Here is a 461,373-nt window from a genome sequence, read left to right as displayed (position 1 = left end):
ATCCTGAAATACACCTCCAACCCCCATAAAAAGATGGATACAATGGTCCTTTTTTAGTGTTTCGATGACCTCTAATAAACATGCTTTGCCCTCTGGCCAATGTTTGAATGAGTTATAGTCATTAGGAATTCGCAAAAGAAGAAGCAAATAGCGTTCAAAATGTAAAAAGGACAACGGCGCTTTATCTGCAAATTTCTGTTGAATAACAGTTGTAATGAGGCTACTTGCATCTTGTGGATGAGCTTTTTTTTCATTGACATCGATATAGCCCTGTATTAAGAACACCATATTAGGGATACAGTTAGGCGATAAAAAGGATGCAGATTGAATGATTTCCTGTTCATTATCAATCTCACCGCGTATAAGACGTTTTAAAAATGCTTCTCGAAATGGAGAAGTTTGGTTATGGGATATTTGTTGTGTCAGTTCAAGCATGGTAAGTGTACTAGCCTTTTCTTCCAGATAGGCAGTGTGTAACTTTTTTACAATACGTAAAAATTTTGATTTTTGTAATGGTTTAATGAGAAGTGCAGGTAAAACTAATTCAATTGCTATACCAGTCGAGTAGGTGAGGTGTTCTGTAACAATTGGGACAATTATACTATTAGGATAATTTCTTTTTAGTCGCTTAATCTTAACCCAATCAAATAACCGATTGACTTCATAGACAATAATAGTGTCATCTTCTGGTTTAGGCTCTTTACACTCCATTAAAGCGTTTGGTAAAACTTCTTCTAACCAATCTCTCATTTGTTGCTTATCCAATGAGCTTTCCATAAACCATACCACCTTTAAAATGCTACCAGCCTCCTAAGAATAAAATTGATAGAAATATTTTAACTTAAAATAGCATTTTTTTGTACTAATACAGCAATATTTTATATCTATATTGAAGTTGAAATAGAATAGAATAATTGTAGTGAATAATAATTTGAAATTTCAGATAATTATTTGCTGAAATAAAAAGGGGGAGTTGGCTATGGCAGAAGTCGGGAGTCATGATTACGAATATGTGGAGGCAGGCACCATTGATGTAAAGGATCTTCCACCTCTAGATGCGGCGACAAATAAAATTATGAAAGATGAATTTACAACAGGTTTAGGCTTATCGGTATTTTATTTTATATTGATTTTTAGTATCCCAGTTATGAATTGGTTTGCACCGGAATTTGCCTTTAAGAAAATGTGGGGTGGAATGACGGTAACCTGGTTTGTGACAACAGTTGTGATGATGGCAATGGCATTTATTATCGCTTATGTGCATACTTCCATGTACGAAAAGCGCCTAAAAAAATATGATCTAGCCAATAAGTAGTTGAAATAAGGGGGATAAGTGAATGATAGAAGCTCTTTTAGAACCAAAGATGTTAATGACCATTGCATTAATGGGAACGATTGTATACATTACGTATTTAACAAAAAGAAATGCAACAGCATCGGATTTCTTTGTAGGAGGAAGAAGCTTTGGGTGGTTTACAAATGGTTCTGCAATTGGCGGGGATTATTTAAGTGCAGCCACATTCCTTGGGATTGCAGGCTTAACATTTCAACTAGGATATGATGGGGCTTATTACGCTTTTTGTTTCTCCATTGGTTTAACCTTATTAGCTATTTTCGTAGCGGGTCCTTTGAGACGATTTGGTGCATTTACGGTAGCAGATTTTTTGGGGTATCGTTTTCATAGTAAACGTGCACGACTAGTAGCAGTCGCGGTAGTATTAGCCATTTCAGGCTTTTATGCGGCTCCACAACTATTAGGTGCTGCTCAAATTTTAAGTATGTTTTTTGGCACTTCCTATGAATTTGGCATTATCTTTACATGTGTAGTCATGATTTTTTATGTAGGTATTGGTGGAATGAAAGGAACAACCATTAACCAAGCCTTGGAGCTATGGATTCGTCTTGGTGCATTTATTGTCATGTTAGTAGCAGCGGTATATAGTGGTTTGCATTACGATAAAATTCTTGCAGCTATTAATTCCTTTAGCGGTCCTATTTCAGGCACATCCCCATATGCTTTAGATGGGAATGAAGTTAATTTTGATGGTGCTGCTTGGACAGGGACAGGCTTTTATTTCCCAACATTTTGGCAAACGATTAGCATGACGATTGGTTTAGCTTTAGGAACCATTGGACTCCCTCATATTTTATTGCGCTTTTATACGAATCCAAGTGCAAAAGCAGCACGAAAATCTGCCCTGATGGCTATAGGAATTGCTAGTACATTCTTTTTTTTAGCCGTTTATTTAGGAGTTGTTGGTCGTTCCATTTTCATTTCGGGAACAGCTAGTGAAGAGGTTATGCGTGATCTTGTACTTGGCGGAAACAATATGGTGATACCAACTACAGCGTTAGCTCTAGGTGGTAAATGGTTGCTGGGCTTAGTTATTGCGGGGGCATTTGCAGCTATTTTCTCTAATCTTTCAGGTCTTTTTATTACAAGCTCTGGGGCACTCGCTCATGATTTATATGCGAACATTATGAAAAAAGACATTACGCAAAAACAGCGTGTCATTGCTGGAAAAGTAGCTATCGTACTATTAGGTATTTTATATGGGGCACTTGGGCTCCTTGTTAAGGATGCATCTATCGGTCATTTAGTGGCGCTCGCCTTTACAGTAGCAGCAAGTACATTTACGCCAATATTTATTTTAGGGATTTGGTGGAGAGGCATGACAGAGAAAGGAGCCATTGCAGGATTACTTATTGGACTTGGCGTATCTATGTGGATGATTTTTTTACCAGGAACTTTACCGAGTTTCTTACAGTTTAAAATTCCAGGAATTGTAACGGTTCCTGTAGGCTTCTTATCCGTTATTATTGTGTCACTATTAGATCGAAAGGTACCTGCTGATGTCAATGAATTTATGAAGCGAGTCCATTCAAAAGAATCTGAAACAGTATAAGACAATAAATTTGGCTATTTCTATTGCTCGAAAAGTGATAGAGATAGCTTTTTTGTATTTTCAATACATTTGGAATCGCCATATTTTTGATGTGATATTAGTTATTGTGAATGGTGCTGATATGGTAGAATAGGTTAGATGTTGAGCGAACGGAGGAATGTTTGTGTATAAATATTATGGATTGGCTGCCTTTGTCGTATTATTGGATCAATGGACAAAGTGGTTGATTGTGAAAAATATGGAGTATGGTGAACGTATTGCTGTAGTAGATCCATGGTTTGGCATTTTATCACATCGTAATAGAGGTGCAGCATGGGGGATGCTAGAAGGGCAAATGTGGCTGTTTAGCATCGTGACAATTGCCGTTATCTGTGCCATTGTCTATTTTTATCATAAAGAAGCGAAAGGGAAGCCAATTTTTCAAGTGGGCTTAATGCTATTACTTGGTGGAGCAATAGGGAACTTTATCGATCGTTTATTTAGAGGAGAAGTGGTTGATTTTGTAGATGTTTTAATTCCGATTATTCAGTATGATTTCCCAATTTTTAATGTGGCAGATGCTGCGTTGACCATTGCTGTTGTTATACTAATGATTGGCTTGATTAGGGAAGATAAAAAAGAGAAGAAACAGGTGAAACAATGACGGAAGTAACATATACAATCGAAGAACAACAGCAAGGAGAGCGCATTGATAAAGCACTTTCAAGCTTACAATCTGAATGGTCGCGCACACAGATTGGGAACTGGATTAGTGACGGAAATATCAAGGTAAATGGCGATGCTGTGAAAGCAAAATATAAGGTAAAAGCGGGGGACGTTATTGCTATTGATGTACCAGAAGCTGAACCACTTGATGTAATCGCAGAAAACCTAGCACTTGATATTGTTTATGAGGATGCTGATGTTCTTGTTGTGAATAAACCAAAGGGTATGGTCGTTCATCCAGCACCAGGGCATATGACAGGCACGCTAGTAAATGGGTTGATGTATCAATGTAAAGATTTATCGGGTATCAACGGGATTATGCGTCCAGGTATAGTCCATCGTATCGATAAAGATACATCAGGCTTATTAATGGTTGCCAAAAACGATGTAGCCCATGAATCGTTAGTGGATCAGTTAGTCAATAAAACTGTTACTCGTAAATATATTGCTCTTGTACATGGGCATATTGCACATGATAAAGGGACTATTGATGCGCCAATCGGTCGTGATCAGAAAGACCGTCAGAAGCAGGCTATTGTCGATAATGGTAAACATGCTGTTACGCATTTTCATGTGGTAGAGCGCTTTGGTGATTATACGCTTGTAGAATGTCGTCTAGAAACAGGACGAACACATCAAATTCGTGTGCATATGAATTATATCGGTTTCCCGCTTGTTGGGGATCCAAAGTATGGACCGAAAAAGACAATTGATTTTGGTGGACAAGTTCTTCATGCAGCAACGCTAGGCTTCAATCATCCTTCTTCAGGTGAATACTTAGAGTTTGAAACGCCACTTCCTGCTGATTATGAGCAATTATTAAATGAATTACGAAATAGGCATTGACGTATACGCAAAGAAAGTCTATACTAACGACAGTGAATGAACAAACTAATTAAATATTCACCTTTAATAGCAGTCCAGAGAGGCTGAGAAGGGACATGTGATAGTGTTGCAAAAAATTTGTGCTGCAAATTTTTTTCGACATGCTTTTTAAACACGTATACAACCCTCTCAGGCTATTCGCCTCGAGAGGTTTTTTTATGGACACATGCTCACAATAGATTGTAGAGAGGGGGAAACGAATTTGGCTCAAAATGAATTGTTAGATGGCCCATCAATGGCACGAGCATTAACACGTATTGCTCATGAAATTATTGAACGCAACAAAGGAATCGATGAATGTATTTTAGTTGGCATTAAAACACGAGGTGCTTTTCTAGCCAAACGCTTAGCACAACGAATTGAAAAAATCGAAGGTAAACCAATTCGTACTGGGGAGCTTGATATTACACTTTACCGGGATGATTTAACAACGAAACATGAAAATGAACAAGCACATGTTGAGCAAGTTGACATTGAGCATGAAGTGAAAAATCAAAAGATTATTTTAGTCGATGATGTTCTTTATACAGGACGAACAGTTCGTGCAGCACTAGACGCTATCATGGATTTAGGAAGACCTGCTCAAATTCAATTAGCTGTTCTAGTTGATAGAGGACATCGAGAGTTACCAATCAGAGCAGACTACGTGGGGAAAAATGTTCCGACTTCTGGCTCTGAGCGCATCATTGTCAATTTACAAGATGTAGATGGAGAAGATGGCGTTATTATTTATAAAGAAGACGAACAATAAAGTGAGGAAATAAAATGTCAAATGCAGTATTAGATATTAAGGATAAGCCAACCCCACTTCAGCTAGTGACATTAAGCTTCCAGCATATGTTTGCCATGTTTGGGTCAACAATCTTAGTGCCACAGTTAGTAGGTCTTAGCCCTGCAATTGCCCTTTTAACAAGTGGGATTGCAACAATATTCTTCCTATTAATTACAAAATTTCAGGTACCCGCTTACTTAGGCTCCTCCTTTGCCTTTATTGCTCCAATATTACTGGCGGCAGGTGGTTTGAATGAGGATGGCTCCAGTGTAAACCCTGGAAATGCCATGATTGGCGCAATGGCTGTCGGAATCACGTACGGAATCGTATCTTTAATCATTTGGAAAAGTGGTTATAAGTGGATAATGAAAATTTTGCCACCGATTGTAGTAGGACCAGTAATTATGGTTATTGGACTTGGACTATCGGGTACGGCCGTGAATATGGCGATGAATGTTAACGGGGAATATAGCTTTTTACATTTCTCTGCCGCTTTAGTCACAGTCTTTACAGCAATTATCTTCACGATTTTCTTTAAAGGAATTTTAAGTACAATGCCAATTTTGATGGGCTTAATCGTAGGTTATATTTACTCCATGATTGTCGACATTGTAGATTATACACCGATTGCCAACGCAAAATTCTTTGCTATGCCGGACTTCTTGCTACCAGGTGTACATTATGAATTTGAAATCACAACAAAAATTCTACTTGTCATGGTACCAATCGTGATTGTAACGATTTCTGAACATATTGGTCATCAGCTTGTATTAGGGAAAGTAGTTAACCGTGATTACATTAAAGAACCTGGTTTACACCGTTCCCTACTAGGTGATGGACTTGGCACATTCGTAAGTGCATTAATCGGTGGTCCACCTAAAACAACTTACGGTGAGAATATTGGTGTTCTAGCAATTACTCGTGTTTATAGTGTGTACGTTATAGCAGGTGCTGCAATAGTAGCCATATTACTATCATTCTTCGGGAAAGCAATGGCAGTGATTGCAACTATTCCAACCGCAGTATTAGGTGGAGTGTCCATCTTGCTCTTCGGTATTATCGCAGCTAGTGGTTTACGTATGCTTGTAGATAATCATATTGATTTTGGAAATAGTCGTAATCTAGTGATTGCCTCAGTGATTTTAGTCATCGGGATTGGCGGTGCAAAGTTCGTCATTTCAGAATCATTGAGTATTGAAGGAATGGCACTAGCTGCCATCATCGGTGTCCTATTGAATGCCATATTACCAGGTAAGAAGGAAGCCGAAAAACCCGTACCATACAATCAAAATAAAAATTCATAGTAGTACCTTTTAATGAATTGTCCAGAGAGGCAAAAAAAGGGAAGTTGTGGATAGGCTAAAGTAAGGATGATTCCCTGCTGTAGTTTGTCACGCCTCCTTATGCCTCGTTGATGACATCAACGGGGCTTTTACTTTATGAAAAGAACGTCATACATAGACGTTCATGACACACAACCTTATGGGGGTCACATGATGAAGAACTTATTATCGATGGAACATTTAACAACAGAAGAGATTCACCACATCCTAGATCTTGCGCAAGCTTTTGAAAATGGTGAAACATCATCGTTATCTCGGACATACAACGTTGCCAACTTATTTTTTGAACCAAGTACACGGACAAAATCAAGCTTCGAAATGGCTGAGCATAAAATTGGCTGTCATATCATTCCTTTCGATGCGGGATTTTCGAGTGTTACTAAAGGGGAGACCATGTACGATACGGTCAAAACTTTAGAAATGATAGGTTTAGATGCAGTCATTATTCGAGCATCAGAGGATGAATATTATAATGAGCTACTAAATGGTATTAATGTAGCAATCATCAATGCAGGGGACGGTGCAGGACAGCATCCATCCCAATCATTATTGGATCTATATACAATAAAAAAAGAGTTTGGGTATTTTGAAGGGCTCAATATTACGATAGTTGGAGATATCTCACATAGTCGAGTAGCAAAATCAAACGCCCATGCATTGCAACGTTTAGGGGCAAAAGTGCACTTCCTTTGTCCAGAAGAATGGGCAGGAGGATTTGAAGCGCATCATTCTTGGGATGATCTAATCGAAATTAGCGATGTCATTATGCTATTACGTGTGCAACATGAACGTCATAAAGTAAATAAAAGCTTTTCGAAAGAAGGCTACCATCAAGAATACGGCTTAACAATAGAACGAGAAAAGCTAATGAAAGAATCAGCTATTATTATGCATCCAGCACCAGTGAATCGTGATGTAGAAATTGCTTCTGAGCTTGTAGAGTGTGGACGCTCTCGAATTTTCGAGCAGGTGCGAAATGGAGTCTATACACGGATGGCAATTGTGGAAACAATTTTAAAGGGGAGAGAATAACATGAAAAAAGTACTTCGAAATGTACAAATGTTAAATGAACAAGGTGAGCTGCAAACAGTCAATATCGCCATGGCAGATGGAAAAATTACAGCAATTGGCCAAGAGGTAACGGTAGTAAATGCAGAGGTCATTGAAGGAAATGGCTTGATTGTAGCACCAGGGTTTGTCGATGTGCATACACATTTACGAGAGCCAGGCTTTGAACATAAAGAAACAATAGCGACAGGGTCTGCCTCTGCAGCAAAGGGTGGCTTTACGACAATTTGTGCCATGCCAAATACGAAGCCGGTACCAGATTCAGTGGAAAACATGCAGCTTATTAATGGGCTGATTAAAGAAAGTGCTGTGATTCGAGTACTTCCATACGGTTCACTAACAAAGGATATTTCTGGGGAAGTTCGAACAAATGTGGAGGAGTTAAAAGCATATGGAGCTGTAGCGTTCTCAGATGATGGTGTAGGAATTCAGCTTGCTTCAACCATGTACGAGCAAATGAAGGATGCTGCCAAGCACGACATGGTAGTTGTGGCCCATTGCGAGGATAATTCATTAATTTATGATGGGGTTATGCATGAAGGAAAGCGTAATAAGGAGCTTGATCTTCCGGGGATTCCATCCATTTGCGAATCCGTTCAAATTGCACGAGATGTACTGCTTGCTGAGGCTGCAGGTGCACGCTACCATGTTTGTCACGTATCAACAAAAGAATCTGTTCGTGCGGTAAGAGATGCAAAGGCAGCCGGAATTCGTGTAACAGCAGAGGTTTGTCCGCATCATTTATTACTCGAAGAAATGGATATTCCATCCGATGATGCAAACTGGAAAATGAATCCACCATTGCGTGGGGCTGATGACAAAGATTCACTGCATGCAGCACTACTAGATGGAACTATCGATTGTATTGCAACAGACCATGCACCACATACAGTGGAAGAAAAATGCTGTGGTATGGTGGGGGCACCGTTTGGTATTGTAGGTTTCGAAACAGCCTTCCCACTACTATATACACAATTTGTTGAAACAGGGAAATGGACTTTAAAACAATTAATAGACTGGATGTCAGTGAAGGCAGCTGAAATTTTTGATCTACCCTATGGCACATTAGCAGTGGGTGCTTCAGCGGATATGATTTTAATAGATATTCAAAAAGAACAAACAATTGATGCAGAAGGCTTTGTATCAAAAGGACGTAATACACCATTTAACGGTTGGGTTGCAAAAGGTTGGCCGGTCCTAACAATTTTTGAAGGAAATATCGTATATCAGGAGGCAGAGTAATGAAAAAACGTTTACTAGTTTTAGAGGATGGCACAGTATTTACAGGTACAGCATTTGGGAGTGATCGCGCTTCACAAGGTGAGGTTGTATTTACGACAGGTATGACGGGATATCAAGAAACTATTTCAGACCCTTCGTTCTATGGTCAAATTGTTACATTGACGTATCCAATGGTAGGAAACTACGGCATTAACCGAGATGATTTTGAATCCATTACGCCAGCTATACGTGGATTTGTTGTACGCGAACTTGCTAAAACGCCTTCTAACTTCCGTTGCGATTTAACGTTAGATGAGTATTTAACATCAAAAGATATCCCGGGTATAGAGGGGATTGATACGCGTAAATTAACACGTATTATTCGTAGTAAAGGATCAGTAAAGGCGATTTTAACAGCGGCCAATGAAGAGGTAAATGTGAGTGAAGTTGTGACGCAACTGCAAGCGACACCAGCTATAACACACCATGTACGTGAAGTATCGCCAAAAGCAGCCTATCCATCACCTGGTCGAGGTAAACGAGTGGTCTTAATTGACTACGGTATGAAACATGGCATCCTTCGAGAATTAAATAAACGTGATTGTGATGTACTAGTAGTTCCTTACAATACATCAGCTGAACAAATTTTAGCTTGGCATCCAGATGGCATTATGCTCTCAAACGGACCAGGGAATCCAGAAGATGTCCAAGAGGGAATAGAAACAGTACGTAACTTAATTGGAAAAGTGCCAATGTTCGGGATTTGCTTAGGTCATCAAATCTTTTCCTTAGCAAGTGGAGCGAAAGCCTTTAAACTACCGTTTGGACACCGTGGTGGCAATCATCCAGTAAAAGATTTACGCACAGGTCGTACAGATTTAACATCTCAAAATCACGGCTACGCTATTGATATCGAATCATTACAAGATACTGATCTAGAATTAACACATATCGCCTTAAATGATGGTACGTGTGAAGGGGTACGTCATAAAAAATATCCAATTTTTACAGTACAATACCATCCAGAAGCATCACCAGGACCAGAAGATTCAAACCACTTATTTGATGAATTTATTGAAATGATGGAAGAAGAAGCAGGGAAGGGGAAACAACATGCCTAAACGTACAGATATTGAAACAATTTTAGTAATCGGCTCAGGCCCAATCGTCATCGGGCAAGCAGCAGAATTTGACTACGCAGGAACACAAGCTTGTTTGTCATTAAAAGAAGAGGGCTACCGTGTTATCTTAATTAACTCAAACCCTGCCACAATTATGACAGATACAGAAATTGCGGACAAAGTTTATATCGAACCGATTTCTCTTGATTTTGTATCTCGTATTTTACGTAAAGAACGCCCAGATGCTATTTTGCCAACACTTGGTGGTCAAACTGGTCTTAACATGGCGATTGAATTAGATAAATCAGGCATTCTAGATGAGCTGGGTATAGAAATCCTTGGTACAAAACTAGATGCTATTCATAAAGCAGAGGACCGAGATTTATTCCGTAACTTAATGTACGAATTAGGTGCTCCAGTACCTGAGTCTGATATTATTCATTCCTTAGACGAAGCGAAAAGATTTGTAGTCAAAATTGGTTACCCTGTTATTGTTCGTCCAGCCTTTACGCTTGGTGGTACAGGAGGCGGCATTTGCTACAATGATCAGGATTTAGAGGAAATCGTAACATCCGGTCTTAAATATTCACCAGTAACACAATGTTTACTAGAAAAATCTATTGCAGGCTATAAAGAGATAGAATATGAAGTAATGCGCGATGCAGTGGACAATGCCATTGTAGTATGTAACATGGAAAATGTTGACCCAGTAGGAATTCACACGGGGGATTCGATTGTAGTAGCACCGACTCAAACTCTCTCGGATCGTGAAAATCAAATGCTACGTAATATTTCATTAGATATTATTCGTGCGTTAAAAATTGAAGGTGGCTGTAACGTCCAACTAGCGCTTGATCCATATAGCTTCAACTACTATGTAATTGAAGTAAATCCGCGTGTATCACGTTCTTCTGCGCTAGCTTCTAAAGCAACAGGCTATCCAATTGCTAAGCTAGCAGCAAAAATTGCAGTTGGTTTAACATTAGATGAAATTAAAAACCCTGTAACAGGATCAACCTATGCTTGCTTTGAGCCAGCTCTTGACTATATTGTCGCTAAAATCCCACGCTGGCCATTCGACAAATTCGAATCAGCAAAGCGTAATCTTGGCACGCAAATGAAAGCTACTGGTGAAGTGATGGCACTAGGCCGTACATTCGAGGAAGCCATGTTAAAGGCGGTTCGTTCACTTGAAACAGGTCAAGTACACTTAGAGCTAAAGCACGCTGAAGACAACTCGGATTCTTGGATTGAAAAACGTATCCGCAAGGCTGGGGATGAGCGTTTATTCTTCATCGGTGAAGCATTACGCCGTGGTGTGACAATTGAACAAATCCATGAATGGTCAGCTATTGACTTATTCTTCTTAAACAAATTTAAAAACATTGTAGATATGGAACAAACGCTAGCTGACCATAAAAATGATAAAGAAGTGCTTCGTACAGCAAAACGTTTAGGCTTTGCAGATAAGAAAATTGCTGAGCTTTGGGACACGACTGAAGCAGCCATCTACGCATATCGTAAAGAGCAAGGTATTATTCCTGTCTATAAAATGGTTGATACATGTGCAGCAGAGTTTGAATCTGAAACACCTTACTTCTACGGCACATATGAGGAAGAAAACGAATCCATTAAGTCAGAAAAACCTTCTGTAGTAGTACTAGGTTCAGGACCTATCCGCATTGGACAGGGGGTAGAATTCGACTATGCTACCGTCCATTCAGTATGGGCCATTCAAGAGGCAGGCTATGAAGCTATCATTATCAACTCAAATCCAGAAACAGTGTCTACGGACTTCTCAATTTCCGATAAATTATACTTCGAGCCATTAACAATCGAGGATGTTATGCATATTATCGACTTAGAACAGCCAATTGGAGTTGTTGTTCAATTCGGTGGTCAAACTGCGATTAACCTTGCCGATAAGTTAGCTGCAAATGGTGTGAAAATCCTAGGAACTTCTCTAGAGGATATCGACCGTGCAGAAAACCGCGATAAATTCGAACAGGCTTTACGTGACTTAAACATTCCACAGCCACAGGGTGAAACAGCGGTTTCTACAGTTGAAGCACTTGCCATTGGTGAGCGTCTGGGCTTCCCGGTACTTGTCCGTCCTTCCTATGTTCTAGGTGGACGTGCAATGGAAATTGTTTACAACCAAGAAGAATTACAGCACTATATGGAGAACGCAGTGGAAGCATCTCCAGATCATCCGGTATTAGTGGACCGTTATCTAACAGGGCAGGAAATTGAAGTAGATGCTATCTGTGATGGAGAACATGTATTAATCCCAGGTATTATGGAGCATATTGAGCGCGCAGGGGTTCACTCTGGTGACTCTATATCAGTTTACCCACCACAGAAATTAACACAGTATCAAAAAGATACATTAGTAGATTATACAACACGTCTTGCAAAAGGTCTTGGAATCGTAGGCTTAATGAACATTCAATATGTAATTTCCCAAGGTGAGGTATATGTCATTGAGGTGAACCCACGTTCATCACGTACAGTACCATTCTTAAGTAAAATTACAAATATCCCTATGGCTAATATTGCAACGAAAGCAATTCTAGGGAAATCGATTGTCGAGCAGGGCTATCCAACAGGATTAGCCCCTGAGCAAAAAGGTGTATTTGTGAAAGTACCAGTGTTCTCATTTGCCAAACTACGCCGTGTAGATATAACATTAGGCCCTGAAATGAAATCTACTGGGGAAGTAATGGGCAAAGATGCAACATTAGAAAAAGCACTTTACAAAGGCTTAGTTGCAGCAGGAATGGAAATTCGCACAGAAGGAACAGTATTGTTTACGGTATCTGATAAGGATAAAGAAGAAGCAATCGCATTAGCAAAACGTTTCTCAACAGTAGGCTATCGCATTGTAGCTACTGAGGGAACAGCAAAAGCATTTGAAGCTGCTGGAGTGCGCACGGATGTTGTTGGCAAGATTGGTGCGAAGGGACAAACACTGATTGATTTAATCCAAAATGGCGAAGCTCAGCTTGTCGTTAATACATTAACAAAAGGTAAGCAACCAGCTCGAGATGGTTTCCGAATTCGTCGTGAGTCTGTAGAAAATGGCGTACCTTGTCTCACATCTTTAGATACGGCAGAAGCAATGGTACGTGTCATTGAATCTATGACATTTACAGCAGAAGAAATGCCAAAAGCGGAGGTAGTACACTAATATGATACGTCAAGAGAAAATGAGGGTCGTCTCCCAAAAGCAAATTGCGACAAACATTTTCGAACTGACACTTCATGGTGAACTGGTTCAGGATATGACTCCTGGCCAGTTTGTCCATGTAAAGGTGTCGGATTCGTTGGAGCCGCTTTTACGTCGACCAATTAGTATTGCAAATATAGATAAAGATAACAATGAATTTACAATGATTTATCGTGCTGAGGGTCGTGGTACCAAAGTATTAGCAACAAATCGTGAAGGTCAACAGGTCAATGTCCTCGGACCAATTGGAAATGGTTTCCCAGTAGATGCAGTAAAAGAGGGAGGAACAGCTCTACTAGTCGGAGGGGGAATCGGAGTGCCTCCACTACATGAGCTTTCCAAGCAATTAAACGCACGTGGTGTTAAAACAATACATGTGCTTGGCTTTCAAACGGAAGATGTATGCTTCTATGAAGAGGAATTCAGCGCCCTTGGGGAAACGCATTATGTAACGGTTGACGGCTCTAAAGGGACAAAAGGCTTTGTGACAAATGTGTTAGAGTCTCGAGCACCTGAATTTGATGTCTTTTATTCTTGCGGTCCTCTCCCAATGTTAAAAGCACTTGAAGGCTTCTATCCAGAAAAAGAAGGTTATTTATCATTTGAAGAGCGTATGGGCTGTGGTATTGGTGCTTGTTTTGCATGTGTCTGCAAAACAACCGATCAAATAGCAAAAGACTATGTCAAAGTATGCTCTGATGGTCCAGTTTTCCCGAAAGGTACGGTGGCATTATGAGTCGTTTAAACATTCAATTACCAGGTTTAGATTTAAAAAACCCTATTATGCCTGCTTCCGGTTGCTTTGGTTTTGGACGTGAATATGCACAGCTTTACGATCTATCCAAGTTAGGGGCAATAATGATTAAAGCAACAACAGTTGAAACTCGTGCAGGTAATCCAACGCCGCGTGTGGCTGAAACAGCAGCAGGGATGTTAAATGCAATTGGGCTACAAAATCCTGGCATTGAAAAAGTGATGAATGAGGAATTGAAATTTTTAGAGGGCTATGATGTACCAATTATCGCCAATGTGGCTGGAACAGAGACTGCAGATTATGTAGAAGTAGCGAGACGTATTTCAGCAGCACCTAATGTCCAAGCTTTGGAGCTGAATATTTCATGTCCAAATGTTAAATGTGGTGGCATTCAATTTGGGACAGATCCAGACACAGCACGTGAGCTTGTCAAGGCGGTTAAAGCTGTATCCACTGTTCCTGTTTATGTGAAGTTATCACCGAATGTAACAAATATCGTAGACATTGCTTTAGCTGTCGAAGCGGGTGGCGCGGATGGCATAACAATGATTAACACTTTAGTAGGTATGCGTTTAGATGAGCGGACAGGGAAACCAGTCATCGCAAATGGCACAGGTGGTTTATCGGGTCCTGCTGTAAAGCCCATTGCCATCCGAATGGTTTATGAGGTGTACAAGGCTGTTAATATTCCGATAATTGGCATGGGTGGTGTGACAGAAGCACAGGATGTCATTGATTTTATGTCGGCAGGTGCTTCAGCTGTGGCAATAGGAACTGCAAATTTTGTGGACCACTTCGTTTGCCCAAATATTATTGATGATTTACCAGCAAAACTTGACGCACTTGAGGTAGAACATATAACAGATATTATTGGAAGGAGCCATCGTTGATGAATACTAAGCCTATACTAGCATTAGATTTTCCAGGAGAAAAAGAAGTATTCGATTTCTTAAAGCACTTCCATGAGCCTCTTTTCGTGAAAATTGGAATGGAATTATATATGCAAGAAGGGCCTGATATTGTACGCAAAGTAAAAGAGTTAGGTCATGATGTTTTCCTTGATTTAAAACTACATGATATCCCGAATACAGTAGGCTCTGCTATGAAGGGCTTAGCCAAACTAGGAGTGAATTTAGTAAATGTCCATGCGGCAGGTGGACGTCCAATGATGGAGGCTGCCCTAGAGGGTCTAGAAGCAGGAACACCTGTAGGCAAAGAACGTCCAGCATTAATTGCTGTAACACAATTAACATCCACAACAGAGGAGCAAATGCAGACGGAGCAAAGAATTGCTTTATCCTTACAGGAGTCTGTTCTACATTATGCACGTCTAACAAAACAAGCTGCCTTACAGGGTGTCGTTTGTTCGGTACATGAGGCTAAGGCAATAGCTGAAGTGTGTGGAGAGGATTTTCTTCGGGTAACACCAGGAATTCGTCTAGCCGGTGGCGCTGCACACGATCAAAAACGTATTGCCACACCGGATGGAGCAAAACGTGAAGGTTCGTCACTCATCGTTGTTGGACGTGCTGTAACAGGTGCACAAGATCCAGTAGCGGCATATAAAATCGTAAGTGAATTATGGGAGGCATAAATGATGACATTACAGAATGAAATTGCACACGCTATGCTAAAGGTGGGTGCTGTAGAATTAAATCCAACAGAATTATTTACATGGGCATCTGGTATAAAATCACCTATTTACTGTGATACACGTTTAACAATCTCTGACCCTGTTATTCGTAAACAACTTGCGACTGGCTTAGCAGCTGTAATTAAAGAGCATTTTGGAGCGACTGAAATAGTAGCTGGTACAGCAACAGCAGGTATCCCACATGCAGCATGGGTAAGTGATATTTTAGAATTACCAATGGTCTATGTACGCTCTAAAGCGAAAGAACATGGCCGTGGCAATCAAATTGAAGGAAAATACGCAGCGGGCCAAAAAGTAGTTGTGGTGGAGGATATCGTTTCTACTGGTGGTTCTTCCATTACAGCAGTTGAAGCATTGCGTGCAGCAGGCTGTGAAGTACTAGGAGTTGTTTGTGTCTACACATATAATCTTCCACGAGCTGAACAAGCATTTGATGAAGCTGGCATCCAATATGTCTCCTTAACTAATTTCGATTATCTGATTGAGGCAGCAAATGAATCAGGTGCTATTAGAGAAGAAGATATTCCATTCTTAAAAGAGTGGCATGCGAAATTAAAGGCAGGAGAGCTATAATAAAAAGCTGTTCTACTGGTTTTTTGACCTGTAGAACAGCTTTTTTCTTCCTATTTAAATAGGGAGAGGGTATTTAAAATTGAATACTAAAGCCATTAAAACGATGTATACCTGTCCCAAAATGTACTAGATTGTTTTTTCGAAGTGTAATAACTGCCTTTTTTACCTCTAATAAGATAGAAGGGTCAAGACCTAATGTGTGATGAGAACCAAAAATTTTCGTAAGCGAAGATAAGTTAGCTATTTTTTCTAAAGATTGGACTAAATCCTCGGGGCTAGTAGTTGGAAAAAATGCATAAATAGGTGCTTGATCATATAGTAAGTCCCCAGTAAACAAATAGCCATATTTATGATCCAAAAGAGCAATATGGCCAGGAGAATGCCCTGGTGTGTGGAGTATAGATAATTTTCGGTTCCCTATATCTATAATATCACCATCTTCTAAAACACCAGAAGGCTGTCCCTGAAAAGGCTTGTAGTCCGAAGGATTAAACGTTTTAGGTGTAGGTATCGTAATATTACGGCCAACATCCGTTCTAATCTGTTCGATAGATAATTTAGGGATACCATGGATTAGCCAATCAACCTCATCTTTATGAACATAAATATCATCAAACGCTCCGTGACTGCCAATATGATCCCAATGAACATGTGTTGTAATCACAGAAATGGGCAAAGAGGTTAATTGTTTACTAATCCTTTGAATATTATCAATCCCAAGACCTGTATCAATAAGAACAGCTTGTTTCTCCCCAAGCAATAAAAAGGAATGCACCTTTTCCCAATGACCATATTCACTTATAGCATACGTTTCATTATTGATTTCCTCTACAGTAAACCATGCATCATTAATTTTTGCCATGACAGCCAACCTTTCCTTATGTTGAAATGAAAAATAATATAATAAAACTTTGTCATTGGAAATTTTAACATAAAATCATGTAATTTCCTTTTAAAATATTCTAAATAGTATTTCTATATTGAATATTAAAGAAAAATTAGGCAATTAGGAATAATTAAGAAGTATGGTAGATAGCTATAAACTAAAAGCTTTAAATTGTTTTCTTAAAGTAATTTGAAATATTAGCACTTCAACGTCCAAAATTATTCATTGAAAATAAAAATGTGTGAAATATAATTTTTAAATAAAAGTTAATTTGTTATTTTTTGCTATAAAACACTCATTTATTTGAGTTTAACTGTGTTTTATTTATAAAAGTAAATTTGTGGTGTGATTTTTTTTGTTATATTTGAATAATTTATTTTTGTATAAATTATAACTTTGTAAAGATAAAGTAAAATATTTCTTAAAACGAAAATATAAAACGAGCATTTTTTAGAGGGAGATGTCTGGTGGAAATTTATAAGCTGGATTGAAATAATTTGAAAAAGGGACTTGCGTTTATACATGTTTTCTAGCTAAAATAATAGCACAGTTTAATTTTCAGATAATTCTATCAGCAGCTGACGAGTTGAAGGCGAAAAAATTATTAAAATCATACTTGCCAATATAAAAATGAGGGGAGAAGAGAGAAAAACTAAATATGATTCTGATATAAAGTATCGTTTGTATTTTCAGAATATTGAATTATAGAGGAGAGATTGTTTGAATACAGCAAAAGACTTACTAACAATAACAAATTTGACTACAAGTTTTCGCATAAAAGATACATACCACGCTGCTGTAGATGATGTCTCACTTTCGCTTCAAAAAAATGAGGTATTAGCAATAGTTGGAGAATCAGGTTGTGGTAAAAGTACGTTAGCGACTACTATTGTAGGTTTGCACAATGAGGTTAATACAAAGGTTACTGGTGATATCTTTTATAATAATCAAAATTTAGCAAAATTGAATGACCACCAATTTAATAACTTACGTGGTAATGACATTGGGTTTATTTTTCAGGACCCACTATCAGCACTTAACCCTTTAATGAGAATAAGCGAACAAATTGAAGAAGGGTTAATCTATCATACAAAGCTTTCAAAACAACAGCGAAGTGAAAGAGTATTAGAACTACTCAATCAAGTTGGAATTGCAAATCCAGAACGCGTAGCTAGACAATTTCCTCATCAGCTATCGGGGGGGATGCGTCAGCGTGTCATGATTGCGATTGCCCTATCATGTAAGCCAGCTATATTAATTGCTGATGAACCAACAACAGCATTAGATGTTACCATTCAGGCCCAAATTTTGGACCTGTTAAAAGCATTACAGACTGAGACAGAGACAGGCATTATTCTCATTACGCATGATTTAGGCGTTGTAGCAGAGATGGCTGATCGTGTTGTAGTTATGTATGCAGGTGAAGTAGTGGAGGAGGCACCGGTTCAGGAATTATTCAATAATCCAAGGCACCCTTACACGCGTTCACTATTAAATTCAATTCCACAAACACATAGCGAAAATGAAAGACTCGAGGTTATTCAAGGGATGGTACCATCTTTAATCAATTTACCTCGAGAAGGTTGTCGTTTTTCAGGACGTATTCCGTGGATTGATGCATCTTCACACGAAGCAAAACCACAATTACATGAAATTGCACCAGGACATTTTGTGAGATGTACCTGCTGGAAACACTTTCATTTCGAAGGTGAAGAAGGGGGCGGGACTGTATGAGCTTTATGCAAATAAAAGATTTAAGTGTTCATTACCCAATACGTGGAGGATTTTTTAATACCGTTGTTGATCGCGTATATGCAGTGGACGGTGTAACAATGGAGTTCGAAAAGGGCAAAACGTATGGGCTAGTAGGAGAATCAGGATCAGGTAAATCAACAACAGGAAAAGCAATTATAGGTCTAGAAAAGATTACCTCTGGTCAAATTTTTTATGAGGGTGAAAATGTGACAAACCAACAGAGAAAACGTGATTCTGCCTATAACAGAGACATACAAATGATTTTCCAAGACTCTCATTCTAGTATGAATCCTAGAAAACGTGTTCTCGATATTCTAGCAGAGCCTATTCGGAATTTTATGAAGCTCAGTGATCAAGAGGAACGCAAACGTATTAAAGAGCTACTTGCTATTGTCGGGATGTCGGAAGATGTTTTACTAAAATATCCCCATGAATTTTCGGGTGGCCAAAAGCAACGTTTGGGCATTGCGCGAGCGGTTGCTTGTAACCCTAAAATGATTATTGCAGACGAACCTGTTTCAGCGCTAGATCTATCAGTACAGGCACAAGTATTGAATTTCATGAAAGATATTCAAAATGAGTATGGACTTACATACTTATTCATTTCCCATGATTTAGGCGTTGTTAAACATATGTGTGATCATATTTCGATTATGTACAAAGGACGCTTTGTGGAAACTGGTACAAGACATGATATTTATAAGAATCCGCAGCATATATACACGAACCGCCTTTTATCAGCCATTCCAAATATCGAACCAGAGACTAGGAATGAGCGTAAATTAATTCGACAACAGGTAGAAGGAAATTATCAACAAGAGCAACATAAATACTATGATGAGCATGGAAAAGTCTATCCACTGAAATCCATTTCAGACACACATATGGTTGCAATGTCAGGAGGAATGTGAAATGTGGAAAACAATTGCTAGAAGAGTAGTTTTAATGATTCCTCAAATGTTTGTGCTAAGCTTAATTATTTTTATCTTAGCGAAACAAATGCCAGGTGATCCTTTTACAGGGTTAATTACACCAGAAACAGACCCTGCACGTATCGAAGAACTTAGAATTCAAGCGGGTTATTATGATCCATGGTATGTACAATATTACCATTGGGTGATCAATGCCTTTCAGGGAGATTTTGGACAAAGCTATACATATAAACTTGCAGTGTCCTCATTGATTGGCGAGCGTGCATTAAACACTTTTTGGCTTGCCCTACTTAGCACCATTCTTGTTTATTTAATTGCTATTCCATTAGGAATGATAGCTGGACGTAAGCAGGATACATTGTATGATAAGTCGATTACCCTGTATAGCTTTATAAGCTATGCAATACCAACTTTTGTATTGGGCTTAATTTTCTTATATATCTTTGGATATCGTTTAATGTGGTTTCCGACGAGTGGAACAGTCGATGTAGGGGTGGAACCCGGAACGCTCGAGTATTATTGGAATCGTTTGTATCATTTAATATTACCTGCAATGACGTATGCCATTTTAGCGACAACGACGATTATTCAATACTTACGTTCAGAAATTATTGATGCCAAGACACAGGATTATGTTAAGACAGCACGTAGTAAAGGTGTACCAATGAAAATCATCTACAGAAGACATATTTTCCGTAACTCTTTATTACCTATTGCGGCCTTCCTTGGCTTTACAATTACAGGCTTATTAGGCGGCTCGATTTTCATAGAGACAATTTTTGGCTTCCCAGGCATGGGGCAATTATTCATCCATTCCGTAACAAGTCGTGATTATAGTGTTATTACAGCTCTTGTTATGCTTTATGGCTTCTTAGCGTTATTAGGTAGTCTATTGTCAGATATAATTATGAGCATTGTTGATCCACGTATCCGCATAGACTAACAGTTACATTGAACGCATAAGGAGAGGTGAAATAAAATGGAGCAAAAAAATGATGTAGTAAAAGTAGAAAATATGCCACCAACAGGGATTCAAGTCGTTATTCGTGAATTCAGAAAAGATAAATTAGCGTTATTGTCATTTATTGGAATTACTTTGCTTATAATTGTAATATTAATTATGTCCGTATTTATGAATCAGGATGAAATATTACGAATAAAATTATTAGAGCGTTTTACAGAGCCTGGTGTTAATGGATATATTCTTGGGGCTGATGAAGCGGGTCGTGATATGTATGGACAGCTTATTATCGGCGCGAAAAATTCTATTTTAATTGCAGTTGCTATTACCCTTATTGCGAATGTCTTAGGGATTGCCCTCGGCATTATAATGGGCTATTACGGCGGCTTTATCGATAATTTATTTATGCGTATCATTGATTTCCTTATGACATTACCGACATTAATGATCATCATTGTATTAGTTACAATTATTCCGAAATATGGTGTTTTTGAGTTGATTTTGATTTTAAGTGCCTTTCAATGGATAAGCACTGCACGCCTCGTTCGAAGTAAAGCTTTATCCGAAGGGCGTAGAGATTATGTGAGTGCCTCGAAAACAATGGGGACTAGTGATTTTGCCATTATGTTTAAAGGGATACTACCAAATTTAAGCTCGTTGCTAATAGTAGAATTAACGTTAAACTTTGCAGGGAATGTTGGTATTGAAACGGGTCTATCGTTCTTAGGCTTTGGTTTACCGCCGTCCACACCTAGCTTAGGGACATTAGTAAGCTATGCAACAAATCCGGTAGTATTATCTTCAAAATGGTGGATTTGGTTGCCCGCATCATTATTAATTTTAGTTTTGATGCTTGGTATAAATTATGTCGGTCAAGCGTTAAGACGTGCAGCTGACGCAAAACAACGATTAGGATAAAGGGGAGGATTTACACATGAAGAAAAATTGGTTATTCTTGTCCATTTTATTTGCATTCATGCTAGTTTTAGCAGCCTGCAGTGGTGGAGGCAATGGGTCTGAAAAAGGCGCAGAAACTGATAACAAAGAAAAGTCGGGTGAAACAGAAAAATCCGGCGAGGCTGAAGGTACTAGTGATTCATTATTACCAATGGAAGTAACAAATGAAGGAGACGCAATCCAAGGTGGTACATTACGCGTAGGACTTGTAACAAGCTCTCCGTTCCAAGGTATTTTCAACTGGGAACTATACGAAGATGCTTATGATTCAGAAATTTTAGCCTTTGCGTCTAATGTGCTTTTTGAACAAGATGGAAACTTCCTTGTTACAGACAAAGGTATTGCAAAGTTAGACGTTGATGTAGAAGCAAAAACAGCAACTGTCACAATTCAAGGTGATTATAAATGGTCAGATGGTACACCTTTAACAGCTGATGATTTAATTTTCCCATATGAGCTAATTGGTCACCCAGATTATACAGGTGTTCGTTATGATGATGATTTTAAAAACATTGTAGGTGCAGAAGAATACCATAATGGTAAAGCAGATACAATTTCTGGTATTACAAAAGTCGATGATAAGAGTATTAAAATCCAACTTAAAAAAGTATCACCAGCTATTTACTCCATTGGTGATGGCTTATGGGCATATGCAGAGCCTAAACATCAATTAGAATCTATTCCAGTGAAAGACTTACTTGCTTCAGATGCAGTACGTAAAAATCCAGTAACACTTGGTGCATTTAAAATTGATAAAGTCGTAAATGGTGAGTCTGTACAATTTGTAGCAAACGAACATTATTTTAAAGGCAAGCCAAAAGTGGATAAAGTTGTACTTGAGGTTGTTCCACCAACTTCAATTGGGGAAGCACTAAGAACAGGGAAATATGATCTGGCTACATCATACCCGACTAATCAGTACGATAGTATTAAGGATTTACAAAACTTAGCATTATTAGGTCGACCAGAATTATCATATTCTTATATCGGCTTTAAATTAGGAAAATACGATACAACAAATAAAGTAAACGTATTTGATGAAAAGTCAAAAATGAATAGTATTGAATTACGTCAGGCTGTTGCCTATGCAATGGATGTTGAAGGTGTTGCAGAAAAATTCTATCAAGGATTACGTGAGCGCGGAAATTCTTTAATTCCACCAGTATTTGCATCCTATTATGATGCAACATTAGAAGGCTATAATTATGACCCTGAAAAAGCAAAAGAATTATTAGATAAAGCGGGCTTTAAAGATGTTGATGGTGACGGTATTCGTGAAGATAAAGATGGTAAAAAATTCTCTATTCGCTTAGCTTCAATGGCTGGTTCAGAAACAGATGAAGCAATTGTTGAATACTTCCGTCAAAACTGGAAAGAAGTGGGGTTAGACGTACAATTGACAACAGGTCGTCTTATTGAATTCAATGCTTTCTACGATAAAGTTCAAGCAGATGATCCAGAAATCGATATGTATCAAGCAGCATGGGGAACTGGAACAAACCCGTCTCCTAAAGGTTTATATGGTGAAGGTGCTGAATTTAACTTTAGCCGCTATGTATCTCCTGAATTAACAAAATTATTAGATGCTATTGACTCAGAAGAGGCTATGGATCAAGATACACGTACAAAGGCTTTCCGATCATGGCAAGAATATATGAGTGAAAAAGCAATGGTAGTGCCGACTTTCTTCAGAACAGAAGTTATTCCTGTTAATAAGCGCGTGAAAAATTACAATGTGGAATATGGAAATACTACAGAACTTCAAGATATTGAATTAACAGCAGATGCTCCAATAAAATAATTGGTATCGGAGAAGCAGTCTTTCTTGATAGAAGAAAGGCTGCTTTTTTCCAAAAATAGAAGCATTACATTGCATAAAATAAAGTAAAAGGGGTAAAGACATTTACCTCCTAATAAAATTCATTATAAAAAACCATCCATTGGAAAGCTCCAATGGATGGATATATAGTGAGTCTTATCGATTATTAACCCAAGTTTTAACTAAATCAGCAGTTCCATATACATAGTGTTGGTCGCCTATTTCATGATACGATGCACTTTCGTCAACCTCCGTATGCTTGTACGGAATACGTTGACGACGTTTCTCAGACATTGGATCAGGAAGTGGGATTGCTGATAATAAAGATTTTGTATACGGGTGAACAGGATGATTGTAAATGTCATCTGCTTTACCGATTTCCATGATTTTACCGCGGTACATTACAGCAATACGATCACTGATGTATTTTACCATCGAAAGGTCATGGGCAATGAACAGATATGTTAAGCCACGTTCTTTTTGAAGTTGTTTTAGTAAGTTAACAACCTGAGCTTGGATCGATACGTCAAGCGCAGAGATTGGCTCATCGGCAATGATAAACTTAGGATCTAAGCTTAGTGCACGGGCAATCCCAATACGTTGACGTTGACCGCCAGAGAATTCATGTGCGTATCGATTCGCGTGCTCTTTGTTTAAACCTACAGCTTCAAGTAACTCTTGAATTTTCCCACGACGTACATTTTTATCCTTGTAAAGGCCATGGATATCAAAGGCTTCACCAATGATTTCACCAGCTGTCATACGAGGATTTAAAGAAGCGTAAGGATCTTGGAAGATCATTTGCATTTGGCGGTTAAAATTCTTTAACTCATTTTTAGATTTTTTTCCATGAACATTTTCCCCATCGAAAACAATCTCGCCACCTGTAATATCATATAATCGAATGATTGAACGACCAGTTGTTGACTTTCCACAACCTGATTCACCTACAAGACCAAGTGTTTCACCTTCATAAACATCGAAGCTAATACCATCTACGGCTTTGATTGGATTACTTGGTGAACCAAAATGCTGCTTTAGGTTTTTAATTTCAAGAATTTTTTTAGCACCAGTTTTAGTCATTTTCTTGTGCCTCCTTTGCTAAATACCCTTCTATACGTTTAGCAACCGCTTCAGGAAGAGGAATCTTTGGTGCATCAGGATGCAATAACCAAGTTTTTGCAAAATGTGTTTCACTTACTTGGAACATTGGTGGTTCTTGTTCATAATCAATGGCCATTGCGAACTCGTTACGTGCTGCAAATGCATCCCCTTTAGGTGGGTTCGTAAGATCTGGTGGTGATCCAGGAATCGTGCGTAATAACTCATCTGTATCATTATCCAAATCAGGCATGGAACCTAGTAGACCCCATGTGTATGGGTGCTTTGGATTATAGAAAATATCATTAACAGTACCATATTCTACAATTTGTCCAGCGTACATTACGGCTACACGATCTGCGATGTTCGCTACAACACCTAAATCGTGTGTAATGAAAATGATAGATGTTTTCGAGTTCTTTTGGATTTCCTTCATTAGCTCTAAAATCTGTGCTTGAATAGTTACGTCTAGGGCTGTTGTTGGCTCATCGGCAATCAGTAGCTTAGGATCAGCTGCAAGGGCGATCGCAATAACAACACGTTGACGCATACCACCTGAAAATTCATGTGGGTATTGATTATAACGTTTCTCAGGGAAGGGGATACCTACCTGTGTTAAAAGCTCAATGGCACGTTTTTTTGCATCTACTTTAGAAACTTTTCTATGTTGCAAAATTACTTCAGTTATTTGACGTCCGACCTTCATAGTTGGATTCAAACTTGTCATTGGATCTTGGAAAATCATTGCAATTTCATTTCCGCGTACTTTAGACATTTCTTTATCAGTTAACGGAACTAAATCACGACCATTAAATAAAATTTGCCCTGACTCATAAATACCAGGTGGCTGTGGAATTAGTTTCATTAACGCATTACTCGTAACACTTTTTCCAGAACCTGATTCACCAACTATAGCTAGTGTTTCACCTTCCTTTAAATCAAAGTTAACACCACGTACAGCATGAACAAGCCCTGCATAAGTTTTAAAGTTAATTTTTAAATCTTTTACTTCTAGAATTGTTTTACTCATTTCGGCCACCTCCTTATTTACGTAGTTTTGGATCTAGAGCATCACGTAAGCCGTCACCAACAGCGTTAAACGCAAAGATTGTTAGTGAGATAAATACTGCTGGGAAAATCAAGCGCCATGGTGCATTTGCTATAGCTTTATTACCGTCGGAAGCCATTGTACCCCATGAAGCAGTTGGAGCAGGAACCCCAAGACCAAGGTAACTTAGGAATGACTCAGTGAAGATAGCAGATGGAATTGTTAAAGTCATCGTTACTAAAATGGCACCAAGAGCATTCGGCACTAAGTGTTTAATAATTAAATGTCCTGTACTTGCACCTAATGTGCGAGCAGCAAGAACGTATTCTTGATTTTTAATAGATAATACTTCACCACGAACGATACGTGCCATGTTAATCCATCCAGTGATAGACAAGGCAATAATCATAGGGAATAAACCTGGTTGCATAACAACTAAAAGTACGATTACTACTAAAAGGTAAGGGACAGCTGTTAAAACGTCAGCAATACGCATCATAATATTATCAACGCGACCGCCTGATAAACCTGAAATACTTCCCCAAATAACACCGATAATTAAGTCAATAACCGCCGCAGCAATTCCGATAAATAGGGAGATACGAGCTCCTTCCCAAATACGAACGAAAATATCACGACCAAGGTCATCCGTTCCAAACCAAAATTGTGCAGATGGTGGTGCATTGTAAACACCTAGCTGATCACTTGCTTTATATTGAGATAGCATTGGTGCGAATATAGCCATTAAAATAACAATAATTAAAATAATGATCCCAACAATGGCCATTTTATTATGAGAGAAACGGAGAAATACTTCTTTCCAAAAGGAGACTGATTTGTCAGCTAATTTTTCCGTTGCTTCATGATTACCACCAACAATTTTAAACTTATCTTTTTCAATTTGTTGCTGTGTCATTATTTTTTCGCTCCTTTCAGTTTAATACGCGGATCAATCACACTATATAGAATATCAACGATTAATACCGCAAATAAAAGGATGATGGAATAGAACACTGTCGTACCCATAATGACCGTATAGTCACGGTTTGTAATACTTTGAACGAAGTGTTTACCAAGTCCAGGAATAGCGAAAATTTGCTCTACAATGAAACTACCTGTAACAACCCCAGCTGTTAAGGGACCAATATACGTTACGACTGGTAGTAGGGCATTTCGTAATGTATGGCGGAAAACGATTGTCCATTTACCAATACCTTTCGCACGAGCCATTTTTACATATTCACTATTGTTTTGTTCAAGCATACTTGAACGAGTTAACTTTGCAATAAAGCCCATGTGAGAGAGCGCAATTGCAAAGGCTGGTAATATACTATAAACAAAGCCTTTCCATCCACTGATAGGGAACCAACCAAGCTTAAAGGCTAAGAAATACTGCATTAAACCTGCTAAGATAAATGAAGGTACTGATATACCGAGCACCGCAAAGGACGTTGCCAAATAATCCGGGAACTTATTATGATATAGCGCGGAAACTACGCCAATTAAAACACCGAATCCAATTGCTAATAGCATAGCCTCAATTCCCAATGTTAAAGAAACAGGGAAACTTTCAGAAATCATATCATTTGTAGAACGCGCTTTATATTTCATTGACTCACCGAAATTGAAAGTGGCCGTATCGATTAAATAATCTTTATATTGTATATACCAAGGGTTATTTAATCCATACGTTTCGTTTAACTTCTCCTCGATTTGAGGGGGGAAATTACGTTCACTCGCAAAAGGACTACCAGGAGCGAGACGCATTAAGAAAAACGTAACAGTTACGATGACGAAAAGCGCGAGAAGTATATACATCAGCCTTTTCAAAATATATTTAATCACATAAAACTCCTCCTTCTATTTGTCAATTGTCTGACAAATATATGCCTTCGTATTTTAAAAAGAGCTGACTCGCGCCGTAGGGGCTACGAGGCAGCTCTTCGCTGTAGAGCTAAATAAGCGAAATGTTGTTGATTATTTCTCTACTTTAACCTCTTTAAGAGAGATGTTACCAAGGATGTCTGCCTTCATGTCTTTCACATAATCTTGTACTACAGATAGGTTCGTGTAGTAGTAAATTGGAACAACTGGGAACTCAGAAACAGCAATTGCTTCAGCTTGTTTTAAAAGCTCAAGACGTTTCGCTGGATCTGCTTCTGTATTAGATTGATCTAATAATTTTTTGTATTCTGCATTTTCCCAACCTGTATCATTGTTACCGTTTGCAGCAGTGTCATACATTTCTAAGAATGTATAAGCATCGTTGTAGTCACCAACCCAGCCCATACGGCCAACTTGGTAGTCTAATTGGTTAAGTTTTTCTAGGTAAACTTGCCATTCAGAGTTATCTAGACCTACAGTGATTCCTAGGTTTTTAGTCCAGTTTTCTTGTACGAATTGAGCGATAGCAGCGTGTGCTTCACTAGTGTTGTAAGAAAGATTAATTTTTACATCTGCTGGGTTTGTAATACCAAGTTCTTTCATACCAGCTTCAAGTGCTGCTTTAGCACCTTCGATATCGTTATCTTTGTAGTAACCACGGTCTTCTTCAAAACCATGAACTGCGGTAGGAACCATACCTAATGCAGGTTTTTGCTCACCTTTAGTAACATTATCAATTAAACCTTGTCGATCAACTGCTAATGCTAATGCTTTACGAATGTTAGCGTTTCCAGTGATTTTATCTTTTGTATTTAGCTTGTACCAATATACAGAAGCTTGGTCATTAATATTTAAAGATTTATCAGCTTTAAATCCATCGATAGCATCAAGTGCTACAGATTGGAATGGTGCTCCAAGATAGTCAATTTCTCCACCTTTGAACATTGTTACTGCTGTTGCTTCAGATTCAACCATACCGATATTAACAGTGTCTAAAGCCACTTTATCAGCATCCCAGTACTCTGGGTTTTTCTTTAATACGATTGTATCGTTGTGTCTCCACTCACCTAATGTGAATGGTCCGTTTGTTACAAAGTTTTCACCAGCATCTGTATACCACTCATCATTACCTTCAACTACTTTTTGGTTTAATGGTGCGTATGTTTTGAATGCTGTTAATTCTAAAAAGTAAGGTGTTGGGTTTTCTAAAGTTACTACTAATGTTTTTTCATCTTCAGCTTTAACGCCTACGTCATCAGCAGAACCTTCACCATTATTGTATGCTGTAGCACCTTTAATTGGGTAAAGGATTGAAGCATATTCAGAAAGATTGTCTGGGTTTAATGCCCATTTCCAAGCATATTCGAAGTCACCAGCAACTACTGGATCTCCGTTTGACCATTTAGCATCACGTAATTTAAACGTGTATGTTTTTAAGTCTTCGCTAACTTCCCAGCTTTCAGCTGCAGCTGCAACGGGACGAGCGTCTGCATCAAGCGTTGTTAATCCTTCAAAAGTATTTGTAAGAATAACTCCAGAAGTTGTATCTGTTGCTAATGCAGGATGAAGTGATGGTGGTTCAGAAGCTACCACTACATTTAATTCGCCACCTGAAGCTGTTTCAGATGAACCAGAATCTTTTCCATCGTCTTTTGATTTTTCAGACGAATCTCCACCGAAGCCACATGCAGCAAGTACTAAAGAAAATACTGCAAGAACTGTTAGTAATAAAAACTTTTTGTTTTTATTCATGTGAATCCCCCTTATACAATTTTTAAGCCTTTTGTGAAGCTCCTATTTAATATACCAAAAAAATCATTGTGCACAAAATAAAAAAGATTCAAATTTATATAGTATTATCTGACAAGTAAGAGAATAATAAATTTTTCCGATTTAACATGCTAATGAAATAGAGTGTATGTATAATAAAAATTTGATATTTATCTATTCTGAATATCAAAAATAGAGTAAAAACAAAAAAATGATTTACTATATAGAAAATTCCTATTTTTTCGATAATAATATTAAATTTTGAAAAATGATACAAAAGTCATAGATGTAATACTTTGAGGGAATTGAATAGATTTGTAGAAAATCTAAGCAAAACTAAGTGAATTAGTTTCGTTTGCAGGTAATTTCTTGTAATTTGTGATCTCGAAATATGAATATTTCTATCTATTAATGATATATAAGAAACTTATTTTGTAATTTTCTAGGATTATCCATCTATTAAGCTGAAAAAGAAAGAATAGAGCTAATCTATGAAAAAATGTACCCATACTAAGAAAAAAATGGATTAAATGATAAATCAGTTATACCAAATATATTCTATTGAAATAATTTCCTTGGAGAGAAGTTAGATATTATATATGCACTCAGATTAAGTTTTATTCATGCAAGATAAAGTCTATATAAACCTTGATTACTGTACACTCTTTGCTAATTTAATCCATTTTATTTGTACTGTTTTTTTGAGGATGTCATTTGTCTTACTGGCGAGGATTGATTATGCAAATAATTACTAAAAATCTGATTTTTCAATGTTTAAGTTCTTTATAAATTTCCTGATTGAGGCAGTGTGCTTTGTTGTTCTGAAGGTTTATATAACATAATAAATAAAAAATAGTGCATTCCAGTATAAAGAATGCACCATTTGCTTCATTAAAGTTTAAACTGATTAATTTGTTGCTGTAAATCTAAGGACTTTTCGCTTAGATGCGAGGCAACCTGATTGATTTGTTGCATAGTGATGGTCTGTTCTTTGCTAGCAGCGGCTACTATTTGAGTACTATCTGAGCTAGTCGAAGCGCCGTGAGCAATTTCTGCGACAGAGGCCGCTACTTGTTCTGCGCTAGCTGAAATTTCTTCAGAAGTTGCTGATATATCTTCTATTTGGTCTGTCATTGCATTGATGGCTTTTACGATTGCCTCAAATGCTTGTCCTGCATGTCCAATGATTTTGACACCATCTGCAACTGAATGGAGGCCATCTAAAACAGCTTTTTCTACATTTTGTGTATCCTCTTGAATCTCCTGCGTTAAGACAACGATTTGATTAGCCGATTGTTTGGATTCTTCAGCTAACTTACGGACCTCATCTGCGACAACAGCAAATCCTTTTCCATGCTCACCCGCACGTGCTGCTTCAATGGCAGCGTTGAGTGCCAATAAATTAGTTTGATCAGTAATGGCTGTAATGACAGTTGTAATCTGGCTAATCTCTTCGGATTGTTTACTTAATTTTTGTACAAGGTTGTTGATTATTTGCGTTGAATCATGGATCACATTCATTTGTAGTTGAGCATTCTCTACGGTGCTGTTGCCGTTTGTAGCTAATTCATTTGTTGTTACAGCACTGTGATGAAGTTGTTGTGTAGCTTCTGCTATACGTTGAACACCTACAGCTGTTTCATCCATAGCATGGGCACTTTCATTGGCAGCGACGGTAGCTGCTTTAGCAACATTGGCAGTTTCATTAATACGCACCGTTATTTCATCAGCTGAGGAAGTAATTTCTTCGGTAGAAGCCGAAAGTTCTTCTACTGATGCTGTTAGATGCTCAGCATTGTCTTGAATATGGGTTAATAAATTTTTCAGGTTGCCTTTCATTGAATTAAAGGCTGTTGAAAGTTGACCAATTTCATCTTTAGTGTGGTGAGTCACATCTTGATGGTGTAATTCTCCGATAGCTATTTGGTTTGCCGCATGGACTACCGATTTTAAAGGGCGAGAAATAGTTCGCTGTATATAAACCATCAGGATAATACCAAGGGCAACACCAATAATGATAGCAATAATTGAAATGATTTGAGAGTTGAAAACAGCTTGTTTAGATTCTAGTGTAACCTTTTCAAGTTGTCCCTTTTGATAGTTCGCAATTTTATTGGATATATCCTGAATGCCTTTATTAGCCTGCTGGACTTCACCATTAACCTTTAGCAAAGCTCCTTCTAGGTCACCAGCTTCAAAAAGTGTGAGTGCGTCAGTAGCTGATTTATTAAAAGCATCATTAAAAGTATTTAATTCTTTTGCATATGTATCCATTTCAGAGGAATTTGATTTTTCTTTGATTTCAGCTACATGCTTATCGAGTAAATTTGCATGTTCTGTGAAATTTTTTTTATTTACAGGGTTGTCTTCGATAATAATGGCGCGAATAAAAAGACCTTGCATGGCCATTTCAAATTGAATATCATCTGCTAATTCCACAAGGGCTACGTGAACTTCCAATGCATTCTCAATCTTTTTTTCAATGTTTGAAAATAGTATGAACATAATCATTAACGAAATAATTAACGTGAGAATAATGGTAAAGAAACCGAAACTTAATTTTTTGCCTACAGACATATTGATACGCCCTTTCCAAAATGCTAGTCAATCTTTTATATTTTGATTTTGCTTTGCTAAAAGGTAGAAGTCAATAACTGTAGTAAGAAACAGTTCAGATGATTCATATGTTTTTTTATTGTTAATATAATAAGGAAGATTGTCTGTAAGAAACAATCAAGATGTGGCTGTTTTCATTGTTTTGTAGGACGGATTACGTGTACATAACTTTAAAAAAGAAAAAACCGAGAAAATTTATCTCGGTCTCTATCTTTACGACTGCTTTTTTAATTGTAAAATGAGTGCTTCATCGGGATCGATATACAAAGTTTTTTGTTCGAAGTAAATTACAAAACCGGGTTTTGCCCCATTGGGTTTCTTAACCTGACGAATGTCTGTATAATCCACTGGAACAGAAGAAGATTCTCTTGCCTTCGAAAAATAAGCAGCTAATGTGGCAGCTTCACGTAAAGTTGTTTCATCGGGCTCGCTAGAGTGGATGACAACATGAGAACCTGGAATATCCTTCGTGTGTAACCAGATATCTGTGCGTTTTGCAATTTTAAAAGTCAACATATCATTTTGCTTGTTGTTCTTGCCAACTGAAATGGCTGTACCTGTGGAAGAAATATAGCGTTCGGGTTCAGGTTTCACAGGTTTTTTCTTTTTCTTAGAATGGCGTAGCTTTAAATAGCCCTGTTCGGCAAGTTCTTCACGAATTTCTTCAATATCGCCAGGTGATGCTTGCTGAACTTGTTGTGCTAGCATTTCAAAGTAAGTAATTTCTTCTTGTGTTTTTTCAAGCTGTTGTTGCACCATGATTAATGCATTTTTGGCTTTGGTGTATTTCGTATAATAGCTTTGAGCGTTTTCTATAGGTGTTTTACGTTCACTGACTGGTATCGTAATCTCTTCACTATTTTCGCTGTAGTAATTTATGACTGTAACTTCCTTGACACCCTTTTCAAAAGCATAAATATTAGCCATTAACAGCTCACCATATAACTGAAATTGATCGAGCTTTGAGGCGCGTTCAAAGTCCTTCGTTAGCTTTTTCGTTTTTAAAGACAGTTTATCAATTTCATTTTGTAGCCATCTTTCTAAATCACCTGCTTGCTGCTTAACACGGTCCCGTTCCGCACGTGCAAAGAATACACGATCAAGAAGCTCATGAACATTCGGATAAACTGTAATATCCCCATGTAAGTGGGTTAGTTCAATTGGTGAGAAGTAAGTTTTGTGATTAGCCAATACATACATAGGGCTCGTTCCACCATTAGAAAAACCTGCTATAAATTCTTTGAAACATTGTACTCGATTTAATGATGATGTCATGCGGTACAATAATTCTTCAGCATGAAGAGGTGAAAACCCAGCAAATTGTGTCACGACGTCTTTGGCATTTTTTGTTTCCGCAAAAAATATTGCTAGCTCTTCTTCTGTTACTAGTATGGGATTCCATTTATTTTGCGTTGGTGGAGCTAAGTAAGGCTGGCCTGGTAAAACGGTACGAAAACTATTTACAGATGGAGGCAAGTGCTTTAAACTATCAACAATTTTACCTTGCTCTTTATCAATTAAAAGTAGATTACTATGTCTACCCATAATTTCAGCATGTAGTTGTCTAACTATAGGGTCACCAATTTCATTTTTACTTTCGATTTCTACTATTATAATACGGTCAAACCCAAGCTGTTTAACGGAGGAAATAAATCCACCCTCTAAATGCTTGCGCAGCAGCATACAAAACATAGGGGGTTCTGCTGGATTTTCAATCGTTTGTTCCGTAAGATGCACTCGTGCATAAGAAGAATGAATAGAAAAAAGCAATTTATGATTTTTCCCGTTTGCACGAACATGTAAAACAACCTCTTGAGCGTTAGGTTGGTGTATTTTAGTAATTCGACCTGTGACAAGTTGTTGTAGGTCGGCTGTTATTGAATAGGTAAATAAACCGTCAAATGCCATATGAATTCCTCTTTCCAATGATAACAAGCATCTTGGTACTTTCGTATTTTTTTCTTGTTGCATCTGCATTCGCTTTTTAAGCCTCCGCAAAGCACTAATTGTATGTTTATCATAGCATTTTTTAGGCGAATATTAAAATATAGCTTCAATTGTGGTAGAATTAGCTCTTATTCGATCCAATTTTTTTTGGAGATTCGTCATATTCGATAAAGCTTATGTTATAATATTCCCAGTATGCAAAGAAAGGTGTGACGAACCTTGGTGCGTAGTATGACTGGTTTTGGCAGAGGTGTCACAACAACTAGAGACTTTCAATTAACCGTAGAAATGCGCTCGGTCAACCATCGCTTTTTAGAAATCAATGCTAAATTTCCGAAAGAATGGCTTGAAGCTGAAATTTTTGCAAAGAAATTTATTTCTCAAGCTTTGTCACGCGGAAAAATTGATGTGATGGTATATGTGAAGGACTTAGAAAATGTAGAGCAATCTATTGAGATTAATTGGTCATTAATTGAAGCGTATCGTAAGGCAAAAGAGCAATTAGCAAGTAAAGTACCACTAGAAGAAAAATGGACGATGCAGGAGCTTTTATCGTTAGAGCAAGCACTCGTACAGCAAAAACCACAACTAACACCTGAGGATTTACTTAGTGCTGTTGAACAAGCGATTTCACAGGCGATAGAACAGCTTGTACTTATGCGTGAGCGTGAGGGGCAAGAATTGCAGGAAGTTGTTGTACAATATAAGCAACAGTTAAAAGAACAAGTGAATCAAATACGTTCCTGTTCATCTCTTGCTGTTGAAAAATATCGTACACGATTAGTAGAACGGATTGCAGAAGTTGCAGATGGAACTTTATTAGATGACCGTTTATTAGCAGAAGTAGCGATTTTTGCAGAACGCGTTGACATTTCCGAGGAATTAGACAGATTGGATAGTCATTTTAATCAACTGGAAGAAACGTTACATGAAACGATTTCAGTCGGAAGGAAATTAGACTTTTTAATGCAGGAGATTCATCGTGAAATCAATACGATTGGTTCAAAAAATCAATCTACAGAAGCAGCGGTTGCTGTTGTTCAGGCGAAAACAATTTTAGAAAAGATGCGTGAGCAAGTTCAAAATATCGAATAACTTGCACGTGTCTGTTATAAATTAAGGGAGATATAGAGAATAAATGATAAAAGAACGTGGATTATTAATTGTTCTGTCTGGCCCATCTGGTGTAGGTAAAGGGACAGTGCGAAAAGAATTATTTTCTCAGCCGAATACGAATTATGAGTATTCCATCTCGATGACGACACGAAATCCTCGCGAAGGAGAAATCGATGGTGTAGACTATTTTTTCAAGAAACGAGAAGACTTTGAAACGTTAATTGAACAGGGTGGCTTATTAGAGCATGCTGAATTTGTAGGAAACTACTATGGTACACCATTAGCCTACGTGAATGAAACACTGGATGCAGGTCGCGATGTGTTTTTAGAAATCGAAGTGCAGGGTGCAGCGCAGATTCGTAAAAAAGCACCAGATGCCTTATTTATTTTCTTAGCCCCTCCAAGTTTAACTGAATTAAAAGATCGTTTAGTTGGACGTGGGACGGAAACAGAGGATATCATAGCAAAACGCATTGCTACAGCAAGTGAAGAGCTTGAAATGATGAGCTTATATGATTATGTTGTAGAGAATGATGAAGTGACAAATGCCTGTGATCGTATTAATGCGATTATTAAAGCAGAGCATTGCCGTAGAGAACGTGTTGAAAAAAGATATTTGTCAATGTTGAGAGGAGAATAAACAATGTTATACCCATCAGTAGATGCTTTAAAAAAAGAAATCGATTCAAAATATTCACTAGTGAGCCTTGCTTCAAAACGTGCTCGTCAAATGCAGGAAGAGCAAAATACAGAACGTTTACACAAGTACGTATCTCATAAATACGTAGGAAAAGCACTTGAAGAAGTAGCGGCAGGTGTTCTTACGAAAGTATCACAGGATGAGTCAACTGTGTACGAAGACGAAATCTAACCTCTATGTTAGTCAGCAGTTGATTTGATTATACAGAATGCCGAGAGCTCCCAGGGAATCCTCCTTTGGGAGCTTATCATTTGAAGGGATGACACCTAGCATGAATAAAAATATTTTACTATGTGTTTCAGGCGGGATTGCCGTATATAAAGCTGTTGCTCTTGTTAGCAAGCTATCACAAGCAGGGGCGAACGTAAAAGTGATGATGACAGCCTCTGCCAGACAGTTTGTGAATCCATTAAGCTTTCAAGTGATGTCCAAAAATGATGTTTACTTTGACACGTTTGATGAAAAAGATTCTAGTGTGATTGCCCATATTGATTTAGCGGATTGGGCTGATTTGATTTTAGTTGCACCTGCAACTGCTAATATGATTGGGAAAATGGCCAATGGAATTGCGGATGATATGGTATCAACCACCTTACTAGCTACTACTGCGCCAGTGTGGATAGCACCAGCGATGAATGTACATATGTATGACCATCCAGCAGTAAAGCGTAATCTAGAAAGATTAGCAGCAGATGGCTACCAATTTATTGAGCCTTCGGAAGGATTTTTAGCATGTGGCTATGTTGGAAAGGGGCGCTTAGAGGAGCCTGAAAAAATAACAGCTATTGTACTGGATTTTTTTGCAGCGCCAGCGACAATAAAGCCACTTACAAATAAAACAGTTTTAGTGACAGTTGGTGCCTTGCATGTACCGTTAGATGAGAAGCATGTGATTAGCCCACAAGCCAATGGTCTTATTGGACAGGCTTTGGCTAATGAGGCGAGGGAATTAGGCGCGCACGTTATTCAAATAGAAAATGGTAGTTTGAATGATGTGATGCAACAGCTTGAAGCCTCTAAAAATCAGAACCCAGAAATTATCTTGATACATGCAGCTAATGTACCGACAATGGAGAAAACGCCGCTTATTTCAGTAGAGGGTATCAAGGCTGTCACGTTTGGACAAGAAGTGCTTGGTGAACCCATGCTCAAGATTCGATCGGATCGTTGGATAGAATTTAGTGAGGAAGCTCAGTTAAATGGGCGCATAATAGCTACGACTAATCCACAGCAATTTGCCCGCACATTATGGACCCATATTTTAAAGGGTGAGGAGCAATGAGTTTATTGATAGCGGAAGTCATTGTTGACGTCTCAACCTACCATGTCGATCGTCCTTTCGATTATCAAGTACCGCCAGAATGGGAAAATGTAATAGAAATGGGCTGTCGTGTGAAAGTGCCATTTGGTCCTAGAAATGTTTTAGGCTTTGTAGTGGGAATAAAAACTGAAACAGATGTGCCCCTCAATAAATTAAAATCAATCGCTCAAATTTTAGATATGGAACCAGTATTAACAGCGGAAATGCTTCAAATGGCAAAGTGGTTGAAGAATCAAACGATTTGCTATGAAATAGATGCTTTACAAGTAATGTTACCTTCAGCATTACGTGCGAAATATGAAAAAATTGTAAAGCTACATGAAGATCAATCTATACCCAATGAAGTACAGGCGATTTTTGGTAAGCGACAAAAAGCTAATTTTAAAGAGTTTGAACGTGCAGGTTTACTTCCTTTATTAAAGCCATTAGTTGCACAAAATAAGGTGACTATTGATAATGTTGTGAAACAACAGGGTCATGTGAAAGAAATACGGATGGTGAAAATTACTGAAGAGCCTAACGTTATTGATAAAGCGTTAAAGCAATCAACTAGAGCTGTGAAACAACGTCTATTACTAGAATGGATGGAGCGCCATTTAGGGGAGGTTTTGTCACCACAGCAAATTTGTGAGGAGGCAAGAGTCTCTTCTTCAGTTTTAGAGAGCGTTATTGATAAGGGTGCTGCGCAATTTACTCAAGAAGAAGTGTATCGTGACCCGTTTACGAAAGAGGTTTCACGTACGCAAGCCTTACAATTAACAAATGAGCAGGAAATTGCTTTACAAGCCATTAATGGAGCTTTGGAGCAGCAACAAGCGCAAACGTTTTTATTGCATGGCGTAACAGGGAGTGGCAAGACAGAGGTATATTTGCAGGCGATACAAAAAGTGTTGAACGAAGGCAAAGAAGCCATTATGCTCGTACCTGAAATCTCTTTAACGCCTCAAATGACAGAGCGATTCCGTAGTCGTTTTGGAGAAATGGTTGCGGTGATGCATAGTGGATTATCTGTGGGCGAGAAGTATGATGAATGGCGCAAAGTTCAACAAGGGAAGGTGAGAGTCGTCGTTGGGGCTCGTTCAGCAATATTTGCTCCCTTTACGAATATTGGTCTTATTATTTTGGATGAAGAGCATGAGTCAACGTATAAGCAAGAAGACTCACCACGTTATCATGCAAGAGATGTAGCTATTTGGCGTAGTGAATATTATAATTGCCCTGTTATTTTAGGTAGTGCTACACCAGGATTAGAATCTTTTGCAAGAGCTAAAAAGGGTGTTTATACCTTACTTTCATTAAAATTAAGAGCCTTGCATCAGTCCTTACCAACCGTTTTTATTTCAGATATGCGTGAGGAGCTTCGACAAGGAAATCGATCCATGTTTTCGCAATCACTTATAGAAGCAATTCGTATAAGATTAGAGAAAAAAGAGCAAATGGTGTTGTTTTTAAATCGACGAGGTTACTCATCTTTTGTGCTATGTCGGGATTGCGGGACAGTTGTCCAATGTCCCAACTGTGATATTTCTTTAACCTATCATCGTACAACCGAAAAATTGAAATGCCATTACTGCGGCTATGAAGAACATGTGCCTCAAATTTGTCCACAATGTCAAAGTGATCATATACGTTATTTTGGTACTGGCACACAAAAGGTAGAGGAAGAAATATATAAGCTGTTCCCAGAAGCAAGAGTATTGCGTATGGATGTAGATACGACAAAGCATAAAGGTGCACATGAAGAAATATTAGCTGCATTTGGAGAGGGACAAGCTGATATTTTACTTGGCACACAGATGATTGCAAAAGGGCTTGATTTTCCAAATATTACGCTGGTAGGCGTACTTAGCGCTGACACCTCCCTACATTTACCAGATTATCGAGCAGCAGAACGTACATTTCAACTATTAACACAGGTAAGTGGGAGGGCAGGAAGACATGATAAACCCGGAGAGGTAATTATTCAGACCTATACACCAGAGCATTATGCTATCGAGTTAGCTAAAACGCAGGATTATGAGCCATTTTATGAGCGTGAGATGTTTTTACGACGTCGTTCCAGTTACCCACCATATTATTACGTGGCGCTTGTGCAGATTTCTCATGAGGATGTTATGGTGGCTGCTGAATATGCTGGACGAATGGCTGATTGGCTCCGTGGAAATTTATCGAATCAAGTGGCTATTATTGGCCCAACCACGGCAAGTATTGCTCGACTCCAAAATAGATATCGTTATCAATGTTTGATAAAATATAAAATTGAACCAAATCTTATTCCGGTATTACAGCGTCTACTTGCTATGTATCGAGCAGAGTGGATCAAACAAGGAATATTAATGACGGTAGATTTAGATCCGTCTACTATATAAGAGAGTTTAAACACAGTTTTACGAGCATATGTCTAACAAATAAATAAAATGGTATGGCTCTAGCTAAAAGCAGAAATGAGGATATAATAATGGCAATAAAAAAAGTAATCGAACACCCAGCACAAGTACTTTCAACACCATGTGCAGAAGTAACCGAAATAAATGATGAACTCATTACATTACTGGATGATTTATATGACACTATGGTTGAATATGATGGTGTTGGCATTGCTGCACCGCAAATTGATATAGGGTTACGAGTAGCGATTGTAGAATTAGGTGAGGAACGCGATATTTTAGAAATGATTAATCCAACTGTTATTGAAACGGATGGAGCGGAAATAGATATTGAAGGTTGCTTGAGTTTCCCAGGATTATATGGTGAGGTTGAACGCCCAAGCTATGTAAAAATTGAAGCTTGTGACCGTGAAGGACGTGTCTATGAATTAGAAGCAGGGGGCTTTGATGCTAGAGCAATTTTACATGAAATTGATCATTTAGATGGCGTGCTATTTGATTCAAAAATCCAACGCGTTCTAACAGCAGAAGAGCTTGAAGAAATGTATGCAGAAGAGGAGGAATAAAATGACTTCGATTATTTTTATGGGGACACCTGACTTCTCCGCACCCATTTTGCGTATGCTACATGAAGAGGGGTACGATATTAAAGCAGTGGTGACACAACCTGATCGACCTGTAGGACGTAAACGTATATTGACACCACCACCTGTTAAGGCCGCAGCATTAGAGCTAGGATTACCTATTATACAACCAGAAAAACTACGTGGATCTGAGGAACTACAACAAATTCTTTCGTTACAGCCAGATATAGTCATTACCGCTGCATTTGGACAAATATTACCGAAAGAACTTTTGGATGCTCCTTCACTTGGCTGTATTAATGTCCATGCTTCATTATTACCAAAATATCGTGGAGGCGCTCCTATACACCAAGCTATTATAGATGGTGAAAAAGAAACTGGCGTAACAATCATGTATATGGCAGAAAAGCTTGATGCCGGTGATATTATTTCACAAAGAGCTATCCCTATTGAACTAGATGATCATACGGGTAGAGTTTTTGATAAGCTAAGTATGGTTGGTCGAGATTTATTAAAGGACACACTTCCATCTATTATTAATAGAACAAATAACCGCACTGTACAAGATGAAACGCAAGTTACCTTTGCGAGCAATATTTCGAGAGAACAGGAACGTATTGATTGGACAAATGACGCCACAACTCTTTACAATCAAGTACGCGGGCTTCATCCATGGCCTGTAGCTTATACCACTTTTGAAGATGGTAATTTTAAAGTATGGTGGGCGACTATAGGCAAAAGCAAGCATGATACTATTCCTGGTACTGTTGTTGCAATTGCGAAAGACCATTTTGAAGTGGCGGCAGGCAATGGGACAACATTGGCATTATATGATGTACAACCTGCAGGTAAAAAGCGCATGACAGCTGAGGAATATTTACGTGGTACAGGTTCTAAATTACAGATTGGGGACCAATTTAAATGAGTAAAAAACGTGTAGTTATTTGGGATGGAAATGTGCGAGACGCCGCACTATCTATTCTGTTAGCCGTTGATAAAAATCAAGCCTATAGCAATTTACTTCTCAATGAAACCATTAAACGACATAAGATAGAGGCGAAGGATCGCGCTTTATTAACAGAATTAACATATGGTACATTGCAACATAAAATGACACTTGATTATTACTTAGAGCCTTTTATCCGTGGCTCTATAGATCATTGGGTTCGTTGGTTATTACGAATATCTTTATATCAAATGCAATATTTAACGCGTATCCCAGCGCATGCTGCTGTTAATGAGGCAGTAGAAATTGCGAAGCGCCGAGGGCATCGCGGTATTGCATCGACAGTCAATGGTATTTTAAGATCTGTCTTGCGTCAAGGTGTCCCTTCTATAAATGATATAGAAAATCCTATTGAGCGTCTGGCTATTGAAACAAGTCATCCTATTTGGCTAGTACAACGTTTTGTTAATAACTATGGTTTAGAAGTAGCTACAGGTATGTTACATGAAAATAATGTACCACCTATACAAACTGTTCGTGTCAATACAACGAAGGTAACTGTTGAGCAAGCTGTGGCGGAACTCGAAGAAGAAGGTTTAACAGCGAAACAAAGCGACGTTATCCCAGAATGTCTACACGTAACAAATGGTCAACCTGCCCGTACCAATGCATTTAAAGAGGGGCATATTACTATTCAAGATGAGAGTTCAATGATACCAGCCAATGTTCTAAAACCTTCCCCTGGTATGCGTGTTTTGGATATGTGTGCGGCACCAGGCGGTAAAACAACACATCTAGCTGAAATCATGAAAAATGAAGGCTCTATTTTAGCAACAGACCTTCATCCACATAAATTAGATTTAATCGACCATAATACAGAACGTCTAGGGCTAGATATTATTGAAACAGCTCCAATTGATGGACGCAAAGCTCCTGAATTTTTACAAGCTGAGTCGTATGACGCCATTTTAGTGGATGCACCATGTAGTGGACTAGGGGTTATGCGACGTAAACCTGATATTAAATATACGAAGCGAGAAGAAGATTTAGAAAATCTTCAAACAATCCAACTAGCATTATTGGATGCAGCGACAAAAGTATTGAAGATAAAGGGTAAGCTTGTGTACAGTACATGTACAGTCGATAAGCAAGAAAATGAGGGCACAGTAAATGCCTTTTTAGCAGCGCATCCAGAAATGGAAGCGATACAACTAGAATCTTTACCAACAAAATTAGCGGAAAAGCAAGCTAATGGCATGCTTCAAGTCTTTCCACAAGACTTTGGCAGTGACGGTTTCTTCGTTGCCGCCTTTCGTAAAAAAGGAGAATCCAACTAATGGTGGATCAAAAGAAATTTAATGAACGTATCAACGATTTAGTTGAAGAAGCAGAAGAAAAGCCCGTTCGACGTGCGAAAAAGGAAAAACCAAATTTAAAAGAATCCATTTATTCTTTCCAACCACATCAATTAGAGGATTGGTTAAAGGAAAATGGAGAAAAACCTTTCCGTGCGGCACAGATTTTTGATTGGTTATATAATAAACGTGTTAAGACATTTGAAGAAATGTCAAACCTTTCGAAGGGATTAAGGGACAAGCTAGCTGCAAATTTTGCATTATCTACCTTGTCAACAATTATTAAGCAAGAGTCTAAAGATGGTACCATTAAGTTTTTATTTCAATTACAGGATGGTTACTCTATAGAAACGGTATTAATGCGTCATGAATACGGAAACTCTGTTTGTGTGACAACACAGGTAGGATGCCGTATTGGCTGTACATTTTGCGCCTCAACCTTAGGTGGTTTGAAGCGACATTTATTGGCTGGGGAAATTGTAGAGCAAGTTGTAAAAGTGCAGCAAACTTTAGATGAGGTAAATGAGCGAGTATCACATATTGTTATTATGGGGATTGGTGAACCTTTCGATAACTATGATGCTATGATGAACTTCTTAAAAGTGATCAATCATGAAAAAGGGTTAAATATTGGTGCACGTCACATTACGGTATCCACATCAGGAATCGTTCCAAAAATTTATCAGTTTGCTGATGAACAATTACAAATTAACTTTGCGGTTTCTTTACATGCACCAAATCAAGAGGCTCGTCAAAAGCTTATGCCAATTGCGCGTGCCTATAAATTAGATGAGTTAATGGAAGCTGTTCGATACTATACTAAAAAAACTGGTAGACGTGTGAGTTTTGAATATGGATTAATGTCTGGTGAAAATGATTCAGTAGAAATTGCAGAGGAGCTATCTGCTTTAATTAAAGGAATTAAATGCCATGTTAACTTAATTCCTGTTAACTATGTACCAGAACGTGATTATGTTCGTACGTCTCGTAGCCAAATTTTTGCGTTTGAAAAAACCTTAAAGAAAAATGGGATAAACGTAACGATCCGCCGAGAGCAAGGTTCTGATATTGCAGCAGCGTGTGGTCAATTACGTGCGCAAGAGAGATCTGAAGAAACGAGGTGACCGGTGTTGGAATACACAGTCGAAAGTGATATTGGTTTAAAACGATCCATTAATGAAGACCGTGCTGCATTATTTAAACGTCCTGACGGGCTTGCACTAGCACTTGTGGCGGACGGCATGGGTGGTCATAATGCTGGAGATGTAGCAAGTGATATGGCAATAAAACAGATGGAGACCTTTTTTTTACAGGCAGACGCACATCATTTTGAATCAACAACATCAAAGAAAGAATGGTTATTACAAACAGTAAAGCAATTGAATAAAAATATTTATGACTATTCTTTATCACACGAAGACTGTAAAGGAATGGGCACGACGTTTATTGCAGTGTTAATAGAAGAACATCATTGTTTCATTGCACATGTTGGTGATAGTCGTGTGTATTATTTCTTTGAAGATGGTGCACAACAAATAACAAGGGATCATTCTTATGTTAATGTACTGGTTGAAAATGGAGAAATTAGTGAAGAGGAAGCTTTGACGCATCCAAAGAAAAATTTTATCTTAAAAGCTGTTGGTACAGAGGAAGCAATTGAACCAGATTTTTATGAAGTAGAGTTGGCATCAAATTCGTATTTACTCATTTGTTCAGATGGATTAAGTAATAAACTAACTGTCTATGAAATGGCTTCAATCATTACGTATCCCGAACCTATAATGGAAAAAGGACGTAAACTTGTAGAATTAGCAAATGCTAGCGGGGGAGAAGATAATATCTCCCTCGTGCTGCTAACTAAAAAGGATGAGGAGGTGTAAGAATGCTTGTAGGTAAAAGAATTAGTGACCGTTATAAGATTTTAGAACTCATTGGTGGCGGGGGTATGTCCAATGTCTATTTAGCTCATGATATGATATTAAATCGGGATGTGGCCATAAAAATATTACGCTATGATTTTTCCAATGAGGATGAATTACATCGACGTTTTCAACGTGAGGCACTGTCTGCTACAAGTCTTACACATCCTAATATTGTTAGTGTTTATGATGTAGGTGACGATGGTGATCTACACTATATTGTGATGGAATATGTTCAAGGAAAAACTTTAAAGCAGTACATACAAGAATTTGCACCAATTTCACCAGCTAGAAGTGTGCATATTATGAAGCAATTAACGTCTGCTATTGCTAATGCCCATGAAAATCATATTATTCATCGTGATATTAAACCACAAAATATTTTGATGGATGCAGAGGGTAATGTAAAAATAACTGATTTTGGAATTGCCATGACGTTAAGTGCTACATCCTTTACACAAACGAATTCTGTATTAGGGACAGTGCATTACTTATCACCAGAGCAAGCTAGGGGCGGTACAGCTACAAATCAATCTGACATATATGCACTGGGTATAGTATTGTATGAATTATTAACAGGTGAATTACCTTTTTCTGGGGAGTCAGCTGTTTCTATTGCACTTAAGCATTTACAAGCAGAAACACCTTCTGTTCGTGCTTTTGATGGAACCATTCCACAAAGCTTAGAAAATGTAGTACTTAAGGCAACAGCCAAAGCAGCTTCCCATCGCTATAATACAGTGGAAGAAATGTATGAAGATTTGGAAACCGTATTATCATCTTCCCGAATAAATGAACCAAAGTTTGTCATACCAGTGGATAATGATGCGACAAAAGCTATTCCAATTATTAAAGAGGAAGTTTTAAAGAAAGATGAAGATTTAACTAAAACAAGGGTCATTGAACCTATTGTGGACTATACATCTCCAGCTCAGGCGCAACCTAAAAAACCTGTAGAAAAACCTATTCCTGCTAAAGCAAAGAAGAAAAAGTGGCCTAAGTTTGTGGCAGGATTATTGATAGCAGTAATTATCATCTTCTTATTCTTCATATTCGCAGCAGATTTATTTAGCCCGAAAAAAATAGCTGTCCCGGATGTGACAAATTTGACTGTAGAGGATGCTACAAAAAAATTAGTGGCAGAGGGATTTGTGGTTGCTGAGGAGCACCAGGAGCGAAATCATGAAGACATTGAAAAGGGTCATGTCATTGAAACAGACCCAGAAAAAAATTCGATGCGAGCAAAAGGCTCAGAGATCGACCTAATTGTTAGTCTAGGCGTGGAGACAACGACCGTTGATAATTATGTGGGACAAAATTATAGTCAAGTAGAGGCTTTAATAAAAGGAAAGTATAAAGAAGTTAGAAAAGAGGAAGTTCCTTCTCGTGAACCTGAAGGTAGAATTATCGAGCAAAGTATTCCAGCTGATACAGAAGTGATAGCGAAAGAGGAAACAATGACCTTTAAAGTAAGTCAAGGAGTTCGAATGGTAAGGGTGGAAAGTGTTGTGAATTATACGAAAGCGGATATGGATAACTATGTCAATAGAGTGGGCCTCAATTGGCGTGTATCTCGTGAAGATTATCATGAGACGATTCCTGCTGGCAGTGTAATTTCACAATTGACAAAAGCTGGTACTATGGTGGAGGAAGGCTCTGTTATATCGGTTGTTATCAGTAAAGGACCAGCTAAAAAGCCTGAAAAACTTTTGCTTAAGCCCGTAGTCATTGAGTATAAACCTAAAGAAGAGGGTGTACCTCAAAAAGTTCGCATTGAAATTCAAGATAAAAATCATACATTTTCTGAACCAGTTACAGAGTTGGAAATTTTAAATGATACGCCTTACAATATACAGCTTGTTATTGAAGAAGGCAAAGATGCGAGTTATAGAATTATCCGTGACTCAGAAATCATCTTAGAAGAAAAAGTTAACTATAATGATGTCAATTAAGGAGGAATTGGATGGCTCAAGGCCAAATAAGAAAAGCATTAAGTGGTTATTATTATGTTTATGACGGTCATCAGCTTATTCAATGTCGAGGACGTGGGGTCTTTCGCAATCGCGGAGAATCCCCGCTTGTCGGTGATATTGTAGAATATTCTTTGGAAACAGAAGGATCGGATGGGACCATTCAAAAGATTTTAGAACGTCAAAATGAATTGGTTCGGCCACCAATTGCCAATATTGATCAAGGTATTTTAGTGTTTTCTGTAAAAGAGCCTAATTTCAATACCATATTACTCGATCGCTTTTTAGTTGTTTTAGAATCGTTCCATGTGCACCCTATTATTTGTCTAACAAAAATGGATTTGCTAGAAAATGACGAACGTACGGAATTACAGAGTTATATAACTGATTATGAAAATATGGGCTATACAGTTCTTCAAACTTACAAAGATGAAGAAGAATTGGTGGAAAGATTGCAGCCTATTTTAAAGGGAAAAACAACTGTCCTAGCAGGCCAATCTGGTGTTGGAAAATCAACATTGCTGAATACATTAATCCCCGAATTAAATTTAAAAACAGGTATTATCTCACAGAGCCTAGGGCGAGGAAAACATACAACACGTCACGTCGAATTGATTGAGGTCTGTGATGGTTTATTGGCCGATACTCCTGGATTCAGTTCGTTTGATTTTGATGAAATTGAGAAAGAAGAATTAGGCGCATGTTTTCCTGAAATAGCTAGAATGGCGGATCATTGTAAATTCAGAGGCTGTTTACACATGAAAGAGCCTAAATGTGCAGTTAAAGCGTCAGTAGAAGCAGGAGAAATTCGTGACTACCGCTATAAACATTACGAACAATTTATGCAAGAAATTATGGATCGAAAGCCGAGGTATTAAGGATGATACAAATAGCACCATCAATTTTAGCAGCTAATTTTGCGAAATTAGGAGAAGAAGTAAAGGAAGTAGAGCAAGCGGGTGCAAAGCTAATTCATATAGATGTGATGGATGGCCATTTTGTGCCGAATATTTCATTTGGCTCAATCGTATTAGATGCTATCCGTCCATTAACAGATTTACCATTAGATGTACATTTAATGATTGAAAACCCAGATCAGTATATTGAACAGTTTGCTCAAGCTGGAGCAGACTATATTACGGTGCATGCTGAAGCATGTCGTCATTTACATCGAACAATCCAATTAATCCGTTCGTATGGTATAAAGGCGGGGGTTGTATTAAATCCACATACACCAATCGAATCTATTCAGCATGTCCTAGAAGATATCGATATGGTATTATTAATGACTGTCAATCCAGGGTTTGGCGGACAAAAATTCATTCATTCGGTTGTGCCTAAAATTGAGGCTTTATCAACACTGATTAAAGAGCGTGGGTTGGACATCGCTATTGAAATTGACGGTGGAATTACAGCAGAAACGATTGTTCCATGTGCACAGGCAGGGGCGACGATTTTTGTGGCAGGGTCAGCCATCTATAGTAAAGAGGATCGAACAGCTGCACTTCAGGAAATTTTAGCGGCTGGTGAGGCAGCGATTAAAGGATGACGACAGTCGTTGTTTGTGCAGGTGGTCCAAAACAAGAACTATGCTCGCTCACATCGCTTCAATCACAACGGGATGTAGTGTTTATTGGTGCAGATCGAGGGGCTTTGTATTTAATAGAGCAGGGTATTACGCCACATGCAATTGTTGGTGATTTTGATTCATTATCAGATGAAGAATATCAGTTGGTGTTGGCACAGACAAATGATCAGCAACGTTTTAAGGAAGAGAAAAATGAAACAGATACAGATTTAGCCTTGCTTAAAGCATTTACGTTTGCACCTCAAGAAATTATTTTGACAGGTGTTACTGGAGGGCGTTTAGATCATTACGAGGCAGCTGTTCGCTCTATTTATCGTTTACAAAAAGAGCATCCACACATTGTATTCAAGATTATTAATCATACAAATATGTTGCAATTTTTATTGCCGGGTACACATGCTATTTATGCAGATAGCCGATACCGTTACTTATCCTTCTTTGCACATGAAGAGCCTATTAAAGATGTGACATTAAGGCAAGTAAAATATGAAACAACGAAAGAAGAAATCACTTTAGGTACATCGCGATTTACAAGTAATGAAATAATAGGAACTTCAGGGTCTATATCTTTCTCAAGAGGCATATGTTTAATGATAAGAAGCATAGATTAGCGTAAGGGGGAGAGAGTCCTGAAAGTATATACGTTCCAATTGCCGAAATTTGTTAGTAGTATCACGCGCACATGTATTAACCTATTTAAAAAAGATAAGAAAGTAAAAAAATCCGACTAAAAGTAGTCGGATTTTTTCATTCTTTGCTATATGTAGATTTTTATGCAGTTAATCATTCTATAACAAAAGAAAAAAATCGATTTACGCTCAAAGCGAAATCGATTTTTTAGAAGCGTCGATTAAACGCGCTCGATTTTACCTGATTTTAATGCACGAGCAGAAACCCATACACGTTTTGGTTTACCGTCAACTAAGATACGAACTTTTTGAAGGTTAGCACCCCAAGTACGTTTGTTAGCGTTCATAGCGTGGGAACGGTTGTTACCAGTACGAGCTTTACGTCCTGTGATTACACATTGTTTTGGCATGTTGTATTCCCTCCTTACTGTTGATGCTGAAAGATTATTATATTTCAGTTCGGTATTTCACATACCATAATAATTTAACATACGATGGCGCTCAGTGCAACAGTTTTCACATAACCTTTCAAGAAAAAAACCTTTACAGGCAAAATTGGTGAACAAAAATAGATTTTCTTTGAAAGAATCAGTTCTTCTAATCTTTTCCTCGATAACCAAGTTTCAGTGAGACGCGTTTTCCAGTATTAACTAAACGTTCAATGAGTGTTTGAACGTGCTCTTGCGAAACATTGAAGCTAACGAAACCGATGCTAACTGCTCCTACGACTTCACCAAAACCATCTAAAACGGAAACGGCAATGGAAGAAGTACCAGCTGTTCGTTCTCCGTGACTAATCGCATAACCTTGTTGTCGAATTTGACGAAGCTGTTCCTCCAACTCAGGTATTTCATCTTGTGTTACTAGCTGATCTAATATTTCTTTCGAGTGTGAGGGAGACATAGAGGCAAGAATAGCTTTATTAGCTGCTCCGATATGTAGTGGTATACGAATACCCAATTGGTCATAAATACGAATCGGATTAGCAGCACTATCTATTCTTTCAATAATAATCGTATCTAAACCTGCTGGCTTACTTAAATATACACTTTCCTCAACATCTCTTGCTAATCGCTCTAACTCTGGTCGGATTTTGCTAATATAATCCATCGTATCGTAGACTTGCAAACCGAGTTCCATCCAAATGGTACCGAGTCGATAATGTTTGGTTTGTTCATCTTGCTCAATCATTCCTTGGTTAATCATCGCTTTTAAAATTCTATGTAAAGTACTTAGAGGTAAATCACATTTTGTTGAAAGCTCTGAAATGGACAAGCTACTGTCATTTGCTTCAGAAGCTAAAACCTTCGCAATAGTCATAGCTCGCTCTAATAATTGCATTTGTCCTACCTCCTTTTCTCCTATTTTATTTTTATTCTCCATCTACGTCTAGTTCCAATCTTACTGGGCCCCTGAGGTACTATGAAAAGTCAAACTTCATTCAATAAATAATTTTAAGACAAAAAGAATGGGAATTGAAAATTCCGACCAAATACAGCAGAGCCTTCTTAGTAGTTTGAGAAGAAAGTGAAAAATAAAAAGTTTTCTAAATATATTGACAGTATAACATAAAACGCATATATTTTTCATATAAACTTTCCTCTTAACGGAAACGTTTTCCACTACACGGAAAAGGAGTGAAGGGAATGCATTATTGCTCATCAATGTATACACCTTTAAAACACGTCATAGTAAAACATCCAAAAGATGCTTTCCGAAGCCAGAAACATCTTAGTGATGAATGGAAAACTTTTAACTACTTATCTGAGCCCAACTTTGAAGAAGCATTAAAGGAATATGCAGAGTTTGTTGAGATTCTTAAAAAGTATGTTGACACAATTGATTATCTACCATTGTCAGACGAGGTGGGGCTAGATTCGCTTTATGCCCATGATCCAGTAAAATTCACGCCAAAGGGTGCCATTTTATTAAAGTCTGGAAAAAAATTAAGACAGCCAGAGGCTTCCATCTACAAAGCATTTTTACAGGACAAGGGTATTTCAATAATTGGAGAACTCACTGGCGATGCAGTAGCAGATGGTGGAGACATTGTTTGGTTAGATGATCGAACACTTGCTGTCGGTAGGGGATATCGAACAAATGATGAAGCCATTCGTCAGCTAAAAGAAATGACAGCTGAAATGGTAGATGAATTTATTGTTGTCCAGCTACCACATGATTTAGGTGAAGCTGAATGCTTACATCTAATGTCTTTCATTAGTATGGTTGATAAAGATTTAGCTGTTGTACATTCCCGTTTAATGCCTGTATTTTTCCGCCAATTGCTAGTGGAAAGAGGTATTCAGTTAGTGGAAGTTCCAAAGGATGAATACGATACACTTGGCTGTAATGTGTTAGCGCTTGCACCACGAGTTTGTGTTATTCCTGAAGGAAACACGGTCACAAAACAGCAACTGATTCAAGCTGGTGCAACAGTTTTTGAATATAAAGGTCATCAAATTTCTGTGTTAGGAACAGGCGGCCCTACATGTCTGACTTGTCCAGTAATAAGAGCATAAAAGGAGAGAAAAGAATATGTTTAAAAATGTTATTGTTAAAAATCCAGGAAATAGTTTTGTAAACGGTTTAACAACTAGTGATTTAGGAAAACCAATTTTAGAAAAATTATATGAACAGCATGAAAAGTATGTAGAGGCTTTAAAAAAATGTGGGGTAGAGGTAACACAATTACCAGTAAATGAGGCATTTCCTGACTCAACATTTGTAGAGGATACGGCTGTTTTAACACCAGAATTTGCTATCATTTCAAATCCAGGGGCTGCTGCTCGTAACCGTGAAATTGAAGATATCGAACCTGCTGTAAAGCAATTCTACGATAAAATTTATTATATAAAAGGATCTGGAACGCTTGATGGAGGAGATGTATTACAGGCTGAAAAGAAATTTTATGTAGGAATTTCAGATCGTACAAATGAAGAAGGGGCTCAACAATTTAAGGAAATCGTTGAACAAGAGGGCTATGAGGCGACGATTATCCCATTAAAAGAATTCTTCCATTTAAAAACTGGTATTGCTTATGTAGGAGACAATCGTATGGTGCTAGCTGGTGAGTTCGTGGATCATCCGGCATTTGAATCCTATGAAAAAATTATCATTCCAAAGGAAGATGAATACTCTGCTAACTGTATCCAAGTCAATGATTATATTATTATTCCAGCTGGATACCCAGAAACAAATCGCAAATTACTTGACCTAGGTTATCAAACGATTGAACTAGAGATGTCCGAATTTAGAAAACATGATGGTGGCTTAAGCTGCCTATCATTACGTTTTTAAGTAGGACTGCTTAACCCAATCAATTTAAAAGAGATAAATTGATTGGGTACTTTGGTTGTTTATATATCAGAATATTCTATAAATTCACAATATATGGGAGGGTTAAATGGATGTTGGATAATGGGGATCAATTTCACAATCAACAACTAAACCGTTCGATGAAAAGTCGTCACTTATTAATGCTTTCTCTAGGGGGAGTTATCGGAACAGGGTTATTTTTAAATGTTGGCTATACCATTAATCAAGCGGGCCCAGGTGGAGCACTAATTGGCTATTTATTCGGTGGGTTAATTTTATTTATGGTCATGAATTGTCTAGGGGAATTAGCTGTTTACATGCCTGTTACCGGTTCCTTTCAAACATATGCTACACGTTTTATTAGCCCCTCAGCTGGATTTTCATTGGGCTGGATGTACTTTGTCGGGTCAGCGGCGACAGCGGGTGTTGAGTTTACAGCTGCTGGAATTTTAATGCAGCATTGGTTTCCAGATATACCTATTTGGATATGGTGTGCTGTATTTATGGTTCTTTTATTTGTCTTAAATGCTTTAACTACAAAGGGATTTGCTGAAGCAGAATTTTGGTTTGCGAGTATTAAAGTAATCGCAGTTATTGCCTTTATCATCATAGGTGGGGCTGCTATTTTTGGCTTGATACCTTTAGCAGATCGTCCAACACCTCATTTGACAAATTTAGCACCGTCTGGCTTATTCCCAGCGGGTATTTCCATTATTTTTGTCACGATGATGAATGTTATTTTTTCTTATCAAGGGTCAGAGCTTGTGGGAATTGCAGCTGGTGAAACCGAAAATCCTGAAAAAAATATACCAAGAGCTATTCGGACAATTCTTTTTAGAATTATAGTTTTTTATATTGCTTCTATTATCGTATTATCAGCCATCTTCCCATCCTCAGAGCTTGGTCTAATGGAGAGTCCATTTGTGACGTTGATGCATATAGCTGGTGTTCCCTATGCAGCAGGTATTATGAATTTTGTTATTTTAACCGCAATCCTATCTGTCGGTAATTCATGTTTGTATGCGTCAACTCGTTTACTGTTCTCTATGTCACATGAGGGAATGGCACCAAAATTATTTGGGCGTCTTACTAAAAATAAAGTACCTCTAAATGCACTAATCTTTACGATGGCTTTCTCACTATTATCATTATTAACAAGTGTGATGGAAGCAGATGCGGTATTTGTTTTATTAATGTCGGTTGCAGGAATATCTGTCACGATTTCATGGATGGGCATTTGTGCTTCTCAATTAATGTTCCGCTATCGTTATATAAAGTCTGGTGGAAATTTGGCAGATTTAAAATTTAAAACACCATTATTTCCGTTAATACCTATATTTTGTATTTTCTTTTGCTTAGTAATTCTGATTTTTTTAGCATTTGATCCAACCCAAAGAATTGGCCTATTGTATGGCATTGGCTTTTTTATTGCCTGTATGATTTTTTATCGATTGAAATTAAAAAAAGCATCTAATGCTACTACAGACACCAAAAATGAAGAGTCATCAGATATTCGTTAAAAACCCTCTAACGAGTTCGATTTAAAGGAGAATTTTTATGGAAAATTACATGTGGAATACCCCAGAAAAACTGCGAGCACTACTATGTGAAATTGTTAGCTGGGATAGTAGAACATTGACTGAGGGGGAAAATGAATTTGCCTATAAATTGAAAAATAAACTGTTAGCGCTTCCATATTTTACTCAGCACCCTGAGTTTATCGAATTGCATGAGGCAGGTCTTGGAAGAAACGCTGTAACTGCTTTATATAAACATCCTACAGCAATCGATACAGTAGTGCTAATAAGTCATTTCGATACAGTGCATACTGAGGAATATGGTGAGTTAGAGCCTCTAGCTTTTTTCCCTGAGGAATTGACTAAAAAGCTAATGGAGCATAAATACAAAAAGGATTTACCAGAAGCCGCTAAAATTGATTTGGAATCAGGTAATTATTTGTTTGGTCGTGGCACAATGGATATGAAAATGGGACTGGCATTACACATGCAGCTAATTGAAAAGGCAAGCTTCGAGCAATGGCCCATTAATTTAATTTTAACTGCGGTCCCAGATGAAGAAGTGAATTCAGCGGGAATGAGAGCCGCGGTTGTAGAGCTTGTAAGAATACGTGAACAGTATGATTTAACGTACCAATTATTTTTAAATAGTGAACCGTCCTTTTCACAAGGACCCGCTGATACAAATGAATATATTTATTCAGGCACTATTGGTAAGATTATGCCTGCTGCTCTATTTTATGGCAAAGAAACACATGTCGGTGAGCCTTTAAAGGGAATGACAGCTAATTTTATTGCTTCTTATATGACACAGCATATGGAGTGGAATCCTCTTTTCCGCGAAACAGATTTAGGAGAGAGCACACCACTTCCGGTATCTTTACAGCTAAAAGACTTGAAAATGGAATACTCTACACAAACACCATATCGTGCTGCTGCTCTTTATAATGTATTTTTATTAAAACGTACAGCAGCAGAAGTAATGGATATATTTGAAAAGGTCGCATTCCAAGCAATGTCGGCTTGTAACGAACAGTATTTGCAAATCTGTAAACGAGAAAAAGTACAAGGTGTGGGGACAGTCAACGTATTACGATATGAAGCTCTCTTAGAACATGCCGTCCGGAAACTGGGGGCTGAAGAAGTCGATTCTATCAAATCTCAAGTTCTTAAGCAAAGTACATGGGATGACCGTGAAAAGTCAATTCGTATCGTTGATCAGCTCATGATACGTTGTCAGGAATTAGCACCAGCCACTGTTCTGTTATATGCACCACCTTATTACCCGGCTATTAATTCATCCAATCATCCACTTGTTGTAAAATCGATTGAATTAATGAAGAAAACAGCGCAAACATTCGACATTGAAGTGCAGCAAATACATTATTTTAACGGGATTTGTGATTTAAGCTATGTGAACTATACAGATGAATCAGATGAATGGTTAGCCTTCGAGCGTAATACACCTGTATGGGGGAATACGTATAATATTCCATTTAAAGAAATGACCGCATTACAAGGACCGGTTTTAAATGTAGGACCATTTGGAAAGGATGCACACCAAAAAACAGAAAGATTACATGTAGATAGTGCCTTTAAAGAAATGCCTATTATGATAGATACTCTTATAAAAAGCTTATTTTAATTAAATACAATAAAAAGTTGATGCTTTTATAGTATCAGCTTTTTTTATTTCTAGTATTGACTTGTCATGTTCATGCTGAAAAAAATCTATATTGGAAGTAAATATAAGGAGATGCTCACATAGGCATGTGTCATGGTAAGATTTTGAGATATGAGGGTAAATAAATAGGCTGTGAACTTGCTGATCGAGCGTTATATTTCATAAAACAAATTGGTGAAAATAAATTTAATTGGAAGAAGACCATTTTCGATGAATCCACAAATACGTCGATTTAAAGTCACAAAACGTTGCTACATAGCCTTTCTTTACCCCCTTAGGTTGCTTAAATTACAACGAAAGTGTTACAATATACTTTAGTCAAAAAGAGCCAAGGGGGCATTTCTATGTCAATTGAGTTAAACAATGAATTCGGCCAAATTGATATTTCAACAGATGTACTTGCACAAATTGCTGGTGGTGCTGCTGTAGAATGCTACGGGATTGTTGGCATGGCATCTAAACATCAAATTCGTGATGGTCTAACTGATATTTTACGTAAAGAAAACTTCACAAAAGGTGTTGTGATTCGACAACAAGACGACGATTTACATATTGATATGTACATTATTGTTAGTTACGGGACAAAAATTTCGGAAGTTGCTTACCAAGTACAGTCGAAAGTGAAATATACAGTAGATAAAACATTGGGTATGAGCGTAAAATCTGTCAATATCTTTGTACAGGGCGTTCGTGTAGCGAATTAAGAGGAGGAACTAAATCGAATGCAGTCTTTAGACGGTATAAAGTTTGCAGAAATGGTACAAATGGGTGCGCATCACCTATACCAAAATGCAAATTATGTAGATTCATTAAATGTTTTCCCAGTACCAGATGGTGACACAGGGACAAATATGAACTTATCGATGACATCTGGAGCAAAGGAAACGGAGCTTTCTGCTTCAGAGCATATCGGTAAAACGGCACAGGCCTTATCAAAAGGTTTATTAATGGGAGCCCGTGGAAATTCTGGTGTAATCCTATCACAATTATTCCGTGGATTTGGAAAATTCATTGAAAAAGAAGCGACAATTGATGCGAAAGGTTTTGCTAGTGCCTTTCAAGCTGGTGTAGATACAGCATATAAAGCCGTTATGAAACCTGTCGAAGGAACAATACTGACAGTTGCTCGAGAAGCGGCAAAAAAAGGTGTGGAAGTGGCAGAAACTGAAACCGATATCATTGCAGTTATGGAAGCTTTTACTGCAGAGGCAAAGGCATCATTAGATCGTACACCTGATTTATTACCTGTTTTAAAAGAGGTAGGGGTTGTCGATAGTGGTGGCCAAGGCTTATTGTTTGTCTATGAAGGATTTTTAGCTTCTTTAAAAGGCGAGCCTCTCCCAGAGAAAAATAATGCGACATTAGATGACCTAATCAATGCCGAGCATCATAGAGCTCAAGACTTTATGAACACTGAAGATATTGAATTTGGCTATTGTACAGAAATAATGGTGCGCTTAGAAGATGGGAAAGAGCCATTTAATGAGGAGCAATTCCGTCAAGAATTAAGTCCTTTAGGAGATTCGTTACTTGTTATTTCTGATGAAGAAATTGCCAAGGTTCATATCCATTCTGAGCAGCCAGGTTCTGTTTTATCAATTGGACAAAAATATGGTAGTCTGATGAAAATAAAAGTCGATAATATGCGTGAGCAACACTCAGCTATCGTTGGTGAAGAGCATAAGGCACCTATGACAACGAAAAAAATAGAGAAACATCCATATGCTATTGTAACAATTGCGATGGGCGAGGGTGTTGCAGGATTATTGCGTTCTATTGGTGCGTCTTATGTCATTGAAGGCGGGCAAACGATGAACCCCTCAACAGAAGATATCGTGAAAGCGGTACAAGAAATTGGTGCAGAAAAAGTTTTAATCCTCCCAAATAATAAAAATATTGTGATGGCTGCAGAGCAAGCTGTAGAGCTGTTAGAAATTGAAGCAGCAGTTGTCCCAACGAAGACAATTCCTCAAGGTATGGCTGCGATTTTAGCATTTAATCCAGAAGCAGCCGTTGACCTAAACAAGAAGTCGATGACTGAAGCATTTGCAAATGTAAAGACTGGTCAAGTAACTTATGCTGTGCGTGATACATCTATTGATGGTGTTGAAATCCATAAAGATGATTTTATGGCGTTAGCAGAAGGGAAAATTGTCCTTTCTACACCAGCTTTAAAAGATGCAGCTGAAAAAGTAATCATCGATTTAGTTGATGAGGATGCAGAAATTGTCACAGTTATTTATGGAGAGGATACAACTGAACAAGATGCTACAGAGCTAGTAGCATTCATTGAGAAGAACTATCCAGACGTAGAAGTTGAATTATTTGATGGAAAACAAGGGTTATATCCATATATTATTTCAGTAGAATAATTACATGCTACTTTGCTATCCCGTAAAGAAAGCAGTGCACAAAATGTGTACTGCTTTTGTTTATGCTACAAAGAAAGTGATGTCTCTGTTTAGTCGGAAACATACGTACTATTCATAGTTGAATGTACGTATCTAGAAGATATAAAAATTGGAAATATTGGAATATCAACGGTTTTTGTTGTATGTGCACAGGGTATGGACAATGTATAACATATCTAGTTTGGCCACAAATTATAGTAGTGGTAATTTTCTGAAAGCTGACAAATTAAATACTTTACTTTTGTAGTAACTATCAAGCATGATATAAGTAAATATAAATATTATTATAGGAATAGAATAGAGGGGTGTTTGTATGAAATTTACTTCGGTTTTTGATATTATTGGACCAGTGATGATTGGGCCTTCCTCCTCTCATACGGCAGGTGCGGCTCGTATCGGACGAGTTGCAAGGGATTTATTTGGTAGACAACCTAAATGGGCGAAAATTCATTTATATGGTTCGTTCGCAGAAACGTATAGAGGGCATGGGACAGATGTTGCCATCGTTGGGGGCTTATTGAACTACGACACATTTGATGATCGTATTAAAACGGCATTTGAAGATGCAGAAAAAGCAGGATTGGAATATGAATTTATTCCAGAAACAGCTAATACTGAGCATCCAAATACGGCACGTCTAGTTATTGGAGACGATGAAGGTGAAATGTCTGTTGTCGGGATTTCTATTGGCGGCGGTAAAATAGAAGTAAGTGAAGTAAATGGCTTTAAATTACGTTTAACAGGTGGCATGCCGGCGATTCTTGTTGTACATGACGATCGTGCTGGCTGCATAGCAAACGTAGCCAATTGCTTAGCGATGCACGAGGTTAATATTGGACATATGGAAGTATCACGTATAGAACGTGGTTTAACAGCTTTAATGGTTATTGAAGTCGATCAAAATATTGAGGAAAAAGTGCTACAGCAGATTTCGTTAATTCCATATATTACAAAAGTATCTAAAATTAATAATTAAGGGGGTGTCCCAGAATGGACGTTTTATTTCATAATGTTCGGGAGCTTGTGGAACGAGCAGAACAGGAAGATAAATTAATATCAGAAATTATGATTGAGCAGGAAATATTGATAACTGGCAGAACAAGAGAAGAAATTATTCAACAAATGGATCGAAACCTAACCGTGATGGAAGAAGCGGTTGAACGTGGATTAAAGGGTGTACAATCCGTTACAGGTTTAACTGGTGGGGACGCCGTGTTACTTCAAAATTACATTGCACAAGGAAAATCACTTTCGGGGGATTTATTATTAGATGCAGTAAGTAAAGCAGTTGCAACCAATGAAGTCAATGCAGCAATGGGAACAATTTGTGCAACGCCGACAGCAGGTTCCGCAGGGGTTGTACCAGGTACTCTTTTTGCGGTGAAAAATAAACTGAATCCAACTCGTGAGCAAATGATTCGTTATTTATTTACATCTGGTGCATTTGGCTTTGTTGTGGCTAATAATGCTTCCATCTCAGGTGCTGAAGGTGGCTGCCAGGCAGAGGTTGGTTCAGCGGCAGGTATGGCAGCGGCAGCTATTGTTGAGATGGCTGGAGGAACACCACAACAATGTTCAGAAGCATTTGCGATTACGTTAAAAAATATGCTGGGCCTTGTTTGTGATCCTGTAGCAGGTTTAGTGGAAGTACCTTGTGTTAAACGTAATGCAATGGGCGCTGCCAATTCTCTTGTAGCCGCAGATATGGCGCTAGCAGGTGTCACAAGCCGAATTCCATGTGATGAAGTAATTGGAGCGATGTATCGCATTGGACAATCTATGAGTCCAAACCTGAAAGAGACAGCACGCGGTGGTTTAGCGGCAACTCCAACAGGTAAGGCTATTAGTAAAGCCATTCTCGAAAATGGTGGATTACAAAGTATTAAAGCTATCCAATAAAAACATGAAAAACATGCTATCCCAACAGGTAGCATGTTTTTATGTTGGTTGATAACGTAATGGAAAGAAAAACCCTCTTACGTACATAGTCGATTTAAGTATAATTAAATTTTAATAAGGGAAATGTATGTATCTTAATTTATAGCAGGGACGTGAATAGAGATGGATTTACGTAATTTGAAAACGTTTCATGTTGTTTCAACTTACCTCAACTTTACAAAAGCGGCTCAAATTTTAAATTATAGCCAGCCTACAATTAGCCAACAAATTAAAGCGTTAGAGGAAGAATTAGGACATATCTTAATTAATCGAATAGGCAAGAAAATGTTTCTTTCTCAAGTAGGAAAAATAGTAAAGGAACATACAAATCAATTATTTGGGATTATAGAGGAAATGGAACAGGATTTAAAGAATTTCGAAAAGCCATTTGGCCATTTGACAATTGCTGCGCCAGAATTTTATTGTGGCTATTATTTATCCCATATTATCGGCTCGTATTTAAAACAATATCCCCAGGTAAACCTAAAACTTCTTTGTGCCAATAGTAAAGAAACTGCGAAACTTGTGAGTTCAAATCAAGCAGATATAGGTTTTGTAGCTGGATACCCGAGTTACGCTGGCGTAGAGGGGATTTTATTGGAGGAAGAGGATTTGGTATTAGTTGGAAATCCTTTTATTATAAAGGATCATACTGTTCAGGAAATATTCGATGATTATCCCTTTATAACCTATGGTATGGATGACTGTATTGTCAGTTGCCTTCAAGAAATTCAGTGTAAGCCCCAAACGATAGTGGAATTTGGAAGCGAGGAAGCGATAAAGAGAGCAGTAATGGAACAAGTGGGTCTAGCCTTGCTGAGTGATCTCATTATACAAAAAGAGGTAAGTAAAGGGAGTCTTCAAGTTCTTTACCGATTCCCTAAAAAGTTACCTACTTATTTAATCTATCCTCAAAATGCTAAAACATTTAGTAATGTAAGTACTTTTATTGATTTAGTTAAAGATACATGGAAAACAATTTAAATGATTTGTATATGAAAAGAATGTTGCAACCTGGTGAAATCGCAGGAATGTAACATTTTTTTATTTGTAATTTTTTTGATGTATCCCGATGAATTTATATGTAAATTTATCAATAGTAACTATTCGAAATAGTAATTTTTTATTTATTTTTTTATCTATTACAATGAATAAGACGGAAATTTCAAAAAAAGGGGATGGCTTTTTATGTTGGAGAGATACGATATGCATTGATAGTGGTAATAAAAATTTGTTTTTAATCAATGATTCAACGAAGGAGGATGGTGGATGAGTAAATTTATAGCTAATAAAGAAATTGAGCAACAAAAAGGAATTAATGTTTATGTGTTAATCTTTTGCCTTATTGTTGTAGCATCTATTTTAACGTATTTTATCCCAGCTGGTTCATTTCAACGGGAAGAAGTTAATGGACGTCAAGTGATTCAACCGGGAACATTTAGTTTTACAGAGATGAACCCCATTGGATTTTTAGATATTTTTAGTAGCGTACATTCTGGCATGATGCAAGGAGCAAGTATTATTTTCTTCGTATTGATTGTAGGAGGTACCTTTGGAATACTTTCAGCCACAGGCGCATTGGAATCCTTTATCGCCATGCTATCTGTAAAAATGGCTAAACGTGAAATGTTAATAATACCAGTATTGATGTTGTTTTTCGCCTGTGCTGGGTCATTAATGGGGATGTCTGATGAAACGATTGTGTACGTAGGAATTCTTGCACCGCTGGCTGTTGCCTTAGGTTTTGATGCAATTACGGGTTTTGCTATTGTTATTTTAGGTGCATCTGTCGGATTTTCGGCAGCTGTTATGAATCCGTTTACAGTAGGAATAGCACAAGAAATTGCGGGCTTGCCTTTATTTTCAGGGATTGCTTTTCGAATTGTCATATTTATTGTCTTATATACAGTAGCAACAATATATGTTTATCGATATGCAAAGAAAGTGAAAAATAATCCTGAAATTGGATTTTATGGAAATTTCAGAAATGATGAGAGTGGTTTTGTACAGGGGAATTCAAAAATGGAAATAAGACATAAGCTTGTTATGGCTACATTTCTTTTGAATTTTATCGTATTGATGTATGGGGTTGTAAAACTAGGGTGGTACATTACTGAAATAGCCGGTTTATTTTTATTGTTTGGTATTTTAATGGGGCTTATTGGCAAACTATCACCTTCACATATTGCTAATTCATTTATGAAGGGTGCAGGAGACTTAGTGGGTGGCGCTCTTATCATTGGGTTAGCTCAGTCTATTTTAGTGATTTTCAATAACTCAGGGTTAATTGATACAATCCTATTTTACACGTCTGCATTGCTTGATTCAGTTCCACCTGCACTAAATGCAGTAGGGATGTTTATCTTCCAGTTACTTTTAAATTTTTTAGTACCATCCGGTAGTGGACAGGCTGCCTTAACAATGCCGATTATGGCGCCTTTATCAGATATGATTGGCGTTACAAGACAAACAGCAGTACTTGCCTATCAATTTGGAGATGGTATGTCGAATATTATATTCCCAACTGTAGGTTTTTTAATGGCGGGATTATCAATAGCGGGTATTCCTTGGGGGAAATGGATAAAATGGATTTTTCCGTTTATGCTTATTCAAATAACAGTAGCTGTTATATCGCTTATTATAGCACAAGTCATACAATACGGACCTTTCTAAAGGAGTTTAACAATGGAAATAATGAATATAAAAAAATTAGCAGAAAAAGCAATAGAGGATCGCCGTCATCTGCACCAATACCCAGAGCTTTCGGGTCAGGAATACGAAACAAGTGAGTTTATTCGCCAAAGACTAGAGGAATTAGATATAGAAATTCTAGATTACGAACCTCCAGGTGTAGTGGCATTTATAAAAGGGACAAATGGATCAAAAACTATTGCATTACGTGCTGATATAGATGCATTACCTATAGTAGAAGAGGGGGATAAACCATATATCTCCAACAAGCAGGGTGTTGCTCATATGTGTGGCCATGACGGTCATACTGCAATTTTATTAGCAGTTGCTGCATGGATAAGCTTGAATAGAGAAAAAATCGAGCCGAATATTAAGCTTATATTTCAATCAGCAGAGGAAATCACCCCAAGTGGTGCTGATTTATTAATTCAAAAAGGTGTGTTGGAAGATGTAGAGGCTATTTTTGGCATTCACTTATGGCAAGGTTTAGAGAAAGGGAAGATGGGACTAACACATGGACCAATGATGGCTTCTATTGATGATTTTGAAATTATAATTCAAGGATATGGTGGTCATGGATCAATGCCACATGAAACAATTGATCCTATTTATATAGCGAGCCATTTAATGCAGGCTTTTCAAAGTATCATAAGTAGAAATGTTAATCCTATTGATGCGGGTGTCATTACAGTAGGTAATATTCAAGCTGGAACCACTTATAATATTATTCCTGATACGGCAAAATTAACCGGAACAATCAGAGCTTTGACACCGAACACTGTAAAAATTATAAAAACGAAAATGGTAAGTTTAACAGAAGGAATTTGTCGAGCATTTGGAGCAGAGGGCAAAATCGATTTTATTTTAGGAACACCTCCGCTCGTCAATGATTCGACACAATCGCGATTTATTGAATCGATTGTACGTGAACAATTTGGAGATACCGCATTTAAGGTAGTCGAACCAGTCATGGGTGGAGAAGACTTTTCTTATTATTTACAACATAAGCCTGGAGCATTTGTTTTTGTAGGTATGGGGGGGGAAAAAAGCCAATATCCACATCATCATCCACGATTTGATTTAGATGAAGATGTTTTTCCTAATGCGATTCAATTATTTATAAATATTATCTTGCAACATAAATAATCAAACTATTTATACGAAAAGGAGTTTTACATCGTGATAAAAAAGGTTGAAGTGTTTGCAGCACGTTTACAATTAAAGGAACCATTCGTTATTTCGTATGTTCATTTAGATGATATGCCTACTATTCTTACCAGAATCGAGACGGATAAGGGGGTAGTTGGCTGGGGCGAAGCTGTGCCTGATCAAAATGTGACTGGTGAAACTTGGGAGAGTACGTATCACGTTATTAAACATGAATTAGCACCACTATTGATTAATGAAGACCCATTTGCAGTAGAGCGTATTCATAAAAAGTTTAATGAAAAAATCGATGGAGTTCCTTCAGCAAAAGCAGCATTGGACATTGCGCTCTATGATTTGATGGGGAAAATAACTGGACAACCAGTTTATCAATTAATTGGTGGAAAAGCACATAAGGAATTACAGGTGCCAAGAGTGATTAGTATTAAGAGTCCTGAGGAAATGGCTAAAGATGCAAGTGAATTTGTAGCATCGGGTTTCCGTAATATTAAAATTAAGGTTGGTACAAATGCTGAATTAGATATTGCTCGTATTCGTGCGGTAAGAGAAGCAATAGGTGATGAGGTGCAACTCCGGGTAGATGCCAATCAAGGTTGGAATAGGATGGAGACACTAAAAGTAATAAGGGAAACAACAGCTTGTCATGTAGACTGGTACGAGCAACCTGTAAAAGCACATGATTTAAGAGCATTAAAAGAAATTAGAGCCCTTTCACCTTGTAGTATTATGGTGGATGAAGGTGTTCATAATATTTATGATTTAGTCGATGTCATAGAAATGCGCGCTGCGGATATGCTAAATATAAAATTGATGAAATCAGGTGGAATCTATCCAGCTCTAGCTCTTGCAAGTCTGGCAGAGGCTGCAGAGATGCCTTGTCAAGTAGGCTCTATGGTAGAATCAGCAATCGCAACAATGGCTGGGGCACACCTAGCGATCAGTAAGTCGATTATCCATACCAACGAGATGGTTGGGCCTTTAATGTTTGTAAAAGACGTGGCAAATGTTACATACGATAAAGACATCCTGCAGTTAAGCCATAAAGCTGGATTGGGAATAGAAGTTGATGAGCAATATGTGAAAGAAATTACATGTTTCTCCTGTGAAATTAAATAATCAAAATCTAACCCTATCAATCAATGGTAGGGTTTTTGCTTATATGTAGGGTTAGGGAAATAATTTATGGTACATTAAGATAGAGAGGCTATAACACTACATAAACAAGCAATGAAGGGAGTGTGGGATAAGATGACTGAATTATATGGACCCGTCAATGAATTAAAAGGCGTCGGGAAAGAAACAGCAGCACATCTTGAATCACTAGGAATCAATACAATAGCTGATTTATTATGGACGTTCCCACATCGACATGAAGATTTTCGTTTAAAGGATTTAGCGCAAACACCACATAACGAACGGGTTACAGTTGAGTGTAAGGTGGAGCGGGAACCTACCATTTTATTTTTAGGCCGCAATAAATCAAGACTCCAAGTAACCGTTTTAGCTGGAAGACATTTAGTGAAAGTCGTATTTTTCAATCAGGGCTATTTAAAGCAAAAGCTTGTACCTGGTTCCATTATTACAGTGACTGGGAAATGGGATCGTGGTAGACAGGTCATCAATGGCACATCGGTCTCATTTGGACCTAAAACGGATCAAGTAGACTTTGAACCTGTATACAGTCTGAAAGGATTAATTCAACAAAAAAGATTTCGAAAATATATGCGACAAGTATTGGACGAATATGGCGCTAATTTGCCTGATGCTATTCCACAACATTTTCAGGATTCCTATAAGCTTTTGCCTATACAAGAAGGCTTGGAGGGGATTCATTTTCCGCAAGATGCGCAACATGCCAAACAAGCAAGAAGACGTTTTGCCTATGAAGAGCTATTAAATTTCCAGCTACGTATGCAAGCATTACGTAAGGTACGTAAGGAAAATGAACAAGGAACTGTGATTCAATATAATGTGCATTTGCTCCGTGAATTTATCGCTGCGTTACCGTATGAATTGACCAATGCTCAAAAACGCGTTGTCAATGAAATTTGTAAAGATTTGAAGGAACCACATCGAATGAATCGTTTATTACAAGGTGATGTAGGTTCAGGGAAAACGGTGGTAGCAGCTATCGGTCTATATGCTGCAGTATCAGCGGGTTATCAAGGGGCATTAATGGCACCAACGGAAATTTTAGCAGAGCAACACTTGGAGAACTTGCAAGAATGGTTCCAACCATTTGGCGTACGTGTAGCTTTGTTATCTGGGTCAACCAAAATGAAGGAGCGACGTGTAATACTAGCAGATTTGGCGAATGGAGAGCTTGATATTGTGATTGGTACACATGCCTTAATCCAGCCAGATGTTATTTTTAAAAAGCTTGGTTTTGTTATTACCGATGAACAACATCGCTTTGGTGTTGAACAACGACGTATACTGAGAGATAAAGGGGAAAACCCAGATGTGCTCTTTATGACAGCGACTCCTATTCCAAGAACACTTGCCATTACAGCATTTGGAGAAATGGATGTGTCGATGATTGATGAAATGCCGGCAGGGCGTAAACAAATTGAAACACATTGGATGAAAAAAGAGCAATTCGGATCGGTCATGTCAAAACTAGAAGGAGAGCTAGCCGCTGGAAGACAGGCCTATGCCATTTGTCCTCTCATTGAGGAATCCGATAAGCTTGATGTTCAAAATGCAGTTGAAATTTATGAACAGCTAGCGACTTATTTTAATGGCCGCTATCAAGTGGGATTAATGCATGGACGTTTATCAGCAGATGAAAAGGATGCTGTCATGCGTGCTTTTAGTGATGGTTCCATACAGGTTTTAGTTTCAACGACAGTCGTTGAGGTAGGGGTGAATGTACCGAATGCGACATTTATGATTGTCTATGACGCTGAACGATTTGGTTTAGCGCAATTGCATCAGTTACGTGGACGTGTTGGACGAGGTGAGCATCAATCCTATTGTATTTTACTTGCTGATCCTAAATCTGACGAAGGAAAAGAGCGAATGCAGTCTATGACAGAAACAAATGATGGTTTCCGCTTAGCTGAAAAAGATTTAGAGTTGCGAGGGCCAGGGGATTTTTTTGGACGCAAGCAAAGTGGTTTACCAGATTTCAAAGTAGCTGATTTAGTCCATGATTATCGGATTCTTGAAACCGCTCGCAAAGATGCAACTATGATGCTGGAAACCGATGCCTTTTGGCATGATGACGACTATCAGTACTTACGCAAAATGTTAGAAGATTCTGGCGTTATGCAAGGGGAGCGCTTCGATTAATATAGTAATATGATTCACGCTAGAATGCAGGCACTTGATTTTAAAACAAGTCTTGCATTCTTTTTTTAACCTCTATATACTGATATTAGTACCAAGTGCTAATAACAACTCAAAAGGTGGCGAATGATGTTGAGACGAACAAAAAAAGAACGACAGCGACTACTAACTGAAACGATAGCTGAAAATCCATTCGTCACAGATGAACAGCTAGCAACACAGTTTCAGGTAAGTGTTCAAACAATTCGCTTAGACCGTATGGAATTATCCATACCAGAATTACGAGAGCGTATTAAAGATGTCGCTTCAAAAAACTATGAAAATGAAGTGAAATCTCTACCGATTGATGAGGTCATCGGAGAAATTGTTGATATTGAATTAGATAATCGAGCACTTTCGATTTTTGATGTGAAAGAAGAGCATGTTTTCCAGCGCAACGGCATCGCACGTGGACATCATTTGTTCGCACAAGCAAACTCTTTAGCGGTTGCCGTTATTAACGATGAACTAGCATTGACAGTACATTCTACTATTACGTTTGTGAAACCTGTTCGTGCTGGAAATCGTGTTATTACAAAAGCGATTGTTATCGGACGAGATGATAAAAATCATCGGACAAAAGTTGAGGTAACATCTACTGTTAATGGCGAAACCGTTTTTGTTGGTGAATTTGATATGTACCGTACGAAAGGTAAAGGTGAGTAATAATGAAATTAGCGCTAGATGGAATGGGTGGAGACAATGCACCAAAATCAGTAATTGAAGGTGCACTCTTGGCATTAGAGCAAATTCCAAATTTAGAAATTCAATTATATGGACAGCAAGAGAAGCTTGAGCCATTTTTAAAGCAGCATGATCGATTAACGATCGTACATTGTGAGGAAGTAGTTGAAGGAACCGACGATCCAGCACGTGCTGTTCGTAGAAAAAAAGATTCTTCCATGGCGCGCATGATGGATGCAGTGGATGAGGGTAGAGCAGATGCTTGTCTCTCAGCAGGAAATACAGGTGCTTTAATGGCAGGTGGTTTATTTAAAGTAGGTCGTATTGAAGGAATTGCCCGACCAGCTTTAGCGACGACATTACCAACACTTGATGGTAAGGGCTTTTTAATGCTTGATTTAGGTGCTAACGCAGATGCCCGTCCAGAACATCTAGTACAATATGCGATTATGGGCGATATTTATGCGAAGAAAGTTGGCGGGTTACAAAAACCTCGAATCGGCTTATTAAATATCGGTACTGAAGATAAAAAAGGAAATGAATTAACGAAAGCAACCTTTGATTTATTAAAAGAAGCGAATTTGAATTTTATTGGTAATGTAGAGGCACGTGATTTACTTGAAGGAGTAGCTGATGTTGTTGTTACGGATGGCTTTACGGGGAATATGGTGTTGAAGTCAATTGAAGGTACGGCGGGCGCTTTATTTTCAATGTTAAAAGAGGCGTTTATGTCCTCAACAAAAACGAAGATTTCGGCGGTCCTTATGAAAAATAATTTACGTGACTTAAAACATAAAATGGACTATACAGAATACGGTGGTGCTGGATTGTTTGGCTTACAGGCACCTGTAATAAAGGCTCATGGATCATCTAATGCGAAAGCGATCTTTAGTGCTATCCGCCAAGCAAACACAATGGTTGAACATACTGTTATTTCGACAATTACAGAAACAGTACGCCACATAGAAATTGATTAACAAAGGGGATTTTTCAAATGACGAAAATAGCATTTATTTTTCCGGGACAAGGTTCGCAAGTAGTGGGAATGGGGCAAGAGTTTGTTGAAAATGCAGCGGAAAGTAAAGCCTTCTATGATCGTGCAGACCAAGCTCTCGATTTGGAGCTATCTAAGCTAATGTTAGAAGGTCCAGCGGAGGAATTAACTTTAACATATCATGCTCAGCCAGCGCTATTAACTACAGGTGTAATGGTAGCAGAGAAGCTACGTGCAGCCGGAATTCACCCTCATTATGCAGCAGGTCACTCCCTTGGAGAATATGGTGCATTGGTTATTGCGGGCGTCATGTCCTTTGAAGATGCCGTGAAGATTGTGCATAAACGTGGTCTCTATATGAACGAAGCTGTACCTGCTGGACAAGGTGCTATGGCAGCGATTTTAGGCATGGAATTAGAAGCATTAAATGAAGTAACTGAGCAAGTGTCTGCAACAGGTCATCCTGTGCAGGTCGCCAATGTTAATTGCCCGGGGCAAATTGTTATTTCAGGAACAAAAGAGGGTGTTGAGAAGGCATCAAGCGCTGCAAAAGATGCAGGGGCTAAGCGTGCAATACCATTAGTTGTAAGTGGTCCATTCCATTCTGAACTGATGCGACCATCGTCAGAGATGCTGAAAGCTGCGTTGGTTGATGTTACTTTAGCGGCTCCGCAAATTCCTGTTGTAGGGAACGTGATGGCTAAGGAGTTAACGGATGTTCCGGCTATTCAACAAGAGCTTGTTGAACAGGTTTATAGTGCTGTTCAATGGGAGGCATCTATGCGCGAAATGATTGCACAAGGTGTGGATGTCTTTATTGAATGTGGCCCGGGTAAAGTATTAAGTGGTCTATTGAAAAAAATCGATCGCTCTGTTGCTGCCTATTGTGTCTATGATGAGGCATCATTAGAAGCGGTTCTAGAAGCGTCAAAGGAGTGGTCAATCAATGCGTAAACTTGAGGGAAAAGTAGTTGTTGTAACAGGAGCTTCACGAGGAATAGGTCGTGCTATTGCATTAAAGCTTGCTGACGAAGGTGCGAAAGTTGTCGTGAATTATAGTGGCTCGCAAGCAAAAGCTGAAGAAGTGGTTGCTATAATTCAAGAAGGTGGTGGTGAGGCAATTGCTGTACAAGCTAGCGTCTCTCAAACAGAAGAAGTGACAGCATTAATGGATACAGCTGTGAAAACATTTGGCTCCCTTGATATTTTAGTGAATAATGCTGGTATTACAAGAGATAATTTACTTATGCGCATGAAGGAAAATGAATGGGATGATGTCTTAGATACGAATCTTAAGGGTGTTTTCCTATGTACCAAAGCGGTAACACGTCAAATGATGAAGCAACGTGCTGGTCGAATTATTAATATTTCATCGATTGTTGGCGTAGCTGGAAATGCGGGCCAAGCAAACTATGTAGCTGCTAAAGCGGGTGTTATTGGGTTAACAAAAACAACTGCGAAGGAATTAGCGTCTCGCAATATTTTAGTTAATGCTATTGCACCTGGTTTTATCGAAACTGAAATGACAGATCAGTTACCAGAAGATATTAAACAAGGGATGCTAACTCAAATTCCGCTTGCAAAACTAGGGCAACCAGAGGATATTGCAAAGGCAGTTGTTTTCCTTGCATCCGATGACGCAAACTATATGACTGGACAAACGCTTCATATAGACGGTGGTATGGTCATGTAATTTCAATTAGGCATGAGCGCTAATTTTTTGTATAATCATTTGAGGGGAGGTGAATCATTTGTCTACAGTATTAGAACGCGTAACAAAAGTAATCGTGGACCGTTTAGGTGTTGAAGAAAGCGAAGTAACACTTGAAGCTTCTTTCCGTGATGATTTAGGTGCTGACTCATTAGACGTAGTTGAGCTTGTAATGGAGCTTGAAGACGAATTCGATATGGAAATTTCTGATGAAGATGCTGAAAAAATCTCAACAGTAGGTTCTGCAATTTCATACATCGAAAGTAAAATAAACTAATTTCGTTTGTACTTTATTTAGCAGAAATTTATCACCCTTATTGGTGTAATGGTTATCGTAATTATACAAATGGTATTTATGATTGGTTGAATAAAGGAGAAATAGTTTCCTGCTTTTCTTTACAGGGAAGCAGATCTAATAGACAAGATGTATTCAAAGGGGACGAAATAGATCGGTTTTCGATCTATAGACGTCCTCTTTTTGTTTCAATTATATAGTGGATTTACATCCCGAAGATCGATTGGGACACAAATGTGCCAAGGCTTAATTGATTTTGGAAATAAATTTGCTAAAAATTTTCCAAAATATTGTGTTTATGCCGAAATACTTTTGCATAAACGCTTTGAAAAAGGTACACTAAAACGGTAGAAACTATTAGGAAGGCAGATTTGTTCAATGGCTATGAAAAGAAAAGGAACTATGCAGAAATCTGGCGTACTTCCTGAAAAAGTACGCAATCAATTCGAGCTGCTACAGCATGAATTAAATATCACATTTATTAATAAAAATTTATTGTATCAAGCATTCACGCATTCATCTTATGTGAATGAGCATCGCCGTAAGCTATTTACGGATAATGAGCGTCTTGAATTTTTAGGGGACGCAGTACTTGAACTGTCTGTTTCTAAATATCTTTTTGAGAAATACCCCAATATGAGCGAGGGTGAGTTAACAAAGTTACGAGCATCCATTGTTTGTGAACCATCTCTAGTTATTTTTGCAAATGAACTAGGCTTTGGTCGCTTTGTTTTACTTGGAAAAGGTGAAGAATTAACAGGTGGACGGGAACGCCCAGCACTACTTGCAGATGTGTTTGAGTCATTTGTAGGTGCCTTATATTTAGATCAAGATTTACAAACGGTCGTGTCATTTTTAGAACGTATCGTGTTCCCAAAAGTAGAAGTCGGTGCTTTTTCGCATGTGATGGATTTTAAAAGCCAATTGCAAGAAATGGTACAGCAAACAAATAATGGACTTCTTCATTATGAAATCATTGATGAAAAAGGTCCTGCACATAATCGTACCTTTGTATCAAGCGTCTTACTGAACGGACAAGAGCTTGGTATTGGTCGAGGAAAATCGAAAAAAGAAGCCGAGCAGCAAGCTGCACAATGTGCTATGCGTATGATGCGAGAAGAAGCTGCAAAAGAGGAGGCTTAAAAGATGTTCCTAAAACGACTAGAAGTGATTGGCTTTAAATCATTTGCGGAGCGCATTGGTATTGACTTTGTACCCGGTGTTACAGCGGTTGTCGGACCAAATGGCAGTGGAAAAAGTAATGTCACAGATGCAATACGTTGGGTACTTGGAGAGCAATCGGCAAAGTCGTTACGTGGATCAAAGATGGAAGATGTAATTTTTGCAGGGAGTGACTCTCGGAAGCCGCTCAACTTTGCAGAGGTAACACTAATATTAGATAATACCGACGAGCAACTTGCTTTTTCCTATACAGAAGTCAGCGTAACAAGACGCGTATACCGTTCAGGTGATAGTGAATATTTATTAAATAACCAGCAGTGTCGCCTGAAGGATATTACGGACTTGTTTATGGATTCAGGCCTTGGAAAAGAGGCTTTTTCTATAATTTCACAGGGGCGTGTCGATGAAATTTTAAATAGCCGACCTGATGACCGTCGTTCGATTTTTGAAGAGGCAGCTGGCGTACTAAAGTATAAAATAAGAAAGAAAAAAGCAGAGCATAAACTTGTTGAGACAGATGAAAATTTGTATCGTGTATTAGATATTCTTCATGAATTAGACAGTCGTCTAGGACCTCTCGAAATGCAAGCATCTAGTGCAAGAGACTATGTACAAATGTCTACTGAGCTAAAAGATTTTGATATTGCCATTCTTGTGCATGATTTTAAAAATTGTGCACAGTCTTTGCGTGCGCTAAAAGAAGAATACACAAACCTATCTGAGATAGAGCAAAAGCAAGCTCAAGATATTGCAGCTTTCGATAAACAGACAATTCATATTCGTAAGCTATTAAAAGAACTTGATGAATATTTGGATGTTTCACAAGCTGACCTAGTTAATGCCACAATGGAGGTAGAACGATGGGATGGACGAAAGGCGCTAATGGCTGAAAAGCGTCAAAATGCGTCCAATCAATTACAGCAACTGAATACGTCATTACAAGAAGCAAAAGCAGAAGTAGAGGCATTGCTTATTCAGGAGCAAGAGAAAAAAGCTGTATTCTCAGAAAAACAACAAGCCGTGTCGGTGCTAAAACAGAGCATTAAACAGTTAGAGCAATCATTAAATCGCTCGGTAACAGAAATTGAACAAGAAATTGAGGAGCAAAAAAATCGATATATCGATTCGTTGAATGAAGAAGCGACCATCAAAAATGAGTTAAAAAATATCGATCAGCAGTTGGCTCAACAAAAAGCTATGGCAACACGAATGTCCGACCAAACTGATGAAATTGGGCAAGAGCTTATGCAAATTATTGCTGAAAAAGAACAGCTAGTAGCAGTACATACTACAACAACAAATGATTTGCAAGAAAAGCTAGACCAATATGATGCTTTGCAAATACAGTTGAAAAATGTTAATTCAACCTTTACTGAGAAGCAAGATATGCTGTATAAAGCTTATCAGCATCAGCAGCAACTTAAAGCTAGAAAAGACACGTTAGCGGAGCTTGAAGCTGACTTTTCAGGGTTTTTCCAAGGTGTTAAAGAAGTACTACTGGCACGAGATAAAGGGGAATTACAAGGTATTGAGGGTGCCGTAGCTGAGTTAATTCAAGTTGAGGGGAAATATTCACAAGCAATAGAAACCGCTTTAGGAGCTGCCTCTCAGCACATTGTCACAACTAATGAACGCCATGCCCAACAGGCTATTCATTGGCTAAAACAAAAGCGAGCTGGACGTGCGACCTTCTTACCGAAAACATTAATGAAATCACGCAAAATTAATCTAGCGACTATCCAATTGGCCACTGAGCACCCAGCATTTGTTCGAATGGCGGATGCGTTAGTGACTTTCAATGAAGATAATCGAACAATTGTTGAAAACCTTCTAGGGAATGTCATCGTTGCAGCAAATCTTGAAGGGGCAAGTCAAATTGCTAGATTATGTGGGTTCCGTTATCGAGTTGTTACGCTTGATGGAGATATTGTTAATGCAGGGGGCTCGTTAACGGGTGGTGCTTTGAAACAGCAATCTTCACTCTTTACAAGAAAAGCGGAATTAGATGGTTTAGTTCTAAAGCTAGAGTCTCTACAAGCTTCCATTTATGGTGCCGAACAGGCTGTTGCAGCGGAAAAGGAAAAGCTAGCAACAATTCGTGATCAAGTAGAGCTGCTGAAGCTTGAAGGGGAGCAATTACGAAAAGATGAGATGCAGCAGGCGGGTCGTTTACGTGAGTTAGAAGCTGTGGAGAAAAGCTTGTCGGCTAGAGTAACTTTTGCCTCGACTGAAACACAAGATGTAAAAACACGAGAAGAGGCATTATTGGCTCAAAAGCAAGAAGCAGAGGAACGTTTAAGCGCGCTTGCAGTAGAATTAATCGAAATCAACGAAACGGTTGAGCAATTAAGTAAGGTTAAACTACAAAGTGAGACAGAAAAAGATGTATTACGAGAGCAATTGGCAGAAAAACGCTCACAATTAGCTGTAATACAGGAACAAATGTCACAAGTTCAAATAGCTACAGCTGATTTAGCCCTACAATTAAACAAAGCTCAACAAAAAGTTGAAAATATTTCTCAGGAAATATTATGGCTTCAATCTGATGAATCGACAAATTATTTAAGTGATGAAGAGGTCGATGAACAGGTGATGACTTGGAAGGCTAGAAGAGATGAGCTACAACAGGCAATTTCTCAGAAAAAAGAAGAAAAAGTAGGGCAACAGAATGAACTTTCAACGCTAGAGGCGCAGCTGAAGGAATTACAACGAATCCATAAAGGATATCTTGAAGCGATACGTGGAAATGAGTTGAAACGAAACCGTGTTGAATTTGAGATGGACAATTTCACAGAACAGCTTGAGGAAAACTATCAGCTAACCTTCGAAGAAGCACAAGAAGAAGCACGGGCTATAGAAGATGAGGAATTTATACGCCGACGTGTTAAATTGCTTAAAAAATCAATTGAAGAGCTTGGACCTGTTAATTTAGGTGCGATTGAAGAATATGAAAGAGTACTCGAACGACATACGTTTTTAACTGAACAGCGAGAGGATTTGCTTGCGGCGCAAGAAACATTGCATGAAGCCATTAAAGAAATGGATGAAGAAATGACAATGCGCTTTAGCGAAACGTTCTTTGCAATTCGAGAACAATTTAGACTTGTGTTCCGTGAATTGTTTGGTGGGGGGCAAGCCGATTTAGTGCTTATTGACCCGCAAAATTTACTAGAAACAGGCATTGAAATCGTTGCTCAACCTCCAGGGAAAAAATTACAAAATTTAAGTTTACTTTCTGGTGGTGAACGTGCGCTAACGGCGATCGCTTTATTATTCTCCATCTTAAACATAAGACCAGTCCCATTTTGTATTCTCGATGAAGTCGAGGCTGCTTTAGATGAAGCAAATGTTGTGAGATACAGCCAATATTTGAAAAAGTTTAGTGGTGAAACACAATTCATTGTCATTACCCATCGTAAAGGAACGATGGAGGGAGCGGATGTCCTGTATGGTATAACTATGCAGGAGTCAGGTGTATCGAAACTCGTATCAGTAAAATTAGAAGACGAACCCGTACTTGCGGAGCAAAGGAGCAAATAAGGATGAGCTTTTTTAAGCGTTTAAAAGATAAATTGATGGGGAATCCAGCGGAGGAAGAAAAACTAGAGGCTCTTGAACATGATGTGGATTCTCATCAACAGGAATCAGAAGGAGACAGTGAGTCACCAATGACTGTGATTGAAGAACCTTCTGAGCAATTCGAGCAACCCTCACAAATTGAAGAGACAAAAGAATCCGAGCAACCCTCACAAATTGAAGAGACAAAAGAAACCGAACAATCTTCAGACATCGAAGGTACAAAAGATTTAGAGCCTTCTCCAAGCGAGGAAGAAGAGCAGCTAGAACTACAAGTTATTGAGGAACAACCAGCTGAGGAGAAAAAACCTTCTGCTTGGTCTATTACGCAAAAATTTAAAGCCGGCCTTGAAAAAACACGTAATTCCTTTACATCGAAAGTCAACGACCTTGTTGCGCGTTATCGTAAAGTAGATGAGGATTTCTTTGAGGAATTAGAAGACCTTTTACTACAGGCCGATGTTGGTTTTGAAACGGTCATGGAACTTATGGATAAATTACGTTTCGAAGTGCAACGTAAAAATATAAAAGATACAAATGGTATACAAACTTTAATTTCTGAAAAGCTTGTAGAAATATATGAGCAAGGTGAAGAAGATTTAATTGAATTAAATATGCAGCCTGATGGTGAACTGACAGTCATTCTATTTGTTGGGGTGAATGGTGTAGGGAAAACAACGACAATTGGTAAACTTGCTCATCGTCTAAAGTCCCAAGGCAAAACAGTCGTTTTAGCTGCAGGTGATACATTCCGTGCAGGTGCTATTGATCAATTACAAGTGTGGGGAGATCGTGTAGGCTGTGAGGTGATTAAACAATCTGAGGGCTCTGATCCAGCAGCAGTTATGTATGATGCAATTCATGCTGCTAAAAACAGAAAAGCAGATGTGTTAATTTGTGATACTGCTGGACGCTTACAAAACAAAGTGAATTTAATGAACGAGCTTGAAAAAGTACATCGTGTCATTTCCCGTGAAATCCCAAGTGCTCCGCATGAAGTATTATTAGCGTTAGATGCAACAACTGGTCAAAATGCCCTTGTTCAAGCACAAACATTTAAAGAAGCAACGAATGTGACAGGTATCGTTTTAACAAAGCTGGACGGTACAGCTAAGGGTGGTATTGTGCTTGCAATCCGTAATAAATTACACATTCCTGTGAAATTTGTAGGTCTTGGAGAGAAAATGGACGATTTACAGCCATTTGATGCAGAACGATATGTCTATGGGTTATTTGCTGATGGTTTAGATAAAGAATTACAAAACAATGAAGAATAACAGATAAATTGGCTTTGCCATTTTATCTTGATTTAGCATTCATCTCCTTCATGTATCGGAGGGGATGAATGTTTGTTTTTTTATAGGTCATTAATGTTAGTTTAACCTCTCCATAAGAAATGTGACATTCATTCACTGGGGTGTAATCGTGTAGAAACGCTCGCCTATGAAAAATTGAATTGACATGTTGGAAAGTAATACTAGCTCAAGGCAAGAAATGCCCAAAAGTAAGTAAATGAGGCTTTTAGACAAGGAGATTACCTTGACACAGACGGGCGCTTTTCGATATGATACAAATGACTAAATAGCAGGAGGAGAAATATTCGATGCTACTTGAAAAAACAACACGCATGAACTTTCTCTTCGACTTTTATCAAGCATTATTAACAGATAAGCAAAGAAGTTATATGGAACTATACTATTTGGATGATCACTCACTAGGTGAAATCGCTGAATCGTATGGGGTTTCACGCCAAGCTGTCTACGATAATATTCGTCGAACAGAAGCAATGCTTGAGGAATATGAAGAAAAATTATGTTTACTTGAAAAATTTCAACAACGTACCCAAATGCTTTCACAGCTAACAATGGGGATAACAGAACAAAGTATGACAGCTGAAGAGCAGTTAGCGCTTATTGAACAGCTGAAAGAATGGGATTAGGAGGCGAAAGCGATGGCTTTTGAAGGATTAGCGGAACGACTCCAAGGAACGATCCAAAAAATTAAGGGCAAAGGGAAAGTATCAGAGCAAGACGTCAAAGAAATGATGCGTGAAGTCCGATTTGCTTTAATTGAGGCGGATGTTAACTTAAAAGTAGTCAAGGAATTTGTAAAAAAGGTTAGTGAACGTGCTGTTGGTGTAGATGTTATGCAAAGCTTAACACCAGGTCAACAAGTCATTAAAATTGTACAAGATGAATTAACCGAATTAATGGGTGGCGAGCAAAGCCCAATTAAATTTAATACGAAGCCTCCAACTGTTATTATGATGGTCGGTCTCCAAGGAGCAGGGAAAACGACAACTACAGGTAAATTGGCTAATGTTCTACGAAAAAAATATAATCGTAAACCATTGTTAGTAGCAGCCGACGTTTATCGTCCAGCAGCTGTTCAACAATTAGAAACATTAGGTAAACAGCTTTCATTACCAGTTTTTTCGTTAGGCACTGATATTTCTCCTGTAGAGATTGCGCGTCAGGCAATTGAAAAGGCGAAAGAAGATCATCACGATGTCGTAATTATCGATACGGCCGGCCGTTTGCACATCGATGAGGATTTGATGCAAGAATTAAAAGATATACGCGCATTAAAAGAGCCAGATGAGGTCTTTCTTGTTGTTGATGCAATGACAGGTCAAGATGCCGTGAACGTAGCAGAAAGCTTTAACGAGGCTATTGGTATTACAGGAGTTGTGTTAACGAAACTTGATGGTGATACTCGTGGTGGTGCGGCATTATCTATACGTTCTGTAACGCAGAAACCGATTAAGTTTGTCGGTATGGGCGAAAAAATGGATGCGCTAGAACCTTTCCATCCTGAACGTATGGCGTCTCGTATTTTAGGTATGGGAGATGTTCTATCGCTGATCGAAAAGGCCCAAGCAAATGTAGATGAGGCAAAAGCCAAAGAGTTAGAAGAAAAATTCAAGACTCAATCCTTTACATTTGATGATTTCGTGGAGCAACTACAGCAAGTTAAAAAAATGGGACCTCTAGATGAAATTTTAAAGATGCTCCCTGGTGCAAACAAAATCAAAGGCTTAGATAATGTCAAAGTTGATGATAAGCAAATGGGGCGTGTAGAGGCGATTATTTACTCCATGACGCCTGCTGAAAAGACGAATCCTGAATTGATTAATGGCAGCCGTAAAAAGCGCATTGCTAAAGGTTCAGGGACTTCTATTCAAGAGGTGAATCGTCTGATTAAGCAATTTGATGAAATGAAAAAAATGATGAAGCAAATGACTGGAATGGCAAGTGGTAAGGGCAAGAAAAAAATGAAATTACCAGGCTTTGATTCATTGTTTAAATAATAATTTTTAGGTGTTAAGAAAAAACACTTTACAAACAACCTAAACATTGATAATATACTATCTTGTGTGAAACTTATTCGGAGGTGCTATTAAAATGGCAGTTAAAATTCGCTTAAAACGTATGGGAGCTAAAAAATCTCCTTTCTATCGTATCGTAGTTGCAGACGCTCGTTCACCACGTGACGGCCGTCAAATCGAAACAGTTGGTACTTACAACCCACTAACTCAACCAGCTACTGTAAACATTGATGAAGAGAAAGCTCTTAAATGGTTAGCTGACGGTGCAAAACCATCAGATACAGTACGTAACCTGTTCTCAGAACAAGGTATCATGGAGAAATTCCATAACCAAAAATTCAGTAAATAATCGGGGGCGACGTCTTTGAAGCAGCTGATTGAAGCAATCGTTTTACCGTTAGTCGATTATCCAGAAGAAGTTCGTATTGAGACGGATGAAAATGCAAATCGAATTGTTTATAAACTTTTTGTTCATCCAGAGGATCGAGGGAAAGTCATAGGCAAGCAAGGGCGAGTAGCGAAAGCAATTCGTACAATTGTTTATTCAGCGGCAGGTAGTCACCATCAAAAGAAGACCTACGTCGATATATTGGATTAATAGAAAAGATTTTCGCGCTCTTGCAACGAGTACAATTGAGTCCTGATAGGTGTGTTTACATGTCGCTTAGGAGTTCGAAGTGGCCTTTAGCATGAAGCGTAATATCTGGACTAAGAAGGAGGGAGCTTGTAGGTTCCTTCCTTTTTTCTTTATTTCGCCTAGAATTGTTCTTTTTATTTAGGAAAAACAGGGCATAAAGTTTTAACTAAGATTACAGCTAGAGGCAATTGATTATATTAATATGGACGAGACAATTGATTGTCTTAGCTGAACCTACATTTTTCCGAAGTAAATTTGCTAACTACGGGAAAAGGTAGAAAGCGAATGCAATTGGAGAGAGTAGTACGTTTTAATGAGGTGATAGTTGAATGGAATGGTTTAATGTAGGTCGAATTGTCAATACACACGGTATTCGAGGAGAGGTGCGTATATTATCGACAACAGACTTTGAAAAAGAGCGTTTTGCGGTAGGGAATAAGCTTGCTGCCTTTAAAAAGGACGATAAAAAGCCAACTTGGGTAACGATTCAATCTGTGCGTCGTCATAAAAACTTTATTTTATTAACATTCGAAGGCATGAATAACATCAATTTGGTCGAGCCGTTTAAAGAAGGTTTGTTAAAAGTGACAAAAGATCAAATGACTGATGATCTCCTGGAAGAAAATGAATTCTTTTTCCATGAGATTATAGGTTGTACAGTTGTTTCTGAAGAAGGCGAAACAATTGGTGTTGTGAACGATATTCTACAAACAGGTGCTAATGATGTATGGGTGGTTAAAGGCTCAAAGAAGGAGCATTATATCCCTTATATAGAAGATATCGTGAAAGATATTGATGTGGATGAGAAGAAAATTGTCATTCACGTAATGGAAGGTTTATTATGATGAATATTCATGTGCTGAGCCTTTTTCCCGATATGTTCTCAGGTGTTTTCGGGGCTTCTATTTTAAAGAAAGCTCAAGAAAAAAATGCGGTCAAGCTAGAGGTAACCGACATCCGTACATTTTCGGGGAATAAGCACAATCAAGTTGACGACTATCCATATGGTGGCGGAGCAGGCATGGTTTTAAAGCCTGAGCCGATGTTTAGCGCTGTAGAAGCAATTTGTGCAGGAAAACAACCACGCATCATTTTAATGTGCCCTCAGGGAGAACGATTCACCCAAAAAAAAGCAGAAGAATTGTCACAAGAGAAGGAATTAGTCTTTTTATGTGGTCACTATGAAGGCTATGATGAACGTATACGCCAGCACCTTGTAACAGATGAAATTTCTATTGGGGATTTCGTTTTAACAGGTGGAGAACTAGGAGCCATGACGGTTATCGATAGTGTTGTACGCCTATTACCAGGTGTATTAGGCCAAGAAGATTCACATATACAAGATTCCTTTTCAACTGGTCTCTTAGAGCATCCTCATTATACTCGACCAGCAGAATTTCGAGGAATGAAGGTGCCAGATGTTTTATTATCGGGCAATCACGCAAAAATTGAGCAATGGCGTGAGGAGCAATCGTTGAAAAGAACCTTTGAACGTCGTCCTGATTTACTTGATCTATATCCTTTAACTGACAAGCAAAAATTGTATTTAGAAAAACTTAAAAACAATCAACAAGATGCTTGATTGCCTAGTATATTTATGATAACATTTAATCTGTACTTCTATGTGAAGTACTGAATTACGGTGTTCCGCTGTGGCATAGATTGCGTGCAAGAGCATCTGTCTAAGGAGAGAAAACAATGTCAAACATTATTACAGAAATTACAAAATCTCAACTTCGCACGGATCTACCTGCTTTCCGTCCTGGTGATACTGTTAAGGTACACGTGAAAGTAGTAGAGGGTACTCGTGAACGTATCCAGCTTTTCGAAGGTGTAGTAATTAAACGTCGTGGTGGCGGTATTAGCGAAACTTTCACAGTTCGTAAAATTTCTTACGGTGTAGGTGTTGAGCGTACATTCCCTGTACACACACCAAAAATCGCTAACTTAGAAGTTGTACGTCGTGGTAAAGTACGTCGTGCTAAACTTTACTACCTACGTAACCTACGTGGTAAAGCTGCTCGTATTAAAGAAATTCGATAATTATGACTTAAAAGTGAGGGGCTTGTACGCAAGCTCCTTTTCTTTTTGCTTGTCATCTTAATTCCCTATCAACTAAAATAGTGTTAGACAAGGGGGCATTTCTCAATGGAAAAACAGGTGAAAGAAAAGAATGAATTATGGGAATGGACAAAAGCGCTATTAATTGCATTTGCGATTGCTGCAATTATACGATATTTTTTATTTACACCAATTGCAGTTGATGGTGAGTCCATGATGCCAACCCTTGAAGATGGCGACCGCATGATTGTGAATAAAATTGGTTATAAAATTGGTGAACCGAAACGCTTTGATATTGTTGTGTTTCATGCACCTGAACAAAAAAATTACATTAAACGTGTAATTGGATTGCCAGGAGATTCACTGGAATATAAAGATGATCAATTATATATCAACGGTGAGCCAATTGATGAGCCCTATTTAGATGCTTATAAAGCTCAAATTACAGGGGGAACATTAACAGAAGACTTTACCTTAAAAGACATCGATGTTTCATTAGATGAGATTCCAAAAGGGTATGTTTTTGTCATGGGGGATAATCGTCGAAATAGTAAAGACAGTCGACATATTGGTCTAGTAGATCAAAAGGAAATCATCGGCAACACAAGTTTGATTTTCTGGCCGTTTAATGACATAAAAATTGTAAAGTAATGCAAGAAAGGGAGCGTTTAGGAACTCCCTTTTTCTTTTAGTTTAGGAGGCACAGCAGTGACAATTCAATGGTTTCCAGGGCATATGGCAAAGGCCCGACGTGAAGTAACGGAAAAATTAAAGCTTGTTGATATTATATTTGAGTTAATAGACGCACGTTTACCTTTATCGTCTCGTAATCCAATGATTGACGAAGTCATCAATCAAAAACCTCGTTTATTAGTTTTGAATAAGGCAGATATGGCAGACGAGCAAGAAACACGTAAATGGGTAGAATATTTTGCACAGCGTGGTCATAAAGCAGTCGCTATTAACTCGCTTGAGGGTAAAGGCTTACAACAAGTAACGAAAGCAGCACAGGAAATATTAAAAGAAAAGTTTGATCGCATGAAAGCAAAAGGGATGAAGCCTAGAGCTATTCGTGCAATGATTGTTGGAATACCGAATGTTGGGAAGTCCACATTGATTAATCGCTTGGCGAAAAAAAATATTGCTAAAACGGGGAATACCCCAGGTGTAACAAAGGCGCAGCAATGGATTAAGGTTGGGAAAGAACTTGAGCTATTAGATACGCCAGGGATTTTATGGCCAAAATTCGAAGATCAAGAAGTAGGCTTTAAATTAGCTTTAACGGGTGCTATTAAAGACACCATAACAAACATGGAAGACTTAGCAGTATATGGCTTACGCTTCTTATCCGTTCATTATCCAAAGCGTATGGAGGAGCGTTACGGCTTTGGGTTCATCCATGAAGACTTGGTTGAAACTTTTGACCATATTGGGAAACTTCGACGTGTGTTTGGTGCAGGTGGAGAAATTGATTATGATCAAGTAGCTCAACTAATCGTGCGAGATATTCGTGGCTTGCAATTAGGCAAATTAACATTTGATTTTGTTAATGAACAACTAGAAAAAGAATCGGAACAATAAAAAGTTTTGGAAACTGTCACACCCTCTTTGTGGCAGTTTTTCTTTTAGGAATGAATTTTTCTACCGATAATAATTATATAGAGGAAAAATCTGAGCTACATAATGACTGAAATGGATTTAGGTTTAATGCGTAGAGGCAAGAAGGAGTAAGAAAGTGAAAAGTATTAAAGAAATTACAGTTGCACTAAAAGATGCGGAAGAATGGCAAGAGTGGATGTCGGGTATTGCGGAAGATGAACGAGTAGGTGTCCAAAAGGCTTGGCTTACTTGGCAGAAGAAGCAAGACAAAAAGCGGCAATTGATTCAGGAACATCAAGAAAAAGTGGCATTCGATTTAAGCTATGGGGGAATAGATGCATTAATTGCAGGTGTAGATGAGGCGGGGCGTGGTCCTCTAGCGGGGCCCGTCGTTACAGCAGCTGTAATTTTGCCAACAAATAGTGAGGCTCTAGTTGGTTTGAATGATTCTAAGCAATTATCGAAGGATAAACGAAATGCCTTTGCCGCTTTAATTAAAAAACATGCTATTAGTTATTTTATTCACTTCCAATCGGCTCAACAAATAGACGAGCTTAATATTTATGAGGCGACCAAACAATCTATGAAGGCAAGTGTGGAATCGTTATCGAGAAAACCTGATTACGTTTTAGTAGATGCCATGACATTACCTATGGCTATCCCTCAGGATTCCATCATTAAAGGAGATGCCAAAAGCTTAGCAATAGCAGCAGCCTCCATTCTAGCTAAAACAGCCCGAGATGATTACATGGAACAATTAGATAAAGATTTTCCTATGTATGGTTTTGCACAACATGCAGGCTATGGTACAAAGCAGCATTTAAAGGCACTAGAAGAATACGGACCAACGATACACCATCGTAAATCGTTCGAGCCGATCAAATCCATGTTTGAATAATACGTTAGTACCAATTACCGAAGGAGTAATTGATGAAAGGAGTATCTTATATGACAGCCACATCATTTAATCCAATCCAGATGCAACAAAATCAAATAACTGCAAGTAATCAACCACTTGCCTTAAAACAAGGGCAAGTATTTCATGGAACGATTAAGAAATTATACCCTGATCAAATGGCAGAGATACAAGTAGGAAATCAAAAATTTATAGCTAAACTTGAAGTTCCATTAAAAGCTGGAGATGCCCATTTTTTCCAGGTAACAGGAACAGACCCACAAGCAGAATTAAAAGTGGTGTCAGGACCGATGACGCCCACCACTTCACCAAGCCAGCAAATTAATCAGCTATTAGAATCCATGAATTTACCTAAGACAGCAGAGATGCAGCAATTATTAGGACATTTTATGAAGGCGGAGCTACCTATTTCAAAAGATCAGCTATTACAAGCTGAAATGTGGTTAAAGGCATTACCAGAAGGTATATCTAAAATGGATGCTTTGCAAACGATTCAAAAAATGATAGAGCTTAAAATGCCCATGACTAATGAGGTCTTTCAAGCGCTAATTAGTGGACAGAAGACTTCTGGCATGGCGGCTATTATGGAAAACTTTGCACAGCTTCTAGCAAGAGATACAGCCTTACCTGAACAGCTTAAGCAAAATTTAATGCAACAAGTACAAGCTATTGCAAAGCCATTTGAAGTAGAAACGGGTAGCGTGGTTCTTGCGAAAGTTCTCGAAAATTTAACAAATAATACCGCTACAACCAGTGAAAAAATGCAAGCTCTGTCGATCTTAAAGGAGTCTGGGATAATACCGAATCAGGCTACATTGCAAAATTGGTCAAGTATGAATGATGCAAAAGCTTCTCAGCAAATGCAGCAAGCGGGTCAAGTCGTTCAAGCTATCCTAACAACGAAGCCTGAAAATGCTGCTCAGCTGATTGAACAGCTTAAATCATGGACAACCAATCAGCACTTTTTAACAAATGATCAAAAGCAACAGATTAATCAACTAATTGATCGTTTTAATCAATTGCCTGTTACCAAGCAAACATTAGATATTTTTGCTAAGCAAATGCAAGATCAATTATTAAAAGCCTTTTCGCAAAATATGTCTAATCATTTATTTACACAGGACATAAAAGGACTGTCAGTAAAAGATCATCTACTGTCTTTAGTAAAGCAAGAGGTAGCTTCTCCATTACAAAATGAAGCCCTGATGCGTAATCTCGTAAAAAATAGCATCGCTTCTTCACAGCCCTTTGTTCAACAAATAGTGACACAAGCAGACGCTCTTGTTCAAAATTCGATGGATAGTAAGGCAATGGAGCATGCTATGAAAACGGTATTGAAAAATTTAGGGGTAAGCTATGAGGCGACACTCGGAAATAAATCAGCGGATTTACAAATGATTGCACATCAATTAAAACCACAGCTTCATACATTATTGCAGGAAACTAATATGACACCGCAATTGAAGGAAGCGGCAGAAATGCTAATGACACGAATGAATGGGATGCAACTATCTTCAGGAGAAAATGGACACCAACATCAATTAATTATGCAAGTACCGCTTGAGTTTTTCGGTAAGAGAATGGATGCAACATTGCAATGGAATGGTCGCATGAAGGATGATGGTAAGATTGATGCCAACTATGCAAGGGTATTATTTTATTTACAAATGGCCTCCATGCAAGAAACGGTCATTGATATGCAGGTTCAAAATCGAGTGGTTACAGTAACGGTCTTTAATGAATATTTGGAGATTCAATCTCTTGCAGAACCACTAAAGGCAGCATTAAAAAATGGGCTGGCAGAGAAAAATTATCAATTATCAGGCGTTTTTATGAAGCAATTTGACAAGGGGCAAGTGGTCAAAAGTAGTCCTGTAATAGAACAGCAAGAGGAACAGAGTGGGGTGGATATCCGCGTATGAGCGAAGAAAAATTCACCCGTAAAGAGGCAATTGCGTTAACGTATAAACTTGGTCAATTCGATAGTCCAACTGTTGTAGCAAAGGGAAAAGGGAAAATTGCCGAGAACATTTTGGCAAGGGCTAATGAGCATAATGTGCCGATTTATGAGGATCCTAACCTAGTTCAACTGCTTGGTCAATTAGATTTAAACGAGTCCATTCCTGAGGAATTATATCAGGCTGTGGCAGAGGTTTTTGCTTTTATTTATCGTTTGGATCAAGAACATGCGCGAAAATATAGAAAAAATGAAGTATTCTGATTATTTTTGCAAGCTGTTTTAGTACACAAAATAGAAGAATGCGTCATAATAATAGAGAAAATTCGAACAAAAGACAAAGTGTAGACTTTATCAGAATGTTTCGTTAGAATAGACTATGTTAGTAAAACAATTCTATGCAAATGTTTGATGGGAGGATGTATTATGAATATCCATGAATATCAAGGGAAAGAGATTCTGAGAAAATATGGTGTAGCTGTACCAAACGGAAAAGTTGCTTTTTCCCCTGATGAAGCAGTGAAAGTAGCGAAGGAACTTGGCTCTAATGTAACTGTAGTCAAGGCGCAAATTCATGCAGGTGGACGCGGTAAAGCAGGTGGTGTAAAAATCGCTAAAAACCTTGATGAGGTACGTACGTACGCAAAAGAATTATTAGGGAAAATTTTAGTGACTCATCAAACAGGTCCTGAGGGAAAAGAAGTAAAACGCTTATATATTGAAGAAGGTTCTGATATCCAAAAAGAATACTATTTAAGTTTAGTTTTAGACCGTGCAACTTCCCGCGTTACAATGATGGGATCCGAAGAAGGCGGTATGGATATTGAAGAAGTAGCGGAAACAAATCCGGAAAAAATCTTCAAAGAAGTAGTTGATCCAGTGGTTGGATTAACAAGTTTCCAAGCACGTCGTATGGCGTTTAATATGAATATTCCAGCAAACCTTGTAGGGAAAGCTGTTAAATTAATGTTAGGTTTATATCAAGCATTTATCGACAAAGATGCATCAATTGTTGAAATTAATCCACTTGTTGTAACTGGACAAGGCGAGGTAGTAGCACTAGATGCTAAGTTCAATTTTGATGCCAATGCATTATACCGACATAAAGATATTGTCGAATTACGCGATTTCGATGAAGAAGATCCAAAAGAAATCGAAGCATCAAAATATGATTTAAGCTATATTTCATTAGATGGTAACATTGGCTGTATGGTTAATGGTGCTGGTCTTGCTATGGCGACTATGGACACAATTAGCTACTACGGCGGTAGCCCGGCCAACTTCCTTGATGTAGGGGGCGGTGCAACAGCTGAAAAAGTAACTGAAGCTTTCAAAATTATCCTTTCTGATCCACACGTAAAAGGCATTTTTGTAAACATTTTTGGCGGAATTATGAAATGTAACATTATCGCTGAGGGTGTTGTGACAGCTGCTAAAGAAATCGGTTTAGCTGTGCCACTAGTTGTACGTTTAGAAGGTACGAATGTAGAACTTGGAAAAGAAATTTTAAATGCATCTGGTTTAAACATCGTTGCAGCGGATTCAATGGCTGACGGTGCACAAAAAATTGTGGGACTAGTAGGCTAAGGAAGGCAGGGAGAACAATGGCTGTATTTATTAACAAAGATACGAAGGTAATTGTACAAGGGATTACGGGCGAAACAGCTCTTTTCCATACGAAGCAAATGCTTGAGTATGGTACTAAGATCGTAGCAGGTGTAACACCAGGTAAAGGTGGACTTGAAATCGAAGGAGTTCCTGTTTTCAATACAGTGGCAGAAGCTGTAGCTGCAACAGGCGCGACAACTTCAGTTATCTACGTTCCTGCTCCGTTTGCAGCAGATGCAATCTTAGAAGCTGTTGATGCTGAATTAGAATTAACAATCTGTATTACAGAACATATTCCGGTTCTTGATATGGTGAAAGTTAAACGTTACATGGAAGGTAAAAAGACTCGCCTAGTAGGTCCGAACTGTCCGGGTGTTATTACAGCTGATGAATGTAAAATCGGTATCATGCCTGGCTATATCCATACAAAAGGTCATGTAGGAGTTGTATCTCGTTCTGGTACATTAACGTATGAAGCAGTACATCAATTAACACAAGCTGGTATTGGTCAAACAACAGCTGTTGGGATTGGTGGAGACCCTGTAAATGGTACAAACTTCATCGATGTACTTGATGCGTTTAATAATGACCCAGAAACATATGCAGTAGTTATGATTGGTGAAATCGGTGGTACAGCTGAGGAAGAAGCGGCTGCATGGATTCAAGCCAATATGACGAAACCTGTCGTTGGCTTTATTGGTGGACAAACTGCACCTCCAGGTAAACGTATGGGGCACGCAGGTGCTATCATTTCTGGCGGTAAAGGAACAGCTGCAGAGAAAATTAAAGCTATGAATGCGGCAGGCATTGAGGTAGCAGAAACACCATCTGTTATTGGTGAAACACTTATTAAAGTAATTAAAGAAAAAGGGCTATACGAAAAGTGTAAAACCCATTAAAATGGAAGATGTAGCACATAGTGGCTACATCTTTTTCCTTATTTATACACTGTTTATCTTCCTTCATTATCAATTTCCTATTTCCTGTATTGAAAATTACACACAAAGTTGTGTTCAAAACACCATGCGGTCATTTACTTTCTTCTATTATAAAGGAGGTTTGTAAAATGATTCTTGCAGTAGATACACAGAGATTACTAGCTTTGCATTATGTATATCCTTTACCTCTTCAAAAACTTCAACGATTATTGTCCCCAGTGAACGTTTTAAACACTTTTGAAGAAGCTCATTATGGTGAAATCGCGAATATTTTACAAATATCGGCACATAAAGCATTACAAATTTCCCGAAGCTTTCGACAAATTATGACAATCCCATTTGAAGAGGCCTATACACGGGCCAATATTTTCCCCATACCTTTTTATCATCCTTATTTCCCGGCGCAATTATTTGAAATATCCAGTCCTCCTACTGTATTGTATGTGAAAGGTCGATATTCCCTGTTAACAAACAAGAAACAGATAGCAATTATAGGCTCTAGGAAGGCTACAGCGTATTCGAAAAGAGCGTTAGACCTAATTGTCCCACCTCTTGTTCAATGTGGGTATACGGTCGTAAGTGGGCTTGCTAGAGGCGCTGATACAATGGCACATAGGGCAACAATCGATATGGGAGGGCACACAATGGCTGTGCTTGGACATGGTTTTAATTATCTCTATCCGAGAGAAAATCAAGTACTTGCGATGGATATGGCCGATCAACAGTTATTAATAACTGAGTATCCTCCATATATGAAGCCCGAGAAATGGCATTTCCCGATGCGTAATCGAATCATTAGTGGTTTAGCTCAAGCGTTAGTTGTGACAGAGGCAGCGATAAAAAGCGGTACGCTTATTACAGCAGAGCTTGCATTAGAGCAGGGGAAGGATATATTTGTGGTACCGGGACCTATTGATGCAGCACAGTCCAAAGGGACCAATCAATTACTTGTAGAAGGAGCAATTCCAGTAATGAATGGTCATCAAATCGTTGAAACACTAGACCTGTTTTCTAACAAAAATTGAAAAAAAGTTGCATTATCTTAAAATCTGTTATACATTTTGCAACAGGTAACTTAAAAATTTAGTAAAAGACCTCGCTAAGGGGGAGACATAGATGGCGGATTATTTAGTGATTGTAGAATCACCAGCAAAAGCAAAAACAATTGAACGTTATTTAGGCAAAAAATATAAGGTGAAAGCATCTGTTGGACATGTAAGGGATCTTCCACGTAGCCAAATGGGTGTGAGTGCAGAAAATAACTTTGAACCTAAATATATTACGATTCGTGGTAAAGGACCTGTTTTACAGGAATTAAAATCTGCGGCTAAAAAAGTAAAGAAAGTCTATCTAGCGGCCGATCCAGACCGCGAGGGAGAAGCAATTGCTTGGCACCTTGCGACTGCATTAAATATCGATATTAACTCGGATTGTCGAGTTGTATTTAACGAAATTACGAAAGATGCGATTCTTGAATCATTTAAGAATCCGCGTCCTATTAACATGGATTTAGTAGATGCACAGCAAACAAGACGAATATTAGATAGACTTGTTGGCTATAATATCAGCCCAATTCTTTGGAAAAAGGTGAAAAAGGGTTTATCAGCGGGTCGTGTACAATCTGTAGCGCTGCGTATGATTATTGATCGCGAAAATGAAATTAAAAACTTCCAACCAGAAGAGTATTGGACAATTGAGGGTACTTTTGAAAAAGGTAAAAAATCATTTGATGCACTTTACTATGGAAATGGCAAAGACAAAATTAAGCTAACGAATGAGGAACAAGTAAAGACAGTTTTAAAGGGTGTCAAAGGGACAGACTTTCATGTTGTGAATGTTTCTAAAAAAGAGCGTAAACGAAATGCTGCACCAGCCTTTACAACCTCTTCGTTACAACAAGAAGCAGCGCGAAAATTAAATTTCCGAGCAAAGAAAACGATGATGCTTGCACAGCAATTATATGAAGGTATTGATATTGGTAAAAAAGAGGGTACAGTCGGGTTAATCACTTATATGCGTACCGATTCCACACGTATTTCTGAAACGGCAAAAACGGAAGCGATTGCTTTCATCGAATCAAAGTATGGAAAAGAATATATTGCAACAGAAATAAAGCAGACGAAGAAAGCTTCAAATGCGCAGGACGCCCATGAGGCAATACGTCCAACAAGTACGATGAGAACACCAGAGGAATTAAAGGCAGTTCTTAGTCGTGACCAGTTGCGTTTATATCGCTTGATTTGGGAGCGCTTTATTGCAAGCCAAATGGCTCCGGCTATACTTGATACTGTGGCGGTAGATCTTCAAAATGGTGATGTTTTATTCCGTGCGAACGGCTCACAAGTTAAATTTGCAGGTTTTATGAAGCTATACATCGAAGGTACAGACGATCAAACGGAGGAAACGACAAAGCTTTTACCTGAGATGGAAATTGGTGATCAAGTAAAATCGCTTGAAATTGAACCTAAGCAGCATTTTACACAGCCACCACCACGCTATTCAGAGGCGCGACTTGTTAAAACGATGGAAGAATTAGGTATAGGTCGCCCGTCCACATATGCACCGACCCTCGATACAATTCAGCGCCGTGGCTATGTTGTGTTAGATGCAAAACGCTTTATGCCAACAGAGCTAGGTGAAATCGTACACCAACTCGTACTAGAATTTTTCCCTGATATCATAAATATCGAATTCACTGCACAAATGGAACAAGATTTAGATGATATTGAAGAAGGTAGTCGTCAATGGAAGAATATTGTGGAAGAGTTTTATAAAGACTTTGAAGTCCATGTTAAACATGCAGATGAAGCTATGGAAAAAGTAGTAATAAAAGATGAGCCAGCTGGAGAAGATTGTGAGCTTTGCGGATCACCAATGGTCTATAAGCTGGGTAGATATGGTAAGTTTATGGCTTGCTCGAATTTCCCAGACTGCAGAAATACAAAAGCTATTATGAAACCTATTGGTGTAAAATGTCCGTCATGTGAAACGGGCGAAATTGTAGAGCGTAAAAGTAAAACGAAGCGTTTATTCTACGGCTGTAATCAATATCCGGAGTGTGAATTTGTATCTTGGGACAAACCAATTAGTAGACCATGCCCGAAATGTAGTGCATTATTAGTAGAGAAAAAGATTAAAAAAGGTGTCCAAATTCAATGTACAAAATGTGACTATGAAGAAGCACCAACACAATGATAGGAAGATGGTAAAATCATGACTGAACAAGTAGTAAATGTAATAGGAGCGGGGCTAGCAGGTAGTGAAGCAGCTTGGCAAATAGCAAAACGAGGTGTGAAAGTAAGACTCTATGAAATGCGTCCAGTAAAGCAAACGCCTGCACACCATACAGATAAATTTGCAGAGCTTGTTTGTTCTAACTCACTACGCGCAAATGGATTAACAAATGCTGTAGGTGTTATTAAGGAAGAAATGCGTATTTTAGATTCTGTCATTTTAAAAGCAGCAGACCAATGTTCTGTGCCTGCTGGAGGAGCATTAGCCGTAGACCGTCATGAGTTTGCAGGTTATGTGACAGAGGCAGTGAAAAATCATCCACTTGTGGAAGTTATTCATGAAGAAGTGACAGAAATTCCTGAAGGTATAACAGTTATTGCTACAGGTCCTTTAACTTCGAAAGCTTTGGCTGAAAAAATTCAAGGTTTAACGGGTCTAGATTATTTATACTTTTATGATGCAGCTGCACCAATTATTGAAAAAGATAGTATAGATATGGATAAGGTTTATTTAAAATCTCGTTATGATAAGGGTGAAGCAGCATATTTAAACTGCCCGATGACGAAGGAAGAATTTGATCGTTTCCGTCAAGCATTAATTGAAGCAGAAGTAGTCCCATTAAAAGAATTTGAGAAAGAGATTTACTTTGAGGGCTGTATGCCAATCGAAGTTATGGCGTCTCGTGGAGAGAAAACCATGTTATTTGGACCAATGAAGCCAGTCGGTCTTGAAGATCCGAAAACAGGGAAACGTCCTTATGCCGTAGTACAACTACGCCAAGATGATGCTGCTGGTACTCTTTATAACATTGTTGGTTTCCAAACACATCTTAAATGGGGCCCTCAAAAAGAAGTATTACAATTAATCCCAGGATTAGAAAACGTGGAAATTGTACGTTACGGTGTTATGCACCGAAATACTTTTATTAATTCACCAAAAGTGTTAGAGAAAACATACCAACTTCGTGAACAAAAGAATATTTTCTTTGCAGGTCAAATGACGGGTGTCGAAGGATATGTGGAATCAGCTGGAAGTGGATTAATAGCTGGTATAAATGCAGCTCGTTTAGCATTGGGACAAGAACCGATTATTTTCCCATTCGAAACGGCGTTAGGAAGCATGGCGCGTTATATAACAGAAGCGCAATCGAAAAACTTCCAACCAATGAACGTTAACTTTGGAATTTTCCCTGAGTTACCACCAGGTAGACGTTCAAAGCCGGAGCGTGCAGAAATGCATGCAACACGCGCAATAAGCACAATTCATAATTTTGTGAATTCACAAACAATTTAATTGCCAAAAGCCTCTAAAAGTTGTTATACTCTTAGAGGCTTTTTCTTTTTGTAGACAAAATGCTTGCTTAGACATGTTTTATTATTTTGTATGGAGATTTTCTCAAAATATAACTAATTACACTTGCTATCTTACAAAGATAGGTATAGTGTCAATATGTATGTTTATTAATGATGGAATACGATACAAACTTGTAAGAGATGACAAAGAATTATTTATCCGTTATATTACAAGTGTCAGTCATTTGAGAAAATTATTAATAAATTATTGGTGGTGAATCTTTCTATGTTAGTTTCGTCCCAAGATGCACTCGAACAGTTCATGCTTTACATCCAAGTTGAAAAGAACTTCTCTGTTCATACAGTGCGAGAATATGAATCAGACCTGCTGGATTTTTTGGCCTTCTTACAAAGGGAAGGAATTAATGATTTAGCGAGTGTTGAATATATACATGCACGTCTTTATGTAACAAAGTTGTACGACGAAAAAAGAGCAAGGGCTTCTATTTCTAGAAAAATATCCTCAATACGCTCCTTCTTCCGCTTTCTAAATAGACAGTATGGATTTGATGATGGGGCATTTCGTTCTCTTTATCATCCTAAAAAAGAATCTCGTTTACCAAATTTCTTCTATGAAGAAGAATTGATGCAGTTATTTGATGCGAATACCGGGGATGATTTGAAATCGTTGAGAAATATGGCTATATTAGAGCTGTTATATGCGACAGGTATTCGTGTAAGTGAGCTGACTTCCATTCAAGTTAAGGATGTAGATTTTCATTATTCCATCATACGAGTTATGGGAAAAGGTCGAAAAGAACGAATTATCCCATTTGGTCAATTTGCAAGTTTAGCAATGCTGGACTACATAGAGCAGGCTCGTCCTAGATTGATGAAAAAGACTAATCATCAGCAATTGTTTGTCAATATGCGAGGTGGGGAACTTACTCCTCGAGGGGTACGTCATGTTTTAAACGAAATGATTGACAAGGCCTCGCTCCATACGAAAATTTACCCACACATGCTTCGCCATACTTTTGCCACACATTTATTAAACAATGGCGCGGATTTGCGAACGGTGCAGGAGTTATTGGGCCACTCGCATTTATCTTCTACACAAGTTTACACACATGTAACAAAAGAGCACCTACGTCAAACATATATGAATGCTCATCCAAGGGCATAATAGAGTTAAGGAGGAAAGCAGATGGGACAAATTCATGCGACTACGATATTTGCAGTTCATCATAACGGAGGCTGTGCCATGGCTGGTGATGGTCAAGTTACATTAGGAAATGCAGTTGTGATGAAAGGTACAGCGAAGAAGGTCAGACGTCTGTTTAATGGGCAGGTTCTGGCAGGATTTGCGGGCTCTGTTGCAGATGCATTTACACTATTTGAGATGTTCGAAGGCAAATTGAATGAATATAACGGTAATTTACAACGTGCTGCAGTAGAGGTTGCCAAACAATGGCGCGGAGATAAAATGCTACGTCAACTAGAAGCAATGCTATTGGTCATGGATAAAACAACACTACTACTTGTTTCTGGTACTGGTGAGGTCATTGAACCCGATGATGGAATTTTGGCCATTGGTTCAGGTGGAAATTATGCTTTATCAGCGGGTAGAGCATTGAAAAAATATGCAGGTGAAACGATGACTGCTCGTGAAATTGCTGAAGCAGCATTAGAAACTGCTGCTGAGATCTGTGTATTTACGAATCATAATATTATCGTGGAGGCGCTGAGCTAATGACGCAAAAAAATTTAACGCCAAGACAAATTACTGAGCATTTAGATCGTTATATTGTTGGACAAAATGAAGCTAAGCGAGCTGTAGCTATTGCGTTGCGCAACCGTTATCGTCGTTCGCTGTTAAATGAGGATATGAAGGCAGAGGTTATTCCAAAAAATATTTTGATGATTGGGCCAACTGGTGTCGGAAAAACGGAAATTGCCAGAAGAATTGCGAAGCTTACAAATGCTCCTTTTGTAAAAGTGGAAGCGACAAAATTTACTGAAGTAGGTTATGTAGGTCGCGATGTTGAATCAATGGTACGTGACTTAGTAGAAGCTTCTCACCGTCTTGTAAAAGAAGAAATGATGGAATCAGTTAAGGAACAAGCCGAGCAATTAGCAAATGAAGCTATTGTGAAACTTTTAGTCCCATCATTGCGAAAGAAACAGAGCATGCAAAATCCATTCGAAATGTTATTTGGAGGGAAAGAACAAACTTCTACGGACGATACGTCGTCTGATGAGACGGAAGTACGCTCTAAACGTGCACAAATTGCTATTGATTTACGAAATGGCAAATTGGAAAATGAATGGGTTACGGTAGAGGTAACAGAACAAACTCCATCCATTTTTGATGCATTACAAGGCACGGGAATGGATATGTCTGCTAACAATGGAATGCAAGATATGCTATCTAGCTTAATGCCTAAAAAACAGAAAAAACGCCGTGTGCAGGTAAAGGATGCGCGTCGTATTTTAACAATAGAAGAAGCAAATAAGTTGATAGACGCAGATGAAGTGGCACAGGAGTCAATTGTTAGAGCGGAGCAAACTGGTATTATTTTTATTGATGAAATCGATAAAATAGCTAGTAAAGAAGGGAATTCTTCTGCAAATGTATCTCGTGAGGGTGTACAACGAGATATTTTACCAATAGTAGAAGGTTCAACTGTAACAACGAAGTACGGGGCTGTGAAAACTGATTACATGCTATTTATAGCTGCTGGTGCGTTCCATATGTCGAAGCCTTCAGATTTGATTCCGGAATTGCAAGGACGTTTCCCAATTCGTGTAGAGCTTGAAAAATTAACAAAACAAGATTTTGTCCGTATTTTACAAGAGCCTGACCAATCGCTCATTCTGCAGTATAAGGCATTGCTAGAAACAGAAGGTGTGGAAATCAATTTCACATCTGATGCCATTGAACGTATTGCGGAAATAGCAACAGAGGTTAATCAGGAAACAGATAATATCGGAGCCCGTCGTTTGCACACGATTTTAGAACGATTACTAGAAGAGCTGTCGTTTGAAGCAGCTGAAATTGCACCAGCGAGTATACCGATCAATGCAGCCTATGTAGATCAAAAACTCGCAGGTATCGTAAAAAACAAAGATTTGTCACAGTTTATATTGTAAGATAAAGCTGTTCAGTATCATTCAGTAGTAAAAACCTTTAGAATATTAAGTGAATACTCTTCGGATTATTTATAGGAGGAACATATAATGAATTTATTAGAAAAAACACGTAAAATTAACTCGATGCTTCAAGCTTCTGCTGGTAAGCCTGTAAACTTTAAAGAAATGGCTGACACACTAGGAGATATTATTGATAGTAATGTCTATATTTTAAGTCGTAAAGGTAAATTATTAGGGATTTCAATTCACCAACAAATTGAAAATGAGCGTATGAAAAAAATGTTCGAAGAGAGACAATTCCCAGAAGAATACACACATAGCTTGTTTACAATTTCAGAAACATCCTCTAATTTAGATATCCATAACGAACATACTGCTTTCCCTGTGGAAAACAAAGATCTTTTCCAAAACGCATTAACAACAATTGTACCAATTGTTGGTGGTGGGGAACGTTTAGGAACATTAATCCTTGCTCGTTTATCTTCTCAATTTGAAGATGATGATTTAATCCTAGCAGAATATGGTGCAACAGTAGTTGGTATGGAGATTTTACGTGAAAAATCTGAAGAAATTGAAGAGGAAGCTCGTAGCAAAGCGGTCGTACAAATGGCCATTAATTCACTTTCGTACAGTGAATTAGAAGCTATTGAGCATATTTTTGAAGAGCTTGATGGTAACGAAGGTTTACTTGTAGCTTCTAAAATTGCAGACCGAGTTGGCATTACACGCTCAGTGATCGTCAATGCATTACGTAAACTTGAATCAGCAGGTGTTATTGAGTCTCGCTCTCTAGGTATGAAAGGAACTTATATTAAAGTGTTAAATGACAAGTTCTTAAATGCATTAGCTGAAATTAAAATGAAATAATACTTCTTGAAGAAGATAATGAAGGCGTCTAGGTAAAACTAGGCGCCTTTTCTTGTGCACTACACTGAAAATTTATCCGTACATTAGCTTGTTATTTTTTGTATAAATACAAGTTTGGAGAATATTGATATTTTTTGTTTCTTTTATCCTAAAGTCGTTCATAAAATTGTCACTACAATTAGCATACAAAAATGAAATATGTGATACTTTAGAGTAATGGTAAATAAACTGTTGGTTATTTATATTAGAATATTCAGGTATTTGTCGAACTAGTAAAATGGGACCTTAAATTAATTTCATTTTAAAAGGCGATAAAGCTCATAAAAAGGCAAATTTAATACTAAAATCGTAAACACTGTCGAAATAGTGTAAAATAACTAGATGTTAACCAACCTTTTGTAAAGCCTACAGCTACAAGGGATGCGGAAGTATTGTCCCGGTTGTGGCGATAAAAAAATAGGGCGTATATACTATTAAAAAGTGACAAAAGACAATAGACACTAGGTAGCATCTTAATTACAATTGTATTATTGAATATATTAACAAGTACATAGAATTTAATAAAATGAGGTGAACAGTTTTGAATTTATTTGGAGGAACTATTAGTAGCTTGGAAAATGGACTTTCCTATGCAACTTTGAATCATAAAACAATCGCAAACAATATTGCGAATGTCGATACACCTAATTATAAGGCGAAAAATGTTAGTTTTAAGGAAATGTTGGCGGAACAAAAGGGTATCGCTATTTCTGCCTATCGAACTGACAATAGACATTATGATTTCACAATTCGACAATCTACACCTGGTGTCAATAATATAGAAAACCTACGATACCGAAATAATGGCAACGCAGTAGATATGGATGCTGAACAAGCGAAATTAGCAGAGAATCAAATTTACTACAATGCTTTAATTGATCGTGTAAACGGGAAATTAAACACATTAAACACAGTTATTAAAGGAGGTAAGTAATAGATGTCTATTTTCCATGGGATGAATACCACTGCCTCAGCTTTAACTGCCCAACGATTACGTATGGATGTTATCTCTTCTAATATGGCTAACATGGATACAACTCGAGCTCGTCAAGTTAATGGAGAGTGGGAGCCATATCGACGAAAGTCAGTAACGTTTACAGCACAAGAAGGACAATTTTCAAAGTTTATGAATGTGGCACTTGGGAAAGACGCCAAAAGCGGTGTTGGTAATGGTGTGAAAGTAACTCGTATTTCAGAAGACCGAGAAACACCTTTCAAACTTGTTTATGATCCAACTCATCCAGATGCAAATGCAGATGGTTATGTCAATTTGCCGAATGTCGACCCATTAAAAGAAATGGTAGATTTAATGTCAGCTACTCGTTCCTACGAGGCAAACGTAACAGTATTTAACGCAAATAAATCTATGCTTACAAAGGCATTAGAGATTGGTAAATAAATAAGAAGAAAGGAAGATACATAATGACTATTTCGTCCGTTTCGCTAATGACACCTACTCAGGTTGTAAATGAAACAAATAAACTTAATACGACACCTTATGAAGCTCAACAAAGCTTCGCGAACTCGTTAAAAGAGGCAATAGCCAAAGTTAATGACCAGCAAATCACATCCGATAATTTTACTCAAAAGCTAATTAAAGGTGAAAATGTGGAATTGCATGAGGTAATGATTGCTTCACAAAAGGCGAGCATTACATTAAACGCAACAATTGAAGTTCGCAATAAGGTGATTGAAGCTTACCAAGAAATAATGCGAATGAGCGTTTAATCTGTTATTGAGGGGGAGACCCCTCTCAATATAGATTAATGACTACCTAAATGGTGGGCTCATAAATTTCGCAATTTATTGATGGCTAGGTTATTCACTATAACCGGAGGATTCATAATGAATGAACGATTGACGAAAATAAAAAACGACACCAGTCAATTTTGGAAAAGTCGAAGTAAAAAGCAAAAAATGGTTATGATTGGCTCCTTGGTAGGCGTCATTGCCCTTGCGGCAATTGTAACGTTTTTCGCTTCAAAAACTACATATGTTCCACTTTACAAAGATTTATCAACAAGAGAAATTGGACAAGTAAAAGAAGCACTGGATTCACAAGGTGTAACATATCAAATTGCGCCAGGCGGAACATCTATTTTAGTGCCTGAGGAGCAAGTTGACTCTTTATTAGTGCAATTAGCATCAGAAGGATATCCACAAACGGGTACGATTGATTACTCATTTGCAAACAGTTCAGGGTTTGGTATGACAGATAATGAATTTAATCTATTAAAAAAAGCTGCTACTGAAACTGAAATCGCTAAACTTTTTAGAAACCTTGAAGGTGTTAAAGATGCAAAGGTTATGATTACTGTTCCTGAAGAAGGAGTCTTCGTAACAGATGTGAAAGAGGATGCAACTGCATCTATCGTATTAAATACAGATCCAGGATATAAATTTACAGAGCAGCAAATTACAACTATGTATAATTTGGTGTCAAAAAGTATTCCCAATTTAAAAACTGAAAACATCGTAATCTCAAACCAATTCTCTGAGTACTTTGACTTAAATGCAGCCACAACAGATGGAGCATCAACAACAACTGCTGAAGGTCAATTGCAAATGAAAAAGTTGGTTGAACGTGATTTACAACGTCAAGTACAAAATATGCTTGGTACGTTGATGGGACAAGATAAAGTAATGGTTTCTGTCACTACGGATATTGACTTCAAGAAAGAAAATCGTGAAGAAAATCTTGTGACACCTGTTGATGAAGAAAACATGGAAGGTATCGCCATTAGTGCTCAAAGAATTACTGAGCAATATTCTGGAACAGGGGCGGGAGCAGCTACTGGAACACCTGAAGCTGAAACAACTACTGATAACTTTACTACTTATAATGAAGGTACATCGGGTAACGGTGATTATGAACGTACAGAAGAGACGATTAATAATGATGTGAACCGTATACGTAAAGATATCCAAGAAGCTCCTTATAAGGTGCAAGATATTGGGATTCAAGTAATTGTTGAACCACCAACAGCAACAGATGCAGCGTCATTACCAGATGGCGTCCGTGAAGATATTGAGAAAATTTTAAGTACGATTGTACGTACAACCATTTCAAAAGACGTGGCAGCTGAGCTTACTCAAGAGCAAATTAATGAGAAAGTAGCGGTATCTGTTCAGCCTCTATATGGTAAGGCCACACAAGTTGCTGATGAGAAACCAATAATTCCTTGGTGGGTTTGGGTTATTGGCGGTATCCTGTTAGCTGTTATTTTATTGTTAGCATTCTTCATTATCCGCTCTCGTAAACGTGCGCAGGAAGAAGAAGAGCTAAGTATCCTAGAAGAACAAGAAGATTTAATGATTGACGATATTAATGAAGAAATTGAAACGGAAGCTACAATGCGTCGTAAGCAGCTAGAAAAAATGGCAAAAGATAAGCCAGACGATTTTGCGAAGTTACTGCGTAGTTGGATTGCTGAAGACTAACTAGGAGGTTCGGCTGTGTCCAAGAAAGATAAGGAATTAACAGGAAAACAAAAGGCCGCTCTCTTGTTAATTTCATTAGGGCCTGAAGTTTCAGCTTCAGTCTATAAACATTTAACAGAGGAAGAAATTGAACGTTTAACATTAGAAATTTCAAGTGTTAAAAAAGTAGAATCAAACGTTAAGGAAGAGATTATAGAAGAATTCCACAATATTGCCCTAGCTCAAGACTATATCACGCAAGGTGGTATTGGTTATGCGAAAACAGTATTAGAAAAAGCACTTGGTGTTGAACAAGCTCAGACCATTATTAATCGTCTGACATCATCATTACAAGTGAGACCGTTTGATTTTGCACGGAGAGCTGATCCAGCACAAATATTTAACTTTATTCAAAATGAACATCCACAAACGATTGCCCTGATTCTTTCATATTTAGAAGCGGGGCAAGCGGGAGTGATTTTATCTTCGTTACCACAGGAAGTACAGGCTGACATTGCAAAACGTATCGCTGTTATGGAATCGACTTCACCAGAGGTCATTAGTGAAATAGAATCGGTGTTAGAGCGTAAATTATCATCTACAGTTACTCAGGACTACACTGAAACCGGTGGTATTGATGCAGTTGTTGAAGTTCTTAATGGTGTTGATAGACAAACTGAGAAAACAATCCTTGATGCGCTTGAAATCCAAGATCCAGAGCTTGCAGAAGAAATCAAAAAACGCATGTTTGTATTCGAAGATATCGTTACGCTCGACAATCGTTCCATTCAACGTGTTATTCGTGATTGTGAAAACGAAGACTTACTCCTTTCAATGAAAGTATCAAGCGAAGAGGTAAAAGATATTATTTTCCGCAATATGTCTCAACGTATGGCTGAAACATTTAAAGAAGAAATGGAAATTATGGGACCTGTACGTTTACGTGACGTAGAGGAGGCACAATCTCGAATTGTTGCTGTTATTCGTCGCCTAGAAGATGCTGGTGAGATTATTATTGCACGTGGTGGAGGAGATGACGTCATTGTCTAGAATCATCCGTTCAATTTACACTCAATCCGATAGCGATAATGTAAAAGAGATACAAATCCGGGATATGTTTGAAGTGCTTGATTTAGAAGACGGTGAAGATGGTTCATCCCAACATCAATTATCAATAGAAGAAATAATGGCTGAGCGAGATCGTTTACTTGCAGAAGCAAGAGCTTCCTTACAAGTCGAACGTGAAGCGTTTGAGCAAGAAAAGCAAATGCATTTTCAAGAGATTGAGCATTTGAAGCTAAGTTGGGAAGAAGAAAGACCGAATCGAGTTCAAGAAGCCTATGACGAAGGATTTGGCCAAGGCTATGAAGACGGTGTGAACAAATCTACTGAAGCAATGGCCGAGTCCCTTCAAACTGCGAATGAAGTGATTAATCAGGCAAAAGAAAATGCTAGAAAATATATTGATGATCAAGAAGCAGTGATTTTAGAGCTTGGCTTAACGACAGCTGAACGAATAATTGGCGCGTCATTAGAACGTGATCCAGATCTGTTTGTGTCAATTGTCCGTAGAGGGCTAAAAGAAGCAAGAGAAATGAAAGAAATTAAAATTTATGTGTCACCAGCCTATCACGCTTTAATTACTGCTAATCGCGATGAATTAGCTGAAATGTTCCCGGTTGATGTACCATTTATGATTTTTGTTAATGAAGATTTGAACAATGAAACGGATTGCTATATCGAAACAAATCATGGTCGTATAGTAGTGAGCGTCGATGAGCAATTGAACGAACTAAGATTAAAGCTTCATGAAATATTAGAAAGTAAGGAATGATCTAGATGAAGACGGCTCAATTAATCGAACATATTCCTCATATGCCAACATTTAAAAAATTTGGTAGAGTCACTAGAGTTGTCGGCTTGATGATTGAGTCGCAAGGTCCAGATAGTTCCATAGGTGATGTTTGTAAAATTCATGTGGAAACTGTAAACAATGGTCACCAAATCATTTTAGCTGAAGTTGTGGGCTTTAAAGATGAAATTGTTGTTTTAATGCCTTTCACTTCTTTAAGAGAAATATCTATTGGTTGTCTTGTTGAAGGGACGGGGGCTCCACTAGAAGTAAAAGTGGGCCCAGAGCTAATAGGGAAAGTGTTAGATTCTATGGGTAATCCTATTGATGGCACCTTGCTACCAAAAGGGCTAATGACGGTTCCGACAGAGCAAGATCCACCAAATCCACTGACACGTCCACCTATTAACGAAAGACTTGAAGTGGGCGTAAAGGCTATTGATGGTATGCTGACAGTTGGTAATGGGCAACGTGTCGGGATTTTCGCTGGTTCAGGGGTCGGAAAAAGTACACTTCTTGGAATGATTGCGAGGAATACACAAGCAGATTTGAATGTAATTGCTCTGATCGGAGAACGTGGACGTGAGGTCCGTGAATTTATTGAACGTGATTTAGGCCCCGAAGGTCTAAGTCGGTCCATAGTTGTGGCTGCTACTTCTGACCAACCGGCATTGATGAGGATAAAAGGGGCGTTTACTGCAACAGCAATCGCCGAGTATTTTAGAAATCGTGGTTTAAATGTCATGTTGATGATGGACTCTGTAACACGTGTTGCCATGGCTCAGCGTGAAATTGGCCTTGCCACAGGAGAGCCGCCGGCACAGAAGGGATATACCCCATCTGTATTTGCGATATTACCTAAATTACTAGAACGTACAGGTACTAATGAAAAGGGTTCTATCACTGCATTTTATACGGTCTTAGTAGATGGTGATGATATGAATGAACCAATCGCTGATACGGTGCGAGGGATATTAGATGGTCATATTGTGCTTGATCGAAATCTAGCAAATAAAGGGCAATACCCTGCTATAAACGTCTTAAAAAGTGTTAGTCGTTTGATGAATCATGTGGCAGCGCCAGAGCATAAAAAAGCTGCTGAACGATTAAGAGAACTCTATTATACATACGACAAATCTGAGGATTTGATCAATATTGGCGCTTATAAACGTGGGACGTCTAGAGAAATTGATGAAGCTATTCATTATGAACCGCTTATAACTACTTATCTCAAACAGGGTTATTTGGACAAAGTGACTTTGGAAGAAAGTGTGAATGAGCTACTATCCTTATCGAACGGTGGTGTAAACTAGATGGTCAGTTATGTATATCGTTTTGAAAAAGTACTAACAATTCGTGAGCAAGAAAAAAACGAAACTGAAATGGCCTATAAAGAATCTGTCCGTTCTTTTGAGGAAGTAGCTACTAAGTTATATGACTTGCTTAAAAAGAAGGAAGATTTAATTGCCTTCCAGCAGGATCGCTTAACTGTTGGTTCATCTATTGATGAAATTCATCACTATGCACGTTTTATTGATAGTCTTGAAAAGACAATTGCAGATGTACAGCAGAAAGTGATACAAGCTCGTGCAAAGATGAATTGGCACGAAGATAAATTATTAGAAAAAAACTTGGAAGTACGTAAATTTGAAAAAATGAAAGAAAAGGATTTTAAGCTTTTCCAACAAGAGCAGGATCGTATAGAAAGCCTTTTTTTAGATGAAATTTCATTGCTAACGTATAACAAGAGAGAAATCAGGTGATTTCATGGTGAAAAAAGACAATCGATTGACAGCAGAATTAGTAGAACAGCCACCTAAGAAAAAAGCTGGAGGCTTTCTAAAGTTTTTTACTTGGATCGTACTGCCACTTATGTTTGTAGTAGCTGTTTTACTTGTTGTGGCTACGTTAATGAATACAAATGTTTTTGACTTAGGAAAAAAGGCAATTGGCAATTTACCTTTTGTTCCTTCAGAAGAACAGCAAGCAAAAGATGCTGTCGTAAACAATGATTCGAAAATAGTTAATTTACAGGCAGAGATTCAAGAAAAAGAAGCAGAAATTACACAACTACAAAAAAAGTTGGATACAACAACATCTGAAAAAGAGAAGCTTACGATTGAAAAAGAGCAACTTCAATTTGAAATTGAAAAATTAAATCGACAACAAGATGATGTGAAGCGGGATTTCAATGATATATTATCGACGTTCGATAAAATGTCTCCTAAATCTGCAGCACCGGTATTAATTAATATGAGCGATGCAGAAGCACTGCGCATTTTAACCAATTTAAAACCTGATAAACTAGCAGCAATTTTAGAGAAAATGGACGCTAAGGATGCAGCGAAATATACGGAGCTCATGGCTAAACAGTAGAAATCACGAAAGGAGGTGAAAAGAGTGGATATAGCAATGATGAAAATGATAACACAATCAGCCCCTACTAAAAATGCGGCAACAAAACCGTCAACAGTTAGTAGCTCTGATGGAAAGATTAATGGAACATCGAAACAGGATAATTTATCAAAATTCGGCTCTGTTTTTGGACAAGTCCTATCTTCCTCAACCCAACCAAATCAATCTTCACAAGCTACTTCAAACAATGAACTGGCTGATTTACAGCAGGTTTTAAACGCTGATTCATTGGAAGAGGTACTAGATTTATTAGGAGTCTCACACGATGATGGATTATTAATACTTCAGCTTGGAGAAGAAGGTAAAGCAGTGTCTATGGACGAAATGCTTGAATTAAACAATATACTAAACGCATTAGGTATTGATGATGAGCAGCTCCAAAAAATAGTTCAGCAGCTATTAGGAGAAGAAAAAGAAGCTAGTGACGTTTGGGAGCTATTATCATTAGTAGATGCTCAGGCGCCAATTCTACAATCGCTGATAGGTACTGCACTACAAGGAGAAGGTCAAGTAACACCAAAAGAGGCAACGCAAATTCTTCAAGTGTTAAAGCTAGTACAATTAGTAGGACAAAAGTCGGACTTAACAGCTCCGCAAGAAAATTTGTTAACAACCGTTAAAAGTCTTTTAACGACGTTACAAACGCAAGTCGAAACGATACAAGTAACAACAACAACCAAATCAACAGGCACATTTTCATTACAAGGCTTCCAGCAAGTCCAAATGACCAAGCAAAGTGAGACAAATTCTCATGAAATGGTGACACCGCAAACGGTACAAACCAAACCAGATACGTTCCAGGTAACTTTACCTACTGCTAAGCCTGCACAGTCAGAGGCTTTATTAAAAGAAATGCAAGCCATTATCAATAGAGCCCAAATTTCCAATGCACAAGGGATCACACGATTAACAATCAAATTGTATCCAGAAAATTTAGGTACAATTCGTATAGAGCTTGTGCAAAATGATGGTGTATTGACAGCTCGTCTACTAGCTTCTACAGCCCATGGACGTGAAATGCTTGATAGTCAAGCACATCAGCTAAAACAGGCATTTGTTCAGCAGAACATTCAAGTGGATCGTCTGGATATTGCACAATCATTACAGGATGCAGATCGCCAGCAACGTGATCAAAACTTCTTTAATAATTTCTTTAGACAACAACAGGACGAAGAACAGCAGCAAAAAACTGAGGATGATGAAGAAGAGAAATCCTTTAGTGACTATTTATTAAACGAGGAGGTGTAATGGATGGCGGATTCAACGTCTAAAGTAAAGAATGCATCCATAACGGACGATCTTTACTATTCGAATTATAAAAAACCAACCAAACAAACAGGGAATAGTGAACTTGGCAAAGATGCCTTTCTTCAACTGTTAATTACCCAATTACAGCATCAGGATCCAACAAATCCAATGAATGACCGAGAATTCATTTCACAAATGGCGCAGTTTTCTTCTTTAGAACAAATGCAGAACATGACAAAGGCAGTAGAATCTTTATTAGCATCACAGCAACAAACACAAATGATGAATTATGCTACCTTTGTTGGTAAAGAAGTCAAATGGCATGAGATTTCAGATAAAACAGATGAAAAAGGAGAGCCAATCGTAAATGAAGGCTCAGGTGTAATTGAATCCTTGAAATTTGTAGATGGCAGTGTTGTCTTCAAATTAGCAGATGGGAAAGAAATAACGCCTGGTAATATTTCTGGAATCCTTGGCTCTGGAACAAGTCCAGATGGGAATAATCCTGTGCCAGAATCTCCACTTGTTCAGGCTAGTAAATTGATAGGTAAAAAAGTGACATATCAAGATGGTGAGCAGGAATTACAAGGGAGAATCGTTTCTGTTTCCAATAAAGATGGCGTCATTTACTACCTATTAGATAATGATAAAAAACTAACTGATAAAGATTTTACAGTTATAAGCGAATAAAGGTGGGGAAAAGTGATGGATAAATTTTCAATTCATCGTGTACCCTTGCATCCATCTGTTCGTGCAAATCAACCTACACCCATTCATTCACAGCAATCCTTTAAAGCCCATTTACAGGAAGCTTCAAAGCAAGAGCTGAAGGTGAGCAAACATGCGCATGAACGTATCACGGAGCGTAAAATTGACATCTCTGAACAAGAATGGCAGGTTGTCTCGGATAAGGTATTTGAAGCTCACTCAAAAGGTGTTAAACAGCCATTAGTCTTGATGGATCAAGCAGCTTTAATTGTCAGTGCTAAAAACGCTACTGTCATTACAGCAATGGATCGCACGGAAGCAAAGCAACAGTTATTTACAAATATTGATGGCACGATCGTGCTTTAAAGGCTGGACCTTCTTATGAAAGGAAGCCTTCGTGATGCTGATTGATAGAAGCACACAAATAAAAATTGAAGGGAGAACGAAAACTTATGTTACGTTCTATGTATTCAGGTATTTCAGGTCTTAAAAACTTCCAAACAAAGCTGGATGTTATTGGTAATAACATTGCGAATGTTAATACTGTTGGCTTTAAAAAAGGGCGTGTACTTTTTAAAGATTTAATGTCTCAAACACAAGCCGGTGCATCTGCCGCAACAGCAACACGAGGTGGTGTGAACCCACAACAAGTTGGTTTAGGTTCACAATTAGCAGCTATTGACACAATACATGGTGGCGGCTCTTTACAAGGTACTGGGCGTGGGCTGGACTTAGGGATTGAAGGAGATGGCTTCTTCATGGTTGCTGATGCAAATGGAGCTCCAGACCCAGATAGTGGATTCATCGGTGAAGAAGGATTCAACAATACCCTATTTACTCGTAATGGTGTTTTCTATATGGATAGCAATGGCTATTTAGTTAATGCTGACGGTAAATATTTAGTAGGTGTTTCTGCTGGGGAAGACATTGTTATGGAAGCTGATGACGATGGTATTAATCCAGATGATGCACCAATTGCTTCAGGAGATGAAGGTGCCAACTTATTTGATGATGATGGTGTCCTAGACCCTGAAGATGGAGAGGTAGGACCAATCCGTATTCCAACGACTGCTAAAGAGATTAGCATCGGAGCTAATGGTACGATCGAATATGTGGATCTAAATGGTAATCGCAAATGGGCTGGGCAGCTGATTATGGCTAAATTCCCTAACGCTGGTGGTCTTGCTAAGGTTGGTGGAAACTATTATCAACAAACGGCAAACTCTGGTGCTGCATATGCACAAGTAGCCACTGTTGCAGGGATGGGTAAAGTAGTACCTGGAACAGTTGAGATGTCCAATGTAGACTTATCGGAAGAATTTACAGAGATGATTGTAGCTCAACGTGGTTTCCAAGCGAATACTCGTATTATTACAACATCAGATGAAGTGTTACAAGAGCTTGTAAACTTAAAACGTTAATGATTGATTAGAAGTCCTTTAATTCATAATGGACGTTTTAATAAACATATTTTCATATGAGGGAGGGTCGGGCCGGCTCTCATGCTAGACCCGGCCCTAATTCAATGATTGAACTAACACGTCTTAATGGCAAAGCATTTACATTAAATGCTTTATACATAGAAACAGTCGAATCATTTCCAGATACGACCATTACTTTAACAACTGGAACAAAATTTATTGTTTTAGAGAGTGAAGATGAGGTGCGACAAAAGGTAACTGCCTTTTATAACAATATACAAATACTATCCAACCCGCATCTACGAGGTGAAAAAGATGAAGAATAATAAAATGTTAACAATGATTATTATTTTGCTAGTAGCAGTCATACTGATCGGGGTTATCTTGTTTGTATTGCTTACACAATTTAATAAACCGACAGGAGCTATTGAACCAACCATTGATGAAATTGTTGAGGCAACCGTGGAGATTCCAGAAATCACGACGAATCTTGCAGATAAAAGAGTAGTGCGCTTGTCATTAAAAGTTCAAACGACAAGCAAAGATGCTGCTGCAGAATTAACAAAGCGTGTTTTCCAAGTGCAAAACATTGCCATTCAAGAGCTTTCTGAAATGGAGCAAAAAGATTTAGAAGGTAAGCAAGGAAAGCAAATTTTCCAAAAATCATTAAAAACTAGAGTAAATGAATTGATGCAAGAGGGAGAAGTCCAGGAAGTATATTTTACCTCCTTCATCACTCAATAAAACAGAAACTGCTTGAAATGGAGGTGGGCAAATGGCAGGAGATGTGTTATCTCAATCCGAGATAGATGCGCTGCTTTCCGCTATATCAACTGGGGAAATGTCAGCAGATGACATAAAAAAGGAGGATGAGGGACGTAAGGTTAAAGTTTATGACTTTAAACGTGCGCTCCGCTTCTCAAAAGATCAAATCCGAAGTTTGACCCGAATACACGAAAATTTTGCACGACTATTGACAACCTTCTTCTCTGCACAGCTTAGAAGCTATGTGCAAATTACGGTTGCTTCAGTAGACCAAATACCATTTGAAGAGTTCGTCCGTTCGATTCCGAATATGACACTCATAAATGTATTTGAAGTGCCACCATTAGATGGTAATATATTGATGGAAATAAATCCGAACATTGCCTATTCCATGCTTGATCGTATAATGGGCGGTAGTGGGGCGAGTCATAGTAATGTGGATAATCTAACTGAAATTGAAACAAAAATTATGACAAACCTTTTTGAACGCTCATTCGACAATTTACGCGAGGCTTGGGAAAATGTTGCGGAAATAGATCCGATTTTAGTGGAACTTGAAGTGAATCCACAATTTTTACAAATGATCTCACCAAATGAAACAGTAGTTGTCATTTCGTTAAATACGATTATTGGTGAAACAAGCGGTATGATAAATATTTGTATTCCGCATGTTGTATTGGAGCCGATTGTTCCAAATCTTTCTGTTCGCTATTGGATGCAAACAAATACGAAAGAAATGTCTCCAGAGCAAACAAAAATGCTTGAAACACGCGTAAAACAAGCAAAATTACCTCTTTCAGTTGAATTAGGGCTAACGGATATCACGATAGAGGATTTCCTTACAATGCAAATTGGTGATGTTATACAGTTAGAGCAAAAAATTAATGACCCACTTCTATTGAAGGTAGGGACATTACCAAAATTCACTGTTCAACCAGGTAAGCAAGGCAAAAAATTAGCAATCCAGATTATCGACCCTTTGAAAGGAGGAGACGAAGATGAGTGATGAAATGCTCTCCCAAGAAGAAATTGAAGCGTTATTAAGGGGCGAGACGTTGGAAGATAAAAACAGCGGCACTGAAGCTTCTTCAATTGATGAAACAAATGATTTACGAGTAGAGGATTACCTTGATTCGTTTGCACAAGATGCATTAGGTGAGGTAGGCAATATTTCTTTCGGTAGTTCTGCCACAGCACTATCGGCGTTATTAGGACAAAAAGTAGATATTACTACCCCAAGTATATCAATGATTAATCGAAATAAATTAGAAGAGGAGTTTCCACATCCTTATGTAGCTGTACAAGTGGAATATACGATTGGCTTAACAGGTATGAATTTACTTGTTATTAAACAATCTGATGCAGCTATTATTGCAGACCTAATGTTAGGTGGCGATGGATTAAATCCGAAACCTGACTTAGGAGAAATTCAGTTAAGTGCTGTTCAAGAGGCAATGAATCAAATGATGGGCTCTGCGGCTACATCTATGTCAACAGTATTCAACAAAAAAGTAGATATTTCGCCACCAACAATTGACTTAATGAATATTTCTCAAAATGAAGGTCGAGAAAATATCCCTGAAGATGATTTGCTAGTTAAAGTATCCTTTAGATTAAAAATTGGTAATTTAATTGATTCGAATTTAATGCAATTATTACCGCTAAAATTTAGTCAAAACATCGTAAAATCTCTATTAGGAGAAACTGAGTCTATTGAAGAACCTGTGGCTGCAACGATAGCACCTGAGGCACCGCCAATTACAGCACCACCTGTTCAAACACAAGCGCCTGTTATGCCACCGCCTGCACAGCCTGTTTATCAGCAGCCGGAAGCAACTATGCAACAACCTGTTTATCAGGAGCCACAGCAGTTTGCTCAACCAGCGAGAGCTGCACAGCCAGTGAATGTTCAACAAGCACAATTTGCTAGCTTCGATTCAAATGTAATCTCTCAATCTGAAGCTAGAAATTTAAATATGCTACTTGATATTCCATTGCAAGTTACTGTAGAGTTAGGACGTACGAAACGTTCTGTTAAAGAGATTTTAGAACTATCCAGTGGTTCGATTATTGAGTTAGATAAATTAGCAGGGGAGCCTGTTGATATTTTAGTGAATAGTCGTTTAATCGCTAAAGGTGAAGTCGTTGTTATTGATGAAAACTTTGGTGTACGTATTACAGATGTTTTAAGTCAAGCAGAGCGTTTAAATAATTTAAGATAGTTTCAATTGGAGGAGTTAACCATGTCTAAAAGAATTTTGATTGTAGACGACGCTGCATTTATGCGTATGATGATCAAGGATATTTTGTCGAAAAATGGATTTGAGGTTGTTGGAGAGGCGGCAGATGGATTACAAGCTGTTGAAAAGTACAACGAATTGAAGCCAGATTTAGTAACAATGGATATCACAATGCCAGAAATGGATGGTATTGCGGCTCTTAAAGCAATTAAGGGATCAGATCCAAGTGCAACTGTAATCATGTGTTCTGCAATGGGACAACAAGCAATGGTAATCGATGCAATTCAAGCTGGTGCGAAAGACTTTATTGTTAAGCCTTTCCAAGCAGACCGAGTAATTGAAGCGATCCAAAAAGCGCTAGGATGATTGCATGAAAATGTTAAAATCATTTCGTTTAACGATGATTTTTGCATTTCTTGTATCCTTCCTGTTTTTGTACCCGACACCAACTTCTGTTTATGCAGACTCTGATACGAATAGTGTGACAGATTGCATTAAAGACCCAGAAGCTTGTTATGGAGATACGACTGATCCAGCTGCTAAACAAGAACCAAGTGTATCAGCAGCTGGAGATATATCTGCATGGGAATACATAAAAATGGTTTTAGCGCTTATTTTTGTTGTAGCTTTGTTTTATGGTTTAATGAAGTTTTTAAATAAACGTAATTTAAACTTTCAACGTAATCAAATGATACAAAATTTAGGCGGTTTATCGTTAGGTGCGCAAAAATCAGTACAGCTTTTACAAGTAGGTAAAACCATGTATTTAGTGGGGGTCGGTGAAGACGTTCAGCTATTACGTGAAATTACTGATCCTGAAGAAATAGAAGCACTGTTAGCACTATATAACGAAAGGCAAGAACTTGCAGCAACATCACCTTATATTGCAGAAGTATTTTCTAAGTTTAAGAAAAAAGATAGAGAGAATTTGCAAAATGAACAAAAGCAAGAGACATTTGGCAAGCTCTTTGAAAAAAAGATATCCGAAATTAAACAGGAGCGCAGTGAAGAGATTGAGAGATGGAAGCAAAAGGAGAAGGATGATAAATGAATGATTTAATCAATATTTTTTCCAATAGCGATCCAACCAACGTCTCAACATCTGTTAAGCTCTTACTACTACTAACTGTTTTATCACTGGCACCAAGTATTTTAATTTTAATGACATCCTTTGCTCGTATTGTCATCGTTTTATCCTTTGTGCGTACGGCACTGGCTACACAACAAATGCCACCTAATCAGGTGATTGTTGGTTTAGCCTTATTTTTAACGTTCTTCATTATGGCGCCAACCTTTCAAGAGGTCAATAAAGAGGCTTTGCAACCACTATTTTCTGAAGAAATTGGTTTAGAGGAAGCTTATGATCGGGCAAGCTTGCCATTTAAAGAATTTATGAGTAAGCATACTAGACAAAAGGATCTAGACTTGTTTTTATCGTACAATCAAGCAGAAAAACCAGCATCAGTGGAAGAAATCCCACTGACAATGCTTGTGCCAGCATTTGCTTTAAGTGAAATTAAAACAGCATTTCAAATAGGTTTTATGATTTTTATTCCATTCCTAGTGATCGATATGATTGTTGCGAGTACATTAATGTCGATGGGGATGATGATGTTACCGCCAGTAATGATTTCATTGCCGTTCAAAATCTTATTGTTTGTTCTGGTCGATGGCTGGTATCTCGTCATGAAATCGCTACTACAAAGTTTTTAGGGGATGATACAGTATGACAGGTGAATTGGTTATTTCCGTTGCAGAACGTGCCATTATGATTATCCTTCTAACAAGCGGTCCATTACTATTAGTAGCTTTAATCACTGGTTTGGCTGTAAGTATTTTTCAAGCTACGACTTCGATTCAAGAGCAAACATTAGCTTTTGTACCGAAAATTGTCGCCGTCTTAGTGGCCATCGTGTTCTTTGGCCCATGGATGCTATCTCAAGTTACTAGCTATGCGAGAGACATTTTTGAGAATTTAACACGTTATATAGGGTGAGTCCATGAATGAATTAATTCCGCATTTAACGGTTTTCTTATTGGTGCTTGTGCGTGTTTCAGCATTTTTTGTTACGGTTCCTTTTTTTTCCTATAGAACCATACCACCACAAGTCAAAATTACTCTCGCATTGGTTTTAGCTTGGATGATGTATTACACAATTGATGTTGAGCCATTTGCATTCAATGATGATTACATATTATTAGTGATGAAAGAAGCACTTGTTGGCCTGTTACTCGGTCTAGTAGGTTATATTATTATGTCTGCCATTCAAATTGCAGGGAGCTTTATTGATTTTCAAATGGGTTTTGCCATTGCCAATATTATTGATCCGCAAACAGGTGCTCAAAGTCCATTAATAGGACAGTTCTTTAATATGCTAGCATTCCTTTTATTATTAGCCATTAATGGCCATCATATGATTCTTGATGGAATTTACTATAGTTATCAATTTTTACCTATGGATCAATTCCCTAGTTTTACAAATGATAGCTTTCCGCAATTTATCATCACAACATTTACAGCCGTTTTTGCCATTGCATTTCAGATGGCTGCACCTGTTGTGGCTACCCTATTTTTAGTCGATTTAGCTTTAGGAATAACTGCGAAAACAGTACCACAATTAAATATATTTGTTGTTGGTTTTCCTATTAAAATAGGAGTTAGTTTTTTAGTGTTATTTACAATGATGGCTGTAATGATTCAAGTTATTCAAAAGTTAATCACTATTATGATTTACGGCATGCGTGATTTAATGGCCATTTTAGGTGGTGGATAACATGAAACTACTACTCAATTTAGATATCCAGTTTTTTTCAGGAGAAAAAACTGAAAAGGCGACGCCAAAGAAACGCCAAGATGCTCGAAAAAAGGGACAAGTTGTTAAGAGTCAAGATGTAACAAGTGCCATCGTCATGCTGATGGTCTTTATCTTCTTATTTTTCTTTGCAGGTTCTTTACGGGATGAGCTATTAGCGTTTTTTAGACAAACCTTTATCCATAACATACGCATCGAAACACTGACTATTGACAGTGTGATGCACTTATTTATAGACACATTAATTCAAATGGCTTTCATTATTGTACCGATTATGGCAATAGCTGTTGTTGGAGCACTTGCAGGTAACTTTTTGCAATTTGGCTTTTTATTTACTTTGGAGCCAATGAAATTTGATCTGAAAAAGATGGACCCTATAAAAGGGTTGAAAAGAATATTTTCGGTAAAGGCAATCGTAGAGTTGCTGAAATCTGTATTAAAGATTGGCTTTATCGGTAGTGTAACGACAATTATTATCTGGACAAACCTGCCAGAGGTTTTAGCTTTATCCTTTAAAAGTCCATGGATAACGCTCATTACAGTCGGAAAACTTGTCGGCATTATGGGCATAGCGGCATCATTAGTTTTACTTTGTGTATCCATTTTGGATTGGCTGTATCAAAAATTTGATTATGAAAAAAATCTTAAAATGTCTAAGCAAGATATTAAAGATGAATATAAAAATAGTGAGGGTGACCCGCTGATTAAATCGAAAATCAAACAACGTCAGCGCGAAATGGCGATGCGTCGGATGATGTCAGAGATTCCAAGTGCAGATGTGGTTATTACTAACCCTACTCACTATGCGATTGCCCTCAAATATGACGAGGAAAGCATGGATGCACCTCGGGTAATTGCAAAGGGTACAGACTTTATCGCTCAAAAAATAAAGCTGATTGCCAAAGAGCATGACGTCATTATGGTGGAAAATCGGCCTTTAGCTCGCGCCATGTATGATCAAGTTGAAATTGGTGATCCCGTACCAGAAGAATTTTTCAAGGCAGTAGCAGAAATACTCGCTTATGTTTACCGTATTAAACGTAAAATTTAAAGCTTTTTAGTAGGAGGGACACAAATGAAAGTTCGCGATATTGGGGTTTTAGGTGCGGTTATTTTAATCGTTGCGATGCTCATCATCCCTCTTCCTCCGTGGATGTTAAGTTTCTTAATTGTCATTAATATTACATTAGGATTAATTGTACTGCTAACAGCAATGAGTATGAAGGAAGCATTAGACTTCTCTATTTTTCCTTCGGTTATTTTACTTTTAACCTTATTCCGATTAGGACTGAGTGTTTCCACAACCCGTGCGATCTTAGCAAATGGGGACGCGGGATCTGTCGTAGAAACATTTGGTGATTTCGTAGTCGGGGGAAATATTCTCGTAGGTTTAGTTGTCTTTTTAATTCTAGTATTAATTCAGTTTATTGTGATTACAAAGGGTGCAGAGCGGGTAGCTGAAGTAGCAGCTCGTTTCACACTCGATGCAATGCCAGGTAAACAAATGAGTATTGATGCTGACTTAAATGCAGGAATAATTTCCGAAAAGGAAGCACGCGAACGACGTGAAAAAGTAGCGGGCGAAGCGGACTTCTACGGAGCGATGGATGGTGCCACAAAATTCGTAAAAGGGGATGCCATTGCCTCGATGGTCATGGTTATTATCAACTTATTATTCGGAATCATCATCGGAGTTGTCCAAATGGGACTCCCATTTGCAGAAGCTGCAACTCATTTTTCTAAGCTAACCGTTGGGGACGGTATTGTTTCCCAAATTCCTGCCTTGCTTATTTCAACAGCAACAGGGATTGTGGTAACTCGCGCCTCTTCTAAAGGAAGTCTTGGTCAGGATATAACAGGACAATTATTTGCTCAAGCAAAGTTACTCTATGTAGCTGGAGGTACCATAGTATTACTAGGATTATTTACACCAATTCCTAACTGGGTAACACTCCCAATAGGTCTATCCCTCATTGCTGGAGCTTATATGATGGAACGTAAGAAACCAGAGGATGAAGAGGAATTACTTGAAATTGAAGAAGAAGTGGCAACAGACGGCATGAAGAGCCCTGAAAATGTTGTGAATTTATTAAATGTGGACCCAATCGAATTTGAATTTGGTTATGGATTAATTCCATTAGTAGATGCTGCTCAAGGCGGGGATTTATTAGATCGTGTCATTATGATCCGTCGTCAGTTAGCACTAGAATTAGGGATTGTCATCCCGGTTGTTCGTATTCGAGATAATATTCAGCTTCAACCAAATGAATATCGAATAAAAATTAAAGGAAACGAAATGGCACGAGGTGAGCTTTTACTGGATCATTATTTAGCTATGAGCCCAGGTGATGATGATTCTATTGAAGGTATTGATACAGTAGAGCCATCATTTGGATTGCCAGCTAAGTGGATTACAGAGCAAGTGAAGGAAGATGCTGAAATTTATGGCTACACGGTTGTAGACCCACCAAGTGTGGTATCCACGCATTTAACCGAAATAATTCGTGCGAATGCTCACGAATTATTAGGTCGTCAAGAGACGAAGCAGTTAATAGATCACTTACGAGAAACTCATCCTATTTTAGTAGAAGAGCTAACACCGACACCTTTATCGACTGGAGAAATCCAAAAAGTACTTGGTAAACTACTGCGAGAAAATGTTTCTGTTCGGAACTTACCAATTATTTTTGAAACTCTAGCAGACTATGCAAAGGTAACTAGTGATACAGATATCTTAACCGAGTATGTTCGTCAATCATTGGCCCGTCAAATTACATCTCAGTATGTGGGAGATAGTTCAGCATTAAAAGTTATTACAGTTTCAGGTAAAGTAGAAAAAATGATTGCTGATAGTATTCAGCAAACAGATCACGGAAATTATTTAGCAATGGATCCTCAAGATTCCCAAACGGTCCTAGAGACAATTGCAGCAGAAATAGAGCGTGTGTCCTTTATGGAACAATCGGCTATTATTTTATGTTCTCCCGCAGTGCGTATGTATTTACGACAGCTAACGGAGCGTTATTTCCCGCAAATTCCAGTTCTTTCTTATAATGAGTTGGATGCTTCTATTGAAATTCAAAGTGTTGGGGTGGTGAATGTTTAATGAAAATGAAAAAATATTATGCATCTTCCATACCAGAGGCTATGAAGCAAGTACGTGCAGAACTTGGTGAGGACGCTGTCATTTTGAATTCTAAAGTTGTCATCACGAAGAAATTTTTCGGTATGATTAAACAAAAAAGTTTCGAAGTAGTTGCAGGAGTGGATGGGATGGAGCCAAGTCAAGTGGCTCCAGCACCAACGCCTGTAGCACTACCTATCGCAACTAAGGAAAATGTGAGACTACAAGATATTACAAATGCGATTCAAGCAAAAATTCATCAAGATCAACCATCGCCAAATGTAGTTAAAAACGAGGACACTGGCATTTCAGAAGAATTGAGGAAGGAAATTGCAGATTTAAAATCTTTAATGCAATCGATGCATAAAAAGACTACCCAAGCTCAATATCCCGATGAACTCTTACCCTTCATTGAATACTTAAGACAGCAAGAGCTAAATGAAGAGCTCATCACAACGATAGGTGATGAGCTTTTTATGCATTTCAAAGAAGCGTCAGAAATAAATTTCTCACAATGTAAAATGGTAACGAAAAATCTACTACGTAAGAGATTAGAAGATCTGCCTATTGGAGGATTGTCCTATGAAAGAAAATATATCAACGTATTAGGTCCTACAGGAGTGGGTAAAACAACGACAATCGCCAAAATGGCAGCTAGAGCAGTTTTAGAAAAGAAGAAGAAAATTGGATTTATTACGACAGATACGTATCGAATCGCAGCAATAGAACAGCTAAAAACCTATGCTGGCCTTTTACAGGCACCCGTTGAAATTGCTTACAATGCAACAGATTTCGAACAAGCTATTCAAAGGTTATCACATTTAGACTTAGTGTTTATTGATACAGCTGGTCGAAATTATAAAGAGATCAAGTATGTGGATGATCTTCAACGTCTTATAAAATTTGATGATCAAGCAGAATCCTTTTTAGTACTGGCGATGACCACGAAAGAAAAGGATATGGCGAACATTATCGACCAATTTAATCAGCTGCCAATTGAAAAATTTATATTCACAAAAATTGATGAAACAAATTCTATTGGCACAATGCTCAATTTAATGATTAAATATAATAAAGGACTTGCTTACTATACGAATGGTCAAGAAGTACCAGAAGATATTGAAGAAGCTGATTTAGAAGCAGTACTTAATTTGTTTTTTCAAGGTGAAGAGAAATGAGAGACCAAGCTGAAACATTACGCTTGAAAATGATGAAGCAGCAAGGCGATTTAGGTCGAGCAATTGCAGTTGTCAGTGGCAAAGGTGGGGTTGGTAAAAGTAACTTCACGATGAATTTTGCCTTGTCTTTGGCCCAAAAGGGGAAAAAAGTTGTCATTGTAGATATGGATATTGGGATGGGAAATATCAATATTTTAATTGGGAAAAGTGCTTCCAATAGTTTGAAAGATTTCTTAGAAGGAAATAAGCTACTAGAAGAGGTAATATTTGAAGGACCCCATGGTTTAAGATATATATCAGGTGGGTCGGGCATGACAAATATTTTTAATTGGTCCGAAATGATGTTTGAGCAGCTTATTCAAGCATTTGAACAACTTCAGAAAAACTATGATTATATTTTATTTGATATGGGGGCAGGTGCCACAAATTGGTCGCTAGATTTACTCACATCAATAGACGAAATTATTGTAATTTCAACGGCAGAGCCGACCGCAATTACGGACGCTTATTCTATGATGAAATATATTCATATGCGAGATGCTGATAAGCAGTTTTTTGTCCTCTGTAACCGTGCATTTAGTAAAGAAGAAGGCATCGAAACAAACGAACGTTTAAAATTAGCCATGAAACGTTTTTTAGACAAAGAAGTCACGATTCTCGGTTCATTACCCGAAGATTCGATTGTGCGGAAGGCTGTGCGTGAGCAAGTCCCATTTTCACTTGCTTATCCAGACGCACTGATTTCTAAGACATTACAACTCATAGTGATTCGTTTTATGGAGCACCGTGTGGAGGAAATACATGCACATGATCAGACAGCGAAGAAATTTTTAACGAAACTAAGAAGTATTTTTTCGAAAGGGCGTGATTAATTGGACTTTTTACATAAAAGCAAGCTATTAGTTGTGGATGATTCTGCTTTTATGAGAAAGCTAATTAGTGACTTTTTTGTTGGCAACTCGAAGGTGGAAGTAGTTGGAACTGCACGAAATGGAAAAGATGCAATCAAAAAGATACAATCATTGAAGCCATCAGTTGTGACAATGGATATTGAGATGCCTGAAATGAATGGGCTAGATGCATTAAAAGAAATAATGATACAATGTCCAGTTCCTGTAATCATGCTCTCTAGCACCACTCAGCGTGGAACAGAAAATGCTATAGCAGCTATTGAAAGTGGTGCTGTAGATTTTGTCGCAAAGCCAAGCGGAACAATATCTCTTGATTTACATAAAATCCAAAGTGAGCTTGTTCACAAAGTAGAACAAGCAGCAATGGTGCCAATTTCCAAATTGAAAAAACCTTCTGGTAGTAAACGACAACAAGATTCAGTAACAAAAGTGAGTACCGTAAACAAAGATTTACAACAACATCAAATACCTATTCCTGTGAATGCTACTGCTTCTAAAGTAGCTATAACTAAGTCGCATACTGAATGGAATAAAGCGGGGAAAAAGATTGTGCTAATCGGTACATCTACAGGAGGACCTCGTGCGCTACAGGAGGTCATTACAAAAATTCCTAAGTCTATTCAAGCTCCTATCCTCATCGTCCAGCATATGCCTGCTGGATTTACAAAATCTCTCGCTACGCGTCTAAATCAGCTAAGTGAAGTAGTTGTTAAGGAGGCGGAGCAAGGAGATATTTTACAAAATGGAGTGGCTTATATTGCCCCAGGTGGCTATCACCTAAAGCTTAGGAAAGTAGGGACAACCTTTGGTATTGTTCTTGATAATCAAGAAGCGCCAAGATCAGGTCATAGACCATCAGTAGATGTGATGTTTGAAGATGTTAGTCAATATAAGGATTTTGATAAAGTAGCAGTGATTATGACCGGTATGGGGCATGATGGTTCGAATGGACTGAAAGCATTAAAAAAAACCGGTAATGTTATTGCCATTGCTGAGTCAGCAGAAACTTGCATTGTATATGGTATGCCAAAAGCAGCGGTAGAAACGCAACTAGTTGATGAAGTAGCCGATGTAGATGATATAGCACTAACAATAATGAAATATTTGCCTTAAAAGGGGTGTCCTCTTATGGAAGTCAATCAATATTTAGAGATGTTTATCGAAGAAAGTAAAGAGCATTTACAAGCATGTAGTGAACATTTATTAGCATTAGAAAAAAATCCAGATGATTTGGCAATTGTTGGGGAAATATTCCGATCTGCCCATACTTTAAAAGGTATGTCTGCCACAATGGGTTTTGAAGATTTAGCCGATTTAACACATAAAATGGAAAATGTATTAGATGCAATTCGTAATGAAAAAATCCATGTAACACCTGAAATTTTGGATGTGGTCTTTGAATCTGTTGACCATCTAGAAGAAATGGTTATGGATATTGCGAACGGCGGTGATGGTAAACGTGATGTGTCAGCAACTGTCGCTCAACTTAAGCGAATAGAGTTAGGTGAGGAAGCAGTACCAGAGGTGGTTGCAACCGTTGCAGAACCAGCATCTGTGGAATGTGTTTTAGAATATGATAGTTTTGAACAAACAGTTATCACACAATCGGCTGAACAAGGTTTCCATGCCTATGAAATTTCAGTAAAATTACGAGAAGATTGTCTATTAAAGGCTGCACGTGTATTTATGGTCTTTGAGATTTTAGAAAAAGATGGAGAGGTTATTAAATCGAGTCCATCTGTTGAAAAGCTAGAAGATGAACAATTTGATCAACAGTTTTATGTAGCCTTTGTGACAAAAGAATCAGCAGAAGATATGCAGAAAAAGATCATGAAAGTTTCAGAGGTTGAAGAAGTTATTGTTACAGCAATTGACCAAAAGAAATTTAGTGAAAGAGAATATGAATCACAGCAAGAAGTGGCTGCAACTGCATTGGCTGTAGCGGAAGTAGAATCTACATCTACTCCTGACCCTTCTAAACCTGAACCAGTCGCGCAGTCTGTAAAAACAGCAGCACCAGCAAAGGTTGAAAAAAATCATGCACCTGTTGGGAATAAAACGATTCGTGTAAATATTGAACGTCTTGATATTTTAATGAATTTGTTTGAAGAACTTGTCATTGACCGTGGTCGATTACAATCTATTGCCACAGAGGTAAACCATGGTGAACTAAACGAAACTGTGGAGCGAATGAGCCGTGTTATGGGTGATTTGCAAACAATCATTTTAACAATGCGTATGGTGCCAGTTGAAACAGTGTTCAACCGTTTCCCAAAAATGATTCGTCAGCTATCACGAGATTTAAATAAGAAAATTAATCTTGAAATTATTGGTGCTGAAACAGAGCTAGATCGTACAGTTATCGATGAAATTGGTGACCCGCTTGTTCACTTAATCCGAAATTCTGTAGACCATGGCATTGAGAACCCAACATCGCGCCGTGCAAAAGGTAAGCCAGAAGAAGGTACGGTTGTCCTACGAGCTTACCATAGTGGGAACTATGTCTTTATTGAAATTGAAGATGATGGTGCAGGAATTAATCGTGATAAAGTACTAGCGAAAGCTATTTCAAAAGGTATTGTGACGCAAGAACAATCTTACTCAATGTCTGATAATCAAATCAATGAGCTTATTTTAGCTTCAGGCTTCTCGACTGCTGATGTCATTTCTGATGTATCTGGTCGTGGAGTAGGGTTAGATGTTGTTAAAACGACGATTGAATCACTTGGCGGTAATATTTCAATTGAATCGACACAAGATGTTGGTTCCATCTTTTCTATCCAATTACCACTAACATTATCGATTATTTCTGTCATGCTTGTGGAAATTGAAAAAGAAATTTATGCAATTCCATTATCATCTATAATTGAAACATCTATTATCCGTTCATCGGAGATTATGAATGCGCATAATCAAAAAGTAATCGACTTCCGTGGCAAGGTTGTACCGTTGGTATTCTTAGAGGAAATCTTTGAAGTACCTCGTACAGAGCCGCAAGATGAAGAATTCCATTCAGTAGTGATTGTTCGCAAAGGTGAAAAACTTGCTGGTTTAGTGGTGGATTCCTTCATTGGACAACAAGAAATTGTCTTGAAGTCTTTAGGAAATTACTTAACAAATATTTTTGCTATTTCAGGTGCGACTATTTTAGGAAATGGTAAAGTAGCCTTAATTGTGGATTGTAACGCATTAATAAAATAAGGTGAATGAATAAGAGAGGTGTAAAAGATGACAAACGCAGTGGAACAAGAAAGTATTAAAGTAATTGTATTTCAACTAGCCAATAAAGAATATGCAATTCCAGTGTCCCATGTTCAGGGTATAGAAAAGTTAATGCATATTACGCGTGTACCGAAAACGGCGAAATATGTAAAAGGTGTTATCAATCTTCGCGGAGTCGTAACACCAATAGTGGATTTACGTGAACGCTTTGAATTACCTATTTCAGAACATGAGGAAACAACTCGTATTATCATTATCTCACTAGAAGATATGGAAGTAGGCTTTGTTGTAGATTCAGCAAACGATGTAATTGATATTCCTGCAAGTGCGATTGAACCACAACCAGAAGTTGTTGGCTCACTTGAGGAAGAATTTATTTCAGGTGTTGCTAAAGTAGAAAAACGATTATTAATCTTATTACATTTAGAAAAAGTATTAAATCCACTAAAGTAGGGATCGATCATGACATTTAATCAAAAGATTACCTCGCTACATTTAGATGTATTAAAGGAAATTGGCAATATTGGTGCTGCGCATGCCGCGACAGCACTTTCCAATTTACTTGGGAAAAAAATTGATATGCGTGTGCCAAAGGTAGAAATGGTGTCCTTTAACGATATGATGGAATTGGCTGGCGGATCAGAAAATGTCGTTGTTGGTATTTACCTTCGCATTGAAGGTGATGCTGAAGGAAGTATGTTCTTTATACTCCCTATTGAACAGGCAAACCGTTTTATTCGTCGACTCATTCATGATGAGACATTTGATTTTAAAAAACGACCTGTTTCTGAACTAGGGTTATCAGCTATGCAAGAAATGGGAAATATTTTATCAGGTTCCTATTTATCTGCCTTATCGGACTTCACTAATTTGAAAATTTATCCAACTGTGCCAGGCCTAAGCGTTGATATGTTTGGTGCAATTATAAGTATTGGTTTAATAGAATTATCACATGTAAGTGATAATGTCATTGTTATAAATACATCCATTTTTGAAGAAGGTGTAGAAGACCATGAAACTGTGAGAGGTCATTTCTTCCTATTACCAGATCCCGACTCATTTGATGCTATTTTTAAAGCATTAGGGGTTTCCTGATGATGCTAAGCAGTAATAGTGGGCAAGTGGTTAAAGTAGGAATTGCACAAATGGATGTAGTAAAGCTACCTAACACGATTCGAACTTCTGGTCTGGGTTCTTGTGTTGGCGTTATTTTATATGATGAGTCAAAAAAAATTGCTGGTTTAATCCATGTGATGTTACCAGATTCAAGCTTGGGAAGATCTGAGTCAATCAATGTAGCAAAATTTGCAGATTCGGGAATAGCAGCAATGATTGATCTATTAAAATTAGAGGGCGTTCAAAAATTTAAACTAAAGGCAAAAATTGCTGGGGGCGCACAGATGTTTCAATTTACTTCGGACAAAGATTCAATGCGCATCGGTCCTCGTAATGTAGAAGCTGTTAAAAATGAATTGAAAAGACATGGAATTCCTTTAGTGGCCGAGGATACTGGTGGAAACAGTGGTAGAACGATTGAATTTAATCCTGCCACATCGTCATTACATATTCGAACAGTTAACCAAGGAGTGAGCGAAATCTAATGTTTGGTTCCATATTTTATAACCTATGGGGAGCATTAATAGCTTTTACTATATATTTTTTTAGTACATTTCAAAAGCCTTACACTCCCCTTCGAGTCATTATCGGATCTTTTATCACAGCAATCATTGTATTCCTTGTGATGTATATCGTACGTACTTTAATAGCATACATATTGTATACGCCAGAGGTAAATGAGGAAGCAGTGGAAGGTGAACTAGGAGACAATGAACAAACGACTACTGAAGGCACAAATCAAGAAGTTGCTTCGGCTAATTCAACCGTTGAATTTCAAGATGAGAACTCAGAGGAGATTGCACAAGTGGTTCGAACGATGATGAATCGAGAAGAAGAACAACAAGTGAATGCTTAAAACAGAGAGTCGCCATGAGCGGCTCTTTTTTATTTGATCGCTCAGGAAAAACTGTATGGTAGGGGGAAACTTTTGTGAAATTTACTAGTGCAAACATAGTCTTAGTGGATGCTTCTTGCTGCTGAAGCAATCGCCCGCAACTCTCAACGTAAGATAATTATCTTTAATGGTCATATCGTATCTAATTTTATGGAAAGCAATAATGTCAAAAGTGGTACTATTACGCTTCGGTCAACTAGCCATCCTTTTTTTGGCTGTTATAGACAAATGGTGAGTATATTGCAATTTTAAAGGTATTTATACCTGAAAAAATCAATAGATAAAGAGTCAAAATACTTCTTATAAGAATTAGTATATATGTAAAAAGAACTAACAAAATTAAAAAGTAAAAGCTTAATAATTTAGACATATTTTCAAACTGTATACTAGGTTAATGTATAACAGGGGGACAATTATAATTTGTTTGTATAAAACGAAGAGAGACTAAGAGAAACAAATGAAATTATAGTCGATTTTTGTTATAATAGTAGGAAAGATGGCAATAGCTTATCCATTTTTTTACTCTGTTGCGTGATGCTAAGAGTAGAACGGTTATGGATTTTATAAAAAATAATGGAGAAATCCTTATGAAAGAAAAGTTTTATGAGCGCAAGTAGTCAGTGGCAAACGGGCGCGTAAAGGCGTTTTTTAGAGAGGTGGATTTCATGACACAACCAATTCTGAACGATGAGCAAAAACTGTGGAATCGCTGGATACATGAGCGTGATCCAGATGCTGGTGATTTACTCATAAAAAAATATATTTCTTTAGTATCTTATCATGTTCAACGTATTAGTGCGGGTTTACCAAAGAGTGTATCTCGAGATGATTTAACGAGCTTAGGAATGATAGGATTATTTGATGCATTAAATAAATTTGATATTAATAGAGATTTGAAATTTGATACATATGCTTCATTTAGAGTAAGGGGAGCCATTATAGACGGGCTTCGTAAGGAAGATTGGCTACCACGCTCAGCGCGAGAAAAAGCCAAAAAATTAGATGCTCAGATTGAGCAATTAGAGCAAAAATATATGCGTCATGTTACACCTGAGGAACTTGCGAAGCATATGGAAGTACCTGTGGAAGATGTTTATCAGACAGTACAAGAGCATTTTTTTTCTAATGTTCTTTCCATTAATGAACAACAAGACCAAGAAGAGGTAGATGGAAAGTCGTTTGTCATACGAGACGATACGACAAAAACACCTGAACAATCGGTGGTTAAATCAGAGTTATTAGATGATTTAGCAGAAAATATTCAGAAGCTTAATGAAAAAGAACAATTGGTTCTAAGTTTATTTTATACGGAGGAACTAACTTTGACTGAAATTGGTGAAATGCTTGAATTATCAACATCACGTATTTCCCAAATCCATTCCAAAGCGCTTTTAAAGTTACGTAAATTATTATCTAGCGAAATGATGAATGCGTAAATATCCTTGAGGGAGAGATTCCGATGAGTTTAAAAGGGGTTGAATTGCAAATTGCGATTCCTAAAACATTTGAAGCTGGGAAAATGGCTGATCAAGTACAACAACAAGCTTTAGCTCAACAAGCACATGCCAATGAAGCGTTAAAAAAGGAAATAGAACGCAAGCAAAAAATTGTCAATACATCAGAAGGTATGGATGAAATAAATGAGGATGAAGATGCAGGTGGCGAATACTTAACGGATATTTACAAAAAGAAGAAAAAGCAACAGGATCAACAAGAAAAACAGGCACAACATCCGTTTAAAGGTAATTTCGTGGATTTTAGTGGATAGGAGTTTACAATGACAACCATACTAATAGCGGTACTATTCTTTTTACAGCTACTTACATTTTACTTCCTTATTATTTTAAATACTAAGCTAGCAAAATTTAAGGATTTAGAAAAGAAGCAAGAACGCTTAATGAGTGAAATGGACGATACCATTAGTGTCTATTTAACAGAAATGAAAGATGAAAACGACCGTCTTATTAAAGAACTACAAAATGTCTCACCTTCAGAGTTAGCAGCAACTAGCGTTCAGCAAACGGTAAGCTATGAACCTCAGCAGGAGCAGGCTTATTCGGCAGCAGAGCAAGAGCTGAAAAAGGACCGTCCATTAAGCTTAGATAAAGATGCTAGGCTCTATGTTCCTAAAAATATTGTAGCCAATGCTTATTCCCGTCAGAGACAGACAACTGAAACAATAGCTTCCTCACCGATGCCTTTAAAAGTAGAGCAAAAGGAAGAAGTTAAAGAGCTAACAATGGAGCAACAGGCATTAAATTTAGCTAAGCAGGGTAAATCAACAGAAGAAATAGCGAAACAACTGCAAAAGGGAAAAACAGAAATCGAGCTTTTACTGAAATTTCATCACTAAATTGTTGCTAACTGGGAAAAGCTATGATATAGTTGCAAATGGTGTTATTACTACACACGCATTTTGATGTAGTAAGTGGTGCTCTAAGATTAGGGTAGCTTGTTGCAGAAGATAAATGCGGAGGATAAAAACCAAACATACTAGGAGGAAATTCACATGTCAGTAATTTCTATGAAACAATTACTTGAAGCTGGTGTACATTTCGGTCACCAAACTCGTCGTTGGAACCCAAAAATGAAGAAATATATCTTCGTAGAACGTAACGGGATTTACATCATCGACTTACAAAAAACTGTTAAAAAATTAGAGGAAGCTTATGACTTCATGCGTCAAGTTGGTCAAGACGGTGGTAAAGTTCTTTTCGTTGGTACGAAAAAACAAGCACAAGAAGCGATCAAAGATGAAGCTGAACGTTCAGGCAACTACTACATCAACCAACGTTGGTTAGGTGGTACTCTTACTAACTTCGGTACAATTCAAAAACGTGTTGCACGTATGAAACAAATCGAAAAAATGGAAGAAGAAGGTACTTTCGAAGTTCTTCCTAAAAAAGAAGTAATCCAACTTAAAAAAGAACACGAGCGTCTAATCAAATTCTTAGGCGGTATCCGTGATATGCACGATCTTCCAGACGTAATGTTCGTGGTTGACCCACGTAAAGAACGTATTGCGGTTGCTGAAGCTCGTAAATTAAACATCCCTCTAGTAGGTATTGTTGATACAAACTGTGATCCAGATGAAATCGACTACGTAATCCCTGCTAACGATGATGCTATTCGCGCTGTTAAACTTTTAACTGCTAAAATGGCTGACGCTTTAATCGAGTCAAAACAAGGTGAAGAAGAAGCTCCAGCTGTAGAAGCTGCTGCTGAGTAATTCACGTTTACAAAAAGGTGATAAGTGGCTCAAAACCCTTATCACCTTTTTTAGAACCTATCATTAAAACTTTGTTCAACCAATTTGAGGAGGAAACACTAAATGGCAAACATTACTGCACAATTAGTAAAAGAATTACGCGAAAAAACTGGCGCTGGTATGATGGATTGTAAAAAAGCGCTAGTACAAACTGATGGCGATCTAGAAGCTGCAATCGATTTCCTACGTGAAAAAGGTCTTTCTTCAGCTGCTAAAAAAGCTGACCGTATCGCTGCGGAAGGTACTACTTACATTTTAGAACAAGGTAACGAAGCAATCATCCTTGAAGTTAACGCTGAAACTGACTTCGTTGCAAAAAACGACAAATTCCAAGTATTGGTTTCATCTTTAGCGGAGCAATTACTTACTGCGAAACCAGCATCAGTTGAAGCTGCTCTAGAGCTTACAAATGCTGAAGGTGTAAAAATTGAAGATCAAATTTCTACAGCTGTTGCAACAATTGGAGAAAAAATCACACTTCGTCGTTTTGAAATCAAAACAAAAACGGATGCAGATTCATTCGGTGCTTACTTACACATGGGAGGCCGTATTGGCGTATTAGTAACTTTAGAAGGTTCTACTGATGCATCAGCAGCGAAAGATGTTGCAATGCACATCGCTGCAATCAACCCAACTTATGTTTCTCGCGATGAAGTTTCTGCTGAAGAAGTTGAACGTGAGCGTAAAGTATTAACTGAGCAAGCTCTTAACGAAGGTAAACCAGAAAACATCGTTGCTAAAATGGTTGAAGGTCGTCTTGGTAAATATTTCGAAGACGTGTGCCTACTTGATCAATCATTCGTTAAAAACTCTGACCAAAAAGTACGTGATTTCGTAGCTTCTACTGGTGGTTCAGTAAACGGCTTTGTACGTTATGCTGTAGGTGAAGGTATCGAAAAGCGTGAAGATAACTTTGCAGAAGAAGTAATGAGCCAAGTTAAAGGTAACTAATTTAGCGGGCATTTGATCCTAATCAAATAATATCTAGATTTTCTAGAAAAAAAATGGGGAACACAACATAGCGTGTTCCCTATTTTTCCGAAATGAACGAAAATAGTAATAGAATTTTCTATTCTGCCTTATTCTCAACTAGCAATTATTGTTAGATATACTATAATGGAAAAGGGAATAGAGATTTTTTAAATAAAGTCTTACGGAGGTTTACAATGAGTGTACCGCAATATAAACGAGTAGTTATTAAACTAAGTGGTGAAGCGTTAGCTGGAGAAGCGGGCTTCGGTTTATCACCAAAAATAATCAAGTCTGTTGCAGAAGAAGTAAAAGAAGTAGTGGATCTTGATGTAGAAGTTGCTGTTGTTGTAGGTGGCGGTAATATATGGCGTGGAAAAATAGGTAGTGAAATGGGGATGGATCGTGCAGCAGCTGACTATATGGGCATGCTTGCAACTGTAATGAACTCCCTAGCTTTACAAGATGCTCTTGAAAAATTAGGCATTGAAACACGTGTTCAATCTTCTATCGTGATGACTCAAGTAGCGGAGCCATACATTCGTCGTAAAGCAGTTAGACATCTTGAGAAAAAGCGTGTCGTTATCTTTGCAGCAGGGACAGGTAATCCGTTCTTCTCAACCGATACGACGGCAGCATTACGTGCAGCAGAAATTGATGCAGATGCGATTTTAATGGCTAAAAACAATGTTGACGGCGTTTATTCAGCAGATCCAAAAGTGGATACAACAGCCATTAAATATGATACACTCACATACTTAGACGTTATCCAACAAGGCTTACAAGTAATGGATTCAACAGCTTCTACCCTATGTATGGATAATGATATTCCACTAATTGTTTTCTCAATTACGGAACCAGGCAACATTAAACGTGCTGTACTAGGCGAAAAAATCGGAACAGTTGTTAGGAGGAATGCATAATGGCAAAACAAGTATTAGAACAAGCAAAAGAAAAAATGAACAAAACAATTGCAGCTTTCACACGTGAACTATCTTCAATTCGTGCAGGGCGTGCTAACGCATCGTTATTAGATCGTATTATGGTTGATTATTATGGCGCCCCGACACCAATTAATCAGCTTGCGGGTGTTTCTGTACCAGAAGCTCGCTTATTAGTGATTACACCTTATGATAAAACAATTTTAGGTGAAATTGAAAAAGCAATTATGAAATCAGATATCGGTATCACACCAACAAATGATGGCTCTATCATTCGCTTAATGATTCCTGCTCTTACTGAAGAGCGTCGTAAAGATTTAGTGAAGCAAGTGAAAAAAGAAGCAGAAGACGCAAAAATTGCTGTACGTAATGTACGTCGTGATGCGAATGATGATTTGAAAAAACTTGAAAAAGCTGGCGAAATCACAGAAGACGATCTACGTGGCTATGGTGATGATATTCAAAAATTAACAGATGAATTCATTGTCAAAGTGGATCAAGTAACGAAAGATAAAGAAAAAGAAATTTTAGAAGTGTAAAACAAACGTTTTACATGTCTATGATGGAACTTTTTGATGAGATGAAGGCGTCCTATACATAACAGGACGTCTTTTCTCTTTACCATTCGAATATGAGCTGAATCATAGAGAAAAGCATAGATGAAATATACAAAGCTGTGCATCACATAAATATTGATTAATTTTTTAACAAACTTATTCTTTAAAAATGTGTATAGTTCTAAAATACGCTAGTACATACATAGTCAATTTAGAGGGGAAAAAAAAGACAAAAAGCGCTTTTGTTTGTTATGATAGGTTAGTATACGTCCGATTAGTTGTAGTGGGGGAGTTAGCATGTTTAAAAAGCTATTAGGTAAACAAATAAATATGGATACACTATCATTGGAGGAGCGTGTGGCCCTAACTAAAAGCGAGCCGATTCCTGCCCATGTAGCGATTATTATGGACGGAAATGGACGTTGGGCAAAAAAACGAGCTATGCCCCGTGTTGCTGGTCATCATGAGGGAATGAAGACCGTACGTAAGGTCACGAGATTTGCGTCAGATTTAGGCATTAAGGTATTAACTGTATATGCGTTTTCCACTGAAAACTGGAAACGGCCAAAACCTGAAGTAGATTTTTTGATGCGGCTACCAGTCGAGTTTTTAGGTTCCTTTTTACCCGAGATGATGGAACGCAATGTACGTGTCGAAATGATTGGAGATCCATCTTTATTACCTGCCCATACACAAAAAGCGTTGTATGAGGCAATGGAAGAAACGAAGCATAATACAGGTCTTATTTTAAATTTCGCCCTGAATTATGGAAGTCGTTCTGAGATGGTTAATGCCATGAAAATGATGCTTCAAAAAGTACAGGACGGTCAATTAACAATGCAAGACCTAACAGAAGAATGCTTAACATCTCATTTAATGACGGCCCATTTGCCTGAACCGGATTTATTAATTCGTACAAGTGGTGAAGTGCGCTTAAGTAACTTTATGCTTTGGCAGCTTGCCTATACAGAATTTTGGTTTACAGATACATTGTGGCCAGATTTTAGTGAGGAAACCTTACTGGAAGCGGTGGAAAACTATCAAAAACGTAATCGCCGTTATGGTGGGTTGAAGGGAGAAGAAACAACTTGAAACAACGAATTATTACCGCAATAATTGCAGCAGCATTTTTCATACCATTCGTTATTTATGGAAAAGTACCATTTGCCATACTTGTGCTAGCAATGGCTATTGTCGGTTTTTATGAAATACTTAAAATGAAAGGTATTTCCATTTTTTCTGTGCCTGGCTTTTTAGGGCTGGTCACTTTAATTTTGCTTGTTATCCCGAAGGACTGGAGTGAAAAGGTTGTAGACTTAATAGGCTATTCGTCTACTCTAATGGTAGTCTATGGTCTAATGATGCTACTCCTTATTTATGTAGTCTTGGTAAAAAATAAAATAACTTTTGATGAAGTTGGTTTTATTTTATTAGGCGCATTTTATGTGGGTTTAGGGTTCCATTACTTAATTGAAACAAGAAATGTAGGTTTAGAGTACGTTGTCTATTGTTTATTGGTCGTTTGGACAACGGATTCAGGTGCCTATTTTGTCGGAAGAAAATTTGGTAAGAACAAGTTATGGCCTGAAATCTCACCAAAGAAAACGATTGAAGGCTTCATCGGTGGAATTGTCATTGCTGTCATTTTCGCTGTCGGTATGCAACTTATTTACCCATTTGCAAATGGTTATATAACACTTGTATTCGTAACAATTTTCGCCTCCATTATTGGTCAGATGGGCGATTTGGTGGAATCTGCTATTAAGCGTCATTTTGATGTAAAGGATTCAGGTAATATTTTACCGGGGCATGGCGGGATATTAGATCGCTTCGATAGTCTATTGTTCGTTGTGCCTTTACTTCATTTTTTACATTTGTTTGGTAATTAATCCGAACTATAAAGGACTTCTATTCATACATTTGCTTAGATAGAAAAAGGGGACAATGTGTTGTGAAAAAAATTAGTTTATTAGGTGCAACTGGTTCAATCGGTTGGCAAACCTACGATATTTTAAAAGAACAACGTGAAGCTTTTCAATTAGTTGCTTTCTCTTCAGGGAAAAATATGGAGAAAACACGAGAAATGATTGATAACTTAAAGCCCGAATTAGTTTCTGTGCAGCTAGAAGAAGATGCGCTACTGCTTGCTAAGGAGTATCCGACTATTCACTTCACATTTGGCGCACAAGGCTTAGTGGAGGTTGCTACACATCCGGCTTCGAAAGTTCTTGTTAATGCTGTACTTGGAAGTGTTGGGCTGGAATCCACTTTAGCAGCCATTCGAATGGGAAAAACAATTGCGATTGCAAATAAAGAAACACTTGTGACAGCTGGACATTTAGTAATGGCTGAAGCGAAAAAATACAACGCAACTATTTTGCCAGTTGATAGTGAGCATTCTGCTATCTTCCAATCGATGAATGGTGAAAACCCCAAAGATATTGAACGTTTAATTATTACTGCTTCAGGTGGTAGCTTCCGCGATAAAACACGGGACCAATTAAAACATGTGACTGTGGCTGACGCACTGAATCACCCGAATTGGTCTATGGGCGCAAAGATTACGATAGATTCTGCAACAATGATGAATAAAGGTTTAGAAGTAATTGAGGCGCATGTTTTATTCGATATGCCATATGAAAAAATAGATGTACTTTTGCATAGAGAAAGTATTATTCACTCTCTAGTTGAGTATCATGATACTAGTGTGATTGCACAATTAGGCACACCAGATATGCGCGTTCCTATCCAATATGCTTTAAGTTACCCTGATCGTATCCCGTTACATAATGGTCAGAGACTAAATTTAGCGCAAATTGGTCAATTGCATTTTCAAGAAATGGACTTTGAACGTTACCCAGCATTGCGCTTAGCATACGAGGCTGGCCGTACTGGTGGAACCATCCTAACAGCAATGAATGCAGCAAATGAAGCAGCAGTTGCAGCTTTTTTACAAGGGAAAATAACATTCCTTCAAATCGATGAGACGATTGAACGTGTGATGCAAGCACACCAAAACATTGCAATACCAGATTTACAAACGATTTTACAGGTGGACAGTGAAACAAGAAAAATAGTGTTAGACATGGTAAAATAACGAGAGCAATGTATCGTTAACTAATCGCTTTTAAAGGTGGGGTATTATGCAAACAGCCATTGCATTTATTTTAATATTTGGTTTACTCGTCTTCTTCCATGAACTTGGACACTTCTTATTCGCCAAACGAGCAGGTATTCTAGTACGTGAATTTGCCATCGGTATGGGACCCAAGATTTATGGTAGAACACATGGAGAAACAATGTATACTATTCGTTTATTGCCTATCGGTGGATATGTACGAATGGCTGGCGAAGATATGGATGGCACTGAATTACAGCCAGGATATCGAATAGGGCTTGTTGTCAATGAAGATAATGTTGTTAAAAAAATTATTTTCAATCAAAATAATAAGCAATTACCAGATTTGTTATTTTTAGAAGTTGAGCGTGCTGATTTAGAAAAAGATTTGTTTGTAGAGGGCTATGATGAAGAAGAAAGATTAGTTCGTTATCAAGTAGCGAGAGATTGTATTCTTGTGGAAAATGGACGAGAGCTGGTCATTGCACCTCATGATCGTCAATTTAATGCAAAAACGGTTGGCCAACGAGCGATGACTATTTTCGCAGGTCCATTTTTTAACTTTATTCTAGCTTTTGTAATTTATTTAGTTATTGGATTAATTCACGGAGTTCCAACATATGAGCCAGTTATCTCTGAAGTTGTAGAAAATAATCCAGCTGCGGAGGCTGGGATGCTTGCAGGTGATAGAGTGACAGCCATTGATGGACAGGCTGTTGAAAAGTGGCAGGATTTAGCTGCAATTATTCAGGATCATCCAAACGAAGAGATTATGGTGACCGTAGATCGAGATGGACAATCTGTCAACTTAAACATGACTGTGAAGGAAGTCCAACAGGATGGAGAAAAGTATGGTCAAATTGGAGTGCTTTACGATAGCCCGAGAGAATTTAATCCTCTAAAGGCTGTTGTCTATGGGGCACAAGAAACCTATAATATGACTGTCAAAATATTTGAGCTTCTAGGTATGCTGATTACTGGTAAGTTTACAATAGACGCTTTATCCGGTCCTGTAGGTATTTATAAAGCAACCGAGCAAGTTGCTCAGTATGGAATTATGAACTTAATGAATTGGGCTGCAATGTTAAGTATAAATCTAGGAATTATGAACTTACTTCCATTACCTGCTTTAGACGGTGGTCGCTTATTATTCTTTGGTTTTGAAGCTTTACGTGGGAAACCAATTGACCGTCAAAAAGAAGGAATTGTCCATTTTGTAGGAATTGTTCTACTAATGATTTTAATGGTAGTTGTCACATGGAATGATATACAGAGATTTTTCTTTTAATCAATGACTAGTAAATTCTAACTTTACAATTAAAAGGAATTTTATTTATAGCTTTGGGCGCATTTTCTACGAAACATTGCGCTCAAAGCTAAATTTGTTTATGCTATTGAGAGTATAAACTTATCTATTAAAAAAGGTGGAACACTGAATGAAGCAAAGTAAAACATTTATCCCAACGTTACGTGAAGTACCTGCTGATGCTGAGGTAAAGTCACATAAGCATTTACTACGTGCAGGGTTTATTCGTCAAAATACAAGTGGGGTATACTCGTATTTACCGCTTGCAAAACGTGTGTTATCAAAAATTGAAACAATTATTCGAGAAGAGATGGAGGCCATCAATTCGATTGAGCTATTAATGCCATCTCTACAATCTGCTGAGCTTTGGCAAGAGTCAGGTCGCTGGGAAAAATACGGTCCAGAATTAATGCGCTTGAAAGACCGTCATGACCGTGATTTTGCATTAGGGCCAACACATGAAGAAGTAATTACAACGTTAGTACGTGATGAAATTAAATCTTATAAAAAATTACCGTTAACACTTTATCAAATTCAAACGAAGTTCCGTGATGAAAAACGTCCTCGCTTTGGTTTACTACGAGGAAGAGAATTTATTATGAAAGATGCGTATTCTTTCCATGCGTCTCGTGAAAGCTTAGATGAAACATATGATGATATGTATCGTGCTTATTCTAATATTTTCTCACGTCTTGGCTTAAACTATCGTGCTGTTATCGCAGATGCAGGGTCTATCGGCGGAAAAGGTACACATGAGTTCATGGTCCTTTCAGAAATTGGAGAAGATACAATTGCCTATTCAGATACATCTGACTATGCAGCAAATATTGAAATGGCTGAAGTTATTGCAGATTACCAGACATCTGATGAAGCATTAAAAGAAGTTGAAAAATTAGCGACACCAGATCAAAAAACAATAGAGGAAGTTTCAGCATTCCTACAAGTAAAACCTGCCCATGTTATAAAATCTCTTGTTTTTGATGTAGATGGAGAGCTTGTAGTTGTTCTTGCGCGTGGAGATCATGAAATCAATGATATTAAATTGAAAAATGCGCTTGAAGCGGGTTCTGTAGAGCTTGCAAGTGAAGCAGCGATTCGTGAGCTATTAGGTTGTGGTGTTGGCTCCATTGGGCCAGTGAAGTTACCTGTAGACGTAAAAGTAGTAGCTGATCATGCGATTAAATCTATTCGTAATGGTATTGCAGGTGCGAATGAAGATGGATTCCATTTAGTAAATGTTAATCCTGAGCGTGATTTTGCTGTGAATGACTACTTAGATATTCGTTTTATTCAAGAGGGTGATCCTTCTCCAGATGGACAAGGTACGATTAAATTTGCGGAAGGCATTGAGGTTGGTCATATTTTTAAACTAGGTACTACATATTCTGCTAAAATGAATGGTACTTTCTTAGACGAGCAAGGGAAATCTCAACCATTTATTATGGGTTGCTATGGTATTGGTGTTTCTCGTATTCTAGCTGCGGTAGCTGAGCATTTCCAAGATGAAAATGGCTTCACTTGGCCAACACAATTAGCTCCATACGATATCCATGTTGTACCTGTAAATACTAAAGATGAAGTGCAAGTAGCTTTAGCAGATGAGCTTTACGGCTTACTAAAATCATATCGCTATGATGTACTACTAGATGACCGTGCTGAGCGTGCTGGCGTTAAATTTGCGGATGCTGATTTAATTGGTTTACCTGTTCGCGTAACAGTTGGTAAAAAAGCAACAGAAGGTATTGTGGAAGTGAAGTTCAGACAAACTGGAGAAACATTTGAATGGAAAAAGGAAGAAGTGATTGACCGCTTAAATGAATTTTTCCGTAAAAATTAATAACCTGTCATGATTGGTTTTAAATGGAAGTGAATGCTTCTAATAGAGGCTTTCATGTAATTTTGATAAAATAGGGATAAATAAATTCGCGACAATTCTGCGGGACAGTGAGCCAAGCAAACAAAACAGATAGTTTAGACTCTCTGTTAAGCTTGAAGAGCGCCCGCAGTTAGGGAGCGAATTTTTTTCTGGCATTCTTGTCCTATGTTGAAGATAAATTAGAATATGAGGCTTATATGGACTGCCTCCTCCTGAAAGTAGGTGTCGATAAATTGGAACAGCAACAAGAGGCAAGAACGAGATTTCGAATGCTTTTGCAGCAACTAGAGTTAACAGATGATGTGTACATGTCATTTTTCGAGGAAGGTGAGTTATCACGGCTAACAGTCCATAAAAAGGATAGACTATGGCATTTTACTATTCAATTGCGTGATATACTGCCATTTCCGCTTTACCAGCTTTTCCGTACCCATTTAACAGATAAATTTTCAGCAATCGCACAAGTTTATACAACCATTGAGACACAAGAGAAAAGTGTAACGGAGGAACTTGTTCAAGCTTATTGGCTAAATGTTGTCGAGCAAATTGATGAGATGGCACCAACTTTGAAAAATTGCCTCATCTCTCAAGTGCCGATGTGGAATGGTCAGAAAATTACATTGGCCTGTATGCAGGAAATGGAATTTATGATGTTAAAAACGAAGTATGCCGACAAGCTAGCAGATAGCTATTGTCAATTCGGTTTTCCAAAAATGGTGATAGACTTTGTACTTCAAGAACAAACTGAAGAAATGATTGCTGCTCAGGAAGCGTTTATGGAACAAAAACGTATGGAAGAAGCGGCTTTATCTCAACAAGCGATGCAGGACTTCCAAAAACGAGAGCAGGAGAAGAAGGACAATCCAGCTATTGCGAACCTTGGTGATCGTCCATTCCAGCTTGGTATGCATATTAAAGATGATGAAATTATGGAAATTAAACGCATTGTTGAAGAAGAACGCCGTGTTATTGTGGAAGGCTTTGTCTTTGATACGGAAATTAAAGTACTGAAAAGTGGCCGTTCTTTATTACAAATTAAAATTACTGACTATACGGACTCTATTATCGTCAAAATGTTCTCACGTGATAATGACGATGCCGAATTGATGCAGCACCTAAAAAAGGGAATGTGGGTTAAAGTTCGAGGCTCCGTCCAAACAGACACATTTATTCGTGATTTAATCGTCATGGCGAATGATATTAATGAAATAAAAAAAGAAACACGTCAGGATCTGGCACCAGAGGGTGAAAAGCGAGTAGAGCTACATTTGCATACACCGATGAGTCAAATGGACGCTGTGACGCCCGTTGATCGTCTTGTTGCACAGGCAGCAAAATGGGGTCATCCAGCAGTAGCTATTACAGATCATGCTGTTGTACAATCCTTCCCAGAAGCCTATGCAGCAGGGAAAAAACATAGCATTAAAGTAATTTATGGCTTGGAGGCTAATTTAGTCGATGATGGTGTACCTATTGCATATGCCCCAGAGCATCGCTTATTAGCAGATGCCACTTATGTTGTCTTTGACGTGGAAACAACCGGATTATCCACTGCTTACGATACAATCATTGAGCTGGCGGCAGTAAAGATTAAAGATGGCCATGTCATCGATAAATATGAAAGCTTTGCAAACCCGCATCATCCGCTTTCAGCAACGACCATTGAATTAACAGGTATAACCGATGATATGGTTCGTCATGCCCCAGAAGTAGAGCAAGTCATTAAAGAGTTTCATGCATTTATTGGGGATGGGATTGTTGTTGCTCATAATGCGTCATTTGATATTGGTTTCTTATATACAGGCTATAAAAAATTTGGTCTTGAAGGAACAACACATCCAGTCATTGATACATTAGAATTAGCTAGATTACTTTACCCTACAATGAAAAATCACCGTTTAAATACACTTTGTAAAAAATTCAATATTGAATTAACACAACATCACCGAGCGATATACGATACAGAGGCGACAGGCTATTTACTTTTACAATTATTAAAAGATGCCGATGAATTAGTCATTAAATACCATGATGATTTTAATAAACATATCGGTGGTGGGGATGCCTATAAAAAAGGTCGACCGATGCATTGTACTATTTTAGCTGTTGATAATGCGGGCTTAAAGAATTTATTTAAAATTGTTTCACACTCCCATACAAAGACATTCTATCGAGTTCCTCGTGTGACACGAGCTGTTCTAGAGCAATATCGAGAAGGTTTATTAGTCGGTTCTGGTTGTAGTAATGGTGAATTATTTGAAACGATGATGAATAAATCACCGGAAGAAGCCGAACAGGTGGCAAAATTCTATGATTATATTGAGGTACAACCGAAGGCGGTATATGCACCATTAATTGAACGGAATGTCGTCCGTGATGAATGGACATTAGAGGATATCATTCGAAAGCTTGTTAAGTTAGGGAAGAAGCTCGATAAACCAGTTGTCGCAACGGGAAATGTTCATTATTTAGACCCAACTGATGCTATGTTTAGACAAATACTTGTTGGCTCTCAAGGTGGTGCAAACATCTTAAATCGATCCAAACTACCTGAGGTGCATTTTAGAACAACGGATGAAATGCTAAAAGAATTTGATTTCTTAGGACCAGATCTAGCTAAAGAAGTTGTTGTGACGAATGCACAAAAAGTAGCTGATAGCATTGGAGATGTTAAGCCGATTAAGGATGATTTATATACACCAAAAATTGAAGGCTCTGATGATGAAGTAACCAATTTAACGTATGAAATGGCTCATCATATTTACGGTGAGGAGCTACCCGAAATTGTAAAAGCTCGAATTGAAAAAGAACTAAAATCTATATTAGGACATGGTTTTGGTGTAATTTATTTAATTTCTGCGAAGCTGGTTAAGAAATCTTTAGCTGACGGTTATTTAGTAGGTTCTCGTGGTTCCGTAGGCTCTTCATTAGTGGCAACCTTTATGGAAATTACGGAGGTTAACCCATTGCCTCCGCATTATGTTTGTCCAAATTGTAAGCATTCCGAGTTTTTTGATGATGGTTCGGTTAGCTCAGGCTTTGATTTACCGAATAAAGACTGCTCAGAATGCGGAACACCTTATAAAAAAGATGGACAAGATATCCCATTCGAAACCTTCCTTGGCTTTAAAGGGGATAAGGTACCCGATATCGATTTAAACTTTTCTGGTGAATACCAGCCGAAGGCCCATAATTATACCAAGGTATTATTTGGTGAGGATTATGTGTACCGTGCAGGAACAATCGGTACGGTGGCGGAGAAAACAGCATATGGTTATGTCAAAGGCTATGCGAATGATCACAACTTACATTTCCGCGGAGCTGAGGTGGATCGTTTAGTGCAAGGATGTACAGGGGTTAAGCGAACTAGTGGGCAACACCCAGGGGGAATTATCGTAGTACCTGATTATATGGATATTTTTGATTTCACTCCAGTACAGTTCCCAGCAGATGCTCAGGATGCAGAATGGCGCACAACCCATTTCGACTTCCACTCGATTCATGATAATATTTTAAAACTAGATATACTTGGACACGATGATCCGACAGTTATTAGAATGCTACAGGATTTATCAGGAATAGATCCGAAAACGATTCCTACTGATGATCCTGTCGTTATGCAAATTTTTAGTTCACCTGAATCGTTAGGTGTAACTGAAAAACAAATTGGCTGTAAGACGGGAACATTAGGTATTCCTGAATTCGGTACTCGCTTCGTACGGCAAATGTTAGAGGATACAAAGCCTTCTACATTCTCAGAGCTTGTGCAAATTTCCGGATTATCTCATGGAACAGACGTATGGCTAGGTAACGCACAAGAATTAATTCATAACGGGACATGTGTCTTGAAAGAAGTAATTGGTTGTCGTGACGATATTATGGTGTATTTAATTTACCAAGGTCTAGAGCCATCGTTAGCATTTAAAATCATGGAGTCTGTACGTAAAGGGAAAGGCTTATCAGAGGAATTTGAAGCAGAGATGCTCGCCAATAAAGTACCAGGATGGTATATCGAGTCATGTAAAAAGATAAAATATATGTTCCCGAAAGCCCATGCTGCCGCATACGTATTAATGGCGGTTCGTATTGCTTGGTTTAAGGTCCATTTTCCAATCCTGTACTATGCAGCATATTTCACGGTACGTGCAGATGACTTTGATTTAATTGCTATGGTTCAAGGTTCACAAATGATTCGGGCCCGTATTGACGAAATCAATTTAAAAGGTCTAGATGCCTCTACAAAAGAAAAGAACTTATTAACAGTGATGGAGCTAGCACTGGAAATGTGTGAGCGAGGCATGAGCTTCCAAAAAGTTGACTTGTACCGCTCACAGGCAAGTGAATTTGTCATTGAAGGCAATACATTAATTCCACCTTTTGATGCAATCCCAGGACTTGGTACGAACGTAGCCAAAACGATAGTGGCTGCTCGAGAAGATGGAGAGTTTTTATCGAAGGAAGATTTACAGCAACGCGGTCGTGTTTCGAAAACACTAATCGAATACATGGATCAGTTGGGCTGTTTGGAAGGAATGCCGGATGCTAATCAGCTATCACTCTTTTAAGGATCAATGAGCTGCTAATCATTCAAAGTTTGATCTGTAAAATCTAGTCATTTCAAAATCCTGTCACAATATGGTTATCTTTCATGAAGGAAATTTGCATTATACCAAGAACTATGCTATTCTAATGGTAATAATTTGTTGATATTTTTCCAGCAAAAGAGTGGGGCTTACCCGCTCTTTTCTGTTGTTATACCGTAGCAAAACAAATTTTGACTAACAGCAGGTAAGACCGTAAAATTTCACCAAAGCAACTGGTGGAATTTCTGTTTTATTATGGTTCATTACACCACCAATACTGTAATGAATGATTGACACGCTAGAATAGATACAGGAGGAAATAATGAGCAAAGTACCATCTTTAATTGAAGAGCTCGCTAAACCAATAGTAGATGAGTTAAATCTGGAGTTAGTGGATATTGAGTTCGTAAAAGAAGGACGTAACTGGTTTTTACGCGTCTATGTTGATACACCAGAAGGTGGCATCGACATTGACCAATGTGCTCAAGTAAGCGAACGACTAAGTTTGTTATTGGATGAAAAAGACCCAATTACACAAAACTATTATTTAGAAGTTTCATCACCTGGAGCGGAGCGTCCATTAAAAAAGGATGCTGATTTTGAAAAAGCAATTGGTAAGTTTATTTATGTAAAAACCTATAAGCCCATTAAGGACATGAAGGAATTCCAAGGCTACTTAACATCCTACGAGGAACATACATTAGTGATGGAAGTACGCATTAAAACGCGTAAAATTACAGTAACAATAGAACAAGAAAAAATCGCATTGGCACGACTAGCCATCGATTTTTAAGCATAATGCATATTTAGGAGTGAAAACAAAATGAGTAGTGATTTGTTAGATGCGCTGAATGCGCTAGAAGAACAAAAAGGAATTTCAAGAGATGTGTTGATTGAAGCAATTGAAGCGGCATTAGTTACAGCTTACAAACGCAACTTTAACCAAGCACAAAATGTTCGTGTGGACTTAAATTTAGATAAGGGCTCTATTCGTGTGTTTTCACGTAAAGATGTTGTGGAAGAAGTAGAGGACGATCGTCTACAAATTTCTTTAGAAGACGCAAAGGTTATTAACCCTGCTTATCAATTAGAAGATATCGTGGAACAAGAAGTAACGCCACGTAACTTCGGTCGTATTGCTGCACAAACAGCCAAACAGGTAGTAACACAACGTGTACGTGAAGCGGAACGTGGTTTAATCTACGAGCAATATGTCGATCGTGAAGATGATATCGTAACTGGTGTTGTGGAACGTTTAGATGCGCGAAATATTTATGTAGGTTTAGGAAAAGTTGAGGCTGCATTGCCAGTCAATGAACAAATCCAAGGCGAAACTTACCATCCACATGATCGCATTAAAGTGTATATTACAAAGGTTGAACGTACAACACGCGGTCCGCAAGTGATTGTATCTCGAACACATCCTGGCTTATTACGCCGATTATTTGAGATGGAAGTACCAGAAATTTATGAAGGAATTGTAGAGATTAAATCGATTGCTCGTGAAGCAGGAGATCGCTCAAAAATTTCTGTCTATGCACACAATGAAGAAGTAGATCCAGTAGGCTCTTGTGTGGGAGCTAAAGGTGCTCGTGTACAAACGATTGTTAACGAACTAAACGGTGAAAAAATCGATATCGTAGAATGGTCGGAAGATCCTGTTGTATTCGTTGCCAATGCGCTTAGTCCATCAAAAGTTTTAGATGTACAAGTAAACGAAGAAGAAAAATCTACAACGGTTGTTGTACCAGATTATCAATTATCACTAGCTATTGGTAAACGTGGACAAAATGCACGATTAGCTGCAAAGCTTACTGGCTGGAAAATTGATATTAAGAGTGAGACAGATGCACGTGAATTAGGTATCTATCCGTCTGCTACAAGCACTTTCGTACCTGCTGTGGATGAAGAAAGTGATTTTGAAGAAGTGGCAGTAGACTTATATCAGGACGACGAAGAATAAGTAAGAAAGCCCGTGTGACGAGTTAACTGACAGTATTCAGTGGGCCCCCTACGCCGACTGAATACTGTCAGAGCGTCAAGTAGAGCATGACTTGTCCACCTCTTACGACAAGCTTCAGAGAGGAATGGTGATTCTTATGGCTGTTAACAAAAAAGTACCTCTTCGTAAATGTGTAGCAACTGGAGAAATGCTACCTAAGAAAGAAATGATACGTGTTGTTCGTTCGAAAGAGGGCGAAGTAAGTGTAGATGTCTCCGGGAAAAAACCTGGGCGTGGTGCCTATGTCTCTAAATCAGAGAAGGCAATCGATATCGCTCGTAAGAAAAATGTATTGGGGCACCAACTTGATGTGAAAATACCTGAAGAAATTTACGAGGAGCTTATTTTGCTAATTCGTAGGGAGTCAATTTTATGATCAATCAAGCAATATTTAATTTGCTTGGAATTGCGGCAAGAGCCCGTAAAGTGATTTCAGGAGAAGAGTTAGTAGTAAAGGAAGTCCGCAATGGCAATGCTAAGTTAGTACTGCTTGCAAACGATGCTTCTAAAAACTCAAGTAAGAAAATTCAAGATAAGTGCACGTACTACAACGTTGAGTATCATGTAATTGGAGATCGTTATGATCTAGGACATGCTACAGGTAAGGAGGCCCGAGTGGCTTTAGCGATTACCGATAAAGGTTTTGCAAGTAAATTGTCTAGTCTACTCAACGAAAAATAATCGGGGGTGAGCAGATGACCAAAATCAGAGTTCATGAATATGCGAAACAAGTGAATAAAACGAGTAAAGAGGTTATTGAAGCACTTAGTAAATTAAATGTGAGTGTAACTAATCATATGTCTATGTTAGAGAAAGACATCGTGTCAAAGTTAAACCAAACATTTAAAGCAACACCTGAGAAAAATGTAGGAAAACAAGCAACTCAAAACATTTCACAAAAATCTCAATCGAATGGCCAACAAAACCATTCGGTGAAAAAGCAAGAAGGTCAAAGGCAGCAATCTGCTACTTCTAAGCCTAAAGTAAATAATCAGCAACACTCAAATTCGTCTAACGAAAAATCTAAGAATACAAAAGGTAATCAAAATAGAAATATGACACAAAATAATAATAATAACAATAATAATAATCGTAGAGGTGGCGGTGGTTACAACCAACGTCCAAAACCAGGGATTCATGGAGGCAAACGTCGCCATCCAAAAACGCATCAACCATCAATACCAGTTAAACAAAAGGAACTTCCAGAAAAAATTACTTTTGTTGAATCATTATCAGTGGCAGAATTAGCAAAAAAATTACACCGTGAGCCATCAGAAATTATTAAAAAATTATTTATGCTTGGGGTAATGGCAACAATTAACCAAGAATTAGATAAGGATGCAATTGAATTAATTTGCGCAGACTATGGTGTAGAAGTGGAAGAGGAGATTCGTGTAGATATCACGGACTTAGAGACACACTTCGAGCAAACAGAAGAAGTAAATGAAGCTGAATTATCAGAACGTCCGCCAGTTGTAACAATCATGGGTCACGTTGACCACGGTAAAACAACATTATTAGATTCAATTCGTAATACTAAAGTAACTGCAGGTGAAGCTGGGGGCATTACGCAGCATATTGGTGCCTACCAAGTAACAGAAGGTGACAAGAAAATTACCTTCCTTGATACACCTGGACACGCTGCTTTCACAACAATGCGTGCACGTGGTGCAAAAGTAACAGATTTAACCATTTTAGTAGTAGCTGCTGATGATGGTGTAATGCCACAAACAGTAGAAGCAATCAATCACGCAAAAGCAGCGGAAGTACCAATCATTGTAGCTGTGAATAAAATGGATAAACCATCAGCCAATCCAGATCGTGTAATGCAAGAATTAACTGAACATGGCTTAGTTCCTGAAGCATGGGGCGGAGAAACAATTTTCGTACCAATTTCTGCATTAAAAGGTGAAGGCATTGACACATTACTAGAAATGATTTTACTTGTTGCCGAAGTAGGAGAATTGAAAGCAAACCCTGACCGTTTAGCACTTGGAACAGTCATTGAAGCTCAGCTAGACAAAGGACGCGGTTCAGTTGCTACGCTGTTAGTGCAAGATGGTACATTAAAAGTGGGTGACCCAATCGTTGTTGGTCATACATTTGGTCGAGTTCGTGCAATGGTGAACGACAAAGGCCGTCGTGTGAAAGAAGCTGGACCATCAACACCAGTAGAAATTACTGGTTTAAATGATGTACCTCAAGCAGGAGACCGTTTTGTTGTCTTTGAAGACGAAAAAACAGCTCGTCAAGTTGGGGAAACTCGTGCGATGTCAGCTATCCAAGCACAACGTTCTGAAAAACAACGTGTAACGCTTGATAACTTATTTGAGCAAATGAGCCAAGGCGAAATGAAAGAGCTGAACTTAATCGTTAAGGCAGACGTACAAGGTACTGTAGAAGCAATGGCTGCTTCATTAATGAAAATTGATGTAGAAGGCGTAAATGTGAAAATTATTCACACTGGTGCAGGTGCCATTACGGAATCTGATATTTCTCTAGCTGCTGCTTCCAATGCTATTGTTATTGGTTTCAATGTACGTCCAGATGTCAATGCAAAACGTGCTGCAGAAGAAGAAGGCGTAGATATTCGTTTACACCGTATCATTTACAAAGTAATTGAAGAAATTGAGCAAGCGATGAAAGGTATGCTTGATCCTGAATTTGAAGAAAAAATTATTGGGCAAGCAGAAGTTCGCCAAACAATTAAAGTATCAAAAGTTGGTACAATTGCTGGTTCGTATGTAACTGAAGGAAAAGTAACGCGTGATTCAGGCGTACGTGTAATCCGTGATAACGTAGTTATTTTTGAAGGTGAATTAGATACGCTTAAGCGCTTCAAAGACGAAGTAAAAGAAGTAGCAAGAGGATACGAATGTGGTATTACTATTACAAACTTCAACGATATTAAAGAAGGCGACATTATTGAAGCCTACATTATGGAAGAAGTTAAACGAGTATAATGATTGTATACGCAGAGGTTGAATTTATCATTCAAACTGCCCATTCGTTAAAAGAGAAACGTGCTGTCTTACAGCGTATGATTACCCGCACAAAGCAGAAATTTAATGTTTCTATTGCGGAAATTGACCATCAAAATGTATGGCAGCGCACAAAATTAGCACTTGTAGCTGTTTCATCATCGAAAGAAGCAGCTGAACGGGAAATTAATCACGCGCTCCATTATTTAGAGTCAAATCCATCATGGGAACAGCTTAATGTGTGGCGAGACTATTTATAAGGAATAGTAGGTAGTTGGGATACTATAGCATAAAAAGACCAACTATCTGTACTGAAATAGAGGTGACAAATTATGTCTCTACGTTCAAACCGTGTTGCTGAGCAAATGAAAAAAGAGCTTGGTGATATTCTTGGCCGTAAAATTAAAGATCCGCGTGTTGGTTTTGTTACTGTTACAGGTGTTGAGGTAACTGGTGATTTACAGCAAGCGACTATTTATATCACATCTTTAGGCAATGAACGTGAACGCGAGGAAACGCTTAAAGCTTTAGTAAAGGCTTCTGGTTTTATTCGATCAGAAATTGGTTCACGTATCCGTTTACGACGTACACCAGAGTTAATCTTTGAATTCGATTCATCGATTGAGTACGGAAATCGTATTGATACTTTGCTAAGAGATTTACACAAAGAATAAGCTAATAAAAGTCTGCCATTTGCATGTTCATGCAGGCAGGCTTTTTATCTTCATGAAGAAGTTTTTTGTCCTGGCAAATATGCTAGGTGCAATATTTATTTTAAAGGCAATTTGGGAGGATTTATATGAACGGTATTTTACCGCTTTGGAAAGAAAGAGGCATGACAAGCCACGATTGTGTCTTTAAACTACGCAAAATTTTACGTACAAAAAAGGTTGGACATACAGGGACATTGGATCCAGGCGTGGAGGGTGTACTACCAATTTGTATTGGCCAAGCCACTCGAATTGCAGAATATTTAACAGATGCAGGTAAAACCTATGAAGCTATTATATCCATTGGTCGTACAACGACAACGGAGGATGCAGAGGGCGAAACGGTTGCACAGGATCAGACTATTAAAAAGTTTTCTCGTGAGCAATTACAAGAGGTTTTAGCTTCATTAACAGGAATTATTGAACAAACTCCACCCATGTTTTCTGCTGTTAAGGTAAATGGTAAACGCCTCTATGAATATGCTCGAAAAGGTGAGACAGTTGAAAGACCGACTCGCCAAGTTACCATTTATGCTCTAGAACTTCTCGATGACAATGAATCCTACGAGGGACAGGAGATTACATTCCCTGTTCGTATCGCTTGTAGTAAAGGAACTTATATCCGTACATTAGCTGTCCAAATTGGGGAGGAACTTGGTTATCCAGCCCATATGAAAGAGCTCGTACGTACTGCTTCAGGTACCTTTACGCGCGATAACTGTTTTACGCTGGCACAGGTGGCTGAGCTCATGGATGAAGAGCAGGTGGCTACTTGTATTTTACCTGTCGAGTATGCATTAACAGACTATCCATATATTGAGATTACTTCTGCCAATGAAAAAGAAATTTTTAATGGACAAGTGCTTCCAGCAGATACATTGTTAAAGATACATGATAAAATTGTCTTTGGAATCAATGGAAAGGCAGTTGCGGTTTATCAAGCTCACCCTTCAAAGGCAGGCTTGATGAAACCACACAAGATGTTTCCGACGATAGAGTAGGAGGATTTTTCAATGGAGGTCATTCATTTAAAATACCCACATCAATTACAGCAAAGAGAGAGCATGCAGCCCTATTCATTAGCGCTTGGCTTTTTCGATGGTGTACATAGAGGGCATCAGGCAGTTATCAAGGCAGCAAAGGAAGAGGGAGAGAAGCGGCAAATTCCAAGCGCAGTAATGACATTTGACCCGCACCCATCATTAGTCCTTGGAGGGCGTAACGAAAAGGTTTTCTATATTACACTCTTACAGCAGAAATTGCAGCTTTTTGAGGAACAAGGCGTGGATACAGTGTTTGTTGTCCATTTCACATCTGATTTTGCTAAACTATCTCCAGCCGCATTTATTGATACATTTATTCGTGGATTAAATATACAACATGTGACAGCTGGCTTCGATTATTCATTTGGGGCATTTGGTAAAGGTACAATGGACGATATGCGTGCATTAAGCAATGGGGATTATGGTGTGACAATCGTTGAGAAGAAGACGGATGATGTGGAGAAAATCAGCTCAACCCGTATTCGTCAACTTTTACAAGAGGGTGATATGGAAGCAGCGAGAACATTATTAGGGCGTCCATTTGAAATAAACGGAATGGTTGTACATGGAGATAAACGTGGTCGAACAATTGGCTTCCCAACAGCAAATGTCCAAGCTTTAGAAGGAACTTTTATTCCTGCAAGTGGGGTCTATGCTGTCCGTCTGCTAGTCCAAAATGCTTGGTATGATGGTGTCTGTAATGTAGGCTACAAACCAACGTTTAAAGATCCGAACGATAAGCAATTGTCCATTGAGGTTCATATTTTAAATTTTGATAAGAATATTTATGGCGAAGAAGTACATGTAGCTTGGTATAAACGTATACGAAGCGAAAGAAAATTTGACGGTATTGATGCTTTAAAAACGCAAATTGAAAAAGATAAACAAGAAGCTATACAATATTTTAACGATTTACAATAGAGTCAACTGAGCTACGGTTTTTACTTGCTTGACTCAATCATTTATGGTAACATTCATAAGTGCATAATGCTCAACCTTAGCTCGGTATATCGAAGACTCCAACGTTTACTGTGCTAATGGGGATAAATAATTTTTCTTAGGAGGTCCATACAAATGGCTATTACAAAAGAACGTAAAAACGAAATTATCGCTGAGTACCGTACTCACGAAAGTGACACTGGTTCACCAGAAGTACAAGTTGCAGTATTAACAGCAGAAATCAATGCTCTAAATACTCACTTACGTACACACAAAAAAGATTTCCACTCTGAGCGTGGTCTTCTTAAAATGGTAGGTCGTCGTCGTCACTTATTAAAATATCTTCGTGAAACTGACGTACAACGTTACCGTGAACTAATCAACCGTTTAGGCTTACGTCGCTAATTACAGCGGACTGTAGACAAACTTTTGTCTACAGTCTTTTTTTTTTTGAATAAAAGGATGGTTTATTTCTCGTCTCTATTTATATTTTGTTCGATAATCAGCCATAACTTTTTTACGCTCCGGTGAACGAGCTAGAAAAAACATGTTCTAGTCAATAAAAGGATGATATATTCTAATCACATTTCGCAACCAAATTCAACTAGTTATATGGTAATCTACCTTTGTTGTCCATGCGACAAAAGAAATAGAGTTGAATCAATGAACTAATCAATAGTGGTTGTTTTTTTTATAGCAATGAATGGCCATTCATAACAGTCCACCATCTATAACAGCTTACTTCAGCTTGTGAAATGTAAAAACAAAATTTATGGTGAGAAGGTGCAGTTGAATGTTTAACAAAATATTAAGAGAGAATAATATTGTTGCAGGAATCTTGACCATTATTCGCATATATCTAGGTTGGCATTGGCTAACAGCCGGTTGGGGAAAATTGATGAATGGATTTGATGCATCCGGTTTTTTAGCAAATGCTATAGCAAATCCAGTAACGAGCGGTGAGGATTTAGCATATCCACTATACGTAAAGTTTATTGAATCATTTGCTTTACCCAATGCTGAAATTATTAATTTCCTTATTCCATGGGGAGAATTTTTAGTCGGCCTGGGATTAATACTAGGATGTTTAACAACATATGCTGCATTTTTTGGGATGGTTATGAACTTCGCATTTTTAATGGCAGGTACTATATCAAGTAACCCTTGGGATATTTTACTTGCTATCTTTATAGCAGCAGCAGGCTTCAATGCCGGTAAGTTTGGATTGGATCGTTTCGTCCTACCAGCTTTCAGCAATATGATCCAAAAAGTAAAAAACAAAGATAAAATAGGTCGACCGGTGTCTAAAACGACATAATTTACATAAAGAAGACGCGAAATGCCCCGTGAATGCTATTTTGACGGGGCATTTATTTTAAATTTCTTCTCTTGACACACTTAAACTTTACTACATACTTAACTTTCTTTATACTAGTAGGATGTATGACAAGTACCGTGTTATAATAAATCTATTGTGTATAGCCTGCACTTGAAATAATAATGTGAAGAAGCATTTATATCTATTTACATACATTACTTTTCGTCAGGAAGGAATCAATTTAAATTAATTCCATATAACAAAAGTATAAAAATGTTTTTTCAATAAAATATAGAAATAAATCTTAAATAAATTGGCAATAACTGAATTTAAATGTATGATTATTTCATGAAATATTTTTTAGCATAGAACAAGCATTTTTGGTACACTTACAATTAGTACATACAGACGAAGTAAGTGTTTTTATAATAGAGAGGGGTTCATTGAATGAACGAAAAGAAAGTCTATTCCTATGAATGGGCTGGCCGTCCACTTGTAATTGAAGTAGGACAGTTAGCAAAACAAGCAAACGGTGCTGTATTAGTACGCTATGGCGATACGTCAGTATTATCTACAGCCACAATGTCAAAATCACCTAAACCACTTGATTTCTTCCCATTAACAGTAAACTATGAAGAGCGTCTATATGCTGCAGGTAAAATTCCTGGCGGCTTTATTAAGCGTGAAGGGCGTCCATCTGAAAAAGCTATATTGGCGAGCCGTTTAATCGACCGTCCAATTCGTCCGATGTTCCCAGATGGTTTCCGTAACGAAGTTCAAGTAATCTCTATGGTTATGTCAAATGATTCTGACTGTACGTCTGAAATGGCAGCAATGGTTGGTTCTTCATTAGCATTAGCTATATCTGATATTCCTTTTGATGGACCAATCGCAGGTGTACAAGTTGGTTATATTGACGGGGAATTCATTGTCAATCCAACAGTGGAACAATCGAACCAATCGACAATTCATTTATCTGTAGCAGGGAACAAAGACGCTATCAACATGGTTGAAGCAGGCGCACTTGAAGTTCCTGAAGAGGTAATGTTAGAAGCGATTATGTTTGGGCATGAAGAAATTAAAAAAATCATCGCATTCCAAGAGCAAATTGTAGCTGAGGTAGGAAAAGAAAAGAAACCAGTTACATTATTTGAAATTGATGAAGCAATTCAAGCGGATATAAAAGCTGCTTGTGAGACTGATATGCATGATGCTATTCAAACGGCTGAGAAACATGCTCGTGATGAGGCAATTCAAGCTGTAAAAGATCGTATTATTGCTTCCTATGAAGAGCAAGAAGCCGATGATGACACGATGAAGCAGGTTTATACAATTCTTGATAAGATGGTAAAAGATGAAGTACGTCGTCAAATTACTGAAGATAAAATTCGTCCAGATGGTCGTAAGCTAGACGAGATTCGACCACTTTCTTCTGAAACAGGCTTATTACAGCGTACACACGGTTCAGGTCTATTTACACGTGGACAAACTCAAGCACTTTCTATCTGTACATTAGGTGCGCTTGGTGATGTGCAAATTATTGACGGTTTAGGTGTCGAAGAATCAAAACGCTTTATGCACCATTATAACTTCCCTCAATTCTCGGTTGGTGAAACAGGACCAATTCGTGGACCAGGTCGTCGTGAAATTGGTCATGGAGCTTTAGGGGAGCGTGCACTGGAAGCAGTCATTCCTGATGAATCAGTTTTCCCATATACAATTCGTTGTGTATCAGAAGTACTTGAATCAAATGGTTCAACCTCTCAGGCTTCTATTTGTGCATCCACGTTAGCTATGATGGATGCTGGTGTTCCATTAAAAGCACCAGTTGCAGGTATTGCAATGGGCCTTATTAAAAAAGGTGAACATTATTCTATTTTAACGGATATTCAAGGAATGGAAGATCATCTAGGTGATATGGACTTTAAAGTGGCTGGTACAGCTAAAGGTGTAACAGCTCTACAAATGGATATTAAAATCGATGGGTTATCTCGCAATATTTTAGAAGAAGCATTGACACAGGCTAAAGTAGGCCGTATGCATATTTTAGAATCAATGCTTGCAACACTTGCAGAGCCACGTAAACAATTATCTGAATTTGCACCTAAAATCGTAATTGTTAAAATCAATCCAGATAAAATTCGTGATGTTATTGGACCTGGCGGAAAACAAATTAATAAAATCATTGAAGAAACGGGCGTTAAGATTGATACAGAACAAGATGGTACAATCTATATTTCTTCAGCTAATGAAGAAATGAATGCACGTGCAAAACAAATTATTGAGGATATCGTACGAGAAGCTAAAGTAGGTGAATACTACTTATCGACAGTGAAGCGTATTGAAAAATTCGGCGCGTTTTGTGAAATTTTCCCAGGTAAAGATGGCTTGCTTCACATTTCTGAAATTCAAGAGGAACGCACTAAGCAAGTGGAAGACGTCTTAAAACTAGGCGATCAATTACTAGTAAAGGTAATTGAAATTGACAAACAAGGTCGTGTGAATTTATCTCGTAAAGTAGTACTACAAGAGGAAAAAGAACGCGCTGAACAACAAAAATAATAAAGATAAAAGGCTGCGTCTAATGCGCAGCCTTTTTAAATAGTTTATTCATAATAAAGAAATATACAGTTGGGGGAGATTTTTTGGTTCAAGTACATACATGTCAGAACGGTGTTCGTATTGTGTCAGAGCAAATTAACCATGTAAGATCAGTCGCTTTGGGTATTTTTGTTAATGCGGGTTCACGCTATGAGCTACCTGAAGAGAACGGTATTACACATTTTATAGAGCATATGTTGTTTAAAGGAACAGCAACTCGTTCGGCTCGTCAAATTGCGGAAGAATTTGATCGGATAGGAGGAGAATTAAATGCCTTTACATCTAAAGAAAATACATGTTATTATGCAAAAGTTTTAGATCATCATGCAGAGCTAGCAGTCTCCATTTTGGCTGATATGTTTTTTAATTCTACATTTGCAGAAGAAGAATTAGAAAAAGAACGGCAAGTGGTATTAGAGGAAATTTTAATGAGTGAAGATGCTCCAGACGATGATGTACATGAAAAGCTATGGAGTGTCATGTATCCAAATGATGCACTGGGCCGTCCGATATTGGGCAGTGCAGCTACTTTAAAGACATTTACTGCAGAGGCGATTCGACATTACATGGCTAAGCATTATGGTCCTGAGTCTGTAGTTATTTCCATTGCGGGCAATATTTCACCACAACTAATGGCAACGATTGAACGATTATTTGGACAATATCAGCCTTCTTCTGTTGCGATTGCACCTGTGCTGACAAATCCCTCATTTCATCCTGGAGAAATCTCAAAAATTCGAGATACTGAGCAAGCACATCTAGCTATTTCCTACCCAGCTATTGGTGTAAAGGACCCTGATATGTATAGCTTTATTGCGTTAAATAATATTATTGGTGGCAATATGAGCTCACGATTGTTTCAAGAAGTACGGGAGGAAAGAGGACTAGCATATTCCATTTTCTCATACCAGTCCTGTTATGCAGATGTTGGGGCGTTCACCATATACGGCAGTACTAGCCGTCAACAATTAGCGCAGCTACAACATACTATTGATGCTACTTTACTCGATATTGTTGCGGGTGGCGTCACAGAAGAAGAGCTTGATAATGCAAAAGAGCAGCTGAAGGGTAGCTTTGTTCTTGGATTAGAGGGAACTGGCGCACGTATGAATCGTAATGGTACAAGTGAGCTCGTTCATCGTAAACATCGTACAGTAGACGAGGTATTAGCTTCTATAGATGCTGTATCTATGGCCTCAGTGGATCGATTGATTGCTAAAATTTTGAAGGCAGAGCCAGCTATTTCAATTATTGGACCAAGTGAATAAAATTACCTCATCGTAAAGCCTTAAGAGAGGTGTCTCAAATGATTATGGAGACACCTCTTTTTTTATAGTATCAATTAGGCATGTAATCAATATTGTAAATCATTACCATTCACGAGGAAATATAAAATGTGGAAAATTAGCTATATGTTGGAGCACCTGCATTATCACCTGCACGGGTAGGATATGCTGAACAAGAAGAGAAAGGTACAGACCAAGAAATTAAAAAAGATGTAACAAAACATCAAGAAACTACATATGCTTCGACTGTCAAGACAGTATCCGAGCGCAAATGGGGACACCGGATAAAGGTCATGACTGAACAGCAAATCGTTCAAAGTAATAATCTGTATTCCATGATTTAATCCCTTTTTCATTGTCGAGCCGAGTCGCAATAAGCGTTTCAGGGCATGTAATTCGTCCAAAACCACGCCAATGTCTTTTTTTATCGATTGTTCATGCTCGACAAGATTTTTGTTAAAAATTAATAAATCGCCATATTCCTTTTTTAACAACGAAGCACATTACCGTTCCTGGAGGTACTGAAAACTTACACCTTTTAGTGAAAATCCTTCAAATCCTTTTGTAACTCATGGATTGCTAGGGCATACATTCTTACTGATCCCCCTCTAACATGAAAGTGAATAAATTTTGTAATTCTTCATTTGATAAATCAACTGTTTTCGCTAATCTTACGGCCTTCTGTACATGTTCCTCTACCTGTCTCAAAAGCTCCTCACGTAGGAAATCCTGGTTACGTTCTGTAACAAGCTACCTTTCCCAGCGACTGTTTCAGTAAAGCCGCCGTCCTGTTCTAGATCGGCATAGCCATGTTTGTAGTCATTACACATATTTTTAAATCCTTAGCTAAAGCGCGAATGGATGGTAGGGAATCACCTGCTTAGAATTTATTGGCTAGAATGGCTTCTTTGAGCTGGATAGTGATTTGCTCATAAATGGGCTTATCACTGGCATTGCTTAACTGGATATGCAAACTCCTCACCTCACATATCTGTGTATATACACTACATACAGAAGGGAGTGTGAATGCAATATATTCCTACTTTTGGTAGGGGGCACGATTTACAAAAACTCGGCATATATTGAGGTAACGGCTCAAGGAGGGAGATGAGGAATGCTACTATCTGAGATGGTGGATAAAGAGTTAATTCAAATTGAGGGCGGTGTACATTTTGGCATCCTGGCTCATACAGAATGCCTATTAGATGTGCAAACAGGAAAAATACATGGTTTTGAAATTGTCAAAGATAAATTACCTTTCCAAAAAAAGAAAATGAAAGTTAGTGAAATGATCCCTTGGAACGAAATTATATTAATTGGTGAAGATCGAATTTTATTTAACAAGACATCTACAGTACAGTCAGAATATTTACAGTGAGGTGAGCTTTTGGAAAACGAAAAATGGCTCGTTATCGGTGAGGACTCCAGATTAAAGGAACTAGCAACAATGTTAAGAAGTCCATCGAGAACAGTGTTTTATAAAAGAACGACAGTTTGGAACGAGGAGTTAAATAAGCTTGTTTTAGAATTTCAACCAAATAAAATTATTCTACCTATCCTTCCTTTAAAAATAGAAGTGGAACAGCTATATGGTATATCACAGGTTAAATTCTATACAGGTCGTTTAACTATGCATTGGAAGCATCTGCTAGAAAAAAATGAATCCCTTTGCTACTTGCAACAAGAATCGTTTATTTGGCAAAATGCTAGATTAACAGCAGAGGGGTTTATCGCCACGTTTTACGGACTCGAGCAAAAATGTATTTACGGACAAAACTTTACAATCGCAGGTTTCGGACGTATCGCCAAAATGCTCGCTTCTTTACTTGTTAAGATGGGAGCTAATGTTCATATTGTTGCACGTTCGGTTGTACAAGTGAGTGAAGCTAAAGCATATGGCTATAAAGCTACGGACTTAGATGATCGTTTATGGTCAATTAATGAAGGTACATTTATTAATACCATTCCAGCTAAATGGATTACAGAATCGTTTAAAGATCATGTTCCAGCAGTTTTATATGATTTAGCCTCAGAGCCAGGCTGCTTAGATATAGATGCTGAGCAACTTCAAACATATGTGCTGTTGCCATCATTGCCTGGGAAATACTTTGCACATAATGCTGCTGAAATTCTGTGCAAGGCCATAGAGGAGGAAGAAAATTGTTAACGGGGAAACGAATTGGCCTAGGTATTACAGCTTCCCATTGTACGTATGAAGATGTCATACCTAAAATTCAAAATTTTATGGATGTAGGTGCTACAGTTATACCAATCATTACCCATTCCGTTTTACATGCAGCAACTCGCTTTGGTACAGGGGAGGAATGGATTGCAAAAATAGAAGCTTTAACTGGAGAAAAAGTTATTTCTTCAATAAAAGAAGCAGAGCCATTTGGCCCATCCAATCCACTGGATGCTATGGTGATTGCTCCAATGACAGGTAATAGTATTAGTAAGTTTGCAAATGCGGCAACAGATAGCCCTGTACTTATGGCAGCAAAGGCAACTTTACGTAATGGATCACCTGTAGTTTTAGGAATTTCAACGAATGATGCACTCGGCTTAAATGGTATCAATATAATGAAGTTGTTAAATGCCAAAAATATTTATTTTATCCCATTTGGTCAGGACTCTCCTCATTCCAAACCCAATTCCCTTATTGCTGATTTTGACCGAATGGTAGATACTGTTCATGCAGCAATTACTCAGAAAAAGCAATTACAACCGCTGTTGATACAATATTTCAAATAAATCATAGATTACACACAATTTTCAGTATTTTTGTGATACAATAGCACACATTATGGAACATGTATTCAAGGAGAGATGACAGATGACAAAGCAGTTAACAGTTGCGGTTGTTGGAGCAACAGGAGCAGTAGGTTCAAAAATGATGGAGCAATTAATCAAACGTAAATTTCCAATAGGGAACATTAAATTTCTAGCTTCTGCACGTTCAGCAGGGAAATCAATCGAGTTTAATGGTCAAACATATACAATTGAAGAAGCGACACCTGAAGCTTTTGAAGGCGTCAATGTCGCTTTATTCTCAGCTGGTGGTTCTGTATCAGCTGTGCTTGCACCCGAAGCAGCAAAGCGAGGTGCAGTAGTTATTGATAATACGAGCCATTTCCGAATGGATCCAGAGGTACCACTTGTTGTACCTGAAGTGAATCGAGGCGACCTGGCGAAGCATAAAGGGATTATTGCAAACCCAAACTGCTCGACAATTCAAATGGTAGCTGCGCTTGAGCCAATTCGTAAAGCATTTGGATTAACAAAAGTGCTGGTTTCAACGTATCAGGCGGTTTCAGGTGCAGGTATTTCTGCTATTCAAGAGTTAAAAACACAAAGCGCAAACTGGGAAGCAGGTAGGGATGTAGAAGCAAATATTTTACCATCTGGTAGTGATAAGCGCCATTACCCAATCGCTCGTAATGTCATTCCACAAATTGATAAATTCACAGATAATGGATTTACATACGAAGAAATGAAAATGATTAATGAGACGAAAAAAATTATGCATGCACCAGAGCTAAAAGTTGCTGCTACTTGCGTTCGTGTGCCGGTCGTTTCAGGTCACTCAGAGTCTGTTTATATTGAGGTAGAGAAAGAAACATCAATCCAAGAGATTTTTGACGTATTACGCAATGCACCAGGTGTAGTATTACAAGATGATATTGCAACACAAACTTACCCAATGCCTATTTATGCAGAAGGGGAGGACGCTACTTTTGTAGGACGTATCCGTCAAGATTTAGACAACAAAAAAGGATTCCATCTATGGATCGTTTCTGACAATCTATTAAAAGGCGCTGCATTAAACTCTATCCAAATTGCAGAAGCAATGCTTGAGGATAACTTACTATAAGAGGGGTGTAAGGATGAATTTAGGTCGAATTGGAACGGCTATGATTACGCCGTTCAAAGATGATGGCACGATAAATTATCCAGAATTAGAACGTATTATTAATCATTTGATTGACAATGGTACAGATTGTATAGTTGCTTGTGGTACGACTTCTGAAAATCCAACTATGTCCACCGAAGAAAAAATAGAGGTTGTTCGTTTTACCGTAGAAAAGGTAGCTGGTCGCGTGCCAGTTATTGCAGGTACAGGGGACAATGAAACAGCATACTCTATAGCAATGACTCATAAAGCAGAAGAAAATGGAGCAGACGGCATAATGCTTGTAGCTCCTTACTACAATAAGCCAAATCAACGTGGAATCTTTGCTCACTTTGAAACGATTGCTAAACAAACGAGTCTACCAGTCATGCTCTATAATGTCCCTGGGCGTACTGGTGTGAATGTGGCCTATGAAACTTCTGTTGCACTAAGTAAGATTCCTAACATCGCTTGGATTAAAGAAGCAAGCGGCAATTTAGATCAGATGGGCGATGTTATCGAAAATGTTGATCCAGATGATGATTTCTTAGTATACAGTGGAGATGATGGCCTAACATTGCCACTAATGGCGATAGGTGGGGCAGGCGTTATTTCCGTTGCTGCTCATGTAGTAGGCAATGACATGCAATTAATGATTAAAGCGTTTGAAGAAGGAAATCATAAGCTAGCAGCCAAAATTCACCGAGCATTATTACCTCTTGTACGTGCGCTGTTCGCTCAACCAAACCCTTCACCTATTAAATATGCGATGACAAAACTAGGCTTTGATACACTCAATGTTCGTTTGCCAATGATGGAAATGACAGATGAAGAGAAGGAAAATTTTGATAAAATTTGGGATACGTATCAAGAAAAAGCGAGAAGTTTTAGATAAATATAGACGAGGCTGATTATTCAAATCAGCCTCGTTTTTTAGTTGAGAAATTCATAACATTGCATCCTCAAAAATACTTTAATAACTCTATTTCTATAGAAATCCAATATCTGTATTTCCATCTACTAGTAATAAGAAAAAGATAAGAAAATATATTTCTGATGTGAAACATGTATTTTTAATTTGTGCAAAAGCTTAGCAAACCGTATAATAAATGTTAAGTGGTTGCTGTTCGGGATATTTTTTAGGAGGAAATAAATTGACAAAAAAGAAAAATGAATTGATTCGAATCATCCCTCTTGGGGGTGTGGGCGAAATTGGAAAAGCAATGTACGTAGTAGAAATTGATGAAGAGCTATTTGTAGTAGATAGCGGCTTAATGTTCCCAGAGGACGAGATGCTAGGCATAGATATCGTAATCCCTGATATTACGTACTTAGAAGAAAACAAAGAGCGTGTGAAAGGTATATTCTTAACACACGGTCATGAAGATGCAATTGGCTCTATTGCCTATGTATTGCAAAAAATAAAAGCACCAGTGTACGGTTCAAAATTAACAATTGCTCTAGCAAAGGAACATTTGAAAGAATTACCTGCACCACATCAGGTAAAGTTTTTTGAAGTAACAAATCGTAGTCGTATGAATTTTAACTCAACGTATGTAACATTCTTCCACACAACACATAGTATTCCCGATTCGTTAGGGGTGGTGTTCCATACATCTGAAGGCGCGATTGTTCATACAGGAGAGTTCAAATTCGATCAATCGGCGACAGGTAAATTTAAACCTGATTTAGCGAAAATGGCCCAGTTAGGGGAAGACGGCGTCTTTATTCTATTATCTGAGTCTTGTGAAGCTGAACGACCAGGTTATACGACATCGGAAATTGTCATTGAAGAACAATTATCAAAAACATTCCACTCAGCACCGGGACGTATTTTAGTAGCTGTTTATGCATCGAATTTTATTAGAATTCAACAAGTATTTGCCCAAGCTCAAAAATCATTCCGTAAAGTAGTGATTGTCGGGAAACCATTAGAAAAGGCTGTAGATTTAGGTGTACAGCTTGGCTATTTAACAGTAGAAGAAGATACGATTATTCCAATTTCAGAAATGCAAAAATATCAAGACGATGAAATTATCATTATTACAACAGGTAATAAAGGGGAGCCTTTAGACGCTCTAGAAAAAATCGTACGTAAGCATCATCGTGATATTAAAATTAAGCAAGGTGATACAGTTTTAATTACATTTACACCTTCACCAGGTATGGAAGTGCAAATGGCTAATACGATGAACTCCATTTCTAAAGCTGGTGCTGAAATTCTAACTTCTAGCAAAAATGTGCACGTATCAGGTCATGGTAGTCAAGAAGATTTAAAGCTTATGTTAAATTTAATGCAGCCAAAATATTTTATTCCTGTTCAAGGGGAATACCGTATGCTGATTGCTCACTCTAAATTAGCTCAACAGCTAGGCATGCAAAAATCACAAATCTTTATCGCTGATAAAGGGGATATTGTCGAATATAAAAATAATAAAATGCGCATGAGTGGACGTGTACAAGCTGGTAATGTCTTAATCGATGGGATCGGTGTTGGCGATGTGGGGAATATTGTTCTTCGTGATCGTAAATTATTATCACAGGATGGTATTTTCATTGTGGTCGTTACATTAAATCGTGCCCAAAAGAAAATTGCATCTGGTCCCGAAATTTTATCACGCGGCTTTGTATATGTTCGTGAATCAGAAGAGTTAATGGTCGAGGCATCGGACATCGCAAGGACTGTCATTGAAAAATATGTCGGGAAAGATACATTTGAATGGACGAATATTAAGCAAGAAATTCGTGATACTTTAAATACGTACCTATTCCAGAAAACAAAGCGTCGTCCAATGATTATCCCAATCATTATGGAATATTAATACAAATGACTCATCGTCAAGGCTTTGAGGAAAAGTAAATGGAAAAGGATTTTCTCCCAATTGCGGTGGAAAATCCTTTTTTTGGAATGTTAGAGTTCTACATGGTATGATTCGCTACATATATAAAATGGATTGCAGAAGAAGGTGATAGAAATGGCAGTTAGTAAAAGAAAAAAGGTTACTAAAAGCAAAGCAACAACAGAAAAAAAAGAAATGTCTCCCCTTATGTATGAAATTCTAGGACTGCTCTTAATTGCGCTGGCAGTCATCATGATTTTTGAATACGGTATGATAGGACGTACGCTACAAACATTCGCAATGTTTCTTTTAGGTAATTTACATTTTGCGGTTCCATTTATGCTAATATTCGTGGCGTTATTAATGATGATTGGTCGTAAAAAGGTCGGTATGAAAGACCGCTTAATTTTGGGTATGCTCCTTATTATTATGAGCTTAACCATTTTTAGTCATGGCATTTTATTTGAGCAATTATCAAAATCAGGTGGCTTATTATCAGATTCGGTTCTACGTGAATCATGGCGAATTTTAATCAATACCGAGGGAATTATTCATCGCAGTAATGCACTTGGTGGTGGAATGATTGGTGCCCTATTATTTAGTGGTCTTCATGTACTGTTTGAAGCATCAGGGGCGAGGGTTGTTGCTTGGGTTATTTTCTTTATCGGATTGATTTTGGTGACTGGGAAAGCATTGGTGCCATATTTGGCAGAGAAAATGCCAGATTTATTTGGTAAATGGAAAAAGAAACATCGAGATAAGAAAAAAAATGCACCTAAAAAGCCAAGCAATCGTCGTTCTAGAGCTGAAAGTGTGGACGAGGTTGCAGCGGTCAATCAAACTACTGATATGCCTGAGCAAGAAGAAGAAATACATCATGAGCCAATTATCTCTGCATTTACACAAAATGTGTCTCAGGAAAGAGCCATATTTGATCAGGCAGATTTAGTGGAACATGAACAGGATGAAGCAATAGATGAGGTCCATATGCAAGGGACAGATACTGTAGAAAATGCAGACTACCAGCTTCCATCTTATAATCTATTACAATTACCACCCCAACATGACCAAAGTGGAGAATATTCCGTTATCCAGGCGAATGCCAAAAAGCTCGAACAAACATTGCAAAGCTTTGGCGTAAAGGCAAAGGTGACACAAGTTCATTTGGGGCCGGCTGTTACAAAATATGAAATTTTGCCTGATATTGGTGTCAAGGTAAGTAAAATTGTTAATTTGCAAGATGATCTAGCTTTAGCACTGGCTGCTAAGGATATCCGTATGGAGGCACCAATCCCTGGAAAATCGGCGATTGGTATTGAAGTGCCAAATAGTGAGGTTGCCATTGTCACTTTACGAGAAGTATTAGAATCGAAGGATGGCGCTAAGCCGGAAGCATTGTTGCAAGTAGCGTTTGGACGAGATATTACGGGACAAGCTGTTCTTGCAGAGCTCAATAAAATGCCGCATTTACTGGTAGCGGGTTCAACAGGTAGTGGGAAAAGTGTCTGTATAAATGGCATCGTAGTGTCCATACTAATGCGTACAAAACCTCATGAGGTAAAGCTGATGATGATTGACCCGAAAATGGTGGAATTAAACGTTTATAATGGTATTCCCCATTTATTGGCGCCTGTTGTGACAGATGCACGAAAAGCTTCTCAAGCCTTGAAAAAAGTGGTTTCTGAAATGGAACGTCGATATGACCTGTTTTCACATACAGGAACACGAAATATTGAGGGCTATAATAATCATGTTCAAAAGGTCAATGAACAAACAGATGAAAAGCATCCAAAGCTACCTTACATTGTAGTCATTGTAGATGAGTTAGCAGATTTAATGATGGTCGCATCTAGTGATGTGGAGGATTCAATTACCCGTTTAGCCCAAATGGCACGTGCAGCTGGAATCCATTTGATTATTGCAACGCAAAGACCTAGTGTAGATGTTCTAACAGGTGTCATTAAAGCTAATATTCCATCCAGAATTGCATTTGCGGTTTCTTCAGCCATTGATTCGAGAACGATTTTAGATATGGGCGGAGCAGAACGATTACTTGGTCGCGGAGATATGTTATTTTTACCAGCCGGTGCATCGAAACCAAAAAGGGTACAGGGGGCCTTTTTATCGGATCAAGAGGTGGAGGGTGTTGTGAATTTTGTTATAGAACAGCAAAAGGCGCAGTATCAAGAGGAGATGATTCCTACTGAAGAAGAAACAATTTTAGAGGAAACCGATGAATTATATGACGAAGCAGTGCAATTAGTTGTCAGTATGCAAACAGCATCTGTGTCAATGCTTCAGCGTCGCTTTCGTATAGGTTATTCAAGGGCTGCACGTATTGTTGATCAGATGGAACAACGCGGTATTGTAGGGCCTCCTGAGGGCAGTAAACCTCGTCAAGTACTTATTCATCAATACGACAATTAAACAGTAAATGGATGGTCCTTCCTGTATTTTTGTCCATTATTTGCAACGATTTTGAAGAAAGAATGAATTCTATAACAGATTTTATTTAAAACTGTTTATTTCATTCTGCAAAAATGTTATATTTATGAACGATTAGTAGGAATGTTGTACATCAGATGTCTGATCTCTGATTTGGTGGTGATATATGTGACTATTAAAGCAGATCATCGTCATCTCTATCTTCAAGTTATCGATCGTTTAAAATCTGACATTGAGGCTGGCATTTTTAAAGAAAATGAAAAGCTGCCTTCAGAATTTGAATTATCGAAATCACTCGGAGTCAGTCGAGCAACACTTAGAGAAGCACTTCGACTGTTGGAAGAGGAAAATGTGATTGTGCGCCGACATGGGGTTGGGACTTTTGTTAACCCTAAGCCGTTGTTTACATCAGGCATCGAGCATTTATCGAGCATTTCTTCTATGATCGAGGCAGCGGGTATGGAGCCTGGTTCGCGTTTTTTAAAAGCGGCTGAGCACATTCCTTCTGAGGAAGATTTAAAACGCTTCCAATGTGATGGCGACGATAAAATACTCACAATTGAACGTGTCAGAACAGCGGATGGTGAGCCAGTAGTTTACTGTATAGACAAGCTACCCGCAAGCTTCCTGCCTACTGACTTTGTCGAAAAAAAAGAAGTTTCACTGTTCTCTGCTCTTGAGCAATCTGGAAAAATTCATGTTGCCTATGCGGTTACGTATATTGATCCAGTTGGGTATCATGAACAAGCTTCACCGATTTTGAATTGTGGACGTGAAACAGCTCTTTTAGTGTTAAAGCAGTTGCATTACGATGACCATGATCAAGTAGTGCTCTATTCAAAAAATTATTTCCGAGCTGATAAATTCAGCTTCCATGTAGTTCGTAAACGGGTGTAGAACATTTCTAAATTTTTTTCCTGCTAATTACAATACCTTTGGGGGGTTAATTAAATGAAAAAACGTAAATTTGGTTTAGTATTAACATCAGTATTAGCGGCAAGCGCAATTTTAGGTGCTTGTGGTACAAAAGACGAAAAACCTGCAAAAGAAAATGATAATGCTTCAGGTGGAGAAACATCAGAAGAATCATTTTCAGTAGCAATGGTTACTGACGTAGGTGGCGTTGATGACAAATCATTCAACCAATCTGCATGGGAAGGTGTTCAAGCTTACGGAAAAGAACACGGTCTTAAAAAAGGTGATGGTGGCTTTGACTACCTACAATCAGCTTCAGATGCTGACTATGAAACAAACTTAAACAACTTAGTACGTCGTGACTTTAACTTAGTTTATGGTATCGGTTTCATGATGGCTGATGCAATCGATGCAGTAGCAGCTGAAAATCCAGACAATCACTTTGCATTGATTGATGCTGAAGTTAAAGCAGACAACGTAGTAAACGTACTGTTCAAAGAGCAAGAAGGTGCATTCTTAGCTGGTGTTGCTGCAGCAAAAATGTCTAAATCAGGTAAAATCGGCTTCGTAGGTGGCGTAGATATTCCAGTTATTAACCGCTTCCACGCTGGTTTTGTTGAAGGCGCTAAAGCAGTAAATCCAGATATCGATATCCAAGTAAAATATACGGGTGCATTTGATAAAGCAGATCTAGGAAAAATCACTGCTAACAGCATGTACTCTTCAGGTGTAGATGTAATCTTCCACGCTGCTGGGGCAACTGGTAATGGTGTATTCTCAGAAGCAAAAGAACGTAAAGCAAAAGATCCAAATGCGGATGTATGGGTAATCGGTGTAGATGCTGACCAATACGAAGAAGGTAAAGTAGACGATAAAACAAATGTAACTTTAACTTCAATGTTAAAAGGCGTTAACACAGCAGTAGTAGATATTTCAAACAGAGCGAAAAACGGTGACTTCCCTGGTGGAGAAACACTTGTTTATGGTTTAGCTGAAGATGGGGTTAAACTTGCAGATTCTCGCGGTGCAATTCCAGAAGATGTACAAAAAGTAATCGATGAATATAAAGAAAAAATTGCTAAGGGTGAAATCAAAGTTCCAGAGAAAGTGGAAAAATAATTCATCTTTTGATCATCATAAGGGACTTTTAAGAAGGACCTTATGATGATTTTTCAATCTATCGTTATATTTAGATTATTCGCAATTCTCTATTTAACTAGATTTATATGAACCTTTTAGAGGTAGTATTAATGATTTTCATAATGATGGTAACAAGTTAATAGAAGAAAGGTTTCTAACGATGACCTTTCCTGTATTAATTTAGCAAAACACCTACCTCTATAGGTGGGATTAATCAGTAAATAAAAGATAGCCTTTGGTAACGAAAGCGGTCTAAAGAATTAGTGAACTGTAGCAAAAAAAAGCTCTAACGGTCATCTAGTTTATATACATTTCGAATACTGGATGTATTGCTAATCTGTGCCATCAGTCATAGTAGAGGCAGATACTAAACGCTAAGGCGGAATTACTTTATAAAAGTGCCTATTAAGGGAGTGACAATATTGGAACATGTGATTGAAATGCTAGGAATCCGGAAAGAATTCGGTAATTTCGTGGCGAATAATAATATCACCCTCCAACTGAAACAAGGCGAAATCCATGCATTGCTTGGAGAGAATGGTGCAGGTAAATCGACTTTGATGAACGTCCTTTTTGGTTTGTATCAACCAGAGGGTGGCGAAATTCGCGTTCGTGGGAAAGCTGTGAAAATTACAAACCCAAATGTTGCCAATGATTTAGGGATTGGTATGGTGCATCAGCACTTTATGTTGGTAGAGAATTTTACAGTAACAGAAAATATTATTTTAGGCTCCGAGCCAACTAAAATGGGTATTGTCAATATAAAAGATGCAGCAAAAAAAGTACAAGCCCTTTCTGAGAAGTATGGCTTGGATGTTGATCCTAATGCTAAAATTGAAGACATCACTGTTGGTATGCAACAACGTGTTGAAATATTAAAAACATTATATCGTGGTGCTGAAATTTTAATCTTTGATGAACCAACAGCCTCTTTAACACCACAAGAGATTATGGAATTAATTCAAATTATGCGTCGTCTTATTGCGGAGGGAAAATCTATTATTTTGATTACCCACAAGCTAAAAGAAATTATGGAAGTGTCCGATCGTGTAACGATTATCCGTAAAGGTGAAGGAATTGGCACTGTTGTAACCGCTGACACAAATCCTGATCAGCTAGCTGAAATGATGGTTGGCCGACAAGTTGAATTTAAAACAGAAAAAACGGATGCGAATCCAACTGATGAAGTACTTGCGATCCATGACTTAGTTGTAACGGATTACCGTGATATTGATAAGGTAAAAGGTCTGAACTTAAAGGTTCGTAAAGGTGAAATTGTCGGTATAGCAGGTATTGATGGAAATGGTCAATCAGAATTAATCGAGGCGATTACAGGTCTTCGTAAAATTAAAAGTGGTACTGTCGAACTAAACGGTAAAAATATTACAAATTTGAAGCCGCGTAGCATTACAGAAGAAGGCGTTGGACATATTCCGCAAGACCGTCATAAGCATGGTCTAGTGTTAGATTTCCCAATTGGTCATAATATTGCGCTACAAACGTATTACCAATCTCCTATAGCAAAAGGCTTTGTCATGGACTATAAAAAAGTGTCAGAGAAAGCTAATCAAATTATTAAAGAATACGACGTGCGTACAGGGAATGGCGAAATGACACCTGCCCGTGCATTATCTGGTGGTAACCAACAAAAGGCTATTATTGGTCGTGAAATTGACCGTAATCCTGATTTATTAATTGCCGCTCTACCAACACGAGGTCTGGACGTAGGGGCAATTGAATTTATTCACTCGCGTCTAATTGAGCAACGCGATAAAGGAAAAGCCGTTCTGTTAATTTCCTTTGAATTAGATGAGGTTATGAATGTATCGGATCGCATTGCCGTTATTTATGATGGTCAAATTGTGGATGAATTAAATCCTAAAGAAACAACAGAACAAGAGCTTGGCTTATTAATGGCCGGCCAAAGTAAAAAAAATAATAAGCATGATGCGAAGGAGGGGAACGACTAATGTCAAATCGTGTCATTAATATACTCGTTCCTATCATCTCTATCATTATCGGTTTAATTGTAGGGGCTATCGTCATGGTAGTCAGTGGCTATGACCCAGTACAAGGTTATATCGCTCTTTGGACAGGTATATTTGGAGATTCATACTCAATAGGGAACACAATTCGTCAAATTACACCATATATATTGGCAGGTCTTGCAGTAGCGTTTGCCTTCCGTACAGGGCTGTTTAATATTGGTGTTGAAGGTCAGCTTATTTTAGGTTGGCTAGCTGCAGCTTGGGTTGGTTATGCATTTGAGCTACCTAAAGTCATTCATTTACCATTGGCATTACTTGCAGCAGCAGCAGCAGGTGCATTTTGGGCCTTTATTGCAGGTTTCTTAAAAGCGAAATTTAAAGTGCATGAAGTAATTGCGACAATTATGCTTAACTATACTGCGTTATATATTGCCAACGCGGTCATTAAAAAATTGTCAGATGGTAGCTTTAAAACAGAACGTATTCATGAATCAGCTTCATTACGTTCTCCGTTTTTAAGAGAGCTTACAGACAACTCAAGTCTTCACTATGGGATCATTGTTGCACTATTAATGGTTGTAGTTATGTGGTTCATTTTAGAAAAAACAACTCGTGGATATGAGCTGAAAGCTGTAGGGTTCAACAAAAACGCTGCAGATTATGCGGGTATGAGCGTTAACAAAAACATTATTTTAGCGATGACTATTTCAGGTATGTTTGCGGGTCTTGGGGGAGCGATGGAAGCTCTAGGTACGTTCCAAAACGCATCCATTAAACCTGGCTTCACAGGAATTGGGTTCGATGGTATCGCCGTAGCCTTACTTGGTGCAAATACACCACTTGGCGTAGTATTCGGGGCATCACTTTTTGGTTCATTAAAATATGGTGCATTAAATATGCCAAATGCTGCCGGTATTCCAGAAGAAATTGTATCGATTATCATCGCGTTAATTATCTTCTTCGTAGCATCAGGCTATATTATTCGAGTAGGCTTACAGAAGCTGAGCAAGAAAAAGGAGGGACAATAACATGAGCTTTTTAGAAATGTTATATTTCATCATCCCTTCAGCGATTCTTTATGCAACACCTTTGATTTTTACAGCCATCGGTGGGGTATTCTCTGAACGCTCTGGTGTTGTCAACATCGGGCTAGAGGGCTTAATGATTGTTGGTGCTTTTGTTGGTATATTTATCAATTTAGAATTTGCTTCATCATTAGGTGCGGCAACTGTTTGGGTAGCAATGCTAGCGGCTATTGTAATTGGTGCGATTTTCTCACTTTTCCATGCCGTTGCTTCTATTTCCTTCCGAGCTGATCAAACGGTATCAGGGGTAGCTATTAACTTACTAGGTTTAGCTGCTACTGTATTCTTAGTAAAAATGATTTATGATAAAGGTCAAACAGATATGATTGACCAACCGATTCGCCGTTTTGGAATTCCTTATTTAGAGGACATCCCATTCTTTGGTCGTTTATTGTTCCATGATGTTTACAGTACGTCTATTCTGGCGTTTGTGGTAGCATTTGGTGCTTGGTTTATTATTTATAAAACTCCATTTGGCTTACGCCTTCGCGCTGTAGGTGAGCACCCAATGGCAGCAGATACAATGGGGATTAACGTCAATAAAATGCGTTATATTGCTGTTATGATTTCTGGGGCTCTAGGTGGACTTGGTGGTGCTGTCTATGCACAAACAATTACACATGACTTCTCACATGCAACAATTGCTGGTCAAGGCTTCATGGCGATCGCTGCCATGATTTTCGGGAAATGGCATCCAATTGGTGCGCTAGGTGCAGCCCTATTCTTCGGTTTGGCACAAACATTAAGTATTGCGGGGAACCAAATTCCTTTCATCGAAAATGTTCCAGCCGTTTATTTACAAATCTTACCGTATGTGCTAACAATCCTTGCTTTAGCAGGCTTTATCGGTAAAGCGAATGCTCCTAAGGCAAGTGGACAACCATATATTAAAGGTAAGCGTTAAAATAAGTCATGATCAAAGACTGAGTGAAATATGCTCAGTCTTTTTTTCCATGTTGAATGATATAATTTATAATTTTTCCCATACATACTTTGGATTCTTTTTGCAATTATAGACAGTAGACATGTATAGTATGTGTAGTACATCGTTATATTAAGAAGGATAGGAGGGTTTCATATGTTTAAAACTATACCTTTTGCCAAAGGTGTCAATTTGCATATCCGACAAACGACCCAATTTAAAACCGTAAATTTTTCAATTAAATGGAGAAGAGCATTAACGGCTAAAAGTGCATCGGAACGTACTGTATTAACCAATGTCCTGCAGCATAGTAATGCTAAATATAAAACAACCGCTGCTTTTCGAAGCTTTTTAGACGATCTATATGGCACTGTTTTATATTTTGATACGTCTAAAAGAGGGAATGAGCATACAGTCCTCATGAATGTGGAGACTGTAAATGATCACTATTTAGCAAATACAAGTGTGTTAAATGACGTACTTGGTTTACTGCATACGGCTATTTTTGAGCCTAATTTAGAAAATGGAGTCTTTAAGGAATCCATTGTGGAACGAGAAAAGAAGACAGTTATACAACGTATTGAATCTATTTTCGATGATAAATCTCGCTTTGCTCAATTCCGCTTACAGCAAATCCTAAGACCAAATGAACCAGCATCTATTTCGGCAAATGGTAGTGTCGAGGAAATTCAAAAAATTACACCTTCCTCCTTATTTGAGGCTTATCAATCCATGCTAGCTAACGATAAAATAGATATTTATGTTGCTGGGGATATTAATGAAGAGGAAATTGTAGCGAAATTAAAAAAAGCGCTACCATTTAATGATCGTACGCCTGAAGAAGTGCCAGCCGTTCTTCCGCAACAGCACCCTCAAAACGATTATGTTCGAGAACAGCATGAGATGAAGCAAGGGAAGCTTCACATTGGCTTTAGTACGCCTGTAAGATTTGGTAATCCAGACTTTGCTAAAATGCAGATTTTTAATGGTATTTTCGGTGGTTATCCACATGCAAAATTATTTATGAATGTTCGTGAAAAAGAGAGTCTGGCTTATTATGCTTCTAGCTCCTATGCTTCACATTATGGTCTTGTATTTGTAGTTTCTGGGATTGAGGCTAAAAATGAGGAAAAGGCGTTATCTTTAATTAAAGAACAGCTTATGACAATGCAGTCTGGTAACATAACAGATTTAGAACTAGAACAAACAAAAGCTATGCTCACGAATCAATTAAAAGAGTCCTTGGATTCTGCCCGTGGACAAATCGAAATTTTTGATCAGTATAAAGATTTACCGGAGGAGTTCTCTGTAGAATCTTGGGCAAATAAGTGGAAAGCTGTGACGAAGGAAGATGTTGTGGACATGGCGAAGCAAGTGCAGCTTGAAGCGGTCTATTTCTTAAGTGGAAAGGAGCAAGCCGCACAATGAAAACAATTGAATTTAAGCAACTAGATGAAACCCTTTATTATGAAAAGCTTGAAAATGGTTTAGATGTATATATATTGCCGAAAAAAGGTTTTTCTAAAACATTTGTAACTTTTACAACGAAGTATGGTTCTATTGATCGCACGTTTATACCGATTGGTCAAACAGAAAGCATTACTGTGCCAGATGGAATCGCTCACTTCTTAGAGCATAAGATGTTTGAAAAAGAAGATGGAGATGTCTTCCAAAAGTTCAGTGAATATGGTGCTTCTGCTAACGCCTTTACATCGTTTACGCGTACGGCATACTTATTCTCTTCAACTGATAACATTTACAAAAGTACTGAAACGTTATTGAATTTTGTACAGGAGCCATACTTTACAGAAGCGACTGTCAACAAAGAAAAAGGAATTATTGGGCAAGAAATTACTATGTATGATGATCAACCAGATTGGCGTTTATATTTTGGTACGATTGAAAATATGTATCATCATCACCCCGTAAAAATTGATATTGCTGGGACAATTGAATCGATTGATGGCATTACGGCGGATCATTTATATACGTGCTACAATACGTTTTATCACCCATCTAATATGCTATTATTTGTGATTGGTGCGGTTGACCCAGAGGAAATGATGACTTTTATCCGTGAAAATCAGGGTAAAAAAGAGTTTTCTGAGCCTGCATCCATTGAACGTTTCTTTGAGGAAGAACCAACTGAGGTAGCGATTAGCGAACGAACATTAAACATGGATGTACAAAAGCCTAAGGTTTATGTTGGATTGAAGGCAAAAGAAACCAATTTGTCAGGTCGAGAAATGTTAAAGCATGAGCTATCTGTTCAAATTGCGCTGGAACTTATTTTTGGACGTACATCTAATTTTTATGAACGTGTTTACGAAGAAGGTTTAATTGATGAAACATATGCGTTTGATTTTACATTAGAAAATGGTTTTGGATTTGCAATGATTGGTTCTGATTCTTCAGAGCCTGATAAATTAACATCGGCAATTAAAGAAGAATTGGCCAAATTTGAAGGGAATTCACAATTTGAAAGTGCTGATCTTGAACGTATTAAACGCAAAAAAATTGGTTTCTTCTTACGTGCTTTGAATTCTATAGAATTTATCGCTAACCAATTTACTCGTTATTCCTTTAATGACATGAATTTATTTGATGTTGTACCAGTTCTTGAGGAATTAACAATTGATGATTTGTACAAAGCGTTTGTCTCAGTTCAGGGTGAATCTCAACAAACCGTGTTTAAAATTTTACCAAGTAAGCAGGATGCCTAGTGAAAAAGTTTGCTCTTGTACTAGGTGCTTCAGGTGAAATTGGTCACGCTATTTGTCATAGCTTGGCTGAAGAAGGCTGGTCTATCTATTTACACTATTCAACTAATAAAAATGCTGCAGAAACTTTATGCGATACACTTACTAAAACTTTCCCTGCACAAGAATTTATGCTTGTACAGGGGGATTTTTCAATTGTAACAGGAGCAGAAATGGTAGCCGCACAGATTTTTAATGTGCAGGCTATTATTTTCGCAAATGGACAAGCGCATTATTCGCTGCTAGAGGATACAACAGTGGAAGATATGGACGCATTATGGAGAGTCCATGTTCAAAATCCGATGAGGCTGACAGCTTTACTATCTGAAAAGCTTCGTCAGCATGATGTCAGCTATGTATTATTTATCGGCTCTATATGGGGAGAAGCTGGATCTGCTGGGGAGGCGCTGTACGCAACTGTAAAAGGAGCACAACATGCATTTGTTAAATCCTACGCAAAGGAAGCAGCATTATCTCGTATTCGAGTAAATGCCATTGCTCCGGGCTTCATTAATACATCGATGAACAGTCATTTAAGCAAAGAGGAGCTTAATTATATTTTGGAGGATATTCCTCTAGGCTCAATTGGACAAACAATAGACGTGGCTGAGATGGTTCGTTTTTATTTGTCTGGGAAAGCCGATTACGTGACAGGACAAATCATTCGATTAAATGGTGGTTGGTACATATAATCTTCTTTTTTACACATACTACATGTGTAAAGGAGGAGAAACATATGACCATTTTAGAAAACTGGCAAAAATGGACATCGTTTTTAGGACAAAACGTTATGCAAGCTGAATCAAGTGGCATGCCTAAGAAAATGATTCAAGCAGCTGCTGTCCAAATTGGTGAATATTTAGCTTCAAATGTAGATCCTAAAAACGAGCAAGAGCGAGTGCTGTCGGATTTATGGGGCGTTGCCTCTGAAGATGAAAAGCATGCATTGGCGAATTGTGTCGTTAAGCTTGTCCAAAATAAGCATGTGCAATAAAAAAAGAGGAGAGCTTATCTCCTCTTTTTTCTATATAAAAAATTTATTTTTTGTGAAAACGGGAACGTATGTAAGCCTTATTTCTATGCATTCAAAAAAAATAGTAAGTTTTTAAAAATAACGCCGCAATTCCATGTATTCTAACTTTCCATTACATAAAAAATCAGCTATGATGGAACTTATAAAGGATTTTTTACGTTAACTAATAGGAAGGGAACGAGTGTGTTGAGCGATTGGTACTTTGAATATGAGATTCAGGTGAATCGCCCTGGATTATTAGGAGATATTGCTTCACTTTTAGGGATGCTTCGTGTCAATATTATTTCAATCAATGGTGTCGATGAGGATCGGCGTGGTATGTTAGTGCATACAGACAACGATGAGGCAATTGAACGTTTTCGTACAATTGTTTCGACAATGGAACATATTAACGTAACCAAATTTCGACAACCAAAACTTCGAGACCGCTTAGCTATTAGACACGGTCGTTATATTCCAAGAGATGCAGACGAAAAAAACACTTTCCACTTCGTAAGAGATGAACTTGGTATTTTAGTCGATTTTATGGCCGAACTCTTTAAAAAAGAGGGACATAAGCTGATTGGTATCCGTGGCATGCCACGTGTTGGTAAAACGGAGTCTATAGTAGCAGCAAGTGTTTGTGCCAATAAAAAGTGGATTTTTCTATCATCCACGATGATAAAACAAACGGTTCGTAATAAATTAGTGGGGGATGAATTTAGTCGTAATAATATCTTTATTTTAGATGGTATTGTGACTCGTCGTTCATCTGATGAGCGACATCTACAATTAGTGCGTGAAATGATGAATATGCCATGCATCAAGGTTGTAGAGCATCCAGATATGTTTGTTCAGCATTCCGAATATAAAATAGAGGATTTTGATTATATTATTGAATTACGTCATCACACAGATGAAGAAATTACTTATGAAATAATGGAAAAAAATCATATGTCCGAATCCGATTCATTTGGTGGATTTAATTTTTAATTTGATGTTAAAGTAGGTGTTATTAGTGGCAGAATTAGGGACTCGACTGAAAGAGGCGAGACTGTCTAAAGGCTACAGCTTAGACGATTTACAAGAAATAACGAAAATTCAAAAGCGTTATTTAGTAGGAATTGAAGAGGGCAATTATTCCATTATGCCTGGCTCGTTTTATGTACGAGCTTTTATTAAACAATATGCAGATGCGGTTGGTTTAAATGCAGAAGAAATATTAGAGACTTATAAAAATGAACTGCCAAGTACTCCAAATGATCAAGTTAGTCAATCTATCACGAATAGTCCAAGCAGAAGAAAGGTCACGAAAGGCCCTTCCAATAAAATGATGGAGGCAATGCCGAAAATCATTGTTGCGTTATTTATTGTCGTAATCATTGTAGCAATATGGGTGCTATGGCAATCTAAAAACAGTCCAGGGACAAGCGAAGGCAACACAACGTCTCCTGAAATTGAATACGATACGAATGTTAAGCCTATTGATAGTGCGAAAGATAAGAAAGAAAAAGAAGAAAAAGATGCTCTGAAAAATGACCAAAAAGATACAGATTCTAAAGAAGAAACACCAACTGATGAAGATCAAACTGATCAAACTGAAGAGATCAAGCAAACCATTTCCGCGGGTACTGTTGAAGCAGATGGAGAAACAACTTCATACACGTTAACAGGTACAGATACACTGAAACTGAAAATTGAGGTTTCAGGTCCTACATTTGTTGGTATTCGTAATCAACAGCAACAAGAATTATTAACGGATACTCGTGTTTATAATGCTGGTGAAGTGGTAGAATTTGACGCGACGACTCAAAATTATGTTCGTATCCGTCTTGGTAATTCTACGCAAGCTAAAATCTATATTAATGACGAGCTTCTCACATATGCACAGCAAGTTGTAACTCAAAATATCGTCATCAATTTCAATAAAGAACAGTAGTCATCATGTGATGGCTACTTTCTTTCATCATGAAAGGTGTTAGAAAAATGAACATACCAAATAAAATTACCATCTCACGAATCTTGCTTATTCCATTTTTTGTCATTGTTATGATGTTTGATTTTGGCTGGGGAACATTGACTCTATTTGGGGCAGAGATGCCAATCCATCATTTTATAGGTGCACTTATTTTTATTTTAGCTTCGACAACTGATTGGGTAGATGGTTATTATGCACGTAAGTATAATCTTGTGACTACATTTGGGAAATTTTTAGATCCCTTAGCTGATAAATTACTTGTATCAGCAGCGTTTATTTTAATGGTAGAGCTTGATATGGCACCAGCCTGGGTGATTATTATTATTATTAGCCGTGAATTCGCTGTTACGGGTTTACGCCTTATTTTGGCAGGTGGAGGAGAGGTCGTAGCGGCCAATCAGCTTGGCAAAATCAAGACTTGGGCACAAATAGTAGCAATCGCTGCTGCGCTTTTACACAACACAATTTTCGAACTCATTGGTATTCCTTTTGATATGATAATGCTATATGTAGCATTGTTCTTTACGCTATGGTCTGGGTGGGACTACTTCTACCTTAATCGACGTGTTTTACTTGAGTCTAAATAAGAAAGGTCTTGTGAATCATGAATGCTGAAATTCTAGCGGTGGGCTCAGAGCTATTATTAGGTCAAATTACGAATACAAATGCGAGATTTATCTCGAACCAGTTATCCGAGCTAGGCATTAATGTTTTTTACCATACAGTAGTTGGTGATAATGCAAAACGTTTAGAACAAGCTATTGAAGTGGCAGAATCTCGTGCAGATTTAATTATATTTTCGGGAGGACTAGGACCTACGAAAGATGATTTAACAAAAGAAACGATTGCTCGCCATCTCGGTGTTTCTCTTGAGTTTGATGAGGTAGCATTAACTTATATTGAGCAGTTTTTTGCCAAGCGAGGACGTCCTATGACGGAGAATAACCGGAAACAGGCTTTAATTCTAGCTGGAAGCGAAATACTAGCCAATCACCATGGAATGGCGCCTGGTATGATTTTCAACAATAATAATCATACGTATATCTTACTTCCAGGGCCACCAAAAGAGCTTGAGCCTATGTTTCAATTTGAGGCGAAGCCTAAACTTGCCGCGATGCTTAATGATGGAGGGATTATTGCCTCACATGTGATGCGTTTTTATGGCATTGGTGAAGCCGAACTTGAAGTTCAGGTACAGGATATTTTAGATGCTCAAACAAATCCAACCGTCGCTCCACTTGCGTCGGATGGTGAGGTAACATTGCGCGTAACAGCAAAGGCAGAAACAGAACAGCAAGCCCAGCAACTTATTGCAGCCAAAGTGGCTGAGATACAAGCCCTTGTTGGTGACTATCAGTATGGTATGGATGATGATTCACTTGCTTCAAAGACAGTTGAAATGCTCTTAGATAATCATCTTACTATTTCTGCTGCGGAAAGTTTAACAGCAGGATTGTTTCAATCGGAGCTTGCAGAAATTCCAGGGGTAGGGGACGCACTCATTGGAGGTGTTGTGACCTATGCGGCAGAAGCAAAAGTAAAGCATCTTGGTATTTCACAAGAATTAATAGATACGCACGGCGTTGTTAGTGGTGAATGTGCTGCTGCAATGGCAAGTGCAGTTCGGAAACAATTTGGTACAAACATTGGAATTGGGCTAACAGGGGAAGCAGGGCCTACAGCACATGACCATCAGCCAGTAGGAACGGTTTGGATTGGTATTGCCATCAATGATGAGGAGCCACTTACATACTTACTTCATTTATCTGGTATGCGAAATACAAATCGACTTCGTGCAGTGAAATTTACATGCCATTATTTAATGCAGCTTTTAGAAGAACGCGGTTATACAAAACGATATTAACATAGAGTGAAAATAGGAATTTGGGTAGAGAAAAACTATCCAAATTTTTATTTTGTATAAAAATCGAATAAATGTTCGCTTTTTTCTTGCGTGTTTTCTCAAAAACAAGTATAGTAGAGATAGACAAACACAGTGAACAGTTTTCGAAGGAGGAAAATGAATGAGTGATCGTAAAGCAGCCTTAGAACAGGCTTTAAAACAAATTGAAAAGAATTTTGGTAAAGGTTCAATTATGAAACTCGGTGAAAAAACCGATTTAGAAATTGCCACATCGTCAAGTGGATCACTAGCACTTGACGCTGCATTAGGCGTAGGTGGTTATCCACGTGGACGTATTATTGAAGTGTATGGTCCTGAATCGTCAGGTAAAACAACAGTTGCTTTACATGCTATTGCTGAAGTACAAGCAAAAGGTGGACAAGCAGCATTTATTGATGCAGAACATGCATTAGACCCTATCTATGCTCAAAAATTAGGTGTCAATATTGATGAGCTATTATTATCACAACCAGATACAGGGGAGCAAGCACTTGAAATTGCAGAAGCACTAGTTCGTAGTGGTGCAATTGATATTATTGTTATTGACTCCGTTGCTGCTCTAGTGCCAAAAGCTGAAATTGAAGGAGATATGGGGGATTCTCATGTCGGCTTACAAGCCCGCTTAATGTCACAGGCATTACGTAAACTTTCAGGTTCTATTAACAAATCAAAAACGATTGCTATTTTCATTAACCAAATTCGCGAAAAGATTGGGGTAATGTTCGGAAACCCTGAAACAACACCAGGTGGACGTGCCCTTAAATTCTACAGCTCTGTACGTTTAGAAGTTCGCCGTGCAGAAGCTATTAAGCAAGGTAATGATATTGTTGGTAACCGTACGAAAATTAAAATTGTCAAAAATAAAGTAGCGCCGCCATTCCGTACAGCTGAAGTTGATATTATGTATGGAGAAGGTATTTCTAAAGAAGGCGAAACAGTTGATTTAGGTGTAGAATTAGACATCGTGCAAAAAAGTGGTTCTTGGTATGCCTACGGTGATGAGCGTCTAGGTCAAGGGCGAGAAAATGCAAAACAGTATTTAAAAGAAAACCCTGCTGTTTTGGAAGATATCTCGAACAAAATTCGATCCTCTTATGGTATTGCAGCTTCTTCCTATACAATTGCTGCGCATGAAGAAGACGAGATGGATGAAGAATTAATGTCACTTCTTGATGAAGAATAATCAAACGATTGCATTGTTCCCAATTTATTAAGGGAACAATGCTTTTTTTGTCTATAATCTAAAATTTTTACACATAATAAGATAGAAGCTATATGCCTCAGAAATTATTTCTTATGTACTGGGTGGACGTAAAAGGTATAAAAGGTAAATTTTTTTCTAGTGTAAAAGTTATAGGAAAAAAATTCACTGAATGGATAGGACTTACTTTTTTTCTGTTTAGAGGGCGAACAGGTGCCCGACTATCCTTGACAGAGCTGATGGCTAGCTATACAATTAAATATGTATAATTTCTGAATTATGACTTTAAATAGGCAGTACATTTTATCTTCATTTAGCAAAAGTTTTATAGTTAAATATCCTTTTCGAAGGATGTCAAAACGCCTACTGAATGCAGATAATACCTTTGGTCAATTAAACGGATTTTGTTTTAAAGGCTAACAAAATCTTGTACAATTTGCCAAGGGACATAGATGTATGCGCCGACTGAAACTGTAATACCCAAATAGCAAGAGGAGGTGTTCATATGGATGGAATTACTATCATCTCCGCTTTGCTTGGACTCATCGTTGGTGCCGCTGTTAGCTATATCTACATGAAAAAAGTGAATGACTCAAAAATCACTGGTGCTAAACATGTCGCTGAAACAATCGTTGAAGAAGGAAAACGAGAAGCGGAGGCATTAAAGAAAGAAGCACTACTTGAAGCCAAAGATGAAACTCACAAATTTCGTACTGAAGCCGAAAATGACATTCGTGAACGTCGTTTAGAACTTCAAAAACAAGAGAACCGTTTATTGCAAAGAGAAGAGAATCTTGATCGCAAGGATGATACTCTAAATAAGAGAGAAGCAAGCTTAGAGCGTAAAGAACAAGCTCTAGCTGAAAGACAACAGCATATTGAACAGATGGAGAGCAAAGTGGACGAGCTCGTTGCATCACAAAAAACAGAACTAGAACGTATTTCTGCTTTAACTAGAGAAGAAGCAAAATCAATTATCTTAAATGAAGTAGAAAAAGAGCTAGCAACTGATATTGCTGTGATGACGAAGGAAGCTGAGACACGTGCAAAAGAAGACTCAGATAAAAAGGCACGTGAAATCTTATCATTGGCACTACAACGATTTGCTGCAGACCATGTAGCTGAAACAACAGTATCTGTTGTAAACTTGCCAAATGATGAAATGAAAGGTCGCATCATTGGTCGTGAAGGCCGTAATATTCGTACGTTGGAAACGTTAACAGGCATTGATTTAATTATTGATGATACTCCAGAAGCGGTTATTTTATCAGGCTTTGATCCAATCCGTCGTGAAACGGCTCGACTTGCACTTGAAAAACTTGTACAGGATGGTCGCATTCACCCAGCTCGTATTGAAGAAATGGTGGAAAAATCTCGTCGTGAAGTGGATGAACAAATCCGCGAAACTGGTGAGCAAACTACATTTGAAATTGGCATTCATAACTTACATCCAGATTTAATGAAAATTTTAGGCCGCATGAAATATCGTACAAGCTATGGACAAAATGTTCTCAAACATTCAATTGAAGTCGCGCATTTGGCAGGTTTACTGGCAGCTGAATTAGGTGAAGATGTGGCGTTAGCTCGTCGCGCAGGCTTATTACATGATATTGGTAAAGCCATTGACCATGAGGTAGAAGGTAGCCATGTTGAGATTGGCGTGGAATTAGCAACAAAATACAAGGAACACCCAGTCGTTATTAATAGTATTGCTTCGCATCATGGTGATACAGAAGCAACATCTGTTATCGCGGTATTAGTTGCGGCAGCTGACGCATTGTCAGCAGCTCGTCCAGGTGCACGAAGTGAAACACTTGAAAACTATATCCGCAGACTTGAAAAATTAGAGGAAATTTCAGAAAGCTATGATGGCGTAGAGAAATCTTATGCAATTCAAGCGGGACGTGAAATCCGAATAATCGTACAACCTGAAAAAATTGATGATTTAGCTTCTCATCGTCTTGCACGTGATATTCGCAAGCGTATTGAGGAAGAATTAGATTATCCAGGTCATATTAAAGTAACAGTCATTCGCGAAACTCGTGCTGTAGAGTACGCGAAATAATATTGAAAGTTAGAGGTTTCTCTAGATTCATATCTAGAGAGCCTCTTTTTTAATTTAGCCAGAGTCATGTTTGAGGAGCATCCATCATAAAAAAGAAAAAGGCTAGATTTTCTGCAGATGGATTAAAGAAGAAAGATGTGATCAAAATGATAGATCTTCATGCCCATATATTATTTGATGTGGATGATGGACCTAAAGAAGAAACGGATTCCTTAAACATGTTGAGGCAAGCTGCACGGGAGGGGATCACAGATATAGTCTGTACCTCACATGCTATGCATCCACATTATCATGTCCCATATCGCAAGGTAGAAGCGCTAGTCCATTATTTACAACAGTTACTGCTGCAACAAAAAATCCCAATCACCCTCCACACAGGACATGAAGTTCGTTTACATGATGAGCTTTTGGCTCATCTTCAGCAAAAGCAACTTCATACATTAGCTCACACCCACTACATTCTATTAGAGCTTCCTTCAACTACAATCCCTGCTTATACGAAAGAGATAATTAGACGTTTAAAATGTGCTGGATATATACCGATTTTGGCACATCCTGAACGAAACCTTGCTATTAGAGAAAATCCGAAAAGACTTGATGACCTCATCCATGAAGGCGCATTTACACAAATAACGACAGGTAGTTTAACAGGCTTATTTGGTAAGGAGGTGCAGCGACTATCATTGGCTTTAGTAAGAGCAAATTACATTCATATGATTGGCTCTGACGCCCATAATGTAAGCACAAGAACGTTTTGCTTCCAAGCGGCACTTCAATATCTAGAGAAAAAGAATGAAATAGAGATGGTTGAGCGACTCCTCATGAATAATGCAAATGTTTTAGCTAACAAGCCTATCATGCGATTTGAACTTGAGGATATTGTTGTGAAGAAGCGGTGGCTTTTATTTTGATAACGTATGTAGAATTGAGTGTGAGAATAATATGAAACTATTCATCACATTAATGTTTAGCGCTCTTATTTTAATGAGCCTTATGCAGCCCGTCGATGGCATTTACCATAAATTATCTTTAGTTCTCAGCCTTTTTATAATTAGTATCTCTATACTTTGTCATAAAAAAATTATTATTCAAAATGTACAAGCTAGTATTTTTTTTAGTATGTATACGTTCTTTTGTATCATTGCAGCAGGGGTAAACCAAGATATGAATTTATTGAAAAATAGTCTTCAATTATATTGCATGTTTTTAGCAGTTTCTATTTTCTTTAATGACCTTGTGAAAGAGCATGTCATGGATATTGTTGTGAATAGTGTTTTAATAGCCTATGTCCCATTTATATTTGTATGTTTCCAACAAGCGCGCTATATGTTTGGAGGGTTTGCAGGTGTATTTGAGAATCCCAATACCATGGGGTTTTCTATGATGGGGTTAGTGGTTGTTGTACTTATAAGACTCTATCAGCTAGCCGTGAAAATATTACATGAACGACAACAGCCGAAATTAATTTTATTATTTGTTTTTTATACGACGATATATTTAATTTGTATGTATATCATACTGCTTTCGAATGCACGTACTTCATTGTTCACGGCTGCACTAGTGACGATTGTAGTAATTGTTTCTAGTATCAAAAGCTTGAATAAAGCCTTCCTGCCATTCCTAAAGTTTAGTGCTCTTTTTGCAGGTACTGTTCTAGTTGTATTAATAGCTTTCTTGAAAATGAATAGGATGCAAGATGCTGTACAAAGTATTTTATTAAAAATGGAAAAAAAGTCTACGAATATGACAGATGGCCGCCTTGAAATTTGGCAATATGTTTTTGAGCATGTTCAATTTTGGGGGCATGGTGTGGAATCATTATGGACTATAGGTGTATCTCATGCTCACAATACATTTATGAATATTTTACAGGAAGCGGGTCTACTGGCATTGATTAGCTATTGCTGTTTTTTGCTAGCCATTGCTAAAGGCTATCGCCGAATGAATGCCCAGCTTACCGTTTTGATGACGTTAATTATAGTTGCAATGTTAGGGGTTTCTACATTTGAAATTCTTTATTTTAACGTGCTCCATATTCTTGTGTTTGTTGTAAGTGGTAGCTTGAGAGATACGGACAAAAAGACGACATTGACCGAATAAGCGATAGGCTTGTTTAATATACTTTATTAGCATTGCAGCTATCTGCCTACATTAGGAGGGATCCATTTTGTGAATGAAGAAATGACAATTCAAAGTCTAGTAAAAGTATGGCAAAAACGCTGGTTCTTCATCCTAATACTGATGATACTGTCCATTGGCATTGCTGTTTTCATTAATTATTTTCTTCAAACACCTATTTATGAAGCGGAAACTCAATTATTGGTCAATCAAAAAAGCTATGAGAATCAGCAACTAATAGGAGCGCAGAATGTTGATACGGACCTTCGTTTAATTAATACGTACAATGTTATTATCAAAAGTCCTGTTATTTTAACAAAGGTAATTGATGTCCTAGCACTAGAAACATCTCCCGAAACATTAATGAAGCAAATAGAGGTTTCAAGCGCCAATAATTCACAAGTGGTTAATATTCGTGTACAGGATGAAGATGAAGCAAGGGCTGTGAAGATTGCCAATACGATAGCTGAGATTTTTAAAGAGGAAATTCCTATTTTAATGCATGTGGACAATATTAATATTCTCTTTGTTGCCCAATCCAGTGAACATCCAGTACCGGTGAAACCCAATAAATTGCTGAACCTCCTAATAGCGACTATTGGTGGTTTCAGCTTGGCACTCGTGCTCGCTTATTTTTTAGAAACGCTTGATAGGACGATTAAAACAGAGCAGGATATCGAGGAAATATTATCATTACCTGTGATTGGAGTTGTCAGTAATATTGAATTACTCAATAGTAAAAAATCAAGAGCCGGGGGGTCCTCCTAATGCTGTTCAAAAGAAAAACAAAAAAAATCCCAATGGCTCGCAAGCTGGTAACAGTTTCCGATATGATGTCAATTCCTTCTGAGCAATATCGCACCATTCGGGCGAATATTAAATTTTCGCAACCCAATCAAGATGTTAAAACTATTCTAGTCACCTCCTCTATCGCAGGTGAAGGAAAATCGACCAATGCGGCTAATATCGGTGTTGTGTTTTCACAGGAGGGAAAACGTGTCCTCATTATTGATGCTGATATGCGTAAGCCCACGCTCCATCATACATTTTATCTTGATAATGTTTTTGGCTTATCATCTGTATTATCACGTCAAGCGACCTTACAAGAGGTGATTCAAGCAACCTTTGTAGATGGTGTGGAAATCATTTCGAGTGGCGCTATCCCCCCTAATCCAACAGAATTATTAGCCTCTGAAACTATGACTTTATTGTTGCACGAAGTGAAAGAACGCTACGATATTGTGATGATTGATGCACCACCATTACTTTTTTTATCGGATGCACAAATTTTATCTAATAAATGTGATGGTACTCTTTTAGTTGTTAATACGGGCACAGTAGGAAAAGCAGCTGTTGTAAAATCAAAATCCATCTTAACGATTGCTAAAGCCAATATATTAGGTGTCATCTTGAATAATTATAAAATGAAGGGCAGCACGTACGAGCAATATTATGGAAAAGAATAAAAGGTGGAGAATGACATTGAAAAGGGTTTTGCATATTATCCCCACTACTGATTATGGCGGTATAACGACCATGATTGTAGATACTTGGATGAATGTTAATAAATTTTCATACCATTTTGATTTTGTGTCATTTAATAAGGGGACTTATCATGAAATTCTCTTACAGCAAGGTTCGAAAATATTTTACGAAACGTATATTACCGAGCAAGGTCCACTTTCTTATATGCGGAATATTTATAGGATTATAAAACAATATCAATATGATGCCGTTCATGATCATACAGGCTACCGAGCAGTTTTTACCATGCTAGCAGCTCGTTTAGCAGGTGTATCATGTCGTGTATTACATAGCCATACGAATGTTGCTGAAGAATGGAACAATAAAGCTCTGTTAGCATTGTTGAAAAGGCTAAGCGTTGGAAATGCCACGAAATTGGTAGCGTGTAGTCAAAAAGCGGGTGAATTTTGCTTTCATAAAAGACCCTACGAGGTTATTGCCAATCCAATTGATATGCAGAAGATAAAGCGTTTATCGCCAGAAGAGAAAAAGAGTTTAGCAGAAGATTTAGGGATTCAAGATGGGGATTTAGTAATTGGGCATATTGGTCGCTTTGTACCTGTGAAAAATCATTCCTTTTTAATTGAGCTTGCTGTTAAATTAAAGCAACAAAACATTCCATTTAAATTGCTTTTGATAGGAGATGGCCCCTTAGAGCAGGAAATTCGCCTTCTCGTCAAGGAACAAAAAGTAGAGGATTATGTTCAATTTTTGGGACCACGGGCAGATAGTATTAAGCTCCTTCAACTCATGGATAAGTTTATTTTACCGTCTTATTTCGAGGGCTTTGGCATTGTATTATTAGAAGCTCAAATTTGTGGTACACCAGCCATCGTTTCTTCCACACTGCCAAAAGAGGTAGATCTTAATGTGGGATTACTACAGTATTTAGAGCTACAGGGAGATATTAATAGTTGGCTGCAAGCTATTATAAAAATGAATGTAAAACCAAATCCGCAAATTATTAGGAAGAGTCTTAAAAATAAAGGTCTTGATGCAGAAGAAATAGCAATTAGATTATGTGCGCTTTACACATAGCTAGTAAACTAATTCAAAGGATGAGACTATCCAAAAAAAAATTAAAATTACTCATATCATCACTACCACAGGTCTTGGCGGAGCAGAAGCAATGCTTTACCGTCTTTTACAAAACGTGGATAGGGACATGTATGAGATAGAGGTTATTTGTCTAACAGAGATAGGAACTTATGGTAAGTATATTGAACAACAATTAAACATCAAAGTAACAATATGTGATATGCGACGCAGTATGGGAATTGCCTTTGTTCGTTGTTATCAACGATGTCGAGAGAGTGATATTATTCAAACTTGGATGTATCATGCTAATCTTCTTGGATACATTCTTTCAAAATTACTCAAAAAGAAATTAATTTGGGGTATTCACCATAGTAATTTAAATAAAGATGACAATAAACGAAGGACAATTTTTATTGCGAAGCTTTGTGCAAAATTATCTAAACATGTGGACGCTATTATTTCTTGTGGTCCAAAGGTGAAAGAAATCCATGAAGCTATTGGGTACAAGAATAAGCAGCACCGAATTATTGTAAATGGTGTAAATACAGATTTTTATAAGCCTAGTAAGAAGCGTCAATATTATTTGGAGCGATTCAACATAGTGAACCAACCTATTTTATTGCATGTAGGTAGATGGGACCCTTTAAAGGATTATGAAAATTTGCTGGCAAGTTTAAAGCAGTTAAAGCAAAAACGACAAGATTTTTATATGTTTTTAGTTGGCTATGAGATAGAAAGCTCTAATGAGGTATTGCGGCAAATGATTGAAAACGCGCAGTTAGAGCAGTTTACATTCCTATTAGGTAGTAGAGACGATATTCCACAATTAATGGCTGCAGCTGATCTATTCATTTTATCATCTTCTGGAGAGGGGCTACCGAATGTGTTGGTAGAGGCACTTGCCAGTGGCACTTGCTGTGTGACTACAAATGTTGGGGATTGTGAATTTTTAGTAGGGAATTATGGAGAGGTTGTACCATCTAAGGATGCGGTCGCTTTATCGAAAGCCATCAATAGGGCATTAAATTACGATTCAAAGACATATGAACAAAAAGCTAATCTTGGTCGTGCACATGTTTTAGCAAACTTTGAAATTAAGCATGTGGCAGAGCAATATCAATCTCTATATCCCGCTATTATTCAAAGAAAAGAATGAAAGCCAATCCTCACTAACAGAAAGGCGTGCACATGAAAGAAATTAAGATTGGAGCCATTCTTTCGTATCTTACAATCGGCTGCACTATGATTTCTTCCCTTCTTTTTACACCCTTGATGATTTCGCTTCTTGGTCAGAAAGAATTTGGATTATATTCTTTAATGATTGTGCTTGTTGGCTATCTTTCTATTTTAGATTTAGGGCTGGGCAATGCGATTGTACGCTATATTGCTAGAAATAGAGCAATTGCGGATAAGGCATTAGAGGCATCATTAAATGGATTTTTTTTGAAGTTATTTATTAGTATTGGCTGTCTTACATTATTGATAGGCTTTTTCCTATTTTCACAGGTAGAGATGATTTTTGGACAAAGCTTATCAGGAGATCAATTAGCCAAAGCCAAAGTAATGGGCTATATAATGACCATTAGTGTAGCGGTGCAATTCCCACTAGGTGTTTTTACTTCCATCTTACAAGCATATGAAAAATTTATTTTTATTAAATTTACAACATTACTACAGGTGATTGTACAGCCTTTGACAATGTTGTTTTTTCTGTTACAGGGAACCGATGCGGTGACGTTAATCTATATTATCGCTGTTTATAATATTCTCTTTTTAGTAATGGATGCCATTTATTGTATGAAGGTCTTATCCATTCGATTTACTTTTACTTTGAAAAACAAAAAGCTGATAAAAGAAATTTTTATCTATTCATTTTTTATTTTCATTACAGTCATCGTTGATAAAATCTATTGGCAAACGGATCAAGTGTTATTAGGCATATTAAAAGGAACTGAGGATGTTGCAATTTATGCAGTGGCTATGCAAATAGTATTAATATTTATGTCACTAGCTTTAGCCATAAGTGGATTATTTCTACCTCGTATTTCTATGCTTGTCACAAAAGAAGAAGGGTTATTAGAAATTAACCAATTATTCATTAAAGTGGGCGCTATTCAGTTTTTAGTAGTGGGATATATGCTCGGTGGATTCTTTCTTTTTGGAAAAGAATTTTTATTACTATGGTTAGGCAAAGATTTTTTGGCCATCTATGCGATTGTTCTTATTATTATGGTGCCATTCAGTATTGATCTCATACAAAATTTAGGTATTAATGTGTTGAAAGCGAAAAATCTTTTTAAATTTAGAACGATTTTATTAATGATTGTGGCGCTGGTCAATATGATTGTATCCATACCAGTTATCTTTTTTTATGGGAAAATTGGCACAGCAATTATTACGGCATGTTCTTTATTTATAGGAAATGTAGTTATTATGAATATTTATTACTATAAAAAAATTGGTTTGGATATTTTGGGTTTTTGGCGGACCATTAGCAGGCTAGTTCTAGCATTTATTTTGGCTATTTGCTGTAGTCAGCTTCTATGGGATTTAACGAAACCTCCCACCATTTGGAGCTCTATCATCCTTTATATTTTTTATTATACAGTTTTGATAGGCGGGAGCCTTTTCTCTATTGGCATGACAAAAGAGCAGAGAAGAAGGTGGATAGAGTCATTACGTAAAGGAGGGGCAAAATTTTGGTCTTAGTGAGTGTGATTGTCCCTGTCTATAATGCCGAGAACTATTTGAACAAATGCCTTACGAGTATTTGTCATCAAAGTTTAAAGGACATAGAAATTATTACGATTAATGATGGTAGCGATGATCAATCATTGTCGGTTTTAAAAAATTTTGCACAGAAGGACACTCGTATAACTGTTTTAGATATTGACAATGGTGGTGTTAGTAAGGCAAGAAATTTAGGCATAGAACAAGCTAATGGACAATATATTACTTTTGTTGATGCGGATGACTGGCTAGAGCTAACTATGCTGGAAGAACTGTATCACGCCTGTAGGCTGACAGGTAGCAATATTGCTAAATGCGATTTATTTTGGCAGGAGGAAGTGGGAAGTAGGCAGCTATATTATCCTTCAAAGACATACTATACTTATAGTGCAACTGTTTGTTTAAATAAATTATTTACAGAAATAGGTGAAAAGCACTTTGGTTTTGCCAGCTGTAAACTATATAAAAAATCCTTTATAGATTTGCATAGGCTAAGATTTGATGAAGCGATGAATTTTGCAGAAGACACGTTGTTTCTATCGAGAGCAGTAATAAAAAATCAATCCATCTGCTACGTCCCAAGACAGCTTTATTACTATAATGTTGACAATCAAAATTCACTTACAAGCAGGGCTATGAGCAATATAAGAAACAATTATGATTTGTTGTATAAAAAGCTTTTTGAGGAATTACAAAATGGAGAAGTTTATGAGGAAGTAAAAAATAGCTTTTTAAATTACCAATTTGAAGGGCTCCTTGTTATTCTCCATCAATGTCCAACTAATCCGCAGGCCATTAAAAGTGCCATTCAATCCTTTTTACTAGCATACCCAGCTGTTTTGAAGGTGAAGCTTATCAACCGTAATCTAAAACAGATTATCTTTTTAAAGCTCATAAAAATGAATTGGCTTACATTATCCTCTACACTCATCTACATAAAGGTGAAAAGAGCCAAAGTGATATAATGGCCAGATTTTTATTTTATTTTGCTTAATCCTCCACCTAGCGTTACAATTAATGATGTTATTCAAGGTACGTAAAGTCTCTAAAGGCAAATTTTTAGAGACGTAATGGAAAGAAAGAGTGGTTGAAAAAATGAAAGTTTTATTTATTGGCGATATTGTTGGTTCAATTGGTCGAGATGCGGTAGAGAAATATTTACCTCGTTTAAAAAAGAAATATAATGTCGATGTTGTCATTGCCAATGGTGAAAATGCTGCGGCAGGTCGAGGAATTACACGTAATATTTATAATGACCTGTTACAAATGGGTGTAGACGTTATTACAATGGGTAATCATACATGGGATAATAAAGATATATTTGATTTTATTGATGATGCTGATTATTTAATACGTCCAGCCAATTTTTCTGAAGAAGCGCCAGGTAAAGGTATGGTGCAAATTTCTAAAAATGGTGTGACAATATCTGTCATTAATTTACATGGTCGTGTATTTTTACCACCACATGAGGATCCATTTGCAATGGCAGAAAAATTGATTGAAGAAGCTCGTCAAACGTCACCGCTTGTATTTGTAGATTTCCATGCGGAGGCAACTAGTGAAAAGATTGCACTTGGCTGGCACTTAGATGGGAAGGCTTCTGCCGTTGTTGGGACACATACACATGTTCAAACAGCAGATGCACGTATCTATCCTAATGGTACAGCTTACATTACGGATGTAGGTATGACAGGTCCGTATGATGAGATTTTAGGGATGACGAAGGAAAGTGTCATTTATAAATTCCAAACAAATATGCCTTCTCGTTTTGAAGTACCGAAAAAAGGGCGTGAGGTATTAAGTGGTTTCTTTGTAGAGATTGATAATCAAACAGGGAAGTCTAAATCCTGTGAACGCATTTATATAAATGAAGATTATCCATTTCAAGGATAAATAAGTCGAAGAATGTTGATTTACAGCACTTTTTCCGAGGAAACAGGATTCTTTGTGAAACTAGTCTATTTCCGTCTTGCGGCGCATAAAATGTGCTACGGACAATAACTTGAGGTCCAAAAAGGGGGACATGAGTTGTTGAGCGTAAACACTATTCGCGAAACGGGGAGGAATAATTGTGGATTCATTAAAAGTATCATCACGCTCTAATCCAAATTCAGTTGCAGGTGCATTAGTCGCGGTAATCAGAGAAAAAGGGCAAGCAGAAATGCAAGCAGTTGGGGCAGGTGCACTTAACCAAGCCGTGAAAGCAGTGGCCATCGCACGCGGATTTGTAGCGCCAAGTGGCACAGATTTAATTTGCGCGCCGGCGTTTGCCGATATTTTAATTGCTGGTGAAGAACGTACAGCCTTGAAGCTGCTAGTGGAAAAACGTATTCGATAAAAAGTAATAAGTAAAATGCCTTGTCACATAATAAGTGACGGGCATTTTTTCGTTTTCCTGTTTACATATGATAGATGTCACTTGAAATAGGTTCGTTATTTTGCTTAGATTTGAAAATTACAACTTTATGAACAGGATTTTCAGTCAAAGGTCTGATTTTCGCCTAAATCGTTGAGAAACAATAGTGCAGAAGGTTTCTTCGTGTTAAACTTATGAAGGAAAAATAATAGTACACATTGGATTTAAGGAGTTGTTGACATGTTACATCAGCTTTCATGGAAAGTCGGTGGGCAACAGGGTGAAGGGATTGAGAGTACAGGTGAGATTTTCTCAATGGCAATGAATCGTCTAGGCTATTTCCTATACGGTTATCGTCACTTCTCTTCTCGAATTAAAGGTGGCCATACGAATAATAAAATTACAGTTCGTCCAACAGAAGTACGTGCAATTGCGGATGATTTAGATATTTTAGTGGCGTTCGATCAGGAAACAATCGATGTCAATTATAAAGAGCTTACAGAAAATGGTGTTATTTTAGCGGATGCCAAATTTGATCCTGTTAAACCAGAAGATTCAAAGGCTCCATTATTTGTTGTACCGTTTACAGAAATAGCAGCAGAGCTTGGCACTTCATTGATGAAAAACATGGTAGCCATCGGTGCAACCGCATCATTGCTAAACCTAGAGGACGCAGTGTTCCAAAATGTTGTCGATGATATTTTTGGGAAAAAGGGCGAAGAGGTCGTTCAAAAAAACATGGAGGCCATTACTCGTGGTCGTCAAATCATGAATGAGCTGTTAGGTGATCGCGTAGGTGCATGGGAGCTTTCTCCAGCAGATGGAAAACGTCGGATGTTTATGATTGGTAATGATGCAGTAGCACTTGGTGCATTAGCAGCTGGGACACGCTTTATGGCAGCCTACCCAATTACACCAGCTTCTGAAATTATGGAGTATCTAATTAAGAAACTACCAAAATTCGGCGGCACAGTCATCCAAACAGAAGATGAGATTGCCGCAGCAACAATGGCGATTGGCGCTAACTTTGGTGGTGTTCGCTCCTTTACAGCATCGGCTGGACCTGGTCTTTCACTGATGATGGAAGCAATTGGTCTTTCAGGTATGACGGAGCAGCCATTAGTGGTCGTGGATACACAACGCGGAGGTCCTTCAACTGGGCTACCAACAAAGCAAGAACAATCAGACTTAATGGCAATGCTATACGGAACACATGGCGAAATTCCTAAAGTAGTTATTGCACCTTCTACAATGGAGGAAGCATTCTTTGACACAATTCAAGCATTTAATATTGCGGAGGAATTGCAATTACCAGTTATATTAATGACTGATTTACAATTATCGTTAGGGAAACAATCTGTAGAACCATTTGATTACAGTAAGATTGAAATTCGTCGTGGTAAAATTGTGATTGATGATCTTGAAGAAGCCGCTGATAAAGCCTATTTCAAACGCTATGAAGATACTGAAGATGGGGTTTCACCTCGGGTATTACCTGGTACATTACATGGTATTCACCACGTTACAGGCGTGGAACATGATGAAACAGGGAAGCCATCTGAAGCAACGGGTAATCGTCAAACTCAAATGGATAAACGCTTCCGTAAGTTAGAGAATTTGAAATTTGATAATCCAGTGTTTGTGAATGCTCCACATGAAGAGGCGGATATTTTATTAGTAGGCTTTAACTCAACAAGGGGCGCTATTGAAGAAGTACAAGAACGACTCAATGCGCAAGGAATGAAAGTTAATCATGCACATGTTCGCTTAATTCATCCATTCCCATCTGCGGAAATGGCACCACTTGTAGCGAAAGCGAAAAAAGTAATCGTTGTGGAAAATAACTATACGGGTCAATTGGCAAACATTATGAAGATGAACATAGGTGGTCACGATAAAATCGCGACAATCACTAAATATAATGGTACACCATTCTTGCCAGGTGAATTAGAAAATCGTGTGAAGGAGTTGACTCGCTAATGGCAACATTTAAGGATTTTCGTAATGCAGTAAAGCCAAACTGGTGCCCAGGCTGTGGAGACTTCTCTGTACAAGCGGCTATTCAACGTGCTGCTGCGAATGTGGGAATTGAACCAAATGAACTTGCAGTAATTTCTGGGATTGGTTGTTCGGGTCGTATTTCAGGATATATTAATTCTTATGGATTTCATGGTATTCATGGTCGTGCACTTCCGATTGCACAAGGGTTAAAAATGGCTAATCGTGATTTACATGTCATCGCTTCTGGTGGTGATGGTGATGGATTTGCGATTGGTATGGGGCACACCATTCATGCAATTCGCCGTAACATCGATATTACGTATATTGTCATGGATAACCAAATTTATGGTTTAACAAAAGGTCAAACATCGCCTCGCTCTGCTGCTGGATTTATTACTAAATCCACACCAGGTGGAGCAATTGAGCCATCGTTAAAACCTTTAGAAGTTGCGTTAACAAGTGGTGCTACATTTGTGGCACAAGGCTTCTCGACTGATATTAAAGAGTTAACAGCTTTAATCGAAGCGGGTATCAATCATAAAGGCTTCTCATTCATCAATGTCTTTTCACCTTGTGTCACATATAACAAAGTGAACACATACGATTGGTTTAAAGAGAACTTAACAAAGCTAGCGGATGTTGAAGGCTATGACCACACTGATCGCGGTATGGCAATGCGTACAGTGATGGAGAACGAGGGCTTAGTAACAGGCGTTATTTATCATGATACAGAAACAACGTCCTATCAAGAAAAAGTACCTGGTTACTCCGAGTTACCATTAACAGATATTGATATCAAAATGAGCGAAAATGAGTTCAATGAATTAGTAAAAGAATTTATGTAAGATGCTAGAATCAAAGCATTTGGACTGGTAATAGTCCAAATGCTTTTTTGGTTGTATGAATGTATTGCTTGTAGAGTTAGAAAACAGCAGTAAAGATACAAAAAATATGTGAAATCATATTCAAGTTGTGAATCTAAAACAAATAGAAGGGGCTGGTAGAGGTAAAAATCTCCCCGAAAATGCTACAATAAAAGAAAAAAAAGAGGCGATGCACGTGAATAACGTCATTGATTTTATTGCAAAGAAAAGGGAACGTGAAGAAAGGCAGCGTGCTCAGAATTTAGAGCGGTATGTGGCAACACACTGTAATTTTCAACAACCTGAAAATATTGACGCGCTAGTAGAGGGCAAACTGATAGAGGTCAAAGATCATTCGTTATTTTTGGGCTTTCTGTCTATTTTAAAGGATGAGCAAATAGAACCCATGACTATTTTTCAGGATGTCTTTACGTTAGAACCCGCTCGTTTTGAAATGTCTTATAATATGAGATGGTGGTCTGTTGTTCAACTAGCGTTTACATTTTTAACAATTTTAAAGGAAAATGAGCCGCATACATATGCAAATTTTTTAGGTCTCTCCAAATAATCTAGGTATGTGTACGTCTCTTCAAACAAACGTGCACATACAGAACTAGATTTCTCCTTATCTCCTTCCTTCCATTTTACAATTCTCCTTCAATTATTATTTACATTCATAGATTTTATAATTTCTCAATAATTTTTACTAAATATTTTAATGACCTCCATACTTGCTTAATGTTTGTTTTATACCATTACGGATGTAAGCAAATAAAAATAAACCAAAACAAATGGAGGGTCCAACACATGGCAATTCAAAAGTTGTGGAAAAAAGGCTTAATTGGTGCATTAGCCATTTCCATGTTGGCAGCTTGTTCAGACAGTTCATCAGGTACAAATGAGGTAAAGGAAGATGTAACGCTTGAAGAAATTACGACAAAAGCAAAGGAAGAGGGGGCTGTCAATTCTGTTGGTATGCCTGATACATGGGCGAACTGGGTGGAGACTTGGGAGGAGCTAGGAACTGAATATAGCATTAAACACAAAGATACAGATATGTCGAGTGCTGAAGAATTAGCAAAGTTTGAAGCAGAGAAAGATGATGCTACAGCAGATATTGGTGATGTAGGGATTGCTTTTGGTCCGATTGCTAAGGACAAGGGCCTCACATTACCATACAAAACTTCTTATTGGGAAGAGATACCTGATTGGGCAAAAGACAATGAAGGCCATTGGATTGTAGGCTATACAGGAACTATTTCATTTTTAACAGATAAAAATAATGTAAAAGATGCTCCGAAATCGTGGGAGGATTTAAAAAATGGCAATTATACAGTCAGTATTGGAGATGCATTAACAGCTAACCAAGCACAGTTTGCCATTTTAGCTGCTGCCATGGCTTTTGGTGGAGATGAGTCCAATATTCAACCCGGGATTGATTTTTTTGCAGAGTTAGCGAAGCAAGGTAGATTACAGGGTGACCCATCTGTCGCAAATTTAGAAAAGGGAGAAATTGATGTCGCTATCTTATGGGATTTTAATGCATTAGGCTATCGTCACCAAATTGATGAGGAACGTTTTGATGTAGTGATACCGAAAGAGGGTTCTGTTACTTCGGGCTATGCAACGATCATTAATAAGTATGCTAAAAACCCACATGCAGCCATGCTAGCACGTGAATATATTTTATCTGATGCAGGTCAAGAAAATTTAGCAAAAGGCTATGCAAGGCCAATTCGAGACAAGGTGGACCTACCACAGGATGTAAAAGATTTATTGTTACCAGCTGATATGTATAACAATGCTCAACCAGTAAACGATCAAAAGAAATGGGAAGATACAACAAAGCAAATTCCACAATTATATCAGGAGCAGGTGTTAATCCATGCAAAATAAGAAAGTAGTTTTAATTGTCGTTGATGCACTACGCTTTGATACTGCTTGTACCCATATGGGATTTTTACACCATTTAGTAGAGCGAAAGGTAGCAGCCCGCTATAAAATTTGTTCGGAGGTTCCTGCGTTATCTAGACCATTATATGAAACCATTTTAACAGGGACACCCCCAATTGTTCATGGTGTCACAAGTAATATGACCGTCCGTTTATCGACTCAAAAAAGTGTCTTTCACGTTGCAAAGGAACACGGATTGTCTACAGCAGCCTCAGCCTATTATTGGGTAAGTGAACTTTATAACAGAGCGCCATTTAACCATATGGCTGACAGAATTCAACTGGATACATCCTTACCAATTGACAATGGATTGTTCTATTTTGAGGATCATTATCCGGATAGTCATGTATTTGCAGATGCAGCCTGGTTAATGGATGAAAAGCAGCCTGATTTCCTTTATATTCATCCGATGAATGTTGATGATGATGGTCATAAATTTACTGCGGATTCCGCACAATATCGCAATCGTGTTTTAGCGATGGATGCCATATTATCATTATTCATTCCAAAATGTATGGCGCAAGGGTATGAGGTCATTGTTACAGCTGATCATGGCATGACGAGTGATGGCAATCATGGGGGAACAACGGATGAGGATCGTTATGTTCCACTGTTTGTAATCGCCGATTCTGTCAAGGCAGGGATAAATGAGGGTGTTGTTTCCCAATTACAAATTGCACCACTATGCTGTCATTTATTGAATATGGAGCCTACTGATGAAATGGTGCCACTTTTACTTGAAGGTGTATATACAGCAAAAGAGGTTTAAATCATAATAGTCGCTCCTGTTAGGCTAGAGCGACTATTATCCCCTTGGGCAGCAGTAATTATAGAAAGAAGTGATTGTGTTGATATCGAAGCGGCAATCCATTGCCTGGCTTTCTCCTTTTCTAGTATTACTATTATTATTTTTCCTTGTCCCTTTATTGTATATGCTCATAACTAGCTTTCAAAATAGTGATGGCTTCACGCTAACGCAATACAAGGCTGTCTTTACGAACGGCTATATTTTACAAGGTTTTAAAAATAGTATTACCTTATCCATCATTTCAGCTATTATCGCGTTAATGGTTACATTGTTCGCGGTCTATGCGATGATGAAGTTTTCTGAGCCAGTGAGAGAGAAAATTTTAATACTAACAAATTTAACATCTAATTTTTCGGGTATTCCGTTAGCTTTTGCCTTTATCGTGTTACTTGGCAACAGTGGTTTATTTACACTGTTATTTGAAAAATGGGATATCGATGCATTGTCATCATTTTCACTTTATAGTTGGGGTGGCCTTTTATTAATTTATATTTACTTTCAGCTTCCACTATCGCTTATGCTGTTATATCCGATTTATGATGGAATCCAGCAGCAGTGGAAGGAGGCAGCTGCACTTTTAGGGGCATCCAGTTGGCAGTTTTGGAGGAAAATTGGTCTACCCGTGATGCTTCCAGGGATTGTCGGAACTTTTAGTGTATTATTTGCTAATGCTATGGGTGCGTATGCCTCAGCCTATGCATTGACTAGCAGTAATTACAATTTAGTGGCGATTCGTATTGGCTCATTAATTAAAGGTGATATCTTTGCCCAACCAGAGCTAGCAAGTGCAATTGCGGTCATTTTAGCCGTATCGATGGTAACGGCGATGTTAATTAGTGAGTGGAGCATCTCAAACACAAGGAGGAAGCTTAAATGAAAAAGCGAGGCTTGGCTGATTTATTTTTCCTCCTGTTAATGGGGTATCTTATATTGCCCGTTCTAGCAACGATGCTCTACGCTTTCGCATCAAAATGGAATTCAACTATATTACCAGAAGGATTTACATTAAAATGGTTTTCCACATTGTTTCAGGATAGTGAATTTATTCAGGCATTTGGACGTTCAGTATTGCTAGCAGGTGGTGCTGTTAGTATCGCACTCCTCGTTATTGTGCCAGCCATCTTCGTTATTGTCTTGTACTTTCCAACGTATGAAAAATGGATACAGATGGCCGTTGTCATGGTCTATTCTTTCCCAGGAATCATTTTAGCGGTTGGGCTTATCCGTGTTTATAGTCAAATAGGGATACCGATGATTTTCGTTGTTCTAGGGGCCTATGTTGTTGGAATTCTACCTTATATCTATCAGGGCACACGAAATAGTTTGCGAAATATAGATGCAAGGCAGCTTCTTGATGCAGCTCAATTACTTGGGGCATCTAAAAGGCAAGCGTTCACAAAAATTTTACTGCCTACTGTTTATCCAGGCTTATTTGCAGGTGCGCTGTTATCTTTCTCTGTTTTATTTGGTGAATTTGTCTTAATTAATCTTGTTGTTGGCTCTCGCTTTGAAACAGTTCAAATTTATTTAATGAAAAAACTTAGTACTAGTGGACATATCGCTAGTGCAGTAGTTTTCATTTATATCGTGCTGATGGGTTTATTAACATTTGTCATTGCTTTAGTAACGAAACGATCGAAAGGTGCTACAAATCTATGAGTTATCTTGTTATTGAAGGGCTTCATAAAAACTATGGGTCATCAACTGTTTTATCGAATATTAATATGAAAATTGACAAAGGTGAATTTATTACTTTATTAGGGCCAAGTGGCTGTGGAAAGAGTACGATTCTTCGCATTGTCGCAGGCTTGACAGATGCATCGGCAGGGCTTATTTCCATTGAAGACAAAGATATGAATGGTGTACAACCTAAGGATCGCCAAGTAGGGATGGTTTTTCAATCCTATGCACTTTTTCCGAATATGACCGTGCAAGAAAATGTCGCCTTTGGCTTACGTATGCAAAAGGAGAATTCAGTTGATTTAGAAAAACGCGTTCAAGACATGCTGGAGCTTGTTCATTTAAGTGAAAAAGCCCACGCATATCCGAAAGAACTATCGGGAGGTCAACAACAACGTGTTGCACTAGCACGAGCCTTAATTGTTCGACCTAAAGTGTTGTTATTAGACGAGCCACTGAGTGCGCTAGATGCTCAAATACGAAAGAAGCTTCAAACAGATTTACGAGCCATTCAACGGAAGCTCAATATGACGATGATTTTAGTAACGCATGATCAGGAAGAGGCCATGGCTGTTTCAGACAGAATATTTGTAATGAATAATGGCAGTATTGCGCAAAGTGGGACACCAACTGAGATTTATACAAAACCTGATAATGAATTTATTGCTAATTTTATCGGGCATTATAATGTTTTTTCCCGACAGGTATTAGAGCGAATGCTCGGAGAATCTTTACCAGAAACCTACCGTAAATTTGCGATTCGTCCAGAAGCTCTGCATTTCGATAAAAGAAACGGTGATCTGTCTATAACAGGAACAGCGAGACAATCATTAATGAGTGGCAATATCATTCGAACAACATTTGAGGGAGAAACCATATTTACAATGGAGCAACTGCATCAACAGGGTGATTCAATTGAAATGGGAACAACCTATAAGTGTTATGTCGCAAAAGAAGATGTGATTGCATTATCATGACTTACGCAAAACTAGAAAGATTTGAATTTATCTTAAAACAATTAGAGCGGGAAGGGAAAATTATTGTTGCGAATATTGCTGATGCGCTTCAAGTAGCCCCTGAAACAATACGCAGAGACTTTGATGAATTAGAGCAACAGCGATTATTAACAAGAGTGCATGGAGGAGCTATTAAATATACGAACGTGCGGAATGAGCCTGCCTTTTTGCGTAAGCTTCAAATGCAAAAAGAGGCTAAGCGTCAAATTGCTCGCATGGCCGCAAAACGTATTGGTGATGGAGATACGATAGCCATTGATACGGGGACGACAACGGTCCATATTGCAGATTTTCTACTGGCTGTTGACGATATAACAGTTGTTACGAACTCGATTGCAGCAGCTGTCCAGTTCAATTTAGCAATAGAAGAAAGGCGCATGACGGGGAAGGTTATTTTACTAGGAGGTACTGCGAATCCTCGACAATCCTCTGTCGCAGGCGCTATGACTTTGGAAATGTTAGATAATATGAATTTTGACAAAGCATTTATCTCCTGTGGCGGCATTAGTGAGGGTGTCGTGTATGATTATGATTTAGATGAATCTCTTATTTCAAAAAAAATGCAAAAGCATAGTAAGGTTAATTATTTATTAGCGGATGCATCAAAGATTAATGGAAAATCATTTTTCCAAATCTGTCATCTTGAAGAATGTACGGAAATTTTTTGTGAAAGTACTTGTCCATTAGAATGGCAGGCTTATGAAGAAAAATGGACGGTATGTAATGGAGGGAAAAGTTGATGACTATTGATTATCATGTACATTTAGAAGAGGGTCCTTATTCATCGCGCTGGCTAGAGCGTACATCACAGGCGCTTGAGTTCTTTGAATGTGTGGATGCATCTGCACAAGGTTCAAAGGAGCAAATGACCTATCAACTTCAGAGGTTAACAAAGAGGGTTCAAAATGGCTGTTATAGTGAGGAATGGTTAGATTTATATCTTCAGCAAGCAAAGCGGCTTGGATTACGTGAGGTAGGCATTGTTGATCACTTATATCGTTTTAAGGAGACGCGTGCTTATTTCGAGCGCTTTATGAAGTTGGACGATAGTGAGATTGGTCAATTACAGCAATATTGGCTGGATCGTGTCATGACAGAAAATATCGATTCTTTTGTCTCTACCATTCAGCAGGCGAAGGAAAAATGGCACCAAGAAGGAATTGCCTTAAAGCTAGGTATAGAGGCAGATTATTTTATAGGTGGGGAGATGGAACTAACTTCCTTATTAGCAGACCACCCATGGGATTATGTCATCGGTTCAGTCCATTTTGTGGATGGATGGGGCTTTGATAATCCCCAAACAGAACATCTATTTGAACAAATGAATCCGCAAGCATTACAAGAAAATTATGAACGATTCTTTATGACTGTTGAAAACATGATTCAGTCCAAACTATTTGATTTTGTTGCCCATCTTGACAACTTTAAAGTATTTAATTATCAGGTAGAGGATCAGGCTTTTCTGAAAGTTTGGTATGAGCGTATCGCACAAGCTTTAACGTCAACCCAAACTGCCACTGAGATCAATGCCGGCTTGTATTATCGTTATCCTGTAAAAGAAATGTGCCCTGGCCCTCGTTTTTTACAAACCTTACTTGATTATGGGGTTATTTTTACTGTATCCTCAGATGCCCATTTCCCTGATGATTTAGGAAAATATACATTTGCCAATACGGACTTGCTCAAGAGTCATGGGGTTCAATCTCTTGTCTCTTTTGAACAACGCATTAAAAAATTTATAGAAATATAGATACTGGAGAAGGCACTAAAGTTTTATATTAGTGTCTTTTATGGGTGCTACATATGTACAATCTAGTGCGCATACAAATGAATAAATTCATTTTTACTAGAGAGGCGATCGAATTGTCATACCTACAGGAACAACCTTTTTTGCCTATTGTTATACAGTCAGGACAGCATGCCTACGGGGTAGCCCGTTCTTTTTATGAAGCTTATCATATTAAGAGCCTTGTTATTGAGCCAGCTAGAGAGCGAGGGAATTTCCGATCACTTTTCTCCGGTGGTGCACAGGGCATCGCCACTCAAAATAGTGGTATCCTCGAATTTCAATATGTAGAGCATTTAGATGACCCTCACTATTTTGTGCAAGCGCTGCAGATGCTGGCGAAGCAGTTTCAGCATCAACGATTGATTTTATTAGTGTGTGACTGCTTTTACGCAGAGCTAATCATTCAAAATAAAGAGGAGCTAGAAAAATATTTTATTTTACCCTATATCGACCAAGCTTTGCTAAAGAAGGTTCAAACGAAGGAAAAATTTTATCAACTTTGTGACTTATATAAGTTAAAATACCCCCAAACAGTGACTGTAACAAAGGAACAACAGACAAACTGCGTTATACCATTCCACTACCCAATCATTATTAAACCTTCTAATTCTGTGGCGTACTCTAGCTGCTCCTTTCCTGAGAAGAAAAAAATTTATCTTGCCCATAATGACAGTGAGGTGCAAAAGATTGTTCACTGTATTTATCGCTCAAGCTATCAAGATTCCTTAATTTTACAAGAGTTTATCCCCGGTGATGATTCGTTCATTCGTGTGTTAGATGTTTATGTAGGGAGGGATAAAACAGTGAAATTGATGTGTTTAAGCAATAAGCTATTTGAGGACCCCTCTCCGCAAAACAAGGGCATCTCTTTAGCTGTCATGACCGATTATGATGAACAATTGATGGATACAATACGGCATCTGTTGGAGGACATTGGTTATACGGGCTTTGCCAATTTTGATATGAAATATGATCCGCGAGATGGGGAGTACAAGTTATTTGAGCTGAATTTACGAGCCGGTTCTTCCAGCTATTATGTGACAGCGAGCGGCCATAACTACATGCAATATGTAGTGGATGATTATCTATTCCACATCCCGCTTGAACGAACATATGTCCAAACTAAGCATTTGTGGTCACTACTGCCTCCCAGAACCTTATATAAATGTATGGGGAATGAAAAATTAAAAATGGAAGCAAAACGTTTAGTGAAACAAGGTCAATATACAAATGCTTTATTTTATAAAGAGGATATGAGTATGAAGCGTTGGATTAAGCTGAAATTATACGATGGATACTTATATATCAAGCATAGGAAGTATTTTATTAATCGGGACGTTTAGCGCCTAATAGATAATAGAACTTGAAAATGGACGAATCAATCCTTTCAGCTACTTGTAATTAAGTCGAAACCACGACATTTGAAGCGCAAGCCTTGTAGGAAGTATCAACTATTCAGTATAATAGTAAGATGGAAATTCAAGTGCATGGATTTCGTTTGAAAGGAGTTACCTGATTGCGATGAATGAGGAACAACGCTTAGCTAATCAACAGGTCAATCAACCAAAAAAAGAAGACAAGCCTGAAAAGGATTACAGTAAATATTTTGAGAAGGTCTTTACGGCACCTTCCTTAAAAGATGCTAAAAAACGTGGCAAAGAAGATGTGAAATACCATAAGGATTTTAGCATTGACGAACAATTTGCAGGAATGGGTAAAGATCGTACTTTTTACATTCGTACTTATGGCTGCCAAATGAATGAGCATGACACAGAAGTAATGGCTGGTATTTTTATGCAGCTGGGTTACACACCAACTGAAATAATTGAAGAGGCTGACGTGGTCTTGCTGAATACATGTGCCATTCGAGAAAATGCTGAAAACAAAGTATTTGGAGAACTTGGTTTCCTGTTGAAATATAAACGAAAAAACCCAGAGATGCTAATCGGGGTTTGTGGCTGTATGTCGCAAGAGGAATCTGTTGTTAATAAAATTTTAAGAAGCTATCCACATGTCGATATGGTTTTTGGAACGCACAATATTCACCGCCTACCAAACATTCTTAAGGAAGCTTACATGTCGAAAGAGATGGTCGTAGAAGTTTGGTCAAAAGAAGGCGATGTGATTGAAAATCTGCCGAAAAAACGCCTTGGTTCCATTAAAGCATGGGTTAATATTATGTATGGTTGCGATAAATTCTGTACGTATTGTATCGTACCGTATACACGTGGAAAAGAGCGGAGTCGTCGTCCAGAGGAGATCATTGCTGAGGTTCGAGAGCTAGCGGCAGCGGGCTATCAAGAGATCATGTTGCTTGGTCAAAATGTCAACGCTTACGGGAAAGACTTTGAGGATATCGAATATCGTCTTGGTGATTTAATGGATGCTTTAAGAAAAATTGATATTCCAAGAATTCGTTTTACAACGAGTCACCCTCGAGATTTTGATGATCATTTAATCGAAGTACTTGCAAAACGTGGTAATTTAGTAGAGCATATTCATTTACCAGTACAATCTGGCTCTAATGACATTTTAAAAATTATGGCTCGTAAATATACACGTGAGCATTTCCTGACATTAGTAGAAAAAATTAAGGCTGCCATTCCTGAAGTAACATTAACGACAGATATTATTGTTGGCTACCCAAATGAAACAGAGGAACAATTCGAGGAAACGCTTTCCTTATACCGTGAAGTTGGCTTTGAGGCAGCATTTACGTATATATATTCTCCTCGTGAAGGGACACCGGCTGCAAAAATGGTCGATAATGTACCTGAAGAGGTGAAAAAGGAACGACTTCAACGTTTAAATGAAGTTGTGGGTGAGTATTCTCGTAAAGCCTTAGAGCGTTTAAATGGTGAGGTTGTCGAAGTGTTAGTTGAAGGAACAAGTAAACGACGAGATGATGTGCTTGCAGGCTATACACGTAAAAATCGTTTGGTCAATTTTAAAGGACCAGCAGAAGTAATTGGTCAATTAGTAAAGGTTAAAATTATCGAGACTACATCTTATTCACTTACTGGTGAGTTTTTGGAAGTCGTAAAAAATGAAAAGGTGGAAGCGTAAATGACACAAATCTTATACACAAAAGAAGATTTAATTAAAAAATCACATGAAATTGCACATATGATTGCAAATACACCAGAGGTTGAATTTTTCAAAAAAGCAGAAGCTCAAATCAATGAAAATCAACAAGTACGTGAACGAATTGCTAGTCTAAAAAGTTTACAAAAACAGGCTGTTAATTTCCAACACTTAGGGAAAGAAAAAGCGCTTAAAATGATTGAAGATAAAATTGCAAAAATCGAAGAAGAAATTAATGATATCCCAGTTGTTCAACAATTTAAAGAATCACAAGGCGATGTTAATGATTTATTGCAATTAGTATCGAATACAATCGCTAATAATGTAACAAATGAGATTATCCGCTCAACAGGCGGCGATGTGCTACGTGGTGAAACGGGTTCATATGTAGATAATTCTCAACCAGGTAGCTGTTCTTAACAGATTATAGAAGTAAAGCTCGAATGACAGCATTCGAGCTTTTTTATGTTCATTTCTATGGAGGAATGCTCATGCTATAGCAGTCTCTTTCTGAAAGAGTTCTAGAGGAATCATTTAATTCTCTAAAATATATGTTCACCCAATGGGCGCAACCTGCATATGATGGAGTGAAAAGAGTCGAAGGAGGAATTGCGCTGAAACGTTTACGACAAATCGTGACGAAAGCAGTAGTTGCCAAAGGGAAGAAGAGAACGGAAGAGCGTGTAACATTATCACCAACAAATAAACCGACAAGTATTTTAGGATGCTGGGTAATTAACCATACTTGCTCTGCTAAAAGAGTCGGGAAATTTGTAGAAGTAACAGGGAAATTTGATGTCAATGTATGGTATGCCTACAGTAATCATTCGAAGACAGCTGTGTTTTCGGAAACAATTCACTATAAAGACAAAGTGAAGCTTCACTATCGAGAAGGGGAAATTAGTGTTGGTGATGATGTTCGTGTACGGGTAATACAAGAACCAAATTGTATTGAAGCAGTTATTTCTTCATGTGGTACGAAATTTGAAATTGTAGTGGAACGTGAAGTGGTTGTGGAAGTAATGGGTGAAACAACAATTTGTATTAGTGTACATCCGCTAGATTATGAAGAAGACTGGAGCTTTAATGATGAGAGTTCATCATCCTCATCCTCATCTAGCTCGAGCTCAAGCTCATCTTCAAGCTCTGATGGAGAAGGTAGGTATGTATTAGAGTCATCATCGTTTCCTGATGAACGACCAAGATAATTTTAGAAACCATCATTTTTCGATACATGCGAAACGCTAGCATCTTAAAAAAGGTGAATGAAGCGTTTCGCATGTATCTTTTGTTATAATAAAAGTATCTATAGGTAAGAGCGAGGTAAATATTTATATGACAACATATACACCAATGATGCAACAGTATCTGCAGGTTAAGGAAGATTACAAGGATGCCTTTTTATTTTTTAGATTAGGTGACTTTTATGAAATGTTTTTTGAGGATGCCATCAATGCCTCACAAATTTTAGAAATTACATTAACGAGCCGAGATGCAGGGGCAAAAGAGCGAATTCCCATGTGTGGTGTGCCGCATCATTCAGCTAAAAATTATATTGAAACACTTGTGCAAAAAGGCTATAAAGTGGCCATTTGTGAACAAACGGAAGATCCAAAGCAAGCAAAAGGCGTGGTCAAACGTGAAGTGGTTCAACTCATCACACCAGGTACAATTATGGAAGGTAAGACACTTGAAGGGAAATCCAATCATTTTATTGGAGCAGCCGAACAACTGGATGACACAACATTTGGCTATGCATATCTAGATTTATCAACAGGTGAAGCCGTGGCTTCTTCCATTGAAGGCGATGGCAAAGCATTATTAATGCAAATGCAGGCCTATGGTATTCGTGAACTTATTGTAACGGATAGTTTACAGCTATTGTTAGCAGAACATGCTGCAAATGCTGCCATTGTACTGTCAGTGGAAGCCGATGAAATGACGATGGATAAAGCAGCTAGCTATGTAGAAGCTGTTCCGCCAGCCTTACAAATTTCATGCCTTCGATTATTGGCCTATATAGATAAAACACAAATGCGTTCGTTATCACATATTCAAGCATTTACGTTTAATGAAATGAAGCATTATTTACGCATTGATTCTAGCTCAAAGCGGAATTTAGAGCTCATTCAATCCATTCGCGGTGGAGATCAAAAAGGGACACTGTTATGGTTACTCGATGATACCGTCACAGCAATGGGTGGCCGTAAATTAAAACAATGGCTACATCAGCCGCTTGCCACACGCTCAGCTATTGAGTCTAGACTAGCGATTGTGACTGATTTATTGGAAGAATATTTTGTTAGAACAGAGTTACAAACTGCCTTAAAACAGGTATATGATTTAGAGCGTCTAGCTGGTCGAGTTGCTTTTGGCAATGTAGGTGGCCGTGATTTAGCACAATTACGAGATTCGTTGCGCCAAGTGCCAGCTATTCAGCAGCAGCTAATGGGTGCAGGTAAGGAGACCCTCCAACAAATAGGGGTAGCACTCGATACATGTACAGATGTTGAGGAACTTTTAGCAAAAGCCATAACGGACAATCCACCTATTACCATTAAAGAAGGTGATGTGATTCGAGACGGCTATCATGGACGATTAGACGAGCTTCGATATGCCGCCCGTAATGGTAAGGATTGGATCGCTCAGTTGGAGCAAGAGGAGCGACTAAAAACAGGCATTAAAAACTTAAAAATAGGCTATAATCGCATCTTTGGTTATTATATTGAAATTACTAAATCTAATATTCATTTAGCGGATTTAACTCGTTATGAACGTAAACAAACGCTTGCTAATGCGGAGCGCTATATTACACAGGAACTAAAAGAAAAAGAAGCATTGATTTTAAATGCTGAGGAAGAAAGCCTAGCACTAGAGTATCACTTATTTGTAGAAATTCGAGATGCATTAAAGGAATTTATTCCACGTGTACAGGCACTGGCAGCGAGCATAAGTGAGTTAGATGTTTTGCTAAGCTTTGCTAGCATCTCAGAAAAATATCGTTTTACAAAACCACAATTCCATAATGGACGAGCGCTCGAAATCATTGAGGGTCGCCATCCTGTTGTGGAAAAAATGTTAAACAAGCAAATGTATGTACCAAACGATTGTGTGCTAGAGGAGCAGAACAACATGATGCTTATTACGGGACCAAATATGTCTGGTAAAAGTACCTACATGCGTCAGGTAGCATTAATTGTCGTCATGGCACAAATGGGCTGCTATGTACCTGCTGAAAAGGCTAAGCTACCTATCACTGACCAAATTTTCACTCGCATCGGAGCAGCTGATGATTTAGCAGCTGGGCAATCAACATTTATGGTGGAAATGCTTGAGTCTCAACACGCCATTATGCATGCCACAAAAAACAGTTTAATGTTATTTGATGAAATTGGGCGAGGAACCTCTACTTATGATGGGATGAGTTTAGCTCAATCCATGATGGAGTATATTCATGACAAAATCGGTGCCAATACGTTGTTTTCTACGCATTATCATGAATTAACAGCTCTTGAAAAGGATTTGCCACGCTTACAAAATGTCCATGTGGCAGCTACCGAAAAAAATGGCATGGTTGTCTTCCTGCATAAGGTGAAAAAAGGCGCTGCTGATAAATCATACGGTATTCATGTGGCACAATTGGCGCAGCTACCAGAAGAAATTTTGGCAAGAGCTCGTGTGCTATTGGAAAACTTTGAGGCTGGGAACGAAGTAGTGGCTGAAGCACAGAAAATAGCAGAACCGCCACTGCAAATGTCTTTATTTACTGAAGAAGAGCCAATGGCACCAGCTGAGGCAGAGGTACTAAAAAAATTAGAGAAAGTTAATATTTTAGGAACTTCACCGATGCAGGCGATGAATATTTTATATGAGTTACAGCAAGAGTTATTAAACATGAAAAAATAAAGGAGTGATACGTTAGTGGGAAACATACAAATTATGGACGAATGGCTCTCCAATAAAATTGCAGCAGGAGAAGTAGTTGAAAGACCAGCTTCAGTTGTCAAAGAGCTAGTAGAAAATGCTATTGATGCGGGAAGTACGTCCATTGATGTTTTTTTACTAGAAGCGGGTCTCACTTCCATTCAAGTAATTGATAATGGTAGCGGTATGGATGAAGAGGACGCTATTATGTCATTCTCTCGCCATGCAACGAGTAAAATTCATCAAGAACATGATTTATTTCGTATTCGTACATTGGGCTTCCGTGGTGAGGCATTAGCATCTATTGCTTCTGTTTCAAAAATGACTCTAATTACATCGAACGGTGAATCTGGTACACATTTAGAGCTGGAGGGTGGTCATATGTTGACGCATAAGCCCGGCCCTTTACGTAAAGGTACAGATCTGACGGTATCACAATTGTTTTTTAACACACCTGCTCGCTTAAAATATATGAAAACTATTCAAACTGAGCTTGGGCACACAATTGACTTAATGAATCGTCTTGCCCTTAGTAATCCGCAAATTGCTTTTAGATTACTGCATAATGGTCAAATATTGCTCCAAACAAACGGACGAGGAGATGTGCAACAAGTGCTTGCTGCCATTTATGGAGTACATAATGCCAAGAAGATGGTGTCCTTTCAAGGAGAGTCACACGATTATCGTATTTCTGGCTATGTGACCCTACCAGAGGTAACTCGTGCTTCAAAAAATTATATGTCTCTATTCGTCAATGGTCGCTGGGTTAAGCATTATTTAGTACAAAAAGCCATTGTTGATGCCTACCATACGTATTTACCAATTGAACGTTTTCCCATTGTGGTTCTTTATATTGAGGGAGATCCATATTTGACAGATGTCAATGTGCATCCTGCTAAACATCAAATTCGTTTAAGTAAGGAGCCAGAGCTTTTAAAATTAATCGAAGAAACTATTCGTGAGAGAATACGTAGCGTTATTCGTGTACCACAAATGGAGAAAAAAGAAAAAATCGTCAAACCAGCTACAGAGCAATTAAATATTTGGAAGCCTGCACCTAAGATAGATGTGGAGAAAATGAACGCAATTGTAGAGAAGTTATATGATGTGCAAACCATTCGAGAAAACCAACGAGAAACTCCAGTAGAGCCAGAGCCTGTTTCTACTATTGTAAAGGATTATGGGCAGACAACTCCGTCATTAGAGGCTGTAGAAATAGAAGAAATAACTATTACCGAGCAACATGAGGATTTAGTAGATGAAACGGGTAAGGAACCGTTCCCTGAGCTGGAAGTAGTAGGGCAAATCCATGGCACATACATTGTCGCCCAAATGGAGGATGGTTTTTATTTAATTGATCAACATGCTGCACAAGAGCGCATTAAATATGAATTTTTCCGGGAAAAGGTTGGTCAAGTTAATCCACATGAACGTCAGGCATTACTGCTGCCACTAACATTCCACTATGCGGCTGATGAGGCACTTTTATTACGAGAACACAAACAAGAGTTAGAAGCAGTAGGCGTATTTTTAGAGGAATTTGGACAATCTTCCTTTGTAGTACGAGAGCACCCTAGTTGGTTCCCTCAAGGTGAGGAACAGGAAATCATTGAAGATTTAATTGAACAGGTGCTGACGACTAAAAAGGCAGATATTAAAAAATTACGTGAAGCCGCAGCGATTATGATGAGCTGTAAAAAATCTATCAAAGCCAATTATTATTTAACGAAAGAACAAATGGAAATTTTGCTTAGAGATTTACGCAAGGCCGATAATCCATTTACATGTCCACATGGACGTCCAGTGCTAATTCATTTTACATCGTATGAAGTGGAAAAAATGTTCAAACGAGTCATGTAGTGAAGAGGGGGAAAATAATGGGCGAATTTATTTTAGCGATTGATCAAGGCACAACAAGCTCAAGAGCTATCTTATTCAATAAAAAAGGTGAAATTAATCATGTAGCACAAAAGGAGTTTCAGCAAATTTTTCCAAAGGCTGGTTGGGTAGAGCATAATGCCAATGAAATTTGGGGTTCGGTCCTTTCAGTAATTGCAACCGTCTTAACAGAAAGTGGGCATGATGCTAGCGAGGTCCATGCTATTGGAATAACGAATCAGCGAGAAACAACTGTTGTGTGGGATAAACATACAGGACAGCCTATTTACAACGCCATTGTCTGGCAGTCGCGTCAAACGCAGGAAATCGTGAATGACCTGAAAGAACAAGGGCATGAGGAGCTTTTTCAGCAAAAAACGGGATTACGTCTAGATGCTTATTTTTCAGCCACAAAAATTAAATGGATATTAGATCATGTAGAGGGCGCCCGTGAAATGGCTGACAATGGAGATTTATTATTTGGCACGATTGATTCTTGGATTGTTTGGCGATTATCAAAGGGAAAGGCTCATGTTACCGATTATTCAAATGCAGCTCGAACATTACTATACAATATTCATGAATTACAATGGGATGCGGAACTTTGTCAGTTATTAGATATTCCGATGTCGATGCTTCCTGAAGTGAAAAATTCATCAGAAATTTACACTGAGACGGCAGCAAGTATTTTCTTTGGTGAAAACATTCCGATTGCAGGTATTGCTGGTGATCAGCAGGCGGCCCTTTTTGGGCAAACTTGTTTTACAAAAGGCATGGCCAAAAACACTTATGGTACAGGCTGTTTTATGTTATTGAATACAGGAAAACAGGCTGTAAAATCGAAAAATGGGTTATTGACGACAATTGCTTGGGGAATAGATGGTAAAGTTACCTATGCATTAGAGGGAAGTGTTTTCGTAGCAGGCTCAGCGATTCAATGGCTACGAGACGGACTACGTATGATTCGGACAGCAGAGGATTCTGAAACCTATGCTAAAAAAGTAGCCGATACGGATGGCGTCTATGTTGTACCTGCCTTCGTTGGACTAGGTACACCTTATTGGGATACAGATGCTCGTGGTGCCATTTTTGGGCTAACGCGGGGCACTTCTAAAGAACATTTCATCCGTGCGACACTTGAATCATTAGCCTATCAAACGAAGGATGTACTCGATGCTATGGAAGTAGCAGCCGGGGCACCTATTGAAGTACTCCGTGTAGATGGTGGTGCGGTAAAAAATGAGTTATTGATGCAATTCCAAAGTGATATATTACAGTTGCATGTTGAGCTGGCAAAGCTCAATGAATCAACGGCATTAGGTGCAGCTTATTTAGCAGGACTTGCTACAAATTTTTGGCCAAATCAAGAGGTTTTATCAGCACTGAGGGTAAATGGTCAAACCTACCAGCCGAAAATGGAAAAAGACCAAGCGACAGCTCATTATGCTGGCTGGCAAAGAGCTGTAGAGGCAACACGAATTTTTAAATCTTAGCTATTGGGGGAAAAAGGTATGTTTTCATATGAGCATCGTCCAAAAATTTTATATTATTTAGAGCACTATAGTTTTGACGTTTTAGTCATTGGTGGAGGCATTACGGGTGCAGGTATTGCTCTGGATGCTGCCTCAAGGGGATTGTCCGTTGCATGTATCGACATGCAGGATTTCTCTGCCGGAACATCGAGTCGGTCGACTAAACTCATCCATGGTGGACTACGATATTTAAAGCAATTTGATGTAGGAGTTGTAGCAGAGGTGGGACGTGAACGTGAAATCGTCTATGACAATGCTGTTCATGTGACAACACCAGAAAAAATGCTTTTGCCTTTATATAAAAAGGGTTCCCTTAGCCCAATGACAACATCTCTAGCCTTAAAAGTTTATGACCGTTTAGCAGGTGTCAAAAAACAGGAACGTAGAACAATGCTAAATGCGCAAGAAACCTTAGCATTAGAACCTTTACTCAATCAAGAAGGACTTGTCGGTGGAGGCTATTATGTTGAATATCGTACCGATGATGCGCGTCTTACGATTGAAGTATTAAAAAAGGCTGTTGAATATGGGGCACTTTGTCTTAATTATGCGGAGATGAAGGAATTTATCTACGACAAGAAAAAGCTAATTGGAATTAAAGTAGAAGATCATTTAACAGGACGCATTTTGAATGTACACGCCGCACAAATTGTTAATGCTACAGGTCCGTGGGTAGATGATGTACGTCAAAGGGATAAAGTAGCTGATAATAAGCAATTACGGTTGACGAAGGGTGTTCATATTGTCCTAAATCAAAAAGATTTTCCATTAAAGCAAGCAGTTTATTTCGATATTGCTGATGGACGTATGGCATTTGCTATTCCGCGTGATGGTAAAACCTATGTAGGTACAACGGATACTGTCTTCGAGGGCAATCCAGTACATCCTGTTGCAACACAGCAAGATGTGGATTATTTAATAGAGGCGGCAAAGAAAGTATTTCCTACAGCCAATATTACGAGAGCTACTATTGAATCATCGTGGGCAGGCGTTCGTCCATTGATTTATGAAAAAGGAAAGAATCCTTCAGAAATTTCAAGAAAAGATGAAATTTGGACGGCTCCGAGTGGTTTAATGACGATAGCAGGTGGCAAGTTAACAGGCTACCGACAAATGGCAGAATCGATTGTAGATAAAATTGTAAAAATCCGTCGTTATAAGCATGCGAGCGCATCTATAACTCGAGAGTTATCACTATCAGGAGCAAAGGGGATTAATGCCATCAATTTCCCTGACTATATTGCCTATAAAGCTCGAGAAGGTGTTCAGTATGGTTTAAATTACGATGAAGCTAAGCAACTTGTTCAAAAATATGGCACGAATGTGGATGCTTTATTTGATCGCGTAAAATATTTACATGAGCATGGTAGTACAATGCCACTTACTTTACATGCGATGCTATTATATGGCTTAGAAGCTGAAATGGTCTATACGCCAAGTGACTTCTTTATTCGCCGTACTGGTATGCTGTATTTTGACATTGAAGCAGTCAAGCTTTATAAGCAACAAGTGCTTCAAGTGATGCAACAACACTTGAATTATACGGAGGAGCAACGAAATGCTTATATGGCTGAATTAGACCAAGCCATCTTGGATGCCACTATTTTCGTGAAAGAAGGGGAGTAAGCGATGGAGCGTTATATTCAAATGTCTGATGGCCATTTTGTATTCACACGAACATTAGAATCTAAAAAGCCTTGTATTGGACATATCCATATATTACATGGCATGGCGGAGCATAGTGGTCGATATTTAAAATTTGCTCACACTCTTCAAAAAGCCGGCTATGTAGTGACGATGCACGATCATCGTGGACATGGTGAAACAGCTGCTTATAATGGAACTTTAGGCTTTTTTGCTGAAAATAACGGCTTTGAACGTGTTGTAGAAGATGCACATGAAGTAATGACTCAATTACATGCACCATTTGTCGACAAACCGTTCATTATTTTTGGTCATAGTATGGGCTCATTCATTACGAGACGCTATATCCAACGGTATGGGGAACTGGTAGACAATGTTGTGCTCTGTGGAACGGGTAATGTTACAGCTTTACACGCAATTGGTAATATCGTGTCCAAGGCTTTAGCCAAAGGTCTTGGTAAAGAGACAGAAAGCAGGCTTCTCAATCAATTAAGTTTTGGTAGTTTTAATAAGCAGTTTCCAAATCCGAAGACTGCCTATGATTGGTTATGCTCTGTACAGGTAGAAGTTCAAAAGTATATAGATGATCCATACTGTGGCTTTATTCCAACCAATCAATTTTTTGTAGATTTGACAACAGGCTTTTCAACCTTGAATCGCAAAAAAGAGATTGCCAAAGTAAGAAAGGATCTTCCAATACTTTTGATAAGCGGCAGTAAAGACCCTGTCGGTGAACAGGGACTAGGAGTGTACGCAGTGGCAGAACAATTAGCAACTGCTGGTGTGGAGGATGTCACTGTTTATTTATTTGAAGATAAAAGACATGAAATTTTAAATGAAGACAATCAAGAAGCAGTCTTTCAAGTATTATTACGGTGGTTAGAAAAATATGATAGAAAATAAATTACAGCAGGCTGAGGTCGTAGCAATTGTGGGACCAACTGCTTCTGGAAAAACAGCGTTAAGTATTGAACTTGCCAAAAAGTATAATGGAGAAATCATTAATGGTGACTCAATGCAAGTTTATAAAGGGCTAGATATAGGTACGGCGAAAATTACGGAAGAAGAGATGGAGGGAGTTCCTCATCATTTACTAAGTTTTCTGGAGCCGACAGCATCATTTTCAGTGGCCGACTATCAAAAGCTAGTAAGAGAGAAAATTGCAGACATACAAGCTCGTCATAAGCTACCGATTATCGTAGGTGGGTCAGGCTTATATGTACAAGCTGTTCTGTTTGATTTCCAATTTACTGATGAAAAAGTGGATGAGGCAGCACGTCAAGCCTATTATGATGAATTAGCGAAGCTTGGTCCCGAGGCAATGCACGATAAATTAAAACAACTAGACCCTCAAACTGCAGAAGCCATTCATCCAAATAATACACGTCGTGTCATTCGCGCATTAGAGATGCTAGAATTAAGCGGTGTATCGAAGGCAGCTGAAGCTCAAAATCGAGGCGAGGTACCTCTCTATAATCACTTGATTTTAGGGCTAGGTCAAAATATGTCACGAGAGGTGCTTTATGACCGTATTAACCGCCGTGTCGATTTGATGATGGAGAATGGTCTTTTAGAAGAGGTCCAAGGGCTATGGCAACAAAATATCCGGGGTGTGCAGTCTATACAAGCCATTGGTTATAAGGAATTATATGATTATTTAGATGGCAAATGTTCACTAGAAGGCGCCATAGACAGCTTAAAACAAAATTCTCGTCGCTATGCGAAAAGGCAACTTACTTATTTCCGCAATAAAATGGATGTCCATTTTGTGATGACAGGTGAACAATTATAAAATTAAAGAAAAATTTCTAAAAATTACTAATTGATAAATTGGTAGAACGTGCTACTATAGGAATGAAGAGGTAGAAAGTTAGTAGGGAGGCTATTTGATGAAATCAATCAACTTGCAAGATACGTTCTTGAACCAACTACGTAAAAACAGTGTTTTTGTAACTGTATTTCTATTAAACGGATTTCAGTTAAAAGGGACTGTGAAATCATATGATAATTTTACAGTTCTATTATTGGATGCTGATAATAAGCAGCACCTGATTTACAAGCACGCTATTTCTACATTCGTTCCAGCAAAACCAATAGAATTTTTAGAGACAGAAGCATAAAAAGATTGTTAAACAGTTAGTGTACTCCACACTGGCTGTTTTTTTTGCTTCAGGCTATAATGATAAAGGAAATAGATATTTGGAGGACGAGTTTGATGAAATCAATGGAAACAACACAATTATTAGAACTATTAGATGCAAATGAAGACCTATATATTATTGATGTTCGTGAAGAGGATGAAGTAGCACACGGCATGATTCCTGGCGCTCAGCATATCGCTCTTGGGACAATCCCAGAACGTCTAGAGGAATTAGATGAAACAAAGCCATATATTATCGTTTGTAAGGCTGGTGGCCGTTCAGCTAATGCTTGTTCTTATTTAGAAGCACAAGGATTTGATGTGACAAACCTAGAAGGTGGCATGTTAGCTTACGATGGCGAATTAGAATTTAAATAATGACATAATGAAAAAAGAAAGAGTGTATACTCTTTCTTTTTTCATGTGCTTATTTTTGGAGTGAGTCCATGATGAGGCTAAAGTTTTTTTCAAAGTTCATGTACGGGTTCACATTTTTTTGCCCCCGAACCTTTGAAGCATAACTGGCAAAATTTAAACCAGCACCGTATATTTGTAAAGCGCCATTCGCCAGGTCTCCCTTTTTTAGAAGCTCAATGCCATCCTGTAAGAAATTTTCACTCTCATCGAAGTGACATTCCGCCATGTATTTATCTCCACTATAATATAATTTCAAATTTTCTATAATGACATACGCCGTTCCTTCACTGATGAAAGCATCAACATTCATTAATAACTGATTAATCGGTTTTACTAACTGCGCATATTGACTATCATAGTTTTCACAAGTCTCTGCAATAGCGTTTCTTAATTCTCTTGCGTGCACTCTAACTCCTCCTTAAAGAAAATTTTATCCTTACCTAATGAAGTAATTAGTGATTCATTTTCCCTTTATCTATAAAACATACTCTTTAATTTTCTGAAATATGTTACAATTATATCGGTGAAGGAGGGATTTGTATGTTTCGTTCAATAGCACCCCCAACAATGTCTTTACAGTAGAATCTACTGGTAAGGCATACAATAACAGTTTGCTCATTTTCAATAGATTCTACTGTGTAGGTTAATACTTATACGTAGAAAGTAGGAATTGTAATGAGCGGAAAATTAGCGTTTGTATTATCCATGATTATTTTTGGCGCAGTTGGTGTTTTTGCCAAGTATATACCTTTATCTTCAAGTGAAATCGCTTTTTGGATGAGCTTAATTGGTGCTTGTTTTTTGATAGTGATTTTTATTTATAAAAAGGAAAGCTTTACGAAAAGAAGTATTCTCAAAAATAAGTGGAAATTAGTACTTTCTAGTGTTGCCTTATGTGGGAATTGGATTTTTTTATTTCAGGCTTATAAAGAAACAACAATTGCTAATGCTGCACTTAGTTATTATGTTGCACCAGTACTCGTTATCTGTTTATCTCCAATTATCTTAAAGGAGAAGCTAGTTGGCAGAAAAATGATGTATGTCTGTGTAGCCCTTATCGGACTTTATTTGATTGTCCAAAGTCAAGGCACTGGGGACAGTAAACAATTTATTGGCATTGTCTACGGTCTTATCGCCGCATGCTTTTACACAGCTCTAACATTTACAAATAAATGTATAGGTAACATAAAAGAACCGGGAAATACATTAATTCAACTAGCTTTAGCAGCATTTTTCCTTTGTTTTTATATACTTGGGACAACAGGATTTCAGGTCATGACAATCAGTTTTAAGTCAGTCTTACTATTAATAGTATTAGGTATTGTCCATGCAGGAGTTGGATTTTTATTGTTCTTTTGGGGCATGTCAAAGCTGAAAGGGCAAAGTATAGCCATCCTTAGCTATATAGATCCACTGACATCATTAGTCATTTCAACGATGTTTATTGGAGAAAAAATGACGCTACTACAACTAATAGGAGCGATACTATTATTAGGGTCAACATTGCTAAGTGAGCTAGAAAAAAATAGGTAGCCGAAGAAATGATACAAGTAACGCATTCAAATATTGACAGAAAAAATACTCTGTCGTAGATTAAAAGTAGTTTAATATAAGCATTAGGTGCCCATTAAGGGAGAATAGGGAATAAAGTGAAAAACTTTAGCGGACCCGCCACTGTAAAAGGGAGTTTAATAGTGAAGACCACTAGCTCATTGCTGGGAAGGTACTATGAAATGTTGAACTTAAGCCAGGAGACCTGCCTATTTGCTTTAAGAATATAGATGATGGAAAAGTCTGTAGTTTATTTGTCATGACAATAAACTACAGGCTTTTATTTTGTCTTCATGAAGAACGAGAGGAGAAATGACAATGCAATTATTACATGACACGATTCAAAACATTCAAGGCGCTGATAAAAATAGTAGGGAGCAAGCAAGAAAACGAATAGATATTCTTTGTAAGCCTCCAGGAAGCTTAGGGAAATTGGAGTCCATTGCTGTGCAACTATCTGGAATTACAGGCCAGTTATATCCGATGATTGATAAAAAGGTGATGATTGTCTGTGCAGCAGATCATGGAGTTTGTGAAGAAGGCGTGACGCTGAATCCTCAAGAGGTTACTTTATTTCAAACATTGAATTTTCCGAAGGGAGGTACAGGTGTTTGTGCAATTGCAAGTGTGACCAATACCAAAGTTGTAACGGTAGATGTTGGAGTTAAGGAGGATATCCCTCTCAATGCGGACGTAATCATCCAAAAGGTGAAATATGGAACAGGTAATATAGCACAGGGCCCTGCTATGTCTAGAGAGGAGGCTATTCAATCCATAGAAGTGGGGATTCGTGTGGCAACAGACGAAATTACAAAAGGGGCCAACCTACTTGGAACAGGTGAGATGGGCATTGGTAATACAACGCCGAGCACAGCAATCTTAGCTGTTTTGACTGGCTATGACCCTATTCAAATAACCGGGTTTGGAGCAGGTGTTGGTCAAGGAGGAATTGCTCATAAAGCAGCGGTCATTGAAAAAGCAATTATGCTTAACCAACCAAATCCTAACGATATCATTGATGTACTAGCTAAAGTTGGAGGGCTAGAGATTGGGGCTATGGCTGGTATTATACTTGCTGCCGCAAGTCACCGAAAACCTGTTGTGATTGATGGTTTTATTTCGACTATTGCTGCGCTTATAGCTTATCAAATTGAACCGAAAGTAAAGGACTTTATCATAGCTTCTCATGCTTCGGAGGAACCCGGAGCTAAAATAGCCGCTGAATTGTTGGGAGTGGAACCGATGCTGCATATGAATATGCGGTTAGGAGAAGGTTCAGGTGCAGCCCTAGCCTTTCCTCTATTAGATGCTGCTTGCTCAATGATGAAAAATATGGTGACGCTGGAAGAAGCAACGAATCTTTTGGCTAAATAGTTACTGAAAAACAAATAAGCGCAAATAGTTAAAGAGCTATTTGCGCTTATTCGTTTTTTTTTATCAATGATAGACTCTATGCCCGATTCAACCTTCGCAAAGGTAAACGCCATTTCATCATATAGGAAAGAATACGTAATGCTGTAATTACCGCAAATAAAATATAAAGGAAGATATCTCCTGTAAAAACTTCAAATCCAATAACAAGCCCTGCGAGAGCAGCCCACACACCATAGACTTCGTCACGAAGTACAAGTGGTTTTCGTCTAGCTAATAAATCACGCACGATACCACCACCCGACCCTGTTAAGACCGCAGCTACGATGACAGCACTAATCGGCATATCCAGCTTTACGGCGTAGAGTGCGCCTTGAATAGCAAATGCTGATAAACCAATCGCATCTGTAAAATTACCCCAACGATGCCAATGTTGAATCAAATGATGTGGAAAAATAAAAAATATGGTAATTGCAGCAAGCGCAATTTGAAACATCATATCCTGTCCCCATAATGTCGTGACAGGTAGACCGATAAGTAAATTTCGAATAGCCCCTCCACCAAAAGCAGTGACAATACCGAGTATATAAACACCGAATAAATCGTATTCCTCTTCCATTGCAATAATTGCCCCAGAAATAGCAAAGGCAATTGTACCGATCATACTAAAAACTTCCCAAGCCATCCCTTTCACCCCTTCTATCAATAAATGAACCTCATTCCTAAAGTTGAAAGATCCTGTAAGTAACAAAATCTATGAATTTAATAGCCAAAATTAAACATTAAATACGCTTCTTGAAATAAGTCCGCACATTAGCTTAGCGTAAATTTCACTCAGAAACAATAGGCAAGTTTTACAGGGACCTATACAAATTGATAAGATGTTAATGAAATAAAGAAAAACATCTGTCATAAGCGTTCATTACAAGTAGACAATCAGGGAATCCTAGGATAATCGAGGTCCATTTAGATATAGAATAAAGTTTACGGAATAATATGCATGACAATTGTGAAATGGAGAAGAAAAGAATGACGTTTACATCTAATTTATCAGCATCGACGCTATCTTTAGCGGCAACAATAGAAGAAAGAGTGAGACCTTTTCATGCTAGGGTGGAGGAGATGGCGTTTTATAACCAACAAAAAGTGCTAGCGGCATTTCGTAAGCATCAAGTGAGTGATTATCATTTACACCCATCCAATGGCTATGGCTATGACGATGAGGGACGCGATAATTTAGAGCGTGTCTATGCTGAGGTGTTTGGAGCAGAGTCCGCCATTGTTCGACCGCAAATTATTTCAGGCACACATGCAATTACGCTTAGTTTATTCGGTGTGCTGCGTCCTGGTGATGAGTTGCTCTATATTTCTGGACAGCCATATGATACGTTACAATCCATTGTTGATGGTGGTGACAAAGATACAGGTTCCTTGAAAGATTATCAAATCGGTTATTCACATGTTGAGTTACTGGATAATCAAACCATTGATTGGGAAGGAGTGGAAGCGGCCATAACGGCAAAAACGAAAGTGATTGCCATTCAACGATCAAAGGGCTATGCAACGCGACCATCCTTTTCTATAGCAGAGATTGCTGATATGTGTGCAAAGATTCGTGAGCTAGCTCCACAGGCCATTATTTTTGTTGATAATTGCTATGGTGAATTTGTAGAAAAGCAAGAGCCTACAGAGATTGGTGCTGATTTAATGGCGGGCTCTCTCATTAAAAATCCAGGTGGAGGATTAGCGAAAATTGGAGGTTATATCGCAGGCCGAGCAGATTTAGTGGAGAAATGTGCGTACCGGATGACTTCACCTGGAATCGGGGCAGAAGCAGGAGCTACATTAAATACATTGGGTGATTTTTATCAAGGGTTTTTCCTAGCTCCACATGTTGTATCACAAGCATTAAAGGGCGCCATTTTTACGGCAGCTATGCTGGAGGAAATAGGGATGAATACATCTCCAAGTTACCAGGCACATCGGACAGATTTAATACAATCGGTTTCTTTCCAAACCGCACAGCAAATGATTGACTTTTGTCGGGAAATACAAGCCAACTCGCCAATAAATGCTCATTACGCACCAGAACCAGCCTATATGCCAGGCTACGAGGATGATGTCATTATGGCAGCGGGGACATTTATCCAAGGCTCCAGCATAGAGCTAACAGCAGATGGGCCGATACGACCTCCCTTTACAGCCTTTATACAGGGTGGGCTAACTTATGAACATGTAAAATTTGCAATTTGTAGTGCGGTACAAGCTATTCAAAAATAGAGATGAGGAAATGGACAAACCGTAAATTTGAATAGTTTTTTACAATTTTCTCTCGGATTGAAAAAAATAGCGCCAACCATGTTAGGAAACCTGACATGGTTGGTTGACAGTGAAAAAATTTCGTTATATGATAAGCGGGTATTGGAGGAGGACTTAAATGAGTCGTGAAATTAGACGAACTATGCCGTTATTATCAATGAGTATTGTAATGCAATTAACTGAGCTCTCGGCACGACAAATTCGTTATTATGAAGAACACCATTTAATTGAGCCGCACCGAACAGAAGGCAACCGTCGAATGTTTTCATTAAATGATGTCGACACATTGCTTGAAATTAAAGACTACTTAGAACAGGGTATGAATATGGCGAAGATTAAAAAGATATTTGCTAAAAGGAAAAATCCTGTTTCTACAATTGAAGAACAAGATTTAAGTGATTCTGAATTACGTCAAATTATGCGCGAAGAAATGCGTCAAGCACAGCGCATGCAAAAATCATCCATCCGACGAGGGGATTTATCTCGATTCTATTAAAAATAGGGTAGGGTAAACATAAAAGCTAGACAAATTATAGGAGTGTGGAAAACTGTGGGTAAATTCACAAAAGAGGACATTAAACGTCTCATCGAAGAAAAGAATGTAAGCTTTATTCGTTTACAATTTACAGATATTCTTGGCACAATCAAAAACGTTGAGATTCCTGTAAGTCAATTAGACAAAGCACTAGAAAATAAAATGATGTTTGATGGCTCATCTATTGAAGGCTTCGTTCGAATCGAAGAATCAGATATGTATTTATATCCTGATCTTGATACTTTCGTGGTATTCCCTTGGACTTCTGAAAAAGGGAAAGTGGCACGTCTTATCTGTGATGTTTACACTGCGAAAGGCGAACCGTTTGCTGGTGACCCACGAAATAACCTAAAACGTATTCTTAAAAAAATGGAAGATATGGGCTTCTCAAGCTTCAATTTAGGGCCAGAGCCTGAATTTTTCTTATTCAAATTAGATGCAAAAGGAGAACCAACTTTAGAAGTAAATGACCATGGTGGTTATTTCGATTTAGCTCCAACAGATCTTGGTGAAAACTGCCGTCGTGATATCGTATTAGAGCTAGAAGAAATGGGCTTTGAAATTGAAGCCTCTCACCATGAGGTTGCTCCTGGACAACATGAAATCGACTTTAAATATGCAGACGCTGTTACAGCTTGTGATAACATCCAAACATTTAAATTAGTCGTGAAAACAATCGCTCGTAAACACGGTTTACACGCTACATTTATGCCAAAGCCATTATTTGGTGAAGCTGGTTCTGGTATGCACTTTAACGTGTCACTATTTAAAGGTAAAGAAAATGCATTTTATGATGAATCTACGGAATTAGGACTATCAAATACAGCTATGCAATTTATGGCTGGTGTCCTTGCACACGTACAAGGTTTCACGGCTGTTACAAATCCAACAGTTAACTCTTATAAACGTCTAGTACCTGGTTATGAAGCGCCATGTTATGTAGCATGGTCAGCACAAAACCGTTCACCACTCATTCGTATTCCATCAGCACGTGGTCTGTCAACTCGTGTAGAAGTACGTTCAGTGGACCCATCCGCAAACCCATACTTAGCGATGGCTGTTATTTTAGAGGCAGGTCTAGAAGGTATTCGTCAAAACTTGACACCACCAGCAGCTATTAACCGTAATATCTATGTGATGTCGGAAGAAGAGCGCCAAGCGAATGGTATTGAAAACCTACCAGCAGCACTTGACGATGCTTTAACATTACTGGCTAAAGATAAAGTAGCGCAAGCAGCTTTAGGTGAGCATATTTATGCTAACTTTAAAGAAGCAAAAGAAATCGAGTTCGATATGTATCGTACAACTGTACATCAGTGGGAACGCGATCAATATTTAAAAATGTATTAATAACGAATAAAACCGAGTACCTCTAAGAGAGGCTACTCGGTTTTTTTGTTTGAAATAATGAACGGGTATTACTCGCCCCCCTCATTATTTATTAATAGCCCATATGTTTATGGGGATGATGCGGCATATGACAAGGGTTAGGTGGCATACCGCACATTGTATGTGTTTCACAGCATTCATTAACAACTGACTCTGTGCATGGGAAATAGTATTGGTGATCAATCATATGTTTGTTCACTGTTGTGACATGTGCTGGTTGTACATGTGGAACAACTGTATGGATATAATTTGTGCGAACATATTGCTCTGGTGGTAAAAATTGTGGTGGATCAAATTGCATGGGCATTGTTTGTGGCGGACAGCAGTGTGGACCTTTTGCCGGATGGCGTCTTCGTTGAAACATGTTATAACCTCCTGTTTTGATAAGTTGTCGTTCATTATTAAGATATGAGATAGACGTCAATAGGGACTATTTATTTGCCTATTATTGAATAGGTAAATCTAACAAGTCACTGGAATGGTAGAACATCTAATGTAGAATTGCCTTCACATTAGGTGAAAAAAGGAACTACAAATCGCATTTTTCACATTCTATTGTTGTCAAAATAGTAGTAAATCGATCTAGTGTTTAAACAATAGTCCTCTGCATCTTGCGATAATTGTGTCGAAATTTTTACAAATAATCAACAAACCTAATGCTTCCAAACTATAGATGATTGAGTTGGAAGCTAAATTAACAATAAAATTATTAAAAAAGTATATTTTTTGAAAAAATAGATATTGTCAAGCAAACAGTCATACAGTATACTCTTTAATTGATAATGATTATCGTTATTGATTATAATTTAGGAGGAAATGTATGTCGAAATTATCACTACGTAACAAAAATATTTTTATTCTTTTTGCATTAGTATCAATCTTCTCTCTCTTGATGGTTGGATGTGGAGATAAAGCATCAAACACTAGTAGTAGTTCGCAAGAAACTGATAAAGCTGAAGAAGGTAATACAGAGTCTTCTAGCCGTGAAATTACCCACGCTATGGGTACTACGACAATTGAAGGAACACCTACAAAAATCGTTACGCTATACCAAGGGGCTACTGATGTTGCAGTAGCAATGGGCATTAAGCCAGTAGGAGCAGTAGAATCTTGGGCAGAAGCACCTTTTTATAATTATTTGAAAAAAGATTTAGATGGTGTTGCAGTCGTGGGACAAGAAACACAACCAAATCTTGAGGAAATTGCAAAGCTTAAACCAGATCTAATCATTGCATCGAAAGTTCGTCATGAGGAAATTTATGATCAGTTATCACAAATTGCTCCAACCGTTGCTCATGAAACGGTATTTGATTTCAAAGGTACAGCAGAAATGATGGGTCAAGCAATGAATGAGGAAGAAAAGGTTAAAGAGTTATTTGGAGATTGGGATACGCGAGTTGCTGATTTCCAAACAAAAATGAAAGAGAAGCTTGGCGATAAATGGCCATTCCATGTTGCGGTTGTCAATTTCAGAGCAGACCATGCACGTATTTATGTAACTGGATATGCAGGTTCTATATTGTCAGAGCTTGGCTTCCAAGGTCCTAAAAATTTAACTGATGACTCATTGGAGATCGTCAAACTAACAGATAAAGAAAGTATTGCGCAAATGAATGCCGATGTCATTTATATGTTTATGGAAAATGATGACGCTGTGAAAAAGAATTATGAAGAGTGGACAAATCATCCTCTATGGAAAGAGCTCGATGCTGTGAAGGCAAATCAAGTTTACCAAGTAGATGAAATCAATTGGAATCTAGCTGGCGGATTGATTAGTGCTAATTTAATGCTAGATGATATTTATGACAAATTTGAATTAGATAAATAGAGAAAGTGATTAGGGCTGTTTAAAGTGTTAGAGAATGCTTGAGAGACAGCCCTCTCCTTGTAGTGTTTCGCCTATAAAAACCTACAACTTTTCTCAAAAGATAAAATGTGGTTCAAGAAAGTTGGCGCAAAATGAGAATTTTTCTTTCTACTACCTCGATGAAACAAATAGGGTTGTTCATCAGTTGTTTGGTCCTATTGCTGACGTTTATGTTCAGCATAACTATTGGTCAAACATCTATTCCCTTCTCGTCAATCTATGATGCCATTTTTCATTATGATGCTGCTAATAAGGAGCATGTCATTATTCGAACATCTAGATTTACAAGAGCTGTGATCGCTACAGTAGTTGGCGCAAGCCTTGCTATCTCGGGAGCATTGATGCGGGCATTAACAAGAAACCCTTTAGCAGCTCCTGATATTTTAGGTATTAATGCAGGGGCAATATTTTTTATTGTCAGTGCCATTACTCTTTTTTCTGTTAATTCTTTAATGAGTTATATGTGGATTGCCTTTTTAGGTGCTGGTGCAGCGGGAGCTATGGTGTTTTTCCTTGGATCATTAGGAAGAGATGGTTTAACACCGATTAAAATAGTACTAGCTGGTGCAGCGATTACAGCTCTATTTGTCTCGTTTACGCAGGGGCTTTTAGTAATTGATGAACAAGGTTTACAAAGTGTACTATTTTGGCTAGCGGGGTCAGTATCAGGTCGTAGCATAGACATGCTCATACCTGTCCTACCATTTATTTTAGGGGGCACGATCATAGCAATAGGTATGGGTCGTTCTATAAATATTTTACAATCAGGTGATGATATTGCAAAAGGATTGGGACAACGAACAATGGTGACGAAACTCACACTTGGCATCATCATAATTATTCTTGCAGGTAGCTCAGTTGCTGTAGCAGGTTCGATTGGCTTTATTGGTTTAATTGTCCCTCATATAGCGATTCATCTTGTTGGTATGGATTATCGTTGGATTATACCGTACAGTGCGGTATTAGGAGCCATACTGCTGTTGCTTGCAGATATAGCAGCAAGATACGTAATTATGCCATTAGAAATGCCAATTGGTGTAATGACTGCATTAATTGGTGCTCCTTTCTTTATTTATATTGCACGAAAGGGGTTAGCTAAAAATGTCTAATTATAGGACGATTCGAACGAAATCCGATCGCATATCTTTTCAAATCGCCAAAAAGACTTGTTGGATTATACTACTGTTAAGCTTATTATTAGTCATCATAACGATTATTGGTTTATCTGCGGGTAGCGATTTTATTCATCCTGTCACCGTAGTGAAGGAATTATTAGGCTACGGAAACGGAGAGTACGATTTTGTCTTACATACATTAAGGCTTCCGCGTATTTTAATGGCCTTATTAGTTGGTGCTGCGCTAGGAGTTGCTGGTTTAATTTTACAAGGAATCATAGGCAACCCTTTAGCTGCTCCAGATATTATTGGTGTAACGAGTGGGGCGTCCATGGGTGCGATTATTTTTATCGTGTATTTTATGGGGTCAGTGGGCATTCAATTTTTACCGTTAGCTGCCATTTTAGGTGCGGCTATTATCTCCTTTATCATTTACCTGCTGTCATGGAGAAAAGGTGTCACACCTATACGTATGGTGCTTATTGGAATTGGGATTTCCGCGTTAGCAAAGGCAGTGGTAACTATGCTGTTGGTGATCAGCGAGGTAGCCGCAACAACGAAGGCCTATCTATGGCTGACAGGTAGTTTGTATGGGGCAAATATGACAGATGTCTACTTGCTTTTACCATGGGTTACTCTCTTATTACCTCTAACATTTGTTTTAGCGAGAACCGTCAATGTGAAGGAATTAGGAGATGACATTGCGATAGGGCTGGGCGTAAAAGTTCAAGTGTACCGTTTGCTCTTTTTACTTATTAGTGTAATGCTAGCTGGTTCTGCAGTTGCTTTTGCTGGTGGAATTGCCTTTGTTGGATTAGTAGCCCCACATATGAGTAGATTGCTAGTAGGGCGTTCTTTTGCAGGATTAATACCTGTTACGGCTATAATTGGTGGCATTATTGTCATTGTAGCTGACATTGTTGCACGTACAGCCTTTTTACCAAAGGATTTACCAACAGGTGTCTTTACGGCTGCAATTGGAGCACCATTCTTTATATATTTACTATTTAGAACGCGCAATCAATAATGCCCAATGATAAATGAGTTAAAAGCGTGAGAGAAGAGGGTGAAGGGATTTTGAAAAACGTCTTAGAAGTACAAAATCTAGATGTTAGCTATGGTGAAAATCTTATTTTAGAAGATTTGAATCTTCAAATACCAAAAGGGAAAATTACGGTACTAGTAGGTGCCAATGGCTGTGGAAAATCTACGCTCCTTAGAACGTTTGCCCGACTGCAAAAACCAAGGTCAGGTGAAATTTTCTTAGAAAATCATCCACTAGACGCCATTTCAACTAAAGAGGTGGCAAAACGGTTAGCCATTCTTCCACAGGGACCTGTTGCACCAGAAGGATTAACTGTCCAACAATTGATTAAACAAGGTCGTTACCCTCATCAGAGCTGGTTAAAGCAATGGTCTACAGAGGATGAAACTATTGTGAACAATGCTCTTGAGGTGACACAGATGACCGAATTTGCGGATCGCCCAGTAGATGCATTATCAGGTGGACAGCGTCAGCGTGTGTGGATTGCTATGACATTGGCTCAAAAAACGGATCTTATTTTACTAGATGAACCTACAACCTATTTAGATATGGCTCATCAAGTAGAAATTTTAGATTTACTATTTGATTTGAATGAACATGAAGGCCGTACAGTTGTTATGGTATTACACGATTTAAACTTAGCCTGTCGTTATGCTCATCATATTGTAGCTGTGCGAAATAAACGGGTATACGCACAAGGAAAGCCAGAGGAAGTGGTGACACCTGAGATGGTACAAGCGGTCTTTCGGATGGACTGTACCATAATGAGAGACCCTCTATTTGGAACGCCATTATGTGTTCCGCATGGTAAGGGACGAACAGTTCAGATGGAAGCATTTGAGGAGGTAGCGGCCACTTGAGCAACAAATTGTCAGCTGAAGAAATACCCATACTATTAAGCGATTATCGATTGACGTTTGAGCCCGCGATAGACGCTACTTACTCCATAAGAGCGGAAAATTTATTGGACTCTGAACTGGCCCTAGTCTATTTACAAACAATCGCACCTTTTTTTCAATCGGCCTCTTTATTAGTGACAGCATCGTTATTTGGAAAGCGTTATAGTGTCTTGACGATGGCTTCAGCATTCTATGCCATGTCGAGATACGATAAAGGGCTACACGTTGCTATTGATAATATTTGGGTGGAAGCAGAAGGACATGCGAAGCCATGGCTACCTAACGTTCGGTTCATAGATCATACGGTGTCTGTGCCAACAATTGATCGTAAATCATGGCGTGACGAGGTGCTGAAAGGGATTTTTGCGGACAATCTAGCAAAAGTGTGGCAGTCATTAATGAAAGTAAGTAAAATCCCAAAAACAATCTTATGGGAAAATACAGCTATTTATGTCAATTGGCTATATGAAACGAAAATAAGAGAAGGGGCCAATGAGCAAGAAATTACTCGCCTACAAGAGGATTATGCCTATATTGTACATGAGGCACCAGGTGCTCTCTTTGGCGAGAAGAAAAATCCTCTGACTAAATATTGTGGACCTAAAGTGACAATAAAGGAATCTGAGCAACCTATCCGCTTAAGAAAAACATGTTGTTTCTATTACCATACATCTGATGAAGCAAATGACTTTTGTATCTCCTGTCCTAAAATCAAAAGACTCGTCTAACCTCATAAAGTTTACAAATTCCTCAAAGTGAATAAATGTGATGTTTATTCACTTTTTCTTACTTTAAAAATTTCTGTTTGTTATCTTATATAATTGTTATACTTGATTGAAGCATTTGTTGCCTGTATAAAAATTCAGAAAAATGTGAGATTGAACCAATGGCTTTATAGCGTTTAAAATAGTTTTATAACACAGTAATGTTATAAAAACATGAATGATGTGAGTATTTTTCTGTTTAAAACTCAAAACTCTATTGTTTTTATAATAGTACTATAACAGGTTATGAGGGGAGGCTTTGAATGAACACAACATATAGAGCTTATAGAATAGTAGATTGAGAAATAGATCAAGTTGCAATTTCATGATTAATAGAAATGAGGTTTTAATCAAAAAATGAAAAAATATGCTGTTTCTACATATGTTTATTTTATCATCCCTTCTTTAATTGGTATTTTTCTATTTATGACACCTGTCTTAACAGAAGAAGGCTGGAAGGTACCAATTGCAATTTTAGCAAATGTTTTAGCAACTATTATTGCTCCTATTATTAGTTATTTTACAATTTTTATGTTTGCTATTTCAGCAATTGGCGCACTTATGGCTAAATTTATTCCTCGTAAAAACGTAAAAGAGCCAAGTATTTTAGATACATTGTTTTATGTTAATTGGTTTTGGACGATTACCCGCTGTATCGGCTTAGTTTTTGCTTCAATGGTTGTCTTTAACTTTGGTCCTTTTGCCATCAACAACGAAAATACTGGTGGACTACTGATGGATCCTAATGATGGTCTTGTCACATTTTTATTTACCATCTTCTTGTTTGCTGGATTCCTCTTGCCGTTTTTGACTAATTTCGGGCTTCTTGAATTTTTCGGTACAATGATGGTGAGAATTATGCGACCCCTATTTAAAAGTCCGGGCCGTTCTTCCATTGATGCCCTTACATCATGGGTCGGTGATGGAACGATTGGTGTTTTAATGACTAGTAAACAATATGAAATGGGGAACTATACCAAAAAAGAAGCAGCTATTATTGCAACAAGCTTCTCGGTAGTATCTATTACATTTTGTATCGTAGTATTGGATACGGTTCATTTGGCACGCTATTTTATTCCATACTATTTAACAGTTGTCTTTTGTGGAATTGTACTAGCGATTATTATGCCCCGTATCTATCCACTTGCACAGAAAGAAGATACATATATAGATGGTACGTCTGTAGACTATTCACGTGAGGAATTACCAGAGGGCTATAATTTAGTCTCACATGGCTTAGAAAATGCACTTGCTGTTGCCCATGACAATCGTGACCCACGCAAATTTATTAAAGATGGATTTAGAAATGTTATTGATTTATGGGTTGGTGTTGCACCTATCGTAATGGCTTTTGGTACGATTGCCCTAATGCTTGCCGAATTTACGAGTATCTTTGTGATTTTAGGCAAACCCTTTGAGCCTATTTTAACAGTACTTGGCTTACCAGAGGCGGCACAAGCAGCACAAACAATGGTTGTGGGCTTTGCAGATATGTTCCTGCCTTCTATTTTAGGTGCAGGGATTGAATCTGATACCACTAGATTTGTCATAGCAGTGGTTTCTGTCACGCAGTTAATTTATATGTCTGAGGTGGGTGGACTTATTTTAGGTACGAAAATTCCATTGAAATTTTTCGATTTAGTGGTGATATTTATATTACGTACACTTATCTCACTTCCAATTGCTGCATTAGTGGGTCACCTTTTATTCTAATCAAAATGCCAAGTCCTAGATGGACTTGGCATTTTTCATGGAATTTATAGCATAGGATTTCTTTACTCGCTTCCATAAAACAAGCATATAGACAAATAGCACTAAAATAATAAGATAACCACTAAGCGTAGGGCTCTCTACATTTCCCATAAAGTTAAAGAAATTATTGAATCCGTGGAAAAGAATGGTAATAATAATCGATTGCCCATCTAAAATAAGTAAAGAAAGAACAAGGCCCACTAAAAGGGCATAGATGATTTGAATAATAGTATCTTCAAGCGATTGCCCACCAAGTAATTGTAAAGCATGTGTAATGCCAAACAATAAACTAGAAATGAATACCGCTGTAAATGCACCCTTGGCAAGAAGCATTCGCAGCATAAGGCCCCTAAATATGGTCTCTTCTATAAATGCCACAATAAGCACTTGCATTAAAAACATAAAAATAAGATCGCTAATCGATGTGAGATTTAATCCTTTAGTACTTACAAGGATGATTCCTAAAACAAAAAGTAGCGGTAAAATCATTAATAAATGATTCTTTTGAATAGGATGAAAGAAATACATTTGCCAGTTTTTTTTCAGGGCAATATAAATGAAGAGTCCCAATGCTAGTGGAACTAACATAGCAAACTGTAACAAAGGGCTTGATGGTTCTTTAATAGAAACAAAAGCTCCGTTACCAACATAGAAAAGTATGATAAGAAACTCTAAGCCAATTATTTTGGCAATCACTTTTTGTTTCATTCTGTTCATTTCCTCCTAATCATGCTAGCAGTAATTAATAGGAAGACACTTAAAAAGAGAGTGCTTCTGAAAAAAAATAGGGAAATACATTCTAAAATGATGTTAAAATCCACAACACGTAATAAATGTACTCGTCGTAATTAATGAACTATTATCCATTGTATCAAATTTTTTCCTCAATTTTGGATTGACTTTTTTTGGTGAGATTTGCCGATTAAATATGCACTAAAGGGGAGAAAGGAAATAATTTTTATGAACAACATACAGACGACAAAACTAGCTAGAAAAAGTGAAATAACTTGTAGAGAAGTGGTAGGGAGTAATGCACTATAGGGAGCTAGATATTCTTGAATAAGCCAGTGAATTAAAAAGATACCAAAGGAATAACGACTTATGGTATGGATGAAGGACAGCTTAGGTAAAATTTGGGCAAATGTTAAAATAAAAATCGTCATCGCTAACACAAATAGAATCATATCGATTCTTCGTGATGTAATTTGCTGATCGCCCAAATAATAATTTAAATAGATAATGACTGTTGCAAGTATAACCGATAAAACGGTAAAAAATTTATATTTAAGGAGATAATATGTGAATCTTTCATAATGACGACCCATGAAATAGGCAAATACAAAATAAGGAAGCCAGCCTACGAAGAGCAGTCGTATAAAATGATCGTTATTTACGAAATAATCTATATTTAATTTTGCTAGTGTCATATAGAAAACCCCTAGTAAGAACATTATGGGAGCAAACCATATACAGGATAGATTATATTTTTTTACCATAAAAAATAGAATATAGAGCTGAAAAATCGTCATGACAAACCACCCAGAAAAATCCCCCAAAATAATGTGACGATACAGGGCATACCAAAAATTTTCATGATAATGAAAGGCTGCATTAGCCGCATATAAAATACCAGCAGCTACAAACGGCATGACGATAAACTGAAATCGATGCCATAAAAAATGGGAAGGCAGCTGATGTTGATAGCGATTAGCTAATATTAAAATGGATAATAAAATGAAAATGGGTGTGGCGGCACATAGCACAAGTCTAAAAAATTGATAGAAAGGTTGATCAATAAAGCCATTAATAATTTCAATATTTGTCGTCGCGTGCAATAGCACAATACTTAAGCAAGCAATAGCTCTCAATGCGTTCCACTCGTACACCATCTCAATCACCCTCGATTTCAGTAAATTGGCGGGCATCTCCTGCCAGGATGCAACCTTACTAACTATATGAATTTGGCATTATGGTTACAACCGGTCTGTCTTTCACTCGAAAATAGTTTAGTTCGCAAATTATTATTAAAAATACCTAGTAAACTTGTCAAAAGCTCCATTTTTGCATATGTGTTACATAACCTCCCTGCATATACTGGTTCAAGAGGGGGGGAGGTGAGCTTTTATGAGAATTAACTGGAAGGTTCGTCTTCAACATATACCATTTTTATTAGGTCTATTTTCATTGTTACTCTTACTCGCACAACAAGTAGGAGCGATTTTCGGCTTTGATTTGACAGCTGCAATAAGTGAGCAAATTGCAGCTATTTTAAATACAGTTCTATCTATTCTTGTATTAATGGGTGTCATAGTAGACCCAACGACAAAAGGTACAAGTGATAGTGAAAAGGCATTAATGTATAGGAGACCACGATAAAGTATTCAAAAAGTGTAATTTTACAATAAGGATAAATATGTTATAATGTTAGAAAATTGATACAGTGGGGAGGATGATTGAATGTCCCTTGAAATGGAACGAAGAGTGGCTAAACTTGAGGAGGAAATGGCAGAGTTACGTCAGGAGTTAAGTGAATTAAGGCGAATTCAAAGCAATGAGAAAATAAATACTCTTGATGCAAGACAGTCAATGATCGAGCAATCGGTTCCAATAAAACCAAAACCAACACCAAAACCAACAGTGGAGTCGAAGACTACCCCAGTCAAAACAGCACAAAAAGAGGTGCAACCACAGCCATCGATGGAGGAACGTGTTATGTGGGCACTTCCAAAAGTATTCATGGTTATTTTAGTTATGGGGGTACTTTGGGGTCTCAAACTTGTTAGTGACTATGGTTATTTATCGAATGGCGTGAAAATCATCCTTGCCTATTCATTATCGGTAGGATTGGCGATTATCGCTTATATTCTGGAACGTAGAAAAGTAGGCTCTCCCGCTATTACCGTCTCATTATATGGCGGAGCATTTATTGTTGGTATTTTAACGACTGCAGCTAGTGCCATTTTATACGAGATCATCCATCTCACACCAGCGCTTGGTATTACGATTCTTTATATTGGCTATGGTATTGCAATAAGTTACTTAAAGAAAAATGAGGCATTAACTATTTTTGTTGCTTTTACCTCATTATTACTACCTTATTTATTAGAATATATGGACTTTAGTGCCATCATTATTTTACTATTTGTTATCGTTTTATTTGCCATGCTGCAATTGGTTGTCCAACAGCACAAGCAGAAGCTTGCCCTTTATATTTCAGCCTTTTTCTCAGTGGTGGCAATAGGTGTTGTTGCATTTATGAATCATGATAAGCAAGTTGTCTTTGCTTTTGGTTTACTTGCTATACTAGCCATCTTTTATGCAAGCTGGTGTCGATTATTTCATGCACAATCTAAATGGAGAGCTCTTCATATTGGCCTCCAATTTTCGTTAGGGTCATTTAGTTTATTGCTGATGAACCTGATCATACGCTCACTAGAATATGGGGAAGCAGTGCTACTTGTTTTGTTTGGTTTATTCATAGCATTATCGTTTTATAGTCATCGTCAAAAATGGCAGGAAGTATTTGATAGTGCTATAACACTCGCATTTATGACCGTATGTAATACGGTACTTATCATGAATATACCTGATAAAGTGGATGATTTACTATATCCATTGATCGCATTTGCAGGTGTAATGATGAGCTTACGATTACGGGCCAGTATGATGAAGGTAGTCACATCATTTTTCCTTGTGATGACATTGTTGCTAAACTTTATTTTCCATGAACCAACACCATTTATGAGCTTTAATCATGTAAGCCTGTTCATGCCGATTATTTATCTTGTAGTCATTTACTTGTATACTAGACGCCCAAAAGAAACGTTATCACCTTTTGAGAAAGTCATGAAGGATGTATATGCTATTGATATTTTAGCAGTAATCACCACAGGCTACTTCTTAGCTTATATGAGCAAACTAGATACAGCCTATTTTGCGGCAACAAATGGCATTCAGTATTTGATGTGTATGGCACTAGCTGCTTTGTTTGCAGGAACTCTGCTCGTGTCAGAGAAATTCAAAGGGCGTGTTCTAACGCCTGTGCTGGGAGCATTCTTTATCGTATTTTCTTTGATGGTCAGCGCAAAGCCTTCTATGTTGGACAGCTTAAGTATGATGACCAGATTAGTTTATATAGCAGTAATAGTGGCGATTATTGTGGACGTTCTAGTAAAGGGCCGTATTTATCGGCTATATGCAGAACGAATGGGGAAATATGTAGACGCTATTGTTAGCTCAGGTGTCGTACTCACAATGATCTCGATATGGGGGCTCGTTCATCAATTTACGTATAGTCATCTACTTGATTGGAAACTAAGTATAGCTCTTACAACGATTACATTATTTCTAACCGCGAGTATTTCGTTATGGCTTAGTTCCACGCAACAATTAAAAACGCTTCGCACTACAGGCTTTGTTATCTTAGTCATTGCGTTTATCAAGCTGATTTTCTTCGACCTATCAGCACTTGATTTATTAATTAGAGCTGTTCTATTTATAACAATTGGTGGCATTGGCATGCTGTTATCAGGTAGGTTACTGAGGAAATAAATAAAAGAGATTCCAATGATTTTTGGAATCTCTTTTATCTTGTGCTAAACTGATAATACTCTTACTCTACTCCTTCTTTCTTCTTATCGTACTTTAAATCCTTTGTGAAAATATTCCTCAAATACATCACATATTATCTATGTCCCTTGTTCTGAATAACATTGGTTACGTGTATTACCGAGCAAAACTACAATAATTATATGAATAGGCGCATCATACGGATTGTATGGGCGCCTATTGGTTTAGGAGGACATAAATTTGGAAATGGCTTATACAATTATCATTTTTTTATTTGGTCTAGTTTTTGGCTCTTTTTATAATGTAGTTGGCTTTCGTGTACCGCGGAAGGAGTCTCTTGTACTTCCTTCCTCCCATTGTACAAACTGTCAGAGACCATTGACGGTTCTTGATTTAGTGCCAGTATTGTCTTATCTGTTTATAAGAGGAAAATGTCGGGGCTGTGGCTTTAAAATCTCGTCAGTATATCCAGCGATAGAATTGTTGACTGGAGGATTATTCGCCCTTGCTTATTTGAAGCTAAACTGGAGCATGGAATTCATAGTAGCTTTATCGTTCATCTCATTGTTAGTCATTATAGTTGTTTCAGATTTTACTTATCTGTTAATTCCAGATAAGATTCTTTTATTCTTTTTGCCTATATTGGTCATTGGACGTGTACTATCACCTTTAACACCTTGGTGGGACAGCCTATTGGGTTCACTCGTTGGTTTTGGCATATTATATAGTATTGCGGTTTTATCGAAAGGTGGAATGGGAGGAGGGGATATTAAATTATTCTTTTTAATTGGTCTTGTTCTCGGTACTATTCATACGCTGTTGACTTTATTTTTAGCTGCTATCATTGGTATGATAGTCGGAATAGTTGTCTTATTAAAGCGTAAACAGGGAAGAAAAACACCTATTCCCTTTGGCCCATCAATTGCATTAGCCGCTAATATTGTTTATTTCTATGGAGATTCGTTCATCAAGTGGTACTTAGGTTTTTGGTAAGTATTTAATCTTCAATTTTGTGGAGGGGAATCAAGTGAAGCCGATTATTGGAATTACAGCTTTTGTAGAAGATGATTTATCAGCTCATTTAAATGCTGCTTACAGCAAAAGTATTATTGAGGCGGGCGGTATCCCCCTCATTATTCCGTTAGGGGTTGAGGAAGATGCTGCACAAATTTTAGCCCTTACGGATGGCTTATTGCTATCGGGAGGCTATGATGTACATCCTTTTTTATTTGGAGTGGACCCTTCACCAAAGTTAGGTAAAATTCATCCAGCTAGAGATGCCGTAGAATTAGCATTAATTGAGGCTGCATTTTTACGAAAAATGCCTATTTTCGGTATTTGTCGGGGTATCCAAATATTAAATGTTGCATTAGGCGGGACGTTATATCAGGACATTGATAGTGACCATTATAGTACAAAGCTTATTAAACATATGCAACAGGCCGGTAGATCAGTAGCAACGCATTATGTACAAATTATTGCGGAGAATTTATTAGCCACTATTCTGGAACAAGAGAAAATTGCCGTCAATTCTTTTCATCATCAATCAGTGAATGTACTAGCGGAGAATTTAAAAGTTGCAGCGAAATCAAGTGATGGCATTATTGAAGCAGTGGTACATGAGGAATTACCATTCTGCTTGGCTGTCCAGTGGCACCCAGAGGAATTAGCTATAGCAGGAGATCCGCATGCACAAAAGCTATTTGCAGCGTTTATTGAAGCGAGCATAAAATTTAAAAAAGAGGCTTAAAAGGCCGTTGTCAAAAGAATCCAATAGTTTATGGATTCTTTTTTTGCGTAAAAAAGAGGATTTATGCTCAGTGAAGGAACACAATCCTCAAACCCTCATTTAATTAATGTACACGGCGATACAGACCAACAACTTGTCCCAAAATGGATACTTGATCGACGATAATCGGTTCCATTGATGAATTTTCAGGCTGTAAACGGAAATGGTTTTTTTCCTTAAAGAATCGTTTTACAGTAGCTTCATCTTCAGCTGTCATGGCTACAACAATGTCTCCATTATTAGCCGTTGATTTTTGCTTCACAATCACTAAATCACCATCTAAAATTCCTGCTTCAATCATCGATTCACCCATAATTTCTAGCATGAATAACTGATCCTCACTCGTGCCATATGTATCAGGCAGTGGGAAATACTCTTCAATATTTTCGATAGCTGTAATAGGAGAACCTGCTGTAACCTTCCCTACAAGTGGTACATGGATGACGTGTTGCTTTTGGATGGATTCTTCAGGTTCAAGAATTTCAATAGCACGTGGTTTTGTTGGATCTCGACGAATAAAACCCTTTTGTTCTAATCGAGCCAAATGACCATGAACAGTTGAACTTGAAGCAAGTCCAACAGCTTCCCCGATTTCACGGACTGATGGCGGATACCCTTTAGCTCGTACCTCGTCTTTAATGAACGCTAAAATGTCCTCTTGTCTTTTCGATACTTTTTTCATGATTGCTCACCTCTTTTTTCTAATATCATTCTTCTTATTTGATAGTATAACAGAATGCGAACACGTATGCAAACATAGGTTCGAAAAGTGTTTGACAAAAACGTTTGTTCGCTTTATTATGAGAACATATATTCCGAACAAACATTCTAGAAAAGAGGTTATAATGATGAAATGGTTAAAGAAAAATACACATATCACTATATTATTAGGTGCTTGTTTACTCTTCGCAAGTTACCTTTACATCACTGATCCGGGGGATGTTAATTACGCTGAAATTCAAATTGAACATGGGGATAGCTTGTGGTCGTTAGCCGAACAATACCGTGGTAAAATGAGTAAAGAAGATTGGATTAAACTTGTCAAATCAGAAAATGAGTTAGCAGATATTAAAATCGTGGCGGGTAAATCTCTAGTCATTCCAGTTTTGAGTGATCAAGCCAGTCCCATCAAAACCATTGAAATTGCGAGAAACGAACAATGAAAAATAATCAAATGACGGCTGTTGTCTATTGCCGGGTAAGTACTGAAAAAGAAACGCAAAGCTCCTCGTTAGAGCGCCAACAAGAAGAATTAGTGCGCTGTGCTAAAGAGCAAGGCTATGAAGTAAAGGGTGTTTTTAAAGATAAGCATAGCGGTTATGATGTTGAACGCGAAGGCTTACTTGAAATGCTTGATTTTATAAAAGAGAAGGAAGTAAAAGCTCTTTTTGTACAAGATGAAACTCGTTTAGGCCGTGGAAATGCCAGGATGGCAGTATTGCATTTATTACAAAAATCAGCAACAGATGTTTATTCGATTCGTGATGCAGGACCAGTTCAATTAAACGAAATGGATACGATGCTACTAGAGATTTTAGCAATTGTAGAAGAGTATCAACGTAGAATCCATAATGCGAAAATCCGCAGAGGTATGCGACGTGCTGTGGAAAATGGCTATCGCCCTGAAAATAACCTATCCAATCGTGGGAATCCGCATGGTCAGGAACGGAAGGAACTCCCTGTTGATGAAATCGTGAAGCTACGTAATCGTGGTTTTACCTTTGAGGAAATTTCCATTACTCTTAGAGGATTAGGCTTTGAGGTAAGTAAGGCAACCGTACATCGCCGATTCCAAGAGCATCAAGAAAAATTAGCAGGCAAATAATATAGCCTGCTAATTTTTTTAATACAAGCTTTCGATAATAACATTTTGGGGTAGTTGAAAAGGGTTATCTTTATTAATTCGATCATAAAACATAATACCATTTAAATGATCAATTTCATGTTGTACAACGATAGATTCATAGCCTTTTAAAGACAAAATAAATTCCTGTCCATCAATAGTATAGGCTTTTACTTTAATTCGTTCATATCTTGGTACAAAACCGTGAACTGGTCGATTAACAGACAGACACCCTTCTCCCTCAGGCAAATAGATCATATTTAAAGAATGGCTCATTACTTTTGGGTTAATGAACATCATTTCGTGTTTTTGGTCATGATCTTCAAAAAGGACAGCAAACATTCTTTTATCTACGCCAATTTGATTTGCAGAGAGGCCACTACCAGGACGTAGCTTATACTTTTTTGTTAAAATCGGATCTTGGCTGTTTTTTAAATATTGAAGCATAGAAAATAATATATGTCGGTCCTCTAAGGGAACTGGTATGGCAACCTCTTGTGTTTGTTTACGTAATAGGACCGAGTGTTCTTTTACAAAATCTTTCATAGTAATCATGTAATCAGGATGAAATTTTGCCATCGAAAAATACCTCCTCCGTATTCAGAAGTTTTTTCAAGCTAATTTGTATGGTCGGATCATCCATTATTGACCAAGTGCCTAATACCATTTACAGGAACTTCTTCCATTTCCACGAGCTTAGTAGTTTAGTGTTTAATGTTCTTCTAACCTCCTAACAAATTGTCCCACTCTTCACGTAAGACTGCGTAATAGTATTCGTCCCACCATTCATCCCCATATGGTATACATTTTTTAAAAAAACCTTCACGTCTCATTCCTATTTTTTCCATAACTTTATAAGAAGCGATATTTTCGGGCTGACACGTTGCAATAATTCTATGAAGTTTCTTTTCATTAAATCCATAGTCTAATACAGCATGTGCAGCTTCAGAAGCAAAGCCTTGATTTTGGTAAGCTGGATTTAGTACCCAACCGATTTCATATGTATGATCACCGAAACAAGGATGGAAAACAATATGACCAATCACTTGCTTGCAATTATTTGAAACAATAGCAAAATGTTTTGCTTTGTCGCTGCTATTTTCTTTAATAAATTTCTTTGCCTGATCTTCAGTGAAAACACCTTCAGGCATATAATGCATCACTTTTTCATCTGAAGTATAGCTATAAACAGCTTCCCAGTCCTGTTCTTGAAATGTTCGAATGAGTAATCGCTTAGTTGTCACGTTCACATGTATATCCTCCAATATATAGTTAAATTTTTCCTTCCATATAATACTTATACACTTCAAACATCTGGAAGTCATGTATTTTTTTATTTCAACAGCTTGAATAAGGGTTGGTATAACTGCATTTAATGGGAAACCGTGCTATACTTTGCATACCGAAGTCAATAAGATAGGTACTGAAAGGTGTGTAACTATGTTATCAAAAGAAAAAATTAACCGTATAAATGAACTTTCTGCTAAAGCAAAAAATGGTCAACTAACGGATGAAGAGGCAAAGGAGCGAACAGCGCTTCGTAAAGAATACTTGGATACATTTAGAGCAACGATGCGTGATACGATTGAAAACGTAAAAGTGGTTGATGCAGAAGGAAATGATGTCACGCCAGAGAAGGTAAGACAAGCGAAAAAAAATAAATTTCTAAATTAATGTGACACAATTTAATAAAGTATGTATGAAAATACAAATAGTATAACAAAAGCATTGTTTTCTAAAGCAATGTTGACTAAACTGTAGAAGAACAATTATAGGACGAGAAAGGATGTCACAATATAATGACTCAACATGCGGATTTATTAGCAATTAATGCTATCCGAACTTTGTCAATCGATGCTATTGAAAAAGCAAATTCTGGTCACCCAGGTTTACCAATGGGGGCAGCGCCAATGGCTTATACGCTTTGGACAAAACAATTACGCCATAATCCAGCAAATCCAAAATGGTTTAACCGTGATCGTTTTGTACTATCAGCAGGTCATGGTTCCATGCTTTTATACAGCTTACTTCACCTTGGCGGCTATGGTTTACCAATGGAAGAAATTCAAAACTTCCGCCAATGGGATTCATTAACACCAGGACATCCTGAATATGGTCATACAGTAGGTGTGGAAGCAACAACTGGTCCTCTAGGACAAGGTATTGCCATGACTGTAGGTATGGCAATGGCAGAGCGTCATTTAGCAGCTACGTACAATAAACCAGGTCATGACATCGTTGACCACTATACATTTGCATTATGTGGTGATGGAGACTTAATGGAGGGCGTAGCAGCAGAGGCTATTTCATTAGCTGGTCACTTAAAACTTGAAAAATTAATCGTGCTTTACGATTCTAATGATATTTCTTTAGATGGAGACTTAGAAAAGTCATTCTCAGAAAACGTCCAAAAACGTTTTGAATCTTATGGTTGGAATTATTTAAAAGTTGCAGATGGCACAGATGTTGATGCGATTAATGCAACTATTGAAGAAGCTAAAAAATCAACTGGCAAACCAACATTGATTGAAGTGAAAACAGTGATTGGTTTTGGTTCACCAAATAAATCGGGTAAAGCGGATTCTCATGGTGCACCACTTGGTACAGATGAAGTGGTATTAACAAAAGCTGCCTATGAGTGGGCACATGAGCCTTTCCAAATTCCTGCTGAAGTATATGATACTTTTAATGCTGCGGCTGAGGTGCAAGGAGCACAGTCCGAGGAAGCTTGGAATGCGAAATTTACTGCTTATAAACAGGAATTCCCAGAATTAGCAGCTCAATTTGAACAGGCTATGAAGGGTGAATTACCAGCAGACTTCGCTTCGGAATTACCAGTGTATGAAGCTGGTAAATCTGTAGCAACACGTTCTTCTTCTGGTGATGCGATTAATGCTATTGCTAAGAAAACTCCATCATTCTTTGGTGGCTCTGCTGACCTTGCTGGCTCTAATAAAACAACGATGAAGGGTGCAGGCGACTTCTCAGCGGACGATTATGCTGGTCGCAACATCTGGTTTGGTGTGCGTGAATTTGCAATGGGCGCTGCTTTAAACGGTATGGCACTTCACGGTGGTTTAAATGTATTTGGTGGTACATTCTTCGTGTTCTCAGACTATGTGCGTCCGGCAGTTCGTCTGTCAGCATTAATGGGTCTACCTGTAACGTATGTATTTACACATGACTCGATTGCTGTTGGCGAAGATGGACCAACGCATGAGCCAATTGAACACCTTGCATCACTACGTGCAATGCCTAATTTATCTGTTGTTCGTCCTGCGGATGCAAATGAATCAGCTGTTGCATGGGAGCTTGCCGTTGCATCAGAAAATACGCCAACAGTATTAGTATTGTCTCGTCAAAACTTACCTGTTCTTAACGCTTCTATTGAAACAGTACGTGAAGGTGTGACGAAGGGTGCTTACACAGTATCTCCTGCAACTAAAGCAGTAGCGGATGCTATATTAATTGCAACAGGCTCTGAAGTATCTCTTGCAATTGAAGCTCAAAATGCATTAAAAGGTGAAGGTTTGGATGTAGCTGTCGTTTCAATGCCATCTATGGATCGCTTTGAAAAACAAGATGCTGCCTACAAAGAATCTGTTTTACCAAAAGCTGTCACTAAACGTCTTGCGATTGAAATGGGTGCATCATTCGGCTGGCATAAATATACTGGCTTTGATGGTGATGTGCTTGCAATCGATAAATTTGGCGCATCAGCTCCAGGTGAAGTAGTAATGGAAAAATACGGATTCACTGTAGAAAATGTAGTTGCGAAGGTAAAAGCTCTATAAGATTTTTAATAAAGTACCGCAACACTCAGCGATTGTATCAATTCGCTGGGCGTTGCGGTACTTTTTATAGCATGTGAGAATCAAATGTTAGGTATTGAGTGACGTATCACTAAAGGAATTAACAAATATATCTGTGGCAATAATTTTCAAAAATATCCCAAATCAAAAAAACTGCATATGGTTATGCAGTTCAGACTGTGACAAAAGGAATTGAGAAGTTCACACTCGATTCCTTTTGTCATTTTTTTACTTTCTTTATGTTTAAAAATGGTAATTTGATATCCCATAAAACAGACTCTTCAAGTATAAGAACTCTTTTAAGCCGCCAGCCACGTCCAAGTAGCTAGTTTCTTTAAATTCATGACAGCAAGAGTTAGTATCGCCTGCATGGACAATTTTTCAGACCTCTAGGTTGTCCATCGCATACCATTGCATCGGCAAAGACATGCTCAATCGTTTCTTTACGCTTGCATAAATTTGTTTGACGTCATAGGAATGGCGTAAATGTTCAGCTTCCTCCACATACAGTTCCCAAGTATGGCGTTGAATGAGTTTTTTGTAATTCTTACTTTCCGTACATTGGGAAGGCTTGACACTTCGCACAAATCAAAGGTTTCGATGTATTAGCACCTCAAAATTTACTTTTCAACATCCTATATAGATGGGGCACTTTATGTAGAAGTTGATGGGAACGAAGGGCGGTGACTCCAGCGGGAAAAGCGGGAAAGACGAGATCCTGGACTGAGCGAAGCGAGGGAAGCAGCTCGACCCCGCCCGCGGAAAGCGTCCGCCCGTAGTGGAAATCAACGGCTTTACTTTATTTCATTGAGTTTGTCTACAGTCTGAACTGCATATGGTTATGCAGTTTTTTTATGTAGGAATTATTTGGCAAGCCCATTTTGAAATGCATAGACAACAGCCTGTGTACGATCCTGCACTTCTAGCTTTGCTAGAATATTGCTAACATGTGTTTTCACAGTTTTTAAAGCAATGTATAGCTCATCGGCGATTTCCTGATTGGCTTTGCCCTGTGCCATTAATAATAGGACTTCCATTTCACGGTCAGTAAGTTGCTCGTAAAGAGGTGTATTATTGCCGTTGCGCATACGGTGCATCATTTTAGATGTGACTTCTGGCTCTAAAACCGTTTCGCCACCCATTGTTTTACGAATGGCTTCCGCAATTTGTTTAGCATTAGATGTTTTTAAAATATAACTTACTGCTCCTGCCTCTAATGCAGGGTAGACTTTGTCATCATCTAAAAAGCTAGTCACCATCATGATTTTTGCCTCAGGCCATGCCGCTAAAATTTCTGCTGTTGCCTCAGCACCAGTCATAATGGGCATAACATTATCCATTAAAATAATATCAGGCTTTAAGGCAAGAGCACGCTCAACTGCTTCTTGCCCGTTTTCAGCCTCACCAACAACTGTAATATCAGGCTGTGCGGATAAGTAAGCTGAAACGCCTATACGCACCATTTCATGATCATCCACTATGAGTACTTGTATCATTACTATTGACCTCCTCCTTATGTAGTGGAATTTTTACTTCGACAATCGTTCCTTCTTCAGGGACTGACACAATTTTGTATGTGCAGCCTATTTCAACTGCACGTTCAGCAATATTTTGCAAGCCGTAAGAAGTGGATTTATCGGCTTCTACATCAAAGCCCAAACCATTATCTTGAATGCGTAAAATGGCTAAGTCATCTCGTGCAACAAGCAACAATTCAACCTCACTTGCTTTGGCATGTCGAAGTGTATTAGAGAGGGCTTCCTGGGCAATGCGGAATAAGTGATCTTCTTCTGCTTTCGTTAATGCCATTTCTTCTAGCTCATATTCAATATGAAAGTAAACCTTTTGCTGAAGCTCAATAATTAATTCCTCTAAGCCTTGCGCAAGCGTTTTATTGCGGAGTGCAACAGGGCGTAAGTGTAACAGTAACGCACGCATTTCGAGCTGTGCTTGTTGTACTATTTTTTCCACTTGCTTTAAACTAGTCGCATTTTCGTCACTTTCAGTTAAAGCAGAAAGCAACATGGAGGCCGCAAACAATTGCTGCGACACAGAATCATGTAATTCTCTAGCCAGACGTTGACGTTCAGCAACGATGCGTTCCTGAATAATTTTGTCATGAGCTTCTGCACGTTCATTGGATAAGCGCTGTAGGCTTTTACGCTGTGTATCTATTAATTCACTTGTTTGAATAAGTGCTTTTTTTAATGGTTTCGGAAGGGCTTGCTTTTTAGAAAGTACAAAATCAGGCTCAATTAACTGTTTGACAATTTTTGTTGCTTGAGCCTCTCGGGCACGAGCAGTCATACTAATCCAACTGGCAAAGAGGAAGCTTAGAGCAAATAGGCTGACTACAATAATTCCGCCAAGAGGAAAATTATTATAATTTTGTCGCCATAAAGGTTCCCAAGCTTTTTCATCAGGATTTCCCCATACGGCAACAAGCAATCCGAATGTAGCGCTCATTAAAATGAAAAATAAGGTAAATAATCTTGAGATAAAGGCAATCATTTACGCAGCACCTCCAAATCTCCAAGCCATGTTGCAACATGAATAATTAATATGCGTTTTGCATCCTCTGGATTTCCATCAGAAAAGCTAACACTTTCATTTAAAATACGTTGTGGGCCCACATGTAAGCAAGTAAGCTCACCGAATAGGGTAGTATAGTGTATACGAAAAGGTATTTCATATGGGACATAGATTTGTACTTTACCGATACCTTGACGAATCGTAATTAGACTTGTGCCAGCAGGCAAAATCGTTTGAGTCGTATCCACTGTAATATCCCCTGCTAAACGTTGAATCTGCACATCTTGCCATTTGTATGCCTCTGTTGGTGCTTGGATGGTGCCAATTAAGTCGTTTTTCGAAGTAGATAGTTTTTCAAAAAGCTCTGCACCGACTATTTTTGGTTCATTTTCTCGTTGTAAGTATTGATAAAGCATATATAAGAGCATTATGACAATGAATAGACGGAGGCTCCACATTGTGAATAATGCAATCGCGATGAAGAATATGCCGGTCCATTTAAAAAAGCGAACTTTTTTAGAAAAGCTTAAATAAAGCAGTACGGCCCCAATCAATAAACAAAAGGCGCCACCATTATTAAAAATAGTAAGCTCCACAAAAACGAGTAAAAAGAAGCATAGTACCCAAAATGTGAGCTTATTTGTAGTGAAATTCTGCAAGAGGGTCACCCTTCTTTCTACTAATAGTATAAAAGAGGGAATGGGACCCTCTGTTTTAAAACGTGAAAGAATGCGCCGGCTAGCGAGGGCGCATTACTTCCATTATAACATGTTATTTATTTTCAATTAGCAGTGGAGAGCTTTCCTCTGCAGCTTTTTTTTCTAATTGTGCCAATCTTGCTTCAAATGTTGTAACTTCATGATCTTTGTCAATTTGATAAGCTAATTTATCAATATAAGCTTCCAAATCTTCAAAATTTGTTTTATTGTTTTTGGCAATCATACCGTCCATTTGATGATGGGCACGCGTGACGTTTTCTTTGCCCATTAACTGTAATTGACGAACTTTCATGTCTTTAATTTTATGTTTCATTGTTTCGAATTTACGCTCTAGCTCGAAATATTCACGTGTACTTGCTTCGATACTCGCTTGTAACGTATGATTACGGGCAGTGTAAGCTGTCACTTCATCCATTGCAAAATCAATTAAATCTTGCTCGCCACTAGTTTTCGCTAATGTCAGTTGAGATTCACGTTTAGCAAGTAAATCTGCATTTTGTTGATATTCTTGCTCAAGCTTTTCTTTTAATTGTCCTTGACGTTCTAATAATTTACCTGTTTCTTCTGTTTGTTTTTCAGCTTCTCGGATGTACTGATTTAACATAGCAATTGGATTTTTTTGTTCCTTCTTATCAAATAACTGATGTAAGTCTGCTTCTACTGTATATCTAAAACGTTGAAATAAATTCATATTTATTCTCTCCTTTTATTTTGTTAAATTTGACCATTCTTTTTCGAAGTTTGTAAATGGATCTTCTTCTTTTTTACCTTCAATTGTTGGGATTTTTACTTCTTCGCCATTCCATTTTTTATAAATGACATAGACAATAGCGATTGCTGCAAGACCAATCATTGCAGGAATATTAGATACTGCTGATAGAATACCGATTAAACCAACCGCAAACCAAAAGATTTTACCGAAATTTGACTTGCTTGCCATGTAGAAATGCATCCCTAGTGCTACAAATAGTCCGGAGAATAATAAGCCTGCCAATGGTCCGATTAAGGCAAGTGCAACACATGCTGCGATAACGCCTCCAGTTAATAAAAGAAATTTTCTCATTTGTTTTAGCTCCTTTCGTTTGTACCTTTATGTTACCTATTATCAAGATTGTCTAAAACGGACTCGAAATTGATTTTCTACTAGGTCTTGAGGCTGAGAACTATCTAAGCTGCAACAAAAGTGGATTTTTGGCGTACTCAATGAGTAGATATTGCTTGTTTTTTAGGAAAAATAGCCGTTCATTTTTAGAGCAAATTATCATCTGCCACAAAATAATTTTTAGATCCTAAACTAGAAGCTTTTCGACAAAAATAGAAGATGAAAGCTTCCTCCGTTTGACAAATTAACAAGATGGGATGAGCTATACTTATGGAAAATAAACTGAGCGAAGGAGGATTTCTGGTGAGAACCTATTCCATATATAAGATAAAAGAAGAGCATTTAACGTTTATTTTTGGCAGAGAACGAAAGTTATTAGAGATGATGCAAGGCTGTGAAGACGCCAATGAGAAATCCTTAAAAGAGCTTGCGTATATATGTGAATCCGTTCGTTTTGATGAAATAGCAGCAATGTTAGAGCATCAACTTGATTCCAAATATGCACATTTAGAAAGAGCTCGTAATGCTTTGTTTTTAGAACATCCGATAAAAGGCAAAATGGCTATTTATTTAGTCGATCGTAAGATTTGTGTTTATTGTGAAGGCTCACGAATGCTAGATTTAGATTTATTTCAAATGCTTGCCAAGATGAGTGAACGATTTATAGCTTTCAATAAACAAGATAATGAATGTGGGTGGTTGAAACCTATGAAGTATACAATGCACTAGGAAATTTCACTACAATATATAGTAACATGCTATCATTTGGTGTATAATGGAGCGTGGAGAGTTTTTTCTCGGTATATTGTAGTGGAGGAGGTTGGTTGTATGCCTACATGGGGCTGGATTATTATCGTAATTATCGCATTAGCAGCGGGAGCGGCACTTGGTTTCTATTTCGCTCGTCAAGCTATGATGAAATATTTAAAAGAAAACCCACCTATTAATGAGCAAATGATTCGTATGATGATGGCACAAATGGGTCGTACGCCGTCTGAAAAGCAAGTACGTCAAATGATGGCACAAATGAATAAATTCCAGAAGTAATTTGGAATGTTCCGAGCAACTAGTTCAAGCTTAACTAGTTGTTTTTTTATTTTTAATAGTATTTAAATAATTCTTAAAAATCATACAACTCTATCGGGAAACTATGTATAATGGAGTTACTATACGGAAGGGAGTTGTGTATATTGCAAAAAGAAAAAACAAATGTAGAAAGTTTTGATCTAGATCATACAAAAGTAAAGGCACCTTATGTTCGTTTAGCAGGTGTGAAAACGGGCAAAAATGGCGATGAGGTTTATAAATACGATATTCGCTTTAAACAGCCAAATAAGGAGCATATGGAAATGCCTGCATTGCATTCTTTGGAGCATTTATCTGCTGACATTATCCGTAATTACTCTGATCATATTGTTGATTTCAGTCCAATGGGTTGTCAAACAGGCTTCTATGTGTCCTTGATCAATCATAATGATTATGAGGATTTATTAGCTATTTTAGAGAACACATTTACAGATGTGACAAAGGCAACCGCAGTGCCTGCATGCAATGAAGTGCAATGTGGCTGGGCTGCTAGCCATAGTTTAGAAGGGGCCAAAGCATTAGCGAAAGAGTTTTTAGCGAAACGTGATGAATGGCATATTATTTTTGAAGATTAAATAAAATAAAAACCTTGCGAGTAAAATAACGCAAGGTTTTTCATTGCCCTAAAAATGGAATGGAATGACATTCGAAGAAGAAGAATCCCGATTGATTTTTTGATAAATAAAATTGTCTAAAAAATCATGAATTAAATCCTCATATTCATCCATATTTTCATTAAAGGATTGTGCATGTGCCCCCGTATCAAAAAGTTTTAATTTTTTTGGACCGGTTTTTTTATTGTAGAGATCGAGTGACATGGAAGCTGGAATAAACGTATCTGGAATACTATGGATAAAGAGCACAGGTTTTTCAATATGTGTGACGGCTTCGGCAGGTGTTACACTTTTAAATGAGTAGCCGTCCCGGAGGCGGACAAAGAAATCGGCAAAACGGATGGGAATAATAGAGCCATATTTAAATTCTGTTTTGGCTATTTGCTTGAGCAACATGGAAAAATCGGAGAATGCACAATCTGAAATATAAAAATCAGCACCATCTTCCACCGTACCTGCATAAAGTAACATTGTTGCTGCACCCATAGATTCCCCATGAATACCTAGTATTGCATCCTCACCGATCATGGCTTTTACTGTATTAACTACAGCATCAAGATCATTTTTTTCATAGTGACCATAGCTAGTTGTTTTGCCACCAGATTCGCCATGACGCCGATGGTCAAAGATAACTGAATTATAGCCTAGCCTTTCAAATAGCCGAGCGTATTTGACGGAGTTTATTTTATTTTCTGTAACGCCGTGACATATGATGATGGTGTTATTGGTTTGTAACGGCTGAAACATAATTCCTCTAATTGTGTAGCCATTTGGAGAATCAATATTAAGTTCGCATTTCAAGTTTTTATTGTACCAAGCCTCATCAAAACGTTTGGCAGTCGTTTCTCGTTCACGAATAAATTCTGGATCTTTTTGTTGAATATACATTAATTTATTGGAAAGCGCGAAGCCGAACAGACCAGTAGCTGCAGCGGCAAGCGTTGTTGTAATACCAGAGAATAAAAGCATCTTCTTTTTCATGATAAAACACCTCCACATGCTATTTCTTATTTGTAATGTTCCCAACTGAGATTGTTTAAAACACGTCAACATTTTACAATAACTTTGGCAAAACTGCGATTATTTCTATTATCGAAAATCGTCAAAATATTTGTTAAAATATACATATCTGCTAGTAGCATATGCAGCAGTGTTGATTTTTGAACGGGGAAAAGGGGAGAATGGACATGATAAATGAGGTAGTAATCGTGAGTGCTGTTCGAACAGCTATAGGCTCATTTCAGGGGACATTAAAAGACGTACCAGCTGTAACTCTAGGTAGTATTGTTATTAAGGACGCTTTAGCACGTGCAGGAGTAGCTGGGGAACAAGTCGATGAGGTCATTATGGGGAATGTGTTATCGGCTGGTCTTGGACAAAATCCAGCTCGTCAGGCAGCGATAAAAGCTGGTTTGCCAAATGAGGTGTCAGCACTAACAATTAATAAAGTTTGCGGATCAGGTTTAAAGGCTGTGCATTTAGCGACGCAAGCTATTTTAGCTGGTGATGCTGAAATTATCGTGGCTGGAGGCTTTGAAAATATGAGCCAAGCCCCTTATGTTTTAAAAAATGCGCGTGAAGGCTTCCGAATGGGCGATCAAAAGGTTGTGGATACTATGATTCATGATGGTCTATGGTGTGCATTTAATGATTATCATATGGGCATTACAGCTGAAAATTTATGTGATATGTATGAAATTTCGAGAGAAGAACAGGATGCTTTTGCAGCACGTTCTCAGCAACGTGCAGAGGCAGCAATTGCAGCTGGTAAATTTGAAAATGAAATCGTCGCTGTCGAGATTCCACAGCGTAGGGGAGAGCCTATTGTATTCGACAAGGATGAATTTCCGCGTGCAGGCGTGACAGAGGAATCTCTAGGTAAGCTACGCCCAGCATTTAAAAAAGATGGTTCCGTAACAGCGGCTAATGCTTCAGGTATTAACGATGGAGCTGCGGCAATTGTTGTGATGTCTAAGAAAAAGGCGCAAGAGCTTGGTATTCAGCCGATGGCGATTATTACAGCCAATGCAAGTGCGGGAGTAGATCCTGCAATTATGGGAACTGGTCCAGTTAAAGCAGTCCAAAAAGCACTGGCTAAGGCAGCAACAACTTTAGAAGAAATCGATGTGATTGAAGCAAATGAAGCTTTTGCCGCACAATCGATTGCTGTTGATCGTGAATTACGCTTTAATCATGATAAACTAAATGTAAACGGGGGCGCGATTGCTCTTGGTCACCCAATTGGTGCAAGTGGAGCTCGTATTTTGGTCACACTCTTACATGAGATGGAAAAGCGTGATGCAAAAATGGGCTTAGCCACTTTATGTATCGGAGGTGGTCAAGGCGTAGCCACAGTAGTGAAGCGTCCTTGATGTCAATAAGAAGGTGAATGAAATGGGAAAGAAACGAAAACAACAGCAACAGACAAGCAATAGCATGACAGCAAGCTTGCCAAAGCAGGAGGCAGTCACATTGGCAGACCAACTAGGTGGCGATGTGCTAGCTAAATTAAAGGCGGCAAAGCAAGATTTATCCATGAAAGAACAGGCTGCAGAAGAGGAACGCCAAGCTAAACTAGCTTTTGAACGTAAGCAGCGAGAAAAAAATAAATCATTTGAAGAATTACTAAATGAGTATGGCGATAAAGGCACTAAATATTAACAAGAAAACAGTGAATTCACACTTGTGGATTCACTGTTTTTAATTGTAAGTAGAAAAGCAACAAATCATTTTGCTTCCCCTCAAATTTTAGAAAAAGCAGGGGCTACCTTGTATCAAGAAACTGAGTTTTTGATTATTGAAGATTCCTTTATTGATTTATATAAAAGACAAAAGGCTAATATAGTGCCTTTTGTCTTTTATTTTTCAACAATTTCCTGAACACAGCAACAGCACTAACAAAAATAATAGCTCCAGCTGTATCAACAAGCACATCTTGGCCGCTCATTGTACGACCTGGTGTAAAGCTTTGACGAAATTCATCAAGTATAGCAATAAATGCTGTTCCAGCAATAGCAATAGTTGCTGCGAAACGGTGTTTACCCCAAGCAAAGTATAACCCAAGCGCAATGCAGCCAAATCCGATAAAATGTGTTAGTTTACGAATTAAAAATTCGACAAATGGAAAATAACCACGTTCTTCAACTGATACGACTGTGTCCCAATAAGGGATTTTTAAAAAGGATAGTTGTTTTTCAAAAGGTTTATCTGCTAATAATTTTTTAAGCTCTGGTAAAATACTTTGTTGTTCGTAAGTCATACTAGAGGAAATAATTAGCACAACTAGACAGATGATAAAAATCAACCACTTTTTCATCGATGTTCTACATATTGTTCATTTTTTGTTAAAGTGTTTGCTGCTTCCAAGTCGGTTATAGCAGTCATGCTTTCATAGGCAGAGAGGGTCTGTGCTAGTTGCTCCTGTGAGCTTGCTCCAATTACTGTAGAAGCGATTGCAGACTCTTTTAAATTAAAAGCCAGTGCCAGTGCATGTAAATTATTATATTGTGAAGCTAAACTTGTTAACGTTGTTGTTAACTCTTCTGAAGAATAGTTGTTAAAACCTTTTACTCCCTGAAGACGTTGCTGCCAGCTATTTGTTAATAAGCCCTTAGCCACTGTGCCACGTGTTACAACAGAAGCGCCTTGGTTCGCAATAAAGTCAAACCACTCCTCGGGGCGGCGATCTAAAGCACTATATTGCATCATGACGCTTTTAGCTGAACTTGCAGGTAAAAAACGTTGCAAAACGTTTGGACGAATCGAAGAAATGCCATATTCTCGAATAAGTCCTTCTTTTTTCAAGCGCTCAAAAGTGTCGATAATCCCATCCCAATCATCTCCGATTGTACCACCGTGTAACTGATAAACATCAATGTAGTCCGTTCCTAATCGTTTCAAACTAGCATGAACAGCTTGTCTTATATAGGATGGCGAAGCATCCCATTGCCAGCCTTCTGCACCTTCAGTCCAGCGATTACCTACTTTTGTGGCAAGGATAATCTCTTGACGACGTTTCCCTAATGCCGCACCTAGGATCTCCTCATTCGTACCAAAATCATATAAATCGGCAGTGTCAAAATAATTTATGCCCGCATCTAATGCCATATCGACAATAGTTGCTGCTTGCTTTTTATCTGTGGAAAGTGACATGCCTCCTAAACTAATTTCTGAAATGAATATTTCACTAGTGCCTAGCTGCCTCTTTTTCATGAAACGACCTCCTTCGATTTCTCTACTTGTAATGGTACAATGAACATATCTGAAGGACAAGCGAGGTTATCGTCTATGAAAAAGTTTGAGGAAAAAACGACAAAAACGACACCCATCTATGACGGAAAAATTGTAAAGCTACAGGTTGATGATGTCATATTACCAAATGGTCAGGTTGCAAAGCGTGAAATTATCAAGCATCCTGGAGCGGTTGCGGTAATTGCTGTGACGTATGAGGGTAAATTAGTGTTAGTGGAGCAATATCGAAAGGCACTTGAACGTTCTATTGTTGAAATTCCAGCGGGGAAACTTGAACCTGGTGAAGAACCAGCGATGACAGCTCGCCGTGAATTAGAGGAAGAGACAGGCTACGGCGCGCATAGCCTTACATACTTACAAACATTTGCAACGTCACCGGGGTTTGCAGACGAGATCATTCATCTATATGTAGCGAAGGATTTGTATATCATCGACAATAAAGCAGCGTTAGATGAGGATGAGTTTGTCGAACTTTTAGAAGTTTCGTTGGAAGAAGCACAATCAATGGTGGGGGATCGACGTATTTTTGATGCTAAAACTGCATTTGCTGTACTTTGGCTTGCTACCTATTTAGAAAATAATCTTTAGCATAATAGAGACGGACGAGCATAAGCTGTACAAACCTTGATAGAAAAGGAGCATGTTTATGTCTCGTACGGTGTCTATATTTTATCACGCTTCCATCATTGCAGTTAGCTTTGTTTGTGGCGTTATTTTCTTTCATATTTTTGGTGGATCGAAAGCGGAACCGTTTATTTTATTTATAGAACCTCGTTTAGCTGATGGGGACAGGCATTCGATTTTTCATTTAGTGCTTCCTGTTGCCATTTCCATAGGTCTTGTATTAATACTAGCAACTCACAGTGTGTTAAAAATTTTAGTACGTGTAACTGTAGCCATGCGTGCAACTTTTTTTGGCTTTAGTTCTGTATTTTTATTACAAAAACTTGAAGCTTTTTGGCTTTATACGATTTGGTGGTTTCCATTTCAGCTTATCTATTGTATATTGTTGCTAGTCCTATGCAATTTACTTGTACCCGCTTGGTCAAAGCGAAAAATCGGGAAACAAGTATCTGGTCGGACAATTTTGTTGAATTTTATCGCATTTTTCATCATAATAGTTGCTGAGTTTATTGTTGTTTCATATGTGTTAAAATGATGGATTTAATAGACAGAGATTGTGATCAGATAAAAAAGTAAAAGCGTGTTAGAAATCTATTCACTATCTTGTAATAGGATTTACTCCTTTGGTATAATGGAAAGAGTTTAGGGGGGCGTCACATGGAGAGCCGAATTGATCGTATAAAAAAACAGTTGCATAGTGCTAGTTACAAGCTGACGCCGCAGCGAGAAGCAACAGTTGCTGTCTTGCTTGAGCACGAAGAAGACCACCTAAGTGCTGAGGATGTATATCTTTTAGTAAAAGAAAAAGCACCAGAGATTGGTCTAGCGACTGTTTATAGAACGTTAGAATTATTAACTGAGCTCAAAATTGTCGACAAAATCAACTTTGGCGATGGCGTGTCGCGCTATGACCTACGCCAAGAGGGAGCTGCCCATTTCCACCATCATCTAGTTTGCATTGAATGTGGAGCTGTTGATGAAATTCAAGAAGATTTACTTGAAGATGTGGAAGCCGTTGTTGAAAAGCGTTGGAACTTTATCATAAAGGATCACCGACTAACTTTCCACGGCATATGCTGGCGCTGTCATGATAAAAACGACGAATCGAATGAAGAAAATTAACGAAAAGCTGTCTGTTTTAATCTCTAGTATAGATTAAATCGGGCAGTTTTTTGTTTTTTTATGAAATAATCATCCTTATTATCGTTGGTTTATGTCGAATGGAGGGGGCTTTAGCACATTTCTAATAGCCATGCTAAAATAGAAAATAATTGACAGTGAGGGGGCGTTGTGATGAATGAATTTCAATACGCAGTAGAGGATTATATCCATTTTATCCAAGTGGAACGGCAATTATCTGTTAATACATTAGCATCCTATCGCCGAGATTTAGAAAGCTATGTAAATTTTTTACAAAATGCAGAGGGTATGGCTAATTTTAACCATATAGAAAGAACGACCATACTACGACATTTAGAGCAACTACGCGTACAGGGGAAGACAAGCCGTACGATTGCTCGCCATATTTCATCTATTCGTAGTTTTCACCAATTTTTACTACGAGAAAAGCGTGCTGAATCAGATCCAACGGTCCATTTAGAAATGCCAACAATTGAGCAAAAATTACCGAATATTTTATCTATAGAGGAAATCGAAGCCTTATTGACTGCGCCGAATAGAAGTAAGCCACAAGGTATCCGTGATTTAGCGATGCTGGAACTATTATATGGTTCGGGTATGCGAATCAGTGAGCTTATAGCCTTAGATTTAGCAGACATTCATTTAACAATGGGATTTGTTCGCGTATTTGGGAAGGGTGGAAAAGAAAGAATCATTCCACTTGGCAAAAGTGCTTTATCAGCCATAAGTACCTATTTAAATAATGCTCGTGGTCAATTACAGGGAAAATATCCAAAAACTGATGCGTTTTTTATTAATCAAAGAGGGAAACGTTTAACAAGACAAGGTTGTTGGAAATTAATGAAGGAGCATGCTTTAAAGGCAGGCATCCAACATGAGTTAACACCACATACATTGCGTCACTCTTTTGCTACTCATTTAGTCGAAAATGGGGCTGATTTACGTGCTGTACAAGAGATGCTAGGTCATGCAGATATTTCAACAACGCAAATTTATACACATATTAGTAAAACAAGATTATCGGAAGTATATAAGCAATTTCATCCACGTGCTTAAAAATTTCAGAAAATTTTTTTCGGTCGGATGTCTGACCTTTATTTTTCGCATTTTTTTGGTAAAATAGAGTCATGAGATTGGAGGCAATAATGATGAATAAACCGTTTAACAAAATCCATGTCGTTGTAATGGACTCTGTAGGTATTGGTGAAGCGCCAGATGCTGCAAATTTTGGCGATGTAGGAGCACATACATTAGGACACATCGCTGAAAAAATGAATGGGCTTACAATGCCAGTAATGGAGTCAATGGGTTTGGCAAATATTGAGCCGCTGCAAGGAATGCAAGCGACAAACGAGCCGAAAGCATACTATGGGAAAATGCAAGAAGCTTCTGTTGGGAAAGATACGATGACAGGGCATTGGGAAATTATGGGGTTAAATATTGATAAGCCCTTTAAGGTGTATCCTGATGGATTTCCTGCAGAGTTGATTGCTGAGCTAGAAAAACGTACGGGTCGTAAAGTACTCTGCAATCAACCAGCGAGTGGTACGCAGGTTATAGAAGATTTCGGTAAAGAGCATATGGAAACTGGAGCAATTATTGTCTATACATCAGCTGATCCGGTATTACAAATTGCTGCACACGAGGAAATTATACCATTAGAGGAATTATATAAAATCTGTGAAATTGCGCGTGAATTAACATTACAGCCCGAGTATTTAGTCGGTCGTGTAATCGCACGTCCATTTATAGGTACGCCAGGGGACTTCTCCCGTACTTCAAATCGACATGACTATGCGCTGAAGCCATTTGGTCGTACAACGATGAATGTCTTAAAGGACGCGGGTTTAGATGTAATTGCAATTGGTAAAATCTCTGATATTTTCAATGGTGAAGGTGTCACAGATGCTGTACGTACTAAAAATAATACGGATGGAATGGACAAATTTGCTGAAGTTGTCCGCCGTGATTTCCATGGAATGAGCTTCCTAAACTTAGTAGACTTTGATGCTAATTTTGGACACCGTCGTGATCCACTAGGCTACGGACAGGCATTGGAAGAATTCGACGCGCGACTGACAGAAGTTACGAGTGCAATGTCAGAGGATGACTTATTAATTATTACAGCAGACCACGGAAATGATCCAACCTTCCACGGTACAGATCATACACGCGAGTATGTACCGTTAATTGTCTATTCTCCACGTTTTAATGGTGGTGCTGAACTAGAGCTTCGTGAAACTTTTGCAGATATTGCAGCTACAGTGGCTGAGAACTTCCAAGTAGAAGCACCAGCATTTGGTAAAAGTTTCTTACAAGAATTGAAATAGGGGGTTTTTCGAATGAATATGGTGCAATTGTTTGAAAAGAAAAAACAAGGATTAGAGCTCTCACAAGCTGACATTCAGTATTTTGTTGATGGCTATACGGCAGGTTCCATTCCTGATTATCAAGCAAGCTCACTCTTAATGGCGATTCGACTTCTAGGAATGTCTGATGATGAAACGTTTTATTTAACAAAAGCAATGATTGAATCAGGGGATGTCATTGATTTAACGTCTATTGAGGGTTTTAAAATTGATAAACACTCAACAGGTGGCGTTGGTGATAAAGTCACACTTGTAGTCACACCTATAATTGCATCTCTAGGAATTCCGGTAGCTAAGTTTAGTGGTAAAGGTCTAGGCATTACAGGTGGTACAATCGATAAGTTAGAGTCCATCCAAGGCTTCAAAACAGAGCTTTCCTCACAAGAATTCATTGATAATGTCAATCGACATAAAATTGCAGTTGCTGGGCAAACAGGTAATCTTGTACCAGCCGACAAAAAGTTGTATGCATTAAGAGATGTGACAGGCACGGTGGATTCGATCCCATTAATTGCTGCATCTATTATGAGCAAAAAAATCGCTAGTGGTGCAGATGGTATTGTGCTAGATGTTAAATGTGGTTCAGGTGCGTTTATGAAAACGCAAGAAGAAGCACAGCGATTAGCTGATACAATGACAGCGATTGGGGAAAAACTTGGACGCAGAGTCGTTGCCCATATTAGTGATATGGATAATCCTCTTGGTAAAATGATTGGTAATAAGCTTGAGGTATTAGAAGCCTATGCATTATTAAGTGGTCGTATGGAAGAAACACATGAGGATTTACTAGATGAATGTGTAGTCATTGCTTCTTTAATGTATCAAGTTGCCGCAGGTGTTGATGAAGCAGAAGCAACTGCCGCAGTTAAGCGCGTACTAGCAGATGGTTCTGCGGCTGCGAAATTTGAGGAGTTTATTGTTGCACAAGGTGGGGACGTATCAGATATTGTACAAAATGAAACGGCCCATAAAGTTTCAGTTGCGGCAGTGACGGAAGGTACTGTGGAAACGATTAATGCCCTTTTAGTTGGTGAAGCTAGTGTTAGTCTAGGTGCTGGACGTTTAACAAAGGAATCCACGCTTGATTACGATGCAGGCATTCAACTGGTAGCTAAAAAAGGCGATCGTGTAAAAAATGGGGATATTATTGCTTATTTATATGCCAATAACCAAATCAATCAAGATACAATTCTTAAAATACAGCAAGCTTATACAATTGTATAAAATTTCTTTTGCGAGAGCTCTCACAGACGAGGGTTCTCGTTTTTTTGTTGTTCCACCATTAAACCTATGAAATGTTTACATTTCGTATAAATTTCATATTGAGATAACTGCCGCTTGTTTAAAACACGTTCACTTATCCCATACTGCACGTAAACCTAAAAAGCTATAAGTATGTCGATTTGACACTATTTCAGAAGACTTTGCACTAGTTCTGTCAACCGCAAGGATTCAGCGTATTAAATGTGGAATTGCACGAGGAGGAGGCGATGTTCATGCATTTTCAATTAGAAATGGTCACAAGAGAGACAGTCGTTATACGTTTATTTGGGGAGCTCGATCATCATGCAGTAGAGCAAATTCGAGCGAAAATTTCTGCAGCAATTTTCCAAGGCACTGTGACGACCATCATTTGGAACTTAGAAGGGCTATCTTTTATGGATAGTTCGGGAGTAGGTTTAGTGCTTGGTCGTATGCGTGAGTTAGAGGCAGTTGCTGGGCGAACTATTTTATTGAATCCATCGCCAACCATGCGAAAAGTTTTTCAATTTTCAGGTTTAGGGCCTTGGATGATGGATGCAACAGAGGAACAAGCGATTGATCGCGTAAGGGGGATTGTAAATGGATAACGAAATGACATTAACTTTTTTAGCACTTAGTGAAAATGAAGCCTTAGCCCGTGTTGCGGTCACAGGCTTTATTGCTCAATTAGACCCAACTATTGATGAGCTGTCTGAATTTAAAACAGTTGTCTCAGAAGCAGTTTCCAATGCCATTATTCATGGCTATGAAGAGGATGGCAAGGGTGTTGTCACTGTTCATGCTAAACGTGAAGATGACGTTGTAACGGTGTCTGTAATGGATAAAGGGATAGGAATTGAAGATGTGAGTCAAGCAATGGAGCCGTTATTTACAACAAAAAGTGTAATGGAGCGCTCAGGTATGGGCTTTACGATTATGGACAGTTTTTCTGATCAGCTAACAGTCATGTCCAAGTGGCGAGAAGGAACAACTGTAACATTTACGAAGAAATTTTACACAGTTCGGACAGCGGTAATGTGAGGGTATCATCGTGAAGCCGTTAGAACAGTCGTCCGAAAAGCTTTTGTCTCAGGAGGAAATGCGTGATTTAATAGCACGCGCACAGCAGGGCGATCATGAGGCTCGTAAACGAATGGTAGAAGGCAATACGAGGCTTGTATGGTCCATTGTTCAACGTTTTACAACGAGAGGTGTTGAGCTCGAGGATTTATTCCAGATAGGCTGCATAGGACTCATGAAATCAGTAGATAAGTTCGATTTATCGTATGATGTTAAATTTTCAACCTATGCAGTACCTATGATTATTGGTGAGATTCAACGCTTTTTAAGGGATGATGGCATGGTGAAGGTGAGTCGCTCTATTAGGGAGCTGAACTTTAAAATCCGACATGCTACAGACGAATTTATTAAAAGGAATGAACATCCGCCAACGATTCAGGAGCTGGCTCAAGTACTTGGTGTGACAACCGAGGAAATTGTGACAGCATCAGATGCATTGAGAGATCCAGCCTCTCTACATGAGCAATTGTATGAAAGTGAAGGAGATTCCATCACATTGATGGATCAAATGAAGGATGAAAAATCCGAGCAACCATTTGATTATATCCCCCTTAAAGAAGTGCTTACAAGGCTTGAACCGAGAGAACAGTCTATCATTTATTTACGGTATTTTTCAGATTGCACGCAAACTGAAATTGCAAATAGGCTAGGCATATCACAGGTGCAAGTATCCCGTTTGGAGAAAAAAATTCTAGCTCAATTAAAAAGCTGGATGGCTACAAGTGCAACTGTGGAGCAAGAAGTAATAAAAAAAGACATCTAAGAAAATGGTGACAGCATGACAAATAAATTATTTAGCAGCTTAGAAGAAGCCGAAGATTTTCTTAAGGAGCAATTTGGTGACGGCGAATCATTTGACGTTGGGATTAAGCATTTATTTGTCAAAGATTTGCCGGTTCTTTGCGCCTATATTAGTGGCCTTGTGGATGGCGAAGCCCTAACACAATTACTTTCAAACATGCTCCCTGATGAGGACTATGACATCGATGTGGAGGATGAGAAGGAGTATTTTGAGTCCTATTTTAACTTTCACGGACGTTCAGAGGAAACCGAGCGTAAAGCTTATTTATTAGCCATTTTAAGCGGGCAAGTGACCTTTATTACTAAAAGTGGCTATTGCTACATTGCCGAGCTCAGAAACTATCCAGGACGTTCCCCTGAGGAGCCCGACAATGAAAAGGTAATACGTGGCTCAAGGGATGGTTTTACAGAAGGAATATCTCAAAATACGGCTTTAATTCGTAGGCGTATTCGCAATAGTAATTTACGTTTCGAGCTACATAAAATATCCAAAATCGGCCAAACCGACGTCGCAATAGCGTATATGAAGGATATTGCCAATGAAGATATGCTCGAAAAATTACGACAGCGCCTTGACCAGATTAACCACGATGGTTTAACAATGGCTGATAAATCATTAGAAGAATGGCTGTTTAAGCAAAAATTCCATCCAGTTCCGTTTGTTCGTTACACGGAAAGGCCAGATATTGCTGCGGCGCATTTACTGGAAGGGCATATCGCCATAATGGTAGATACTTCACCATCTGTTATTCTTGTGCCAATTACAATTTTCCATTTACTGCAGCATGCGGAGGAATATAGACAGGCGCCATTAGTTGGAACATTTGTACGTTTTATGCGGTATTTCGGCGCTATTATGGGTTTACTTTTATTACCTTTGTGGTATGTATTTGCAACAAATGAATCATTGCTGCCAGAGGCTCTTTCTTTTTTAGGGACCCAGGAGAAATCGCATGTACCCTTATTACTGCAAATACTTATTGCAGATATTGGTATTGAATTTTTGAGGATGGCCGCCATTCATACCCCAACACCGCTGTCTACTGCGATGGGCTTGGTTGCGGGGGTAATTATTGGTCAAATCGCGATCGATGTGGGACTATTCTCAGCAGAGGTTGTACTCTATACAGCGGTTGCAGCTATTCTCATTTTTATTATCCCGTCCTATGAGCTAAGTATCTCCATAAAAATATTTAGGCTGTTCTTATTGATTATGGTAGGTATTTGGGGCGTTAATGGTTTATTCATTGGCATATTCTTAGTGTTTACGTATTTATGTTCATTACGACCAATGCAGGCACCATATTTTTGGCCGCTTGTCCCATTCTTCCCAATGGCGATGCTACGTGTTCTTATTCGTTTCCCAATGACGGCAGATGCATTAAGACCTTATGTAGTTGCTTCCAAACAGCGAAAAAGATCATAGGAGCCGTTGCACTCGATTTTTTCATGTGATAAAGTTCACATATAGTATTTTGTGATTTTTGCAAAAATTATTTTCATTCAGCAAAAGGGAGGTTTTATACATAGGCCACTTGAAGCTGGATGAAATTAATTTTTGGTGGGACTACTTTATTACCATAGGGTAGATCCTACCATATTTCTGTAAAAGTGACAGAATGGAACGAAGTGAAAAGGGAGAGATGCACATGCATTTATATGGAACACAAGCGATTTCTGAGAATGGTCATTTAACAATTGGACAGGTAGACACACTAGAGCTTGCCAAAGAGTACGGTACACCACTTTTTGTGTATGATACTGCACTTATTCGGAAGCGTGCTCGCAGCTTTATCGATACGTTTAAAAAACTAGGCGTAAAAGCAGAAGTAGCTTATGCTTCAAAGGCATTTGCATGTGTAGCTGTGTATCAATTAGCAGCAGAAGAAAACCTATCTTTGGATGTTGTATCAGGTGGAGAATTATTTACAGCTATAAAAGCAGGTTTTCCAGCTGAGCGCATTCATTTCCATGGCAATAATAAAAGCATTGCAGAATTAGAGCTAGCTTTTGACTCCAAAATCGGTTGTATTGTTGTAGATAATTTCTATGAGATTCAGCTTTTGAAAGAAATATCTGAACGTCGCCAACAAAAAATGCGTATATTACTACGTGTTACACCAGGGGTTGAAGCACATACGCATGATTTCATTACGACAGGTCAAGCTGATTCAAAATTTGGTTTTGACTTAAACAATGGTCAAGCGGATGAGGCATTCCAACAAACATTTAACCATGAATTCTTAGAGCTATTAGGCTTACATTGTCACATCGGCTCACAAATTTTTGACACTGCTGGCTTTGGGTTAGCAGGAGAAAAATTGATTGACAAAATTTCTGATTGGAACAAGGCTCACGGATTTACATGTACTGTGTTAAACTTAGGTGGGGGCTTTGGTATTCGTTATACTGAAGAAGATGCACCGCTTGAACCGCAAGTATATGTAGAGGACATGATTACAGTAGTGAAAAACAAAGCAACTGTACTTGGACTAAAAATGCCAGAAATTTGGATTGAACCAGGTCGATCACTTGTCGGTGATGCAGGAACATCTCTTTATACAATCGGATCACAAAAAACAGTACCAGATGTGCGAAAATATATTGCAGTTGATGGTGGGATGAGTGATAACATCCGCCCAGCATTATATGACGCTAAGTATGAGGCAATCATTGCAAGTAAAGCGAATGAACCGAAAAATGAAATTTATACTGTTGCTGGTAAATTATGTGAATCTGGCGATAAATTAATTATTGATGCTAAACTACAAGACGCAGCTTCAGGTGATGTTTTAGCCATTTTCTGTACAGGTGCATATGGTTATTCTATGGCAAGTAACTATAACCGTGTTCCTAGACCTGCTGTTGTATTTGTAGAGAATGGACAGCATCAATTAGCTATTCGCCGCGAAAGTTATGAAGATATTGTGCAAAACGATCTCCCGCTAACTTTAAAAAAGGGTGAGTAAATTTGAGAAAGAATAAATGGGTATTACTAGCATCCATTTCAACTTTTATTGTGTTGTGGGGTATTGTCTATTGGGTGTTGGCGTCTAAAGGAATTCTCGGACCTGGTTCGTAAGACAGAAATTGGCTTGCGGTAAAAGTACAAATCGTGTAGGATAGTCAAAGATTATGTACAGCTAGAAAAAGAGGGAATAGACAAATATGTTAATTCGATATAAAAAAGCTTTAGAGAAAATAGCAATGGGGCTACTTTCGTTTATGCCGAACGAAAAAGACGTAAAAAAGCTTACCGAGACCATCCACTCCTATGAAAATGATGATAACTGGGTTTTATACTTATGGAAAAAAAATGATGAATACGTTGGCATTGTTGGGCTGGTAACAGATGAGAATAATACTGCTACGATCCAACATGTATCTGTTGTGCCTTCCTATAGAGGCGAGGGTGTTGCGAAGGAAATGCTTCAGGAAATAGGAGTGCTAGGTCAATATGAACATGTACGCGCGACAGATGAAACACGTCAATTAGTTCAAAAATGTATCAATTGCATCGAAAAAAAAGCAGACGAGTAACATCGTCTGCACATACTGTAGACAAAAGCCATCGAGCATTCACACTCTCGATGGCTTTTGCCATTCTCAATTGGTAATTACTGTAGAGATAACGACTCTAAATGACTACGTCTCATCCCTTGAATAGTACTTGGGTTATCAGCGTTTTAGCATCCCAAAAGTTTCGTTGATTGAAACAAAGCCGACTCCTGCGGAAAAAGCGAGGGAATCGAAATTCAGGATATCACGAAGCTAAGGAAGCGATGAAATCAGCACATCTTCGCCAGCGGTGCACGTAGTGGAAATTAACGTCTACCTTTTCTTTGTTTACTTTCTTGTCGCTCTGCAAGTATATGTGAGCGATCTCTTAGCATATGCTTATGAAGAAGATAGTTTGAGTTACTATAGGGTAAAATTTGTATACGGGCTATTGTTAATTCCAGCAACTTAGGTGAAAGGGGGAGCTGGAATGCATGAAAGGACTTGCCTGTTTGAATCGCGGCAAGACAATTTTTTATTTCTGTCAGGAGTTGATAGTAACTAATTTCATGGAAAAAGATATGATCTTCATTTTGTTGAAAATTATAAAGTGCTTTTTCTAAAATTCGTATAGCGCCAGTATCATTACCACGCCGCCAATGATATAAGCCTGTTGCAAGTTGTACATAGCCAACCAATGGGTGCATTTTATCACCAGGCGCGATTTCCTTCCAATATTCCTCAAGCACTTCATGGCATTCAAAAAAATCCTGATTGCCATTAAAATAAGCGCAGTAATCAATAAATAAAGTATGATGCTGTGGATGCATTTTGAACTCCTTTCCACTATACTATAAGAACATAGAATCTCAGGGTGGTAAAATTATGTCTTACGAAGTAAAATTAGATGCCTTTTCAGGGCCTCTTGATCTATTATTGCATTTAATTCACAGGTTGGAAATTGATATCTATGATATCCCAATGGCTGAAATCACACAACAATATATCGACCATATACATGCCATGCAAGTATTGGAGTTAAATGAAGCAAGCGAATATTTAGTAATGGCCGCAACACTGCTAGCGATTAAAAGCCGAATGCTATTACCTATTCATGAGGGCGAAATGGAAGATGCCGAATTGGAAGTTGATGGCCCAGACCCGCGTGAGGAACTGGTGCAACGATTAATCGAGTATAAGAAATATAAGGAAGCTGCCAGCAATTTGCAAGAGCTTGAAACAGATCGAGCGCAGGTATTTACAAGGCCACCTGCTGATTTAACCGGCTTAGCATCGGACGAACAAATGGCTTTGTTTGATTTGAATGTGAATATTTATGATATGCTTGGAGCATTTCAAAAATTGATGCGTCGAAAGAAATTAAAGAAACCTCTTAAAACGACAGTAACGAGGCAAGAACGGTCAGTGAAGGATCAAATGCGTTCGGTTGTAGATTCTTTGCGATTAACAGGTGGACGTGCATCATTTTTCGAGCTTTTTCCCTATGAAGATAAGCCGACACTTATTTTGACGTTTGTATCCCTTCTTGAATTGATGAAACGTCAGGTCGTCATCGTAGAGCAAGATGGTAACTTTGAAGAATTAACAGTTACCTTACAGAAGGAGGAATGGGAAAATGACGAAAACATTGATGTTACAGAGTAGAATTGAAGCCTTATTGTTCGTTGTCGGAGATGATGGCTTAACAATTAAACAACTTTCTCAGCTGTTAGGTGAACAAGATGAGATGATAGTACAGGCAATGGATGCCTTGCGAAAAGTGTATGAGGAAGATTTAGCTAGAGGAATAACTGTGAAAGAAATGGCAGGCGTTTTTCAGCTTATTACAAAATCAGATTTAGCAGATACTATTCAAAAATTGGTAGAAAATCCAACTGCACAATCCTTATCCCAGGCTTCTCTTGAGGTTTTAGCGATTGTAGCCTATAAACAACCAATTACTAGGGTAGCTATAGAAGATTTACGAGGTGTAAAATGTGAAAGACCTATACAGACTTTAGTATCAAGAGGGTTGATTAAAGAGGTAGGGCGTTCAGAAGGAACTGGACGTGCTATCCTATATGGAACAACTAAAGAATTTTTACACTATTTTGGTTTAAACAGTGTAGAGGAAATGCCACCTCTGCCAGAGGAGGAGTTTGCAGAAACTGAGCAAGAAACCGATTTATTTATGACCAAATTCCAAGAAGCTTTTAATGGTGCAAAGTAATGTATAGGAATAATGCATAACGACCAACATAAATCTATACTTTCCTATCATATTGAATAAGGAGTGGCTCGTTGCTTCGGTTATTTCGATTAATAATGTTGATGATCATTGTGTTAATGGTAATACTTCCTCAATCAAGCTTTGCGAGAGGAGGAAGTGGCTATGCGGTCTTAGATGGAGAGACAGGTCGCGTGTTAATAGGTTCAAATAGTAATGAACGGCTACCAATTGCTAGCTTAACGAAAATTTGGACGGCACTTGTGGCTATCGAAAATAGTGATTTGCAAGAGGAAGTTGTCATCTCACCAAAGGCTGCCATGGCTGAGGGAAGTTCTATTTATTTGCAGGCAGGCGAAACGGTAACCGTAGAAACGTTATTATATGGTTTAATGCTTCGTTCAGGCAATGATGCTGCGACAGCTTTAGCAGAGCATGTAGGGGGTTCTGTTGAAGGCTTTGTCAAATTAATGAATGAAAGAGCCGTTATTGCGGGTCTTACCAATACGGTTTTTATGAACCCCTCTGGCTTACATCATGAAGAGCATTTATCTTCTGCAAGAGATACTGCTGAGATGCTAAGAGTCGCTTTACAAAATAAAACATTTGAGAAAATTGCCTCAACGGTTCTTTATAAAGCGAATACGGTTAACGGAATGCTATGGGAGAATAAGCATCGACTATTAAGAGAAGGCTCAGGGATGGCTGCGGAAATTGATGATGAAACAGAACAACCTGTGAGTTCTTTAAAATCTGCTACTGGAGTTGCCTATGCTGGTAAAACAGGTTTTACAAAGGTAGCTGGTCGTACGCTTGCAACAGCCTTTCAAAAGGATGGGCAAACCTGTATTGTTGTCACGTTAAATGAATCGGATGATTGGAATGTTCATCGAAGCTTTTCTAATCAAGTGTGGAGAGATTACGATCTTGAAACAGTGGTGAAGAAGGGCAAATACAACGTTAATAAAAAATTGGCTATTCGATTAGAAGAGCCTGTTCGCCTGCAATTAAATAAAGAGGAAAAAGAGCAAGTGCGGCAAGTTTTACACGTTTCAAGAAAACGTCAGGAAGCTGTCTTATCAATCTTTTTAGGTGAAGAACGTATTTATGCAATACCAGTAAAAGTTGAATCAGCGGATCGTTGAAAAAACGATTTGCTGATTTTTTTGTTATATAACCGGTTGAACTGAATAAGGATATATGATGCGAGAATATCTATTTCCTTAAAATTAATCTAATCAAAGCTTAGCAACTTGGGGTAGCAATGGAAAAATATAAAATTACTCTTGATTACGTTCAAAATAAGAGTGCAAACAGAGCATATAAACATTTTTTTTAAAACGATTTGCTTACTGGTAAAAAGAGTATACTACTAGAAGGGTAAAATAAAATTTTTATTCCTACTATTGCTAAATGTGCTAAAGAAAAATTATTACGAATACTCCAACAATGATTGTGAAATTTGTTTTTCTTTAATATTGCGCTAAAGTATGACATAATTTTCACAGATTAGCGGGAAAATTAACCCTATTCAATTGAACGAGAAATCGATTTTCAACGAAATTGTTAATGTGAAAGAAAACTAGAGGTGAAGAAATGGAAAGATTACAGAAAGTCATTGCTTATGCGGGTGTTGCTTCGAGGCGAAAAGCAGAGCAATTGATAGTAGAAGGTAAAGTAAAAGTGAACGGTATAGTTGTCCGTGAATTAGGCACAAAGGTGTCTAACTCAGATACAATTGAAGTGGAAGGCGTAAAGCTTGAAAAAGAAGATAAAGTTTATTTCTTACTTTATAAACCACGTGGCACTATTTCGGCCGTGACAGATGATAAAGGACGCAAAACTGTCACAGATTTATTTCATCATATTCCGCAACGTATTTTCCCAGTGGGTCGTCTTGATTATGATACATCTGGATTATTGCTATTAACAAATGATGGAGAATTTTCCTATATGTTAACGCATCCAAAATTTAAAATTGACAAAACGTATATCGCACGTGTCAAAGGCATTCCAACAATTGAAGGTCTGAAAAAGCTTCAACGTGGTATTAAATTAGAGGATGGAAAGACAGCACCAGCCAAAGTAAGTATGACATCCTTTGACGAAAATGCTGGCAAGGCAATTTGCGAAATTACGATTCATGAAGGCCGTAATCGCCAAGTTCGACGTATGTTTGAAGCTATTGGTACACCAGTTGTCAAATTAAAACGTGAACGATTTGCCTTTTTAGATTTATACGGACTTGCACCAGGTGAATTCCGTGAATTGTCTAAGCATGAAGTCAAGCAATTGCGTGTGTTAGCAGAAACAGGGAAACTGGATTAAAAGAACTTGCCAGAAGAAAGTGAGGATACTTTAAAAGGAATAAAAACTATTTTCACTTTCTTTTTGGTGAAATCGTTCATAAATCATTCATAATTAATAGCTAAGTGTTTTTGTATCATTTTGCTATAATAGGTGAGAATAGTACGCCTAGTTACATTTTAGCCAGAAGAGCTTAACACATCGTTGACGTACAATTTTCATAGATGTTTTTACATACGTAAAGACGTTTATAAATTGAAAAAGTTCTATGCTAAAGTCTTTATAATGTAAAAAGCTTCATGTCTACAATGTTTACGCAAAGTCGTAAATGATAGGGGGTTTATTAACTTGGAGAAAAAGAAAAAGCGTCTCGTACTACGAACGGTCATTTTAGCAGTATTAGCATTGGCAATCGGGTACACGGTTTATGGAACAGCAACAAAGGAAAAAGTAGAGTTAGTAGCAGTTGGCTCAGAAGCACCTGACTTCACGTTAGTAGATTTAGACGGTGAAAAACATAAATTGTCGGATTATAAAGGACAAGGGGTATTTTTAAATTTCTGGGGAACTTGGTGTAAGCCATGTGAAAAGGAAATGCCTGCGATGGATAGACAGTATCAAATATTTAAAGATCAAGGTGTACAAACTTTAGCGGTTAATATCGCTCAAACGGATTTTGAAGTACAGAATTTTGTCGATCGATATAAATTGTCTTTCCCGGTAGTTATCGATAAAACAAAAAGTGTTATGACTGCTTATAACGTAGGTCAACTACCTGCTACAGTGTTAATTGATCCAGAAGGAAAAGTCGTAAAAATTATTACTGGTGAAATGACAGATGCAAATATTGCTTCGTACATGGAATTAGTGAAGCCGAAATAAGGAGTAAATGACGATGGAAAAAATCATTTGTGCTTGTGGTCATAGTAACCCTTACGGCACGAAGCTCTGTGAGAAATGTGGTCGTCCTTTAACGGAAGAAGAGAAGCAAAATAAAGTTGTTGATATGCGTTATGACGGTACTGCCATTCGTTCTAAAACGTATAACAAATCGATTATCGACAAAATTTGGAATTTCTTCTCTAGTGTTAAAGTTGGTATATCTTTAATTATTATCACATTAATTGCTGCTTCAATCGGAACATTACTACCACAAGAGTTTTATGTAAAAGCCTCTGATATAGAGAAGGGAGCTTATTACGCTGACGTATATGGTACGTTTGGTAAAATTTATTACACGCTAGGACTCTCAGATTTATACAGTTCATGGTGGTTCCAAATTTTAGTTGGTATGCTAGCTGTATCAATTATTGTAGCGAGTCTAGACCGAGGAATCCCACTCTATAAATCACTAAAGAATCAGCGTGTTAAAAGACATGAAAGCTTTATGAAGCGTCAACGTATTATTGGTGAAGGTCAAATAACGGCTGACGCAGAGGAGACGCTTGATAAAGTGGCTCAAAAAATGACTGAAATGAGATACTCTGTTCGTCGAGATGGTAGCGCTCTCTTAGCTGAAAAAGGTCGCTTTTCTCGTTACGGTCCGTACATAAACCATGTCGGTCTCATTATCTTCTTAAGTGGGGTTATGTTACGTCTTATCCCAGGATTTTATGTTGATGAATCAATATGGGTCCGCGAGGGAGAGACACGTGCTATTACTGGCATGGACGGTTATTTCATTGAAAACAAAGATTTTATTTTAGAAACTCACGATAATGAACCTCAAGGAGAGCAAGTAAAACAGGGTGTTAACGTGGTTGCTAAAAACTTCCAAACTGATATTACGCTTTACAAACAGCCTAAAGATGCAATCCCTGGCGATACGGAAAATTTAGAAAAAGTTAAAGATTATTCGATTCGTGTCAATCACCCATTAAAAGAAGATGGCTTCGCTCTTTATCAAATGGATTATCGTCTGAATGAATTAAAGCAAATGAATTTTGAATTAATTAATAAGGCGAGTGAAAAATCACTTGGTAAAGTGGAAATTGATTTAACAAATCCTAAAAAAGAATATGATTTAGGTAATGGGTCTTCCGTGCAAATTCTAGTTTATACACCAGATTTTGATGGCTTTGAAAATGGAGAACCTCAAACAAAAACATCGATTCCAAATAATCCGGCATTTTTATTTAAAATGACTACGCCAGAAACACCAGAAGGCGAAGTAAGTTTTGTGGAAATTATGCAGCCACCACTAGAACCACTGGGCGAAAATAAATATAGAATGAAATTTGCTGCTGCTGAGATGCGTGATATGTCAGGTATTACGGTCCGTAAAGATAGTACAATTCCTATCTTATTTGTTGGTGGAGTTATCTTTATGATTGGTGTCGTAATTGGATCATACTGGAATCACCGTCGTTTATGGCTTCAAGTTGAGCCGGATGGCCGTGTTTTAATGGCTGCCCATGTTAATAAAAATATGTTCAGCATGAAGAAGGATTTAGATGCTGTTACAGCATTTGCTGCATTGCCTCCGTACAAAGATCAGTTAGAGAAAGAAGAGGCTGGCGAAGAGTCCACGGATGGTGGCATTAAAGAAAAGGAAGGTGACAACACCTTATGAGTTTGATTGACATAAGTGGAAACCTGTTATTTGTAGCTTTTATTGCTTATTTAGTTGCGACGTTATTATTTGGTGGTTCCATTAAGCAAGGGAATGCTACGGGTAAAAACACGGGTAAATGGGGTAAGCTTGCCATTGTGGTAACAATTATTGGATTTGTATCACAGCTTGCCTACTTTATTACACGATGGATTTATACTGGACATGCGCCAGTAAGTAATATGTTTGAATTTACAACTGCCTTTGGTATGTTCATTGTTGGTGCGTTTATTTTAATTTACTTTATTTATCGTTTATCTGCACTTGGATTAGTAGCATTACCAGTAGCACTTTTAATTATCGCTTATGCTTCGATGTTCCCGAAAGAAGTAAGTCCATTAGTGCCCTCATTACAAAGCCATTGGTTAACAATTCACGTAATTACAGCGGCATTAGGGCAATCTATTTTAGCGATCAGTGCTGTGGCTGGACTTATTTACTTATTAAAGGTTGTAGATTTAACGAAGCCTTCTAAACAGCGATTTTGGTTAGAAGCCGTTATGTACTGTCTTGTAGTAGTTGTTGGGTTTGTCGCTGTGACATCTACATTCAGTGCAATGGATTATGAATCTAGCTACAATTATGTGGATAAAGAAGGAACTACACGTAAAATTATTTACAATTTACCACCTGTATTCGGTATGAATGAGTATGAGGTGGTTGAAGAGCATGGCATGTCACCAATCGTAGAAATGCCAGCATTAATTAATGCGAAGAAATTAACAACTGTCTTCTGGTCATTATTAGTAGGGTCAGTATTTTATTTATTAATTCGCTTAATTGCACGTCGTCGAATAAGTGCTATTTTCCAACCACTTGTGAAGCGTGTTAACTTACAATTACTTGATGAAATTGGTTATCGTTCAGTGCTAATTGGTTTCCCTGTATTCACCCTAGGCGCTTTAATCTTTGCGATGATTTGGGCGCAAATTGCTTGGAGTCGCTTCTGGGGTTGGGATCCTAAGGAAGTATGGGCTCTTATTACATGGTTATTCTATGCGGCATTCCTACATTTACGTTTATCAAAAGGCTGGGAAGGTCAAAAATCTGCTTGGTTAGCATTAATTGGTTTCGGCATTATTTTATTTAACTTAATTGCTGTTAACTTAATTCTTGCAGGTTTACACTCCTACGCATAACCTGTGAAACAACAAGCCTTTTCGCTGTAGCGAAGAGGCTTTCTTTTCTTTTCAATATGTGTCACACCATGTACAATAGAAGTTAGAGAAAGATTGGAAGAGAGGGATCGTGAAAGTGTCAGAAAATATTTCAGTATTAGTAGTAGATGACGAGGATCGTATTCGCCGCTTATTAAAAATGTATCTGGAGCGAGAAGGTTACCTTGTTGACGAGGCAGAAAATGGTGAACAAGCGATCGAAAAATCTTTAGAAAAAGAATATCACTGTATTTTACTTGATATTATGATGCCTGAAAAAGATGGGCTAGAAGTGTGTGCAGAAATTCGTGAACGAGCAGCAACACCTATTATTTTATTAACTGCTAAAGGTGAGGAAGCTAATCGTGTTCAAGGCTTCGAACTAGGAGCAGATGATTATATTGTAAAACCATTTAGTCCTCGTGAGGTTGTGTTACGTGTGAAGGCTATTTTACGTCGTTCACAGGCATTCTCACCTACGACAAATGCATCCTCTTCAAAAGATTTAGTGGTGTTCCAGCATTTGATGATCGATCATGATGCACACCGTGTAACGGCTGAGGGCATTGAGGTTAATTTAACACCAAAAGAGTATGAATTACTTTACTTCTTAGCGAAATCGCCAGACAAAGTATTTGACCGTGAACAACTACTAAAAGAAGTTTGGCATTATGATTTCTTTGGTGATTTACGTACAGTTGACACACACGTAAAACGTTTACGCGAAAAGCTCAACCGTGTTTCTGAAAACGCTGCTAAAATGATTGTGACAGTTTGGGGCGTTGGTTACAAATTTGAGGTTGTCAATGAATAGAATATGGAATAGTGTTGTCGGGAAGCTATGGGTAACCATATTGCTTCTCGTTTCATTTGTATTATTTGTTTTCACGGTATTAATGCTTGAATTTCTTCAAAACTACCACATGCAGCAAGCAGAAATATCTTTACGTCAAACGGCTGCCACTGTGGCAAGTATAGTGGATGACAATGAAACAGCTGAATCGACTTCGGAACTATTAAAAGATATTTTACCTAAAGGCACCAATGCACTAATTGCAATTAGCCATGTAGAGGTATCCTTTGCCATGCAAGAGGGTGTCAATAAAAAGAAAATTCAAGATACCATTTTGGCGAATAAATCTTTCCGTGAAGTCTTTCAATCAGACGAACCCATTATTAAAGAAATGATGATGCCCTCCTCTACAGATCCAGAGAAAATGGAATCTTATGTAGTGCTAGGCTTCCCCTTGAATGTAGAAAATGCTGTACATGGAGCAGTTTTCATCTATCAGAGCCCCGATGCTCTACATAAAACGTCCAAGGAAACGACGAAAATTGTCTTTTTGGCAGCTTTCATAGCATTTGTCTTGACGACATTTTTTGCGTTCTTCTTGTCTTCTCGTATAACTTCACCACTTAGAAAAATGCGTGAACTGGCATTTGAAATTGCAAAGGGGAATTTTGAAGCAAAAATGCCTACCACTCAAAATGATGAAATTGGACAGCTGGCAGTTGCCTTCAACCAAATGGGTCGTCAATTAAAGCATAATTTAGAGGTTATCAATCAAGAAAATGAACAGCTATCAAATATTTTGACATCCATGACAGATGCAGTGATTACGTTTAATCGTGACCGTACAATATTATTAAGTAATCCACCAGCAGAACGTCTAATGCAAAAATGGTTTGTAAATAAAGGCTCACAAAGTGCTAAACCAATACCGCCAGAGCTTTATCATATGCTGGACCATGTACTCATGTTTGAGGATAAGCTAGAAGAGGAAATTGAAATGGATGGAAATTATTATACTTTTACAATTAGCCCTCTTTATAGTGGAGAAATCATTCGAGGGGCAGTCGCGGTTATTCGTGATATGACAGAACAACATCGCCTAGAAAAACTTAGATCTGATTTTATTGCGAACGTCTCTCATGAATTGCGTACTCCTATCGCCATGCTTCAAGGTTATTCTGAAGCATTGATGGATGATGATTTTATTCAAGATCAGGAAGAACGTAATGAAATTACAAAAATTATTTATGATGAATCCAAACGAATGGGTCGCCTTGTCACTGATTTATTAGATTTAGCACGCATGGAATCGGGGCATATGACGCTCTATAAAGATGAATTACCGATTAATTCTACATTTGAACGTATTACTCAAAAATTTGCACAGGTGGCAAAAGAGAAGCATGTTCATCTACTATTCGATAGTGAATTTAATGACGACGCTATGATTAATATAGATGAGGATCGTATCGAGCAAGTACTCACGAATTTAGTCGACAATGCATTAAGACATACAGATGAGGGGTCTGTCACGGTAAAAGTAGAAAAGGAGCCAACATTTGCTAAAATTTCTGTTCAAGATACAGGACATGGTATTCCTCAAGATGATTTACCTTATGTCTTTGAACGCTTTTATAAAGCGGATAAGGCACGTACTCGATCTAAGGGTGGTACGGGACTTGGCTTAGCCATTGCACGAAATATTGTAAAGGCACACTCAGGAAATATTATGGTAGATAGTGTGCTTAAGGAAGGTACAACCTTCACATTTTATTTACCGTTCGATTAATAACAGGGTTTTGTTATTAGTTGGCTGTAACTTCTGCGAAAGTAAGACGACAAATAATATAGAACGGGGGTGGAGTGCATTGAATGACTCCGTGTTCCATCGACTTTACGATGCCTATCATCAAGACGTGTTCCAGTTTCTAATCTATCTAGTAAAAAACCGTACACTTGCTGAGGATTTAGCGCATGAGGTTTATGTAAGAGTATTGCGCTCATATGATCAATTTGCAGGCAATAGTAGTGAGAAAACATGGCTTTTTGCAATAGCCAAAAATGTTGCGATTGATCATTTTAGAAAGCAAGCTGTTCGTCAGAAGCATTCGCTTGATTTCTTTGACTGGGAAACGGAACAGCTCCATTCAAACACACCATCACCGGAGGAAATGCTACAGGCCAGTGATGAATTTATGCAAGTAGCGTCAGTATTAGAAAACTGTACTGGCGACCAAAAAATGGTCATTATTATGCGTTATTTCCAGGATTTATCGATAGCAGAAACGGCGCAAATACTTGATTGGACAGAAGCAAAGGTAAAAACAACCCAGCATCGAGCCATTAAATTTTTAAGGCAACAGCTACAGCCGATCAGAGAACAGGAGGCGAAACGGCAATGACACATAAGCCATTTGATGATGAGCAGCTTGAACATGTACTGAACAATGCCCCTAAGCTTTCTGACCACCGTTCGAAAGAAGATATATTAAATCGGTTAATGGCAGATGCTCGCTTGCAAGATAATATCCACCTTCAAGAAGCTATGCAAGAACCTATAGAAGATGAACCATCTCAACAGGAAGATCCTATCATTAAAAAGCCTGCGACAAAATCGAAGGTACGTAATATGCAGATTTTTATGAGTGTAGCCGCAGTCTTTGTGCTAACAATACTCGTTGGCACAGTATGGAAGAATAATCAAGGTGAACAAAAAGATCAAGCGAGTATGCCTGAAACAGCTCAGTATTCTACGATGCAAGAGGATTCAGCGGCAAAGGAAGCGGCAACGCAGGATGAAATGCTGGATTCCAAAAGTATTGTCGCGGAGCATGAGCGCATTTTATCTTTACGTACCTCTGTCTACGAGGAGGATGTAAAGGATGCTGTCGTTTTCCGTATTGGTTTGGCAGGACGCGATGCGGAAAGTGTTCCTATGACGTATGTTATCCCAAATGAACGTGTTGCTACTGATTTTGGAGGAGAGAAGCCTTCTACCTTACGGATGTATGAAAAGTATGCTCCGCAAATTGACGAGGAGGCTAAAGGGTTTACAGAGTATCATCCTTATAAAGGTGAGCTGAAGGAGAAGGATGATAAGCTCATCCATGTCTTGCCAAAGGAAAATGACTATGATGTTGCCTCTGCTACAGTTAATGAATACAAAGGCACAATGGAAGATACCTTCTCGGACTCTGAATATTCCGAAGTAGAAATACAAAATGAAGATGGAACACCCTATGAGTTTTCTCAAGAAGGTGAGCCAAATCAAGCGATGTCTTTAACTAATGCCAAGCGTTATAATTATTACTTGTACCAAGATACTAATGGTGCAGAATATTTATCACCAGATTTCCGTCAAACTTTTGAGACAGTTACAGAAGCACTTACACAGATGAAAAATAAAAATGATGATGTCTATACATCCGTTGTGCCTGAAAATGTGACATACACAGTCAAAGAACAAGAGGAAGGTGTAGTTGTTACCTTTGATATTCCGCTTGATTTAACATCTATGGAGCCAATACGAGCAACTCAATTAATTGAGGCCATGATGTTGACTGCTGCTAGCTTTAATCAGCAGCTACTTTTAGATAATGTTGTGCAAGAAAGCTGGGAAGGGTTTGATTTGAAGGGTTATTTACCAAAGCCAGTGGGACCAAATAAACAATTTTTACCATAGTCGAAGGAAGAATAAAAAAGAGAGGCATTCCCATATAGCGGGAATGCCTTTACTGTTTATAAAACATAGCAATTTAATCGGATTTTTTTGAGCAGAACTATTTACTTTTACTTCATAATTCATTATAGTAAAGCTGTAGTATAAAATAATATGATTCATCTTCGGGGCAGGGTGAAAATCCCGACCGGCGGTAATAGAGTGGTAAATCGCTAGTGAATTTATTCATTAGCTCGATTGATTTATTTTTAACTCTTCAGCCCGCGACCTGTGCGAATTTTCGCATGGCTGACTTGGTGGAATTCCAAGGCCGACAGTTAAAGTCTGGATGGGAGAAGATGAAGGTACGATCGTCATTCATTGTCATGAAATAAACTATGACCGAGCGCTTTTTTGTATGGCTTATTTAACGGTGCTCAAAAATTAGTTGATGAGGACGTTTATTCGTTATGCCTTTCTCCCTTATGCTTTATTAAACGCATAAGGGTTTTTTCATGAAACAATTGAAAGATCGTCACCTTTCTTCTTGCGAGATTGAATCAGCAAAGAGGAGAGAGCTTTCTATGAAGAAAAATGTCAAACTTCAATCGTTTATTACGATTGGCATGCTGAGCAGTATTTCGTTTTTATTAATGCTTTTTAATTTCCCAATTCCACCATTCCCAGCATTTTTAGAAGTGGATTTCAGTGATATGCCTGCCTTACTTGCGGCAATCACGATGGGACCTGTAGCTGGTATTTTAGTAGAGTTGTTTAAAAATGTGTTGGATTGGATTTTCTCAGGCACTCCAACAGGCGTTCCCGTAGGGCATATGGCTAATTTTGTAACAGGTATTTTATTTATATTGCCAGTAAGCTTTATTTTTAATCGCTTTAAAACAATTGCTGGTCTTGTTGGAGGTTTAGCAACGGGAACAGTTGTGATGGCAGTAGGAATGAGTATTTTAAACTATGCTGTATTTTTACCAATGTACACTTACTTTTTAGGTATGGAGCCTGTTGTAGGTGATTCATTATATAAAATGATTGTCGCTGGTATTTTACCATTTAATATTGTCAAAGGAATTTTATTAACGGGTATTATGGCGTTATTATTTACAACAATGCGTAAATGGATTGACCGCCAGCGTTCTATGTATATAACAAAATAAATTGTACTAAACCTCGAGTGAAGAACTCGAGGTTTTTTTTATGAGATGAAATGGTGGAAGGAAAATAGAAAAAGGTAATAGGTTGTCGAGATATCACTAGTTCTTTTTTAGTAATACCTAGTCGAGAACTCTATTTTCATGTAGAATTAGAGATGAGTTTAGAATGTTTGAGGAGTTTGAAGAGATGAGTGGAAAAAAAGGACAGTGGTCTAGTAAGTTAGGATTTATTTTAGCATCAGCGGGTGCTGCAATTGGACTAGGAGCGATTTGGAAGCTCCCGTATGTAACTGGGCAAAGTGGTGGAGGCGCGTTTTTCTTAATATTTGTGCTATTTACATTATTAATTGGGCTCCCGATGCTATTATCTGAATATATATTAGGGCGAGGTACGCAGTCTGAGGCAATCACTGCCTATAAAAAAATTGCTCCTACAAAGCAGGGGTGGGCATGGATTGGCCGAATGGGTGTTCTCGGATGTTTTTTATTACTAACATTTTATAGCGTTGTCGGGGGCTGGATTTTTATTTATAGTGGGCTAGGATTAACAGGTGCTGTCATTGACCCAGCTATTGATCCTGCAGAGCTATTTGGAAAAATAATTGGTACACCTTGGATTACGCTTGTAGGTTTAGCTTTGTTTACATTAGCAAATGTACTTGTTATTTCTTTAGGAGTCCAAAATGGTATTGAAAAGGCAAATAAATGGATGATGCCATTGCTCTTTATTATGTTCATTGTCCTTGTGATACGTGCTGTCACATTAGATGGCGCCATGGAAGGGATAAAATTCTTTTTATGGCCTGATTTCTCGAATATTACAGGGAAATCTATATTAGAAGCTTTGGGGCAATCATTTTTTGGATTAGCAGTAGGATTTTCTTGTCTTGTTACATACAGTTCCTACCTCAAAAAAGATGTAAGTCTTCCGAATTCGGCAGGCTCCGTAGTTATGCTGACGGTACTGGTTTCATTTTTAGCCGGACTAGCCATTTTCCCGGTTGTTTTTGCTTTTGATTTAGAGCCGGCAGCAGGGCCGGGCTTATTATTTATGGTGCTACCAACAGCATTTAGCCAGATGCCGTTTGGGGAAGTATTTTTAGCGATGTTTTTATTATTGTTCTTATTTGCCACATTAACGTCTTCGTTTAGTTTATACGAGATTATTGTAGCGGCATTGATGGAAAATAGTCAAAAAACACGTCTTGTATGGACTTCGTGTCTTGGTGTAGTCGTATTTCTCGCAGCCATTCCAGCATCCCTTTCCTCTAGCTTGTTAGCTGATGTATCGGTTTTTGGAAAGAACATATTTGATGCAACTGACTTTTTAGTATCAAACTTAATGCTACCATTGGGGAACTTGTTTATTGCTATTTTTATTGCCTATGTAGTGGATAAGGAATTTGTAAGAAGAGAACTGTTAATGGGAAGTCATATGGGACAGGGATATTATTCAGCCTACAGGTTGTTAATGTTGATTATAGTACCTGTTGTCATTCTGGTAGTGTTCGTTAATATGCTTTTACAATATTAAAAAATAAAATATAAATTAGGTGTATCCATTTAGTTAATGGGTATACCTTTTTTATGTATCGAAAATCAAGATGAATATATTCTAAAAAAACGATGTTATAAAACCTTACATGAATGTTGCTAAATTTTAAAAAATAATGTATTTTTAAAACAGTCATAAAAAAGTTGTGTTAATTAAATTTACATTGGAGTGGTGGAAAATGAAACATTATACAAAAGAAGGTATTATACGCCGAGTGAAGGAAGAAAATGTGAAGTTTATTCGCCTACAATTTACTGATATATTAGGTACGATTAAAAATGTAGAGATACCTGTGAGCCAATTAGAAAAGGCATTAGACAATAAAGTCATGTTTGATGGTTCTTCGATTGAAGGTTTTGTACGTATAGAGGAATCAGATATGTATTTAAGACCAGACTTTAATACATTTGTAATTTTTCCTTGGACAGCTGAAAAAGGTAAGGTGGCACGCTTTATTTGCGATATTGCAAGACCAGATGGAACACCTTTTGAAGGGGATCCACGATCTAATTTGAAGCGCGTTTTAAAGGAAATGGAGGAGTTAGGCTTCACTTCCTTTAACTTGGGACCAGAGCCAGAATTTTTCCTTTTCAAGCTGGATGAAAAAGGGCATCCGACACTTGAACTAAATGACAGCGGAGGATATTTTGACTTAGCTCCGACAGATTTAGGGGAGAATTGTCGCCGTGATATTGTTTTAGAACTGGAGGGGATGGGCTTTGAAATTGAAGCTTCTCACCATGAAGTTGCACCTGGACAGCATGAAATTGACTTTAAATATGCTAGCGCCATCGAAGCATGCGATAATATTCAAACATTTAAATTAGTCGTAAAAACGATTGCTGCACAGCATGGGCTACATGCAACATTTATGCCTAAGCCACTATTTGGAGTTAACGGCTCTGGCATGCATTTTAACCTATCGTTATTTGAAGGGGATAAAAATGCCTTCTATGACGAACACGCAGAACTTCAATTAAGCGCAACAGCTCGTAGCTTTATGGCAGGTATTATCCAGCATGTACATGGCTTTACTGCTATCACGAATCCACTGGTTAATTCTTATAAACGATTAGTTCCAGGCTATGAGGCCCCATGCTATGTTGCATGGTCTGCTCAAAACCGTTCGCCACTTATTCGTATTCCAGCAGCTCGAGGATTATCAACACGTATTGAGTTACGTTCAGTTGATCCTGCAGCAAATCCTTATTTAGCAATGGCTGTAATCTTAGCATCTGGACTTGACGGCATACGGAAAGATTTAACGCCTCCAGCAGCGGTAGATCGAAATATTTATAAAATGACAGGTCCAGAGCGTGAATTAAATGGTATTGATAGTCTACCATCTTCATTGGAACACGCATTAATTGAATTAGAAATGGATGCAGTTGTACGAGAAGCTCTAGGTGATCATATTTATGAAAAGTTTAATAGAGCCAAAGAAATAGAATGGGATAAATACCGTACACGGGTCCATAACTGGGAGCGTGAGGAATATTTAACGATGTACTAAAAAATATTGGAGCTTATTTTGCTCCAATATTTTTTTACTGACTTTGATACCCTTTTGAACTATCATGAAAGAAAAGGGGTGTGGGCAATGACACAAACGACTCAAGTTGTGACAATCCAAAACAACGATATTGTGCAATTTGAACATGATATTAATCGGGCTTTATTAGATTTGAGTTACTTTTTCATACTTGATATCAAGTACAATACCCTCTATATCGGCGAACAGACGGTCATCCATTCTGCCTTAATTATTTATCAGCATCAAGAAGAGAACAGCCAATAATTTTATATGAAAAAAATCGGTCATGTCGAGAGGCGTGACTTTTTTTATTGACATAAACATAAGAGAAATGGTCGATCTTTTAGGAATGTTAATAGTAGTAGTGCGACCTCATCTTTAGATTTCCATGCAATATCATACATTAATTTATTCAAGATTAAGAAGGGTCATTTGTCCGCCAATTATGATGGCTTCAAAGTAACAGACTTCTACAGCTGCATTAGATTTATCATCGATACTACCTGTAGCCTAATTCTTCGTATACTTCATGATTACAACATGCTTGGAAATTTCCCATTGCCCCCTTTTCATCTGAAGGCATAGCCTAAGTCTTTTCTTCCTCATTTGGTAAGATACGATGATGACACTCCTTGATTTAAGGACAATAAAGGCCTTGTCCGTTATTATAAATATAATGGTTGTTTTTCGATAGTTAGTACAATGGATTTTAGTGGAGAAAGAGCGAAAATCGTATGTAAAGTAACGAAAATAGAAGGAGTGTTAGTGATGAAAAACTGCTTCTACACATACCTGTCCAAAGTTAGCATAAAAAGACAGGCTGGAAAGCATTAACTATTTTAAGATGGTATCAGGGAGTGAGAGCAATGAGTTGGATTGAGTCGATTCAAAAAGCCATTAATTTTATGGAAGATCATTTATTAGAAAACATAACGATTGAACAGATTGCACAGGAGGTTAATTCATCTGTCTTCCATTTTCAGCGAACGTTTGCGATTTTAACGGATATGTCCATTGCGGATTATCTACGACGGAGGAGATTAACATTAGCGGCTCAGGAATTAATGGATACAGATCAAAAAATAATCGATCTCGCCTACAAGTATGGCTATGAAACTCCTGAAGCTTTTACAAAAGCGTTTCGTAAACAGCATTATGTAACGCCGAGTGAAGCGAGAAAGAGGCAAGGACCACTAAAATCATACAATCGCCTGGTGATTCAGGTAAGCTTGAAGGGAGCAGAACCAATGAAGTATAAAATCGTAGAAAAAGATAAGTTTCAAGTTGTTGGGGTGAAAAGAACGTACAATTGCCAAGACGGAGAAAACACTCGGGAAATTCCATTGTTTTGGCAGGAAATCAATGAGAGTGGCTTCGATCATCAGCTATATCAATTAAATAATGGCAACATCAATGGAGTATTAGGTGTTTGTGTACCAAATACAAACCAAGGACAACAGGGCTTCATTGATTACTGGATTGCTACAAATCATGTAGGTGATGTGGGAGAGGATCTATTAACGATGGAAGTACCTGCATCAAAGTGGGTTGTGTTTGAGGTGCACGGGCCAATGCCAGATGCTATGCAAAATACGTGGAAACAAATATATTCAGAGTGGTTCCCCTCCAATCCATATGAGCCAGCAGGAACGGCTGAGCTTGAAGTGTACCCAGAAGAGGATGCGTATAGCCCCGATTCATACTCAGAAATTTGGATTCCAATTAAATAGCGTTAAAGTAATAAAGCCAAGAATGCTAAACGAGTGCATTCTTGGCTTTACTTATGCGCGAAAGGAAAACTATTCTTTTTTTAGATACCATAAAGATGTAAATGAAATATATGTTTTGAGATTAACGTTTTTATTTTTATCGTACTATATTTTGATGAGGGGGTTAACGATAAGAGATATGATTCAAAACAAACGTGTAGAAATTTCTAAAAATGAAGCACGGCAATTTTGGAAGATGGGGAAAGTCGCGTATGTTGCGACAGTTGATGAGGAAGGATATCCTTATGTAATTCTATTTGTTTATGTGTATGAAGGAAAACTTTATTTGCATATTGGTAATATTCTAGAAAGCCATTTTTGGTCCAATATTAAACAAAACCCTAAAATCAGTATAGAAGTAAGTGAAATGGGCGATTTACACCCAGGGAAAAAATATTCTTACCAATCTGCACTTGTCTACCAAAGTGTAGTGCTATTTGGATAAGTTGTAAGAATGGAAGAGGAGTCAAAGAAGGAATGGTTCTTTGATGCGCTTTTAGAGAAGTATGGTAATCCTGAATGGATATTTGAAAAAGAGGGTATCCAATTATGCCTAAAATAGAATTATTCAAAGTACAAATAGAAAAGTTAACGGGGAAAATTAATCACGGCATGTATCACTAAGCAAAAAGCTAAGAATGATTAGATAACCATTCTTAGCTTTTTATATTACTTTTTACATAGTACATATACTTGTAAATTTTTTTCAGTGCTATCGTAGCCCTGCAAAATAAAATTCAATTTCTGTAAGACTCTGATGGAATTGATATTCGCCGCATCGACCTTTGCTATAATTGTCGACATGTCCAAATGTGTAAAAGCTACATGGATTAAAGCGATGATACCTTCTGTGGCGTAGCCTTTGCCCCAATGAGTCTTCGCCAAGTCATAGCCAATTTCTGCGGTAGCATTATCGTAATCCACGTTATTAAATCCACAGGAGCCAATGATATGATTACTTGTCAATTCAATGATGGAATAGCGAATGGCACGATGTTCATTAGCTAATTGATTTAGTAATTCAATCATGTCTAGCGCCTGTTCTTCGTGTGTAAAGCTTGAGATATTCATAAATTTCGTCACAGAAGGATCTGACCAAATCGACCATAAACTTTTAGCGTCAGCATTAGCTACTTTTCGTAATAATAATCTTTCCGTGTTCATACATTCAATCAATACTTTTACCTCCAAGATTTTAATGATGTTGGATGAAAAATATTGCTATCTGTGCATAATTCAGTCCCTTCAAATAAATCTATATTTTATTATAGAAGATAAGGTACATAATGCCAATAAAAAGGGGGAAACATCGTGATAAAAGTTACAGTTAATCATTATCCGAGCATTAAACGAAATATTAAAAGGGCTCCAACATTTGTTTATAGTGTTCTCGATCAATTAATAGAAGGAACAGTTTATACAGATACAACTTTATTTCAAACGCTATTAATACATACAAAATCAGGAATTTATTTTGTATATGGTAATTCAACTACTAGTGAAATTGATTGTCAGCTTTCCGCCTGTCTCGAGCAATCTATAAAGCAAGGGGAGCGTTTTACCTTATTTTCATATTCAGAGCAATGGAATACTAAAATTGAACAACTGCTAAAAGGACAGCTAAGAAAACTAGAACGCTATACATTTACATTTAATAAAAGCTTGTATGATGGTAGAGATGAGCAAAAAGTATCGAATTTTGAGGTGATGTCAATTACTCGACATCATATAAAAAAGCGATGGAGTTCACCCATGCTTACTATGATGAATATTGGGATTCTACAGCTAATTTCCTGACAAATGGATTTGGTTTTTGTTTACTACATAAAGAGCAAATCATTAGTGAAGCTGTCTCTATTTTTACATCAAACGAATATGCGGAAATTGATATTATGACAGATTCGAATTTTAGAGGTCAGGGATTGGCTAGTTTGATGGCGACAACATTTATCAATCATTGTTTGGCCAACGAGCTAAAGCCTTGTTGGGATTGTGATGTTACAAATAAAGCATCCATTTACTTAGGTACGAAGCTGGGCTTTACCGATCCACTAAAATATGCGATTTATACAAAAAAATAGCCCACGTTGTTTTCAAAACACCGTGAGCTTTGTTGTTAAAAGAAACGATTGCGTAGTTCGAATACTTGATAAAATAGTCTAGCATCTCTCGCCATCTTATTAGGTGTATGCATGTGAGGTCTGAGGCATTGCTGAAACAGTTCATCACAATATCTTATGCTACCGTAACGATCATAACATTCATCATGTAGTTTACAGCAGCTATCCACCGCATTCGTGGGCTCACCTGGTCCCGAGCAACCAGGTCCGCAGTATCGATAGCCAGGATAACAAAAACCAAATTTACGATTTCTTTTCATGGGAGAAACCTCTCTTCTGCTATGTTCTTACTATAAAGTATGTTATTTTTTTCGAGAGAATCGGATAAAAAACTATTAAGTTAATCTTTTGATTTGTAAGGTTCCTGTAAGCTTTAAAAAAAATAGCTGTAAGGATGAAGAGTTATGCTAGCTATAGCATAAAAGATAAGGAGTTAGTTGAACATGAATCCATCCGTTACAAAAAAAGAACGAATTCTTTCCTTGGATATTATTCGAGGATTAGCTTTATTTGGCATTTTATTTATTAATGTAGGCGCCTATCAGGTCATTATAGAAGGCGGACCTATACCTGATTATAGTGGCATCAATGGAGTGATCGATTCACTTATTGATATTTTTATTGAAAAGAAATTCTTTTCAATCTTTTCCTTCCTATTCGGTGTTGGCTTTTATATTTTTGCTTCCCGGGCAGAAGCACGTGGGGATAAACCAAAATGGCGCTTTGCAAGACGTTTATTTGCATTATTGATAATCGGTATCATTCATATTTTCTTGTTTTGGGGTTCGATTTTAGCCATTTATGCAGTCATTGGATTTTTATTGCTACCATTTTACTCTGCGAAAATTTCAACAATTTGTAAATGGCTTTTTACAATCATCACACTTCATATTCTTGCTATATTAGGTCAAATGTATATGCCGACTCATGCTGTAATGTCCACTATTTCAGGACTTTTAGGCAATGATGCTATCGCTATATTCATCATGTTTTTAAGCGGATTTTTAGTAGCAAAAGCTGGTTGGATTGGTCATATTGGGGCACATATTCAAAAAATAAAATGGCTGCTTTTTGTTACAGGCCCATTCTTTATTGGTTTTTCATTGTGGATATGGTTTGCATCACAAGCAGATGACCAACAGCTACAATCTATTATTGGTTTAGGAGTAGTTCCGACAACATATTTTTATTTAGCTTGTTTATTTATAATTTTGGAAAATCGTCCTATTGTGAAAATGCTTCAGCCGATTGGACGAGTGGGACAAATGGCATTTACCAACTATTTAGCCCAAAGCTTTATTGGCACGGCAATTATCTCACTAATGGGCTTAGAAGTCGTTTCACCATCAGATATTGTAGTAATCGCATGTATTATTTTTGCCATCCAAATTATCTTTAGTATGATTTGGTTCAAATTCTTTTCAATTGGACCATTTGAAAAAGTATGGCGCTATATGACATATGGTAAAAAGATTTCGACAAAGACATCGTAAAAGCTCTATAAATTAATAAGGGAAATAACAAAAATCGGTGAGACTGTTGAAAAGTCTTACCGATTTTTATTTGTCTAATCCTTCCAGCCCTTACAGACATCAATCCATTCTTCATACGGTGTATAGGTTTCTAGCTCGGAAATCGTGACCTCTATCGCAGAATTGCTACTACCACATGCAGGAAATACCGTTGTAAACCGTTTAAGGGATTCATCTAAATAAATAACAACTCCTTCATTAACGCCAAAGGGACAAACTCCACCGACATCGTGACCTATCATAGCTTCGACATTATCTTTACCTAGCATCTTTGCCTTTGTTCCAAAAACTGCTTTATATTTGGCATTATCGATTTTTGCATCTCCGGCTGCCACAATTAGTATAGCGCTATCATTGACAAGAAAGGATAAAGATTTTGCTATGCGGGCAGGCTCACAGCCAAGTGCCAGTGCTGCTAATTCAACGGTGGCAGAGCTCTCTTCTAATTCTTGTATTTTGTGTTCCACATGCCATTGGGCTAAATGATTCCGTGCTTTTTCTATTGCCATATGTACAAACCTCCTAATCCGTCCAGTTGTGCCTTGGCGAATTTTCCCCTACTAAATTGTAGGATAACCACCAAAAGCTCTATCTTGTTTCAAGCAGATGTCGAATCAAGATAAATTTAATTTTAACATAATTTTCAGAATATAATGTTGCGAATATCTGCTTTATTTAGTACGATTAATTTGAAAGTGTAAAATTACACTGGAGGGTTGCGGCTTGATTAAATTCTTACAAATTGTGAGCGTTATGATTGGTTTATCAGTAGTGACATTAATGGTAGTACTTATTGTCATATTGAGTGGTCATATGCACTTTCTGCAACTAGTTTATACGGTTCCAGTTTGTGTATTTGTATTGTTTGTTTGTGGAATATTTAATTGGATGAATACAAAAAAGAAAAAGAGATGGGTAATGGGTGCATTGGGTGTGACAATAATATTTGCTTTAATTCCTCCTATTCAACATTATTATAAGCTGAGTATTCCTACTGTTGATGCAGAAATTGATATATCTGCTTATCAACCATTTACGCAGGACAATCAAGTGGTAAAGCCTGACGAAAAAGTCTCATTACAATTGACAGGGTCATTACCACGATTAGATGGAGCCACAGCTATGTATCCTTTATATGCAGCCTTTGTTGAGGCTACTTATCCTAAGGGAGACTATCTGCCATATAAGAGTAGGGTCCAAGTTAACCGTACACCAGAAGCCTATCAAAATTTAATAGCGGGAAATGTGGATTTAATTTTTGTGGCAGCACCATCTATTAAGCAAGAATGGCAAGCAGAAAAAGAAGGACTTACGTTTAATATGACACCGATTGGGCGAGAGGCATTTGTTTTTTTCGTCCATCATAAAAACAATGTGGATAATGTAACATTGGATCAGGTGAAGAAAATATATGCTGGTGAAATTACCAACTGGCGTGATGTTGGCGGTGAGGATGAAGCCATCCGTGCTTTCCAACGTCCAGCGGATAGCGGAAGCCAAACAGCATTAGAAAATTTAATGGATAATAAGCCAATTATGGAGGCACCCTCTGAAAATATTGCCTCAGGAATGGGTGGAATTATCCATGAAGTATCTCAATATCGAAATTATAAAAATGCGATGGGCTTTACGTTTAGATACTATTCGACAGAGATGGTTCGTAATAAAAAAATCAAATTACTATCCATTGATGGTATAGCCCCAACTAAAGAGAACATTCGAAATGGGACCTATCCTTTAGTCTCTGAGTTTTATGCGGTCACTGCTGGGGGGGAGAATGAAAATGTTCAAAAGCTAATCGATTGGATACTTACCGATGAAGGTCAAGCATTAGTAGCCAAAGTCGGTTATGTTCCAGTGGAAAAGTATTAAATAGTTTGCTATACTAAGGTTAATAAAATATTGTAAAGTTTTCTAGGGTTCCGTAGCAGATGCTAGTCTGGTCCGAGAGAAAACCACAAATTGATTTTGTGACACGGAAGGATAAAAGCCTGGGAGATACTGTTGAAGGACAGTTTCTTCTGGGCTTTTTTGTTTGGCTAAAATCAGGTGTTTTGGCGAAAGCTGAGGAAGGATAGTCATCAACAAGTGATTCGTCGTGTCTGATAAGATGGAGGGATTTTTTATGAATAAGCATTGGGTAAGTGTCATTATCGCTGCTTGCTTTGAAGTAGGCTGGGTCATTGGTTTAAAGCATGCTTCGGGTGTGTGGGAATGGATAGGCACTGTAATTGCAATCTATGTTAGTTTTTATTTACTAATTAAAGCGGGAGAGCACTTACCAGTTGGTACGGTATATGCGATTTTTGTAGGTTTGGGGACAGCCGGCACAGTATGCGCGGATAGTTTACTGTTTGGAGAGCCGTGGAAGCTAGCAAAAATACTATGTATTGTTGTTTTATTGGCAGGGGTTGTAGGCTTAAAGCTTGTGACAGGAGAGCCGAAGGAAAAAGAGGTGACTGAATAATGGCATGGATGGCATTAATAATGGCAGGCTTATGTGAGATGATGGGTGTCTATATGATTAGTAAATATAATAACGAAAAGAATAAAAAAAACTTAGGATTATTAATATTTGCATTTACATTAAGCTTTGCAGGACTTGCGTATGCTATGGAAACCTTACCGATGGGTACTGCTTATGCAATTTGGACAGGAATTGGTGCGGCTGGAGGAGCCTTGCTAGGAATGTTCTTCTTTAATGAATCAAAGGATTGGAGAAGAATTGTTTGTATAGTGCTTGTTTTAGGAGCAGCCGTCATGTTGAAAATTTTGTCATAAAAGAAGCATAACAAATGCACTTCCCGTTGAAACAAAGGAAGTGCATTTGTTTACATTATTTTTTTACATCTTTTGTCCATTCAGCTACTTTTTCTGGATTTGCTTCAATCCATTCCTTAGCAGCGTCTTTTGGATCTTTACCATCCATAACCTCTAGCATAACGCTTTCTAAATCTTCAGCTGTCCAGTGAAAGTTGTCTAACACTGAATACACTTCTGGTAAATCCTCTTTTAACCCTTTACGAACAAAAGTATTGATTGTTTCTTCGCCACCGTAAACACCTTTTGGATCTTCTAAATATTTAAGATCATATTTAGCAAATTTCCAGTGTGGTGACCAACCCGTAACAATAATTTCTTCCTTATCTTTCAAAGCCTTAGCTAAAGAAGTAGTCATTGCACCAGACGAAGAAGTAACAAAATTCCAATCTGCTAAATTATCATATTCATTTAATGCTTTTTCTGTTGCTGCTGTTATACCAGCTCCAGGCTCAATACCAGTAATTGTTCGATCAGCTTCATCTGTTAAATCTTCAATAGAGTTTGCTTTCATATAGCTTGGTACAACTAAGCCGATTTTGGCGCCAGCAAGGTTTTCGCCAAGCTCATCTAATTTATCTTTATATTTTTCATACTGTGATTCATGTGTATGTGGTAACCATGCAGCGACCATGCCGTCTGCCTCGCCTTTAGAAACTGCTTCCCACATAATGGCATTATCCAAAGGAGTTAATGTCACATCATAGCCTAAATCTTCAAGGACTTGCCCCACTACATTTGTGGAGGCGATTTCAGTATCCCACTCTACATAGGCTAAGTTTACCTCCTTAGAATCACTATTTTTTCCAGAACCAGAGTCTTCTCCGCTACATGCAGCGAGCATGAAGCCTAAACCTAAGGCCATTCCTAATTTCGATAATGTTTTCAGTTTCATCTAATCTCCCTTTCTGTCCATCATTTATATCTATTAAACTGCCTTCTTGGCAAGAAAATAAACTAATTTTATAAGGCTTTCTTTTTATTAAAGCTTTGTGTTAAACGGTCAATAATAATGGCAAAAATAACTAAACCTAAACCTGCAACGAAACCATTCCCAACCTGTGTACGTTGAAGGGCTGTTAAGACCTCACGTCCTAAACCTGGAGCACCAATCATCGAGGCGATGACTACCATAGAAAGGGACAGCATGACAGTTTGGTTAATACCTGCCATAATCGTTGATTTAGCAAGTGGGATTTCTACTTTAAATAGTTTTTGACTAGCTGTACTACCGTAAGAGTCTGCGGCTTCCACTAATTCTTTAGGTACCTGACGAATACCAAGGTTTGTCATACGTACCGTTGGAGGTAAAGCAAAGATAACTGATGCGAAGACACCAGGTACAATTCCGATGCCGAAAAAGGCAACGGCTGGGATGAGGTAGACAAAGCCAGGCATTGTTTGCATGAAATCGAGTATTGGTTTAATAATACTTTCAGCGATTGTAGACTTCGACATTAGAATCCCAAGTGGAATACCAATGATGATGGAAATAATACTTGAAAAGATAACGAGCGTGGTTGTTTCCATCAGATTTGTCCAAAGACCTTGATTATAGATAAACAACAAGCCTATTAATGAAAATGAGGCAAGTCCGAATTTTTTACCAGTTGCATAAAAGGCAAAAACAACGACAAGTAATATTAAAATAATGGCTGGGATACTATTTAACAAATCAGTGACCTGATTCATGAGTAGTTTTCCAAATTGCTGAATCGAGTTAAAGAACGCTGAAAAATTACTCGTCAACCAGTCCATAGCTGATTCTACCCATGGAGCTAGTGGTATTGTTGGAATATTATCTAAAAAATTATTCATGTACATCCGCCTCCTCATCACTCGTTGAAAGTGCTTGGATGACAACGCCTCTAATCAGCACACCAAGCAAGCGACCATCTTTTACAACGGCAATAGGAGTAGGTGAATTATAAATCATCCCTAATATATCCTGTAATAGCATATCTGGTGGAACTGTTAACACTTCTGATTGCACAATGGAGTGAACGGTTTGCTCTTGCTTCTTTGCTGAAGCTAATGCGTCGTCTGCTGTAATAAAGCCTTGTAAATGTCGGTTTTTGTCGACCGCCATTAGTAAACTAACCGCTTCTTGTCGCATGCGTTTTAGCGCTACTTTAGGGCCATCTAAATCTACGTTGACATACACTGGTCGCACCATGACATTTTCAGCCGTCAATACTTTAGAACGGTCCACATCTTCCACGAATGTTTTGACATAATCATTTGCTGGGTTGGTTAATATTTCTTCGCCCGTACCAATCTGAATGATAGAGCCATCCTTCATAATAGCGATGCGATCCCCAATGCGTAATGCTTCATTCAAATCATGCGTGATAAATAAAATTGTTTTTTTGACCTTTTGTTGTAGATCAAGTAGCTCATCTTGCATTTCTTTTCGAATCAATGGATCTAATGCTGAAAAAGCTTCATCCATTAATAAAATTTCAGGATCATTGGCAAGAGCACGCGCTAATCCAACACGTTGCTGCATACCACCTGATAATTGACTTGGATACTGATCTTTGTAAGCGAGTAATCCAGCATTTTCAAGAGCCTGCTCTGCTTTTGCTTGGCGTTCTTCCTTTGAAATGCCTCGGATTTCAAGGCCATATTCGGTGTTTTGAAGTAATGTACGATGGGGGAATAAACCGAAGTTTTGGAAAACCATACTCATTTTATTTCTTCTTACAGTCCGTAAACTTTCTTTACCCATTTTAGAAATATTTTCTCCATCGATATATATATTTCCGCTCGTTGGTTCAATAAGGCGGTTTAAGAGCCGTATTAATGTAGATTTACCGCTTCCTGATAATCCCATGATAACGAAGATTTCTCCCTCGTTTACTGTAAAGCTGGCATCGTATACACCAACAGTTGCACCTGTTTCTTTTAAGATATCAGTCTTACTTTTTTGTTGCTTGACGAGTTCTAGTGCTTGGGGAATATGTTTGCCAAACACTTTCGATACGTGTTCTACTTTTAATTTTTCCATAGAAGCACTCCTTTCGTAGATTATTACTATATGAGGATAGTGATACCCAAAAATAAACAAGTAACAACCTTACTGTAACAAAGGGTTGTTACTTTTGTCAAACCGACCAATAAGAAAAAAACCGCTTAAACGCTGTGATATCAGCGCTTAAACGGTTTTTAATTGGGATATAAAAAGCCTTGTACTCTAGCGAAGCTTTCGTCATTTCCCACAAAATAAATAATGTCGCCTTCTTCGAATGATACATAAGGGCCAGGTGATAGTAATAATTCATTACCACGACGAATACCGACGATGGTACTTGATGTATTTTGCCAAAAATTTAAGGCTTGTACAGTTTGATGAATGCATGGACTTTCCGCAGTCATTTCTAATTGATAAGGGATAAATGGATTTACTGAACGGAAATGCTCCGTACGACTAATTAGCTGCTTTGCTTTGTCTTGTAAATTTATTAATTCATGCTGTTGCTTTTGAATACTTGTCAGAAGCTCACTTTGTATTTCATGAATCGATTGAACGTCATGAAACTGTCGGACAAAATGAGCTGCTTTTTCATACGACTTAATGATGACACCGCTACCTTTCGTTGCCTCTACAATTTCTAAGTCTTGTAAAACAGCGATTGCTCTTCTAGCAGTCTCAGCAGACACATTATATTGACTTGCAAGAGATGATCTAGCATATATTTTATCGCCGATGCGGTATTTTCTTTCGACGATCTTGGAGGCAAGGTCGATAGCAATTTGTTGATATTTTGGCTGCTTTAGTTGAACAGTTTTTTCTAAGTTCATTTTAAACTTCCTTTCGTCATTACAGGTACCACAGCTTATTATAGACTAGCCTGCACAGAAAAAATAGCATCTCCATAAGCTAGTAGTATATGATGAAAAAGTAATGCTAAAATTTTTGTATCTACTATTAAAAATAATAGGATAGTAGCCGTTGTTTGACACTTTTCAGTTATTATTATAAACTAAGTTACGTTATGTAAGTGGTGTGAAAATACATGTGCTCAGTTGGTGGTTTAACCAACTGTTTCCTATAGAAGGTTGGAGATTAATATGACAATTACTACTAAAATTATGGACATAGTGAAAGATAAAATGACAGTTATAAAGCACACGAATACAGAAAATATTTGCCTAGTTGGTCCTGTCAATTTGCCCGTTCAACAAGGTGACTTTTCTGCTACTTTTCAGTGGTATAACTGGCTTACAGTAGATGTGAATGTATCAAAAGAAGAAATCATTGATAGCTTAGCTACAGCCAATTTGGCTTTCTTACAGCAATCATCAGTTCTTGTATATGGTGATTTTACCCATTCAGAGGATGCTTTAATCCGCATGCATAGTATTTGTCACACTGGTGACATATTTGGCAGTCAGCGCTGTGATTGTGGCTATCAATTGCATGAATCTATGAAAATGATTGTAGAGCACGGCTGTGGAGCTATTTTTTATTTAGCCGATCATGAAGGGCGAGGCATTGGATTATTCTCGAAATCACTCGCTTATTTATTACAAGAAGAAGGGCTAGATACAGTAGAAGCAAACCATGCACTTGGCTTCCCTGACGATACTCGTTCATATGAAGAAGCACTTGCGGTATTAGCAACACTACGCGCAAAACCTGTGACACTTATTACAAATAATCCTAAAAAATTGGCTGCTTTACAGGCTCGTGGCTTGGCGGCAGAAGGGCATGTTCCTTTATGGGGTGGCTTAACGGAAACGAATCGTTTTTATTTGGAAACGAAGGTTGAAAAATCTGGACATTTACGAGAAAAACAATAAGTGGAGGTGGCGACCATGACTACTAAAGACGAAAAATACATGCAACTAGCTCTAGACCTAGCAGCTAGTGCAAAAGGTAATACAAACCCTAATCCACTTGTCGGGGCGGTAATTGTCAAAAATGACATTATTGTAGGCACTGGTTTACACAGAAAAGCAGGCGAACCACATGCAGAAGTTCATGCTTTTCGTATGGCTGGAGAACATGCACAGAATGCTACACTATACGTTACGCTTGAACCTTGTTCACATTTTGGTAAAACGCCTCCTTGTGCGAATCTAGTGAAGGATTCTGGCGTTAGTCGAGTTGTGGTTGCGATGCAAGACCCTAATCCTACTGTAGCAGGTCGTGGCATTCAATTGTTGCGTGATGCAGGTATAACAGTGGAGGTAGGTGTTTTGGAGCAACAAGCACGTCGTTTAAATGAACGCTTTATCCATAACATGCTCACTAAAAGACCGTTTATTATTTCAAAATTTGCGATGACTGTAGATGGGAAAATTGCTACGCATACAGGTCATTCTAAATGGGTAACAGGTAAGGCTGCACGTGAGGACGTCCACCGTATTCGCCATGAGGTAGATGGCATTCTAGTTGGTGTTGGTACAGTTATCGCTGACAATCCATCATTAACAACAAGATTAAGCGAGGGCTACGGAAAAAATCCAACACGTATCATTATGGATAGTCTATTACGTACACCACTAGATGCGAATGTGTTGAATACAGAAGAAGCCCCAACAATTCTTGTTTGCAGCAATGATGTTAGCCAAGAAAAGATCGATTTATTGATAAATAAAGGTCTCACAGTTTTACCGATAGAGAAGGACGAACGTGGGCTAAATATTGATGAAATGCTTGCAAGACTTTATGAGCATGGCATTACAGATATTTTGCTAGAGGGTGGTAGTAAAGTGAATGCTTCATTTTTACAGCAAGGTGCCATTGACAAATATGTGATTTATATAGCGCCAAAGGTTCTAGGAGGGAATTTATCATTAACCCCTTTTGCGGGCTCTAATCCCTCCTTAATGAATGAGGCATGGCAGGTTGAATTTGCCTCATTTGATAAGATAGGCGAGGATTTATGTATTATTGCTTATCCAAAGCAAGGTGAAGAAAATTGAACTATGAAGCGGATGTTTGTATAGTAGGGGCTGGACCAGCAGGTGCACTTTTATCTTATTTACTGGTCAAAAAAGGGCTATCTGTCATCCTACTAGAACAAAATGCGGATCTTGGAAAGTCTTTTCGTGGTGAACATTTAAATGAAGAAGGCGAGGCTGTTTTAAAAAGTCATCAACTTTTCGAAGCAGTCGAGTCGCTTGGCTTATTACGCATGGAAAAGCTAGAATATTACGCAGATGGTAAGGCCTTTAAAACCATTTTTCCTAATGACATAGTAGGTCATCTAGGAATTCATGTTCCTCAAGCTAATTTATTAAAGGGGATTTTAGAAAAAGCGCTGCTATTTTCTCATTTTACTTGTCTGCTACATACGAAGGTAACGGAGCTTATCCAGGACGCGTCGGGTTATTATAAAGGCGTAATCGCCATAAAAGATGGAACAACCATAAAGGTCGATAGCCAATTAATAATTGGTGCTGATGGACGCTATTCAACGATTCGTAAGGCGGCACATATTGATGTTCAAAAACAAAAACATGGCTTTGACTTGCTATGGGCTAAAATTCCTGCACCTTCAGGCTGGGAGCCTTCTATTAAAATGGCATTAATTGGAGATAAGCAATTATCATTGTTCACGCAAGTTGGTGGCTTTATTCAAATTGGATGGAATATTGAACAAGGGAGCTATCCACAGCTTCGAAAACAATCATTTACACCTTTTATCCAACAGCTTACGATGCAATTCCCTGCATTATCTGAGCCTGTAAAGGAGCACATTCGGTCTTGGAAAGATTTTGTGCTGTTAGATGTTTTCAGCTGTCATTGTAACTGTTGGGGCACGAAGGGTCTTGTGCTTTTAGGCGATGCGGTTCATACGATGACACCAACAGGAGCATTTGGCTTGAACAGTGCGCTAAAAGATGCGGATTGTTTGGCATCTCTATTAAATAAAGATTCATTAGCTCATTTTAATGTTCAAGATTTTCAGCATATGCGAGAGCAAGCTATTGAGGATGTTTTAGCAGTACAAATAGAGAGAGAACAAACTTTTTCTGCTCATTTTCTAAATAGAGCATCATGAAAGGATGTAACACATCTAATGAAATTTGGTTTTGACATTGATGATACACTGATAGATTTACGGGCACATGCCTTTGCCATTTACAATAAAAAAATGGGGAAAAATATTCCGATTGATATTTTTCATACCCTAAAAAGAGTAGAAATTCATGAGCCTTTTGGTTTATCAGATGCAGAGGGCGCAGCGATGTGGAGTAGTTCATTAGAAGAGATTTATTTTACGAACTGTCCTTCTTTTGAAGGGTCATTAAAAATGCTGCAAGCTTTAGCTTATCATGGTCATGATATTTACTACATTACCTCTCGGCCTAAGCAATTTTGTAAGCAAACAAAAGAATGGATGGAAGCACAGGGGTTTCCGATAAAAGAGGGCCATTTTTTCTGTGGGATGCAAGATGCCGAGAAGGTAGCGATTATAAAAGAGCTTGCTTTAGATGTTTATGTAGATGATAAACCAGCAGTACTGGAGACACTTCACAATATACAAACAAAAGTAATTTTAAAAAATCAATCTTATAATCAGCATGTTGAGTTACCAAGATTGCATCATTGGCAGGATTTTTTAGCACTGATTGAAGCGTAAGATTTTTAATATGGTTGAACCCCAAATTATAGTGATTGATAAAGTTACATGTTTGGGGTTCTTTTTAGGTTAATAAAAATAAAATATTAAATTGATAGAGAATGAAATAAAGTAACGTCGCTTATTTCCACAATTGGAATTGCCGCCTTACGTTCCACTCTGCTTTTATGATGAAGCATCCATTTAATGCCGGCTATTGATTGTTTTCTACATGTATTCAAAACTAATAAAATCGATTAAGCTGGAAGCGTGTTAAATCCTGCTTGCATTTACCATGTAATGTTAATTCTGCGAGAGCTTCTCCAACGGCACTGCTAAATTTAAAGCCATGACCTGAAAAACCTGCCGCAATTATCATATTTGGATGAGTAGGTAAGAAATCGATGATGAAATCTTCGTCTGGCGTCATGGAATATTTGCACGTTTTCCCGTATTTTAATGCTCCATGCTGAGGCATAAATTGCTGAATGAAATGTTGTAAATCTGCACGATCATGGTCATCGAATGGATGAAGAGGTTTATTTGGATTTATTTCTTCGCCGCCATCATGTCGACCTAGCTTTAGTCCTGCACCATCAATGCTTGGGAAGCCATAGTAAGAGGAATCAGCGAATTCAAAGCAATAGGCTGGAAAGACCTCATTACTATAAAGCTGTTCATCCGCTTCAAACCATGCAAAGGTTTTTCGCGTTGGTGTAACAGGAAGGGCGATGTCCAGCGTTTGAAGTAGCTCAGTTGCCCATGCCCCAGCAGTGACAATTAAATGCTTTGCCTCATAGACTTGATTGGCCGTTTGAACTTGCACAATTTCTCCCGCTTGGATGCCAACAACTTTTTCTTTTATCTGTAAGCGTGCCCCAGCTTGCAAGGCTAGCTTTTTATAGGCTCTAATACATGCTTCAACTCGAAGGACCCCAGCTGTCGGCTCAAAGCATGCTACCAAATTGGCTGGTAAAGATAATCCAGGCCACTTGTTCATGGCTTCAGCTGCTGAATAGTGTTCGAGTGCTAATTCATGAAGGGTAGCGCTGGCTTTTACGTTTTGAATAAAGCTGCAATTTGGCTCTCCGATATTTACTACCCCAGTTTGTAAAAATAAGTTCTCATCTGCTAAAGATTCGAGCTCCTGCCATAGCTCCCCAGCTCGTTTAACGAAAGGTACATAGCTAGCTCCCTCACCATAGGCAAATCGAATAATTCTTGTCTCTCCATGATGGCTCCCTTCCTCATGAGGGGGATCAAAAGCATCCAGCATTAAAACACTTTTCCCAGACTTTGCTAAATAATAACCTGCCGCCATCCCCATAGAGCCTGCTCCAACTATAATGACATCATATACCATAATAATCCCTACTTTTTTGCTCAAGTATAACAGATTGTTAGAAAATGAAACAGAAATTTTTGAAAAATTAAATATGCACAACCCCCGCTTCCAATGTAAAAAGAGGGTGGTGCATGAATTGGTTGATTATTTTGAGCGTGGTAATAGTTTATTGAGGACAATGGCTACAATTGCAGCTGTGGCAATTGGTGAGCCCAATAAATATTGAACAGTTGTCGGTAATGAATACAAGAAATCATCTGGCAATAATGTCAACGCTAACGTTAAAATGACTGGAATAGCAATCACATACATTTCCTTTTCGCCAATAGGTTCATTTTTCATTACCTGCAGACCACTAATAGCAATGATGCCGCATACAATGACAAACACTCCTCCAATGACAGCCGAGGGAATCGCTGAAATGAGTGCGGCTAATTTACCAGAGAAACCAAAAACTATAAACCAAATACCCGCAGCAATAAATACGCGACGACTAGCAATTCCTGTAATGGAGATAACCCCTGCATTTGTAGAGTAACCAGTTACAGGTGTAGAACCTAGTAAAGAAGCAATAAAACAGCCAATCCCTTCACCAACAACACCGCGATTAATTTGCTTATCCGTTAAAGGTTTGTCGATGACATTACTAATGGCAAACCATGTGCCAGTTGTTTCCGCCATTAAGACAATATAGATAATGACCATTGTAATAATGGCGGAAATATTAAAGCTAAAGCTGAAATCCGCGAATGGAATTTGTGGCATACTAAACCATTTTGCTTGTGATACAGCTGATAAATCTAAAACTCCCATCATATTTGCAGCAACACTACCGACTATTAAAGCAATAATAACGGAGCCAATACGGAATAGGCGACCCTTTTGATGGAAGACTGTACCAAACATTACACAAATGATTAGGACAACTGCTGAAATTAACGCTAAATAAATATTTTGTTCAATGGATGCACCTGCCCCATTAAAAATATTATCGCTTAAACCGACAGGCATTAAGGATAAACCAACAACAAAAATAATTGTTCCCCCTACAATGGGCGGAATAAATGTCTGTACAATTTTATTGAAGATACCTGTGTAACCTAAAATAATCACTAAAATGGCCCCAATTAAGCTTGCACCTAATATTGTGCTCCAACCTAAATCACCACTGCCACTTGCTGCGTAAATACCAACGATGGCTCCTAACGGAACATAGGAAGGACCTTGTGCCATCGGTAATTTCATACAGAAATGTGTTTGTATAATAGTTGCAAGCCCAGCAGCAATAAAGGTTGATTGGATTAATGCACTGGCTTGACCAGTTTGTAAGCCAATTAACATGGCGATTAAAAATGGGACAACGTAAACATCCATTGCCATGACATGCTGTAAACCTAGTAGCGCTGATTGACCAATCGAGACTTTTTCATCTGGAAGTACGGTTAATTGTGTTGTTTTTTTCGTTGTATTAGTTAGTTGGCTATGTTGCGTTTCCACGAAGATGTGCACCTCATATGAATAAATTTTTAATATAGACAGTTAGTAAATCATTAGTCCCTTGAATGAACTTTATTTCCTTGGACCCAAACCTCACGAATATTCTCTGGACGAACAAGATACATTATTTTTTGGAAAATATCGTGTAATGCTTCTTGGCTATCGAAAATTGGAAGCTTTGCAGAATGGATCTTTGTATCAATGATTTGTACATCCCATGTATAATTTTCCTGTAAACGGCCAATTGGAAGACTTAAGCTTTCCCCGCCACCAGCTGTCGCTAGATAAAAGGCTTCATTAATCGTAATACGTGAATTTGGAACACCACGTTTGTTGGCTACAATTGCTGTATCTACACCATCTTCAAGCATTCTCGATGACATGACTGCCTGTCTTGCATTATCGAAAAGGCTAGGGGAAAATCCACCTGATATATCTGAACCTAATCCAATATCAACACCAAGTGCAAGGAAGCGGGCAATAGGAATAACGCTATTTGCAAAATAGGCATTAGAAATCGGGCAATGACCGATAGCTGTGCCTGTCTCAGCAAATAAACGTGCATCATCATCGCTTAGGAAATTACAATGGGCCATAACAGATTTTTCGCCTAATAAACCAAAATCATGGAGAGCCTCAGCATCATTTTTATGGAATCTTTCCTTGACGTAGCCATGTTCCCAGTCGCTTTCGCTACAGTGAGATTGGATATGTGTATTGTATTTTGCTGCTAATTCCCCTAAGCCCTTTAAAGCATTGTCGGTACAGCTTGGAATGAAGCGAGGAGTGACAACTGGGTATACACCTTGCTTAGTTGTCTTTGCTAAATCTTTAACAGCTAAAATGAATGCTTCTGTATCAGCAAGCGCTGTTTGTGTAGTAGCATCTCGGTAAAAATGAGGATTTTGTTCAGGGTCATCCATCACCACTTTTCCGACTAATCCTCGTTGCCCCTTTTCAGCACAAATTTTTGCTAAAAGAATACTAGCCTCTTTATGAACTGTCGCGAAATATAAGGATGTTGTTGTGCCGTTAGCAAGGAGTGTGCTCACTAAATCTTCGTAGACCTCTTGGGCAAATGCTAAATCCGAAAATTTTGATTCGATAGGGAATGTATATGTGTTCAGCCAATCATAAAGTGGTATGTCTAAAGCTGTACCAGATTGCGCCCATTGTGGTGCATGTACATGCAAGTCGACAAATCCTGGTAAGAAATATTGACCTTCATCTAATTGATGAAAATGTTTATGGTGTTGGTATGTAGTTAATAGTTGTTGGTAATCAGCATGTTCAGGAGAGACTGTTTTTTCAATCATGCCATCTGCATTAATGAAAAATAAATAATCTTTTAAAATCTGAACTTCAGTAGCAGATGTACTAGTAAAAGCCGTTCCTTTAAAAATTTGCGTATATTCAGCCATAAAAACCACCTTAATGTTCGTTTATTGATAATAACACGGATTATTATAGGCTATTTAAACTATTAAGTCTATAAAAAAACGAATAATAATATGGAGTGGTAAGAAGAGAGATCAAGTCTTAGCCTACATTTTTAGAGCTTTTACGGACGCTGAAGGATACAAAAAAAGGCACTCTTTTTTGATGCTAGAGTGCTTTTTCTTTAAGAAATCGTTTCATTAATGATATGAAGAAAGTGATTAAAAGAAGCTGAATGGTGTTGTTCATTTTTTCGTGTACAAAGATAAATTGGACGCTGAATGTCAATCTCTTTAATAAACACTCGTGCTATTTGTTCCTGTTGGATAAAGCTGGATGCAGCAATAGATGGAGCTAGCATCGTCCCAAAACCAGCTGCAATAGCATGAATCGACTCATTGATTCCATCTAGCTGTAGTCCTACTTTAGGTGGGGGAATCTTATATACTTTACATAATGCATTTAAGTATTCCTTTGTGGAACTACCGTCTTCTCTTGTGACAAAGGGCTGTTGCATGAGTTCTGAAAGAGAAACCGTTTGCCCAGCTAATGAATGATTGTATGGCACAATAAACCAATAATCTAGATTCATCAGAAATTGATAATGAATATCAGGGTGATGACCATCTTCTTTAACAATAAAGGCTAAATCTGCTTTATAATGGAGTAACTCTTCTATTACTTGCTGTGAATTAGCTGTTTTTAAATGAATATGGGTAGTTGGGTAGACTTGTTTAAAATGAGCCAATAATTTAGGTAATAAAAAATGAGAGGGTACATGTGTGGAAGCAATTTGTAATTCCTCATGGCCTGTACTTTTTAACTGTTGTACTTTATTTTCGATATCTATTTCTAAATCAAATAAGCGCTGTGCTTGCTTATATAAAAAGGTGCCGCTTTGAGTTAATGTAATACCTCTACCTTTTGATTCTAGCAATGTTAAACCTAGTTCTTTTTCTAAATTTCGAATTTGAATGGTTACAGCGGGCTGACTAATCATAAGGGCCTGCGCAGCTTTGGAAACACTATTGAGTTCGGCTACCTTTGTAAATAACCGCAGTGCATGTAGATTCATGATAGACACACCTTTTATAAATTATTTTTATGCTTTTATATACATTATATATTAGATTTATTAATTTTTGCTCGGTATCCTTTTAATTACAATAGGGGAAAAGGGGGGACACTATGAATCGCCAACATATGGGGATTGTTTTCGGAGGAATTTTATTACTCGTCATCGCTATGGGGATTAGTCGATTTGCTTTTACGCCGATCCTACCGTTTATGCGACAGGATGTAGGATTTTCTTTAGAAGTTGCTGGGTTTTTAGCTTCAAGTAATTATATTGGCTATTTCATTGGGGCACTATGGGCGGGCTTTATTCATCGTCAGCGTAAACAAATTTTAATGGCAAGTGTTATTTTTAATGTCCTATCAGTTGGATTAATGGGCTTGATTGAGGTGTATAGTATATGGTTAATTCTTCGATTAATCGCTGGTATTACAGGTGGACTCATTTTTGTTCTAACGTCTAGTATTGTCATGGATTATTTGGCGAAACACTCACTATCCCGATGGTCGGGCTATGTATTTAGTGGTATAGGGCTAGGGATTGCCATTTCAGGTATATGCGTTCCTCTTATTGAAGAGAGACTTGCATGGCAAGGAACATGGGTAGGACTAGGCATACTATCAATTGTTTTTTTACTGATTACTACCATTTTATGGAGAGGTTTAGAGGTTCAGGATACTTTAAAAGGAGCAAAATCTTCGAATACGAAAATGACAAAGGGCTTTATGCCATGGCTTATCCTGTCCTATGGACTTGAGGGACTTGGGTATATTATCACGGGTACATTTTTAGTTGATATTATTCACAATATTCCTTCTCTCCAAGCATACTCCTCGTATAGCTGGGTCGTTGTAGGATTAGCCGCCATCCCATCAGCACCTGTGTGGACGATCTTATTAGAGAAGTTTTCAGCGATAAAAATTTTGTTTGTGGCATACATACTTCAAGTAATAGGCATCTTGTTACCTGTATTTTCACAAACCGTATGGAGTGTATTGCTAGCATCATTTTTATTCGGTCTAACCTTTGTAGGTATTGTGACACTGACTACATCCTATGCACGACAACTTTTTCCTACACAGAGTGGATTTGTTGTATCATTACTAACAACGTTTTATGCGTTTGGACAAATAATTGGACCGATTGTCGCCGGACAGTTGGTCGATATTTATAATAGCTATAAGGCTGCACTAGTCTTTGCGGGTATCATCGTCTTTTTGGCGTTACTAGTGATGTTAGTGGGAAGATGGCTAACCATTAAAAAGGAAACAGTTGCTGAACATACCATTTCTATATAAAGCATAAAAGCCAGAAATCCTATATGGATTTCTGGCTTTAGTCATTTACTTAAAGAAGGCGTGCCTCTATCTACATGATATTAAAAAATTAAATAAAAGTCTATAATTTTTTTTCTTTATATGAAAAAATAGACAAGTGCACAAGGGACGTAACGTTACGATTTAACATTGAAATGAGGTATTTTCATGAATACAGAGCAAGCCATTGAACGTTGGAATCAATATGCGGAAAGGTATACGGCTAATTATTATGAGTATGGTGATATTCATCACGAAGTACTATTAAACCCTACTATCTTTTCTTTACTGGAAGAGGTGGATGGAAAGCATATATTAGATGCGGGGTGTGGCGAAGGATATTTAAGTAGAATACTAGTGAAAAAAGGGGCTATCGTAACGGCTGTTGATTTTTCACAAAAAATGCTAGACATTGCTATGGAAAGAACACCGCAGCAGTTGCCGGTCCAATTTTTTCATGGTAATTGTGAAAATTTAGCCTTCTTAGCAGACAACCAATTTGATCGTATCGTTTCGAATATGGTTCTTCAAGATTTAGAGGATTATCGTGCTACAATACGTGAGATGTATCGCCTTTTAAAGCCGAATAGTACTTTTATTTTTTCAATATTGCATCCATGCTTTGTTACACCAAATAGTGGATGGATTAGACATGAGCAGCTGGAGCAACAGTATTGGAAGGTACAACGTTACTTTTATGAAGGCGTATATCAACAACTAGCTGCTGACCCACCTATTGTATTGTTTCATCGCACATTAACAAGCTATGTGGAAGCGATTACGGAAGCTGGCTTTCATATAGAAAAAATTGTAGAGCCTAGACCGTCACAAGAGATGCTAGAGAAGTATCCTCAATTTGAGGAAGATTTGCATTGTGCTGATTTTATTGTATTTAAGTTGAAAAAATAAGGAGCAGAGTCCGTGAGATTATTTCATGTTAGCGAAGACCCTACGATAACGATTTTCCATCCTCGTATACCTGAGCGACCAGATTTAGATGCAAGCAAAGGTCTTGTATGGGCAATTAACGAGAGATGCTTGCCTAATTATTTAACTCCCAGAGATTGTCCGCGTGTTTGTTTTCATGCTGGGAGTCAAACTACAGAGCAGGACAGACAGCATTATCTCGCAATAGCTCCTCATGTAGTAGTGATTGAAAGCAAGTGGTTAGAGGTATTGAAAAATACAAGACTGTACCTATATGAATTTGAGAGAAAAGGGTTTACGTTACAAGATGAAAATGCTGGCTATTTGGTTAGCGAAACAGCTCAAATTCCTATTGCGTTATTTGAAATCGAGGATATATGTAGTGAATTGCTAGAACGTAATGTCGAATTGAGAGCAGTAGATAGTCTATGGGATATCCATGATGAAATACAGCATACAACGTTATGTTGGTCAATGTGTCGAATGCGATTAGCCCAGACAAGACCATAAGAACAAGCCTCGTCATGTACTTTTTACAATGACGAGGCTTATTTATTATATTTTAGATGTTTGTTCAATGGGTGTTGAAGAGATATTGACTAATTTTTTGTCTTGATAAGTAAAGATGTATTCGTAGTTTGTTGGTTCATTAAGCATTGTAGGCAAATAATACTTTAAATCCGCAATGCCTACATTTTCAGGGTGGAAAATCCAAGAAAGCTCCTTCCAATCAAGAATGCCCTCTGCAACCTTTATCGGTGTAATATATGTAAATGAATCAGGAATCTCTGCTATAAACGCATACATACAGCCATAATCAATGACCCCATCGGTCCATGTTATTTTACCTTTATATGTAATATCCTCAACCGTAATACCTGTCTCTTCTTTAATTTCTCGTAGGGCACCAGCTAAAGGTGTTTCATTTTGTTCAATTTTACCACCTACACCATTCCATGCGCCCATCCAAGTTGGATAATCTCTATTAAGTAATAGGATGTGCTCCCCTTTTTTTAGAAAACAAATCGTAAATTCCACGAAAATCTACTCCTTCTTCTTTATTTTAAAATTCCCTATCAATTTCTTAGAAAGTTAAATAGATGGTTAATCCCTATTTTAGAACAGCTTTGATAAGTATTGTATCAGAGAAAATGCTAGGTCACTTAGTCATTTTCCAGGAACGCATGTTAAAATGATGTTATTCATACAGACGATCATCATGGAGGGAGAGGGAGGCAGTGATTTTAATAAGTGCTTGTTTAGCAGGATTAAATGTTCGTTATAACGGTACGAACTGTCTAGATGATAGTGTACAAAAGCTAGTGTTAGAGAAAAAGGCTGTCACCGTTTGTCCAGAGCTGATGGGAGGATTTTCAACACCTCGTGAGCCTGCTGAAATTGTGGGCGGAAATGGAGAAGATGTTCTTGATGGCAAAGCTACCGTTATTGAAAGGTCTGGCCGTGATGTCACAGAACTGTATCTGAAGGGAGCGTATGCGACCTTACAGAAAGCGCTAGAGGTGGGGGCGACTCAGGTCGTCTTAAAGGAAAATAGCCCATCCTGCGGTAGTACAGCGATTTATAATGGCGAGTTTAACGGGACTAAAATAGTTGGGGAAGGCGTAACCACTGCCTTACTTCGAAGAAATAATATTGTCGTGCTATCGGAAGAAAATATTTAGTGAAGTATGGTTCCTCCAGAAATCGATAAAAGGAGCCCCTAATGAGTAGGGGCCAAGCATAAATATCAATATTCATATTTTTAATGGCATGGCATTGCTCGCTACCAGTTGAATAGGTTTTACATACATTTGGGGCTCGTATCAATACTTCTTTTTCCATAGTAATCCTCCTTTTAATATATTAGTGTTATATGTAATGATTAGTAGGTCCTTATGAAATTATTAATAAATTCATACAGTCGGAGTAACCTTTTCAACTAAAAAACGTTGTATAATCTGCAAGATGTCATAAAAGGAGATGGAAGTTTTGCCATTAACATTTGCTCATCCAGCGGCGGTCCTACCTTTTTCTCGGAAAAGTAAATATATTCATTTTTCTGCCTTGGTATTAGGTAGTATGGCTCCAGATTTCGAATACTTTTTAAGGGGACGGCCAATAGGGGAGATTGGTCATACATTTACAGGGTTCTTTTTATTCAATCTTCCACTCGTTCTAGTAATCTACTTGATTTATCAACGGTTTATCCATCAGCCAATCATGAGCCATTTACCAGAATTTTTACAGGATTTTAATAGCTATCAAAAGGCAGGGACTAAAACTTGGAAAATCATTGTTTTTAGTTATTCAGCATTACTAGGTATGCTAACCCATGTCATATGGGATTCATTTACACATCAAAATGGGCTTATGGTGACCAATCTTCGTTTTCTTTCTCAAACATTTACTTTATTTGGCTTTCCAATTCCCATATATAAATTTTTACAACATGGAAGTACATTGTTAGGCATTTCGCTTATTTTGGGATATATGTATTACAGGGCATCTTTGATTAAACATAAAAAAGTGTCGGCCGTATCTCCTCAGAAAAAAATTGCTTTTTGGAGTGTACTAGCACTATTAACGTTTGTTTATGTAAGTCTTTGGCAGTTAATCAATGGCATTCCTTTAAGCAGCTATGGAGTATGGGTTGTCCGTATCATCGATTCATTTTTTGGTAGCGTACTTACCCTTTCATTCTGTTTAGCATATCGGAAAAGTACGATGAACGATAAAAAGACTACCTAAAATGGGAGTCTTTTACGAGATAGGGAGTGTGAGAATAAAGGTAGTACCTTCCCTGTGCTTGCTATGAAATGGAACCATGGTGTTCCTTCATAATAGACAAATAGATAGCCCCTAGCCCCGCTCCTTCGTTTTTAATAGCGGACTCTCTTTCGGGCTGGCGACCTCTAAAAAACGTTCGAAAATAAAGGGCATTTCTTCCGGAAACACCCCTGAATATAGAGTGTTTGATACTCGATATAAGTAGTAATAGTTATATCGAGTATCTCCAGTGGAGGTATGCTTTAGGGCATTGGTAATTGCCACTAGCTCACTTAGTGAAAATGGTTTAGTCATATAATCATCCGCACTGAATCCTAGCCCCAATACTTTATCGGTAACACTCCTTCTAGCACTCAAACTGAGTATCGCCACATTACTATGTTCACGGATTTTACGGCATATGTCGATCCCATCACAATCGGGTAGAGAAAGATCAAGGATTACGAAATCTGGAGCGGACTCTTGCAAATAAAGGATAGCTTCATGGGCAGCTCTTACAATATGTGAATGGAACTGATGAACGCTTAAGTAATCCTTTATAATATTGGCAATATCATTTTCGTCCTCCACAATTAGCATATTGATGTTCTTTATGAAACTATCTCTCCTTCATAAAAAGTGAGAATCATTTTCTTCTTCGGTTAACGAGGAAGAAAAATAAAGTAATGATAAGGGACGCGTAAATGATTATCCAAGCATAGTGCCAGTAAAATACGTTAGGGACTACTTCAAGTTGATCACCTACACTCATTATTTCTAGTGAAAAATGAACAGGTGGTAGTAGCCACAGGAGACTAGCTTGTATATTATTTTTTAAAGTAGCGATAACGACAGAAATAATTAGGATACTTATGACACCCCACCAAGTATTTTGCTTATTTTTTACAAGTTCTCTTGTGAACAAGGCAGTGAGTGCAATAGCAAGAATCGATAAACTAAAGTGTGACAAGAAACCTAATACTATATGTAATGGTTTGGGTGTTTCGAAAAACGCATCAATTAGAATCGGATAGAAGACAGAAACGCAGCTTAAGCTAAAAGCAATTAAACCACAAATAATGAAAACTCCCATATTGTAATGTGTTGGACTTTTGGCATGAAGAGTAGTAATCATCTTTTGTCCCTCATCCTCTGCATGAAATAACGTAACAGTAAACCAGCCCATTAAAAAGAATAGAATAAGTGATGTAAATGAATAGCTATCTAATATAGGATTAGGAACAAAGGTATAGTTAACGACAAGACATAGGATAAAAATAGTAAAAGGTGGTACGTATTGATAGGTTCTTAAATAATTGATCAATTGATAGCGCAATAAACTGCTCATCCTTTTCAATACCTCCTATTAAAAATGAGAAGAAAATTGTTCTTTTTTGTGATGTACATTAGTTAAATATTTAATAGAGGCATTTTTTTGTAGTAGCTTTAGCAATATTTGATCTGAATCCTTTGTCTGTACAATTGCTACTATTTCGAAATGCCCATTCGCTAAAGGTCGTTTTTGTTGGATATCCATCAAAGGTAAAATTTCATCTAGTAATGCTAAACTTGCAATGTCAAATAGTAGTCGATTCACAGGATAGCTAGTCAATTCCTTTGCATGAATAATTTGATTTTTTTGAATAAGCAAAACTGAATCGACAAGGTTTTCGAGTAATTTTGTTTCATGGCAAGTTAGGATGATGCTTAGTCCTTTATCTCTTACTGTAGCCAATATTTGTTCGAAATCATTTTGTGCTTTGGCGTCTAGCCCTGACAATGGCTCATCCATTATTAATAAATCTGTTTCTTCTAGCATGGCTTGCATGATCATTACCTTTTGCCTCATTCCTTTAGAGAAGTGGACGATCCTTGTATTTTGCGACTCTTTTAATTGAAACATATCAAGCAATTCTTCTATCTTTTGCAAAAGATGCCTTTTTGGCATACCTCGAATCCGGCCCATATGATAAAGATATTCTTGTGGTGTAAATAAAATATTTGAAGGGGTGACTTCTGGGACATAACCGACTTTTAGAGAGGTTTTATGCGCCACAATTTTACCGCTGTCTGGTTTAATAAACGCCGCAATAATTTTGAGTAAAGTGCTTTTTCCAGAACCGTTTTTTCCGACAAGCGCAATAATTTCATTGGCCGCAATCGAAAACGATGCATGATCTAAAATTGTTTTCCCATTGTATTGTTTACAAACGTTTTGTATTTCCAAAATAGTAGCCATCTTCACTCACCTTTATTCTTTGGATAATTATGATTATAAAATTATTATAAAGAAATTTGGTCTTTCACTCCAATAAAATTGGATAATTTTCCTGTATTTAGCTATTAATTTACTCGCAATAAAAAAGTTCTACTAATAAAGCAGAACTTTTAATGTTTCATTATAACGAACGATATTTTTTTAAACTGATAATATTTAACGTAATAAAAACAATAGCGAAACAAGCAAGTATGCTGAGATTCAGGATAATATCAGGGAAAGTATAACCTTTATACATAACGCCATTCAATGCGTCTGCTGCATAGTAAAGTGGCATGATTCGGCCGATGTTTTGAAGCCATTCAGCCATACTCTCAAGTGGGAAAATGCCCGAAAAGAATACTTGTGGAACAATAATTAATGGTATAAATTGCATCATTTGAAATTCAGAAGCGGCAAAGCTCGATAATAGCGCACCTAATGATAAGGATACAAGAGCGACTACCATATTAATAAGTAAAACAAGCCAGATTGAGCCTACATGGACAATATCAAGTACATAAATGCCAAACAACACGATAATAATCGTTTGTAGAAAGGCAAATAGACCATACCCAATCATATAACCTGCTACAATTTCGGAACGCTTAATGGGTGTTGCGAGTAAACGTTCCAAAGTTCCAGAGGTGCGCTCCTTTAACAGGGCAATGCCAGTAATTAAAAAAACAAAGAAAAAGATAAAGAAACCAATGAGCATGGGACTAAAAATATCAAAAATGGCAGTATCCTCATCACCATACACATAGTCTGTTTTCAAGCTTCCCATTGTTGAGGCTTGAGATGGCTGTAAAATTTGTGCAAGCTGCATGGTTAAAGCCTTTGACTGGGAAGGATCAGCATTTAATAAAGTTAATTTACTACTATTTGGCTCTATTGCTAGCCATCCATCATACTCATTATCCTGAAGTTGTTTTTTTGTAAAATTATTATCTTCAATAATAAAAAAATCCGCATTTTTTAGTTTCTCTATGATTGGCGTGGGGGCATCGGAGACAACTAATGTGATCGTAGCTTCGTTACTATTAAAAATAAAGTACATTAATGACAGTACAAGCAGTGGAGCTAAGAACAATAATGCAAGTGTCCGTTTATCTCGTTTCATTTGTTGGATGATTCTTGTTACCATTGCAGCAATTCTCATAGTCCGTCCCCTCCAGCCAATAAAAATACTTCGTCAAAATCTTTTGCTTGGTAATGTTCCTTTAATGCCTGAGGTGTACCCTGGGCAATAATCCGACCATTTCTCAGCATAGCTAATTGATCACATCTTTCTGCCTCATCCATTGCATGGGTCGTTACTAAAATGGTTTTATGTTTTTGTTCTTTTAAACGAATGAGCTCTTGCCAAATTTCTTTTTTGAGGACAGGATCAATACCTACTGTTGGTTCATCTAAAATCAATAGCTTAGGATCTTGAATAAGGGCAATTGCTAAGGATAATCTTCGTTTCATTCCGCCAGAATAATTCTCCACCTTAAGCTGTAAATCATCGGTTAGACGGACAAGATTGGCAGCATAGGCTACACGCTCCATTCGTTCTGCTCTGGATAAGGGATAGAGCTTAGCGAAGAAATGTAAATTTTCCTCCCCCGTTAAATCTGTATAAAGAGCATCTGATTGTGCCATATAGCCGATATCTTTCAATAATTGTTGATGAGGTACAACCAAATCTAATACTTCAATAGCGCCGTTATCAGGTTTTAGCATACCCATTATCATTTTAATTAACGTTGTTTTTCCACAGCCTGATGGACCAAGCAATCCCATTAATTGCCCCTTAGGGATATTTAAAGATAGGGGGGCAATGACCTGCTTATGATGAAAACTTTTTTCAAGGGCATTGATGGAGATGGCATGGTTTACCATATAAAATTCACTCCTTCACTGAACACAATGTTGATTTGATAAAAATTTTAAGGTAGCATGTGAGCAAATACAATAAACAGTTTGCCAGTATGTGTTAAGTAAATGGAGGGAAGCGCATTGTCCGTACATGACAAGATGAATTTTGAAACAAAACTAGCGATTAAAACGGCATTGATCCAGCAAGTGGAGGAGGTCGGCTTTGAACGTGTGACAGTAAAAAATTTAGCACTAACCGCTCAAATTAATCGAGGCACCTTTTACTTACATTATTCTGATAAATATAAAGTGATGGAGGATTTGCAGCAGGAACTTTTGATGGAATTGGAACGCTATGTGAAGCATGTACAACCAGTGGATGCTTTTCAAACTTTAAAAATGGGACAACTTTATCAACCGTTCATCAAGGTCATTACCTGCATCAAAGATCATGCACCTGCCTTTCGTATGTTATTAGGTGAACAGGGAAGTCCTAGCTTTACACAAAAAATGAAAACCATATTTGGCAATCATATTTTGGACAGATTGTCGGCGGTTCGCGAGGAAGTGAGGGACCCCGAATTTCAGCAATATTTACAAGCCTTTATAGCATCTGCAATTTTAGGAGTCATTCAAGAATGGTTAGAGAAGGGCAATGAGAATTTAACGGTAGAAGAAATGGTCACGTTGCATTTCCGATTATTACGATTTTTAGGCAATGTAGTGGCCAATGCTTAAAACGAGAAAGAGGTATCGCATGATAAAAAATCTATGAATAGATATTGATTCTACCTGCACTTATCTTACAAAATCTTATTCAATAATGATTCGAAAGTGACTACTCTAATGAGTCATATGTATTTGGTGGAAACAAGATGGGATAAGCATGACAGTACAATCTTTCTAGTCAAAAATCAGATAATGCTTGTCGAAGCGCAAGAAATCAAAAGTATTTTAAGTTGATTCTTGCGCTTTTGATATATTTATTAAAAAATCATAGCTGTTAATAAATAAAGAAGAGTAGGTGCAAGTAAGCATCCTAGGCCTGTATAGAAAGTCGCAGTAACTGCCCCATAAGGTACTAGTTTAGGATTTGTTGCGGCTAATCCTCCTGCTACACCCGACGTAGTACCCATTAGCCCACCATATACCATAGCAGTGACAGGGTTATTTAATCCAATAGACTTTGCAACAAAAGGTGTTCCTACCATTACTAGTACAGACTTTACCAAACCTGCAGCAATACTAATGGCCATGACTTCAGAGCTTGCACCTAATGCGGCTCCTGTGACAGGTCCTACAATATATGTAACAGTGCCAGCACCAATAGTTGCAATACTTACCGCATCCCTATAGCCGAAACTAACTGCAAAAATAACGCCAATTACAAAAGATAGTATGACACCAATAAATAAGGAGAGTACGCCTCGAAGTCCTGCTTTTTTTATTTCATCGAAATTGGCGCCAAAAGAGGTAGCAACAATAGCAAAATCTCGGAGCATACTACCGCCTAAGAAGCCAATACCAGCAAGGAAGCTAACATCGGAAAGGCCTTTTGTTCCACCAGTTGAAACCCCACCAATATAAGCTAAAATTAAACCTAGCACGATGGCAATGGCTGAGCCATGAATGAGTCCCTTTGTTAACTTATTTGAAATGAAGTAAGCGACCCACATGGTGAAACCAACAATTACGAATGCAGTAATTAATCCATTATTCGTTAAAATATTTCTAATTATTTCATGCATCCACTTCACCTCCCACTATTTGCTTATCCACTTCTACCATTGGCTCTTGCTTTCCACTTAGTAGGGGAACACAAATCCAACTAATAATTACCACAGCGACCCCTGCAATTATTGCTAATGGACCTCCTGTTAATGCACCTAGCACATTTTGACTTGCAGCCATAGCAATTACGACAGGAATATACATAGCGTTCCAAAAGCTTAAGCCATCCTTAGCAGGTTTGCTAATTTTTCCGGCTTTTACTAACTTATCAACAATAATGATTAATAACAGCATTGCTACTCCAACCCCGCCTACATTTGAATCAATTCCCATTAGAGCTCCAATAAATTCCCCGACAATTGTTCCCACTAAATAACACCCTGCTAAGATAGCAACTCCATAGATTACCATTTTCCCTGCACCCCTTTGTGAAATGATTTGACCTAATATTTAAAATATTCGGTCGACTGTATTCTGAAAATATCATAATTTATCCTCCATAATAAATCAACTAGAAAAATAGTGATAAGTAGAATATTATTGTTTTTTCGATTGAAAACATGAAAGGTATGTAGTATTGTTTTGGTATACAGTCGACTGTACGACTAGATTTTTACATAAGGAAGTGGTTGGATGGAGTACTTTACAGATTTATTGGATAACGCTTTATCGCGGACAGTGGCACAAAAAATTATGGATCAGATTTTAAATGGTGAACTGAAGCCAGGTGATCAAATAGTAGAAAGCTCCTATGCTGAAATGTTTAATACTAGTCGATCTCCTATTCGTGAAGCTATTTATTTACTTTCTACAGAGGGCCTTATTGAGAGAGTACCTCGTAAAGGTGCATTTATTAAAGGTTACACACTTACAGAGGTACAAGATTTGTTAGATATACGAAATAACTTAGAGATATTAGCAGCACAGAGAATTCATGAGCCTCAAAAAAAGAAAACATTACTTAATGAAATGAAAAAAATTGTTAAAGATATGGAAAAGTGTTCCAATCAAATGGAATATACTCATTTAAACTATGCCTTTCACTTTACACTTATTAAATTTAGTGAGAGTACAGTAATTGAAGGTGTCTATAGCAAAATAAGTTTACCATTATTGCGTATACAAGGTATTCATTTTTCTATTAATGACACAATTGAGAAATCACGAAAAGAGCACCGTAAAATTTATGAGCTTTTAAAGGACAATCAACTAGATGAATTGATTTCGATTTTAAGAAAACATACAGAAGATGTAATTTTCAATATTCGTCGACAAATTTTGTAAGGAGTGATGATTTTGCGAAGCGCTTTTTTATTTCCTGGGCAGGGCTCGCAGTTTGAAGGAATGTTAGATTATCTTCCTAAAGAGTGCTACGTGAAAGATATGCTAGAGCAAAGTAGTGATATTTTACAGCAAACAATATCAACATTACACAGCAAAGAAGCACTCTCAAAGACAAAGGCAGTTCAACAGTGTTTATTAATTTCCTCTGTAGCCACTTATAAGCTATTTGAAATGAAAGGGTTAATTCCTTCATTTTTGGCTGGTCATTCGGTTGGTGCTTTTGGAGCTGCCACCGCGGCAGGGACTTTAACTTTTGAAGAAGCATTAAAGCTGGTGACATTGCGGGGAGAATTAATGGAGCAAACATGTAGCGAAGGATTTGGAATGGGTGTTGTTCTAGGAATGAATGAGCAAGATCTTCTAGAAATCACAAATAAGTTTTCACTTGAACATGAACCAGTGTATGTTTCTAATCGAAATGCTCCTTATCAAATCACGATATCTGGCTCTTTGAGTGGTCTGGAAAAGGTAATTCATTATGCAAGTGCACATGGGGCTAAGTCCGCTAAATTATTGAATGTTTCGACTCCGTCTCATTGTCCTCTTTTTCAAAATGTTAGCCAACGATTGCTTGATGAACTCAATAAGATTGAACTGAAAAGACCGAAAATTCCGATTGCTAGCAATGTAAATGCACGTTTGTTAAAAACCGCAGAGGCTATTAAACAGGATTTAGCGATAAGTATTTGTCATCCCGTTCGATGGCATGATGCGACAAGTATTTTATATGAAAACGGAACTAGGCTATTCATTGAAATGCCGCCAGGTGACATTTTAACTAAGTTAGCAACAAGTGCATTTCCGGATGCCAGGTCTATATCCATCAGTAAAAATGGAATTGAGGACTGTTTATTTCTATTAAAAAATTAACGTAAAAACGTACAAGGGGTGTATGGCATGGTGTTAATTCATGAAAGTATAACAAGGAAATCTTGGACAACACGATTGGATGCAAAAAAGGAAAAATTAAGTAGTGTGAAAGATTTAGTAGATGGAGTAGTCATACCAACTAATCGTATTGTTGATGCGCTAGAGTGTCTCATTAAGCCCGGTGATCGTGTTGTACTAGAGGGAAATAACCAAAAACAAGCTTCATTTTTATCACAAGCATTAGCGCAGGTCAACCCTTTAAAGGTACATGATTTACACATGATTCTGTCTAGTATTTCTCGTCCAGAGCATCTTGATATTTTTGAAGATGGAATTGCTAAAAAAATAGACTTTTCTTTTGCTGGACCACAAAGCTTAAGAATTGCACAAATGATAGAGGACGGAAAAATAGAATTAGGAGATCTTCATACGTATGTGGAATTGTATGGTCGATTATTTATTGATTTAATTCCTTCCGTTGCATTAGTAGCGGCAGATAAAGCGGATAGGTTTGGTAATCTTTTCACGGGACCTAATACTGAGGAAACGCCCACTTTAGTAGAAGCGGCAGCGTTTCGAGACGGTATTGTCATTGCACAAGTGAATGAAATAGTAGATGAGCTACCTCGTGTTGATATCCCAGGCTCATGGATCGACTTTATCGTCGTTGCAGATAAAGAGTATGAATTAGAACCTTTATTTACCCGTGACCCAAGACATATTACAGATATTCAAATTTTACAAGCAATGATGGTAATCCGCGGAATTTATGAGAAGCATGGTGTGCAATCATTAAATCATGGCATTGGCTTTAATACAGCTGCTATAGAGCTACTATTACCAACATATGGCGAGAAATTAGGATTGAAAGGTAAAATATGTAAAAATTGGGTGCTGAATCCTCATCCTACGCTCATTCCTGCCATTGAATCAGGTTGGGTGGAAAGTGTTCATTGCTTCGGTGGGGAGCTAGGGATGGAGAAATACGTAGAATCAAGGCGAGATGTTTTTTTCACAGGTAGAGATGGCAGTCTACGTTCCAATCGAACATTGGCTCAATTAGCTGGTCAGTATGCGGTCGATTTATTTATTGGGTCAACCTTACAAATGGATGGATTAGGGAACTCTTCAACAGTAACAAAAGGCCGAGTTGCTGGATATGGTGGAGCACCAAATATGGGGCACGATCCGGGAGGGAGACGTCACTCGACAGAGGCTTGGAAAAATATGATAACATCCGAAAATTCTCTTGCAAGAGGGAAGAAGCTAGTTGTACAAGTTGCTGAAACATTTCAGGATGCTAATACACCAGTATTTGTTGAGTCACTAGATGCTATTTCTGTAAAAGATCAAGCAAAATTAGCTGTCGCCCCTGTCATGATTTATGGAGAAGATGTCACACATGTGGTAACAGAGGAAGGTATTGCTTACTTATATAAAACAGATAGCCCAGCAGAAAAACGTGAAATGATTGCTGCCATTGCAGGTGTAACACCTATTGGGATGAATCATAATCCGAAATTATCGAAGCAATTACGAGAAAAGGGATTAATAGCAATGCCAGAGGATTTAGGAATTAGAAGAGCAGACGCTAAACGCTCTTTATTAGCTGCCAAAAATATAGATGAACTTGTGCAATGGTCAGGAGGCTTATATACACCTCCAGCAAAATTTAAAAGTTGGTAATTTACGGGGGTGACCTATGGTTGGGGTTGATAAACAATATTTAGCCAAAACACTAGCTCAAATGGCTGTTTCATCTCTTATTGAAGAAGTCACATTGACTCCTAAACCTGGACTTGTAGATGGATGGGATCAAGGTGCTCATCAAGATTTAACGTTAGAGTTGATGATTGGCTCCGCACAATGTTTACGACATACATTTTATGAAATGGCCATGGCTGCTTTCAATGATGGACCCTCTCAAGCATTACGTGAACAAATTGGGGCAATAGGGCGTAAAGGTGAAAAAATGATGTTTCAATTTACTGGTGGTATAAACACCCATAAGGGAGCTATTTGGTCATTGGGGTTAATTACTGCGGCAGCAGCAATTTATGATGGTATGGCGGATGAAGAATCTATTTGTTTTACTGCTGGAGAAATTGCTCGCTATGAGGATCGATATATACCTAAAAATATGTCGAATGGGATGAAGGTTATTCATAAGTTTGGTGTTAACGGTGCTAGGGTAGAGGCTCAGTTGGCATTCCCACATATTCGACAATATAGCTTACCTGTGTTGGAGGCTTCCATGCGTAAAATGAATTATGAACAGGCTAAGCATTTTTCATTACTTTCACTTATAGCTCATTTAGATGATACATGCCTTCTTCATCGAGGGGGATTAGAAGGATTAAATTATGCAAAAGAACAGGCAAAACAAATATTAGAATCTGCTAATTTATTGGAGCTCGAAAAGATGAACCAAAGTTTTATAGATCGCAATCTATCACCAGGAGGTAGTGCAGATTTATTAGCAGCAACCATCTATCTGTTTAAAATCAAAAAATGGAATAGTTTATTGAAGGAGAAATTACTAGCAACTCATTAAACACAAAAGGGGTGTTTTTATGGAAAAGTTAATTTATTCATTCCCGGCATCTAAAGTGTTAGAGAATCGTGTGCATGTTGGGGTTGTGGGGTCAGGGGATTTAGAGGTTCTAGTAGAACCAACGAATGGTCAAGAAACGGTAGTAGAAATAAGAACAGGAATTACAGGATATAGCGAAACATGGAGGCAAGTCATTGAACGTTTTTTTAGTCAAAATGATGTCTCCGCACATATTACCATCAACGACTTTGGGGCAACTCCAGGTGTCGTGTCTATCCGATTAGCTCAAGCGCTGGAGGTGAGCAAAAATGCTTAAGCCACTAATGACTAGTTTAGTAGAGAGCTATGCAAGAGAGCGTGCCTTTTTAATTTTAGATTCTGGATACGAGATTTTAGGACCTTTTGATCGATTTGAATCGCCTCATTTAACTGCACAAAATATTGTACCTCAATATGATGATGGGATGATTATAGTGAAAGGAAAGCTAGGTGATAAACAAGCAGTTGTTATTGCAATTGAGGGAAGCTTCCAGGGTGGTGGTATTGGTGAAGTGTCAGGTGCAAAGCTAGCTGGAACATTGGAGAAAATTTTATCTGAATGTAAAAATGGACAGCTGATTTATCCAATTATTATTTATGATACAGGTGGTGTCCGATTACAAGAAGCAAACTATGGCCTATTATCAATTGCTGAAATCAGCTCGGCAATTGTAGAGCTTCGCGAACATGTTCCAGTAATCGGAATTATCCCAGGGAAAATTGGATCGTTTGGGGGTATGTCATTAACTGCTGGTTTATGTAGTGCACTTATTATGACACGTGAGGGACGTTTAGGAATGAATGGACCTGAAGTTGTTGAACAAGAGGCAGGAGTCAGGGAGCTAGATGCAAAAAATAAGCAGTTAATTTGGCAGATGATTGGTGGCGAAATACGAAAAGAAACAGGCCTAGCAGATGTAATTGTTGAGGACGATGTGCCAAATTTCCAGCAAGCCATTAAAGACATATGGAACGGGAAAGTAGAATGCAAAAATCGTATCAAAAAATATAATGAGTTTTTAACCTTCTATAAAGCTATAGAAATAGAAGAAAAAATTCTACCTAAACAAGCTATTAGTTTTTTTAAAACATACGACAAAGTAGCTGATAAACCATTATCACAGCCTAAAATAACTGTAGCTAGCCGTGGGCGAAGCTGGTTTAATGCTTTAACGAATACTGCTCCTTCTATAAGTGAAATACCTTCTGTTCTCGTTGCTGATGGTGAAGTACAGGGGAAAAGGGCACGTTTTATAACAGTTGTACCAAATCCCGATAATCCATACTATCGCGCTCGAAATGGTGAAGTTGGATTACTTGAGGGGTGGGCAATAGCAAAATATATATATGAAGCTATTGAAGAGGATCATGAAGAACAAGACAAGAGATTGATTGTACCAATTGTCGATGTTCCAAGTCAGGCGTTTGGCTATCATGAGGAGCTGTTAGGTATCTATTTAGCGTGTTCAGCAGCCGTGAATGCATACGCTTCAGCTCGCATAGTCGGTCATCCCATCGTAGCGGTGTTAGTTGGTAACGCTATATCTGGTGCATTTTTAGCACATGGTATGCAGGCAAATCGCCTATTAGCGCTAAATGATGAAGGTGTGAATGTACATGTCATGTCAAAAAAATCCGCTGCACTTATTACGCAAAGAACTGTTGAAGAGCTTGATGAATTATCTAAAGATGTCCCTTCCATGGCGTATGATATTCAGTCCTTTTACAAGCTTGGCGCAATACATCAGCTTATTGATGGAACTAATGCAACACAGCCTAATAAGGAAGATATTGAGTTGGTGCTAACAGAGATACAAAATGCTCATGAGGATATTATAGCTAAACCTAGTACGAGTCTAGCTAATCGACTCCATTCTGAAATTGCTACCTCATCTGGACGTCAGGCATCTATTAAAGTACGTGAAATGATTGATAGTCAATGGAAATAAATGTTCACGATATTCTTAAGTTCACAGATGTACATCAACTTAATGACCACACAGCAATTCCAGCATGGGTAACACGGTCTATTGAGTCAACCTCTTACGGCGTTGTTCGCAGAGCACCAATTATGAATCAATTAGTACCGATTGGATTACGAGGAAATGCTAGACATGAAAGATTTGGTACGTCAATTAATCAGCAATATATTTTAGACATTACAACACCCTGCTCATTAATAACCCAATTAGATTTTTTTAAGAACAATCGTTTTTATTCATTATTAAAGGAAATTCGTTATAAATTTGATTCTTATAAAATAAAATGGGGGCCAACTGGGAGTGTCGGCTTTGAGCTAGCAACTGGTATTCAGGTAACCACTACAACGAGTGATTTAGATTTACTTATTTGTCTCGAAGTTATCGATGAGAAATTGTTACATGAAATTAGTAATCTTTTAGTAAGCTCACACATTACTATTGATGCTCAAATAGAGATTCCTGGATTAGGAGCTTTTTTATTGAATGATTATGTGGAAAATAAAGAAAGGGGCTTTATTATAAGAACACTATATGGACCACAGCTATGTAAAATAGATGAAGAAAGAGTTCATTTATCTCTATAAAAAGTCCGTTAGCAGTCTTGAGGCTGTTAACGGACTTTTTTGCAAGCGAGTAATCATTATATTAATAAGTTTTTGCACCGCAGGAAAATACAATGCCCATTTTAGACAAAAAAGCAGTCGCTAACTATATGTATGGAATAGCCATCTAGGTCTCATATAGAATTAGGAGATCAGATTGAGAATAGGTAATTTCCTCGTTAAAAAAGAACATGATTGTGACTTTTTAATTAGTCTCATTCATGTTCTAATAAATTTGGATTATTTTTCATAATATTCGCTCAACGCAACTTCCAAGCGTTCTTCTAAATGCGTTGAAATATAATTTAAAACAAATTGTTCTTTTTCCATGTCAATTTGAGAAGATCTGAACATCCTTTTGAAAAAACTAACTTGGTTGTTCATTGAAAATTGCTGTAATGCTTCCGTACGTAAAGTAGAAACGATTTCATTTTCGATATGACGCTCTCTAATTTTTTGTACAATGTCCTTGACACTATTTTCTTGCAGCTCGGTAATCTGTTGCTGGAGATTTTCATTCTCCTCTTTTAGTTCTGCTGTTTCTTTTTGAATTTCCTCAAACTGAAGAGTAGAATCGGAGGATAATCGTTGAATATTCTCTGCAAGAAATTCCTGATTAATGTTAACTTGTAACGTCCCATGCTTCTCATTCGGCAAAATCTGAAAGAGTCCTGTTTGAATCATTTGCTGTAGGACATTCCCAAGAACATCAATTTTATGAGATAAATCTCCGGAATCCATGGTCGTAGCTGTAATTTGATGCTTTAACAGTTGACCATTATCATCAATACCAAGCAATAATTTTATACCCTTCACACGATATTCATCCTTTAATAATAAAATCATTCTTAGCCTTAATATAGCTGGCAAATCTAAGCGAATATTACCATTTACATTCGGTGTAGCATTGTCAAAAATGTACTGTTCAAACGGTTTCAAATAGTAGCGAAGCATGGCATCTGTAATATCAAACCAGCCAGCGATTTCTGCTATCGTATAGTGATTTGTTTCATCGATGTCTGCCAAATATTCATCATTGTATAGGCTCTCCTCTAAAGGCGTATGCTGTAGCGCAACAAACAATGGGTCATCTTGCACAATTCCAAGTACCATTTCTTTTGCATCATTTACTTTAAGCATCCTTTCACACCCCACTTTATTTTTCCCATAACAAAATGTTTTCTATATAGGTTTCTATTCGATTGGCAGCAATTGTATGCCTAATTTAAGTAGGAAATAATCATTAGAACAATGTACCTTCTAACCTTTTATGACTCTTTTGAAAAAAAAATTCGTCCTAAGTGGAGATGTGTGGGGGATAGAGGAGAGGGGACTATTAAATGGGCCCCCTCCATTTTTAGACTAATATCCAATCATAAAATACTGGTCAAGTTTCCAATGCTTCGGTATACACAATGAAGCAAAGTTAGGCTGGTTTCATTAATGCAAAAAATTTTCCTTCCTAATTGGAAAGTAGCCGTCTATCGAAATAATCATCCTAGATCGTATGATTATTATTTCCATACTTTTTTAGAGTGTTAGCATCTAATTCATGTATAAATTTATTGTTTTTATATTGTTCTAATCTTTTATAAGCGAGGTCCCGTTCAACATTGAATAGCTCTTGAATTAATTGAATGGCTTTATCCTCATTTCTTGGTAAGGTTATGTTATTTAACATAAATGTTGGTACACATGCTTGTACCATAAAATTATTAGCCTTCCACTCTTGATACTCAATCCATGAATAGGGCATTTTCTCCTGGCTGCCACAATGTAATAAAACATGACAAAGCTCATGGCAAAAATCCTGCCACAGCTGTTTAGGTGATAGGTCTTGATTTAAAAAAATATAAGCTCTTCCACCCAAAAACAAAACTTGACTAGGATTATCCCAGAAATATAGTAAAATACCTAGCCTGCATGCAATTTCATTAACATCTAGCTGATGTGGTAATAAAATTCCTATTTTCGTATAAAGGCTTTCAATAAAATCTTCAGTGTATGTAGTATTTGACATAAAATCATCCCCAAACTCTATGTAATGAAACGTATGTTCTTATTTATTTTATAATAAAACCCCACTTCTAGGAAGAAGGGCTAAAAACATACATCTTATTTCTTTTCATGTTTGATAATTTCCCAAATATCACGTAAACGACGAACGGTTTCTTCATCTGATTTAGGAAGCTCTTTATAAAAAACCTGCAACTCTGGATCGTTCGCAAATGCATGAAAAGCTGCCTCGTCTTTATCAAAAGGTTGTTTTTCATCTGTTTCACATAATATATACGCTACACTTACATCGTATTTTTCTGCTAACTTTTGAACACTTCCTATGGAAATTTCGTTGCGGCCTTGTTCATAATAACCGTACGCACTTTCCGAAATACTTAAGAATTTGGCAACATCTGCTTGCGTTAATTTAGCTTCTTTCCTTAACTCTTTAAGCCTTTGCGATACATTAGACATGACATGATTACACCTCACTTAAATATATAGTTTAATTATACAACAATTTGTTGGGTTTATAGCCAATTAAAAATAAAAAACAACAAAAAATCTAGTTTTTGTTTGACTGACAACTTTTTGTTGGGTATTATTAAGACAACAAAAAGTTGGGGGTGCGATTTTGAAAACAACAAATCGTCGGTTAATACTTATAAAGGCTAGAAAACAAAATAATTGGTCACAGAAAAATGTTGTGGAAAAACTTGATAAATCAATAGGTATTACTATTAGTGAAAGCTATTATGGAATGATTGAGCAAGGAGTACGCACACCTTCTTTAGAAGTAGCATTAGCAATTTCTGAACTATTTGAAATGGAACCATCCCAAATTTTTTTACGTAACAAGACAACTAAATGTTGTGTTTGTAAGGAGACCAAAAGAAAATTTATATATCAATCCATTGCAAGCTTTTAACCATCATAATTTAAACGTTCCAATTGTTGAATGAGTAATAACAAGCCCCGGACTTGTACGGAGTTAGCGCTAACTAATATGACTGAAATAATTATTCTTTAGAATAAGGACCAGTCTCAATTCAATGTAGGTCGTTAGAATAAATATTGTCAATGAATATGGATTTTATGAGAAATAAACTCGGTATCCCTTCAAACGGGGCAGTCTTACTTTTCAAATAAGCTTTTGGACAAGGTGGATCATTTGAGTAATACAAAAACTAAAAAAAGCATTTTATACGAGCTAGACATCAAAGAATTACTTATACGAATGAGGGGCGAACGCAAATGGCTAAATTTAGGCATGTACACACAACATTTTGGGATGATGGCTTTGTATTAGATCTTACACCAGAGGAGAAATACTTCTATCTATATTTGATGACAAACGGTAACACAACTCAATGTGGCATTTACGAATTACCATATAGAGTCATAGAAATGCATACCGGCTATAACCGTGAAACTGTACAAAAATTATTACAAAGATTCTTTGAATACGGGAAAATCTCTTACAACGAATTAACAAAGGAAATCATGTTGATTAACTGGGCGAAATACAACTTTATCAATTCTCCTAAAGTCAAAAAATGTATCGAAAAAGAGCTTCTTGCCGTTAAACATATCCCTTTTGTTAGGAGCTATGTTACTTCATTAGAACAGTTAGGATACAGTATCGATACCGTATGTATATGGTTAAATAAGCTGAATGAGCAAAAAGAGTCTAATGATAGTAATAATAAAGATTCGATACCCTATCCATACCCTATCGATAGACCTTCTAAAGACTGTAGGGAAGAAGAAAAACAACAAGAAAAAATAAAAGAAAAAGAAAAAGAAACAACAGAGTGTGAAGATAGTCAGTCGACAGTCACTAACGAACAATTAATTTTTTTAACTAAATTCTATGATGAAAACATCCAAAAAGCTTCTAGTTATATTTGCGAATGTATAGAACATATGGCATGTGAAAATAATCCAGTCCTTGTTTATGAGGCTATGAAAATTGCGGTGCTACAGCAACCAAACAAACCAATTCAGTATATAGAGCGTATTTTAGTAAACTGGCGAACAGATTTAATAACGAATGATGGGCAACTAAAGGCTAAGGAACAAAGGGAGATAAACAAGAGACAGCAATCCTTCCCTTATTCTTATCAAAAGTCTCTTGGCCGAAGAGAAATAGTGCCAGAATGGTTTGATAAGCGTAATGATAAAGTAGAGCACCCAATACCATCTACTGAAACTAATAACAGCGCGATAGATTTTGAGGCCGAGAGACAAAAAGTTTTAGAAATGCTTGGCAAATAAAAATGTGAGCCATTGCTAATAAATGTAATTTCGTAAGTTTGGTGGTCAAGGATGAACTAGCACTTAAAAACCAAAAGGGGATTTTGAGGATGGGTGGTTGATATTTATTTAGCACAAGGGTAAGTACTTAACGGTTAATGACGGAATGATAGAGCAGAGAGAATTGAAAAGATACATAGGAGGGCAAAGCTATGATAATAGAGAAAATACCACTAAATCGTTACCAACTAGACAAGGCAATTAAAAAGTACAATGACAATATGCGTAAGTACATGAGAATGAAGGAAGAATTAGAATCATTGACAGCTGTGGCTTCTACAACCAAGTATGGCTTTGAGGCAGCAATGCCAAAAGCTATTGGAAGAGCGAGTGACCCAGTTCATGCACATGTTCAGATGAGGGCTTTACGTGAGGAGCGTATGAACAAGATTAAAGATGAGCTACTATTAGTTCAAAATTTAGCTGACAAGGTTACAGGCGACCTTGAACTGGAAGTCCTTTTCTGGTTACTAGAGGGTATGCCATTTCGCTGGATTGGAGCAAATCTGAATATGAGTCATACTAGTGTACAACGTGTGCGTGAAAGAATTTTAGATATGATGCTGAAGTAACCTAAGGGTTACTTCTTTTTTTATAATCCTTTAAATAATTTGCTCAAGAAATCCATTTCGTATCGGTTGTTTAATACTCGTATTCACTGAAGTGCGAGTACAAAGCTTTACTAGACAAAAATACATATTAAAACACAAGGGAATTCTAAAACAAATAGAAGATTCTATACCTCCAAAAGTTCTTGATTAAATCTAAAGGTAGAAGAATTGCTTGGTAAGATTTTTTTAATTGCCAAATGTTCCAAGTGTGACAGATGTTCCAAACGTTCCAAATATATCATTTTAAGTAACTGATAGTGTAAACTTGGAAGTAGGACGACGAGGTAAGGATTTCCCCTTTTGAAATTTATAACATCATAAATTAACAAGAGTGAGACCGTCGACCGATCAATATGTCCCATAAGCTTGGGTGAGGCATAAATAAGCTGTTTTATTTTTTAGAGATTAGTTATCGGATCTCCAGGAATATAACAGGCAAAAGAGGGAGTGGTTTCAGTTGAAAGATTTGTAAAACAAAGCTAAGTGGGCAAGGGTAGTAGCTATAGACATCTCATCAGTTCCATAAGAACAAAACGTATTCTAAGCAATCAATTGCAAAGGAGACTATGCGAAATGGTTCACATTCAAGTAAAAGTAAAATGACGCTTTCCTATTCGGTATAAGGGAAGGCGTTTTTTAGTTGGAGAAGAAAAAACGATTCACAAATCAAGGTTGGATCGATTGGATGAGCTGAAGCTTAAATAATCAAAACACCTGAGCTCATATTTACTAACGAACTTGTTGAAGGAGGCTTTGGATGGAAATTTATGATATTCAAAATGCTTTATCTATTAAGCTTCACGAAGCTTTCGGAGCGGAATATAAAAAATATATAGATGAAGTGCCGCAGGAGTTTCATACGCCTGCTTTTTTAATTCAGTTTTTGAGCTTAGAGCATATCCGACAAATAGGTGGTCGATGGAAAGTAACAGCAAAGTTTAATGTAAAGTACTTCCCTGAAAATGGCATATCTGAGGCGGCTAATATGACTTTGAAGGTTCAACAAGTAATAAAAGAAATAACGCTGTTAAATGGTTCACTACTGCTTGGTACCGGAGCAACTAGCGAAGTTATTGAAGGCATTGGCAATAATTTTATTCAATTTAATTTCTTCTTACAAGAAAATGAAGAAAATACTTTTATGGGGTCATTAGATCATTATATGCACAAAGAAGAGGTGGTTTCAGTTGGCAAAAGCAATTCAGAAGAAGGTTGAGTTGAAGGAAAGCAAAAACGTAATTTTTTCAAAATTACCTGAATTTACAAAAGATCAACTTTTAAAAAGTCAAAAATATTTATATCGCCGTGATGCATTAAACGCATTACTAGATTCAAGTAAAACTTATTCATTCGCTCAAGTGGATGAAATATTAAAGAAATTCGATAAGGGAGGTAATTAATATGGCGTTAGGTGGAGGAGTATTTTTATCACAAAACAAAGTATTACCAGGAAAATATCACAATTTTATTAGCGCTACTCGTGCATTTGTAAATCTAAGCAATCGTGGTTATGTTGGTTTGCCAATTGCACTTGACTGGGGCGTAGATGGTGAAGTATTTGCTGTAACACAAGAGGATTTACGAAAGGATTCACGCAAAATTTTTGGTTATGAATATATGGACTCAAAAATGAAAGGTATCCGTGATGTATTTAAAAATGCGGTCACGGTTTATTTTTACAAACTTGCGGTGGATGCAGAGGCAGCGACAAATGATTTTGCAACAGCTAAGTACAAAGGTGCTCGAGGGAATGATATTACGATTGTCATTCAGGCAAATATTGATGAGCCATCGAAATTCGATGTTAAAACATTACTTGCTAATGTGTTAGTAGACGAGCAAATGGCAGTAGCGACTGCTACAGACTTAATCGCCAATGATTTTGTCGTGTTTAAACCGAATGCACCTCTAGCTGTTACAGCTGGTACAGCATTAGCTGGAGGATCCAATGGCTTAGCTATTACTGGAGGTGCACATCAAGAGGCACTAGACGCTTTAGAAGCATACGGGTTCAATATTCTAGGCTGCTTGTCCTCCGAAGGTTCAATTAAATCGCTGTATGTTGAATATACAAAGCGTATTCGTGACCAAATCGGTGGTAAATTCCAACTTGTAGGTCATAAACTTGGCAGTACTAACCATGAAGGTATTATTGATGTACAAAACGATACTATCGGACCGGAAGAAGAAGTATTTGGTGCCGTATATTGGGTGTCTGGTGCTCAAGCTGGGGTGGCTGTCAATAAATCAAATACTAATAAAAAATACGAGGGTGAATTTACACTTGATATGTCTGAAACAAAGACACAGTCACATCTCTCAACTTTATTAAAGGCTGGCAAATATTTGTTACATCGTGTTGGTGATGAAATTCGTGTACTTGAAGATGTGAATACCTTTACTTCATTTTCGGATGATAAGAACGAGGACTTCAGCTTGAATCAAGTCATTCGTGTACTTGATCAGCTTGCGATTGATACAGCTCAATTATTTAATACTCGTTATTTAGGTCAGGTGCCAAATGATCAAGATGGTCGCATTTCCTTATGGAATGACATTGGTAGTCATCGAATGGAAATGCAACGTATTCGAGCTATCCAAAATTACAACAAGGATGAACTAACGGTAGCACAAGGTAATTCAAAGAAAGCTGTTGTAGTAAATGAAGTCGTGATTCCTACGGTTGCGATGTCACAACTTTACATTACAACAACAGTAGCATAAAGGGAGGGCAAACAGATGAAATCAAACAAAACATTAATTCCAATGAATTTACAGTATTTTGCGGATGCTACAATGCATGCTCGCAATGCCATTCATGGTGCTCAAGGTCGAGCATACGTGACGGTTGAAGGAAGTCGTTATTTATTTGCTCAATTAATTAATTTAGAAGCTCGTATGGATAAAACTAAAACGCAAGTTCCTATTATGGGGCGTGTAGCTAAAGGTAATAAGGCTACTGGAGCAGAATATACAGGCAGTGCTACATTCCACTTTAATACGTCAATATTCCGTAAGTTATTAAAGCGATACAAAGACACTGGGCAGGATATTTATTTTGATATCCAAGTGACTAACGAAGATGGGTCAGCGTCGGTAGGTCGTCAAACAACGATTCTGGTTGATTGTAATATGGATGGAGGTATCATCGCTGCATTAGATGCAGATGCGGAGTACTTAGAGGATTCTATTGATTTCACCTTCGAGGATTGGGATATGCCAGAAGAATTTACAACATTACAAGAAATGCTATAAAACGAGAGCTCATGATGTGGGCTCTTTTAAATATAAATAAAAAGGATATGGTGATTAATTATGTCAAACTTAACTGCATTTTTTGCACACAATAAAAAGCAAAATGAAAACATTAAGCATGCTATTTCAAAGAAATTCGTGGATGAACAAGGGAATCCAATTGAATGGGAGTTCGCGCCAATTTCGCCAGAACGAGACGAGGAATTAAAATCTGAATCTACTAAGCGTTCTATGATTATGCAAGGAAAGCGTAAGGGGCAGTATAATACTGATTTTGATCATTTTAAATACCAACGTTTATTAACTATTGAATCTATTGTATATCCTAATTTAAACGATAAAGAGCTACAGGATTCTTATGGTGTGATGGGGGCTGATGCTTTACTTGGTAAGATGCTGACAATTGGTGAAATTGCAGATGCCTCAGCGGTAGCACAGGAAGTTAATGGGTATCAAGCGGAACTAGAGGATATGGTTGAAGAAATAAAAAACTAATAGACGACGGTGATGGTGAAGCTAATATAATGCATTGGTGGGTGCATAAAATGCGTCGTCTTCCGTCTGAATATGTATCGCTATCCTTGGCGGATAAAGCTTGTATTATAGCGTCTCTACGGATTAAAATCGAGGAAGATAAGAAGCAAGAACGCGAGGCAAAACGAGGGTCTAAAAAAGGTAGAAAGCGTTAATAAGTAGCAAATTAGCCTACAGGGCTATCATTTATTTAATTTATGTCAATTTTGGAGTCTTGCAAATTCAATTATGCTGGAAAATTGAGTTGGAAACAATAGAAAACACATAGCTCTACTTAAGTTTAGGAAGAGTTAAAGTTTAAATTATTAAACAATAGCCATAAAAGCATCCTTCTCAAAGGATGCTTTTTTTATAAAGAGGTGAGAGTTCATGGCTACAATCCGTACGGCAATTCAAATTGATGATCGTTTAAGTAAATCAATTAAAGCCATGCATAATATGGTTTCCAGAATGGTTAATCAGTTGGAAGCTATGCATGCCGCTTCTGGGCAAATGATGGATATCTCTAGTGTTCAACTAGCTCAAAGAGAATTAGCTAAAACTGCTGAGCAATTTAACAGAGTTGAAATCGAAATTCGAAAAACTGATCACACCCTACAAAGTTTTAGCAACAATATTAGGGATGGTACTACAGCAGTTGGTGGATTATTAACTAAAATCAAGGAGATAGCAGGTAAATATTTAGATTTTCAAGTAGTTGGGAGAGTACTCTTGTCCAATGAAAATAACACCACATCAGGGTTAAATTTAATCAACAATGGTTTACAAACAACCGAGCAACCTTTAACACAAGCAATGGGAAGTGGAAACCTTCAAGGCCAGGATTTAAATAATGCATTTCAGTCTACGTCAAATGGTGTCCAAAATACTACGAATTACCTTAATGCTTTAATTGAGAAAATACGAGAAATAGCAAGTAGTGGTAAAATTTCTATGGCCGAGATAAGGAAAGCTGTCCTTGGTTTGGCTTTTGAGGGAATATTCGATGGGATTGTAAAAAGCGATCTTTTTAAGGAGCTCGTGCAAAATGCAGCTATTGCTATGGAGAAATTATCTTCAATTGTCTCGAGTACATTGAGTTTTTTTATACCCGATGGAAGTTTAAAAGATAGTTGGTCGTTTATAGTTCCTATAATAAGTACTGTTGCAGCAGCAATGTTGGTATACGAGTCTGCTTTACTACTAGTAAAAGCAGCAGAAATAGCCAGTACGATTTGGACTGGTCTAAGAACGCTTGCGATTGGATTATTAACGGCAACTACATGGACGAGTGTGTCTGCAACATCAGCCGCAACAGCTGCAGCATGGGGCTTAAATGCAGCGATAGCAGCCAATCCTATATTTATTTTAGTAATAGCCATTGTAATTCTTATTGGTCTTTTCTATTTAGCGGTAGCCGCTTTCAATTATTTTGCTGGGACATCGGTTAGTGCTACAGGAATAATAGCTGGGGCATTCATGGTGTTAGGATCAATGATTTATAATGTAATCGCCTATATGTGGAATATGTGGGCCTCTTATGTGGAATTTTTTGTGAATGTATGGAAAAACCCAATGTATTCGGTAAAGAAATTATTTTATAATCTAGCAACTAATATGTTAGATTTAATTATTTCAATGATTAGTGGATGGGATGGATTTGCTACAAGCTTTGTTAATGCTATTGTTGACGCAGTTAACTTTGCGATACAAGCTTGGAATTGGTTTGTGAAGCTATTACCAGAGAATATTTCATCTTCCGTAGGTTTAAAAGTGGGTACAGAGTATAGTCACCGAGAGTCCATTACAAGTGATCTAAAGGGTCTTAGAGGAATTTTGGATAACTGGGTTGGCGAAGCTCCTGATGATTATTGGGAAGCGCCCAAAATGGAATTTAAAGAATTAAGTAAGTCTTGGGATAAAGGATACAATTGGGGGGCCAATCTATTTCAATCAGGTGAAGAAAAAAGCAACAATATTAAAGATGATAAGATAAAAAATGACATTGAAAATGCGCTAGCGTTAGGTGACAAACTCGATAAAGGTAATGAGTTAGGTAAGAAAACAGCGGACAATACTGAGAAGGCAACGGAAGGTATTAAAATAATGAATGAGGATTTAAAGTATCTCCGTGATATAGCTGAACGTGAAGCAATCAATCGTTATACGACGGCAGAAATCAAAGTAGATATGAAAAATGAAAACCGAATTAGCAGTGAACTAGATATTGATGGCATTATTGATAGATTTGGTCAACGTGTTGAAGAAGTTTCAGGAATGCTAGCAGAAGGGGGTTCAATCGAAGATGTATAATTTTTTTCTAGATGGCTTACAGTTTCCTATCGCACCTTCCGAACTCACTCTGAAGATTAATGGCAGAAACGAAACTATAGTGTTAATGAATGAGGGAGAAGTAAATGTAATAAAAAAAACAGGACTAACGAATATAGATTTTGAGGTATTACTGCCCAACGTCAACTACCCATTTGCTGTTTATCCAAATGGTTTTCAACCAGCTTCATTTTACCTTAGTAAACTAAAAAAATTAAAAATCTCTGAAAAACCTTTTCGATTTCTCGTAAATCGTATGCTGCCTACAGGTAATTTATTATTTGACACAAACATGACTGTATCAATTGAGGATTATGAGATTAAGGAATCAGCCGATAATGGCTTTGATGTTATTGTACGAATCCAGTTAAAGCAATACAGGGAGTACGGCAATAAAAAAATCTACTTGAAACCAGCTACAAATAATAATGCAGGAAGTACAGCAAAGACCGCATCGAAAGCTGTAGTAGAGCAGAAGCGGCCAACTACAGGAAAAGAAACCCCAAAAACACATACTGTTAAAGCAGGAGAAACATTGTGGGCTATTGCTAAGAAGTACTTAGGTGATGGCTCTAAATACACCGAAATAGCAAAAATTAATAATATTAGCAATCCAAACGTAATTAAACCAGGGCAGGTGATAAAACTTGGCTAAATCAAAACTTTGTATCATGAGTAAGGCGCAACTATACGAATGTGCCGTAGAGGAAGGTATAGTGTGGGAAACACATCGAAAAGGCACTCCAGGAAAACTGACATTCAATGTAATTAAGGATGGTATGCTTAGCTTTCATGAGGGGGATGCAGTTACTTTCGAATATGACGGACACAAGATTTTCAAAGGTTTTGTCTTTACCAAGAAACGTTCGAATAACAGAATCATTACGGTTACTTGTTACGATCAACTTCGCTACTTTAAAAATAAAGATACTTATAGGTATGAGAATAAAACAGCTGCTCAAGTACTTAAAATAATTGCAAAGGACTTTAAGCTAAAGACCGGTACTATAGACGATACAAAGTATGTAATACCGTGTATGGTTGAAGATAATCAAGAACTGTTCACGGTTATGTCTAATGCCTTGGCTGAAACGACTCTTAATACTCAAAGGCTATTTGTGCTCTATGATGACTTTGGAGCTTTGAATTTACGTGAAGCTAAGGCGCTTCAAACCGATTTACTGATAGATGAAGAATCAGGTGAAACGTTTGAATATACTTCATCCATTGATGAAAACACGTATAACAAAATCAAGTTAGTACGTGAAAATAAAGAAACAGGTGAACGTGCTACTTACATGGCCGAAAGTGAAAGCAGGATGACCGATTGGGGTGTTCTTCAGTTAACAGATAAGTTCGATGAAGGGGTAAATGGCAAGGCTAAAGCAGAAAGCATGCTTAAGTTTTATAATCGTAAATCGAGAAAGCTACACATTAATAAAGTATTCGGTAATCCAATTGTACGTGGTGGTAGTCAGGTAGCAGTACTCTTGTATGTTGGTGACTTATCAGTGGCTAATTTCATGATGGTTGAAAGTGTGAGGCATACCTTCAAAGAATCTAATTATAGTATGGATTTAACGCTGATTGGCGGTGATTTCATTGCGTAGTATGGAGGATATTTTAAAAGAAATTCAAAAACTTGTGTTGGGAGTTCTGAATGCCCAAAAGCTCGCTACGGTTATTTATGGCAATGTATTAAGAGTAGATCCACTAGAAGTTCAAATTGATCAGAAATTGACTTTAAAAGAAGAACAATTGAAGCTCACCCGTGCTGTAATGGACTATGAAGTAGAGATGGGTGTAGATGGTGGACCAGAGCAGATATATAAAATCTATAACGGCTTAAATACGGGTGACAAGGTGACGATGATCCGCGTGCACGGTGGTCAACAATACTTAATCATAGACAAAGAGGTGATTTGATGATTCCACAGGCCATAAACGATGGACTGACATTCGATTTTGAGGAAGAAATTGAACCTTCTAAGACATTTAAAATAAATAACGAATTAGATCGCTGTTATGGCACCATTGATGAACTAGAGGCCATGAAACAAGCGATTTTTTTTATGCTTAATATCGAGCGTTACGATCATTTAATTTATAGTTGGAACACAGGTTTTGAAACCAATGATTTAATTGGCCAACCAACAGTATATGTTGCCAGCGAAGTAAAACAACGCATTCAAGAGGCTTTATTACAAGATGACCGCATTACGAATGTTGATTCATTTGAAGTAACAACCACTAAAAATAAAGTGCACGTTCAATACGTAGCCCACACCATTTTTGGTGAAATCACTGCAGAGAAAGAGGTGGATTATTAATGGTAGCAATTTTTGATTTAAATACTTCCTATGAGGATTTATTAGTTCAGAAACTTTCTAATGTACCAGCACAGGATAAACGAGAGACATCGTTGATTTATCAGGCAACAGCAGCCAATACTGCCGAGACAGCTCAAATTCTTTTTACATTGCTAAACTACGAAAATCAAATGTTCGCAGATACGGCCTCACGACAGAATTTAATAAGGCGGGCAGCTGAACGGGGACTTAGTCCAACACCTGCAACGAAAGCTATACGCAAAGGAGTATTCAATATCGATGTTCCCTTAGGTGCACGTTTTTCGCAGGAAGAATGCAACTACGTAGTCCTTGAAAAAATCGAAAAAGGTATTTTTAAGCTGGAGTGTGAAACCGTAGGTGAGATTGGAAATTTCGAGACAGGACAACTAATACCGATTGATTACATTGCAGGTCTTGAGACAGCACAGTTAACGGATTTGTTAATTCCAGGAGAGAACGAAGAAGATACAGAAGCTTTTAGATCGCGTTATTTCAATAGCTTTGAAAGTATTTCGTTTGGAGGGAACCGCGCCGATTACAAAGAGCGAGTTGGAAATATACCAGGGGTTGGAGGTGCACGTATCTACCGAGCAAAATATGGAGGTGGCACTGTTGGCGTTACGATTATTGACTCTACTTTTTCGAAACCATCCAATGAATTAGTGGGGTTAGTACAACAGTTGATGGATCCATTAGATGCGCAAGGTGACGGAGTTGGCCTTGCTCCTATTGATCACAACGTTACTATTTCGGCTGTCAATGAAACAACAGTAAATATCATATCAACAATTACCCTGCAATCTGGTTGGTTTTTTGAGGATGTAGAGAATGCTATCCAAGAGGTAATTGATGGATACTTTAAGGAGCTCGCAGAACTTTGGGCGTCGGCAGTTACAAAACAAGAAGATGAAGCAGGGCTGATTATTCGTATAAGCCAAATTGAAACACGGATTCTTGGTATTAATGGAGTCATCGATATAGCTAACACAATATTAAATGGTAAGGCAAGTAACCTGGAACTTGATAAAGAAGCAATACCAAAGAGGGGGACTATAAGTGGCTAGAAAAGTGGATGTTTTAAGCTACCTCCCTCCTATCCTTCACGAAATCAAGGAACTTCAAGAGATCGCATCACTTGAAAATCCATCATTAGAACGAGTATGGGAACTAACGGAATCGTTATTTAATAATCAATTTATCCTTACCCTAGATGAAAGTGGTGCCCATCGTTATGAGAGAATGCTTGGTTTAATTACTAATGAATCAGAAACACTAGAAACACGTCGTTTTCGCATTTTATCACGATATCAAGAACAAGCACCGTATAGTTTTCCCGTTCTGAAACAGCTACTTGATAGCCTACTAGGAGAGGGGAAATATGAGCTTACTCGCAGTTCATCTGAAAAGTGGGTACGTGTAAAGCTGGAGTTAACCGTGTCTCGAGAATTTGAAATTGTAGAGGTATTACTAGAGCGAGTAACTCCACAAAACATGTTGGTGTATGTGGAAATTAGATACATCCAACATAGTGCACTGGCGCGCTTTACACACGCTCAATTGGCCGCCTATACACATAAACAACTGAGAGAGGAAGTGTTATCGTAATGTCTACTGACACTGTTAATTATGGTTTTAAAAAGGATAATGAAGATGAGTTTTATAATGTAAATGTGGTTAACGATAATCTGGATAAGATTGATACAGAAATGAAACGTATTGAGGATGAATCAAAGGGTTTTGTCGAACAAGTGGCTGATAACACAGAAGCTATTGCCATTGTTAATACGAAGCTCGATACCCATATCAAAGATGATTTAGGGCATGTTCGTTATGGTGGTAGGGCTACAGGTCAAAACTCTTTAGCAATAACATTAGCAAACGTTCCAGTCGTAGACCGTAATGTCACTTTTCCAGTTCCTCAAACAGGATTCGCTTTCAGGTTTATAAAAAATGATGCCGCTAACGTTTCTAACGTTACGATACAAATACTGTACGCTGAGGGGAAAACATCTTTGTCGTATCCAATTTACGACAGTCAAGGTAAAAATTTAACCGCAGGAGCTTTAGCGACAGGTGGTCTGTATACAATAGCATTTAATGGTGCGGTTTTTTTCTTGCAGGGTAGTGGAAGTGGGGTGACAAGTCCAGAAACAAACAGAACTACTTTCAGTACACCTGGTACCCATTCTTGGGTAGTTCCCGAAAATGTAACGCGCATTGTTTATCGTGCATGGGGTGCGGGTGGTGGCGGCGGTGGTAACTGTCGATACTATCAAAGCATGGGTGGCGGTGGCGGTGGTGCCGGAGCATACATATCCGGATTCCTAAAAGTCACGCCGGGAACTACTCTAAGCATCTTAGTAGGTGAGGGAGGCACAGGCGGTTCGCCTAACACAGTGTCAGGTCAAGCCAACCTTATATACGCCGGAGTCGGCGGTTATAGTGGAGTAGTTGGCGGGTTCTATGCTTATGGCGGCGGTGGTGGAGCTACTCCCGAAAATAGGGCGGGTTACATTAATGGTGGCGCGGGCGCGGGTGCCACGTTGACAACTTCAGGCAGTAGTGGCGGTGTACTAAAAATCAACCCTTCTAAAAACGGAGGACCACAAGCCCCGGCGGCTATAGAAACTCAAATACGAGGCATTATAGCATCGTTTTCAGGCGGTGATGGTTGGTATACCGAAAATGGACAAGGTGGAGGCGGAGGCGGTGCGCCTTCTGACGGTGCTGGAGGTTTAGGGGGACCAACTATGCAAACAGGAAAGATATTCACAGAAGGCGCTAAAGGCGGCGTCGGTGGACCAATGGGTCAAAGTGGAGAGGTTGGAAATCGCGGCAGTGGAGGCGGTGGTGCAGGTGCATATAACGGTTCTGCATCACTTTTTGGCTCGCGAGGCGGGCATGGTTTTGTAGAAATCGTTTGGTAACCATAAAAAGGAGGGACGCACATGATTATCATTGATAATACAGAGGAAACAAAAGTCAAAGTATTAAGCGTGTTTTCGTTTGGAGAAATTGCGGTCGAGTATGACATGAGTACTTTTCCGCAACCTGAAAACATACCAGGTAAAACGCACGAAATGTTTTACGACAAGGAAACAAAGTCTGTATATTACGAGTACACTGATATTCCTAAAACAGCATTAGAACTATTACAAGAAGAGACACAACAACTGAAATTAGCGATAGCTGAATCAGCAGAGGTACAACAACGAGACAAAGTAGAGAATCAAATAGCCGTTGCTGAATTAGTGGAGACATTAACAAACAAGGAGGTTTTATAATGGCTAAACTATATTGGGATTTAATTAAAATGAATTTGCGAACAATCGATCAGGTGCCGTTGTTATGGCGAGAAGCTGTACAAGCATTACTTAATAGCGAAAACAAGTAAACGCAGCATAAGCTAGCGTTATTTTTTATGTGTTTTAAGCTATGAAAGCAATCGAGATGAACTACTGAATCTCGATACTTTTCATAGCTTTTTATTTGAATCAAAAGAGAAAAGGATTGATGTCATGGGAGATGAATTAATCAGAAATATTTATGAACGACTTGGAGGTATCGAGGCAAAAATTGATGATATTAGAGATATTCGTCAAACTGCGGATAACGCTAAGGATATCGCAGAGGAAGCATTAGCGAGTACTAAAAATGCTCACCATCGATTAAACAAAATTGATAAAATCGTTTGGTGGGTATCTACAACTATTATAGGCGCTGTTATTTTAGGATTGTTAACACTTGTTATCAAAACCTACTAGGGGGATCATACTATGGAATTTTTATATGATTATATTATTGAACAGGCGCTAATTGTAGTGCCTGTTTTATTGGTTATAGGACAGGTTTTAAAGAATACACCTAAAATGCAAGATTGGTTGATTCCCTATATTTTATTAGTAGTTGGGGTTACGTTTACAATCGGCTTGATGGGTTTCACTATGCAAAGTATTGTACAAGGGGTTCTTGTAAGTGGAGCTGCTGTTTTTAGCAATCAATTATATAAACAATACTCAGATAAAGAGGGTAATGGAAAATGAGTTATGTCATTGAAAAGCGCTTCATGTCAGGACTACCAAACTATGCTTTAACTGCAGTCAAATACGTCATTGCCCATGAATCGGGCAATGCAAATAATTGTGGCCCGAACGCTCTAGAAAATGAAATAACCTTTATGAATCGTAATAAAGCAAATGCCTTCACTTCCCATTGGGTAGGAGGTGGAGGACGTATTGTACAAATTGCCCCCGTGAATCGCGTGCAATATGGTTGTGGGCCAAAAGGGAATCCATTTAGCTTTGCCCAAGTAGAACTAGCTCGAACCAATAATAAGGAACAGTTTGAAAAAGATTACGCGGCTTATGTTTGGGTATTAAGGGAGCTTGCAAAAGATGCTGGAATCCCTACTATACTTGATGGTAGTGGCAATGGTATAAAGTCACACCGCTGGATCACAGATCATTTAAAAGGTACGACACATCGAGATCCATTTTCATATTTGATGAGCATGGGGATATCAGAGGGTCAATTTAAAAACGATATTTTGAATGGTATGGATATACCACAACAAATTGAAAAGGATGATGGTTGTATGAAATTTACAAATGAGACAACAAAAGCTGCAGTACGTGATTTAATCAAACAAACCGTAGACAAGAAATTAATAGACAAATCATGGCTAGATAAATTCGATGCGGGTACATTAACTGGCGGAGATTTTGAAGGATTAAAAATCATCATTACACAACGGAGCACTTAATAGCAGAAGCCTGTTACCTTAATTGCAAAAGGGCGTATGAATCCTTATTTTTGAAATATGAGGTGTTGTGGTTTCCAATTTGGATTCGATGAGAGACTGTATATCATATGAAGAATTTCGAAATAATTGGGTTGAAAACAACAGTGAATGGTTTAATGAGGATAAGAAATTGCAACATTGGAATTACAAGGATCCAATTCAAAAACAATCAAACTATCTAGTAAGAATTTAAAAAGACTGGGTCTCAAATTTTGAGCCTAGGTTTTTGTTTTTTATTATGAAATTCTTATATACAAGTTGCTGCAATCGTATTTTTTCTTTTATTTAACTTTAAATGTATAAATTACCTTGTAAAATAAGAACGTTTGTTCTATAATAAAACAAGAACAAACGTTCTTAAAAGGGAGCTTTTTATTAAAACATAAGGGGATGATAACTTTGGCATTTACAGTCAAAACAGAAGCAGAAAAAATCTTTACTAATATTATGGGAGATGGTGCAGTACGTTTGGCAGCAGATTCAGGCTCTAAAACTAACTTCCATGATATTTTTGGTACAACTGATAAATCAGTACCAGTCAAACGTCAACGTGCTGGCAGTCAATTACTATTCTTGACATCTCTTTACTCTAACGCATCTTCTGCGACAGTTCGTGGTCAAATCTTAACTCGTATTCACCGTATTTTAATCAACTACAAATCATTCATTAACCCAGCCAATCCATCTCAGGAAGGTCCAGAAAATCCAATTTTAGCTTTAGGTGCTTATGCAGCGTTAGCTCTTGCAAAAGATGCTGATATGGCTTCGTATACACAAGCTGATTCATCTCGTCCAGTAACTCAAACAGAATTACGTTCAGCACTTACTGGTTACGTTAGTAAGTCCTACACTACTTTTACTGGTCTAAATAGCTATAAAAATGTACGTCTAGCAAATGGAAATGGTTTAACAGTTAGTACTGGGTCATTAGTTGGTACTAAACATGCTAAAACTGGACTTAATGGTGTAACTCTTGGTTTAGGTGCAGTTCACTTTATTAATGCTGCTATTAACGGTGCTGGTAATGCAATCTATTCTGACTTGAGCGCTTGGTTCACACAAATGTGTACGCGTCTACGTGAATCATACGGTAATTCTCGTGGAAACAACGGTTTAACTGAACTTTGTGTAAATATCGGGGCAGGCCGTGCGGGTGATAATGGTACAGTAAGTGATATCGACCAAATACGAGGGTATTTCCCATCATCTGGCTACAACTCATTCGTTATCTGGGGTCTTAACCTTGCGGCTCGTGCTTATCGAATTGCAGAATTAGGTGACACTACAAAAATACCTCAATTCAAAAATGCAATAGCTTTAAGTTCTCACGTTTGTCAACAAACAGCAGCAGAAATTATGAACTACTACAATACTCAAATTATAAACGAAGGTCGTTCTTATGAGATTGGACTTCCAAACTTTAAGGCTGGTAGTCCGGACGCTACAGATTCAACCACTGTTCCAACGTCTGGTTATGCTTTAGCGGCTTATCAACACTTTGCTTCAGTAAATACACCAACATCAGTGCAGATTAAAACCTCAAATGAAAATTTCAATACTTTAGTAGCACATAACAGTGATCCAGCTTCAGTAACAGCTTATCTATATACAGCAGCTTGGTATGGTGGTCACACTCTAGTAACATCTGGTAAATTAACTTCTGCAATTGCAAACAAAGCAGGTTCAGCAGCACTTCCGTATAACATTGTTTCAACTAATACTGGTGGTAAAGCAGAAGCTGGTGCATCCCGTATCCTTCAAGGCTTAGCAGGAGCAATGAACAGTGGAATAACAACACTTTAAAACAAGTTTAGAAAGAATCACTAAGTTATTGACGAAAGAATTTATTTAAAAATTTAAGCCCATTAGCTTAATTGGTAATGGGCTTTTTCTATTAAATCGATATTATTTTTAGTATTTATCTTTGGTATTGCTTAATTATTACTAAAAAAATATCAATATATTATTCAATCTAATACTACTAAAATATAGGAAGTTCAAAAAAGGAGAATGTTTGATGAAACAGGTATTTATAAAACCAGCTGAAGGTATTTATACAAGCCTTTATGGCATGAGAAGTGGTTCAATGCATTATGGAGTTGATATTGCAAATAGTAGCTCCAATGTACCAGTACATGCTTCCTCTGCGGGTGTGATTAACAAAGCCGTTGGTGGTTGTTCAAATAATGGCTCTATCGGTAATACATGTAATGGCGGTTATGGAAACTATGTAATAGTTCGACACAGTATTGATGGGAAAACATATGATACACTTTATGCTCATTTACAATCTATTAGTGTCTCTGTTGGTCAAACTGTCAATCAAGGTGATAAAATTGGTGTTATGGGGAACAGTGGGAGTTCAACTGGTCAACACGTGCACTTTGAAATATATGAAAAAGCACGAGTGTCTCAATCAGAGGCGGTAGATCCTATGCCTTATTTAAACGGGGACAAGCCAACAGTTAGCTACCATACGTATGATGGAACTTGGGCAACGATTACAATTACTCAGAAGGCAAATGTGTTCAAAAATGTTGGCTATGAAATTATCGGTCAACTTGAAGCTGGTGGAAAATACAAAGTGTATGGTCAAAGAGAGTATGCAGCTGATGGAACTCTATTCTATAATGTAGGGTCTGGTTATGTTCACCATGCTTACGGAACTATTGCTAATCACCATGCAACTGTTACATCTACTATTAATACGTATAGCACTCCTAACGGAGCGTTTAAACGTCAATTAGCACCAGGAACTTATAAAGTACATGCCGCCAAAGATGGTTGGTACAATTTAGGTGCAGAATGGGTTAAAGCGGATCAAGTATTAGTAACTAAAAACTAAATTCAAAAGATAATTAATATGATTAAAGACTAGCCTAGCAATGATGTCGGTCTCTTTCTGTTAGTAATTTTAATGACAGGATGGAAAAAATTAAAAGGATTATCAAAAGAGACCTATCAATAAGGGTTTTATATGTAATTTATAGTTAAACAATGTCATGAATCACTATTAAACAAAATTTTTAAAAAACAGGGTCTCATTGAACTGCCCCGTAAAAGTTAGACATCAATCTAACTTTTACGGGGGTTTTTTTTATGGCAAAAGTAAGTGTTGAACAACGTATTCCAGCAGTTCAACGATATTTAAATGGAAATGAACCTTTGATCGAAATTGCGAAAGATATCGGTGTGACAGCTCAGGTTGTCAGCGAATGGGTTCGCCGTTATCAAAAAAATGGCGTAGAGACTTTCTTAAAGTCCTATACAAACTATTCAGCTGACTATAAAATGAATGTACTTAATTATATGAACGAGACAGGTACATCTTCGAGAGACACAGCAGCACTATTCAATATTTCATCTTCTGGCATGATTCGGAATTGGAAGTTGAAGTTTGAAGTTGGTGGTTATGATGCCCTTGTTTCTAAGAAAAAGGGGCATCCATCTATGAAAAAAGAGACAAAAAGAACAACGAAATCAACACCAGCTGAAGGATCTGTTGAGGCGTTAGAAGCACGAATTAAACAATTAGAAATGGAGAATGCGTACTTAAAAAAGTTGAATACTTTAGTTCAAATGCAAGAAAAATTACCAATCAAATCAAAGCGCAAGTAATTAATGAACTAAAGGAAATCTATGAAGTAGTGGAATTAAACAAAGTTGCTGATATTCCATGTAGTACATATTATTACTGAGAGAAGCGTTTGAATCGTCATGATAAATACGCTGATGTGAAAGTCGCAATTCAGTCCATCTATCTGAATGCCATTGGCATAAAGTGTGAAGTCCGCATGAAGAAATATCGTTCGTATAAAGGTAACGTTGGAAAAATTGCCCCAAACATATTACAACGAGATTTTACAGCGAAAAAAATGAACGAGAAATGGGTAACAGACGTGACAGAGTTCCATCTATTTGGTGAGAAACGTTATTTATCACCCGTCTTTGATTTATGTAATGGCGAGATCATTGCATACACGGTCATGAAGCGTCCAGGCCAGGATGAAATTGCGTTATTAACCCGTAACATTAATCAAATGTCAGAAGAAATTATGACCAGCATTGTCATGGAAAGAAAAATTGAGCAGCAAAAGAATGACCTCATTACAAACGTTTCTCATGACCTAAGAACATCTCTGACGTCTATTATGAGATACTTGCGTTTATTAAGAGAAGAGAAATATGAGACAAAAGAACAGTATGACGAATAGTTGAAGATAGCCTTTTCTAGATCTGAGCAATTGAAAAATTTAATTTCTCACTGCCCTTTACGGCGTAACTAATTTGTCCAAAGTGGATAAATGGTTATAGCATGATGTGGTTGTTCATGGCTGGCAAGCATATCCTGCATGGCAGCTAAGAAAGCAGTGTTTTTAATTAATATTTGAATTTCTGTCTGTTTGTATTGCTTTTGAAAATCAGTAATATAATCTCTAATGATTGAAAGGTTGTAGTGACTGTTAATTTCCACTTCAACGAAAAATGGCAATGTTAAATCAGGAAGCTTGGTACTACCACCGCGGCGAATCCAAACAGCTTCTTGTACATAATAACGGATGGGTAGTTGACGGTTACTGGCAATAAAAATATCCATAAAAAGCCCCCTTCTATGTCTATTTTAAGCCTAAAGGAAAATTCCTCAGTCGTCAAAAGAAAACATGTGGAAATCTTAACAGAGATTTTCTCATGTTTTTTTGTTTACTTTTTGTTGAATTTTGTTTGATTATGTCCGTTTTTTGGACTAATTGTAAAGGCAGTGTAAACATTTATTTAATCCATTGTAAATGATATGTACAGAAAGCTTAAAACTATTAATAATAAAGTCTGACAACAAGGAAAGGGTTGAATAGATTGGATATCAATATACAGGAGATGATTTTCCAATTTCTTGGAGGGTTAGGCTTATTTCTTTTTGCTATTAAATTTATGGGAGATGGTTTACAGAAGGCTGCTGGTGACCGTCTACGAGATATTTTAGATAAATTTACTACAAACCCATTAATGGGTGTACTAGTGGGTATTATTGTTACGGTTCTTATACAGTCCAGTTCAGGAACCACTGTTATTACAGTAGGACTAGTAAGTGCTGGACTTATGAAATTGCGCCAAGCAATCGGCGTTATTATGGGTGCCAATATTGGTACAACTATTACTGCCTTTATAATAGGGATTGACGTAGGTGCATATGCATATCCCATTATGGCAGTGGGTGCCATTTGCTTATTTTTCTTTAAGAAAAGTATCATTCAAAATATTGGACAAGTACTTTTCGGGTTTGCTGGTTTATTTATTGGTTTAGAGCTCATGAGTGGTGGGATGAAGCCTCTTCGAGATTGGCAGCCATTTATAGATTTGACTATCCAAATGTCCGATGTACCGATTTTAGGTGTATTAGTAGGTACAATATTCACTTTAATTGTTCAATCTTCCTCTGCTACAGTTGGTATTTTACAAGGACTTTATGCTGAAGATTTAATTTCTTTACACGGAGCATTACCTGTTTTGTTTGGTGATAATATTGGAACAACCATTACTGCTATCTTAGCTGCCTTAGGTGCTTCTATAGCAGCAAAAAGAGCTGCTGCCACTCATTTACTATTTAACGTAGTGGGTACGATTATCTTTATGCTGATACTTGGCTTATTTACGAACTACGTAGAATGGATTGCTGGGTTGCTTAATTTAGAACCAAAAATGCAAATAGCCTTTGCTCATGGAACTTTTAATGTCATTAATACGCTCGTTCAACTGCCGTTTATTGGCGTTTGGGCATATGTCGTAACAAAATTAATTCCTGGTGAAGATTCAGTCATCGAATATAAACCAAAATTTTTGGATAAAAATTTAATTGTTAAGTCACCTTCAATTGCACTAGGCCAAGCAAAAATGGAAGTCGTGCGTATGGGGGAATATAGTATTCTAGGATTAGAAGAAACGTTAACGATTTTAAAAACAGCTGACACAAAATTGGTAGGCAAGGTCGAACAATTGGAAGAAGCTATCAATAACTTAGATCGTCAATCTACAGAATATTTAATAGAGCTATCAAAGCAATCTCTATCGAACCATGATTCTCAGCTGCATCATGCTTTGTTTGACAATATTCGTGATATCGAGCGAATTGGTGACCATGTAGAAAATATTATCGAGCTTCTACAATACAAAGATAGTAATCGCGTCCGCTTAAGCGATCAAGCGCTGAAAGAGTTAGAAGATATGTTCATTTTTACATTAGCGACTGTAAAAATGGCTATCGAATCTCTCGACAAACAAGATCGATCTTTAGCACAGCAAGTGGTTGAAAAAGAAAATGAAATAGATAATATGGAGAGACGTTTACGTAAATTGCATATTAAGCGATTAAATGAAGGCGTATGCTCAGGTTCAGCAGGCATTGTATTTGCAGATATAGTCAGTAATTTGGAAAGAATCGGAGATCATGCATCCAATATAGCGGAAACTGTTATTTCCTAAAATGGAGCTGTTCAGTAGCGTGAAAACTACTGAATAGCTTTTTAATTGGCGTTCAATGGGATGGATAAGACATCCAAAATGGTGGATAAAGCCTTGAAAGTGACGGATAGAATCGTAAATGTAGGGGATAAAGCCTTGAAACCAATAGCTATCCATATTCATTAGTTGGTGCTGCAATAGTCGTAATCATAGGGGCGTTGAGTTTATGAGGTGAAGTAAAGTACGAGTATGAATAGTTTCTCTTAAAATGAAAAAAGTAAGTAAGACATGGTTGCGTCTTACTTACTTTTACTTTAATGGATATCTCTTTTCTTAAAGTTACCGCCACGAACTTCTGAAACATCAGAAATCACAACAAAGGCACCTTCATCGATATCTTTAATAATAGAAACTAACTTGTTTTCTTCCATACGGTTAATGACACAGTTTAAAATTTCAGTTGGTTCATTGGAGAAGCCACCACGTCCATGTGTATAGGTAACACCACGTCCGAGACGAGCTTGGATTGCGTCCCCAATCTCCTCAGATTTTGCACTAACTACACGGACTTCTTTTGATTTCTCTAAACCAACCTGGATAATATCGATAACATTTTTCGCAATATAATATGTTAACGCTGAGTATAAAGCGCTCTCTAAGCCAAAGATAAAGCTTGCCCCTAAGAAAATAAAGGCGTTGATAAATAAGATAATATCGCCGACTGAAAATGGAATTTTACGTGATAGTAATACGGCTAAAACCTCCGAACCATCTAAAGCGCCACCGTTACGTAAGACAATCCCAATACCTACACCAAGCAGCATACCACCAGATAAGACAATTAGTAAGGGATCATTCGGGCCTAAAATGGTTTTGACATCATGTAAAAGAACCGTGGAAATGGATAATGCTGCGATACCAGCACTACTCATTAAGGCAAAGGTTTTTCCAACCTGCTTATAACCGATATAGACGAATGGGATATTTAGTACAAAGAGCAGTAAGCCTAATGGAATTTCAAATAGGTGAGCTCCCATAATACTGAGACCTGTTACACCACCATCAATAACAGCATTTGGAATCAATACAGCCTCTAGCCCGTAAGCAGCAATAACTGCCCCAATAATAATCATAATGAATTTTCGTGTGTTTTCTAGTGACTTTCCTTTTTTCATAAATCTTCTCCATTTCTTTACGTAAAATATTACTTAAGGTTTTGGAATAATATTTATAGCAATTGTTTTAGTCTCCGAACCTTTACTTGAGTCGGCCATATTATAGTATTTAGTTAATAAAGCGTTTAATTCATCATCAAAATTCTTGAATTGATCAACTGATAACGTCAAGTCAATAAAAGAAAAAGTAGCTAAATCTGCGGTACTTTCTTTTTCATCAAGTGAATGTAAATAATTTTGATATTGAGATAGTAGCGCTAATTGATAGTAGGAAATGTAATTTAATTTTTGCTTGGTTTTGAGCTGTGTCCACTCCTCCTTACTAAGTTTTGCTGCCCCTTCATTTAATGCATAGAACTTCTCTGTAACAGAACGTACTTTTCGCTCCTTCACAATTTTTATGACGTTTTCGTCCACTAAAATTTGGATATGTCGATATAAAGTAGCTTGCGGTACATCCTTAATGACTGAAATCATCTCCAAAGTGCTTAAGCCTTCTTCTTTATTGTGCATTAGAGCTTGTAAAATTTTCATTCTCACAGGGTGCATTAATACCTCTGCTTTATTGCGCATAAACCGATCCTCCTAATAAATGAATGAGATGGTATCAAGGAAAGCATTCGAATGTTCTCAAATTGAGAACATTATCAAAAAATATATTATAGGTTTTTTTTGGGGGTGTACAGTAAAAAGTAATGTAATTTTTTTACGCTTCTGTTATCATTATTGATAATGATAACGAAAGGGGCTATAAATTTATGAAATTACACTATGGTTTTGAAGACTTAGGTCAAATGGATTGGGCAAGCATACTACCAATCCTTTTACCTTTTTTATTCGTAGGTTTTTTACTTATCGTTGTTGCACTTGTCGATCTATATCGGCACCGAGAAACGAGAGAAAATATACTAATGTGGGCAATTATTATTTTGTTCTTCAATACAATTGGTTCGGTTCTATATTTTGTAATAGGTAGAAAGGATGTAAATAAACATGCGCTTAGAAATTAATAATATTACAAAAAAATTTAAATATAAAACGGCTGTGAATAATTTTTCATTAATTATAGATACGAATGAATGTGTAGGGCTTATTGGACCAAATGGAGCAGGGAAATCCACATTAATTCAAATCATTGCTGACATTCTTTATGCAGATGAAGGGGACATCGTGCTTGATGGACAAAAAATTTCAAAGATGAAAAATCAAATTGGTTATTTACCACAGTATCCTAATTTCTTCTCGTGGATGACAGCATTTGAAACGCTATCCTTTATGGGGACACTTTCTGGCATATCAAAAAAACAATTACAAAAGGACATTCCAATTCTTTTAGAAAAGGTGGGCTTAGGGAAAGAAGCGCATGTTCATGTCGGAACATTTTCTGGAGGTATGAAACAGCGTCTTGGCATCGCACAAGCTTTATTACACAAGCCAGCTTTAATAATTATGGATGAACCGGTATCAGCACTAGATCCAATTGGTAGACGTGAGGTGTTGAATTTATTAAAACACATCAAAAAAGAAACGACCATATTACTCTCTACACATATATTAGGCGATGCGGAGGAGGTTTGTGAGCGCTTTGTGGTCATTAAAAATGGTTACAAAATAGAAGATGCGACAAAATTAGAGTTACTGAATCGCTATCAAGACTCAGCTATCTTTATAATGATTCAAAAGAAAGATGTTAAGTGGCTAAAAACGATTGAACAGTTACCGTATGTAAAGAAAATCGAAGGTTGTGGTGATGGCTTTAAAGTATATGTCAATCAGTTGGAAGCGGATGCCCATCGATTACTACAGTACGGATTGGATTCTAACGTGATATTTACAAAGTTTAATCTTGGCGTTCAAGAAAGCTTAGAAGAAATATTTTTAGAATTGGTGGTGTAGCGGGAGTGAATACATTTATAGCATTAAGTAAAAAAGAAATGAATCAAATGACAAAGGAGTATAAGGTCATTTGGCTACCCATTGTATATATTCTACTAGGTCTAACTCAGCCAATCATGATGTATTTCTTGCCTGCTATTTTACAATCAATGGGTGGTATTGAAGGGATTATGATTGATCCAACATTGACAAAGCCAGAGGGACAAGAAGTGCTTGCCTCAACCCTTAATTCGCAATTTGATCAATTAGGTATAATCATACTTACCATTGCAACGATGGGTATTATTCAAGGAGAAAAAGCCAATGGAATGATGGCATTCATTCTCACAAGGCCTGTATCTATCTCCTCCTACCTGGGTAGTAAAATCCTTACTCATTATGTTTTAGCTGTTTTATGTATTACGATTGGCTATGCAATGTCCTTTGGCTATACATCTTATTTATTTACCTCTGTACCGATAACGCGTGCATTAATAGCTTTAGCATTTTATTGTATTTGGCTGTTGTTTGTTATTACATTTGTTGCCATGATCAGTACCTTTTTTAACAGTTCACCATTTATTGCTTTAATCAGTATTGGTGTTTTATTCATTTGTCGTTTTTGTGCTGGCTTACATCCAATTTTAGATGTTATTAATCCAGCTAGTAATAGCTTGTATGCGACTACGATATTAATGACAGGTGACGTAGCAACATGGTATGGCTTTAATTTTGTTGTCACAATAATACTTGTACTATTCATGGTGGTTATCATGCATCATTTTATTGCTAAAAAGAAATTTTAATATGAAGGAAATCCTCGGCAAATGAATGTAAAAGTAAATCGTAAAAGCAAAATTCCCTATTATCAGCAACTCACACAGCAGCTGCTTTTATCCATAACGACAGGAATTTTAAAAAAGGGAGACCATTTGCCTTCTATTCGTCAGCTAGCGGCACAAACCAACCTTAATCTGCATACAGTTCATAAAAGCTACAAAGAGCTTCAGAAAAAGGGTATTATTACCATTAAACCTCATTCTAGAGCAGTCGTTAGTGTAGATTCTAGCAAGGCAAAGACTATTTCACTTCAACAACTTTCTATGAGTGTAGAACAAATATTGATAGAAGCGTATCTTTTGGGAATTAAAGAAGGGCAACTTGAAGAAATGTTTCAGGAGAGTTTACGAAAATATTATACGGAGAGTTAGAGTGAAAGAGAGGGCTTCTACAATGCCCCAAAAACTATCCAACCGTTACTGTTACTGACTGTTAAAGAAATTGCATAAAAGGCTGCATAGACAATATTCCGCTATAAAAACCAAAGCTTTCATTTGTGAACGTTATTTTATTTGAAGTTGTATGAATAATTGAAGAATCGATATAAAGATACAGCTAAAAAAATAAGGATGAAAAAGGTAATAAGGAAATTACAATCGGTAAAATAAAGCCCAGTAGTGCAATGGCAGTGACTACGCCAACAACAGCTAAAGCAATTATTCCCCAAAATGCGAGTTGGTCAAATATACATGGAATTTTAGCGAAAAAAATTGTTAAAATTTCTAAAATAATCCAGTCGATTGGGCTGCTAATGAGAAAAGCACCAACTGCAATCATGATGATTAAGCGGAAAAAGAATTCTCTTTAATTTTCATAGGGCATGACGTGTGAGTAATGTGCCAGAACGGTTGTCTTCGGCGAATTACGGTGCTGGACAGTTCTTCGAGTGCTCTTGTCGACGATCTGCCGGCAATCACGGGATGCCTTTTTTGGAGAAGTTTATGCCTGGGATATACGAGCCCGTATGATGAAAGTTTTTTCATTTCATCATGGTGGGCTACTTAGTGACAAGAGAAAGGTTAAATTAGAGAGGGGAAAAATTACGTGATGGCGAGTGTTTAGGAATCAATCCTACTAAATTGGAGAAATAAAATTATTCTTTCATCAAATGTAAATAATTAAAAGCGATTTTTAACAACATAATTGTATTTAAGTTATTGAAGTCTATATTCATTAACTCTGAAATTAACTTCATACGATATCTAATTGTGTTTTTATGTAAATATAATTGTTGAGCTGTAACTTCTATATTCATATTACTTTTTATAAAATGTTCCAAGGTATCGAGAAAGTTAGATTTATTTTTTTTATCATACTGTATTATTGGATCAAGTGTTTCCATATAAATATATCTCATTTCTAAATCTGAGTTTTCTGAGTATAAAACCCTTTCTAAATATAGGTTGGAAAATTCAACAATAATTAGTCTAGAGTCTTGTACGTTAGCGGATTGTTTGACTATCGTGTTTAATGCAATCCTTGCTTCTCTATAACATTCCTTCAAAGAATTAAAATTATATTTTCTACTTACACCTACTGAAAATCGTATTTTTGGAAAATGTTTACTTATATCATATACCAAATGATTTAACAGGGACCTATAGTTATTTATGGGTAATAAAATAATTATTTTGCTATTTAAATCTAGGCCGGTTAATATATTATTTTCTTTACATAGGTTAGACCAATTAAAGAAACTTAGAATTTCATGATAGGAAGGCAACGTAATCGCGTTATTTATAGGCTGGATTTGAACAAGTGCTAAAATATACTGATCATGTAAAGTTATATCTAAATCAATCAACTTTTTATTTAATAGCTCTTTAGTTTGATAGTTATCATTGATCAAATCCAACAAAAATTCATTCATTTGGCGTTGTTCAATAGATTTTATAATATTTTGTTGCTCTACATGTAAATTAGCTATTAGCGCTGCGTGTTCGATTGCAACAGGGGCTTCTGCTGACTCCTCATTTAATAACCCCCAAATAAAAATTCCTCCCTCTAAAGTGTTTTTTTCATTAATCCATTTGATTGTAAAATTAATATTTTTATAGCGGACTTCTTCTATTTCATTGCCGATTCCACTAAAGACAGTTGTTATAAGATAATCCAATTCTAAATCATGTTCAAATTTCTCAGGATAATCTATACGGATATTCAAACCTTTAAGATAAATTGTTAAAGGAATTCCTATAATTTTATATAAAATTTCTGCTAGACTGTCTATTTTTTTTCTTTCTTTCAAATAAGTATGAAATTTATTATAGACGTTGTTTAATGCTTCTATTTCTTGATTTCTAAATTTATTAATAGTGTTTGTAATTTCTCCTAAATATTCAGTCCAGGGATATTCATTATTTAATGAAATAATAAGAAAGCCTTTTTTATTACAATATTCTATTAATTCACTTGGGATATAAGGAATATGTCTTCCAATTTTAATACCTAATCCAAAGCATTTTCTTTCAATTAATACTTTTATAAATGCCAATAAATCACTTTCCCAAGATTGCATTTGATTAGAATTTACGAAAAAACCTGTAGTAAGTACAAAATCGCCTGAACTTAACCACTTATCGCCGTCAGGAGCATCGATAAATGTTACGTTTTTAATTTTTTGTGCTAGTGGACAAACTGTGATAACTTCCGTATTTTCAAAACAACCGAGAGCAAGCAATTCCTTACAATTCATAAAATCCTCCCCTTTTTATTCAAAAGTACAATAATTTCAATCTTAATTTAGATAATTATACAACAAATGAAGCTATATAATTGCAAATAAGTCAGAATATAAAGAATTTTCTGTTATGGAGGGATTGAAAATTATAAATGAAGAAGTTGTAGATATGGAGATTGTAAATAAAGAAAGAGTAGTGAATTTATTAAGATGTTTAGTACAAATTAATACTGTAAATCCTCCTGGTAATGAGAAGGAACTTGCCTCACTTTTAGATGTATTTGTAAAAGATTTTGGTTTAGAAACAAAAATTATAGAGTCATTAGAAAATCGATCTACTATAGTCATTTACTTACGAGGTAAAAATAAGAATGCGAAGAAGCTTTACTTCAGCGGTCATTTAGATACTGTACCGATTGGGGAAGATGAATGGGATTATGATCCATTCGAAGCAAGGGTAGAAAATGGCTTAATTTATGGACGAGGTACTTGCGATATGAAAGGTGGGGTAGCAGCACTCATAGAGGCTATGCTAATTCTTAAAGAATCTGGAACCGTATTAGAACATGACATCATATTTTTAGGAACTGCAGGTGAGGAAGTAGATTGTTTAGGTGCACGGACCCTAATGGATAATGGAGTTATAGAAAATCCTGGTGCCATAGTTATTGCGGAACCTACTAGTTTGGAAGTATTTATTGGACATAAGGGTGTGCTTTGGCTTGAAATTAGTACCTTTGGTAAAACAGCACATGGCTCAATGCCTAAACAAGGAATTAATGCTATTTCGAATATGTTAAAGATTTTAGAAGAACTAAATAACTTAGCATTCCCTTTAAAAGATGAGCTATTAGGAAGTACTACAATGAGTGTTAATAGGATTGACGGTGGGGTTGCAACAAATGTTATTCCTGATAAATGCACAGTCGCAGTTGATATTAGAACAGTAACGGCTGAGACAAATGAGTTAGTGATAAAAAGTATTGAAGAAGTGATTAGAAAACTAAAGTCGAACGATCCATCTTTTGTAGCTAGTATTAGTGTTTTACAAAATTTAAGACCTCTCTTAAATGATAGCAAAGACAAATTCATACAATATGCACAAAAATTGAATAAGGATTTAAACTCAAAAGAAATTGAAAATATTGGTGTCAATTACTATACAGACGCATCTATCTTCGGAAAATCATTGGATTGTCCAATAATAATTTATGGTGCTGGGGATGAAAAACTAGCCCACCAGCCAAATGAAAATATTGAAATTGAGAGTTTAATTAAATCAATCAATTACTATGTTAATCTAGCAAAAAATTTCCAGGACATTTATTAAATCTAAGGAGGACTATAAAATGGGTGAATTAAATAATACTGAATTTATGTCAAAAACGACGGTGTACACAGGATCGGGGAGTTTGAAGTTTCTCTCAACTACTGTTGAAAAGTTTGAAGACGGTAATATTTTAGTAGTTACTGATAAAGGAATTGAGGCTTCTGGTATTTTAAACAAAGTTATTAATTCATTGGAAGGCGTCTCAACAGAAAAGCATATTTTTAATGACGTCAAACCGAATCCTAGTGTTACAGCTACTAATGCAATCTATGAATTATATAAAGATAAAGGGATTAAGAAAATTGTTGCAGTAGGTGGAGGAAGTGTTATTGATACAGCCAAAGCATTAGCTGTACTTTTTACAAATGGAGGATCAATTTCTGATTACTTTGGCTTTGACCTTTATCAAAATCAACCGTTACCAGTTTTCGCTATCCCAACTACAGTTGGAACAGGAAGTGAAGGTGGTCATGCAGCTGTAATTACTGAAGATGATAAAGAATTGAAAACAAAGAAATTGGTATTTGGAGAGGCACTATTCCCTAAAGCAGCTATTTTAGATGGCGATTTATTATTAGGAATGCCTAGTTCGCTAGTTTCAACGACAGGAATGGACGCACTTACTCATGCTATTGAGGGGTATGTTTCTAGAAATGGGTCTATTTTGACTGATGCTCTTAACCTTCATGCAGTAAAAGTAATTGGAGAAGCTATATTAGAAGCAGTGGCCGATACTACTAATGTTTCAGCTATGAATAAAATGGTACAAGCAAGCGCTTCAACTGGTATCGGTATGTCAAATGGTGGCTTAGGCTTAGTGCATGGAATTTCACATGCTATCGGTGCACAATTTGATGCACCTCATGGAATCGTAAATGCAATTTTATTACCGTATGTATTGGAATATAACTGGATTTCTAATCCAAAGAAATTTGCAGATATTGCTCAAGCTTTACGTGTAAATACTTGGGGAATGTCAGTCGAGGATGCAGCTAAGGCTGGGGTAAAACGTGTTAAAGAACTAACATTAGAGGTTGGGATTCCAGCGAAATTAAATGATATTGGGATTGATAAATCAAGCATTGATGTCTTAACTGATATTGCATTCAACGATGAATTATATATGAATGCAAATCCTAGAAATGCAACGAGAAAAGATATTTATACTATTTTATCGAAAGCTCTATAAATCAAAAAAGGAGAGTGTGATTATGAATAAAACAATTGAGATTTGTCAAAAAGTGTCTGAATTTTTAGAGAACGATGCGTATCTGTATATTAATGGTGAATTTGTACCTTCTTCAAATAATGTTACTTTTGAGACATTCAATCCAGCTAATAATGAAGTATTAGCAAAGGTTCATGAGGCAAGTGTGGAAGATGTGAATAAAGCGGTCTTAGCAGCTAAGGAAGCATTTGAGAATGGTCCGTGGTCTACTATGACTCCAGCTGAAAGAGGAAGTCTAATTTATAAATTAGGCGAACTCATTGATGAGCATAAACAAGAGCTAGCAGAAATTGATAGCTTAGACAATGGGAAACCTATTACGGAACTATTCGAAAACGATATTCCAAATGCTGTAGGCCAATTTAAATATTTTGCTGGTTGGGCGACTAAAAATATGGGTCAAACCATTCCGATCGGCGATAACTTTTTAAACTATACACGTCATGAACCAGTTGGTGTAGTTGGTCAAATTATTCCATGGAACTTCCCTTTAATGATGGCATCTTGGAAAATTGCTCCAGCATTAGCTACAGGCTGTACAGTTGTCCTTAAATCAGCAGAACAGACACCCCTTTCTGTATTATATTTAGCTAGATTAGTAGAATTAGCAGGAATCCCTAAGGGTGTAGTAAATATTATTTCTGGTCACGGTGAAACTACAGGAGATGCATTGGTTAAGCATCCATTAGTCAATAAAATCGCATTCACAGGTTCTACTGCTGTAGGTCAAATTATTATGAAAGAAGCCGCAAATACAATGAAGCGAGTAACATTAGAATTAGGAGGTAAGTCTCCGAATATTGTCCTATCTGATGCAAATTTAGAGAAAGCAGCTGATGGAGTATTTGCAGGCATAATGTATAACCAAGGTGAAGTATGTAGTGCAGGTTCCAGAGTTTACGTGCATGAAGATATTTATGACATTTTTATTGCGAAATTAACTGAACGTGCCGAAAAGGTGAAACTAGGTAGTGGATTATCTCACAATACGACGATGGGATCTTTAGTTTCACTAGAACAAAAAGAGCGTGTAGTAAATTATATTAAAATTGGACAAGAAGAGGGAGCGAAAATCTTATATGGAGGTAAAGCATCAGAGCAAGGATGCTTCGTTGAACCTACAATTTTTGTAGATGTTAATGATTCTATGAGAATTTCTAGAGAAGAAATTTTTGGTCCGGTTATGGTAGTGTCTAAATTTAATTCTGAAGAAGAGATAATTCATCGAGCTAATGATTCAGAATTCGGCTTAGGAGCTGGTATTTGGACTGAGAACTTAACAAAAGCACATCGACTTGCAAACAAATTAAAAGCCGGTTCAGTTTGGATTAATTGCTACAATGCAACAAATCCTGCATCTCCATTTGGTGGATATAAAAAGTCAGGGTTTGGCCGTGAAATGGGGTCATACGCTTTGGATAATTATACTGAAGTGAAAACAGTTTGGGTAAATTTATCTTAATAAAATTATATTTCCATATATTAGGGATATCGATCGAACAAATAATGTAATTCAAACAGTATAAATAAGACAGCTATATTATCTCATATAGCAAGTTTACATTAATCTAGCTGTTTTTAAGATAATTCATGTCCATTTAGTCTTAGGCTTTCAAGTAATGATTTAAAGTTTTTTAATCATTCATAAATTTCCTTATAAAGGGAGGAATAGCATGGTTACTAAATATATTATCGTCTCCATTTTTTTGGTTATATTATTTGCGGTATCCTACAATACATTCAGAAAGATAAAAACTTATCAAGATTATAATTTGGCTGGCAAAGGAACAGGATTATTTGCATTAACGGCAACTCTAGTAGCAGCAGAGTTTAATACAGCAACTTTAATAGGTGGAGCTTCTGTTGCTTATCTATTTGGTACTGTTGGTATGTGGTATACATCTTTAATATTTATTGCGGTATTTCTTGCATACGCATTTACGGTTGCTAAAAAATATAGGAAATTAAATATTTCAACCATTTCTCAATTTTTTGATAAACGTTTTAAGAATGAAAAATACTCAGAACTTATAAGATTTATGTCAGCCATCATCACATTGTTCTATACATGGCTAGCACCAGCTTCGTATCTAGCAGGTTTAGCAGTAATAGGAAGCGTTTTACTTGGGGTAGATCCAGTAATCTTTTCCATAACAATTGTAGTGATTTGTCTAATTTTAAGTATCACTGGTGGATTATTGACAGCAATTGGTATTGATGTTGTAGCATTTATAATGATTATGATTGGGATTCCAACAATTTTATTTATTGGTATTAGTGCAGCTGGTGGATTTGGAAGTTTGAGTCAAGTATACGAACCGAAACTTTTATCTTTGGCACCAGTTTGGGATACAGAGGTTAACTTCCCTATCGCATTGACATGGGGCCTGCAAATTCTGTTCTTATATATTGCTGCCCCTTGGTATGGTCAACGAATCTTCTCAGCAAAGAATGAAAAAGTTGCTTATACAGCTATGCTATGGAATACATTTTTCATTGTAGTGTTATACGGTATGGTCGTTTTAGCTACAATGTTCTCAAAAGTTGTATTCCCAAGTCTGGATAAACCAGAGGAAGCGTTACCTTTATTAATAGCAACTCAAAGTAACTCATTAGTACAAGGATTACTATTAGTAACATTATTACTTGTAGGGGTTAGCACTCTGATTGCAGTTTGGAATTCTGCAGTTTCAATCATTGTAAATGATGTTGTACGCAGATATTTCTTGAAAAATAAAGGGGATAGACAATTCATAATTGCTTCAAGAATATGTTTTGTTATAATTGCAGCTTCTACATTAATTTTTGGGATCGTTTTCATTGGAAATATTCAAAACTCATTGCTGTTTTTATCAACTTTTACAGGTATAGTGGCAATTCCGATACTAATTTCATTGTATTGGAAAAAGTACAACAGCTTGGGTGCACTTTCATCAATGATTTCAGGGTTAGCATATTCCGGAATCGCTATAACTTTAAGCTTCCCAATTTATTTTATTAGCCCTATTGCTGTAATTGTAGCTACTATTGTAGGAATAATAGTTTCTTTGGCAACATCTAAAAACCATGTTACCGATAACCAAGAGTTTTATGAATTAATTGAATCACCTTTAGAATTAGAATCCCATGAAACTGAAAGTGTATTCATTCCTAAAGAATCAAACTAAGTGGGGAGAGAGTTATTAATCAGCTCAGTCGCAATGTCAGTATGCGAGGTATTGCCGATGGCGCTTTAAAGGGTTATTCATCAACTTTTAGTGTTGATAAAGATAAAATCGATCCATTTAAAATACCTGCGCCTGAAGATGTTTTAAAAAGGGCGAAAAATACCGATATTTGGCGTCAGATCTAATTAATAATAGTTCAGGCACAATTATTAAGGGACGAGCAGATGATAATAGTTTTTACTACTATGAATTTCCCCAATAGAAATGACAATTTACAGAGACTGATTATAACAATGAAGACCACTCCGTAAAGGGTGGTCTTACTTATATTTCTTTTATGGGAATCAGTGTACCGCCACCAATATAAGACAAATTAGCATTCTATCAACCTGAGCTGTTTCCAATTTAGACATATGAAGGTACATAGGCCCATAAAAATTTTATCAGGGAGCGCCTTATTTAAATCAAAAACACTGCTACAATCGTCGTCACAACAAGCCCAATGGCTACAGGAATTAAGTTCCGCCTTGCCAGTTCAAATGGGCTGACATTACAAATAGCAGCAGCTGGAATTAAAGCCCAAGGAATCAAGGTACCGCCACCAACCCAAATCGCTGTGATTTGCCCTAAAGCAGTTAAAGTGGCTGTTCCCCCACCAATGGCATTCCCAAATAGACTGCCAATCGAGCCTGCTAAAGAAATTCCAGAGAAGCCCGAACCATCCAATCCAGTAATAGCTCCAACAACCGCTAACGTCATAACAGCAATTTCCTTTGTTAAAGGTACGACCGCGGCAAGGCCAACTCCAAGATCATTAACAATGCCGTGTGAGGTAGCGGGGAGATGGTCCCCGATGATTTGTGTAAAGCCAGCATCTCCAAGATAGAAGAATGCGGCGATTGGGATAACAGGGCCGAAAACTTTAAAGCCGAATTGGAACCCTTGTATCAAATAGCTTGTTGTCTTCTCGAGACCCTCCGCTTTATGAGTAACAATACTAAGCAAAAGTAGGATAAAAACAGAGGTTCCACCGATTAGAGCAGTTGCATCGCCGCCCGTTAATTTGAATACTGACATCGTGATTACATCTAATATAAAGGCAATGGGAATAAGCACGGCGAAGAAACGCTTTTGCCCAATTGACAGTAAATGTTCAGTAGTTTCTTTTTCGCCAGCTTCCTCTTCCTCGTTGACCGTATTGAAAAGTAACGTTCCTCGTTTCATATCTCGCCGTAAGAAAATATAAGCAACAATTGTCGTCACAACCCCCATAGTAATGACGAGTGGAATACTAGCCGTAACCACATCTCCAACAGGTATACCTGCTGCATCAGCGGTTAGTTTTGGAGCCCCTTGTATGACAAAATCACTCGATAACGCCATCCCATGCCCAAATAAGTTCATCGCCATGGCAACGCCAAGTGCAGGAAGCCCCGCACGAATCGCAACAGGCAACAAAACGGCTCCTAACAACGCAACAGCCGGTGAAGGCCAGAAAAACCAAGAGATTAACATCATCAAAAGACCAATTGTCCAATAGGCAAGTGCGGGTGTCTTAATAAATTTGGTAAAAGGAGCAATCATAATCTCATTAATACCTGAAGTTATCATTACTCGACTCATGGCAACAATAATCGAAATAATCAAAATGGTGGATAACAACTCTGTAATGGCGTAAATAAAGCTGTTAAAAATACCACTAATGGACGAAGTTAAATTGCCAGTCGCAATGATCGCTAGCATGAAGATGCCAAGTATACAAATGAGGGTGGTATCACGACGTTTAACCATAAATCCGATGATGAGCACAATGAAAATAACGTAAATCCAATGGAGAGCTGTGAATTCAATCCCCATAATGTTTCCCCCTCAATATTCGACCTGATTTTATAGAATATGAAGAGAAAAAAAAGATGGTGATGATTTTGAAAAATTTCGAGCTTGGTGGAAGTTCTTGTAAATTTATAAGGTAAATAATAACTATTGATGCTGAAAAGCATAAAATTAATGAAAAGGGCCGTGCTACACGTTGAAGTAATACTTTGAAATGATGAAGGAGCAAGAATAATAAGCGATAGCATTGTTACGAAGAAGAACGCTAATCAAGAGAAAAAAACCTAGCCATTATGTATAAATATTAATAGGTAAAAAATATAGTATGACAGTAATCATTACTTCGTATTGACTTTATAGATACAACACTTTATTATATAGACCAGTCATTATAATTTGGAGGGGAACATGCCTAGAAATCAAGAAAGTAAAATGAAAATTTTATCGACGGCGTCAGTACTATTTCAAAAACAAGGGTACCACGCTACTGGATTAAATCAAATTATTAAAGAGTCGGGTTGCCCAAAAGGTTCGCTTTATTATTATTTTCCTGAAGGTAAGGAACAATTAGCGACAGAGGCAATTAACAGAACAAAGGATCTTGCTGTTCAAGAGCTAAGAAATTTATTTTCACAGCATGATGATGTAATAAAAGCTTTAGAGTGTTTTTTTGATCAATTTACAAGTTTTGATTCGAAAGTTGCCCATGATGGGATCCCATTAGCACTTATTTCTTTGGAAACTTGGCATATGAGTGAGCAACTTCGTTTAGCATGCAAGGATGCTTATGAAGCACTTATTTTGATAGTAAAGGCAAAATTTATTCAATCAAACTGGCCCCCTGATGAAGCTACAGAAATGTCGTATTTAGTCTTTAGCATGATAGAAGGTGGCAGTATTTTTGTACTCACTTCCCAATCAAATGAACCACTTAAAAGAATATGTAAAACGATTATAGAATTACTCGAGATAAAACAACGTGAAATTAGAGGAAATAGAGGGATATAAAAAGCGATACATGCTCAAAGAATGAGGTTTTCATACATTGGAATACTAATAAACAAAAGTTATATAGCCAGAATTCAAAAGGAGGTATGGTTTATGCCATTGGATAACATTTCAAGTAACTAATAGTACAAACTAAGGAGTGCTTGAAATTTGCTAAAATCATATATTCATTCATTTTTAAACACAAAGGAAGAGGAATTTAGTGGAAATATATTAGTAGTTCGTCAAGGAGAAACCATTTATAAAGAATCTTTTGGAAAAGCAAATTATGAATGGGACATACCAAATACCGCTATAACTAAGTTCCGTATTGGGTCAGTAACAAAAATATTTACTGCCATTGCAATTTTAATACTAATGGAAGAAAAAAAGTTATTGTTACATAATACTGTAGCTGATTTTATTCCGAACCTTCCAAAAGGCAACCAAATTACGATTGAACATCTATTAACTCATACATCTGGCATTGGTAATATAACTGATCAACCTGATTTTTTATTAAAATCTTATCAGCTACAATCTCCAGATGATTTGATAAATTGGATTGCTTCATGTTCATTCAAATCTTTACCAGGGAAAGAATTTAATTATTCTAATTCAGGATACATTGTGTTAGGTAAGATACTTGAAGTAATAAGTGGTTTAAGTTATGAAGAATTTCTTAAACAAAAGATTTTACAGCCTCTATCCATGTTAAATACGGGTCTTGATTCTAACGAAGCTATTCAAAAGCATAAAGCAAGTGGTTATGAGTTGGATAAAAATAATAATATTTATCATGCTAGTTTCGTCAATATGTCTAACACTTATTCGGCTGGAGGGTTATTTTCAACAGTTGAAGATTTACATTTACTTGATGATGGAATAAAAAGTAATAGTTTATTAACCAAAAATATAACATCTCAAATGTTTTCATCAGGTCGTTTTGGCTATGGATATGGATGGAACATTACGAAGACAAAAAAGAATAATATGCTCATTTTTCATCATGGGGGCATTAATGGTTTTACGTCCTCATACTTGAAGTTGCTAGAAAAGAACGTGACGATTATAGTTTTAAGTAATATGTCGACGTTATTAACGTCAACAGTTGCTAATGAAATTGTTGCTTATTTAGAGAATTGCAACTAAGGGTAAGACACTTTTTTTTATTTGGATGAAATTGCTAGAGCAGAGTCTTATTGAGGCCTACAAATTGTTAGATAATAACTAGCAATTTGTGGGCCATTTTTATGGCATAATACTGTGCAATTTATCTATCAAACTAGCTCCATATACAGGTCTAATCAACCTAACAACTACTTTTTTAGCATGTTTTAATTTTCTCTAATTACGTACCCACAAACAAGATAATTGAAAGAATTGAATTTTTATAATAGAATACTTTTATAGATTATCGATAATCTATAATCCATAATATATAACACCTGTAGCTAATCACCCTATACACTGAACTATGTTAAAATAAAACATATAAATTTATTGGAGTGGTTTAATGGGGTTTGATGAAAATTCAATTTCAAAAAAAACAATTTCTGAACAAATAGCTGAACAATTATTATTTCGCATATTTTCTGGTTATTATGAACAAGGTCAGCGCTTAATAGAAGCGGAAATTGCAAAAGAGTTACAAGTAAGTCATGCACCTGTCCGAGAGGCACTTTATCTTTTACAAAAAGATGGTGTAGTTGAAAAAGTACAACATAAAGGTGTAAGAGTGAAGACTATATCCGATCAGGAATTGAAGGATTATTTGGAAGCGCTTTATAACCTATTGGATTTTGCACTGACTAAATGTGAACCTAAATGGACTGGTGATTTGCAAAATGAACTATTAATTCGTTTTGAAGCGATGAAACAAAAAAAGTCTGCTGAAAAAATTTATGAATATGTTGTTTCGTTTGCTCATTTATTACAGTTGTTTTTTGATGTTTCAGGAAATATTGCGATGCTACGATTCTTTAAAGAAACAATCTTTGTTACAAATGTAGCTGCCCAAACAAAATGGAAAATGAATCTAGTTGAGTCCTACCATATGTCCATCAATACATTTATCAGATGTATAGAAGCGTCAGATTTTGATCATGCACGAGTAGCTATTAAAGATGTTATTTTATGGTACCAATTTAAATAATTTTATGGGGGTAACATAAATGAAAGCTGCAGTTTGGCATGGTGTGAAAGATATTAGAGTAGAAGAGGTTGAATTACGTACTTTAAGAGAAGATGAAGTGAAAGTAAAAGTAGCATGGGCTGGTATTTGTGGCAGTGATTTGCATGAATACGAAGAAGGTCCAGTTTTTGTACCAGTTGATGTGAAAGCTGATTTAACAGGTGAAGTTGCCCCACTTACAATGGGTCATGAATTTGCTGGTATCATCGAGGAAGTTGGTTCTAAAGTTACGGACTTACAGGTAGGAGACCGAGTGGTCATCAATCCTACTTTAACTTATAGAAACAAACATGAAGATGTCGATCGATATGATGGATTTAACTTTATAGGATTACATGGAGACGGTGGATTTGCGGAATATGTCAATGTCCCTGCAACAAATATACACCGTTTAGCAGATAACTTAACATTACAAGATGGTGCACTAGTAGAACCAATGGCAGTAGCTGTACAAGCTGTCAAAGATGCTGGCGTTACATTAGGAGATTCTGTTGCAGTATTTGGAGCTGGCCCAATCGGATTATTAACAGTCATCGCTGCAAAAGCATCTGGTGCAAGCAAAGTCATCGTATTAGATTTATCTGATGAACGATTAGAAAAGGCAAAAGAATTGGGTGCTACCCATGCTATTAATTCAGGTAAAGAAAATCCTGTACAGGCAGTTCGAGCAATTGTAGCAGATGGTGTTGATGTATCTTTTGAGGTTGCTGGTGTAGCTCCTACCTTTAAACAGGCAATAGATGTTACAAAACCTCGTGGGAATATGATGATCGTTTCTATTTTTGCTAGACCAATTGAATGGAATCCAATGCAACTTACAAATACAGGTGTTAATGTACTATCATCCATTGTCTATACACCATCCATTTTTCAAAGAACAATTGATGCAATGAGCGCTGGTCAACTAAATCCACAAGGAATCATTACAAGTCAAATTGAACTAGATGAAATTGTTGACAAAGGATTTAAAACATTAACAAGCGACAAATCGCAGTCTAAAATTTTAGTTTCTATTAGTGGAGAAAATTAATAATCTAAATCTATTCTTCGGGAGCATGGCTAATGGCAGCCTTGCTCTTTTCTTATTTTTATAGTCTGCTACTGAGGTGCATTTTAGCTTTAAAAATATACCTTAATTTCTTTCTCTTGCCCTTTGCGTGTCTCTAATATTCTTTTGAACCGTGATGGATGCAAATAAACTAAGAACAAATGACATCCCATAAAATCCTTTTTCGCTTAAAACAATACTTTCAGCATTGTATAATCCAATAGCCATTAATAAAATAGATACTATAAGTGCAATCCAACTAATACCATAATACATATTTGTAACGGGTATTCCCTCATCCTTATCTCTTACTGATTTTTGTAGAGATACTGCCGAGTAAAGTCCTAATACTAAAACTGCTAAGTAATATCCAGTTTCGTTTAGTGGCATCGTTGCGTTAAACAAACCTATAAAATAAGCAGTAACACCCACTAACAATGCAGCCCAAGAAGCACCCTTAAAAGCAGCAGTCGGTTCTCCCTCCTGCCTTTCCACTTTGATTTTTGGAGCTGGCTGTTTTTCCTTTTCTTCTGAACTCTCAGTTTGATTCGACAATTTTCTCCTCCTTCTATCACTGTATAATAACTTCTTCATCTACAGGATGTTATGAGAACAGAAACATATTTGAAATTTTTTTTTCTTCCTTAGCATCAGGTTTACTATCTTGAATAGGGTGCCCTTGCCTATATCAGGGTTCAGTTCATTCCTCTAAAGCTATTTTTTAACTTAATTGAACAATCGTTAATGCGCGGCTGCCATATCCAGATACAGGATTTCCAGCTGCACTTACGCCAACTACATCTCCAGGATTTAAAGGAGTTTGAATGATATAGGCTGAACTACTTCTATTAGCCACATTAAATATTGCCTCTCCTGTGCCATCATAAATGGGAACTCCATTGATTGTAATGAATACTGTGAAAAATGGCTGAGTTGGATCTGGAGCTGCAGTGGCCTCTGAATTTATAGAAATTGTAATCTGGTATATCCCACTTTCAAGAACTACCAATTCATTCCCAGAGCTACTTACTGTAATATTTTTGGATAACGGACCTACTTCATCAAATGAAATGGGTGTCCGAGTGGGTCCAACCACAGATTCTAATACTAGACTTCTTAGTGAACCATAACCCAACACGCCTCTTTCAGCAGGCGCAATTGGACCAGAAAGAGCAACGATTTTTCTAAAGAAATTGTTTTCATTTTGACAAATACATTTATGCATTTGGTTAAATAACATATTTTTCACCTCAGTAATATAATTAAAGTATTATATTATATTATATTCCTTTAGAAAGAAGGTACTTGTACGAGTGTCCAATATGTATAAATAAGAGTACGACAATTGAGTGGCTAATATGACTGATTGTCAGGCTATCATAACTCGAAATACTATGTCTACTCGAATCCAATGGAGAGCTACTAATTTAATTTTCCCTTCAATATGCCAATACTAAAATCAAGGATGGGAATGGTTTCATATATTAGGCAGTGTTTACTCCTGATAATATGTACCATACTGCAGGTAAAGGAATGGAAACGTTAGGGCTTACCTATGAATAAAATTTTTGAAACTATCATTCTCGTAACGGAGCGGTGGTAAGGACCTGTTTACGAACAAATGAAATAAATCATGATGGCGAAATCTGTTTTACATATTAATGAGCTGTAAAGAGCAAACGCCATAGATGCCCCTATAAATACAATTAAAACAACAGGTACTTATACTGGATGGGAATGCAAAAAATTAAACAATTTATATTGAATGATCCTCTATACAAACATTATTATGGATAGTCAAAAAAAGAGGTTGAAAATGATGAGTAGTGATTATTCTATTACTAGGTGCAACTTTTGTTGCTGTAAGGGGTAGGGGCTCTTTTGAAGGAGTATATGGAGCTAAATTAAATGTGAAAACTTATGATATTACCGATAAAAATAAAGCTAAGGTAGTAGATTCAAGTAATATTAATTTATAGAATTTATTGTGATGGTGGGTTGTTTAAGTTTGGCATCAGGGAATGGTTTACGCCTCTAGAAATACAACTAAAACGATTAGAGGTTTATTGGATTTTTGATGAACTGTATTTTAAAGTACTTCCCCTAAATATTCCTTTTAGATAACCATTTTCCAAATGGCTACTTCCAATTTAGCAGATGTATTAAAGTATAGTTTATATTTATTTTGAATACTATATTATATGAGTTTTGTAAAAAAACGAAATACTTAATTTAAAAATTGCTGGGGCATCTAACGGTAAAATCCTCATCGTACTGTTGGTGAATGTGAAAAATATCAATATTTAAAGATTTTTTGAGAGACTACTCTAATTATGGTTTCTAAGCTTTTGTAGTAATTGAGTGATTATAAAATCTAAATTACTTTTCTACAGCTTCTCGAACTTGATTTATACAGATTAGGAGGGAAACAATTTGAAAAAAATGGTTTTGTTATTAGGTATAGTGACAAGTATTCTTTTTTCTACTCCAGATGTTTTTGCCTCAAATACGATTGAACCAAACGGATTGAAGCCACCAGGTGAAAGTTTTACACCTGGAGAGTGGTTTCTTGGAGATACTCCACCTAATGCTGATCCGAATAAACCACCTATTGTTTTCGTTCAAGGAAAAAACGGTAATTCTACCAATTGGTATGGTCATACTGAATATCACGGTCTTAATGATATGTATACAAAAGCTTATGAAGCTGGATATCAAACGGTATTTGTTCAATTGTATGATTCAGCAGGTAAAGGCTCTTATAGTCAATACGATAACGGAAAATTATTAGCCTCTATGTTAAAAGAAATCAGTCAATATTTTCATGGAAAAAAATTAAATATAGTTGCCCATAGTAAGGGTGGGCCCGATACTCAAGCAGCATTAGTACTTAATAATGCTCATCCGTACGTTGGTAGAGTGTTTACTTTAGGATCCCCTCATTATGGATCAGAGTTAGCTGACCTTGCATATAGTTGGTGGGCAGGTTGGCTAGCTGATTTACTAGGTGAAAAAGATGATGGAACATATTCACTTCAGGTTGGAGAAATGGAACACTTTCGCTCACTAATAGACAATCACCCCAATGTAAGCAAAAACAACTATTATACAATTGCCGGTACTAATACAGGGCCATTTCTATCTGCACTCTGGATGGGTGGTCTATATCTTTCCGATCCAAATGATGGATTAGTTAAAGAGGCGAGTACTAAATTATTTTACGGAACACATCTATTTACCGATACCTCACTTGACCATGACAATATTCGAATGGGATCTGCGGTATTTTCTAGATTGGAACATTATCTACAGTCTTCTTCTACTGATCTTAGCATTATGAACAAAGAATTCTTTTCTCAAACTGATATGTTTCAAGAGTTAGATGTTTCTCATTATTTTTATGGAGGAAAGTTACAGTCATCAAATGATGTTACACATTCTTTTTATGTAGATACCGCACTCGATAATGTTACATTGTGGACAGGAATGACTACTGACAAGATAGAGTTGGTATCTCCTTCAGGAAAAAAATACACAAACGAGACAATCAAATCTTATGAGGAAGCCTCTTTCTTTAATGGCGTGGTACCTCATACATTTCCTAATGTTCTCTCTGAGAAGGGGGAATGGAAGGTAAATATAAGCACGCAGGCAGGTGATAATGCGTATTTACTAGCTGTTCAACATGGAGGCCCATCTTTGATTAAGGTGAGTATACCAACAGCAGCATTAGAAACGAATAATATTATTACAATACAAGCAAATCAAAAATTACGAAATCTTGCCTTCGATGTACAAGTACTAGATCCAGCAGGCAAAGATATTGCCTCCTCTCTACAAATACAAAAGGTTGATCAACAAAAATTTTCAGTAATTTTTCCAGAGAATAAAAAGTCTGGTGTATATAACATAACTTTAAATATTTCTGGTGAAACCTTACAAGGTGAGCCATATAAGAGGACGATTGTTCGTTCTAAGTATTTAAAATAGACATGACTTAGTTAGGAAAATTAGTGAATATAAAGGAAAGTTAGCTACTTATCATGAGTAAAGATTTCGATATGTTTACTAGCATGGGAAATGCTTTGCCAATACAATACTAAAAAAACATGTTTCTATATATGAGGATATACAAGTTTCTAATAAACGATTAAAACAATACCCCAATCCATCTCAGAAGATGAAATATTTTGTTATTATGAAACACTCACGCTTGAGCGTGGAAAATCTAATGATTTTGCCCCCTTTAAGTTAATGTTATTTTAACATATTGAAGTTTTTTAACATTGACTATTAGGGGGTATCATGCGCTCAACAGGGTGAAGGGTGACCTTCTTACTTTTTAGCTCCATCATCCTTGATGAAAACATGAATATTAAATTTTTTAATTGAATGTTCAGTAATGGAATTTAATTTATCTACAGTCCATGATTGGGGCTTGAAGCGATAAGCTTTTTCTGAAAAATTGAAGACATCAGAGTTTATTTCCAACCCTTTATTAAAGGTACTTTGAAACTGTGATAAAATAATATTTTTAATTTCATTTTCAATTGTTTCTTTTCCAATATTTTTTGGATTTTCTCTGATTGAAGCTTTAATGTCTAAATTTATAATATATTTTGGAAATGAATTATCCACTATTTCTATATAATAATCTATAGTTTCAATAAACATTGAAACTGACTTATCCTTTATTAATAATTTCATGTTATTAAAATCCTTATTAAACCAATCCAGCCCTGAAAGCTCTTCTTCCTTTATCCAACCATTGAATTTTTGACGTGAAAGAAAATAAGCACCACTTATTTTTAAAATATTTTTAGATTTATTATTCTCCATCCAATAATCTTCACTAATTTTTATTGTAGGAACCATAATGGATCCAACTGGTTCATAATATCTTTTAATCATGTCTTGTATAGTACTGGTTGAGATGAATGAATTAAAGAATAATTGTTCATTTGGATCATAAGGAAATGTTAATATTGGCGGTTTGTAAAAGAGACCATGTACATTCATTATCTCTTTAATATCATCTTCTTCATATCCAAAAGCTAAAGTATTATAACGTAGAAAATAATCCCTACTAAAAAAATCAAAAAATTCATCCAAATGACCATCCAATATATTTTTGGAAATAAAGAAAGTTTGTATATGTCCATAATACAAAGGGTTAACAGAATTCTTTTCTATATCATCGATTGCTCCCTGAATAGTTTCACCTTCTCCATGTCCAACAACAATTGGAGCAGGCTCAGATGCTATGCCAGGATCTGAGCCCGCAACATTGTTAAATCCGAAAGCTTGAAAATATAAATGATACATTTCATTAGAATAATCTATACCAAGAGCGGTAATATAAACTTCACTTTGAATCTCCTTGGTACCTAAACAGCCGCCTAGAATAAATAATAAAGGAAAAATTAATGTCATTTTGTATGGGGAATTATAATGGGACATATAAACTCCTTTCTGCTGAAAAACAGTCAGTCTTTTATTTTAATTCTAAAGGGCATTTTTAAAAAACCTTTAATAAGATCAGGTATACTTACTTTTGAAAATGTAGAAAGGTAAGGATGCCCGAAGCTTTCTAATGAAGAGATATATGTTAAGAAAAATAAGACACTTAAAACAAAGCCATACATTCCAAAAAAGGAGGCAATTAGTAATGTTGCGACTCTTATTAAAAATATATTGCCTAGTAAATTTTGATTAATTAATGTATAGCTAGATATAACGGTAAGTGCCCCAATTACTAATGTTGATGGTGATGTAAATCCTGCTCTTATAGCAGCTTCTCCAACTATTAAGCCTCCTAAAACTGCAATAGTTTGACCTATAGCTTTAGGTAAGCGTATTCCCGCTTCTCGAAAAAGGTCAAAAAATATGAGCATAATAAGAATCTCGAACGAAGAGGAAACAGGTAGTCCAATTTTAGAAGCAGATATTGATACTAGTAAGGGAAAGGGTAGCTGATTTAGTTGATGAACAGTTAATGCAATCCAAAGCCCAGGTAAAAATATACTTGTTAATAAAGAGGTAATTCTTAAAATTCGTGATAAACTCACAAATAAAAAATTGGTTTGATCATCTTCAGCTGCTTTCAAAATAAGTAATAAATTTACGGGTCCAATTAAACAGCTTGGACTTCCATCTACCAGTATGACAAAACGGCCTTTATTGAGGGAACTTACTACAAAATCTGGCCTTCCTGAATAATCCAGGAGGGGAAAGAGGGTCAGCTTATCATAAAGTAATTCCTCAATATGATAACTACTTGCAATATTATCTACTTTTATTTTATTTAGTTTGCTTTGTACATTCTTTAACGTACTTTGGTCAATATAGTTTTCAATATAGAGTAATAAAACTTTGGTTTTACTGGTGTCGCCAATTGTAAAATCGTTACTTGATAAATTTTTACTTTTTAATCTCATTCTTATTAAAGAAAAATTGGTATCTATATTTTCAACAAACCCATCTCTCGGTCCTCTTAATGAGACTTCCATATTTGATTCTTCAATGGATCGTTCAGGAAGTTTAGCTAAATTGGTTGAATATAAGCTATTTGATGGAACATGGAAGAAATATAAAAAACCTGAGAAAATTTTGCTATTCATTTCATCTGTCTTTGTTCGGTACTCTTTGATTTCAAATACTTCTAAATAACGGTTTATAATTTCAACATCATGCAAATGTCCGTGTTCAGCAAGGAATCTAATATTTGGTAATAATGAATTCAAAAAAAGTACACTATCAACTAAACTATGGCAATAGACAAATATAACTTCATGCTTTTCATTATTAGACATATAGAATTTACTACTTATCGTTATATCTGATTGGTGGCCTAATTCTTTATAGAGAAAATCCTTATTTTCGGTCAAGATGATGAACTCCCTTTTGCTTTTTTTCTACTACATAGAAAACAATCATAAAAAAGAATAAAAATAAAAAGATAGAAAGGAGATAAGCGCTTTTTATAAACGACAAAAAATCAGAAACAGACCAAGGAATTAATAATCCTATTGTTAAGCATAAATAACCAACAATTAATATGAATTTTCGTTTTTGAAAGAAGGACGACACAATATACATAAATAAACATATACGAATAAAAGCCATTGATAATAATTGGACAACAGATAAAGAATCTAACCTTGTAAAGTACTTGCCAAATGATAAAACTCTCCATTGCTCGTTTATAGGAAAGAGCATTTTTTGCGTTAGATAAATGCCGAATTCAGATACAGCCGTCACAATAGCGATTAAAACGAATAAGACAAACAGAATAGAGAATACGAGTATATCTTTCCTTTTCAGTTGCTCTTTTACATAACCATTTAAAACGATTAAAATAAAGCCCATTTCTAAAATACCAATACATATGTATAATATTCCCCAATAAATGGACGGAGTATTACTTGTATTTACTGGTAATAATAGTTCGTATTCATTGTTCATTGAGTTTCCTAAATTGAGAAGAACAAACAAAAAAATGTATAGTGAACAAATAATCAAGGACTGGATAGCTATGGTCTTAAGCCCTTTTAGGGAACCATAAAAGCATAATAATATAAATAAAATGACTGTAATAAAATAGGGATAATCAGAGTTAAAACTTTCTTCTGCCCAAATAATCGTAAATTTGAGTGAGACAAACGTTGATGACATTAAATAAACGATATATATATAAATGATGAATACGTACAGTGTTTTATTATTTTGGACAGTTTTTAATTCAAGGATTGAACTATTATTTAATGAAGAAGTTATTCTAGAAATAAATAATGCTAAAAGGAATATGGGGATTAAACTGAGCAAGGCACTTATCCAAGCTTCACGTTCCACCACTGTAAAAATTGAGGGAATTAAAACAAAGTGTGCTAAAAAACTAACTGATAAGAATAACAAACAATATACATGGATTGGCTGTAAAATTTTGTTCATTTTATCATTAACCCCCTCCTAACAATTCTCCCCAAGTCCGAGGTCATCTAATCGAATGGGGTGTATTTTTTTTATAGACACACGTAAACGCCTTTATAGCTCTCGAATAAAATATTCACTCTCTTCTGAGGATTTATAATAAGTAAACTATGCTGCATTTCAGCTTTTACCCACAACCATTATTGTTATTATGTACAGCCAAACTACCGTACTTAATAAACCTCCAATTACTCTACTAATTTTCAAAGCATGTTAAAAAGCAATCAAAAGTAGATTTTGTTTTATTTTATATAACTGCTAATATTTAACTATATTGAAGCAGTGTGAAACAGTGAAAATGCTAATAAATTTTTAAGAAAAATTGCACCAAATTTAATAAAAGGGGGCTTTTTCAATTTGCTTAAGAAGAATATTATCATTTTAGAAAACAATCTTTATTTAAAAATGGGCTTAGTGAAAATTCTGGAGAATGACTATAATATTTATTCAGACATTAACTTATCAAAAAATCTTTATGCTTTAATGAGTCAATACAAACCAGATATTATCGTCATTAATAAGCTTAGTAAAAATAACTTAGAAGATGTCAAACGAATTCGATCCGAATATCCTACTACATATGTTGCTATTCTTACTTCAATTATTTTAGAGGAAGAAATGCACGAGGCTTTGTTAGCTGGTGTCTCAGGGTTTATTTTATATAATATAAAATTAATAGAATTAACAAAAGCAATAGACTTAATTTCTAAAGGTGAATACTATTTTGATAGCTCGTCAATGACAACTTTTATAAAAAGCTATTTAAAACTATTCGATTCGAAGAAAATAATAGCGCATCTTTTTACAAAGCGGGAATATGTCATTTTGCTAATGCTTGCAGAAGGTAAAGACGTACAAGAGATTAGTCAAAACCTTAATATTTCCAAAAAATCAATCAAAATGAACATTAATAAGATTTATAACAAATTATCAGTAAAGACTCGCCTACAAGCGATAGAAAAAGCTATTAAAAACAGGTGGATTCCTTATAATTTAGCTATATCTAATTTATATGTGATAAATTATAATCAAAAACAGACAATACTACATTGATAAAAATCCGAATATTTCTTATATTCGGATAATTTTGCGTTCATTGAAAACCCCTACCACGTAAGAGTTTCACGTATTTTCTCCCACTTTAACTGATTGTATCTACTTGGTGCTCCTGACAACAAAATGATTGACTGCCATAACAAAAGTGCTTCAATTACAAATAATTCTTTTTTCTTATATCTAATTATCAATTTGTGTATCATTTGAAACAAATATTGATTTTGAAGACATGTGAATAGATGTTATGGTAATGGTTAATTAATATAGGTATATTTAATTATTCCGAAAGAATTTAATAGCAATCTTTGCTCGCTTGGTTTTAAAAAAAGTGTAATAAACCATAATATTGTTACCGGTGTATCTATATTGGTAGAGAAATTCGTAAGAAATAGAGGTGAGAGTATGTATAATTTTTTAGATCGTTTCACTTTACAAAAGGTGCAACTGTTAGATCATATCCATAATGAAAAACGATTCTTTTCTAGTCAGGAGTTAGCTAAAAAAATGGATTTATCTGAAAGAACCATCTTAAAAATAGTGACAGAACTCTCAAGTGATTTAGAAAAATTTGATGAAGCTATTTTTTTAAACGAACTGAAACAAAAGCAATTTAAATTGGACTATAAAGATTATTTTTCGATTAAAACAATCGAAAGATTTTACCTGCAAAATTCGTTAGCATATAAAATTTTCAATGATATTTTTTATAATAAATTAGTCGATTTTAATATGTTTATTATAGAAAATTTTACAAGTCAAGCTTCTATATATCGTCAAATAAATAAAATTAAACCTTTATTAAATGAATTTCAATTAAAATATACGTCTCAAGATTTCATTACACTTGAAGGATCTGAAAAACAATTTCGTTACTTTTACTATTTGTTCTATTGGAATTCATGTTGGGGAGAAACTTGGCCTTTTTTAGGAATATCTAGAGAGGAAATAGTAGAAATTATTAAGGACTATAATCGAGAATTTCAAATTTCCGTATTATACTTGCTAGCGATTTGCTTAATACGGGCTAAAATGGGTTTTGTCATAGAAGATGACGTGGCATATACAAGATATACTGAACATCATTATCAATTTGAAAAATTTTCACAAACATTTAGTGTTTTATTTAAAAAATTCACAAACCTGAATGATGAAGCAATAGAGAAAGAGATAAAGTTTTCATTTTCATTTCTAGAATCTCAGCATCGTTATGAGAAAAGTGAAAGTTCCATAAGTTTAATGATGAATTTTGGTCAATACCATAATCAAGAATTATTTGTACAAGCTACTTTGTATTGGATGGAGAAATTTAGGAAGTTCTTTTCAATTACTTTAGATATAGAGGAATATGGAGTACTGTTTGTAAACTTACTGAACCTTCATTATCATACATTGAATTTTTCTGGTCCTGCATTTTTATTTAAAGAGGACCTTTATAAAAAGAGATTTGATTGTCATGCTACTATACAAATTGAAATTATGAATCAATTTTACGACTATCTTTTAGAGAATGAAGAATTTTATAAGGTTTTTGAACGAAGAGAGCTTTTAATTGGTAGATATCATAGATTACTAAAGCAATCAATCGATGTTCTTAAAAGAAGCACCATAAAAATAAAAATATACTCCTTGATCCATGATGTTCATTATTTATTCGATAAGGTCAAACGCGTCTTTACGCATGTTGATTATTGTACAAAAGATGAAGAAGCCGAATTGATCATTACTGATCGCCTATACTTAAATATTGCTAAAGACAAAGAAGATATTTTTGTATGGGATTCTATACCTGGGAGAGAGGATTTTTTCAGGCTAGGTACAAGACTTCAAAAAATTTACTTTACTAAAGAACAACAGCCAGACCAATTACTTTTAAAAACATTATTAAGTCAAGTATAAAGTGTGGGGATTTCATTGATTTTGAGACAAGAAAACTGAAACGAGAATTATTTGATTATTTTGAATACTATTCTTAAAAATAGTAGAAAAACATAATGGTTATACATCTGACTGCTTCATTTTTATGAGTGCATACCATCTTGCTTTAGACAAAGAATCATCATTGTACTACCTTTAACCATTTTCAAATGAAGGGGTTAAAATACATAGTCTTTTTGGTTACCTTTCTGTATAAAGTAGTTTGGGTACTTGGGAAACGAATCGGTGATAAAGTAAGACCAAACGTTTTTGTTATTAAGTGAATAACCGTTAATTCATACAAATTTTCGTTTGCTATATTTCCAATCGAAGGGGGTAATTATGATGTTACGCAATCTTTCTACAATGAAAAAATTATTAGTTTTAATGTTAATATCCATTTTTACAGTTGGTATTATTCAAGTCGTTGGATACAATACGATGAAATCTTTAAAAAATAATATAGAGGATATATTTAAGGACCGCTTAGAACCAGGTATAGTTTTGACTGATTATAGGCTAAATAACCGTATTATTTTAACATACATGTATCGTTCCTTCCATTACACTGATGAAAAAACGATTAATGAAATTCATGCTGGGGTAAAGAAGGCTTTTGAGGAAAATGAAATGAATCTTCAATTACTTAATGACACCAGCTTAAAGTCAGATGAAGCAGAAATAATAAATGAACTGATTGATGAATATCCAAGTTTTAAAGAAACTATGGAAAAAGTATTCGAATTAAGTCTTGCCAATAAGAATGAGGAAGCATTAAATCTCTATTATTCTATTGCTGAGCCTGAGTATAATAGGATTTTATCAAAAGGTCGAGAGTTAACACAATTAAATAGAGACTATGCAAGCTCTTTGTATAAGGAAAGTGTAGAAGAAGTAAATAAAAATACTAGGTATACATTGATCATTTCAACGGTATTAAGCATACTGTATGTTGTGTTCGGTTTTATTGGTGTCCGTACATATATAACAGCTCCAATAGATAAAATAAAAACTGCTGTCCAACGGGCAGAAGCGGGAGAATTAAATTTTAGTGTAGACTATGATTCTAAGGATGAAATTGGCGTATTATCTGCATCACTTAATCGTATGATTACTAAATTAAGAGATTTAATAGGTCAGGTGAAGCAATCGTCTGAACATATGGCAGCGTTTTCTAATGAACTCACGGCAAGTACGGAACAAACAAGTAAAGCCAGTGAGCATATTGCAACTGTTACGTTAGATATTGCAAGTGGAACAGAGCATCAAGTTCGAACACTAATAGAAACAGAAGATATTGTTACGCAAATGGCCCAAGATGTCCAAACAATCGAAAGTAATTCAACTAGCGTATCAGAGGCAGCTATTCATGCAGAACAAATTTCGGTGGATGGAAATGAAATTATTAAAAACGCTGTTCAGCAAATGAACAAAATCCAAACGTCTATTGATAGTCTAAATAATGTGATTTTTGGTTTAGGAGATCGCTCATCAGAGATTGGGCAAATTGTAGAAGTTATTACAAGTATTGCTGAACAGACGAATTTATTAGCATTAAATGCAGCTATAGAAGCGGCAAGAGCAGGGGAAAATGGTAAAGGATTTGCTGTGGTTTCAGAAGAAGTTCGAAAATTAGCTGAAGAATCCTCTTTGTCTGCACGGAGAATTTCTGTATTAATTGATGGGATTCAAACGGAAACGAATAGAGCGGTAGATTCAATGCAATTCACAACAAATGAAGTGGTTATAGGTATAAACTGTGTAAACACGGCAGGAGAATCCTTTAAGAAAATTCAACATGCTACCAAGGAAGTTTCGGCTCAAGTTCAGGGGATTTCTACTTCAGTAGAGCATATGGCGATAGAAATGAGACATATGACTGATTCTATGAAGCAGATCAACGGAATCGCTCAAAGTTCTGCGGAGGGAACACAAAATATTTCGGCAGCTACTGAGGAACAGCTAGCTTCCATGGAAGAAATTACTGCATCTACTTTTACACTTTCTAAAATGGCAGAAGAATTACAAAATAAAACAAATACGTTTAAAGTTTGACGTGGCAGATTTTTTAAGAAGTACATAAGAGGAATTGAAGTTATTCTACAAATATTTCAGTTAAAGGATAATCGAAGTTCTTAGGCAAGGATAAAAGGATTTGATAAACAGCTAAGTAAAAGGATACGCTTGATGTTACACTTACTCCCTATAACCAGCCAGGTACTCTAGACATTTGCACAAATGAATAACCAGAAGCTCCTATTATAGGTGAGCTTCTGGTTTTTTGTGTGAAATTATAGGAGTTAGATAGATTCCTTAGACGCCATCAATCTGGGCTATTCATAAGTAGGTGCTAGCCTGATGTCAATGCCTTTTCTATCGCTTAATAACATAGCTGGGATAACCTAATCTCGTTACTCCCTTCATTCTTTTTTGCTGAACGGTCAAATTCAGATTCTCAAGGATATGTTGCAATAGTTTTAGAAGGTATAGCATATATTGAACTTTAATTCTCAAAATAGGAGTGGGGCAAGTGAACGATATCGAGCTATTGTTAAAAAAATTAAAGTACTTTGATAAAAAATTTAAGTTCATGATTCAGCAAAACAAAGATCATCTTCTAATTAATTATGATGAGCTATGTGAATTAATGGATGATTATTCTTCTTTTATAATCAATCGTGATAATGAAAAACAATGGAAACATATCAAACAATCGATAGAGATACTATCATTAATCGACAATTTAAGAAATAATTCTGCTGTTTGTGTCCAAATCCTAGAGAAACATTGGGCGGTATTACTAAGTCATGATGAGAAAGAGATGACCGATTACTTTCGTAATATAGGAGCTTGTATTGGCAAGGAATTTGGAGGTTTTCAAGTTACCAGTCAATCGAAGTTACTTTTGATAGGTTCTGGGTCTTTTCCCATAACATTATTAATGGTTGCAGAACAAACAGGAGCAGACGTTTTTGGAATAGATATTGATGATGAGGCGATTCAGCTGAGCAAACATCTAGTAAATAAATTAGGAAGTCATTTATCCATTCAAATTGATAAGAAGACATTAGAGGAGCTAACAGTTATGCAGCAAATTAGTCATGTTATATTTAGTTCCACCGTAAGTAATAAATATGACATTTTAGACCAATTATATGATGTGACAAATAAAGATGTGCTGATTGCTATGCGTTATGGAAATGGACTAAAGTCTCTTTTTAACTACCCTAGGCAAAATGTAGACGAAAATAAATGGCATATAATAGAAGAAGTTATGCAACCTCAACATGTCTTTGATGTTGTTTTATATCAAAAGGTACAATGAATTTAATAGGTGAGGAGAAAGCTATGACTTATTTTAATCATGTATTACTGTTAGGAACAGGGCCTACAGTCATTCAATTAGCTGTGAATTTCAAAAATTTTTTCAAGAGTAAAATTGCTATTGCAGGTCGAGAATCTGTACGTTCCAATATTTTCTTTGAAGCAGTTGTTCAGCATCAGCTTGTACTTAAGGTGTCTGTACAAAATACACAACATCAGGCTGTTTCAGGAGTATGTAAGATTGATGCATGTTTTAAGGGGTATCATAAAATATCTGGAAAGTGGGATACTGTTGTCCTTTGTGTGACGACAGATTCTTATCTAGCTGTATTAGCACAAATTGATACAAAAGTATTGAAGGAGGTTAGTAGCTATATATTAATCTCACCTACATTTGGTTCTAGTCTTTTAATGGCTAATTTTCTAAAGAATCTTTGCCCTCATGCAGAGATCATTAGTTTTTCCACATATTATGGAGATACTAGATGGATAGGTGGAATTCCATCAAATGAAGTTTTGACAACAGGAGTGAAGAATACAATTTATATTGGCTCAACCTACTCAACGTCTTCTAGACTAGTTAGAATTACTGAATTATTTAAGGATTTGGGAATTCATTTGAAAAAATTAGCTTGTCCCCTTGAGGCAGAAACAAGGAATATTTCTTTGTACGTCCATCCCCCCTTATTTATGAATGATTTTGCGTTAAAAGCAGTATTTGAGGAGGATAACGTAACAAAATATGTGTATAAGCTTTATCCTGAGGGGCCTATTACTTATACTATGATTAGGCATTTACTAACCTATTGGGGAGAAATGATGAAAATTACAAACCACTTCAATATTCAACCTCTCAATTTATTAAAGTTTATGGTAGATGATAATTATCCATTGCAGCCAGCAAGTATAAATAGACAGGAAATCGAGAATTTTAATAAACTTGAATCTATACATCAAGAATATTTGCTCTATATTCGTTATGCTTCTTTATTAATTGATCCATTTTCTATACCAAACAAAGAAGGAAAATACTTTGATTTTTCGGCAATCCCTTTTAAAGGAATGTATAAAAATTTTGATGGAGAATGGGATATTCCTAGAATGCCAAAAGAGGACTATTTTCGTATGAAAATCATACAAGGGATTGCGAGTGCCCTGAAATTGGAAAGCCCAACGCTTGATCATTTTGTCCAAACCTACGAAAAAAAACTACAGCAAGTTGTGGCTACATCTAGGAATAAAATATTTTCTGATGCCTTCCAAATAAAATCCTATTCACAAGAAATCGAGATGATTTGTAAGGATTTAATTTTAAGTGAAAAACAAAAGACAGGGAAGAAAATATGTAACAGGATTAATTAGTTATTAAGTTTTCAATCAGTCGTATCATTAAGCTGGCTTTAGCGGTCGTATGAAAACTAAGAATTAGCGGACTCTTCAAAAGTCTGAAGTTATTGCTAAATAAATGCGTAGTGCAAGCCACCAATTAGTAGATGGGTGGTTCTATTTTAAATTGACAATGATAATCATTATCGATAAGGTGGAGATAGACGAGCATCGTCATCTCCACCTTTTCGCATGTTAGGCTAAATACGTTTGAATAATATTGCAGAATGGACTTCTGTAAAAAGATAGAGGAACAGACCTAAAATGTCTGTGTCTTTTAGCTACATCAGTAGCTTATTGAAGGGTATACGCTGTTTATGGTCAAAAGTTATTCAAGATGTATAGCTAGAATTTTACGATTACTGGTAAACAATTTTTGAAATGAGGTATGCAATTTGAACATCGATGTAAATCAGTTAGCAGCATATTTAGCACATATTCCATTTCAAGTAGAAGGAATATATCGATATGCTAGTAATTCAGGTGTGCCATACGCTGACTATACAGATGCTTTTCCTGGATTTGTTTTTCCACTTAATGGAAAAATACAATTTCATTTCAATGGCACACCTTATATCTTTTCTCCAGGAAAAATTGTGCATGGCGGTGCAAAAATGAAACTGGATCAAAAGAATTTTGATAATACGAATTGGGAATATATCCTTGTTCTCTATCGCATATGTAACTCAGAACCGCAGGAGGCAGGCTTTTCTCATCAACATTTTGAATTATCAACTGGACAATCTCCTCGTCTTATCGAATTAGTTATGCGTCTTTGGCATGTGTATAATCAGCGCGGAGGCATTTCTAGGTTTCAGACTGAAATGCTATTTCGTGATGTATTGAATGAGGCTTTATTATGTGTGGTTAATCGGCAAAATAGCTGTCAATCACATATTTTATTTGAGCAGGTATCTTCCTATATTCATGAACACTATTATCAAAGCCTTACAATTCCCTTGCTTGCAGAACAATATAACGTGAATCGAAATCGGCTATCTTATGTATTTAGAAAACATGCAGGGATGGGACCAGCAGAATATTTATTGAAATACCGTATAAACATGGCACAAGAAATGCTCTTTAAAAGTGATGCTCCTGTACAACAAATTGCGCAGGCTGTTGGAATGGATGACCCCTTTTATTTTAGTAGAGTGTTTAAGAAACAATTTGGTATACCTCCTAAAGAGTTTCGTGAGAAGTTCATTAATAATCCATGCTAGTTTCAACAAGCATCCATTCAAATCTATCAATGCCTTTACTATACTAATGGCATATCAAAGATCATATGTTGGAGGAATTTAGGATGCAAAAGATGAAAGGATTGTGTTTCTCAATACTTTTATTAGCTGGAATACTAGGAGGCTGTAATGAAACACCAACTGAAAATAAAGGAATATCTACAAAAGAGACATCTACTTCAGCGATTCAGCAGGATACTACTGATTGGCCAAGAACCATTAAGGATGCCTTAGGTAAAGAAATAGTTATCGAGAAGAAACCTGAAAAAATAGCGTCGCTTTGGTATTTTTACCCAGAAATATTAGTTGCACTGGGTGAGCCGCCTACAGCTTCTACAGATAAAGAGTATCTATCTTCTTTAGCCTATTTAAATGGAAAACTAGATTCAACCGAAGAATTAGGAGATAAATTGTCTCCTAGTATTGAAAAAACTCTATCGACCGAGCCTGATTTTATTTTAGCAACAGAACATCATGAAAAACTGTATGAATCACTTGAAAAAATAGCGCCAGTCATTACTTTAAAATACCAGGATATTTATGAAGATTGGCAATATGGTCTCCGTACAGTAGCCGAGATTATTGGCAAAGAGGACGAAGCTGAAAAAGTAATTGAAAAAATGATGCAAGCAATTACAACTGGGCGTGAAGATTTAAAATCGATTGAAGGAGAATCAGTAGCACTTATAGTGTCATGGGATGGAAAAACTTTTAATGTTTTGGGTGAAGATAACCCTGTTTATACACTTGCGTTTGATAAAGAAAAGGGGTTGGGACTTACACCAGATATCACATTTAATGGTAAGAGCAATCAGTTTTCTGCGTTCGAAGGAATTTCAACTATTCAAGCAGACCATATTTTCCTTATAGGGGATATAACCAAAAAAGAAACATTACTGAGTGAGTTAAATGAAAATAATGTTTGGAATAATATGAACGCGGTAAAGAAAGGAAATATTCATTTGATGGATACATCTGCTATTACTGGTGGCCCACTAGCTATGGAATACGCTTTGCAAAATATAACAAAAGCTCTAAAAAATTAAGTAGAACAAATAAAGGGAGAGAAGTATATGTATTATCAAGCTATTAATCTGAATGAGAGTGCAGCTCAAATAAATGAATTATGGGCACCAAAAGTTATTGGTGAAATACACGATTTCCAATTCAAGCTGGTTAAGATTGATGGAGATTTTATATGGCATGAGCATCAAGGAGCGGATAAAGTATTTATTGTCCTCCAAGGAGAGCTATTTATCGCTTTTCGCGATGGCCAGGTGAAAATTTCACAAGGGGAGATGGTTATAATTCCAGGTGGCCCTGCGCATAAGCCTTTTGCCGAAAAAGAATGCCATATTATGCTAGTGGAGCCTAAAGGCATAATAAATACTGATAGTAAATAAAATAACAAAAATTCTAGAGCTGCATAGTCAGCTCTTTTTTATTGAACAAACGAGGCAAGCTAGAGATGGAGATAAGTGTGTTAATAACAATATATCGACCTTCAGAAGAACTATTTTATAGGAGTAAAGTATCAAAAAAATAGAATGAATTTCGAGGAAAAAAATGTTGAAAAATACTTAAATTGTAATATACTTATTTGGTAGGGTCTCATACTATAGTATTTATAAATTTATTGGAGGTATTTTATGTCAGACAGAAGTTTCGTAGCAACATTATTACTTTGTTTCTTTTTAGGAAGTCTAGGTGTTCACCGTTTTTATGCTGGTAAAATCGGTACAGGAATTTTAATGTTTTTAACATTAGGTGGATTGGGTATTTGGACAATTATTGATTTAATTATGATAATCGTTGGTAAATTTACTGATAAGGACGGCAACATTATTAAATCGTAATAGAACATAATTAGTAAATTATTGAAATATAAAAACGATGGGCTTGTACATAGATTATTTTCAGCTTGTTGATTTTATTTATAGTAATGCGATAAAAGAAGGGAGACTTTTCTAAATGTCTACCCTTCTTATTTATTTAGTGGTTAACTAATTGAGCGGATCTTATTGTTTAAGTACTTTAAGCTAACAGTATACTGCAGCTACATTAAAATAATCACTTTTTTAGTAATAATAGCTATCATTCATCATCTCTACTACAACGCCTATTACAAATGAAATAATCGTGATAATGATTGATATAGCTATACCAAACAAAGCATATATTAAAGCTGATTTTGCTGCTTTAGGTTGTGTATCTTTCCATACAAAATAGATAATAATTCCAAGTATAGGGAAACAGCATAAACTGAGTACATTAATCCAAATGTTTGGTGTATCATTTTTTGCCGCAGTTACTTGACCGCTAAATTTTAATATGTTAACGCCACAGTGTAGACAAATTTCGGCATTCTCGTTAACGCTAGAACCACAATTGGGACAATACATATTAAAGACCTCCTGCATCTTAGAAAATGCCCATTTACCAACTTTTTTCTGCTGTTCAGCTAATTAGTATAGTATCGATAACGGTTGAACGTACATCCCTTATAGAGCATATTTAGCTAAAAAAGATTATGTTCACTACAATAAATACCTTACATATGTAATCACTCGATTTAGGAACTAAATAATCCTATAAGGAGCATGGCAATATAGAATAATATGATAAGTCCTAAGTTAATAAAGAAGAAAGTTAAAGCAGATTTAGCCGCAATTGGTTTTTCGTCTTTCCAAACAAAGAACAACACTAATCCAACAAGTGGCACACAGCAAAGTGTAAGTATGTTAACGGCCCAGTTGGGTTTGTCTTCACCACTTGCATTTTTTACGCGGACTCCACAGTGGATACAAATTTCTGCGTGCTCCGAAATTTGTTCGCCGCAATTTTTACAATACATAATAGGTCCTCCAGTATTTTATAGATTTCTTCCAACATATTGGCCAAGTAAAAAAAATTGGTAACCAATAGTATAGAAAAGATAAATAATGCCGATTCCACCAGGTAATCCAGTGAGGAACCGCCTATTATTATTACTTGTCCATTTACCAAATAATTGTCCTATACCATCGATAGCCATTGGTAAAATTAATAAGGCTATAATCCATAAATCAAATCTTCCTAAAAGTATGACTAATAGTATGGATAAGAGATAGCCTACTGCCATACCAGTACACCTTGCACATAGTGGGAATTTTTTCCCATTATAATGAAATGACCGGTCTGGTCTTTGATGGCAAAAGAAAACAACCTTCAAAAGAAAATTAATACTATTTTCCAAAACTGTAACTCCTTTATTATTCTAGCGTATAGTATATAACATAAATAGAATTTATGGAATATACTACATAATTTAGTTTTAAATATATAATTTTTTAAATATTGATTGAATGAGAAATTAGTTGTTCGGAAAGATAGTTCAAAAGAGCGTTTGACAGAGGATAATAAAGTTTTTTTTGAGCTATTAAGAAGTCGACAGCTTCGGCAAAGATATATAGGCCATCTTTATATTATGGGGGGTCAATAGTAATAAATAAGTGCGGTTTCCAAAGCTGATTGAGTAGTTGAAACTCATCAGCTTTTTTCAGTTAAAGTGATTATCGCAGTGTGAAAAAGGTTGAGGAGAAAGGGGCAAATGTTTCAATTTCTTTAAAAGTGATAGAGCGTTTACCTTGTCTCTGGCTTATATAAGCGGAAAAATTTAATGTAACGGCAGGGGAAAAAGACAAAGAGCTGATATTACTACTCTTATTCATATTGTTAAAGTTTAATATAGATTATTTTACATAGTATTTAGAATATTAATAATAAATTAGAATGTTTTTATTATTTTTCTGTTAAAATTACTATGTTAACCAATATTTTGGTAGTGTTTATTTTGACAATTACCTTGAATTCATTCATTGGATTAAACAATACCCTTATTAAATAGGAAAATGGGGAGGTATTACTCTAAGTATGAGTAAATGGAGGAAATCGAAGTATTTAAAAGCAATAACAGCAATGGCATTAACGGCTTCAACAGTAGTGGTGGTAGCACCGATTGCATCAGAAGCAAGTAGCTTTAAGGATGTCCATCGAACGCATCCATTTTATGACGACATTAAGCATTTACATGATCGTGGCATGATTAATGGGTTCCAAGATGGCACATTTAAACCTGAACAAAACGTAACACGTGGACAAGCTGCTAAAATTATTGCAAGTGTTTTAGGACTAGACACATCCAATGTTAGCAATCCCAATTTTAAAGATATTTCTACTACTCAGCCATATTTTGGAGCTATTGCGGCTTTAAAGCAAGAGGGGATTATTGATGGGTATGAAGATGGAACATTTCGTCAGGGTGATTATATTCAACGTAACCATGTAGCAAAGATTTTAGCGAACGCGTTTCATTTAAAAGCTTCGAATACAAATTCATTACCATTCACGGATGTGCGTGCTGAGTACAAAGAAGCGATTGCTGCTTTATATGAAAACAACGTAACGAATGGCAAGACAGCTACATTATTTGATGGTTCTTCAAATGTAACACGAGGGCAAATGGCTGCATTTATTAATCGTTCAGAAGCGGTTGGTCCTTCGATTTCTCACCCCTCTCAAAGTGTAACGTTTAAAGTTGAAGACTATACAGCGAATGAAATGACTATTAATGGTAAGACCTATCTTTTTAATGATTCAGTAAAGTCAATTTTTACCACTGAAAACAGAACCGCACTATTGGAGGCTGAAATTACAGCAACAATTAAAAATGGTGTGATGACAAAAGTAAATAATGTTGTTTTAAATAATGCAGGTTCAGTAGAGAAGGGAGTTGTATTCAATACAAATGCAACGCTTGATTCCATAACAATTAACGCAGATGGTGTGACAGTTAAAAATATATCGGTTACAGGAAAAGCGACTATTACCCCAACTGTTAAAACAAAAGTGGAATTTGATGGAGCCACAGTTACTGACGGAATTTTAGTAGATACCATGGATGGAGCTAATGCTTCTTTAGAAAATAAAATTGCAAATCAAAGTACACCTGTATTGAAAATTAAAAATTCGCATACTGGAAAAGTACATGTCAAACGAAATAATATTTCGATTGTGTCGAACACAGTCATTCCTGAAATTATTATGACAGCTGCTATATCCGCTATCAATATTGATGGAGCAGCAAATAAGGTAACAATAGATTCTACGGCAAAACTGAATATGACTGGAAATGTAAAGTTTGAACGACTTTTGCTTTCCACGCCCGCGGAATTAGCGTTAAATGCTGCTGGTGTAGTTAATTATTTAACGATTCTAAACCCTGATGCAAGAGTTTCAATCGGTTCAGATTTACTAATAAATAACTTATCGATCCCAACAGGTTCATCTGTAACAAAGATTATTACGAATTATGCCTCGGTGGCTAGCAAAATTAAGGCAATTATTGGAGGTTCTTCGCCGAGTACTGGGGCACCAAACACAGGTGGAGGAAATGTGGCCCCTGATCCAGTTATTCCCCCAGAAAAAGTGAATGAATTTAATGTTAAGAATGCTGAGGAATTAAAACAAGCATTAAAAAAAGCTAAAGCAGGAGACGTAATTAAATTAATAGCTCCAGTGTCTTCAGATGTAACATTAACAGATTTAGTCATGATTGATTTGAATGGTCATACCTTGATGGGGAATGTAACGATAACAGCTCCAACAGCTAAAGGGAGATATTCTTTAATGCCAACTGGTAGTACTGGTATTATTGCAGGTGATTTAATCATTGATGCACCAAATGTTAACATCAGTTTAGATGGGTTATCTGTTGAAGGAAACACAGTAATTGAGTAATTGACTAATAACTTTTCTGTAAATTCCTTTGCAAGATAGAGAAAAGGTTAAAAGATAAAAAATCTAAGGAGCTAAATGAATGAAGAAATATGAATTTAATGTCGTTTCCAAAATAGCGTTATCATTTTTACTTGTAATTTCTATGATTTTGCCCTACCTAACAGTTGTAAAGGCGGAAACGACAGAAGCTATTGGAGTGGGGGAAGCTGTCAACCAATTTGATCCCAATTCAGCTAGGAATAATGTTACTGTGGAAGGATATATAGTTGGGTTTGTTAAAGGTGAAACTTCGTATTCAGTGATAGCAGATAGCGACACAAATCTGGCTATTGCCGACACACCTGGTGAAACAGATGTCACGAAAATGCTGTATATTCAATTACCAACCTCCCCAAGCTCATATAGAGCCAACTTTGGTTTAAAAACAAACCCAAGTAATCTTGGGAAAAAAATTAAAATAACAGGGACACTAGATAAATATTTTGGTAGTCATGCAGGGCTAAAATCACCCACTTCAATTGAGTTCGTTGGAAGTGAACCAACAGAACCGACTAATCCTTCTGTCACAGAAGGGACAATTGCCGAAGCTCGTGCAGCTGTTGGAACAGACCGTATAGTTCAGATCCAAGGGACCGTTACAGCAACACCTGGTAGCTGGGGTGGCAAGGCCTTCTATGTACAGGATGAGTCTGCAGGGGTATATGTTTTCTCTAATTCAACTGAAGCAGGGAGCTTAGCTGTTGGAGATATTGTCAAAATCACAGGGAAAACGAGTTTATTTAGTGGAGAAGTTCAATTTAATTCGCCAACAATTGAACGCATTTCTTCAGGGACAGCACCAGCACCACAAATAGTTAATCTACCCATTGATGACAGTATACAAGGTAAGTTAATTACACTGGAAAATGTGAAGATTAAAGATTTAGCGTCATCTGGTACGTATGGAACATTTGAGTTTAAAGCAGCTGATGCAGAAAATAACGAGCTTTTAATTCGCCATGATAACCGTACGGGCTATCAGTTCTCTCAATTTGAAGCAGGTGGGTTCAATAACAATGATGTGATTACAGTGACAGGGATTGCTTCCATTTTTAACGGGGCATATCAGTTAAAAACGTTAAGCGCGGAAAGCTTTCAATTAGTATTAAATTATGAGCCTACAGAAGTAACGAATGTGAAAGCTTTTCCAGCAACGGGTGAAGTTTTTGCAGGTACAAAGGTAACATTGTCTACAGATACACCAAATGCAACAATCTATTACACGTTAGATGGTTCCGAACCGTCAACAGCTAGTGAGGTTTATAATACAGCAGCGGGCATTGTTGTAAATGAAGCAATGACGATTAAAGCATTTGCTACAGCAACGGGCTTAAACGATAGTGGAATGACGACCTTTAATTTTACAATTAAAGATGCACCAACCCATATTTCGATTACGGAAGCACGTAATAAAGAAATAGGACAAGTGGTAACCGTATCAGGTATTGTAACAGCAAAATTAGAAACAGCGACTGCTCACATTCAAGATGAAGACGGCGCGGCGATAGCTATTTATCCTGTAGATAGTCTTACTGCAAAAGTCGGTGATCGGGTGTTGGTGCAAGGTAAAGTAGATGAATATAGTGGACTAAAGCAATTAACGAATATTTCGCTTGTTGGCATGCCTGTTCCTTCTACAATACCAGAGGCACATATTATTAAAAGTATTGAGGTTGGAGAAGACAATGAATCGAAATTAGTAACCATTAAAAATGTTGCTATTACTGGTTCAGGTCAAAACTTTACCGGAACTGATGATGCAGGCACATTTGCTATTTATGATAAAACAAGAGACTCTGGTTTAGTAAGTGGAAAAACGTATGGGGAAATTACAGGCATTGTTGGTCAATATACAAACCATCAACTCCTCCCGCTTCGCATTATTGAAGATGTAACAAAGGTTCAGGATATCAAAGCTTCTCACGTTGGTGGAATAACAGCTGGTACGAAGGTTACGCTTTCTACCATGACAGAAGGTGCAACGATCTATTACACATTGGACGGCTCTGCACCAACAACAGCTAGTACAAAGTATACAGGGGAAATTATTGTTAATCAGCCATTGACGATTAAAGCGATTGCAGTGAAAGAAGGTTTAACGAATAGTGCGATTGCTACATTTGTTTATGAGATGATTGATACTAACAATGCCACAATTAGCGATATTCAAGGGGCAAGCCACCTATCACCATATGTCAATTTAGCAGTAAATGATGTAGAAGGAATTGTAACATTCGTTATTAATTCAAGTAGCTTCATTATGCAAGAAGGCGAGACAGCATTCGATGGCGTAAAATCGACAGCGATCAAGGTAAGTAAGTCGGCACATAATGTAGTAGTAGGGGACGTTATTAAAGTATCAGGAAATGTAACTGAAGCGGGTGGCAACTCTCGATTAAGAGATACGCAAATTTCAGCAACCAATATTACAAAAACAGGTAAAGCAGTAATTCCAGAGCCTCTTGTGATAGGAGAGGATCTATTCCCGCCAAATAAAATTATTGATAATGATGGCTTGGCAATTTTTGATCCACAAGAAGATGGCATCGATTTTTGGGAATCCATTGAGTATATGCGAGTATCGTTCCCAGAGGCGAGAGTGATTGGACCGATGTATAATAATGATTCACCAATTGTTGTACCAAGCACAACAAATAATACATTTAATGTGAATGGCGGTTTAAATATTGCAGCCGATGATTATAATCCGGAAAAAATTATGCTTGAAGGAGTAGCTGGAAAAAATTATGATTCAGGGGATCGCTTTAATGAACCGCTTATCGGATTTGTAGAAAACTTTACAGATGGCTATCGACTGAACACGAATAATGTTTTTCCTAATGTAACAAAGGCACATCTTCAACAAGAAGTGACGCATCTTCAACCAGTAGCGGACAAATTAAATGTCGCTTCTTATAATATCGAAAACTTTTCGAATAATCCTGCCAATACATCTAACGAAAAAGTAGACAGAATTGCAGCGACATTTGTAAATAATATGAAGTCACCAGATATTATTACATTAGTCGAAGTTCAAGATAACGATGGTCAAATTGATTCAGGAAATGCAGATGCATCTGAAAGCTACATGCGATTAATTCATGCGATAAAAGCTGCGGGTGGTCCTGCTTATGATTGGATTGATGTCATGCCAATTAACAATACAGTAGGCGGTGCACCAGGCGGTAATATTCGTGTTGGCTATCTATATAATCCGACACGTGTTTCATTAGTGTCAGGTATAAAAGGGTTAGGCAACCAAGCGAATACATGGACAGCAGATGGAAGCCTTGCTTTAAATCCTGGCTTTGTTGATCCATCAAAATTTGTAGATACACGAAAACCAATTGCAGCGGAATTTGAATTCCAAGATGAACGTGTAGTTATTATCGGAGCTCACTTAAATTCTAAAGGTGGGGATGGTTCACTTTGGGGACCAACACAGCCACCAGTTTTAGAATCAGTTAAGAAACGTATTCAACTTGCTCAGGCCATCAATGATTTTATCGATGAAGGACTTGCCATAAATCCGAATTTAAATTTCATAGTGGCAGGGGACATGAATGACTTTGAGTTCACACCAGCACTTGAAACATTGAAAGGAGATGTTTTAACGAATATGATAGATAAAGCCCCAGAGCAAGATCGTTTTACGTACTTCTTCCAAGGGAACAATCAAGTGTTGGATCATATTTTAGTTTCGAATCATCTTGCGGATGTTACGGAAATTGACCTAATTCATATGAATGCGAACTTTACAGAGGCACAAGGCAGAGCATCGGATCATGACCCTGTATTAGTTCAAATTGATTTGCAAGCAGGAAAAGAAGAAATACCAACACCAATAGTACCTGAAAATGTATATAGCTTTAATCACTACAAGACTGGTAAATTAATAGTGAATCGTCCAAGCATTTCATTAACGTTAGGGGAAAATACCATTATTAAAAATGGCATTGCAGTATTTAGTCAATATGCCGAATTCCATGGCGAAGGATTTGCAAACAAAACTGTAGTGATCAGTCCTAAAAAAGGAAATGCGATTATTGACTTTAAAGGTACGAAAATTGGTTCCATTATTATTGAAGGAAAAAATGTAAAAGAAATCCGTAATTTACCTGCTGGATCGACCATAACGTATACAAAAGGGGCATCGGCAGAGGAAATTGAATTTAAGTAATGATACTTGCAGGAACAATGTAAAGCATATGCTAATCATACTTTATTTTGATAATTAAACAGTACGGACAGTATTCATGAAGTACAGTAAAAAAATTAGCCATTCCAAACTTTTGGAGTGGCTTTTACTTTTACCTCATTCATAACTAGCCTATAGTAGATTCATTTCTGTGGACAAGAATTCTTTCAACGGCAGATATTTGATGGTCCTATGTATTTTAAATATGAAAACGAAAAAATTGACGAAAAAAAACTAAATAGATATTATAGATATATTAAGTCTTTAATAGGGCGGTAAGACCCGACAAACTAAAAGTTATTTTATGCTACGTAATCTTTAATGAGGTAGTTAAACATTAAGGGGTTAATGACTCATAATTGAAAAGGTATATAACTTTTGCGGTGTCTTTTGCCTTAATTACAGATATTAAAGGTCTATAATATATTTTGATGTGGAGGAAAAAAGGATGAATAAATACGATTGTGTAATTATAGGTGGTGGCCCTGCTGGTTTAAGTGCTGCCTTAACATTGGGAAGGGCGCGCAGAAAGATTGCTATATTTGATAATGGAACTAATCGAAATCGTGTAACTCAAGAGTCGCATGGTTTTTTAACAAGAGATGGGATAAAGCCACAAGAATTTAAGAATATAGCTAGTAAGGAAATAAAATCTTACCCATCTATATCTATGTTAGATCAAACAATTATCGAGATAACTAAAGATGATAAAAGCGGTTTATTTTTTGTCAAAACTTCGGAAAATAAATCATATATGTCTGCAAAAGTATTGTTAGCTACTGGAATACAAGAGGAGTTTCCCCTCCCGCAAATCAGACAATATTATGGAAAAAGCTTGTTTAGCTGTCCTTATTGCGATGGTTGGGAGCTGAGAGACAAGCCATTGGCTATCATAGCAGAAAAAGAGGAGCATATTAAACATATGACCAAATTGGTTTTTAATTGGTCACAGGATTTAATCGTTTTTACGAATGGTCATCAACTTTCCGATAACGTTCAAAGTGAATTTGAACGTAAAAAAATTAAACTGTATACAGAATGTGTAAAAAACTTGCATGGGGAAGATAGTAACTTAATTAGTATTGAATTAGAAACAGGTGAACATATTTTAAGAAGTGGTGGATTTGTCGTACCTAATTTTTATCGTCCAAATAAATTTGCTAAACAGCTAAATTGCCAAGTTGATGAAAATGGGATAATTATTACTGATGGTGCTGGACGAACAACAGCGGCTGGAATATATGTTGCAGGTGAAACGGTAAAGGGGGGTGCCTCTTCTTTAATGATCGCTGCTGCGGAAGGTTTTAAGACAGCCTCTAGTATAAATTTGGATATCACAATAGATAGGTTTTAAGTAAAAGGTTAGCTGATGAGTATAGAAAATTCATCAGCTATTTTTGTAAATAAAGGATAAAGTTAATATACCTAGTTGAGCGGACAGAGAAAGAACTTGGATATGTTATACTATGAATACAGAATAACTGGCTAAAGGTACCTGATTATTATGAATAGTTGCAAAGGGACAAGTACAACGAAAAATCTGCAAAGATAGGATATATTGAGTATGATGAATGATTTACATCTTTCTCAAAGTGGGTTGACGATTATGTAGTTTTAGTCATAATTGCATCTTTACTATTATGGAAAGATGCCTTTTTTATGAATAAAATTTCAATTGGGCCTCCGTTATTAGGTAAATAAATGATCAGCATGTATCTTCCTATTTTTTTTATAGTTATATTTTTATATGATTATGTTTTAGCTCTTTCGTTTAAGGTTATGTGAGAAAATATGAATAGTCTCAAATTGATGAACTTTTATTTCGCGATTTACTTTTTATATAAAGGATGGTACACTTAAAACTATTGAAAAACAATATATTGTGTTCGTTTTGTATAGGTACTACTATATGTAGTTTAATAGGGAAGTTCGGTACTATTCCGACGCTGTCCCCGCAACTGTAAAGCTGACGATGATTGTAACCACTGTGCATTCGCATGGGAAGGAAATCAGAGATTGAAGCAAAGCCAGGAGACCTGCCTTTATAAAACAAATTTATCATTTCTTCGGGGATTAAGAGATGGGAACGTCAGTATTTTTAGTATGTTAACGTTTCCATGTAAGCTATCTCTTTAGAAGAGGTAGCTTTTTTATTTTATGAAAAGAGGGATTACTATGAAACTTTATACGAAAACAATCTGTCCAAAATGCCTTTGGGTAAAATCCGAATTACAACGAGCAGGACTTGAAGCAGAAATTGTTAATATTGATCACGATGAACAAGCTAAACAAACAATTATTGATGCAGGTTTTTTAAGTGTGCCTGTCTTAGAGGTGGATGAAACATTTATAGGGGATGTTCAGGAAATTGTTTCTCGTATTGAGATGATTACACTATGATCGTTTACGCTAGTCGTACAGGAAATGTCCGCAATGTAGTATCTAAACTAAGGGCAGAATCTATTGAACTCTCAGAGGAATTAAGCTTGAATAAGCCTTATCTTTTAATTACATACACAGATGGTTTAGGCGACATTCCAGCAAAAGTGCAACGTTTCTTAGATAAAAACAGAGATTTTTGTAAAGGAGTAGTTGCTAGTGGCAACAGTAACTTTGGACATCATGTATTTGGCGCAGCAGGAGAGAAAATTGCTACTACCTATCATGTACCATTAGTGAGGAAATTAGATTTGCGCGGCAATCAAACAGATTATGAAGCTATACAAACGTTTTATGAAACGAGGGTAATGGGATGAAAACTTATTTAAAGCTTAATAATGACGTACTGAATCGTTATAGTACAACGGGGCTACTAGAGTTAGAAAAGGATCGTGAGGCTACGCGCCGCTACTTTTTAGAATATGTCAACGTACGTTTACGTTACTTTATAGATATAGAGGAAAAAATCCGCTATTTAGTTGATGAAGGCTACTACGAAAAAGCTTTTATCGACATGTACGAGATGGATTTTATTAAAAAGTTGTACAAAAAAGCGTATGATTATAATTTCCGTTTCCCATCATTTATGAGTGCTAGCAAATTTTATGACAGCTACGCTATGAAAAGTCGTGATGGAGAAGAAATCTTAGAAAAATATGAGGACCGGATTGTCATTATTGCCTTGTACTTGGCACAGGGGAACACGGTACTAGCAGAACGTTCTGTGGAAGCGATGATGGAAGCCTATCAACCTGCAACGCCTACTGCATTAAATAGTGGGAAGAAAGCTCGTGGCGAATTAGTAAGTTGCTTTAAATTATCCATGGATGACTCCATGAATAGCATCGCTGAAAATATTGGTTATTGTTTAGAGCTATCACGTCTAGGTGGAGGGGTCGGGGTTAACTTAACGGATTTACGTCCTTTAGGTGATCCAATTAAAGAAATACTAAATCGTGCAAGTGGTGTGATTCCAGTGGCGAAACTATTAGAAAATTCTTTTAGTTATTCTAATCAGCTTGGTCAGCGTAATGGCTCAGGAGTTGTTTACCTAAATATTTTCCATGCAGATATAGAGAATTTTATTTCATCAAAAAAACCAAATGCTGATGATAAAATTCGCCTCGCAACACTATCAACAGGTATTATTATACCAAGTATTTTCTTCGAACTGATGAAGCGTGATAAAGATATAGTGTTATTTAGTCCATATGATATTTTTAAAGTATATGGTAAACGAATGTCGGAAATTTCAATTTCTGACATGTACTATGAACTACTAGATAATCCTAAAATCCGTAAAATTAAACGTTTGAATGCGCGTAGACTCTATACAGAGGTAAAAAAAGCTCAATTCGAATCCGGTTATCCCTTTGAAATTTTTGATGATAATGTCAATGACGTACATCCACTAAAAAATATCGGTCGCGTAAAAATGTCAAACTTATGTACTGAAATCTTGCAAGTTCAAGAAACTAGTGTTATCACAGATCAAGATCAACCTAACGAATATGGGTTAGATGTGTCGTGTAATTTAGGGTCAATTGATATCCACGCAGCGAGTAAAGTAAATGATTTTGAAGCATTAATCGATACAGCTATGCACTTATTAACAAATGTATCCCAAATGACGCACATCAAAAATGTTCCGTCGGTCGCAAAAGCCAATCAATTAATGCACTCAGTAGGTCTAGGGTGTATGAATCTCCATGGACATCTTGTTACGGAGGGAATTATGTATGGCTCGAAAGATTCTATTCATTTCATGGACCGCTTTATGGAAGCAATGAACTATTATTCTCTAAAATCATCGATGGAAATGGCTAAAGAAAAAGCAGAAACGTTCTATCGATTTGAAGATAGCGATTATGCTTCAGGTATCTATTTTGATCAATATGTAAATAAGACTGAAGAAGAGCTTTCACCTGCTGTATTAAAAGCACTCGGAAACATTCCAATCATTACTAGTAAAATGTGGGAATTATTAAAGCAAGATGTTATGCAATATGGCTTATTCCATTCATATCGTTTAGCTATAGCACCAACTGGTAGTATATCGTACATTCGTAGCTGTACGGCCTCCATCTCTCCATGTACAGAACGTGTAGAGGTTCGTGATTATGCAGATAGTCGAACAATTTATCCAATGCCACATTTAACAAATGAAAACAGTCATCTATATGTAGAGGCCTATGATGTTGATCCTTATGATTTAATTGATTTATACGCAGCTTCTCAAAAACATGTTGACCAAGGTATTTCAATGACTCTTTATGTCACTGATAATTGGACAACAGAACAACTAGCTAAAGTATACATTTATGCATGGGTTAAAGGGATTAAGTCCGTTTACTATGTTCGTCAACGATTACAAAGCTTAGAGGAGTGTGTAGCATGTCAAATATAGTGTATGAGGCAGTCAACTGGAACAAAGCAACAAGTGAACTGGCCCAAATTTTTTGGGACCAGCAATGGAAGCAAATTTGGTTTCCCGAAGAAATTGCAGTGAGTAAAGATATTCAACAGTGGAAAAGTTTTGAGCATCAGGACACGTATAAAAAAGTGTTTGCAGGATTAACCTTGCTGGATACCGTTCAGACAAATATTGGGATGAATCGTGTTGCTGCTTATACAGATGATTTACAGGAAAAGGCTGTATTAACCGTTTTTGATGCATTTGAGGCAATACATGCTAAATCATATTCTTATATATTTACAACGCTTTGTACAAACGAGGAAATAGACGAGCTCTTTGAATGGGTAAAGAAAAATGAATATTTACAATATAAGGCAAATAAAATAGCGGATATTTATAATAGTATTGAAGAAGGGGACGCTGAGAGCTTATGGAAAGCGATGTTTTCATCCGTTATGCTTGAATCCTTCCTTTTCTATTCTGGCTTTTTCTACCCATTATACTTAGGTGGGCAAGGTTTTTTAAGAAACAGTGCTGAAATTATTTCCCTCATTTTGCGCGACGAATCCATTCATGGTGTTGCAGTAGGATTTTTTGCTCAAAATCTATATAAGCAATTTTCAAAAGAAAAGCAAGAAGCTTTACAATTATGGGGCTATGAATTACTGCTGGATTTATATCAGAATGAAATGAAATATACAGAGGACATTTATGCGGAGACAGGATTATCGCCTGAGGTAAAAGCCTATGTGCGTTATAATGCAAATAAAGCCTTAATGAATGTTGGTTTTGAAGCTATGTTTCCTGAAGAAGAAGTGAATCCAATCGTTATGAATGGAATTCGTAATGAGGGCTCCACATATGATTTCTTTTCACAAAAGGGGGCTACCTATGCTAAGGCAAAAGTAGCGCCAATTACAGATGACACATTTAATTTTAATCGTTAGGATGAAGAACAATGAATGTAGAAGTAAAAATCAAAAGAATGCATGAAGATGCAATGCTACCCATGCAAGCTAACCCTGGCGATGCTGGGATGGACCTCTATTCCATTGAAACTGTAGAGATACCTGCTGGTGGGACTAAATTAATTAAAACAGGAATTCAAATTGAATTACCAAAAGGAACGGAAGCACAAATTCGACCAAGAAGTGGACTAGCCTTAAAACATAGTATTACAGTGCTCAATAGCCCAGGAACAATCGATGAAGGCTATAGAGGGGAAATCGGTGTAATTTTAATTAATCATGGTCAAGATACGTTCTTCGTAGAAAAATCTATGCGAATTGCCCAGATGGTGATTCAATTTGTCCCTACTATTCAACTCCTGGAAGTTAATGAATTATCTCAAACGGTTCGTGGAACTTCGGGATTTGGAGCGAGTGGTACAAAATAAGATTAAGTTTTCAATAGGCGTTTGTAAGGATTGAGTTTGGTATGTACTGAACTCAATCCTTTTTATTTTTCCCTAGAATAATCTAATCAATTTATATTTAAACATAGGTTGTCACATTTGTGTAACGTAGGTTCAGTAGGATTTATATGAGGTGATAATATGGCAGAAGAGTTTGGCATTAACCGAATGGTTGCTGGAGCGGATCAATATATCAAGTATTTAATGGATATTTTTAATGATTATGGCTGTCATTGGGCATTTTATGCATTTCGTGAAGGTACGTGGGATGGTATAGATTTTGAATTAGGTAATCAACCTGTCGGGGAGGCATATTGGAATGCGAAGGCTAATAGAGAGCTACCCTATAGACAAGCAATAGAAGTAGATAATTCTATTTGGGAGGTCTTGAAAATAGATAGCAAGTAATATGGTTTGTTCGCTAAGATCAAATAAAAAGTATATGAGTAGTACAAACCATCGTTTGTACTACTTTTTCACATGACGTTCAGAGCTCTAAATCATGACATCTATTCAATCAATATATTGCTGCTGGAATTAGATAGTAAGCTGTATATCATCTAGTTCCGAAAATAGTTACGTGCTAGTAGAGTGGCAGAATGATATTCAGCAGGCAATTCATCCTCAAAAAAAATAGCCTCTACGGGACAAACTAATTCACAAGCGCCACAATCGATACAGATATCAGGGTTAATGACATATTGTGTATCTGTATTTACAATGCAATTTACGGGACAGACATCTAAACAAACGGCTGCTTTTTCATCCCTACATAATTCTGTAATTACAAAGGCCATTATAAATCCTCCCCTAATTGATGTTTTAATTCTTCAGGCGAGTGCTTCCAATACTGTTCATTAAATTCAGATAAAAATTGGAAAAGTAGTTTTTTTGATTTGGGATCGACATGACTTAGGATAAATGTCCCTTTAAGTGCTTTATCTAAATAATTTACTTGCTCTGGCAACGATTTATAGCCAAGTTTAATGCGTCGTTCTTCCTTTGCTACCCGTACTTCACTTGCAGTACATCCCGCATAATAAGGTCCATTTTCCCCGACCTGAAGAGCTACCCAAACGATCCAATAACGATTATAATCGTCACTAGCATGAGCTAAATCTGGTGAAAAACGCACTTTTTTTTCAATAATACTTCGCCCATGTAAGGCTTCTAGGTCTATAAATACGTGTTTTTTTTCACAATCTATAATAATAGGCGTTACATTATTTAAATCAAGGGTACCTACGCCGTAACCCCCATCTCCATCGGTTGAATCATTACTTAAGATGGTAAAATGTATCTTTTCTTTCATAGAAAACACCCCCACATACTTTCTACAATATTTACATGTTCCGATTTCCAAACAATTTATAGTACAAAAAATAGCACACTTATTACGATAGCTTTAAAAAAGAATCTAATTGAACGTTTTAGTAGCAATTTTAAACTATGCGTAAGGGCTGCCTAGGATTTCTCCTTATACTTTTTAGATTAAAAAGTATAACTGAACTATACAGCTTATTATCCTTTGTTGTCTTCGGACTTACGTCTGAATTGTTATGATCTGGTAAATTAACTATATACAGTTATGGATATTTCGCTTAAAAATTTTGGAATTTCACGTAATTAAGGAACTTGAAAAATAGTCTATTAAGAGGATGATTTAGGATAAATGGAGCTCAACCATTCTCCTAGTCTGTTGAAAAAGTTTACTTGACTAAGGGGAGGTAGTGCCATCCACAGACATTCTGCTGCACGACAACATTCAATTCTTCTGCCATCATTATGAAAAAACGCATCTTTCCTATATTTATTTTCATCCATCCCTTCAAAAAAACGATATATAATTTCAAGCTCACTCAATTAGCGAAACAATGATTTTAACAATTTATATTTTATTAGCATAGAATTCAGTCTGTTAATATTTTACATTTATATCGTTAGAAAAGCTATTAGCCCTACTATTATTTTAAAAAATAAATGGAATCTAAAAAAATAGAAAGTTAAAGTTTCCAGCAATAAATAACTGTTTTTTCTGCATCTTGTCTTCATTTCTCTATGAGTTTCTATTTATAGGTAATTATTTATGAAATAATTACCTATACGACCAATTTGGTATTAAAATTACCTTATTTTTAGCGTTTATTTATTGGTAATGTAGTTATATTATTGTCTTGTAAAGCAAATTTAAGATTGATTGGTATATTTCATCATGAAAATTTTTGAAGGCTGCTTTATCCATAACTATTAGTAATTATTATTTGAGAGAACGTATTATACATATTAATAAAATTTAATAGAGCGGTAATATTGTTCTCACAGAATAATATAATTTATTTGAATTCTGGAGGAATATACAAATGACGAAACATAACAAAGGTCGTAAATTTTTTGCAACTACTGCTACAGCAGCACTTGTAGCATCAGCAATCGTACCGGTAGCATCAGCTGCTGAATTTAATGATGCAGGTAGCATTTCATCATGGGCAAAAGAAGCAGTACAGTTTTTAACTGACAAAGGTTTCATCCAAGGTGACGAAAAAGGAAACTTCAACCCAGCTGGTACACTTACTCGTGCTGAAGCTGCTGAAATTTTATCAAAAGCATTAGACTTAAAAGCTACTGGAACAGAAGATTTTACAGATGTAGATGAAAATGACTGGTTCTATAATGCAGTGCTTGCCACTTCACCAGAATTATTTGATGGTATGGGTAATGGTAAATTTGAACCGAAAGCACAATTAACAAGAGAACAAGCTGCAAAAGTTATCGTACAAGGTTATCAATTAACTGGTAAAGCAGACCTTAGTCAATTCTCAGATGCTTCTAAAGCTTCTAAATGGGCTGTATCTTACTTAGAAACAGCTGTTGAAAATGGTGTAATCAATGGTAAAGGATCATTATTAGCACCACAGGATAAAATTAGCCGCGAAGAATTTGCTACTATGGTAAAGCGTACAATTGATGCAGTTCAAGAAGTAACACCAGCAGTAGAATCTGTAAAAGGGCTTAACGCAAAAGAATTTGAAGTGAAGTTCAACACAGCTGTTGATGCAAAAGATGCTGCTGTAACAGCGAAATACGCTATTGACGGGGTAGCTATTACGAACGCAAAAGTTTCTGAAGACGGAATGACTGTTATTTTAACAACTGATAAAGAAATTAAATTAACAAATGGCAAAGTAACTGTAAACCCAATCAAAACAAAAGCAGATGCAAAAGTTCTAACTGAAGAGTTTAATAAATTAATCACATTTGCTGATACAACTCCTGTTAGCGTAAATTCTGTTGAAGCAAAAGGCACAACAGCAGTAATCACTTTCGATGAGCTTGTACAAAACGAAGGAACAGTTAGCTTAAATGGTACTGAACTTGCTAAAGATCGTTATACTTTATCTGGAAAGACATTAACAATCAAAGGCTTAACTGCTGAGCAGACTTATAAAGTAGACATCGTAGGAGCAACTGACTTTGCTAATAATATTGCAAATCCGATTGCAGTGAACTTCACGGTTCTAAAAGCAGACGTTGATAATTCAAAACCAACTGTTTCAACTGCTGTGAATGGTACAGAAATTACGTTTGATTTCTCAGAAGAATTAATGAAGCAAAATCTTGATGCAGATGCGGGCGCTACTGCTGAAGAATATGCAAAAGTAACGGTTGGTTCTACGGTTTACTACTTAAAAGATGCTGATATGAAAGATGCAGAAGATAAAACTGTATTTACTATTGATGCAAAAGCTGCATTAGGTACAGCTACATTCATTAATGCAGACGTTAAAGTAGAAGGACAAAAAGATTTAGCTGGCAATGCAGGAGATGCATTTGAGTTCAAGGCTATTCTATCTAAAGATTTAACGCCTGCTACACTTGTATCTGCTTCTACTAAAATGTTAGTAGCTGATGATGTAAATGCTACTACTGATGTAGATGCGCTATACCTTACTTTTAGCGAACCAGTAAAAGTAGATGGTAAATTAACTCTTAAAACTCAAAATGGTATTGCTTACACTACTGGAAAAGAAACAGCTGTAAAAGCAGATGCTGGTTATGATGTAGATGGTAACGGTAAAATTGAGGGTGCAGAGAAAAATACGGTGAAAGTGGACATTGATTTAGATAGTAATTCAACATATACATTTGAATTATCTGCTAAAGCAGTGGCTGACTTAGCTGGCAACGTAACTGCAGATACAATTACATTCAATGTGACAACTGGAACGTATGAAGCTACACCAGAAACTACTACAGATTCATTAGTACTTGGGACAACACCAGTTGTTGTAACAGATAATAATGTATTCACTGTTGAATATGCTGCTGATGTGACTGCAACAGCAACAAATGCTTCTAACTACACACTTGGAGGAAAAGAGCTACCTGCTGGCACTCAACTTCAATTTGTGGATGGCACTAAAAAAGTACGATTCACTTTACCAGAAGGTTCTATCACGGCAAATGGTAATTATGTACTTGAAGCTAAAAATGTAGTAGATACAAAAGGTAACACTCTTAAAAATGGAAAAGCTACTACTCTAGTGGCTCTTAAAGAAAATATTGTACCTGTAGCTTCTAAAGTAACAGTAGTAGATAGCAAAACATTTACAGTTGACTTTACTGAAAGTATTGCTGATCAAGCTACACCAACAGGTTTAACAGTAAAAATTGCTGGTTCAACTGTAGAAGTGGCTAAAGCTGCTGTAGCTAATGGTAAATTAACTGTGACAACTAAAGCTGACTATGCTTTAACTGATAGCATTGTAGTTGAATTTAAAGCTACAAACCTTGTTGATGCTAATAACAACAAAGTAAAAGACGGTTCAATTTCAAAATAATTAAGCCGATCATTGAAAAAAGCTCTGTGGAACAATTTCCACAGGGCTTTTTTGTTAGTCAATATAGTTTCTACTATTATAAGAGGCAACATTTATTTATAAGGAAATTCTTTTGGAATCGGTCCGAATGCAATCCAATGATATTTAAAATATTTCCCCACCAAAAATACCACAATCCACGTAATAAATAGAGCAACAATAAAACCTCCGACACTCCAAACATGAAATAAGAGACTATTACCGCTGACAGGAATTTGGCGATAAAGGAAGAGGAAAAAAGGATGTAGTAGATAAATGCCAAATGATAATGTACCAAGATTAATAAGGGCATTTACCAAGGCTTTATTCCCTCTATTAAAAATCCAGAAAGAAAGCTGTAACAAGACGATACAGGCCGTTAAAGATTGTAGCTGAAAGACTAGTTCAAATACGATACTGTTGGCTAAATAGGTTGAAGATGAATAAACAAAGTAATATAGATAAATATTATAAATTGTAGAAAATAACCAAATAGCCCAAATGAAATAAATAGAAATCGGAAAGTTTTTTGGGGTTAGTTGGAACCACCGTTTATATTTTTCAAAATAAACCCCTAAAAATCCACCAGCCAAGAAATAAAGTATATAAGAGAATGAAATACTCCCTCTATAAGGATACTGCCAATACTCAGCATTTAATAGGATAAAAATCCATTGAAGAGCTAGTCCTGTCCAAATCAGAAGAGGGGATAGGGCAGGTTTTTTCTTTAAAATATATAAGAATAACGGGAACATTAGATAGAACTGCACCATAATAAATATATAATATAAATGAGTATATGCTTTTCCAATTAATAGTTTCTGAAGAAATTCAACACTAAAAAGGGCGTGCCATGCTAATGAAAAATCGCGCGTCACATAAAATTGCATAGCGGCAAAATAAAAGACAGAAAAAAAGAGATAGGGAATAAGTATTTGGGTCACTCTTTTTTTATAAAAACAAACAATCAGTTTTTTGGTGAAATCCTTTTGGATATAGTTGTAAAATAAAACAAACCCACTTAAAAAAATAAAAACAGGGACAGCAAATTTAGGAAAAATATTGAAGAAAACATAAATAGAGTAGAGTTTTGATTCGCTGGACAAAGCTGTAACAGGTGTACTAGTAGAATGGATAAGAAGTACAGCTAGTATAGCTAAGGCTCTAGTAATATTTAATTCATCAATATGTGCTCGTTTCATATAATCATCTCCAAAAATAGTTGATAGTTTTTGAGTTCCCTGAATGTAATGCTTATATACATTAATGGTATGTTTAGAACCATGAATTTAGACAATTTTTTATCAGAATCGTCTAGTGGTACGGTCATGGCTTACTATAATGAATTTTTATGTCAGGCGGGTGTCAAACAATAAAAAAGCTACCATGCCTGATGCATAGTAGCTTGAAGTACTGAAAAAAGTATTTTAAAAGCCTTCCTACATTCATATGTAAGAAGGCTTTCGTTCGCACTTTATATAGGAGTATCTATTTATAATTTCACAAGAAATCGACCTCTTGCTTGACCTTTCAATAAAATAGGTAAAACATTTGGAAGTTGCTGTAACGTTACCTCTTGATAAATGAAGCCTTCAAGGTTAGCTGGTTTAAAATCAGTTGCTAAACGATCCCATATGTTCAATCGTACATCCATTGGACAATAAACAGAATCAATTCCAAGTAAATTTACACCTCTTAAAATAAAGGGGAAGACGCTTGTAGGAAGGTTTGTTCCTGCTGTTAACCCACTGCTAGCAACAGCACCGCCATACTGAATTTGACTTAATAAAGAGGCAAGTGGTTCTCCTCCAACAGAATCGACAGCTGCAGCCCATTTTTGTTTGCCTAATGCTCTAATCTTCCCATCAAATACCTCTTCACGAGCTACAATTGAAGTGGCCCCCAGGTTATTCAAGTATTCATGTTCTGAATCTTTCCCTGTACTTGCTTCTACTTGATAACCTAGTGTTGAGAGAATTGAGACAGCGAAACTACCTACACCACCAGTTGCCCCCGTAACAAGGATTTTTCCATTCTCAGGACTAATGCCATTTTCCTGTAATCTTTGAATCGACAAAGCAGCCGTAAATCCTGCTGTTCCTATAATCATTGCCTCTTTGAGAGAAAGACCGCTTGGACATGGAACAATCCATTTAGAAGGGATTCGAGCGTATTCACTAAATCCTCCAAAATGAGATACGCCAATTTCATAGCTTGTTGCAATTACCTTGTCACCCTCTTGAAAGCGAGAATCTTCAGAGGATACAACAATCCCAGCTAAATCAATCCCAGGTACGAAAGGATAGGAAGTAACGATTTTACCATCCTGTATAGCTGCCAGACTGTCTTTATAATTAATGCCAGAGTAGCTTACTTTAATTAATACCTCACCATTCGGAAGATCATTTAAAGTAAGATCATTAACTTTCACTGTGAAATTTTCATCTTGATTGACTACCAACGCTTTAAAGTTTTCTAATGTCATCGTAAACATCCTCCTACAATCTAATTCCATTAAACAGTATCAAAATTATTCTGACCGGTCAACATAAAATTGGAAAATGCACTCTGTTCATGTATAATGACTTGTATCAAGTCATTGGAGGCTTCTATGAAAAAGAAAGAGGAAGAACGAAAAAAACAGATAATGAAAGCAGCCTTTGATGCTGTTTCAAAATTAGGCTACGATAATGTCACATTACAAGATATAGCCAATCATGCAAATGTTTCGAAAGGGGTAGTCCACTATTACTTTACGAGCAAGCAAAACATATTATTAGAATTACTGGAATCCACAACAAACAAAATCTATAGTTTTGAAATAAAAGAAATCGCCAAATACGAGACAGCAATTGAAAAACTTCACGCCTATTTAAATGCTGTTTTTGTATCCCCTCAAGATAATAAAAAATTTTACAGAGTGTATTTAGATTTTTTAGCCCAAGCGAATGGAAATGAAGCGTATAAGAAAATAAACTTAAAATTTTATGAGAATTGCTGGGGAATCGGACAAGAAATTATTAAGTTGGGACAACATGAGGGTGTGTTTTGTCAGGATATGGATTCCCTCGCAAGTGCAAAAATGATGAGGGCGATGATTGATGGTTCTTTGATACAATGGTTAACCGATGATTTAAAAGAACAACATCAATATTATAAAGAAACATGTTTGAATAGTATTTTAAAATTATTAAAAACGTAGAAATTTTAAAGATTTACAGCTATGATGTAAGGCTTCAGACTGTAGACAAACTCAATGAAATAAAGTAAAGCCGTTGATTTCCACTACGGGCGGACGCTTTCCGCGGGCGGGGTCGAGCTGCTTCCCTCGCTTCACTCAGTCCAGGATCTCGACTTTCCCGCTTTTCCCGCTGGAGTCACCGCCCTTCGTTCCGATCAACTTCTACATAAAGTACCCCATCTACATAGGTAAATTTTTGGGGTGATAATACATCGAAACCTTTGAATGGTGCTAAGTGTTAAGCCTTTCCCAATGTACGGAAAGTAAGAATCACAAAAAACTCATTCAACGCCATATTGGGGAATTGTATGTGGAGGAAGCTGAACATTTACGCCATTCCTATGACATCAAACAAATTTATGCAAGCGTAAAGAAACGATTGAGCATGTCTTTGCCGATGCAAAGGAAAATCATGGTATGCGATGGACAACCTAGTGGTCTGAAAAAATTGTCCATGCAGGCCTATACTTACTCTCTTGCTACCAAAAAACTAGCCGTGGCAGGCGGCTTAAAAGAGTTCTTATACTTGAAGAGTCTGTTTTATTGGATATCAAATTATCATTTTTAAACATAATGAAAGAGAAAAAATGACAAAAGGAATCGAGTGTGAACTTCTCAATTCCTTTTGTCGACAGACTGAAGCCTTACAGCTATGATGTAAGGCTTTTTTTCTGTCCAAAAATGAAAAGGTAAATCTACTTAATAGAATTTTTAGTAGTAAAAAATGGTCCTGATATAACCAAATAAGGATACATTTTTAATATTATACCTTTAAATTGTATTAAAATCTTAAATTACCATTTAAATTTTCGGAAAAAACGATAAAAAAAGAATAGTTTTACTGTTTCAATATTGAAATTTCTGACAATAAAAGATGTAAAATTGTAAAATACTGTTTTTGTATGCATTGGTTTGCTGTTTATGCAGTCATTTATGCATGATAAAATCTATGTTTTCAATAATCCAAACTGTATAAAAATTAAAAATAATGTCGAGTTGAGTCAATTTTTCATTTTCTTTATACTGTGAAAGTAATTATTGGAGAGGAGAAATTATTATGCGCAAAGAAGTTACGATTATTGGGGTGCCAATGGATTTGGGTCAAACAAGAAGAGGAGTTGATATGGGGCCAAGTGCCATACGATATGCTGGGCTAACAGATCGACTTGAGGGTCTTGGATATTCCATTCAAGACGAAGGGGATTTGACTATCGAACTTGTTAATAAAGAAGTAGAAATAGAAGCAACAACTAACTTAAAAAATTTAAAAACGGTAGCAGATGCTAATGACAAGCTTGGTCAAAAAGTAGATCAAGTTATTTCCTCAAAACGCTTTCCTTTAGTTCTAGGAGGAGATCATAGTATTGCCATTGGTACATTAGCAGGTGTTTCCAAACATTATGAGAATCTAGGTGTTATTTGGTACGATGCCCATGGTGATTTAAATACTGGTGAAACTTCACCTTCAGGTAATATTCATGGAATGTCTTTGGCAGTAAGCTTAGGACTTGGTCATCCGGCACTTACAAATATTGGTGGTTATGCGCCAAAAGTTAAGCCTGAAAATGTTGTTATTATTGGGGCACGTGATTTAGATCCGGGTGAGAAGCAACTAATTAAGGAAATTGGTATAAAGGTCTATACGATGCATGAAATCGATCGTTTAGGCATGACGACCGTAATGGCTGAAACGATTGAATATTTAAAGGAGCGCACTGATGGTGTCCATTTATCGTTAGATTTAGATGGCCTTGATCCTAATGATGCTCCGGGTGTAGGAACGCCAGTGGCAGGTGGTATTAGCTACCGTGAAAGTCATCTAGCTATGGAAATGCTATCAGAATCAAATATTATTACTTCTGCAGAGTTTGTAGAGACAAACCCGGTATTAGATAAATATAATAAAACAGCTATCGCTGCCGTAGCTTTAATCAGCTCACTCTTTGGCGATACATTACTTTAAGCAAACGATAGGGAAGTTGCAAGAGCGATAAGGAAGAACTTTTTAATAAAATTAGGTCGCCACAACCGAACATTAGAAAATTGCTCTCCCTAATGGTAGTTTACAATAGAACGAATTAATGCTCTAGACTAAACGGGAACTTTTATTTGTCAGAAAATTGACTGTTCACAAAATAGATTAAATTTTAAAAATCAAATCTATTGATATTTCTAATAGTTATCTTTTTGCACCTACAAAAGTAAGTGCTTACAAGATAGTAGCATAAGGGGTTTTTTTATGGCATCAGAACAATATGAATTAAAAAGAAGTATGAAAGCTAGACACTTGTTTATGATCTCACTTGGAGGCTGTATAGGAACAGGGTTTTTCCTTGGATCAGGCTTTACCATTAATCAAGCCGGCCCAACAGGTGCTATTCTTTCGTATTTAGTAGGCGGGTTAGTGATGTATCTAACGATGCTTTGTTTAGGTGAATTATCAGTAGCTATGCCAGTATCTGGTTCATTTCAAACATACACGACGAAATTTATTGGTCCTGCTACAGGCTTTGCTGTTGGCTGGCTTTATTGGCTGGGGTGGGCGGTAACGGTTGCCCTTGAATTTTTAGGGGCTGGACAACTTATGCAAAGATGGTTTCCTGAATCACCCGTATGGATGTGGTGTTTAATTTTCGGGGCCTTGCTCTTTTTATTAAATGGTTTATCAGCAAAGGCATTTGGTGAAGCAGAGTTTGTTTTTTCTAGCATTAAAATTTTAGCTATCATTATGTTCCTAGGAGTTGGGGGAGCAGCGATGTTTGGCTTGATCGATATGAAGGATGGAACGAATGCCCCATTCCTTACTCATTTTTATGAGGGTGGACTATTTCCAAATGGTGTAACAGCATTGCTTATAACGATGATCACTGTGAATTTTTCATTCCAAGGGACAGAGTTAATTGGTATTGCTGCAGGTGAAAGTGAAAATCCAGAAAAAACGATTCCTAAATCTATTAAACAAACCGTATGGCGTACGCTTTTCTTCTTTGTTCTATCCGTTGTTGTGCTTGCAGGTATGATTCCTATGGATAAAGCTGGAGTTGTTGAAAGCCCATTTGTAGTTGTATTGGATAGTATAGGTATACCTTATGCGGCTGACATCATGAACTTCGTTATTTTAACAGCGTTATTATCGGTTGCTAACTCGGGTCTATATGCAGCAACGCGTATGTTATTCTCTCTTTCCGTTGAAAAAATGGCTAGCCCAGCTTTAGGGAAGGTGAATAAGAGAGGGATTCCTATGAACGCATTATTAATAACACTTGCTGTAGCTGGATTATCACTTCTGTCTAGTGTTTTCGCTGCAAAAACTGTTTTTGTTTGGCTTTTATCGCTTGCAGGTTTAGGCGCTCAAATAGGCTGGATTGCCATTACAGCATCACAAATCGCTTTTAGACGTTCCTATGTACGACAAGGTGGAAAAGTGGAGGATTTAAAATTCAAAGCTCCACTTTATCCCATTATTCCAATTATCGGTTTAGTCGCAAACTGTATTGTTATGGCAAGCTTGGCATTTGATCCATCGCAACGATTAGCACTTTATTGTGGTGGAGCATTCTTTATCGGCTGTTACGTCGTTTATTACGTAAAAGTGAAGAAGACTAAGGTGATGAAAATAAGCCAACAAGAAGTACAGTTAAAATTAGATCAAAAAATGTATCTTTAACTATGGGAGTAGCTGCTAAGACGGCTACTCTTTTCTATTTTCCCTTCTAAATTCCACAAATTTAGAAAATGAAGGACGTATTTCATAAAAAATTGTTCCTATAAAAAGCGGGGAAAATTTATTGATTATCGATAAAAAAATATTGAAATAAGATAATTAATCGTATATTCTTCATACAAGAAGAATTTAGTTTTGCAAGCTAAGTTCCTCAAACTTTGTATCATTACTGAGGTGGATGAATGATGAAGAATTTTTTGAAAGACTTAGGGTACTTTACGTACCATCAATCATTATCTTGTATTTTTCCTGTAGTTATATTTATGACTCTCGCGCTCTCAAAAGTAATTCATATACCAGGCGTTGCAAGATACGATTTCATTTTAATAATCTGTCTAGTGACACAATACTTGATGTATAAATTTGGTCTAGAATCGAAAGATGAAATAAAAGTAATCTGTCTGTTTCATATTATTGGGCTTGTTCTTGAACTTTATAAAGTGAATGTTAATTCTTGGTCTTATCCAGAAGAGGCTTGGTCAAAAATTGGAGGTGTGCCATTATATAGTGGCTTTATGTATGCGAGTGTAGCCAGTTATATTTGCCAAGCGTGGCGCAGGTTTGATTTAAAGATTGTCAATTGGCCAAAAAGTTATATAGCTATTCCACTGGGGGCCATGATTTACTTGAATTTTTTCACACATCATTTTATGTATGATTTGAGATGGCTGTTAATGGCTTTACTTTTCATAGTGTTTTACCGTACTGTTGTCAAATTTACTGTACGGGATAACATCTATCAAATGCCAATTGTCGTGTCATTCTTTTTAATTGGATTTTTCATTTGGATTGCGGAAAATATTGCTACATTTTTTGGTGCATGGTCATACCCCAATCAAGAGGTAGCTTGGACGATCGTTCATTTTGGGAAGATTAGTTCTTGGTTTTTACTAGTCGTTATTAGCATTATGATAGTGGCACAGCTCAAATTATTTTATCGAGATTCGGAAGAGTAAAAGAGAAAAATAAAATCTTCCCTAATTCGATAGTTTGAAGTTGTACCCACCGGTTTTCATCAAACTGTGCCTTTTTTACGTGTCCTTCCTGCTGTAGACTCCTCTGTAGAAGAGAATTGGGGGTTGAAAAATGGAAACGGACATTCGAATGCATCTAAAAGTATGTACAGATGACAGCCATATCAAGCAATTTTTAGAAGACGCACAAACTGCTTTTCTTGGATTAGTGGATGAACATATGCCTTATGTTATTCCATTAAATTATGTCTTTAAAGATGGATATTTTTATTTTCATGGAGCGAATGAGGGGAGAAAAATAAATATTATCGAGAACAATCCAAATGCATGCATTACTGTATGCGAATCGTTTGGAACAATGGTAGATCCCATTCCTGCTGAAACGGATACGGCATATATGAGTGTTGTGGCGAATGGTCAAATAGAAATAGTAACAGATTTGAATGAATCAACGGCTGCCATGCAGGCAATGCTTGATAAATATGTACCGAGCTATTACCTTACTCATTTATCGAAAACACATATCGAAAAGTATCAGTCTTCTTTAGGGAGTAAAACATTGGTACTGAAGGTGAAACCTATTGCCATAACAGCCAAAGAAAATAAATTAAATGAACAAATGAAATTTTATCCAGGGAGAATAGTAACGCAAGATATGTCTCGAAAAACTTCTTCTACTGCCATCGATTCATCCAATTAATACACTTAAAAGATGAAATTGAAGCGAAGCGAGGGGAGCCGCTCCTTCCCGTGGAAATGAACGACTTTACTTATTTCGATATACAAAAAGATTTGGAAATATGTTATTTCCGAATCTTTTTTATTTGGTTTTCAAAATAAACTATTCTTATTTATAGATATAGCTATAAGTAAATGCTATAATGCCTGTGAAAAATCATGGGAAATAAGAGGATAGAAAGAGGGGCTATTCGTTTGAACATTTTAGTAGTCGACGATGAAAAAGAAATTGCAGATTTAATTGAGCTTTATTTAAAAAATGAAAATTATAATGTATTTAAATATTATTCAGCTCAAGAGGCATTAGCTTGTATTGAGCGTGAAGGTTTAGATTTAGCTATTTTAGATATTATGATGCCAGAGATTGATGGCTTTACCATTTTGCAAAAAATACGTGAAACCTATAATTTCCCTGTGATTATGCTAACGGCGAAGGAAGAAGAAATTGATAAAATAAATGGCTTTTCTTTAGGAGCAGATGATTATATTACGAAGCCTTTTCGACCATTAGAGCTGGTCGCTCGCGTTAAAGCACAGTTGCGAAGATTTACGTTATACAATCAAAGTTCCAAGCCACATGAGGATACAATTGATTTTGCAGGTTTAATGATTAACAAAAATACAAGACAAGTCTTGTTAAATGAAAGACAATTATCCCTTACACCTACAGAGTTTTCTATATTGTGGTATTTAAGCTCGAATAGAGGGAAGGTTATTAGCTCAGAAGAGTTATTTCAGGAAATTTGGGGAGAGAAGTATTTCAATAGTAATAATACGGTTATGGTTCATATACGGCATTTGCGCGAGAAAATGAGAGATTCTGTAGAGAACCCAAAATTTATTAAAACGGTTTGGGGAGTGGGGTATACCATTGAAAAATGAGTTTGGAAGACTGAAGAGGAAAATGATTTTACAAATTATCTTTATTCTTGTCGTGGCCATTTTATTTGGTCTTATTATCAACTTCGCCCTCATCGATGGTGTTTTGCAAGCGCCTTTTGCTAATGCTTTTATGTCCTTCTGTGAAAATGTTTTACAATTAGATTATTATGCAGCCCGACAAGCTTATTTTGTATTATTCCAACAAAATAAACCCCTTTGGCTAACGATTGGATTCATTTTATTACTTCTAGTTATTTTTTATATGGCCCTATCTCGTTTTACTCGCTATTTTCATCAAATTAGTTCTAGTATTTCCATGCTTTCTGACGAGTCAGAACAGGAGATCCGTCTTCCCGCAGAGCTAGATTTTTTAGAGAAAAAATTAAATGATGTAAAAAATAAATTAGAAAAACGAGCGAGGGATGCGCAAGAGGCGGAGCAACGGAAGAATGACCTCGTTGTTTATTTAGCACACGATATTAAAACTCCTTTGACTTCGATGATTGGCTACTTAAGCCTTTTAGACGAGGCTAAGGACATGCCTATAGAGCAAAAAGAAAAATATGTAACGATTACGCTCGAAAAATCTTATCGGCTTGAGCATTTAATTAACGAGTTTTTTGAAATCACTCGATTTAATTTACAATCCATTATTTTAGAGAAAGAATCAATACCTTTAAACTATATGTTGATGCAAGTCGCCGATGAATTTTATCCATTGTTAGCACCTAGAGGCCAAAAGGCAATCGTCCATATAGATGGAGAGATTACGATATATGCAGATGGAAATAAATTAGCAAGAGTATTTAATAATATTTTAAAAAATGCAATGGCCTATAGTGATCCAAACAGTACAATTGAAATTAGTGCTAAAAACGAAGATAACGAGACATTTATTTCGTTTTCGAATACAGGAAAGACGATTCCTCCAGAAAAATTAAAGATGATATTTGAAAAGTTTTATCGTTTAGATAATGCAAGATCCACACAAACTGGTGGTGCGGGACTAGGATTAGCTATTTCAAATGAAATTGTACAAGCCCATGGAGGAACCATTACAGCTACTTCAAGTAACGAAAAAACTATATTTACTGTCATGCTTCCGAGTAATTCTTAAGAAACCTTAAGAATTCACTAATAGTTAATTAAAATAAAGCTCCTCTTTTTATGTTTGAATAAAGACATAATGAGAAGGAGTTGTTTTTATATGTTCAAGAGAAAAGGAATTTTTACTATACTATTCATGTTCGTCATGCTGTTTGTTTATTTTATATGGGCTAAAGAAACACCTGTAAGCTTACAAGTCAACACACAATCATTCGACACGCCAACAAAGAGCGGCGATATGATGAATGTTAATTTATATAGCTCAAATGCTATTTTAGTGAATTTGGATGACAATAAAGTTTTGATAGATAAAAATAGCGAGGAAGTTATTTACCCTGCGTCATTAACAAAAATGATGACGGTTTTAGTTGCTATCGAGCAGATTCCTAATTTACAGGAAGAAATTGTTTTAGGGAACAATATATTTAATAATTTATACGAAGCGAATGCATCACTTGCTGGTTTTCTCCCAAATGAAAAGCTAACGCTAGAGGATTTATTATATGGTTCTATGCTGCCATCAGGGGCAGAGGCTTCCATCGGTTTAGCTGAATATATTGCTGGTTCGGAAAGAAAATTTGTAAATCTAATGAATGAAAAGGCCCAACAGTTAGGCATGAAAAATACTCATTTTATGAATACTACTGGATTGCATCATTCAGATCATTATACGACTGTTAAAGATATGTCTTTACTGTTGCAATATGCATTAACAAATGATGAGTTTCGTCAAGTTTATACAGCCGAAAGATATTCTATCAAACCTACAAATCGTCATCCAGAGGGGATAACTTTTACAAATAAAATGTTTCAAAATATGACAACAAGAGCATTACCAGGCGGAGAAATTTTAGGTGGAAAAACAGGTTATACTGACGACGCGGGTTTATGCTTAGCAAGTTTAGCTACAATAAATGGACAAGAATACATCCTAGTAACAGTGGGAGCGGAAGGAAATTCCCGAACAGAACAATATAATATAACAGATGCATTTTCCGTGTATAGTCAATTATAAATTAGTGTAGAAGATTAACCTTTAGAGAATCGTCATAAATCAACCAATGCTGAATTAATAGAAAATTACTAATTGTTTTATTTTCATCCTTCAAAAAATGCTTTATAGTAAATGTATTCAAACATGTTTGCTACTAAGGAGGATACAATGGGGAGATTAGTGCATTTTGAAATTCATGTAAGTGACATGGAGAGAGCAAAGAATTTCTATGGGAACGTTTTTGGTTGGTCATTTCAAGATTGGAGTGACTACGCAGGGATGCCCTATTTTGGGGCAGTAACAGGTGGTGAGGATGAGCATGGCATTGATGGCGCTTTAATGCAACGTCAAGGTCCTCCTCCGGAGCCAAACCAAGCTATGAATGGATTCGCCTGTACGATGGGTGTAGAAAGTTATGATGTAACAGAAGCAAGTATTCTTGAAAATGGTGGTCAAGTAGCCATGCCCAAGTATGCATTACCCGGTATGGCATGGCAGGGATACTATATGGATACGGAAGGGAATGTATTTGGTATTCATCAGCCAGATAAAAATGCAAAATAAGCAAACTGATGTAGCATTTGCCTAGTAAGTAGGGAAAAGTGCTTGAAGGGTCATAAAAACTCAGAGCAAACCGACTTCATCAAAACTAACCCCCTATGCAAACAACTAGTAAGACTTATGTTCTTTTACGGACATAGGTCTTTTTTTAATTGGTGGTAACGCATCGTCAGAAGGGATGAAAGTGGTTAAATTTTCAAATTAATAATGTTTTATTTTGGTAAATTTGGTATCTTTAATAAAGGAGTTTGAATTGCTACATAGTGATCAAGGAGTAAATGGAATGAAAAGAAGAAAACGAATGTTATTATCAGTGGCATCCCTCTTGTTATTAAGTTCTTGTAATAGTGAGATGAAGGAGGTCACGAAGGATGAGAAAAAGTATATATCGTCTATTCAAAAAAAGGAAACGTATGAAATTCAACAACCTGCTAAATTTAATATTGCTAGAGGCTCCATTATTAAGAATATGAATAATGCATTAAATATGAATGAAATAGAAAGAGGTTTAATGGAATTATCAGTCAATCATTTTTCCACAGAGAAGTTCTATATGCAGGAAGGTCAATATTTAAGTGGTAAAACAATTAGCCAATGGCTAAGTAGAAAAACCAATGAAGATGTGGGTTTAAACCCCGCTATCGAACATCAAACCGATAATGTATTAGAGGATGAAAAGAGGTATCCCTTAATCCTTTCTCATGTATTGGAACAAGATTTTATTAATAAAGAAACTAATAAAATAGAGGGAATGTCAATCGCCATATCGTTAAATGAATATTATGATATACGAGTAACTGATGATGAAGGTTTAATTTACACTGGGCAAGTGAAGGTAGACCAAAATAATGATGAAATTAATGATGTCAAAATCTTTGGTAAAAAAGTAGCTGAAAAGATAGTTAAAGATATTAGGGGAAATGTAAAAATACCGAATGTTCCTATTTACCTTACGTTATTTCAGGAATCGAATATAAATGATATTATTCCAGGGGTATTTTTAGCAGAAACGTTTATTCCTCATGGGGAAGCTACCATTACAAAATGGGCTGAAATAGATAAGAAATTTTATATATTCCCTTCGGAAGCGTTATATACTTTAGACCAGAATATGTATACAAAACTATTGCTTTTCAAAGAGGATATTCAGAAAGGATTTAAACATTTAAACCTAAAAATATTTGGCAAGCTACAATATGAAAAAGGCAAATTAACAGATATTCAAATAGAGGTGAACGCTCCACTTATAAATGAACCAGAGCTGATTGGTCTATTACAGCTCATAAGTACCAATTTAAATAGGATATTAATCGATTATATTCCCATTACAGTTCGGATCATTGATCAGCAACAAGATGTAGGAATTGTCCTTTGGGACTCTCTTGAAAAACAAATTTTTGCAAAGCCTATTTAACTTCTCGACATCGTAAATGTTTATTTTAGGCTAGCTGTTAATAAAGAGGTCAAACTTTTCATGGATGATAATACCTATATTATCCTTTATAGTAAGTGTTTAAAAGTACAGGTGCCCATATAACTGAGGCACCTCTTTTTTTATGGCAAATGGCATTGCAATCTTTAAAATGAATGGGTATGATGAAAATGATAATCATTTTCATTTAAAAGGAGTGAAGTATCCATGAAAAGACATCTCATTATTGGTATGCATCTAGCTGTGCATGACAAGGATGGTGAGAAAGGTGCATTGATTGATGAGCATATTGCATTTGCGAAGCGTGCGGAGGCGGCCAAATTAGATTTTTTATTTAAGGCAGATTATTTAATGGCTCATCCAGAATTAATGGCTAAAACAAAAGGTACAGTTGGGTTAGACCCTAGCTTTTTATTGGCAACAGTGGCCAGAGAAACGAAGCAAATAGGATTAGTAACGACCATTTCTACATCCTTTACACCACCCTATTTGATTGCCCGTCAATTACAATCCTTGAATTGGATTAGTGGTGGGCGTGTAGGGTGGAATATTGTGACTTCCATTGATGGTGCCTATAATTTTAGTAACGAGCCTATGCCTTCCTCAGAGGAGCGCTATGCTAAAGCGGCTGAATGTACTAAGATTGTGAAGCAGCTATGGCATAGTCATCCATATGAAATGTTAGAAACAGATGGTGATATAGAGAAAATAAAAGAACTTATGAAGCCTATCAATCATGAGGGAGAGTTTTTCCATATAAAGGGGCCGTTAAATATACCGATGCATCCGGCAGGAGAAATTCCCTTATTTCAAGCAGGAGCATCAGACGTAGGGCGACAATTTGCAGCAGCCGTATCGAATGCCATTTTTGCGGCGACACCAGCTATGGAGGTTGGTATTGAAATGCGCAATGATTTACGGAAACGTGCTGTTAACGTGGGACGTACAGCAGATGATATACGGTTATTACCAGGACTCTATTTCTTTATTGGAGATACATATGAAGAAGCATTAGACATGTACCATCAAGCACACGCACATTTAACCCTGGAGCGTCGTTACAATGCTTTAGAGTCAGTCATTGGTTTGAATGTTCGGCATATGGCACTTCATGATCCTGTAACAGTGGATATGTTACCACCTGAGAATCAGAAAGTACGCAGTCGAACACATGCTAAACTTGTTCGTCGTTACATCATGGAAAATGAACCATCTGTTGAGGGATTGCTTGCTCGTCCAGAAGTAATTGGATCTGCACATCTTGTAGCAATCGGCACATCACATGATATTGTCGATCAAATCGTTACTTTTTATCAGAAGGGGGCATTGGATGGCTTTATTGCTGTTCCAGGTGGTCCTGCGAAATCTTTGGATTTATTCTTTAGCGATGTTATCCCTATGTTAGTAGAGCGTGGGTTATTCCGAGCTGAATATGAAGGTAGTACATTAAGTTCCCATTTAGGCTTAAACGTGCAATTATCTAATAAATAAACGAAAAAGGGCAAACAAATCGTTTTGCCCTTTTCGCTAGAAGCTCATCCGAATATTAATAGGATAAAGATAGGGTGATTCGGGTTGTTCAATTGCTACCCAATTATCAATATGGATGACAGGTAAGCTTGCCCCCTCATAAGTTGTTTGACCAATTGTGCCGACTACTTCGAGCCATGTATCTTCTGAGAGCGTAGGTGCCTCAGAGAATTCTGTTAGAAAGCCTACGATATTGCTTAGGGGTGATACCCGTAAATTTCTTAAAAACTTTAATAAAATAGCTTTGGTCTGTGAAATTAAGTAAAGAGCCAATATCTAAAATTGGATAGTTTGTAAATGTTAAAAGCTTTTTCGCCTCATCGATTCTTTGTTGCTGAATATATTCAGTAAAGGAAATCCCAACTTCCTTTTTAAATAAAGAAGAAAGATAATTAGGGCTTAAATGGCAAATAGCTGAAAGCTGATCGAGAGTTATATCCCCATATAATTGATTTTCAATAAAATGGACACAAGTAGTAATGGGTGCTGAAAATTTCCTTGTACTAGCTTGTGCCACTCGGCTAGTATAGTCGTAAATAGCTTCCTCCATTAACGAAAGAATGTCGATTAAATTATTTTGATCCTCTAGTTTTTGAATATAAAAATCACTTAATGTAAAGGCTGTTTCTTCGTTTAACCCACCTTCAATCGCTGCACGACAAATTAGGGCAATCCCAGTAATCATCAAATATTGTACACTTTTTAAATTATTGCGTTTTGAAAGTACTCCTAGTTCCGCTTGTTCAACAATGGAATAATTCAAGACTTCTGTTAATTTCTCCATACGCCCATTTTTCACATTGTCTAACAATATTTTTTCGTAGTAAAGATTTGTATGAACGATATCATTTCTTCTGGCATACGAAAGCTCAAGCGCTGTATGTCCCTCATGACGAATGAGGGGCTTTAGCTCTTGATTATAATGAATAACCGCTGTTTTATTTAATTTTCGCTGATAGATGGAATAATAAACAAATAAACTAATAGCTAAGTATTCCTGATAATGAAGAGTAGGAATAGGCTCATGCTCATAATCAGTGATTTCCTCCATTTGTGGTGAAAGAGAGGGTCCGACAATTAAGGCTCCCAAATATTGTTCGTTTATCGTGAGGTTGATAAAGAAAAAATTAACATTAGCGATCGTGAAAAAAATCGGGTAGTCGGTTGAAGACGTATGGTAAGGATATGTTTTCAATTGTTCCTTTATAGAACAATAGGATGAATGATTGAGACATTCCGCTGATGCATATTCAAAAATTATTTCTCCCGATGCATGAATATAAGAAACAGGAAGATGATGTATTTCATAAATTAATTGACTTATGTATTGAAGGTCGATAGTGGATATTTTCACGTTCTACACACCTCAGTCCTTAATGGTGCTATCAAAATGAAAGCAGTTTCAATTTTTATGAATAGACAATGGGAAAGTACTATTTTGTGTAAAATAATACAATAAAAAAGGGGAAAGTAGCAATAAAATAGACCATGTATTCAACATACTAGGGAGGAATGGAAGATGGAACTTTTAAATAAAATTGCAGTTGTAACAGGTGCAGGGAGCGGTATTGGAAGAGCAAGCAGTTTAAAGCTTGCTAGCAACGGTGCAAAAGTCGTGATTGTTGATTTCAACAAGGAAACGGGAGAAGAGACATTAAACTTGATGAAAGAGCAAGGCGGAGAAGGAATCTTCGTTCAGGCCGATGTTTCGAACAGTGAAGATGTAGAGAAATATGTGAATGCTGCTGTTGAAACATATGGTCGTATTGATGTGTTTTTCAATAATGCAGGCGTGATTCAGAAAATCTCCCCATTAACAGAGATTACTGATCATGAATATGATCGTATTATGGCAATCAACGTAAAAGGTGTTTTTCTTGGCTTAAAACATGTGATTAAAGTTATGGAAGGACAAGGTAGCGGCTCGATTATAAATACGGCTTCAACAGCGGGCGTTCGTAGCGAGCATAGTATGGCCATTTATTCTGCAAGTAAGCATGCGGTTGTAGGTTTAACGAAATCTGCTTCATTAGAATATGTGAAAAAAGGTATTCGTATCAATGCGATTTGTCCTGGCGGAGTAGAAACAGCGTTAACAAACAGTGTCACTGCTATGTTTGAAACAGGTGGCTATATTCCAGAGGAAATTCCAAATATGAGAATGGGACGCTACGCTAAACCAGAAGAGTTAGCAGAAATGGTTGTTTTCCTAGCTTCAGACAAAGCAAGCTATATGACAGGCTCTATCGTAGTGGTTGATGGCGGCTTAACATTGTAAAATGAAGAAATCCAGTGCACGACTAGCCACTGGATTTTTTCATGTTTGATTGGGGCTATAAAGTGAATTTTTTTAGCTCATTCATTAATGTATCCGTCATTTTTTGAAGATCGACGATTTTTGTATTTATTTTCTGGAAGGATACTAGTTGTTCCTGCGTGGATGCTGAAATTTCCTCTGTACCCGCCGCCGTTTCTTCTGTAATCGCAGAGATATTTTCAATCGTCCCATTCACTTGCTGGCTCATTTCATTTGTTTGCATCATTTCCTTAGTAAGATGCTGTAAATCTTGATGGATATCGGTGATATGATTAGTAATGGCTGCAAATGAATGTTCCGTTTCTAGCATTGATTGTGCTTGCTCATTTGAAAGCTCATGCCCTCTTTCAGCCGTAACTAGAATGTGGTCGATACCATCTTTAATATGAGTCACCATCGAAGAAATTAAATTTGTGGCATTTTCAGTTTCCGAAGAAAGCTTTTTAACCTCATCGGCTACAACGGCAAATCCTTTTCCTGCTTCGCCAGCACGGGCTGCTTCAATAGCCGCATTTAAAGCTAATAAATTTGTTTGACTGGCAATGGTATGAACAGCATTAGCTGCTCCTTCAATTTCCGTTGTAAATTGTGAAAATTGAGTAACTGCATTCTTTATTGCTAGTGAAGCGCCTTGAATATCTTTTGCAATGGTAGATTGTTTTTCCAATGTATATTGCCCATTTTGAACGGCATCCAATGCCTGTTTACCATGTATAGCTGATTGCTCCGTTGTGTGAGCAACGGATTTAAATTGATCCGACATATTATTCATGAGCATCGCGACCGATTGTATATCTTCTGACATCGTGTAACTACCCTTTGCTAATTCGTCAGTAGATACGGCTACTTGATTGCTACCTTCGTTAATATTTTGCATATGGCTTGTTACATCCTGTGTAAATAAACTAACATCCTTGCCTATTTGATTAATGGACAACACAGTGCTCCTTAAATTCGTCATCATTTGTGAAAAACTTTCCGTCAATCGATCAATCTCATAACGGCTATTTGATTGATAGGAAAGGGTGGAGGTATCTATTGTAAGGTCCCCAGTAGCTGCGCTCTGTGCACATTCTACAATTTGGTTGATAGGTTTGGTAATTCTTTTAGCAGCTATATAGGAATAAATAATCGTTGCTAAGATTAATAGGATACTGCCTATGATAGCTGTTGTAATAATAAAACCAATTTTTTGCTTTGTTACTTGTATCATCTCTTGATACCATTCATTTGTTTCTTTTTTTAACAAATACATATCATTTAAAATGCCTTTAATTCGAAGAGATTGCTTTTTTATTTCTGAACGATTGTCATCTTGGAAACCCGATTTTGTAGCTTTTTCAAGCTCTGCAAATTTATTCGATATTTTATTGATTAATTTTTGATGTTCAGGAATTTTTGTCAGAGATGCTAATGCATCTAAATTGACTTTTGTTTCTTGTAATATAGCAAGCGCTTCGTTTTTATTGGCCTCACTATCTAAATAGGTGTAGTTGTTTAATGATTGGCTAGCAACTACGAAGCTTTGTTCAAGCTCTTTCACTGAGAGTAATAGTGCGGTATCGTCTTGTGCTGTTGTTTGAATGGAAAATGTTTGAACAATAATAAAACCAATCATCCCCATTGCCAGCAAGATGGGGATCAACGTGTTCATAAATAATTTCTTTCGTAGTGTCACTGGCTATCCCTCTTTTCTGCAGAAACTTTTATCGAGCCTGCAACAATCGCTTCACGGGCTTTTTCAATAGCGACTTGTTGCTCAGACGTTAATGTAATCACACGGATATCAGCTAGTCCAACACCTTGCTCGGCTAGCCCTAGAGCCAAGGATTTTTCAGTTAATTTACCTTCGTCCACCAATGTTTTTGCGAGTTGAAAAACAGCATGGTCAACATTCTTTAACATAGAAGTGACGACTGTTTTTTCAGCAATATAAAATTGATCGATATCAACCCCAGCTGCATAAATTCCCATCTCTTCAGCTTTTTTAATCGCCCCAAAGCCTGTAAAACCAGCAGCGTGGTAAATAAAATCAACTTGATGTTGAATATATTTATCAGCGATTGCCGCACCAGCCTGTGTATCATCAAAGGTTCCTGCATAGTCACTCATAATTTCAATATTTGGGTTTACATAGTGAGCTCCTTCTATAAAACCATTTTCAAAGTGATGGATAACAGGAGCATCTGTCCCACCAATAAAGCCGATTTTTCCTGTTTTGCTTGTCATAGCAGCCACCATACCAACTAAGAAGCTTCCTTCCTGCTCCTTAAAGGTAATAGAAATAATGTTGTTCACATCTGACTGTCCATCAATCAATACAAACTGTTGCTCCGGGAATTGCTTCGCAGTCTTTTCTAGTGCCTCTTGTACAGAGAAACCGAGACCAATGATAATATCATATTTTTCTTCTACAAGCTCCTGTAGTTTTTCCTCATAATTTCCATCTGGTGCCTCTTTATAATCAAATAAAATACCAAGCTCATCCCGCGCCTTTTCAAGTCCTTTAAAAGCAGAATCGTTGAATGATTCATCTCCAAGTCCAGCATCCGATAGTAAAACGCCTATCTTATAGTCTTCCTTTGATGTTTCTGTCTGAGCCGATGAACAACCTGCTATTAATAGAGCAATCAAAAGACAAGCCACCATTAATTTCTTCAAAATGTGTACTACCTCCTGTTGTTTCCTAGTTATAAAGTATATATCGGCAAAAATTTAATATTTTTAGTCTGATGTCAGACGACGAATAAAATAAATTTCTGTAGAATCTATAAGAATATATATCCAAATCTATATACATAATAAGTTAATAATCTAAAGCTTGATGACTAATCAAGTAATAAATTTATTAAAGTTTCCCACTTTCCCACGTATGTACAATAACAAAAAAGCCCAACGCAATTTGCGTAGGGCTTTTATCTAAATTTTAAACAGCTCCAAATAATTTTAATAAATTAATAATAATAATGCCGATAACACCAAAGTCTGAATCACCAAATGTTGTGCCTTCGTAGCCGATGTCTCCCATAAAAATCAGAAGTATCGCAGGAATAAAGCTAATCAATAAACCGTTGGCAAAGGCACCTGACATGGCACCAACTCTGCCTCCTGTAGCATTACCAAACACACCTGCTGCAGCGCCAGTGAAGAAGTGGGGAACTAGCCCTGGAACAATCACTTTCAGTCCGATGAAAGGTAGTATAAACATTGAAACAAGTCCAGCTAAAAAACTAAATAAGAAACCGATGATAACAGCATTTGGGGCGAAGGGGAAAATAGTTGGGCAATCGAGTGCAGGCTTTGTATTTGGTACAAGTTTATCAGCAATGCCTTTAAAGGCTGGAATAATTTCAGCAATTAACATCCGTACACCAGCTAAAATGATATAAACACCAGCTGCAAATGTAATCGCTTGCATAATGGCGAAAATAATGAAGTTAGATCCATCAGATAGTTGAGCCTCAATATAGGAAGGCCCTGCGAAAAACGCTACAATGATAAAGAATACACTCATAGTTAAAGAGATGGCGACAGAGGTATCTCGTAAAAAGCCAAGTGACTTAGGTACCTGTATATCCTCTGTTGATTTTGCTTTATTGCCAAAGAGCTTTCCGATTTTAGCTGATACATAGTAACCAACACTACCAAAGTGACCGACAGCAAAATCATCATTGCCTGTTATTTGGCGGACAGTTGGTTGCAAAATAGCAGGGAATACTACCATACAAAGCCCCAGTATAATAGAGCCGACGATGATAAGAGGTGTCCCACTCATTCCACCAATAGATAAAGAAGCAGCGATTAAGCAAGCCATGAATAATGTATGATGCCCAGTTAAAAAGATATATTTTAATGGCGTAAATCGCGCAAGTAATAAGTTGAAAATCATCCCAAATACCATAATGAGTGCAGTTGCTGTTCCGAAATTAGTTTGAGCAGCTGCTACGATAGCTTCGTTGTTAGGAATAACTCCCTGAACTTGAAAAGCATGGTCGAACATTTTACTAAAATGATCTAAAGAGCCAATTAGGACAGTTGCTCCTGCCCCAAGAATCACGAAGCCCATAATTGTTTTTAAAGTACCAGAAAGAACAGTGGAGCTTGATTTCTTTTGAATTAATAAACCAACAAATGCGAATAGGCCGACTAATATAGCTGGTGTTCCTAAAATGTCATGCATGATAACATCTAACATACCAACACCTCATCCTATCCAATTTTTTTTTGCTTAAAGCCAAGGTTCCAGCTTTTCCTTAATTTCCGATATATTCATCATATTGACGATACTCACGATGATTGCGTTGTCTTTCGCTAATTCATTCACAATATCGGCCGCACCTAAATAAATATCAGCTTTCTCCGCCTTTGCGGATGCTAAATCCGTATGGGTCACCTCAGCCTCTTTGCCCATAGCCTCTAATGCCTTCTTTACATTTAATTCTAAAATAAAGCTACTTCCTAATCCGCTACCGCACACGACTAATATTTTCATCCTGCTGACTCCTTTGTCGTAAATTGTTTAATTTTCTCACTTATGTCTTCCTCATGCTGACAAGCAATTAGGCTATCAACCTGATCCGGATGTTGTAGCACTAAGGTTAGATCAGCCAATGCCTGTAGATGTGAAGTATTGTCCATAGCAGCTAAAACAAAAATTAAAAAGACAGGCTGATTAGGGCTGAAAAAAACAGGCTGCTGTAAACATAGCAAACTTACTGCTAGAGCATAGACACCGTCTGATGGTCGTGCATGTGGAAGAGCGACTTTCGGTGTAATAACGACATAAGGACCATATTGCTCAATGGATTGAATCATTGCCTCGATATACCGCTGTTCAATTTTGTTTTGACGGACTAATGGGGTGGCAGCTAAACGAATAGCTTCTTGCCAGGACGGAACAACGTTTGCAATTTGGATACAATCCTTTGTCAGCAATTTGGTTAGCAAATACTTTCCTCCTTTCTAATAAATATATCCCCATTGCATTTTATTACGGCTATATGTGGAATTATGTCAGAACTGAAGACATTTTTAATCGCTGTGCTACTTTGTAAATCGACATTTTGACAAACTCATCAATGGCATTATCTAAACGAGTTTTAGGATATATAAATTGAATCTTTCTCTGAAGCGTCACATCCTGTAAATCCTTTTCATTAGTAGACCTGATTTTAACTATTCTTCAATTAAGGCATCAGAAACGAAGGCTAAGTTCTTTAAGAAGGTCAGCCTTTTTTTATTGTACTCACAGAATCCAATTCGATGGTATAAGTAGAAGGCTGAAAAGGGTCCATCCACTTTTCGATAAAGTGATTCGTGGAGCTAGAAGAAGTATGCAATAAAAGCTTATTTTTAAGAACATCCTCTTTGGTGATGCTCTTTTAGAAGCAAGTTCATGTGTTGGACTGAATGCCAAAACAAGGGAATCCTCTCCGATTGTCTCGTATTGAAGGGCAGTATTTTCCTGTTTAGTTTCCATAATGAGCCCAAAATCTATTTCCTGAAGCGCCACTTTATTTTCAATTTCAGGAGCTGTTTTTACCTCTAACGAAATACGAATCTCTGGATAAGCCAGTGAAACTTGATGAATTAAATCTGGCATAAAAATATGTGCAGGTAATCCGCTTGCTCCTAGTCGTAGGGAGCCAATATGGCCAGCTATTAGCTTTTCAATATAGCGAAGCGAAACATGCAGGAGCAGCAAAAGCATAGGTTGATTTATCAGATGAAGGGCAAAAGCTTGTAGCAGATGCTTACTTATTACGAGGAAACAAAGAGATACCATTTATTATCCGCAAGCTATTTAAGTGAAGATCAACGTGGGAAAACAACATTTGTAATGGATAAATAATAAGCACTATCTTAAATTCACGACATTTTAAAACAATGAGAAGGATATATGGTCCTCATTGCTAGAAATGGAGCGAATTTTTTCTTGCAAAAAAGAGATGATAAAAAGTAGTCCATATTTGTTCTAACTTTGATAATTTCGCTTACACTGACTATAGGACGAACTTTGTTTGATATGAGGGGGAATTGATATAGCTAAAAAAATCGGCATTGTTGCGCTACTATTTTTCGGTGTTTACGTGCTTTGTATGTACTGGTATATATTCCACAGTGGAGGGGGCAAAATTCCAAGTGCCTTACAGGGAACTGCTGCTGATCCAGTGATGTTTATGTCTGGTAAGGAACTATTATTAAGTGGTGAATACTCAAAAATACGGAACTTTTTATTTTTTGTAGCTACTCCCTTGGAATGGCTTGTTTACTTCATGATATTACTGTTTGGTGTCTCACGTTATTTTGAGAAAGTGAGCACATCCCAAACAAAGTGGAAGCTTTTGCAAAATGCAACCTACTTATTTTTATTGTCATTACTAGTCTATGTCGTTTTATTCCCACTGGACTATTATCGTTATTATCTCAGTAAAAGCTATGGCATCAGCACGCAAGCATTTGGATCTTGGATGAAGGATGGTGTCATTGATTTTTGGGTGAACTTTGGAATGACCTTGATCATAGTGACAGTGCTCTATTGGCTCATTAAAAAGAGTGAAAAAAGATGGTGGCTCTATGCATGGCTATTAACCATCCCCTTTTCAATTTTTGTGATGTTTATTCAGCCAGTTGTGATCGACCCTTTGTACAATGATTTTTATCCGTTAAAAAATAAAGAGCTGGAAAGCAAAATACTTTCACTTGCTACCCAGGCTCATATCCCGGCAGAGCATGTTTACGAGGTGAATATGGCTGAGAAGACGAATGCCCTAAATGCTTATGTGACAGGGATCGGTAGCAATTCAAGAATTGTTCTTTGGGATACTACATTAAACAGATTGACGGATAATGAAATTTTGTTTATTATGGCGCATGAAATGGGGCATTATGTTGAAAAACATATTTATTTTGGCATTGTAGGCTATCTTTTACTCTCTTTAGTTGGTTTATGGCTAACCGCCAAAATTATGCGACGCTTAGCTTCACGATATGGACAGGTATTCAACATTAATAAAATTAGTAATATTAGCTCCTACCCATTATTTTTACTAATTACTTCCATATTATTATTTGCTTCCAATCCCGTGTCTAATTACGTATCCAGATACCAGGAATCGAGAGCAGATCAATATGCGATTAACTTGATGAATGATCGGGAAGCGGCTGTAACGGCATTTCAAAAGCTAACCATTTCAGGCTTAAGCGAGGTCAATCCACCGCTTTTGGTGAAATGGTTCCGTTATACACATCCTCCAATGCTGGAGCGTATTGATAAGGTCGCTGATAATGGCGAACAGAAACAAGAGGGTCCTTTAAAGGAAGAACAGAAGAAAAAGTAAGTAAATAGGTTTTCTCAGTAAGTAAGTTGGGTAGTCTATGGAAAAGATGTATCAAAATTTGGTCGTTTATAGGGGACATCAACATGCGTAATGTGATTATTATTACACTTTCTTCCGTTTTAGTAGCCTTTGCTTATAATTTTTTGTTAATTCCTCATGAAATTTTAAGTGGGGGATTAAGCGGTATTGCTATTATGCTTGGGATTATAACGCCGTTGAATACCGGGGTATTAAACTTACTATTGAACTTACCTCTGCTCATTTTAGGTGTGATGAAGCTTGGGAAACGATTTATTAGCTATACAATTCTATCGGTGGCTGTTTTATCAGTAAGTTTATATATTATTCCGATTTACAAGGCCACACAAGAGCCAATTCTTGCTTCCTTATTTGGTGGGGTCATCGTAGGTGTTGCAATGGGGTTGATTTTCCGAGCAGCAGGCTCCTCTGGAGGCTTTGATATTATTGCTATGCTACTAAGCCGTAAACGTGATTTTCCGCTTGGTACTTTAATTGCTGCTATGAATGGTATCGTAGTGGCAGCTTCCGGCTTTGTCTTTAGCTGGGATGCAGCGCTATTAACGCTTGTTTCCATTTATGCTACCGGAAAAGTAGTGGACACGATTCATACAAGCCATATTAAATTAACCCTTATGATTATTACGAATAAAGGCGAAGAGGTCAAACAGCAGTTATTAGAAAAGCTTCATCGAGGGGTAACGATTATCGATGCGAAAGGAGCCTATTCTGGCGAAGGCCGTAAAGTGTTAATTACGGTTATTACACGCTATCAACTGGCTGATGTAAAAAGTACGATTAAGGAAACCGATCCTAAGTCGTTTGTGAATATTTTGCAAACAACCGAGGTGATGGGGATGTTTGATCGTGGTACAAGTAAATAACGCTATTCTCAACACATGATTTCGATTATACTAATTATAATCGAACGTGTGTTTTTTTATTTTAGAGGTAACTAGTTGATCTTGGAAGGGGAATGGAAATGGAAAAGGAAACGATTCATGCAAATTGTCTTCAGCTGCAAGGAACAACGTATGACTATAAGGAAGAATGGCAAGCAGATCGCTATCATATAGGCGGGAAGATGTATGCCATGATTGGAGGAAATACCACAGGTAGGCCAGTGCTAACGTTAAAATGTGAGCCTGCGCGAGCAGAGGAATTAAGAGAAGCCTATGCCAGCATTATACCTGGCTACTATATGAATAAAACGCATTGGAACTCCATTTATATGGATGCTGAAGATGTCCCGATGGATTTGGTAGAGAATCTTATTAAGCATTCGTATGAACTTGTTTTTAGTAAATTAACGAAAACAGCACAGCAGGAAATCTACCTATTGGAAGCAAAAGAATAACAAGACTCCTATGAGTAAGGGATAGCGCATCTACCTTGATTATTGGTAAATGCGCTTATTTTATAATCAATTATAACCACGCTCACCATAAGGATTTAGTGTGTCGAGCCATTTTTGCTCTAGCTTTTCAAGCTCTTTTTTAGCATCGAAATAACCCTCTTCCTTCTTCTTTAAATACTCAACGATTTTCACCTCGAAGGCATCTTGACCAAATGAATTGTAGTCCGCCTGAAGCTCCTTATTCGTATGTGTATTAGTTTTGAGCATAAATTGAAAACCATTTAACCGTTTCAAATTATTAAAGCTACCGACAAATACTTTATCTGTTTGTGTATTCGTCATTGTAAAAACACCCGCTTCAATTTTCATGTCCTTATACATTTCTTTTAGTTCTTTTTTATGATCCATTTTCATGACCTGCCTTCTTATTTTTTTACCCAGTAAGCACTACCGTCTGCTTGGCGGTCCAGAAAACCGTATTCAATTAAGTAACGGCGTATATGAACATAGTCTTCATACATGGGTTTGATGATTTCATTCAATTCTTTTTCCGTATATTGTTTTTCTTTGTCAAAAAGCATTGAGATGGCACGAAGTACTATAATTTTTTGTTTTTCACGCTTAGGAAAACGAACTAGCTCCTTACCAACACCATGTGGAAATAATTTCGCTAATACTTGTTGTTCTTCTGAGAGAGTGACATTATAGCGATCGTCAACCATTGTAGCTGTTTTATGAATAGACACAAACGTATCCTCCTTTCGATCTTGTTCCTTCAGTAATTCCATCATGACTAATAACGTCTTGGCTTGGCGTTCTTTTTCCTTTAACGCAAAACGGTGATGACGAATAGTCGTGGCACTGCCAATTTCTAATTCTTTTTTTATATCCTGATCTGATTTACCTTCATAAAATAAGCGTAAAATATGACTTTGATGCTCAGTTAAGCCGGTCATTTTTTTATTGAGTCCATTTAAGTAATGAAATACAGACTGGTGTGTAATTGTAATATGGTGCTGCATCATTTTTTCGGCTTCATACAGTAAGCCATCGTACGGGTAAATAATTCCTTTTTCTATTTCTTCTCCACATAGTAGACAAGTGAAATGTGTCTCATCGTCGATATAACCCTTTTTTAGATTATCGATAGGCGCTTGCCAAAATAGTTCATTTACATCCATTAGGAATCCTCCGTTAAAAACAAACGATTTTTATATTTGTTTGCTTATTTATTATTAAAATAACAAATTGTTTGTTATAAAGCAATAAAAAACACATCGTTTTCTAAACGATGTGTAAAAACGTTGGCAACTATTTATTTATATTTTCTTTTAAACAAAAGGAGGGAGGCAATTGCTAGGATGAGTATTGTACCAACGATAATGAGGATGCTCGTTGAGGCATGAAGGGTATTACCATGAAGCTCATAGACAATACCATAATTAATTTTATAGTCATTCACATAGGAGACCGGTGTACCTTCAAAGACATTGGTAATGGAGCTTTCCATAAATGTGTTTCGTAAGAGTAATGTAGTATGACTAACCGGAAAATACATAATTAAATTTTGTGCAAAGCTTGGTAGTGCACCGAGTGGGACATAGACTCCGCATAAAAATCCGAGTAATGTACCGACAATAGTTCCTAATGTTGAAAAGGCATTTTGTGTCGATACAAATAACGAAAGAAAAAGATTCAAGACACTCGCGAGTAAGACAGATAATAAGATAATGCCAAGTACCTGAACAAAATGCGCTAGGCTTAAAAGCTTACCACCTGTTGCTACTATAAAAATTTCACAGCCAATTAGTGCGATAAAGGAAAAAATACTGCCAATTATTAATGCATTGAGTACATAGCTCATTTGTATGGTGGCGCGGGAAAGAGGGGCAGTTAAAAAATCGGCCATTGCCTTTGATTCCTGATCCTTTATGGCAATACCATATGCACCAAGTGTTGTTGAAACGGCAATCATCGATAGTAACCCTGCTACAACCCATTCGTTCACCATGGTAATCACTTCAGGTGTGGCTTCCGTGATTCGTTCAATGGCATCTACTTGCATTTTTTGGAGGAATACGGCGTAAAGCACAATGACGATAATCACCGATAGTAGAGAGAAGAACACTTGTGTTTTATCTCGCCTAAATACTTTGTTATTTCGTTGTACTAAGCTCATTAAGGCTTCCATTATGCAACATCCCCCTCTGCCATAATATGAAGAAAGACATCGTCCATCGTTCCTTTAATCACTTCAAAGGAGGCGATGAGTGGCTCCGCTTTCTTTAAAAGGGAGAGAGCTTGTAGGGTGGACTCCAAACGGATTGTATAGATCTCCTGTTTCTCGGTATAGGAAATGGCGTGTTCTTCCAGCCATTTAACACCGTCTATTGGATTATTGAAAACAACGGCCATAGAGTCATAGGCATACTTTGTTTTCAACGCATCAGGCGTACCTTGTGCGACAATTTTTCCTGCCTTTAATACAAGGACCTGATGGGCGACTGCCGCTTCCTCCATATAATGGGTTGTTAAAAACACAGTCATATTCGTTTCGAGTTGGAGCTGCTTGATGGCCTGCCAAACTAATTGTCGTGTTTGTGGATCTAAGCCAGTTGTAGGTTCATCTAGAAATAATATAGTTGGACGATGAATAAGTGCACGTGCAATGTCTGCTCGTCTTTTTTGACCGCCTGATAATGTTCCATATTTTTGCTTTTCTATATCCTCTAAATGCAAATAGGAGGAAACAAATTGATAGTTTTCAGCAAGCTGTGTTTTTGACAATCCATAGGTTCTGCCTCGGTGTAGAATGTTTTCCTGCACAGTTAAACGATCATCTAATAAGCTTTGTTGGAACACAACACCAATGGATTTACGGATATCTGCGTTATGATTGCTGACATCTAGTGTAAAGTTATTAATAGTGACATTGCCGCTGGATTTTTTTAATAAAGTACAAAGGATTTCAATTGTTGTCGATTTGCCAGCACCGTTTGCTCCTAAAAAAGCAAAGAGGGTACCTCGTTCAACTGTGAATGAAATGTCGTTAACCGCATGGTGGTCACCATATTGTTTACATAAATTCTCAACTTTTACCGCGAAGGTCATCTAGATTATTCCTTTCTCTTTCGGATTTCTCGATTTATTTTTTCAATATCATTTAATTGAAGGATATAAAGAATACACCAAACGATGATGTAAATAACGGCTTCAGAAAGCAGCACATATTTCACACCAGAATGCATAAACCAACCACCAAAATAGCCAGCAATTAAAACACAGATTGTCACAGCGATTAAATGCAAGAGTAGCTGCGCCATAAAAGGAATGGATTCAATCTCAAAAATACCAGATATAAGTCCGATGGCAATGCCAAGTATGGCTGCAATTACAGTTTGCTCCAGTAATTCTGTGCCTGACACCATCGCATTATTTGATAGGACGCTAAATGTCACTAAGACATAAGAAGAGCTAAGGGATATGAGTAGTCCGATAATCATCATGCTTACATATTTCATGCTATAGATCCCTCCCAATACCTAAGTGTCGCTTCAATTCTTTTATATATTTACGACTAACATGAATGGTTACATCATTTTCAAGCAGTAATTGTGTTGTACCGATTTTGCCCATTTGAATAGAGGAGATTTTATGGATATTGACAAGTGTAGATTTACTTACTCGTACAAAGTCCTTTGAAAGCTGTGCCTCTAGTTCATATAATTTTCGTTTAGACTCAAACTCTTGCTCATTCGTTTGTAAAAATACTTTGGCATCCTCTGCATAGATGGAATAAATATCAGTAATTTTTAGTAGATGAATTTCTTGTTGAAAGTACCCATCTAGCATAGTAGTTTGGGACGCTTGTAATTGCTGCATGAGTCTTTCAATTTGTTCGTTGTATTCTTTCGCATGTATATGAACCTCTGTTTCTTCAAGTTCATGGTGAATCGTTAAATGAATTTTCATAGGAGACCTCCTTTACTTTCCCCATCAAGGAGAAAACGCTGAATCAGGTAATAATAATGTAGCATAGAAAATTTTAGCAAAGGTAAATTATTGGATAAGAGGTTCAATTTTATCGATAAGAGGTTATTTTTGAACGATAGCAAACCATACAAAAGTCGCTTCAATAGAAAAAAAGGTTAAGAAACGTCATAATATTGTTATCTAGTTGTAAGGGGTTGCTAGTATGTTTGTTTTTGGTAGGCATATATTGATTACATTATGCATTGGCCTCATAGGTGCTGTCGTTTTTCAACTACTTCATATACCAATGCCTTGGTTGCTAGGCGCTATTACAGCGGTACTTATCGTGCAATTGTCGACCAATGTACAATTGAGATGGCATTCTTCCTTCCGTAATTTTGGTTTAATCGTAGCAGGGTATTCTATCGGCTTTGCCTTTACTCCAGAAGCGGTGCAGGATATTAAGCTTTTTTTAGGGAGTATTGTCGTTTTAAATGTGATTTTTATATTGTTATTTTTTGGTGTCAGTTATTTAGTAGCCAAACGTACAGATTTGGATTTTGCAACGGCATTGACATGCTGTGTACCTGGTGGCATGGCACAGGTTATGGCTTTTGCTGAGGAGCAAGGCGATATGGATATGGTGGTCATTACGTTCTTTCAAATCCTCCGTGTTCTTTTAATCGTCGGCTTTGTCCCGCTCATGTTGACAGATGTTGGTGGAAACAGCACTATGAACAACGGAATGTATACATGGGGCCTTGTCGGTATACTAATCGTTTGTGGCTTAGCAGGGTGGATTGCTCAAAAGCTTAAAATTCCAACAGGTTATATGCTTGGCCCCGTATTTTTATTGATGGGAATTAATATGGTGGGGATAGAAGTGCCTAGAATCCCCATATCTCTACTACATATTGCTCAATTGATGGTTGGAATCCATATCGGGTTATTGTTAAAAAAAGAAGATCTACATTTATCAAAGAGGCATATTTTTTATGCATTTGTATCAGCTGGCATTTATATAGGGGCAGCGTATGGCTTAACATTTTTAATGAAAAGTTTATACAGTCTCGACTTTAGGACGGGCTTTTTAAGTATTGTGCCTGGGGGACTTGATCAAATGGGGATTATTGCAGCTTCTGTACATGCCAATGTGACAATCGTCACAGCTTTTCAACTCTTCCGAATCCTAGTGATTTCAATTTTCCTTGTGCCTGTCGTCAAAATGTTTGTAAAAAAAGTGAAAACATGAAGGATAGTTATCAATTAATCCCTCATGTTTTTTTGCTGGTTATATTTCAATTGATGGATTAAATCCTGCAATGTTTCGGCATTCGCTGTTAGCAGTAATGCTGCGCTATTAATAGCATCCATGCTTAAATGAATTACTATTTTTTACTGGTATATAACTAGATTGCCAGTTTGTATATTTATAAAATAAAACGATTGTTAATTTAGCCCCTTTTCAAAAAATCTGAAAAATGGTATTATATGTTTAACTATAATGAACGGAGGTGAAAAAGAATGAATAAAAACGCTACGGACGCATGTGTAAAAGTGGATACGGCTATGTATTTTGCACGCGTCATTACTTTCGATTTTGCGAACAACGGGATAGGTCTGTCCATTTTTAAGCAAAATCAAATAACAAACGTAGCGAATTAACCATTCTTTTTCACACATTTTAATGAGAAGAAGACTGCTTGTTAATGAGCAGTCTTTTTTGTGTTGTCTAGATGTTTTCGCGCGTTTCATTGGAGGAAAAAACGATGCAAATGAAAGCTGAGCAAATACAAAAAATTATGGGTGGCAATATATTATTTGAGCATTTACAACTGGAAGTAAATAGTGGTGAACATGTTGCGATTGTTGGGGTAAATGGTAGTGGTAAAACAACTTTATTGCAGCTTCTATCGGGTATAGATATGCCAGATCGAGGACGTATCATAAAAAGTAAAGATGCCACGATTGGCTATTTACATCAAATTCCACATTATCCAGGACATTCAGTGAAGGAAGTATTAGAAGAGGCATTTGCTGATATTTATGCATTAAAGGCTAGAATGACGATACTGGAGCAAGAAATGCAGTCAACCGTAACGGATAAAACTTTATGGCAATATGGGCAAGTGCAGGAGCAATTCATGCTACAGGGGGGCTATGAGGTGGAAGCCCAATTAGCGATGATTGCTAATGGCTTAGGTATTATGGAAATGTTGGCGCAACCGTTTAGTAGTTTAAGTGGAGGCGAGAAGACGAAGGTAATGCTAGGGCAAATTTTATTGAGCCAGCCAGCTATTTTATTATTAGATGAACCAACGAATCATCTTGATATGCAGGCGATCGAATGGCTTGAAAATTATGTGCGCAGCTTTGAGGGGATTGTTATTGTCGTATCTCATGACCGACATTTTATGAATCAGATTGCACATAAAATAATTGAAATTGAAGATGGAGAGGCATTTACGTACAGCGGTAATTACGATGCATTTCTTGCGCAGAAAGAGGCAAAGATCGAACAGCAATTTTCTGATTATGAAGAGCAACAAAAGAAAATTAAGAAAATGCAAGAAACGATAAAACGCTTAAAACAATGGGCTAATGAAGCAAATCCACCAAATGCTTCTATGCATAGACGAGCAAAAAGTATGGAAAAAGCATTAGCACGTATCGAACGGGTGAAGAAGCCACTCTCAAAAAAGAAAATGAATCTGGCTTTAACGATGGCTGAACGTAGCGGCAAAGAGGTAGTACAATTACAAGACATACACCACGGCTATGATAAGCCTTTATTGATAGACAGTAATCTGGCTATCTATTTTGGAGAAAGACTTGCGATTGTTGGGAGCAACGGTAGTGGTAAATCAACTTTATTAAAAATGATGTTAGGGGAGGTCGTTCCTAACCAAGGTGTTTGCCACGTAGGCAGTAATGTGAAAATTGGCTATCTGTCTCAACAGTTTGAACATAAAAATCCAGCTATCCGATTAATTGATGCCTTTCGAGAAAATGTAGCGGTGTCTGAGGCTGAAGCGCGCCATATTCTCGCACGATTTTTGTTCTATGGCTATGATGTCTTCAAACAAGTGAAGAATTTAAGCGGTGGAGAAAAAATGCGCCTTCGATTAGCTCAATTAATGCATGAGGATATTAATGTGCTCATTTTGGATGAACCAACGAACCATTTAGATATAGAAGCAAGAGAAGTATTGGAGGAAACGCTAGAATCCTTTGAAGGAACTATTATTGGTGTGTCCCATGACCGCTATTTCTTACAAAAAATATTTACAAAAACAGCATGGCTAAAGGATCAAACTATTCATGTGTTTGAAGGAGATTACGAGTGGGCTAGACAAAAGCTACAGGAACTCTCTAAGAAAAAAGAAGTTGTAAATGAACGGGTGCCTAAAATACAACCTGTCAAAAAAGAGCTATCCATTGAACAACAAATTGAAAAATTAGAGGCAAAACTAGAGGAACCTTCACTTGTTGAAGAGCAACGGCAAAAGCTGGAACAGCACATAGAGGAATTATATAAAAAATGGGTGGAAGAGGGAACGGAACATGCTTAATTTAGAACGCATTATGCAGCTAGATATAGATTATGTAAAGAGTTTTAGTGAGATGGAAGTATGTCAAGAAGGAGTTTTATTCTACAATAAGGCAATCCCAACTTATTATGATGCTAATCATGCACATGTTTGGCGAAAGATTGAAAATCCTGCTCAGTTTTTACAAGATATAAAAATGTTCTATCAATCTAAGTCGCTTATCCCGCGGTTGTATTTATATAATCTTGAGGACAATCAAGCATGTATGGAGGCTTTAGAGATGCATGGCTTTCAGTATGAGCAGTTTGTCAATGAAATTCAGTGTTGGAATGGTGAGTTTAGTCAACTCTCACCACATCCAGCCATCCAAATTGAACGAGTAACAGATGTAAATATAGACGAAGCCATGGCAGTGGAAATGAGCATTTCTGCCTTTGGAGATCCTGAATTAATTAAAATGGCCTTTGAGCAAGCTTATTCTTCGCTAAGCTTTACGTACTATTTATTAAAACTAGATGGGGTGCCATGCTGTACGGCTAGTATGTTTGTGTCAGGAAAGCAAGGAAGAATTGAGAGTGTAGCAACCATTGAAAGCTATCGAGGACGTGGTTTAATCGGCTATATGTTGCAGCATATCCAACAACAATCAGTGAATCAAAAGCTCGAGCAGCTATGGATATGGCCAATTAACGATCAGGTTGCTAAAGTCTATGATAGGGCAAATTTTAAATCAATTGGATCCATTGCATCCATTCATGCATTTACAGAAGGAAAAAGTATTCAAAATATACGAGAAAATTCTTAAACTAACATAAATAGCAACCCGCCAACTTCCTGTAAGGTTTAGAAGTTGGCGGGTTTTTTAGAACTGTACTTGCCAATTATAATTACATGACGCTTGGGTCATGGTCTGTTATAACAGCTAATCGGCCATGAGCTCGGTCAAATCAATTTGAATCTCTTTCACAACAGGTCGATTTCTTAAAAGGTCAAAATTTGTTTCACCAGTTGCACGATAGCTCATTACGACATCGAAATCTTCCTCCCTATTAATAGCTACGCCATGATATATCGGTGCAGGTACTAAACTAGTCAAAGGATATAATTTTGAATGCAAGCTAGTAAAATTCCTGAATAGTATCGACTATTCAGGAAATTTGTTTTATTCTTATAAAAGAGGAATTTTCATGGATTATAAGTTTTTTACTTGAAAAAATACCGTATTCGATTTATTGTCTTTAGAGATACTTGTTTATGGACTTGGAGGATATGGAATGCACGGAATTTATATACGCTATAATGTCTCAAAAGAAACCTCAGCAGCAAAATGGCCCAAAAAAATGGATGCATTTGCGTATGTTCAACGAGGAAAACCACAACAAGACAATGACAACTTGCTGTCACCAGAAGAGCTAAAAAATCATGCGATTCGCTATATTAAAAGCTTAAAAGACAATGCAAGTGAACATCTAGTAGAGCAACGCAACGGCGAAATTGAGCATTTTGATCGCCGTTATATGGAATCCTTAAAATTAAAGGAAAGCATTGATTCACAGCTGATTAATCTTGAAGAAATCCGTTTATTGCTGCAACTAATGAATGTTTTAAATTTATCGCATGCCTTCGGGGAAAATGCTGGAAAGCTCCTACGTCAAATTACACCATATGCAAAAGAGGTAGAGCATCCAACATTCCAAACTACTCGCGTTGAACGTCATTTTTATACAGAATTAATCGAGCAAATAGAAGTCATTTACACACGAATTATGCGTCAGCATAACCCATCAACAACGGAAATGCAGCATTCAGAAAAGCTCTGGACAACAGTCTGTGAGCAAGCAATAGAAAAGGTAGAAACACGAATTGAACGCTTATCTTCTATCAAATTAAAGCATGAAAACAATTTATTAGAGTTTAATCATTTAAAACAACAAAATATCGAGGCAAGGGAACGCCTAGATTTAGCCGTTCATGAATTGGATGAGATTTTAAATGTACTAGAATCTTAAAAAAGCATGTCTACCGATTGGAATTCCAGTCGGTGACATGCTTTTTATGTATGAGCAAGTGGCAGTTCAAGCCGATGAGCCCATTCTTTATTTTTCCTCGGTTTGATCGCGCTTAGCTTGGCGGGAAATCCGTAATAAATCCAGCCCAAGCAATACGATAATGATATAGAACAGTGGGCTAGTAAATGATAAACCAATTTGTGACTGTCCACCGAGCAAAGTCAATACAATCCATAAACCAACTGTATACAGAGTCAAACCAATATAGGCCTTCTTAGACATCTTTTTATATCGACCTTTATCTAAGGCAAGCTGTATGATCACTAGCACGACTAATATAAGAAGAATCATTTTTTTAGTCAAGATCGTTGCAATCGTTGTGTCAGGGAAGAAATCATTAACAAATAATAATGTGAAAAATACTAGAATAAAGAAATTTAAGATCGTCGAGAGCTTCATGCTATATCTCCTTAGTTGCCATAATTCCTTTCTATTGTAACATGGTTCTATTAGATGGGAATGGATTTATGTTATATTAGAGGGAAAATTATAAATAGAGTAAAAATAATACAAGATAACCCTCAATAATTTTGTAGTCTGTGGTGAAAGAGCAAAATAATACTAGAAGCTGAATGAATCTTGCGCTTTCCATTTTATAATCTCCAGGTACTCTTTATGATGAATAGAAGCTTCCTTTCTACCCACTCCATCTAAACTTTTATAACATTGCACTTAGTCACTATAAATATGTAAAAATAGGGGAATATTAAAAGTTTGAAAATTTTTGAAACTTTTCCTAAGTGACATCCGTATAGTAGGTAATATGATGAAAAGGGGTGAGCAACTTGACGCTATTTGGCTATTCACTCGAGCAAATCTTTTTGGTGGTTTTGATTTTCGCTGGTCTTGCCACAATACTAGTTATGTTTTTTGGTGATGCAGTTGAAGGTATTGGGGAAGGACTGCCCATTTTTAATCCGAGTGTCATTCTTTCTTTCATTACATTGATGTCTGCAGCAGGATTTATTTTAGAAAAACTAGCCTGGTTCTCTAGCGTTTGGAACATTATTGCTGCATGTATCATCGGCGCTATTTTAAGTACTTTTTTTTATTTATTTGTTCTCGTTCCACTACGGTCAGCAGATGTTTCATTGGCTTATACGGAAGAATCACTAGGTGGACAATTGGGAAAAGTCATTGTACCCATACCTGTAGATGGCTTTGGAGAGGTTGTCATTGAAACCACAAGTGGTATGATTTCGAAGCGGGCAACAGGCTATGATAATGAAGCCATTGACTATGATGAAACCGTACTTGTCGTGGATGTGAAGGATGGTACGCTTTTCGTCAGAACATATGAGAAAAAATTTGTCTAAAGGAGAGATGAGTCTATGTCAATCGAAATTTTAATCGTTTTAGGAATTGTAGCATTTGTATTAATAGCACTAGTAGGTTTATATGTATCAAAATATAAAACAGCAGGTCCTGATGAGGCACTGATTGTGACGGGTAGCTATCTCGGCTCTAAAAATGTACATAAAGATGAGTCGGGGAATCGTATAAAAATTATTCGCGGTGGCGGTACATTCGTATTCCCTATTTTCCAGCAAGCACAGCCATTAAGTTTACTATCTAGTAAACTAGAAGTGACAACGCCTGAAGTGTATACGGAGCAGGGTGTTCCGGTCATGGCTGATGGTACAGCCATTATTAAAATAGGTGGCTCTATTTCTGAAATCGCAACGGCGGCAGAGCAGTTTTTAGGAAAGCAAAAGGCAGAGCGTGAAGGGGAAGCACGTGAAGTGTTAGAAGGTCATTTACGTTCAATTTTAGGCTCCATGACGGTTGAGGAAATCTATAAAAACCGTGATAAATTCTCACAGGAGGTTCAACGTGTTGCTTCTCAGGATTTAGCTAAAATGGGTCTTGTGATTGTATCTTTCACGATCAAGGATGTACGAGATAAAAATGGCTATTTAGATTCACTCGGTAAACCGAGAATCGCTCAAGTAAAACGAGATGCTGATATTGCGACAGCAGATGCGGAAAAAGAAACACGTATTAAACGCGCAGAAGCATCGAAGGAAGCGCAAAAAGCAGAACTAGAGCGTGCGACAGAAATTGCGGAAGCGGAAAAAGAAAATCAATTAAAGGTTGCTGAATTCCGTCGTGAGCAAGATATAGCAAAAGCGCGTGCTGACCAAGCCTATGAGCTCGAAACAGCTCGTGCTAAACAGGAAGTGACGGAGCAAGAAATGCAAATTCGCATTATTGAGCGTCAAAAGCAAATTGAATTAGAAGAAAAAGAGATTTTACGTCGTGAGAAGCAATATGATTCTGAGGTGAAGAAAAAGGCTGACGCTGATCGTTATGCGGTGGAACAAAATGCAGCTGCCGAAAAAATGCGAGAGCTTGCACAAGCAGATGCAGAAAAATACCGTATTGAATCCTTAGCAAAAGCGGAAGCGGAAAAAATCAGAATGGATGGTCTTGCTAAAGCTGATGCAGAACGAGCACAAGGAGAAACAGAGGCAGATATTATACGCCTTCGTGGTCTTGCGGAAGCTGAAGCTAAACGTAAAATTGCCGAAGCCTTTGAATATTATGGTCAAGCAGCTGTACTGGATATGGTTGTACGCATGATGCCGGAATATGCAAAAGAGCTAGCGAGCCCACTTGGTAATATCGATAAGATTACAGTCGTTGATACTGGTGGTGGGGAAGGTAGTGGCGCAAATAAAGTAACGTCCTATGCGACTAATTTAATGTCTACACTACAAGAGACATTGAAAGAAACTTCTGGCATTGATGTGAAAGAACTGATCGAGAGCTATGCTGGTAAGCATACATTGCGTCCAGAATTAGAGCAAATTGCCCTAGGCTTAGAAAAAAAGCAGGCACCTGTTGAGGCTGTCGAAACAAAAGAGACTGTAGAGCAATCCTAATCAACCTAAATTTACTTAAAGAAAAACTGCAGCTCTAATTGTGATAGGCTCCCTATTAGGTAGACAGATCAAAAAATCTGTTTATCTAATAGGGATTTTTTTATGACAAAATGTTCTTTCACTAATGATGCAGTTTGAAATATCAGGAAAAGAACACATTAAGTGAAGCAGGAAAAAATTTCCGATGTATTGGTATCTTGGCAATGAAATCAACAGAACACCTAAAAAATATACTATTGAGAGAAATATTTCATTTTACAATAAGGACGTTAATAAAAAATTTTAATAGCATTCAGGGATGCACCAAAAAAAAATCACTCTCTACCTAATGGAAACTCCATATCCACATATTTATGCAAAAAAGCCCAATCCTTTCAAATTGCGCTAATTTCGTTTTATATTCAATTTTACAAGTGGTCACATTATTTTTTCCTGAGAATACCCGTAATTTCTTTGCCAGTTCGGGATGATTTTCAGCTTTGCCAACTGCTTTTGTTTTGTTTCAGCACTGGTTCTTAAATACCGTCTTGTGGTGTCAATGCTTTTATGTCCTAAAATATCTGCTAAATCCGACAGTGGATTGCCGCAGTCTAAAAAGCTTCGAGCGAAATAGTGCCGCAGATTGTGGGGGAAAACCATTGCTGGATCAATTCCACATTGCTCTGCTACTTCTTTCATTGCACGTGCAATATAGGAACGGCTTATTGGGCTGCCTTTACTGCCCGTAAAAACGATACCGCTTTTCACATTTTTTTCCCTGCAATATAAGGATAAATAACCTTGTAAGTCCTTATGTATTACAATCGTGCGTACAGTTCCTTTATTCTTAATAAGAACCTTTCCGCTGTTGATAGCCTTAACGGTGATAAACTGCAGTTCCCCTATGCGTATTCCTGTGTAGGCAAGCGTCAGCATAATCATCGCGATTTTCGTCTTTTTATTTGTGAAGGCGCTTTCAATTAACTTGTCAAGTTCCTTTTGGGTAAGCTCATGTTGAGCAGTTGTCTGCTCTTGAATTCTGAGAGCCTTTAGCGTGAAATCATCCAGCCCTATAAATTTAAAAAATTTGTTGACCGCCGCAATGCTGCGATTGACGCTTGAAGGTTTCAATCTTATTTCCAATGATTTTTTATACTCAATTAAATATTCTTTTTGCAATTTTCCGTCTTTTTTCTCTAAAAAAGCAAACAGTTTTAAAATATCTTTTTGATAGCTTCTAATACTATTTTTTGCGTATTCATCATATGTTAAATGTTTAATGAATTTAGGTAAAAAGTCCTTTAACGTGTTTAATAGCATAAAAATAATATACTCCTTTTTGACTTTGACACGAGTATATCAGCAAATATTACAATTTACAACACAGTTGCGATAAATATAATTATCGCAACTACTAGCTTTATAATAAACTATAATGAGCATAGTAAACCTTATATTATTTCATTATTCGAAAAAAATCGACAAAAAAATCTCAAAGCTTGCAAAGCACCTTCTTAGAAGGATTTTGTAAGCTTTTTTTGGTTGCGATAATTATATTTATCGCAACTAAAATAAAAAGATTGGTAAGTAAAGATAGGGGTGGGGCTAGGAGGGAGAAGCATTTTAACACATACTTAGACAATCTTTTTATTAACAGAATAAATCACCAAAGTAATATTATTTCAAATTTAAAGTTGTACCTTTAGGAAGTTACTAACAAATTGGAGGTAATGAAAGATGAACTATTTTGAAAGAATAAGCGGTACTGTAAAAGGAATATGCAATAAGTGGACGGTTTCACTACTGTTATTTTTGATAATGTTTTTGTCACTCATGCCGCAGTTTTTGTTGTCGGTAAATGCGGATAGCGCAGCTACACTGTTTGTATCACCTAGTATAGTTTCCAACGACACCGCTCCTAGAGTGGATGGCGCAACATATGCTACGCTGCAGGGGGCGATAAATGCAGCACAGGACAATGATACAATTGCTGTAACAGAAGATATAAATCTATCCTCTGCGATTTCAATTATGAAAGATATTACGCTACTGGCTAGCGGTGGAAATTACAAGGTTACACTGGGTATTAATGCTAATTTTAGGGTTCAGGATGGCTTTGATTTGACTTTGGGAGGGGGCTCGGATACTGAAGTACTTACACTTTCAGGTCCCCAGAGAACAATTATAACCGTTGCAAATGGGAATATTGAAATAAACAACGGAGCAAAGCTTTTAGCGACTGGGCCTCGGAATATGGTACTGGATTTATACGATCCGAAGGCATCTGGAAAAATAACCGGCGGACATTTGGAATCTTCTGGATCAATCGCCATTTCGATGACGAATGGTGCCAGGCTGGAGGAAATCAGTGGCGGAACTATCATTGGTAAAACGCACTCGTTATATATGTATGACGAAGATACAAAAATCAATCTAATTTCGGGCGGCACCTTCAGAAATTTAGCTGCTTCTCCAGAGAGGTGGGCGAACGTTCAGGTGGATGGTAAGGCACAAATTGGTGAGATATCCAACGGGGATTTTTTTGCGGAACAAGAGATTGCTGCTCTTCGCCTGCTTCGTGGTGGAACTATTGGAAAAATTAGCGGTGGTCGATTTATTTGTGCCTATACCAAGCTTACTGCAAATTACTATGGAAGAGGCATTGACATTGTAGCATTGGGCGACCCATCAGGTATCGGTGAAATTTCTGGCGGAACTTTTGATGGAGAGATTGGTGTTCTGCTACTAGAAGACGGCGCTTTTATTAACAAGATTAGTGGTGGAACCTTTTTAGGTGGAGAAGCTGGGCTTCAAAATGATATTGGTGGAACTATTGATATCATTAGCAATGCCATTATTACTTCGACAAACGTTGGCCTTCTGAATGTTGGTACGATTAATGAAATCGGCAGTAATACAGAAATCACCGGAGATTCTATTGCCCTTTGGAACTATGCGTCGAATCATCCCAATGCTATTATCAAGCTCATCAGTGGGGGCAAATTTACCAGTGTCAGCGCATCTGGAGAAGCTTTCCTAAATGAAACGACGGTAAACATGATTTCTGGCGGCATTTTCATTGGCGGCTTCCATGCAATCAATTCAACTACTTTAAGTAGCACCTCTCCTGCAAAAATCGACACTATATCGGGAGGCGTTTTCTACGCCCAAACGACAGGCGATCCAAGCTTTGTGACTATAAATCTAGCCAATCCTTTAATTTTGGAACCGTTTTTATTGACTAACAAGGGAAAAGCACGTTTTTGGGGAAACGAAGGCAGTATTTTTAATGATGAAGCCCTAGTAATCTACCCGGCAGATTACCGTATGAGCACTGCTACTGAAACAATAAGCGATATTGTAGGTGTGGGATTTAAATATTTGACAAAGTCACTTTATACAGTAAACTTTAATTCCAACGGTGGTTCTGCAGTGGCAGAACAAACGGACATTCCTCGAAGTAGCCTTATAACCGAGCCAACGCCACCAATCAAAAGTGAGTATACGTTCAGCGGTTGGTATAAAGAAGATACACTAACTAATGCATGGAAATTTGATACAGATACTGTTACCGACAACATTACTTTATATGCAAAATGGACAAGTAAAGGTGGCAGTGGTAACAATAACAGTAACAATAACAGTAACAGTAACAATAACAATAACAATAACAATAACAATAGCAGCAGTGGAGCACCTTCGGCGACATTACTAGTTCAAGGCATAGACAAGCAATCTGGAGAAATTATCTATAGTAAAAGTTCAAGTGTGATAGTCGGCACGACAGAAACGATAAACGCCCTGGCTATTGAGGGTTATCACTTGGATACGGGCAGTAAAAAGACGGAAACGATAACGTTCAAAGCAGGTGAAAACAAGGTTGTATTCTTCTATAGTAAGAACATAGATGCTATCCCCGAGCTTGAAACTGGTGAACATATCAAGTATATTAACGGCTACCCTGACGGCAGCGTAAAGCCAGGAAGCTCAATCACAAGAGCGGAAGCGGCGGCAATATATTTCAGGCTGATAAAAGACGAAAATAAGAATATTGCTGTAAATGGAACATTCAGTGATGTCGGTGGCGACACATGGTATGCACAGTCGGTCAATTACCTTGCAAGTCAAGGCATACTGGTGGGGTATAGGGATGGCACGTTCAAGCCTAGACAGACAATTACAAGAGCGGAATTTGCAGCCATAGCTTCAAGATTTGATAACCTATTAACAAACGAAAACACTTCGTTTAAAGATGTCTCAATCGACCATTGGGCGGCAGCGTATATTGACAGCGCGTATACTAAGGGGTGGATAAATGGCTATCCTGACGGCAGCTTTAGACCGGCAAGTTCAATCACTCGCGCTGAAGTGGTGAAAATTATTAACAACATGTTAAACCGCAAAATCGAACTTAGCGATATCCCATCGGACGCAGTGCAATATAAGGATTTAACTAAAAAACATTGGGCGTATTGCTACATCATAGAAGCGTCTACAGAGCATAGCTACACGCGTAAGGATAACGGCTTTGAGCTGTGGAAATAGTAAAGGAAGTATTTTCTATTATTTTGTATAGGGGAAATTTATCTGGCTAATTATATTCAAAAGTGAACTGCGCTAAATTGTTAGACACATTCTAACAATTAGAAGCGCAGTTTTTTTATGGATAAATATACGGCTAATAAAAAATTAGAAGCTGTTTTACGTTATTTAAATGGCAAAGTAAGTTATAGAGAATCGGGAAAATGTACGACGGCAATTGTCAAACAAACTGTCAAAAGTTATTTGATTTTTAATAACGGTAGCCGAATATAAGCGAAACGAAACAACCAGTCGCCGATTCATTACCAGCAACGATTGAATGATCTTTTTGATCTCTGTCTTATATAGGAGTTAGTCCCGAATCGATTCATCAGGTCGCTTTGTTATTTTTGTTGCTGCCACTCACTTCGGAGCATGCCATATACAACATGATCCACATAATGATCATAAAGCCATTCTGCTGCTCGTAGGGTGCCCTCTTTCATTAAACCAAGGCGCTCTGGGATTGCGCGACTTTTTTCATTGCCAACAGCAGCACGAATTTCCACTTTATGAAGTTGTAATGTTTCAAAGGCATATTGTAATAGAGCTTTTACAGCTTTGGTCATAATGCCATGCCCCTGTGCACCTTCACTAAGCCAGTAGCCAATCGTGCCGATTTTATTAGTGGGATTAATAGTATTAAAGCCAGCGATGCCGACAATTTCATTTTTAAAGAGAATGACGAGAGAAAGGCTATTATTCGCTTCATACCCCTTGATACAGCCTTCTATATAGGCTTTTGTATCTGCTACTTCCTTTGTATAGTCCAGCCATGGTAGCCATTCCTTTAAATACTTTCTTGAAGCATCGGTACATGCAAAAACTGCTTCTGCATCCTCTAGGGTAATTGTACGTAAAGATAAATCATCATTAATGTAAATATTCATCTCATCACCTCATTTCTATTTTAGTGCATCATGCATAAAGCCTTTCATTTCTCGGCTAAGCACTGTCAGCTCTTCGATAATTTCGCTAAAATCTTGTACGAGCTGTGCTTGCTCATTCGTGGCATCATTAATTTGTCCCATATTTTGCTTTAGGTTTTCAAGATTTCTATTAATATTACGTAAGGAGGATTCTATATTTTCGGTAGCACTAGATGTCTCAAAGGACAATTTTCGAACTTCCTGTGCCACAATATTAAAGCCAGCACCATGCTGTCCAGCGCGAGCGGCCTCTATGGATGCATTTAAGCCAAGTAAATTGGTTTGGCGGGAAATGCTTTTAATTAAATCCGTTACGGCATTGGTTTTTTCTGAATCCTCTAGGGCATGCTGTGCCTGCTTATTTATTTCCTCACTAGTCGCCGCTAATTCCTCTGAATGGGAAGCAATTGTATGTACTTTATCCTGTAGGCTATTGACGATATTATCCATAGTACTCATATAATCTTCGAGTTTAAGCTCAGTATCTATTGGTAGGCCAAACGCTAAGGCACCTACTACTAAACCATTTTCGCGAATGGGGAATGAAAAAGCATTGATTGCTACGCCGTAAACATCCTTCGGTATAACCACATCTGCATTTTGTCCGTTAAAGGCAATGTAAACATTTTGGTCATTAGCATTTACTTTTTGTCCATCATGATAGCCTGAATCTACACGTTTACCTGCTAAATACTTGATGACTGTTTCACTGTCCTTTTCAATAACAGCTACAATGGCTTCTTGCTTTAATGCAAGGTGAATATAAGGTGCTGCAAGGGCTAAAGCTTCGATAATTTTCATAAAAATTCCTCCAAGTCTAGTCAATGAAAAATGGTTGTGTCATCTGTATTCATTGTGACAATGGTTCTAGATGATTACCTTTACTGTAGCATAATATTTGCCAAGTCAAAATAGAAAATTCCTTTTTATAAATAGCGTTGGAAAGAGAATTGGATTGTTTTTAAATGTCAATTAAATTTTACTTTTTTTAGTGAAAATGACGATGGATTTGTCCATTTTTTGACGGAGAGGTCGTGTGTTTTGCAAAATATTGTATTAAAATAATAGTAGAAATGCTGAAGAGCTGAAGGAGAGAGAGTCATGGAATATATACAAAAGGGCACGAAAGCGTTTCGTAAAGCAAACTGGGCCTTATTTTTGGCAGGCTTTATTACTTTTGCTAACCTCTATATAACACAGCCATTACTGCCGACATTTGCAGATTTGTTTCACGTCTCGCCAGCTGTTGCAAGTTTATCTCTTTCTGTCACTACCTTTGCCTTAGCAGTGAGTTTAATTATTATTAGTTCGTTATCTGAGGCATGGGGAAGAAAATCATTGATGACGATTTCTATTTTTGCAGCCTCTGTATTGACAGTGGCACTTGCGTTTTCACCAAACTTTGAAATAATTTTAGTATTGCGAGTGCTTCAAGGAATCGTTTTTGCAGGTTTACCGGCAATTGCCATGGCTTATTTAGGGGAGGAAATGGAACCAGCAAGCTTAGGGGTTGCCATGGGTCTATACATTAGTGGTAATTCTGTAGGAGGACTTAGTGGACGAGTCATTATTGGGACATTAACGGACCATTATAACTGGCATGTAGGGATGATGGTGCTAGGAGGAATCAGCCTTATTGTCAGTGTGTTGTTTGTCTGGATGCTGCCAAGCTCTAAGCATTTTAGCCCTCGTCCTTTACAATTAAAAGCATTAACTAAAACGCTGTGGCAACATCTGAAGGACCCTTCTATGTTGTGTCTATATGGTATAGGATTTGTTCTGATGGGAAGCTTTATCACACTTTATAACTATATTGGCTTTAAATTAATGGCCCCTCCCTATAATTTGAGCGCGACCATTGTAGGTTGGATATTTGTTATATACCTAGTAGGAACAGTAAGCTCAGCTTGGTTTGGTAGTCTAGCCGATCGTTACGGACGCCAACAAATGCTATTACTAGCCATTGCCATCATGTTGGCAGGAGCCGTTGTAACACTCAATGGGCTCCTTACTTTAAAAATTATAGGCATTACGGTGTTTACCTTTGGTTTTTTTGCTGCTCATTCTATCGCAAGTGGCTGGGTGAGTAAACGGGCAACACATGATAAAGCACAAGCATCATCCCTTTATTTATTTTTTTATTATGTTGGTTCGAGTGTTGGTGGGACAGTAGGTGGTGTTTTTTGGGTGAAATATGGCTGGATAGGTGTGGTCGCCATGATTGCTTTATTTTTACTAATTGCTTGCGTGTTATCTTTCTTATTGAAGGAATTAATTGCTAAGCAACATGCTACCACCACTCTATAGTATTAAATGATGTGAGGTGTTGTTTTGCAGGAATTACTTTTGTACTTTTTTATTATACTAACAGCTTCCATTTTGCAAACAAGTACGGGGTTTGGTTTTTCTATTATGGCCACCCCTTTTTTATTGTTGCTTTTTTCTCCGCAAGAGGCGATGCAAATAAATATCGTACTGTCCCTTGTTATTTCCTGTTCTCTAATTTGAAGGGTGAGGCATGATATTGATACCGTTTTGCTGAAGAGGATTATAATTGGTAGTGTTGTGGGTGCTCCTTTCGGTAGCATTGTATTTGCCTTAGTTGATGCCACGACATTTAAACTTATAATCGCCATCCTTTTAATAGGCCTTACGTTTTTATTGATGAAAAATTTCTCTATTCAACAAACAAGTGGTAGAGATTATGGCGTTGGTTTAATCTCAGGAATGTTTACAACAAGTATTGGTATGGCAGGACCGCCATTGTTGATGTATTTTGCGAGCACGCATCAAAATAAAGAAACCATTAGAGCTATTTCACTAGCCTATTATATTTTTATCTATCTTATTAGTTTACTATCTCAAGTTACTGTTGAGGGCACAAGTACACTAGTGTGGATTTATAGTCTGTATGCCTTGCCTATTGTTTTCATCGGTTTGATTTTGGGACAAATGTTGTATACTAGGCTCAATCAAAAGCTATTTAGATCATTGATTTATCTTCTTTTAGTAGCAGCAGGTCTGATTTTATTCATACAAAGTATTGGGACGATATGATAAAGAAAAAAGAAGAATGGAAGAGAGTATTTATCTTCCGTCCTTCTTTATAGTTAACCCATAATATTGTAGCCAGCGTCGATGTAAATAGTTTCACCAGTGACACCACGTGATAAGTGAGATAGCATAACAATGGTCATATCAGCTACTTCATCTTGTTGAACATTTCGTTTTAAAGGAGCTGTTTCCTCAATTTTGTGTAAAATTGTATTAAAGGAAGGAACCCCCTTTGCAGCAAGTGTACGAATAGCACCGGCTGAAATAGCATTGACGCGAATATTGTCTTGACCAATATCAGCAGCAAGATAGCGCATAGAAGCCTCTAATGCAGCCTTTGCTACACCCATCACATTGTAGCCATCAAGCACTCGTTCCGCACCTAAGTAACTCATTGTAACGATCGAGCCACCCTCTGTCATATATGGATGAGCGGCTTTTGCTGTTGAAATTAGAGAGTAGGCACTTGTATCTTGTGCAAATGCGTAGCCTTCACGTGTTGTTTCTAGGAAGCGGTTGTGTAAATCTTCGGCGTGAGCAAAAGCTACTGAATGCACAATACCATGAATAATGCCAACCTTTGAGCCAATTTCATCAAATGCTGCTTTTGTACTTTCATCACTATTAACGTCACATTGAACAACAAGAGAATCAGCTTGACCCATATTGTCTAATTGCTTTTGTAATTTTTTCAATGAGCGTTCTTGACGATAAGTGAAAATAACGTTTGCCCCTACATCAAATAAACGTTTTGCAATGCCCCATGCGATACTACGATCATTCGCTACACCCATGACAACAATATTTTTATCTTTTAATTGTAATAAATTATCCATCATTATAAAGAACTCCTTTGTGAGATAATATCTGTTATTAGTACCAACTACTAAAATCTTATCATACATAAAAAAACGTTGCAATAGAGTAGCCGATTATCGGGCAAAAAAAATTCATCCCTACTATGTGAGAGACGAATGAAATGGCATACTAATTAGCTACATAATCTTCATACATATCTACTGCTTGATAAACAGCACTATTGATAGTGATTCTAAAGCAATTGTGGTTACGAATTGTTTGAGCAAGTATTTTGATGGCTCTTGTTTGGTCTCTATGGAAAGGCGTGTTGTCCGTTTGAAACCCATCATCTAAATATGCGAGAAAATAAGGTTTGTCTTCCTGAGAATTTAATAAATCGGCCGCAGTACTTTTTCCAACCGTCTTATAAACCCATAAATCGATGGCATTTCCTAACTGAAACGCAGCAAAGTATTGTAAATCGTCATTATTACATTGATTTATTTTTTGAATTATTTGAATTTTTTTGAGCTCTTCCAGCAAAAATGTATTGATAGAGTAGTAGATGGCTTTAGAAGGATTGAGAATCAGTTCATCGGTATGCTGAGATTTAAAAAAAAACCAATTATTTAACACAATGGCCCATGAATCGAGTGTATTCAAACATTTCGCATAAACCTGCGGAAAAATTATTTGCCATTTTGCCGCGAGTTTTTTAAATTGATTGATATGCTCTTTATCGATATGGAATAAACTATGCTCTACTTGTAACTGCTCAAACATCATCATTCCTCCAATAGATTGGTCTGTATAGCATATGATTGATAATCTTGTTGCAAAAGTTAGTAGAATATTTCATCCAAATGAAGAAGGCACCCATTGAAGGATGCCTTTTGGGTGTACATACATATTGAAGACTATTCGAATTTTAATGAGTCACCATCAAAAGTTTCATCTGCTACTTTGATAGAGTCAGTTGGACACCCTTCAAAAGCGTCTTGCATATCTTCTAATAGATCTTCTGGCACTTCAGCAGTTCCCATGTTATCATCTAAAATAACGAAGGCAATACCTTCATCATCATAATCATAAATGTCTGGCGCTGCGGCTCCACATGCGCCACAAGCGATGCATGTATCTTTATCAACTATTGTGTATTTAGCCATTTTTTTCTCTCCTTTAACGATGTTCCTACAAAGCTTCATACTCATTTTAAAGATGTTTATCTTACATTTCAACTTAAATACTATTAAATTGGAGGAATTTGCGTCAATGTTTCATCAAATTCTATTGCAAATCTTTCAAAAACTCAATAAGGAACGGACGATTTCGGCTGCTTATCACGTCTTGAAAGGAAAGCGGTCAGGTCAGACTATTCAAGACATTGGCCTTTTTCAGTTGCATCAATATTTTGGTTTATTACCTAAACTACCACGGACTACCTTTGATGAAGCGGTAACGTTATTTATGCAATATAGTTGGCTAAAAGTGCAGGAATCTGGTCACTTTTACATGGAAAAGCTAGGTTTGCAGCGAGCGCAACAAACCCCGACATTTTTCTTTGATGGATGGCATTATCGAGGAAATGAGCATGTGTTTTTTGCACGTCTTTCATTAATTGTGCAAAGTTTGTCGTATCAAACTGCAGCTGTTCGTTCTTTCTCACCCATCAGTAGAGATCCTGATATTCAAAATTGGGTGCGATCCTTTTTGAAGAATCATCATTATCTACAAGGTCATTTACAACAGCAATTATTAGATGAATGCACCAGCGTGCTGAAGAATATTCCAGTTTCAGATGGTAGCAAACAGCTTGTCCTTTATCGATTAAGTGGGTATCGTTTGCCTGGTTGGACATGGCAGCAGCTTGCCGATAAACGGAAGGAGTCTGTGCTAGATAGTCAATTAGCTTTTATTGAAACACTACATAAATTATTAAACGAAGTGCAACAAAACAATGATTATCCATTGCTTAAAGAAGTGGCACAAGGAGTAAGAGTGAAAATATTGCTAACCGATTCCGCACAGCAAACAGCACAATTGTATGAACAGGGATATTCAGTTGAACAAATAGTGCAAATAAGAAAACTGAAGCAAAGTACTATTGAAGACCACTTTGTGGAATTAGCGATGTATGAACCGAACTTTTCCATTGGTCCATTCGTCTCATATGAGGAAGCTGAAAAAGTTTGGCAGGCATCAAAGCATTATCAAACGAAAAAATTGAAAATCTTACATGAGGCTTTAAAGGAATTGAGTTATTTTCAATTAAGGCTTGTCCTTGCGAAAGGAGAAGTATAAATGGAACTGGAAGAACTATTGCATAAACATTTTGGTTATTCATCATTTCGACCAGGGCAAAGGGAAGTCATTGAAGCAATACTTCAAGAGAAAGATGTAATGGCCTTATTGCCAACAGGAATGGGAAAATCACTTTGCTATCAGCTACCAGCTTATATTTTAGAAAAGCCAGTGCTGATTGTATCGCCATTGCTTTCATTAATGCAAGATCAGGTAGAGGAATTGAAACGTTTTGGGGAAAAGAGGGTTGTCGCTTTAAATTCTTTTTTATCCATCACAGAAAAAAGATATGTATTACATTATTTAGAACAATACCGTTTCATTTTTACCTCGCCAGAGATGCTACTTCAGCAGCAGGTTCAAGAGAAACTAGCACAGGTAAAATTAGGTTTAATCGTAGTGGACGAGGCACATTGTATATCGCAATGGGGCTATGATTTCCGACCAGATTATTTACGGATAGGTGAGTGGCTATCGAGGCACAATCGACCTCCATTGCTAGCACTATCCGCCACTGCAACAAGTAAGGTTATGCAAGATATTCGAGAAACATTATCGTTAAAGGACCCATTTGAATTTATGTATAATGTTGATCGGCCCAATATTCAATTAGGACGCATTGTTCTGGAGGATAAGGCGGATAAAGCGAGCTGGCTTATGCGACATGTCAAAGCAACTGCTGGCCCAGGTATACTGTATGTTTCCTCACGCAAACGAGCGCATCAGTATAGTGAGGCATTTTTACAAGTAGGTATTCGTACTGCAGCCTATCATGCAGGCTATGGGGCTGAGGATCGCCAATTTATTCAGCAGCAGTTTATTGATGGTGAATTGGACTGGATAGTGGCAACAAATGCTTTTGGTATGGGGATTAATAAACAAGATATTCGTCAGGTCATTCATGAATCAATGCCTGCTAATATTGCAAATTATATGCAGGAAATTGGTCGAGCAGGTCGAGATGGTGAACCTGCACATGCCATTTTACTCTATTGTGATGGTGATGAAGAGCTGGCGAAGTTCGTTGTGACAGGTGACCTTCCGAGTTCTCAACATGTTGATCGCTATGAGGAGCTTCTTTCTCAGCAAGTACTACCAGCACAGATGTTAAAAAATGGAGAATTAGGAGAGACAGCATTTCGTGTGTTGGACTATTGGATGCAACAAGAAACTAAGGAGCAAGTAAAGGCTCGCCTCAATCAATTAGCCCTAGAAAAATACCGTGCAGTCGATGAAATGTTGAAGATTATACAGACAAAAGACTGTATTCGTGAACATCTTGTCGGGTATTTCGGGCAAAAATTGCAAAAAAAACCGGAAAAGTGTTGTGAAAATTGTGGAATCCATTATGATGAAATCAAGAAAGTACGCTTAACAACAGAGAAAAAAATAGAAATGATTTCGTGGGAACGTCGATTGCAGCTACTATTACTGGGTAATTAGACTAAAACTGACGGTCATTTACTTTTTTCGTAAAATTCGTCATAATAGAGTGACAAAAAGAGTAGTAAGGTTTGGGGGAAAGACAAATGAGTAAAGAAGATTATCGCGATAAAATAGAAGAACATCGTCAATCATTTGAAGATGAACAAAACGAACAGCAAACTTTGTCGAGAGTTTCCAGAATGAATAAAAATGGAGATAAGAAACAAAAGCCTAAAAATCCGAAACGGAAAACACCGTTAATGACGATTCTTTTTGTTATATTTATCCTTATTCCATTAACAATTCTAGTCTATTTTTGGAAGTTTTACGAGCCAGGGAAAACAATAGAGCAAGCTGAGAAAGATTCAGGTGAACAGGTCGTCGAAATGGATTCTTCAGAGGCATCTGCATCTGACAAGGACAAAAATAAAGACAAGGGCGAGCAAGCTGATCAAAAGTCAAACGAACCATCTAAAGAAAATGCTGATAAAGTAGCAGCTGACCAAAAAGCTGCTGAGGCAGCGAAAAAAGCTGAAGAGGCAAAAAAAGCGGAAGAAGCAAGTAAAGCGGAAGAAGCTCGCAAAGCTGAGGAGGCAAGAATAGCTCAGCAACAGGCCGAGGCAGCGAAAAAAGCTGAAGAGGCAAAAAAAGCGGAAGAAGCAAAACAAAATACTAAAGCAAGTACACATACTGTTAAAGCAAATGAGAACTTATTCCGTATTGCATTAAATCATTATGGTGATGGCAGTGAAGCGACTTTAGCTAAAATTCGTGCTGCCAATGGTATGTCTTCAAATACAGTTATGGTTGGGCAAGTAATTAAACTTCCTTAGACAAAAACCATATAATGGTCATATAGTTTAGCTAGTATAAAATAAAGGACAAACGTTCACACCAAAACGTACGTCTGATTTAGTAAAAAGACGATTCTTCATAGGAAACGAATCGTCTTTTTGCTGTCGTAAGGAGAAGTGAGGGAATGCTATATATAGGGCTATTGCTTATCGTAGTGGTCGTCTTTCTGATTTATATGTTGAAGGTGGCACATGAAAACAATGTTTTACATCACCAGCTACTATTAAAGGGAGCGCCGGAAAAACTACGTTTATTTTTTATTTCAGATGTTCATTTACGTAAAATTAATAAAAAAATGATTGCTCAATTAACAGGACATTTTGATGCTGTCATTATTGGTGGAGATTTAGCAGATAATCGCACACCCATTCCACGTATTCATGAGAATTTACAATTATTAACTTCTATTGGACCTACTTATTTTGTATGGGGAAATAATGACAGAGAAGTGGGAGAGGAGAGGCTTAAGAGCATATTGCAGCAGCATCATATTCAAATTATTGTCAATGATGCGGTGCTGTTACCTGCGAAAAACCGTTTCTGGCTTAGTGCAATTGAGGATACAACAGTTAAAGAATATAGCTTTGAAAAAGCATTTGAAAAAGTAGAAGAGCATGATCTAGTTGCTTTTATTGCGCATAATCCAGGTGTTTTTGCGAAAGTCCGTGCCAAGTACCGTGCTGATTTAATGATGGGTGGACATTTACATGGAGGACAGATTCGATTTGGTCCATATGGTGTCCATCCTAATGGTTCTTATCGAGAGCGAGATGGTGTTATGACTTTAGTTAGTAATGGCTATGGTACTACATTATTGCCAATGCGACTTGGTGCCAAACCACAATGTCATATCATCGACATTGATATTTCGAGTAAATAAACAAACAAAACTTGCTAGAAGGCGTATAATAAAAAGGTATCGTCTATTTTAATAATGGATGTAAGCAAGGAACAGCAACTATAGCTGTCCATATTCGATTGGAGTGTCAAGAAATGCAGCAAGCAGATGCGATTATTGTTGGAGGAGGCCCATGCGGTTTAGCAGCAGCAATAGCTTTGCAAAATATTGGATTAAAACCCATCGTTATTGAAAAGGGAAATATCGTAAATGCGATTTATCATTACCCTACCCACCAGACTTTTTTTAGTACAAGTGAACGATTAGGGATTGGCGATGTGCCATTTATTATTGAGGGACGTAAGCCCAAACGGAATCAAGCCCTTGTATATTATCGAGAAGTTGTTCGATTAAAAAATATTCAAGTTAACCGCTTTGAAAAAGTGCAAAGTGTTGTGAAAAATAATGGTATGTTTACTGTTACTTCAGATAAGGATAGTTATGAAACGCCTTATGTCATTATTGCAACAGGCTACTATGATCATCCTAATTATTTAAATATCAATGGAGAACAATTACCTAAAGTTTTCCATTATTTTAAAGAGGGACATGAATTTTTTGATACGGATGTTCTTGTCATTGGGGGCAAAAATTCAGCTATAGATGCAGCGTTGGAATTAAATAAGGCTGGTGCTCGTGTTACGGTTGCCTATAGAGGACATGAATATTCTCCAAGTATTAAGCCATGGGTATTACCTGAATTTGAAGGAGTAGTCAAAACAGGAGAAGTTGACATGAATTTTAATACGAATGTGTTAGAAATACGTGAGCATGAAGTAGTCTTAGCAATAGATGGCCATGAAAAGGTGATGAAAAATGATTTTGTCTTTGCTATGACTGGCTATCATCCTGATCACTCCTTTATTAAAGCTATGGGCGTCAATATTGATGAAGAAACGGGTCGCCCTTATTTTACACCAGAAACGATGGAAACAAATGTGGAAGGATTGTTTATCGCAGGCGTCATTGCCGCGGGAAATAACGCCAACGAAATTTTTATTGAAAATGGACGTTTTCATGGGGATTGCATCGCACAAACTATCGCTCAAAGAAAAGGATAAAGGTGAGGCTGTATAGGCATGTAGCTTATACAGCCTTTTAGCAAGGGGGAATATGATTGATTGGTTTGTATTTGCTCTTCAGTTATTTAATAGGAAACTTCATGACAGCATTTTTCGTTGGAAAGATATATGGTGTTAATTTACAGGAAGAACGCAGTAAAAACTTAGGTGCGCGCAATGCGGGAAGCGTCCTTGGCAAGAAGGCCTTTTTTATGACATTTCTAGGTGATACCATGAAAGGTGCACTGGTGGTAAGTTTAGGGCGCTTATGGCATTTAGAAGAATGGGTCATTGTTAGTGGAGCAGCCTGTGTCATTGCAGGGCACTTATATCCATTCTGGCTGAAATGTAAAGGAGGAAAAGGAGTCGCAACTTTTATTGGAGTTGGCCTCGCTCTATCACCAAGCTTGTTTTTATGGATGATTGCAGGTACGGCGGCCGTGCTTATATGCACAAGGAGCTTAACATTAGGCATGGTTGGAGGTTATATTTTTTATGTTGGCGCTATCATACAATCGGGTCAATTAGAGGCCTATGCACTTTTGATTATTGCAATCGTGTGTATGATCATAAGACATATGTCTAATATTAAGGAGTCATGGAAAAGAGGGAAGTAACGAGATGTATTGGTGTAAAATAGCTCAAACAAATGAAGAGTATGAGGCGATTGCGCGATTAAATTATGAGACATTTGTGGAAGAAATTCCACAGCATGAGCCCAATAAGCAAAGACTAAAAATTGACAGATTCCATCAGGAAAATACATATATAGTAGTGTATAAAAAAACAGAATTAATCGGAATGGTAGCATTTAGAGATCAAAGACCCTTTTCGATGGATGAAAAAATTGGTAAGGTAGAGCAATTTTTACCGGAAGAGATTTGTGGCAAGATTTGTGAAATACGTCTACTTGCTGTGAAAAAAAATTACCGAACTGGGCGAGTCCTATGGAGGCTCACACAAGCTTTAAACACATTTGCCTATGAAAAGGGCTACACCGCAGCCGTAATTTCAGGAACAACGCGTGAAGAAAAGCTCTATAAGCAAATGGGCTTTCAACAATTTGCACCAGCTGTTGGAGCAAAGGATGCACAGTTTTTACCAATGGTGCTTACTAGAGATGTATTTGAGCATGACCTACAACGTAGGCTTGCAAAAGATGACTATACTTTTTATCCTGGACCTGTTAAGCAATTGGAGACAATTGGTTATACCAATTTATCGCATCGTTCGTTAAATTTTAAGGCAATCTATGAACGAGTACAACAACAGCTACTACATTTAGCGAATACTAAGCATGTTGGAATAATCGTTGGAACTGGAACTTTGGCCAATGAAGTGATGCTTGCTCAACTACACGCTCAGCAACTAGGAAAAGGTCTTATTTTAACAAATGGAGAATTTGGTGAACGGTTAAGAAAACAAGCGGTCCGTTGGTCTTTAGATTTTGATGCAGCAGAACAACAATGGGGAACAATTTTTGATTACGAGAAAATAGCATCGTTGCTAGAAAATGGAGCATATCAGTGGATGTTGGTAGTGCATGGGGAAACCTCAACGGGGACTTGCAATGATTTAGAGAGTCTTGGTCATTTGGCAAAGTGTTATAATGTAAAACTTTGTGTAGATAGCATCAGTACGTTTGGGTCTATGCCATTTTCGTTACAGGACTGTTATTTAGCTACCGCAGTGAGTGGGAAAGCAATTGGGGCAATGAGTGGGCTAGCATTTGTATTTTCACAATATTTAGCACAATCCACCACTACATTGCCTGCATACTTGGACTTAGCAAATTACCACCAAGGCGCCATACCCTTTACGCTTCCAGCCGTATTGCTCGGAAATTTAGATGAGTCATTACAAGCCTATCCAGTCCGCTATGCGCAGCTACAGCAACGTTTTGAGGCGCTACTGCAGCTACCATATATGCACTTTCAATTACCAACAACTCAGTACCCAATGCTTATAACGATTCAACTGCCAGACACACTCTCAAACTTACACATCGATTTAGCCTTAAATGGACTTTTGGCTCATGGTGATAGCCCATATTTACGCCAAAGAGGATTCCTTCAATTCGCAGTCATTCAGCCCGATTTCGAAGACGCCCTTGTACGTCTTCATGAAGTGCTGTACTATTATGAACAAATAACCGAGGCATAAGCAAGTGCTCCATATGAATACATTGATTCTACAGGAAAAAATCCTTTAAATTTAAAGGACTTCCAGTTGTGTTCAGTCCAATTAATAATTTTAATCGTGCCTTTTGACCATTGATACCCGTGGCAAATATTGCACCTAAGTCTTCCAGCATTTTACCGCCACCAACATATCCATAGACACCTTCTGCGATACCATTAAAGCAGCGGGAAACAAGGATTACAGGGATATTGCGTTGGATCAAGCTCTCAATGCCTTTTACAACAGAAGGAGGGACATTTCCTTGTCCTAATCCTTCAAGCACCACACCTTCATATTTACATGCGAGCACGACATCAAGTAAATCTTCTTCCATACCAGCATAAACCTTTAGCATAGCTACGCGTTTAGATAAACTATTAACGTCTACATATTGACGACGAATTGGCGCATGATGGAACAAAATACGTGATTTTGTAATAAGCCCGATTGGTCCATATTGTGGGGATTGGAAAGTATTGACTGAACTTGTGCTCGTTTTCGTTGTATTGACGGCAAGATGTACCTCATCATTCATAACAACTAGAACGCCTTTGTCCCGAGCTTCATCATCGACTGCTACTCGGATTGCCTCCATCAAATTATAAATGCCATCTGCTCCAAGCTCATTGGATGAGCGCATCGCACCTGTTAGTACGATGGGGATGGCTAAATTTGTTGTCAGCTCTAAGAAATAGGCAGTTTCTTCTAATGTATCTGTACCATGCGTAATAACAACACCGTCGATTTGCTGGGCTGTAGTTTGCTCCATAATCAAGTTGCGTAATAGAAGCATTTCTGTTGGCGTGATATGTGGAGAAGGTAGGTTAAAAGCTTCTATTTCAATAATGGTCGCCAATGAATTAAGTTTATTACTCTCTTTCATGAGAGGGTTTTCTTTGTTGGGCATAACTGCTCCCTCAGCACTCATCGCCATGGAGATTGTGCCGCCAGTATGAATTAATAAAATTGTTTTTTTCATGAAAAATAAAATCTCCTTTTAAAAAGTTTTTTTGTCATTACATGGTATAATAATAGCAGTCTATTTTTGAAAGGAGCCGGCATCATGATCATTTTATTATCTGCTGCCATTGCTCCCGGTCTAGCGCTTTTTAGTTATTTCTATTTGCGCAATCAAATGGCTACGGAGCCAAGAAGAACTTTATTGCAAACATTTTTATACGGTGCATTTTTAACGTTCCCGATTCTGTTTTTACAATATGTACTAACAGAGGAAGGAGTTTTTCGATATTTTTACCTTCAAGACGTTCTTTTTTCTAGTGTTATTGAAGAATTTTTTAAATGGTTTGTACTATTAATAGCCATCTACAATCATGTAGAATTCGATGATCCATATGACGGTATATTATATGGGGCAAGTATATCACTTGGTTTTGCAACAATTGAGAACGTACTTTATTTATTATCCTTTGGCTTGGACACAGCATTTATGCGAGCTCTATTACCTGTATCAAGTCATGCATTATTTGGCGTAGTAATGGGCTACTATTATGGACGTGCTAAGTTTTCAAAGCTTGCCAAGACAAAAGAAATGATTGCTATGGCGCTTTGTGCACCAATTGTACTTCACATTCTATACAATACAATATTATCATTTAAAGGTCACTGGATTTATTTAATGATTCCGTTTATGCTGTTTTTATGGTGGTTTGGCTTACGAAAAGTGAAACTAGCGCATTACCATCTGGTACAACATTTGCATATGCATAAAAAAATATAAAGCGTAGAAATCGTCAAGATTTCTACGCTTTATTCTTTTTTATCATGTATAAATTGCCTCATTTGTTTCAAGCTATAAAAAAAAGGAGTGATAAAAGTGCGTTTAGTAAGCATACTTTTTGCTTTGATATTAGGAATTAGTATAATTGCGATTCCTCAAAATGAAGTGATTGCATTTAGTGACCAGCAAATTACTCGTGGTGCCTATGGAGATGATGTCATTGAATTGCAAGCAAGGCTACAATACTTAGGTTTTTATAAGAGTAAAATTGATGGGAAATTTGGCTATAACACATACTGGGCATTACGTAATTTCCAAGAGAAATATGGTTTGCCAGTAGATGGTATCGCTGGAGCGAAGACCAAAAAAACTATAGCTGGTTATTCTGATTACGATGAAAAATGGGTGAAAGCGCAATTAAATGCTGGTAATCAATTTACCTATTATGGTGGTATTCCGCTCGATCAGCAAGTGAATAAAGGAACTAGTACAGGTAGTGGTGCTGGCAGTGGCGGAGGAAATAGTAGTGGTACTACTAATAACAATGGGACACAGACACAAGTTCCTCCAAAATATACAGAACGTGATTTACAGTTAATGGCGAATGCTGTGTATGGAGAAGCTAGGGGAGAGCCGTATGAGGGACAAGTAGCAGTAGCCGCAGTTATTTTAAACCGTTTAGAAAGTCCTGATTTCCCAAATACTATTTCCGGAATTATATTTCAGCCTTTAGCTTTTACAGCGGTAGCAGATGGACAAATTTGGTTAGAGCCTAATGATAGAGCAAAAGAAGCTGTTATTGATGCAATGAATGGCTGGGACCCATCTGAAAATGCATTGTATTATTTCAATCCGAAAACAGCAACAAGTAAATGGATTTGGTCACGTCCGCAAATTAAACAAATTGGAGAGCATATTTTCTGTTCATAGAAAGGAGGAACTTAGATGAAAACTTGGCTCGTGGTCTTAACGATAGCTGTTATCGGGTTAGGGGCATATAGTATTGATTTACATGGAGATAAAGAAGATTTACAACGTACCGTATTAGCACAGTATACAGATAAGTTAACAGATGCATCTGAAAAACTATCTCATCTACAGCGATCAGTATCGCAGTCACTACTGTTTCAAGACGAGCAGGCAATTCACAGTGAATTAGATTCAGTTTGGCGTTTAAGCTCAGAAGTTCGTTCTTCAATTGCTAATATTCCGATAGGGCAAGAACTATCAAATGAATGGATGAATTATTTAGGGCGACTTGGCGATGAAGCGAAGAGAACAGCAAAGACAGGCGATTATGTAGCTTGGCGTGAAAAAATGCCACAGGTTTCTTCGAATTTACAAGCGCTGTCTGATGATTGGACAGCCGCAACTGTCGATTTTTATAAACATAATGGAAAAATGGATGTTTGGCTGCAGCAAGTGGATAATAAAAATCCAAACACAAACTTTGATAAAGTGAAGGACACGTTAAAAGGTTATGGAGAAAAGGATTTCCCGCTAACATTATCTGAGTCAGACTGGCAAAAAAAGATTGAGTTAAAAGCTTTACAGGATGCCGAAATTACGGAAAAAGAAGCGTTAGAAAAGGTGAAATATTTATTCCCAGTTATTAAAGACGCGACATTTACTGTAACAAAAAGTAGTGACACGGCACCGTATCCGTTCTATCACATACAATTCCACCAAGGAATTCGTTTAGGGTATGTGGATTTAACGGTAAAGGGAGGGCATTTACTGTCCTATTTAGTGGAACGTCCTGTTGATGAAGCGAAGCAGTCACAGGAGGAAATCCTCAAAAAAGCCGAAGAATATGTCAAAAAACTTGGCATGAAAGATGTAGCCTATGTGGAATCGCGCGAAAATCATCAGGCTTGGCACGTAACATTTGCCCGTGTACATCCAGGAGATAACGCATTAATTTATGCGGACGGTGTTCAACTTAAATTAGCTAAAGATACGGGTGAGTTGTTGGGTGCAAACGCGATGGAATACATTCAAGAAGAGAATATTAAAAAACAAACAGCAAAACCAATCGATTGGAAAACATTCTTCCAAGATGATATTCAAGTCCAAGAAGTAAAAAATATTTATACGGATAATGGGGAATTTGAACAACGTCTATGCTATGAGGTCATTGCATTGCGTGATGGTAAAACACAAGAGACATTTAGAATCGTCATTGATGCAGAAAATCATAATGTTTTAAAAGTGGAATATTTAACTTAATAATAAGAAAATACTACCAATTTTTATAGCCAAAATTAATATCTCATGAGATAATTAAACCATATTTTTCGTACGGGGAGATGCTCATGGAGATTAAAATTGGTACACAATTACAACTTGAACCTACTTATACAGAGCGTGTGGAGAAATTCCGCTGTAAGGTTGTAGAGCAACAAGATCATATTCTTTATATTGATTATCCAATTAATATGGCGACAAAGAAAACAGCATTTTTGATAGATGGCTCTGAATTTAGAGCAACCTTTCGTACCGAGGACAAACAATCATTTGCCTTTAATACAGAGGTAATAGGTCGTAAAGCGGGCCATATACCTATGATTATGTTGCATTGCCCAAAGCCAGAGGAATTTATCAAAATTCAACGTCGAGAATATGTCCGTGTTGAAACACCAGTGGATGTGGCCGTTCAGTTCAAGGATCACAAATATCAGTTAGTAGCTGCGGATATTAGTGCAGGAGGCTTAGCCCTCATTTTGAAAGGAGAAGTAGCTTTCGATGATGGCGATGAGGTGAAATTAACAGTTGCCTTGCCGTTTGTCAATGGGGATGTGAAATACGTAATAACAGAGGCAACTGTCGTGCGTATTTTTGAAAAAGATTCTAAACGAATTGCAACAATCCAGCTGACGGATTCAGATGATGTAGACCAGCAACATATCGTTCGCTTTTGCTTTGAGCGCCAGTTAGGCAATCGACGTAAAGAATTGAATCCATTTAATGCTTAATATGCCGCATAGTAATTTTTTAAAAGCCCTCTTCTAGCAGAGGGCTTTTTATAGGTTATATGATACAATATGAGGTGACAGAAAGTAGGGAAGAATATGAAGAAAAACATCCAAATTGCGATAGATGGTCCTGCTGGTGCCGGTAAAAGTACTATTGCAAAAATTGTTGCTGAGGCACTTGATTTTACTTACATTGATACAGGTGCAATGTATCGAGCAGTTACGTATAAAGCGATGCAACAAAACATACATTTAGATGATGAAGCAAAATTAGCGGAGATGCTAGCGGCTAGCACCATCGATTTAAAGCCATCTCCACAGGGGCAGCTTGTTTTTTTAGATGGTCATAATGTATCAGCCGATATCCGTTCAAATGAAGTCACTTCATCCGTTTCTCAGGTAGCTGCACATGCAAAGGTTCGTGAGTTATTAGTAGCTCAACAACAAAAGCTGGCAGCAAATGGTGGCGTCGTAATGGATGGCCGCGATATTGCAACACATGTATTGAAAAATGCAGAGCTAAAGATTTTTATGTCTGCAACGGTAGAGGAACGTGCAAGAAGACGATTCATAGACAATCAAAAAAGAGGAATCGACTCTTCGCTTGAAAAACTTCAGGAAGAAATTGCATTGCGTGATAAAAAAGATAGTGAACGCGAAGCATCACCACTTATTCAAGCAGAAGATGCCATATTTTTAGATACGACAGCATTGTCTATCGATGATGCAGCACAAGCTATTTTAA

The 461,373-nt window shown here is 37.4% G+C and carries 446 protein-coding genes, 5 pseudogenes and 4 riboswitches (2 of these 455 only partly in view); of the genes and pseudogenes, 359 read left to right on the top strand and 92 right to left on the bottom strand.

Translation table 11 applies throughout. The annotated features are described in order from the left end of the window. Positions 1–777, bottom strand: the 5' portion of a protein-coding gene (locus AC3CH7_RS05530) for an AraC family transcriptional regulator (protein ID WP_031418928.1). 429 nt of this gene lie to the left of the window's left edge; the window shows 777 of its 1,206 coding nt (coding positions 1–777); its start codon is at positions 775–777; the stop codon falls past the left edge of the window. A 202-nt stretch (positions 778–979) separates the two neighbouring features. On the opposite strand from AC3CH7_RS05530, the gene AC3CH7_RS05525 reads away from it, so the two are divergent. The 14 genes from AC3CH7_RS05525 (at position 980) to pyrE (ending at position 16,232) form a co-directional block, all read left to right on the top strand. Beyond that, positions 980–1,315, top strand: coding sequence for a hypothetical protein (locus AC3CH7_RS05525; RefSeq protein WP_012293176.1), 336 nt, complete (start codon positions 980–982; stop codon positions 1,313–1,315). Positions 1,316–1,337: 22 nt separating this feature from the next. Further along, the gene (locus AC3CH7_RS05520; RefSeq protein ID WP_012293177.1) at positions 1,338–2,906 is read left to right on the top strand and encodes a sodium/solute symporter; all 1,569 of its coding nucleotides are present in this window, start codon (positions 1,338–1,340) and stop codon (positions 2,904–2,906) included. A gap of 163 nt (positions 2,907–3,069) precedes the next feature. Beyond that, positions 3,070–3,549 (top strand): signal peptidase II, encoded by a 480-nt coding sequence (gene lspA / locus AC3CH7_RS05515; RefSeq protein ID WP_080695172.1) that lies wholly within the window; start codon positions 3,070–3,072, stop codon positions 3,547–3,549. Beyond that, the gene (locus AC3CH7_RS05510; RefSeq protein ID WP_012293181.1) at positions 3,546–4,457 is read left to right on the top strand and encodes an RluA family pseudouridine synthase; all 912 of its coding nucleotides are present in this window, start codon (positions 3,546–3,548) and stop codon (positions 4,455–4,457) included. The genes lspA and AC3CH7_RS05510 overlap by 4 nt, the downstream gene beginning before the upstream one ends. Positions 4,458–4,698: 241 nt before the next feature. Continuing rightward, positions 4,699–5,247, top strand: a complete 549-nt coding sequence (gene pyrR / locus AC3CH7_RS05505) for a bifunctional pyr operon transcriptional regulator/uracil phosphoribosyltransferase PyrR (RefSeq protein ID WP_031418931.1) — start codon at positions 4,699–4,701, stop codon at positions 5,245–5,247. 14 nt (positions 5,248–5,261) lie between these two features. Continuing rightward, entirely contained in the window at positions 5,262–6,572 is a 1,311-nt protein-coding gene (locus tag AC3CH7_RS05500; RefSeq protein ID WP_031418932.1) for a uracil-xanthine permease family protein, read from the top strand. A gap of 192 nt (positions 6,573–6,764) precedes the next feature. Continuing rightward, positions 6,765–7,643, top strand: a complete 879-nt coding sequence (locus AC3CH7_RS05495) for an aspartate carbamoyltransferase catalytic subunit (RefSeq protein ID WP_036160943.1) — start codon at positions 6,765–6,767, stop codon at positions 7,641–7,643. 1 nt (position 7,644) lies between these two features. Continuing rightward, positions 7,645–8,922, top strand: a complete 1,278-nt coding sequence (gene pyrC, locus AC3CH7_RS05490) for a dihydroorotase (protein WP_012293185.1) — start codon at positions 7,645–7,647, stop codon at positions 8,920–8,922. Beyond that, entirely contained in the window at positions 8,922–10,022 is a 1,101-nt protein-coding gene (locus tag AC3CH7_RS05485; RefSeq protein ID WP_207889694.1) for a carbamoyl phosphate synthase small subunit, read from the top strand. Before pyrC ends, AC3CH7_RS05485 begins: the two co-directional genes overlap by 1 nt. Continuing rightward, positions 10,015–13,212, top strand: coding sequence for a carbamoyl-phosphate synthase large subunit (carB, locus tag AC3CH7_RS05480; protein ID WP_031418935.1), 3,198 nt, complete (start codon positions 10,015–10,017; stop codon positions 13,210–13,212). Before AC3CH7_RS05485 ends, carB begins: the two co-directional genes overlap by 8 nt. Before the next feature lies 1 nt (position 13,213). Next, positions 13,214–13,987 (top strand): dihydroorotate dehydrogenase electron transfer subunit, encoded by a 774-nt coding sequence (locus AC3CH7_RS05475; protein WP_012293188.1) that lies wholly within the window; start codon positions 13,214–13,216, stop codon positions 13,985–13,987. After that, positions 13,984–14,895, top strand: a complete 912-nt coding sequence (locus AC3CH7_RS05470; RefSeq protein ID WP_031418936.1) for a dihydroorotate dehydrogenase — start codon at positions 13,984–13,986, stop codon at positions 14,893–14,895. The genes AC3CH7_RS05475 and AC3CH7_RS05470 overlap by 4 nt, the downstream gene beginning before the upstream one ends. Then, positions 14,895–15,599, top strand: a complete 705-nt coding sequence (gene pyrF / locus AC3CH7_RS05465; RefSeq protein WP_036167383.1) for an orotidine-5'-phosphate decarboxylase — start codon at positions 14,895–14,897, stop codon at positions 15,597–15,599. The genes AC3CH7_RS05470 and pyrF overlap by 1 nt, the downstream gene beginning before the upstream one ends. Positions 15,600–15,602: 3 nt before the next feature. Continuing rightward, positions 15,603–16,232: an orotate phosphoribosyltransferase gene (gene pyrE / locus AC3CH7_RS05460; protein ID WP_031418938.1), complete on the top strand. Its 630-nt coding sequence runs from the start codon at positions 15,603–15,605 to the stop codon at positions 16,230–16,232. Between the two features lie 73 nt (positions 16,233–16,305). Here pyrE and AC3CH7_RS05455 read toward each other — a convergent pair whose 3' ends face one another. Next, on the bottom strand, positions 16,306–17,094 hold the full coding sequence (locus tag AC3CH7_RS05455) for an MBL fold metallo-hydrolase (RefSeq protein WP_012293191.1): 789 nt from the start codon (positions 17,092–17,094) through the stop codon (positions 16,306–16,308). A 744-nt stretch (positions 17,095–17,838) separates the two neighbouring features. On the opposite strand from AC3CH7_RS05455, the gene AC3CH7_RS05450 reads away from it, so the two are divergent. From AC3CH7_RS05450 to AC3CH7_RS05430, 5 genes are read left to right on the top strand one after another with little or no spacing between them, the layout of a single operon-like run. Beyond that, complete coding sequence (locus tag AC3CH7_RS05450; RefSeq protein ID WP_198696189.1) at positions 17,839–18,852, top strand: ABC transporter ATP-binding protein; 1,014 nt, start codon at positions 17,839–17,841, stop codon at positions 18,850–18,852. Continuing rightward, positions 18,849–19,784, top strand: coding sequence for an ATP-binding cassette domain-containing protein (locus AC3CH7_RS05445; RefSeq protein ID WP_012293193.1), 936 nt, complete (start codon positions 18,849–18,851; stop codon positions 19,782–19,784). Before AC3CH7_RS05450 ends, AC3CH7_RS05445 begins: the two co-directional genes overlap by 4 nt. A 1-nt stretch (position 19,785) precedes the next feature. Further along, positions 19,786–20,748: an oligopeptide ABC transporter permease gene (opp4B, locus tag AC3CH7_RS05440; RefSeq protein WP_012293194.1), complete on the top strand. Its 963-nt coding sequence runs from the start codon at positions 19,786–19,788 to the stop codon at positions 20,746–20,748. A 36-nt stretch (positions 20,749–20,784) separates the two neighbouring features. Next, positions 20,785–21,684 carry an ABC transporter permease gene (locus AC3CH7_RS05435; protein ID WP_012293195.1) on the top strand — a complete coding sequence of 300 codons (900 nt, stop codon included), beginning with the start codon at positions 20,785–20,787 and terminating at the stop codon, positions 21,682–21,684. A gap of 16 nt (positions 21,685–21,700) precedes the next feature. After that, positions 21,701–23,524, top strand: a complete 1,824-nt coding sequence (locus AC3CH7_RS05430; protein WP_488381606.1) for an oligopeptide ABC transporter substrate-binding protein — start codon at positions 21,701–21,703, stop codon at positions 23,522–23,524. Positions 23,525–23,698: 174 nt separating this feature from the next. On the opposite strand, the gene AC3CH7_RS05425 is transcribed toward AC3CH7_RS05430, so the two are convergent. The 7 genes from AC3CH7_RS05425 to AC3CH7_RS05395 all read right to left on the bottom strand — a co-directional run bounded on the left by AC3CH7_RS05425 (position 23,699) and on the right by AC3CH7_RS05395 (position 33,869). Next, entirely contained in the window at positions 23,699–24,625 is a 927-nt protein-coding gene (locus AC3CH7_RS05425; RefSeq protein ID WP_488381605.1) for an ABC transporter ATP-binding protein, read from the bottom strand. Beyond that, positions 24,618–25,673 carry an ABC transporter ATP-binding protein gene (locus AC3CH7_RS05420; RefSeq protein ID WP_025113882.1) on the bottom strand — a complete coding sequence of 352 codons (1,056 nt, stop codon included), beginning with the start codon at positions 25,671–25,673 and terminating at the stop codon, positions 24,618–24,620. Before AC3CH7_RS05420 ends, AC3CH7_RS05425 begins: the two co-directional genes overlap by 8 nt. Positions 25,674–25,686: 13 nt before the next feature. Continuing rightward, positions 25,687–26,607, bottom strand: a complete 921-nt coding sequence (locus tag AC3CH7_RS05415) for an ABC transporter permease (RefSeq protein WP_012293199.1) — start codon at positions 26,605–26,607, stop codon at positions 25,687–25,689. Further along, positions 26,607–27,536 (bottom strand): ABC transporter permease, encoded by a 930-nt coding sequence (locus tag AC3CH7_RS05410; protein WP_031418948.1) that lies wholly within the window; start codon positions 27,534–27,536, stop codon positions 26,607–26,609. Before AC3CH7_RS05410 ends, AC3CH7_RS05415 begins: the two co-directional genes overlap by 1 nt. Before the next feature lie 132 nt (positions 27,537–27,668). Next, positions 27,669–29,327, bottom strand: coding sequence for a peptide ABC transporter substrate-binding protein (locus tag AC3CH7_RS05405; RefSeq protein WP_012293201.1), 1,659 nt, complete (start codon positions 29,325–29,327; stop codon positions 27,669–27,671). 909 nt (positions 29,328–30,236) lie between these two features. Beyond that, positions 30,237–31,922: a methyl-accepting chemotaxis protein gene (locus AC3CH7_RS05400; protein ID WP_207889696.1), complete on the bottom strand. Its 1,686-nt coding sequence runs from the start codon at positions 31,920–31,922 to the stop codon at positions 30,237–30,239. Positions 31,923–32,174: 252 nt separating this feature from the next. After that, the gene (locus AC3CH7_RS05395) at positions 32,175–33,869 is read right to left on the bottom strand and encodes an Rqc2 family fibronectin-binding protein (protein ID WP_099805127.1); all 1,695 of its coding nucleotides are present in this window, start codon (positions 33,867–33,869) and stop codon (positions 32,175–32,177) included. Between the two features lie 258 nt (positions 33,870–34,127). Between AC3CH7_RS05395 and AC3CH7_RS05390 the strand changes: the two genes are divergently transcribed. The 15 genes from AC3CH7_RS05390 (at position 34,128) to spoVM (ending at position 48,525) form a co-directional block, all read left to right on the top strand. After that, positions 34,128–35,003, top strand: coding sequence for a YicC/YloC family endoribonuclease (locus tag AC3CH7_RS05390; RefSeq protein WP_031418953.1), 876 nt, complete (start codon positions 34,128–34,130; stop codon positions 35,001–35,003). A 43-nt stretch (positions 35,004–35,046) separates the two neighbouring features. After that, positions 35,047–35,664, top strand: coding sequence for a guanylate kinase (gene gmk / locus AC3CH7_RS05385; protein ID WP_008173787.1), 618 nt, complete (start codon positions 35,047–35,049; stop codon positions 35,662–35,664). A 3-nt stretch (positions 35,665–35,667) separates the two neighbouring features. After that, on the top strand, positions 35,668–35,895 hold the full coding sequence (gene rpoZ, locus AC3CH7_RS05380; RefSeq protein WP_008173785.1) for a DNA-directed RNA polymerase subunit omega: 228 nt from the start codon (positions 35,668–35,670) through the stop codon (positions 35,893–35,895). Between the two features lie 100 nt (positions 35,896–35,995). Then, on the top strand, positions 35,996–37,006 hold the full coding sequence (coaBC, locus tag AC3CH7_RS05375; protein ID WP_488381604.1) for a bifunctional phosphopantothenoylcysteine decarboxylase/phosphopantothenate--cysteine ligase CoaBC: 1,011 nt from the start codon (positions 35,996–35,998) through the stop codon (positions 37,004–37,006). Beyond that, complete coding sequence (gene priA / locus AC3CH7_RS05370) at positions 37,003–39,414, top strand: primosomal protein N' (protein WP_416277488.1); 2,412 nt, start codon at positions 37,003–37,005, stop codon at positions 39,412–39,414. The genes coaBC and priA overlap by 4 nt, the downstream gene beginning before the upstream one ends. Positions 39,415–39,503: 89 nt before the next feature. Beyond that, positions 39,504–39,998 (top strand): peptide deformylase, encoded by a 495-nt coding sequence (gene def / locus AC3CH7_RS05365; RefSeq protein ID WP_031418961.1) that lies wholly within the window; start codon positions 39,504–39,506, stop codon positions 39,996–39,998. Between the two features lies 1 nt (position 39,999). After that, positions 40,000–40,941 carry a methionyl-tRNA formyltransferase gene (fmt, locus tag AC3CH7_RS05360; protein ID WP_012293208.1) on the top strand — a complete coding sequence of 314 codons (942 nt, stop codon included), beginning with the start codon at positions 40,000–40,002 and terminating at the stop codon, positions 40,939–40,941. Continuing rightward, the gene (gene rsmB, locus AC3CH7_RS05355; protein ID WP_488381603.1) at positions 40,938–42,299 is read left to right on the top strand and encodes a 16S rRNA (cytosine(967)-C(5))-methyltransferase RsmB; all 1,362 of its coding nucleotides are present in this window, start codon (positions 40,938–40,940) and stop codon (positions 42,297–42,299) included. Before fmt ends, rsmB begins: the two co-directional genes overlap by 4 nt. Next, positions 42,299–43,441 carry a dual-specificity RNA methyltransferase RlmN gene (rlmN, locus tag AC3CH7_RS05350; protein WP_012293210.1) on the top strand — a complete coding sequence of 381 codons (1,143 nt, stop codon included), beginning with the start codon at positions 42,299–42,301 and terminating at the stop codon, positions 43,439–43,441. Before rsmB ends, rlmN begins: the two co-directional genes overlap by 1 nt. 6 nt (positions 43,442–43,447) lie before the next feature. After that, complete coding sequence (locus AC3CH7_RS05345; protein WP_031418963.1) at positions 43,448–44,197, top strand: Stp1/IreP family PP2C-type Ser/Thr phosphatase; 750 nt, start codon at positions 43,448–43,450, stop codon at positions 44,195–44,197. A gap of 2 nt (positions 44,198–44,199) precedes the next feature. Continuing rightward, the gene (gene pknB, locus AC3CH7_RS05340) at positions 44,200–46,188 is read left to right on the top strand and encodes a Stk1 family PASTA domain-containing Ser/Thr kinase (protein ID WP_031418964.1); all 1,989 of its coding nucleotides are present in this window, start codon (positions 44,200–44,202) and stop codon (positions 46,186–46,188) included. Between the two features lie 11 nt (positions 46,189–46,199). Then, a complete protein-coding gene (gene rsgA / locus AC3CH7_RS05335; protein ID WP_012293213.1) occupies positions 46,200–47,084 on the top strand; it encodes a ribosome small subunit-dependent GTPase A in 885 nt (294 codons plus the stop codon). Positions 47,085–47,086: 2 nt separating this feature from the next. Further along, positions 47,087–47,755, top strand: coding sequence for a ribulose-phosphate 3-epimerase (rpe, locus tag AC3CH7_RS05330; protein WP_012293214.1), 669 nt, complete (start codon positions 47,087–47,089; stop codon positions 47,753–47,755). After that, positions 47,752–48,405 carry a thiamine diphosphokinase gene (locus AC3CH7_RS05325; RefSeq protein ID WP_036214930.1) on the top strand — a complete coding sequence of 218 codons (654 nt, stop codon included), beginning with the start codon at positions 47,752–47,754 and terminating at the stop codon, positions 48,403–48,405. The genes rpe and AC3CH7_RS05325 overlap by 4 nt, the downstream gene beginning before the upstream one ends. Before the next feature lie 18 nt (positions 48,406–48,423). After that, positions 48,424–48,525: a stage V sporulation protein SpoVM gene (gene spoVM, locus AC3CH7_RS05320; RefSeq protein WP_099805045.1), complete on the top strand. Its 102-nt coding sequence runs from the start codon at positions 48,424–48,426 to the stop codon at positions 48,523–48,525. Between the two features lie 119 nt (positions 48,526–48,644). Here the strand turns inward: spoVM and rpmB are convergent, their stop codons facing one another. Together rpmB and AC3CH7_RS05310 are read right to left on the bottom strand one after the other, a co-directional pair. Continuing rightward, the gene (rpmB, locus tag AC3CH7_RS05315; protein WP_004227417.1) at positions 48,645–48,833 is read right to left on the bottom strand and encodes a 50S ribosomal protein L28; all 189 of its coding nucleotides are present in this window, start codon (positions 48,831–48,833) and stop codon (positions 48,645–48,647) included. A gap of 187 nt (positions 48,834–49,020) precedes the next feature. Then, positions 49,021–49,764, bottom strand: a complete 744-nt coding sequence (locus tag AC3CH7_RS05310) for an IclR family transcriptional regulator (RefSeq protein ID WP_031418966.1) — start codon at positions 49,762–49,764, stop codon at positions 49,021–49,023. 305 nt (positions 49,765–50,069) lie between these two features. Here AC3CH7_RS05310 and AC3CH7_RS05305 point away from each other — a divergent pair, with 305 nt between their 5' ends. The 154 genes from AC3CH7_RS05305 to AC3CH7_RS04540 all read left to right on the top strand — a co-directional run bounded on the left by AC3CH7_RS05305 (position 50,070) and on the right by AC3CH7_RS04540 (position 213,971). Continuing rightward, on the top strand, positions 50,070–50,942 hold the full coding sequence (locus tag AC3CH7_RS05305; RefSeq protein WP_031418967.1) for a dimethylarginine dimethylaminohydrolase family protein: 873 nt from the start codon (positions 50,070–50,072) through the stop codon (positions 50,940–50,942). Positions 50,943–50,958: 16 nt separating this feature from the next. After that, positions 50,959–51,720, top strand: coding sequence for a dimethylarginine dimethylaminohydrolase family protein (locus AC3CH7_RS05300; RefSeq protein WP_031418968.1), 762 nt, complete (start codon positions 50,959–50,961; stop codon positions 51,718–51,720). A 110-nt stretch (positions 51,721–51,830) separates the two neighbouring features. Then, positions 51,831–53,258 (top strand): amino acid permease, encoded by a 1,428-nt coding sequence (locus AC3CH7_RS05295; RefSeq protein ID WP_012293219.1) that lies wholly within the window; start codon positions 51,831–51,833, stop codon positions 53,256–53,258. A 37-nt stretch (positions 53,259–53,295) separates the two neighbouring features. Continuing rightward, positions 53,296–54,900, top strand: a complete 1,605-nt coding sequence (locus AC3CH7_RS05290; RefSeq protein ID WP_012293220.1) for a M20/M25/M40 family metallo-hydrolase — start codon at positions 53,296–53,298, stop codon at positions 54,898–54,900. Positions 54,901–55,283: 383 nt separating this feature from the next. Continuing rightward, positions 55,284–55,643: an Asp23/Gls24 family envelope stress response protein gene (locus tag AC3CH7_RS05285; RefSeq protein ID WP_012293221.1), complete on the top strand. Its 360-nt coding sequence runs from the start codon at positions 55,284–55,286 to the stop codon at positions 55,641–55,643. An 18-nt stretch (positions 55,644–55,661) separates the two neighbouring features. Continuing rightward, on the top strand, positions 55,662–57,311 hold the full coding sequence (locus tag AC3CH7_RS05280) for a DAK2 domain-containing protein (RefSeq protein ID WP_012293222.1): 1,650 nt from the start codon (positions 55,662–55,664) through the stop codon (positions 57,309–57,311). Positions 57,312–57,663: 352 nt separating this feature from the next. After that, positions 57,664–58,326, top strand: a complete 663-nt coding sequence (sdaAB, locus tag AC3CH7_RS05275) for an L-serine ammonia-lyase, iron-sulfur-dependent subunit beta (RefSeq protein WP_031418969.1) — start codon at positions 57,664–57,666, stop codon at positions 58,324–58,326. A gap of 14 nt (positions 58,327–58,340) precedes the next feature. Then, a complete protein-coding gene (gene sdaAA / locus AC3CH7_RS05270; protein WP_012293225.1) occupies positions 58,341–59,249 on the top strand; it encodes an L-serine ammonia-lyase, iron-sulfur-dependent, subunit alpha in 909 nt (302 codons plus the stop codon). Between the two features lie 162 nt (positions 59,250–59,411). Further along, a complete protein-coding gene (locus AC3CH7_RS05265) occupies positions 59,412–60,272 on the top strand; it encodes a LysR family transcriptional regulator (RefSeq protein WP_012293226.1) in 861 nt (286 codons plus the stop codon). A gap of 285 nt (positions 60,273–60,557) precedes the next feature. Further along, on the top strand, positions 60,558–61,961 hold the full coding sequence (locus AC3CH7_RS05260) for a YfcC family protein (RefSeq protein ID WP_488381602.1): 1,404 nt from the start codon (positions 60,558–60,560) through the stop codon (positions 61,959–61,961). 12 nt (positions 61,962–61,973) lie between these two features. Then, the gene (locus tag AC3CH7_RS05255; RefSeq protein ID WP_031418971.1) at positions 61,974–63,125 is read left to right on the top strand and encodes a M20 metallopeptidase family protein; all 1,152 of its coding nucleotides are present in this window, start codon (positions 61,974–61,976) and stop codon (positions 63,123–63,125) included. 33 nt (positions 63,126–63,158) lie between these two features. Further along, positions 63,159–64,262, top strand: a complete 1,104-nt coding sequence (locus AC3CH7_RS05250; protein ID WP_080718239.1) for a mandelate racemase/muconate lactonizing enzyme family protein — start codon at positions 63,159–63,161, stop codon at positions 64,260–64,262. Between the two features lie 132 nt (positions 64,263–64,394). Next, positions 64,395–66,440: an ATP-dependent DNA helicase RecG gene (gene recG / locus AC3CH7_RS05245; protein ID WP_426388318.1), complete on the top strand. Its 2,046-nt coding sequence runs from the start codon at positions 64,395–64,397 to the stop codon at positions 66,438–66,440. Between the two features lie 129 nt (positions 66,441–66,569). After that, positions 66,570–67,142: a transcription factor FapR gene (gene fapR, locus AC3CH7_RS05240; protein WP_031418974.1), complete on the top strand. Its 573-nt coding sequence runs from the start codon at positions 66,570–66,572 to the stop codon at positions 67,140–67,142. A 2-nt stretch (positions 67,143–67,144) separates the two neighbouring features. Next, a complete protein-coding gene (gene plsX, locus AC3CH7_RS05235; RefSeq protein ID WP_031418975.1) occupies positions 67,145–68,137 on the top strand; it encodes a phosphate acyltransferase PlsX in 993 nt (330 codons plus the stop codon). 17 nt (positions 68,138–68,154) lie between these two features. Further along, complete coding sequence (gene fabD, locus AC3CH7_RS05230) at positions 68,155–69,108, top strand: ACP S-malonyltransferase (RefSeq protein ID WP_031418976.1); 954 nt, start codon at positions 68,155–68,157, stop codon at positions 69,106–69,108. Further along, positions 69,101–69,847, top strand: coding sequence for a 3-oxoacyl-[acyl-carrier-protein] reductase (gene fabG, locus AC3CH7_RS05225; protein ID WP_012293236.1), 747 nt, complete (start codon positions 69,101–69,103; stop codon positions 69,845–69,847). The genes fabD and fabG overlap by 8 nt, the downstream gene beginning before the upstream one ends. Positions 69,848–69,905: 58 nt before the next feature. Next, a complete protein-coding gene (gene acpP, locus AC3CH7_RS05220; RefSeq protein ID WP_008181678.1) occupies positions 69,906–70,142 on the top strand; it encodes an acyl carrier protein in 237 nt (78 codons plus the stop codon). Positions 70,143–70,538: 396 nt separating this feature from the next. Beyond that, entirely contained in the window at positions 70,539–71,303 is a 765-nt protein-coding gene (rnc, locus tag AC3CH7_RS05215) for a ribonuclease III (protein ID WP_012293239.1), read from the top strand. Positions 71,304–71,306: 3 nt separating this feature from the next. Further along, positions 71,307–74,882 (top strand): chromosome segregation protein SMC, encoded by a 3,576-nt coding sequence (smc, locus tag AC3CH7_RS05210; RefSeq protein WP_426388316.1) that lies wholly within the window; start codon positions 71,307–71,309, stop codon positions 74,880–74,882. Positions 74,883–74,884: 2 nt separating this feature from the next. Further along, entirely contained in the window at positions 74,885–76,195 is a 1,311-nt protein-coding gene (gene ftsY / locus AC3CH7_RS05205) for a signal recognition particle-docking protein FtsY (RefSeq protein ID WP_426388314.1), read from the top strand. Positions 76,196–76,521: 326 nt separating this feature from the next. Then, a complete protein-coding gene (locus AC3CH7_RS05200) occupies positions 76,522–76,857 on the top strand; it encodes a putative DNA-binding protein (protein ID WP_012293242.1) in 336 nt (111 codons plus the stop codon). Between the two features lie 12 nt (positions 76,858–76,869). Continuing rightward, a complete protein-coding gene (gene ffh, locus AC3CH7_RS05195) occupies positions 76,870–78,228 on the top strand; it encodes a signal recognition particle protein (protein WP_031418979.1) in 1,359 nt (452 codons plus the stop codon). A 94-nt stretch (positions 78,229–78,322) separates the two neighbouring features. Continuing rightward, entirely contained in the window at positions 78,323–78,595 is a 273-nt protein-coding gene (gene rpsP, locus AC3CH7_RS05190; RefSeq protein ID WP_004269411.1) for a 30S ribosomal protein S16, read from the top strand. Positions 78,596–78,610: 15 nt separating this feature from the next. Further along, entirely contained in the window at positions 78,611–78,844 is a 234-nt protein-coding gene (locus tag AC3CH7_RS05185; protein ID WP_004269410.1) for a KH domain-containing protein, read from the top strand. A 368-nt stretch (positions 78,845–79,212) separates the two neighbouring features. After that, complete coding sequence (gene rimM / locus AC3CH7_RS05180; RefSeq protein ID WP_031418980.1) at positions 79,213–79,728, top strand: ribosome maturation factor RimM; 516 nt, start codon at positions 79,213–79,215, stop codon at positions 79,726–79,728. After that, positions 79,728–80,465, top strand: coding sequence for a tRNA (guanosine(37)-N1)-methyltransferase TrmD (gene trmD / locus AC3CH7_RS05175; protein ID WP_025113917.1), 738 nt, complete (start codon positions 79,728–79,730; stop codon positions 80,463–80,465). The genes rimM and trmD overlap by 1 nt, the downstream gene beginning before the upstream one ends. A 116-nt stretch (positions 80,466–80,581) precedes the next feature. Then, positions 80,582–80,926: a 50S ribosomal protein L19 gene (gene rplS / locus AC3CH7_RS05170; RefSeq protein ID WP_008181294.1), complete on the top strand. Its 345-nt coding sequence runs from the start codon at positions 80,582–80,584 to the stop codon at positions 80,924–80,926. A gap of 105 nt (positions 80,927–81,031) precedes the next feature. Then, positions 81,032–81,595, top strand: a complete 564-nt coding sequence (lepB, locus tag AC3CH7_RS05165; RefSeq protein WP_012293246.1) for a signal peptidase I — start codon at positions 81,032–81,034, stop codon at positions 81,593–81,595. A 57-nt stretch (positions 81,596–81,652) separates the two neighbouring features. Further along, on the top strand, positions 81,653–82,525 hold the full coding sequence (gene ylqF / locus AC3CH7_RS05160; RefSeq protein ID WP_012293247.1) for a ribosome biogenesis GTPase YlqF: 873 nt from the start codon (positions 81,653–81,655) through the stop codon (positions 82,523–82,525). A gap of 154 nt (positions 82,526–82,679) precedes the next feature. Next, positions 82,680–83,441 carry a ribonuclease HII gene (rnhB, locus tag AC3CH7_RS05155; protein WP_012293248.1) on the top strand — a complete coding sequence of 254 codons (762 nt, stop codon included), beginning with the start codon at positions 82,680–82,682 and terminating at the stop codon, positions 83,439–83,441. Between the two features lie 50 nt (positions 83,442–83,491). Continuing rightward, positions 83,492–85,381, top strand: a complete 1,890-nt coding sequence (locus tag AC3CH7_RS05150; RefSeq protein ID WP_036160958.1) for a hypothetical protein — start codon at positions 83,492–83,494, stop codon at positions 85,379–85,381. Next, the gene (locus AC3CH7_RS05145) at positions 85,378–85,680 is read left to right on the top strand and encodes an EscU/YscU/HrcU family type III secretion system export apparatus switch protein (protein ID WP_012293250.1); all 303 of its coding nucleotides are present in this window, start codon (positions 85,378–85,380) and stop codon (positions 85,678–85,680) included. Before AC3CH7_RS05150 ends, AC3CH7_RS05145 begins: the two co-directional genes overlap by 4 nt. Before the next feature lie 162 nt (positions 85,681–85,842). Further along, positions 85,843–87,003, top strand: a complete 1,161-nt coding sequence (sucC, locus tag AC3CH7_RS05140) for an ADP-forming succinate--CoA ligase subunit beta (protein WP_025113922.1) — start codon at positions 85,843–85,845, stop codon at positions 87,001–87,003. A gap of 17 nt (positions 87,004–87,020) precedes the next feature. After that, a complete protein-coding gene (gene sucD, locus AC3CH7_RS05135; protein WP_012293252.1) occupies positions 87,021–87,923 on the top strand; it encodes a succinate--CoA ligase subunit alpha in 903 nt (300 codons plus the stop codon). Positions 87,924–88,090: 167 nt separating this feature from the next. Further along, the gene (dprA, locus tag AC3CH7_RS05130) at positions 88,091–88,987 is read left to right on the top strand and encodes a DNA-processing protein DprA (RefSeq protein WP_012293253.1); all 897 of its coding nucleotides are present in this window, start codon (positions 88,091–88,093) and stop codon (positions 88,985–88,987) included. Positions 88,988–89,078: 91 nt separating this feature from the next. Then, complete coding sequence (topA, locus tag AC3CH7_RS05125) at positions 89,079–91,157, top strand: type I DNA topoisomerase (RefSeq protein WP_031418983.1); 2,079 nt, start codon at positions 89,079–89,081, stop codon at positions 91,155–91,157. Positions 91,158–91,175: 18 nt separating this feature from the next. After that, positions 91,176–92,489: an FADH(2)-oxidizing methylenetetrahydrofolate--tRNA-(uracil(54)-C(5))-methyltransferase TrmFO gene (trmFO, locus tag AC3CH7_RS05120; RefSeq protein WP_012293254.1), complete on the top strand. Its 1,314-nt coding sequence runs from the start codon at positions 91,176–91,178 to the stop codon at positions 92,487–92,489. Positions 92,490–92,774: 285 nt separating this feature from the next. Next, entirely contained in the window at positions 92,775–93,674 is a 900-nt protein-coding gene (gene xerC, locus AC3CH7_RS05115; RefSeq protein ID WP_012293255.1) for a tyrosine recombinase XerC, read from the top strand. Between the two features lie 21 nt (positions 93,675–93,695). Then, complete coding sequence (gene hslV / locus AC3CH7_RS05110) at positions 93,696–94,241, top strand: ATP-dependent protease subunit HslV (protein ID WP_008181271.1); 546 nt, start codon at positions 93,696–93,698, stop codon at positions 94,239–94,241. Continuing rightward, on the top strand, positions 94,241–95,641 hold the full coding sequence (gene hslU / locus AC3CH7_RS05105) for an ATP-dependent protease ATPase subunit HslU (RefSeq protein WP_012293256.1): 1,401 nt from the start codon (positions 94,241–94,243) through the stop codon (positions 95,639–95,641). The genes hslV and hslU overlap by 1 nt, the downstream gene beginning before the upstream one ends. 87 nt (positions 95,642–95,728) lie before the next feature. Further along, entirely contained in the window at positions 95,729–96,508 is a 780-nt protein-coding gene (gene codY / locus AC3CH7_RS05100) for a GTP-sensing pleiotropic transcriptional regulator CodY (protein WP_012293257.1), read from the top strand. A 580-nt stretch (positions 96,509–97,088) separates the two neighbouring features. Further along, entirely contained in the window at positions 97,089–97,481 is a 393-nt protein-coding gene (gene flgB, locus AC3CH7_RS05095) for a flagellar basal body rod protein FlgB (protein ID WP_012293258.1), read from the top strand. 3 nt (positions 97,482–97,484) lie between these two features. Further along, the gene (gene flgC / locus AC3CH7_RS05090) at positions 97,485–97,946 is read left to right on the top strand and encodes a flagellar basal body rod protein FlgC (RefSeq protein ID WP_012293259.1); all 462 of its coding nucleotides are present in this window, start codon (positions 97,485–97,487) and stop codon (positions 97,944–97,946) included. Between the two features lie 23 nt (positions 97,947–97,969). Then, positions 97,970–98,275 (top strand): flagellar hook-basal body complex protein FliE, encoded by a 306-nt coding sequence (gene fliE, locus AC3CH7_RS05085; RefSeq protein ID WP_025113930.1) that lies wholly within the window; start codon positions 97,970–97,972, stop codon positions 98,273–98,275. 117 nt (positions 98,276–98,392) lie between these two features. After that, positions 98,393–99,988, top strand: a complete 1,596-nt coding sequence (gene fliF / locus AC3CH7_RS05080; RefSeq protein ID WP_488381601.1) for a flagellar basal-body MS-ring/collar protein FliF — start codon at positions 98,393–98,395, stop codon at positions 99,986–99,988. Positions 99,989–100,003: 15 nt separating this feature from the next. Then, positions 100,004–101,017, top strand: a complete 1,014-nt coding sequence (gene fliG / locus AC3CH7_RS05075) for a flagellar motor switch protein FliG (protein WP_008180783.1) — start codon at positions 100,004–100,006, stop codon at positions 101,015–101,017. After that, positions 101,010–101,801 carry a flagellar assembly protein FliH gene (fliH, locus tag AC3CH7_RS05070; protein WP_036160963.1) on the top strand — a complete coding sequence of 264 codons (792 nt, stop codon included), beginning with the start codon at positions 101,010–101,012 and terminating at the stop codon, positions 101,799–101,801. The genes fliG and fliH overlap by 8 nt, the downstream gene beginning before the upstream one ends. Positions 101,802–101,806: 5 nt before the next feature. After that, positions 101,807–103,132: a flagellar protein export ATPase FliI gene (gene fliI / locus AC3CH7_RS05065; RefSeq protein WP_012293262.1), complete on the top strand. Its 1,326-nt coding sequence runs from the start codon at positions 101,807–101,809 to the stop codon at positions 103,130–103,132. Beyond that, positions 103,133–103,582 carry a flagellar export protein FliJ gene (gene fliJ / locus AC3CH7_RS05060; RefSeq protein WP_012293263.1) on the top strand — a complete coding sequence of 150 codons (450 nt, stop codon included), beginning with the start codon at positions 103,133–103,135 and terminating at the stop codon, positions 103,580–103,582. A 4-nt stretch (positions 103,583–103,586) separates the two neighbouring features. Further along, positions 103,587–104,195 (top strand): MotE family protein, encoded by a 609-nt coding sequence (locus tag AC3CH7_RS05055; RefSeq protein ID WP_012293264.1) that lies wholly within the window; start codon positions 103,587–103,589, stop codon positions 104,193–104,195. 24 nt (positions 104,196–104,219) lie between these two features. Continuing rightward, positions 104,220–105,482: a flagellar hook-length control protein FliK gene (locus AC3CH7_RS05050; RefSeq protein WP_198694709.1), complete on the top strand. Its 1,263-nt coding sequence runs from the start codon at positions 104,220–104,222 to the stop codon at positions 105,480–105,482. Positions 105,483–105,485: 3 nt separating this feature from the next. Beyond that, a complete protein-coding gene (gene flgD / locus AC3CH7_RS05045; RefSeq protein ID WP_012293266.1) occupies positions 105,486–106,172 on the top strand; it encodes a flagellar hook assembly protein FlgD in 687 nt (228 codons plus the stop codon). Between the two features lie 15 nt (positions 106,173–106,187). Beyond that, positions 106,188–106,556, top strand: a complete 369-nt coding sequence (locus tag AC3CH7_RS05040; RefSeq protein ID WP_012293267.1) for a TIGR02530 family flagellar biosynthesis protein — start codon at positions 106,188–106,190, stop codon at positions 106,554–106,556. A gap of 86 nt (positions 106,557–106,642) precedes the next feature. Beyond that, entirely contained in the window at positions 106,643–107,611 is a 969-nt protein-coding gene (flgG, locus tag AC3CH7_RS05035) for a flagellar basal body rod protein FlgG (protein ID WP_012293268.1), read from the top strand. A 104-nt stretch (positions 107,612–107,715) separates the two neighbouring features. Then, the gene (locus AC3CH7_RS05030; RefSeq protein WP_012293269.1) at positions 107,716–107,937 is read left to right on the top strand and encodes a flagellar FlbD family protein; all 222 of its coding nucleotides are present in this window, start codon (positions 107,716–107,718) and stop codon (positions 107,935–107,937) included. After that, positions 107,927–108,355, top strand: coding sequence for a flagellar basal body-associated protein FliL (fliL, locus tag AC3CH7_RS05025; RefSeq protein ID WP_008180761.1), 429 nt, complete (start codon positions 107,927–107,929; stop codon positions 108,353–108,355). Before AC3CH7_RS05030 ends, fliL begins: the two co-directional genes overlap by 11 nt. A 31-nt stretch (positions 108,356–108,386) precedes the next feature. Continuing rightward, positions 108,387–109,382, top strand: coding sequence for a flagellar motor switch protein FliM (fliM, locus tag AC3CH7_RS05020; RefSeq protein WP_012293271.1), 996 nt, complete (start codon positions 108,387–108,389; stop codon positions 109,380–109,382). Further along, complete coding sequence (fliY, locus tag AC3CH7_RS05015; RefSeq protein WP_012293272.1) at positions 109,375–110,598, top strand: flagellar motor switch phosphatase FliY; 1,224 nt, start codon at positions 109,375–109,377, stop codon at positions 110,596–110,598. Before fliM ends, fliY begins: the two co-directional genes overlap by 8 nt. A gap of 21 nt (positions 110,599–110,619) precedes the next feature. Then, positions 110,620–110,982: a response regulator gene (locus AC3CH7_RS05010; RefSeq protein ID WP_008180756.1), complete on the top strand. Its 363-nt coding sequence runs from the start codon at positions 110,620–110,622 to the stop codon at positions 110,980–110,982. A 10-nt stretch (positions 110,983–110,992) separates the two neighbouring features. Next, positions 110,993–111,667 carry a flagellar biosynthetic protein FliO gene (locus tag AC3CH7_RS05005; RefSeq protein ID WP_227256912.1) on the top strand — a complete coding sequence of 225 codons (675 nt, stop codon included), beginning with the start codon at positions 110,993–110,995 and terminating at the stop codon, positions 111,665–111,667. Then, entirely contained in the window at positions 111,664–112,329 is a 666-nt protein-coding gene (fliP, locus tag AC3CH7_RS05000) for a flagellar type III secretion system pore protein FliP (RefSeq protein WP_012293275.1), read from the top strand. Before AC3CH7_RS05005 ends, fliP begins: the two co-directional genes overlap by 4 nt. A gap of 13 nt (positions 112,330–112,342) precedes the next feature. Then, positions 112,343–112,612, top strand: coding sequence for a flagellar biosynthesis protein FliQ (gene fliQ, locus AC3CH7_RS04995; RefSeq protein WP_012293276.1), 270 nt, complete (start codon positions 112,343–112,345; stop codon positions 112,610–112,612). Positions 112,613–112,616: 4 nt separating this feature from the next. Beyond that, on the top strand, positions 112,617–113,390 hold the full coding sequence (gene fliR / locus AC3CH7_RS04990) for a flagellar biosynthetic protein FliR (RefSeq protein ID WP_012293277.1): 774 nt from the start codon (positions 112,617–112,619) through the stop codon (positions 113,388–113,390). Between the two features lies 1 nt (position 113,391). Continuing rightward, positions 113,392–114,480: a flagellar biosynthesis protein FlhB gene (flhB, locus tag AC3CH7_RS04985; protein WP_012293278.1), complete on the top strand. Its 1,089-nt coding sequence runs from the start codon at positions 113,392–113,394 to the stop codon at positions 114,478–114,480. 24 nt (positions 114,481–114,504) lie between these two features. Then, entirely contained in the window at positions 114,505–116,535 is a 2,031-nt protein-coding gene (flhA, locus tag AC3CH7_RS04980) for a flagellar biosynthesis protein FlhA (protein ID WP_012293279.1), read from the top strand. After that, positions 116,535–117,731 (top strand): flagellar biosynthesis GTPase FlhF, encoded by a 1,197-nt coding sequence (flhF, locus tag AC3CH7_RS04975; RefSeq protein ID WP_012293280.1) that lies wholly within the window; start codon positions 116,535–116,537, stop codon positions 117,729–117,731. Before flhA ends, flhF begins: the two co-directional genes overlap by 1 nt. Beyond that, on the top strand, positions 117,728–118,603 hold the full coding sequence (locus AC3CH7_RS04970) for a MinD/ParA family protein (RefSeq protein ID WP_012293281.1): 876 nt from the start codon (positions 117,728–117,730) through the stop codon (positions 118,601–118,603). The genes flhF and AC3CH7_RS04970 overlap by 4 nt, the downstream gene beginning before the upstream one ends. Continuing rightward, positions 118,604–119,755, top strand: coding sequence for a protein-glutamate methylesterase/protein-glutamine glutaminase (locus AC3CH7_RS04965; RefSeq protein ID WP_488381600.1), 1,152 nt, complete (start codon positions 118,604–118,606; stop codon positions 119,753–119,755). Positions 119,756–119,770: 15 nt separating this feature from the next. Beyond that, positions 119,771–121,843 carry a chemotaxis protein CheW gene (locus AC3CH7_RS04960; protein ID WP_426388309.1) on the top strand — a complete coding sequence of 691 codons (2,073 nt, stop codon included), beginning with the start codon at positions 119,771–119,773 and terminating at the stop codon, positions 121,841–121,843. 27 nt (positions 121,844–121,870) lie between these two features. Beyond that, a complete protein-coding gene (locus tag AC3CH7_RS04955; protein ID WP_008180734.1) occupies positions 121,871–122,317 on the top strand; it encodes a chemotaxis protein CheW in 447 nt (148 codons plus the stop codon). 9 nt (positions 122,318–122,326) lie between these two features. Continuing rightward, positions 122,327–122,959, top strand: a complete 633-nt coding sequence (locus AC3CH7_RS04950; protein WP_012293284.1) for a chemotaxis protein CheC — start codon at positions 122,327–122,329, stop codon at positions 122,957–122,959. After that, positions 122,959–123,465: a chemotaxis protein CheD gene (locus tag AC3CH7_RS04945; protein WP_012293285.1), complete on the top strand. Its 507-nt coding sequence runs from the start codon at positions 122,959–122,961 to the stop codon at positions 123,463–123,465. Before AC3CH7_RS04950 ends, AC3CH7_RS04945 begins: the two co-directional genes overlap by 1 nt. Then, positions 123,465–123,836 carry a hypothetical protein gene (locus tag AC3CH7_RS04940; RefSeq protein WP_426388308.1) on the top strand — a complete coding sequence of 124 codons (372 nt, stop codon included), beginning with the start codon at positions 123,465–123,467 and terminating at the stop codon, positions 123,834–123,836. The genes AC3CH7_RS04945 and AC3CH7_RS04940 overlap by 1 nt, the downstream gene beginning before the upstream one ends. A gap of 704 nt (positions 123,837–124,540) precedes the next feature. Next, positions 124,541–125,311, top strand: coding sequence for a FliA/WhiG family RNA polymerase sigma factor (locus AC3CH7_RS04935; protein ID WP_008180720.1), 771 nt, complete (start codon positions 124,541–124,543; stop codon positions 125,309–125,311). A gap of 23 nt (positions 125,312–125,334) precedes the next feature. Next, complete coding sequence (locus tag AC3CH7_RS04930; RefSeq protein WP_012293288.1) at positions 125,335–125,643, top strand: hypothetical protein; 309 nt, start codon at positions 125,335–125,337, stop codon at positions 125,641–125,643. Positions 125,644–125,652: 9 nt separating this feature from the next. Then, positions 125,653–126,228, top strand: a complete 576-nt coding sequence (locus tag AC3CH7_RS04925; protein ID WP_031418999.1) for a hypothetical protein — start codon at positions 125,653–125,655, stop codon at positions 126,226–126,228. 156 nt (positions 126,229–126,384) lie between these two features. After that, positions 126,385–127,104 (top strand): 30S ribosomal protein S2, encoded by a 720-nt coding sequence (gene rpsB, locus AC3CH7_RS04920; RefSeq protein ID WP_004269262.1) that lies wholly within the window; start codon positions 126,385–126,387, stop codon positions 127,102–127,104. Positions 127,105–127,206: 102 nt separating this feature from the next. Beyond that, positions 127,207–128,094 carry a translation elongation factor Ts gene (gene tsf, locus AC3CH7_RS04915; RefSeq protein WP_012293292.1) on the top strand — a complete coding sequence of 296 codons (888 nt, stop codon included), beginning with the start codon at positions 127,207–127,209 and terminating at the stop codon, positions 128,092–128,094. 215 nt (positions 128,095–128,309) lie between these two features. Next, entirely contained in the window at positions 128,310–129,035 is a 726-nt protein-coding gene (pyrH, locus tag AC3CH7_RS04910; protein WP_012293293.1) for a UMP kinase, read from the top strand. Then, positions 129,035–129,592 carry a ribosome recycling factor gene (gene frr / locus AC3CH7_RS04905; RefSeq protein ID WP_031419001.1) on the top strand — a complete coding sequence of 186 codons (558 nt, stop codon included), beginning with the start codon at positions 129,035–129,037 and terminating at the stop codon, positions 129,590–129,592. Before pyrH ends, frr begins: the two co-directional genes overlap by 1 nt. Positions 129,593–129,907: 315 nt before the next feature. Further along, positions 129,908–130,702: an undecaprenyl pyrophosphate synthase gene (gene uppS, locus AC3CH7_RS04900; protein WP_008181400.1), complete on the top strand. Its 795-nt coding sequence runs from the start codon at positions 129,908–129,910 to the stop codon at positions 130,700–130,702. Further along, a complete protein-coding gene (locus AC3CH7_RS04895; protein ID WP_012293296.1) occupies positions 130,699–131,499 on the top strand; it encodes a phosphatidate cytidylyltransferase in 801 nt (266 codons plus the stop codon). Before uppS ends, AC3CH7_RS04895 begins: the two co-directional genes overlap by 4 nt. A 62-nt stretch (positions 131,500–131,561) precedes the next feature. Next, a complete protein-coding gene (gene dxr / locus AC3CH7_RS04890) occupies positions 131,562–132,707 on the top strand; it encodes a 1-deoxy-D-xylulose-5-phosphate reductoisomerase (protein WP_426388307.1) in 1,146 nt (381 codons plus the stop codon). Between the two features lie 46 nt (positions 132,708–132,753). Beyond that, positions 132,754–134,016, top strand: coding sequence for an RIP metalloprotease RseP (gene rseP, locus AC3CH7_RS04885; RefSeq protein WP_012293298.1), 1,263 nt, complete (start codon positions 132,754–132,756; stop codon positions 134,014–134,016). Between the two features lie 148 nt (positions 134,017–134,164). After that, positions 134,165–135,871, top strand: a complete 1,707-nt coding sequence (locus tag AC3CH7_RS04880) for a proline--tRNA ligase (RefSeq protein WP_488381599.1) — start codon at positions 134,165–134,167, stop codon at positions 135,869–135,871. A gap of 272 nt (positions 135,872–136,143) precedes the next feature. Next, positions 136,144–140,475: a PolC-type DNA polymerase III gene (locus AC3CH7_RS04875; RefSeq protein ID WP_426388305.1), complete on the top strand. Its 4,332-nt coding sequence runs from the start codon at positions 136,144–136,146 to the stop codon at positions 140,473–140,475. A gap of 340 nt (positions 140,476–140,815) precedes the next feature. Then, the gene (gene rimP / locus AC3CH7_RS04870; protein WP_012293301.1) at positions 140,816–141,286 is read left to right on the top strand and encodes a ribosome maturation factor RimP; all 471 of its coding nucleotides are present in this window, start codon (positions 140,816–140,818) and stop codon (positions 141,284–141,286) included. Positions 141,287–141,316: 30 nt separating this feature from the next. Beyond that, entirely contained in the window at positions 141,317–142,456 is a 1,140-nt protein-coding gene (gene nusA / locus AC3CH7_RS04865) for a transcription termination factor NusA (protein ID WP_012293302.1), read from the top strand. Between the two features lie 136 nt (positions 142,457–142,592). Next, the gene (rnpM, locus tag AC3CH7_RS04860; RefSeq protein WP_036167453.1) at positions 142,593–142,871 is read left to right on the top strand and encodes an RNase P modulator RnpM; all 279 of its coding nucleotides are present in this window, start codon (positions 142,593–142,595) and stop codon (positions 142,869–142,871) included. Further along, the gene (locus AC3CH7_RS04855; RefSeq protein WP_008178997.1) at positions 142,868–143,176 is read left to right on the top strand and encodes a YlxQ family RNA-binding protein; all 309 of its coding nucleotides are present in this window, start codon (positions 142,868–142,870) and stop codon (positions 143,174–143,176) included. The genes rnpM and AC3CH7_RS04855 overlap by 4 nt, the downstream gene beginning before the upstream one ends. 14 nt (positions 143,177–143,190) lie before the next feature. Further along, the gene (gene infB, locus AC3CH7_RS04850; protein ID WP_031419004.1) at positions 143,191–145,458 is read left to right on the top strand and encodes a translation initiation factor IF-2; all 2,268 of its coding nucleotides are present in this window, start codon (positions 143,191–143,193) and stop codon (positions 145,456–145,458) included. After that, on the top strand, positions 145,458–145,736 hold the full coding sequence (locus AC3CH7_RS04845; RefSeq protein WP_008178987.1) for a DUF503 domain-containing protein: 279 nt from the start codon (positions 145,458–145,460) through the stop codon (positions 145,734–145,736). The genes infB and AC3CH7_RS04845 overlap by 1 nt, the downstream gene beginning before the upstream one ends. 72 nt (positions 145,737–145,808) lie before the next feature. Continuing rightward, entirely contained in the window at positions 145,809–146,150 is a 342-nt protein-coding gene (gene rbfA / locus AC3CH7_RS04840; RefSeq protein WP_012293305.1) for a 30S ribosome-binding factor RbfA, read from the top strand. A gap of 125 nt (positions 146,151–146,275) precedes the next feature. Beyond that, positions 146,276–147,187 (top strand): tRNA pseudouridine(55) synthase TruB, encoded by a 912-nt coding sequence (gene truB, locus AC3CH7_RS04835; RefSeq protein WP_012293306.1) that lies wholly within the window; start codon positions 146,276–146,278, stop codon positions 147,185–147,187. A 12-nt stretch (positions 147,188–147,199) separates the two neighbouring features. Continuing rightward, positions 147,200–148,150 (top strand): riboflavin biosynthesis protein RibF, encoded by a 951-nt coding sequence (gene ribF / locus AC3CH7_RS04830; RefSeq protein ID WP_012293307.1) that lies wholly within the window; start codon positions 147,200–147,202, stop codon positions 148,148–148,150. Between the two features lie 153 nt (positions 148,151–148,303). Next, positions 148,304–148,573, top strand: a complete 270-nt coding sequence (rpsO, locus tag AC3CH7_RS04825) for a 30S ribosomal protein S15 (RefSeq protein WP_008178982.1) — start codon at positions 148,304–148,306, stop codon at positions 148,571–148,573. Positions 148,574–148,961: 388 nt separating this feature from the next. Then, positions 148,962–149,486, top strand: coding sequence for a DoxX family protein (locus tag AC3CH7_RS04820; protein ID WP_031419005.1), 525 nt, complete (start codon positions 148,962–148,964; stop codon positions 149,484–149,486). 447 nt (positions 149,487–149,933) lie between these two features. Beyond that, positions 149,934–152,048: a polyribonucleotide nucleotidyltransferase gene (pnp, locus tag AC3CH7_RS04815; RefSeq protein ID WP_012293310.1), complete on the top strand. Its 2,115-nt coding sequence runs from the start codon at positions 149,934–149,936 to the stop codon at positions 152,046–152,048. 83 nt (positions 152,049–152,131) lie between these two features. Then, positions 152,132–153,355 carry a M16 family metallopeptidase gene (locus AC3CH7_RS04810; protein ID WP_031419006.1) on the top strand — a complete coding sequence of 408 codons (1,224 nt, stop codon included), beginning with the start codon at positions 152,132–152,134 and terminating at the stop codon, positions 153,353–153,355. A gap of 1,132 nt (positions 153,356–154,487) precedes the next feature. Then, positions 154,488–154,751 carry a YlmC/YmxH family sporulation protein gene (locus AC3CH7_RS04805; protein WP_012293313.1) on the top strand — a complete coding sequence of 88 codons (264 nt, stop codon included), beginning with the start codon at positions 154,488–154,490 and terminating at the stop codon, positions 154,749–154,751. A 9-nt stretch (positions 154,752–154,760) separates the two neighbouring features. Then, the gene (locus AC3CH7_RS04800) at positions 154,761–155,540 is read left to right on the top strand and encodes an NAD(P)-dependent oxidoreductase (RefSeq protein WP_012293314.1); all 780 of its coding nucleotides are present in this window, start codon (positions 154,761–154,763) and stop codon (positions 155,538–155,540) included. Beyond that, the gene (locus AC3CH7_RS04795; protein WP_012293315.1) at positions 155,534–156,124 is read left to right on the top strand and encodes a dipicolinate synthase subunit B; all 591 of its coding nucleotides are present in this window, start codon (positions 155,534–155,536) and stop codon (positions 156,122–156,124) included. Before AC3CH7_RS04800 ends, AC3CH7_RS04795 begins: the two co-directional genes overlap by 7 nt. A gap of 82 nt (positions 156,125–156,206) precedes the next feature. Then, a complete protein-coding gene (locus tag AC3CH7_RS04790) occupies positions 156,207–157,244 on the top strand; it encodes an aspartate-semialdehyde dehydrogenase (protein WP_012293316.1) in 1,038 nt (345 codons plus the stop codon). Between the two features lie 13 nt (positions 157,245–157,257). After that, positions 157,258–158,157 (top strand): 4-hydroxy-tetrahydrodipicolinate synthase, encoded by a 900-nt coding sequence (dapA, locus tag AC3CH7_RS04785; RefSeq protein ID WP_012293317.1) that lies wholly within the window; start codon positions 157,258–157,260, stop codon positions 158,155–158,157. 259 nt (positions 158,158–158,416) lie between these two features. Further along, complete coding sequence (locus AC3CH7_RS04780) at positions 158,417–160,084, top strand: ribonuclease J (protein ID WP_012293318.1); 1,668 nt, start codon at positions 158,417–158,419, stop codon at positions 160,082–160,084. A gap of 153 nt (positions 160,085–160,237) precedes the next feature. Beyond that, on the top strand, positions 160,238–162,529 hold the full coding sequence (locus AC3CH7_RS04775; RefSeq protein ID WP_031419009.1) for an FtsK/SpoIIIE family DNA translocase: 2,292 nt from the start codon (positions 160,238–160,240) through the stop codon (positions 162,527–162,529). 186 nt (positions 162,530–162,715) lie between these two features. Next, positions 162,716–163,444 carry a GntR family transcriptional regulator gene (locus AC3CH7_RS04770; protein ID WP_008178950.1) on the top strand — a complete coding sequence of 243 codons (729 nt, stop codon included), beginning with the start codon at positions 162,716–162,718 and terminating at the stop codon, positions 163,442–163,444. Between the two features lie 54 nt (positions 163,445–163,498). Continuing rightward, positions 163,499–164,581 (top strand): BMP family lipoprotein, encoded by a 1,083-nt coding sequence (locus AC3CH7_RS04765; RefSeq protein ID WP_012293320.1) that lies wholly within the window; start codon positions 163,499–163,501, stop codon positions 164,579–164,581. Between the two features lie 443 nt (positions 164,582–165,024). Next, positions 165,025–166,572, top strand: coding sequence for an ABC transporter ATP-binding protein (locus tag AC3CH7_RS04760; RefSeq protein ID WP_031419011.1), 1,548 nt, complete (start codon positions 165,025–165,027; stop codon positions 166,570–166,572). Next, positions 166,572–167,618, top strand: a complete 1,047-nt coding sequence (locus AC3CH7_RS04755) for an ABC transporter permease (protein ID WP_012293322.1) — start codon at positions 166,572–166,574, stop codon at positions 167,616–167,618. The genes AC3CH7_RS04760 and AC3CH7_RS04755 overlap by 1 nt, the downstream gene beginning before the upstream one ends. A gap of 1 nt (position 167,619) precedes the next feature. Beyond that, positions 167,620–168,579 carry an ABC transporter permease gene (locus AC3CH7_RS04750; protein WP_012293323.1) on the top strand — a complete coding sequence of 320 codons (960 nt, stop codon included), beginning with the start codon at positions 167,620–167,622 and terminating at the stop codon, positions 168,577–168,579. A 174-nt stretch (positions 168,580–168,753) separates the two neighbouring features. After that, positions 168,754–170,025, top strand: coding sequence for an EF-P 5-aminopentanol modification-associated protein YfmF (gene yfmF, locus AC3CH7_RS04745; RefSeq protein ID WP_012293324.1), 1,272 nt, complete (start codon positions 168,754–168,756; stop codon positions 170,023–170,025). After that, complete coding sequence (gene yfmH / locus AC3CH7_RS04740; protein WP_012293325.1) at positions 170,022–171,320, top strand: EF-P 5-aminopentanol modification-associated protein YfmH; 1,299 nt, start codon at positions 170,022–170,024, stop codon at positions 171,318–171,320. Before yfmF ends, yfmH begins: the two co-directional genes overlap by 4 nt. Further along, positions 171,320–172,048 (top strand): elongation factor P 5-aminopentanone reductase, encoded by a 729-nt coding sequence (gene ymfI, locus AC3CH7_RS04735; protein ID WP_012293326.1) that lies wholly within the window; start codon positions 171,320–171,322, stop codon positions 172,046–172,048. Before yfmH ends, ymfI begins: the two co-directional genes overlap by 1 nt. Before the next feature lie 44 nt (positions 172,049–172,092). Next, positions 172,093–172,350, top strand: a complete 258-nt coding sequence (locus AC3CH7_RS04730) for a DUF3243 domain-containing protein (protein WP_008178933.1) — start codon at positions 172,093–172,095, stop codon at positions 172,348–172,350. 225 nt (positions 172,351–172,575) lie between these two features. Beyond that, positions 172,576–173,361, top strand: coding sequence for a DUF3388 domain-containing protein (locus AC3CH7_RS04725; protein ID WP_008178931.1), 786 nt, complete (start codon positions 172,576–172,578; stop codon positions 173,359–173,361). Between the two features lie 16 nt (positions 173,362–173,377). Then, positions 173,378–174,307 carry a helix-turn-helix domain-containing protein gene (locus AC3CH7_RS04720; RefSeq protein WP_012293328.1) on the top strand — a complete coding sequence of 310 codons (930 nt, stop codon included), beginning with the start codon at positions 173,378–173,380 and terminating at the stop codon, positions 174,305–174,307. Between the two features lie 47 nt (positions 174,308–174,354). Beyond that, a complete protein-coding gene (gene pgsA, locus AC3CH7_RS04715) occupies positions 174,355–174,933 on the top strand; it encodes a CDP-diacylglycerol--glycerol-3-phosphate 3-phosphatidyltransferase (RefSeq protein WP_031419015.1) in 579 nt (192 codons plus the stop codon). 17 nt (positions 174,934–174,950) lie between these two features. Continuing rightward, entirely contained in the window at positions 174,951–176,210 is a 1,260-nt protein-coding gene (locus AC3CH7_RS04710) for a competence/damage-inducible protein A (protein WP_012293330.1), read from the top strand. Between the two features lie 160 nt (positions 176,211–176,370). Continuing rightward, on the top strand, positions 176,371–177,432 hold the full coding sequence (gene recA, locus AC3CH7_RS04705) for a recombinase RecA (protein WP_031419019.1): 1,062 nt from the start codon (positions 176,371–176,373) through the stop codon (positions 177,430–177,432). A 523-nt stretch (positions 177,433–177,955) separates the two neighbouring features. After that, positions 177,956–179,515, top strand: a complete 1,560-nt coding sequence (gene rny, locus AC3CH7_RS04700; protein ID WP_012293332.1) for a ribonuclease Y — start codon at positions 177,956–177,958, stop codon at positions 179,513–179,515. 146 nt (positions 179,516–179,661) lie between these two features. Continuing rightward, positions 179,662–180,426, top strand: coding sequence for a tyrosine-protein phosphatase (locus AC3CH7_RS04695; RefSeq protein ID WP_447402738.1), 765 nt, complete (start codon positions 179,662–179,664; stop codon positions 180,424–180,426). A gap of 253 nt (positions 180,427–180,679) precedes the next feature. After that, on the top strand, positions 180,680–181,615 hold the full coding sequence (locus AC3CH7_RS04690) for an O-antigen ligase family protein (RefSeq protein ID WP_227256913.1): 936 nt from the start codon (positions 180,680–180,682) through the stop codon (positions 181,613–181,615). A gap of 69 nt (positions 181,616–181,684) precedes the next feature. Then, positions 181,685–182,401 (top strand): YveK family protein, encoded by a 717-nt coding sequence (locus AC3CH7_RS04685; protein ID WP_012293335.1) that lies wholly within the window; start codon positions 181,685–181,687, stop codon positions 182,399–182,401. Continuing rightward, a complete protein-coding gene (locus AC3CH7_RS04680; protein ID WP_012293336.1) occupies positions 182,401–183,099 on the top strand; it encodes a CpsD/CapB family tyrosine-protein kinase in 699 nt (232 codons plus the stop codon). Before AC3CH7_RS04685 ends, AC3CH7_RS04680 begins: the two co-directional genes overlap by 1 nt. Before the next feature lie 10 nt (positions 183,100–183,109). Then, positions 183,110–184,195 (top strand): glycosyltransferase, encoded by a 1,086-nt coding sequence (locus AC3CH7_RS04675; protein ID WP_036167475.1) that lies wholly within the window; start codon positions 183,110–183,112, stop codon positions 184,193–184,195. Positions 184,196–184,223: 28 nt separating this feature from the next. Further along, the gene (locus AC3CH7_RS04670; protein WP_332873419.1) at positions 184,224–185,351 is read left to right on the top strand and encodes a glycosyltransferase; all 1,128 of its coding nucleotides are present in this window, start codon (positions 184,224–184,226) and stop codon (positions 185,349–185,351) included. Positions 185,352–185,383: 32 nt separating this feature from the next. Beyond that, positions 185,384–186,904 carry an oligosaccharide flippase family protein gene (locus AC3CH7_RS04665; RefSeq protein WP_488381598.1) on the top strand — a complete coding sequence of 507 codons (1,521 nt, stop codon included), beginning with the start codon at positions 185,384–185,386 and terminating at the stop codon, positions 186,902–186,904. Beyond that, complete coding sequence (locus tag AC3CH7_RS04660; protein ID WP_036167629.1) at positions 186,904–187,890, top strand: glycosyltransferase family 2 protein; 987 nt, start codon at positions 186,904–186,906, stop codon at positions 187,888–187,890. The genes AC3CH7_RS04665 and AC3CH7_RS04660 overlap by 1 nt, the downstream gene beginning before the upstream one ends. Positions 187,891–188,020: 130 nt before the next feature. Beyond that, on the top strand, positions 188,021–188,818 hold the full coding sequence (locus AC3CH7_RS04655) for a TIGR00282 family metallophosphoesterase (protein WP_488381597.1): 798 nt from the start codon (positions 188,021–188,023) through the stop codon (positions 188,816–188,818). 178 nt (positions 188,819–188,996) lie between these two features. Beyond that, positions 188,997–189,263, top strand: coding sequence for a stage V sporulation protein S (locus AC3CH7_RS04650; RefSeq protein ID WP_004224903.1), 267 nt, complete (start codon positions 188,997–188,999; stop codon positions 189,261–189,263). Between the two features lie 258 nt (positions 189,264–189,521). Beyond that, a complete protein-coding gene (locus tag AC3CH7_RS04645; protein ID WP_031419036.1) occupies positions 189,522–191,261 on the top strand; it encodes a 2-oxoacid:acceptor oxidoreductase subunit alpha in 1,740 nt (579 codons plus the stop codon). Beyond that, complete coding sequence (locus AC3CH7_RS04640; RefSeq protein WP_012293343.1) at positions 191,261–192,127, top strand: 2-oxoacid:ferredoxin oxidoreductase subunit beta; 867 nt, start codon at positions 191,261–191,263, stop codon at positions 192,125–192,127. Before AC3CH7_RS04645 ends, AC3CH7_RS04640 begins: the two co-directional genes overlap by 1 nt. Positions 192,128–192,335: 208 nt before the next feature. Further along, entirely contained in the window at positions 192,336–192,713 is a 378-nt protein-coding gene (locus AC3CH7_RS04635; protein ID WP_206700921.1) for a 2-oxoglutarate ferredoxin oxidoreductase subunit beta, read from the top strand. Positions 192,714–192,952: 239 nt separating this feature from the next. Beyond that, on the top strand, positions 192,953–194,041 hold the full coding sequence (locus AC3CH7_RS04630) for an ABC transporter substrate-binding protein (protein WP_012293345.1): 1,089 nt from the start codon (positions 192,953–192,955) through the stop codon (positions 194,039–194,041). After that, the gene (locus AC3CH7_RS04625) at positions 194,031–194,867 is read left to right on the top strand and encodes an alkaline phosphatase family protein (RefSeq protein WP_099805063.1); all 837 of its coding nucleotides are present in this window, start codon (positions 194,031–194,033) and stop codon (positions 194,865–194,867) included. The genes AC3CH7_RS04630 and AC3CH7_RS04625 overlap by 11 nt, the downstream gene beginning before the upstream one ends. A gap of 70 nt (positions 194,868–194,937) precedes the next feature. Then, complete coding sequence (locus AC3CH7_RS04620; protein ID WP_012293347.1) at positions 194,938–195,783, top strand: ABC transporter permease; 846 nt, start codon at positions 194,938–194,940, stop codon at positions 195,781–195,783. Next, positions 195,780–196,565, top strand: a complete 786-nt coding sequence (locus tag AC3CH7_RS04615; protein ID WP_012293348.1) for an ABC transporter permease — start codon at positions 195,780–195,782, stop codon at positions 196,563–196,565. Before AC3CH7_RS04620 ends, AC3CH7_RS04615 begins: the two co-directional genes overlap by 4 nt. Next, positions 196,562–197,563, top strand: coding sequence for an ABC transporter ATP-binding protein (locus AC3CH7_RS04610; protein WP_036167487.1), 1,002 nt, complete (start codon positions 196,562–196,564; stop codon positions 197,561–197,563). Before AC3CH7_RS04615 ends, AC3CH7_RS04610 begins: the two co-directional genes overlap by 4 nt. Continuing rightward, complete coding sequence (locus AC3CH7_RS04605) at positions 197,560–198,342, top strand: DeoR/GlpR family DNA-binding transcription regulator (RefSeq protein WP_012293350.1); 783 nt, start codon at positions 197,560–197,562, stop codon at positions 198,340–198,342. The genes AC3CH7_RS04610 and AC3CH7_RS04605 overlap by 4 nt, the downstream gene beginning before the upstream one ends. After that, on the top strand, positions 198,342–199,352 hold the full coding sequence (locus tag AC3CH7_RS04600) for a histidinol phosphate phosphatase domain-containing protein (RefSeq protein ID WP_036215005.1): 1,011 nt from the start codon (positions 198,342–198,344) through the stop codon (positions 199,350–199,352). The genes AC3CH7_RS04605 and AC3CH7_RS04600 overlap by 1 nt, the downstream gene beginning before the upstream one ends. 77 nt (positions 199,353–199,429) lie before the next feature. Beyond that, positions 199,430–200,734: a carboxylate--amine ligase gene (locus AC3CH7_RS04595; RefSeq protein WP_051891095.1), complete on the top strand. Its 1,305-nt coding sequence runs from the start codon at positions 199,430–199,432 to the stop codon at positions 200,732–200,734. A gap of 178 nt (positions 200,735–200,912) precedes the next feature. Beyond that, on the top strand, positions 200,913–202,457 hold the full coding sequence (gene miaB, locus AC3CH7_RS04590) for a tRNA (N6-isopentenyl adenosine(37)-C2)-methylthiotransferase MiaB (protein WP_012293353.1): 1,545 nt from the start codon (positions 200,913–200,915) through the stop codon (positions 202,455–202,457). Beyond that, a complete protein-coding gene (locus tag AC3CH7_RS04585; RefSeq protein ID WP_012293354.1) occupies positions 202,458–202,895 on the top strand; it encodes a YlbF/YmcA family competence regulator in 438 nt (145 codons plus the stop codon). Positions 202,896–203,026: 131 nt separating this feature from the next. Then, on the top strand, positions 203,027–203,683 hold the full coding sequence (gene cotE, locus AC3CH7_RS04580; protein ID WP_012293355.1) for an outer spore coat protein CotE: 657 nt from the start codon (positions 203,027–203,029) through the stop codon (positions 203,681–203,683). 127 nt (positions 203,684–203,810) lie between these two features. Next, a complete protein-coding gene (gene mutS / locus AC3CH7_RS04575) occupies positions 203,811–206,381 on the top strand; it encodes a DNA mismatch repair protein MutS (protein WP_031419054.1) in 2,571 nt (856 codons plus the stop codon). A gap of 15 nt (positions 206,382–206,396) precedes the next feature. Then, positions 206,397–208,259: a DNA mismatch repair endonuclease MutL gene (gene mutL / locus AC3CH7_RS04570; RefSeq protein WP_036215013.1), complete on the top strand. Its 1,863-nt coding sequence runs from the start codon at positions 206,397–206,399 to the stop codon at positions 208,257–208,259. Positions 208,260–208,276: 17 nt separating this feature from the next. Beyond that, entirely contained in the window at positions 208,277–209,770 is a 1,494-nt protein-coding gene (gene glpK / locus AC3CH7_RS04565; protein ID WP_036167503.1) for a glycerol kinase GlpK, read from the top strand. 18 nt (positions 209,771–209,788) lie between these two features. Then, complete coding sequence (locus tag AC3CH7_RS04560) at positions 209,789–211,435, top strand: glycerol-3-phosphate dehydrogenase/oxidase (protein ID WP_031419058.1); 1,647 nt, start codon at positions 209,789–209,791, stop codon at positions 211,433–211,435. 3 nt (positions 211,436–211,438) lie between these two features. Further along, the gene (locus AC3CH7_RS04555) at positions 211,439–212,356 is read left to right on the top strand and encodes an alpha/beta hydrolase (protein ID WP_036167507.1); all 918 of its coding nucleotides are present in this window, start codon (positions 211,439–211,441) and stop codon (positions 212,354–212,356) included. Next, complete coding sequence (miaA, locus tag AC3CH7_RS04550) at positions 212,343–213,245, top strand: tRNA (adenosine(37)-N6)-dimethylallyltransferase MiaA (RefSeq protein ID WP_012293361.1); 903 nt, start codon at positions 212,343–212,345, stop codon at positions 213,243–213,245. The genes AC3CH7_RS04555 and miaA overlap by 14 nt, the downstream gene beginning before the upstream one ends. Positions 213,246–213,342: 97 nt before the next feature. Continuing rightward, the gene (gene hfq / locus AC3CH7_RS04545) at positions 213,343–213,573 is read left to right on the top strand and encodes an RNA chaperone Hfq (protein WP_031419061.1); all 231 of its coding nucleotides are present in this window, start codon (positions 213,343–213,345) and stop codon (positions 213,571–213,573) included. Between the two features lie 95 nt (positions 213,574–213,668). Continuing rightward, on the top strand, positions 213,669–213,971 hold the full coding sequence (locus AC3CH7_RS04540) for a rhodanese-like domain-containing protein (RefSeq protein ID WP_025114024.1): 303 nt from the start codon (positions 213,669–213,671) through the stop codon (positions 213,969–213,971). A gap of 49 nt (positions 213,972–214,020) precedes the next feature. Here the strand turns inward: AC3CH7_RS04540 and AC3CH7_RS04535 are convergent, their stop codons facing one another. After that, positions 214,021–214,416, bottom strand: coding sequence for a hypothetical protein (locus AC3CH7_RS04535; RefSeq protein WP_012293363.1), 396 nt, complete (start codon positions 214,414–214,416; stop codon positions 214,021–214,023). A 269-nt stretch (positions 214,417–214,685) separates the two neighbouring features. On the opposite strand from AC3CH7_RS04535, the gene AC3CH7_RS04530 reads away from it, so the two are divergent. Both AC3CH7_RS04530 and cobT read left to right on the top strand, forming a co-directional pair. Then, entirely contained in the window at positions 214,686–215,543 is an 858-nt protein-coding gene (locus tag AC3CH7_RS04530; RefSeq protein WP_031419062.1) for a DMT family transporter, read from the top strand. A gap of 68 nt (positions 215,544–215,611) precedes the next feature. Then, positions 215,612–215,788: riboswitch (cobalamin riboswitch) on the top strand. A gap of 91 nt (positions 215,789–215,879) precedes the next feature. Then, complete coding sequence (gene cobT, locus AC3CH7_RS04525; RefSeq protein ID WP_488381596.1) at positions 215,880–216,935, top strand: nicotinate-nucleotide--dimethylbenzimidazole phosphoribosyltransferase; 1,056 nt, start codon at positions 215,880–215,882, stop codon at positions 216,933–216,935. A gap of 76 nt (positions 216,936–217,011) precedes the next feature. On the opposite strand, the gene AC3CH7_RS04520 is transcribed toward cobT, so the two are convergent. Next, the gene (locus tag AC3CH7_RS04520) at positions 217,012–217,617 is read right to left on the bottom strand and encodes a trimeric intracellular cation channel family protein (RefSeq protein ID WP_031419064.1); all 606 of its coding nucleotides are present in this window, start codon (positions 217,615–217,617) and stop codon (positions 217,012–217,014) included. A 344-nt stretch (positions 217,618–217,961) separates the two neighbouring features. Here AC3CH7_RS04520 and AC3CH7_RS04515 point away from each other — a divergent pair, with 344 nt between their 5' ends. The 3 genes from AC3CH7_RS04515 to glnA (AC3CH7_RS04505) all read left to right on the top strand — a co-directional run bounded on the left by AC3CH7_RS04515 (position 217,962) and on the right by glnA (AC3CH7_RS04505) (position 221,136). After that, the gene (locus AC3CH7_RS04515) at positions 217,962–219,212 is read left to right on the top strand and encodes a methionine gamma-lyase family protein (protein WP_031419065.1); all 1,251 of its coding nucleotides are present in this window, start codon (positions 217,962–217,964) and stop codon (positions 219,210–219,212) included. A 157-nt stretch (positions 219,213–219,369) separates the two neighbouring features. Beyond that, positions 219,370–219,747 carry a MerR family transcriptional regulator gene (locus AC3CH7_RS04510; protein ID WP_031419066.1) on the top strand — a complete coding sequence of 126 codons (378 nt, stop codon included), beginning with the start codon at positions 219,370–219,372 and terminating at the stop codon, positions 219,745–219,747. 54 nt (positions 219,748–219,801) lie between these two features. Continuing rightward, positions 219,802–221,136, top strand: a complete 1,335-nt coding sequence (gene glnA, locus AC3CH7_RS04505; protein ID WP_031419067.1) for a type I glutamate--ammonia ligase — start codon at positions 219,802–219,804, stop codon at positions 221,134–221,136. Positions 221,137–221,227: 91 nt separating this feature from the next. On the opposite strand, the gene AC3CH7_RS04500 is transcribed toward glnA (AC3CH7_RS04505), so the two are convergent. After that, complete coding sequence (locus tag AC3CH7_RS04500; RefSeq protein ID WP_025114030.1) at positions 221,228–221,539, bottom strand: CotD family spore coat protein; 312 nt, start codon at positions 221,537–221,539, stop codon at positions 221,228–221,230. A gap of 456 nt (positions 221,540–221,995) precedes the next feature. Here AC3CH7_RS04500 and AC3CH7_RS04495 point away from each other — a divergent pair, with 456 nt between their 5' ends. From AC3CH7_RS04495 to AC3CH7_RS04470, 6 genes are all read left to right on the top strand, one after another. Further along, entirely contained in the window at positions 221,996–223,003 is a 1,008-nt protein-coding gene (locus tag AC3CH7_RS04495) for an ABC transporter substrate-binding protein (RefSeq protein WP_031419069.1), read from the top strand. Positions 223,004–223,134: 131 nt separating this feature from the next. Beyond that, positions 223,135–224,151 carry a FecCD family ABC transporter permease gene (locus AC3CH7_RS04490; protein WP_036160992.1) on the top strand — a complete coding sequence of 339 codons (1,017 nt, stop codon included), beginning with the start codon at positions 223,135–223,137 and terminating at the stop codon, positions 224,149–224,151. After that, positions 224,144–225,184 (top strand): FecCD family ABC transporter permease, encoded by a 1,041-nt coding sequence (locus tag AC3CH7_RS04485; protein ID WP_012293373.1) that lies wholly within the window; start codon positions 224,144–224,146, stop codon positions 225,182–225,184. The genes AC3CH7_RS04490 and AC3CH7_RS04485 overlap by 8 nt, the downstream gene beginning before the upstream one ends. Positions 225,185–225,234: 50 nt before the next feature. Further along, positions 225,235–226,062: an ABC transporter ATP-binding protein gene (locus AC3CH7_RS04480; RefSeq protein WP_031419071.1), complete on the top strand. Its 828-nt coding sequence runs from the start codon at positions 225,235–225,237 to the stop codon at positions 226,060–226,062. Then, positions 226,059–226,829 carry an IucA/IucC family C-terminal-domain containing protein gene (locus AC3CH7_RS04475; RefSeq protein WP_031419072.1) on the top strand — a complete coding sequence of 257 codons (771 nt, stop codon included), beginning with the start codon at positions 226,059–226,061 and terminating at the stop codon, positions 226,827–226,829. Before AC3CH7_RS04480 ends, AC3CH7_RS04475 begins: the two co-directional genes overlap by 4 nt. 393 nt (positions 226,830–227,222) lie before the next feature. Then, complete coding sequence (locus AC3CH7_RS04470; RefSeq protein WP_488381595.1) at positions 227,223–228,578, top strand: YjiH family protein; 1,356 nt, start codon at positions 227,223–227,225, stop codon at positions 228,576–228,578. Positions 228,579–228,593: 15 nt separating this feature from the next. On the opposite strand, the gene AC3CH7_RS04465 is transcribed toward AC3CH7_RS04470, so the two are convergent. Continuing rightward, positions 228,594–229,325 carry a CPBP family intramembrane glutamic endopeptidase gene (locus AC3CH7_RS04465; protein ID WP_099805070.1) on the bottom strand — a complete coding sequence of 244 codons (732 nt, stop codon included), beginning with the start codon at positions 229,323–229,325 and terminating at the stop codon, positions 228,594–228,596. A 176-nt stretch (positions 229,326–229,501) separates the two neighbouring features. Next, positions 229,502–230,506 (bottom strand): acyltransferase family protein, encoded by a 1,005-nt coding sequence (locus AC3CH7_RS04460; protein WP_416277473.1) that lies wholly within the window; start codon positions 230,504–230,506, stop codon positions 229,502–229,504. 235 nt (positions 230,507–230,741) lie between these two features. Between AC3CH7_RS04460 and AC3CH7_RS04455 the strand changes: the two genes are divergently transcribed. The 4 genes from AC3CH7_RS04455 (at position 230,742) to AC3CH7_RS04440 (ending at position 234,936) form a co-directional block, all read left to right on the top strand. Then, positions 230,742–230,993 (top strand): phage holin, encoded by a 252-nt coding sequence (locus AC3CH7_RS04455; protein ID WP_012293379.1) that lies wholly within the window; start codon positions 230,742–230,744, stop codon positions 230,991–230,993. A gap of 81 nt (positions 230,994–231,074) precedes the next feature. Beyond that, positions 231,075–233,168, top strand: a complete 2,094-nt coding sequence (locus tag AC3CH7_RS04450) for a DUF2339 domain-containing protein (protein WP_488381594.1) — start codon at positions 231,075–231,077, stop codon at positions 233,166–233,168. A gap of 258 nt (positions 233,169–233,426) precedes the next feature. Next, positions 233,427–234,179, top strand: a complete 753-nt coding sequence (locus AC3CH7_RS04445) for a prepilin peptidase (RefSeq protein ID WP_031419077.1) — start codon at positions 233,427–233,429, stop codon at positions 234,177–234,179. A 34-nt stretch (positions 234,180–234,213) separates the two neighbouring features. Next, a complete protein-coding gene (locus AC3CH7_RS04440; RefSeq protein WP_031419078.1) occupies positions 234,214–234,936 on the top strand; it encodes a gamma-glutamyl-gamma-aminobutyrate hydrolase family protein in 723 nt (240 codons plus the stop codon). 103 nt (positions 234,937–235,039) lie between these two features. Here AC3CH7_RS04440 and lexA read toward each other — a convergent pair whose 3' ends face one another. Continuing rightward, the gene (lexA, locus tag AC3CH7_RS04435) at positions 235,040–235,657 is read right to left on the bottom strand and encodes a transcriptional repressor LexA (RefSeq protein ID WP_031419079.1); all 618 of its coding nucleotides are present in this window, start codon (positions 235,655–235,657) and stop codon (positions 235,040–235,042) included. Positions 235,658–235,823: 166 nt separating this feature from the next. Here lexA and yneA point away from each other — a divergent pair, with 166 nt between their 5' ends. Further along, positions 235,824–236,138, top strand: coding sequence for a cell division suppressor protein YneA (gene yneA / locus AC3CH7_RS04430; protein WP_031419080.1), 315 nt, complete (start codon positions 235,824–235,826; stop codon positions 236,136–236,138). Continuing rightward, positions 236,135–236,800: a YneB family resolvase-like protein gene (locus AC3CH7_RS04425; protein ID WP_488381593.1), complete on the top strand. Its 666-nt coding sequence runs from the start codon at positions 236,135–236,137 to the stop codon at positions 236,798–236,800. Before yneA ends, AC3CH7_RS04425 begins: the two co-directional genes overlap by 4 nt. A gap of 18 nt (positions 236,801–236,818) precedes the next feature. On the opposite strand, the gene def (AC3CH7_RS04420) is transcribed toward AC3CH7_RS04425, so the two are convergent. Together def (AC3CH7_RS04420) and AC3CH7_RS04415 are read right to left on the bottom strand one after the other, a co-directional pair. Next, positions 236,819–237,397, bottom strand: a complete 579-nt coding sequence (def, locus tag AC3CH7_RS04420) for a peptide deformylase (RefSeq protein ID WP_197223868.1) — start codon at positions 237,395–237,397, stop codon at positions 236,819–236,821. A gap of 143 nt (positions 237,398–237,540) precedes the next feature. Then, the gene (locus tag AC3CH7_RS04415) at positions 237,541–238,068 is read right to left on the bottom strand and encodes a GNAT family N-acetyltransferase (protein WP_031419083.1); all 528 of its coding nucleotides are present in this window, start codon (positions 238,066–238,068) and stop codon (positions 237,541–237,543) included. A 190-nt stretch (positions 238,069–238,258) separates the two neighbouring features. Between AC3CH7_RS04415 and AC3CH7_RS04410 the strand changes: the two genes are divergently transcribed. Both AC3CH7_RS04410 and tkt read left to right on the top strand, forming a co-directional pair. Further along, positions 238,259–238,492: a DUF896 domain-containing protein gene (locus tag AC3CH7_RS04410; protein WP_012293388.1), complete on the top strand. Its 234-nt coding sequence runs from the start codon at positions 238,259–238,261 to the stop codon at positions 238,490–238,492. 125 nt (positions 238,493–238,617) lie between these two features. Beyond that, a complete protein-coding gene (gene tkt / locus AC3CH7_RS04405; protein ID WP_031419085.1) occupies positions 238,618–240,612 on the top strand; it encodes a transketolase in 1,995 nt (664 codons plus the stop codon). 317 nt (positions 240,613–240,929) lie between these two features. Here tkt and AC3CH7_RS04400 read toward each other — a convergent pair. From AC3CH7_RS04400 to AC3CH7_RS04375, 6 genes and pseudogenes are all read right to left on the bottom strand, one after another. Beyond that, positions 240,930–241,231, bottom strand: a pseudogene (locus tag AC3CH7_RS04400) (transposase); the annotation flags it as partial. A 262-nt stretch (positions 241,232–241,493) separates the two neighbouring features. Next, positions 241,494–242,126 (bottom strand): response regulator transcription factor, encoded by a 633-nt coding sequence (locus AC3CH7_RS04395; RefSeq protein ID WP_031419087.1) that lies wholly within the window; start codon positions 242,124–242,126, stop codon positions 241,494–241,496. Next, a complete protein-coding gene (locus AC3CH7_RS04390) occupies positions 242,101–243,141 on the bottom strand; it encodes a sensor histidine kinase (protein WP_012293392.1) in 1,041 nt (346 codons plus the stop codon). Before AC3CH7_RS04390 ends, AC3CH7_RS04395 begins: the two co-directional genes overlap by 26 nt. After that, positions 243,138–243,830, bottom strand: coding sequence for a cell wall-active antibiotics response protein LiaF (gene liaF / locus AC3CH7_RS04385; RefSeq protein ID WP_235616136.1), 693 nt, complete (start codon positions 243,828–243,830; stop codon positions 243,138–243,140). The genes AC3CH7_RS04390 and liaF overlap by 4 nt, the downstream gene beginning before the upstream one ends. Positions 243,831–243,933: 103 nt before the next feature. Beyond that, a complete protein-coding gene (locus AC3CH7_RS04380; protein WP_012293394.1) occupies positions 243,934–244,572 on the bottom strand; it encodes a PspA/IM30 family protein in 639 nt (212 codons plus the stop codon). A 15-nt stretch (positions 244,573–244,587) separates the two neighbouring features. Beyond that, positions 244,588–244,944, bottom strand: a complete 357-nt coding sequence (locus AC3CH7_RS04375) for a lmo0954 family membrane protein (RefSeq protein ID WP_012293395.1) — start codon at positions 244,942–244,944, stop codon at positions 244,588–244,590. Between the two features lie 342 nt (positions 244,945–245,286). Between AC3CH7_RS04375 and sirA the strand changes: the two genes are divergently transcribed. From sirA to AC3CH7_RS04360, 3 genes are all read left to right on the top strand, one after another. After that, complete coding sequence (gene sirA / locus AC3CH7_RS04370; RefSeq protein ID WP_025114054.1) at positions 245,287–245,712, top strand: sporulation inhibitor of replication protein SirA; 426 nt, start codon at positions 245,287–245,289, stop codon at positions 245,710–245,712. A 99-nt stretch (positions 245,713–245,811) separates the two neighbouring features. Beyond that, positions 245,812–246,030 (top strand): YneF family protein, encoded by a 219-nt coding sequence (locus tag AC3CH7_RS04365; RefSeq protein WP_004232154.1) that lies wholly within the window; start codon positions 245,812–245,814, stop codon positions 246,028–246,030. Positions 246,031–246,140: 110 nt separating this feature from the next. Then, on the top strand, positions 246,141–246,644 hold the full coding sequence (locus AC3CH7_RS04360; RefSeq protein ID WP_051563191.1) for an S-ribosylhomocysteine lyase: 504 nt from the start codon (positions 246,141–246,143) through the stop codon (positions 246,642–246,644). Between the two features lie 48 nt (positions 246,645–246,692). Here AC3CH7_RS04360 and AC3CH7_RS04355 read toward each other — a convergent pair whose 3' ends face one another. Then, entirely contained in the window at positions 246,693–247,664 is a 972-nt protein-coding gene (locus AC3CH7_RS04355; RefSeq protein ID WP_036167529.1) for an alpha/beta hydrolase, read from the bottom strand. Between the two features lie 206 nt (positions 247,665–247,870). Here AC3CH7_RS04355 and AC3CH7_RS04350 point away from each other — a divergent pair, with 206 nt between their 5' ends. Both AC3CH7_RS04350 and AC3CH7_RS04345 read left to right on the top strand, forming a co-directional pair. Then, complete coding sequence (locus tag AC3CH7_RS04350) at positions 247,871–249,055, top strand: acetyl-CoA C-acetyltransferase (protein WP_155273152.1); 1,185 nt, start codon at positions 247,871–247,873, stop codon at positions 249,053–249,055. Between the two features lie 22 nt (positions 249,056–249,077). After that, entirely contained in the window at positions 249,078–249,344 is a 267-nt protein-coding gene (locus tag AC3CH7_RS04345; RefSeq protein ID WP_031419099.1) for a YqkE family protein, read from the top strand. A 175-nt stretch (positions 249,345–249,519) separates the two neighbouring features. Here AC3CH7_RS04345 and AC3CH7_RS04340 read toward each other — a convergent pair whose 3' ends face one another. Both AC3CH7_RS04340 and AC3CH7_RS04335 read right to left on the bottom strand, forming a co-directional pair. Then, on the bottom strand, positions 249,520–249,999 hold the full coding sequence (locus AC3CH7_RS04340) for a VanZ family protein (protein WP_031419101.1): 480 nt from the start codon (positions 249,997–249,999) through the stop codon (positions 249,520–249,522). Then, a complete protein-coding gene (locus AC3CH7_RS04335; protein WP_031419102.1) occupies positions 249,996–250,895 on the bottom strand; it encodes an aldo/keto reductase in 900 nt (299 codons plus the stop codon). Before AC3CH7_RS04335 ends, AC3CH7_RS04340 begins: the two co-directional genes overlap by 4 nt. A gap of 75 nt (positions 250,896–250,970) precedes the next feature. On the opposite strand from AC3CH7_RS04335, the gene AC3CH7_RS04330 reads away from it, so the two are divergent. The 12 genes from AC3CH7_RS04330 to AC3CH7_RS04275 all read left to right on the top strand — a co-directional run bounded on the left by AC3CH7_RS04330 (position 250,971) and on the right by AC3CH7_RS04275 (position 261,730). After that, entirely contained in the window at positions 250,971–251,522 is a 552-nt protein-coding gene (locus AC3CH7_RS04330) for an NUDIX domain-containing protein (protein WP_031419103.1), read from the top strand. A 58-nt stretch (positions 251,523–251,580) separates the two neighbouring features. Then, positions 251,581–252,093, top strand: coding sequence for a hypothetical protein (locus AC3CH7_RS04325; RefSeq protein ID WP_031419104.1), 513 nt, complete (start codon positions 251,581–251,583; stop codon positions 252,091–252,093). Positions 252,094–252,215: 122 nt separating this feature from the next. Next, the gene (fur, locus tag AC3CH7_RS04320; protein ID WP_008174639.1) at positions 252,216–252,680 is read left to right on the top strand and encodes a ferric iron uptake transcriptional regulator; all 465 of its coding nucleotides are present in this window, start codon (positions 252,216–252,218) and stop codon (positions 252,678–252,680) included. 171 nt (positions 252,681–252,851) lie between these two features. Continuing rightward, on the top strand, positions 252,852–253,754 hold the full coding sequence (gene xerD, locus AC3CH7_RS04315; protein WP_036215027.1) for a site-specific tyrosine recombinase XerD: 903 nt from the start codon (positions 252,852–252,854) through the stop codon (positions 253,752–253,754). Between the two features lie 92 nt (positions 253,755–253,846). Beyond that, positions 253,847–255,028: a phosphopentomutase gene (gene deoB, locus AC3CH7_RS04310; protein ID WP_031419107.1), complete on the top strand. Its 1,182-nt coding sequence runs from the start codon at positions 253,847–253,849 to the stop codon at positions 255,026–255,028. Positions 255,029–255,040: 12 nt separating this feature from the next. After that, a complete protein-coding gene (locus AC3CH7_RS04305) occupies positions 255,041–256,291 on the top strand; it encodes a thymidine phosphorylase (protein ID WP_012293408.1) in 1,251 nt (416 codons plus the stop codon). Positions 256,292–256,563: 272 nt separating this feature from the next. Continuing rightward, entirely contained in the window at positions 256,564–256,917 is a 354-nt protein-coding gene (spoIIAA, locus tag AC3CH7_RS04300) for an anti-sigma F factor antagonist (RefSeq protein WP_025114066.1), read from the top strand. Beyond that, on the top strand, positions 256,910–257,350 hold the full coding sequence (spoIIAB, locus tag AC3CH7_RS04295) for an anti-sigma F factor (protein ID WP_031419108.1): 441 nt from the start codon (positions 256,910–256,912) through the stop codon (positions 257,348–257,350). Before spoIIAA ends, spoIIAB begins: the two co-directional genes overlap by 8 nt. Positions 257,351–257,408: 58 nt before the next feature. Beyond that, positions 257,409–258,152, top strand: coding sequence for an RNA polymerase sporulation sigma factor SigF (gene sigF / locus AC3CH7_RS04290; protein ID WP_206700923.1), 744 nt, complete (start codon positions 257,409–257,411; stop codon positions 258,150–258,152). 15 nt (positions 258,153–258,167) lie between these two features. Next, complete coding sequence (locus AC3CH7_RS04285) at positions 258,168–259,616, top strand: spore germination protein (protein ID WP_012293411.1); 1,449 nt, start codon at positions 258,168–258,170, stop codon at positions 259,614–259,616. A 223-nt stretch (positions 259,617–259,839) separates the two neighbouring features. Beyond that, the gene (gene lysA / locus AC3CH7_RS04280; RefSeq protein WP_031419110.1) at positions 259,840–261,159 is read left to right on the top strand and encodes a diaminopimelate decarboxylase; all 1,320 of its coding nucleotides are present in this window, start codon (positions 259,840–259,842) and stop codon (positions 261,157–261,159) included. 199 nt (positions 261,160–261,358) lie between these two features. After that, positions 261,359–261,730, top strand: a complete 372-nt coding sequence (locus AC3CH7_RS04275) for a GNAT family N-acetyltransferase (RefSeq protein WP_031419112.1) — start codon at positions 261,359–261,361, stop codon at positions 261,728–261,730. A gap of 284 nt (positions 261,731–262,014) precedes the next feature. On the opposite strand, the gene AC3CH7_RS04270 is transcribed toward AC3CH7_RS04275, so the two are convergent. After that, complete coding sequence (locus AC3CH7_RS04270; protein ID WP_031419114.1) at positions 262,015–262,518, bottom strand: DUF309 domain-containing protein; 504 nt, start codon at positions 262,516–262,518, stop codon at positions 262,015–262,017. 55 nt (positions 262,519–262,573) lie between these two features. Between AC3CH7_RS04270 and AC3CH7_RS04265 the strand changes: the two genes are divergently transcribed. From AC3CH7_RS04265 to AC3CH7_RS04185, 17 genes are all read left to right on the top strand, one after another. Then, a complete protein-coding gene (locus AC3CH7_RS04265) occupies positions 262,574–263,353 on the top strand; it encodes a segregation/condensation protein A (RefSeq protein ID WP_031419115.1) in 780 nt (259 codons plus the stop codon). Then, positions 263,325–263,918, top strand: a complete 594-nt coding sequence (scpB, locus tag AC3CH7_RS04260) for an SMC-Scp complex subunit ScpB (protein ID WP_031419117.1) — start codon at positions 263,325–263,327, stop codon at positions 263,916–263,918. Before AC3CH7_RS04265 ends, scpB begins: the two co-directional genes overlap by 29 nt. Before the next feature lie 95 nt (positions 263,919–264,013). Beyond that, on the top strand, positions 264,014–265,060 hold the full coding sequence (locus AC3CH7_RS04255) for a D-alanyl-D-alanine carboxypeptidase family protein (protein WP_012293417.1): 1,047 nt from the start codon (positions 264,014–264,016) through the stop codon (positions 265,058–265,060). Positions 265,061–265,511: 451 nt separating this feature from the next. Then, entirely contained in the window at positions 265,512–266,243 is a 732-nt protein-coding gene (locus AC3CH7_RS04250) for a pseudouridine synthase (RefSeq protein ID WP_012293418.1), read from the top strand. 327 nt (positions 266,244–266,570) lie between these two features. After that, a complete protein-coding gene (gene resA / locus AC3CH7_RS04245) occupies positions 266,571–267,104 on the top strand; it encodes a thiol-disulfide oxidoreductase ResA (protein ID WP_012293419.1) in 534 nt (177 codons plus the stop codon). Positions 267,105–267,117: 13 nt separating this feature from the next. Continuing rightward, on the top strand, positions 267,118–268,794 hold the full coding sequence (gene resB / locus AC3CH7_RS04240) for a cytochrome c biogenesis protein ResB (protein WP_036161013.1): 1,677 nt from the start codon (positions 267,118–267,120) through the stop codon (positions 268,792–268,794). Beyond that, the gene (ccsB, locus tag AC3CH7_RS04235) at positions 268,791–269,972 is read left to right on the top strand and encodes a c-type cytochrome biogenesis protein CcsB (protein WP_012293421.1); all 1,182 of its coding nucleotides are present in this window, start codon (positions 268,791–268,793) and stop codon (positions 269,970–269,972) included. The genes resB and ccsB overlap by 4 nt, the downstream gene beginning before the upstream one ends. A 115-nt stretch (positions 269,973–270,087) precedes the next feature. Next, on the top strand, positions 270,088–270,804 hold the full coding sequence (locus AC3CH7_RS04230) for a response regulator transcription factor (RefSeq protein WP_004232215.1): 717 nt from the start codon (positions 270,088–270,090) through the stop codon (positions 270,802–270,804). Then, positions 270,797–272,572 carry an ATP-binding protein gene (locus tag AC3CH7_RS04225; protein ID WP_031419119.1) on the top strand — a complete coding sequence of 592 codons (1,776 nt, stop codon included), beginning with the start codon at positions 270,797–270,799 and terminating at the stop codon, positions 272,570–272,572. The genes AC3CH7_RS04230 and AC3CH7_RS04225 overlap by 8 nt, the downstream gene beginning before the upstream one ends. Positions 272,573–272,651: 79 nt before the next feature. After that, complete coding sequence (gene sigX, locus AC3CH7_RS04220; protein ID WP_031419120.1) at positions 272,652–273,185, top strand: RNA polymerase sigma factor SigX; 534 nt, start codon at positions 272,652–272,654, stop codon at positions 273,183–273,185. Next, positions 273,182–274,465 carry a hypothetical protein gene (locus AC3CH7_RS04215; protein ID WP_012293424.1) on the top strand — a complete coding sequence of 428 codons (1,284 nt, stop codon included), beginning with the start codon at positions 273,182–273,184 and terminating at the stop codon, positions 274,463–274,465. The genes sigX and AC3CH7_RS04215 overlap by 4 nt, the downstream gene beginning before the upstream one ends. A gap of 153 nt (positions 274,466–274,618) precedes the next feature. Further along, a riboswitch (FMN riboswitch) is annotated at positions 274,619–274,806 on the top strand. A gap of 219 nt (positions 274,807–275,025) precedes the next feature. Continuing rightward, on the top strand, positions 275,026–275,613 hold the full coding sequence (locus AC3CH7_RS04210; RefSeq protein WP_031419122.1) for an ECF transporter S component: 588 nt from the start codon (positions 275,026–275,028) through the stop codon (positions 275,611–275,613). A gap of 184 nt (positions 275,614–275,797) precedes the next feature. Next, complete coding sequence (locus AC3CH7_RS04205; protein WP_036161017.1) at positions 275,798–277,144, top strand: sodium-dependent transporter; 1,347 nt, start codon at positions 275,798–275,800, stop codon at positions 277,142–277,144. Between the two features lie 199 nt (positions 277,145–277,343). Continuing rightward, positions 277,344–278,678: a type I glutamate--ammonia ligase gene (gene glnA / locus AC3CH7_RS04200; RefSeq protein ID WP_031419125.1), complete on the top strand. Its 1,335-nt coding sequence runs from the start codon at positions 277,344–277,346 to the stop codon at positions 278,676–278,678. Positions 278,679–278,765: 87 nt separating this feature from the next. Continuing rightward, on the top strand, positions 278,766–278,963 hold the full coding sequence (locus AC3CH7_RS04195; RefSeq protein ID WP_031419126.1) for a hypothetical protein: 198 nt from the start codon (positions 278,766–278,768) through the stop codon (positions 278,961–278,963). 602 nt (positions 278,964–279,565) lie between these two features. Further along, positions 279,566–280,429, top strand: a complete 864-nt coding sequence (locus AC3CH7_RS04190; RefSeq protein ID WP_012293429.1) for an AraC family transcriptional regulator — start codon at positions 279,566–279,568, stop codon at positions 280,427–280,429. Positions 280,430–280,607: 178 nt separating this feature from the next. Continuing rightward, positions 280,608–280,913: a pyridoxamine 5'-phosphate oxidase family protein gene (locus tag AC3CH7_RS04185; RefSeq protein ID WP_227256916.1), complete on the top strand. Its 306-nt coding sequence runs from the start codon at positions 280,608–280,610 to the stop codon at positions 280,911–280,913. Between the two features lie 224 nt (positions 280,914–281,137). Here the strand turns inward: AC3CH7_RS04185 and AC3CH7_RS04180 are convergent, their stop codons facing one another. Next, positions 281,138–281,644: a GNAT family N-acetyltransferase gene (locus tag AC3CH7_RS04180; protein ID WP_488381592.1), complete on the bottom strand. Its 507-nt coding sequence runs from the start codon at positions 281,642–281,644 to the stop codon at positions 281,138–281,140. Positions 281,645–281,779: 135 nt separating this feature from the next. On the opposite strand from AC3CH7_RS04180, the pseudogene AC3CH7_RS04175 reads away from it, so the two are divergent. Then, a pseudogene (locus AC3CH7_RS04175) lies at positions 281,780–282,549 on the top strand (GNAT family N-acetyltransferase). 35 nt (positions 282,550–282,584) lie between these two features. On the opposite strand, the gene AC3CH7_RS04170 reads toward AC3CH7_RS04175, so the two are convergent. Then, positions 282,585–282,848, bottom strand: a complete 264-nt coding sequence (locus AC3CH7_RS04170; RefSeq protein ID WP_080695175.1) for a Parvovirus coat protein VP1-like protein — start codon at positions 282,846–282,848, stop codon at positions 282,585–282,587. 183 nt (positions 282,849–283,031) lie between these two features. Here AC3CH7_RS04170 and AC3CH7_RS04165 point away from each other — a divergent pair, with 183 nt between their 5' ends. Beyond that, positions 283,032–284,081, top strand: a complete 1,050-nt coding sequence (locus AC3CH7_RS04165; protein WP_197149341.1) for a DUF418 domain-containing protein — start codon at positions 283,032–283,034, stop codon at positions 284,079–284,081. A 74-nt stretch (positions 284,082–284,155) separates the two neighbouring features. On the opposite strand, the gene AC3CH7_RS04160 is transcribed toward AC3CH7_RS04165, so the two are convergent. Then, positions 284,156–284,629 carry a YbaK/EbsC family protein gene (locus AC3CH7_RS04160; RefSeq protein ID WP_012293435.1) on the bottom strand — a complete coding sequence of 158 codons (474 nt, stop codon included), beginning with the start codon at positions 284,627–284,629 and terminating at the stop codon, positions 284,156–284,158. A 214-nt stretch (positions 284,630–284,843) separates the two neighbouring features. On the opposite strand from AC3CH7_RS04160, the gene AC3CH7_RS04155 reads away from it, so the two are divergent. The 3 genes from AC3CH7_RS04155 (at position 284,844) to AC3CH7_RS04145 (ending at position 286,901) form a co-directional block, all read left to right on the top strand. Then, complete coding sequence (locus AC3CH7_RS04155) at positions 284,844–285,992, top strand: PstS family phosphate ABC transporter substrate-binding protein (protein WP_198694658.1); 1,149 nt, start codon at positions 284,844–284,846, stop codon at positions 285,990–285,992. Positions 285,993–286,023: 31 nt separating this feature from the next. Beyond that, positions 286,024–286,120: riboswitch (guanidine-I (ykkC/yxkD leader) on the top strand. Positions 286,121–286,245: 125 nt separating this feature from the next. After that, positions 286,246–286,587, top strand: a complete 342-nt coding sequence (locus AC3CH7_RS04150; RefSeq protein ID WP_031419133.1) for a DMT family transporter — start codon at positions 286,246–286,248, stop codon at positions 286,585–286,587. Next, positions 286,587–286,901 (top strand): DMT family transporter, encoded by a 315-nt coding sequence (locus AC3CH7_RS04145; RefSeq protein ID WP_012293440.1) that lies wholly within the window; start codon positions 286,587–286,589, stop codon positions 286,899–286,901. The genes AC3CH7_RS04150 and AC3CH7_RS04145 overlap by 1 nt, the downstream gene beginning before the upstream one ends. 55 nt (positions 286,902–286,956) lie before the next feature. On the opposite strand, the gene AC3CH7_RS04140 is transcribed toward AC3CH7_RS04145, so the two are convergent. The 4 genes from AC3CH7_RS04140 to AC3CH7_RS04125 all read right to left on the bottom strand — a co-directional run bounded on the left by AC3CH7_RS04140 (position 286,957) and on the right by AC3CH7_RS04125 (position 290,744). Then, positions 286,957–287,835, bottom strand: a complete 879-nt coding sequence (locus AC3CH7_RS04140; RefSeq protein WP_012293441.1) for a glycine betaine ABC transporter substrate-binding protein — start codon at positions 287,833–287,835, stop codon at positions 286,957–286,959. A 68-nt stretch (positions 287,836–287,903) separates the two neighbouring features. Continuing rightward, a complete protein-coding gene (locus AC3CH7_RS04135) occupies positions 287,904–288,758 on the bottom strand; it encodes an ABC transporter permease (RefSeq protein WP_008174570.1) in 855 nt (284 codons plus the stop codon). After that, positions 288,751–289,950 (bottom strand): quaternary amine ABC transporter ATP-binding protein, encoded by a 1,200-nt coding sequence (locus tag AC3CH7_RS04130; protein WP_012293442.1) that lies wholly within the window; start codon positions 289,948–289,950, stop codon positions 288,751–288,753. The genes AC3CH7_RS04135 and AC3CH7_RS04130 overlap by 8 nt, the downstream gene beginning before the upstream one ends. Before the next feature lie 158 nt (positions 289,951–290,108). Further along, positions 290,109–290,744, bottom strand: coding sequence for a GntR family transcriptional regulator (locus tag AC3CH7_RS04125; protein WP_031419135.1), 636 nt, complete (start codon positions 290,742–290,744; stop codon positions 290,109–290,111). Between the two features lie 270 nt (positions 290,745–291,014). On the opposite strand from AC3CH7_RS04125, the gene AC3CH7_RS04120 reads away from it, so the two are divergent. Genes AC3CH7_RS04120 through AC3CH7_RS04105 form a run of 4 tightly spaced genes read left to right on the top strand, consistent with a single transcriptional unit; the run spans position 291,015 to position 294,538 of the window. Beyond that, the gene (locus AC3CH7_RS04120) at positions 291,015–291,746 is read left to right on the top strand and encodes a GTP cyclohydrolase II (protein WP_012293444.1); all 732 of its coding nucleotides are present in this window, start codon (positions 291,015–291,017) and stop codon (positions 291,744–291,746) included. Positions 291,747–291,761: 15 nt separating this feature from the next. Continuing rightward, positions 291,762–292,874 carry a bifunctional diaminohydroxyphosphoribosylaminopyrimidine deaminase/5-amino-6-(5-phosphoribosylamino)uracil reductase RibD gene (gene ribD / locus AC3CH7_RS04115; protein ID WP_031419136.1) on the top strand — a complete coding sequence of 371 codons (1,113 nt, stop codon included), beginning with the start codon at positions 291,762–291,764 and terminating at the stop codon, positions 292,872–292,874. Then, on the top strand, positions 292,871–293,956 hold the full coding sequence (locus AC3CH7_RS04110; RefSeq protein ID WP_031419138.1) for an FAD-dependent monooxygenase: 1,086 nt from the start codon (positions 292,871–292,873) through the stop codon (positions 293,954–293,956). Before ribD ends, AC3CH7_RS04110 begins: the two co-directional genes overlap by 4 nt. Positions 293,957–293,974: 18 nt before the next feature. Further along, positions 293,975–294,538 (top strand): 5' nucleotidase, NT5C type, encoded by a 564-nt coding sequence (locus AC3CH7_RS04105; protein WP_012293447.1) that lies wholly within the window; start codon positions 293,975–293,977, stop codon positions 294,536–294,538. A gap of 223 nt (positions 294,539–294,761) precedes the next feature. Here the strand turns inward: AC3CH7_RS04105 and solA are convergent, their stop codons facing one another. From solA to AC3CH7_RS04085, 4 genes are all read right to left on the bottom strand, one after another. After that, a complete protein-coding gene (solA, locus tag AC3CH7_RS04100; protein WP_036167556.1) occupies positions 294,762–295,880 on the bottom strand; it encodes an N-methyl-L-tryptophan oxidase in 1,119 nt (372 codons plus the stop codon). Between the two features lie 126 nt (positions 295,881–296,006). Further along, complete coding sequence (locus AC3CH7_RS04095; RefSeq protein ID WP_031419142.1) at positions 296,007–297,359, bottom strand: uracil-xanthine permease family protein; 1,353 nt, start codon at positions 297,357–297,359, stop codon at positions 296,007–296,009. A gap of 53 nt (positions 297,360–297,412) precedes the next feature. Further along, positions 297,413–298,780: a guanine deaminase gene (gene guaD / locus AC3CH7_RS04090; RefSeq protein WP_036167558.1), complete on the bottom strand. Its 1,368-nt coding sequence runs from the start codon at positions 298,778–298,780 to the stop codon at positions 297,413–297,415. Between the two features lie 200 nt (positions 298,781–298,980). Then, positions 298,981–299,871: a LysR family transcriptional regulator gene (locus AC3CH7_RS04085; RefSeq protein ID WP_031419143.1), complete on the bottom strand. Its 891-nt coding sequence runs from the start codon at positions 299,869–299,871 to the stop codon at positions 298,981–298,983. Between the two features lie 113 nt (positions 299,872–299,984). Between AC3CH7_RS04085 and AC3CH7_RS04080 the strand changes: the two genes are divergently transcribed. The 3 genes from AC3CH7_RS04080 (at position 299,985) to AC3CH7_RS04070 (ending at position 302,624) form a co-directional block, all read left to right on the top strand. Beyond that, positions 299,985–301,169 carry a YbfB/YjiJ family MFS transporter gene (locus AC3CH7_RS04080; RefSeq protein ID WP_012293451.1) on the top strand — a complete coding sequence of 395 codons (1,185 nt, stop codon included), beginning with the start codon at positions 299,985–299,987 and terminating at the stop codon, positions 301,167–301,169. Positions 301,170–301,355: 186 nt separating this feature from the next. Continuing rightward, positions 301,356–302,096 (top strand): class I SAM-dependent methyltransferase, encoded by a 741-nt coding sequence (locus AC3CH7_RS04075; RefSeq protein ID WP_012293452.1) that lies wholly within the window; start codon positions 301,356–301,358, stop codon positions 302,094–302,096. Positions 302,097–302,108: 12 nt separating this feature from the next. Then, positions 302,109–302,624 carry a DUF6886 family protein gene (locus AC3CH7_RS04070; RefSeq protein WP_036167559.1) on the top strand — a complete coding sequence of 172 codons (516 nt, stop codon included), beginning with the start codon at positions 302,109–302,111 and terminating at the stop codon, positions 302,622–302,624. Positions 302,625–302,669: 45 nt separating this feature from the next. Here AC3CH7_RS04070 and AC3CH7_RS04065 read toward each other — a convergent pair whose 3' ends face one another. Continuing rightward, positions 302,670–303,152, bottom strand: a complete 483-nt coding sequence (locus AC3CH7_RS04065) for an NUDIX hydrolase (protein ID WP_012293454.1) — start codon at positions 303,150–303,152, stop codon at positions 302,670–302,672. 200 nt (positions 303,153–303,352) lie between these two features. Here AC3CH7_RS04065 and AC3CH7_RS04060 point away from each other — a divergent pair, with 200 nt between their 5' ends. Both AC3CH7_RS04060 and AC3CH7_RS04055 read left to right on the top strand, forming a co-directional pair. Continuing rightward, positions 303,353–303,796, top strand: a complete 444-nt coding sequence (locus AC3CH7_RS04060) for a 2-thiouracil desulfurase family protein (RefSeq protein ID WP_036167560.1) — start codon at positions 303,353–303,355, stop codon at positions 303,794–303,796. 307 nt (positions 303,797–304,103) lie between these two features. Continuing rightward, the gene (locus AC3CH7_RS04055; RefSeq protein WP_036161034.1) at positions 304,104–304,862 is read left to right on the top strand and encodes a DUF4184 family protein; all 759 of its coding nucleotides are present in this window, start codon (positions 304,104–304,106) and stop codon (positions 304,860–304,862) included. Between the two features lie 111 nt (positions 304,863–304,973). Here the strand turns inward: AC3CH7_RS04055 and AC3CH7_RS04050 are convergent, their stop codons facing one another. From AC3CH7_RS04050 to AC3CH7_RS04030, 5 genes are all read right to left on the bottom strand, one after another. Continuing rightward, positions 304,974–305,480 carry a response regulator gene (locus tag AC3CH7_RS04050; protein WP_488381591.1) on the bottom strand — a complete coding sequence of 169 codons (507 nt, stop codon included), beginning with the start codon at positions 305,478–305,480 and terminating at the stop codon, positions 304,974–304,976. 46 nt (positions 305,481–305,526) lie between these two features. Further along, positions 305,527–306,228, bottom strand: coding sequence for a hypothetical protein (locus AC3CH7_RS04045; protein ID WP_012293458.1), 702 nt, complete (start codon positions 306,226–306,228; stop codon positions 305,527–305,529). A gap of 18 nt (positions 306,229–306,246) precedes the next feature. After that, entirely contained in the window at positions 306,247–307,119 is an 873-nt protein-coding gene (locus AC3CH7_RS04040; protein ID WP_012293459.1) for an ABC transporter ATP-binding protein, read from the bottom strand. 160 nt (positions 307,120–307,279) lie between these two features. Then, positions 307,280–308,299 carry an ABC transporter permease gene (locus tag AC3CH7_RS04035; RefSeq protein ID WP_099805084.1) on the bottom strand — a complete coding sequence of 340 codons (1,020 nt, stop codon included), beginning with the start codon at positions 308,297–308,299 and terminating at the stop codon, positions 307,280–307,282. Continuing rightward, positions 308,296–309,024, bottom strand: a complete 729-nt coding sequence (locus tag AC3CH7_RS04030; protein ID WP_036167564.1) for an ABC transporter ATP-binding protein — start codon at positions 309,022–309,024, stop codon at positions 308,296–308,298. The genes AC3CH7_RS04035 and AC3CH7_RS04030 overlap by 4 nt, the downstream gene beginning before the upstream one ends. A 117-nt stretch (positions 309,025–309,141) precedes the next feature. On the opposite strand from AC3CH7_RS04030, the gene AC3CH7_RS04025 reads away from it, so the two are divergent. Then, complete coding sequence (locus AC3CH7_RS04025) at positions 309,142–309,738, top strand: TetR/AcrR family transcriptional regulator (protein ID WP_099805086.1); 597 nt, start codon at positions 309,142–309,144, stop codon at positions 309,736–309,738. Between the two features lie 248 nt (positions 309,739–309,986). On the opposite strand, the gene madM is transcribed toward AC3CH7_RS04025, so the two are convergent. Then, complete coding sequence (gene madM / locus AC3CH7_RS04020) at positions 309,987–310,748, bottom strand: malonate transporter subunit MadM (RefSeq protein ID WP_099805087.1); 762 nt, start codon at positions 310,746–310,748, stop codon at positions 309,987–309,989. Beyond that, entirely contained in the window at positions 310,741–311,142 is a 402-nt protein-coding gene (gene madL, locus AC3CH7_RS04015) for a malonate transporter subunit MadL (RefSeq protein WP_099805088.1), read from the bottom strand. The genes madM and madL overlap by 8 nt, the downstream gene beginning before the upstream one ends. A 222-nt stretch (positions 311,143–311,364) precedes the next feature. On the opposite strand from madL, the gene AC3CH7_RS04010 reads away from it, so the two are divergent. Genes AC3CH7_RS04010 through AC3CH7_RS03980 form a run of 7 tightly spaced genes read left to right on the top strand, consistent with a single transcriptional unit; the run spans position 311,365 to position 318,104 of the window. Next, positions 311,365–312,015, top strand: a complete 651-nt coding sequence (locus tag AC3CH7_RS04010) for a GntR family transcriptional regulator (RefSeq protein WP_099805089.1) — start codon at positions 311,365–311,367, stop codon at positions 312,013–312,015. Between the two features lie 6 nt (positions 312,016–312,021). Continuing rightward, entirely contained in the window at positions 312,022–312,945 is a 924-nt protein-coding gene (gene mdcH / locus AC3CH7_RS04005) for a malonate decarboxylase subunit epsilon (protein ID WP_306552420.1), read from the top strand. 27 nt (positions 312,946–312,972) lie between these two features. Next, positions 312,973–314,631: a malonate decarboxylase subunit alpha gene (gene mdcA, locus AC3CH7_RS04000; protein ID WP_099805091.1), complete on the top strand. Its 1,659-nt coding sequence runs from the start codon at positions 312,973–312,975 to the stop codon at positions 314,629–314,631. Positions 314,632–314,647: 16 nt separating this feature from the next. Then, positions 314,648–315,499: a triphosphoribosyl-dephospho-CoA synthase gene (locus tag AC3CH7_RS03995; protein WP_099805092.1), complete on the top strand. Its 852-nt coding sequence runs from the start codon at positions 314,648–314,650 to the stop codon at positions 315,497–315,499. Between the two features lie 19 nt (positions 315,500–315,518). Then, positions 315,519–315,815, top strand: coding sequence for a malonate decarboxylase subunit delta (locus AC3CH7_RS03990; RefSeq protein WP_198694646.1), 297 nt, complete (start codon positions 315,519–315,521; stop codon positions 315,813–315,815). Next, positions 315,808–317,487: a biotin-independent malonate decarboxylase subunit beta gene (mdcD, locus tag AC3CH7_RS03985; protein WP_099805094.1), complete on the top strand. Its 1,680-nt coding sequence runs from the start codon at positions 315,808–315,810 to the stop codon at positions 317,485–317,487. Before AC3CH7_RS03990 ends, mdcD begins: the two co-directional genes overlap by 8 nt. Further along, the gene (locus tag AC3CH7_RS03980) at positions 317,478–318,104 is read left to right on the top strand and encodes a malonate decarboxylase holo-ACP synthase (RefSeq protein ID WP_447402753.1); all 627 of its coding nucleotides are present in this window, start codon (positions 317,478–317,480) and stop codon (positions 318,102–318,104) included. Before mdcD ends, AC3CH7_RS03980 begins: the two co-directional genes overlap by 10 nt. Positions 318,105–318,362: 258 nt before the next feature. Here AC3CH7_RS03980 and AC3CH7_RS03975 read toward each other — a convergent pair whose 3' ends face one another. The 3 genes from AC3CH7_RS03975 to AC3CH7_RS03965 form a co-directional block, all read right to left on the bottom strand. Next, positions 318,363–319,262, bottom strand: coding sequence for a hypothetical protein (locus AC3CH7_RS03975; RefSeq protein ID WP_012293463.1), 900 nt, complete (start codon positions 319,260–319,262; stop codon positions 318,363–318,365). A gap of 358 nt (positions 319,263–319,620) precedes the next feature. After that, positions 319,621–320,142 carry an ImmA/IrrE family metallo-endopeptidase gene (locus AC3CH7_RS03970; protein ID WP_488381590.1) on the bottom strand — a complete coding sequence of 174 codons (522 nt, stop codon included), beginning with the start codon at positions 320,140–320,142 and terminating at the stop codon, positions 319,621–319,623. Between the two features lie 95 nt (positions 320,143–320,237). Then, complete coding sequence (locus AC3CH7_RS03965; protein ID WP_012293465.1) at positions 320,238–320,594, bottom strand: helix-turn-helix domain-containing protein; 357 nt, start codon at positions 320,592–320,594, stop codon at positions 320,238–320,240. Positions 320,595–320,754: 160 nt separating this feature from the next. Between AC3CH7_RS03965 and AC3CH7_RS03960 the strand changes: the two genes are divergently transcribed. The 25 genes and pseudogenes from AC3CH7_RS03960 to AC3CH7_RS03840 form a co-directional block, all read left to right on the top strand. Next, positions 320,755–321,048: a helix-turn-helix transcriptional regulator gene (locus AC3CH7_RS03960; RefSeq protein WP_031419160.1), complete on the top strand. Its 294-nt coding sequence runs from the start codon at positions 320,755–320,757 to the stop codon at positions 321,046–321,048. 326 nt (positions 321,049–321,374) lie between these two features. Continuing rightward, entirely contained in the window at positions 321,375–322,397 is a 1,023-nt protein-coding gene (locus AC3CH7_RS03955) for a DnaD domain protein (protein ID WP_488381589.1), read from the top strand. Between the two features lie 191 nt (positions 322,398–322,588). Then, entirely contained in the window at positions 322,589–323,008 is a 420-nt protein-coding gene (locus tag AC3CH7_RS03950) for a hypothetical protein (protein WP_227256917.1), read from the top strand. A gap of 796 nt (positions 323,009–323,804) precedes the next feature. Further along, entirely contained in the window at positions 323,805–324,263 is a 459-nt protein-coding gene (locus AC3CH7_RS03945; protein ID WP_012293469.1) for a phage tail terminator family protein, read from the top strand. Next, the gene (locus AC3CH7_RS03940) at positions 324,235–324,447 is read left to right on the top strand and encodes a hypothetical protein (RefSeq protein WP_139015320.1); all 213 of its coding nucleotides are present in this window, start codon (positions 324,235–324,237) and stop codon (positions 324,445–324,447) included. Before AC3CH7_RS03945 ends, AC3CH7_RS03940 begins: the two co-directional genes overlap by 29 nt. A gap of 1 nt (position 324,448) precedes the next feature. Then, positions 324,449–325,771 (top strand): phage tail sheath family protein, encoded by a 1,323-nt coding sequence (locus tag AC3CH7_RS03935; RefSeq protein WP_197223885.1) that lies wholly within the window; start codon positions 324,449–324,451, stop codon positions 325,769–325,771. Positions 325,772–325,786: 15 nt separating this feature from the next. Next, a complete protein-coding gene (locus AC3CH7_RS03930; RefSeq protein WP_012293472.1) occupies positions 325,787–326,302 on the top strand; it encodes a phage tail tube protein in 516 nt (171 codons plus the stop codon). Between the two features lie 60 nt (positions 326,303–326,362). Next, positions 326,363–326,797 (top strand): phage tail assembly chaperone, encoded by a 435-nt coding sequence (locus AC3CH7_RS03925; RefSeq protein WP_012293473.1) that lies wholly within the window; start codon positions 326,363–326,365, stop codon positions 326,795–326,797. A 29-nt stretch (positions 326,798–326,826) separates the two neighbouring features. Further along, positions 326,827–326,991 carry a hypothetical protein gene (locus tag AC3CH7_RS03920; RefSeq protein WP_008174525.1) on the top strand — a complete coding sequence of 55 codons (165 nt, stop codon included), beginning with the start codon at positions 326,827–326,829 and terminating at the stop codon, positions 326,989–326,991. A gap of 214 nt (positions 326,992–327,205) precedes the next feature. Then, positions 327,206–329,128, top strand: a complete 1,923-nt coding sequence (locus AC3CH7_RS03915) for a phage tail tape measure protein (protein ID WP_488381588.1) — start codon at positions 327,206–327,208, stop codon at positions 329,126–329,128. Continuing rightward, positions 329,121–329,801 (top strand): LysM peptidoglycan-binding domain-containing protein, encoded by a 681-nt coding sequence (locus AC3CH7_RS03910; RefSeq protein WP_036167579.1) that lies wholly within the window; start codon positions 329,121–329,123, stop codon positions 329,799–329,801. Before AC3CH7_RS03915 ends, AC3CH7_RS03910 begins: the two co-directional genes overlap by 8 nt. Then, the gene (locus AC3CH7_RS03905; RefSeq protein ID WP_243432660.1) at positions 329,794–330,756 is read left to right on the top strand and encodes an XkdQ/YqbQ family protein; all 963 of its coding nucleotides are present in this window, start codon (positions 329,794–329,796) and stop codon (positions 330,754–330,756) included. The genes AC3CH7_RS03910 and AC3CH7_RS03905 overlap by 8 nt, the downstream gene beginning before the upstream one ends. A 1-nt stretch (position 330,757) precedes the next feature. Continuing rightward, complete coding sequence (locus AC3CH7_RS03900) at positions 330,758–331,072, top strand: DUF2577 domain-containing protein (RefSeq protein ID WP_012293477.1); 315 nt, start codon at positions 330,758–330,760, stop codon at positions 331,070–331,072. Further along, entirely contained in the window at positions 331,072–331,476 is a 405-nt protein-coding gene (locus AC3CH7_RS03895; protein ID WP_012293478.1) for a DUF2634 domain-containing protein, read from the top strand. Before AC3CH7_RS03900 ends, AC3CH7_RS03895 begins: the two co-directional genes overlap by 1 nt. Further along, positions 331,476–332,561, top strand: coding sequence for a baseplate J/gp47 family protein (locus AC3CH7_RS03890; RefSeq protein WP_012293479.1), 1,086 nt, complete (start codon positions 331,476–331,478; stop codon positions 332,559–332,561). Before AC3CH7_RS03895 ends, AC3CH7_RS03890 begins: the two co-directional genes overlap by 1 nt. Beyond that, on the top strand, positions 332,554–333,102 hold the full coding sequence (locus tag AC3CH7_RS03885; RefSeq protein ID WP_207889729.1) for a putative phage tail protein: 549 nt from the start codon (positions 332,554–332,556) through the stop codon (positions 333,100–333,102). Before AC3CH7_RS03890 ends, AC3CH7_RS03885 begins: the two co-directional genes overlap by 8 nt. Then, positions 333,102–334,424, top strand: a complete 1,323-nt coding sequence (locus AC3CH7_RS03880; RefSeq protein ID WP_332289083.1) for a glycine-rich domain-containing protein — start codon at positions 333,102–333,104, stop codon at positions 334,422–334,424. The genes AC3CH7_RS03885 and AC3CH7_RS03880 overlap by 1 nt, the downstream gene beginning before the upstream one ends. Before the next feature lie 21 nt (positions 334,425–334,445). Next, positions 334,446–334,781: a hypothetical protein gene (locus AC3CH7_RS03875; protein ID WP_332289081.1), complete on the top strand. Its 336-nt coding sequence runs from the start codon at positions 334,446–334,448 to the stop codon at positions 334,779–334,781. After that, positions 334,781–334,891 carry a CD1375 family protein gene (locus AC3CH7_RS03870; protein ID WP_196764891.1) on the top strand — a complete coding sequence of 37 codons (111 nt, stop codon included), beginning with the start codon at positions 334,781–334,783 and terminating at the stop codon, positions 334,889–334,891. Before AC3CH7_RS03875 ends, AC3CH7_RS03870 begins: the two co-directional genes overlap by 1 nt. A gap of 124 nt (positions 334,892–335,015) precedes the next feature. Next, on the top strand, positions 335,016–335,261 hold the full coding sequence (locus AC3CH7_RS03865; RefSeq protein ID WP_012293483.1) for a hemolysin XhlA family protein: 246 nt from the start codon (positions 335,016–335,018) through the stop codon (positions 335,259–335,261). A gap of 12 nt (positions 335,262–335,273) precedes the next feature. After that, complete coding sequence (locus AC3CH7_RS03860; RefSeq protein ID WP_031419177.1) at positions 335,274–335,540, top strand: phage holin family protein; 267 nt, start codon at positions 335,274–335,276, stop codon at positions 335,538–335,540. After that, positions 335,537–336,259, top strand: a complete 723-nt coding sequence (locus AC3CH7_RS03855) for a peptidoglycan recognition protein family protein (protein WP_488381587.1) — start codon at positions 335,537–335,539, stop codon at positions 336,257–336,259. The genes AC3CH7_RS03860 and AC3CH7_RS03855 overlap by 4 nt, the downstream gene beginning before the upstream one ends. Positions 336,260–336,688: 429 nt before the next feature. Next, positions 336,689–338,101, top strand: coding sequence for a hypothetical protein (locus AC3CH7_RS03850; RefSeq protein ID WP_012293486.1), 1,413 nt, complete (start codon positions 336,689–336,691; stop codon positions 338,099–338,101). Positions 338,102–338,315: 214 nt separating this feature from the next. Continuing rightward, positions 338,316–339,143: a M23 family metallopeptidase gene (locus AC3CH7_RS03845; protein ID WP_207889733.1), complete on the top strand. Its 828-nt coding sequence runs from the start codon at positions 338,316–338,318 to the stop codon at positions 339,141–339,143. A 254-nt stretch (positions 339,144–339,397) separates the two neighbouring features. Continuing rightward, positions 339,398–340,509, top strand: a pseudogene (locus AC3CH7_RS03840) (transposase); the annotation flags it as partial. A 71-nt stretch (positions 340,510–340,580) separates the two neighbouring features. Here AC3CH7_RS03840 and AC3CH7_RS03835 read toward each other — a convergent pair. After that, positions 340,581–340,895 (bottom strand): hypothetical protein, encoded by a 315-nt coding sequence (locus AC3CH7_RS03835; protein WP_012293491.1) that lies wholly within the window; start codon positions 340,893–340,895, stop codon positions 340,581–340,583. Positions 340,896–341,173: 278 nt separating this feature from the next. On the opposite strand from AC3CH7_RS03835, the gene AC3CH7_RS03830 reads away from it, so the two are divergent. Further along, the gene (locus tag AC3CH7_RS03830) at positions 341,174–342,775 is read left to right on the top strand and encodes a Na/Pi cotransporter family protein (protein ID WP_012293492.1); all 1,602 of its coding nucleotides are present in this window, start codon (positions 341,174–341,176) and stop codon (positions 342,773–342,775) included. A gap of 293 nt (positions 342,776–343,068) precedes the next feature. Here AC3CH7_RS03830 and AC3CH7_RS03825 read toward each other — a convergent pair whose 3' ends face one another. Next, on the bottom strand, positions 343,069–343,929 hold the full coding sequence (locus AC3CH7_RS03825; RefSeq protein ID WP_012293494.1) for a YitT family protein: 861 nt from the start codon (positions 343,927–343,929) through the stop codon (positions 343,069–343,071). Positions 343,930–343,962: 33 nt separating this feature from the next. After that, positions 343,963–344,502: a transcriptional regulator gene (locus AC3CH7_RS03820; protein ID WP_012293495.1), complete on the bottom strand. Its 540-nt coding sequence runs from the start codon at positions 344,500–344,502 to the stop codon at positions 343,963–343,965. 185 nt (positions 344,503–344,687) lie between these two features. Here AC3CH7_RS03820 and AC3CH7_RS03815 point away from each other — a divergent pair, with 185 nt between their 5' ends. Genes AC3CH7_RS03815 through AC3CH7_RS03800 form a run of 4 tightly spaced genes read left to right on the top strand, consistent with a single transcriptional unit; the run spans position 344,688 to position 347,015 of the window. After that, complete coding sequence (locus AC3CH7_RS03815; protein ID WP_036161050.1) at positions 344,688–344,939, top strand: PLD nuclease N-terminal domain-containing protein; 252 nt, start codon at positions 344,688–344,690, stop codon at positions 344,937–344,939. Next, the gene (locus AC3CH7_RS03810) at positions 344,923–345,825 is read left to right on the top strand and encodes an ABC transporter ATP-binding protein (protein WP_207889735.1); all 903 of its coding nucleotides are present in this window, start codon (positions 344,923–344,925) and stop codon (positions 345,823–345,825) included. The genes AC3CH7_RS03815 and AC3CH7_RS03810 overlap by 17 nt, the downstream gene beginning before the upstream one ends. A gap of 5 nt (positions 345,826–345,830) precedes the next feature. Further along, positions 345,831–346,610: an ABC transporter permease gene (locus AC3CH7_RS03805; protein WP_099805105.1), complete on the top strand. Its 780-nt coding sequence runs from the start codon at positions 345,831–345,833 to the stop codon at positions 346,608–346,610. Positions 346,611–346,631: 21 nt separating this feature from the next. Further along, positions 346,632–347,015: a GntR family transcriptional regulator gene (locus AC3CH7_RS03800; RefSeq protein WP_031419187.1), complete on the top strand. Its 384-nt coding sequence runs from the start codon at positions 346,632–346,634 to the stop codon at positions 347,013–347,015. Positions 347,016–347,737: 722 nt separating this feature from the next. On the opposite strand, the gene AC3CH7_RS03795 is transcribed toward AC3CH7_RS03800, so the two are convergent. Next, the gene (locus tag AC3CH7_RS03795) at positions 347,738–349,339 is read right to left on the bottom strand and encodes a PucR family transcriptional regulator (RefSeq protein ID WP_488381586.1); all 1,602 of its coding nucleotides are present in this window, start codon (positions 349,337–349,339) and stop codon (positions 347,738–347,740) included. Between the two features lie 115 nt (positions 349,340–349,454). Here AC3CH7_RS03795 and AC3CH7_RS03790 point away from each other — a divergent pair, with 115 nt between their 5' ends. The 4 genes from AC3CH7_RS03790 to AC3CH7_RS03775 all read left to right on the top strand — a co-directional run bounded on the left by AC3CH7_RS03790 (position 349,455) and on the right by AC3CH7_RS03775 (position 355,049). Next, positions 349,455–350,654: a M20 family metallopeptidase gene (locus tag AC3CH7_RS03790; protein WP_012293502.1), complete on the top strand. Its 1,200-nt coding sequence runs from the start codon at positions 349,455–349,457 to the stop codon at positions 350,652–350,654. A 19-nt stretch (positions 350,655–350,673) separates the two neighbouring features. Beyond that, on the top strand, positions 350,674–351,843 hold the full coding sequence (locus AC3CH7_RS03785) for an iron-containing alcohol dehydrogenase (protein ID WP_036215068.1): 1,170 nt from the start codon (positions 350,674–350,676) through the stop codon (positions 351,841–351,843). A gap of 22 nt (positions 351,844–351,865) precedes the next feature. Then, positions 351,866–353,344: an aldehyde dehydrogenase family protein gene (locus tag AC3CH7_RS03780; RefSeq protein ID WP_099805110.1), complete on the top strand. Its 1,479-nt coding sequence runs from the start codon at positions 351,866–351,868 to the stop codon at positions 353,342–353,344. A gap of 211 nt (positions 353,345–353,555) precedes the next feature. Next, the gene (locus AC3CH7_RS03775) at positions 353,556–355,049 is read left to right on the top strand and encodes a sodium:solute symporter family protein (protein ID WP_230586136.1); all 1,494 of its coding nucleotides are present in this window, start codon (positions 353,556–353,558) and stop codon (positions 355,047–355,049) included. Between the two features lie 459 nt (positions 355,050–355,508). Here AC3CH7_RS03775 and AC3CH7_RS03770 read toward each other — a convergent pair whose 3' ends face one another. Continuing rightward, positions 355,509–356,906 (bottom strand): hypothetical protein, encoded by a 1,398-nt coding sequence (locus AC3CH7_RS03770; RefSeq protein WP_031419199.1) that lies wholly within the window; start codon positions 356,904–356,906, stop codon positions 355,509–355,511. Between the two features lie 384 nt (positions 356,907–357,290). Between AC3CH7_RS03770 and AC3CH7_RS03765 the strand changes: the two genes are divergently transcribed. The 4 genes from AC3CH7_RS03765 (at position 357,291) to AC3CH7_RS03750 (ending at position 361,093) form a co-directional block, all read left to right on the top strand. Continuing rightward, entirely contained in the window at positions 357,291–357,890 is a 600-nt protein-coding gene (locus tag AC3CH7_RS03765; RefSeq protein WP_031419200.1) for a TetR/AcrR family transcriptional regulator, read from the top strand. A gap of 150 nt (positions 357,891–358,040) precedes the next feature. Continuing rightward, positions 358,041–359,021, top strand: a complete 981-nt coding sequence (locus tag AC3CH7_RS03760) for a serine hydrolase domain-containing protein (RefSeq protein ID WP_036167699.1) — start codon at positions 358,041–358,043, stop codon at positions 359,019–359,021. A 364-nt stretch (positions 359,022–359,385) separates the two neighbouring features. After that, positions 359,386–360,024 carry a GntR family transcriptional regulator gene (locus AC3CH7_RS03755; protein ID WP_488381585.1) on the top strand — a complete coding sequence of 213 codons (639 nt, stop codon included), beginning with the start codon at positions 359,386–359,388 and terminating at the stop codon, positions 360,022–360,024. 19 nt (positions 360,025–360,043) lie between these two features. After that, the gene (locus AC3CH7_RS03750) at positions 360,044–361,093 is read left to right on the top strand and encodes a 2,3-butanediol dehydrogenase (RefSeq protein ID WP_012293510.1); all 1,050 of its coding nucleotides are present in this window, start codon (positions 360,044–360,046) and stop codon (positions 361,091–361,093) included. Positions 361,094–361,195: 102 nt separating this feature from the next. Here AC3CH7_RS03750 and yiaA read toward each other — a convergent pair whose 3' ends face one another. Together yiaA and AC3CH7_RS03740 are read right to left on the bottom strand one after the other, a co-directional pair. Next, positions 361,196–361,666, bottom strand: coding sequence for an inner membrane protein YiaA (gene yiaA, locus AC3CH7_RS03745; RefSeq protein ID WP_031419202.1), 471 nt, complete (start codon positions 361,664–361,666; stop codon positions 361,196–361,198). A 166-nt stretch (positions 361,667–361,832) separates the two neighbouring features. Then, complete coding sequence (locus AC3CH7_RS03740) at positions 361,833–362,351, bottom strand: hypothetical protein (protein ID WP_012293512.1); 519 nt, start codon at positions 362,349–362,351, stop codon at positions 361,833–361,835. Between the two features lie 1,202 nt (positions 362,352–363,553). Here AC3CH7_RS03740 and AC3CH7_RS03735 point away from each other — a divergent pair. Continuing rightward, on the top strand, positions 363,554–365,101 hold the full coding sequence (locus AC3CH7_RS03735; protein WP_481276769.1) for an esterase/lipase family protein: 1,548 nt from the start codon (positions 363,554–363,556) through the stop codon (positions 365,099–365,101). Between the two features lie 345 nt (positions 365,102–365,446). Here the strand turns inward: AC3CH7_RS03735 and AC3CH7_RS03730 are convergent, their stop codons facing one another. The 3 genes from AC3CH7_RS03730 to AC3CH7_RS03720 are packed head-to-tail and all read right to left on the bottom strand — an operon-like array spanning position 365,447 to position 369,061. Next, positions 365,447–366,571, bottom strand: a complete 1,125-nt coding sequence (locus AC3CH7_RS03730) for a Ger(x)C family spore germination protein (RefSeq protein ID WP_281486667.1) — start codon at positions 366,569–366,571, stop codon at positions 365,447–365,449. Positions 366,572–366,597: 26 nt separating this feature from the next. Further along, entirely contained in the window at positions 366,598–367,998 is a 1,401-nt protein-coding gene (locus AC3CH7_RS03725; RefSeq protein WP_200991029.1) for a spore germination protein, read from the bottom strand. Then, the gene (locus AC3CH7_RS03720) at positions 367,985–369,061 is read right to left on the bottom strand and encodes a GerAB/ArcD/ProY family transporter (protein ID WP_488381584.1); all 1,077 of its coding nucleotides are present in this window, start codon (positions 369,059–369,061) and stop codon (positions 367,985–367,987) included. The genes AC3CH7_RS03725 and AC3CH7_RS03720 overlap by 14 nt, the downstream gene beginning before the upstream one ends. A 396-nt stretch (positions 369,062–369,457) precedes the next feature. On the opposite strand from AC3CH7_RS03720, the gene AC3CH7_RS03715 reads away from it, so the two are divergent. From AC3CH7_RS03715 to AC3CH7_RS03675, 9 genes are all read left to right on the top strand, one after another. After that, complete coding sequence (locus AC3CH7_RS03715; protein ID WP_426389237.1) at positions 369,458–370,153, top strand: response regulator transcription factor; 696 nt, start codon at positions 369,458–369,460, stop codon at positions 370,151–370,153. Positions 370,154–370,558: 405 nt separating this feature from the next. Then, positions 370,559–372,052: a helix-turn-helix domain-containing protein gene (locus tag AC3CH7_RS03710; RefSeq protein WP_031417824.1), complete on the top strand. Its 1,494-nt coding sequence runs from the start codon at positions 370,559–370,561 to the stop codon at positions 372,050–372,052. 363 nt (positions 372,053–372,415) lie between these two features. Further along, positions 372,416–374,125 (top strand): methyl-accepting chemotaxis protein, encoded by a 1,710-nt coding sequence (locus AC3CH7_RS03705; RefSeq protein WP_051563200.1) that lies wholly within the window; start codon positions 372,416–372,418, stop codon positions 374,123–374,125. A 475-nt stretch (positions 374,126–374,600) separates the two neighbouring features. Next, on the top strand, positions 374,601–375,395 hold the full coding sequence (locus AC3CH7_RS03700) for a nicotianamine synthase family protein (RefSeq protein WP_236249615.1): 795 nt from the start codon (positions 374,601–374,603) through the stop codon (positions 375,393–375,395). 23 nt (positions 375,396–375,418) lie between these two features. After that, positions 375,419–376,756: an opine metallophore biosynthesis dehydrogenase gene (locus AC3CH7_RS03695; protein WP_488381583.1), complete on the top strand. Its 1,338-nt coding sequence runs from the start codon at positions 375,419–375,421 to the stop codon at positions 376,754–376,756. A 419-nt stretch (positions 376,757–377,175) separates the two neighbouring features. Beyond that, the gene (locus AC3CH7_RS03690) at positions 377,176–378,003 is read left to right on the top strand and encodes a helix-turn-helix transcriptional regulator (RefSeq protein ID WP_488381582.1); all 828 of its coding nucleotides are present in this window, start codon (positions 377,176–377,178) and stop codon (positions 378,001–378,003) included. 83 nt (positions 378,004–378,086) lie between these two features. Then, a complete protein-coding gene (locus tag AC3CH7_RS03685) occupies positions 378,087–379,067 on the top strand; it encodes an ABC transporter substrate-binding protein (RefSeq protein WP_012293525.1) in 981 nt (326 codons plus the stop codon). A gap of 27 nt (positions 379,068–379,094) precedes the next feature. Beyond that, on the top strand, positions 379,095–379,424 hold the full coding sequence (locus AC3CH7_RS03680; protein WP_488381581.1) for a cupin domain-containing protein: 330 nt from the start codon (positions 379,095–379,097) through the stop codon (positions 379,422–379,424). 246 nt (positions 379,425–379,670) lie between these two features. Beyond that, entirely contained in the window at positions 379,671–379,877 is a 207-nt protein-coding gene (locus AC3CH7_RS03675) for a TM2 domain-containing protein (RefSeq protein ID WP_012293527.1), read from the top strand. A 222-nt stretch (positions 379,878–380,099) separates the two neighbouring features. Here AC3CH7_RS03675 and AC3CH7_RS03670 read toward each other — a convergent pair whose 3' ends face one another. From AC3CH7_RS03670 to AC3CH7_RS03660, 3 genes are all read right to left on the bottom strand, one after another. Beyond that, on the bottom strand, positions 380,100–380,423 hold the full coding sequence (locus tag AC3CH7_RS03670) for a zinc-ribbon domain-containing protein (RefSeq protein WP_036161079.1): 324 nt from the start codon (positions 380,421–380,423) through the stop codon (positions 380,100–380,102). A 170-nt stretch (positions 380,424–380,593) separates the two neighbouring features. Further along, positions 380,594–380,875 (bottom strand): zinc-ribbon domain-containing protein, encoded by a 282-nt coding sequence (locus tag AC3CH7_RS03665; RefSeq protein ID WP_031417829.1) that lies wholly within the window; start codon positions 380,873–380,875, stop codon positions 380,594–380,596. Between the two features lie 18 nt (positions 380,876–380,893). Further along, positions 380,894–381,232, bottom strand: coding sequence for a DUF2085 domain-containing protein (locus AC3CH7_RS03660; protein ID WP_063389796.1), 339 nt, complete (start codon positions 381,230–381,232; stop codon positions 380,894–380,896). A gap of 701 nt (positions 381,233–381,933) precedes the next feature. Between AC3CH7_RS03660 and AC3CH7_RS03655 the strand changes: the two genes are divergently transcribed. The 9 genes from AC3CH7_RS03655 to AC3CH7_RS03615 all read left to right on the top strand — a co-directional run bounded on the left by AC3CH7_RS03655 (position 381,934) and on the right by AC3CH7_RS03615 (position 394,713). Beyond that, positions 381,934–383,799 carry an S-layer homology domain-containing protein gene (locus tag AC3CH7_RS03655; protein WP_289449276.1) on the top strand — a complete coding sequence of 622 codons (1,866 nt, stop codon included), beginning with the start codon at positions 381,934–381,936 and terminating at the stop codon, positions 383,797–383,799. A gap of 79 nt (positions 383,800–383,878) precedes the next feature. Further along, entirely contained in the window at positions 383,879–388,018 is a 4,140-nt protein-coding gene (locus AC3CH7_RS03650; RefSeq protein WP_488381580.1) for a chitobiase/beta-hexosaminidase C-terminal domain-containing protein, read from the top strand. 466 nt (positions 388,019–388,484) lie between these two features. Beyond that, positions 388,485–389,390: an NAD(P)/FAD-dependent oxidoreductase gene (locus tag AC3CH7_RS03645; protein WP_488381579.1), complete on the top strand. Its 906-nt coding sequence runs from the start codon at positions 388,485–388,487 to the stop codon at positions 389,388–389,390. 526 nt (positions 389,391–389,916) lie between these two features. Continuing rightward, positions 389,917–390,094: riboswitch (cobalamin riboswitch) on the top strand. 117 nt (positions 390,095–390,211) lie between these two features. Next, positions 390,212–390,436 (top strand): glutaredoxin family protein, encoded by a 225-nt coding sequence (locus AC3CH7_RS03640; RefSeq protein WP_031417836.1) that lies wholly within the window; start codon positions 390,212–390,214, stop codon positions 390,434–390,436. After that, positions 390,433–390,792 carry a class Ib ribonucleoside-diphosphate reductase assembly flavoprotein NrdI gene (gene nrdI / locus AC3CH7_RS03635; RefSeq protein WP_012293534.1) on the top strand — a complete coding sequence of 120 codons (360 nt, stop codon included), beginning with the start codon at positions 390,433–390,435 and terminating at the stop codon, positions 390,790–390,792. The genes AC3CH7_RS03640 and nrdI overlap by 4 nt, the downstream gene beginning before the upstream one ends. Further along, positions 390,789–392,882, top strand: coding sequence for a class 1b ribonucleoside-diphosphate reductase subunit alpha (gene nrdE / locus AC3CH7_RS03630; RefSeq protein WP_031417837.1), 2,094 nt, complete (start codon positions 390,789–390,791; stop codon positions 392,880–392,882). The genes nrdI and nrdE overlap by 4 nt, the downstream gene beginning before the upstream one ends. Continuing rightward, complete coding sequence (nrdF, locus tag AC3CH7_RS03625) at positions 392,870–393,838, top strand: class 1b ribonucleoside-diphosphate reductase subunit beta (protein ID WP_031417839.1); 969 nt, start codon at positions 392,870–392,872, stop codon at positions 393,836–393,838. The genes nrdE and nrdF overlap by 13 nt, the downstream gene beginning before the upstream one ends. A gap of 11 nt (positions 393,839–393,849) precedes the next feature. Beyond that, complete coding sequence (gene dut, locus AC3CH7_RS03620; protein WP_012293537.1) at positions 393,850–394,287, top strand: dUTP diphosphatase; 438 nt, start codon at positions 393,850–393,852, stop codon at positions 394,285–394,287. A gap of 159 nt (positions 394,288–394,446) precedes the next feature. After that, positions 394,447–394,713: a hypothetical protein gene (locus AC3CH7_RS03615; RefSeq protein WP_488381578.1), complete on the top strand. Its 267-nt coding sequence runs from the start codon at positions 394,447–394,449 to the stop codon at positions 394,711–394,713. Between the two features lie 152 nt (positions 394,714–394,865). On the opposite strand, the gene AC3CH7_RS03610 is transcribed toward AC3CH7_RS03615, so the two are convergent. Further along, the gene (locus AC3CH7_RS03610) at positions 394,866–395,102 is read right to left on the bottom strand and encodes a ferredoxin family protein (protein ID WP_036165899.1); all 237 of its coding nucleotides are present in this window, start codon (positions 395,100–395,102) and stop codon (positions 394,866–394,868) included. Then, positions 395,102–395,617 (bottom strand): YwhD family protein, encoded by a 516-nt coding sequence (locus tag AC3CH7_RS03605; protein ID WP_036161090.1) that lies wholly within the window; start codon positions 395,615–395,617, stop codon positions 395,102–395,104. The genes AC3CH7_RS03610 and AC3CH7_RS03605 overlap by 1 nt, the downstream gene beginning before the upstream one ends. Positions 395,618–396,665: 1,048 nt before the next feature. On the opposite strand from AC3CH7_RS03605, the gene AC3CH7_RS03600 reads away from it, so the two are divergent. Further along, the gene (locus tag AC3CH7_RS03600) at positions 396,666–399,143 is read left to right on the top strand and encodes an S-layer homology domain-containing protein (RefSeq protein WP_099805120.1); all 2,478 of its coding nucleotides are present in this window, start codon (positions 396,666–396,668) and stop codon (positions 399,141–399,143) included. A 92-nt stretch (positions 399,144–399,235) separates the two neighbouring features. On the opposite strand, the gene AC3CH7_RS03595 is transcribed toward AC3CH7_RS03600, so the two are convergent. Continuing rightward, on the bottom strand, positions 399,236–400,363 hold the full coding sequence (locus tag AC3CH7_RS03595) for an acyltransferase (RefSeq protein ID WP_488381577.1): 1,128 nt from the start codon (positions 400,361–400,363) through the stop codon (positions 399,236–399,238). A 290-nt stretch (positions 400,364–400,653) separates the two neighbouring features. Next, the gene (locus tag AC3CH7_RS03590) at positions 400,654–401,646 is read right to left on the bottom strand and encodes an NADPH:quinone oxidoreductase family protein (protein WP_099805122.1); all 993 of its coding nucleotides are present in this window, start codon (positions 401,644–401,646) and stop codon (positions 400,654–400,656) included. Positions 401,647–401,772: 126 nt separating this feature from the next. Between AC3CH7_RS03590 and AC3CH7_RS03585 the strand changes: the two genes are divergently transcribed. From AC3CH7_RS03585 to AC3CH7_RS03530, 12 genes and pseudogenes are all read left to right on the top strand, one after another. Further along, positions 401,773–402,363: a TetR/AcrR family transcriptional regulator gene (locus AC3CH7_RS03585; protein ID WP_031417850.1), complete on the top strand. Its 591-nt coding sequence runs from the start codon at positions 401,773–401,775 to the stop codon at positions 402,361–402,363. A gap of 251 nt (positions 402,364–402,614) precedes the next feature. Then, positions 402,615–402,970 (top strand): annotated as a pseudogene (locus tag AC3CH7_RS03580) (transposase); the annotation flags it as partial. A gap of 489 nt (positions 402,971–403,459) precedes the next feature. Next, the gene (gene rocF, locus AC3CH7_RS03575) at positions 403,460–404,365 is read left to right on the top strand and encodes an arginase (protein WP_031417915.1); all 906 of its coding nucleotides are present in this window, start codon (positions 403,460–403,462) and stop codon (positions 404,363–404,365) included. A gap of 276 nt (positions 404,366–404,641) precedes the next feature. Next, positions 404,642–406,069: an amino acid permease gene (locus AC3CH7_RS03570; protein WP_031417916.1), complete on the top strand. Its 1,428-nt coding sequence runs from the start codon at positions 404,642–404,644 to the stop codon at positions 406,067–406,069. 239 nt (positions 406,070–406,308) lie between these two features. After that, positions 406,309–407,082, top strand: coding sequence for a DUF817 domain-containing protein (locus tag AC3CH7_RS03565; RefSeq protein WP_012293547.1), 774 nt, complete (start codon positions 406,309–406,311; stop codon positions 407,080–407,082). A gap of 130 nt (positions 407,083–407,212) precedes the next feature. Further along, positions 407,213–407,800 (top strand): pyridoxamine 5'-phosphate oxidase family protein, encoded by a 588-nt coding sequence (locus AC3CH7_RS03560; RefSeq protein WP_036165920.1) that lies wholly within the window; start codon positions 407,213–407,215, stop codon positions 407,798–407,800. Between the two features lie 227 nt (positions 407,801–408,027). After that, entirely contained in the window at positions 408,028–408,720 is a 693-nt protein-coding gene (vanR, locus tag AC3CH7_RS03555; RefSeq protein WP_036166074.1) for a VanR-ABDEGLN family response regulator transcription factor, read from the top strand. A 22-nt stretch (positions 408,721–408,742) separates the two neighbouring features. Then, the gene (locus tag AC3CH7_RS03550; protein ID WP_051800228.1) at positions 408,743–409,837 is read left to right on the top strand and encodes a sensor histidine kinase; all 1,095 of its coding nucleotides are present in this window, start codon (positions 408,743–408,745) and stop codon (positions 409,835–409,837) included. 90 nt (positions 409,838–409,927) lie between these two features. Beyond that, the gene (locus tag AC3CH7_RS03545) at positions 409,928–410,842 is read left to right on the top strand and encodes a D-alanyl-D-alanine carboxypeptidase family protein (protein WP_031417922.1); all 915 of its coding nucleotides are present in this window, start codon (positions 409,928–409,930) and stop codon (positions 410,840–410,842) included. 147 nt (positions 410,843–410,989) lie between these two features. After that, the gene (locus tag AC3CH7_RS03540) at positions 410,990–411,385 is read left to right on the top strand and encodes a VOC family protein (protein ID WP_036161101.1); all 396 of its coding nucleotides are present in this window, start codon (positions 410,990–410,992) and stop codon (positions 411,383–411,385) included. Positions 411,386–411,665: 280 nt separating this feature from the next. Continuing rightward, entirely contained in the window at positions 411,666–412,796 is a 1,131-nt protein-coding gene (locus AC3CH7_RS03535; RefSeq protein ID WP_036215160.1) for a CamS family sex pheromone protein, read from the top strand. Positions 412,797–413,021: 225 nt separating this feature from the next. Then, positions 413,022–414,305 carry an NtaA/DmoA family FMN-dependent monooxygenase gene (locus AC3CH7_RS03530; RefSeq protein WP_447402774.1) on the top strand — a complete coding sequence of 428 codons (1,284 nt, stop codon included), beginning with the start codon at positions 413,022–413,024 and terminating at the stop codon, positions 414,303–414,305. A gap of 36 nt (positions 414,306–414,341) precedes the next feature. Here the strand turns inward: AC3CH7_RS03530 and AC3CH7_RS03525 are convergent, their stop codons facing one another. Both AC3CH7_RS03525 and AC3CH7_RS03520 read right to left on the bottom strand, forming a co-directional pair. Next, positions 414,342–414,617, bottom strand: coding sequence for a TIGR03943 family putative permease subunit (locus tag AC3CH7_RS03525; protein ID WP_447402775.1), 276 nt, complete (start codon positions 414,615–414,617; stop codon positions 414,342–414,344). Next, the gene (locus tag AC3CH7_RS03520; protein ID WP_036161107.1) at positions 414,508–415,698 is read right to left on the bottom strand and encodes an AraC family transcriptional regulator; all 1,191 of its coding nucleotides are present in this window, start codon (positions 415,696–415,698) and stop codon (positions 414,508–414,510) included. The genes AC3CH7_RS03525 and AC3CH7_RS03520 overlap by 110 nt, the downstream gene beginning before the upstream one ends. Before the next feature lie 165 nt (positions 415,699–415,863). Here AC3CH7_RS03520 and AC3CH7_RS03515 point away from each other — a divergent pair, with 165 nt between their 5' ends. Continuing rightward, the gene (locus AC3CH7_RS03515; RefSeq protein ID WP_012293557.1) at positions 415,864–416,622 is read left to right on the top strand and encodes an SDR family NAD(P)-dependent oxidoreductase; all 759 of its coding nucleotides are present in this window, start codon (positions 415,864–415,866) and stop codon (positions 416,620–416,622) included. 55 nt (positions 416,623–416,677) lie between these two features. Here the strand turns inward: AC3CH7_RS03515 and AC3CH7_RS03510 are convergent, their stop codons facing one another. The 7 genes from AC3CH7_RS03510 to AC3CH7_RS03480 all read right to left on the bottom strand — a co-directional run bounded on the left by AC3CH7_RS03510 (position 416,678) and on the right by AC3CH7_RS03480 (position 422,371). Then, complete coding sequence (locus AC3CH7_RS03510; protein WP_488381576.1) at positions 416,678–418,339, bottom strand: methyl-accepting chemotaxis protein; 1,662 nt, start codon at positions 418,337–418,339, stop codon at positions 416,678–416,680. After that, a complete protein-coding gene (locus tag AC3CH7_RS03505) occupies positions 418,336–419,322 on the bottom strand; it encodes a BMP family lipoprotein (protein WP_488381575.1) in 987 nt (328 codons plus the stop codon). The genes AC3CH7_RS03510 and AC3CH7_RS03505 overlap by 4 nt, the downstream gene beginning before the upstream one ends. A gap of 265 nt (positions 419,323–419,587) precedes the next feature. Further along, positions 419,588–420,856: a PTS ascorbate transporter subunit IIC gene (gene ulaA, locus AC3CH7_RS03500; protein ID WP_488381574.1), complete on the bottom strand. Its 1,269-nt coding sequence runs from the start codon at positions 420,854–420,856 to the stop codon at positions 419,588–419,590. 33 nt (positions 420,857–420,889) lie between these two features. Then, on the bottom strand, positions 420,890–421,153 hold the full coding sequence (locus AC3CH7_RS03495) for a PTS sugar transporter subunit IIB (protein ID WP_008174366.1): 264 nt from the start codon (positions 421,151–421,153) through the stop codon (positions 420,890–420,892). Continuing rightward, positions 421,150–421,608, bottom strand: a complete 459-nt coding sequence (locus AC3CH7_RS03490) for a PTS sugar transporter subunit IIA (protein WP_099806152.1) — start codon at positions 421,606–421,608, stop codon at positions 421,150–421,152. Before AC3CH7_RS03490 ends, AC3CH7_RS03495 begins: the two co-directional genes overlap by 4 nt. 61 nt (positions 421,609–421,669) lie before the next feature. Next, positions 421,670–421,798 (bottom strand): hypothetical protein, encoded by a 129-nt coding sequence (locus AC3CH7_RS03485; RefSeq protein ID WP_012293564.1) that lies wholly within the window; start codon positions 421,796–421,798, stop codon positions 421,670–421,672. 108 nt (positions 421,799–421,906) lie between these two features. Then, on the bottom strand, positions 421,907–422,371 hold the full coding sequence (locus tag AC3CH7_RS03480) for a LysR substrate-binding domain-containing protein (protein ID WP_488381573.1): 465 nt from the start codon (positions 422,369–422,371) through the stop codon (positions 421,907–421,909). A gap of 331 nt (positions 422,372–422,702) precedes the next feature. Here AC3CH7_RS03480 and AC3CH7_RS03475 point away from each other — a divergent pair, with 331 nt between their 5' ends. The 3 genes from AC3CH7_RS03475 to AC3CH7_RS03465 all read left to right on the top strand — a co-directional run bounded on the left by AC3CH7_RS03475 (position 422,703) and on the right by AC3CH7_RS03465 (position 425,376). Next, a complete protein-coding gene (locus tag AC3CH7_RS03475) occupies positions 422,703–424,001 on the top strand; it encodes a M48 family metallopeptidase (protein ID WP_036161119.1) in 1,299 nt (432 codons plus the stop codon). 83 nt (positions 424,002–424,084) lie between these two features. Further along, positions 424,085–424,903, top strand: a complete 819-nt coding sequence (locus AC3CH7_RS03470) for a YitT family protein (protein WP_012293567.1) — start codon at positions 424,085–424,087, stop codon at positions 424,901–424,903. A gap of 98 nt (positions 424,904–425,001) precedes the next feature. Then, the gene (locus AC3CH7_RS03465) at positions 425,002–425,376 is read left to right on the top strand and encodes an MmcQ/YjbR family DNA-binding protein (RefSeq protein WP_031417935.1); all 375 of its coding nucleotides are present in this window, start codon (positions 425,002–425,004) and stop codon (positions 425,374–425,376) included. 66 nt (positions 425,377–425,442) lie between these two features. On the opposite strand, the gene AC3CH7_RS03460 is transcribed toward AC3CH7_RS03465, so the two are convergent. The 6 genes from AC3CH7_RS03460 to AC3CH7_RS03435 form a co-directional block, all read right to left on the bottom strand. Then, complete coding sequence (locus tag AC3CH7_RS03460; protein ID WP_036162625.1) at positions 425,443–425,784, bottom strand: GIY-YIG nuclease family protein; 342 nt, start codon at positions 425,782–425,784, stop codon at positions 425,443–425,445. 17 nt (positions 425,785–425,801) lie between these two features. Continuing rightward, positions 425,802–426,557, bottom strand: coding sequence for a DUF2087 domain-containing protein (locus tag AC3CH7_RS03455; protein ID WP_031417937.1), 756 nt, complete (start codon positions 426,555–426,557; stop codon positions 425,802–425,804). A gap of 134 nt (positions 426,558–426,691) precedes the next feature. Then, positions 426,692–427,567, bottom strand: coding sequence for an ABC transporter permease (locus AC3CH7_RS03450; RefSeq protein ID WP_197150403.1), 876 nt, complete (start codon positions 427,565–427,567; stop codon positions 426,692–426,694). Beyond that, positions 427,567–428,487 (bottom strand): ABC transporter ATP-binding protein, encoded by a 921-nt coding sequence (locus AC3CH7_RS03445; protein WP_036165936.1) that lies wholly within the window; start codon positions 428,485–428,487, stop codon positions 427,567–427,569. Before AC3CH7_RS03445 ends, AC3CH7_RS03450 begins: the two co-directional genes overlap by 1 nt. A 5-nt stretch (positions 428,488–428,492) precedes the next feature. Then, complete coding sequence (locus tag AC3CH7_RS03440; protein WP_099806156.1) at positions 428,493–428,897, bottom strand: DUF3021 domain-containing protein; 405 nt, start codon at positions 428,895–428,897, stop codon at positions 428,493–428,495. 1 nt (position 428,898) lies between these two features. Further along, complete coding sequence (locus AC3CH7_RS03435; protein ID WP_031417941.1) at positions 428,899–429,348, bottom strand: LytTR family DNA-binding domain-containing protein; 450 nt, start codon at positions 429,346–429,348, stop codon at positions 428,899–428,901. A gap of 223 nt (positions 429,349–429,571) precedes the next feature. Here AC3CH7_RS03435 and AC3CH7_RS03430 point away from each other — a divergent pair, with 223 nt between their 5' ends. The 4 genes from AC3CH7_RS03430 to AC3CH7_RS03415 all read left to right on the top strand — a co-directional run bounded on the left by AC3CH7_RS03430 (position 429,572) and on the right by AC3CH7_RS03415 (position 433,704). Beyond that, the gene (locus tag AC3CH7_RS03430) at positions 429,572–430,600 is read left to right on the top strand and encodes an AbrB family transcriptional regulator (RefSeq protein ID WP_488381572.1); all 1,029 of its coding nucleotides are present in this window, start codon (positions 429,572–429,574) and stop codon (positions 430,598–430,600) included. 272 nt (positions 430,601–430,872) lie between these two features. Then, positions 430,873–431,013 carry an RAxF-45 family protein gene (locus AC3CH7_RS03425; RefSeq protein ID WP_012293577.1) on the top strand — a complete coding sequence of 47 codons (141 nt, stop codon included), beginning with the start codon at positions 430,873–430,875 and terminating at the stop codon, positions 431,011–431,013. Between the two features lie 104 nt (positions 431,014–431,117). After that, positions 431,118–432,920 carry a ribosomal protection-like ABC-F family protein gene (abc-f, locus tag AC3CH7_RS03420; protein ID WP_281486648.1) on the top strand — a complete coding sequence of 601 codons (1,803 nt, stop codon included), beginning with the start codon at positions 431,118–431,120 and terminating at the stop codon, positions 432,918–432,920. Continuing rightward, positions 432,913–433,704, top strand: a complete 792-nt coding sequence (locus tag AC3CH7_RS03415; RefSeq protein ID WP_488381571.1) for a GNAT family N-acetyltransferase — start codon at positions 432,913–432,915, stop codon at positions 433,702–433,704. The genes abc-f and AC3CH7_RS03415 overlap by 8 nt, the downstream gene beginning before the upstream one ends. A gap of 117 nt (positions 433,705–433,821) precedes the next feature. On the opposite strand, the gene AC3CH7_RS03410 is transcribed toward AC3CH7_RS03415, so the two are convergent. Beyond that, positions 433,822–434,016 (bottom strand): hypothetical protein, encoded by a 195-nt coding sequence (locus AC3CH7_RS03410; protein WP_036165948.1) that lies wholly within the window; start codon positions 434,014–434,016, stop codon positions 433,822–433,824. 157 nt (positions 434,017–434,173) lie between these two features. On the opposite strand from AC3CH7_RS03410, the gene AC3CH7_RS03405 reads away from it, so the two are divergent. Next, the gene (locus AC3CH7_RS03405) at positions 434,174–434,908 is read left to right on the top strand and encodes a hypothetical protein (RefSeq protein ID WP_207889755.1); all 735 of its coding nucleotides are present in this window, start codon (positions 434,174–434,176) and stop codon (positions 434,906–434,908) included. 87 nt (positions 434,909–434,995) lie between these two features. Here the strand turns inward: AC3CH7_RS03405 and AC3CH7_RS03400 are convergent, their stop codons facing one another. After that, positions 434,996–435,367 (bottom strand): hypothetical protein, encoded by a 372-nt coding sequence (locus AC3CH7_RS03400; protein WP_012293582.1) that lies wholly within the window; start codon positions 435,365–435,367, stop codon positions 434,996–434,998. Positions 435,368–435,753: 386 nt separating this feature from the next. Between AC3CH7_RS03400 and AC3CH7_RS03395 the strand changes: the two genes are divergently transcribed. Both AC3CH7_RS03395 and floT read left to right on the top strand, forming a co-directional pair. Next, positions 435,754–436,284: an NfeD family membrane protein gene (locus tag AC3CH7_RS03395; protein ID WP_031417947.1), complete on the top strand. Its 531-nt coding sequence runs from the start codon at positions 435,754–435,756 to the stop codon at positions 436,282–436,284. A 15-nt stretch (positions 436,285–436,299) separates the two neighbouring features. Further along, the gene (gene floT / locus AC3CH7_RS03390) at positions 436,300–437,853 is read left to right on the top strand and encodes a flotillin lipid rafts scaffold protein FloT (protein WP_012293584.1); all 1,554 of its coding nucleotides are present in this window, start codon (positions 436,300–436,302) and stop codon (positions 437,851–437,853) included. Between the two features lie 417 nt (positions 437,854–438,270). On the opposite strand, the gene AC3CH7_RS03385 is transcribed toward floT, so the two are convergent. Continuing rightward, entirely contained in the window at positions 438,271–439,152 is an 882-nt protein-coding gene (locus AC3CH7_RS03385; RefSeq protein WP_036161139.1) for a tyrosine-type recombinase/integrase, read from the bottom strand. A 417-nt stretch (positions 439,153–439,569) separates the two neighbouring features. On the opposite strand from AC3CH7_RS03385, the gene AC3CH7_RS03380 reads away from it, so the two are divergent. Then, the gene (locus tag AC3CH7_RS03380) at positions 439,570–442,377 is read left to right on the top strand and encodes an S-layer homology domain-containing protein (RefSeq protein WP_488381570.1); all 2,808 of its coding nucleotides are present in this window, start codon (positions 439,570–439,572) and stop codon (positions 442,375–442,377) included. A 380-nt stretch (positions 442,378–442,757) separates the two neighbouring features. Here AC3CH7_RS03380 and AC3CH7_RS03375 read toward each other — a convergent pair whose 3' ends face one another. Continuing rightward, on the bottom strand, positions 442,758–443,303 hold the full coding sequence (locus tag AC3CH7_RS03375; protein ID WP_488381569.1) for a GNAT family N-acetyltransferase: 546 nt from the start codon (positions 443,301–443,303) through the stop codon (positions 442,758–442,760). 15 nt (positions 443,304–443,318) lie between these two features. Further along, on the bottom strand, positions 443,319–444,143 hold the full coding sequence (locus AC3CH7_RS03370) for a methyl-accepting chemotaxis protein (RefSeq protein ID WP_447402780.1): 825 nt from the start codon (positions 444,141–444,143) through the stop codon (positions 443,319–443,321). Between the two features lie 300 nt (positions 444,144–444,443). Here AC3CH7_RS03370 and AC3CH7_RS03365 point away from each other — a divergent pair, with 300 nt between their 5' ends. Further along, a complete protein-coding gene (locus tag AC3CH7_RS03365; protein ID WP_197223755.1) occupies positions 444,444–445,649 on the top strand; it encodes an MFS transporter in 1,206 nt (401 codons plus the stop codon). A 24-nt stretch (positions 445,650–445,673) separates the two neighbouring features. Continuing rightward, positions 445,674–446,399: pseudogene (locus tag AC3CH7_RS03360) on the top strand (sulfite exporter TauE/SafE family protein). Positions 446,400–446,452: 53 nt separating this feature from the next. On the opposite strand, the gene fabI reads toward AC3CH7_RS03360, so the two are convergent. The 3 genes from fabI to AC3CH7_RS03345 all read right to left on the bottom strand — a co-directional run bounded on the left by fabI (position 446,453) and on the right by AC3CH7_RS03345 (position 448,360). After that, complete coding sequence (gene fabI / locus AC3CH7_RS03355) at positions 446,453–447,235, bottom strand: enoyl-ACP reductase FabI (RefSeq protein ID WP_012293591.1); 783 nt, start codon at positions 447,233–447,235, stop codon at positions 446,453–446,455. A 148-nt stretch (positions 447,236–447,383) separates the two neighbouring features. Continuing rightward, complete coding sequence (locus tag AC3CH7_RS03350; protein ID WP_036161142.1) at positions 447,384–447,977, bottom strand: hypothetical protein; 594 nt, start codon at positions 447,975–447,977, stop codon at positions 447,384–447,386. Positions 447,978–448,111: 134 nt separating this feature from the next. Next, on the bottom strand, positions 448,112–448,360 hold the full coding sequence (locus tag AC3CH7_RS03345) for a ferredoxin (RefSeq protein ID WP_004232564.1): 249 nt from the start codon (positions 448,358–448,360) through the stop codon (positions 448,112–448,114). Positions 448,361–448,466: 106 nt separating this feature from the next. Here AC3CH7_RS03345 and AC3CH7_RS03340 point away from each other — a divergent pair, with 106 nt between their 5' ends. The 7 genes from AC3CH7_RS03340 to AC3CH7_RS03310 all read left to right on the top strand — a co-directional run bounded on the left by AC3CH7_RS03340 (position 448,467) and on the right by AC3CH7_RS03310 (position 455,897). After that, positions 448,467–449,495, top strand: a complete 1,029-nt coding sequence (locus tag AC3CH7_RS03340) for a YpbB family protein (RefSeq protein ID WP_488381568.1) — start codon at positions 448,467–448,469, stop codon at positions 449,493–449,495. Beyond that, a complete protein-coding gene (locus AC3CH7_RS03335) occupies positions 449,496–450,938 on the top strand; it encodes a RecQ family ATP-dependent DNA helicase (RefSeq protein WP_422761217.1) in 1,443 nt (480 codons plus the stop codon). 86 nt (positions 450,939–451,024) lie between these two features. Further along, positions 451,025–451,753 carry a LysM peptidoglycan-binding domain-containing protein gene (locus tag AC3CH7_RS03330; RefSeq protein WP_036161149.1) on the top strand — a complete coding sequence of 243 codons (729 nt, stop codon included), beginning with the start codon at positions 451,025–451,027 and terminating at the stop codon, positions 451,751–451,753. Positions 451,754–451,899: 146 nt separating this feature from the next. Further along, positions 451,900–452,655 carry a metallophosphoesterase gene (locus AC3CH7_RS03325; protein ID WP_200991058.1) on the top strand — a complete coding sequence of 252 codons (756 nt, stop codon included), beginning with the start codon at positions 451,900–451,902 and terminating at the stop codon, positions 452,653–452,655. Positions 452,656–452,768: 113 nt separating this feature from the next. Next, positions 452,769–453,734, top strand: coding sequence for a YpdA family putative bacillithiol disulfide reductase (locus AC3CH7_RS03320; RefSeq protein WP_012293597.1), 966 nt, complete (start codon positions 452,769–452,771; stop codon positions 453,732–453,734). 56 nt (positions 453,735–453,790) lie between these two features. After that, positions 453,791–454,351 (top strand): glycerol-3-phosphate acyltransferase, encoded by a 561-nt coding sequence (locus AC3CH7_RS03315; protein ID WP_488381567.1) that lies wholly within the window; start codon positions 453,791–453,793, stop codon positions 454,349–454,351. Positions 454,352–454,355: 4 nt separating this feature from the next. Next, the gene (locus AC3CH7_RS03310; RefSeq protein WP_488381566.1) at positions 454,356–455,897 is read left to right on the top strand and encodes an aminotransferase class V-fold PLP-dependent enzyme; all 1,542 of its coding nucleotides are present in this window, start codon (positions 454,356–454,358) and stop codon (positions 455,895–455,897) included. A gap of 28 nt (positions 455,898–455,925) precedes the next feature. Here the strand turns inward: AC3CH7_RS03310 and AC3CH7_RS03305 are convergent, their stop codons facing one another. Further along, entirely contained in the window at positions 455,926–456,894 is a 969-nt protein-coding gene (locus AC3CH7_RS03305) for an asparaginase (RefSeq protein ID WP_031417960.1), read from the bottom strand. An 84-nt stretch (positions 456,895–456,978) separates the two neighbouring features. Here AC3CH7_RS03305 and prsW point away from each other — a divergent pair, with 84 nt between their 5' ends. From prsW to cmk, 5 genes are all read left to right on the top strand, one after another. After that, positions 456,979–457,653: a glutamic-type intramembrane protease PrsW gene (gene prsW / locus AC3CH7_RS03300; RefSeq protein WP_012293601.1), complete on the top strand. Its 675-nt coding sequence runs from the start codon at positions 456,979–456,981 to the stop codon at positions 457,651–457,653. 96 nt (positions 457,654–457,749) lie between these two features. Next, positions 457,750–458,583 carry a spore cortex-lytic enzyme gene (gene sleB, locus AC3CH7_RS03295; RefSeq protein ID WP_031417963.1) on the top strand — a complete coding sequence of 278 codons (834 nt, stop codon included), beginning with the start codon at positions 457,750–457,752 and terminating at the stop codon, positions 458,581–458,583. Between the two features lie 15 nt (positions 458,584–458,598). Continuing rightward, a complete protein-coding gene (locus tag AC3CH7_RS03290; protein WP_031417965.1) occupies positions 458,599–459,882 on the top strand; it encodes a PepSY1/2 domain-containing protein in 1,284 nt (427 codons plus the stop codon). A gap of 86 nt (positions 459,883–459,968) precedes the next feature. After that, positions 459,969–460,628, top strand: a complete 660-nt coding sequence (locus AC3CH7_RS03285; RefSeq protein ID WP_012293604.1) for a flagellar brake protein — start codon at positions 459,969–459,971, stop codon at positions 460,626–460,628. 96 nt (positions 460,629–460,724) lie between these two features. Continuing rightward, a protein-coding gene (gene cmk, locus AC3CH7_RS03280; RefSeq protein WP_012293605.1) for a (d)CMP kinase crosses the window boundary here: on the top strand, positions 460,725–461,373 show its 5' portion. Its footprint extends 26 nt past the window's final position; 649 of the gene's 675 nt are visible here — the first part of the coding sequence; its start codon is at positions 460,725–460,727; its stop codon lies beyond the right edge, outside the window.

The organism is Lysinibacillus sp. F12, assembly GCF_057773605.1.
This window is presented reverse-complemented; position numbering and strand designations above follow the sequence as displayed.

Coding starts and splice junctions, on each gene's coding strand:
- AC3CH7_RS03655 (WP_289449276.1), top strand. CDS start 381,934: ATGAGTAAATGGAGGAAATCGAAGTATTTAAAAGCAATAACAGCAATG.
- rnpM (WP_036167453.1), top strand. CDS start 142,593: ATGGCTGTTAACAAAAAAGTACCTCTTCGTAAATGTGTAGCAACTGGA.
- AC3CH7_RS03650 (WP_488381580.1), top strand. CDS start 383,879: ATGAAGAAATATGAATTTAATGTCGTTTCCAAAATAGCGTTATCATTT.
- AC3CH7_RS03920 (WP_008174525.1), top strand. CDS start 326,827: ATGCATTGGTGGGTGCATAAAATGCGTCGTCTTCCGTCTGAATATGTA.
- AC3CH7_RS03675 (WP_012293527.1), top strand. CDS start 379,671: ATGTCAGACAGAAGTTTCGTAGCAACATTATTACTTTGTTTCTTTTTA.
- AC3CH7_RS03610 (WP_036165899.1), bottom strand. CDS start 395,102: ATGGCCTTTGTAATTACAGAATTATGTAGGGATGAAAAAGCAGCCGTT.
- AC3CH7_RS05310 (WP_031418966.1), bottom strand. CDS start 49,764: ATGCAATTATTAGAGCGAGCTATGACTATTGCGAAGGTTTTAGCTTCT.
- AC3CH7_RS04160 (WP_012293435.1), bottom strand. CDS start 284,629: ATGGCAATAGAAAAAGCACGGAATCATTTAGCCCAATGGCATGTGGAA.
- AC3CH7_RS03735 (WP_481276769.1), top strand. CDS start 363,554: ATGGTTTTGTTATTAGGTATAGTGACAAGTATTCTTTTTTCTACTCCA.
- AC3CH7_RS03340 (WP_488381568.1), top strand. CDS start 448,467: ATGTTTCATCAAATTCTATTGCAAATCTTTCAAAAACTCAATAAGGAA.
- AC3CH7_RS04390 (WP_012293392.1), bottom strand. CDS start 243,141: ATGATTGCCTTTATCTCAAGATTATTTACCTTATTTTTCATTTTAATG.
- AC3CH7_RS03600 (WP_099805120.1), top strand. CDS start 396,666: ATGACGAAACATAACAAAGGTCGTAAATTTTTTGCAACTACTGCTACA.
- resB (WP_036161013.1), top strand. CDS start 267,118: ATGGAAAAAATCATTTGTGCTTGTGGTCATAGTAACCCTTACGGCACG.
- rbfA (WP_012293305.1), top strand. CDS start 145,809: ATGTCTCTACGTTCAAACCGTGTTGCTGAGCAAATGAAAAAAGAGCTT.
- AC3CH7_RS03670 (WP_036161079.1), bottom strand. CDS start 380,423: ATGTATTGTCCCAATTGTGGTTCTAGCGTTAACGAGAATGCCGAAATT.
- trmD (WP_025113917.1), top strand. CDS start 79,728: ATGAATATTCATGTGCTGAGCCTTTTTCCCGATATGTTCTCAGGTGTT.
- AC3CH7_RS03480 (WP_488381573.1), bottom strand. CDS start 422,371: ATGCTTTTGCTGCTCCTGCATGTTTCGCTTCGCTATATTGAAAAGCTA.
- glnA (WP_031419125.1), top strand. CDS start 277,344: ATGAAACATTATACAAAAGAAGGTATTATACGCCGAGTGAAGGAAGAA.
- AC3CH7_RS04925 (WP_031418999.1), top strand. CDS start 125,653: ATGACAACCATACTAATAGCGGTACTATTCTTTTTACAGCTACTTACA.
- AC3CH7_RS03455 (WP_031417937.1), bottom strand. CDS start 426,557: ATGGATGTAAATGAACTATTTTGGCAAGCGCCTATCGATAATCTAAAA.
- fabG (WP_012293236.1), top strand. CDS start 69,101: ATGCGTAAACTTGAGGGAAAAGTAGTTGTTGTAACAGGAGCTTCACGA.
- AC3CH7_RS03895 (WP_012293478.1), top strand. CDS start 331,072: ATGATTCCACAGGCCATAAACGATGGACTGACATTCGATTTTGAGGAA.
- AC3CH7_RS04880 (WP_488381599.1), top strand. CDS start 134,165: ATGAAGCAAAGTAAAACATTTATCCCAACGTTACGTGAAGTACCTGCT.
- rpsB (WP_004269262.1), top strand. CDS start 126,385: ATGTCAGTAATTTCTATGAAACAATTACTTGAAGCTGGTGTACATTTC.
- yneA (WP_031419080.1), top strand. CDS start 235,824: ATGAAATGGTTAAAGAAAAATACACATATCACTATATTATTAGGTGCT.
- AC3CH7_RS04600 (WP_036215005.1), top strand. CDS start 198,342: ATGACTATTGATTATCATGTACATTTAGAAGAGGGTCCTTATTCATCG.
- glpK (WP_036167503.1), top strand. CDS start 208,277: ATGGGCGAATTTATTTTAGCGATTGATCAAGGCACAACAAGCTCAAGA.
- pyrE (WP_031418938.1), top strand. CDS start 15,603: ATGACATTACAGAATGAAATTGCACACGCTATGCTAAAGGTGGGTGCT.
- xerC (WP_012293255.1), top strand. CDS start 92,775: ATGTTAGTTTCGTCCCAAGATGCACTCGAACAGTTCATGCTTTACATC.
- AC3CH7_RS04970 (WP_012293281.1), top strand. CDS start 117,728: ATGAGAGACCAAGCTGAAACATTACGCTTGAAAATGATGAAGCAGCAA.
- dut (WP_012293537.1), top strand. CDS start 393,850: ATGAATGTAGAAGTAAAAATCAAAAGAATGCATGAAGATGCAATGCTA.
- AC3CH7_RS04470 (WP_488381595.1), top strand. CDS start 227,223: ATGAAAAAATATGCTGTTTCTACATATGTTTATTTTATCATCCCTTCT.
- AC3CH7_RS04330 (WP_031419103.1), top strand. CDS start 250,971: ATGAAAAAGTTTGAGGAAAAAACGACAAAAACGACACCCATCTATGAC.
- AC3CH7_RS04270 (WP_031419114.1), bottom strand. CDS start 262,518: ATGCATCCACAGCATCATACTTTATTTATTGATTACTGCGCTTATTTT.
- AC3CH7_RS04080 (WP_012293451.1), top strand. CDS start 299,985: ATGAATCGCCAACATATGGGGATTGTTTTCGGAGGAATTTTATTACTC.
- AC3CH7_RS04045 (WP_012293458.1), bottom strand. CDS start 306,228: ATGAGCAGTTTATTGCGCTATCAATTGATCAATTATTTAAGAACCTAT.
- AC3CH7_RS04265 (WP_031419115.1), top strand. CDS start 262,574: ATGTCTTACGAAGTAAAATTAGATGCCTTTTCAGGGCCTCTTGATCTA.
- AC3CH7_RS03595 (WP_488381577.1), bottom strand. CDS start 400,363: ATGAAACGAGCACATATTGATGAATTAAATATTACTAGAGCCTTAGCT.
- ulaA (WP_488381574.1), bottom strand. CDS start 420,856: ATGTTAGATGTTATCATGCATGACATTTTAGGAACACCAGCTATATTA.
- AC3CH7_RS05325 (WP_036214930.1), top strand. CDS start 47,752: ATGACGACAGTCGTTGTTTGTGCAGGTGGTCCAAAACAAGAACTATGC.
- AC3CH7_RS03400 (WP_012293582.1), bottom strand. CDS start 435,367: ATGAAGCTCTCGACGATCTTAAATTTCTTTATTCTAGTATTTTTCACA.
- AC3CH7_RS04520 (WP_031419064.1), bottom strand. CDS start 217,617: ATGGCTTGGGAAGTTTTTAGTATGATCGGTACAATTGCCTTTGCTATT.
- coaBC (WP_488381604.1), top strand. CDS start 35,996: ATGAATAAAAATATTTTACTATGTGTTTCAGGCGGGATTGCCGTATAT.
- AC3CH7_RS05420 (WP_025113882.1), bottom strand. CDS start 25,673: ATGAGTAAAACAATTCTAGAAGTAAAAGATTTAAAAATTAACTTTAAA.
- AC3CH7_RS03530 (WP_447402774.1), top strand. CDS start 413,022: ATGAAAAGACATCTCATTATTGGTATGCATCTAGCTGTGCATGACAAG.
- AC3CH7_RS03435 (WP_031417941.1), bottom strand. CDS start 429,348: ATGAAAATTCATTTAACGATTCACCATGAACTTGAAGAAACAGAGGTT.
- def (WP_031418961.1), top strand. CDS start 39,504: ATGGCAATAAAAAAAGTAATCGAACACCCAGCACAAGTACTTTCAACA.
- AC3CH7_RS04275 (WP_031419112.1), top strand. CDS start 261,359: ATGTTAATTCGATATAAAAAAGCTTTAGAGAAAATAGCAATGGGGCTA.
- AC3CH7_RS04755 (WP_012293322.1), top strand. CDS start 166,572: ATGTCAAATCGTGTCATTAATATACTCGTTCCTATCATCTCTATCATT.
- AC3CH7_RS04495 (WP_031419069.1), top strand. CDS start 221,996: ATGTCGAAATTATCACTACGTAACAAAAATATTTTTATTCTTTTTGCA.
- AC3CH7_RS03995 (WP_099805092.1), top strand. CDS start 314,648: ATGGTTGGGGTTGATAAACAATATTTAGCCAAAACACTAGCTCAAATG.
- AC3CH7_RS03965 (WP_012293465.1), bottom strand. CDS start 320,594: ATGTCTAATGTATCGCAAAGGCTTAAAGAGTTAAGGAAAGAAGCTAAA.
- miaB (WP_012293353.1), top strand. CDS start 200,913: ATGAATGAGGAACAACGCTTAGCTAATCAACAGGTCAATCAACCAAAA.
- smc (WP_426388316.1), top strand. CDS start 71,307: ATGTTCCTAAAACGACTAGAAGTGATTGGCTTTAAATCATTTGCGGAG.
- yfmH (WP_012293325.1), top strand. CDS start 170,022: ATGAAAACAATTGAATTTAAGCAACTAGATGAAACCCTTTATTATGAA.
- sdaAA (WP_012293225.1), top strand. CDS start 58,341: ATGGACGTTTTATTTCATAATGTTCGGGAGCTTGTGGAACGAGCAGAA.
- AC3CH7_RS04340 (WP_031419101.1), bottom strand. CDS start 249,999: ATGAAAAAGTGGTTGATTTTTATCATCTGTCTAGTTGTGCTAATTATT.
- gmk (WP_008173787.1), top strand. CDS start 35,047: ATGATAAAAGAACGTGGATTATTAATTGTTCTGTCTGGCCCATCTGGT.
- AC3CH7_RS04355 (WP_036167529.1), bottom strand. CDS start 247,664: ATGAAAAAGAAGATGCTTTTATTCTCTGGTATTACAACAACGCTTGCC.
- AC3CH7_RS05470 (WP_031418936.1), top strand. CDS start 13,984: ATGAGTCGTTTAAACATTCAATTACCAGGTTTAGATTTAAAAAACCCT.
- fliP (WP_012293275.1), top strand. CDS start 111,664: ATGAATGATTTAATCAATATTTTTTCCAATAGCGATCCAACCAACGTC.
- cotE (WP_012293355.1), top strand. CDS start 203,027: ATGTTCACCCAATGGGCGCAACCTGCATATGATGGAGTGAAAAGAGTC.
- AC3CH7_RS04615 (WP_012293348.1), top strand. CDS start 195,780: ATGAAAAAGCGAGGCTTGGCTGATTTATTTTTCCTCCTGTTAATGGGG.
- AC3CH7_RS03755 (WP_488381585.1), top strand. CDS start 359,386: ATGGGGTTTGATGAAAATTCAATTTCAAAAAAAACAATTTCTGAACAA.
- AC3CH7_RS04485 (WP_012293373.1), top strand. CDS start 224,144: ATGTCTAATTATAGGACGATTCGAACGAAATCCGATCGCATATCTTTT.
- AC3CH7_RS03800 (WP_031419187.1), top strand. CDS start 346,632: ATGAATGTAAAAGTAAATCGTAAAAGCAAAATTCCCTATTATCAGCAA.
- frr (WP_031419001.1), top strand. CDS start 129,035: ATGGCAAAACAAGTATTAGAACAAGCAAAAGAAAAAATGAACAAAACA.
- AC3CH7_RS04595 (WP_051891095.1), top strand. CDS start 199,430: ATGAATAAATTCATTTTTACTAGAGAGGCGATCGAATTGTCATACCTA.
- AC3CH7_RS03560 (WP_036165920.1), top strand. CDS start 407,213: ATGGAAACGGACATTCGAATGCATCTAAAAGTATGTACAGATGACAGC.
- ribF (WP_012293307.1), top strand. CDS start 147,200: ATGGAGGTCATTCATTTAAAATACCCACATCAATTACAGCAAAGAGAG.
- AC3CH7_RS03795 (WP_488381586.1), bottom strand. CDS start 349,339: ATGAATTGTAAGGAATTGCTTGCTCTCGGTTGTTTTGAAAATACGGAA.
- AC3CH7_RS04805 (WP_012293313.1), top strand. CDS start 154,488: ATGCTACTATCTGAGATGGTGGATAAAGAGTTAATTCAAATTGAGGGC.
- pgsA (WP_031419015.1), top strand. CDS start 174,355: ATGAACATACCAAATAAAATTACCATCTCACGAATCTTGCTTATTCCA.
- AC3CH7_RS05525 (WP_012293176.1), top strand. CDS start 980: ATGGCAGAAGTCGGGAGTCATGATTACGAATATGTGGAGGCAGGCACC.
- rsmB (WP_488381603.1), top strand. CDS start 40,938: ATGAGTAAAAAACGTGTAGTTATTTGGGATGGAAATGTGCGAGACGCC.
- AC3CH7_RS04635 (WP_206700921.1), top strand. CDS start 192,336: ATGCACGTGAATAACGTCATTGATTTTATTGCAAAGAAAAGGGAACGT.
- AC3CH7_RS04050 (WP_488381591.1), bottom strand. CDS start 305,480: ATGCTAATTGTGGAGGACGAAAATGATATTGCCAATATTATAAAGGAT.
- AC3CH7_RS03750 (WP_012293510.1), top strand. CDS start 360,044: ATGAAAGCTGCAGTTTGGCATGGTGTGAAAGATATTAGAGTAGAAGAG.
- AC3CH7_RS03825 (WP_012293494.1), bottom strand. CDS start 343,929: ATGAAAAAAGGAAAGTCACTAGAAAACACACGAAAATTCATTATGATT.
- AC3CH7_RS05005 (WP_227256912.1), top strand. CDS start 110,993: ATGTTAAAATCATTTCGTTTAACGATGATTTTTGCATTTCTTGTATCC.
- hfq (WP_031419061.1), top strand. CDS start 213,343: ATGAAATCAATCAACTTGCAAGATACGTTCTTGAACCAACTACGTAAA.
- rpe (WP_012293214.1), top strand. CDS start 47,087: ATGATACAAATAGCACCATCAATTTTAGCAGCTAATTTTGCGAAATTA.
- topA (WP_031418983.1), top strand. CDS start 89,079: ATGGCGGATTATTTAGTGATTGTAGAATCACCAGCAAAAGCAAAAACA.
- AC3CH7_RS05295 (WP_012293219.1), top strand. CDS start 51,831: ATGTTGGATAATGGGGATCAATTTCACAATCAACAACTAAACCGTTCG.
- AC3CH7_RS05010 (WP_008180756.1), top strand. CDS start 110,620: ATGTCTAAAAGAATTTTGATTGTAGACGACGCTGCATTTATGCGTATG.
- flgG (WP_012293268.1), top strand. CDS start 106,643: ATGTTACGTTCTATGTATTCAGGTATTTCAGGTCTTAAAAACTTCCAA.
- mdcA (WP_099805091.1), top strand. CDS start 312,973: ATGGTGTTAATTCATGAAAGTATAACAAGGAAATCTTGGACAACACGA.
- AC3CH7_RS04135 (WP_008174570.1), bottom strand. CDS start 288,758: ATGAATAATTTTTTAGATAATATTCCAACAATACCACTAGCTCCATGG.
- AC3CH7_RS03330 (WP_036161149.1), top strand. CDS start 451,025: ATGAGTAAAGAAGATTATCGCGATAAAATAGAAGAACATCGTCAATCA.
- AC3CH7_RS03425 (WP_012293577.1), top strand. CDS start 430,873: ATGAATAAAAACGCTACGGACGCATGTGTAAAAGTGGATACGGCTATG.
- AC3CH7_RS04690 (WP_227256913.1), top strand. CDS start 180,680: ATGAATTTATTGAAAAATAGTCTTCAATTATATTGCATGTTTTTAGCA.
- AC3CH7_RS04365 (WP_004232154.1), top strand. CDS start 245,812: ATGCCTACATGGGGCTGGATTATTATCGTAATTATCGCATTAGCAGCG.
- AC3CH7_RS03950 (WP_227256917.1), top strand. CDS start 322,589: ATGATAATAGAGAAAATACCACTAAATCGTTACCAACTAGACAAGGCA.
- fur (WP_008174639.1), top strand. CDS start 252,216: ATGGAGAGCCGAATTGATCGTATAAAAAAACAGTTGCATAGTGCTAGT.
- AC3CH7_RS04380 (WP_012293394.1), bottom strand. CDS start 244,572: ATGAATTTATTTCAACGTTTTAGATATACAGTAGAAGCAGACTTACAT.
- rlmN (WP_012293210.1), top strand. CDS start 42,299: ATGGTGGATCAAAAGAAATTTAATGAACGTATCAACGATTTAGTTGAA.
- xerD (WP_036215027.1), top strand. CDS start 252,852: ATGAATGAATTTCAATACGCAGTAGAGGATTATATCCATTTTATCCAA.
- AC3CH7_RS05405 (WP_012293201.1), bottom strand. CDS start 29,327: ATGAATAAAAACAAAAAGTTTTTATTACTAACAGTTCTTGCAGTATTT.
- AC3CH7_RS03515 (WP_012293557.1), top strand. CDS start 415,864: ATGGAACTTTTAAATAAAATTGCAGTTGTAACAGGTGCAGGGAGCGGT.
- AC3CH7_RS05435 (WP_012293195.1), top strand. CDS start 20,785: ATGGAGCAAAAAAATGATGTAGTAAAAGTAGAAAATATGCCACCAACA.
- AC3CH7_RS04350 (WP_155273152.1), top strand. CDS start 247,871: ATGATAAATGAGGTAGTAATCGTGAGTGCTGTTCGAACAGCTATAGGC.
- AC3CH7_RS04675 (WP_036167475.1), top strand. CDS start 183,110: ATGACATTGAAAAGGGTTTTGCATATTATCCCCACTACTGATTATGGC.
- AC3CH7_RS03915 (WP_488381588.1), top strand. CDS start 327,206: ATGGCTACAATCCGTACGGCAATTCAAATTGATGATCGTTTAAGTAAA.
- AC3CH7_RS04540 (WP_025114024.1), top strand. CDS start 213,669: ATGAAATCAATGGAAACAACACAATTATTAGAACTATTAGATGCAAAT.
- AC3CH7_RS04605 (WP_012293350.1), top strand. CDS start 197,560: ATGACTTACGCAAAACTAGAAAGATTTGAATTTATCTTAAAACAATTA.
- AC3CH7_RS03665 (WP_031417829.1), bottom strand. CDS start 380,875: ATGTATTGTAAAAATTGCGGCGAACAAATTTCGGAGCACGCAGAAATT.
- AC3CH7_RS03375 (WP_488381569.1), bottom strand. CDS start 443,303: ATGAATATTTACATTAATGATGATTTATCTTTACGTACAATTACCCTA.
- AC3CH7_RS03535 (WP_036215160.1), top strand. CDS start 411,666: ATGAAAAGAAGAAAACGAATGTTATTATCAGTGGCATCCCTCTTGTTA.
- AC3CH7_RS05145 (WP_012293250.1), top strand. CDS start 85,378: ATGAGCGAAGAAAAATTCACCCGTAAAGAGGCAATTGCGTTAACGTAT.
- AC3CH7_RS03975 (WP_012293463.1), bottom strand. CDS start 319,262: ATGCTTAAAGTAAATGATGCAAAAGAAATGGTACTTGGAATTGTGCAA.
- AC3CH7_RS03870 (WP_196764891.1), top strand. CDS start 334,781: ATGGCTAAACTATATTGGGATTTAATTAAAATGAATTTGCGAACAATC.
- AC3CH7_RS04945 (WP_012293285.1), top strand. CDS start 122,959: ATGATGCTAAGCAGTAATAGTGGGCAAGTGGTTAAAGTAGGAATTGCA.
- AC3CH7_RS05400 (WP_207889696.1), bottom strand. CDS start 31,922: ATGTCTGTAGGCAAAAAATTAAGTTTCGGTTTCTTTACCATTATTCTC.
- AC3CH7_RS03740 (WP_012293512.1), bottom strand. CDS start 362,351: ATGTTATTTAACCAAATGCATAAATGTATTTGTCAAAATGAAAACAAT.
- AC3CH7_RS03570 (WP_031417916.1), top strand. CDS start 404,642: ATGGCATCAGAACAATATGAATTAAAAAGAAGTATGAAAGCTAGACAC.
- AC3CH7_RS03820 (WP_012293495.1), bottom strand. CDS start 344,502: ATGCGCAATAAAGCAGAGGTATTAATGCACCCTGTGAGAATGAAAATT.
- dapA (WP_012293317.1), top strand. CDS start 157,258: ATGAATTTAGGTCGAATTGGAACGGCTATGATTACGCCGTTCAAAGAT.
- tsf (WP_012293292.1), top strand. CDS start 127,207: ATGGCAAACATTACTGCACAATTAGTAAAAGAATTACGCGAAAAAACT.
- AC3CH7_RS05150 (WP_036160958.1), top strand. CDS start 83,492: ATGACAGCCACATCATTTAATCCAATCCAGATGCAACAAAATCAAATA.
- mutS (WP_031419054.1), top strand. CDS start 203,811: ATGACAACATATACACCAATGATGCAACAGTATCTGCAGGTTAAGGAA.
- AC3CH7_RS04250 (WP_012293418.1), top strand. CDS start 265,512: ATGGAAAGATTACAGAAAGTCATTGCTTATGCGGGTGTTGCTTCGAGG.
- AC3CH7_RS05300 (WP_031418968.1), top strand. CDS start 50,959: ATGTTTAAAAATGTTATTGTTAAAAATCCAGGAAATAGTTTTGTAAAC.
- AC3CH7_RS03785 (WP_036215068.1), top strand. CDS start 350,674: ATGGGTGAATTAAATAATACTGAATTTATGTCAAAAACGACGGTGTAC.
- AC3CH7_RS04165 (WP_197149341.1), top strand. CDS start 283,032: ATGAATCCATCCGTTACAAAAAAAGAACGAATTCTTTCCTTGGATATT.
- AC3CH7_RS04215 (WP_012293424.1), top strand. CDS start 273,182: ATGACACATAAGCCATTTGATGATGAGCAGCTTGAACATGTACTGAAC.
- AC3CH7_RS04130 (WP_012293442.1), bottom strand. CDS start 289,950: ATGGAAAAATTAAAAGTAGAACACGTATCGAAAGTGTTTGGCAAACAT.
- AC3CH7_RS04075 (WP_012293452.1), top strand. CDS start 301,356: ATGAATACAGAGCAAGCCATTGAACGTTGGAATCAATATGCGGAAAGG.
- AC3CH7_RS05055 (WP_012293264.1), top strand. CDS start 103,587: ATGGTGAAAAAAGACAATCGATTGACAGCAGAATTAGTAGAACAGCCA.
- deoB (WP_031419107.1), top strand. CDS start 253,847: ATGAATAAACCGTTTAACAAAATCCATGTCGTTGTAATGGACTCTGTA.
- hslU (WP_012293256.1), top strand. CDS start 94,241: ATGACGCAAAAAAATTTAACGCCAAGACAAATTACTGAGCATTTAGAT.
- AC3CH7_RS03605 (WP_036161090.1), bottom strand. CDS start 395,617: ATGAAAGAAAAGATACATTTTACCATCTTAAGTAATGATTCAACCGAT.
- AC3CH7_RS04425 (WP_488381593.1), top strand. CDS start 236,135: ATGAAAAATAATCAAATGACGGCTGTTGTCTATTGCCGGGTAAGTACT.
- AC3CH7_RS05485 (WP_207889694.1), top strand. CDS start 8,922: ATGAAAAAACGTTTACTAGTTTTAGAGGATGGCACAGTATTTACAGGT.
- AC3CH7_RS04680 (WP_012293336.1), top strand. CDS start 182,401: ATGCTGTTCAAAAGAAAAACAAAAAAAATCCCAATGGCTCGCAAGCTG.
- AC3CH7_RS03955 (WP_488381589.1), top strand. CDS start 321,375: ATGGCTAAATTTAGGCATGTACACACAACATTTTGGGATGATGGCTTT.
- fabI (WP_012293591.1), bottom strand. CDS start 447,235: ATGATGGATAATTTATTACAATTAAAAGATAAAAATATTGTTGTCATG.
- pnp (WP_012293310.1), top strand. CDS start 149,934: ATGAACGAAAAGAAAGTCTATTCCTATGAATGGGCTGGCCGTCCACTT.
- ribD (WP_031419136.1), top strand. CDS start 291,762: ATGACTACTAAAGACGAAAAATACATGCAACTAGCTCTAGACCTAGCA.
- AC3CH7_RS03380 (WP_488381570.1), top strand. CDS start 439,570: ATGAACTATTTTGAAAGAATAAGCGGTACTGTAAAAGGAATATGCAAT.
- AC3CH7_RS04170 (WP_080695175.1), bottom strand. CDS start 282,848: ATGAAAAGAAATCGTAAATTTGGTTTTTGTTATCCTGGCTATCGATAC.
- scpB (WP_031419117.1), top strand. CDS start 263,325: ATGACGAAAACATTGATGTTACAGAGTAGAATTGAAGCCTTATTGTTC.
- AC3CH7_RS04460 (WP_416277473.1), bottom strand. CDS start 230,506: ATGGTGTACGAGTGGAACGCATTGAGAGCTATTGCTTGCTTAAGTATT.
- AC3CH7_RS04205 (WP_036161017.1), top strand. CDS start 275,798: ATGAGTGGAAAAAAAGGACAGTGGTCTAGTAAGTTAGGATTTATTTTA.
- AC3CH7_RS03320 (WP_012293597.1), top strand. CDS start 452,769: ATGCAGCAAGCAGATGCGATTATTGTTGGAGGAGGCCCATGCGGTTTA.
- AC3CH7_RS04500 (WP_025114030.1), bottom strand. CDS start 221,539: ATGTTTCAACGAAGACGCCATCCGGCAAAAGGTCCACACTGCTGTCCG.
- fmt (WP_012293208.1), top strand. CDS start 40,000: ATGACTTCGATTATTTTTATGGGGACACCTGACTTCTCCGCACCCATT.
- flgD (WP_012293266.1), top strand. CDS start 105,486: ATGGCGGATTCAACGTCTAAAGTAAAGAATGCATCCATAACGGACGAT.
- AC3CH7_RS03835 (WP_012293491.1), bottom strand. CDS start 340,895: ATGGATATTTTTATTGCCAGTAACCGTCAACTACCCATCCGTTATTAT.
- AC3CH7_RS03695 (WP_488381583.1), top strand. CDS start 375,419: ATGACTTATTTTAATCATGTATTACTGTTAGGAACAGGGCCTACAGTC.
- nrdF (WP_031417839.1), top strand. CDS start 392,870: ATGTCAAATATAGTGTATGAGGCAGTCAACTGGAACAAAGCAACAAGT.
- rpsO (WP_008178982.1), top strand. CDS start 148,304: ATGGCTATTACAAAAGAACGTAAAAACGAAATTATCGCTGAGTACCGT.
- AC3CH7_RS05415 (WP_012293199.1), bottom strand. CDS start 26,607: ATGACACAGCAACAAATTGAAAAAGATAAGTTTAAAATTGTTGGTGGT.
- AC3CH7_RS05475 (WP_012293188.1), top strand. CDS start 13,214: ATGATACGTCAAGAGAAAATGAGGGTCGTCTCCCAAAAGCAAATTGCG.
- rimM (WP_031418980.1), top strand. CDS start 79,213: ATGGAATGGTTTAATGTAGGTCGAATTGTCAATACACACGGTATTCGA.
- AC3CH7_RS03640 (WP_031417836.1), top strand. CDS start 390,212: ATGAAACTTTATACGAAAACAATCTGTCCAAAATGCCTTTGGGTAAAA.
- fliE (WP_025113930.1), top strand. CDS start 97,970: ATGACTATTTCGTCCGTTTCGCTAATGACACCTACTCAGGTTGTAAAT.
- fliR (WP_012293277.1), top strand. CDS start 112,617: ATGAATGAATTAATTCCGCATTTAACGGTTTTCTTATTGGTGCTTGTG.
- AC3CH7_RS03365 (WP_197223755.1), top strand. CDS start 444,444: ATGGAATATATACAAAAGGGCACGAAAGCGTTTCGTAAAGCAAACTGG.
- AC3CH7_RS03460 (WP_036162625.1), bottom strand. CDS start 425,784: ATGGATCATAAAAAAGAACTAAAAGAAATGTATAAGGACATGAAAATT.
- AC3CH7_RS04455 (WP_012293379.1), top strand. CDS start 230,742: ATGAGAATTAACTGGAAGGTTCGTCTTCAACATATACCATTTTTATTA.
- hslV (WP_008181271.1), top strand. CDS start 93,696: ATGGGACAAATTCATGCGACTACGATATTTGCAGTTCATCATAACGGA.
- AC3CH7_RS05495 (WP_036160943.1), top strand. CDS start 6,765: ATGAAGAACTTATTATCGATGGAACATTTAACAACAGAAGAGATTCAC.
- AC3CH7_RS04950 (WP_012293284.1), top strand. CDS start 122,327: ATGACATTTAATCAAAAGATTACCTCGCTACATTTAGATGTATTAAAG.
- AC3CH7_RS04730 (WP_008178933.1), top strand. CDS start 172,093: ATGACCATTTTAGAAAACTGGCAAAAATGGACATCGTTTTTAGGACAA.
- AC3CH7_RS03585 (WP_031417850.1), top strand. CDS start 401,773: ATGAAAAAGAAAGAGGAAGAACGAAAAAAACAGATAATGAAAGCAGCC.
- flgC (WP_012293259.1), top strand. CDS start 97,485: ATGTCTATTTTCCATGGGATGAATACCACTGCCTCAGCTTTAACTGCC.
- AC3CH7_RS03865 (WP_012293483.1), top strand. CDS start 335,016: ATGGGAGATGAATTAATCAGAAATATTTATGAACGACTTGGAGGTATC.
- AC3CH7_RS05260 (WP_488381602.1), top strand. CDS start 60,558: ATGAGTAAATTTATAGCTAATAAAGAAATTGAGCAACAAAAAGGAATT.
- AC3CH7_RS04820 (WP_031419005.1), top strand. CDS start 148,962: ATGTTTAACAAAATATTAAGAGAGAATAATATTGTTGCAGGAATCTTG.
- AC3CH7_RS04030 (WP_036167564.1), bottom strand. CDS start 309,024: ATGGTAAACCATGCCATCTCCATCAATGCCCTTGAAAAAAGTTTTCAT.
- AC3CH7_RS05040 (WP_012293267.1), top strand. CDS start 106,188: ATGGATAAATTTTCAATTCATCGTGTACCCTTGCATCCATCTGTTCGT.
- flhB (WP_012293278.1), top strand. CDS start 113,392: ATGAAACTACTACTCAATTTAGATATCCAGTTTTTTTCAGGAGAAAAA.
- lepB (WP_012293246.1), top strand. CDS start 81,032: ATGGAAAAACAGGTGAAAGAAAAGAATGAATTATGGGAATGGACAAAA.
- AC3CH7_RS04935 (WP_008180720.1), top strand. CDS start 124,541: ATGACACAACCAATTCTGAACGATGAGCAAAAACTGTGGAATCGCTGG.
- AC3CH7_RS03645 (WP_488381579.1), top strand. CDS start 388,485: ATGAATAAATACGATTGTGTAATTATAGGTGGTGGCCCTGCTGGTTTA.
- pknB (WP_031418964.1), top strand. CDS start 44,200: ATGCTTGTAGGTAAAAGAATTAGTGACCGTTATAAGATTTTAGAACTC.
- solA (WP_036167556.1), bottom strand. CDS start 295,880: ATGGTATATGATGTCATTATAGTTGGAGCAGGCTCTATGGGGATGGCG.
- rocF (WP_031417915.1), top strand. CDS start 403,460: ATGCGCAAAGAAGTTACGATTATTGGGGTGCCAATGGATTTGGGTCAA.
- AC3CH7_RS04750 (WP_012293323.1), top strand. CDS start 167,620: ATGAGCTTTTTAGAAATGTTATATTTCATCATCCCTTCAGCGATTCTT.
- AC3CH7_RS05255 (WP_031418971.1), top strand. CDS start 61,974: ATGGAAATAATGAATATAAAAAAATTAGCAGAAAAAGCAATAGAGGAT.
- fliF (WP_488381601.1), top strand. CDS start 98,393: ATGAATGAACGATTGACGAAAATAAAAAACGACACCAGTCAATTTTGG.
- rnc (WP_012293239.1), top strand. CDS start 70,539: ATGGCTATGAAAAGAAAAGGAACTATGCAGAAATCTGGCGTACTTCCT.
- AC3CH7_RS04325 (WP_031419104.1), top strand. CDS start 251,581: ATGTCTCGTACGGTGTCTATATTTTATCACGCTTCCATCATTGCAGTT.
- AC3CH7_RS03880 (WP_332289083.1), top strand. CDS start 333,102: ATGTCTACTGACACTGTTAATTATGGTTTTAAAAAGGATAATGAAGAT.
- AC3CH7_RS04150 (WP_031419133.1), top strand. CDS start 286,246: ATGAATAAGCATTGGGTAAGTGTCATTATCGCTGCTTGCTTTGAAGTA.
- nusA (WP_012293302.1), top strand. CDS start 141,317: ATGAGTAGTGATTTGTTAGATGCGCTGAATGCGCTAGAAGAACAAAAA.
- AC3CH7_RS04040 (WP_012293459.1), bottom strand. CDS start 307,119: ATGGCTACTATTTTGGAAATACAAAACGTTTGTAAACAATACAATGGG.
- AC3CH7_RS05455 (WP_012293191.1), bottom strand. CDS start 17,094: ATGGCAAAAATTAATGATGCATGGTTTACTGTAGAGGAAATCAATAAT.
- AC3CH7_RS03855 (WP_488381587.1), top strand. CDS start 335,537: ATGAGTTATGTCATTGAAAAGCGCTTCATGTCAGGACTACCAAACTAT.
- rpsP (WP_004269411.1), top strand. CDS start 78,323: ATGGCAGTTAAAATTCGCTTAAAACGTATGGGAGCTAAAAAATCTCCT.
- AC3CH7_RS04855 (WP_008178997.1), top strand. CDS start 142,868: ATGATCAATCAAGCAATATTTAATTTGCTTGGAATTGCGGCAAGAGCC.
- AC3CH7_RS04775 (WP_031419009.1), top strand. CDS start 160,238: ATGGCAGTTAGTAAAAGAAAAAAGGTTACTAAAAGCAAAGCAACAACA.
- miaA (WP_012293361.1), top strand. CDS start 212,343: ATGATAGAAAATAAATTACAGCAGGCTGAGGTCGTAGCAATTGTGGGA.
- AC3CH7_RS04010 (WP_099805089.1), top strand. CDS start 311,365: ATGGAGTACTTTACAGATTTATTGGATAACGCTTTATCGCGGACAGTG.
- AC3CH7_RS04710 (WP_012293330.1), top strand. CDS start 174,951: ATGAATGCTGAAATTCTAGCGGTGGGCTCAGAGCTATTATTAGGTCAA.
- sucC (WP_025113922.1), top strand. CDS start 85,843: ATGAATATCCATGAATATCAAGGGAAAGAGATTCTGAGAAAATATGGT.
- pyrC (WP_012293185.1), top strand. CDS start 7,645: ATGAAAAAAGTACTTCGAAATGTACAAATGTTAAATGAACAAGGTGAG.
- AC3CH7_RS04195 (WP_031419126.1), top strand. CDS start 278,766: ATGACACAAACGACTCAAGTTGTGACAATCCAAAACAACGATATTGTG.
- AC3CH7_RS03445 (WP_036165936.1), bottom strand. CDS start 428,487: ATGACCTTCGCGGTAAAAGTTGAGAATTTATGTAAACAATATGGTGAC.
- AC3CH7_RS05265 (WP_012293226.1), top strand. CDS start 59,412: ATGGATTTACGTAATTTGAAAACGTTTCATGTTGTTTCAACTTACCTC.
- ffh (WP_031418979.1), top strand. CDS start 76,870: ATGGCTTTTGAAGGATTAGCGGAACGACTCCAAGGAACGATCCAAAAA.
- AC3CH7_RS04210 (WP_031419122.1), top strand. CDS start 275,026: ATGAAGAAAAATGTCAAACTTCAATCGTTTATTACGATTGGCATGCTG.
- AC3CH7_RS04305 (WP_012293408.1), top strand. CDS start 255,041: ATGAATATGGTGCAATTGTTTGAAAAGAAAAAACAAGGATTAGAGCTC.
- AC3CH7_RS03470 (WP_012293567.1), top strand. CDS start 424,085: ATGCGTAATGTGATTATTATTACACTTTCTTCCGTTTTAGTAGCCTTT.
- AC3CH7_RS03550 (WP_051800228.1), top strand. CDS start 408,743: ATGATTTTACAAATTATCTTTATTCTTGTCGTGGCCATTTTATTTGGT.
- AC3CH7_RS03815 (WP_036161050.1), top strand. CDS start 344,688: ATGAAATTACACTATGGTTTTGAAGACTTAGGTCAAATGGATTGGGCA.
- AC3CH7_RS04085 (WP_031419143.1), bottom strand. CDS start 299,871: ATGAATCTACATGCACTGCGGTTATTTACAAAGGTAGCCGAACTCAAT.
- AC3CH7_RS04625 (WP_099805063.1), top strand. CDS start 194,031: ATGCAAAATAAGAAAGTAGTTTTAATTGTCGTTGATGCACTACGCTTT.
- AC3CH7_RS04145 (WP_012293440.1), top strand. CDS start 286,587: ATGGCATGGATGGCATTAATAATGGCAGGCTTATGTGAGATGATGGGT.
- def (WP_197223868.1), bottom strand. CDS start 237,397: ATGGCAAAATTTCATCCTGATTACATGATTACTATGAAAGATTTTGTA.
- rplS (WP_008181294.1), top strand. CDS start 80,582: ATGTCAAACATTATTACAGAAATTACAAAATCTCAACTTCGCACGGAT.
- pyrH (WP_012293293.1), top strand. CDS start 128,310: ATGAGTGTACCGCAATATAAACGAGTAGTTATTAAACTAAGTGGTGAA.
- AC3CH7_RS04335 (WP_031419102.1), bottom strand. CDS start 250,895: ATGAAAAAGAGGCAGCTAGGCACTAGTGAAATATTCATTTCAGAAATT.
- AC3CH7_RS03845 (WP_207889733.1), top strand. CDS start 338,316: ATGAAACAGGTATTTATAAAACCAGCTGAAGGTATTTATACAAGCCTT.
- AC3CH7_RS04140 (WP_012293441.1), bottom strand. CDS start 287,835: ATGAAACTGAAAACATTATCGAAATTAGGAATGGCCTTAGGTTTAGGC.
- sucD (WP_012293252.1), top strand. CDS start 87,021: ATGGCTGTATTTATTAACAAAGATACGAAGGTAATTGTACAAGGGATT.
- AC3CH7_RS03325 (WP_200991058.1), top strand. CDS start 451,900: ATGCTATATATAGGGCTATTGCTTATCGTAGTGGTCGTCTTTCTGATT.
- AC3CH7_RS03935 (WP_197223885.1), top strand. CDS start 324,449: ATGGCGTTAGGTGGAGGAGTATTTTTATCACAAAACAAAGTATTACCA.
- fliI (WP_012293262.1), top strand. CDS start 101,807: ATGAAGACGGCTCAATTAATCGAACATATTCCTCATATGCCAACATTT.
- AC3CH7_RS03440 (WP_099806156.1), bottom strand. CDS start 428,897: ATGAAATATGTAAGCATGATGATTATCGGACTACTCATATCCCTTAGC.
- lexA (WP_031419079.1), bottom strand. CDS start 235,657: ATGAAAAAAGTATCGAAAAGACAAGAGGACATTTTAGCGTTCATTAAA.
- AC3CH7_RS04410 (WP_012293388.1), top strand. CDS start 238,259: ATGTTATCAAAAGAAAAAATTAACCGTATAAATGAACTTTCTGCTAAA.
- AC3CH7_RS04560 (WP_031419058.1), top strand. CDS start 209,789: ATGTTTTCATATGAGCATCGTCCAAAAATTTTATATTATTTAGAGCAC.
- tkt (WP_031419085.1), top strand. CDS start 238,618: ATGACTCAACATGCGGATTTATTAGCAATTAATGCTATCCGAACTTTG.
- AC3CH7_RS03495 (WP_008174366.1), bottom strand. CDS start 421,153: ATGAAAATATTAGTCGTGTGCGGTAGCGGATTAGGAAGTAGCTTTATT.
- AC3CH7_RS03925 (WP_012293473.1), top strand. CDS start 326,363: ATGTCAAACTTAACTGCATTTTTTGCACACAATAAAAAGCAAAATGAA.
- AC3CH7_RS04610 (WP_036167487.1), top strand. CDS start 196,562: ATGAGTTATCTTGTTATTGAAGGGCTTCATAAAAACTATGGGTCATCA.
- plsX (WP_031418975.1), top strand. CDS start 67,145: ATGAAATTAGCGCTAGATGGAATGGGTGGAGACAATGCACCAAAATCA.
- AC3CH7_RS04665 (WP_488381598.1), top strand. CDS start 185,384: ATGAAAGAAATTAAGATTGGAGCCATTCTTTCGTATCTTACAATCGGC.
- rny (WP_012293332.1), top strand. CDS start 177,956: ATGGATGGAATTACTATCATCTCCGCTTTGCTTGGACTCATCGTTGGT.
- ccsB (WP_012293421.1), top strand. CDS start 268,791: ATGAGTTTGATTGACATAAGTGGAAACCTGTTATTTGTAGCTTTTATT.
- codY (WP_012293257.1), top strand. CDS start 95,729: ATGAATTTATTAGAAAAAACACGTAAAATTAACTCGATGCTTCAAGCT.
- AC3CH7_RS03680 (WP_488381581.1), top strand. CDS start 379,095: ATGTATTATCAAGCTATTAATCTGAATGAGAGTGCAGCTCAAATAAAT.
- recG (WP_426388318.1), top strand. CDS start 64,395: ATGACTGAATTATATGGACCCGTCAATGAATTAAAAGGCGTCGGGAAA.
- AC3CH7_RS03990 (WP_198694646.1), top strand. CDS start 315,519: ATGGAAAAGTTAATTTATTCATTCCCGGCATCTAAAGTGTTAGAGAAT.
- AC3CH7_RS04255 (WP_012293417.1), top strand. CDS start 264,014: ATGTTGATGATCATTGTGTTAATGGTAATACTTCCTCAATCAAGCTTT.
- AC3CH7_RS04375 (WP_012293395.1), bottom strand. CDS start 244,944: ATGAGAAAATTTCTTTTATTAACTGGAGGCGTTATCGCAGCATGTGTT.
- AC3CH7_RS03790 (WP_012293502.1), top strand. CDS start 349,455: ATGGAGGGATTGAAAATTATAAATGAAGAAGTTGTAGATATGGAGATT.
- sigF (WP_206700923.1), top strand. CDS start 257,409: ATGCGTGATTTAATAGCACGCGCACAGCAGGGCGATCATGAGGCTCGT.
- opp4B (WP_012293194.1), top strand. CDS start 19,786: ATGTGGAAAACAATTGCTAGAAGAGTAGTTTTAATGATTCCTCAAATG.
- AC3CH7_RS03890 (WP_012293479.1), top strand. CDS start 331,476: ATGGTAGCAATTTTTGATTTAAATACTTCCTATGAGGATTTATTAGTT.
- AC3CH7_RS05445 (WP_012293193.1), top strand. CDS start 18,849: ATGAGCTTTATGCAAATAAAAGATTTAAGTGTTCATTACCCAATACGT.
- AC3CH7_RS03830 (WP_012293492.1), top strand. CDS start 341,174: ATGATTTTCCAATTTCTTGGAGGGTTAGGCTTATTTCTTTTTGCTATT.
- uppS (WP_008181400.1), top strand. CDS start 129,908: ATGTTTAAAAAGCTATTAGGTAAACAAATAAATATGGATACACTATCA.
- AC3CH7_RS04655 (WP_488381597.1), top strand. CDS start 188,021: ATGAAAGTTTTATTTATTGGCGATATTGTTGGTTCAATTGGTCGAGAT.
- yfmF (WP_012293324.1), top strand. CDS start 168,754: ATGTTTAAAACTATACCTTTTGCCAAAGGTGTCAATTTGCATATCCGA.
- nrdI (WP_012293534.1), top strand. CDS start 390,433: ATGATCGTTTACGCTAGTCGTACAGGAAATGTCCGCAATGTAGTATCT.
- rimP (WP_012293301.1), top strand. CDS start 140,816: ATGAGCAAAGTACCATCTTTAATTGAAGAGCTCGCTAAACCAATAGTA.
- AC3CH7_RS04035 (WP_099805084.1), bottom strand. CDS start 308,299: ATGAGAATTGCTGCAATGGTAACAAGAATCATCCAACAAATGAAACGA.
- prsW (WP_012293601.1), top strand. CDS start 456,979: ATGATCATTTTATTATCTGCTGCCATTGCTCCCGGTCTAGCGCTTTTT.
- AC3CH7_RS03335 (WP_422761217.1), top strand. CDS start 449,496: ATGGAACTGGAAGAACTATTGCATAAACATTTTGGTTATTCATCATTT.
- AC3CH7_RS03540 (WP_036161101.1), top strand. CDS start 410,990: ATGGGGAGATTAGTGCATTTTGAAATTCATGTAAGTGACATGGAGAGA.
- floT (WP_012293584.1), top strand. CDS start 436,300: ATGTCAATCGAAATTTTAATCGTTTTAGGAATTGTAGCATTTGTATTA.
- AC3CH7_RS03765 (WP_031419200.1), top strand. CDS start 357,291: ATGCCTAGAAATCAAGAAAGTAAAATGAAAATTTTATCGACGGCGTCA.
- AC3CH7_RS05290 (WP_012293220.1), top strand. CDS start 53,296: ATGGAAAATTACATGTGGAATACCCCAGAAAAACTGCGAGCACTACTA.
- fliL (WP_008180761.1), top strand. CDS start 107,927: ATGAAGAATAATAAAATGTTAACAATGATTATTATTTTGCTAGTAGCA.
- AC3CH7_RS05430 (WP_488381606.1), top strand. CDS start 21,701: ATGAAGAAAAATTGGTTATTCTTGTCCATTTTATTTGCATTCATGCTA.
- AC3CH7_RS04190 (WP_012293429.1), top strand. CDS start 279,566: ATGAGTTGGATTGAGTCGATTCAAAAAGCCATTAATTTTATGGAAGAT.
- AC3CH7_RS03770 (WP_031419199.1), bottom strand. CDS start 356,906: ATGGGGATTGAATTCACAGCTCTCCATTGGATTTACGTTATTTTCATT.
- AC3CH7_RS03345 (WP_004232564.1), bottom strand. CDS start 448,360: ATGGCTAAATACACAATAGTTGATAAAGATACATGCATCGCTTGTGGC.
- AC3CH7_RS03875 (WP_332289081.1), top strand. CDS start 334,446: ATGATTATCATTGATAATACAGAGGAAACAAAAGTCAAAGTATTAAGC.
- AC3CH7_RS03930 (WP_012293472.1), top strand. CDS start 325,787: ATGAAATCAAACAAAACATTAATTCCAATGAATTTACAGTATTTTGCG.
- AC3CH7_RS03415 (WP_488381571.1), top strand. CDS start 432,913: ATGCTTAATTTAGAACGCATTATGCAGCTAGATATAGATTATGTAAAG.
- AC3CH7_RS03775 (WP_230586136.1), top strand. CDS start 353,556: ATGGTTACTAAATATATTATCGTCTCCATTTTTTTGGTTATATTATTT.
- recA (WP_031419019.1), top strand. CDS start 176,371: ATGAGTGATCGTAAAGCAGCCTTAGAACAGGCTTTAAAACAAATTGAA.
- flhF (WP_012293280.1), top strand. CDS start 116,535: ATGAAAATGAAAAAATATTATGCATCTTCCATACCAGAGGCTATGAAG.
- AC3CH7_RS05395 (WP_099805127.1), bottom strand. CDS start 33,869: ATGGCATTTGACGGTTTATTTACCTATTCAATAACAGCCGACCTACAA.
- AC3CH7_RS04105 (WP_012293447.1), top strand. CDS start 293,975: ATGAAATTTGGTTTTGACATTGATGATACACTGATAGATTTACGGGCA.
- AC3CH7_RS03860 (WP_031419177.1), top strand. CDS start 335,274: ATGGAATTTTTATATGATTATATTATTGAACAGGCGCTAATTGTAGTG.
- lysA (WP_031419110.1), top strand. CDS start 259,840: ATGCATTTATATGGAACACAAGCGATTTCTGAGAATGGTCATTTAACA.
- AC3CH7_RS05510 (WP_012293181.1), top strand. CDS start 3,546: ATGACGGAAGTAACATATACAATCGAAGAACAACAGCAAGGAGAGCGC.
- rpoZ (WP_008173785.1), top strand. CDS start 35,668: ATGTTATACCCATCAGTAGATGCTTTAAAAAAAGAAATCGATTCAAAA.
- trmFO (WP_012293254.1), top strand. CDS start 91,176: ATGACTGAACAAGTAGTAAATGTAATAGGAGCGGGGCTAGCAGGTAGT.
- mdcH (WP_306552420.1), top strand. CDS start 312,022: ATGATTTTGCGAAGCGCTTTTTTATTTCCTGGGCAGGGCTCGCAGTTT.
- AC3CH7_RS05200 (WP_012293242.1), top strand. CDS start 76,522: ATGCTACTTGAAAAAACAACACGCATGAACTTTCTCTTCGACTTTTAT.
- AC3CH7_RS04125 (WP_031419135.1), bottom strand. CDS start 290,744: ATGAACTTAGAAAAAACTGTTCAACTAAAGCAGCCAAAATATCAACAA.
- AC3CH7_RS03705 (WP_051563200.1), top strand. CDS start 372,416: ATGTTACGCAATCTTTCTACAATGAAAAAATTATTAGTTTTAATGTTA.
- AC3CH7_RS04940 (WP_426388308.1), top strand. CDS start 123,465: ATGTTTGGTTCCATATTTTATAACCTATGGGGAGCATTAATAGCTTTT.
- spoIIAA (WP_025114066.1), top strand. CDS start 256,564: ATGCATTTTCAATTAGAAATGGTCACAAGAGAGACAGTCGTTATACGT.
- AC3CH7_RS04465 (WP_099805070.1), bottom strand. CDS start 229,325: ATGAAACAAAAAGTGATTGCCAAAATAATTGGCTTAGAGTTTCTTATC.
- AC3CH7_RS03305 (WP_031417960.1), bottom strand. CDS start 456,894: ATGAAAAAAACAATTTTATTAATTCATACTGGCGGCACAATCTCCATG.
- AC3CH7_RS03910 (WP_036167579.1), top strand. CDS start 329,121: ATGTATAATTTTTTTCTAGATGGCTTACAGTTTCCTATCGCACCTTCC.
- AC3CH7_RS04510 (WP_031419066.1), top strand. CDS start 219,370: ATGAGTCGTGAAATTAGACGAACTATGCCGTTATTATCAATGAGTATT.
- madL (WP_099805088.1), bottom strand. CDS start 311,142: ATGGTAATCTATGGAGTTGCTATCTTAGCAGGGTGTTATTTAGTGGGA.
- AC3CH7_RS03405 (WP_207889755.1), top strand. CDS start 434,174: ATGCACGGAATTTATATACGCTATAATGTCTCAAAAGAAACCTCAGCA.
- AC3CH7_RS03385 (WP_036161139.1), bottom strand. CDS start 439,152: ATGCTATTAAACACGTTAAAGGACTTTTTACCTAAATTCATTAAACAT.
- infB (WP_031419004.1), top strand. CDS start 143,191: ATGACCAAAATCAGAGTTCATGAATATGCGAAACAAGTGAATAAAACG.
- rsgA (WP_012293213.1), top strand. CDS start 46,200: ATGGCTCAAGGCCAAATAAGAAAAGCATTAAGTGGTTATTATTATGTT.
- AC3CH7_RS04790 (WP_012293316.1), top strand. CDS start 156,207: ATGACAAAGCAGTTAACAGTTGCGGTTGTTGGAGCAACAGGAGCAGTA.
- AC3CH7_RS04645 (WP_031419036.1), top strand. CDS start 189,522: ATGTTACATCAGCTTTCATGGAAAGTCGGTGGGCAACAGGGTGAAGGG.
- AC3CH7_RS04185 (WP_227256916.1), top strand. CDS start 280,608: ATGATTCAAAACAAACGTGTAGAAATTTCTAAAAATGAAGCACGGCAA.
- AC3CH7_RS04450 (WP_488381594.1), top strand. CDS start 231,075: ATGTCCCTTGAAATGGAACGAAGAGTGGCTAAACTTGAGGAGGAAATG.
- AC3CH7_RS03980 (WP_447402753.1), top strand. CDS start 317,478: ATGGAAATAAATGTTCACGATATTCTTAAGTTCACAGATGTACATCAA.
- dprA (WP_012293253.1), top strand. CDS start 88,091: ATGATTCTTGCAGTAGATACACAGAGATTACTAGCTTTGCATTATGTA.
- AC3CH7_RS03850 (WP_012293486.1), top strand. CDS start 336,689: ATGATAACTTTGGCATTTACAGTCAAAACAGAAGCAGAAAAAATCTTT.
- AC3CH7_RS04585 (WP_012293354.1), top strand. CDS start 202,458: ATGACACAAATCTTATACACAAAAGAAGATTTAATTAAAAAATCACAT.
- AC3CH7_RS03810 (WP_207889735.1), top strand. CDS start 344,923: ATGCGCTTAGAAATTAATAATATTACAAAAAAATTTAAATATAAAACG.
- cobT (WP_488381596.1), top strand. CDS start 215,880: ATGCAATTATTACATGACACGATTCAAAACATTCAAGGCGCTGATAAA.
- spoIIAB (WP_031419108.1), top strand. CDS start 256,910: ATGGATAACGAAATGACATTAACTTTTTTAGCACTTAGTGAAAATGAA.
- fliM (WP_012293271.1), top strand. CDS start 108,387: ATGGCAGGAGATGTGTTATCTCAATCCGAGATAGATGCGCTGCTTTCC.
- AC3CH7_RS04360 (WP_051563191.1), top strand. CDS start 246,141: ATGGAGTTACTATACGGAAGGGAGTTGTGTATATTGCAAAAAGAAAAA.
- AC3CH7_RS04530 (WP_031419062.1), top strand. CDS start 214,686: ATGAGCGGAAAATTAGCGTTTGTATTATCCATGATTATTTTTGGCGCA.
- AC3CH7_RS04120 (WP_012293444.1), top strand. CDS start 291,015: ATGACAATTACTACTAAAATTATGGACATAGTGAAAGATAAAATGACA.
- AC3CH7_RS04555 (WP_036167507.1), top strand. CDS start 211,439: ATGGAGCGTTATATTCAAATGTCTGATGGCCATTTTGTATTCACACGA.
- rseP (WP_012293298.1), top strand. CDS start 132,754: ATGCAAACAGCCATTGCATTTATTTTAATATTTGGTTTACTCGTCTTC.
- sdaAB (WP_031418969.1), top strand. CDS start 57,664: ATGAAATTTACTTCGGTTTTTGATATTATTGGACCAGTGATGATTGGG.
- carB (WP_031418935.1), top strand. CDS start 10,015: ATGCCTAAACGTACAGATATTGAAACAATTTTAGTAATCGGCTCAGGC.
- nrdE (WP_031417837.1), top strand. CDS start 390,789: ATGAAAACTTATTTAAAGCTTAATAATGACGTACTGAATCGTTATAGT.
- AC3CH7_RS04765 (WP_012293320.1), top strand. CDS start 163,499: ATGAAAAAACGTAAATTTGGTTTAGTATTAACATCAGTATTAGCGGCA.
- AC3CH7_RS04285 (WP_012293411.1), top strand. CDS start 258,168: ATGACAAATAAATTATTTAGCAGCTTAGAAGAAGCCGAAGATTTTCTT.
- AC3CH7_RS03465 (WP_031417935.1), top strand. CDS start 425,002: ATGGAAAAGGAAACGATTCATGCAAATTGTCTTCAGCTGCAAGGAACA.
- AC3CH7_RS03730 (WP_281486667.1), bottom strand. CDS start 366,571: ATGTCCCATTATAATTCCCCATACAAAATGACATTAATTTTTCCTTTA.
- AC3CH7_RS04630 (WP_012293345.1), top strand. CDS start 192,953: ATGGCAATTCAAAAGTTGTGGAAAAAAGGCTTAATTGGTGCATTAGCC.
- AC3CH7_RS03720 (WP_488381584.1), bottom strand. CDS start 369,061: ATGAACAAAATTTTACAGCCAATCCATGTATATTGTTTGTTATTCTTA.
- AC3CH7_RS03970 (WP_488381590.1), bottom strand. CDS start 320,142: ATGTCAAATACTACATACACTGAAGATTTTATTGAAAGCCTTTATACG.
- AC3CH7_RS04515 (WP_031419065.1), top strand. CDS start 217,962: ATGACGTTTACATCTAATTTATCAGCATCGACGCTATCTTTAGCGGCA.
- priA (WP_416277488.1), top strand. CDS start 37,003: ATGAGTTTATTGATAGCGGAAGTCATTGTTGACGTCTCAACCTACCAT.
- AC3CH7_RS04225 (WP_031419119.1), top strand. CDS start 270,797: ATGAATAGAATATGGAATAGTGTTGTCGGGAAGCTATGGGTAACCATA.
- AC3CH7_RS03590 (WP_099805122.1), bottom strand. CDS start 401,646: ATGACATTAGAAAACTTTAAAGCGTTGGTAGTCAATCAAGATGAAAAT.
- flhA (WP_012293279.1), top strand. CDS start 114,505: ATGAAAGTTCGCGATATTGGGGTTTTAGGTGCGGTTATTTTAATCGTT.
- AC3CH7_RS04695 (WP_447402738.1), top strand. CDS start 179,662: ATGATAGATCTTCATGCCCATATATTATTTGATGTGGATGATGGACCT.
- fliY (WP_012293272.1), top strand. CDS start 109,375: ATGAGTGATGAAATGCTCTCCCAAGAAGAAATTGAAGCGTTATTAAGG.
- madM (WP_099805087.1), bottom strand. CDS start 310,748: ATGCATGAAATAATTAGAAATATTTTAACGAATAATGGATTAATTACT.
- AC3CH7_RS04955 (WP_008180734.1), top strand. CDS start 121,871: ATGACAAACGCAGTGGAACAAGAAAGTATTAAAGTAATTGTATTTCAA.
- AC3CH7_RS05500 (WP_031418932.1), top strand. CDS start 5,262: ATGTCAAATGCAGTATTAGATATTAAGGATAAGCCAACCCCACTTCAG.
- AC3CH7_RS03685 (WP_012293525.1), top strand. CDS start 378,087: ATGCAAAAGATGAAAGGATTGTGTTTCTCAATACTTTTATTAGCTGGA.
- AC3CH7_RS05030 (WP_012293269.1), top strand. CDS start 107,716: ATGATTGAACTAACACGTCTTAATGGCAAAGCATTTACATTAAATGCT.
- AC3CH7_RS03350 (WP_036161142.1), bottom strand. CDS start 447,977: ATGTTTGAGCAGTTACAAGTAGAGCATAGTTTATTCCATATCGATAAA.
- AC3CH7_RS03290 (WP_031417965.1), top strand. CDS start 458,599: ATGAAAACTTGGCTCGTGGTCTTAACGATAGCTGTTATCGGGTTAGGG.
- fliQ (WP_012293276.1), top strand. CDS start 112,343: ATGACAGGTGAATTGGTTATTTCCGTTGCAGAACGTGCCATTATGATT.
- AC3CH7_RS03430 (WP_488381572.1), top strand. CDS start 429,572: ATGTTTGTTTTTGGTAGGCATATATTGATTACATTATGCATTGGCCTC.
- AC3CH7_RS05520 (WP_012293177.1), top strand. CDS start 1,338: ATGATAGAAGCTCTTTTAGAACCAAAGATGTTAATGACCATTGCATTA.
- AC3CH7_RS03285 (WP_012293604.1), top strand. CDS start 459,969: ATGGAGATTAAAATTGGTACACAATTACAACTTGAACCTACTTATACA.
- AC3CH7_RS03945 (WP_012293469.1), top strand. CDS start 323,805: ATGGAAATTTATGATATTCAAAATGCTTTATCTATTAAGCTTCACGAA.
- AC3CH7_RS03370 (WP_447402780.1), bottom strand. CDS start 444,143: ATGAAAATTATCGAAGCTTTAGCCCTTGCAGCACCTTATATTCACCTT.
- AC3CH7_RS04960 (WP_426388309.1), top strand. CDS start 119,771: ATGGAAGTCAATCAATATTTAGAGATGTTTATCGAAGAAAGTAAAGAG.
- AC3CH7_RS04640 (WP_012293343.1), top strand. CDS start 191,261: ATGGCAACATTTAAGGATTTTCGTAATGCAGTAAAGCCAAACTGGTGC.
- fabD (WP_031418976.1), top strand. CDS start 68,155: ATGACGAAAATAGCATTTATTTTTCCGGGACAAGGTTCGCAAGTAGTG.
- AC3CH7_RS03310 (WP_488381566.1), top strand. CDS start 454,356: ATGTATTGGTGTAAAATAGCTCAAACAAATGAAGAGTATGAGGCGATT.
- mdcD (WP_099805094.1), top strand. CDS start 315,808: ATGCTTAAGCCACTAATGACTAGTTTAGTAGAGAGCTATGCAAGAGAG.
- AC3CH7_RS03615 (WP_488381578.1), top strand. CDS start 394,447: ATGGCAGAAGAGTTTGGCATTAACCGAATGGTTGCTGGAGCGGATCAA.
- rpmB (WP_004227417.1), bottom strand. CDS start 48,833: ATGCCAAAACAATGTGTAATCACAGGACGTAAAGCTCGTACTGGTAAC.
- AC3CH7_RS04395 (WP_031419087.1), bottom strand. CDS start 242,126: ATGATACAAGTACTCATAGTGGATGATCATGAAATGGTGCGTATAGGC.
- AC3CH7_RS05425 (WP_488381605.1), bottom strand. CDS start 24,625: ATGACTAAAACTGGTGCTAAAAAAATTCTTGAAATTAAAAACCTAAAG.
- AC3CH7_RS05305 (WP_031418967.1), top strand. CDS start 50,070: ATGCATTATTGCTCATCAATGTATACACCTTTAAAACACGTCATAGTA.
- AC3CH7_RS03545 (WP_031417922.1), top strand. CDS start 409,928: ATGTTCAAGAGAAAAGGAATTTTTACTATACTATTCATGTTCGTCATG.
- AC3CH7_RS03780 (WP_099805110.1), top strand. CDS start 351,866: ATGAATAAAACAATTGAGATTTGTCAAAAAGTGTCTGAATTTTTAGAG.
- AC3CH7_RS05285 (WP_012293221.1), top strand. CDS start 55,284: ATGTCAATTGAGTTAAACAATGAATTCGGCCAAATTGATATTTCAACA.
- abc-f (WP_281486648.1), top strand. CDS start 431,118: ATGCAAATGAAAGCTGAGCAAATACAAAAAATTATGGGTGGCAATATA.
- fliJ (WP_012293263.1), top strand. CDS start 103,133: ATGGTCAGTTATGTATATCGTTTTGAAAAAGTACTAACAATTCGTGAG.
- AC3CH7_RS04845 (WP_008178987.1), top strand. CDS start 145,458: ATGATTGTATACGCAGAGGTTGAATTTATCATTCAAACTGCCCATTCG.
- ftsY (WP_426388314.1), top strand. CDS start 74,885: ATGAGCTTTTTTAAGCGTTTAAAAGATAAATTGATGGGGAATCCAGCG.
- AC3CH7_RS04930 (WP_012293288.1), top strand. CDS start 125,335: ATGAGTTTAAAAGGGGTTGAATTGCAAATTGCGATTCCTAAAACATTT.
- AC3CH7_RS03900 (WP_012293477.1), top strand. CDS start 330,758: ATGGAGGATATTTTAAAAGAAATTCAAAAACTTGTGTTGGGAGTTCTG.
- AC3CH7_RS04345 (WP_031419099.1), top strand. CDS start 249,078: ATGGGAAAGAAACGAAAACAACAGCAACAGACAAGCAATAGCATGACA.
- AC3CH7_RS03710 (WP_031417824.1), top strand. CDS start 370,559: ATGTATAATTTTTTAGATCGTTTCACTTTACAAAAGGTGCAACTGTTA.
- pyrF (WP_036167383.1), top strand. CDS start 14,895: ATGAATACTAAGCCTATACTAGCATTAGATTTTCCAGGAGAAAAAGAA.
- AC3CH7_RS05280 (WP_012293222.1), top strand. CDS start 55,662: ATGCAGTCTTTAGACGGTATAAAGTTTGCAGAAATGGTACAAATGGGT.
- truB (WP_012293306.1), top strand. CDS start 146,276: ATGAACGGTATTTTACCGCTTTGGAAAGAAAGAGGCATGACAAGCCAC.
- AC3CH7_RS04490 (WP_036160992.1), top strand. CDS start 223,135: ATGAGAATTTTTCTTTCTACTACCTCGATGAAACAAATAGGGTTGTTC.
- AC3CH7_RS03450 (WP_197150403.1), bottom strand. CDS start 427,567: ATGGAAGCCTTAATGAGCTTAGTACAACGAAATAACAAAGTATTTAGG.
- guaD (WP_036167558.1), bottom strand. CDS start 298,780: ATGGCTGAATATACGCAAATTTTTAAAGGAACGGCTTTTACTAGTACA.
- AC3CH7_RS03565 (WP_012293547.1), top strand. CDS start 406,309: ATGATGAAGAATTTTTTGAAAGACTTAGGGTACTTTACGTACCATCAA.